Here is a 391,573-nt window from a genome sequence, read left to right on the forward strand (position 1 = left end):
CGTCCACGCCAGGGCGCGAGCGCCCTCGATGCGCCACCTGGCGGGGTCGGAGACCCGGGAGTACTCCTCCTCGAGCGGCTCCCGCTCGGGGTGCGGGGACGCCCATCCCGGCGTGCTCGCCGCCGTCACCGCGAAGCGCGCCTCGACCTCGCGCAGCAGCACCGGCTCGTCCATGCGTCGCAGCGTAGACCGCAGTCGTCACGCGAGTCGGCTGGATTTCTCGGGCCGGGGTCGCCGCGACATTCGGGCCGGGTCGGCGAGGCGGGTTCTAGGTAGTGATGCAACACCTCGATGACTGAGGAGTTGTGCCATGGCTCGACCGATGCGGCCCAGGGAGCTCGACCGTCCGTTCTGGGAGGCGATCCGTTCCGGGCTGGGAGTGAAGTCGGCTGCCCGTGTGACGGGCATGTCGGCGACCACGTCTAAGCGGGTCTTCCGCAAGGCTGGCGGGGTGAACCCTGTTCCTGTGAACCCGCCGGTGGGCCGGTATCTGTCCTGGGTCGAGCGCGAGGACATCGCAGCGTTGACCCATGCCGGCCACGGGGTCCGTGAGGTCGCGCGTCGTACTGGCAGGAGCCCAGCCACGATCAGCCGCGAGCTGGCCCGTGGTGCGACCGGTCGTGGGTACCGGGCCTCGGTGGCCCAGTCCAAGGTCGATCGTGGCCGCACGAGGTCGCGGGGGGCGAAGCTGGCCACCAACCTGCAGTTGCGCAGAGCGGTCCAAGACCACCTGGTCCAGCGTCGCAGCCCCGAACAGATCGCTGGCAGACTTCGACGCGACTTCCCCGACGATCCGGAGATGCGGGTGTCACCCGAGACGATCTACCAGTCGCTGTACATCCAGGCCCGCGGCGGGCTGAAGCGCGAGTTGAGCGCGCACCTGCGCACCGGACGTTCGATGCGCAAACCCCACCGCCGTGAGGCCGAGCGACGCGGCCGGATCCCCGGCATGGTCATGATCAGCGAACGACCCGCCGAGGTCGAGGACCGCGCCGTGCCCGGGCACTGGGAAGGCGACCTGATCCTCGGCTCGACCGCCTCGAAGTCCGCGGTGGGCACCCTGGTCGAGCGCAGCACCGGGTTCGTGATGCTGCTGCACCTGCCCGGCGACCACGGCGCCTTGGCGGTCCAAGAAGCGCTCGTGGCGAAGATGGCCACCCTGCCCGAGCAGCTGCGCCGCTCGCTGACCTGGGACCAGGGCGGCGAGATGGCCAACCACGTCGCGATCGCCGAGGCCACCGGCCTGGAGATCTACTTCTGTGACCCGCACTCGCCCTGGCAACGCGGCTCGAACGAGAACACCAACGGCCTGCTGCGCCAGTACCTGCCCAAGGGCACCGACCTGTCCTTCTACGGCCCCGGCCTGCTCGACAACATCGCCTCCGAGCTCAACGCCCGACCCCGCAAACGCCACGACTTCCAAACCCCAGCCGAGGTCCTCGACCAACTACTCTCAGACCCCATCACCAACCACGGTGTTGCGTGACTACCTAGATTCCGCCCGAGACATCTGGGCCGGGTCGGCGAGATATCTGGGCCGGGTCAGGTGGTGGCGGTGCCGTGAAGGGCGCCCTTGGCGTCCCCCCGATGCACCGGTACGCCGCTGCCGGCGAGGTCGCGCACGGCGTCGAGGTCGCGCGGCGTCACCGCGTCGGCCTCGGTGAGCACGACGGCGGCCTCGAGCCCGGTGGACCCGGAGGCGACGGCCATCGCCACGCAGACGCCGAGCGCCGAGACCTGCAGCGAGGGCAGGTCGACGGTCGCGGCGGCGTAGGTGCGGCCGTCGGCGTCACGCACCGCAGCCCCCTCGGCGGCCTGGGTGCGCGCCCGGGTCGAGCGCGCCAGCGTCACCAGCTTCTTGTCCTCCGCGGCCAGCTCGTCCGGGGCGGGGCTCTCGGGGCTCTCGGGCTTCTCGGTGCTGCTCACTGGTCCTCGTCGTCCTCTCGATGGTCACGGGCGTCGTCGCGGCGGTTGTCGGGGCGGGAGTCGTCCTCGTCCTCGTCGTCGTCGGGCTCGACCCGCGAGATCAGGACGGTCACGATCTTGTTGCGCCGCCCGGCGGTGTCCTCGGCGACGAAGCGCAGCCCGTGCGCCTCGACGGCCGAGCCCGGGATCGGCACCAGGCCGAGGTGCTTGGCCATCAGGCCGCCGACGGAGTCGACGTCCTCCTCCTCGACGTCGAAGCCGAAGAGCTCCTCGAGGTCGTCGACGGGGAAGCGCGAGGAGACCCGCATGACGCCCTCCGCGAGGGTCTCGACCTCGATCTCCTCCTCGTCGTACTCGTCGGTGATCTCGCCGACGATCTCCTCGAGGACGTCCTCGATGGTGATCAGCCCGGCGGTGCCGCCGTACTCGTCGACGACGACGGCGATGTGCTGGCGGCGAGCCTGCATCTCCTTGAGCAGCCCGTCGACGGCCTTCGACTCGGGCACCCAGTGCACCGGGCGCATCACCGACTCGATGCGCTCGGTGAACTGCGCGTCCGGGGCCTCGAAGTCGCGCCGCACGATGTCCTTGAGGTAGGCCATCCCGACGACGTCGTCGAGGTTCTCGTCGACGACCGGGAGCCGGGAGAAGCCGCTGCGCAGGAACAGCGAGAGGCTCTGGCGCAGGTTCTTGTGCTTCTCCACGTAGACCACGTCGTTGCGGGGCACCATCACCTCGCGCGCCGTGGTGTCGCCGAGCTCGAAGACCGAGTGGATCATCCGGCGCTCCTCGGACTCGATGAGCGAGGACGCCTCGGCGAGGTCGACGAGCTCGCGCAGCTCGGACTCGGTGGAGAACGGGCCCTCACGGAAGCCCTTGCCGGGCGTGATCGCGTTGCCGAGGGCGATGAGCACCTGCGGGATCGGGCCGAGCACCCGAGTGATGATCGTCAGCGGCGCCGCCGAGAGCAGCGCCACGGTCTCGGAGTGCTGGCGTCCCATCGTGCGCGGGGCGACGCCCACGACCACGAACGAGAGCACCAGCATCACGCCGATCGTGGTGAGCACGCTGGCCCACCAGGCGCCGTCCATCAGCTCGTCGACCTGCAGCGCGACCAGCACGATCGCCGAGACCTCGCAGGCCAGGCGCAGCAGCAGCGCGGTGTTGAGGTAGCGCGGCGGGTCGTCGAGCAGGCCGATGAGCCGCTTGGCGCCGGTGCGGCCCTCGGCCAGCAGCTCCCCGGCGCGGGCGTGCGAGAACGATCCCAGCGCCGCGTCAGCGGCCGAGAAGACCCCTGCGAGCAGGACGAGGGCGGCTGCGGTGATCAGCAGCCCGATGTCGCCCGCACTCATGCGTCGTCAGAGGTGCGCCAGGCGGCGAGCAGCTCGTCCTGCAGCCCGAACATCTCGCGGTGCTCCTCCGGCTCGGCGTGGTCGTAGCCCAGCAGGTGCAGGATCCCGTGCACGGTCAGCAGCTCGATCTCGGCCGTGGTGCCGTGACCGGCGCTCTCGCCCTGGCGGCGCGCGATCTCGGGGCACAGCACCAGGTCGCCGAGCATGCCCTCCTCGGGCTCCTCGTCGACCAGGCCCGGACGCAGCTCGTCCATCGGGAAGGCCAGCACGTCGGTGGGGCCCTCCTTCTCCATCCACTGCTCGTTGAGCTCGGCGATGGTCGCCTCGTCGACGGCCTTGATGCACAGCTCGGCCTGCGGGTGCACGCGCATCCGGTCCATCACGAAGCGGCTGAGCGCGGCGAGGCCGCGCACGTCGACCTCGAGCCCGGACTCGTCGAGGACCTCGATGCTCATGGACGGTTCCCCTGACGGGTGTGGGCGCGCTCGCTGCGCGCGTCGAAGTCGTCGTACGCCGCCACGATGCGGCCCACGAGCTGGTGCCGGACCACGTCGACGCTGGTCAGACGGTTGAAGCCGATGTCCTCGACCCCGGTGAGGATGTCCTCCACGACCCGCAGCCCCGACTTGGTGCCCCCGGGCAGGTCGGTCTGGGTGATGTCGCCGGTGACCACGATCTTGGAGCCGAAGCCCAGTCGGGTCAGGAACATCTTCATCTGCTCCGGCGTGGTGTTCTGCGCCTCGTCGAGGACGATGAAGGAGTCGTTGAGGGAGCGGCCGCGCATGTAGGCCAGCGGGGCGACCTCGATGGTGCCCGCGGCCAGCAGCTGCGGGATCGACTCGGGGTCGATCATGTCGTGCAGCGCGTCGTAGAGCGGGCGCAGGTAGGGGTCGATCTTCTCGCTGAGCGTGCCGGGCAGGAAGCCCAGCTTCTCGCCGGCCTCCACCGCGGGACGGGTCAGGATGATCCGGTTGACCTGCTTGGACTGCAGCGCCTGCACCGCCTTGGCCATCGCCAGGTAGGTCTTGCCGGTGCCGGCGGGACCGATGCCGAAGGTGATGGTGTGCTTGTCGATCGACTCGACGTACTTCTTCTGGTTCACCGTCTTGGGCCGGATCGAGCGGCCACGGTTGGAGAGGATGTTGAGGCTCAGCACGTCGGCCGGGCGCTCGACGGTCTGGCTGCGCAACATCCCGATGACCCGCTCGACGGTCTCCGGGGTGACGCCCTGACCGGTGCGGATGATCGTGACCAGCTCCTCCAGCAGGCGCTGGGCGAGCGCGATCTCGGCCGGGTCGCCCTCCATCGAGATCCGGTTGCCGCGCACGTGCACCACGGCACCGAAGGTGCGCTCGATCGTGGCGAGGTGCTCGTCGCCGGGACCCAGCAGGCTGACCATGTCGACGCTGTTGGGCACCACGACCGTGTGGCGGCTGCGGGCCGGCTGCGAGGAGGTGTCACGAGCCGCGGTGGAGACGGTGGACGAGGACTCGTCGGCGCTGGCGGGGGTGCTGCGGTCATCGGAGTGGGACATGGATGCCCGGAGGGCGCCTCTCGGTCGCGGGGACGGTGGGTCGAGCCCCTCCATGTTACGGCGTGGGCGCGTACCGTGGACCCATGGCCGGGGGCGAGCACGACATGCGCGCGTGGGACGACGAGGACCCCGACGCCCACGACGACGACTCCGCCCCCTGGTGGTTCCCGGGCGAGCACCTGCCGCCGCACGCCCGGGCCATGGGACTGACCCACCACACGCCCGAGGGCGCGCTGCTCGACTTCGGCGGCCGGCTCGACCCCGCCAAGCGGGTGCACTACTGGACGGCGTGGGCGCTGCTCGTGGTCTTCGGGCTGCCGGTCGTCTTCGCCGTCATGCGGCTGGCCTACCTGTTCTGAGAGCCGCTCGCCACGACCCGGGCCCGGGCTACCGCCAGGTCGCCGACGGCGCGACCGTCAGCACGACCGACCCGCCCTCCTCGACGGGGCTGCCGGGCGCGGGCTCGATGCCGAGCAGGGACCCGCGGGGCAGGACCACCCCCGACGCCGTGCTGCTCGGGTCGGGCGGCGGGGCCGGCTCGACCCGCACCTCGAGCCCCGCGCGTCGCAGCACCCCGGCGTACTGGCGGGTGGTCGCGGGCCGGTCGCCCCACACCGGGGTGCGTCCCGAAGGCAGGGCCAGCGGGACCGTGGTCCACCCGTCGGGCTGCAGCCGCAGGGAGTCGTGCACGAGGGTGAGGTCCACGTCGCCCGGGTCGGCGACGTGCACCGCGAAGGCGACCCCGCGCGACGGCACGGCCAGCACGGTGCGGCACACGCCCTCCCCGAGCCAGCCGCAGTGCTCGCCGGCCAGCAGGGGCTCCCCGTCGACCTCACCGTCCGGTGACAGCCCGTCGAGGAGCAGCGCCCCGTGTGCCGAGCCGGAGTCGACCACGGCCAGTGACGACACCTCCGCGGGAGTCGTCGGCGCGACGCTGGCGGCGCAGTCGGTCACGGCCCCGGTCTCGACGTACACGGTGTCCTCGATGGGGAGCAGGCACTCGGTGTCGCCGGTGGTCCACCAGTCCGGCACGGCGACGACCACGCCTCGGTCGCCGACCCACCGGTACCCCTCCGGTGCCGCACCCCCGGCCTCCCCCGAGGCGGGGTCGAGGCCACTGGAGGCCTCGTCGCCGGAGCACGAGACGACGAGGAGGGTCGCGACCAGCCCGACCACGAGCCGGGCACCCCTGTTCCAGGACATGGCGGTACGACGCGCGCGCAGGGCAGGCGGTTCCCACCCGCCCGCTCAGAGCCTCCCGGTCGGCTCCTCGTCGTAGGCCACCTGCAGCATCCCCAGGCACATCTCGTCGGTGGAGCCCTCGCCCCACAGCACGTACTTCTCGTCCTGGCCCTCGAAGGCCGGCAGCTTGTCGCGCAGCCACTGCTGGTGCCGGCAGGTGACGGTCAGCGTCTCCCCGGGCTCGAGGCGCAGCGGCTCGACCGGCTTGCTCCCCTGGTCGTCGAAGTCCCACTGCCGGATGTCGAGGAGCCGGCGTTCCTGGTCGGTGCCCGCGTTGGCGACCACCGAGATCTGTCGGCCGAGCAGGTGCATGTGCCCGGCGACGCCGAGGACCGTCATCGACTGCTGGACCCGACGGGTGCACGTCGTGGTCTCGGAGGGCCCCTCCCCCTCGCCGCACAGCAGGTGCAGCACGTCGGCGGTCGCCGCGGCACCGCCGAAGCGCTGGCGCAGGTCGACCATCGCCGCGTCCCGGTCGCACAGGGGCCCGTCGGACAGGGCCTCGCGGCAGGGCAGCTCGACAGGAGCAGGCATCAGGTAGGTGTGCAGCGGGGTCAGGTCGCGGTCGCCCGGCATCCAGCGCAGCTGGGTGGCCGACCGGTCGGCGGACTGACCGCGCAGCAGGTTGTAGTGCACCTGCATCACGACGCGGGCCCCGGCCTCGAGCCGGACGCCGTGCCCGTCGCGGATCCGGGTCTCGTCGCCGCCCGGCGCCCACGCCGCCAGCCAGCTGGCGTCGGAGATGTTGGCGGCGGTGCCCTCGACGCCGCTGCCGCCGAAGCAGGTCCAGCCGGGGTCGACCGTCTTGTCGTCCAGTGCCTCCGCCTGCGCGACCTGCGCCTCGTCGACGCGGAAGAGGATGACGTGGTGCACGACCTCGGGGTTGCCGGGCAGCACGTTGCTCCCGGTCAGCCACACGTCCTCGTCCAGCTCGGGGTCGAGCAGGAAGCAGCGGTAGTCGTCGGTGCCGGTGCTGCCCGGCGCGGAGGGCGTGTACGAGGTCGGCATCTCCAGCGTCATCCGCCGCTCGCCCCGGCGCAGCGGCAGCTGCTTGCCCTGGGGCAGCGACGAGAGCTGGTCGGCGACGACCTCGGGCGGCTCGACCGGGGCCAGCACGCTGGCGGGGTCACCGGTGCGCCGGTCCTGCGACGTCAGGACGCTGACGCCCGCGACCACGACCGCCACGGCGACCAGGGCGGTCAGCGCGAGGACGACGACCCTGCGCCGCCCCGGCGCCGGGCCCGTCTGCTGGGGTCCGCTCATCCCGGCGGCCAGGCCAGTGGCCGGCCGGCCAGCACGTGCAGGTGGGTGTGGAACACCGACTGCCCGGCCTCGGCCCCGGTGTTGAGGACGAGCCGGTAGTCGTCGGGGTAGCCCTCGGCCGCCGCGACCGCGGCGGCGCTGGTGACGAGCTCGGCCAGCACAGCGGGATCGCCCGCGGCCAGCTCCGCGGCGTTCGCGTAGTGGGCGCGCGGGACCACCAGCACGTGCGTGGGCGCCTGCGCGTTGAGGTCGCGGAACGCGACGGTCCCCTCGGTCACGTGCACGACGTCACCGGGGACGTCCCCCGCCACGATCTTGCAGAACAAGCAGTCCTTCACGTCTTCCTCCCAGGTCGATGGTCCCACGATGCCCCCCATGGTGTCGGCTGTGACGCGGATCCGAATCTTCCACCCCCGGGTGTCAACCCCGGGGAGGGGTCGCGCGTCGCACTAGCGTGACCACCCATGCGCATGTTCTGCACCACCGGGCCGGCGTCGTGACGCCCCCCGGCGGTCGGTGGGACGCCGACGAGGCGCTCGAGCAGCTGTACGCCGCGCACTGGCGCGAGCTGGTGCGGCTCTCCGTGCTGCTGCTGCGCGACGTCGGCGCCGCCGAGGAGGTCGTGCAGGACGCCTTCGTCGCCGTGCACGGCAGGTGGGACCGCATCCGCGACCCCGCCAAGGCGCTGGCCTACCTGCGCCAGAGCGTCGTGAACGGCTCCCGCTCCGCGCTGCGCCACCGCGCGGTGGTGCACCGACACCTCGCCGCCCAGCCGCCGCCGGCCACCGCGCCCGGTGCCGACGAGCGCAGCCTGGTCGCCGCCCGTCGCGAGGCCGTGCTCGACGCGATGCGCGCCCTGCCCGAGCGGCAGCGCGAGGTGCTCGCGCTGCGCCACTACCTCGACCTCTCCGAGGCCGAGATCGCCGACGCGCTGGGCATCAGCCGCGGCTCGGTGAAGAGCCACGCCTCCCGCGGCTCCGCCCGCCTGCGCGAGCTGCTCGCGTCGTACCTGGAGGACCGCTCATGAACGCCCACGACCCCCGCTCCGATGCTGACCTGACCCGGCTGCTGTCCGAGGCCGTCGACGGCGTCGAGCCCACCGACAGCCTCGGCGAGATCCGCGCCCGCACCCGCGGTGCCGGCAGCAGCGCCTCGCCGCGCCGGTGGTGGTACGCCGGCGGCGGGCTGCTGGCCGCCGCCGCGGTCGTGACGGCCGTGGCCGTGCTCGGCGGCGGTCCCGCCGACGACCGGGCGGTCGACCCGGCCGCACCGTCCGTGGCGCGACCGGCCGTGACCGCCGACGTGGAGCTCTACTGGCTGGGCACCACCCCCCAGGGGCCGCGGCTCTACCGGGAGCTGACCGAGGTGGTCGTCGCCCCCGGCGAGAACAAGCTCGCGGCCGCGGTGCGCGCCGTCGTCGAGGGCAGCCCCGACGACCCGGACTACCGCTCCGCCTGGGACGGCCACCTCGTGGAGTCGGTCGAGCAGGACGCCGACGGCTCCGTCGACGTCCTGCTGACCCGGGGCGGGTCGACTCCGCGCAGCGGCGCCCTCGGGGCCCGGCAGATCGCCCACACCGCCTGGGACGTCCTCGGGGAGCGGGTGGAGGTCAGCATCGAGACCAGCGACCCGTCCGGTCCGTCCGAGGGCGTAGGGGTGGGACCGGACGGCAACGACCTCGGCGTGCTCGCCCTGGTGAGCATCGACTCACCCGCCGAGGGCCAGCAGGTGAGCGGCACGTTCACCGCGACCGGGCGCGCGTCGTCGTTCGAGGCGACGGTGCCGTGGGAGGTCCGCGACGCCGCGGACGAGGTGGTCCTGGACGGCTTCGCCACCGCCGAGGGCTGGATGGACCGGCTCTACCCCTGGGCGGCCGAGGTCGACGTCTCGGGCCTCGCACCAGGCACCTACACGTTCGTCGCCATGACCAGCGACCCCTCCGGCGGCGAGTCGGGCGGGCCGTTCACCGACACACGGGCCATCGTGGTCCCGTGAGCACGAGGGAGAGCACCATGACCACACCGACCACCCCCACCCGCAGCCGCCGTACCGGCCGCGCGCGGCTGCACCGATCGCTGGCAGGCGCTGCGACGGCTGCCCTGGCGCTCGGCGTCCTGGCCGGCTGCGGCGACAACGACGGCGACCGCGCCGACGACCCCGCCCCGGCGGGCAGCACCAGCAGCCCGACGGCCGGCGAGACGGAGCCCTCCGTCAGCACGGAGCCGTCGCCCACGGCGAGCGAGCCCGCGACGCAGGAGCCTGAGGAGACCAGCACCGTGCCGGTCTACTACGTGGGTGACAGCCCGATGGGCCCGCGGCTGTACCGCGAGTTCCGCAAGGTCAGCGGCGACCCCGCGCTCGGGGCCGCCGACATGGTGGCCGCCGGCGTGCCCGCCGACCCCGACTACCGCGCGGCGTTCCCCGTCGACGGCAGCTTCTCGTCGGTCCGCCTCGACGAGGCCGCCGACCTGATCATCGCGCAGGTGCCCGACGACCGCTGGGCCGACCGGCCCGCGGGGACGTCGAAGAAGCAGGCCCGCCTGGCCATGCAGGCGCTCGTCTACACCGTCCAGGGTGCGCTCCAGAGCCGCGCGCCCGTGCAGGTCGTCGGCGAGCCCGACGGACCCGCCGTGCCGATGTTCGGCATCGCCACCGGCGGCGGCGTCAAGAACAAGTCCCAGCTCGATGTGCTGGCTCTGGTCAGCGTCACCAGCCCGGAGTCCGACGCCGAGGTGTCCGGCACCTTCACCGCCAGCGGTGTCGCGTCGTCGTTCGAGGCCACCGTGCCGTGGCAGGTGCGCGACGCCTCGGGTGCCGTGGTCGTCGACGGCTTCGCCACCGCGGAGGGCTGGATGGACCGGCTCTACCCGTGGTCCAGCGAGGTCGACGTCTCCGGCCTCGAGCCGGGTGAGTACACGTTCGCGGCGATGACCGACGACCCCACGGGCGGCGCCGAGGGGCCCGGCCCGTTCGAGGACACCAAGGTGATCAGCGTCGGCTGAGCCCGACGACGTACGAGGCGGCGGGCCCGCCGCGGCTACAGGTCGCGGTGGACCTCGCTGGCCGGCGGGGTGGCCGGCGACCTGTTGAGGTTGATGATCGCCAGGGCCAGGCCGCCCCAGATCACCAGCATCGCCACCACCATCATCACGATCGCTGACGTGCTCATCGCTGCACTCCTTCCTGGGTGCTCGTGGGACCTGTCCGTTCCTCGACCGGGCCGTCGACCGTGGCCTCGTCGCGCCAGCGCAGCCGCGCCAGCACGAAGCCGACCACGATCACCGCGAGCGCCGAGCCCCAGCCGAACACGGCCAGCATCCAGGTCGGGAACGGCGCCGTCGGGTCGCCGTACGGCGTCTGCACGTCGGTGATGAACGAGTCGACGAGCACGTATGTCAGCGCCAGCGGGGTGACCACCCCGACCAGGGCACGCCACCACAGCCCGATGTGCACCGAGGTGTGGTCGTTGAGGTGGGCGGCCAGCATCGGCAGCGCCTTGAGGCCCCACACGACGACGACCATCGAGACCACCGCGACCAGCAGGATGCCGAACTGGTTGATGAAGTGGTCGACGATGTCGAGCACGTGCAGGCCGCTCGTGGTGCCGAGGAACAGCACGCTCACCAGGGCCATGGGCAGCGCCACCACCAGCGTGGCGGCGACCCGCTCGAGCTCGAACTTGTCGCGCACCGCGGAGATGACGACCTCGGTGATCGAGATCAGCGACGTCAGGCCGGCGATGACCAGCGAGGCGAAGAACAGGACACCGATCAAGGCCCCCGCCGGTGCCTCGTTGATGATCGCCGGGAAGGCGATGAAGGCCAGGCCCACGCCGCTCGAGGCGACCTCACCGACCTCCTGGCCCTGGTCCTGGGCCATGAAGCCGAGGGCGGAGAAGACGCCGATGCCGGCGAGCAGCTCGAAGCCGGAGTTGGAGAACCCGACGACGAGACCCGCACCGGGCATGTCGGTGTGGCGGCGCACGTACGACGAGTAGGTGATCATGATGCCGAAGCCGATCGACAGCGAGAAGAAGATCTGGCCGAAGGCCGCGGCCCACACGCTCGGTTCAGCCAGGGCGCTCCAGCTGGGCTCGAAGAGCGCCTCGAGGCCCTGTCCGGCACCGGGAAGGAACAGCGCGACCACGACGAGCGCGCCGAAGCTGAGCACCAAGATCGGGATGAAGACCGCCGCCGTGGCGCCGATGCCCTTCTGCACACCGAGCGCCAGCAGGCCGATGACCAGGGCCCACACCACGACCAGCGGGATCAGCACGCCGGCGACCGGGGTCGCGCTGACCCCCGGCTCGCTGGTCTGCAGGAACTCCCCGATGAAGAAGTCGCCGGGCTTGGCACCCCAGGACTTGTTGAAGGAGAAGAACGTGTAGCGCACCGCCCAGGCCAGCACGGCGGCGTAGTAGATCGCGATGACGGCGCAGATGCCGACCTGCCACCACCCGATGCCCTCCGCGCCGCGACGCATCCGGGCGAAGGAGAGCGGCGGCGAGCCGCGGAACTTGTGGCCGATGCCGTAGTCGAGCAGCAGGAACGGGATGCCGGCCGTGAGCAGCGCGACCAGGTAGGGGATGACGAACGCTCCCCCGCCGTTCTCGTAGGCGACGTAGGGGAAGCGCCAGATGTTGCCCAGCCCCACGGCCGAGCCGATCGCCGCCAGGATGAACACCCGGCGGGACGAGAAGGCGCCGCGGCGCTTCTCCTCCGCGACGGCAGCGGACGCGCTCACAGGACCTCCCGAAGACGATGGTGACGACCACCACACCCTAGGCCTCCTGGTCGGCACCGGTCACGCCGGCAAACCCGCTGCCCGTCGTTCACCGCCCAGATGGGGTGATGATCGAGCTGGCCGGTCTCGGGGCGCCGAAGGTCAGTGAGTTCGCGATCATCGAGTACGGCACCGCGCTCGGGATGTCGAGCGACGCCGCGGTGCGCTACGTCGCCCACGTCGTCGAGATCCGCTACCGCCTCCCGCGCCTGCACGCCAGGTCGTGGCCGGCCGGGTGCCGGTGTGGCGATCCAGCCGTGTCGCCGAAGCCACCCTCGGACTCCCGCTGGACGGTGCCGCGTTCGTCGACCAGCACCTCGCCCCCGTCGCCGCCACCCTCTCCTACGCCGGGATCGACCGACTCGTCGAAGAAGCCCGAGCCCGCTTCGACCCCGAGGAAGCCGAGGAACGGCTACTCATCGCGGCCGAGACCCGCAACCTCGCCATCCACCTCGCCTCCGCCACCGCCGGTGGCCAACAGGTCGACGGCACCGTCGACATCACCGGCTGCCTCGACCTCGCCGACGCCCTCGACCTCACTGGCGACGACTCCGCAGCCCGGGTGCCCGCACGCCAGGTCGTGCTCAACGTCCACCTCACCGACCAAGCCCTGCGCGGAGTCGACCCCACCACCACCGGCGCCGGCATCCACCTCGCCCGCATCGAGGAGACCCGCAGCCTCATCACCCTCGACCAGGTCACCGAGTGGCTCCGCGTCCCCGGCACCCAGGTCGCCTGGCGCACCGTCACCGACCTGCCCAGCAGCGTCCGTGGCGGCATCGACGCCGAGGCGTTCGAGCACCCCTTCCGCACCCAGCCGACCGCGCCGGACCACGCACGCAGGCATCACCGATCACCAGCCAAGACATCCACTGGTTCGCCGACCACCCCGGACTCCAGGCCTTCCAACGCCGGTCCGTCGACCTCACGTCGACCGAGGCGGTCGACACCTACGAGATCCCCGAACGCCTCGCCGAGCAGACCCGCCAACGCCACCCGCGCTGCAGCTTCCCGCACTGCACCCGACGGGCGCGACGCCGCAAGCCGGACGAGACCCACACCGCCTGGCACTACCGGCCCACCCCCACCGGGTTCCTCTGGACCAGCCCGCACGGCTACCAGTACCTCGTCGAACCCCTCACCACCACCGACCTCGGCCAAGCACCCCGCCCCGGCGCCCCACCACCGACCTGACCACCCAGGACCCCCCTCGGGTCGGCCAGCGTCACGCCCTGCCCGGCAGCGCTGAGGCTCAGGACCAGCGCGGGGTGCGGGAGAGCAGGGCGGCGGTGGCGGCCAGGCCGGCGGTGGAGGTCCGCAGCACCTCGGCACCCAGCCGGACGGAGCGGGCGCCGGCGGCGACGAAGGCGGTGAGCTCGTCGGGGGCGATGCCGCCCTCGGGCCCGACGACGACCACGAGGTGGCCCTCGGCGGGGACGAGGAGATCGGCGAGGGAGTCCGTGGCGTCCTCGTGCAGGACGACAGCGAGGTCGGCGCCGGCCAGCAGGGCCACGACCTCGGCAGTACTGGCCATCGGGTCGACCTCGGGGTGCCAGGCCCGACGGGCCTGCTTGGCGGCCTCGCGGGCGGTGGAGCGCCAGCGGGCCACCGACTTGGCGGCGCGCTCGCCCTTCCAGACCGCGACCGAGCGCGACGCGGCCCACGGCACGATCCGGGCCACCCCGACCTCGGTGAGCACCTCGACCGCGAGCTCGCCCCGGTCCCCCTTGGGCAGCGCCTGCACGACCGTCACCGAGGGAGCGGGCTCGGGCGCCGTCTCGACGTCGAGCGCCTCGACGACGAAGACCCTCTTGCCGGTGCTGGTGACCTCGCCACGCACCGAGACGCCGCGACCGTCGGTGAGCACGACCTGCTCACCCACGCGCAGGCGCCGCACGGCGACCGCGTGGTGGGCCTCGTCGCCCTCGACCGTGACCTCGGACCCGACCCGCGCCTCGGCGAGCGTCGGCACCAGGTGCACCGGCAGGGACACCCCAGCCCCTCAGTGCGCGTTGAAGGCGTCGCGGAGCCGACCGAAGACCGACTTCGGGCCCCCCGGGTGGACCTGCCCGTCGGGAGCCTCCTCGCCGCGCAGCGCGGCCAGCTCGCGCAGCAGCTCCTCCTGGCGGGCGTCGAGGCGACCGGGGGTCTCGACGGCGACGGTGACGACCAGGTCGCCCCGCCCGCCGCGCAACCCGGGTACGCCGCGCCCGCGCAGCACCTGCTCCATGCCCGACTGGGTGCCCGGTCGGACCTCGAGCTCGAAGGACGTCTCGAGCGCGGGGTCGCTGTCCTCGGAGGCGACGTCGGCCTCGAGCGTCGGGATCGTCAGCGTGGTGCCCAGCGCGGCCGCGGTCATCGGCACCGTGACCGTGCAGTGCAGGTCGTTGCCCTGACGCGTGAAGACGTCGTGCGGCGCCACGTGGATCTCGACGTAGAGGTCGCCGGCGGGACCACCACCGGGCCCGACCTCGCCCTCCTCGGAGAGCTGGACCCGGGTGCCGGTGTCGACGCCCGCGGGGATCTTCACACTCAGGGCGCGACGCGAGCGGACCCGGCCGTCACCGGAGCACTCGCGGCACGGGTCGGGGATGACCGAGCCGAAGCCGCGGCAGGCCGCGCACGGGCGCAGGGTGCGGACCTCGCCGAGGAACGAGCGCTGGACGTGCGCGACCTCGCCGTGCCCGCCACAGGTCTCGCACGGGATCGGGTGGCTGCCCGCGGCCGCACCGTCGCCGCCGCAGGTGGTGCAGGTGACCGCGGTGTCGACCTTGAGCTCGTGGGTCACCCCGAAGGCGGCCTCCGCGAGCTCGATCTCGATCCGGATCAGCGCATCCTGGCCGCGGCGTACGCGCGGACGCGGACCACGGCCCTGGCCACCGCCCTGACCGCCTCCTCCGAAGAAGGCATCCATGATGTCGGTGAACGAAAACCCGGCGCCCTGGCCGAAACCACCCGCCCCGGCACCGCCGAACGGGTCGCCCCCACGGTCGTACGCCGCCCGCTTCTGCGGGTCGGAGAGGACCTCGTAGGCGCGCGAGACCTCGCCGAACTTCTCCTTGCTCGCAGGATCGGGGTTGACGTCCGGGTGGTGCTGGCGCGCGGCTTTGCGGTACGCCTTCTTGATCGCGTCGGCGTCGGCGTCGCGAGAGACGCCGAGGAGGTCGTAGAGGTCCTGGCTCACCATGTTCCTAACGGGGTCGTACTGACTGACTGGAGGCGGGCGGGTGCTGCGAGGACGGGGCTCAGCCCTCGTCGAGGATGCGGGAGACGTAACGGGCCACGGCACGCACCGCAGCCATGGTGCCGGGGTAGTCCATCCGGGTCGGCCCGACGATGCCGAGGGTGGCCAACGACTCGTCGGCCGGCCCGTAGCCGGTGGAGACGACGCTGGTCGAGGCGAGCTCCTCGTAGGGGCCCTCGGCACCGATGCGCACCGTGACCAGGCCACCGGTGCCGGCCTCGCCGAGCAGCTTGAGCAGCACCACGTGCTCCTCGAGCGCCTCGAGCAGGGGGCGGACCGCGGAGTCGAACGAGTCGCCGTAGCGCGCGAGGTTCGCGGTGCCGCCGACGGCGATCTTGTGGTCGGAGCGCTCGTCGCCGAGCGCGTCGTTGAGCACCTCGACGACCGCGGCCGTGGTGCCGTCGCCGACCGGCGGGACGGCCGCCCGCAGCTCGGTCATGGCATCGGCGATGGTCTGGCCGACCGCCGCGCTCAGCACGAGGCGGCGCAGGTCGGCGAGGGTGTCGTCGGAGAGGTCGGCCGGCAGCTCCACCACACGCTGCTCCACTCGGCCGGTGCTGAGGATCAGCACCACCAGCAAGCGACGCGGAGCGAGCGCGACGAGCTCCACGTGGCGCACCGTGGAGCGCGAGAACGTGGGGTACTGCACCACGGCGACCTGGCGGGTCAGCTGGGAGAGCAGCCGGACCGAGCGCTGGACGACGTCGTCGAGGTCCACCGCGCCGTCGAGGAAGCTGGAGATCGCCCGCTTCTCGGCCGAGCTGAGCGGCTTGACCGTGGTGAGACGGTCCACGAACATCCGGTAGCCCTTGTCGGTGGGCACCCGCCCCGCGCTGGTGTGCGGCTGCCTGATGTAGCCCTCGTCCTCGAGCACGGCCATGTCGTTGCGGACCGTGGCCGGCGAGACCCCCAGGCCGTGGCGCTCGACGAGCGCCTTGGAACCGACCGGCTCCTCGGTGTGCACGTAGTCCTCCACGATGGCTCGGAGCACAGCGAGCCTGCGGTCCTCCTGCATCGTCGCCTCCTTGCCGTGGACTGAGCTTGCCGTGGACTGAGCTTGCCGTGGACTGAACCGGTCCGACCCTCGAGGTTGGCACTCGTCGCGTCGGAGTGCCAATCCTACAAGCAGTCGTGCCACCCCCTCACCTCGTGCGGCAGGCACCGCGGGATCGTGGCGCCCGGCCGCGCGGGTCCTAGGGTGCGGCCATGACGTTCACAGAGGTCGGGGACCGGGTCTGGGTGGCCCGCTACGAGTGGTTCGACGCGAACGTGAGCGTCGTGGCCGGCGAGCGCGGCCTCGTGGTGGTCGACACGCACGCCTCGACCGCCGCAGGGCGCCGGGTCCTCGACGACGTGCGCCACCTCGGAGCCGGCGACGTCGTGGCCGTGGTCAACACCCACGCGCACCTCGACCACTGCTTCGGCAACGCCGCGTTCCGCGAGGCCGATCCCGCGGTCCCCGTCCACGCCCACGAGCAGGCGCTGGCGGAGCTGCGCGACTTCGCGGACTCCGGGCGCCAGGCGACGTACGCCGGCGAGCCCGCCGACCCCCGCGACGAGGAGGTGCGCAGCACCGAGATCGTCCTGCCCGACCACACCTTCTCCTCCGCCGCCGTCCTCGACCTCGGTGACCGGGTGCTCGAGCTGGTCCACCCCGGGCCCGCCCACACCTCCGGCGACCTGGTCGTCCTGGTGCCGGACGCCCGGGTCCTGATCGCCGGCGACCTGGTCGAGGAGTCGGCACCGCCGGCCTTCGGACCTGACTCCTTCCCGATGCAGTGGCCGCTGTCCCTCGACATCGTGCTCGGGCTCACCACCGGCGCCAGCACCGTCGTGCCCGGCCACGGGGCCGTCGTCGACCGTGAGTTCGTGGAGGTGCAGCGCAACGAGCTCGGCATCGTCGCCGAGACGATCCGCGACCTCGCCGGACGCGGAGTGCCCGTCGACGAGGCGCTGGCGGCCGGCACCTGGCCGTGGGAGGAGCGCTACCTGGCCACGGCCGTGCGCCTGGGCTACGAGCACCTGCCGCGCAGCCAGAAGCGGCTCCCCCTGATCTGAGCGCCCGACAGGGTGGGTGACCAACGCCACACCGCGGGCTAGCGTCACGCCATGAGCGAGAACGACACCGAGACCGCCGGCATCTCCGACGACCAGCTGCCCCCCGACCTGGTGCCCTCCGAGGACAACCCGCTGGCCGAGGGCCGCCCGTCCGGCGAGGACTCCGACGTCCTCGACGAGGGCAAGCGCGCCGACGAGATGCCCGACCCCGACGACGCCGAGGACTCCTGACCGGCGCGCCCGCCGCACGACGCCCGCGTGCTCTCCTAGCCTCGTGCCGGTGAGCGACCGATACGGCAGTGACGTCCTGTCCGGCGACTGGCGCGCCCCCAAGCGGGGCCGTGCCACCGAGGCGCCGGCGACCCTCGGCGAGGTGGTCGAGGAGGTCACCACCGACTTCTGCGGGGAGGTGGTGCAGGTCGACCGCGACCTGCACACCGTGACCCTGGAGGACCGGCGTCGGCGTCGGCGCACGTTCCCGCTCGGCGCCGGCTTCCTGCTCGAGGGGCGTCCGGTCATCCTCACCGCCCCTGTCACCCGCGCCGCGCCGGCCCGCGCGACCCGCACCGCCTCGGGGTCCGTCGCCGTGCACGACGCGAAGGCACGGGTGGCCCGCGCCAGCCGGATCTTCGTCGAGGGCCGCCACGACGCCGAGCTGGTCGAGAAGGTGTGGGGCGACGACCTGCGCATCGAGGGCGTGGCCGTGGAGTACCTCGGCGGCGTCGACGACCTGGCCGACCACCTCCGCGACTTCCGTCCCGGGCCCGGTCGCCGGGTGGGTGTGCTCGTCGACCACCTGGTCAAGGGATCGAAGGAGAGCCGCATCGCCGACGCGATCGTGCGCTCCCCCGTCGGCAAGCACGTCCTGATCGTGGGGCACCCGTTCGTCGACGTGTGGCAGGCCGTCAAGCCCGACCGGCTCGGTCTGGCGCAGTGGCCGACCATCCCGCGCAGCATCGAGTGGAAGAAGGGCGTGTGCCAGCACCTGGGCTGGCCGCACCGCGACCAGGCCGACATCGCGCGCGCCTGGAAGCAGATCCTGGGCCGGGTGCAGTCCTACGACGACTGCGAGCCCGCGCTCCTCGGTAGGGTCGAGGAGCTCATCGACTTCGTGACCGTCGACTGAGTCCCGCACCCGACCAGGAGGACCAGATGAGCGACGCACCCCCGCCGTACCAGCCCCAACCCCCGCACCAGCCCCCTCACCAGCCGCCGTACCAGCAGGGCGGTCTCACCCCCGAGGAGCGGACCTGGGGCGGCGCGGCCCACTGGTCGGCACTCGTGGGCGCCTTCGTGGCCCTGGCCTTCCTCGGTCCGCTGCTGGTGCTGCTGCTCAAGGGGTCCACCTCCCCCTACGTGCGCCGCCAGGCCGTGGAGTCGCTGAACTTCCAGCTCTCGATGTTCATCTACGGCGCGATCTCGTTCGTGCTGATCTTCGTGCTCGTCGGCATCCTGCTGCTGCCGGTCGTGGGCCTGCTGTGGCTGATCTTCACGATCATGGGGTCGGTCAAGACCGCCAACGGCGAGGAGTACCGCTACCCGCTGACCATCCGGATGGTCAGCTGAGGCTTCAGGCCAGCAGCTCGCGCACCACGCCGTCGGCCAGCAGGCGCGCCTGCTCGGTGAGCACCACCCGCCCGCCGCGCTCGAGCAGCAGCCCGCGCCGGACCAGGTCGGGCACGGCGGCGCGACCGGGCCCGTCGAGCACCGCCACGTCGAGGCCGTCGCGCAGCCGCAGCTCGAGCAGCACCCGCTCGACGCGACGGTCCTCGGCGCCCAGCACCTCTCGGGCCTGGGCGGGGCTCAGCCCCGCGCCGATCCGGTCGGCGTACGCCGCGGGGTGCTTGACGTTCCACCAGCGGACCCCGCCGACGTGCGAGTGCGCGCCGGGGCCCACGCCCCACCAGTCGCCGCCGGTCCAGTAGAGCAGGTTGTGCCGGCAGCGGGTGTCGGGGCCGGTCGACCAGTTGGAGACCTCGTACCAGCCCAGCCCCGCGGCCACGAACCGCTCGTCGGCCAGCGCGTACTTGTCGGCGAGGTCGTCCTCGTCGGGCATCGGGAGCTCGCCGCGGCGTACCCGTCGGGCCAGGGCGGTGCCGTCCTCCACGATGAGGGAGTAGGCCGACACGTGGTCGGGGGCGCACGCGACCGCGGCGTCGACCGAGGTGATCCAGTCCTCCTGTGACTCCCCCGGGGTGCCGTAGATCAGGTCGAGGCTGACCTGCTCGAAGCCGGCGGCCCGCGCCCAGTCGACCACCGCGGGCACCCGTCGCGGGTCGTGGGTGCGGTCGAGGACCGCCAGCACGTGCGGGACCTGCGACTGCATGCCGAAGGAGACCCGGTTGATGCCGACCTCGCGCAGCCGCTCGAGGGACGCGGCGTCCACGGAGTCGGGGTTGGACTCGGTGGTCACCTCGACGTCGGGCGCCAGCCCGAACTCCTCGGCCACGGCCGCGACGACCGAGCCGAGGTCGTCGGGGCTCAGCAGGGTGGGGGTGCCACCACCGAAGAAGATGGTGGAGACGGGCAGGTCCTGCTCACCCAGCACCCGGCGCGCCCGGCGCACCTCGGCCACGGCCGCCTGGGCGTACGTCGCCCGTGAGGCACCGGGCGCGCCCCCGGTCGGGCCGAGCTCCTCGGCGGTGTAGGTGTTGAAGTCGCAGTAGCCGCAGCGCACCGTGCAGAACGGCACGTGGACGTAGAGGCCGAACGGGCGCTGGCCCAGCTCGGCCAGCGCGGCATCGGGCAGCGAGCCGTCGGACGGGGCGGGTTCGCCGCCGAGCGGGGTGGAGGGCATCTCGCCATCCTCCCCCACCCGCACCCGGGCCCGCGCACCCGTGGGGACGGGGGCGCGGGCCCGGGGAGGTGCTGCAGGGGTCTCAGCTGTAGAAAGCCTCGATCTTCGCCTTGTTGTTGTCCTCCACGACGTTGCGCTTGACCTTCATCGAGGGGGTCAGCTCACCCGACTCGATGGTCAGGTCGTGGTCGAGGATGTCCCACTTCTTGATGGTCTCCCACCGGTTGAGCCGGGCGTTGAGCTGCTCGACGTAGCCGCCGACCATCTCGCGGACCTGCTCGGAGCGGACGACCTCGGTGTAGTCCTTGCCCGCCATCTGGTTCTCCTCGGCCCAGCCGGCGATGGCGTCGGGGTCGAGGGTGACCAGGGCGACGACGTAGTTGCGCTCGTTGCCGAAGACCATGAACTGGCTGACGTAGGGGCAGATGGCCTTGAACTTCGCCTCGATGGCCGGGGGCGCGATGTACTTGCCGCCGGAGGTCTTGAAGAGGTCCTTGATGCGTCCGGTGATGGTCAGGAAGCCATCGGCGTCCAGGCTGCCCTTGTCCCCGGTGCGCAACCACCCGTCCTCGGTGAACGCCTGGGCGGTCTCCTCGGGCAGGTTGTGGTAGCCCTCCATGACGTGCGGGCCGCGCAGCTGCACCTCGTCGTTCTCGCCGATGCGCACCTCCGCACCCGGGAGGGCCTGGCCGACGGTGCCCATTTTGTACTCCTCGGGGTGGCCGACCGTGGCGCCGGCGGCGTTCTCGGTCATGCCGTAGCCCTCGAGGATGAGGATGCCCGCGCTGTGGAACCACTGCCCGATCTCGGCGTTGAGTGCCGCGGAGCCGGAGATGAAGAACCGGACCCGTCCGCCGAAGCGGGCGCGCACCTTGCTGAAGACCAGCTTGTCGAACAGGCCGTGCTGCAGCTTCAGCCCCAGCGGGACCGACTTGCCCTCACGCTCGAGCTCGTCGAACCGGGCGCCCACGGCGAAGGCCTTGTTGAAGAGCTTCTCCTTGGCGCCGCCCTCGGCGGCCTGCATCATGTGGATGCGCGAGTAGGCCTTCTCGAAGATGCGCGGGGCCGCGCCCATGAAGGTCGGCTTCACGACCGCCAGGTTGTCGATGATCCTCTCGACGCGGCCGTCGATCGCCGTGGCGAATCCGCAGGCCAGCTGCGCGGAGAGCAGCACCTTGCCGAAGGAGTGCGCCATCGGCAGCCACAGGAAGTGCAGGTCGGTGTCGTCAAGGATCTCCTGCACCCGGATCGCCTCGCCCTCGAAGACCCAGGACCGGTGCCGCAGCCGCACACCCTTGGGGCGGCCCGTGGTGCCCGAGGTGTAGATCAGGGTGGCGAGCTGGTCGGGACGGATCGCTGCCGCGGTCGTCTCGATGATGCTGGGGTGCTCGGCCAGGTAGGCCCGGCCCATCTCGGCCAGGGTGTCCATGTCGATGACCCAGTCACCGTCGGTGGTGCCGTCGAAGGTCACCACCTTGATCACGTCGGGGATCTCGTCCCGGTGCGAGCGCAGCTTCTCCAGCTGCTCGTCGTCCTCGGCGAAGACCACCCGCGAACCCGAGTCGCTGAGGATGTAGGCGGTGTCCTCGCTGTTGGTGCTGGGGTAGACGGTCGTGGTCGCCGCCCCGGCGCACATCACGGCGAGGTCGGCGAGGATCCACTCGTAGCGGGTGCCGGCGGCGATGCCGACCCGCTGCTCGCTCTCGATGCCGAGCGCGAGCAGGCCCGCGGCCAGGGCCGTGACCCGGTCGCCGGCCTCGCGCCAGGTCACCGACTCCCAGCTCTCACCGACCGGGAAGCGGAAGGCCTCGGCGGAGGAGGACTTCTCGACGCGGTCGAAGAACTGGACGGCGACGTTCGCAGGCATGGTGTCGACGAAGCTGGCGTCGTGATTGGCGGGCATGGCGCTCCTGGCTGTGCGGCGGGCGGGATGATCGCGGTACGGCAGTAACCTAGATCACTTTCCCTACTCACGCGTAGCAAGCGCCGCAGGTTGCTGGAGTCTTCGCCCAAGGACCCGGTCACACCGGCCCCCATCCCCTGTATTGATGAGGTGTGAAAACGGCTGGACCGGGCAGACTCCCTCTGGTGCCGCCTTCCGTGGGGGGCGGTGGCACCTGCCTTGGGGGGTATGAGTCTTTGCAGCAGTCGATACACGCGCGTTCCGGTCTGTCCGGCATCGGTCCGATCCTGGTCGTCTCCGACCTGGCGGCCGTGCTGGCCACCGGGTTCTGGATCGATCGAGGCCTCTGGCCGGTCGCACTCGGCAGCGCCGCCCTGGCGCTGGCGCTGGTGGCGCGGAGCCTGGGTCTCTACCAGTCCCGGCTGGTGCTGTCGGTCCTGGAGGACCTGCCCGCGCTGCTCGTCGCCATCACGACGGGCGGCCTGCTGGTCCTGGGCCTGGGACTGGAGCCCTCGGCCCCGCGCGGGGACGCCCTGGTGCGCGCCGGGACGTTCACGGCCGCGCTCGCCGTGGTGCTCGTGGGCGCCCGCGCCGTCGGCTACGCCCTGCTGCGCGCCGGCCGCCGCCGGGGCGCCCTCATGCACCGGGTGCTCATCGTCGGGACCGACGGCATGGGGATCCGCCTCGCCCGGGCCCTCCAGTCCGACCCCGCGACCGGGTTGTCACCCGTCGGCTTCGTCGACGACGACGCCGATCCCCGCACCCTGCCCGCACCGCTGCTCGGCGACCTGCGCTCGCTGCCGCGGGTGATGCGCGACCTCAACATCCATGACGTCGTCTTCGCCTGGGGCGCACGCACCGACGACCAGACGATCGCGCTCGTCCGGCACTGCCAGGAGCAGCAGTACCAGGTCTTCGTGATCCCGCGCTTCTTCGAGGTGATGGGGCTGGACCGGGCCCGCCGGGTCGAGGTCGTCAGCGACGTCAGCCTCGTGCGCCTGCGCCGCTGGGCGGTGCGCCCGGGCTCGATGTTCGTCAAGCGCGCCATCGACATCGCGGCCTCGGCCGCGGCGCTGCTGGTCCTGGCCCCGCTGCTGGCCGGCACCGCGCTCGCCGTACGCCGCGAGGTCGGCTCGCCCATCATCTTCCGCCAGACCAGGGTCGGGCGCGGCGGTCGGACCTTCGAGCTGCTCAAGTTCCGCTCGATGGCCGCCAGCCGCGAGCAGGGGGACACCACCTGGAACATCGACACCAGCGACCGGCTCGGCTCGGTCGGGCGGTTCATCCGGCGCACCGGCATCGACGAGCTGCCCCAGCTGTGGAACATCCTGCGCGGCGACATGAGCCTGGTGGGCCCGCGTCCCGAGCGCCCGCACTTCGTGGAGCAGTTCTCGGAGGACACCCCGGGCTACCGCCACCGGCACCGGATGCGCACCGGGCTGACCGGATGGGCACAGGTCAACGACCTGCGCGGGGACACCGCGATCGACGACCGCGCCCGGGCCGACAACTACTACATCACCAACTGGTCGCTGTGGGGTGACGTGAAGATCGTGATGCGCACGGTGCGCACCGTGGCCCGACGCGAGCCCCGCAAGCAGGGGGAGCTCATGGACCTCGTCGTCGAGGCCGGGACTCCACCAGACTCAGCGAGAGCTGGCTGACCCGCCGCGCCGACTCGGCGGCGTCGCGGGTGCTCAGCACGTGGCGCCAGCCCCGCATCCCCTCGGCGTCGGCAGCCTCGGGGTTCCCCAGTCGCGTGAGGATGGCCTCCGCGAACTCGTCGGGCCGGTCGGGACGCACCATGGCGCCGCACTCGTAGGGCAGGCTCTCCTCGATCCCCTCGATCCACGAGGCGATCACGCTGCGCCCGGCGGCCATGGCCTCCATCGGGGCGAGCGCCGCGCCCTCGTACTGCGAGGGGAAGACCACGACGTCGGCGGCGCTGAGCCAGGTCGGCACGTCGCTGCGTGGCCCGACCATCTGCACGCCCTCCAGCGAGGCGGCCCGCTCGCGCAGCTCGGCCTCGTCGGGGCCGCTGCCCACGAGCACCAGGCGTGCGTCCGGCAGCTCGCGCAGCACGGCGGGCCAGGCGTCGAGCAGCACGTGCTGCCCCTTCTGCGCGCTCAGCCGCCCGATGCACACAGCGGTCGGCGCACGCTCGTGCAGGCCCAGGGCGCGCCGCGCCTCGCGGCGCTCGTCGGTGTCGGTGAGCGTGAACCGTTCGAGGTCCACGCCGTTGGGCACCACCGAGACCGGTGCGAGCACCCCGTGCTCGCGGCCCATGGCAGCCTCGCCGTCGCTGACGCAGATCAGCTGGTCGGTCCAGCGGCGGGCCGCCCACCGCTCCCAGCGGGTGGCCAGGCGGCTCTTGAGCCCGTTGCCCGCCAGAAAGGACCAGCCGTGCGGCTGGAAGATCGTCGGCACCTCGCTGCGCACCGCCAGCCGGCCGACCAGCCCGGCCTTCGAGCTGTGCAGGTGCACCAGGTCGGGCTCGACCTCGGCGACGATGCGCGCGTAGCGCCCGACCTCCTCCGCGACGCTCGGCCCGGGTTCGCGGGTGGCGTCGAACCACAGCACCTCGGCACCCACCTCGCGTGCCGAGTAGCCCAGCCAGCCCTCCGACGGACAGGCGACGGTGACGCTCCAGCCACGCTCGACCTGGTCCTTGACGTAGGTCAGCAGCACGCCGGCAGTGCCCTCGCTGGTGGGGATCGAGGTGTGCAGGACCCGGGGCCGCCCGGCATGCAGAGCGGCGTGCCGGCGACGGCTCAGGCCGCCCACTTGTCCTTGCTCCGCCCGACGAGGACAGCACCCAGCAGCCGGGAGCCGGAGGCCACGAGGCGGTAGTGCACCTTGGTGAGCTCGTGGGGCCGCAGCTCGCCCTCGGTGACACCGAGCAGGACAGCACCCTGGCTGCCCATGATCGCGGCGTCGTCGCTGTCGGTGATCGAGTTGGCGATCACCACCACGACGTCGAACCCGTCCCGCATGTCCTGGGCGGCCTCGGCGAAGCCGGTCTCGAGCAGCTCGCCGTGCGACTCCGCACCCCAGCGTCCGGACGAGATGACCTCGAGGCCGTCGACCGGTCCGGGGTTGAGCGCGGACGCGAGCGGCGCCCCCCGCAGCACCTCGTAGAGACCGGCCGAGGCGGGTTCGAGGTCGGTGGGACGCGAGGCACCGGCACCCATGCGGGCATCGACGAGGAGCGTGTGCCGGCCGACACCGGCCAACGAGATCGCCAGGTTGGCGGCCAGCCAGGCGTTGAGGTCGCCGTCGGTGACGCCGGTCACCACGACCAGTCCCGCCGGGTCACCGCTGGCCTCGACCTCGATCGAGACCCGCAGTCGCCGGAAGATGTCGGCGTCCGGGGTGCCGGCGTACATCGCCAGCAGCCCCGGCTCCCGGGGCGGCTGGATGTGAGCGAGCACAGGGATGTCGAGCACCTGCTCGACGGTGGCGGCGCTGGAGACGGTGTAGGTGCGTCGGTCGCGCACCAGTGCGGCGGAGAGGCCCAGGACCAGGGCGAGCAGGGCGCCGACGCCGATGGCCAGGAGCAGGTTGGGGCTCGAGAAGGTCAGTGGCACCCGCGCGGGGTCGCTCGGGGAGAACCGGAAGGCGCCCTCGCTGGGGTCCTTGAGCGGCAGCGCCGCCGTGACGAGGTTGGCGATGTCGGCTGCGACCCGGGGATCGGAGTCACGGGCCTCGACCCGGATCAGGACGGTGCCCTCGACCCAGCTCGCCTCGACGTTGCGGGTCAGCTCGTCGACGCTGCGCTCGACGTCGAGCTGGGTGCGGACCTGCTCCATCACGTCGGTGGAGTTGGCGTTCTCGGCCAGCGTGCCGCGCAGGGAGTCGAGGTCCTCGCCGGTGCTGCCTCCCGCTGCCGCGGCCGCGACCTCAGCGCGCGCGCTGTAGGTCTTCGGCGCCAGGACGACACCCAGGGCGACGGCTCCGCCGACGAGCGTCACCACGAGGATGACCAGCCACCGCTGGCGCCACAGGGCGCCGCCGAGGTCTCGCATGTCCATTCGTCTTCCCCCCAGAAGAATCAGGTGGATGCCGGGCCGACCCGGAGATCCGGTCGTCGCATCCGCCTGAGAACCTACCCGTTGGTTGGGTGTCCAAACGTCCACCGACGTCGAACCTGAACACCGCTCATGTCCCAGGACCGGCCCCGAGCTCGCCGTACAGGCGCAGGTAGTCGGCCCGCATCGACTCGACCGAGAAGCGTCGCCGGACGAGCTCGTGGCCACATCCCACCAGCCGCGCCGCGTACGCCGGGTCGTCGAGGACGGCGTCCAGTCCAGCCTGCAGCGCGTCGACCTCGCCGGGTTCCACGAGCCGTGCGGCGTCGGCGAGGTCCCGCAGGCCGCCGACGTCGCTCGCCACGAGCGGCACCCCCGCGGCGAGAGCCTCGAGGGCCGCCATCGACAACCCCTCGCGGTCGCTGGGCACCACGGCGACGTCGCACGCTGCCAGGAGGTCGGTGACGTCGCTGCGGGTGCCCAGCAGCCGCACCCTGCTGCGGAGCCCGAGACGACCGACCAGCCGGTCCAGGCGCTCGCGCTCGCGGCCGTCCCCGGCCAGCAGCAGCGTGCCGGTGCCGCGGCGGGCCCAGGCCGCGACCAGGAGGTCCTGGCGCTTGGGCGACACCAGCCGGGCGACGCACAGCGCGACCTGCTCCCCCTCGCCCAGCCCGAGCGCGCGCCGGGCGTCGGCCCGGGACGGCAGGACCGGCACGGGGACCGCGTTGGGCACCACCCGGATGCGCTCCGGGGGCAGACCCCAGCGGGCGAGGTCGTCGGCCACCGAGGTCGAGACCGCGACGACGAGGTCGGACCACCGGCCGAGCACCCGCACGGCGGGCAAGTAGTCCTCGGGCGCCAGGCCGTGGACGGTCGTCAGGACCGGAGGGTGTCCGGTCGCCCAGGTGCCCAGCCGACCCGCCAGGGTGGCCCGCACGTTGTGCGCGTGCACCAGGTCCGGACGCCCCCTCAGGCTCCAGCGCGCCACCCGGGCCCCGGCCAGCGCGAGCCGGCGACGACCGGCCACCCGCATCGGGACCGGCAGGTGGGTGATCCCCGCAGTCTCCAGCTGCTGGGCACGCCAGCCGTCGTCACTGGCCACGCAGACGTCGTGCCCGCCGGCCACGAGCGAGGCGGCGAGGTCGGTCACGAGCGTCTCCGCTCCCCCCGAACCCATCTCGGCGATCGACATCAGCAGCCGCACGGTCGACCTCCGGCATAGACCCGCTCCAGGTCGTCCAGGCAGCCCTCCAGGGTGTGGTGCGCGAGCACCCGCTGGCGGGCCGCGGCACCCAGGGCCCGACGCAGCGCGGGGTCGTCGCGCAGCCTGCTGAGGGCGGTCGCCACCGCGTCGGGGTCGCCCGCTGGGACCAGCAGCGCCTCACGCTCGTGCCGCAGCAGCTCCGGGACACCCCCGACCGAGGTCGCCACCACCGGCAACCCGCTCGCCATCGCCTGCAGCAGGACCATCGGACAGCTCTCGGCCAGCGAGGTCAGCAGGAGCGCGTCCGCACGGGCGAGGACCCGCTCGGGATCGCCCACGTGTCCGAGCAGCTCGACCCGGTCCCGCAGCCCGGCCGCGGCCACCCGTCGGGCCAGGTGCTCGCGCGACGGGCCGTCACCGGCCAGCAGCACCCGCACGCCCTCGGCCCGGCCCAGGGCGTCGACCAGCAGGTCGAGCCCCTTGACCGGCTCCAGCGACCCGATCCACGCCACCACCAGCTCGCGCGGCTCCACTCCCTGCCCCGGCCCGGACGTGGAGGGACGGAAGCGCTCGGCATCCACCCCGTTGGGCACCACGTGCACCCGGGCCGGGGCCAGGCCCACGTGCTCGACGGCGTACGCCGCCACCGCAGCGCTGGGCGAGACGACGCAGGCCCGGCTCCACCGGGTCATCCAGCGCTCCCCGTGCAGGTAGAGCCACGGGTCCCGACGGCGGCGCGGGGCCGCGGACAGGTTGCCGCGGACGCGCTCGCTGAGCGCGTCCGGGACGCCGTGCAGGGTGTAGACGACCCGGGTGGAGCGCAGCACGGGCGCGAGCGCGCGGCCCAGCCAGCCCGCGCGTCGGTCCTGGAGGTGCAGCACGTCCGGGCGCAGCCGGAGCAGCGTCCGGGCCAGCCGCAGCAGGCCCGGGAGGTCGCGCTTGGAGGTGGCCACCACCGGGTGCCACACGACCCCTGCCTGCTGCGCCCGGGTCGCTCCGGCACCCGCCGGACCCACGACGTGCGAGTCCAGACCGCGCGCCGCCAGACCCACGGCCACGTCGACGGCGTGGTCGACCGGCCCGCCGCGCTCCTGGGTGAGCACCTGCACCACCCGGGCGGGCGTGCCCGTCACCGGCCCCGGCACCTGCATCGTCTCAGTCCTCCGGTGCGGGCGGCGACGGCTCGTCGACCAGCAGCACCGCCCCGAGTGCGACCAGGAGCCACAACGGCAGGAAGAACTGCTCGCTGAGGAACACCGCCGCCACGATCGTGCCGACCAGGGCCGAGAACACCGCCGACGCCAACCCGTCCTCGTCGCGCCGCCAGGCCCGCCAGGCCCCGCGCAGACCCGCGACCAGGAGCGCCAGGAAGGCGGTCAGCCCGATGAACCCGACCTCCGCGGCCACCTCGAGATAGGTCTGGTGCGCCACGTCGAGGTCGCTGGTGGCGCTGACGGGCAGCTGCTCGAGCCAGCGGGCGTGCTCGGCGCCGAAGGAGCCCGGGCCCTGCCCGAGCAGCGGCGCGTCGAGCGCCATCTCCCCCGCGGCCTGCCACAGCTGGAGGCGCTCGGTGATGTTCTCGTCGGCGACGGCGTCCTTCTGGCGCAGGCTCTCGGCGACCAGGTCCGGGAACATCGCCGCCACCAGCGCGGCCAGGACCAAGAGCACCCCGGCGAGGCCGGTCAGCTGCTGGAGGGTGATCTGGCGGGCCAGGACGGCCACCAGCAGCACCACCGCCAGGCCGATCAGGGCTCCACGGGAGAACGTCCCCAGCAGGGCGACGGTGATCAGCACCGTGGCCAGGTCCCAGCCGCTCGGGCGCCAGCCGCGGCGACGCACCGCCAACGAGAGGGGCAGCGCGGCCAGCAGGAAGAACGCGAAGTCGTTGGGGTCGCCGATCGGGCCGCCGACGCGTCGGTCCAGGCCGATCGTGTACGACACGATGCCCGCCGCTGCCGCCACGGCGGAGGCGGCCACGTAGACCCGGGCCAGGGTGCGCGGCGCGAGCCGCCCGGCGCGCATCGTGTCCACCAGCACCAGCAGGAGCACCAGGAAGCCGACCCAGCGCAGCAGCACCTCACCGCCGTCGGGGGTGCCGTTGAGCGCGGCGGAGGCCAGCAACGCCACCCCCAGCAGCCCCGCGGCCGCCAGCGCCTTGGTCCGAGGCCCGCCGTGCAGCCGGCCGGTGGCGCGGCGCACGAGCCAGGAGGCGAACGCCAGCAGGGCCAGCAGCTTCATGATGCGCGGGTCCACGAGGGCGAGGTAGTCCTCGAAGAGCGAGGCGGCCACGACGAGGCTCAGGGCGACCTCGAGCCGGGTCAGCATCACCGCCAGCGCCAGCACCCCGACCAGGACCGGGCCGGCCACTGCCGGCGCCAGGCCGACGCCCAGGCCGCCCGCGAGGGCCAGCAGCGCGGGCACCAGCACGAAGGGCCAGCGTCGCTCGCGCCGCCCACCCGCGCCGCGAGCCACGACGGACGGTCGCTCGGCCACGTCGGTGCCGCTCATGCCAGGGCCTCCTGGCGCCGCAGCAGCGCCAGGGCGCCGCTCCAGGCGGGGCCACCGGTCCGGCGCAGCACCAGCAGGAAGGTGGTCGCGGCGACCAGGGACACGACCAGCACCCCCAGCGGGCCGGCATCGACGTCGACGGCCCTCAGCCCCACCACGACCAGCGCCATCGCGGCGGTGGCCAGCACGGCCGGGCGCACGTCGGCGAGCAGGCGGGCGCCCGAGGTGCCGGGCACGGCCCGACGGGCCAGGAGCCCGGCCAGCACCGCCACTCCTGCGACCACGACGAGCTGGGTCAGCGCGACGGCTCGGATGCCGCGCTCGACCACGACCAGGAGCGTGAGCCCGAGGAGCGTGAGGTGCACGAGCCGCACCGCCATCGCCACCCCCGGGCGCCCCGCCGCGTTCAGCACGGTCAGGCTCACCTGGGTCAGGGCGAGCAGGAACGCGTAGCCGACGAGCAGGACCAGCACCGGGGACGCAGGCGCCCACTCGGGGCCCAGCAGCACGAGGTCGTCGGCGAGCAGCGCCAGCAGCACGCAGGCCGGCAGCATCAACGAGAAGGTGACCGCCATCGCCACCTCCCCGGCGCGGGCCCGCTCGTTGCCGCGGGTGCGGCACAGGAACGGGAAGGCGGCCCCGGTGACCACCACCGCCACCATCAGGTAGGGCATGTTGGCGATCCGGTAGGACAACGAGTAGTGGCCCAGGGACAGGGCCCCGAGGACCCGGGCCACGAGCAGGTAGTCGAGGTTGAGCTGGACGACCTCCAGCAGGTGGGCGCCCGAGAAGGGTGCCCCGAAGCCCACGAGCGCCCGCGCGTCGCTGCGCTCCCAACCGGGCAGCACGGGCGGGTGGACGGCCCACGCGAGCAGCATCATCAGGACGGCCTGGACGACCTGGCCGGCGACCAGGGCCATCACACCGACCCCCTGGCTGACCAGGGCGATGGCGACCACGGCGCCGACCGCGGCGGAGACGGTGTCGGGCACGATGCGCCGGGCGAAGGCCAGCCGGCGGCGCAGCAGCTCCGCGGTCACCCCGGCGACCGCCAGGCACGGCAGCACCACGGTCAGCCCGCGGATCACCGCCGCTCCCCCGTCGCCGGCGCGCAGGCCGGAGGCGAGGGCGGGCGCGGCTACCCAGAGCAGTGCGGCCAGGGCCGTGCTGAGGACCAGGCCCAGGGTCAGGGCCGTCCGGGCGGCGCGATCGGCGTCCCCGCGCAGGTGCACGAGCGCGTTGGCGGTCCCGAGGGTGCCGAGGATGGCTGCGACGTGGGCGACCAGGGTGCCCAGGGCCACCAGGCCCAGGGCCTCCGGCGTGAGCACCGCGGCCAGGGTCAGGAGCACCACGGTGTGGGCACCCTTGACCACGATGCCGTTCGTCGCCAGCCACAGGGCGCCCCGAGCGGTACGCCGTGCCGAGTCGTGAGGGGCGGGTGCGTCAGCACTCGTGCGCGCACGGGTCGATGCTGGCATCCGACTCCCCCCGGTAGTCATCGTGCACACGAGAACCGTCTCCCGCGCTCCACTCACGTTACCCAGAAGGTTTCGGCCTACACCTGTACGGTCATACTCAGAGCCTGTGCCGAGACCGCTCCGGCACGCGTCACGCCGAGGGGGCCGTGTGCAGAAGCTCGTCAGCGGGGTGCTCCCCATCGTCGTCATCGCCATGCTCGCCTCCGGCTGCAGCACGATCCGGGCGCAGGTCGACGGGTCAACCCGTGACGACGGTGCCAGCATCACGCTGCCGCCCGTGCTCGAGACGGCGGAGTGGGCGGTCAACGACGGGCTGCTCTCCGTGCTCGTCCGCAACGACGACAGCCGGCAGCTGCGCAACGCGACCGTCACCTTGCAGGGCCTCGACGCCGACGGCGTCCTCGTCGGGACCTGGAACGCCGACACCATGGCCGGTGAGAGCTCCTGCTGCACGGTGCTCGACCTCGAGCCCGACGGCCAGTTCGGCCTCTACTTCGCCATCGGCGCCGACGCCGAGCAGATCGACGACATCCGACTGTCGTTCACCGAGATCTCCTGGGCCGAGCGGGGCGGTGCTCCCGTGGAGCCCGCCGCCGTCGCGGTCCCGCAGGACACGTTCCTCGACACCGATCGCACCGTCGTCACCGCTCGGGTGGTGACCGGCCCGCAGGAGGTGCCCCGCGCGCTGGTCCAGGCCGTGCTGCGCGGCCGCTCGGGCAAGCTGATCGCGGTCGTGAGCGGTCGCTGGAGCTGCTTCGCGGCTGACGAGACCCGGCGCATCCGCATGGAGCTGTTCCAGCAGGTGCCGGCCGGCACCACGGTTGACACCGTCACGGTGACCCGCCTCAACAGCGGGCCCCAACCCACCTGCTGACCCGGGCCGCCTGCCGACCCGGGCCCGCGGTCGGCTCAGTGTCCGCGGAACAGCCAGCCCAGCGGTCGCGGGTCGTTGCCGGCGTCCTCGAGGTCGTCGCTCCGGTCGGGCTCGGTCTCCGTCTCGATGACGCGGTCGAACTCGCGCACGGGCTCGGTCGCGGTCGCGGTTGCGGTCACCGGGTCGCTGTCGACCTCGACGTCCGTCCTGTCGTCCGGCCCGGCGTCCTCACGGAGGCTCTCGGGCGTCGTCTGGTCGCGGGTCGGCAGCGAGGCCACGGCGTACAGCGACGACTCGCGGATCCGCGGCGGAGGCCCCGGCTGGGCGTCGGCCTCGGCGTCCGCGTCGGCCTGCGCCTCGAGGTCGTCCCACGACCGGGGCGCCACGACGGCCTCGGAGCGGGTCGCGGTGGACAGCAGCGCACCCAGGTCGCCGAGCCCGCCGCCGATCTGTGCCAACAGAGCCTCGACCCTGGTGCGCAGCTCGGCCATCTCGGCCCGCTCAGCGGCGGCCCCGTCGCCCAGGCTCTCGGCCTCGGCCCGGGCCCGGGCCACGATCGCGTCGGCACGCTGGCGCGCCTCGTCGACGAGCTCGGCCGCGAGGCTCTCGGCCTCCGCGACCATCGACTCGGCCTCCGCAGCAGCCTGGTCGCTCAGCCGGTTGGCCTCGGCGACGATCTCCGACGCCGCGCGCCGCGCCGCCAGCTCGGCGCGCAGCCGCGACGTCTGCTCGCCGGCCGCGCCCCGGTCGGTGCTCGACCCGGTCGTGCTCGTGCTCTCGTGGTCCGTCACTGGCCCCCCTCGCTGCTGAGCCGCCCGACGGGCGACTCGACGGTCAGGACGAGCCTACCCGTCCCGCTCCGGTCCACACCTGTGCACCGAAGGGGTGAGAGGGGCTCCGGAGCCCGATGCCTCACTCCTGGACGGCCTTGGCCACGCTGAGCATCCGGGTGACCATCGTGCGTTGCTCGACGTCGAGGGAGCGGCCGGCGGCGACGGCGTCCTGGACGAGCCACAGCACGTTCAGCACCTGGCGCACCACCGTCCAGGCCACGGCCCGGTCCTCGTCGAGCCCGGCAGTGTCGAGCACCGCGTGGAACCGGCGTCGTACGCCGCCACGGACGTCGCCGTGCAGCTCCTCCCAGCGGTTCCACAGCAGGGGCGCGGGCTCCCAGTGCGGGTCCCCGCTCATCGCGTGCGGGTCGATGGCGAGCCACTCCCCCTCATGGCGCGGGTCGGCGAGCACGTTCTCGTAGTGCAGGTCGCCGTGCACCAGCACGCCCGTGCTCCGCTCGTCGGTTCCCAGGTCGCGCAGCAGCGAGAGGCACTGCTCGACCATCCGTCGCGGCAGCGGCGCCTGCGGCGGCAGCGCGCGCAGCGGGTCGGCGTAGCGGCCGACGTGGTCGGTGAGCCGCAGCAGCTGTGGCGGAGCAGGCACGTGCAGCCGTGCGTACAGGCCGGCGGCCGCCTCGCAGGCGTGCACGTCCCACAGGTCCGTGAGGTCCGTGCGCGCGAGCCGCTCGAGCAGGACGGCCCGACGGCGGGGGTCGGCGCGCAGCAGGCGGACGGCGCCGCGACCACCCCAGTGCTGCAGCGCGAGGGCCTCGTGCTGGGTCTCGAGGTCGGGGAAGGCCACCTTGAGCACCACCTCGACGCCGGCGTCGTCCAGCACCGGCAGCACCACGGAGGCGTGCCCCCACCACATCTCGCCGGTGGCCGTCAGCGCCCACTCGGCCAGCAGGTCCGCGAGCGTGCCGGGCAGCGCGGCGACGTACGCCGCCCAGGCGGGGCCGCGGTCGGCGAAGGCGAGCACCTCCGCCGGCAGCCGCAGCCGCACGGTGCCCCTACTTCTTGGTCTTGTCGGGAGCCGGGGTGGTGGAGAGCGCGGCCACGAAGGCCTCCTGGGGGACCTCGACGCGGCCGACCATCTTCATCCGCTTCTTGCCCTCCTTCTGCTTCTCCAGCAGCTTGCGCTTGCGGCTGATGTCGCCGCCGTAGCACTTGGCGAGCACGTCCTTGCGGATCGCGCGGATGTTCTCTCGGGCGATCACCCGGGCGCCGATGGCGGCCTGGATCGGCACCTCGAACTGCTGGCGCGGGATCAGGTCCTTGAGCTTGCCGGCCATCATCACGCCGTAGGAGTAGGCGGTGTCGCGGTGCACGATCGCCGAGAAGGCGTCCACCGGCTCGCCCTGCAGCAGGATGTCGACCTTGACCAGGTCGGCGGCCTGCTCGCCCGAGCGCTGGTAGTCCAGCGAGGCGTAGCCCTTGGTCCTCGACTTCAGCTGGTCGAAGAAGTCGAAGACGATCTCGCCCATCGGCAGCGTGTAGCGCATCTCGACACGGTCCTCGGAGAGGTAGTCCATGCCCTCCAACGTGCCGCGCTTGGTCTGGCACAGCTCCATGATGACGCCGATGTGGTCGCTGGGGCTCAGGATCGTCGCCTTGACCACCGGCTCCCGGACCTCGTCGATCTTGCCCTCGGGGAACTCGCTCGGGTTGGTGACGACGACCTCGGAGCCGTCCTCCATGAGCACGTCGTAGACCACGTTCGGCGCGGTGGAGATCAGCTCGAGGTCGAACTCGCGCTCGAGCCGGTCGCGGGTGATCTCCATGTGCAGCAGACCCAGGAAGCCGATCCGGAAGCCGAAGCCGAGCGCACCGGAGGTCTCCGGCTCGTAGGTCAGCGCGGCGTCGTTGAGCTGCAGCTTCTCGAGCGCCTCGCGCAGGTCGCCGAACCGGTCCCCGTCGATCGGGTAGAGCCCGGCGTAGACCATCGGGTTCGGGTGCTTGTAGCCGCCGAGCATCTCCGTGGCGCCGTGGTGCTGGGTGGTGACGGTGTCACCCACGCGCGACTGTCGCACGTCCTTCACCCCGGTGATGAGGTAGCCGACCTCGCCGACCCCGAGCTCGCCGGCCTTGACCTGCTCGGGGCTGATCACGCCGACCTCGAGCATCTCGTGGGTGGCGCCGGTCGACATCATCTTGATGCGGTCGCGGTGGTTGAGCGAGCCGTCGATGACACGCACGTAGGTGATGACGCCGCGGTAGGTGTCGTAGACGGAGTCGAAGATGAGGGCGCGGGCGGGGGCGTCGGCGTCGCCCACCGGCGCGGGGGTCTGCTTGACGATCTCGTTGAGCAGCGCCTCGACACCGAAGCCGGTCTTGGCGCTGACGCGCAGCACGTCCTCCGGCTCGCAGCCGACGAGGCCGGCCAGCTCGGCGGCGTACTTGTCGGGGTTGGCGCTGGGCAGGTCGATCTTGTTGAGCACCGGGATGATGTGCAGGTCGGCACCCATCGCCAGGTAGAGGTTGGCCAGGGTCTGCGCCTCGATGCCCTGCGCCGCGTCCACGAGCAGGACCGCGGTCTCGCAGGCCTCGAGGGAGCGCGAGACCTCGTAGGTGAAGTCGACGTGCCCGGGGGTGTCGATCATGTTGAGCACGTAGGTGCCGGGCTCGGCCGTCTCGTCGTTGCCCGCCTCGACGCCCCAGGGCATCCGCACCGCCTGGCTCTTGATCGTGATGCCGCGCTCGCGCTCGATGTCCATCCGGTCGAGGTACTGCGCACGTGCCGCACGCGCGTCGACCACACCGGTGAGCTGCAGCATCCGGTCGGCAAGCGTGGACTTGCCGTGGTCGATGTGCGCGATGATGCAGAAGTTGCGGAGCATCGCCGGGTCGGTCTGACCGGGAAGGGGCCAGGACTTCGGGGGAACAGCAGGCACGGGGCTCGGAGATCTCTCGGACGACGGGACGCGGGCGTGCCCATCCTCCCACGGGTGCGGTCGATGGGCCGCCTCCTGGTGTCGGTGCCCACGCCTAGCGTGGCGGCATGGACACCCCGGGCTCCACCACCACCGGCTCCCCCGCACCCGACCCGACCGAGGCGCTGGTGCTGGCCTACTGGGCAGCTGCCGAGGCGCGCGAGTGGACGACGTTCAGCGCCCTGCTGGCCGCCGACCTGGTCTGCACCTACCCCCAGACCCGTGAGCGGGTGCGCGGGCGCGAGGCCTGGGCCCGCTACAACCGGGAGTACCCGGGCGACTGGCACCTGAGCGTGACCAGGGTGGTCGCACGCGGGCGCCAGGCGGTCTCCGAGATCAGCGTCGCGGTGGACGGCGAGTCGTGGACCGGCATCACCTTCTTCGACCTCGACGACCAGGGGCTGGTCGCGGCCGTCGAGGAGTGGTGGCCCGATCCCTACGAGCCGCCGTCGGGCCGGGCCCACCTGGTGGAGCGCTACTGAGCGCCGCTCACTCGGGGCTGATCACCATCTCCTTGGCCTTGGCGATCGCGAAGCCCCAGCCCTGCTCGAGGGTGGGCTTCGAGGGCACGGCGATCTCGTCGGGGTTGGTGACCACGTCGAGCAGCACCGGCCCGTCGTGCGCGAGCGCGCGGCGTACGGCGTCGTCGAGGTCGTGCGGGTCCTCGACCCGGATGCCCCGCATGCCGATCGCCTCGGCGACCCGGGCCAGGTCGGGGTTGTCCAGGACGGTGCCGTACTCGGCCATCCCGACCTGCTCCATCTCGAGCTTGACCATGCCGAGCCGGCCGTTGTCGAAGACCACGAGCTTGACCGGGAGGTCGTGGGTCACGGCCGTGATGAGGTCGCCCATCAGCATGGTCAGGCCGCCGTCGCCGCAGAAGGCGACGACCTGCCGGTGGCGGTCGAGGGCCTGCGCCCCGAGCGCCTGCGGCAGCGCGTTGGCCATCGAGCCGAGGTTGAAGGAGCCCAGCAGCCGCCGGTCGCGGTCGATGCGCACGAACCGGGAGAGCCACGTCGTGGCCATCCCCGTGTCGGTGGTGAACACGGCGTCCGGCGCGGCGTGCCGGTCCACGAGCCCGGCGAGCAGCTCGGGGCGGATGCGGCGCTCGGGGTTGTCGACCTTGCGGCGCAGGAAGCCGGCGGGCTTCTTCTCGTAGTCGGGGTCGACGAAGTGCTGCTGCAGCTCCTGCCACTTCTCGTACGCCGCGCGGGCGTGCTCGAGGTGTCCGCGGCTCTCGCGCCGCTCGAGGTGCGGCAGCATCGCACCGACGGCGAGACGGGCATCCCCGACCACCGCGTGGTCGACCGGGTGCCGGCGGCCGATGTGGGTGCCGTCGCGGTCGATCTGCACGACCGTCTTCCCCGAGGGGTAGAAGTCCTTGTAGGGGAAGTCGGTGCCGACCATCAGCAGCAGGTCGCAGGTCTCGAGGGCGAGCGTCGTCGCGGGGTTGCCGAGCAGCCCCGACTGACCGACCTCGTAGGGGTTCTCGTGGTCGAAGCCCTCCTTGCCCTTGAGCGCGACGACCATCGGGGCCCCGAGCCGCTCGGCGAGCTCCAGGACCTCCGCCCGGGCCTGCCGGGCCCCCTGCCCGACGAGGAGCGTCACCTTGTCCGCCGACGAGATGGCGTCGACCGCGGCCCGCAGCGCGTCGGCCACCGGCGCGGCCGGCGGGTCGTCGGTGACGAATCGCGGGACGCGCGTGCCGGAGGGCAGGTCCAGCCCGCCGACGTCGCCGGGCAGGGTCAGCACTGCCACCCCGCGCTGCTGGAGCGCCGCGTTGCCGGCCTGCTCGACCAGGGTGGGCAGCTGGGCGGGATCGGTGACGGTGGCCGAGAAGACCGACACGTCGGCGAAGAGGACGTCGTTGTCGACCTCCTGGAAGAAGTCGCTGCCGATCTCGGCCCGCGGCACCTGGCCGACGATGGCCAGCACCGGCGCGTGGGACTTCTTGGCGTCGTACAGGCCGTTGAGCAGGTGGACGGCGCCCGGCCCGACCGTGCCCATGCAGACCCCGAGGCGGCCGGTCAGCTGAGCCTGCGCGCCGGCGGCGAAGGCGGCGACCTCCTCGTGCCGCACCCCCATCCAGGTCAACCGGTCCTCGCGACGGATGGCGTCGGTGACGGGGTTCAGGGCGTCCCCGACGACGCCCCACACCTCGGTCGTGCCGTGGTCGGCGATGGCCTCGATCAGGAGCTCCGCAACGGTGGTCATGGGCCCACCCTGCCCGGGCGTCCCGGTGCCGGACAGGCCCTAGGGGGTGAACCGGTCGGGGTCGGCGCGGCACCAGTCCGTGACCCATGAGGCGGGCGGCTCGCGCAGCAGCTGACCCGGCTCGAGCTGCTCGTAGAGCTCGTCGTACCCGAGCGTCGTGGTGTGGTCGACCCGTCGCCTCAGCATCCGTGGGCGCAGGTCCTCGAAGGAGGAGAGCCCCATCGAGGCCAGCACCTGCATCGCCTGCTGGACGGTGCCGTGCTGGAACGCCGCGACCCGCTGCGTCTTGTCGGGCACCGCGAGGGCCCGGGCCCGCTTGGGATCCTGGGTGGCCACCCCGACCGGGCAGGTGTTGGTGTGGCAGGTCTGCGCCTGGATGCAGCCGAGCGCCAGCATCATCGCCCGCGCCGCGTTGGTGAAGTCGGCGCCCTGGATCAGGCGGGTGACGACGTCCTTGCCGGTGGCGACCTTGCCGCTGGCACCGATCCGGACACGGTCGCGCAGCCCGACCCCGACGAGGGACTGGTGCACCACGGCGAGGGCGTCGGTCAGCGGCATGCCGACGTGGTCCTGGTAGACCAGCGGCGCTGCGCCCGTGCCGCCCTCGGAGCCGTCGACGGTGATGAAGTCGGGGGCGATCCCCTCCTCGACCATCGCCTTGCAGATGGCCAGCACGTCGGCACGCGAGCCCACGCACAGCTTGATCCCGGTCGGCTTGCCACCGGCCAGCTCGCGCATCCGGCCGATGAAGCGCACCAGCTCGCGCGGGGTCTCGTAGACGCGGTGGTACGGCGGGCTGATCACGGTCCTGCCCACCGGGACCCCGCGGGTGCTGGCGATCGCCTCGCTGACCTTGGCTCCCGGGAGCACCCCGCCGAGGCCGGGCTTGGCCCCCTGGCTGATCTTGAGCAGCACCATCTTCACCTGCGGGTCGGCGGCCTTCTCGGCGAACTGCTCCTCGTCGAAGCCGCCGTCCGCGGTGCGGCACCCGAAGTAGCCCGAGCCGATCTCCCAGATCAGGTCGCCCCCGTGGCGGTGGTGCGGGCTGATGGCGCCCTCGCCGGTGTCGTGGGCGAAGCCGCCCTGCGCCGCGCCCCGGTTGAGCGCCTCGATGGCGTTGGCGCTGAGCGATCCGAAGCTCATCGCGCTCACGTTGAGCAGGGCCAGGTCGTAGGGCTGGGTGCAGTCGGGGCCGCCGACGCGCACCCGTGGCGGCTCGGCGAGCACCGGCACCGGTGCGGCGGAGTGGACCAGGTGCTCGTAGCCGACCCGGTAGACGTCGCGCTCGGTCCCGAACGGGTGCTCGTCCTTGAGCCCCTTGGCGTGCAGGTAGACCAGCGACCTGGTGTTGCGGTCGAAGGGGCGCCCGTCGTAGTTGCGCTCGATGAAGTACTGCTGCAGCTCGGGGCGGATCTCCTCCATCATGAACCGCATGTGCCCGATCACCGGGTAGTTGCGCAGGATCGCGTGCTTGGTCTGCACGAGGTCGTGGACGCCCACGCCCAGCAGGACCAGGGCGAACGCGAGCAGCAGCAGCCACCCGGGTTCACCGATGGTGGCCGCGAGCGTGGCCACCGCTCCGAGGATGGCCAGGAACCCGAGGATGTAGAAGCGCAGCACGAGACCGGTTGTACCACCGATCATCCGGTGGCCGAGGATGGTCGGATGACCTCGGTGTCCACGGTCGACCTCCCGCACGGTCGCACCGCCCAGCGGCTGGCGTGGGTGCACCTGCCCCCGCACGTCCGCCGCCTGGTCGAGCAGCGCTGCGGCACCGAGGTCGTCGGGGCGCAGTCGTGCACCGGCGGGTTCACCCCCGGCTTCGCCTCGGTCCTCGTCGGCGCGGACGGGTCGCGGCACTACGTCAAGGCGGCCTCGGTGGGCGCGCAGCGCGCCTCCGCCCTCACCTACCGCGGCGAGGCGGCCGCCCTCTCTGCACTGGGCGCGACGGGCGCGCCGCTGCCCTCGCCACGGTTGCTGTGGAGCCACGGCACCGGTCCGGCCACGGGGGCCACCGGTCGGCCCGACGACTGGGTGGTCCTGGGCATCGAGCACGTGGCGGCCCGCGCCCCCCGGCGTCCGTGGCCAGAGGACGACCTCGACGCCGTGCTGGCGGTCCTGGCCGAGCTCGCCGTCTCCCCGGCGGCTGTCGGTGTCGACCTGACCACCGTGGCCGAGGACCTGGCCGACTGGCCCGCACAGTGGGACCGGGTCGCCGCGCTGCGCCCGGACCTCGACCCGGCCCGCGTCGCCGAAGCGAGCGCCCTGGCCGCAGGTCTCGCAGAGGCGGTCGTCGGCGACGCCCTGGTGCACGGCGACGTCACCGACGACAACGTCCTGATCGCCGACGACGGTCGGGTGCTGCTGTGCGGCTGGGCCTGGCCGGCCCTCGGCGCTGAGTGGCTCGACAGCCTGTGGGCCCTGGTCGGACCCGGCAGCGACGGGGTGGACGTCGAGGCGGTCCTGCGCCGCACCCCCCTGCTCGCCGCCGCCCCGCCCGACCGCGTGGACACGGTCCTGGCGGCGACGGCGGGGTACTTCCTGGCCTCCTCGTGTGCCAAGGTGCCCACCTGGTCGCCGTACCTGCGGGCCGCACAGCGTCGCCACGGGGAGGCCTGCTGGGCCTGGTTGGCCCGGCGCCGGGGCTGGGATTTGGGTGGGCTCGTGCGGCGCTGATAATCTCCGATGTCGCGTGGGAAGCGCTTGTGCGTCGACCCCGCGCCCCGAACTCAGCACCAGACCATTCGTTCTCAACACCAGCAAAGGCACTGCCCGTGGCGAACATTAAGTCCCAGATCAAGCGCAACAAGCAGAACGAGAAGGCGCACGAGCGCAACAAGGCGGTCAAGACCAGCCTCCGCTCCGCCGTGCGCAAGTTCCGCGAGGCCGCCGAGGCGGGCGACAAGGACATCGCTGTCGCCGCCAACCGCGAGGCTGCCCGCAAGCTCGACAAGGCCGTCTCCAAGGGCGTCATCCACAAGAACCAGGCCGCGAACCGCAAGTCCGCGATGGCCAAGAAGGCCGCTGCTCTCTGATTCGGTGGTCCGCCCTGCGCGGACCTCGTCTGGTACTGAGCCGACCCGTCCGACCTCGTCGGACGGGTCTTCGGCTATTTCGAAGCCGGCCGCCCCCGCAGCTGGTCGAACAGCGAGGACCGAAGGCTCGAGCGTCGTCGAGGCTCCGTGGGACACGCATCCAAAGCTCGCGACCGGGCCGAGGTCGACCTGTACGAGGCCACCGTGGCGTGGGCGGTCATGCACTCCACCTACGACGACCGCCAGGCGGCGGTGCTGCCGGGCACCGACATGATGATCGAGCTGGCCGGTCTCGGGGCGCCGAAGGTCAGTGAGTTCGCGATCATCGAGTACGGCACCGCGCTCGGGATGTCGAGCGACGCCGCGGTGCGCTACATCGCCCACGTCGTCGAGATCCGCTACCGCCTCCCCCGCCTGCACGCCCAGGTCGTCTCGGGTCGGGTGCCGGTGTGGCGGGCCAGCCGTGTCGCCGAAGCCACCCTCGGACTTCCGCCGGAGGGTGCTGCGTTTGTCGACCAGCACCTCGCCCCCGTCGCCGCCACCCTCTCCTACGCCGGGATCGACCGGCTCGTCGAAGAAGCCCGCGCCCGGTTCGACCCCGAGGAAGCCGAGGAACGGCGACTCATCGCCGCCGAGACCCGCAACCTCGCCATCCACCTCGCCTCCGCCACCGCCGGTGGCCAGCAGGTCGATGGCACCGTCGACATCACCGGCAACCTCGCCCTCGCCGGCTCCGACCAACCCCTCGACGTACGCCGCTCCCAAGCCGTCGGCGTCCTCGCCCGAGCACAGACCACCCTCGACCTCACCAGTGACGAGAGCGACCGGGTGCCCGCACGCCAGGTCGTGCTCAACGTCCACCTCACCGACCAAGCCCTGCGCGGCGTCGACCCCACCACCACCGGCGCCGGCATCCACCTCGCCCGCATCGAGAAGACCCGCAGCCTCACCACCATCGACCAGGTCGCTGAGTGGCTGCGCACCACCGGCACCCAGGTCGCATGGCGCACCATCACCGACCAGCCCAGCAGCCAGCGGGGCGGCATCGACGCCGAGGCGTTCGAACACCCCTTCCGCACCCAGCCGCCCCCGACCGGACCACGCAGACAGCCGGCGCCGATCACCAGCAAAGACATCCGCTGGTTCGCCGACCACCCCGGACTCCAGGCCTTCCAACGCCGCCCCGTCGACCTCACCACCACCGAGACCGTCGACGGCTACGAGATCCCCGAGCGCCTCGCCGAGCAGACCCGCCAACGCCACCCCAGGTGCACCTTCCCGCACTGCACCCGGCGCGCGCGACGCCGCAAGCCAGGCGAGACCCACCTCGACGTCGACCACATCAACGCCTACGACCCCACTGGGCCACCCGGCCAGACGAACACCCACAACCTGGCGACCCTGTGCCGGCGCCACCACCGGGCGAAGACCCACACCGCCTGGACCTACCGGCCCACGCCGACCGGGTTCCTGTGGACCAGCCCGCAGGGCTACCAGTACCTCGTCGAACCCCTCACCACCACCGACCTCGGCCGGGCACCCCGCCCCGGCGCCCCACCACCGACCTGACCACCACGCCCCACACCCCCGGCGCAGCAGCACCGCGACGGGGGCACCGGCACGCCCGGCAGCCAGGTCAGGCGACAAGAGTGTGGCGCTCCCGATCAACAGGGCTCACCCAGGACTCCACACTCCTGGCTCCGGTCCGTGGCCAGGTAGACGGTCCGGCCTCCACCAGCCGGAGCAGACGAATCCGGAGACCTCAGCCGCGCTCGCGCAGCTCGGTGACGGTGAGGACCAGGCGCTCCAGGGTGTACGCCGCGTCGCTGGCCGCGCCCTTGATGTCGGCGTCGGCGCGGGCGACGGCGCGCACGGCCTCCCCGAGGGCGGGGCTCGACCAGCCGCGGGCCTGGTCGCGCACCGAGCGGACCTTCCACGGGGGGACGCCGATCTCCTTGGCGAGGTCCTGCTCGCCCCGGGACCGGGCGCCCTTGAACCGGGCGAGGCCGCGCACCCCGCCGGCGAAGGCCGAGGTGATGAGCACCGCGGGCGTCCCGCCGTCGAGGGCCCAGCGCAGCTCCTCGAGGGCCTCGAGGCGGCGTCCGGCGAACGCGGCGTCGGCGACCGCGAAGGACTTGGCCTCCACCCGGCCGCCGAAGTATCGCTTCACCCGCTCCTCGGTCAGCGTCTCGCCAGGGAAGTCGTTGGTGAGCTGGTGCGCCGCCGCGGAGAGCGAGCGGAGGTCCTGCCCCACGGCCTGCACCAGGGTGGTGGCGGCGTCCGGCTCCATCCGCGCGCCCATCTGGCGGGCCTCGTTGATCACGAAGGAGGGGTACTCGGACGCCTTGAGCTCACCGGACTTCACCTCGGTGACCGCTGGCAGCTTGCGCAGCTTGGTGAGCACGCCGCTGCCCTTCTGACCGCCGCCGTGCACCAGCACCAGGGCGACGTCCTCGGACGGTGAGCCGGCGTACGCGAGCAGCCCGGCCACCGACTCCTCGGGCAGGTTCTCCAGGGAGCGGACGACCACGCAGCGGATGCTGGAGAACAGCGACGGCGCCGAGAGCTCCCCCAGCGTGGCCAGCGACAGCTCGGCCGCCGCGGCCTCGGAGAGCTCCGACTCGGGGTCGTGGGCGCGCACCGCGCCCCGCACCGCCGCGACCGTGCGCTCACCGAAGAACTCCTCCTTGCCGGTCACGAGCGTCACGCGCCCGAGGACGTCGGTGGCGGAGGGTGCACGCGGGGCGGCGGAGCGGGGAGCTGGCATGGTCCGGCAAGCCTGCCACAGCACACCGACAGGCCCTGCGTCCCGTCAGCGTCGGCTCACCCCCACCGCGACCCCGTCGCGCACCACGACGGCCAGTGCGCCGTCGGTGTCGGTGCGCAGCACGTCGGCTCCCGAGCCCTCCAGTGCAGCGAGCAGGCCGGGGTCGGGGTGCCCGTAGGTGTTGTCGGCTCCGACCGGCACCACGGCGACCTCGGCGTCGAGCCCGGTGAGCAGGTCGAGGTCCTGGGCACGGCTGCCGTGGTGCGGCACCTTGAGCACGTCGACCCGCAGGTCCGGCAGGGCGCGGACGAGGGCCGCCTGGCCGGGCGGCTCCAGGTCGCCGGGCAGCAGCACCCGCACGCCACCGACCTCGGCGAGCAGCACCACGCTCTGGTCGTTGGCGGTGCTGCCGTCCCCGGGCCCCGCCGCCGGCAGGCTCGAGGTCGGCCACACCGGCTGCAGCACGACGTCGCCGATGCGCAGGGCGACGGCGTACGGCGCCACCCCCACCGCGGCACCCGCCTCCCGGGCCGTACGCCCGACGGTCGCGACCGCCTCGGGCGGGTCGAGCAGCGGGCTGGTGAGCACCCGGTCGACCGACCGACCGTCGAACACCCTCGCCACGCCGTCGACGTGGTCGGCGTGGAAGTGCGTCAGCACGAGGAGCGCGACGTGCTGGACCCCGAGGTCGTCGAGGCAGCGGTCGACGGCCTCCGGGTCGGGACCGGCGTCGACGACGACCGCACTGCCCTCCCCCGCCCGCAGCACCAGCGCGTCCCCCTGGCCCACGTCACACACCACGAGCACCCAGCCCTCGGGGGCCCACGTGGCCGACGGTGGGCGGACCACGACGACCACGCCCAGCGCGAGGCAGGCCAGGACGGTGGGGAACGGGCGGACCAGGAGCCGCGGGGCGAGGGCGGCCAGGCCCAGGCTCAGCACCGTGAGCAATGTCAGGGACAGCGGGCCGGTGTCCCAGTCGACGGCCGCGGCGGGCAGCGCCGCTCCGCGCTCCGCGACCGCGACGATCCAGCTGAGGCACCAGGTGGCGACCGTGCCCAGGAGCCGACCCACGGGCGGCGCCACCAGCCCGACGATCCCGCCCGCGAGCCCGATCACGGTGGCGGGACCGACCACCGGCGCCGCCAGCAGGTTGGCACCGACGGCGACGAGGCTGACCTGCCCCGAGATCCCGGCGACGAGCGGGGTGCAGGCCAGCTGCGCGGCCGCAGGCACCGCGATCGCCTCCGCCAGCCAGCGCGGCATCCAGCGCGTCATCGCGTCGCGCCACCCAGGCGCCAGCAGCATGATCCCGGCGGTCGCCAGCACCGACAGCGCGAAGCCGATCGAGACCGCGAGCGCCGGCTGGACCAGCAGCAGCGCGGTCACCGCGACACCCAGGGTCCGGGGGCCCCGCCGTGCCCCGTCGGTGCCCAGCGCCACCAGCGCGACCGCTCCCATCACCGCCGCCCGCAGCACGCTGGGCTCGGTGCGGGCCAGCAGCACGAACCCGACGATGCCGGCCGCCCCGACGAGCAGGAGCCAGCGCCCGCGCACCCGGCAGCCGCGTGCGAGCCACAGCAGGCTGCCCACGACCAGGGTCAGGTTGGTGCCCGACACGGCCAGCAGGTGCGTCAGCCCGGTGGTCCGGAAGTCGTCGGCCACCTCCTCCGCGAGCCCGACGTCGTCGCCGTCCACGAGCGCAGGCACCAGCACCCGCTCGGGAGCCGGGCGGTGGGCCACGGAGTCCCGCAACGATGCCCGGACGGCCCCGGCGCCACGCCACCACAGGTCGGGCGGGGCCCGCACCCGGGGCGCGCCGCTGGCGTGCAGCACCGCCGCCACGTCGTCGCCCTCGGCGACCCCCAGGCGCCCGCTCGCGACCACGGAGGCTCCGAGCGGGACCTCGCGCCACGTGTCCGGCGCGAGCACCAGCACCGGAGCGCGCAGCGCGTGCACGCGGCCCCGGCCCCCGATCTCCCGCACGCTGACCCGCAGCACCACCCCGTCGGCGTACGGGCCGTCGAGCGGCCGGGGGTCGCCGGTCACGGTCGCCACCACCCTCACCACGGCCCGCTCGGCCGCCAGCTCGGCCACCGGGCCCCGGGCGACCTGGTCGTGGCGCAGCAGGCTGCTCACCCCGACCGCCTGCAGCACCACGAGGAGGACCGCCCCGGTCAGCGCGGCCGCCCGCCGCCCCCACGCGGCCAGCACCGCGCAGGCCGCGAGCGTGGCTCCGGCGACCCCGCCCAGGACCGGCGCCGGCGCCAGTGCGCCCAGCAGCCCGCCGACCCAGGCCGCGGCGCCGACCAGCGTCATCCGGAGGTCGGCCCCGGCGACGGGCCTCACACCGTGACGAGGGGCGCCAGCTGCGCCAGGGTCGCCTCCCCGATGCCGTCGACCTCGAGCAGCTCCTCGACTGCGGTGAAGGCGCCGTGCTCGGTGCGCCAGGCGAGGATCGCGGCGGCGGTGACCGGGCCCACCTGCGGCAGCGTCTCGAGGAGCGTCTGGTCGGCGGTGTTGAGGTCGACCAGCGCCGCCCCCGGGGTGCCGGGTGCGGGAGCAGCGACGCCGGGCGCGACCGGCGCGGAGCCGCCGGGCAGCCCGACCAGCACCTGCTCGCCGTCGACGAGGACCCGCGCCAGGTTGAGTCCCGCCAGGTCGACGCCCGGCCGGGCGCCGCCGGCCGCCTCGAGGGCGTCGTGGACCCGGGAGCCCGCGGGCAGGACCGCGATGCCGGGGCGCCGGACCTTCCCGGCCACGTCGATCGTGACCTGACCCTCGGGCGCCGCGCTCGCGGTCGCGGGGCCGGGCGGGGCCGCGGTCGCCGGCGGGACCAGGTCGACCAGCGGGGTGTCGAGCTCGGCGACCGTCTCCAGGCGCGGACCCGGCACCGGTTCGGGGTCCGAGCGCACCACCCACCACGACGTCACCGCGAGACCGGCGGCGACCAGCAGCGCGATCACGCCCAGGTGCGCCGACCCGAGCAGCGCCCGACCGCGCAGGGTCGCCGGCACCAGGTCGTCGACGACACCGAACGGCGCCGGCCGGTCGCGGCGACGCCGGGCGGCATGCCGCCCCGGCACCGGCATCCGGTCCGGTGGCGGTGCAGGTGGCTTCTCGAGCGGGGCAGGCGGGCCGGGCCGGACCGCGTCCAGCTCGGCGCTGAGCTGGGCCAGGCGTCGGGTCACGGCCTCCTGGTGCTCGGGGCTGGGTCGTCGGCTGCGCATGCGGGCAACCTAGGCAGCGCCGGGCGCGGGCAGCGGCGCCGGCGCCGGCCCTGGGGACGGTGCCACCGTCGGCGGCGCCTGTGGACGACCCGAGGTCAGTCGGGGTCCGTCGGGAGCGGGTCGAGAGGGGCCAGGCAGACCGCGATCATCCCGGGTCCGACGTGGGCGCCCAGGACCGCCCCGAGCTCGCCGGACCACAGCTCGCGGCCACCGAGGTTGTCCGCCAGCCGCTCGCGCAGCCGGTCCGACAGGGCCTCGGCCCGCTCGGGGTTGGCCAGGTGGGCGACGTAGACGTCGACCTCCTGCTCCCCCGCCGCCTCGACGGCCAGCTCCTCGAGCCGCGCCAACGCGCGGGCTGAGGTGCGCACCCGCTCCAACGACCCGACGCGCCCGTCCTCGATGCGCAGCAGCGGCTTGACCGCCAGCGCCCCGCCGAGCAGCGCCGCCGCCGCACCGATCCGGCCGCCGCGGCGCAGGTACTCGAGGGTGTCGACGTAGAAGAACGAGGAGGTGGCCGCCGCGCGGGCCCGCGCGACGTCCGCGACGTCCTGCGCGGAGCCGCCACCGGCGGCCACGTGGGCCGCGGCCAGGGCGGCGTACCCGGTGCCGATGCCGACCTGCCGGCTGTCGACGACCAGCACCGGCAGGGGTGCGTCCCGGGCGGCCAGCAGCGCGGACTCGTAGGTGCCGCTCATCTCGCTGGAGATGTGCACCGACACGACGGCCGAGGCGCCCTCGGCGTGGGCCCGTTCGTACGCCGCCAGCATCGCCGCGGGCGCGGGCCTCGAGGTGGACACGGGCGTGTAGGCCCGCAGGGCCTCGGCGACCCGGTCGGGGGTCGCCTCCGCGGAGCCCTCGTCGATCACCTGCGCGCCGATGACGACCTGCAGGGGCACCACGACGATCCCGTGCTCCGCCGCCACCTGCGCCGGCAGGCTGGCGGTGGAGTCGGTGACGACGACGACGTGCCCGTTGCCGCCCTGACCTGTGCTGCTCACGTGCTCAGCGTGTCAGACCACGATGTTGACGAGCTTGGGCGCGCGCACGATCACCTTGCGCACCACCGCGTCCCCGATCGCGCGCACCACGTCGCCGTCGGCCAGGGCGAGCTGCTCCAGGTCGGCCTCGGAGATCTCCGGGGAGACCTCCAGGCGCGCCTTGACCTTGCCCTTGACCTGCACGACCGCGGTCACCGTGTCCTGCACCAGCAGGCTCGGGTCGACCGTCGGCCAGCCGGCGCGGGCGACGGTCGGCTCGTGGCCCAGGCGCTCCCACATCTCCTCGGCGACGTACGGCGCGACCAGCGAGAGCAGGATCGCGACCGTCTCGACGGCCTCGCGCACCGCCGGGTCCTCGGGACCGGGGCCGGCGTCGATGGCCTTGCGCGTGGTGTTGACCAGCTCCATGGTGCGCGCCACGAGCACGTTGAAGCGCTGGCCCTCGACCAGCTCGGTGACCTCGGCCACGGTGCGGTGGGTGGCCTGGCGCAGCGCGGTGTCCCCGCCCTCCGGCGACGTGCCGACCGGGCAGGCGACGTCGCCCGCGAGCCGCCAGGCGCGCTGCAGGAACTTCAGCGACCCGCCGGGCGACATGTCGGCCCAGTCGATGTCCGCCTCGGGCGGGCCCGCGAAGACCAGGGTCAGCCGGATCGCGTCGACGCCGTACTCGTCGATCATCTCGCCGAGGTTGACGCCGTTGCCCAGCGACTTCGACATGCCGCGGCCCTCGTTGATGACCTCGCCCTGGTTCAGGAGCGCGGTGAAGGGCTCCTCGAAGTCGATCATCCCCATGTCGTGCAGGACCTTGGTGAAGAACCGGCTGTACAGCAGGTGCAGGATCGCGTGCTCGACGCCGCCGACGTACTGCGCCACCGGCATCCAGTCCCGCACCGCCTGCGGGTCGAAGGGGCCCTCGGTGTAGTCCGGGGAGCAGTAGCGGAAGTAGTACCAGGACGAGTCGACGAAGGTGTCCATCGTGTCGCTGTCGCGCTTCGCGGCGCCGCCGCACGAGGGGCAGGCCACGTTGACCCACTCCTCGGCCGCCGCCAGCGGCGAGACGCCCTGGGGCTTGAGGTCGGCACCGCTCAGGTCGGGCAGCACGACGGGCAGCTGGTCCTCGGGGACGGCCACCTCGCCGCAGGTCTCGCAGTGGATGATCGGGATGGGCGCACCCCAGTAGCGCTGGCGGCTCAGCAGCCAGTCGCGCAGGCGGAAGTTCACGGTGCCGGTGCCGGTGCCGCGCTCCTCCAGCACCTCGATGATCGAGGCGATGCCCTCGGTCGTGTCGCTCTTCCCGTCGAGCGGGCCGGACTGCACGTAGGTACCGGCACCGGTGGTGGCGATCCCGCTCTCCTCCGGGTTCTCCTCGCCGGTGTCGACCACCCGGCGCACCGGCAGGTCGAAGGCGCGGGCGAAGTCGAGGTCGCGCTGGTCGTGGGCGGGCACCGCCATGATCGCGCCGGTGCCGTAGTCGGCCAGCACGTAGTCGGAGGCCCACACCGGCATCGACTCGCCGGTGACCGGGTTCGTCGCGGTGACGCCCAGGTCCACGCCGCTCTTGGGCCGGTCGGTGGCCAGGCGGTCGATGTCGGTGGCCTTGCGGATCTCCGCGACGTACGCCGCCAGCTCCTCGGCGCGCTCCGGCGCGACGATCTCGGCGGCCATCTTGGCGTCGGCCGCGACCACCATGAAGGTGGCGCCGTACAGCGTGTCGGGGCGCGTCGTGAAGACCTTCACGGTGCGGGACTCCCCCGAGGTCAGCTCGAGGTCGAAGTCGACGTGCGCGCCCTCGGAGCGACCGATCCAGTTGCGCTGCATGGCCAGCACCTTGGAGGGCCAGCTGTCCTCCAGCGGCACCATGTCGTCGAGCAGGCGCTGGGCGTAGTCGGTGACCTTGAAGTACCACTGCGACAGCTCGCGCTTGGTCACCTCGGCGCCGCAGCGCTCGCACATGCCCTGCACGACCTGCTCGTTGGCCAGCACGGTCTGGTCCTGGGGGCACCAGTTGACCGGCGAGAACTTGCGGTAGGCCAGCCCGCGCTCGCGGAACTTCAGGAACAGCCACTGGGTCCAGCGGTAGTACTCCACGTCGGAGGTGTTCAGCCGGCGCGACCAGTCGAAGCTGATCGCGTACCGCTTGAACGACTCGGCCTGGGTCTCGATGTTGGCGTAGGTGAACACAGCCGGGTTCTCGTCGCGCTTGATCGCGGCGTTCTCGGCCGGCAGGCCGAAGGAGTCCCACCCGATCGGGTTGAGCACGTCGTAGCCACGCTGCCACCAGTAGCGCGCGACGACGTCGTGCAGCGCCATCACCTCGGCGTGGCCCATGTGCAGGTCGCCGGAGGGGTAGGGGAACATCGTCAGGGCGTACTTCTTCTCCGCACCCGGCGCCGCGGAGCCGGCGCGGAACGGGTCGAGGTCCTCCCAGACCTTGCGCCACTTGTCCTGCACCGAGTCGACGTCGTAGGTGCTGGCCTCGGGCGCGCCGTCGCCGGTCCGGTCGGTGGTCCGCTCGCTCATCTGGGTCTCTCTCACGTCTGGTGGCCGGCGTCTCCGCCGCTGCTGCTCCGGGCACAAAAAAACCCCTCGTGGCGAGGGGCAGCCGCGTCGAGGTCGTGCGCGTCGACGCGGCTAGGGAAGGAGCAGGGCGTGCTGCATGGGACCACTCTAGCGGGACGCTCAGGCGGTGGCGACCTCGGCGTGCGTGGGGTCGAAGGCGACGTGACCGGCGATGGCGGCCACCGCGGGGTGGGGCTCGGGGTAGCCCCAGACCGCGTCGGTGCGCTCGCCCGCGGCCAGGTCCAGCGACCAGTAGGACGCGTCGCCCTTGAAGGGGCAGTAGGTCGAGGTCCCGGTGGCCCGCAGCATGTCCTCGTCGACGTCGGCCAGCGGCACGTAGTGCATGGCCGGGTACGACGCCTCGCGCAGCGTCAGCGCGCCCTCGGAGTCGGCGACGACGGTGCCGCCGACCCGCACGACGACACGGTGGCCGGTCGGCTCGACGCTGATCGGGTGGTCGGGGCCGGGCTCGAGGTGGGGACGGTTCGCGAGATCGCTCATGTGGGCACAACAGCACGCGGCGCCGGGGTCTTCCCTGGCGCCGCGCTGGACCGCTGAGATCGACCTGGGGGGTCAGCGGTCCCGGAAGGCGACGACCACCGAGGGCCTCGGGAAGTCGTCGCTGTGCGGCCACGTCGACGCCGGGACCTCGAAGGTGGCTCCGTCGACCTCCCCGGGGTGCTGGACCGCGACGAACAGCGACCTGTTGTCGTCGGCGATCAGCGGCCCGCAGGCCTCCGCGCCTCGGGGCACGGTCAGGAACTGGGTCACCCTGCCGCGCTCGGGCCCGCTGACCGGCACCCGGAAGACGCCGTCGTTGGAGCCCAGCGCGTTGCCGTCGGTGGAGATCCACAGGTTGCCGTGGTCGTCGAAGGCCACGTTGTCGGGGCACGAGATCGGGCTCACCTGCGTCTTGTCGTAGCCGCCGAAGTACGTCTCCGCCGCCTCCGGGTCGCCGCAGACCAGCATCAGGTCCCAGGTGAAGGTGGTCGCCGCGTGGTCACCGCGGGCCGGGCTGAGCTCGAGCACGTAGCCGTTGCGGTTGCCGGAGGCCTGCGTCAGCGGGGCACCGATCGCCGCGCGCACCATCGAGGACGTCAGCGGGTTGGCCTCGTCGGCCTCGAAGCGGCTGCCGCGCTGGGAGTTGTTGGTCAGCGCCGCGTAGACCTTGCCGTTCACGGGGTTGGGCTGGACGTCCTCGGGGCGGTCCATCCGGGTGGGAGCGACCCGGTCGGCGGCCAGGCGGGTCCAGATCAGCACGTCGGCGACGCTCATCCCGGGCACGAACGACTCGGTGTCGTCGCACAACGCGATCCACTCCCCGGTGCCGTCGTGGACGCCGTCCTCGGTGCCGTCACCGACCAGCCTCGCGACGTACAGCGTGCCGGCGCTGAGCAGCGTCTTGTTGTGCCGGCGTGCCCGGGCCGAGGAGCCCCGGCGCACCCGGTCGCGCGAGACGAACCTGTAGAGGTAGTCGCCCCGCTCGTCGTCGCCCATGTACGCCACGGCGCGGCCGTCGCGGGCCACGGCGATGTTGGCGCCCTCGTGCTTGAAGCGGCCCAGCATCGTGCGCTTGACGGGCGCCTCGTCGGGCTCGTGGGGGTCGAGCTCGACGACCCAGCCGAAGCGGTGCGGCTCGTGGGGCTCGGCAGCGAGGTCGAAGCGCGGGTCGACGGCGCTCCAGCCGCGACCCGAACCGGTGATGCCGTAGCGGGCGTACGCCTCGGTGTAGCGCTCGTCGAGCTGCTCGCTCTCGGGGAGGTCGAAGTACTGGTTGAAGTTCTCCTCCCCCGACAGGACCGTGCCCCACGGGGTGGTGCCGCCGGCACAGTTGTTGAGGGTGCCCAGGACGGTGGCGCCCGACGGGTCGGCGGTCGTGCGCAGCCGCTCGTCGCCGGCGGCCGGTCCGTCGAGGGTGAAGGGGGTGTCGATGTGGACGCGGCGGTTGTGGCGCGCCTTGCCCAGGCTCGTCACCCGGCGCCACGACCCCGGTCGCAGACCGCGGCGGATCTCGACGACCGACATGCCGTGGTTGGCCATCGCGATCGCGGCGACCTCGGTGTCGCTGTAGACGCCGGCGGGGAACATCAGCGCCTCGTCGGTGTACTCGTGGTTCACCACCAGCAGGGAGCGGTCCTCGCGGCCGCGCCTGGCGGCCCGCAGCGGCAGCACCCCGACGTAGTCGCAGTTGTAGCCGAACTGCTGCTTGGCGGCCTCGGGGCTCTGGCGGTGCGGGTCGAAGGCGGGCGCCCCGGCGACGACGGCGTCGCCCCAGCGGATGACGACGTCGTGGTCGAACCCGGGCGCGGTCACGACCGCGTCGCGACGGTTGGGGCGCACGGCGGTGAAATCGGCCGCGCCCAGGTCCCCCGACACCGGCCGGCCCGGGGCGGCCCCTGCCCCTGCGGCCGCCGGGGTCACCGCGGCGGCGGCCAGGGGGGCGCCGAGCACCATCACCCCGGAGCCGGCGGCGGCCCCCTTGAGCAGCGAGCGACGCGCGACGGCCCGGGTGATCTCGTCCTGCACGTGCCCGTGCCCGGTCCGGTTGGGCTCGGGGTGGTCGCAGGCGTTGCCGCAGCGGTAGCGGCAGGTCATGAAGCTCCGACCGCCGTGCCGGGTGCCGGTGGGCGTCAGCGGGAGCAGCGCGCGGCCACCGGGAGCCGTGGCGCCGGGGGTCGCGGTCGGGCGGGCGGGGGTGCAGGTCATGACAGTGCGCTCCTGGGTCGTGGGGGGCCGGTGGTGCTGCCGGGCGCCCAGAACCTAGGGACGCAGCCGGTGCGCCTCGCGACCCTGCGGTGTCGTCTCGTCGTCGGGCACGTGAACGGTCGGCACCGCCCCTCGGGACGCGCCCGGGGTGCGCCCGGTCCAGCGCCGGTGGGCGTGGACCAGCGCCGCGGACTCGGCGTAGCCCAGCCGGACGGCCACGTCCGCGACCGGCAGCCCGGCGCGGAGCAGCGAGGCCGCCAGGGAGCGGCGCACCTCGTCGAGGAGGGCGCGGTACGACGTGCCGGCGGCGGTGAGCTGGCGGCGCAGGGTGCGCTCGGTGCGGCCCAGCGCTGCGGCGACCACCGGCATCGGCGCCCCCTCGCCCAGCCGCTGGGTGATCAGCACCCGGACCTCCTGCGGCAGCCCGGTGGCGCTGCGCCGGTCGGCGGCCAGGTCGCGGCAGACGGCCTCGGCCAGCGCACGTCGTCGCTGGTCGCCGCCGGCCAGCGGGCGGGACAGCTCGGCGACGGCGAAGCGCAGCACCGCCCGCTCGGGGTCGAGGCTCAGGGTGGCGCCCACACCCCCGGGCACCAGGGCGTCCAGGACGGTGCGCACGGCGGTGGCGTCGCGGGCCACCAGGAAGCCGCGCACGTCGGCGGGCAGCGCGGCGCCGTCGAGGAGCGCCACCACGTGGTCGTCCTCGACCTCGGCGCGCGGGATGACGAACGCGAAGCTGAGGTCGATGAAGCGCAGCGCCACCGCGACCGCGTCGCCGACGGTGCGGCTGGTCAGCAGCGCGTAGCCGAGCGCCCCGAACGACCCGGCGTCGTACGTCGCCCCCACGGCGGCGCCGGCGTCCGGCAGCCGGTGCCGCAGCGCGCGGACCACGCGCAGCTCCTGCGCCGCGGTCACCTCCCGCACCCCGCCCGTCGTGAGGTCATCGAGCCCCAGGCCGGTGCCCACCAGCAGCGCGGCCGGGTCGAGGCCGCGGGTGCGGGCGTAGCCCAGCAGGTGCCGCACCCCGTGGGCCGAGCGCGGGAAGTCCCAGTCGCGCGCGAGTGGCACCGGGAGCTCGGTCATGTCCGGAATCATCAACCACGTTCGGTCGGACGTCTGCACCGGAGGGCGCGGGCGCCCTAGCGTCTCCCCCATGAGCGACAACGGTCTCCCCGCGGGCCCCCCTGGCGGCCCCCGCATCCTCGTCGTCGGTGCCGGCTTCGGCGGCCTCGGCGTCGTGCGCGCCCTGCACGAGCAGGGCCTCACCGACATCACGGTGCTCGAGCGTGCCGGCGAGGCCGGCGGGGTGTGGCGCGACAACACCTACCCCGGCGCCGCCTGCGACGTGCCCTCGCCGCTGTACTCCTGGTCGTGGGCGCCGAACCCGGAGTGGGGCCGCCGCTACTCCCCCCAGCCCGAGATCCTCGCCTACCTGCAGCGCACCGCCGCCGAGCACGGCCTGCTCGACGGGCTGGTCACCGGCACGACGGTGACCGGTGCGCGCCACGAGGACGGCGCCTGGCGGGTCTCGACCGAGGTGGGCGGCGCGCCGGGGCCGACGTACGACGCCGACGTGCTGGTGCTGGCCACCGGGCAGCTCTCGGAGCCGGTCGTGCCGGACCTGCCGGGTCGCGACGACTTCGCGGGTCCGGCCTTCCACTCCGCGCAGTGGCGCCACGACGTCGACCTGCGCGGCCGGCGGGTGGCCGTCCTGGGCACCGGGGCGAGCGCGATCCAGTTCGTGCCCGGCATCGCCGACGACGCCGCGGAGATCACGATCTTCCAGCGCTCCGCTCCCTACGTGGTGCCCAAGCCCGACCAGGGCTACGCCCCCCGCCACCACGCCCTCTTCCGCCGGGTGCCGGGCCTCCTCGCCGCGGAGCGCCGGTCCTGGTTCTGGGTGACCGAGCAGCTCAACGCCGCCCTCGCCGGGGAGAGCCGGGTGTCCGGTCCCCTCATCAGGGCGCTCGAGGGCGCGTGGCGGGCGCACCTGCGCCTGCGGGTGCGCGACCCGCAGCTGCGCGCCCGGCTGGTGCCCGACTACCCGCTGGGCTGCAAGCGGCTGCTGTTCTCCAACGACTGGTACCCCACGCTCGACCGCCCGCACGTGGACGTGGTCGCCGAGGCCGTCACCGGCGTCGAGGCCGCCGGGGTGCGGACCGCGGACGGACACCTGCACGAGGTGGACGTGCTCGTCTGGGGCACCGGCTTCGCGGCCACCGACTTCCTGCGCGGCCTCGACGTGGTCGCACCCGACGGGCAGCACCTGGCCGACGTGTGGACCGGTGGCGCCCGCGCGCACCTGGGGATGGGCGTGCCCGGCTTCCCCAACCTGTTCAGCATCTACGGGCCCAACACCAACCTCGGCGGCAGCTCCATCATCGCGATGATGGAGGCCCAGGCGGGGTACGTCGCGCAGGTCGCCCGGCGTCTGGCCGACGGCGGTGCGCGGGCCGTGGCGCCACGGGCCGAGGTGTGGGAGGCCTACGACCGCGAGATGCAGTCACGGCTCTCCACGAGCGTGTGGGCGGGCTGCACCAGCTGGTACACCGACGGCGCCCGGATCACCACCAACTGGCCCGGCCTGGTCGCCGAGTACCAGCGCCGCACCGCCGAGGTCGACTGGTCGGAGCTCGAGGAGGTCTGCTGAGCCGTCGCCCGCGCCCCTTGGTACGGTCCCCCTGCCAGTCACGTCCTCCTCCGGGAGGACCAGGGAACCCGGTGCGACTCCGGGACTGACGCGCAGCGGTGTGGGTGACGGGCGGGACACGTCGTGCGCGTGCGCACGGCAACCACTGGGCCCCGGCCCGGGAAGGCGTCCTGGCCCGGTCGACCCCGAGTCCGAAGACCTGCTGGCCCTCACGGCACCCGCCGCGAGGTCATCCACGGGCTTCGCGCACGAGCCCCGGCCTCGAAGGAGCTCTGCCTCGGTGTCCGCCGCATCCGTTCGCACCCGTCCCGACCGCTGTCCCGGCGTGACGCGTCCCTGGCCCGCCGACGACGGCGCCCTGGTGCGCCTGCGCCTCATCGGCGGCCGGATCTCGCCCACCCGGCTGCGCGCCCTGAGCCGCGTCGCCGTGACCCACGGGGACGGCGACCTGCACCTCACCGGGCGCGCGAACCTGCAGCTGCGCGCGCTGCCGTCGTACGACGACGACGGGTCGGGCCTCGTCGCGCTGGCACCCGAGGTGGTCGCGGCGATCGTGGCGACCGGGCTGCTGCCGGCGCCCTCGCACGACCTGGTGCGCAACGTGGTGGTCTCCCCGCAGACCGGCCTGGCCGGCGGTCGCGCCGACCTCCGCCCGGTGGCCGACGGGCTGGACGCGCTGCTGTGCGCCGACCCGGCGCTGGCCGCGCTGCCGGGTCGGTTCCTGTTCGTCCTCGACGACGGTCGCGGCGACGTCGCCGGCCGCGGCTGCGACCTCGGGCTGGTGGCGCTGGACGCGCGGACCGCGCAGCTGCGGGTGGGCTCCGGCTGGGGTGACGTCGTGCCGCTCGAGGAGGCGCCGTCGCGCCTGGTCGCCCTGGCCCGCGACTTCCTCGCCGCGCGCGGCACCGAGGCCGACGCCGCCTGGCACGTCACCGAGCTGCCCGACCCGCTGGTCGCACCCGCCCCGCCGGACGAGCGGGCGCTGGTGCGGAGCCCCCCGCCGGCGTACGGAGCGGTGGCCGGCGGGTGGCACCACGAGGCGGTCAACGGTGTGCTGACGGCAGGCGACGTCGAGGCCCTTGCCGAGCGCGCGGGCGACGTCCTCGTGGTCACGCCGTGGCGCGGCGTCCTGGTGCCGGAGGTGGCCCGATGAGCGCCCGCACGGAGGCGCTGCGCCCGCCGGCGCGGCGCTACGACTACGTCGCCGACGGCCCGGCGATCTACGTCGACTCCTTCGCCACGATCCGTCGCGAGGCCGACCTGTCGCTGGTGCCCGCCGACGCCGAGAAGCTGGCGGTGCGGATGGTGCACGGCAGCGGCCAGGTCGACCTGGTGCCGGACCTGGTGATCCACCCGCGCCTGGTCGTCGCGGCCCGGACCGCGCTGGCCTCCGGGGCGCCGGTGCTGTGCGACGCGCGGATGGTGGCCATGGGCGTCACCGCGAGCCGGCTGCCGGCCGGCAACGAGGTGCTGTGCCACCTCACCGACCCCGAGGTGCCCGAGCTGGCCCGCCGCTGGCGCACCACCCGCACCGCGGCCGCGGTGTCGCTGTGGGAGCCGCGGCTCGAGGGTGCGGTCGTGGCGATCGGCAACGCGCCGACCGCGCTGTTCCACCTGCTCGAGACGATCCTCGCCGGCGGGCCGCGCCCGGCGGCGGTGATCGGGTGCCCGGTCGGCTTCATCGGGGCCCGGGAGTCGAAGGAGGCGCTGGCCTCGTTCGGCACCGACCACGGCATCGACCTGCCGTTCGTGACCGTCCGCGGTCGCCGCGGCGGCTCGGCGATGGCCTCCTCGGCCGTCAACGCGCTGGCCCAGGAGCAGGAGTGAGCACGCGGGGCACCGGCCGGTTGTACGGCGTCGGCCTGGGGCCCGGCGACCCCGAGCTGGTGACGCTCAAGGCGGCCCGGCTGATCGGCGCCGCCGACGTCGTGGCCTACCACGCGGGGGTCGGCAAGCAGTCGAACGCGAGGCGCATCGCCGCCGATCTGATCCCGGCGGGCGTCGTCGAGGAGGAGCTGCGCTACCCCGTCACGACCGGCACCACGGCGCACCCGCGCGGGTATGCCGGCGCGATGGCCGACTTCTACGCCGAGTGCGGCGAGCGGCTGGCCGCACACCTGGAGGCCGGACGCGACGTGGTGGTGCTCGCCGAGGGCGACCCGTTGTTCTACGGGTCCTTCATGTACCTCCACGACCAGCTCGCGGAGCGCTTCGAGACCGAGATCGTGCCGGGGGTGCCGGCATTCGCCGCGGCCACCGCCGCCACGGCCACGCCGTTGGTGCGCCAGACCGACGTGCTCACGGTCCTGCCCGGCACGCTGCCGCGGCCCGAGCTGGCGCGCCGGCTGGCCGACACCGACGCCGCGGTGATCATGAAGCTCGGCCGCACGTTCCCCGCCGTGCGCGAGGCCCTCGCCGAGGCCGGGCGCCTCGACCACGCGCTGTACGTCGAGCGCGCGGCCATGCCCGAGCAGCGCTGGCTGCCCGTCGCCGACGTCGACCCTGCGACCGTGCCGTACTTCTCGCTGATCGTGGTGCCGGGTGACTCCCTCGCAGGCTCCGGGCGGCGGGCTCCGCGGGCTGACCGGGGTGCCGTTGGTGACCAAACGGCACCGATCCAGGCCTCAGACATGTCGTTGGTGACCAAACGGCACCCAGCCGCCGAGCTCCTGGTGGTCGGGCTGGGGCCCGGGCCGGAGCGCTGGCTGACGCCCGAGGTCAGCGAGGCCCTGGCCGGCGTCGACCACGTGGTCGGCTACGCGCCGTACGTCGCCCGGGTGCCGCAGCGGGCCGGCCTGACACGGCACGCCTCGGGGAACACCGTCGAGGTCGACCGGGCGCGGTTGGCGCTGCAGCTCGCCCAGCGCGGGGAGCGGGTCGCCATCGTGTCCGGCGGCGACGCGGGGGTCTTCGGGATGGCCTCGGCGGTCTTCGAGGCGGTCGACGCCGACCCGGCGTTTGGCGACGTGCCGGTCAGGGTGCTGCCCGGCGTCTCGGCGGTGCAGGCGGTGGCCGCCCGCGCCGGGGCGCCGGTGGGCGCCGACTTCGCGGTGATGAGTCTCTCCGACCGGCTCAAGCCCTGGCCGGTCGTCGAGAAGCGGCTGCGCGCGATCGCGGAGGCCGACCTGGTGCTCGCCGTCTACAACCCGGCCAGCCGCTCGCGCACCGAGCAGGTGGTGACGATGCAGAAGGTGCTCCTCGAGCACCGCTCCCCCGACACCGTCGTGGTCGTCGGGCGCGACGTGGGACGCGCCGAGGAGTCGCTGCTCGTGACCACCCTCGGCGCGCTCGACCCGGACACCATCGACATGAAGTGCCTGCTCATCATCGGCGCGAGCTCCACCCGCGTCGGTGCGGGCGGCGCCGTGTGGACGCCCCGGTACGTCCCGGTCCTGGAGCAGGCCACGCCTCGCCGCTAGTGCGTGTCCATCGACTCGGAGGCTCAGCCGAACAGAGGGAGTCGCTCAGCCGCTGGCCCGAAGGCGTGCGCCTCCGCGTCCGTGAGTTGCTCGCGTCCAGTGCCGACCAGTGCGTAACGAGTGCTGTCGGCCATGGGAGCGACCTGGCCGAGCAACCCATCGAGGACCCGCCGCGTCTCCTCGAGCCCGGGCTCGGACGGCTCGCCGAGGCGCAGGTCGAGCTGGTGCACGGTGGCTTCGACGGCGAGCGTGCGACAGAGACCGTCCACGGTGATGACGTGGCCCTGGGTGATGACGAGGGCGTCCGCGTCCTTCTCCCGAGCCGCAGCCAGCACGGCGCCGGCCGTCTCCAGGTAGGCGGTGGCGATCGGCGCCACGCTGGTCCAGGCGCTGGCCATGATCCTGGTGCCGCGGAGCCCGGCCTCGGCGTCCGATGTGCCCGGCTGCCACGCCTTCCAGTACGAGACAGCATCGACGTCGACCGGCCCGCTCGCTGGCGTGTGCAGCGCGACGACGGCTCGCTGGGCGTCGCTCAGCAGATGGTGGACGAGGTCGCGGACCGTCCAACCCGCGCACCTCGTGCTCTGCCAACCGAGGTCGTCGTTCAGCGTTGCGACGACGCCGAGCAGAGCCTCGTACGACGCGTCGAGCACCGACAACCCACTCATCGCAGTCATGCTGCCACGGTCCGGCACGGGCGGGAGTCGATCAGGCCGCGGGCGTGTAGTCGTCGAGCACGACCTGCAGGCGTGGGCGGAGGATGTCGACCTGCGGTCGTGTTCGAACCGGGGTTGGTGTGACTGGTGGGTCGCCGGGCGGAAGAGCGGGCGCACGGGAGCGGACCTGGTGGCCGGTGGCGGTCGTCGTGGTGACGACGCCGTTCAGGGCGGTGGCGGTGAAGCCGGGGGCCTCCTTGGCCTGGTTGCAGGCCTCGCAGAGCCCCTGGCCGTTGCCGGCGCTGGTGGGTCCGTTGGCGTGGTCGGGTCGCACGTGGTCGTGGTGCCGGATCGGTGCGTCGCACCACGGGGTGCGGCAGCTCTGGTCGCGCAGGTCGATGAACAGCCCCAGCGCGGCGGGGAAGGTGCGGGAGCGGGAGTCCATCGCCACCAGGGCCCCGGTGCTGGTGGTGTACAGCCGCCGCAGCGTCGCGTGGGCCTGCTCGACCGCGGTGGCGACCAGCTCGCGCGCCAACCCGGCGGGCACCGGGCCGTGGTCGGCGATCCACCCCGGCTCGTGGCCGGCACCGAGCAGCGTCGCGTCGGAGACGGTCAGGTTCACCGCCACCGGGACCGCGGGCGGGCCGGTGACCGGCGACGGCTCGGCGTTTGTCGTGGTGATGAGGGAGGTGACCAGGGTGTCGGCCATGACTTGGCCGCGGCTGCGCCCATCTCCTTCGGCGCGGGCCTGGTCGGCGGCCCTCGTGAGCGCGGCGTAGGCCGAGACCCCTTGGGCGACCGGCAGCAACGCGGTCAACCAGGTCATCGTGTCCGGTGCCGGACGCAGCGACACGTACCGCTCACCCTCCGCCTTGCTAGAGCGCTTCAGGGCGGCGTGCGGGTCGAGCTCGTAGGCGCGGGCCCTCGCGGCAGCGACCAGCCTCTTGTCGCCCCACCCCTCGGTGGTGGCGACATCGGCCATCAGCTCGGCATCGACCTGACGACGGTGCTCCAGCGACAGGCAGGCGGTCTCCCGGGCGAGGAGGGTGGCGCGCCACTCGCTGCACCACCCCGCGCACATCGCAGCCAGGGTGTGCGGCATCTCGTTGACGAGGATCTTGGCCAGGCCGAGGTGTCGGGCGCCGCGGTTCGGTGACTCGCGCCGCGCCAGTCCGACCTGGGAGGCGACCCCGGCGCCCTGCCTGTCGGCCGGCAGTCCGGCCGCGGCGTGGCGGCGGCGTACGACCTCGTCGAGCCGGGCCGTCGCCTCGGCCTGCAACGCCGACAGTCGGGACTTCTCCTCCTCGGCCGCCCGCAGCACCTCGACCAGCTCGACCTCAGTGAGGTCGGCCAGGTCGAGACCGGGGAACGGAGCGATTGCCATGACGAAACTTTACTCGAACGCTTGTTCGAACGCAAGGGTCCAGGTGTCGGAGAAGGAGCACTCAGCAGGGCTCCCCGCCTGTTCACCCGATCAGCCACTGCACGCCGTACCCATCCACCACCCCGCCGTCCCAGGCGCCTCAGGGCTGCGCCTGACGGTCGTCCATCAACTGCACGCTCGAGCTCTTGCAGGGACCGCGAGCCGAGGTCGGCGCAGCGGAGGCCGACGAGCGGGAGGATGTCCACCGTCAGGCTCGGCCGCGATGCACAAACACGCTCATGCCGAGAGTCGTGCGCGCGAGTCAGCGGTGACCCAGCAACCATGTGCCGACCGCATCCGGTTACCGATGCACCGCCGACCTGGCCGGACGAGGGCCAGCGGTGAATCGGCAACCGAACGGGCAGTCAGAACGGTTGCTGAAGCACCGCCCGGAACTGCCGCAATCCGAGCGCGACTGCCGAGTTGCGCGAGCGGGTCAGCGGTAACCCAGCAACCGTGTGCAGCCCGCATCCGGTTGCTGATGCACCGCTGACCTGGCCGGACGGAGGCCAGCGGTGCAACGGCAACCGAAATGGCAGTCGGAACAGTTGCTGACGCACCGTCCGACTCTGCCGCCCTCCGCTCGATCTGCGCCTGATGTGCGGACGATGCTGAAGCGCAGGTGCTCTCAAGACCCGTCCCACCGAAAGTCGCACCAGGTCGGCGACGTCATCGGCGACCGCGAGCGCGGCGACCCTTCACGCTCGTACCTGATGACAGTCAGTCCGGTGTGACAGCCGGGAGGTTGCTGACGCACCGCCGACCCCGCCTCCGACTCAAGAAGAAGAAGGTGTGGAGTCGCGGGTGAACCTGGTTCATCCGGAGCTCCACACTTCCCCCACGCCCCCATGCGGGATGCTCAACGGCCTACGACGTCGTCCGCTGCCGCGCCGCGTCGTAGAGGTAGGACTCCCCACCGTCGCGCGCCAGCGCCCGCCCGACCAGGATCACCGCGGCCTGCCGCAGCCCGGCCTCCTCGACCCGGTCGGCGATGTCACCGACGGTGCCGCGCAGGAGCAGCTCGTCGGGCTGGCTGGCCCGGTGCACCACCACGACCGGGCAGTCGGTCCCGTAGTGCTCCTCGACCTCGGCCATCAGCTCGCGGGTGCGGGTGATCGCCAGGTGCAGCACCAGCGTGGCGCCGGTGGCCGCGAAGGCCGCCAGCGACTCCCCCTCGGGCATCGCCGTCGAGCGGGCCTGGGTGCGGGTCAGCACCACCGACTGAGCCACCAGCGGCACCGTCAGCTCGCGCCCGGCCAGCGCCGCGGCGGCGGCGTACGCCGGCACGCCGGGGGTGACGTCCCACGCCACGCCGGCGGCGTCGAGACGGCGCGACTGCTCGGCCACGGCGGAGTAGAGCGACGGGTCGCCCGAGGTCAGGCGCACCACGTCGAGGCCCGCGCGGGTGGCGGCCACCATCTCGGCCACCATCGTGTCGAGGTCGAGGTGCTGGGTGTCGACCAGGCGCGCACCGTCGCGGGCGTGGGACAGCACGGCGGCGTCGAGGTAGGTGCCGGGGTAGAGCACCAGGTCGGCCGCGCCGATCAGCGCCGCGGCGCGCAGGGTGATCAGGTCGGCGGCGCCGGGGCCGGCCCCCACGAAGTGCACGGTCACGATGTCTCCTGGCTGGTCGTGAGGGGCTTGGTCCACGCCCACTGGGTCACGGCGCGCGCCGGCGTCCACCCGGTGAACGAGCCCAGCGGAGCCGCGTGCTCGACCGAGGTGCGCGTCAGCTCGCCGCCGTGCACGGCGTACGCCGCCGCCAGCAGCTGCTCGCTCTCGACCGTCACCCCGTGCGCCACCAGCCGACCGCCCGGCCGCAGCCGCTCGCGACACAGGTCCAGCAGCCCCGGGGCGGTGGCGCCGCCGCCGACGAAGACGGCGTCGGGAGCGGCCAGGTCGTCGAGGACCTCGGGCGCCCGGCCGGTCGTCACCGACAGTGCGGGGACGCCGAGCCGCGCCGCGTTGCGCGCGACCCGCTCGGCCCGCTCGGCATCGGCCTCGATGGCGATCGTGCGGCAGCCCGGGTGGGCCCGCATCCACTCGATCCCCACCGACCCGGCGCCGGCGCCGACGTCCCACAGCAGCTGGCCGGGCTGGGGCGCCAACCGCGCCAGCGCCGCGGCCCGCAGGTCGCGCTTGGTCAGCTGACCGTCGTGCTCGTAGGCGTCGTCGGGCAGCCCGGCCACCCACGAGCCGACGACGGGTCCGCGCAGGTCAAGGGCGACCACGTTGAGGTCGGGCACCTGGACCGACAGCGCGTCGTCCCAGGCCCCGGCGGCGGCGTCGAGTCGACGCTCACGCTCGCCGCCCAGGTGGCTCAGCACGCTCATCGCGGACCCGCCGTAGCCGTGCTCGACCAGCAGCCGCGCCAGCACCGCGGGGGTGCCGGCGTCGGAGGAGAGCACGACGAGCCGACGGCCGGGGGCGAGCTCGCGCACTACGGTCTCGGGACGGCGTCCCACGACCGTGACGACCTGGACGGTCGCTGCGTCCCAGCGCATCCGGGCGCAGGCCAGGGCCACCGACGAGACCGCCGGGTGCACCTCGACCGCGTCGGCGCCCAACAGCTCGACGAGGGTGCTGGCGATCCCGGAGACGAACGGGTCGCCGGAGGCCAGCGCCACCACCCGGCGCGTGTCGTGCTGCCACAGCAACGCCGGCAGGCCCTCCCGCAGGGGCGAGGGCCACGCCAGGCGCTCCTGGTCGACGTCGGCGGGCAGCATCGCCAGGTGCCGCTCCCCACCGAGCACCACCTCGGCCTCGAGGATGCGGCGCTGGTGCGCGCGGGAGAGGCCCGACCAGCCGTCGTCGCCGACGCCGATCACGACCACGGTGGACGGGCTGGTGGGGGGCACGGGTGGTGACGCTATCGTGACGCCACAGCCACGAGGTGCCCCGAGGCCCGGTCGAGACAAGCCGGTGCTGAGGGGAGAATCTGGGAAGCCGGTGAGAGTCCGGCACAGGCCCGCTGCGGTGACCTGGAGGGTGCGAGAGCGCTGGTCCAGGAAGTCCGAAGACCGGCCTCGAGGCGCCTATCCGATGGCGGACGAGCGGGAGCCTCCCATGCCACTGCACTACCCTTTCAGCGCTGTCGTCGGCGCCGACGAGCCCGACGGCCCCTTCGGCGAGATGGCCCTCGCCCTCCTCCTCACCACGATCTCCCCCGAGGTCGGCGGCGTGCTGGTGCGCGGCGAGAAGGGCACGGCGAAGTCCACGATCGTGCGGGCCCTGGCCGACGTGCTGCCACCGATCGACGTGGTGGCCGGCGACCGGTTCTCCAGCGACCCGCGCGACGACACCCACCTCTCCCCCGACGGCCCGTTCGCGGCCGACGTCGAGGTGGAGACCCGTCCGGTGCGCCTGGTGGAGCTGCCGGTCGGGGCCTCGGAGGACCGGGTGCTGGGCTCGCTGCACCTCGAGCGCGCCCTGTCCGAGGGCCGCACCGAGTACGAGCCCGGGCTGCTGGCCCGCGCCCACCGCGGCCTGCTCTACGTCGACGAGGTCAACCTGCTGCACGACCACCTCGTCGACCTGCTGCTGGACGCCGCGGCGATGGGCCGGGCCACGGTCGAGCGCGACGGCGTCTCGGTCTCGCACGCGGCCCGCTTCGTGCTGGTCGGCACGATGAACCCCGAGGAGGGCGAGCTGCGGCCCCAGCTGCTGGACCGCTTCGGGCTGACCGTCGAGGTCGCCGCGCCCCGCGAGCCGGCCCTGCGCGCCGAGGTGGTGCGCCGCCGGATGGCCTTCGACACCGACCCTGGCGCGTTCAGCGCGTCGTACGCCGCTGCGCAGCGCGCGCTCACCGACCGCATCCAGGCCGCCCAGGCCCTGGTCGGGCGCGTCGAGCTGGGCGAGGGCGCGCTGATGAAGATCGCCGAGGTCTGCGCGGCCTTCGACGTCGACGGCCTGCGCGCCGACATCGTCACCGCCCGCACCGCGGTCGCGCACGCCGCCTGGCACGGCCGGGACCGGGTGCGCCTCGACGACATCCGGGCCGCCGCCCGCCTGGCCCTGCCGCACCGGCGCCGCCGCAACCCCTTCGACGCTCCCGGCATGGACGAGGACCTGCTCGACCAGGTGCTCGGCGACGACCTGCCCGAGCCGCCCGACCCGCCCGAGCCCCCGGAGCCCGACCCCGACGGCCCCAGCGAGCCCGGCGACCCCGACGGGACGTCATCCGCTGAGGACGAGGGGACGTCCCGCCCGCATGACGTCCCGGGCGACCCCGAGCCCGACCCCGAGCCCGAGCCCGGCCCGTCCGCACCCGCACCCTCCGCGCCCACGAGCACCCCCGTCGGCGCCGGCCAGCCCTACCGCACCCGCCTGCTCACCGCGTCCGGCACCGGGGCCGGCGAGTCCGGGCGCCGCAGCCGGGCGATCACCGAGCGCGGTCGTCGCGTCGGGGCCTCGAGCACCGGCCGCGGCCCGGTGCACCTGCTGGAGACCGTGCGCGCCGCCGCACCCCACCAGGCCGCCCGGGGACGCAGCGGCGGCCGGCTGCTGCTGCGCTCCCCCGACCTGCGCTACGCGACCCGCGAGGGCAAGGAGTCCAACCTCGTCCTGTTCTGCGTCGACGCGTCCGGCTCGATGGCCGCCCGGCGCCGGATGGAGCAGGTCAAGACCGCGATCCTCTCGCTGCTGCTCGACGCCTACCGCCGCCGCGACAAGGTCGGTCTGGTCACCTTCCGGGCCGGGAGCGCCGAGCTCGCGCTTCCGCCCACGCACTCCGTCGACATCGCCGCCACCCGCCTCGAGGAGCTGCCTGCCGGGGGGCGCACCCCGCTGGCCGAGGGGCTGCTCGAGGCCGCCCGGGTGCTCGCCGTCGAGCGGCTGCGCGACCCGCGCCGTCGCCCGCTGCTGGTGGTGGTCACCGACGGCCGCGCCACCCACGGTCGCGACGCCGTGGACCGCTCCCGCCTGGCCGCCGACCTCCTCGTCGCGCAGGGCGTCGCCAGCGTGGTCGTCGACTGCGAGAGCGGGGCGATGCGGCTGGGCCTGGCCGGTGTCCTGGCGACCCGACTGGGTGCCGAGCACCTGCCGGTCGGTGAGGTGAGCGCCGAGGCGCTGGCCGACGTCGTCCGCGCCGCCTGATGCCGGCTCCCGAGACGGCCCCCGGGACGGCACCGATGTCGGTCTACGAGGCGATCGCGCGGCGCCGCGACGTGCGCGCGGAGTTCACCGGCGAGGCACCCGACGACGCGACCCTGACCCGGGTGCTGGCCGCGGCCCACCGCGCCCCCAGCGTCGGCATGAGCCAGCCCTGGGACTTCGTGGTCGTGCGCGACCCCGCGACCCGCGCCCGGTTCGCCGAGCACGTCGCCACCGAGCGGGCGGCGTACGCCGCCGGGCTGGAGGGCGAGCGGGCCGAGACGTTCCGAGGCATCAGGATCGAGGGCATCCGCGAGTCCGGGCTCGGCGTCGTGGTCACCCACGACCCCGACCGCGGCGGCCCCCACGTGCTGGGCCGCGCCACCATCGACGACACCGGCCTCTACTCGACCTGCCTGGCCGTCCAGAACCTCTGGCTCGCCGCCACCGCCGAGGGCCTGGGCGTCGGTTGGGTCTCCTTCTACCGCGAGGAGCACCTGCGCGAGCTGCTGCACATCCCGCCCCGGGTGCGCCCGGTCGCCTGGCTGTGCGTGGGCCGCGTCAGCGCCCTCCACGACGTCCCCGACCTCGAACGGCACGGGTGGCGCGCCCGCCGGCCGCTGGACGAGGCGATCCACCACGAGAGATACCGGAGCCAGACATGCCGCAGGGCCGCCCCACCACCGTCCCCGACGACGGACTCACGACCGCCCAGCGCCGCTCGCTGCCGCTGCTGATGGTGCACACCGGCGACGGCAAGGGGAAGTCGACGGCCGCCTTCGGCGTCGCGCTGCGCGCCTGGAACCAGGGCTGGGACGTCGGGGTGTTCCAGTTCGTCAAGTCCGCCAAGTGGCGCATCGGTGAGCAGACCGTGCTCGAGCGCCTCGGCGAGCTGCACGAGGAGACCGGCGAGGGCGGGCCGGTCTCGTGGCACAAGATGGGCGCCGGCTGGTCGTGGAGCCGCAAGGAGGGCTCCACCGACGACCACGCCGCCGACGCGGCCGAGGGCTGGGCCGAGGTCAAGCGCGCGATCGCCGAGGAGCGCCACGACCTCTACGTCCTCGACGAGTTCACCTACCCCATGGAGTGGGGCTGGGTCGACGTCGACGACGTGGTGACCACGCTGCGCGAGCGCCCGGGGCGTCAGTACGTCGTCGTCACCGGTCGACGCGCCCACCCGGCGCTGGTCGAGGCCGCCGACCTGGTCACCGAGATGACCAAGGTCAAGCACCAGATGGACCGCGGCCAGAAGGGCCAGCGGGGCATCGAGTGGTGACCGGCCCCGCACCTGCGCGGCTGCCCCGCGTCGTGGTGGCCGCGCCGGGCACCGGGGCGGGCAAGACGACGGTCGCGACCGGGCTGATGGCCGCACTGACCCGGGCCGGGCACGAGGTCTCGGGGCACAAGGTCGGCCCCGACTACATCGACCCCGGCTACCACGCCCTGGCCTGCGGACGCCCCGGCCGCAACCTCGACCCGCACCTGGTCGGCGAGGACCTCCTCGCCCCCCTGCTGCTGCACGGCGCCCGGGGTGCCGACGTGGCCGTCATCGAGGGCGTGATGGGCCTGTACGACGGCCGCGTGGGGACCGCCGGCTTCGCCTCGACCGCCCACGTCGCAGGGCTGACCCGCAGCCCGATCGTGCTGGTCGTCGACATCTCCCGATCCTCACGCTCGATCGGGGCCGTCGTGCACGGGATGGCGACCTACGACCCGGCCGTGCGGGTCGCGGGCGTCATCCTCAACAAGGCCGGCTCGCCGCGGCACGCGCGCGAGGTCGTCGACTCGATCGTGCCGACCGGCGTCCCGGTGCTCGGCACGATCGGGCGCGACCAGGCCGTCGAGGCGCCCTCGCGGCACCTCGGTCTGGTGCCGGCCGCGGAGCGGGGCCTGGCCGCGGAGTCCCTGGACCGGCTGGCCGCGCAGGTGGCCGAGCACGTCGACCTCGACGCGGTGCTGGCCCTGGCGCGCTCCGCCCCCGACCTCGACGCGACAGCGTGGGAGCCCACCGACCACGTCCACCCGCCCGTGGGCGCGACCGGTCGGCCGGTCGTGGCGATGGCCGGCGGGCGCTCGTTCACCTTCCGCTACGCCGAGACCGAGGAGCTGCTGCGCGCGGGCGGCTGCGAGGTGGTCACCTTCGACCCCGCCGGCGACGCCGCACTGCCGCCCGGCACCCGCGGCCTCTACCTGGGCGGCGGGTTCCCCGAGGTGCACGCCGCAGCGCTGGGCGCGAATGCTGCCCTGCGCACCGAGATCGCGACCGCCGTGGCGGCCGGGGTGCCGACGGTCGCCGAGTGCGCCGGGCTGCTCTACCTGTGCCAGAGCCTCGACGGGGCGCCGATGGTCGGCGCGCTGCCGGCCGTCGCCTCGATGACCGAGCGGCTGACGTTGGCCTACCCCGAGGTGACCGCGGTCTCGGACTCGCTGCTGACCCGGGCCGGCGAGCGGGTCACCGGGCACGAGTTCCACCGCACCCAGGTGGAGCCGGTCGCCGGCCCGGCCCCGGCCTGGAGCGGCGAGGGGCACACCGTCGGCTTCACCAGCGCCAGCCTGCACGCGGCGTACCTGCACGTGCACTGGGCCGGGCACCCGCAGCTGGCGCAGCGCTTCGTGGACGCGGTGCACCGTGGCTGAGCACGACCGGGCTCCGAGCGACCCGCTGCGCCACCACGGCGACGCCGAGGTCCGCGGCACCGGCCTGCTCGACCTGGCCGTCAACGTCCACCCCGGGCCCCGGCCGGCCTGGCTCGAGACCGCGCTGCGCGCCAGCCTCGACGACGTTGGCGCCTACCCCGACCCGGGCGCCGCCGAGCACGCGATCGCCCTGCGCCACGACCGGCCGGCCGAGGAGGTGCTCGCCACCGCGGGGGCAGCCGAGGCCTTCTCGCTGGTGGCGCGGCTGCGACCCTGGCGCCGCCCGGTGGTGGTGCACCCGCAGTTCACCGAGCCGCACGCGGCGCTCGAGCGGGCAGGGCACCGGGTCACCACCGTGCTCACCCGCGCCGAGAACGGCTTCGCGCTCGACCCGGGAGCCGTGCCGCCGGACGCCGACCTGGTCGTGGTCGGCAACCCCACCAACCCGACCGGACGGCTGCACCCCGTCGACGACCTGCTCGCCCTGCGCCGCCCGGGCCGGCTGGTCGTCGTCGACGAGGCCTTCATCGACACCGTGCCCGGCGAGCGCGGCACCCTGGCCGGCGCGCCGCCCGAGGGCCTCGTGGTGCTGCGCAGCCTGACCAAGCACTGGTCCATCCCGGGGGTGCGGGCCGGCTACCTGCTCGGCGCCGCGGGTGACGTCGCCGCCCTGCGCCGCGGCCAGGTGCCGTGGTCGGTCTCCACCACGGCCGCCGCAGCGATCCAGGCGTGCTGCACCGACGAGGCGCTCGCCGAGGCCGAGCGGCGCGCACACCTGATCACGCAGTGGCGCACCCACCTGGTCGCCGCCCTCGCCGGGCTGGGGATCCGCACGCTGCCCTCGCAGACGTCGTTCCTGCTGGCCCGGCTGGGCCCCGACGGGCGGGCGCACCTGCGCGAGCACGGCATCGCCGTACGCCGCTGCGACACCTTCCCCGGCCTCGACCCCGGGTGGGCGCGGATCGCGGTCCGCCCGCCCGGCACCACCGACCACCTCGTCCACGCCCTGCTGGCGCGGCCGATCGCCAGCCCCACTCCAGGAGGACCCATGTCGTCACCCCGCCCGCTCACCGCGCCGGACAGCGCCAGCGCCGGCGCCGCCGCCGAGCGGCTCGCCGGCCTGGCCGTCCCGGCCGGTGCGCTCGGGCGGCTGGGCGAGCTGGGCGTGTGGCTCAGCGGCGTCCAGGGCCAGTGCCCGCCCCGCCCGCTCGACGACGTGCGCCTGGTGATCTTCGCGGGCGACCACGGGGTCGCCGGGCACGGCGTCTCGGCCTACCCGCCGGCGATCACTGCGGCGATGGTGCGCACATTCGTGGCCGGGCGCGCCGGCGTCAACGCGCTCGCCGCCGCGCACGACGTGCGGGTGCGGGTGCTCGACGTCGGCGTCGACGACGACCTCGAGGGCCTGCCTGCCGAGGTCAGCGCCGACAAGGTCCGCCGCGGCAGCGGGGCCATCCACCTGGAGGACGCGCTGAGCGCCGAGGAGACCCAGCAGGCGCTGGCCGTGGGCCGTCGGGTGGCCGAGCGCGAGATCGCCGAGGGCGCCCAGCTGCTGCTCAGCGGCGACATGGGCATCGGCAACACCACCCCCGCGGCGGCGCTCGTGGCCGCCGGGCTCGGGCTCGGGGCCGCCGACGCCGCGCTCGTGGCCGGGCGCGGCACCGGCGTCGACGACGCCGGCCTCGACCGCAAGACCGCCGTGCTGGCCGAGGCCCTGGCCCGGGTGGGCGAGCGCGCCACCGACCCCGTCGAGACGCTCACCGCCCTGGGCAGCGCCGACCTGGCGGCCACCGTGGGCTACCTGCTGGCCGCGACGCAGGCCGGCGTGCCCGTGCTGCTGGACGGGCTGATGTCGGTGGCCTGCGCGCTCACCGCCGAGCGGATCGCCCCCGGCACCGCCGCGTGGTGCACCGCCGGGCACCGCTCCCCCGAACCGGCCCAGTCGCTGGCGCTGGCCCACCTCGGCCTCGAGCCGCTGCTCGACCTCGGGATGCGCCTGGGCGAGGGCAGCGGCGCGGTCACCGCGGTGCCGGTGCTGCGCAGCGCGGTGTCGCTGCTGCGCGACGTCGCCCTGCTCAGCGAGCTGATGCCCGAGGCGCCGACGGGTCCGGCCGGTGCCTGACGCCTGGCGCCTCGCCGTCGGCACCCTGACCGCGCTGCGGGTGCCGGCACCGCGCACGGTCACCCCGGTCGTAGCCGGCCGCGCGATGCTGCTGGCCCCGGTGGCGGTGCTGCCGCTGGGCCTGCTCGTGGCCGGGCTCGGCCTGCTCGGTGCCTGGCTGTCCCTGCCCCCGCTCGTGGTGTCGGTCCTCGCGGTCGGGGCGCTGGCCGCCGGCAGCCGGGCCCTGCACTGGGACGGGCTCTCCGACGTCGCCGACGGGCTGAGCGCCTCCTACGACCGCGCGCGGTCGCTGCAGGTGATGAAGTCCGGCACCTCCGGGCCCGCCGGCGTCGTGGCCACGGTCGTGGTGCTGGGCACCCAGGCCGCTGCCCTGGCCTCGCTGCTCACCACCACCCGGGGCGCGGTCGTCGCCGGGCTGCTGGTCTGCGTCTCCCGCGCCGCGCTCGCGCTGTGCTGCCTGCGCGGCGTCCCGGGCGCGCGCCCCGACGGCCTGGGCGCGGCGTACGTCGGCACCGTGCGGCCGACGGCCGCGCTCGCGCTGTGGCTGGTCGCAGCCGGTCTGCTGGTCCTGGCTGCCGGCTGGTCGGGCCTCGTCGCCGCCGCGCTGGCGCTGCTCGTGGTGGCCGTCCTGCTGCACCGCGTCGTGCGTCGCTTCGGCGGCGTGACCGGTGACGTGCTCGGCGCCGCGGTCGAGCTGGCGCTCGCGGCGCTGCTGGTCGGCGTGCTGGCCGGGCCGCCGCTCGGTGCGCCGTGGTGACCTGCCGGTCAGAGGCGCAGGACCCGGCCCGCGACCACGAGGTGCACCTCGTCGCAGGCGGCCGCGACCCGCTGGTTGGCCGTGCCCAGCAGGTCGCGGAAGAGCCGGCCGGAGCGGTGCTCCGGCACCACGCCGAGCCCGACCTCGTTGGTCACCACGACCACGTCGTGCGGGCAGGCGCGCACCGCGGCCGCCACGGCGTCCAGGCGGGTCTCGACGAGGTCCGTGACCGCCTCGGTCGGCTGCTCCCAGGCCTGCTCCTCGTCGAGCAGCCCGGTGAGCCAGGTGCCCAGGCAGTCGACGAGCACCGGCCGGTCGGCCGAGGTCAGGGCCCCCGCCACGTCGCGGGTCTCGCGCGTCGTCCACGCCGCGGGACGCCGCTGCCGGTGGGCCTCGATGCGCGCGGTCCAGTCGGGGTCGTCCTGCTCCTGCGGCGTGGGGCCCGGGGCGACGTAGGTCGCTGCCCGCTCCCCCACCAGCGCCTCGGCGTGGCGCGACTTGCCGGAGCGGACGCCACCGGTGACGAGAACCTTCACGAGGACCTCCAGTGCTGAACGGATCGAGGGGCCGGGCGGTCGGGCTGGCGCTGGGCTACGGCCTCGACCGCGCCCTCGCCGACCCCGCACGATGGCATCCCGTGGCCGGGTTCGGCACCCTGGCCGCCCGCCTGGAGCAGACGACGTACGCCGATCGCCGCAGCGCCGGCGTGGTCCACGTGGCGCTGCTGGTGGGCGCGGGCGTGGCCGTCGGCGCGGCGGCGGAGCACGGCGCCCGGCACCGTCCGGTGGCGCAGGCGCTGCTCACCGCCGCGGCGACCTGGACCGTGCTCGGCGGCACCACGCTCGACCGGGAGGCGGCCGCGGTCGGGCGGCTGCTCGAGGAGGGGCGGCTGCCCGAGGCCCGCACCCAGGTGGCGCGGCTGGTGGGGCGCGACACCCGCACCCTGGAGGTCGCGGAGGTGGCCCGCGCCGCACTGGAGTCGGTCGCCGAGAACACCTCCGACGCCGTGGTCGCACCCTTGGTGCTGGGCGCGCTGGTCGGGGTCCCCGGGCTGCTGGGCTACCGGGCGGCGAACACCCTGGATGCGATGGTCGGGCACCGCAGCGCCCGCTACGCCCGCTTCGGCTGGGCCGCGGCGCGTCTCGACGACCTGCTCAACCTGCCCGGCGCGCGGCTCACCGCGGCCCTGGCCACGGTGCTCGGCGCGGACCCCGCGGCGAGCGTGCGGGCCTGGCGGCGCGACGCCGGGGCCCATCCCAGCCCGAACGCCGGCCCGGTCGAGGCCGCGTTCGCCGGCGCCCTGGGCGTGCGGCTGGGTGGTCGCACCGTCTACGGCACCGGCCCCGAGGCCCGGGTCGAGCTGCGGCCCCCACTCGGCGAGGGGCCCGCTCCGGCCCCTCACGACGTCGCCCGGGGCCGGCGGCTCGCGGCCCGGGTCGGCCTGGGGTCGCTCATCGTGCTGGCACCGATCGCAGCCAGGCCAGTGCGCCCTCGACGTCGCTGACCGTCGCCACTCCTGCGGGCGGCTCGGGGCGGCGGACCACGACGGCGGGCACCCCGAGCGCGGCGGCGGCCTGCATCTTGGGCCAGGTGTGCGCGCCGCCTGAGTCCTTGGTGACCAGCACGTCGACCCGGTGCTCGCGCAGCAGCGCGCACTCGCCGTCGAGCTCGTAGGGTCCGCGGCTGCGCAGCAGCCGCCACCGTGGCGGCAGCACGACGTCGGGCTCGTCGACGACCCGGGCCAGCACGTCGTGGGCGGCCATCGGGCCGGTGAAGGCGCCGAGCTGCTGGCGACCGATGGTGAGGAAGGGCCGGTCCCCGAGCCCCGCGGCGAGGGCGGCGGCCTCGTCGTGGTCCCCGACCCAGTGCCAGCCAGCAGTGGGGTCGACCCACCCGGGTCGTTGCAGCCGCAGCAGCGGCACGTCGACGCCGGCGGCGTGCGCCGAGATCGTGGCTGCGAAGGGATGCGTGGCGTCGACCACGGCGTCGAACGCCGCGGCATGGGCACGCAGCCCCTCGGCGCCGCCGAACCCGCCGATGCGCACCGGTCCCACCGGCAGCCGGGGTCGGGCGACCCGGCCCGCGAGCGAGGACTCGACCTCGACGCCGGCCCCGACCAGGGCGGCGGCCAGCGCCCGCGCCTCCCCGGTGCCGCCGAGCAGCAGCACCCTCATCACGGTGCCCCCGGCGGCAGGAAGGGCAGCCGGTCCGGGGCGCCGCGGCGGGCCAGGTCGAGCAGGGCGTCGACGTCGAGGTGGGTCTCGACCAGGTCACCGAGCAGGTCCAGCCGCCGCTCCCGGGCGGCCGGGAAGGAGACCGTCGAGGTGACGCCCAGCGTCCTGGCCAGGTACGCCGCGCGGTGCGCGTCGTCCTCGAGCGCGCCGTGCACCATGGTCGCCTCCACGGCCCCGTCGCTCCGCTGGCCGGTGAGGCGGCCGTGGTGGATCTCGTAGCCGGCCGGCTCGTGGGCGCGCAGCACCTTCTCCGTGGTGAACTCGGTCTCGGCGTCGAGCAGGCCGAGGCCCTCGACGTCGGCGCCGGGGTCGCCCTCGACCCCGTGCGGGTCGCGGATCCGCCGACCCAGCATCTGGGCGCCGCCGCAGATGCCGAGCACCGGACGACCCGCGTGCGCGTGGGCCAGCACGGCGGTGTCGAGGCCGCGCTCGCGCAGCCAGGCCAGGTCGGCCAGCGTGGCCCGGGTGCCGGGCAGCACCACCAGGTCGGCGTCGGAGAGCGCGCGGGGCGTGGCGGCGAAGACCACGTCGAGCCCCGGCTCGAGGCCGAGCGCATCGACGTCGGTGAGGTTCGAGATCCGCGGCAGGCGCACCACGACCACCCGGGCCGCACCCGTCGCGGTCCGGGCCCGCCGACCCTCGAGGTCGAGGGCGTCCTCGGAGTCCAGCCACACGTCCGGGCTCCAGGGCAGCACGCCGAAGAACCGGCGCCCGGTCGCGTCCTCGAGCTGGGCCAGGCCGGGGCGCAGCAGGTCGAGGTCGCCGCGGAACTTGTTGACCACGAACCCGACCACCAGCGCCTGGTCCTCGGGCGCCAGCAGCGCGACGGTGCCCAGGAACGCGGCGAACACCCCACCCCGGTCGATGTCGCCGACGACCACGGTGGGCAGGACGGCGTGCCGCGCCAGCCCCATGTTCACGTAGTCCCCGGAGCGCAGGTTGATCTCGGCCGGGCTGCCGGCCCCCTCGGCGACCACCACCTCGTGGCGCGCCGCGAGGTCGTCGTACGCCGCGTGCGCGGCGTGCGCCAGGTGGGCGCGCCCGGTGGTCCACTCGCCCGAGGAGACCTCGCCGGCGGGGCGTCCGAGCACCACGACGTGGCTGCGCCGGTCGCTGCCGGGCTTGAGCAGCACCGGGTTCATCGCCGGCTCGGGCAGCACCCGCGCGGCCAGCGCCTGCACCCACTGGGCGCGCCCGATCTCGGCGGCGCCGCCGTCGGGGTGTGCGACCACCATCGAGTTGTTCGACATGTTCTGCGCCTTGTACGGCGCCACCGCGACCCCGCGTCGGGCCAGCGCGCGGCACAGTCCGGTGGTGACCACGCTCTTGCCGGCGTCCGAGGTGGTGCCGGCGACGAGCAGCCCGGCCATCAGGCACCAGCCGCGGGAGCGAGCGGGAACGAGTGCAGCAGCCGGCACCCGTCGCCCTGCCACCACTGCAGGTCGACCCGGTCGACCCGGGTGCGCACCGGCAGGCGGTCGGCCAGGTCGGCGCCCACCGAGCCCCGGGTGACCGGCGGGCCGCCCGGCGCCGGGCCGGGCCCGACCTGGTCGAGGCTGAGGTGCGGCTCGACGGCGCCGTACCTGCCTTCGTACGGCGGGTGGCCGGGGTAGGCGTCGACCACGAGAGCGGTCAGCGCCGCGAACGCCGCGAGCGGCCCCGGGCGCAGGTGCACCAGCCCGTTCGGGAAGACGTCGACCTCGCCCAGCCGGGCCTCGAAGGCCGGCACCGGCGCCAGCAGCGCGGCCACCCGCTCGAGGTCGGCGTCGGAGGGTGCCGGCACCCAGGGCGCGAGCACCGTCACGTGGGCGTGCACGAACCCCGGGTCGGCGGAGACCCAGGCGGCGTCGTAGGCACGGGTGCGGGCCCGCACCCAGTCGTCCAGCTCCGGCACCGGCACGGCCAGGACGGTGTGCCCGGTGGTGGGGTGCCCGCTCACGCGGCGTCCGGGGCCGGGGCGCGCAGCAGGTGGAGGTCGAGCACCCAGCCGTCCACCGTCCGGGCCGCCTCCCGGGCCACCTCGAGATCGGCCAGCACGTCGCCCACCCGCCCGGCGACCAGCTGCTCGCCGGGCGCTCCGAGGTTGGCGCCCCACCAGATCGACCAGTCGGCGAGGGCGGGGTCCGCCAGCGCGTCGAGGCGGCGGTTGAGCACGACCACGACGTTGCGCTGCCCCTCGGCGAGAGCCTCGGGCAGCCGGCGGGCGGTGGTGACGTGCAGGGGTGCGCCGACGTCGTGCAGCACCAGGCGGTGCCGGGCGGCCAGCAGTGAGAGGCTGCTGATGCCGGGCACCACCTCGACCGCCAGCGGCCGCCGCTCCTGCAGGCGGTCGAGCAGCCGCAGCGTGGAGTCGTAGAGGCCCGGGTCGCCCCAGACCAGCAGCCCCAGATCGCCGGGGTGACCGGCCAGGGCCGCCTCCCACGCCTCGGCCCGGGCGGCGTGCCAGGCGTCGACGGCCGCGTCGTAGTCGACGTCGTCGTGCCGCGCACGAGGCGGGTCCTCGAGGACCACCAGCGGCACGCCGTACGTCGTGCAGACCGCACGGCGCACCTCCAGCAGCGGGTCGTCGGGGCCCTTGGCGAAGGCCAGCACCACGTCGACCGAGCCGATCGCGACGGCGGCCTCGACGGTGACGTGCTGGGGGCCCATCCCGATGCCCACGACGACCACGCGACGGGCCCCGCCCATCGCCTCGGCGACCGCCTCAGCCACCGGCCCGGTCCTCGAGGTCGCCCTCCAGGTCGAGGTAGACCGCCTGCATCCGGGCCAGCGTGTCGGCGGCCGGGGACTCCCACAGCCCGCGGTCGGCGGCCTCGTGCAGCTTCTCCACGATGCCGCGCAGCGCCCACGGGTTGGAGCGGCGCATGAACTCCTGGTTCGTCTCGTCGAGCACGTACTCGCGGGCCAGCGACTCGTACATCCAGTCGTGCACGACCCCGGCGGTGGCGTCGAAGCCGTAGAGGTAGTCGACCGTGGCGGCGAGCTCGAAGGCGCCCTTGTAGCCGTGGCGCTGCATGGCGGTGATCCAGCGCGGGTTGACCACGCGGGCCCGGAAGACCCGGTTCGTCTCCTCCTGCAGGGTGCGGGTGCGCACCGCGTCGGGGCTGGTCGAGTCGCCGACGTAGGCCTTCGGCTCGGCCCCGGTGAGCGCGCGCACGGTGGCGATCATCCCGCCGTGGTACTGGAAGTAGTCGTCGGAGTCGGCGATGTCGTGCTCGCGGGTGTCGATGTTCTTGGCGGCCACCTGGATCCGGCGGTACGCCGTGCGCATGTCGTCGGCGGCCGGCGCCCCGTCGAGGTCGCGGCCGTAGGCGAAGCCGCCCCAGGCGGTGTAGACCTCGGCCAGGTCGGCGTCGTCGCGCCAGGAGCCGGACTCCACGACCTGCAGGATGCCGGCGCCGTACGAGCCGGGCTTGGAGCCGAAGACCCGGGTGGTGGCCCGGCGGCGGTCGCCGTGCTCGGCGAGGTCGGCCTCGACGTGGGCGCGCACGAAGTTCTGCTCGGCGGGCTCGTCGAGGTCGGCGACCAGCTGCACGGCGTCGTCGAGCATCGCCACGACGTGCGGGAAGGCGTCGCGGAAGAAGCCGGAGATCCGCACCGTGACGTCGATCCGCGGGCGGCCCAGCTCCTCGAGCGGCACCACCTGCAGGTCCGAGACGCGTCGCGAGGCCTCGTCCCAGACCGGGCGCACCCCGAGCAGGGCGAGCACCTCGGCCACGTCGTCGCCGGAGGTGCGCATCGCGCTGGTGCCCCACACCGAGAGCCCCACGGAGGTCGGGTAGGCGCCGGTGTCGTCGAGGTGGCGCTGGAGCAGCGAGTGGGCCATCGCGACGCCGGTCTGCCAGGCAAGGCGGCTCGGCACGGCGCGCGGGTCGACGGTGTAGAAGTTGCGCCCGGTCGGCAGCACGTTGACCAGCCCGCGCAGCGGGGAGCCCGACGGGCCGGCGGGGACGAACCCGCCGTCGAGGGCGTGCAGCACCGCGTCGAGCTCGTCGGTGGTGCGGTCCAGGCGGGGCACCACCTGCTCGGCGGCGAAGGCGAGCACGCGCCGGACCTCGGGGTCGTGGTGCAGGTCCGCGACCGCTGCGGGGTCCCAGCCGGCCTTCTCCATCGCGAGCACCAGGTCGCGGGCCTGGGCCTCGAGCTGGTCGAGCTCGGCCAGCCCCTGCTGCGGTTCCGGGGTCTCGACGATGCCCGAGCCTCCGGCCCTCGCTGCTCGACCACCGGAGAGCGCGACGCGCAGGCCGGGCACCGCCGCGGACTCACCACCCCACACCTGCGAGGCGCGCAGGATCGCCAGCACCAGGTTGACCCGGGCCTCCCCCTCGGGGGCCTGGCCCAGCACGTGCAGCCCGTCGCGGATCTGGGCGTCCTTGATCTCGCAGAGCCAGCCGTCGACGTGCAGCAGGAAGTCGTCGAACTCCTCGTCACCAGGGCGCTCGTCGAGGCCGAGGTCGCGATGCATCTCGGCGGCGTGCATCAGCTGCCAGATCTCGCCGCGCACCGCCGGCAGCTTGGCGGGGTCCATCGCGGCGATGTTGGCGTGCTCGTCGAGCAGCTGCTCCAGGCGCGCGATGTCGCCGTAGGTCTCCGCACGCGCCATCGGCGGGATGAGGTGGTCCACGATCGTGGCGTGCGCGCGGCGCTTGGCCTGGGCCCCCTCCCCCGGGTCGTTGACCAGGAACGGGTAGACCAGCGGCAGGCTGCCGATCGCGGCGTCGGTGGCGCAGGAGGCCGACAGCGCCGCGTTCTTGCCCGGGAGCCACTCCATCGACCCGTGCTTGCCCAGGTGCACCACCGCGTGCGCGCCGAACCCGCCGGACTCCTGCGACGCCTCGAGCCAGCGGTAGGCCGCGAGGTAGTGGTGGCTGGGGGCCAGGTCGGGGTCGTGGTAGATCGCGACCGGGTTCTCCCCGAAGCCCCGGGGCGGCTGGATCAGCAGCACCACGTTGCCCGCCGTGATGGTGGCGAGCACGATCTCACCGGCCGCGTTGGTGAACAGGGTGCCGGGCGCGCCGCCCCACGCGTCGGTGATCTGCGCGCGCAGGTCGGCGGGCAGGTCGGCGGTCCACGCGGCGTACTGCTCGGGGGTGATCCGCACGTGGGCGTCGCTGAGCTGGGCGTGGGTCAGCCACTCCTCGTCCTGCCCGCCGGCGGCGATCAGCGCATGGATCAGCGCGTCGCCGGCCTCGGTGTCGTCGCCCAGCTCGAGGCCCGGGATCTCCCCGGGGGCACCGAGGTCGTAGCCGGCGTCGCGCAGCCGGCGCAGCAGGCGGATGGTCGAGACCGGCGTGTCCAGGCCGACCGCGTTGCCGACCCGCGAGTGCTTGGTCGGGTAGGCCGAGAGCATCAGCGCGACCCTGCGCTGCGCGGGCGGCGTACGCCGCAGCCGGGCGTGGTTGACCGCGATCCGGGCGACCCGGTCGCACCGCTCGGCGTCGGCGACGTAGCGCGGCAGCCCCTCGGCGTCGATCTCCTTGAACGAGAACGGCGCGGTGATGATCCGTCCGTCGAACTCGGGGATCGCGATCTGGGTGGCGGAGTCGAGCGGGGTGACCCCGTCGTCGCTGGCCTCCCACTCGGCGCGGCTGCTGGTCAGGCACAGGCCCTGGAGGACGGGGATGTCGAGGGCGGCCATCCGCTCCACGTCCCAGGCCTCGTCGTGACCGCCGGCGCCGGCCGTCGCCGGGGTGCTGCCGCCGGCGGCGAGGACGGTGACCACGAGCGCGTCGAGGGTGCCCAGCGCGTCGTACAGGTCGTCGGAGGCCGCGCGCAGGGAGCCCGCGAAGATCGGGACGCCGACGGCCAGGCCGGTCGCGTCGACCGCGTCGGCCAGGGCGTGGGCGAAGGCGGTGTTCCCGCTGGCCTCGTGGGCGCGGTAGTAGAGGATGCCGACCCGCGGCAGGTCGCTGTCCACGTGCGGGCGGGCCCAGCCCCACTGGGGCAGGGCGGCCGGCGGCTCGAACCCCTCGCCGGTCAGCAGCACCGTGTCGGAGAGGAACGCGTGCAGCTGGGCGAGGTTGGCCGGGCCGCCCTCGGCGAGGTAGCGGTGGGCCTCCGCGGCGATGCCCATCGGCACCGAGGAGAGCTCCATCAGCTCGGCGCTGGGCTGCTGCTCGCCGCCCAGCACGACGGTCGGGACGCCCGTGGCAGCGACCCGGGTGAAGCCGGAGCACAGGTCCTGCGGCGAGCCCAGGACCCGTCCGACCACCAGGTCGCAGCCCTCGATGGTCTCGGCCATCGACTGGTGACCCGGCCGGGCCGGGTTGGCCACGACGTAGTCGGCCCCGCTGGCGCGGGCCGAGAGGAGGTCGGTGTCGGAGGTGGACAGCAGCGCGATGCGCACGCGTCGGGTCATCGTGTTTCTCCTCGGGGTTCTCGCCCCTGGTCGGCGGAGGTCCCGTGGCCAGTGTCTGGCTACACCCGCTGCTCTCGCAGCGGGCTCACAGTGGCGGAACCGCCCCGGACTTCGACATCGCTGCCGGCACCGGGTTCCTGGTCACCACGAGACGTGTGGGCGCAGCCTAACCTCATCGCGCCTCCCCGAGCGCCGGGTGCCCGCGCAGCACGCTGTTCCACCGCACGTGCGACGCGGGGCGGCGCGGGTGCGCCTCGACGTCGATGTCCACGCCGTAGACCTCGGCGACCAGGTCGGGGGTGAGCACCTCGGCCACCGGACCGGCGGCCCGCACCCGGCCGCCGTCGAGCACCACCACGTCGTCGCAGAAGCCCGCCGCCAGCTCGAGGTCGTGCAGCGCCGCCAGCGTGGTCAGCCCCCGTCCGCGCACCCGCTCGAGGAAGTCGAGCTGGTGGCCCAGGTCGAGGTGGTTGGTCGGCTCGTCGAGCAGCAGCAGCGCCGGCTGCTGCGCCAGCGCCCGGGCCAGCTGGGTGCGCTGCCGCTCGCCGCCCGAGAGCCGCGCCCAGTCGCAGTCGGCCAGGTGCTCGACCCGGGCCAGCGCCATCGCCTCGGCCACCGCGGCGGCGTCCTCGCCGCGCACCGGCCCGGAGCCCAGCCGCGAGCGGTACGGCGTCCGCCCGAGCTCGACGACCTGGCGCACGGTGAGCGCCAGGCCGGTCGCCGCGTGCTGCTCGACCAACGCCAGCCGGCGGGCCCGCTGCCGCGCGCGCATCCGGTGCACGTCGACACCGTCGAGGCGCACCGACCCGGCGTCGGGCCGGCGCAGTCCCGCCGCCACGTGCAGCAGCGTCGTCTTGCCCGACCCGTTGGGACCCAGCAGCCCGGTGACCCGTCCGGGCCGGCACTGCAGGGTGACCGTGTCCAGGACCGGCTGCTCGCGCTGTGGCGCCGACCAGCTGACGCCGAGGACCTCCAGCACCGGCGCGCTCATGCCGCCGCCGGGGTGCGTCGCAGCAGGTAGGCGAAGAACGGGGCACCGACGATCGCGGTGACGACCCCGATCGGGATCTCCTGGCCCGACACCCATGAACGGGCCAGGGTGTCGGCCCAGACCAGCAGGACGGCGCCGAGCAGGGCCGCGAGCGGCAGCAGCAGCCGGTGCTGGGGACCGGTCACGAACCGCACCACGTGCGGCACGACCAGACCCACGAAGCCGATGGCCCCCGAGAACGCCACCAGGCACGCGGTGACCAGCGCGGTGACGACCATCAGCAGCCAGCGCAGCCGGTCGACCTCGATGCCCAACGAGCGCGCCGAGGACTCCCCGAAGGCCAGTGCGTCGAGCTGGCCGGCCATGGTCATGAACAGCAGGGTCGAGACCACGGCTACCACGCTCACGCTCAGCGCCGTCCCCCAGCGCAGCCCGGCCACCGACCCCAGCGTCCAGCCCAGCACCCGACGCGCGGCGTCCGCGTCCCCGGCCATGATCACCACCATCGAGGTGTAGGCGGCACACACCTGCGCGGTGGCCACCCCGGCCAGGACGGTGCGTCCCGGGGACAGCGACCCGCCCGGCCCGGCGGCCAGGACCAGCACCAGCACGAGCGCCGCCAAGGCCCCCACGAACCCGGCCGCGGCCACGGCTGCGGAGCCGACCAGCCCGACGACCGAGACCCCGAGCACGATGACCGTGACGGCCCCGACGGCCGCGCCGCTGGAGATGCCCAGCAGGTAGGGGTCGGCCAGGTCGTTGCGGGTCAGTGCCTGCAGCACCGCACCGCAGCACGCGAGCGAGGCGCCGATCGCCGCGGCCCCCAGCACCCTCGGCATCCGCAGCTGCCAGACGATCTGGTCGTCGAGCAGGCTCACGTCCAACCCCTCGACGCCCAGGCCCTCGACACCGAGGCGGCGCACGACGACCTGGACGACCGTCGACAGCGGGACCGGCACCGCGCCGATGCCCAGGGCCACGGCCATGCTGAGCAGCAGCACGGCGCCCGCGCTCAGCAGGACGAGGGACGAGAGGGCCGGTCGGCCCCGGATCACGAGCCGGACAGCCTGGTCAGCCGGGCGGCCACCGAGCTCGCCCCGTCGACCAGGCGCACCCCCGGCGTCGACTCCGAGAACGGCACCCGGACGTAGCGCTGCTCGCGCACCGCACCGAGGGTGCTCAGCACCGGGTCCGACTCGAGGTAGGCGATCTTGTCCGCGGCGCTGGACCACGCGGCGTCGGCCAGCACGATCACGTCGGGGTCGGCCACGACGACCTTCTCCCAGCTGGCCTCGACCCAGCCGCCCGGCTGGTCGGCGAAGACGTTGGTCGCCCCGACCGCGTCCAGCACCAGCTGCGGGCCGCCGGCGCCGGCGCCGACGTACGGCGTCCTGTCACCGGAGTCGTACCAGAGCACGTCGAGGTCCGCACCGGCCTCGGCCGCCGCCAGGTCGGCCAGCTGCTGCTGCTGCTCGGCGCGCAGCCGCTCGGCTCGCTCGGGCACACCGAACGCGGCGGCGACGGCGTCCACCTCGTCCCAGACCGCCTCGAAGGAGGGGGCCGGACGCAGGTCGTCGTCCTCGCAGGCGAACGGCGACAGGTAGGCGGCGGTGCCGCTGCCCTCCAGCTCCTCGCGGCTGCCGGCGGCCCCGGCGTCGAACGCACTGACGTAGGCGCCGTAGACCAGGTCGGGCCCGGTGGCGAGCAGCTCCTCCCGGGTCGGGTACTGCGTCGAGAGCACCGGGACCGCGGCGTAGGCGTCGGCCCAGCGGCCGGCCACCGCGTCGTCGAGGTAGGCGGTGCCGACCAGCTGGTCCTCGACACCGAGCGCGAGGGCGACCTCGGTGGCGCCCTGGTTCATCGTGACGCCTCGTCGCACGGGGCTCTCGAGCGTGCTGGTGTGCCCGCAGCTGGTGATCTCGACCGGGAACCCGGGCGCGCCGGCCGGCGCGGCACCTGCGGGCGGCTCCGGCGCTCCGGCGCAGGCCGAGGCGCCCAGCAGCAGCACCAGGGCGACCGTGGCCGCGGACAGGGTGGACGGGGACGGGCGTGGCCTCATCGCGTTTCTCCTCGGGGTTCTCGCCCCTTGCTCGACGGAGGTCCCGTGGCCAGTGTCTGGCTACGCCCGCGGTGCTGCTGCGGGCTCACAGTGGCGGAACCGCCCCGGACTTGCACCGGGTTCCTGGTCACCACGAGACGTGTGTGGCGCAGCGTAGCCCCGTCGCGCCTAGGCTCGTCGCGGCAGGTCCACGCTCCGGTCGTCGGGACCGCCCGTCCGCACAGAGGAGAGAGTCTTGATCTTCATCACCGCCCGTTTCCGCATCCAGCCCGAGCACGCCGACAGCTGGCCCGAGATCTCGCGCGAGTTCACCGAGTCGACCCGTGCCGAGCCGGGCTGCCTGTGGTTCGACTGGGCCCGCGCGCTCGACGACAGCAACGAGTACTTCCTGACCGAGGCCTTCGCCGACGGTGAGGCCGGTGGGGCGCACGTGCAGTCCGAGCACTTCCAGAAGGCGACCCGCGAGCTGCCGGCGTACCTGGTCGAGACCCCCCGCATCGTCAGCACCGAGGTCGAGGGCACCGACTGGTCGGAGCTCGGCGAGATGCGCGTCGGCTGAGCGGCCGCCGACACCGGTGAGCACTCCCTTCGACCGGCTCGGTCCCGACCTGGTCACCACGGACCCCGACCTCGTCGCGTCCTACGCGCGCGACGAGTCGGCCCTGGGGGTGGGCAGCGGTCTGGTCGGCGGGGCCGGGCCGGTCGCCGTCGTGAGCCCCCGCAGCACCGCCGACGTGGCCGCGACGCTGGCCATCGCCCACGAGCACCGGGTGCCGGTGGTGGTGCGCGGCGCCGGCAGCGGGCTGTCCGGCGCCGCGACCGCCCCCGACGGCTCGGTCGTGCTGTCCACCCGGCGTCTCGCGCGCGTCCTCGAGATCGACCGCGGTGAACGGCTGGCCGTGGTCCAGCCCGGGGTCGTCACCGGCGACCTGCGCACCGCCGTGGCCGAGGTCGGCCTCTTCTACCCGCCCGATCCCGGCAGCGTGGCCTTCTCCACGATCGGCGGCAACGTCGCCACGAACGCCGGGGGCATGTGCTGCGTCAAGTACGGCGTCACCGGCGACTTCGTGCTCGGGCTGGAGGTGGTGCTCGCCGACGGCACGATCACGAGGACCGGCCGGCGCACCGCGAAGGGCGTGGCCGGCTACGACCTGACGGCGCTCCTGGTCGGCTCCGAGGGCACGCTCGGCGTGATCACCGAGATCACCCTGCGGCTGCTGCCCGCCCCCGGCCCGGCCCGCACGCTGGTCGCGACGTTCCCCGGCCTCGCCGCCGCCGGGGCCGCGGTCGCTGCGGTCGCGACCGCGGGACTGCCCCTGTCGATGCTCGAGGTGATGGACCGCACCACGCTCGACGCCGTGGACCGCCTGACCCGGATGGGCCTCGGCGAGGGCGGCACCCCCGCCGCGATGCTCCTCGCGCAGTGCGACGACCCGGCCGCGGCCCTCGTCCTCGAACGGATGGCGGTGCTGTGCGAGGCCGCCGGTGCCGTCGACGTCGTCAGCGCCGACGACGCCGCCGAGGGCGAGGCGCTGCTCGAGGCGCGGCGCCAGGCCCTCCCGGCGCTGGAGCAGCTCGGTGACTGGATCCTCGACGACGTCTGCGTGCCCCGGGGCCGCGTCGTCGAGCTCCTCGAGGGCGTCGAGCGCATCGCCGCCGCCGAGTCGCTGACCATCGGCGTCTTCGGCCATGCCGGGGACGGCAACATGCACCCGACGATCGTCCACGACGCGGCCGACCCCGCCTCGGTGGCCGCCGCTGCACGCGCCTTCGACGCGATCACGGCACTGGCCCTCGACCTCGGCGGGACCATCACCGGCGAGCACGGGGTGGGCCGGCTCAAGCGGGACTGGCTGGCCCGCGAGCTCGACCCGGGCGCGATGGCGCTGTCGCGCGCGCTCAAGGACGCGGTGGACCCGCGCGGCATCCTCAACCCCGGCTGCGTCCTGCCCGCCTGAGCGGTGCCCTCCGGGCCGGGATCCCGGAAATGGCGAGGACCCCCGGCCCGGCACTCTCGTGCCCGACCGGGGGTCCTCGCGATGGTGGAGCTGAGGGGACTCGAACCCCTGACCCTCTGCATGCCATGCAGATGCGCTACCAGCTGCGCCACAGCCCCATCCGTCTGCCTCATCCGTCTCCGGTGAGCGACCTGCGGAACATTAGCCGACGTCCCGCGACGATGCGAATTCGGGGTCAGCCGATGGTGCGGTGGTAGGCCTCGAGCCGCAGCTCGCCGTCCTCCGGGTGCTCCCGGAAGACCGCCCAGCCGCAGTTTCCGAGGCCGTGCAGGGTCCGGAACTGCTCCTCGGGCCAGCCCAGCAGCGCCCCCGTGGCCACCCGGATCGCTGCCCCGTGCGAGACCGCCAGCGCGGTTCCGCCCGCGGGGGTCGCGGCCAGCAGCTCACCGAGCGCCTCGGCCATCCGCATCCGCACCTCGGCGGCCTTCTCGGCCCCCGGCACCACGTCGTAGTGCCCGGCCCGGAAGGCCGTGAACTCCTCGGCGTCGAGGGCGCGGTACTCCTCGTGGGAGATCCCCTGCCGCTCGCCGAGGTGGAACTCGCGCAACCGCGCGTCGTACGTCGCCGAGGCCGGCGCGCGGCCCAGGGCGCGCAGCACCGGCGCCACGGTGGATCGGGCGCGGACCAGGTCGGAGCACCAGACGAGGTCGGGTGCGAGTGCCGCCACCACGGGGGCGGTGCGCTCGGCCTGGTCGCGACCGGTGTCGTCGAGGTCGACGTCGAGCTGGCCCTGGATGCGCCCGGTGCGGTTGGAGGCCGTCTGGCCGTGCCGCAGCAGGACCAGGGTGCGGCTCACCGCTGGTCGGTGACGTCGGCCGGGAGCTCGATCGCGGGGCAGTCGCGCCACAGCCGCTCGAGGGCGTAGAACTCGCGCTCCTCCTCGTGCTGGACGTGCACGACGATGTCGCCGTAATCGAGGAGCACCCAGCGTCCGTCGCGACCGCCCTCGCGGCGGATCGGCTTCGCGCCGATCTCGCGCAGCCCGTCCTCGACCGCCTCGACGACCGCCTTGACCTGGCGGTCGTTGGCGGCCGAGACCAGCAGGAAGGCGTCGGTGATGGCCAGCTGCTCGCTGACGTCGAAGGCGACGAGGTTCGTGCCGAGCTTGTCGCCGGCGGCGCGGGCGGCGGCGAGCACCAGCTCGGTCGCGTGGTCGGTGGCAGTCATGAGTCTCCGGGAAGTCGCTGGGTCAAGGGTTGGGACGGCGGTCGCGCCGGGTACAGGTCGTACTTGGCGATGTACTGCACGACACCGTCCGGGACGAGGTACCACACGGGCTCGCCGCGCTCCTTGCGCGCCCGACAGTCCGAGGACGAGATGGCCAGCGCAGGGATCTCCACCATCGTGACACGATCGGCGGGGATCGCCCGCAACGTCTCCTCGTCCATCTCGTAGCCGGGACGGGTGCAGCCGACGAACTGGGCGAGCTCGAAGAGCTCCTCGGCGTCGCGCCAGGTGAAGATGTCGGCCAGCGCGTCGGCGCCGGTGATGAAGTAGAGGTCGGCGTCGGGCAGCCGCTCCCGCAGGTCGCGCAGGGTGTCGATCGTGTACGTCCGGCCCGCGCGGTCGATGTCGACGCGGCTGACGTTGAACCGCGGGTTGGCCGCGGTGGCGATCACCGTCATCAGGTAGCGGTGCTCGGCCTCGGTGACCTTGCGGTCCGACTTCTGCCACGGGTCGCCGGTGGGGACGAAGACGACCTCGTCGAGGTCGAACCACGCCTGGACCTCGGATGCCGCCACGAGGTGGCCGTGGTGGATCGGGTCGAAGGTGCCACCCATGACGCCGACCCGGCGTCGACGCGTCATGAGACGGGACTCAGCTGTGCTCGCGCCCGTTGCCGAAGGCGGTGAGAGCGAGGAAGAGGGCCAGCATGATGCCGAGGACCAGGAGCCCGATGCCCCACGAGAGCACCTGGTTGATCTCGTGCTCCTCCTCGGAGGCCAGGACTACGAGGTTCTGCACGGTCTGCGCCACGATCATGGGCACAGACTAGCGGCACCGGGGCGCAGCGGCCGCACCGGTCACCGCACGTGGCCGTCACCGGTGACGACGTACTTGGTCGAGGTCATCTCGGGCAGGCCCATCGGCCCCCGTGCGTGCAGCTTCTGGGTGCTGATCCCGATCTCGGCGCCGAAGCCGAGCTCGCCGCCGTCGGTGAAGCGGGTGCTGGCGTTGACCAGCACGGCGGCGGCGTCCACCTCGGCCACGAACCGGCGGGCAGCGCCCTGGTCCTCGGTGAGGATCGCCTCGGTGTGCCCGCTGGAGTGGCGCCGGACGTGGTCGAGCGCGCCGTCGATCGAGCCCACGACCGCGACGGCCATGTCCAGCGAGAGGTACTCGGTGTCCCAGTCCTCCTCCGTGGCCGGCACGACGCCCGGGAGCGCGGCGGTGGCCGCGTCGCCGTGCACGCTGACCCCGGCCTCCTGCAGTGCCGAGACCACCCGGGGCAGGAAGGTCGCGGCCAGGTCGGCGTGCACCAGCAGCGTCTCGGCGGCGTTGCACACGCTGGGCCGGTGGGTCTTGGCGTTGAGGACGACGGCCAGGGCCTTGTCGAGGTCGGCCGCCCGGTCGACGTACACGTGGCAGTTGCCGACGCCGGTCTCGATCACCGGCACCGTCGACTCCTCCACGACGCTGCGGATCAGCCCGGCTCCCCCGCGCGGGATCAGCACGTCGATGTGGCCGCGGGCGCGCATCATCGCCCGCACGGTCTCGCGGGAGTCGGCCGGCACCATCTGCACCACGTCGGGGTCGAGACCGGCCGCCGCGACCGCGTCGCGCAGCACCTCGACGATCGCGGCGTTGCTGGCCGCGGCGCTGGAGGAGCCGCGCAGCAGCACCGCATTGCCGGACTTGAGGCAGATCCCGGCGGCGTCGGCGGTCACGTTGGGCCGGGCCTCGTAGATCATCCCGACCACACCGAACGGCACCCGCAGCTGGCGCATCTCCAGCCCGTTGGCCAGGGTGCTGCCGCGCACGACCTCCCCCACCGGGTCGGGCAGCCCGGCCACGTCGCGCAGGCCCTGGGCCATCGCCGCGAGCCGGTCGTGGGTCAGGCGCAGCCGGTCTACGATGCCCGCGGGGGTGCCACCCTCCTCGGCCCGCCGCACGTCCTCGGCGTTGGCGGCCAGCAGCGTCTCGGCGTGGGTGAGCAGCGCCTGGGCCATCGCCTCGAGGGCGGCGTCCTTGGTGGCGCGGTTGGCCAGCGCGAGGCCGCGGCCGGCGGCGCGGGCCCGGGTGGCCAGCTCGAGCACACCCTCGCTGCTGGTCTGGCTGCTGGTCAGCGACGTCATGGCGCGATCGTAGACGGCGGCGACAGTGCCACCGGACGCCTCCTAGGCTGCGGACATGCGGATCGTGCTGCTCGGTGACAGCCACCTCGACCGGGTCCGTCGCGACCTGCACCGACTGGCCCCCCGGCCCGGCGCCGAGGTGGTCAACGCCGCCGTCGGCGGCTCGTTCGCCTTCGAGCTCCTGGGCCAGGCCCACGGCGTGCACCTGCGCCCCGAGGACAGCGTGGTCGTCTCCGTCGGCACCAACGACGCGGCCCCGTGGAAGGCGGTGCCGCCCTACGAGTTCGAGGACAACCTGCGGGCCCTGCTCGACCACCTCGTCGGGCTCGACGGGACCGGTGTCGCCCGGCTGGTCTACCTCACCCCGCCGGGCGTCGACGAGGCCCGGCTCGGCGGTCCCGACGACCGCACCGCCGCCACCGTGGCGTCGTACGCCGCCGCCGGCGCCGCGCTGAGCCTCGCGGCCGGGGGGCGCGTCGTCGACGCCCACGCCCTCCTCGCCCCGCTCGGCCCCCGCGCCTTCCTCGACGACGGCGTGCACCTCACCGGCGCCGCCTACGACCTCCTGCTGCCCGCCCTCGCCGCCGCCCTGTCCTGACCCCACCCCGCCCGGCCCTCCACAGCCGGACGTCGGCGGGGGTTGGCGACCGTACGTCGCGGTCAGGCTCTGACCATGAGCCAGACGTGGGAGCCTGCCGTGCGCGCGACCCAGGCCCGGCAGCACGGCGTCGTCTCCCGCAGGCAGGTCCTGGCCGCTGGTGCTCGTGATGTCGACGTCGAGCGGCTCCTGCGCCGCCGCACCTGGGCTCGAGCGCTGCCGGGCGTGTACGTCGACCACACCGGACCTCTGAGCTGGGAGCAGCGGGCGTGGGCCGCCACCCTGCTGCACGACCCGGCGGCGCTGGCCGGCGCTTCCAGCCTGCGCGCCTTCGGGATTCGTACCGGCGCCGCAGAGGAGCGGGCCCCGATCGACCTCGTGGTCGCGCACGCACGTCGTGTGGACGACCCGCCCGGCGTACGCACCCGCCGGCTGCGCGACTTCGACGCGCAGGTCCAGTCGCACCTCTCACCTCCGCGGCAGCGGCTCGAGCCCGCCGTCCTGACCGTCGCCTCCTCAGCCCGGGACGACGATCGCGCCGTGGCCGTGCTCGCCGACGCCTGCCAACTGGGGCGCACCACCCCCGACCGGCTGTCGGCGGCGCTCGCGTCGATGACCCGGCTCCCGCGTCGGCGCCTGCTCGTCGACGTGGTCGCGGACGTCGCCGCCGGGACGATGTCGCCGCTTGAGCGCCGGTACCTGCGCGATGTCGAGCGCGCCCACGCCCTGCCTCCGGCGCAGCGACAGGTCCGAGCCGTCGCCGGCGGAGCCATCGTCTACCGCGACGTCGTGGTCGGTGACCACGGCGTTCTCATCGAGCTGGACGGTCGACTGGGCCACGAGCTCGCGGCGGACCGGTGGCGCGACCTCGAGCGCGACCTGGAGTCGCTGGCCTCGGGCGCGGTGACCTTGCGAGCCGGGTGGCGCCAGGTGCTGGAGCCGTGCCGCCTGGCTCGAGTGGTCGCGTCGGTGCTCGCCGCCCGCGGCTGGACCGGCAGCCTGCGAGCGTGCCCACGCTGCCGCAATGACGACAGGGGAGGATCTTCGGCACCTGGTGCCGAGGATCCTCCCCTGTCGGTGAGGTGAGCCGGACGCTCAGCCCTTGCGCTGGTTGATCTGCTCCGTGGCAGCCGGGAGCACGGCGTGGAGGTCGCCGACGACGCCGAAGTCCACGAGCTCGAAGATCGGGGCCTCCTCGTCCTTGTTGACCGCCACGATCGTCTTCGAGGTCTGCATGCCGGCGCGGTGCTGGATCGCACCGGAGATGCCGTTGGCCACGTAGAGCTGCGGCGAGACGGTCTTGCCGGTCTGGCCCACCTGGAAGGTGTGCGGCATCCAGCCGGAGTCGACGGCGGCGCGCGAGGCACCGACGGCGGCGCCGAGCGCGTCGGCCAGGCCCTCGATCGGGGTGAAGTCGCCACCGGTGCCACGACCGCCGGAGACCACGATCGCGGCCTCGGTCAGCTCGGGGCGACCCGAGGCCTGACGCGGCTGGGAGGCCACGATCTGGGCCTTCTTCGCCGAGTCGGAGATCGTCACGGCGAACTCCTCGACGGCGCCGGCACCGGCCTCCTCCACCGGGGAGGTGGAGTTCGGCTTGACGGTGATCAGCGGGGTGCCGTGGGTGACCTTGGCCTTGACGGTGAAGTTGCCGGCGAAGACCGACTGGGTGGTCACGCCACCGTCCTCGACGTCGACGGCGTCGGTGATCAGGCCGGAGCCGATCTTGATGGCCAGACGGGCGGCCACCTCCTTGCCCTCGTAGCCGGAGACGAAGAGCACCGCGGCGGGGCTGGTCTTCTCGACCAGCTGCTGCAGGGCCTCGGCCTTGGGGGCCACCAGGTAGCCCTTGATCTCGGCGTCGTCGATCACGTAGATCTTCTCGGCACCGAAGGCCTTCAGCTTCTCGGTCGCGGCGGAGGCCACGTCCGAGCCGCCGAAGAGGACGGCCGAGGGCTCCCCCAGGCGCTTGGCCAGGGCGAGGAGCTCGAGGGTGGGCTTGCGGATCGCGCCGTCGACGTGGTCGACGACAACCAGGACTTCAGACATCTCAGTCGCTCCTCAGATGAACTTCTTGGAGGCGAGGAACCCGGTGAGCGCCTCGGCGCCCGACCCGTCCTCGTCGGTGACGACCTCGCCGGCGGTACGCGGCGGGCGGGCGGTTGCCTCGTCGACCTGCGACCACGCGACCGAGAGGCCCACCTGGTCGGCGTCGACACCGATGTCGGCCAGCGACCAGGTCTCCATCGGCTTCTTCTTCGCCGCCATGATCCCCTTGAAGGAGGGGTAGCGGGCCTCGCCGGTCTGGTCGGTGACGGAGAGCACCAGCGGCATGGTCGCGCCGATGACCTCGGTGGCGGTGTCGCCGTCGCGCTTGACGCGGACCTGGTCACCCTGCGACTCGACGACCGAGGCGAAGGTCACCTGGGGCAGGTCGAGGCGCTCGGCGAGCATCGCCGGGACGACCGAGCCGGAGGCGTCGGTCGAGGCCATGCCGCACATGACCAGGTCGACCGGCTTCTCGGCGCCGGCCTTCTCGATCGCCTTGGCCAGGACCAGGGACGTCGCGAGGTAGTCGGAACCGGCGATGGCCTCGTCAGAGACGTGGATGCCCTTGTCGGCACCCATCTGCAGCGCCTTGCGCACCGCGTCGACGGCCTTCTCCGGGCCCACGCAGAGCGCGGTCACCTCGGTGTCGTCGCCGGACTTCTCCTTGAGCTGCAGGGCTTGTTCGATGGCGTACTCGTCGAGCTCGGACAGCAGACCGTCGACGCCGACGCGGTCGACGGTGAGGTCCTGTTCGAACTGACGGTCGGCGGTCGCGTCGGGCACGTACTTCACACAGACAACAATGTTCATGGGATCTGGCCCGGTGAGGGCCCCTCCTGTGGACTCGGTGGTGTCGGGGAGATTACCCGTGCGTAAGCGCTCGGCGGTACACCGTGCACGGTTGGGTATCTCACATGCGTGACAGCGGTGCTGTCACGGCCCTGCGGTGTCGCGTGCTCTGCTCAGGCGCAGGTCACGGCTTGATGACGCGTTCGAGCAGGCGGCCGATGACGAGGTAGGCCACCGCCCCGAGGCCCCAGTTGAACAGGGCGTTCTTCGTCTCGGCGTTCGAGCCGTCGAACTCGCGGATGCCGTTCTCGCGGGAGAACACCCCGAGGTCGACCCCGTCGGCGAGGTCGAGGACGAACTGCACGAGCCCGTTGTCCCGGTTGGCACCGATGGCGATCAGCAGCGCGCCGACCGCCAGCACCAGCGCCAGCAGCACGAAGACCGCCCAGACCACGGTCGCGATCCGCGTGCGCACGCCGGCGACGCTCGGCCCGGAGCGGGTGCTGGCCGGCTTCGCGGGCTTCGACGTGGTCGTCGTCCCCGTCTCCGACTCGTCAGCGACGGCCTTGCCGTCACGCTTGCCCAACCTGCCCAGTGCCACGTGCGTCTCCTTCGAGAGGGGGTACTCGCCTGCCGGCTCAGCTGCCCGAGAACTGAGCCTTGCCCGGTCCGTTCTCGACGAAGGATGACATACCGATGGTCCGGTCCTGCGTGGCGAACAGCGCGGCGAACTGCATCCGCTCGATCTCGAGCCCCGTGTCGAGGTCGACCTCGAGGCCCCGGTCGATGCACTCCTTGGCCGCGCGCACGGCGTACGTCGCCGCCCCGGCGAACTGTCGCGCCCAGGTGAGCGCCTCCTCGTAGACCGACTCGTCGGGCACGACCCGGTCGACCAGACCGATCGCCAGGGCCTCGTCGGCCTTCACGAAGCGACCGGTGAGGATGATGTCCTTGGCCTTGCTCGGACCGACCAGCCGCGCGAGCCGCTGGGTGCCGCCGGCGCCGGGGATGATGCCCAGCAGCACCTCGGGCTGGCCCATGACGGTGCGCTCCCCCGCCACCCGGACGTCCGCGGCGAGCGCGAGCTCGCAGCCGCCGCCCAGGGCGTAGCCGTTGACGGCCGCGACGACCGGCTTGGGGATGCGGGCCACGGCGGTGACGGCGGCCTGGAGCGGCCCGGAGCGCTTGACCATGTCGGTGTGCGACATGTCGGCCATCTCCTTGACGTCGTTGCCGGCGGCGAAGACGCGCTCACCACCGGTCAGCACGACCGCCTTGACGTCGTCGCGCTCCACGACCTCGGCGACCACGCGGACCAGCTCCTCCTGGACCTGGACGGAGATCGCGTTCATCTTCGGACGGTCCAGGCGGATGGTGGCCACACCGTCGGCCACCTCGAGACGCACGAACTCGGCTTGCTCAGCCACGGGGCACTACCTCTCTGGTCGGTAAAGACTGCTCGGCACGCGCAGCGTGCACCCGGCATCGTGCCACCGGCCGCCCCGGGCCTGGGAGACTGGTGCGTGTGACTCCTTCGACGTGGACCCACCTGGGCCAGACGGCTCGCGTGTGGCCCGGACGCAACTGGCCCCTCGGGGCCACCTGGTCCCCGGCCTCGACCAACTTCGCGGTCTACGCCCCCGCGGCGACCGGGGTCTGGGTGTGCCTGTTCGTCGAGGCCCCCGACGGTGAGGAGGTCGAGGAGCGCCACCAGCTCACCGAGCAGTCGCTGGGCATCTGGCACGGTGCGCTGCCCGACGTGCGCCCCGGGACGCCGTACGGCTTCCGCGTCGACGGGGCCTGGGCGCCCGACGAGGGGCTGCGCTTCAACCCCGCGAAGCTGCTGCTGGACCCCTACGCCCTGGCGGTCACCGGCGACCTGGTGCCCGAGCAGCCCGCCTTCGCCCACGTGCTCGGCTCCCCCGCGGTCCGCGACGACCACGACTCCGCGGCGCACGTGCCGCGCAGCGTCGTGGTGGACCCCGGCTTCGACTGGGAGGGAGACGCCCCGATGCGGCGCCGCTGGCGCGACACGGTCATCTACGAGGCGCACGTCAAGGGGCTCACCGCCCTGCACGACCGGGTGCCCGAGCACCTGCGCGGCACCTACGCCGGGCTCGCCGACCCGGCGGTGACCGACTACCTGCGCGACCTCGGGGTGACCGCGGTCGAGCTGTTGCCGGTGCACCAGTTCGTCTCCGAGCCGTCGCTGACCGAGCGCGGCGCCACCAACTACTGGGGCTACAACTCCATCGGCTACTTCGCCCCGCACGCCGCGTACTCGTCCTCGGGCGAGCACGGCCAGCAGGTGCGCGAGTTCAAGGAGATGGTCAAGGCACTGCACCGCGCCGGCCTCGAGGTCATCCTCGACGTCGTCTACAACCACACCGCCGAGGCGGGCCCCACCGGGCCGACGCTGAGCTTCCGCGGCCTCGACGACCGCGGCTTCTACAAGCGCGTGGAGCCGGCGGCCGACCCCGAGACCGGCGAGATGCGCTTCGACGACACCTACTGGGACGTCACCGGGTGCGGCAACACGGTCAACTCCAACAACCCCCTGGCGCTGCGGCTGATCCTCGACTCGCTGCGCTACTGGGTCACCGAGATGCACGTCGACGGATTCCGCTTCGACCTGATGTCGGCGCTGACCCGCACCGGCTACGACATCGACATGAACTCCGACCTGCTGGTGGCCATCGGCCAGGACCCGGTGCTGCGCCACGTCAAGCTGATCGCCGAGCCGTGGGACGCCTCCATGGACGGGTACCTCGTGGGGCGGATGCCGCCGCCGTGGGTGGAGTGGAACGACCAGTTCCGTGACGAGATCCGGGACTTCTGGCGCAACCACAACCGCGGCACGCACACCGTCGCGACCCGGCTGGCCGGCTCCTCGGACCTGTACGCCGACGACGGCCGCTCGGCGTACGCCTCGATCAACTTCGTCACCGCCCACGACGGCTTCACCCTGCGTGACCTGGTCAGCCACGAGCACAAGCACAACGAGGCCAACGGCGAGGGCAACCGCGACGGCACCGACAACAACCGCTCGTGGAACCACGGCGTCGAGGGCGAGAGCGACGACCCCGCGATCGTGGCGGTGCGGCGCCGCCAGGCCGCGAACATCATGGCGACCCTGTGCCTGTCCAACGGGGTGCCGATGATCACCGCGGGCGACGAGCGCGGGCGCACCCAGCGCGGCAACAACAACGCCTACTGCCAGGACAACGAGATCTCGTACGTCGACTGGCGCACCGACGACGCGTGGCTCGACGTCTACGAGGTGACGCGGACGGCGCTGGCGCTACGGCGCGCGCACCCGGCGCTGCGCCAGCGGCACTGGTTCGAGGGCCGCCCGACGATCCGCGGCGGACCCAAGGACCTCGCCTGGCTGCACCCGACCGGACGCGAGATGAGCCCCGAGGACTGGCACGACCCGGACCTGCGCACGATCGGCATGTTCGTCTCCGGGGCCCCGCTGCGCGCTCCCGGCCCGCACGGCGAGCAGCAGGTCGACGCCTCGTTCATGGTGTGGTTCAGCTCCGGCTGGCTGCCCCAGCGCGTCGAGCTCCCCGAGAACGACTGGGTGCAGCGCGGCGAGGTGGTGCTCTCCACCGACGCGCGGCTGCCGGTGGGGACGGTGGTCGGCGCCGGCGACGACCTCAGCGTGGGTCGACGCAGCGTCGTGGTCCTGCGCAGCACCGCTCCCTGAGCGACCCGACCTCAGAGGGGCAGCGCGACCACGCCGAGCTCGGCGTCGGAGGCCAGCAGGGCGTGCTTGGGCAGCACCCGCACGGTGTAGCCGAAGGCGCCGGAGTGGGTCAGCGAGACGTCGCCGTCGAAGCGGTGCCGCCCACCCTCGTAGGTCTCGGCCAGCGTCAGCTCGTCGTGGTCGTGGTCCAGGATGCGGTCCTCGGCGTCGGCGCGGCCGTGCACCAGCTGCACGGAGACGTCCTGCGGGTCCAGCCCGCCCAGGGCCACGAACGCCCGGGTCGTCAGGACCGCGCCCACCTCGGGGGCGTCGTTGACCCCGCTGCTCTCGACGTGCTCGACGCGCACGTCGGGCCAGGCCGCGAGGACGCGCCGCTTCCAGGCTGCGAGGTCGACGGCTCCGGCGTAGTCGCTGTTCAGCGCGCGGGCGTGGCCGGTGGCGGGGGCGTAGAGCTCGAGCACGTAGTCGCGGACCATGCGGGTGGCCAGCACCTTGGGCCCCAGCGACCTCAGGGTGTGGCGCAGCATCTCCACCCAGCCGGTGGGCACCCCGTCAGCGTCCACGTCGTAGAAGCGCGGCGCGACCTGGTTCTCCAGCAGGTCGTAGAGGGCGGAGGCCTCGAGGTCGTCGCGGCGGTCGGCGTCGTCGAGCCCGTCGGCCGAGGGGATCGCCCAGCCGTTGCGGCCGTCGTACCACTCGTCCCACCAGCCGTCGAGGATGGAGAGGTTCAGGCCGCCGTTGAGGGCCGCCTTCATGCCGGAGGTGCCGCACGCCTCGTAGGGGCGCAGCGGGTTGTTGAGCCAGACGTCGCAGCCGGGGTAGAGCGGCTGGGCCATCGCGATGTCGTAGTTGGGCAGGAAGACGATGCGGTGGCGCACCTCGGGGTCGTCGGCGAAGCGCACCATCTCCTGGATCAGGCGCTTGCCGCCGTCGTCGGCGGGGTGCGACTTGCCGGCGATCACCAGCTGCACGGGCCGCTCGGGGTGGAGCAGGAGGCGCTTGAGCCGATCGGGGTCGCGCAGCATCAGCGTGAGCCGCTTGTACGACGGCACCCGGCGCGCGAAGCCGATCGTGAGCACGTCGGGGTCCAGCGCCGAGTCGATCCAGCCCAGCTCGGCCGGGGCCGCGCCGCGCTCGGCCCAGGACCGGGCCAGGCGGGCCCGGGCGTCCTCGACCAGGCGCAGGCGCAGCGCGCGCTTGACCTCCCAGACCCGGGCGCCGGGCACGTCGTCGGCGGCGGCGAAGAACGCGCCGGTGTCGTCGGAGTCGGGGTCGGCACCCTCGGCGAGCCCGAAGACCTCGCGGGCCACCCACGTCGGGGCGTGCACGCCGTTGGTGATGGAGGTGATCGGCACCTCGGCCTCGTCGAAGGCGGGCCACAGGCCGCGGAACATGCCGCGCGAGACCTCACCGTGCAGCTGCGAGACGCCGTTGGCGCGCTGGGCGAGCCGGAAGCCCATCACCGCCATGTTGAAGACGGCGCCGTCGCCGCCCTCGTAGTCCTCCGCGCCGAGCGCGAGGATGCGCTCCACCGGGACGCCCGGGGTCGCGCCGCCCTCGCTGAAGTACTGCTCGACGAGGGTCCGCTCGAAGCGGTCGATGCCGGCCGGCACCGGGGTGTGGGTGGTGAAGACGGTGGAGGCGCGCCCGACCTCGAGCGCGGTGTCGAAGTCGAGGCCCGGGCCGCCGGCGGCGGCGGTCAGCTCGCGGATGCGCTCCAGGCCGAGGAAGCCGGCGTGGCCCTCGTTGGTGTGGAAGACCTCGGGCTCGGGGTGGCCGGTCAACCGCGAGAAGACCCGCAGCGCGCGGACCCCGCCGACGCCGAGCAGCAGCTCCTGGCGCAGGCGGTGCTCCGAGGTGCCGCCGTACAGGCGGTCGGTGACGTCGACGTAGTGCTCGGGGTTGCCCTCGACGTCGGTGTCGAGCATCAGCAGCGGCACGCGGCCCACCGAGGCGACCCAGATGCGGGCGAGCAGGTCGGGACCGCCGGGCATTGCGATGCTGATCGTCGCGGGCGCACCGCTCTCCTCGCGCAGCAGCGAGATCGGCAGCTCGTCTGGGTCGAGGACGGGGTAGGTCTCCTGCTGCCACCCGTCGCGGGACAGCGACTGGCGGAAGTAGCCGTGCCGGTAGAGCAGCCCGACGCCGATGATCGGGACGCCGAGGTCGCTGGCCGCCTTGAGGTGGTCGCCGGCGAGGATGCCGAGCCCACCGGAGTACTGCGGCAGCACCGCGGTGATGCCGAACTCCGGTGAGAAGTAGCCGATCGCGCGCGGGGCCGCTCCCCCGGCGGGGCCGGTCAGGGTGCCCTGGGCGGTGCGCTTCTGGTACCACCGGTCCCCGTCGACGTACGCCGCGAGGTCGGCGCGCGCCGCCTCGAGACGGGCCACGAAGCCCTCGTCGGCCGCCAGGGCCGCGAGGCGCTCACCGGCCACCGAGGCGAGCAGCCGCACCGGGTCGTGGCCGGTGGACTCCCACAGCTCGGCGTCGACCGCGGCGAAGACGTCCTGCGTCGGGGGGTGCCAGGACCAGCGCAGGTTGCCTGCGAGCTCGTTCAGGGCGCCCAGGGAGGCGGGGAGGACAGGACGGACGGTGAATCGTCGGATCGCTCGCACCCCCTGACGCTACCCCTCGTCTGGAACGATCCAAAACCATTGCCGCAGGGTCCGCCAGGTCACGAACCTGTCACGCACTCAGGTTTCTCGGTCCCGGCACATAACGGCGACCGGTCCCTGACGTTGAGCAGCCATGACCTCGAACCCCGAGCGCAGACGCCGCCGCAAGACGGCGGCCCTGGCCCTGGCGACCGCCACCCTGGTCTCCGGCCTCGCGCAGTTCCCCGCCCTCGCCCAGAACGCGACCGCTGCGGCCCCCGGCCGTGCCGCCGACGCCGTGACCACGCTCGGCGACTCCGTGCCCGGCCTGTCCGAGCTCGACGCCCGCGGCACCGCGGCGCCGAGCGCGGTGCAGGAGCGCCTCGCCGGCGCCCTGGGCACCGCGAGCCTGCGCTGGAACGACTTCGGCACCCCTGCCTCGATCCTGCCCACCTCGGGCGTGCTGGCGAAGGCCGCCTTCCCGGGCGGTGGCGCCGCCAACGCCGAGAAGTCGGCACGTGCGTGGCTCGAGGCGAACGCCGGGGTCTTCGGCCTGAGCGCCACCCAGATGCGCGGGCTCGAGCTCGTCAACGCCCAGGAGCTCGCGGCGTTCGACGGCGCCCCGCACCCCGGGTACGCCGTCCTCCTGCGTCAGCGCTTCGGCGACCTGACCCCTGCGCTGGGCAGCATGGTCACCGTCGGGATCGCCCGCGGGGAGGTCACCTACGTCTCCTCGTCGCTGGTGCCCACCAGCGCGTCCCTCGACGCCGGCGCCGCGAAGCTGAGCCCGCTGCAGGGCTGGGTCGCTGCCGCCCGCAACGTCGGCCGCAACCTCGACACCTCCACCGTCGCCAAGATCGTCGCGACCGCCACCGACGGCTGGACGACGCTGAGCGTGCCTGGCTTCGCCCAGCAGCAGCAGGTGCGCCTGCGGGCCCTGGCCCTGGCCGACGGCACGGTCCGACCGGTCCTGGAGGCCAACGTCGTCGACAACGACGCGGGCGTCGCCTTCGCCTACACCGTCATGGTCGACGCCGTGACCGGCAAGGTCCTGCACCGCGAGAACAAGGTCGAGCACGACCAGGTCAACGACGTCTTCACCGGCAGCTTCACCGGCGACTCGTGCGGCCCCAAGCACGACTTCGAGCTCACCGACGACAAGACGCGCACCATCAACGCGCTGGGGCTGAGCACGCCCGCCGACGACATCACCGTCAAGATCTTCGGCGCCTCGGGCCAGCTGCTGTTCACCCAGGACCTGCTGACCAGCCCCGAGCTGGCGACGTACTCCTCGGACGACCTGAAGGCCGGCGTCTACGCCGTGCAGGTGTGTCCCTTCGACAGCGCCGGTGCCGTCTCGGGCACCTACTCGCTGCTGCTGTCCACCAGCGACTCGGGAACCCCCTCCGCGGGTGGCGAGCTCTTCTCGCCGCAGTGGCGCTACTTCCCGGCGAACCCGTCGATGACCTCGGTGAACGACGAGTCCGTCCCGAAGAACTCCGTCATCGGGTGCTGGGTCGCGGGCCCCGACTGCACCCTGCCCACGGGGCCGCTGAAGAACATCGCCGCCACCTACCCGTGGGACGCGCTGGACGCGACCGGCACCACCACGGCGACCACCGTCGGCAACAACGCCAACACCCACGAGGCGTGGGCCAGCCCGCTGACCCCTGGCGGCCTCTTCCAGGCACCGGTGTCCCCGACGCGTGAGTACACCGCCGAGTTCACCGACGCGTGGAACAACTCCAAGTGCGACCCGACGCAGCTGCGCCCGGGCGGCAACGACATCGAGTTCTCGACGCAGAACCTCTTCGTCTCGCACAACCGGATGCACGACTACAGCTACTACCTCGGCTTCACCGAGTCGAACTACAACATGCAGCTCGACAACTTCGGTCGCGGCGGCGTCCCCGGCGACCAGGAGGTCGGCAACGTCCAGGCCGGCGCCCTCAGCGGCGGCCAGCCGTCGTTCCTTGGCCGCGACAACGCCAACCAGATCACCCTGCAGGACGGCGTGCCGGGCATCACCAACCAGTACCTCTTCCAGCCGATCGCCGGCGCCTTCTACGCCCCGTGCACCGATGGCGGGCTCGACATGGGCATCGTGGGTCACGAGTACACCCACGCCATCTCCAACCGCATGGTCGCCGGGCCCGACGAGGGCCTGACCTCCGAGCAGGGTGGTGCCATGGGCGAGTCGTGGGGCGACCTGGTGGCCGCGGAGTACCAGTTCAGCCACGGCTACGACAACGGTGGCAACGTCTGGGCCGTGGGCGTCTACGCCACCGGCAACAAGCGCGTGGCCATCCGTGACTACGCGATCAACAAGAACCCGCTGAACTACGGCAACTACGGCTTCGACACCACCGGTGCCGAGGTGCACGCCGACGGCGAGATCTGGAACGGCACCATGTGGTCGGTGCGCCAGGCGCTGGTCGCCAAGCACAACCGCGCCTACCCCTACCAGGACAAGCGCCTCCAGCTGCGCTGCGCCCAGGCCGCCGACGACGCGAGCCCGATCGCCCCGCAGTACTGCCCCGGCAACCGTCGCTGGGTCCAGCTGATGTTCGACAGCTTCCTGCTCCAGCAGGGCGCCACCTCGATGCTCGACGCCCGCGACGCCATGCTGGCCGCGGACCGGATGCGCTTCGGCGGCGAGGACACCCAGGTCATGTGGAAGGCCTTCGCCCAGCGCGGCATGGGCAAGAACGCGTCCACCCCGGACGCCGACTCCGACAAGGTCAAGGGCGGCTTCGCCTCCCCGCAGCAGCGCAACGGCACCGTCACCTTCAAGGCCTCGCGCGGCGCCGGCAAGATCTTCGTCGGTGAGTACCAGGCCCGGGTCACCCCCGTCGCCGACACCTCGCCGAAGTCGAGGCTCTCCGCCACGGCCACCTTCGTGCCCGGCACCTACAAGATGCTGTACACCTCCGGCAAGGGCGGCTTCAAGCGGTTCACGATGCGGGTCCGCGCCGGTGAGAAGAAGACGGTGCGCCTGACCAAGCAGAAGAACCTGGCCGCTGCGGCCAACGGCGCCAAGGTCATCGACGCGACCGCCGGTTCCCTCAACACCGCTCACCTCATCGACGGCAAGGAGGCCACCAACTGGGGCGCGGTGACCGAGACCAACGTCGACCAGTCCCGCCCCTACGTCTCCGTCGACCTGGCCAAGGGCACGCACACCATCCGACGGGTCCAGGTCAGCGCGCTGCTGACCCCGGCCCCGGCCTCGGACGACCCGGTGCCGCTCGCGGTCGACGAGGACCCGGCCTCGGGCTCGCGCTTCACCGCCCTGCGCCAGTTCGCGATCGAGGTCTGCACCTCCGGCTGCGACTCGGCCAAGGCGACCTGGAAGCGGGTCTACACCTCGCAGAAGGACGCCTTCCCGGCCGTGCGCCCCCGCCCGGTCGCACCGGACCAGATCCTGCGCTCCTTCAGGATCCAGCCGACCCGGGCCGCCGCGGTGCGTCTGGTCACCCTGCAGAACCAGTGCACCGGCACCCCCGGCTACGCCGGTGAGCAGGACAACGACCCGGCCAACGACACCGACTGCGCCACGGCGTCCGACCGCGGGACGATCGTGCACGCCTCGGAGCTGCAGGTCTTCGCCCGCTGATCCACCCCGTACGACCGCCGAGGGGCGGGTGGGCCGACCGGCCCACCCGCCCCTCGCCGTCGGCTCGGATCCCTCTCACCCCGGTGGCGGCTTGCAGCGCGGGAGGTGGGACGGAAGGGTGGAGCCATGGTCGGTCGCATCCCTGTCTTGGACGTCATGCCCTTGGTCGACCTCGGTCGACGGCCGGCGAAGGCCACCGTGGGTGAGCCCTTCCCGGTGACGGCCACCGTGTTCCGCGAGGGCCACGACAAGCTGTCGGCGGAGGTGGTGCTCACCGGGCCGGACGGTCGACGCGGCGATCCGGTCCGGATGCGCCCCCAGGACGGGCCTCCCGACCGGTACGTCGCCTGGGTGACGCCCGACCGCGAGGGCGCCTGGACGTTCGAGGTCCAGGCCTGGTCGGACCCGTTGGCCACCTGGCAGCACGACGCGGGGCTGAAGATCCCCGCCGGCGTCGACGTGGAGCTGATGTTCACCGAGGGCAGGCTGCTGCTCGAGCGGGTGCTCGCCGACCTGCCCGCGGGGGCCGCCGACGAGGCCGCGACGCTCCGTGCCGCCATCAAGGCGGCGCAGGACACCGCCCGTCCCGCCGAGGCCCGGCTGGCCGCGCTGCAGGACAGCGCCCTGACCACCGTCCTGGCCGACCACCCGATCCGCGAGCTGGTCACCGTCGAGGGCCCGTTCCCGGCGTACGCCGACCGCGAGCGCGCGCTCTTCGGCAGCTGGTACGAGTTCTTCCCGCGCTCCGAGGGCGCCACGCGCGACGAGAAGACCGGCGCGATCACCAGCGGCACCCTCCGCACCGCCGCGCAACGCCTCGACGCCGTGGCCGCGATGGGCTTCGACGTGATCTACCTGCCGCCGATCCACCCGATCGGCGAGGTCAACCGCAAGGGGCCCAACAACACCCTGACCCCGGGACCCGACGACACGGGCTCCCCCTGGGCCATCGGGTCGAAGGACGGCGGTCACGACGCGATCCACCCCGAGCTCGGCACCTTCGAGGACTTCGACGCGTTCGTGGCCCGTGCCGGCGAGCTCGGGCTCGAGGTGGCCCTCGACCTCGCGCTCCAGGCCGCCCCCGACCACCCGTGGGTCACCGAGCACCCGGACTTCTTCACCACCCGCGCCGACGGCTCGATCGCCTACGCCGAGAACCCGCCGAAGAAGTACCAGGACATCTACCCGGTCAACTTCGACAACGACCCCGAGGGCATCCGGCGCGAGGTGCTGCGCGTCGTGCGGCTGTGGATGTCGCACGGAGTGCGGATCTTCCGCGTCGACAACCCGCACACCAAGCCGGTCGAGTTCTGGGAGTGGCTGCTCGGCGAGGTCCGGCGCACCGATCCCGACGTGATCTTCCTGGCCGAGGCCTTCACCCGCCCGGCGATGATGCGTGGGCTCGGGGCCGTCGGCTTCCAGCAGAGCTACACCTACTTCACCTGGCGCACCGCGAAGTGGGAGATCGAGGAGTACCTCACCGAGCTCGCCACGGAGACCGCGCACCTGATGCGGCCCAACTTCTTCGTCAACACCCCCGACATCCTGCACGCCTACCTGCAGTACGGCGGCCCGGCGGCGTTCAAGGTCCGCGCCGCGCTGGCCGCCACCGGCTCCCCCACCTGGGGCGTCTACGCCGGCTACGAGCTCTACGAGCACGTGGCGGTCAAGCCCGGCAGCGAGGAGTACCTGGACTCGGAGAAGTTCCAGATCCGGATCCGCGACTGGGACGCCGCCGAGTCCGAGGGCCGCACCCTCGCGCCGTACCTCACCCGGCTCAACCAGATCCGCCGCCAGCACCGCGCGCTGCAGCTGCTGCGCACCGTGGTGGTGCACTCCAGCGACGACGAGAACGTGCTCGTCTTCAGCAAGCAGGCCGTGGCCGGCGACCCGACCAGCGACACCGTCGTCGTGGTCATCAACCTCGACCCGCACGCGACCCGCGAGACGACCGTGCACATCGACCTGCCCGCCCTGGGCATGGACTGGGGCGACACCTACGTCGTCCACGACGAGATCACCGGTGAGGACTGGAGCTGGGGCCAGCACAACTACGTGCGCCTCGACCCCCACCACGAACCCGCTCACGTGCTGAGCATCAGGAGGACTGCGTGACCGACGCCGACCCGACCACCGCCCAGGTGGCCCACGCCGATGGTCCACCCCTCGGCGACGACCCGGTCGTCGACGGTCACACCGACTCCGGCGTCGACGCCGACCACGCGGCCCACGCGACCCCGGACTGGTTCAAGTCCGCGGTCTTCTACGAGGTGCTGGTCCGGTCCTTCCGCGACTCCAACGGCGACGGCACCGGTGACTTCGCCGGCCTGGTCGAGAAGCTCGACTACCTCGAGTGGCTCGGCGTGGACTGCCTGTGGGTGCCGCCGTTCTTCCCGAGCCCGTTGCGCGACGGCGGGTACGACGTGGCCGACTACACCGGGGTGCTCCCGGCGATCGGCACCATGGAGGACTTCGAGCGCTTCCTGGGCGCGGCCCACGAGCGCGGCATCCGCGTGATCATCGACTTCGTCATGAACCACACCAGCGACCAGCACCCGTGGTTCCAGGCCAGCCGTTCCGACCCGGACGGTCCCTACGGCGACTTCTACGTCTGGTCCGACACCGACGACCTCTACCAGGACGCCCGGATCATCTTCGTCGACACCGAACCGTCGAACTGGACCTGGGACCCGGTGCGCCAGCAGTACTTCTGGCACCGGTTCTTCCACCACCAGCCCGACCTGAACTTCGACAACCCCGCGGTCCACGACGCGATGATCGAGGCGATGAAGGTCTGGCTCGACATGGGCCTGGACGGCTTCCGCCTCGATGCCGTGCCCTACCTCTACGAGCGACCGGGCACCGACGGGGAGAACCTCCCCGAGACCCACGAGTTCCTCCGCAAGGTGCGCCGGATCGTGGACGAGGAGTACCCCGGCCGGGTGCTCCTGTGCGAGGCCAACCAGTGGCCGCAGGACGTCGTGGAGTACTTCGGCGACTTCGAGTCCGGTGGCGACGAGTGCCACATGGCCTTCCACTTCCCGGTCATGCCGCGCATCTTCATGGCCGTGCGCCGCGAGTCGCGCTACCCGATCTCGGAGATCCTCGAGCAGACCCCGGAGATCCCGCGCAACTGTCAGTGGGGCATCTTCCTGCGCAACCACGACGAGCTGACCCTCGAGATGGTCACCGACGAGGACCGCGACTACATGTGGTCGGAGTACGCCAAGGACCCGCGGATGAAGGCCAACATCGGCATCCGTCGGCGCCTGGCGCCGCTGCTCGACAACGACACCAACCAGATCGAGCTGTTCAACGCGCTGCTGCTGAGCCTGCCCGGCTCCCCCGTCCTCTACTACGGCGACGAGATCGGGATGGGCGACAACATCTGGCTCGGCGACCGCGACGGGGTGCGCACCCCGATGCAGTGGACCTCCGACCGCAACGCCGGCTTCTCCTCAGCCAACCCCGGTCGGCTCGACCTGCCGGTGGTCCAGGACGCGATCTACGGCTACGAGTCGGTCAACGTCGAGGCGCAGATGGAGAACCCCTCCTCGCTGCTGCACTGGACGCGCCGCATGCTCCTGGCCCGCCGGCACCACCCCGCGTTCGGCCTCGGCGAGTTCCACGACCTGGGCGGCTCGAACTCCACGGTGCTGTCCTACGTGCGCGAGCACGTCGACGAGGACGGCCACGAGGACGTCATCCTCTGCGTCAACAACCTCTCGCGCTTCCCCCAGCCGGTCGAGCTCGACCTGCGCCGCTTCGAGGGCCGCCGCCCCATCGAGATCATCGGTGGGGTGCCGTTCCCCGAGATCGGCGAGCTGCCCTACCTGCTCACCCTGGCCGGCTACGGCTTCTACTGGTTCCGGCTCACCACGCCGGAGCACCACGAGGAGGGTCAGCTGCTGTGACCGACCCGACGAGCACGCCCGACCTGCCTGTCGCCCCCGACCGCGAGGTCTTCGTCGACTACCTGGGCCGCACCCGGTGGTTCGGCGGCAAGGGCCGCCCCTTCACCGTCAGCGACGTACGCCGCGTGGGCACGGTCCCGGGCGCGGTCGCGGACGGACCGGTGGTGCTGCTCTGCCTGGTGGAGGTGACCTACGACGACGTCGTGGCCGGCGCCGACGACCGCGTGGAGCACTACCAGGTGCCGCTGGCGCTCTACCCCGAGCCGCAGCAACGCATCGAGCACGCGCTGGTCGCCACCTGGCAGGACCCCGACCGCGGCCTGCTGCACGGCTACGACGCGCTGCACGACCGGGAGGCGATGGCCTGCTGGCTGCGCTCCTTCGACCGGGCCGCCGGCGAGGTCGGCGGCAACCTCGTCGACGGCGCCAGCTCGCTGGCCTTCCACCGGTTGGCGGGCCACGACCTGGACCTCGACACGCACTCGACGTTGTTCTCGGGCGAGCAGTCGAACTCCTCGGTCGCCTTCGGCGAGGACGCCCTGATGAAGGTGTTCCGCAAGGTCACGCCCGGGGTCAACCCGGACGTGCAGGTGCACGAGGTGCTGAGCCGGGTCGGCTCGACCGACGTGGCCGCGCTCTACGGCTGGGTGGACTGGGTCGACCCCGAGCAGCGCGAGGAGGGCACCGACCGGCCCGGGCCGGGCGGGGTGATGCAGCTGGCGATGCTGCAGCAGTTCCTGCGCACCGCCTCCGACGGCTGGGACCTCGCGCTCGCCAGCGTCCGCGACCTCTACCGCGAGCCCGACCTGCACGCCTCCGAGGCCGGCGGCGACTTCGCCGGCGAGGCCACCCGGCTGGGTCACACCCTGCGTGCGGTGCACGACCTGCTCGCGGAGCACTTCCCGACCGGCTCCGCGTCCGGAGCCGACCTGGCCGCCACGATGAGCGGCCGGCTCCCGGCGGCCCTCGCTGCCGCCCCCGGGCTGGAGGCGCACCGCGGCGCGCTCGAGGCGCTGTTCGAGCAGGTGCGGGCACTCGGCGAGGTGCCGGTCCAGCGGGTGCACGGCGACCTGCACCTGGGCCAGACCCTGCGCACCGCCCTGGGCTGGAAGATCGTCGACTTCGAGGGCGAGCCGGCCAAGCCGCTCCACGAGCGGCTCCTGCCCGACTCGCCCTGGCGCGACGTCGCCGGGATGCTGCGCTCCTTCGACTACGCCCCGCGCGTGGTCGAGCGGACCTGGGCCGAGGACGACCCCGACGGGGTCGAGCTGCGCACCCGCAAGGCCGCCGAGTGGGCCAACCGCAGCAAGAACCACTTCCTCGTCGCCTACGCCGGCGAACACATCAGCCCCGAGCACCGGACGCTGCTGCACGCCTACATCGCCGACAAGGCCGTCTACGAGACCGTCTACGAGACCCGCAACCGGCCGACCTGGGTGGACATCCCGCTCCGGGCCGTGGCCGAGATCGGAGCGTCATGACCCAGACTCCCCGCCCCGCCGTCCTCCCGGTCCCCCGCAACGAGCTCGACCAGCTCGTCCGCGGTGAGCACGGGCACCCGCACTCGCTGCTGGGCCCGCACCCCCACGACGGCGCCGTGACGGTGCGCGTCCTGCGTCCCCTGGCCTCCAGCGTCACCGTGACCGGCGAGTGGGGCGAGACCCCGCTCGACCACGAGCACGAGGGCGTGTGGGTCGGCGTGCTGCCGGTCGCCGAGGTGCCCGCCTACCAGCTCGCGGTCAGCTACGAGGGCGAGCCCTGGGACTCCGACGACCCCTACCGGTTCCTGCCCACGCTGGGCGAGATGGACCTGCACCTGATCAACGAGGGCCGCCACGAGCAGCTGTGGACGGTGCTGGGCGCGCACGTGCACCACTACGACGCGCCCGGCACGCCCGGCGGCGCTGTGAGCGGCACCTCCTTCGCGGTCTGGGCCCCCTCGGCCCGTGGGGTCCGGCTGAAGGCCGACTTCAACTCCTGGGACGGCCGTGCGCACCCGATGCGCCAGCTGGGCACCTCCGGGGTCTGGGAGCTCTTCGTGCCCGACGTGGGCGCGGGCACGTCGTACAAGTTCGCGGTGCTGGCCGCCGACGGGCATTGGCGTGACAAGGCCGACCCGATGGCCGCCTGGGCCGAGAAGCCGTCGAGCACCGCCTCGCGCGTCTTCGAGTCCTCCTACACCTGGGGCGACGAGGCGTGGATGACCGCGCGCGCCGCCCAGCAGCCGGTCACCTCCGCGATGAGCGTCTACGAGGTGCACCTGGCGTCGTGGAAGAAGAACCACGACGGGTCGATGTGGTCCTGGGAGCAGATGGCCGACGATCTCGTCGACTACGTGGTCGACCTCGGGTTCACCCACGTCGAGCTGATGCCGGTGATGCAGCACCCCTTCGGCGGCTCGTGGGGCTACCACGTGACGTCGTACTTCGCCCCCGACGCGCGCTTCGGGGACCCCGACGGGTTCCGGCTGCTCGTCGACCGGCTGCACCGGGCCGGTGTCGGCGTCATCCTCGACTGGGTGCCGGGGCACTTCGCCACCGACGAGTGGGCCCTGGCCCGCTTCGACGGCACCCCGCTCTACGAGGACCCGAACCCCCAGCGCGGCTGGCACAAGGAGTGGGGCAGCCACATCTTCAACTTCGGTCGGCGCGAGGTGCGCAACTTCCTCTACGCCAACGCCATCTACTGGTGCGAGGAGTTCCACGTCGACGGCCTGCGCGTCGACGGCGTCGCCTCGATGCTCTACCTCGACTACTCCCGCGAGGAGGGCGAGTGGACGCCCAACATCCACGGCGGTCGGGAGAACCTCGAGGCCGTGCAGTTCCTGCAGGAGATGAACGCCACCGTCTACCGCCGGGTCCCCGGCGTGGTCACCATCGCCGAGGAGTCGACCTCCTGGCCCGGCGTGACCCGCCCGACCTCCGAGGACGGTCTCGGGTTCGGCCTGAAGTGGAACATGGGCTGGATGCACGACTCGCTGGCCTACATGGCCAACGACCCGGTGCACCGCGCCCACCACCACGGGGAGATGACGTTCTCGCTGGTCTACGCGTGGTCGGAGAACTACTGCCTGCCGATCAGCCACGACGAGGTCGTGCACGGCAAGGGCTCCCTGCTGCGCAAGATGCCCGGGGACCGCTGGCAGCAGCTGGCCAACCTGCGCGCCTACCTGGCCTACATGTGGGCCCACCCGGGCAAGCAGCTGGTGTTCATGGGCGTCGAGCTCGGCCAGGAGTCGGAGTGGGCCGAGGCCCGCGAGCTCGACTGGTGGCTGCTGGACCACCCCGAGCACCGGGGCGTGCACAGCCTCGTGCGCGATCTCAACCGGACCTACGCCGACACCGCCGCGCTCTGGGCCCAGGACCACTCCCCGAGGGCTTCGTCTGGCTCGACGGCAACGACGCCGGGCGCAACACGTTCTCGTTCGTACGTCGGGCCGAGGGCGCACCCGACCTGGTCTGCGTCTCGAACTTCTCCGCGGTGCCGCACCACGGCTACCGGCTGGCGCTGCCGGCGACCGGGCAGTGGAACGAGGTGCTCAACACCGATGCCGAGGCCTACACCGGCTCCGGGGTGGGCAACTACGGGGCGGTCACCGCGGTCGAGGGCGAGCACGCCGGGCAGCCGGCCCACGCCGACATCTCGGTGCCGCCGCTGGCCACCGTGTGGTTCCGCAGGACCTGAGGCCCGCGCTCAGCGCTCCTCGACCAGGCGCAGCAGGTCGGCGACCACCCGGTCGCCGGCCCGCCCGGCGTCGAGCACCCGGACGTCGAGGCCGGTGACGAGCCGGTCGTAGTGCTCGCCCATGGTGAGCAGGACGTCGTCGCGCTGGTCGCCGGGCTTGCGGGCCGCTGCCGTCGCCGGGTCCACCCGCAGCAGCACGGCGAGGTCGGCCCGGGGGAAGCCACGGCGCAGCACCCACTCGGCGGCCGGGTGGTGGCCGTAGCGGATCCGCAGGTCCACCAGGGCGTCGAGCAACCAGCGGTCGCACACCACGTGCACACCGCTGCGCTGGAGCCCCCGCGCGCGGCGGGCGTTGCGGACGCCGGAGAGCGCCACCGCGACGACCCAGGCACCTTCGACGAGGCGCCGGCCGCCCGACGTCGTGGGCGCCGCGCCGGTGCGCGCAGGAGCGTGGTCGGGCCCGGCGTCGGCGGCGTCCTCGGCGTCCTCGGGCCGGTAGGGCTGGGAGACCGGACGCGAGCGGCCGGTCAGCCGACGGGCCAGCCGACCGACGGGCGCCAGCACGCCCAGGTCGCGTGCCAGCCGGGTCCAGTGCACCACCGCAGGCTCACCCCGGTCCTCCGCACGGTCGAGCAGGGCCAGGGCGGCGGTGGACTTCCCCGCTCCGTCCATGCCGCTGAGGGCCACCAGCAGGGCGCCCCCCGTCGGGGCGGCCCCCGGTGGGCGGGAGACCGGCTCACCGCGCAGCCGCCACCGCAGCGCCCGGCGTGCGTACGGCGACCCGGTGGCGGCCCGCGCCGCGTCGCGCAGCGGCAGCCGCTCCTGCTCGCGGTGCGGGCTGCCGGAGCTCGTGGCCCGCCGCGCCAGCCGGGCCAGCGCCGGGTCCTGCTCGTCGACGCGGGCCAGCACCTGCTCCGAGGTGTCCTCCACCAGCGCCGCGATGCGAGCAGCGCCTCGCGGCCAGGGCCAGCCCGCCACGGCCTCGGCCGCGTGCACCCGGAGGCGGTCGTCGGGAGCCGCGACGAGCAGCCCGAGCCGCCCGCGCTCCGCCCGCGCCAGCACCCCGGGCAGCGGGGGGTACATGGCCGGCCACGCATGCTCGAGCAGCACGTCGACCACCACGTCCTGGGCCGGCAGGCGTCGCCACAGGAACCGCCCCGGCCCCTGGGGCGCCGGTGCGAGACCGCGACCGCGCAGGACCCGGGACACCCGCGCCCCGCCCTCGGCGAGCACGACCACGTCGACGTCCGAGCCGCCGAGGCCCTCCCCCCTCCAGAGCAGGACGGCGTCCGGCGCGGCCGCTGCGAGGGCGCTCAGCACCTCGGCCGCGGCAGCCTCATCCATGGCGTCGCCGCATCGCCTGCTGCAGCCCGGCCGCCGCCAGGCGCGAAGCGGTGCCGCCCAGGGGCACGAGGACCCGTTCCATGGACCGGCGGTCGGGGTAGAGCCGCGCCGAGGGCGTGGTGGCGCGCCCACCGGCGCAGGAGTCGATCCACTGCAGCCGGGGATCGTCGTGGAAGGCCTCCAGCGCGGCGACCTCGAGCTGCACACCCGGAGAGCTGGACGCGAACCGCTCGTCGTAGGCCGTCTTGAGGTGGAAGACGCCCTCGCCCTCCACGACCGCGCACAGCGCGGCCGCCACGGTGGTCCGGCTGCCCAGCTCCCACATCTGGACGCGACCCCGACGGCCGGCGTCGAGCACGGTCTCCCGGAAGTGCGCGGCCCGCCGCGGGTCCGAGAGCAGGGCGGTGCCGGCCTCGCCCTTCCATCCCCCGGCCTCGAGGGCGAGGAACCGGTCGAGCGCGCCCATGAGGTCGTCCGCGGCCCGGTCGACGACCTCCACCGGTGCTTCCAGCTCGCGCTCCAGCCGACGACGGAACCGGCCGAGGCGACGACGCTGCGACGAGCTCATCCGGTCGTCGAGGTAGGTCGGCTCGGCTCGGCGCCGCACCACCGGGCGCGGGACCGAGCCCAGCACCAGGGGGCGCCGGCCCCGGCGACGGGCGGCGGCCTCGAGCGAGGCCCGCACCGGCCCGTCGGCGCCCAGCTGCTCGAAGGTCCACCACCACGCGCCCCGGTCGTGGAGCAGGTCCAGGGCCGCCGACCACGACCCCTCCGGGTCGTGGTCGCGCAGCAGCGGGGTGTCCAGGAACCCGTCGTCGTGACCCCAGGCCCGCACGGTCGGCACCGGGACACGGCGGTAGCGGCGGGCGCGGCGCACCGGCAGCGCGAGGTCGAGGGCCTCGCCGCGGCGGACGACGAGGAGGTGGTCCTGCTCCCCGCCGGCCAGGTGCCGGGCGGAGGCCAGCACCGCCCCGGGGGTGAAGAAGGGGTTGGGCTCCAGGGCTTCCTCGGCCAGCCGCTCCCAGGCGTGGAGGGTCTCCGGGTCGAGCGAGCACACCGCCAGCAGCTCGGCGCTCGGCTCACCCACGGCGCACCACCTTGTCGCGCAACAGCCGCAGCCCGGGGCCCGGGTCGCGCAGGTCGGCGTGCGGGTGCGCCGCGCCGGGGAGGTGGGCCACCGTGGACGCGACGTCGCGGACCAGCCCGCCCCGTCGCTCCAGCCGGGCGCGGGACAGGTCCTCGAAGAACGACTGGAAGCGCACCCCCACCCGCGCGGCGGGCACCGGTTCGACGACCTCACCCAGGGCCGTGCGACCCCACAGGTCCGGCAGCGGGACGCCGCTGGCCACCGCGAGCGCGAGGCTGCCGTAGAACCGCCCGTTGAGGTCGATCAGCCGCGGCCGGTCCCCGGGCACCGTGAGGAACTGCAGGTTCGCCAACCCCCACCACCCGAGCTCGTCCAGCAGCCGCTCGACCCCCGCCAGCAGGTCCACGTCGACCGGCACCGTCACCGCCCGGCAGCTGGTGCGCCGCCGCGAGAGCCGGGGGCTGCGCTGCTGGACCACGCCGAGCACGCGTCCGCCCCGGTCACGCACCAGCGAGAGGGCGCTCAGTCCCCCGTCCAGGGCCTCCTGGAGCAGCGGCACCCCGCCGCCGTCGGTCATGGCTCCGGCCGCCCGGGTGGCGTCCGCCGCGCTCGAGCAGACCTCCGCCAGCAGGTGTCGGGCCTCGCCGGCGCCGGCCGGGTCCCAGTGCAGTCGTGCCTTGACCACCACGGGGCCGTCGACCGCGGCGAGCGTCGACGCCGTGGCCTCCTCGGTGCGGGGCACCCCGAGTCCGACGCTCTCGGCGACCCGCACCAGCTCCAGCTTGTCGATGGCGCGCAGGACGTCGTCGTGCGCGCAGTGGGGCACCACGCAGCCGATGTCGGCGCGTCGGGCCGAGAGCAGCAGCACCTCGATGTCGTCGGCGCCGAACACCACGTCGTACCCGTGCTGCGCCACGAGCCCGGCCACCGCGTCGACCCAGGCGTCGGGAGCGACCTCGGCGGGGGGCACCTGGTGGCAGCGCCGGACCGCGCGCGAGGTGCGCGGACGCCCGCCCGCCGTGGCGACCCCGACCTCCCACCCCGCGCGGGCAAGGCACCGGGCGGCGGCCAGCACGTGGGTGGCGCCGCCCTCCACGACCAGCGCCCGCCGGGGTGCACCGGCGGCGGGCGGGCTCGGGTCGGCAGCGGACACCCGATGATCGTGCCAGGGCGCAGACGTTCCGAGAACCCCCCGCTGGCTAGGGTGAGCGGGTGACCCGAGAGCAGCCCACCCTGACCGATGGCACGGTCACGCTGCGTCCCGGCGCGGCCGACCAGGACGCCTCGCTCCCCTTCGTCATCACCGTCGAGGACCACGAGGTCGGCACCCTCACCGTGGTGCGCAAGGACGACGCGACCGTCCGCTTGGAGGGCGGCCTCGAGGACTCCCAGCGGGGCCGCGGCTACGCCACCCGGGCGCTGCGGGTGCTGGTCGACTGGTCGCTCAGCGCCGAGCACGAGGGCGGCCTGGGCGTCAGCCGGGTCGAGGCACGGATCCCGGTCGACGCCGAGAGTGCCCTGCGGGTGGCCACCCGCGCCGGGCTGCGCCGCGAGGGTCTGGAGCGGATGGTGCCCGACGAGCGCACTACCGAGGGGTACGTCGTCCTCGCGCGGCTCGCGACCGACCCGCCGCTCAGCGAGCCCGGGGCCTTCCGGGCCCTGCTGAACTCCTTCCTGCCGCGCAAGCGGGCGATCAGCCAGATGCTCGTGCGCGACCACGACGGCCGGGTCCTGCTGTGCCAGCTGACCTACAAGGAGGACTGGGACCTGCCCGGTGGGGTCGTCGAGGTCGGCGAGTCACCGCAGGTCGCGGTGGCCCGCGAGGTCACCGAGGAGCTGGCTCTCGAGATCCCCGCCGGCCCCCTGGTCCTCACCGACTGGCTGCCCACCTGGGGCGGCTGGGACGACGCCCTGTGCCTGGTCTTCGACGGCGGCGTGCACGACGCCTCGATCACCGACGCGATCGTCAAGCAGGCCCGCGAGATCCGCTCCGCGGAGTTCTGCACGGTCGAGCAGGTCCGTGAACGGGCGGCCGACTTCACCGCCCGGCGCGTCGAGTCGGCGCTGGCCAATCTCGGCACCGGTGGTCCGGCGTACACCGAGAGCGGTCGCGGGTAGCCGGGGCAGGATCGGACAGTGTGGAGTCTGCGATGAACCTGGTTCACCCGGAGCTCCACACTCTCCGCCCAGGCGTTCGTGCTCGACGAGACGACCCGCACGGCTGCGCTGCTCGCGCCAGATCCGAGTGGAGGGGCGGTGCGTCAGCAACCGGATCGTGGCGCAGTTCGGTTGCCAGCCCACCGCTGGGCTCGGTCCCCGCGTGGGACCGTGCTCCCGCCGCCGGGCAGTGGCGGTGGTGCCCGTCCGGTCACGCGCCTCGCAGGGCGTCCCGGGGCACCGGCTCGCCCAGCACCTCGCGGGCGAGCAGCGTGGCGCCGACGACGGCGGCCGGCATCACCGCCACGGCACCGAACGGCACCAGGAAGCACAGCTGGGTGCTCATGCCGAAGCCGAGCACCGTCGAGCGGTGGGCCCGCAGCGCGTCGCGGCGGGCGTGCCGGTCCATGCCGCGCGCCTCCAGCGGACGGGCCAGCAGCTCACCGGCCAGCAGCCAGCCCGAGACGGCGAGACCGACCAGGGCGCCGACGACCGCGCCCACCAGGGGCAGCAGGCCGACCACGAAGACACCCACCGCGGTGAGCAGCCCGACGAGCACCAGGACCAGGGAGTCGGCGGCCGAGCGCCAGAACGACAGCCCCGACTCGGGCACCTCACCGCCCAGCATCGTCTCGGTCGCGCGCCAGATCCGCTCGTAGAACGGTTCCCCGACGGTGAGCGTCACCGCGGTGAAGCTCACCGAGGTCAGCACCAGGAACGCCACGACCAGCAGCACCCCGAGCCCCACGCGCAGCAGGGACCGCAGCGCGTCGGCCCAGTCGTCGGCGAACGGCGTGGCCCAGGTGACCAGCTCCGGGAGGTGGAGCAGCAGCGCGACCAGGGCGCCGAGCACGACCAGCAGCACCACCAGGGCCGGCACCATGCCGAGCAGCATCAGCCCCGGCCTCCGGCGCCACATCGCGAACCCGGCACCGACGTACGACGCCCCGCGGGCCGCTCCGCCCACGTCCGGCCCGCTCAGAACAGGGCCGAGGCGAGGTTCTGGCGACCGCGCAGCACCCGCTCGTCGTCGTTGCCGACGGCGGCGAAGAGCCCGAGCAGGTGCTCGCGTGCCGCGGTGCGGTCGTCGCCGCTGGTGCGCCGCACGAGGTCGACCAGCCGGTTGAAGGCGTCGTCGACGTGCCCTCCGGCGAGGTCGAGGTCCGCGCAGAGCGTCTGGGCAGCGACGTCGTCGGGGTTCGCGGCGGCCGCGGCCCGCGCGGCGTGCAGGTCGACGCCCTGGGTGCGCTGCATGACCTTGGCGATCGCGAGGCCGGCGGTGGCCTCGACGTCGGCCGGGTTGGCGTCCACGAGCTTCTGGTACTCCGCGACCGCGCGGTCGATGTCGCCCTCACCGAGCGCGTCCTGGGCGGCGGCGTAGCGCGGGTCGACCTGCTCCTCCGCGGCGCCCTCGCCGCCGGCCTCGCCCTGGCGGGGCTGGTGCCGGCCGGTCATGCCCTGGGTGGTGAGCTGCTGGACCACCTGGGTGAGCGCACCCCGCAGCTCCTCGAGCGGCACGACGTCCTGCAGCAGCGGCGCCGGGCGGCCCTCGAGCACCGCGACCACGTAGGGCAGCGTCTGGACCTGTACGGCCTGCGCGATCTGCGGGGCCGCGTCGACGTCGACGAGACCGACGAGGAACCGGCCCTCGAACTCGTCGGCGAGCGCGGCGAGGTCGTCGGCCATCTGCCCGCTCTCGGGCATCTGGGTGCGCGAGTAGAACGCCAGCAGCACGGGGGCGGTCATCGACGCCTCGATGGTGCTCTGGAAGTTCTGCTCGTCGACCTGCAGGACGTAGGCGCCGGTACCGGCCCCGGGGGCCCCAGCAGTGGGCCCAGCGGCGGGCCCTGAAGCGGGGCCGGCGCCCGGTGCGGGCTGGGCGGGGCGCTTGAGCGCGGAGAGGTCGATGGCGCCTGGACGGGAGAACGGCTGCTGCGTCATGTCACCAATGCTAGGGATCCTGGTCCACCCCTCGGGGACCGGTCCGCCACGGGGTCGACGTCACCGCCTCCGAGGCGCACAGTCGAGGACATGCTGCACGTGAAGGTGCTGGGTGAACGCAGCGCCCTCGACGACGTCACCGGAGAGGTGCGCACCCGCTCGACGCGCACCATCGCGCTCATCGCCTACCTCGCCCTGCACCCGGGCACCCCCCAGCCACGCACCCGGATCGCCGAGACGTTCTGGCCCGACTCCGAGCAGCAGCAGGCCCTGACGAACCTGCGGCGCGAGCTGCTGGAGCTGCGTCGGCTGCTCGACGGGGACGGTTCCCTCGTCGTGACCGGCACCGACCTGACCTGGACCGGCACCGGCGCGTGCCGCGTCGACCTCAGCGAGCACCTGGCCGCTCGTGAGCGCGCGGGCGGCTCGACCTCGAGCAACGCCGACGCCCTGCTCGTCCACGGCGAGCAGGCGCTGGCCGACTACGGCGGGGACCTGCTGCCCGGCCTCTACGACGACTGGGTCCTGGAGCAGCGTGCGGCCCTCGTCGACGGGGCGCGCGAGCTGTGCGCCCAGGTGGCCGCTGCCGCTGCGGCGGCCCAGCGCTGGGACCTCGCGGTCCGGGTCGCGCGACGGCGCATCGCCCTGGACCCGCTGGACGAGACCGCCTACCGCGAGCTGATGCGCCTGCAGGCCGCCCACGGGGACCGGGCCGGCGCCCTGAGCACCTACCACCGGTGCGCGGCCGTGCTCGAGGAGCAGCTGGGCGTGCCCCCGGACCCGGAGAGCCAGCGGCTGCGCGACGACCTGGTCGCGCCGGCCGACGACGACGACGCCCCCCGACCCGACCGTCCCCTCCGGCCGCCGCGGGTCACCGCCGGGCCGCCGCGCAGCGGCCTGGTGGCGCGCGGGCGCGAGCTGGAGTGGCTCGAGCGGGTCTACGCCGACGTCGAGCGGGGCGCGCTGCGCACGGTGCTGGTCACCGGCGAGCCCGGCGTCGGGAAGTCCCGTCTGGTCCGCGAGCTGCTGCACCGCGTGACGGCTCGCGGTGCGCGGGTCGCCACGGCGCACTGCTACGGCACCGCCGACCGGCTGCCGCTGGGGCCCGTCGCGGAGTGGCTGGGCGAGCCGGCGCTGAGCAGCTGGTCGGAGACCCTCCCACCGCGCTGGCGCACCGAGGTCGAGCGGCTGCTTCCCCGCGACGACGCCCAGCTGCGCTCCGCCGACACCCGGGGCGTCGTCGACGTCTGGCAGCGCCACCACTTCTTCCACGGCCTGTGCGAGGCCCTGCGCCCGCCCGGCCGGCCCGTGGTGCTGGTCCTGGAGAACCTGCAGTGGTGCGACCAGGAGACCCTCGAGCTGCTGACCTTCCTGCGCAGCCTCCAGCCCCGGCGCCCGGTGCTGGTGCTGCTGACCGCCCGCTCCCACGAGCTGACCGCCAGCCCCGCCCACACCGCGTGGGTACGCCGCGCCCGGGCGGTGGCCCCGGTGCGCGAGCTGGCCGTGCGTCCCCTCGGGCCGGACGGCAGCGCCGAGCTGCTGCACCGGCTCTCGCCGCGGATCGGGGCCGAGCAGGCCGCGCTGCTGCACGCCGCCTCCGGCGGATTCCCGCTGCACCTGGTCGAGGCGGTGCGCCGCGACCCCGACGGGGAGCGGCTCACCGCCGGGTCCCCGGACCTGATGGCGGTGCTGCGGGGCCGCTTCGAGGCGCTCGGTCCCGAGTGCCGCGCTGTCGTGGAGCTCGCCTCGGCCGTCGGGCGCGAGTTCCGCCTGGACCTGCTGTGCGCCGCCTCCGACCTGCCGCCGCAGGCCGTCGTCGGGGCCGTCGACGAGCTGTGGCGCCTGCGCATCCTGGCGGTCCAGCGCGACCGCTACGACTTCTCCCACGACCTGCTGCGCCGAGCGGCGTACGAGCAGCTCACGCCGCCGGCGCGGTGGCTGCTGCACCAGCGGCTGGCCACCGCCCTGGAGCAGCTGCACGCCCACGACCTGGACCCGGTGGCGGGACGCCTGGCCGACCAGTACGCCCGCGCCGGGTCGCCGGACCGGGCCTGCGACCTCTTCCACCGTGCGGCAGTGCTGGCCGACGACGTCTTCGCCTACTCCGACGCGGTCGAGCTGTTCGGCCGGTCGTTGGGCCTCCTGGCCGACCTGCCGCCGGGCGCGGGCCGCGACGCGCGCGAGATCCGCTCGCTCACCGGCCTGGCCCGCGCGCTCAACGCCTCGCGCGGCTACTCGGACCCCGACCTCGCCGACGCCCTGAGCCGCGTCGTCGCGCTCGCGGAGCAGGCCGCGATGGTCCCGACCACGGTCGATGCGCTCGTGGGCCTGTGGGCCGCCCGGTTCGTGCAGGGCGACATCCTCCGCGCCCACGAGATCGCCGTGAAGGCGCTGGCCCTGAGCGAGTCCGTGACCGACCCGGGAGCCGCACCCGACCTGTTGCGGGCGCAGGCGCACTTCGCCGGTGGGGGCTCCACGCTGTCGCTCGGCCGGCCCGCGGACTCGTTGGCCCACTTCGCCCGGGCCACGGCCCTGGGCGCCGACGACGCGTCCCTGAGCATCGGCAGCCACCCGGCCGTGCACGCCCTGGCCTGGTCGGCGCACGCGCACTGGTTGCTGGGCAGCCCGGACACCGCCCGCGAGTGCGCGGCGGAGGCCATCGCCCGGGCCCGCGCCCTGGCCCACCCGTACACGCTGACCATCACCCTCGGGTACGCCGCGCTGACCCACCAGCTGCTGGACCACCGGGCGGACCTGCAGGCCTGCGCCGACGAGCTCGAGGTGGTGAGCAGACGCCACGGGTTCGCCTACTACGCCGACTGGGGCGAGGTCCTGGCCGGGTGGAGCGCCGACGACGCCTCGAGCGCCCGACGCATGCAGGACGCGATCAGCCGGCTGCGCCACGTGGGGGCGTTCGCGCGGATGCCGTACTGGCTCTCCCTGCTGGCCGACCGCACGCCCGACCCCGACCGGGCCCTCGCGCTCCTCGACGCCGCCACGGTCAGCGCCCGCAGCCGCCACGACGTGTGGTGGCTGCCCGACGTGCTGCGTCGTCGGGCGGCGCTGCTGACGACCGCGTCCGCCGTTCCCCTGCTCGAGCAGGCCCGGGACCTGGCGCTCCAGCACGGCAGCGTCGCACTGCAGCGCCGCTGCGAACGGGACCTGGCCTCCCGGCGAACGCTCGCCGAACGGCACCGCTCCTAGCGTCGCTCGGGACGGGGTCCCCACCCCGCACCCACCCGGACCAGGAGCACACCATGACCATGACCGCACCCGCCACGGCCGCCCCGTGGGACGACCTGACCCCGCAGCTGCACGGGCCCCTCGTGCTGCCCACCGACACCGACTACGACGAGGTCCGGGCGGTGTACAACGGCATGATCGACCGCCACCCGGCGGCGATCGTGCGGTGCCGCGACGCCGTCGACGTCGTCGCCGCGCTCGGCTTCGCTCGCGAGCACGGCCTCGACGTCGCCATCCGCGGCGGCGGCCACAACGCGGGCGGGCTCGGGATGTGGGACGACGCGCTCGTGGTCGACCTGTCCCTGATGCGCGCGGTGCGGGTGGACCCCACCTCGTCCACCGTGCGCGTGGACGGCGGCTGCACCTGGCAGGACGTCGACCACGCCACCGTCGGGTTCGGGCTCGCCACCCCGGCCGGCTTCCTCAGCTCCACGGGCGTCGGCGGGCTGACGCTCGGCGGCGGGGTCGGCTACCTCAGCCGCCGCTACGGGCTCACCGTCGACAACCTGCTCTCCGCCGACGTGGTCCTGGCCGACGGCACCCTGGTCACCGCCGACGCCACCCACCACCCCGACCTGTTCTGGGCGCTGCGCGGCGGCGGTGGCAACTTCGGGGTCGTGACCTCCTTCGAGTTCCGGTGCCATCCCATCGGCGAGGGCGGTCAGGTCATCGGTGGCCCGGTGCTCTACGACATCGGGGACACCGCGGACGTGCTGCGGTGGTACCGCGAACTGCTGCCCTCGCTGCCCGAGGAGCTCAGCGGCTGGTTCGGCGTGATGACCATCCCGCCGGCACCCCCGTTCCCCGAGGAGCTGTGGGGGCGCAAGGCCTGCGGCATCGTCTGGTGCTACACCGGACCCCACGACCGCGCCGACGAGGTGCTCGACCCGGTGCGCAGCTTCGGGTCACCGCTCGTCGTCGGGATGCACGAGATGCCCTTCAACGTGCTGCAGTCGGCCTTCAACGCGCTCTACCCCGCAGGTCTGCAGTGGTACTGGCGCGCCGACATGTACGAGACGATCAGCGATGAGGCGATCGACGTGCACAGCCGCTTCGGGGAGTCGCTGCCCACCGGGCACTCGACGATGCACCTCTACCCGATCGACGGGGCCGCCGCCCGGGTCTCCCAGGACGCCACGGCCTTCTCCTACCGCGGCGGCGGCTGGGCCGGGGTGATGGTGGGGGTCAGTCCCGACCCCGTCGACAACGCTGCGATGACCGAGTGGGCCAAGAGCTACTGGTCCGAGCTGCACCCGACCTCGGCCGGCGGCGCCTACGTCAACTTCATGATGGACGAGGGCGAGGACCGGGTGCGGGCGGCCTACCGGGGCAACTACGCCCGGCTGACGCAGGTGAAGGCGGCCTACGACCCGACCAACTTCTTCCACGTCAACCAGAACATCAGGCCCGCCTGAGCAGGTGGGCGCGCCCCGAGCGCCCCGAGCGCCGGTTCAGTCCTGGCGCAGCAGCGTGTCGGCGGCGGCGTAGGGGTCGAGACGACCCAGCGCCACGTCGACCGCCAGGTCGTCGAGCTCGTGCCGCCCGCCCACGTCGTCCCAGCGGCGACGCAGGGCGGTGACGGCGATCGCCTCGACCTCCACCCGGGCCCGTCGTGTACGCCGACGCCCCAGCTCGCCGGTGCGCTGCGACCACTCGCGGTGCCGACCCAGCTCGGCGACGACCTCGTCGATGCCCTGGCCGGCCGAGGCCACGGTCTTGACGATCCCCGGGCGCCAGGCGTCCTCGGGCCGGTCGCCGAGGGCCAGCATCGAGCGCAGGTCCCGGCGGACCCGGTCGGCGCCCTCGCGGTCGGCCTTGTTGACGACGAACACGTCGCCGATCTCGAGGATCCCCGCCTTGGCGGCCTGGATGCCGTCGCCCATCCCGGGGGCGAGCAGCACCACGGTCGTGTCGGCGGCCGCCGCGACCTCGATCTCGCTCTGCCCGACGCCGACGGTCTCGACCAGCACGACGTCGTACCCGGCCGCGTCGAGCACCCGCACGGCCTGCGGGGTGCTCCACGCGAGGCCGCCGAGGTGGCCGCGCGAGGCCATGGAGCGGATGTAGACCCCCGGGTCGGAGGCGTGGTCCTGCATCCGGATGCGGTCGCCGAGCAGGGCGCCCCCGGAGAACGGGGAGGACGGGTCGACCGCGAGCACCCCGACGCTCTTGCCGGCCGCACGCAACGCACCCACCAGGGCGTTGGTCGAGGTCGACTTGCCCACGCCCGGCGAGCCGGTGATGCCCACCACCTGGGCGTGTCCGGTGTGGGGCGCCAGGGCGGCCATCACCTCACGCAGCAGCGGCGACTCGTCCTCGACCAGCGAGATCAGCCGGGCGACCGCCCGGACCTCGCCGGCGCGGGCGCGCTCGACGAGGTCCGGGACAGCGTGGTCAGCTCTTCGGGACACGGACGATCAGGGCGTCGCCCTGGCCGCCGCCACCGCAGAGCGCAGCGGCACCGACGCCGCCACCGCGGCGCTGGAGCTCCAGTGCCAGGTGCAGCACGACGCGCGCGCCCGACATGCCGACCGGGTGGCCCAGCGCGATCGCGCCGCCGTTGACGTTGACCTTGTCCTCGTCGAGGCCGAGGCTGCGGGCGGACTCGATGCCCACGGCCGCGAAGGCCTCGTTGAACTCGACCAGGTCGAGGTCGGCGGGCTCGATGCCCTCCTTGGCACACGCCTTGGCGGTGGCGTTGGCCGGCTGCATCTGCAGCGTCGAGTCGGGGCCGGCGACCATGCCGTGCGCGCCGATCTCGGCGAGCCAGGTCAGACCCAGCTCCTCGGCCTTGGCCTTGCTCATCACGACCACGGCGCAGGCGCCGTCGGAGATCTGCGAGGAGGACCCGGCGGTGATGGTGCCGTCCTTCGAGAAGGCAGGACGCAGCCTGCCCAGCGACTCGGTGGTCGTGTCGCCACGCACGCCCTCGTCCTGGGCGACGACGACGGGGTCGCCCTTGCGCTGCGGGATCTCGACCGGCACGACCTCGTCGTCGAAGACGCCGTTCTTCCACGCCTCGGCGGCGAGCTGGTGCGAGCGGGCGGAGAACGCGTCCTGCTCCTCGCGCGTCAGGCTGGTGCCCTTCGCGTTGCACTGCTCGGTCAGCACACCCATGGCCTCCTGGGTGGCCTGGTCGAAGAGTGCGTCGTAGGCCATCGAGTCGACCAGCGTGGTGTCCCCGTACTTGAAGCCCTCACGGGACTTCGGCAGCACGTGCGGGGCGTTGGTCATCGACTCCATGCCGCCAGCCACGATGACGTCGGCCTCGCCGGCGCGGATCATCTGGTCGGCGGTCGCGATGGCGTTGAGCCCGGACAGGCAGACCTTGTTGATCGTGATGGAGGGGACGCTCGCGGGCAGGCCGCCGAGCAGACCGGCGGTGCGGGCGGGGTTCTGGCCGGCACCGGCCAGGATCACCTGACCCATGATCAGGTAGTCGACCTGGTCGCCGGTGACGCCGGCCTTGGCCAGCGCGCCCTTGATGGCCACCCCGCCGAGGTCGGCCGCGGTCTGGGACTTCAGCCCGCCGAGAAGGCGGCCGATCGGGGTGCGGGCACCCGCGACGATGACGGTTCCGGACATGATTCCTCCAAGGACGACGACGGCTGGCGGGTCGGCGGGACGCGGACCACGGCCTCCAGCCGACGATACCGAGGAGTCACTTCGGTGGGTACCGGCCAGTGGGACACAGTGGTGAGGGACACGTCACAACCGGGCCGGGACCGTTGTCGCGGGACCACCCGACGTACGACCATGCTCGCCATGACCTCTTCTGCTGCCCCCGGACCCCTGGGTGTGCCCGGCCATCTGTTCACCGCCATCGACCACGTCGGCATGGCCGTGCCCGACCTCGACGTCGCGATCGCGTTCTACCGCGACACCTTCGGGATGACGCTGGCCCACGAGGAGGTCAACGAGGAGCAGGGCGTCCGCGAGGCGATGATGGCCGTGGGCGACTCGACCTCCTGCGTGCAGCTGCTGGCTCCGCTGTCCCCCGAGTCGACGATCGCGAAGTTCATCGACCGCAACGGCCCCGGCTGCCAGCAGATCGCCTACCGGGTCACCGACGTGGACGCCGTCAGCGCCACCCTGCGCGAGCGCGGCCTGCGGATGCTCTACGACGAGCCGCGCCGCGGCACCTCCGACAGCCGCATCAACTTCGTGCACCCCAAGGACGCCGGTGGGGTGCTCGTCGAGATCGTGGAGCCGGCTGCCCACCACTGAGCCGTGGGTCACACCGGGTCGACCCCGTGGTTACCCAACAGTAATGTTCGCGACCAGCACCACCCCCGAGCCAACCCCGACCCACCAGGAGCCGCAGTGCAGCACATCCTCGACGCGATCATGGCCGCCTCAGAAGATCCGCGGAGCACCGCCGCTGAGGACTTCGCGAACCTCGCCCTGCCCGAGTCCTACCGCGCCGTCACGGTGCACGAGGACGAGGTCGACATGTTCGAGGGCGTCGCCACCCGCGACAAGGACCCCCGCAAGTCGCTGCACGTCGAGGACGTGGCCCTGCCCGAGCTCGGTCCGGGCGAGGCCTACGTCGCGGTGATGGCCTCGGCGATCAACTACAACACCGTGTGGACCTCGATCTTCGAGCCCGTCTCGACCTTCGGCTTCCTCAAGCGCTACGGCCGGCTCTCCGAGCTGACCAAGCGCCACGACCTGCCCTACCACGTCGTCGGCTCCGACCTGGCCGGCGTCGTGCTCAAGACCGGCCCCGGCGTGACCAAGTGGCAGCCCGGCACCGAGGTCGTGGCGCACTGCCTCAGCGTCGAGCTCGAGGACGCCGAGGGCCACGACGACTCGATGATGGACCCGCAGCAGCGGATCTGGGGCTTCGAGACCAACTTCGGCGGCCTGGCACACATCGCGCTGGTGAAGTCCAACCAGCTGATGCCCAAGCCCGCCCACCTCACGTGGGAGGAGGCCGCCTCCCCCGGCCTGGTGAACTCCACCGCCTACCGCCAGCTGGTCTCCAAGAACGGCGGCAACATGAAGCAGGGCGACAACGTCCTGGTCTGGGGCGCCTCCGGTGGCCTCGGCGGCTTCGCCACGCAGTACGCCCTGAACGGCGGCGCGGTCCCGATCTGCGTCGTGTCGAACAACGAGAAGGCCGACATCGCCCGCTCGATGGGCGCCGAGCTGATCATCAACCGCTCGGAGGAGGGCTACAAGTTCTGGAAGGACGAGCACACCCAGGACCCCCAGGAGTGGAAGCGCCTCGGCGCCAAGATCCGCGAGCTCACCGGCGGTGAGGACATCGACATCGTCTTCGAGCACCCCGGCCGCGAGACCTTCGGTGCCTCGGTCTACGTCACCCGCAAGGGCGGCACCATCACCACCTGTGCCTCGACCACGGGCTACATGCACGAGTACGACAACCGCTACCTGTGGATGAACCTCAAGCGCATCGTCTCCAGCCACTTCGCCAACTACCGCGAGTCGTGGGAGGCCAACCGGCTGGTGGCGAAGGGCATGATCCACCCGACCCTGTCGCGCACCTACTCGATGGACGAGGTCGGCCAGGCCTCGCTCGACGTGCACCACAACCTGCACCAGGGCAAGGTCGGCGTGCTCTGCCTGGCCCCCGAGGAGGGTCTCGGAGTCCGGGACCACGAGCTGCGGGCGCAGCACCTCGACGCGATCAACCGCTTCCGCGGCGTCTGAGCGAGCCGCTCAGCGACGCACCAACGCCCCACCTGACGACCCGCCCGCGACCCCGCGGGCGGGTCGTCCGCGTCCAGGGCGGTGGTGGGGACATCTCACAGCGGGTTCTCAGGCCTTTCCGGGGGTGGCGGGGTGGGTTCTGGGGGCGTCATCCGCCAAGATGAGCACCGGGAGCACGCCGACTCGGGCGCGCCGTCATCTCGTTACTCCCACCAGTGCTGGAAGAAGGGTTTTCTCGATGAGCGACCAGGGCCTGTCCATCTTCGACGACGAGCCGGAGCGTCCCACGGGCGACGCCGACAAGACCCAGGTGATCCCGACGGTCGACACCACCCGGAGCAGCACCCCACCCACCGCTCCCCCGGCCGGGGCCGCGGCCGCGGCCAGCACCCCTCGGGGCGCTGCCGGCAGCGCTCCTGCTGCCGGCGGAGCCCCCCAGCGCCCCGCTCCGACCGGCGCCGCCACGAGCGCGGCCGGGGCCCCGCGCGTGGAGACCCCCACCTTCCCGACCGTGCGTCGGGGCGGCTACGACGCCGCCGCGGTCGACACCAAGGTCCGCCAGCTCGCCGGCGAGAAGGCCGGCCTGTCCGGCGCCCTGGCCGAGTCCGAGCGCCGGGTGCGCGACCTCGAGCGCGAGATGGCCGCCATCCGCACCGAGCTCGCCGAGGTCGAGCGGCCGTCGTACGCCGGTCTGGGCGGTCGGGCGAGCGCGATGCTGCGCCTGGCCGAGGAGGAGGCCGCCGAGATCCGCAGCACCGCCGAGCGCGACGCCGACGAGATCCAGGGCCAGGCCGCCCGCGACGCCCAGGCCATCCGCGCCGACGCCTCCCGCGAGGCCGAGGACATGCGGATGGTGCAGCTCAAGGAGCTCGAGGAGCACCGCACCCGCATCCTCGCCGACGCCGAGCAGGAGCTGGCGCTGGCCCGCAGCGAGGCCGCCGACCTGCTCGCCCGGGCCCGTCGCGAGTCCGACCAGCTGCGTCTCGCGGCGGACCAGGAGTCCACCGAGGTGCGCACCTCGGCGCAGCGCGCCGTCGAGCAGGCCCGGGCCGCCGCGGACCGCGAGGTCCAGGAGGCCCGCCGCACCCTCGCGGTGGAGAAGGAGCGGCTGGCCCGCGAGGCCACCGACCACCACCACTCCGCGATGGCCGAGACCCAGCGCCTGGTCGCCGAGGCCGAGCAGCGCGCCAGCGCCGCCGAGGAGCGCGCCGCCCAGGCGACCGCGCAGGCCACCCAGCACCGGGAGCAGGCCCAGAAGGAGGCCGAGGCACTCCTCGGCCGCGCTCGCCGGGAGGCCGAGCAGGTCGTGACCTCGGCGCGCACCCAGTCGGAGTCGATCAGCTCCACCGGCACCGCCGAGGCCGAGCGCGAGCTGGCCAAGGTGCGGGCCGAGGTGGAGCGGCTGCGCAAGCGCCGCGACGGCATCACCGCCCAGCTGGCCTCCCTGGCCGACCTGGTCAACGCCTTCGGCGACGACGACGAGCCCACCCCCGCCTCCCCGGCGGCCCCGGGCACGGCGACGCCGGACGAGACCGCACGTTGAGCGAGGCCACCGGGTCGGAGCAGGACGCGCCGCGGGCCCAGGAGACGACCGCACCCCCGTCCGACCACGACGGCCCGGACGGCGGGGACGACCACTACGGGCTCGGCACCACGGAGGACCTGGGCACCCCCGGTCCGCCACTGGACCACAAGGCGCCGTTCTACCTCGGGTTCTTCGGCGGCCTCGGCGCCCTGATCGCCTGGTGGCTGGGCACCACGCTGCTGTCGATCAGCAGCACCCTGATGCTCATCGTGGTCTCGATGTTCCTTGCTGCGGGACTGGCCCCCTCGGTGGACTTCCTGGTGCGCCGCGGGCTCAAGCGCTCGATGGCCGTGCTCGCGGTGATCGTCACCTTCCTCGCCGCGGTCGCGCTGTTCGCGGTGGCGATCGTCCCGGTCATCTCCGACCAGGTCGCCGCGATCACCGACAACGCGCCCGGGTGGCTGGACCAGCTGCAGCAGAACGAGCGCGTCCAGAAGCTCAACGACGACTACCAGGTGGTCGACAAGGTCCGGGACTACGTCCAGGGCGGCGACTTCGTGAGCAGCCTGTTCGGCGGCGCGGTCGGCATCGGGCTGGCGGTGCTCGGCGCCTTCTTCAACGCCTTCATCATCCTGGTCCTGACGCTGTACTTCCTCGCCTCCATGCAGTCGACCAAGACCGCGCTGTACCAGCTCGCGCCGGCCTCGCGCCGGGACCGCGTGACCAAGCTCGGCAACCGCATCCTGTCCGGCGTGGGCGGCTACGTGTCCGGGGCGTTCCTGGTCGCGCTCAGCGCCGGCATCACCTCGCTGATCTTCCTCTTCGTCGTGGGCCTGGGCGAGTACGCCGTGGCCCTCGCGTTCGTGGTGGCGCTGCTCGACGTGATCCCGATGATCGGGGCCACGATCGGCGCCGTCATCGTGACGGCGATCGGCTTCGCCACCGACGTCCACGTCGGGATCGCGTGCATCATCTTCTACGTGGTCTACCAGCAGCTCGAGAACTACGTGATCTACCCGAAGGTGATGTCCCGGTCGGTCGACCTGCCTGGCGCCGTCATCGTGATCGCGGCCCTCGTCGGTGCCGCGCTCCTCGGTGTCGTCGGCGCCCTGCTGGCCATCCCCACCGCGGCCGCGATCCTGACCCTGATCCGCGAGGTCTTCGTGCGCCGCCAGGACACCGCCTGACGCTGGTGGCCAGGCGGCTCAGGCGCCCGGGTAGATCCGGAACCCGTGCATGCGGGTGTGGCTGAACGACTCGTACAGCCCGTCCGCGCCGTCGGTGACCAGGTCCATCCGCACCGTCCCCGTGGCCTGGAACACCGCGACCACCAGCAGGCGCGCGATCCCGCGGCCGCGGTGTTCGTGGTCCACCGCCACGAAGCTGAGGTGCGACTGCAGCACCCCGTCGCCGAGCGCCTGGGCCCACCCGACGAGCCGGCCCGCACTCTGCGCGACGTACGCCGCGGAGCCGGGCGCCGTGCAGACCCGGTGCACCACCTCGGCGTCGGCCAGCGACGGCCACTGCACGCTCGTCGACAACCGCGCGATCGCCTCGGCGTCGGAGCGGTCGACGTCGTCGTAGGGACGGATCTCGACGGTCGCCATGGCAGCAGCGTAGGCAGCTATGCTCGAGGTCTACTCGCTGCCTGACCCGAGGAGACGCCTTGATCTTCGCCCTCCTTGCCGCGGGCACAGCGCCGGGCGCCCTCCTGCTGAAGCGTTGGTACTCCCGAGGGGACTCGCTGTCGACCTACAGCGACGCGCAGTGGACCGACATCCGAAGCAAGCGGTTGAACGCGCCACGCAACGGCCCGGGGTAGGCGCCACCGCAGGTCGCTCACCAGCGCAGGTGGTCGGGGAACCCGGTCCACCGGAGGTCGGCCGGCAGGTGGGCCATGTCGTTGGAGGCCATGACCGTCGGGGGACCCTCGAGCTCGTACCTGATGACCGTCAGGCCGGCGTGGCACTGGATCGGGGGCCACCATCGCCAGCTCGGAGCGTCGAGGGCGTGTCGGACCAGCCACCCGATGGCGAAGGCATGGGTGATGACGACCTCGACAGGCTCGCGACCGTCCACGGCAGGACCAGCCAGGAGGTCGATGGCCCCTGACCCGAGAGCCGCCCCCTGGGACATCTCCTCCTCGGTGACGTCGGCAAGAGACGCGTAGACGACGTCAGCCCAGGCGTCGGGCACCTCGTCGCGGCCGGGAACGTGCGGCACGTAGTCGCCCGCCTCGTCGAGCTCGAACAGGGAGGGAGGATGCTCGAACTGGTCAGCCACGACCAGTGCCGTCCCTTCCGCTCGCGGGAGCGGCCCGTGCGTGATGCGGCCTAGCGGCAGGTGCGCGAGTCGTCGGCCCAGGTGCTCGGCTTGTCGTGTACCTGACGAGGTCAGGCCCGCCCCGTCCTCATCGGGCTCGGCATGACGCGCCAGGTAGAGCAGTCGTGTGCACTCGCCAGGCATGCCCTGCATCCAAGCACGAGCCTGTCGCGGAGCCCGGCTGCTGCGGAAGGCTGCCAGGACGAGGGGCGGTTCGCTGGGCGCGCTCGGCCCACACGGGAGTGGGCGCGGTGACGTCTGGAGGGCCGTGTGCATTCCCAGACCGCGCGCACATCGTTCCGCAGCCCGGGGCGCGTCTCGTGTCGGTGGATGGGTGCGAGCTGCGTCATGAGGCGATGCTGCCAACGGCCTCCGACATGTCCGGACCTTCTCCACAAGACTCGAACTGGTGTTCGACAACTGGTCCCGGCGGTGGGAGAATAGGGCCATGACGCTGCTGCAGCACCCCACCGCCGACCGGGCCGACGCCCCGGCGACCGGGGTGCGTGCGAGCAGCAGTGCGGGCCCTGACACAGCCGGCGTGCTGGCCGGGGTGCTGGCCGCCCGGAAGGCCATGGCCACCGCCCGGACCACGCGCCTGGAGGCCACCCCCGAGGGCGACCTCGCACCCCTGCTGCAACAGCTCTCCGCCCTCGAGGCCGAAGCCGCCGCCCTGACCGGGCAGGTCCTCGCCGAGGCCGAACGACGCCACGTCGCCGACCACGCCGCCGCCACCGGCACCGACGCCTGGGCCGCCGCCCTGACCGGGGAGACCCGCGAGGTGCACGCCGGCGGGGTCCGCATCGCCGCCCTGCTCGGCGAGAAGTACCACCACGCCCGCACCGCCTACGCCACCGGCGCCATCACCACCCGCCAGGTCCGCATCATCGTCAACGCCGCCGAACAAGCACCCCCCGAGACCACTCCCGAGCAGCTCGCCATCGCCGAGGAGATCCTGGTCAACAAGGCCACCGGTGTCGGCACCCGTTCGGGGCGCCCCATGAACGCCAAACGACTGCGCCAAGCAGCCCGACGGATGCTCGAGGTCGTCGACCGCGACCTCGCCGACCGCCACGAAGCCATCATGCTCGGGCGTGAATCCCGCCGCGCCAAGCACGAGACCTACCTCGCCCTGCACGACAACGGCGACGGCACCTACTCCGGCAAGTTCACGATCCCCGAGCTCCACGGCTCCCTGCTGCGCACCGCCCTCGAGACCCTCTCCGCACCACGACGACTCAACAAGGCCCGCACCGGCCCCGACGGGGAACACCTCTCCGGCCACGACCCCTCCGCCCCCACCGGAGAAGGCCACGGCCTCTCCGGCTGGGAGCTCGCAGGCCACGCCCTGTGCGAGCTCATCGAGCACCTGCCCACCGACGGCTGGACCGGCGCCAACGCCATCACCCTGCTGGTCACCATGACCGCCGACGACCTCACCCGCGACCTCGCCGCCACCGGCGACCTCGACCCCAACACCTGGCCCGACTGGAAAGGCCCAGCCGAGACCGGCACCGCCCGACTCGACACCGGCACCCGCACCGCCGCCGGCGACCTGCGCCGCCTCGCCTGCGAAGCAGGACTCGTCCCCGCCATCCTCAACTCGGAGTCAGTGCCACTCGACCTCGGCCGCACCAAGAGGCTCCACACCCACCACCAACGCAAAGCACTCGCCCTGACCCACGACACCTGCGCCATCGACACCTGCCAGAGACCCTTCGCCTGGACCGAGATCCACCACCTCATCCCCTGGTCCCACCACGGCGACACCGACCTCGACCTCGCCATCCCCCTCTGCTCCTGGCACCACCACCGCACCCACGACCCCACCTGGCAGCTACGACACCACCCCGACCGCGGCTGGGAGCTCACCCGCCGGCGCCGTTGAGCGGCGCCCGCTCAGGTGACGACGCGCTCGGGACGAGAGGCGCGCGGCTCGCCGAGCTTGACCACGACCACTCCGATCAGCACGAGCACGCCGCCCAGCAGCTGGATGGCGCGGGGCAGCTCGTCGAGGAGGATCCAGGCGAAGACGACGGCGGCGAGCACCTCCGTCAGCGCGACGAAGGAGGCCAACCGCGAGCCGAGGCGACGGCCGGCGGCGATCCCGCTGGTGTAGGACAGGCCGGCGGTCACCAGACCGAGCAGCAGCACCGGGACCCACCAGGCGACGCTGCCCACGGCGTACGTCGCCGGTGCGCTCGCCGCGGTCATCGGCATCAGCCCGACGAGACCCAGCAGGCCGAGCACCACGGCGCCGACCACCAGGCCACCGGCGGCCAGCGCGAAGGGCGGCAGACCGTTGTCCTCGTCGGCCGAGATCACGAAGTACGTCGCCGCACCGATCATGGCGCCGAGGCCCCAGGCCACCCCGGGCAGGCTGATGTCGGCACCGGAGACCACGTCGAGCACCAGCACCAGACCGGCAGCGGCGATCGCCGCGCCCATCAGCGTCACCGCGCCCGGGCGCTGGCCGTGGCGCAGCCACAGCCAGACCACGACGGCGGCAGGCGCGGTGTACTCGATCAGCAGGGCCGGACCGACCTGCATGTACTGCACGGCCGAGAAGTAGCAGAACTGGGCGCCGGCGACGGCCAGCACCCCGTAGGTGACGACCAGCGCCGCGTTGCGACGCAGCAGGCCCCAGCGCCCGCGCAACGACACCAGGCCCAGCGGGAGGACGACGACGGCCGCGATGGCCACCCGGATCAGCACCGTCGCGCCCGGGCTCCACCCGGTGTCGAGCAGGCCACGCGCCAGCGCCCCGGAGAGCCCGAAGGACAGCGCCGAGACCAGCGCGAAGGCCAGCCCGGGCACGAGCCGGGACACGGCCGCCTCCGGCGTCGGGGCGTCATGGGTCAACGTCGTCATGAGTGATGACACTAGAGATCGTTTGGTAACCTGTCAACGTGGTTTTCGCTCATGACACCGAGATGTCCCTGCAGTCGGCCGTGGTCCTGGTCAACTCCGCCGTCGAGCCGGACACGCTGACGCGGGTCAGCGACCTCGACGAGTTCTTCGCCAGCTACGAGTACAGCGGTCGCCACGAGCGCACCCGAGCCGAGCTCGACGAGGTGCGCGCGCTGCGCCCGGTGCTGCGTGAGCTGATGCTCGCCGAGCGCGACACGGCCGTCGAGATGGTCAACGCCATGCTCGCCGAGGCCCAGGCCGTCCCCCGCCTCGTGCGCCACGAGCCCTACGACTGGCACATCCACGCCTGTGACCCCGACGCCGACCTCGTGACGCGGCTGCGGGTCGAGACCGCGATGGCGATGATCGACGTCATCCGCACCGACGAGATGTCGCGCCTGGGCGTGTGCGCCGACGACGACTGCGACGGCCTCGTGCTGGACCTCTCCCGCAACCGGTCCCGTCGGTTCTGCTCGACCACGTGCGGCAACCGCAACGCGGTCGCCGCCTACCGGGCCCGGCAGAGCGACACCGCGTAACTCCAGTGGCTGCAGGGACGTTGAGGAGGCAGTCCCCACGAAAGGCTCCTCCATGACGCCCCCGCGCCACCGCCTGCTCGCGCTCACCAGCGCCGCAGTCCTCACGCTCTCCGTCCTCGGCCCCACCGGCGCCGCAGCCGAGAGCTCCACCCCCGACACCACGAGCACGACGCCGAGCACGGCGACCGGCGCCGTGGAGCGCCTCGCCGCCACCCGCCCCGGCCTGGGTCGACTCGCTGCCACGCCCGTCGTGGCCCGGCGCGAGCGGGCGATCGTCACCTTCGGCGCCGTCCCCTCCCCCGCCCAGGTCGCGCAGCTGCGTGCGCTGGGCCTGGTCGTGCAGCCGATGAGCCGGCTCCCGCTGGCCCTGGTCGAAGGCCCGCGCAGCGCGCTCCTGGCCAGCGTCGTGGACGGCATCGGCCTCGACGTCTACCCCGACGAGCAGCTGAGCTACCACGACACCGCCTCGAGCGACGTCGTCTCCTCCAGCCCGAAGGCCGCGGCCGCCCTGCGCCGCAAGGGCCTCACGGGCAAGGGCGTCACGGTCGGGATCGTCGACTCCGGCTGCGACGGCACCCACCCCGACCTGACCCAGCGGATGGCCTACAACACGATCCTGGTCAGCCCCGAGTACGCCAACGCCGGCACCGACCCGATGCTGGTCGTGCCGACCACCGGCTCGCCGTACGACAACACCGACCTCGGCAGCGGCCACGGCACCCACGTCGCAGGCATCGTCGCCGCCGACGGCAGCACCGGCGCCGAGCACATCGGTGTCGCCCCCGACGCGAAGCTCGCCTGCTTCGCCATCGGCGCGGTCATCACCACCACCGCAGTCGTCACCGCCTACGACCACATGCTGGCCGACGACGACCTGTTCGACATCGACGTCATCAACAACTCCTGGGGCAACAGCTTCCGCCAGTACGACCCTGCGGACCCGGTCAACGTCGCGACGAAGGCCGTCACGAAGCGTGGCGCGGTCGTCGTCTTCTCCGCCGGCAACTCCGGCAGCGACGACGCCGAGGCCAGCGTCTCCCCCTTCAACCAGGCCCCCTGGGTGATCTCGGTGGCCGCGAGCGACCTCGACCGCAAGCGCGGCGACTTCTCGTCCAACGGGCTCGAGCACGACAACCTCCGCGCCGTGCCGATCGGCCCGGACGGGCACACGGTCGTCCGGGGTGACCGGTTCGGCTCCACCTCGCCCGACCTGACCGCCCCGGGCGTGCAGATCTCCTCGTCGTGCGACAGCACCGGCAGCGTGATCGGCCCCTGCCCGCAGGGCGGCAACGCCTCCGCCTCGGGCACCTCGATGTCCTCGCCCCACATCGCCGGCGTCGCGGCCGTGCTGGTGCAGGCCAACCCGCGCCTGACCCCGCGCCAGGTGCAGGACGCGCTCAAGGCCACCGCCACCCGCGTGACCGGCGACGCCGGGACCGTCTTGTCCTACCAGGTCGGCTACGGCCACGTGAACCTCGACCAGGCCGTGCGCCTGGTCCAGGGCAGGTCGGGCAAGCGCCTCTCGCGCGCCATCTCCAAGCGGATGCGTGCCGCGGATCGTCGCCTGGCCCGTGAGGACGCCTGGAGCGTGCGCCGCAGCGACGTGTGGCAGGACGACGCACCCGTGCTGACGCTCGGCGGGTCGTACTCCGAGACCCACGACGTGCGGGTCGGACGGCGCACCGACGCGCTCAAGGTCGCGCTGGTCTACCCGACCCCGGGCACGGCGGCGAACCTCGCGCTCTACACCGCCACCGTGCGCGACGCCGACGGCGAGCAGGTCGCCCGGACCACGACCGAGATCGGTTACAGCACCGGCAGCGCGTCCGCGCTCGTCGAGGGACTGGCCCCGGGGCGCTACACCGTCGAGGTCAGCGGTGACTACTCCGTCTCCGACCCCGACACGATCGACAGCGACTCCGTCAACGGCCGGGTCGTGTTCCTCCAGGTCGCCCAGCTGCGCAAGCGCCGCTGACCCTCCTCCTGCCCCGAAGAGGGTTCCATTCGGGGCAGGAGGTGCCACACTGGCGATCAACCCAGGGGGTCTGACCATGCGCGTACTCGTCGTGGACGACGATCCGGACCTGTCGATGCTGATGGCACTCGTGCTCTCCCACCAGGGCGGGCACGCCGTCGACACCGCCGGGGACGGCGTGGAGGCTCTCGAGCGCCTCGACGACGCGGAGTACGACCTCGTGGTGCTCGACTGGAACATGCCCCGCCTCGACGGTCTCGGCCTGTGCGCCGCCATCCGCAGCGACCAGGACCGGAGCGACCTGCCCCTGCTGATGGTGACCGCCCTCCCGGACCACGCCCGGGCGCGGGCATCAGGCATCGACCAGGTGCTCGGCAAGCCGTTCAGCAACTCGGCCCTGGTCGACGCCGTCGACGGCCTGCTGGGCCGGCGGGCCTGCGGGCGCTGAGCGCGACCTAGAAGTCGAAGAGGTCGCCGAACCCGTCGCCGCCCTCGCCCGCACCGTCACCCGCACCGTCGCCCGGCCCGCCGCCGAAGCCGTCGAAGCCCATGCCGCCGAACAGCAGACCGGCGAACATCCAGTCCATCGGCGTGAAGCGGCCGTAGTAGCCCTGGGCGTAGGGCTGGTAGGCGCGACCGCCCTGCCAGTAGGGCACCCGACGCGTGCCGACGAGGACCTGGCGCACGTCGGGCTCGGCGCCGGACGAGACGCGCTCGGCGTCCAGCGCGCACGCCGGGACGTCGCGCTGCGTGCCCCCGGGCGGCGTGTAGGGGACCTCGCTCGTGGACGGCCCGTGCCGCGGGTCGAAGAAGCAGGGCGGGCGACGGGTCGGCAGCGCCTCGCCGTGCACCCGGGCCTGGACGCACGCCACCGCGTACCGGCCGTCCTCGAGGATCTCGGTCACGTTCCTGACCTCCTCGGGGCTGCGCAGCGCCGCAGCTGCCTGCTTGGCCGCCTCGTAGGCGTCCAGAGCACGCTGGTAGTCGGCGCGAGCACCGGCGTCGAGGGGACGCCCGGCCATCTCGTGGTCGAGGTCCTGCAGCTCGGTCCCGAGCGCGGTCACGTCCTCGAAGACCAACCGGTGCACCGGCTCCAGCTCGAGCTCCCGTGCCTGCGACGAGCGCCGCTGGCCACGCTGGACGACGACCACCAGCAGTGCCGCGCCGGCGGCGAGGGCCAGCAGGACGAGCACCACGTCGATCATGACGTCATCCTACGGATCTCGCCGCCCCGCGCGGCGGGCTCAGCGGGCGCTGTAGTCGCGGAACCCGCGCTTGGTCTTGCGGCCCAGGTAACCGGCCGTGACCAGGTGCTCCAGCAGCGGGGCCGGGGCGAAGCCGGGCTCGCGGAACTCCAGGTACAGCTCGCGCTGGATCGCCAGCGACACGTCGTTGCCGACCACGTCGAGGAGCTCGAAGGGACCCATCGGCAGTGCGCAGCCCTGCTTCATGGCGGTGTCGATGTCGTCGGCCGTTGCGTAGTGCGCCTCGAGCATCTTGACCGCGTCGTTGAGGTAGGGGAACAGCAGCGCGTTGACGATGAAGCCGGCCCGGTCGGCGCACGAGACGGCCACCTTGCCGACCTTGGCGCACAGGGCGAGAGTGGTCTCCGCGACCGCGTCGTCGGTGGCCACGGTCGAGACGACCTCGACCAGCTTCATGATCGTGGCCGGGTTGAAGAAGTGCATGCCGATGACGTCCTGGGGACGGTTGGTCACCCGGGCCATCTCGATGATCGGCAGCGAGGACGTGGTGGTGGCCAGGATGGCCCCCGGCTTGCAGATCTCGTCGAGGTTCTCGAAGAGGGTGGTCTTGATCGCCAGGTCCTCGGCGATGGCCTCGACGACGAGGTCCACCACGGCGAGGTCGTCCATGCTGGTGGTGCCGGTGACGCGGCCCAGCACCTCGGTCTTCTGCTCCTCGGTGGCGCGGCCGCGCTGGATCTGCTTGTCGAAGTTCTTGGTGATGGCGGCGCGCACGCCCTGCACCTTGGCCTCCGCCCGGCCCACGCAGACCACGTCGTATCCGGCCTTGGCGAAGACCTCGACGATGCCGGCTGCCATGGTGCCGGTGCCGACGACGCCGACGCTGCGGATGTCGTGGCGCAGCTGAGCGGCCTCGTCGGCCGACGGGGTCGCGGCGTCGGGCACCACGGTCGAGCTGTCCGGGGCCTCGTAGGTGTAGAAGCCGCGGCCGGTCTTGCGGCCCAGCAGGCCCGCGGTGACCATCTGCTTGAGGATCGGCGTCGGCGCGTGCAGCCGGTCGCGCCCCTGGCGGTACATCGTCTCGAGGATCTCGTACGCCGTGTCGAGACCGATCAGGTCGAGCAGCGCCAGCGGGCCCATCGGGTAGCCGCACCCGAAGCGCATCGCGGCGTCGATGTCCTCGCGCGAGGCGTACTTGCCCTCGAACATCGAGGCGGCGTGGTTGAGGTAGCCGAAGAGCAGGGTGTTGGCGATGAAGCCGGCCTTGTCGCCGCAGACCACCGGGCTCTTGCCCAGGCGGGCGAGCAGCGCCTGCACGTCGGCCAGGACCGTGGGGTCGGTGACGACGGTGCGCACGACCTCGACCAGGCGCTGCACGGGGGCGGGGTTGAAGAAGTGGATGCCGACGACGCGGCCGGGGTGCGAGGTCGCGGTGGACAGCTCGGTCACCGACAGCGACGAGGTGTTGGTGGCCAGGATCGTGCGGGGGTCGACGATCGCGTCGAGCCGGCGGAAGATCTGCTGCTTGGTGGCCACGGACTCGACGACTGCCTCGATCACCAGGTCGGCCGCCGCCAGGTCCTCGAGCGACGTGGTGGTGCTGATGCGGCCGAGCAGCTCGGCGGCCTCGTCCTCGCTGACCTTGCCCCGGGTCACGGCACGGCCGGTGGAGGCCTCGAGGTGGCGGCGACCGCGAGCGACACCGTCGTCGTCGAGCTCGACACCGACCACCGAGAACCCGTGGCGGGCGAAGACCTCCGCGATGCCGGCACCCATCGTGCCGAGGCCGACGACCCCGATCGTGGTGAAGTCGCGCGAGGTCTCGGAGGTGTCGGCGGTCTCAGGGGAGGTCGTCATGAGCGGCATCATGGCACGCAGAGGCCGGTCGCACCGTGGCGTAGTTCACTCGCGAGTAACGTGATGCCGGACACACCCGCTCAACGGTGGCCGAGGGGCAGCGCCATCACCACCCGCTCCCCCGCCTCGTCCAGGCCCCGTGAGCGCTCCCGGTCCCGCAGCTCGCCCAGCACCCCGCGCGGCTCGACGACCTCGAACCCGATGCGGGCGTAGAACGGAGCGTTCCAGGGCACGTCGCGGTAGGTGCACAACGTCAGCCGGTCGAAGCCGTCCCACCTCGCCTCCTCGGCTGCGGCGCGCACCAGGCGCGCCCCGAGGCCTCGCCGACCGTGCTCGGGCAGCACCGACACCTGCTCGAGGTGGGCGATCCGGTCGTGGCCGTCCTCGAGCACCAGCACGTGCGCGAAGCCCACGACCTCCCGGTCCGACGTCGCCACCAGGAGGTGCCCGGGCTCGGCCGCACGCTCGGCCCCCGACGGGGCCGGCGCCGACAGGGCGGCCGAGAGCTCCCCGAGGTGCTCGCGGAAGAGCACTCCGCCGGCCTCCTCGACCGCCGCCAGGTGGCGCAGGTCCGAGGGCCGGACCGGGCGTACGACGTCGGCCGCGCGCCCGCGGCTCAGGTCGTGGCCCGCTCGTCGACGGGCACCTCGGTGATCGAGCCGTCGCGACGACCCTCGCGCCACTTCACGACCTCCTCCTTCACCTTGGGCAGCAGCAGGTAGCAGCCCAGCAGGTTGAAGATCGCGCACACGAACAGCATCCCGTCGGCGAAGCTGAGCACCGACCCGAGGTTGACGACCGCACCCAGGGCAGTGAAGACGCAGAAGATGATCTTGAACGCGTTCTCCTTGCCGCGGCTGCGGCCCACGAGCGTGGTCCAGGCCTTGAGCGTGTAGTAGCTCCAGGTGATGAGCGTGGAGAAGGCGAACAGCGCCACGGCGAGCGCCAGCACGTTGTCGAAGCCGGGCAGGAAGGAGTCGAAGGAGCGCGACGTGAGCACGACACCGGTGTCGCTGGTCACCGACTCGCCGTCTGCGGCCCTGGCGAGCAGGTCGTTGTAGAGCGGGACGTCGGCGATGACGATGGTCAGCGCGGTCGCCGTGCAGACGACGACGGTGTCGATGAAGGGCTCGAGCATCGCCACGAAGCCCTCGGAGACGGGGTGCCTGGTCTTCACCGCGGAGTGCACGATCGGCGCCGAGCCGACGCCGGCCTCGTTGGAGAACGCCGCACGCTGGAAGCCGACGATCAGCACGCCGAGCGCGCCACCGGTCACGCCCTCCGGGTTGAACGCGCTGGAGATGATCGTCCCGATCGCGTCGGGGATCTGCGTGACGTTGCCGAAGATCACCAGCAGGCAGGCGCCGATGTAGAGGACGCCCATGATCGGCACCAGCTTGGAGGTCACCCGGGCGATCGAGCGGACGCCGCCGAGGATGACCAGACCCACCAGGGAGGCGAGCACGATGCCGAAGATCAGCGCCGCCCCGTCGGAGGCCAGCCAGCCGTCCTCACCGCCGGTGATCTCGACCGCCTGGGCGTAGGTCTGGTTGGACTGGAAGGCGTTCCCGCCCAGGGCGCCGAACAGGATGAGCGCCACCGCGAAGATGCTCACGCCGATCTTGCTGGCCACGGCACCGAAGCGCTCGAAGGCCACCGGCAGGTACTTGAACGGCCCGCCGGTGACGGTGCCGTCCTCGTGCACCTCGCGGTAGCGCACCCCGAGCGTGCACTCCACGAACTTGGTGCACATGCCGAGCAGGCCCGCGAGGATCATCCAGAGCGTCGCGCCCGGGCCGCCGACCGTCACGGCGACGGCCACACCGGCGATGTTGCCGAGCCCGACGGTCCCGGACACCGCCGACGACAGGGCTTGGAAGTGGGTGACCTCGCCCGGGTCGCTGGCCCGGGAGAACTTGCCGCGCACCAGGTCCCAGGCGGTGCCCATGGAGGTGAACTGGATGCCTCGGAAGTAGATCGTGAAGACGGTGGCCGCGGCCACCAGCCAGAACACGATCAGCGGGAAGGAGTAGTCCCCGAGGGGGACGTTCCAGAAGATCACGTCCGTCACGGCGGTCGCGATGGGCTCGAAGGCGTTGTTGATCGCCTCCTCCACCCCACCCAGGAAACCGTCGGACTCCGCCGCGAGCGGGATCAGCAAGTTCGTCATAAAACTCCACCCAACCTGACCAGACGTGTGAGCGCAATCACCTTCGCTGCCCGGATCCGGCCCGATCCCGGTCGAGAGGTAGATTCCCCACCCGTGAGACTCGTCGTTGCCCGCTGCCAGGTCGACTACGCCGGTCGGCTCACCGCGCACCTGCCGATGGCGACCCGGGTGCTGATGATCAAGGCCGACGGCTCCGTGCTGGTGCACTCCGACGGCGGCTCCTACAAGCCGCTGAACTGGATGTCGCCGCCGTGCACCCTGGCCGAGGGCACCGACGCCGACGGCACCGCCGAGTGGGTGGTGACCTCGACCAAGACCGGCGACAGCCTGCGCATCCTCATCGAGGAGGTGCTCAGCGACTCCGCCCACGACCTCGGGATCGACCCGGGCCTGGTCAAGGACGGCGTCGAGAAGCACCTGCAGGAGCTGCTGGCCGAGCACCCGGCCACGCTCGACGAGGGCCTGACGCTGGTCCGTCGGGAGTTCCCCACCGCGATCGGGCCGGTGGACCTGATGTGCCGCGACTCCGAGGGACGCAGCGTCGCGGTGGAGATCAAGCGCCGTGGCGAGATCGACGGCGTCGAGCAGCTGACCCGTTACCTCGAGCTGCTCAACCGCGACCCCCTGCTGGCACCGGTCCGCGGGATCTTCGCCGCGCAGGCGATCAAGCCGCAGGCGCGCGTGCTGGCCACCGACCGCGGCATCGCGTGCGCCGTGGTCGACTACGACGCCCTGCGCGGCATGGACGACGTCGAGGCACGACTGTTCTGACCGGCGCGCCCGATCGGGACCGTTCGTTGTGCGTAGGGTCACGCGCGTGCTGATCTTCCACATCGCGACCGCCGCCGACTGGGCCGCTGCCCGCAGCAGCGGCTCGTACACGACCTCGACGCGGGGACGGACCCTCGACGAGGAGGGCTTCATCCACGCGGCGCGCGCCGAGCAGTGGCGCGGTGTGCACGCGCGCTACTACGCCCAGGCGAGCGAGCCGCTGCTCCTGCTGGAGATCGACACCGACCGTCTGACCAGCCGGGTCGTGCAGGAGCCGGCCACCGCTGGCGGTGACGAGCTCTTCCCGCACATCTACGGCCCGGTCGAGCCGAGCGCGGTCCTGCGCGCGGTGCCTCTCGAGGAGGCGCTGGGCGCCACGTCGTTCAGCGCCCTCTTCCTGCGCGAGGTGATGCGCAACGCGATGCTCGGGATGATGGTGCTGCTGCTCGCCGCCCTAGGCGCCGTGCTGCTGGACGACGCCCTGGGCGGGTGGGGCGTGCTGGTCGGCGCCCTGGCCGGCGCCGGCGCCGGCGTGCTGGTCATCCTGGCCCTGAGCCGGCGCGTCGCCCGTACCTGACCGCCGGCCTCCCGGCGCCGCTCAGTGCGTGGCCAGCCGGCCGAAGGTCGGCGGCAGGCAGACCCGGCACGGCTGCAGGGGGCTGCCCGCGACGTCGGTCAGCGGCACCAGGTGCGCCTCGGCCCGTGCCTCCGGGAGCGAGCACTCGACGCGGTGGTAGGACTCGCTGCCCGCCACGACGTAGGAGTCGATGCCGGCGCCGACGGCCCCGGCATCGGCGCCCTGGCGCTCGATGGCCAGCGCGACCCGCTCCACGGCCGCCTCGAGGCGTGCCATGTCGGTGCGGAAGTTCTGCACGAGGATCATGGCCGCGCCGATGATGACGACCGCGGTGCCGACGATGCCGCCGGAGATGAGGAACGGGAACTGCGCGGGCACGTAATCGGTGCTGGCGGCACCGTTCCACCCGAAGAAGATGACGAGGAAGCCGAGCAGGCACAGGAGCACTCCGAGCTGCCCGCCGAGACGACCGAGGTTGTTCTGCATGGTGACTCCTAAGCTCCGAGGTAGGCCTCACGGAGGTTGACGTTGCGGATCTGCTCCCCCACGGCGGTGTGGAGCACGGTGCCCTTCTCCATGATCAGGGCGCGGTCGGCGAAGGGCAGGGCCCCCGCGTTCTGCTCGACCATGAGGACGGTGGTGCCCCCGTCGCGGATGCGCGAGGTGACCTCCCAGACGGTCCGGGCCAGGGCCGGGCTGAGTCCCAGCGACGCCTCGTCGATGAGCAGCAGCCGCGGACGCGACATCAGGGCCCGCCCCACGGCCAGCATCTGCTGCTCGCCGCCCGAGAGGGTGCCGGCCAGCTGGTCCTGGCGCTCGACGAGCCGGGGGAAGTAGTCGAAGACCAGGTCGTGCTGCTCGCGCACGGCGCGGGGGCTGCGCCGCCGGCTCCAGGCGCCCAGCCGCAGGTTCTGGCGCACGGTGAGCCGCGGGAAGACCCTCCGCCCCTCTGGGCACAGCGAGATCCCCTGCTTGACCCGGGCGGAGGGCGAGCGCCGGCCCAGCGACCTGCCGTCCAGGCGCACCTCCCCCGACTGCGGGCGAAGCAGGCCGGCGATCGTGTTGACGGTGGTCGACTTGCCTGCCCCGTTGAGGCCGAGCAGCACGCACACCTCGCCCTCCTCGACGTCGAAGTCGATCGCGTGGAGCACCGGGTGCGGGCCGTAGCCCACCACCAGCCCACGCACCTCCAGCAGGCTCATCGCTCCCCTCCCACGCGCGGCAGGACCAGCGTCGACTCCGCGAGCGGCTCGGGCTCGGACTCGGGCTCGGGATCGATGCCCAGGTAGGCCCGGGCGACCTCGGGGTGACGTCGTACGTCGTCGGGCTTGCCCTCGGCCAGCACCTCGCCGAAGTTCAGGCAGTAGACGTAGTCGGAGACCCGGGTCACCAGCGGGACGTGGTGGTCGATCATCACGATGCTCAGCCCGAACTCCTTGCGCAGCTCCAGCAGCGTGTCGCCCAGGGCCAGCGCCTCCTCGGGACCCATGCCGGAACCCGGCTCGTCGAGCAGCAGCAGGTCGGGGTCGGTGGCCAGGACAGCGGCGATCTCCACCTTCTTGAGCACGCCGTAGGGCAGGTCCGCGACCCGTTCGCGGCTCACGTGGCGCAGGTCGAGCAGGTCGAGGATCAGCTGGCTGCGCTCGGAGAGGCGCCGCTCCTCGGTGAACGTGCTCGGTCCGCCGGCGATGCCCGCCCACGGGTCGTACGAGACCTGCAGGTGCTGGGCCGTGGCCAGGTTCTCCGCGACGCTGGCGTTCTTGACCAGGCCGACGTTCTGGAAGGTGCGACCGATCCCCAGCGCGGTGCGTCGGTGCACCGCCATCTCGGTGATGTCGGTGCCGCGGTAGCGCACCCGGCCGGCGGTCGGGGAGTAGAAGCCGGTGATGCAGTTGAACAGGGTGGTCTTGCCGGCCCCGTTCGGTCCGATGATGCCGACGATCTCCCACTCCCCCGCCCGCAGGCTCACGTCGTTGAGGGCGGTGATGCCGCCGAAGCGGATCGTCAGGTGGTCGATCTCAAGCACGGACATCGGTGACCTCCACGTCGTTGACCCCGCCGGCGTGCCGGTCGAAGCGGTGGCCGGTGAGCCAGAGGCGGATCGGGGCGATCTGCTGCCCGATCCCGCCGGGGTAGAGGGTGAGGGTCAGGACCAGCAGGATCGGTCCCACGACCAGCGAGACGAACTCCGTGGGCAGGCCCAGCAGCCCCTCGAAGAACCCCTCGAGACCGAACATGCTGACCAGCGCGCCCTCCTCGAGGAGCGCGAAGAACACCGCGCCGAGCACCACCCCGACCCGGTTGCGCAGTCCGCCGACCACGGTCATCAGCACGAAGAGCAGCGCCAGGCGGAAGTCGAAGGAGCTGGGCACGATCACCTCGTCGTGGTGGGCGACCAGGGCACCCGCCACCCCGGCGAAGAGGCCGGAGACGGCGAAGGCGACCAGGATGTAGGCCCGCACGTTGATGCCGTACGACGCCGCCACCCGCGGGTTCTCGCGCAGCGCCGCCATCGCCCGGCCGGCCTTCGACGACGTCAGCCGCCAGTCCAGCCACAGCACCACGGCCAGGAAGCCCAGGCACAGGTAGTAGTAGCGGTAGCCGCTGGTGAAGAAGTCCGGTCGCGGGGCCGGCTTGCCGCCCTCGCCACCGGTCAGCGACGAGAGACCGAAGAGGGTCTCCTGGGCGAAGGAGCCGTAGGCCAGCGTCACCAGGGCGAAGTACAGCCCCGTCAGGCGCAGCGACACCGCACCCAGGAGCACCGCCTGGACGGCCCCGAAAGCGGCGGCGACCCCGACCGCGAGGAAGAAGCTCAGCTGGAGATCGGTGACGATGTAGGCGGAGGCGAAGGCGCCCACCCCGACGAAGGCCTGGTGGCCCAGCGAGATCTGCCCGCAGTAGCCGAGCAGCACGTTGAGCGACAGCGCCCCGATCGCGTAGATGGCCGCGAGCGAGGCCACGTCGACGTCGGTGACGCCGACCTCGAAGGGCGAGAGCACGTTCGTCGGGATCCCGAGCACGACCCAGGCCAGGACCGCCCACACCAGTCCGCGGGCGATCCAGCCCCCGCGGCCGGGACGGAAGTGCGCAGGCTGCCCCTCGGGCTGCTCCCCGGGCACCGCCGGCAGCACGGTCGTCGCGTCGCTCATGCCGCAGCCGCCGTCCGGGGCACGAAGATGCCCTGGGGACGCACCATCAGCACCACGAGGAGGAAGCCGAACAGCAGCATCGCCCGGGCCCCGGGGATCTCGATCATCATCGACAGGGTCCCCATCTGCTCGACCACGCCGACCGTCAGGCCGCCGGCGACGGCGCCGGGCATGCTGCGCATGCCGGCGAGCACCGCGGCCATGAATCCCGGCAGCAGCGCACGGCCGGCCCCGAAGCTCAGGAAGCCGGCGGTGAAGGTCAGGTTCGGGCCGGACAGGATGCCGGCGAGCCCACCGAGCAGGGCGGCCATCGCCCAGGTGAGCATCGAGACGCGGCGCACGCTGATCCCGACGAGCTCGGCCGCGGTCGGTTCCTGCTGGGCCGCCTGGATGGTCAGCCCGGCGGGCGAGCGGAAGAACAGCGCCAGCGTGACCGAGGCGACGACCAGCACCCCGAGGGTGATCAGCTGCTGCACGGTCACCGGCGCCCCGATCACCGGCACCAGGAAGAACGAGTCCACGATCCGCGGCATCGTCATGATCAGGGTGTCGTTGAACTGCCAGAACTGGATCCCGATCGCCGCCAGCGCCACTCCCGCGGTGCCCACCAGCACGGTGACCCGTGAGGCGTTGCGCAGCGGGTGCACGACCAGGCGCTCGGTGAGCAGTCCCATCGCGACAGCGACGCCGAGGCCGAACGCGATCGCCCAGGTGTAGCTCCAGCCCCACAGCGTCAGGGCGGCGTACGCCGCGAACAGCCCGGTGGTGCCGAACTCCGCCTGGGCGAAGTTGAAGACCCCGGAGGCGCGGAAGACCAGCACGATCCCCAGCGCCACCAGCGCGTAGACGCAGCCCTGCAGCAGACCGGTGACGATCGCGACGGCGATCTCCTGCCCGAGCCCGCTCACGGCCGCTCGTTGCGCCGGACGGTGACGAACTCGTTCTTGTTGCAGTCGGCCCTGAGCAGGTGCATCGCGGTGCCGCCGTAACGGCTGGAGAAGCTGGTCGGCGGGAAGACGCCCGGATTGAAGTTCTTGACCCGGGCGATGGTGGCCATGAACGACTCGCGGGTCAGGTCCTTGCCGGTCGCCTTGAGCATCGCGCCGACCATCTGCTCGAGACCGTAGATCGCCGCCCCGATGTCGTCCGGGCTGGCGTTGTTCTTCTGCTGGTAGGCCGAGACGAACGCCTTGTCCTGGCGCATCACGTCCATGCCCGGCATGGGCGAGTAGAACATCGCGCCGGACACGTTCGGGCAGCCGACCTGCGCGACGATGTTGAGGCCGTTGCTGAGGCCGGGACCGATGAAGGTCACCGAGCACGCCATCGACTTCAGCACGTTCAGGAACGAGCTCGGGCTGGCGTTCCAGAGCACCACCTTGGCGCCGCTCTGGCAGATCGACGTGCCGACCGCAGGAGCGTCACTGGTGGTGTTCTTCGGGATCCGCCGGGAGAGCACGAGGTTGCTGCCCGCGACGGCCTTGATCTGGCTGTCGGAAGCGTTGTAGAAGCTGTCGAGGCTGTCGTTGTCCGCGACGATCACGGCAGCCTTCTGGCCGCCGAACTGCGTCTTGACCAGGCGGGCCAGCAGCGGGACCTGCTGCTCGTAGGCCAGCGACAGCGCGAAGTAGGTGCCCAGGTTGCTCAACGGGCCGAGCCCGGGTCGGGTCTGGTGCACACCGCCCGAGAGGTAGGGCACCTTCGCGGCGGCCGCGTACCGGGCGCACGCGTCGATCTGGTCGGCGCCTGCGCCACCGATCAGGAGGAAGACCTCCTCCTGCTCGACCATGGTCTTGCAGACCGAGCGGGCGCGGTTCGGGTCGAAGCCGTCGTCCTCGAAGAGCACCTCGACCTTGCGACCGTTGATGCCGCCGGCGCGGTTGACGGAGTCGAAGTAGACGCCGACCGCCCGCTCGAACGACGCTTGCGGGATGGCCGCGGCGCCGGTGACCGGCGCGTGCACGCCGATCTTGATGGTCGAGGACGTCACCCCGGTGGCGTCGCCGCCGGAGCTGCTGCCCCCATCGGTGCCGCCCGAGCCCTCCGAGCCGCCGCTGCCGTCCTCACCGCCACCGGAGCCCGAGCCGGGGCCGGAGCCGGAGCCGGAGCCCGAGCCGGAGCCGGAGCCGGAGCCGCCGAGGCCGCCACCGCCCGAGCCGGAGCCACCGAACGCGTCGCCACCACCGGCTCCTCCGCCGCCACCGAAGTCGTCACCGCCGGTGCCGGGCGCGCCGAAGGCGCCGCCGGCACCCTGCTGGACCTGACCCCCGGCGTAGACGGCGCTGACGCCCGCCTTCTGCCCGCACCCGGTCGCGGCGAGCGCCAGCACGAGACCGAGGGCGGCCACGTGCCGTCCGGCCATCCGGCCGGTGTTGCGTCGCGTCCTCATCGGACCACCTTCAGGGCGCCGAGACCGCGGGAGTCGCGCAACCGGTCGAGTGCCCGGCTCACCCCTCGTCGGTTGGCCGCCGGGTCGGGTCGCCCGGCGGGGCCGAGCGCCAGCATCATCAGGTAGGCCAGGGCGAGCACGAAGGGCAGCAGCACGACCACGCCGCGCGGCAGCCCGGAGTACCAGGCGATGTTCGCGGCGACCGGGACCGCGCCGGCCTCGATCGAGCCGTCCGCGCCGTCACCACCGCCGCCCGCGCCGGCGTCGGGAGAGGAGCCGGCCGGGGCGCCCAGGGCGGAGCCGTCGGTGGAGGTGTCGTCGAAGCCGCCGAGGCCGTCGAGGCCGTCGCCGCCGCCGCCGGAGCCGCCACCGAGCGCACCACCGGACGTGCCGCCGCTGGTGGACCCGCCCTCGGTCCCGTCGGTCCCGTCCGTCCCGTCCGTGCCGGCGCCGTCGGTGCCGTCGGTGCCCTCGGGGGCCGTCGTCCGCACGACGAGGCCGACCCCGTCGTCCTGGAAGCCGGTGAAGGCCACGTCGAAGGACTCCGGCGCCTCGGCCTTCTCCACCAGGACGATGCCGCGCGAGCCGACGAAGTCGGTGTCCGTCCATCCGGAGGCCACGGCGGTGAGGTCGAAGCTCCAGCGCCCCTGGTCGTCACGCACGCCCGCAGCCTCGGCGCGGTCGCAGTCGTAGGTGGGGCGGTTCTTCCACGCAGCCCCCTGGCCGTCGGCCCAGAAGAGCTCGGTCACCGGGCAGGCGACCACGCTGGCCACCTCGCCCCCGAGCGCTGCCGCGGGTGCACCGGACTCCTGCAGCACCATCTCGAAGCGGTCGATGCTCGAGCCGGGCTCCGCCTCGAGGGCGAACTCCACGGCCGAGACCTTCAGGGCCTCGCCCAGCACGGCTGCGACCGGCATCGAGCCGGCCGGGGTGGTGGGTGCGGGCGGCTGCGGTGCCGCGACCACGCCGGTGTCCGGCGGCGGCTCGTTGGCGACGTACCACCACCCGGACTTCACGACCGAGGCTCCCTGCATCCGGCCCGGCTCCAGGTCGGACCGGGCCGTCCTCTCGTCGCCGGCTCCGGCCCGGCTCGGGTCGGTGGGCCCGTCCGCCAGGGCGGCGCCGGGCAGGACGGTGATCATCAGGGCGGGCAGGACCGGCAGCACGAGCCGCGACAGGGACACGGTCTTCTCCAGGGGTGGGGACGGTCGGGGGACCTAGGTGGAAGCAGAACGACCCTTCACCGTGGAAGGTCACGTACGTCACACCGGAACGGCCGACTACGGGCGCCGTGGTCTAGACGACGACGCCCTCCGGGGCAGCCCGTGGGCGGGCGCGGGTCCGGACGACCCCTCGGACGTAACCTGCGTCACGGCCCGATCGTTCGCGTGGAGTCACCACCCCCCGAAAGGACCCCCATGCCTCGGACCTCCCCGCGAGCCCGCACCCGATCTCCACTCCCGCTCGCCCTGGCGGTCGCCCTCGGCCTGGGGGTGGCCGGCGTGGGCCTCGGCCTCGGCGCATCCCCGGCCGCCGCCCACGAGGAGCGTCCGGCGGTCTTCCCCGACGGCACCTCCGAGGTCCCGCGCTTCCTCGGCTACGACAACCCGCGGCGTCGGGTGGTATGTGCCGACGAGAGTCCGCGCGAGGTGCGCCGGATGCGCCCCGGGACGCTCAAGCGCGCGAACAAGCGCCTGCTCCAGGAGTGTCGCTACTCCTCCATCCAGGCAGCGATCAACAGCATCTCGCGCCGTGGCACCTCGATCTACGTGCTGCCCGGCTCCTACGACGAGACCCGGTGGGGCAAGGACGACCGCAGCCGCTACTGCTCGCACCTGGCCACCGACTCCGACGACCCGCTGCTGGCCGCTGAGTACATCGGCAGCCTCTCCTCCCCCGACTCGGGCGCCTCGGCCCCCGCGGACGACGGCACCTCCGACCCGATCGCCCTGTCGTACGCCGACCAGCGGCGCTGCTCGGGCAACCTCAACCTGATCTCGGTCTTCGGTGACCGCACCCCCGGCGACGACTCGATCGCCTGCGACAGCAAGTTCTGCGGGACCCAGCTGGTCGGGACCGGGGCCGACGCGCACGACGTCCTCGTGGACAACCGCTTCCGCAAGCTCAACGCGCTGCGCGTCGACCGGGCCGGCGGCTTCTACCTGCGCCGGATGACCTTCGAGCAGGCCGAGTTCAACGCGATCTACGTCCTGGAGACCGACGGCTTCGTCATCGACGACATCGTGGCGCGCGCCAACGACGAGTACGGCATCCTCGCCTTCGCCAGCGACCACGGCCTGATCAAGAACTCCGAGGCCTACTTCAACGGCGACTCGGGCATCTACCCCGGCTCCGGCGCGGACATCAACGCCGACAACGAGAACTTCGAGCCGACCCGCTACGCCATAGAGATCAAGCGCAACTCCAGCCACGACAACACGCTGGGCTACTCGGGCACGGCCGGCAACTCGATCTACGCCCACCACAACGACTTCTTCAACAACGCGACCGGCATCGCCACCGACTCGCTGTTCCCCGGCCACCCGGGCCTGCCCCAGGACCACGCGCGGTGGAGCCGCAACCGGATCTTCTCGAACAACTCCAACTACTACACCGAGTTCGTCGACACCGGCGTGTGCGCCAAGCCGATGCCCGAGCGCGGGTACGCCGAGGGCACCGTGTGCCCCGTCGTGCCGACCCCCGTCGGCACCGGCGTGCTGATCGCCGGCGGCAACTTCAACTCCACCGACCACAACTGGATCTACGACAACTGGCGGCACGGCACGATGCAGTTCTGGGTGCCCGCGGTGCTGCGCGACGAGTTCGACCCCACCAAGCAGCTCGACACGAGCAACCACAACCGCACCTTCGCCAACCACATGGGCACCACCCCCGCCGGTCGGGTGCTGGAGAACGGCTCGGACCACTGGTGGGACGACCAGGGGCTCGGCAACTGCTGGGAGGACAACGAGTACGCCGACGGCCGGCAGGACGACAACTTCGTCGTGCCCCCGCTGCCGTGCGACCAGGGCGGGTCCGTGCTGGTGCCGGGACTGACCGTCAAGGACGCCGGCTTCCTCAGCTGCAGCCAGTACGACCGCAACGACCCGACCTGGCGCCACCCCCCGCAGTGCAACTGGTTCGACAGCCCGACGCGGCCCGGGTCCGCTCGAGCGGCGGCCGTCACCTCCGGCACCGCCGCGGGCGACAGCGGTGCTCCCTCGCTGCTGCTCGCGCCGCTCACCGGGCTCGGCCTGCTGCTCCTGGCGCGACGCCGGCCGCGACCGGCCCGCCGCGCGTCGTGAGCGTCGTACGCCGTCCGCGACGGTGGGGGCGGGTGGGTGCGGCCGCGCTGGTGGTCGCACTGCTGCTCGGCGCCCTCACCGCCGCCGCGGTGGCGCGGGGCGGACCCCGGCTGAGCACCTCGGGCCCGGTCGACGTCGCCGGGACCGAGGCCACCGGCACCTTCACGGTGGCTGAGCGCACGGTGCGCCAGGTCCGCTACGCCGACCAGGGAACGCTGCGCTACACCTTCGTCCTGCACAACGACGGCCGACTGCCCGTCGAGGTCGCCGGCCTCGCCGACGAGCAGCCGTCCTCGCGCCTCTTCACGCCGGTCGACCTCGTCGCCGCGGACGACGGCGTGACCGTGGTGCCGGGAGGCGGACAGCTTGAGGTGACGCTCTCGCTGCTGATGAGCGGCTGCGAGACCCTCTCGGCGCGGGCCGGCGCGTTCGTCACCGAGGTGGTCCTGCGCACCCGGACCGCCGGCGCCTTCGCCGACGACGTGTCGGTGCTGCTGCCCGAGGAGCTGCACACCGGATCGCCGCGCGAGGCCTTCTGCCCGGAGTCGACGGCGTCCTCACGCCCGCCGGGGTGATCACGGGCCCGTGTCGGGACCCGGCCGCGACACGGGCGACCGCTCGACGTCGCCCATCTCACATACCGATGGTTTGTGGCTGGCCTCTTTATTGACATACGTTCAACGACATGACGTCGACCCTGCGCACCCTGCTCGCCGGACTGGTCGTCGGAGCGCTCACCGGCGCGCTGGTCGGAGCCGTGGCCGGACAGGCCGTGGCCGGGCCGGCCGGCGAGCAGCGCGTGATCTCCCGCCAGGTCGCCTTCGACCTGGTCAACACCAACGACACCGACCTCCTGTGCGTGCCCGACGGCCAGGACTACACCGTCACCGCGCGGCTGGTCGGCCCCCGGGGCGACGTGCTGGGCCTCGACGGCGCCAACCGCATCAACGTCCTGGTCCACGATGCCGGCACCGGCGGCTGGTTCTGGGGCCTCGACTCCCCCCGTCGCTTCGACTACGCCCGCAAGCTGGCCCAGCGCGGCGAGACCTCGCTGGTGCTCACGCGGCTGGGCTACGACCAGAACGCCCTCGACTCGGGCCGCGACACCTGCCTCGGCGCGCAGGCCACGATGCTGCACCAGGTCGTCCAGCACCTGAAGTCCGGCAACTTCCGCTTCACCGGCCCGGTGGGCACCACGACGCCGGCTGCCGGTCACGTGGTCGTCCACGGCCACGGGCTCGGCGCCGCCGTCGCCCAGCTCGAGGCCTCGACCTTCGACGACGTCGAGGGTCTGGTCCTCATGTCGTGGACCGACAACCGGTTCTCGCAGCGTGCGGTCCAGGAGTCCCTCCGCCAGGGCGTGACCTGCCTCGGCGCCGACTACGTGGGCTTCGGCGAGACCCGCCGGGACTTCCGCGAGCTCCTGTTCGCCTCCGCGCCGGCGCGGGTCCAGCGCACCGCCGTCCGCCAGCGCAACGACGTCCCCTGCGGCGACGTCCTCAGCCTCGCGGGCATGGTCACCAGCCTCGCGCTCGACACCGGCTCCATCGAGGCTCCCGCGCTGCTCCTCTTCGGCGCGGACGACGCACGGATCCGCGACGGTGCCGCCGAGGAGCAGGCCGGCCGCTTCCGGTCCAGCTCCGCTGTGCGCACCCGCACCTTCCCCGGCACCGGCAGCGCGCTGCCCCTCGAGCAGCGGGCCCCTCAGGTCCGCCGCGAGGTGCTCTCCTTCCTCAGCACCCTGCGCCTGAGCTGACCCACCGCCGTTCGAGCGTCGTCCCCGTCGGTCGAGCGGCGTACGGCGACCGGTCAGCTCACCGGGCCTCGACGACGCTCCTCGCTGGCGCTCGTCACTGCTCGACCACCAGCGCAGATCAGTCCAGGTCGTGGGCGGCGCGGATGACGTCGACGATGCCGCCCATGATCTCGGTGAGCCCGAAGTCCTTGGGCGTGTAGACCGCCGCGACCCCCTGCTCCTTGAGCCGTCGGGCGTCGGAGTCGGGGATGATCCCGCCGACGATGACGGGGACGTCCGCGGCGCCGGCGTCGCGCAGACCCTGGAGCACGGCCGGCACCAGCTCCATGTGCGACCCGGACAGGATCGAGAGCCCGACGCAGTGCACGTCCTCGGCCACGGCCGCGGAGACGATCTGCTCGGGGGTGAGGCGGATGCCCTGGTAGACGACCTCGAACCCTGCGTCGCGGGCCCGCACCGCGACCTGCTCGGCCCCGTTGGAGTGACCGTCGAGGCCGGGCTTGCCGACCAGCAGGCGGAGCCGGCCGCCGAGCTCCTCCCCTGTGGCCCGCACCCGCTCGCGCACGGCGGTGATCTCGGCGCCTGCGCCGGCGACGCCCACGGCTCCGGAGACACCGGTGGGCGCCCGGAACTCTCCGAAGACCTCGCGCAGGGTGCCGGCCCACTCACCGGTCGTCGCACCGGCACGGGCCGCGACCAGGGTCGCTGCCATCAGGTTCTCGCTGCCCTTGGCGGCCTCGGCCAGCGCCGCCAGGGCGTCGACGACCTGCTGCTCGTCGCGCTGGGCCTTCCACTCGGTGACCGAGTCGCGTGCCGACTGCTCGGCCCGGGGGTCGGCCATCATGATCGCCCCGTCGACGTCCGCGGTCAGCGGGGACGGCTCGGTGGTCTCGTACTTGTTGACCCCGACGATGATCTCCTGGCCGGACTCGATGCGGGCCCGGCGGGCGGCATGGGCCGAGACGAGCTCCTCCTTCATGTAGCCGGACTCCACCGCCGCGATCGCCCCGCCCATGGCCTGCACCCGGTCGATCTCGGCCCTGGCGCCCTCGACCAGCTCGGCGACCTTCGCCGCGATCACGGTCGAGCCGTCGAAGATGTCCTCGTACTCCAGCAGGTCGGACTCGAAGGCCAGCACCTGCTGCAGCCGCAGCGACCACTGCTGGTCCCAGGGACGCGGCAGACCGAGGGCCTCGTTCCAGGCGGGCAGCTGCACGGCGCGCGCCCGGGCGTTCTTCGACAGCGTCACGCCCAGCATCTCGAGCACGATGCGCTGGACGTTGTTCTCGGGCTGGGCCTCGGTGAGCCCGAGCGAGTTGACCTGGACGCCGTAGCGGAAGCGCCGCATCTTGGGGTCCTGGACGCCGTAGCGCTCCCGGGTGATCTCGTCCCAGAGCTCGACGAAGGCCCGCATCTTGCAGGTCTCCTCGACGAAGCGCACGCCGGCGTTGACGAAGAACGAGATGCGTCCGACGACCTTCTCGAAGTCATCCTCGGCGACCTGCCCGGAGGCCTTGACCTGGTCGAGGACCGCGATCGCGGTGCACAGTGCGTAGGCGAGCTCCTGGGTGGGCGTCGCGCCCGCCTCCTGCAGGTGGTAGCTGCAGATGTTGATGGGGTTCCACTTCGGGATCTGGTGGACCGTGTAGGCGATCATGTCGCTGATCAGGCGAAGCGAGTGCTCGGGCGGGAACACGTAGGTGCCCCGCGAGAGGTACTCCTTGATGATGTCGTTCTGGGTGGTGCCGGCCAGCTGCGCGGCGACCTCCTCAGCGGTGAGGTCGGGGTTCTGCTCCTCGGCCACCACCTGGTACATCGCCAGCATCCACATGGCGGTGGCGTTGATCGTCATCGAGGTGTTCATCGAGGTCAGCGGGATGTCGTCGAAGAGGTGGCGCATCTCCCCCAGGTGCGGCACCGGGACGCCCACCTTGCCGACCTCGCCGGTCGACATCACCGAGTCGGGGTCGTAGCCGGTCTGCGTCGGCAGGTCGAAGGCCACCGACAGCCCGGTCTGGCCCTTCGACAGGTTGTTGCGGTACAGCTCGTTCGACGCCTGGGCGGTCGAGTGGCCGGCGTAGGTGCGCATCACCCACGGGCGGTCCTTCTCGGGACGATCGACCAGGGGGCGCTCCATCTCCGTCATGCACAGAGGGTAGAACGGTTCCTACGCGCTGGTAACCGGTGGACGTGTGGTCTATCCGACACCGGGGCGTCGGACCTGGGTCAGGCCGGCACCGCGGCGCGGTCCAGGTCGACCACCCGGATCAGGTGCGAGAGGTGCAGCAGCCGTCGTACGGCGGGGCCGCAGCCGCGCAGCGTCAGGTGCCGTCCCTCGAGGTCGGCGCTGCGGCTGGCCACGGCCAGCACCTTCAGCGCGGTGAGGTCGACGACCTCGACCGCGGTCAGGTCGACCACGACGTGGTCGTGGGCGCCCAGGTGGTCGTAGACGGCCGCCCGGACCTCGGTGGTGCTGCGCACGTCGAAGTCGCCGTGCAGCCGCACGACGGCTCCCTCGGTGGTGATCTGCATGTGGTCCTCCCGTGCGTCCCGCTGCCCGATCTCCCGATAGACCGGGGCGCTCCGACGTCGTCCTCACCCACCATGACGCGTCAGCGGCCCGGAAGGTTGCACCGATCGGACACTTTTCGTCACGTGTCGTCGTGCTGGCTACCCTTCGTCCATGGTCAACCTGACGCGCATCTACACCCGGACCGGCGACGCCGGTGAGACCCGACTCGGCGACATGAGCGTCACCACGAAGACCGACACCCGGCTCCAGGCCTACGCCGACGTCGACGAGGCCAACGCCCAGCTCGGGCTCGCTGTGGCCCAGGGCGACTTCGAGGACGACGTCGTGAAGGTGCTCGTCCACGTGCAGAACGACCTCTTCGACGTGGGTGCGGACTTCTGCACCCCGATCGTCGCGGACCCCGAGTACCCGCCACTGCGGATCACCCAGGACTACGTCGACCGCCTCGAGGGCTGGTGCGACCACTACAACGAGCACCTGGAGAAGCTGCGCTCCTTCATCCTGTCCGGCGGCACCGTGGGCGGGGCCCAGCTGCACGTCGCGCGCACCGTCGTACGTCGTGCGGAGCGGTCGGCCTGGTCGGCGCACGCCGAGCACGGCGAGACGATGAACCCGCTGGCCATCACCTACCTCAACCGGCTCTCGGACCTGGTCTTCATCCTGGCCCGCTACACGAACCGTGAGCAGGGCGACGTGCTGTGGGTGCCCGGCGGGTCGCGCTGACGCCGGCGGCTGCCGGCACCATCAGCACGGCCACCACGAGCAGCACCTCGAGGGTGCCGACCCGGTCGGCGAGCCGACCGAGCAGGGGTGGTCCCGCGAGGAACGCCCCGTAGCCGATGGTGGCGACCACCGAGACCCGCAGCGCAGCACCCTCCGGGTCGTCGGCGGCGGCGCTCATGCCCACCGGGAAGCCCAACGACGCCCCGAGGCCCCACACCAGGATCCCGACGGCCACCAGCGGCAGCGACGCCCCCAGCACCGTGAGCAGCACCCCGGCCCCTGCGAGCGCCGTGCTGGCCCACAGGACCGGCGCGCGTCCCCACCGGTCCAGGAGCACCGGGCCCACCAGCCGTCCGGTGGTCATGGCCACGACGAAGAGCCCGAAGCCGGCCACGCCGACCCAGTGCTGGACCCCGTAGCCGTCGATCAGCGCGAGCGAGAGCCAGTCGTTGGCGGTGCCCTCGACCATCGCGAAGGCCATCACCATCACCCCGATCGCGAGCGTGCGCGGCTCGGTCCACGGCGAGGCGCGGCGGACGGGCCCGTCCTCCCCCGACCCGGCCCCGTCCACGGGTCGGCGGGTGGGCAGGTAGCGGGCGCCGCTGCGCCAGGCGAGGACCAGGGCCAGGCCACTCACGACGAGCAGGTGGGCCAGCAGCGGCACCCCCGCGGCCAGGACCGCCACCCCGACGCCGGCGCCGATGATCGAACCCAGGCTCCACCCGGCGTGGAACCGCGGCATGATCGTGCGGGCCAGGCGCCGCTCCACCTCGGCCGCCTCCACGTTCATGGCCACGTCCCACACGCCCGTCCCGGCACCGTGCACGAACAGCCCGAGGGTGGTCAGGGGCAGCGATCCGAGAGTCGCGCCGGCGGCGGCGACGCCGAGACCGCAGGTGTCGAGCCCGGCCCCCAGCCGCACCGTGCGCGCCGCGCCGGCGCGGGCGATCACGTGACCGGTGGTGGGCAGGGCCAGCATCGAACCGACGGCCACCGCCAGCAGCAGCAGGCCCAGGGCGGTGTTGCTCAGCGCGAGCCGCTCGCGCAGGTCCGGCAGGCGCGCGACCAGGGAGGCGAAGACCAGCCCGTTCAGCACGAAGGTCCATGCCACGGCGTGGCGGGCGTCCTGCAGGGCGTCCCGCGACCGACCGGTCACCGAGCCGCTCCCGACCTCAGCGCGAGCCGGGCATCTCAGCGCCCGGCGGACGCGCCTCGAGCCAGGACTGGAACCCCGTGAGGGAGCTGGTGCCCATCGCCAGCTCGACGATGCCGTCGTCGCTGCGACACACGATCACCACGTGGTCGGGGAAGAGCGCGGACTGCTCCGGGCCCTCGGGCGCCCGACGCTCCTCGTAGGTCAGCTCGGTGCGCTGCCAGCAGCGCTTGGCGCGCGGGGACAGGGAGAAGATGCGGAACCACTCCAGCTGCTCGCCGGAGTAGCGGCCGATGCCGAGAAGCCAACCGCGTCCGGCCCTGTCGGACCGGACGCGGTGGCTGAGCTCGAAGGTGCCGCCGTCACGGGCGATCACCCGGCGACGCACGACGAGGGCGAGGCCGTAGAGGAGCACGAGGACCAGGAGCACACCGGCTGCATCGAGCAGCCACTGCCACACCGGCATCCACGTCCCCCTGCCCAAGTCCCGACCGTGCTGAGGGCATCACCCTAGCGGCACGGTCGGGACCTCGGACGGTCGGGTCAGCCGGCCTTCTCGACCGCACGGATACGGGCGGAGGCACGACGGATCTCGACCTCACGCTCGTCCCCGGTGGGCAGGCCCTCGGCTGCCGCGAGGGCAGCCTTGGCCTCGTCGATGTGGATCTCCTCGGCCAGCAGGGCGTGCTGGCTGAGGATCGAGACCCGGTCATCAGCGACCGAGATGAACCCACCGTCGACCACGGCGTGCACGATCCCGTCCTCGGCTGCGATCTCCACCTCGGCGTCGATCAGCAGCGACAGCAGCGGGGCGTGACCCGCCAGCACGCCGATGTCGCCCTCGGTCGTACGGGCGATGACCATCGACGCCGCGCCGGACCACACGGTCCGGTGCGCCGCGACGAGCTCGACGTGCAGCCCGGTGCCGACGTCGCGTGCCATCAGAGGGACTTCTGGATCTCGGCCCACTTCTGCTCGACGTCGTCCAGACCGCCGCACATGAAGAAGGCCTGCTCGGCCACGTGGTCGTACTCGCCGGCCGCGATCTTGTTGAACGCCTCGATGGTGTCGGCCACCGGCACGGTCGAACCCTCGATGCCGGTGAACTGCTTGGCCACGTAGGTGTTCTGCGACAGGAACCGCTGGATGCGGCGGGCGCGGGACACGATGACCTTGTCCTCCTCCGACAGCTCGTCGACACCGAGGATCGCGATGATGTCCTGGAGCTCCTTGTTGCGCTGCAGGATCTGCTTGACGCGGATCGCGCAGTCGTAGTGCTCCTTGCCGATGTACTGCGGGTCGAGGATCCGCGACGTCGAGGTCAGCGGGTCCACGGCCGGGTAGATGCCCAGCGACGCGATCTCGCGGGACAGCTCGGTGGTCGCGTCCAGGTGGGCGAACGTGGTCGCCGGAGCCGGGTCGGTGTAGTCGTCGGCCGGCACGTAGATCGCCTGCATCGAGGTGATGGAGTGACCACGCGTCGAGGTGATGCGCTCCTGGAGCACACCCATCTCGTCAGCCAGGTTGGGCTGGTAGCCCACCGCGGAGGGCATGCGGCCCAGCAGGGTGGAGACCTCGGAACCGGCCTGGGTGAACCGGAAGATGTTGTCGATGAAGAGCAGCACGTCCTGGTTCTGCACGTCGCGGAAGTACTCCGCCATCGTCAGCGCGGACAGCGCGACGCGCAGGCGGGTGCCCGGCGGCTCGTCCATCTGGCCGAACACCAGGGCGGTCTGCCCCAGCACGCCGGCCTCTTCCATCTCGACGATGAGGTCGTTGCCCTCACGGGTGCGCTCACCGACACCGGCGAACACCGACACACCGCCGTGGTTCTTGGCGACGCGGGCGATCATCTCCTGGATCAGCACGGTCTTGCCGACCCCGGCACCACCGAACAGACCGATCTTGCCGCCGGTCACGTAGGGGGTCAGCAGGTCGATGACCTTGATGCCGGTCTCGAACATCTCGGTCTTCGACTCGAGCTGGTCGAAGGCGGGCGCCTTGCGGTGGATGCCCCAGCGCTCGTGCTCGCCGAGGGTCTCGCCCTCGTTGAGGTTCAGCACGTCGCCCGTGGCGTTGAACACCCGGCCGAGCGTGACGTCACCGACGGGGACCATGATCGGCTCCCCGGTGTCGGTGACCTGGCCACCGCGCACCAGCCCGTCGGTCGGCTTGAGCGAGATGGCGCGAACCATCCCGTCGCCGATGTGCTGGGCCACCTCGAGGGGCAGCACCGTGGTCTGGCCGTCGAGAACGATCTCGGCGGTCAGCTTGTTGTAGATCTCCGGCATGTTGTCGACGGGGAACTCCACGTCGACGACCGGGCCGATGACGCGGGCGATGCGGCCCACGCTGGCGCCGCCGGCCTGGGTGGTCTCTTCAAGAGTTGCAGTCATGTTTGTGTCTCACTCCACTTATTCGGCACCGGCGTTGGCGTCGGCGAGCGCGTTGACGCCACCCACGATCTCGCTGATTTCCTGAGTAATGCCGGCTTGGCGGGCCTGGTTGGCGATGCGGGTGTACTTCTTGATCAGCTCTTCGGCGTTGTCCGTCGCGGACTTCATCGCCTTCTGGCGTGCGGCGAGCTCGGAAGCCGCCGACTGCAGGAGGCAGAAGAAGATGCGGGACTGGACGTACTGCGGCAGCAGTCCGTCGAGCACCGCCTCCGGTGAGGGCTCGAACTCGTAGAGGGGCAACAGCTCGGACTCCTCGGGAGCCTCCGTGCCCTCCACGACCTCCAGCGGCAGCAGTCGCACCGCCGTCGGCTCCTGGGTGAGCATCGAGACGAAGCGCGTGTAGACGACGTGGACCTCGTCCGCGTCACCCTCCTCGCCCTGCTCGCGCAGGAACCGCTCGATGAGGGTCTCCCCCACCTCGACCGCGACGTCGTACGACGGCTGGTCGGAGAATCCCGTCCAGGCCTGCTCGACCGGGCGCTCGCGGAACTTGTAGTAGGCCACGCCCTTGCGACCGCAGATGAAGGTGTCGATCTCCTTGCCCTCGTCGCGCAGTCGCTCGGCGAGGCGCTCGGCCTCCTTGAGCACGCTCGAGGAGTAGGCCCCGGCCAGACCACGGTCGCTGGTGACGATGAGGACGGCGGCCCGCTTGGGGTTCTCCTCCTCCTTCGTCAACGGGTGGTCGACGTTCGCGAACGTCGCCACCGCCGACACGGCCCGGGTCAGCTCGCGGGCGTAGGGCGCTGCCGCCTGGGCCCGCTGCTGCGCCTTGATGATCCGGGACGCAGCAATGAGCTCCATGGCGCGGGTGATCTTCTTCATCGACTGCGTCGACTTGATCCTCGCGCGGTACTCACGCAGCGATACGGCCATGGTCAGCCCCGCTTCTGCTTGACGATCTGCTCCTGGCCGAGCTCGTCGTCCTCGAGCGCACCGGCGTCGGCCTCGTGGCCGACCTTGACGGAACCGCCGTCAGAGGTCTCGAACTGGTCCAGGAAGGAGTCGTACGCGCTGGCCACGCCGTCCTCGTCCTCGAACTTCTTCGACTCGCGGATGCCGGCCAGGAGACCGTCGTGCGAGCGGTGGAGGTAGTCGAGGAACTCCTGCTCGAAGCGCAGGACGTCGCCGACGGGGACGCGGTCGAGACGACCACTGGTGCCCAGCCACAGCGAGACCGTCATGTCCTCGAGGGGGTAGGGCGAGTAGGCCGACTGCTTGAGCAGCGCCATCAGGCGCTGGCCGCGGTCGAGCTGCTGGCGCGAGGCCGCGTCGAGGTCGGAGGCGAACATCGCGAACGCCTCCATCGCGCGGAACTGGGCCAGGTCGACCTTGAGCGAACCGGTGACGGCCTTCATCGCCTTGGTCATGGCCGCGCCACCCACACGCGAGACCGACACACCGACGTCGATGGCCGGGCGCTGGTTGGCGGCGAACAGGTCCGACTGCAGGAAGATCTGGCCGTCGGTGATCGAGATGACGTTGGTCGGGATGAACGCCGAGACGTCGTTGGCCTTGGTCTCGATGATCGGCAGGCCGGTCATCGAGCCCGCGCCCAGCTCGTCGGAGAGCTTCGCGCACCGCTCGAGCAGCCTGCTGTGCAGGTAGAAGACGTCACCGGGGTAGGCCTCGCGGCCCGGCGGGCGACGCAGCAGCAGCGACACGGCACGGTAGGCCTCGGCCTGCTTGGTCAGGTCGTCGAACACGATGAGGACGTGCTTGCCGTCGTACATCCACTGCTGGCCGATGGCCGAGCCGGTGTACGGGGCGAGGTACTTGAAGCCCGCGCTGTCCGAGGCGGGCGAGGCGACGATGGTGGTGTACTCCAGCGCGCCGGCCTCCTCGAGGGCGCCACGCACCGAGGCGATGGTCGAGCCCTTCTGACCGATCGCGACGTAGATGCAGCGGACCTGCTTCGACGGGTCGCCCGACTCCCAGTTCTGCTTCTGGTTGATGATCGTGTCGATGGCGATCGTGGTCTTGCCGGTCGCGCGGTCACCGATGATCAGCTGGCGCTGGCCGCGCCCGATCGGGGTCAGGGCGTCGATCGCCTTGATGCCGGTCGCCATCGGCTCGTGCACCGACTTGCGGTCCATGACCGTCGGCGCCTGCAGCTCCAGGGCACGACGCCCGGAGGCCTCGATGTCGCCCAGGCCGTCGATCGGCGTACCGAGCGGGTCGATGACGCGACCGAGGAAGTTGTCCCCGACCGGCACCGAGAGGATCTCGCCGGTGCGGCGCACGGGCTGACCCTCCTCGATCCCGTCGAAGTCACCGAGGATGACGACGCCGATCTCACGGGTGTCGAGGTTCAGGGCCAGGCCACGGGTGCCGTCCTCGAACTCCAGCAGCTCGTTGGCCATGGCCGAGGGCAGCCCGCTGACGCGGGCGATGCCGTCACCGGCGGAGGCGACGTGGCCGACCTCTTCGCGGCTCGCCGCGTCGGGCTGGTAGTCGGCGACGTACTTGGCGAGCGCGTCACGGATCTCGTCCGGACGGATGGAGAGCTCCGTCATCTTGGTGCCTTCTCTCTTGGGTCTCTACGAAGTCGGGTGGATGCGGTCGGTCAGCCGGCGAGGCGGCGGCGGGCGTCGTCGAGGCGGCTCGAGACCGTCCCGTCGATGACGTCGTCGCCGATCTCGACCCGGATGCCGCCGATCACGGCGGGGTCGACGACCAGATTGAGGTGGACCGGGCGGCCGTACTGGCGCGACAGCGCGTCGGCCAGGCGGGCGCGCTCGTCCGCGGACAGCTCGCGGGCGGCCCGGACCGTCGCGACGCCCTCGTTCTGCACGGCGGCGACGACCTTCTGGTACTCGGCGAGCGCCACGCTGACCGTGCGGTAGGTGCCGGCCAGCGACTGCTTGACCAGCCGGACGGTGGACGGCAGCGCCTTGGCGGCGAGCAGGTCGTCGACCAGACGCGCCTTGTCGGCGTGCGACCGGGCCGGGTCGGAGAGCGCGTCGCGCAGCGACGGCTGCTCCTTGACGACCTGGCTGAACGCGAACAGCTCGTCGGCCAGGCGCTCGGCCTCCCCGACAGCGGCACGCACCAGCGCCACGACGCTGAGGTGCTCGAGAGCATCAGCGAGGTCGCGCGGGGCCCGCCAGCGGCGACCCACGGCCGCACGCAGGAGTCCGAGAGCCTGCTCCGACACCTTGCCGCCGAAGACCTCGCCGACGACGCCGGTCTTGGCCTCGGCAGCGACCGAGCCGTCGGTGGCGAAACGGCGCAGCGCGCCCTCACCGCGCAGGCTGGTGGCGACCGAGAAGAGGTCCCCACTGACCTGGGTGGCGACGTCCGGCGAGCCGGAGACCAGGGTCTCCAGCTCACCGATCAGCGTGGCGACGGCGTCGGCCGAGGCTCCGCGGAAGTCCGAGGTCATCTCAGTTGACCCCCGGCGTCCCGGTCTCGAGGTCGGCGAGGAAGCGCTCGACGACGCGGCTCTGGCGAGCGTCGTCCTCCAGGCTCTCGCCGACGATCCGACCGGCGAGGCCGGTCGCCAGGGCGCCTACCTCGGCACGCAGCGAGGTGATCGCCTGCTGGCGCTCCGCCTCGATCTGCGTCTTGCCGTGGTCGACGATGCGGGTGGCTTCGGACTGCGCCTGCTCCCGCATCTCGGCGATGATGGTCGCCCCCTGCTCGCGCGCCTCCTCACGGATGCGCGCCGCCTCGTGGCGGGCGTCGGCGAGCTGCTTCTCCAGCTCGGCCATCTTGGCGTCGGCCTCGGCCTGCTTGGTCTCGGCAGCGGCCAGCCCACCCTCGATCGCGTGGGTGCGCTCGGCGAACGTCGCCTCGAAGCCCGGCACGACGAACTTCTTGATGAGCACGACGAGGATGCCGAAGACGACGAGGGCGAGCACCATCTCGACCGGGTGCGGCACGAGGGGGTTGAGCTCACCTCCGGCGGCTCGGACGGTGGCAGTCTCCATGAAGAGTCCTTCTACGAGGTCAGCGTTGCAGGCCGAGAGGGATCAGATGACGAACGCGAGGGCGATGCCGATGATGGCCAGCGCCTCGGCGAGGGCGAAGCCCAGGATGGCGATCGGCTGGAGGCGACCCTGCGCCTCGGGCTGGCGAGCCACACCGTTGATGTAGGCGGCGAAGATGAGACCGATGGCAAGACCCGGACCGACAGTCGCGAGACCGTAACCGAGCATGTTGAGAGAGCCGTCCACGGCTTCTTCCTTTCGTTGGGCCCGCTGTGGGCCGGTGGGGATCTGGGATGTTCGTGGTGGTGCGGGTGGTGCAGGACGACCCCGGAGGGCCGCCGGATCAGTGCTCGTCCGCCAGCGCGCTGGAGATGTACATCGCGGTGAGGAGGACGAAGACGTAGGCCTGGAGGAACATCACCAGCACCTCGAGGAAGGTGATGAGGATGAACATCACCCAGGCGACGGGGCCGACGAGCTGCGTGAGGCCGGAGGTCTCGAACAGCAGGTACTCGCCGCCCAGGGCGAAGAGGATCAGCAGCATGTGGCCCGCGAACATGTTCGCGAACAGACGCAGGGCCAGCGTGACCGGCCGCACCAGGATGTTGGAGAAGAACTCCAGCGGGATCAGCAGGATCAGGATCGGGCCCCGGACACCGGCGGGCACGGTCTGCAGCTTGAAGTAGCCGCCGACACCGTGGCGGCGCATGCCGGCGACGTTGTAGACGACCCAGCTCAGCAGCGCCAGGGCGTAGGCCATGCCGACGCGGGAGAACGTCGGGAACTGGATGCCCGGGATGATCCCCATCAGGTTGTTGGCCAGGAGGAAGAAGAAGAGCGCGACCAGGTAGGGCACGAACGGCAGGAAGTCCTTGCTGCCGATGGTGTCGCGGGCCAGCGAGTTGCGCACGAAGCCGTAGCTGACCTCGCCGGCGTACTGGGCGCGGCCGGGGACCATCGCGCGCTTGCGGATCGAGTAGGCCAGCAGGCCGAAGACCAGCGCAGCGGCCAGCACCAGCTGAAGCATCGGCTTGGTGACGCCGAGGTACATGGTCTCGCCGAGGAACTGGAAGGTCTTGTCCGCACCGATCGGCGGCAGGTTGAAGTCGCCAGGCCCCGGGGGGATGAACCCTTCGGTCCGGATGGCGCTCATCGCGGTGGCACTCACGCTGTCTCCTGTGTCTGCCGCATTCTCAACTGGGCCGGCTGAGTCAACTGGTCGGGGTTCAACTGGTCTGGGAGGGGGGTACGGGTGGTGCCTCGTCCGGGGGGCGGAAGGCCTTCCAGGTGAGGAAGATACCCATGGCCGCGCCCGCGACGATCCCGATGGCCACCAGGAACGTGGTGCCCAACCAGTGGTCGAGCCCCCAGCCGATCAACCCGTACAGCGCGACACCGGTGGTGACGTAGCTGAATGCGCGCCACGGGTCCCCACCAGGGGCAGGGACGTCGCCCGCAGGGGGTCTCGGCTGAGCCATCGCGTCCCGGACAATAGCAGTGTCCACGGCTCATCACGCACCCGCCTCGTGACGCCGGGCGTCAGGCAGGTCGTAGGCGAGCGTGCGCAGCCGGGCGGTGAACCGGACCTGGGCGGCCAACCAGACCAGCGTGCAGGCGATGACGCCGCCCGCCAGCCAGGTGCGGTCCACGGAGCGGTCGATCGCGGCGCTGTCGTTGAGCACCGTGAGGGCCAGCGCCAGCGCCAGCACCTGGAGGAAGTAGGTCATCAGGGCCACCATCAGCGCTGCCGAGGGCATCGCCCCCGCGACCGCGTTGACCGCGAAGGCCCCGAAGGCGAAGACCGCGAGGGCCAGGCCCGAGCCCACGGCCACGCCGGCGGCGGCGTCGGAGCCGCCCGTCAGCGCGGCCACGACCACCAGGACCAGGCCGACCGCCGACACCACGACCACTGCACCGAGCAGCGGCGCCACCGGGGTGCGGCGGTTCGCGTGCGTCGTGTCGGTCGTCATGACGGCGGCCGTTTCTGTGGAGGGCAGATGGTGCTGCGGGCCGCTCAGCGGCGTTCGCAACGCTCGTGAAAACTATCACAAGGTCCCGGGGCGGCATCAAGTTGATCGATCCAACCCCCCGCACGAGCGGTCACTTCTGCACCCTCGACCGGTCACTTCCGCACCCAGCCGTCGTACTGCGGGGGTCCAGGTGACCGGTCGGTGGTGCAGAAGTGACTGGTCGGTGGGTCACAACTGACTGGTCGTCGGGTGGGGTTCGACGTGGCCGGGGCGGTGCAGCTTCGGCAGGACGAACGTGGCCGTCACCGTGGTGACCAGGCCCGCGCCGAGCAGCACCACCACCCAGGGTCCGGAGTAGAGGCTCGCCAGGACGGTGCCGAAGGCCACCAGCGCCGCCCAGAGCCACATGATCATCACCGCACGGCGCTGCGAGTGCCCGATCTCGAGCAGGCGGTGGTGCAGGTGCTGCTTGTCCGGGGCGAAGGGCGAGCGGCCGGCCCGGGTGCGGCGCACGACCGCCAGCACGAGGTCGAGCAGTGGCACCACCAGGATGGTGATCGGGAGCAGCAGCGGCAGCAGCGTCGGCGCCAGGCTGGCCTGGGCCCCCGCCCCGCCCTGGGCGATCTCGCTGCCCGCGAACTGGCCGGTCAGCGTCACCGCGCTGGCCGAGAGCACCAGCCCGATGAGCATCGACCCGGAGTCCCCCATGAACAGCCGCGCTGGATTGATGTTGTGCGGCAGGAACCCCACACAGGCTCCGGCGAGGGCGACCGCCAGCAGCGCTGCCGTGGTGGCGCGCGAGGTGTTGTTGAGGCTGGTGAGCTGGTAGCAGAAGACGAAGAAGGCCAGGGCGCCCACCCCGACGACCCCGGCCGCCAGCCCGTCGAGCCCGTCGACGAAGTTGACGGCGTTGATGGTCGCCACGACCAGGAACCCGGTCAGCAGCGCCCGTTGGGCGGGGTCCAGCGAGAAGACGGTCCCGTCGGGGCCGGTGAAGAAGTAGAACTGCACGCCGAAGGCCACCAGGAAGCCCGCGGCGAGCAGCTGCCCGCCGAGCTTGGTGAGCGCGTCGAGCTCGAAGAGGTCGTCGAGGACCCCCACCGCGCAGATCATCGCGCCCGCGATGATCACCACGCCGGCGTCGCGGAACACGAAGGGACCGCTCAGCGACAGGAACGGCAGCTCGCGGGCCACCAGGTAGGCGGCCACCAGTCCCCCGAGCATCGCCAGGCCGCCGAGGTAGGGGATCGGCTCGGCGTGCACGTCGCGGTCGCGCACCCGGGCCACCGCACCGGTGCGCAGCGCGACCTCGCGGGCGATGACCGTCAGCAGGTAGGTGACCGCCGCAGCCACCAGGAAGACCAGGATGTACTCGCGCACCGTCCCTGTCCGCTCAGTCCTCGAGCGTGAGCGTCGCGCCGAGCGGCTCCAGGACGGCGTTGAGCTGCTCGAGGGACAGCGGCCCGACCCGCAGCACCCGGCCCTGCGAACCGGTCACGTCCACGATCGTCGAGGCCAGCGCTCCCCCGTCGTCCTGCGGGCTCGGACCGGCGTCGATGATGACGTCGACGGCCTCGCCGAGCATCTCCTCGGCCGCGTCGGCGTCGGTGGCGGCCGGCATGCCGGTGCGGTTCGCCGAGCTCACCGCGAGCGGCCCGGTGCGCTCGAGGAGCGCGCGGGTGACCTCGTGGTCGGGCATCCGCACCGCCACGGTCCCGCGGGTGTCCCCGAGGTCCCACTGCAGCGACGTCTGCTGGTGGCACACGATCGTGAGCGGGCCCGGCCAGAACGCCTCGACCAGGGCCCGGGCGTAGCCGGGCACCCGCACCGCGAGCGCGTCGAGCGTCGTCGCCGCGCTCACCAGGACAGGGGGCGGCATGTCACGACCGCGACCCTTGGCGGCGAGCAGCGCCCGCACGGCCTCCGGGTCGAAGGCGTCCGCGCCGATGCCGTAGACCGTGTCGGTGGGCAGCACCACCAGGCCACCGCGCTGGACCGCCAGGCTCGCCGCCTCCAGTGCCTTCTCGCGCTCGTCCGGCGTGGTCGTCCTGTGCCGCTCCATGGCGCTCATCGTGCCAGTCGCGCCGTCACGAAGCGTGCACGCCCTGCCAGGTCGCGGTGGTCGCGCACCTCGCGCCAGCGCCCGGTCGCGCTCAGCACGCCCGGAGCCGAGGCGCCCTGGACATCGGCGTGCTCGGCGCCGAGCACCCCCTCGGGTCGCAGCAGCAGGGCGGCACGGCGCTCCAGGACCCGCCAGGCGTCGAGCCCGTCCTGCCCGGAGAAGAGGGCCAGGTGCGGGTCGTGGTCGCGCGCCTCGGCCGACACCGACTCCCACGCCTCGAGCGGCACGTACGGCGGGTTGCACACCACGACGTCGACGCTGCCCAGCAGCTCGTCGAGCTCGGTGGCCATGTCGCCCAGGCGCAGGTCGACGCCGGTGCCCGCGAGGTTGCGCTCGGCCCAGGCGTGCGCGGCGGGGTCGACCTCCACGGCGTGCACGCGCGCGTGCGGCACCTCGTGGGCCACCGCCTTGGCCACCGCTCCGGATCCGGTGCACAGGTCGACGACGACCGGCTCCTCGAGGCCGCCGGCCTGCTCGACCGCCCACCCGGCCAGCAGCTCGGTCTCGGGACGCGGCACGAACACGCCCGGCCCCACGGCCAGCTCGACGTGGCGGAACCACGCGACGCCGGTCAGGTGCTGCAGCGGCTCCCGGGCGGCGCGGCGCCGCACCAGTGCGTCGTACGCCGCCAGCGCGGTCGGGTCCACGTCGTCGACGAGCACCAGTCGGCCGCGCTCGGTGCCGAGGACGTGGGCCAGCAGCTCGGCCGCGTCGTGCTCCGGGCTGGCCACCCCGGCCGCGGACAGCTGGTCCACGGCTGCGGTCAGGACGGCACGTCGCGCGGTCACTCAGTCCTCCAGGGCGGCCAGGCGCGCCGCCATGTCGGCGTCGACGCACGACTGCAGCACCGGCTCCAGGTCACCGTCGAGCACCTGGTCGAGGTTGTAGGACTTGTAGCCCGTCCGGTGGTCGGAGATCCGGTTCTCCGGGTAGTTGTAGGTGCGGATCCGCTCGGAGCGGTCCACGGTGCGGATCTGGCTGCGCCGCGCGTCGCTGGCCTCGGCGGCAGCCGCCTCCTCGGCGACGGCCAGCAGCCGCGAGCGCAGGATGCGCATGGCCTGCTCCTTGTTCTGCAGCTGGCTCTTCTCGTTCTGGCAGCTGGCCACGATGCCCGAGGGGACGTGGGTGATCCGGACCGCGGAGTCGGTGGTGTTCACGCTCTGACCGCCGGGACCGCTGGAGCGGAAGACGTCGATGCGCAGGTCGTTGTCGTCGACGCTGACGTCGACCTGCTCGGCCTCGGGCAGCACCAGGACGCCCGCCGCACTCGTGTGGACCCGTCCCTGGGACTCGGTGACCGGCACGCGTTGCACCCGGTGCACCCCGCCCTCGAACTTCAGCAGGGCGTAGGGAGCCTCCCCCGGCTGCGGGGTGCCCTTCGCCTTGACCGCGACGGTCACGGACTTGTAGCCGCCGAGGTCGGACTCGGTGGCGTCGAGCACCTCGACGCTCCACCCGTGCCGCTCGGCGTACCGGGTGTACATCCGCAGGAGGTCGCCGGCGAAGAGCGCCGACTCCTCGCCACCCTCGCCGGACTTCACCTCGAGCAGCGCGTCCTTCTCGTCGGCCTCCTCGCGCGGCACCAGCAGCCGGCGCAGGCGCTCGGCGGCCGCCTCGCGGCGTACGTCGAGCTCGGCCGCCTCCACCGCGAACTCGGGGTCCTCCCCCGCCAGCTCGCGCGCCGCCCCGGCGTCGTCGCCGAGGCGCTGCCACTCCCGCCAGACCCCGATCAGCGAGGACAGCTCGGCGTAGCGACGGTTCAGCCGCTTGGCCAGGCGCGCGTCCGCGTGGGTCTCCGGCTCCCCGAGGCGCTGCTCGAGCTCGGCGTGCTCACCGAGCATGCCTTCGACGGCCTCGAACATCGGGGGCTCCTGGGTGGGGTGCGGCGGAGGGGACAAATGACGAGCGCCGGTCCACCGCGGCAAGGCGGTGGACCGGCGCTCGTGAGGTCGCTACTTCTTCTTGGCGTAGCGGGCCTCGAACCGGGCGACGCGGCCGCCGGTGTCGAGGATCTTCTGCTTGCCGGTGTAGAACGGGTGGCACTGCGAGCAGACGTCGGCACGGATCGAGCCGGAGGTCGCGGTGCTGCGGGTGGTGAACGTGCTGCCGCAGGTGCAGACGACCTCGGTGTCCACGTACTGCGGGTGGATGTCCTTCTTCATGCTGTCCTCTTTCGTCAGTGTCGCCGGGTCGCTGCCGTCTTGCCCACGGGTGCGGTGCGGGAGCGTGAACCGGAACCGGTCGTATTGTGCCAACCACATCGGGCCGCCGCCAATTCCGTGCCTGCGGAGCTACGCGGTGTCGGACTGGGCGGGCAGACGCACCCGCACCCGGGTGCCCCGTCCCTCCTCCGACTCGATGCGCACGTCGCCCGAGTGCTTCTCGACGATCGTCTGCACGATCCGCAGCCCGAGACCGGTCCCCGCGATCTCGTTCGTCACGGCGTTCGAGGCGCGGAAGAAACGGGTCCCCAGCCGCTCGAGCTCCTTGGCGGGGATCCCGATCCCGTGGTCCTGGACGGTCACGAGCGCGACCCGGCCGGACGGGGCGTCCTCCACCGTGACCGAGACCGTCACGTGGCCCTCGTCGAGGCTGAACTTCACAGCGTTGGTCAGCAGGTTGAGGATCGCGCGCCCCAGCATCGGCCGGTCCGCGAGGACCACCACCGGCCGGTCGCCGACCACGAGCTGCACGTCGACCCCACGCCCGGCCGCCGGGATCGACACGTCGGTGACCGCGTCACGCACCAGCGGCACCAGGTCGACCACCTCGAGCGTGGTCGCGCGGTTCTCGGCCTTCGACAGGATCAGCAGGTCGTCGATCAGGTTCTTCAGCCGCGCCACGTTGCGCCGGCTGGCCTGGAGGATGCGCTCGTGACGCGGCGACATCGTGTCCTCGAACTCCTCGGCCACCATCTCGAGATAGCCGTGGATCGTGGTCAGCGGGGTCCGCAGCTCGTGGGACACGTTCGAGACGAAGTCGTCACGGGCGGTGTCGAGCACCCGCAGCTCCTCCTGCACCTTGTCCTCCACGGCACGCGCTCGCGACTGGGCGTCGGCGAGGTCGTTGAGGGCGCTGGCCACCGAGCGCACCTCGCGCGGACCGACCGGTCGGGCCCGCACCGACGGGTCCTTGCTCATCTGATGGACCACGCCCTCCAACGCCACCAGCGGCTCGGAGACGTCGGCCAGCAGGCGAGAGCGCGCCCGGGCCACCATCAACCAGGCCAGCAGCGCCAGCAGCGCCACCGACCCGATGGTGACGCGCAGCCGCCACGTGGCGGCCCTGCTCGCCTCCCGCATCCTGGTGCCGAACACCTCCGAGGTGTCGCGGTGGGCGGCGCGGACCTGCTCGAAGAGCCGCTTGCCCCGGTTGTACCGCTGCTGCTGGAACGTGTCGGGACCACCGGCCGCCTCGACCCGTGGCTGGGCGTAGTCGAGCAGCCACTTGTCCGCGGCCTCGCCCTGGCGCTCGACGAGCGCCTGGAGCCGTACGTCGTCCGCGGCGTACTCCGCCACGGCCTGCTCGTGACCCGGCAGCCGGGCGAGCGCCTGCTGGTACTGGTCGAGGGCCGTCGGGTCGCCGCTGCGCGCCCAGGCCCCGCTGGCGCTGTCGAGGTCGGTCAGGTCCTGGAGGACGGACTGGTTGGCCACGGAGGCCGGCTGGAGCCCCTCGGTCAGGTCGTCGACGGCCCGGGTGGACAGCACGACGCCGACGATCGCGATCATGGCGATGACGCCGATCAGGACCGCGAGGCGGTGCAGCGCCGGGGTGACCGTCCGGGCAACGGTGCGCGGGGTCGCGCCGAGGGTCTCGACCACCTGGTCCGGCGCCGCTCAGACCGACCGGGACAGCAGCGCCTCGACCCGCGAGGCGAGCTCGCGGGGGCTGAACGGCTTGGTGATGTAGTCGTCGGCCCCGGAGTCGAACCCCGACTCGACGTCGGACTCCTGGGCGCGCGCCGTGAGCAGGATGACGGGCAGGTCGGCGAGACCCGGGTCGGCCCGGATCACCCGGATCGCGTCGAGCCCGGAGACCCCGGGCATCATCACGTCGAGGACGGCCAGGTCGGGGCGCGAGGCGCGACATGCCTCGACCGCTGCTGCCCCGTCGGCCACCGCGGTGATCTCGTGACCGAGCGTGGAGAGCTTGAACTCCACGAGCTCACGGATGTCGACGTCGTCGTCGGCGACCAGGATGCGTGCCACGATGCGGTGCTCCCTCTCATAGGTGGCTGACCCTCCGGCCTCCCGAGGAGAGCCGCCAGCGCAGGCCACAGCGTATCGGTATCACCGTGTCCCCGACCGGCACACCGTGAAGTTGCTGGTCCCTTCCTCAGCCGCGTGCTGCGCGACCGGGCGAGCGCTGGAACGTGCTCAGCATCTCGTAGTTGGTCTGCGACCCCGTGAGCCGCTCCCGCAGCTCGCGCATGGCCGTTGCGGTCTCCTTGTCGGCGACCGAGTCGCGCAGCTTCTCCACGACCGGCAGCTCACCCTCGCCGAGGAGGAGCTCCTCGTGCCGGGTGCCCGACTGGGCCACGTCGACGGCCGGGAAGACCCGCTTGCGGGCGAGGTCGCGGCTCAGCCGCAGCTCCATGTTCGCGGTCCCGCTCAGCTCCTCGAAGATCACCTCGTCGACCTTCGAGCCGCTCTCGACGGTGGCGGTGGCCAGGACCGTCAGCGAGCCGCCGTTCTCGATGTTGCGCGCGGCGCCGAAGAACTGCTTGGGCGGGTGCAGCGCGGTGGAGTCGACCCCGCCGGAGAGGACCCGGCCGTTGCCGGTGCCCGCCAGGTGGTAGGCCCGACCGAGCCGGGTGATGCCGTCGAGCAGCACCACGACGTCGTGGCCGAGCTCCACGAGCCGCTTGGCCCGCTCGATGGCGAGCTCGGCGACCACCGTGTGGTCGGCCGGCTGTCGGTCGAAGGTGGAGGAGATGACCTCCCCCTTGACCGAGCGCTCGTAGTCGGTGACCTCCTCCGGGCGCTCGTCGACCAGGACCACCATCAGGTGGCACTCCGGGTTGTTGGCGCTCAGCGAGGCCGCGACGGCCTGCAGCACCGCGGTCTTGCCGGCGTGCGCGGGCGAGGCGATCAGGCCGCGTTGGCCCTTGCCGATCGGCGCCACCAGGTCGATGACCCGACCGATCAGGTCGTCGGGTCCCCGCTCCAGGCGCAGGCGCTCCTGCGGGTGCAGGGGCGTCATCTTCTCGAACTCGACCCGGGTGCGGGCGGCATCCGGGTCGGACCCGTTGACGCTCTCGATGCGCACCATCGGGTTGAACTTCTCCTTGCGCTCGCCCTCGCGGGGCTGGCGCACCTCGCCGACGACCGCGTCACCGCGGCGCAGGCCGAACTTGCGGACCATCGACAGGGAGACGTACACGTCGTCCGGGCCGGGCAGGTAGCCGCTGGTGCGCACGAACGCGTAGTTGTCGAGCACGTCGAGGATGCCGGCGGCCGGCACCAGGACGTCGTCCTCGAGGACGGTCGTGTCCGGCTCGCTGCGGTTGTTGCTCGCCGGCCGGGCGCGGTCGCGGTCCCGGCCGCGCCGACGCCGGCTGCGTCCGCGACCGTCGCCGTCGTCGTCGCCCTGGTCCTGCTGCTGGTCCTGCCGGTTCTGGTCCTGCCGGTTCTGGTCCTGCTTGTTCTGGTCCTGCTTGTTCTGGTCCTGCTTGTTCTGCTCTTGCCGGTTCTGGTTCTGGTTCTGGTTCTGGTTCTGCTGCTTGTTCTGCCGGTTCTGCTGGTCCTGCTTGTTCTGGTCCTGCTTGTTCTGGTCCTGCTTGTTCTGGTCCTGCTTGTTCTGCTGCTGGTCCTGCTTGTTCTGGTCCGGGTGGGCGCGTCCCTGCTGCTCGCGGCCACGCTGCTGGTCCTTGCCCGACTGGTCCTGCTTGCCCTGCTGGGCGGCACTCACCTCGGGCGTCGCGGACGACCTGTCGGTGCGCTCGGGCCGCCCGGACCGGTCGCTTGCAGCGTCCTGGTCGGTGGGGGCCTCGCGGCGGGACTTCTCCTGAGGAGGTGATGTGGTCTCGTCGGCGACCGGCGGCTCGACGCGGACCCGGGTGCGCTGGCGCGTGGTGGTCGTCGTCCGCGTCGCACCCTTCTCGACGGCCGCGGCCGCGCCGGCGTCGGCGCTCGCGCCGGCGCCCGCACTGCTACCGGGCGAGCCGGCGGCCTTGATGGCATCGACGAGCTGGGCCTTCTTCATCGCCCCGGCACCCTGGATGCCCAGGGCACCCGCCATGGACTTGAGGTCGGCGATGAGCATCCCGTTCAGACCCCCGGCCCGCTTCTTCGGCGCAGCGGCCGCCTCAGCGGTGGGGACGGAGTCTTGCGTCACGTGGGTCCTATCGACGTCTCAGGGCCGCTCGGCCGGGCCGAGGGCTGCTGGTCACTGTTCCCGAGCACCGCACGGCGGTGCGGGAGGCACCGCACAGATCGCGGGTGCCCGCCGGAGGATGGGGATCATCGGCGTGGCGCCACCCTAGCAGCCCCTGTCGGCGGTTCAGAGGACGCGCACGCCGTCGGTGTCGACCGCGAGGTACGACGCCCACCACCCCGCGGGGCACCGCGCCAGCAGCGATGCGGTCACCTCGGTGTCGGGGCCGTCGGTGAAGGCCAGCACGGTGGGTCCGGCGCCGGAGACGACCGCCGCGACACCGTCGGCACGCAACGCGTCGACCAGGGCGAGCGACTCGGGCATCGCAGGTCGCCGGTAGTCCTGGTGCAGGTGGTCACGCGTGGCCCGCAGCAGGTGCTCGGGCTGTCCGGCCAGGGCTGCGACCAGCAGCGCGGCGCGTCCGGCCCCCGCGGCGGCGTCGGCGTGCGGCACCGTCTCGGGCAGCAGCCCCCGGGCGAGCTCGGTGGAGACCGGGGTCGGGGGCACCAGCACCACGACGCCCACCCGCGGGTCGACCGGGCACGGCACCGCGTAGAAGCCGCCGTCGTCGTCCTGGCCGGCCACCACGAACCCGCCGTACTGGGCCGGGGCGACGTTGTCGGGGTGGCCCTCCATGGCAGCGCACAGACCGAGGACGGCGTCGTCGTCGAGCAGCAGCTCCCCCCCGGCCACGAGGGCCCGACCCAGGGTCACGCCGGCGACGATCGCCGCGGACGAGGAGCCGAGGCCGCGCGCGTGCGGGATCACGTTGCGACACCGCAGCCTCAGCCCGGCAGGCTCGGCGCCCATGGCGTCGAGCGCGGCCAGCATCGCGCGCACGACCAGGTGCGAGGCGTCGCGCGGGACGTGCTCTGCGCCGACCCCCTCGACCTGCACCTCGATCCCGGAGGCGACGACCTCCGCCTCGAGCTCGTCACGCAGGTCCAGGGCGAGACCGAGGGAGTCGAAGCCGGGCCCGAGGTTGGCCGACGTGGCCGGGACGCTGACGCGGACCGGCCCGGTGACGAAGGTGGGCATCCGGCTCAGGCGAGACCGGCGGCGCGGGCGGCGGCGACGACGTCGTTGTCGATGACGGTGTCGACGATGCTCGGGCGGCCCTGCTCGGCCTGGTCGGCGGAGTAGGCCTCCAGCGCGGTCGCGGTGTCCTTGAGCCCGTGGCCGGTGACCGTGATGACGACGGTCGAGCCGGCGTAGGACTCCCCTGCCTCGAGCTCGGCCAGCAGGCCCGCCACCCCGGCCGCGGAGGCCGGCTCGACGAACACGCCGTCGTGGGTGGCCAGCAGCCGCTGGGCCGCCAGGATCTGGTCGTCACTGACCGCGGCGAACCGGCCGCCGGACTCCTCGGTGGCCTCCACGGCCAGCGACCAGGACGCCGGGTTGCCGATGCGGATGGCGGTGGCCTTGGTCTCCGGCTCGGGGAACGGCGTGCCGGTCACCAGCGGGCTGGCACCCTCGGCCTGGAACCCGCGCATCACCGGGCGCTTCGTGGCGTGGCCGAGCTCGGCGTACTGCCGGTAGCCCATCCAGTACGCCGAGATGTTGCCGGCGTTGCCCACGGGCAGCAGGTGGAAGTCGGGGGCGTCGCCGAGGAAGTCGACGATCTCGAAGGCGGCGCTCTTCTGGCCCTGCAGCCGCACCGGGTTGACCGAGTTCACCAGCGCGACGGGGTACTGCTCCGCGAGGCCCTTGGCGATGCCCAGGCAGTCGTCGAAGTTGCCACGCACCATGATCACCTGGGCGCCGTGCACGATGGCCTGCGCCATCTTGCCGGCGGCGATCTTGCCCTCGGGCACCAGCACCAGCGGGGTCATCTGGGCCTTGGCGGCGTAGGCGGCCATCGAGGCGGAGGTGTTGCCGGTCGAGGCGCAGACGACCGCGCGGGCACCCTCGTGCTTGGCCACCGAGATGGCGGCGGTCATGCCGCGGTCCTTGAACGATCCGGTCGGGTTGTCGCCCTCGACCTTGAGGTGCACGTCGGCGCCGGTGAGCCCGGAGAGCCATCCCGAGTGCACCAGCGGGGTGCCGCCCTCGCGCAGGGTCACCGCCGGGGTGTCCTGGGGGATCTCGAGCAGGTGGCGGTACTCCTCGATGACGCCGCGCCACTGCCGGGTCGCGGTGCGAGCCCCCGGCTCACGGTCGAGCTGATCGGTGTTCACTCTGCTCCTCCTTCGACGCGCATGACCGAGCTGACCTCGCGCACGCTGTCCATGCCCTGCAGGTGCGCGACGGTCGCGCTGAGCTGGGCGTCGGTGGCCTCGTGCGACACCACGACCAGCTGGGCGTCGTCGTCACGGCCCTCCTGGCGCACCGTGCGGATCGAGACCCCGTGCTCGGCGAACGCGGTGGCCACCGTCGCCAGCACGCCGGCGCGGTCGTCGACGTCGATGGCGACGTGGTAGCGGGTGCGCGCCTCGCCCATGGGCAGCACGGCCCGGTCGGCGTACGACGACTCCCCGGGGCCGCGGACGTCGTTGCGACGGTTGCGGGCCACGGTGACGAGGTCGCCGAGCACCGCGGAGGCGGTCGGCGAGCCACCGGCACCGGGGCCGTAGAACATCAGCTGGCCGGCGGCCTCGGACTCCACGAAGACCGCGTTGTAGGCCTCGCGCACCGACGCGAGCGGGTGCGAGCGCGGGATCATCGCCGGGTGCACCCGCACCGAGACGGCCTCCTCGCCGTCGGGCTGCTCGCGCAGCTCGCAGATGGCCAGCAGCTTGACCACGCAGTTCATCTCCCGGGCGGAGGCGACGTCCGTGGCGCTGACCTCGGCGATGCCCTCGCGGTAGACGTCAGCGTCGGTCACCCGGGTGTGGAAGGCCAGGGACGCCAGGATCGCGGCCTTCGCCGCGGCGTCGAAGCCCTCGACGTCGGCGGTGGGGTCCGCCTCGGCGTAGCCCAGCGCCTGGGCCTCCTCGAGAGCGTCGGCGAAGCCGGCGCCCGAGGTGTCCATCTTGTCGAGGATGAAGTTCGTGGTGCCGTTGACGATGCCCAGCACCCGCGTCACCTTGTCGCCGGCTAGCGACTCGCGCAGCGGGCGCAGGATCGGGATCGCTCCGGCGACCGCAGCCTCGTAGTAGAGGTCACGGCCCGCCTTCTCGGCGGCCTCGAAGAGCGTCGGGCCGTCCTCGGCCAGCAGCGCCTTGTTGGCGCTGACCACCGAGGCGCCGTGCTCGAGCGCCGAGAGGATCAGCGAGCGGGCCGGCTCGATGCCGCCGATCACCTCGACGACGACGTCGATGTCGCCCCGCGACACCAGTCCCTCGGCGTCGGTGGTCAGCAGCCCCTCGGGCACCTCCACCTCGCGAGCGGCGTCGAGGCGGCGCACAGCCACCCCGACCAGCTCGACGGGCGAGCCCACGCGGGCCGCCAGGTCGGTGGCCTGCTCCTGGAGCAGGCGCACCACCTGCGAGCCCACCGAGCCACAGCCCAGCACGGCCACCTTGAGCGGCTTGCCACTCTCCGTCACGACTCGATCACCTCAGGGTCATCCACATCAGTTGCCAACAGGTCCTGCTCAGTCTCGCGCCGCACCACGACCCGCGCGACCCCGTCCCGGACCGCGATCACGGGCGGGCGCAGCGTGTGGTTGTAGTTCGAGGCCATCGACCGGCAGTAGGCGCCGGTCCCGGGGACCGCGAGCAGGTCCCCCGGGGCGACGTCCGCAGGCAGGAATTCGTCCTTGACCACGACGTCGCCGGCCTCGCAGTGCTTGCCGACCACCCGCGCCAGCACCGGGGCGGCGTCGGAGGCCCGCCCGGCCAGCGTGCAGGAGTAGTCGGCGTCGTACAGGGCGGTGCGGATGTTGTCGCTCATCCCGCCGTCGACCGACACGTAGGTGCGCACCGCGCCGCCGTCGAGCTGGACGGGCTTGACGGTGCCGACCTCGTAGACGGTGCACACCGACGGCCCGGCGATCGCGCGGCCGGGCTCGATGGACAGCGCCGGGGCCTCGATGCCCAGCGCGCGGCACTCGTGCTCGACGATCGCCGTCATCTCCGCCGCGAGGCGCGAGGGCTCGGCTGGGTCGTCCTGGGTCGTGTAGGCGATGCCGAAGCCGCCGCCGAGGTCCATCTCGGGCATCCGGACGTCGAGGTCCGCGGCGACCCGGGCGTGCAGCGCGAGCACGCGGCGGGCGGCCACCTCGAAGCCGGAGGAGTCGAAGATCTGGCTGCCGATGTGCGAGTGCAGGCCGAGCAGGTCGAGCCCGGGCGCGTCGTGGACGCGGCGCACCGCCTCGAAGGCGTCGCCGGAGGTGATCGAGAAGCCGAACTTCTGGTCCTCGTGCGCCGTGGCGATGTACTCGTGGGTGTGCGCCTCGACCCCGGCGGTCACCCGCACCATGACGCGGACGGTGACGCCCAGCCGGGCGCTGATCTCGGCGAGCCGCTCGACCTCGGCGAAGGAGTCGGCGATGACCCGACCCACGCCGAGCCGCACCGCGCGCTCGATCTCGGCCGGGGACTTGTTGTTGCCGTGGAAGCCGACCCGCTCCATCGGGAAGCCCGCCCGCTCGGCGACGGCCAGCTCACCGCCGGTGCAGACGTCGAGGCACAGCCCCTCGTCGGCGACCCAGCGGGCGACCGCGGTGCACAGGAACGCCTTGCCGGCGTAGTAGACGTCGTACGCCGCGAACGCGTCGCGGAAGGCGCCGGCCCGGGCCCGGAAGTCGGCCTCGTCGAGGACGTACGCCGGCGAGCCGTGCTCGGCGACCAGGTCCGGCAGCCGGACGCCGCCGACGCTCAGCACGCCGTCGTCCTTGCGCGCGGTGCGCGACCACAGGTGCCGGACCAGCTCGTTGGGGTCGGCGGGCTGGCGCAGCCAGGAGGGGCCCTTGAGCGCCCCGTCGGCGTGCGCCCAGCCGGCCTCGTGGGAGACGGCCACTCAGCTCACATCCGTTCCGGGGCGGAGACGCCCAGCAGGCGCAGGCCGTTGGCCAGCACGGTGCGGGTCGCGGCCACGAGCAGCAGCCGCGCGCGGTGCAGGTCGTTCGGCTCCTCGTCGCCCATGGGCAGCACCCGGCAGTTGTCGTAGAAGCGGTGGTAGACGCCCGCGGTGTCCTCGAGGTAGCGCGCCACCCGGTGCGGCTCGCGCAGCTCGGCCGCGCTGGCCACCACGCGCGGGAACTCGGCGAGCGCGCGCAGCAGCTCGCCCTCCTTCTCGTGGGCCAGCAGGGCGGGGTCGGCCTCGGCGTCCGGGGTGCCGGGTTCGGCGAACCCGAGGTCCGTGGCGTTGCGGAGGATGGAGGAGACGCGGGCGTGCGCGTACTGCACGTAGAACACCGGGTTGTCGCTGGACTGCCGGGTCATCTCGGCGGCGTCGAGGGTCAGAGGCGAGTCGGCGGGGTAGCGCGACAGGGTGTAGCGCAGGGCGTCCACCCCGATCAGGTCGACCAGCTCCTCGAGCGTGACCAGGGTGCCGGCGCGCTTGGAGAGCTTGAGCTCGACACCGTCCTTCAAGATCTTGACCAGCTGGCCGATGAGGATCTCGATGTGGCTGTCGGGATCGTCGCCGGCACACGCCGCCATGGCCCGCAGCCGGTTGACGTAGCCATGGTGGTCGGCGCCGAGCAGGTAGATGCAGCGGTCGAAGCCGCGCTCCCGCTTGTGCACGTAGTAGGCGGTGTCGCTGGCGAAGTAGGTGAGGGCGCCGTCCGACTTGACCAGGACCCGGTCCTTGTCGTCGTCGAAGTCGGTGGTCCGCATCCACAGTGCACCGTCGGCATCGTAGAGGTGACCCTGGGCACGCAGCTTCTCCAGCCCGGCGACGACGTCGTCACCCTCGTGCAGCGAGCGCTCGGAGAACCAGACGTCGAAGCGGGTCTGGAACCGCTCGAGCTGCTCCTGCTGCTGCCGCAGCTGCACGGCGTACGCCGCCTCGCGGAACGCGGTGACCCGCTCCCCCGCGGGCAGCTCCACGATGCCGGGCTGGGCGGCCACGACCTCGCGCGCCAGATCGGCGATGTAGCCGCCGTGGTAGCCGTTCTCCGGGGTGGGGAGCCCCAGCGCGGCGGCCTCCACCGAGGCGCCGAACAGGTCCATCTGGTTGCCGCGGTCGTTGATGTAGAACTCGCGGGTCACCTCGGCCCCGGCAGCGTCCAGCACCCGGGCAACGGCGTCCCCGACCACGGCCCAGCGGGTGTGGCCCAGGTGCAGCGGCCCGGTGGGGTTGGCCGAGATGAACTCGATGTTGACCCGCTCGCCAGCCAGCGTCGCCGTGCGGCCGTACTCGTCGCCCTGGGCCACGACCCGGGCCGCCACCGCGCCCTGGGCGCCGGCGGCCACGGAGATGTTGAGGAAGCCCGGGCCCGCGATCTCGACGCCGGCGATGCCGTCGACCGCCGCGAGGCGCTCCTGGACCAGCCCGGCGAAGGCGCGCGGGTTCATCCCGGCCTTCTTGGCCAGCTGCAGCGCGACGTTCGTGGCGTAGTCGCCGTGCCCCTTCTGCCGGGGTCGCTCCACCGTCACGCTCGCGGGCACGCCGTCGGGGAAGGTCACCGCACCCTCGTCGGAGAGCGCCGTCAGCACGTCGACGATCGCGGTGGAGAGCTGTTCGGGAGTCACCCGTCCAGCCTATCGGCGGCCGGGGCCGTGACCTGCATCGATATCGGCGCCTGGGACCGGGCCCCGGCCCGGCAGACCCGATTCGGTGGCCCGGTCCCGGAGTTGTAAGGTGACGCCGTCCCGCAGCCTCGTGCTGCGAGGCTTGCCTCCGTAGCTCAGGGGATAGAGCACTGGTTTCCGGTACCAGTGGCCGCAGGTTCGAATCCTGCCGGGGGCACTCACTTCCAGAAGAGCCCGGATCCACGTCACGTGGACCCGGGCTCTCCTGCTTCCGGGCGGCCCCACCGGGCCTCCCACACTCCCGATCCGGACGCCATCACCCGGAGGGACTGGTCTGTACCAGCCCGAAATGACTACCTAACCCTCTGCACCTCCCGACGTTTGACATGGCGAGGGTCACGTCAGGTCCTCACCGGGAGGGGAGGGTGCTCCACGCTCGTTCCGGTCCCACGTCCCGCAGCGATGCGTTGATGAAAGTAGGAGAGTGTGAAGAAGTCACTGAAGAGGGCCGCGGCCGCAAGCGCTGTGTGCGCCGTCGGTCTCGCCGGCACCCTCGCCGCGAACCCCGCCGCCCTCGCGGACGAGGCCCACAAGGCCCCCGCGAACCAGAAGGTCCTCACCGACTTCGGCATGAAGGCGCTGGCCTTCGGCACCAAGATCGCCGTCGGTGGCATCGACATCAAGAGCCTCAAGGACGCCCAGGACATCCTGGCCTGCACCCGCACCGCCGGCGTCGAGCGCGTCAAGCCGTCCAAGCTCAGCACGAGCGAGCTCACCAAGCTCATCAGCGAGAACGCGCCGGTCGACATCGCGAAGCTGATCAGCATCTCCCCCAGCACCAGCCGCACCTCCACCTACCGCGACGGCTCGATCACCGGCACCCGGGCGGTCAACACCATCGCCGACATCAAGCTCGGCGGTGAGCTGGTCGACGACCTCAAGATCCCGACGCTCAAGATCGCGGGCCTGACCTCGGTCGCCGACTCCTTCCACGACCCGGCCGACGCCGACGGCGACGGCAAGCGCTTCGGCACCGACGAGAGCTTCGGCTTCGAGGGCATCTCGCTGGACTACGAGGGCACCGTCGTCGAGGGCACCCCCCTGGCCGACCTGCTCGACATCGTCAACCAGGTCGCCGCGCCGGTCAACGAGGTCGTCGACCAGCTCGTCAAGCTCCTCACCGACACCATCGGCGGCATCATCGAGATCCCGGGCCTCGGCTCGATCGGTCTCGGCAAGTCCTTCAGCCACATCAGCGACCACGCGGCCTCCTCGGGCGCCAGCGCCCTGGCCATCGAGGTCGACCCCAGCGAGAAGAAGAACGACTCGGCGGTGCTGCTCAAGCTCGGCTACGCCCAGTCGCGCATCGCCGACTCCGCGCCCTCGGGCGTCTTCCGCTCCACCATCATGGGCCTCGACCTCGAGGCGCTGCCGCTGAGCGACGACATCTCGCTGCTGCACCTGGGCGGCATCGGCACCGAGTCGATCCCCTGCGAGGGCACCGGCAACACGAAGGTCGTCAAGACCATCGAGGGCGAGCGCTCCATCCCGCTCAACATCCCCGGCATCGGTGGTGTCGCGGTCCTGGACGGCCTCGAGTACTCCTACAAGGCCAAGCAGATGTCGCGTGGTCGGGCCAAGTCGATGGCCAAGAGCTCGCTGGGCTCCTTCACGATCCCCGCGCTCGACCTGGAGATCACCGGCATCAGCTCCAAGCTGAACCTGCTCAGCCGCGAAGGTGAGCGGGTGCGCGGCTCCAAGAAGCCCAAGTTCCAGGTCGCCGACATCCTCTACAAGGGCGAGAGCCTGGTCCCCGCGGGCGGTCTCAAGATCCGCCAGACCGTCGAGTTCGCGATCGACGAGCTGCAGCAGAAGGGCTTCATCACCTTCGGCCCCCGCTTCACGCGCAACTACTACGGCGCGAAGCTCTCCGCCCTCAACGTCGTGATCCCCGGCATCGTGGACCTCGACCTGGGCTGGCTCGAGTCGCAGATCTACCCCCGCTGACCCACGGCTGAGGTAGCACCAGCACCACCCCGACGGGGGCGGCCCACCAGGGCCGCCCCCGTCGTGGCATGTCAGGAGCCGACGGGCCTCAGCAGCCCGCGGGCAGGGTGGCGTCGTCGCGCGCAGCCGCCCCGAGGCGACGCGCCTGCGTGAGGTTCGGGCGTACGACGCTCATGCCGCGGATGGTGGCCACGGAGCCACCCACGACGCACATGGTGATCCGGCTCGGCTCGACCTGCGCCATCGCCTGGGCGACCCGGAACAGCTCGGCCGGGCCCAGATCGGTGGCCATGTGCTGCACCACGCTGAGCACGCCCCGCTCCATGAAGCCCGGTCGGTCGGCCCGGGCCCGGATCTCGGCGCCGATGGCGCGCAGCACGCGCTGCTGGTTGGCCGAGCGGGCGAAGTCGCCTCCGGCGAGGCTCTTGCGGATCCGCGAGAAGGCCATCGCGCCGTAGCCGTCGAGCCGGATCCGGCCGCGCTTGAACCCCTCGGGCTTCAGGTTGACGTCGGAGAAGGCGCGGGGGTTCGTGACGGTGATGCCGCCGATGTCGTCGACGAGGTCCTCGAAGAAGGGGAACCGGGTGACCATGACGTAGTCGGGCTCCACCCCGACCATCCCGGCGACGGTGCGGCCGAGCAGCTGCGGGCCGCCGAGCACCATGGCGGCGTTGACCCGGTTCGCGCTGTACCCGGGGATGGGGACGAAGGAGTCACGCGGGATCCCGATGGCCGCGGCCGCCCCGGTGCGGGTGTCGAGCCCGACCATCTGCAGGGCGTCGCCGCGGGAGCGGGTCATCGACTGGCCCGGTCGCGCGTCGGAGCCGACCGCGAGGATCCAGATGACGTGCTGGTGGGCATCCACCGCGGAGGAGCGCTGCATCCGCACCAGCGCCACGTCGTCGGGGGCGACCTGGGCGGTCGGCACGACCAGCGCCGTGGCGCCCAGGATCGCGCCGAGCACGCCGGCACGGCGCACCGGGGACGAGCGGCGGCGAGGGATCTGGCTGCTCACGGGCGGGTCCTCCGCTTCTTGCCAGGCTGCGTGCCGGGCTTCTTCCCGGACTGGTCGTCGGGCTGCTTGTCGGACTGCTTCTCGGGGGCGGTGACCGGCTTGGGACCCTGGGTGACGTCGTACCCGAAGATCCGCCAGCCGTCGCGGTAGACCAGGAACAACCTGCCGTGGACCCGCAGCAACCGCCGCGCCTCGCCGCGCGTGCGGTAGTCGAGGGTGGTCCGGGCCGTGACCGCGCGGGCGGTCTGCCGGGTGGCGAGGATGTCGACGACCACTCGACGGCGCACAGCGGTGACCCGCTCGACGCGCTCACCGATGCGGTGGCTGGTCATCTGGTCGAGGTCGCGGCGCGCCCGGGCCCCTGCTCCCGCGGTGAAGCCCGGGAAGGCCCGGCCGTAGCGGCGCCGCGGGTAGGACCCGTCGATGAACGCGGCGTCCCACCACCGGTCGACCGCACGCGCGACCCCGGTGGCCACGCGCCGCCGCTTGACGGGCCCCAGGCCGCCCACGACCTCGCCCACCTGGACACGGGTGCGCACCGGCGCAGCGCCTGACCCGGAGCCGTCCCGGGCCTGCCCGCCCCGGCCGTCGCGAGGGCCCCCGGGGTCGTCGTCGGCACTGCAGGCGACGAGGGCCGGGGTGGCGGTCACCGCGAGCACGAGCGCGGTCGCCAGGGCCCGTCTGGCCGGTCCTGGGCGTGGCGACGTCATCCTCTGGTCCTCCTCCGGTGTTACTCCGGCAACACCTGGTCCCAAAGCGTGCCCCAACCTCGGCATTTGATGGTGGGTGGGTCTAGCCTTGGACACCGACTCCACCCATCCACGCGCGCTCATCGGAAGAGGCGAAGCAAGCCGTGCCGCAGTCCCCCAGCAGTTCCCCCTCCACCTCCCCCGAGGTCTCTGACGACTTCGGGGCCAACGAGTGGCTCGTGGAGGAGATGTACGAGCGTTACCGCAAGGATCCAGCGAGCGTGGAACCGAGCTGGGCCGCGTACTTCAAGGCCAACGATAACGGCGGGTCGGACCGCTCGAGCACATCGGGGAACAACGGCTCCCAGACGAAGCAGCCGGCGAAGCAGGAGTCCGAGCCGGCCGCTAGGCCCGAGTCGACGCCTGCGCCCGCGAAGAAGCCCGCGGCCTCCGACACCCCGAAGCCCGTCGCCAAGCCGCGCCCGGAGACGAAGGCCGCAGAGCCCGCCAAGGACACCACGGCCCCCATGGCCAAGGAGTCCAAGCCGAGCAAGGAGACGACGCCGGCGACGTCGTCCGGCGCCAGCGACGACCCGACGTACAAGGTCCTGCGCGGCGCCCCTGCGCGGACCGTCCAGAACATGGACATCTCGCTGACCGTGCCCACCGCCACCTCGGTGCGTGCGGTGCCGGTGAAGCTCCTGTGGGACAACCGCACGGTCATCAACAACCACCTGGCCCGCGCCCGAGGCGGCAAGGTCTCCTTCACGCACCTGATCGGCTACGCGCTCGTCAAGGCCCTGACGGCGATGCCGGAGATGAACAACTCCTACGCCGAGGTCGACGGCAAGCCGAACCTCGTCACCCCGGCCCACGTGAACCTCGGGCTGGCGATCGACCAGAAGAAGTCCGACGGCACCCGCCAGCTGCTCGTGCCGAGCATCAAGCGCTGCGAGACGATGGACTTCGCCGGCTTCTGGACCGCCTACGAGGACATGGTCACCAAGGCCCGCGACAACAAGCTCGCCGTCTCGGACTTCCAGGGCACCACGATCAGCCTGACCAACGTCGGCGGCCTGGGCACCAACCACTCGGTGCCGCGCCTGATGACCGGCCAGAGCGCCATCATCGGCGTCGGCGCGATGGAGTACCCGCCCGAGTGGCAGGGCGCCTCGGACGAGGCGATCGCGCGCAACGCCATCTCGAAGGTCATGACCATGACCTCGACCTACGACCACCGCGTGATCCAGGGCGCGCAGTCGGGCGAGTTCCTCAAGCGCGTCCACCAGCTGCTGCTGGGCCAGGACGGCTTCTACGACGAGATCTTCCGCTCGCTGCGCATCCCCTACGAGCCGATCCGTTGGGGCCATGACATCGCCACGACGCACGACGACGAGATCAGCAAGCAGGCCCGGATCCTCGAGCTGATCCACGCCTACCGCGTGCGTGGGCACATGATGGCCGACACCGACCCGCTGGAGTACCGCCAGCGCACCCACCCCGACCTCGAGATCGAGTCGCACGGGCTGACCATGTGGGACCTGGACCGCGAGTTCGCCACCGGCTCGTTCGGTGGCACCGGTCGTCGCTTCATGCGGCTGCGCGACATCCTGGGCATCCTGCGGGACTCCTACTGCCGCACCACCGGCATCGAGTACATGCACATCATGGATCCCGAGCAGCGCCGCTGGATCCAGGAGCGCGTCGAGCAGCCGCACACCAAGCCGCCCCGCGAGGAGCAGCTGCGGATCCTGCTCAAGCTCAACCAGGCCGAGGCGTTCGAGACCTTCCTGCAGACCAAGTTCGTCGGTCAGAAGCGCTTCTCCCTCGAGGGCGGCGAGACCACCATCCCGGTGATCGACGAGATCTGCGAGGCCGCCGCCGAGTCGGGCCTCGACGAGGTCACGATGGGCATGGCCCACCGCGGCCGCCTCAACGTGCTGGCCAACATCGTGGGCAAGAACTACTCGCAGATCTTCCGCGAGTTCGAGGGCAACATCGACCCGCGCACCGTCCAGGGCTCCGGCGACGTGAAGTACCACCTGGGTGCCGAGGGTGAGTTCGAGGCCGAGAGCGGCGAGACCGTCAAGGTGTCCGTGGCCGCGAACCCCTCGCACCTCGAGGCCGTCGACCCGGTCGTGGAGGGCATCGCCCGCGCCAAGCAGGACGTGCTCGACCAGGGCGCCGCCTTCCCTGTGCTGCCGCTGCTCGTGCACGGCGACGCGGCCTTCGCGGGCCAGGGCGTCGTCGCCGAGACCCTCAACCTCTCGCAGCTGCGCGGCTACCGCACCGGCGGCACCGTGCACCTGGTGGTCAACAACCAGGTCGGGTTCACCACCTCCCCGGGCTCCTCGCGCTCGTCGCTGTACTGCACCGACGTCGCGCGGATGGTGCAGGCGCCGATCTTCCACGTCAACGGTGACGACCCCGAGGCCTGCATCCGGGTGGCGCGACTGGCGTTCGAGTACCGCCAGGCCTTCAACAAGGACGTCGTCATCGACCTCGTGTGCTACCGCCGCCGAGGTCACAACGAGGGCGACGACCCGTCGTACACGCAGCCGCTGATGTACGACCTGATCGAGCAGAAGCGCTCGGTGCGCAAGCTCTACACCGAGTCGCTCATCGGTCGTGGCGACATCACGATCGAGGAGGCCGAGCAGGTCCTGCGGGACTACCAGCAGCAGCTGGAGCGGGTCTTCACCGAGGTGCGCGAGGCCACCGGCCAGCCCTCGGAGTGGACCACCGTCCCGGACTACCCCGAGAAGACCGTCGGCGACACCGACACGACCGTCCCGCTCGAGTTCCTCAAGCGGATCTCGGACGCCTACGTCACCCCGCCCGAGGGCTTCACCGTGCACCCCAAGGTGATGCCGCAGCTGCAGCGCCGCGCCAAGGCGATCACCGAGGGGCCCATCGACTGGGGCACCGGCGAGATCCTGGCGTTCGGCGCGTTGCTGATGGAGGGTCGCCCGGTGCGGCTCGCCGGCCAGGACTCGCGACGCGGCACGTTCGTCTCGCGGTTCGGCACGATCATCGACCGGGTCACCGCGGACGAGTGGACCCCGCTGTCCGGGCTGACCGAGGACCAGGCCAAGTTCTACCTCTACGACTCGTTGCTCTCCGAGTACGCCGCCCTCGGTTTCGAGTACGGCTACTCCGTGGCGCGTCCCGACGCCCTCGTGCTGTGGGAGGCGCAGTTCGGCGACTTCGTCAACGGCGCCCAGACCGTCATCGACGAGTTCATCTCCTCGGGCGAGACCAAGTGGCGCCAGCAGTCGGGGGTCGTGCTGCTGCTGCCGCACGGCTACGAGGGCCAGGGCCCCGACCACTCCTCGGCGCGCATCGAACGGTTCCTGACGATGGCGGCCGACGAGGCGTTCGTGGTGGCCCAGCCCTCCACGCCCGCGTCGTACTTCCACCTGCTGCGCCAGCACTCGCTCGGCGAGGCGCACCGACCGCTCATCGTCTTCACGCCGAAGTCGATGCTCAAGCGCAAGGAGGCGGCCTCGCAGCCGGAGGACTTCACCTCCGGCTCCTTCCGCCCCTTCATCGGGGACGCCGAGGCGGACCCCTCGAAGGTCGACACGCTGCTGCTGTGCTCGGGTCGCGTGACCTGGGACCTCATGGTCGAGCGGGCCAAGCGCGAGGGCGCCGAGCGGTTCGCGATCGCGCGGGTGGAGCAGCTCTACCCGCGCCCGGTCGACGACATCACGGCGGAGATCGCCCGCTACCCCCACCTCAAGACCGTGCGGTGGGTGCAGGACGAGCCCCGCAACATGGGGCCGTGGCCGCACTACCAGCTCAACGTGTGGCCCGACGTCGACGCCCAGGTCGAGCCCGTCACCCGCGAGGAGTCCTCCTCCCCCTCGGTCGGCACCGCGAAGCGGCACCAGGCCGAGCAGAAGGACCTGCTCGACCGCGCGTTCGCCTGACGCGGGGCGCGCTGTGTACTACACCGATCGCGGGATCGAGGAGCTCGAGCGACGCCGGGGTGACGAAGAGGTCACCCTGGCCTGGCTGGCCGACCAGCTGCAGGTCTTCACCGACACCCACCCCGAGTTCGAGACAGCGGTGGAGCGGCTGGCCACCTGGCTGGCCCGCCTGGACGATCCGGAAGACTGACCTGTCAGAATCCGCCCCCGGGCGCACCTGCCTGGCTAGACTCCGGCCATGAACGCTGAGAAGCCTGCCTCCCCGGTCCCCACGACCGGCTCGGTCGCCTACCCGCCGGCACCGTGGACGATGCTGGGCCAGATGTGGGTCTCGGTCTTCCGGGTGCCGCACGACGTCGACGAGCAGCGCCCCCGAGGGGTCTACGGAGCGGCGTTCGTGTCGTACGAGGAGGGCAGCCCGCTGACCTACTCCGAGCTGCTGGTGGCGCGGGTGCTGCGTACGCCCAGCGGCCAGCGCCGCGTCACCATCACCGACATCTGGGTCGACTCCCCCGCCTCCGTGGCCGGTGGTCGGGGCCTGTGGGCGATCCCCAAGGGCCTCGCGGACTTCGACCTCTCGACCGGGCGCCGTGGACCTCTGGAGACCGCGGCGTGGTCGGCGAGCACCTCCGGCGGTCCTGTCGCCTCGGCGCGCTTCTCGGACCTGGCCCGGCTCGCGCCGCGGCTGCCGTCGCGGGGCGGGACCTGGCAGCCGCCGATCGACGAGCACACGGTGCCGGTCGAGGCCGACCTGCGCGGCTCCGCACGGGTCGCGCCCTGCCGGGCCTCCTGGGACTTCGCCCCGACCGGCCCCCTGGGCTGGCTGGCGGGGCGCCGCAGCCTCGCCTCGTTCCGCCAGCACGGCTTCACGCTCAGCTTCGGCGTCTGACCCCGCTCAGACGTCGTCGTCGCCCCGGGCAGCGCGCTGGGCGGCCTGACGGATCTCGAAGACGTCGGTGGCCAGGCCTCCGAGCGCGCTGGCGACGTCCTTGATCGCCGAGGTGACGATGGTCGCCACCTCGCCGACGGTGGTGGCCGTGGCCTCGATCGCGCTCTGGGCGGCGTCCTTGCCGATCTCGGCCCGGCTGAGGTGGTCGTGGCCGTCCCGGCTCGGCGGCGGGCTCGGGGAAGGTGTCATGGGCCCAGTCTGGCGCTGGGGTGGGGCGCCTGACCAGGCGGGCCCGGGTGCCGGTCGGCCCGGCGATAGCATCGGGACGTGACCCAGACCCGAGTCGAGCGCAAGGAGCGCACCCGCCGGGCGATCCTCGACGCCGCCCTGGGGCTGTGCGAGGACAGCAGCCTCGTCGCGCTCTCCCTGCGACAGGTCGCCAAGGAGGTCGGCATCGTGCCGACCGGCTTCTACCGGCACTTCGACTCGATCGAGTCCCTGGGGCTGACCCTGGTCGACGAGTCGTTCGCCTCGCTGCGCGCGCTGCTGCGCGACGTACGCCGCAACCAGGGCGACTTCCACGCCATCGTCGACGGGTCGGTCTCCATCCTGGTCGAGCACGTGCACCGGCAGCGCTCCCACTTCGCGTTCATCGCCCGCGAGCGCGCCGCCGGTCAGCCGGCCGTGCGCGACGCGATCCGCCACGAGATCGACCTGTGCGAGCGCGAGCTGGCCACCGACCTGGCCCACCTGCCCGGGACCGACGCCTGGTCGACCGACGACCTGCGGGTCCTCTCGTCGCTCATCGTGTCGGCGATGGTCGCCGTCACCGAGGACATCGTCGCTGCGGGGGGACGGCCTGAGGCCGAGGCCCAGATCGTCGAGACCGCCCGGACCCAGCTGCGGATGGTCCTGGTCGGGGCGATGAACTGGCGCTCGACGCCGCCTCCGGCCTGACCGGGCCTCAGCCCCGCGGGCGCAGCGTCAGGTCGCTGAGCACGGCGTCCCCGGGCAGGTCCAGCACGTGCAGGACCGCGTCGGCGACGGTGCCGGGGTCGATCCACGCCGCGGGGTCGTAGTCCTTGCCCTCCTGGGCGTGCACCTTCTCCTGCATCGCGGTGGCCGTGCGACCGGGGTAGATCGTGGTGACCCGCACCCCGTGGCCCGCCTCCTCGGCGCGCAGGGAGTCGGCGAGCGCTTTCAGACCGTGCTTGCTGGCGGCGTACGCCGACCACTGGGGGTGGGCGTGCAGGCCGGCGCCCGAGTTGACGAGCACCACCGTGCCGCGTGCGGCGCGCAGCGCCGGCAGCGCGAGGCGGGTCAGGACCGCAGGCGCCACCAGGTTCACGCTCACCTGCTCGACCCAGGCCGCGGCGGACAGCTCGGCGACCGTGCCCAGCTCGACGACCCCTCCGGCGTGCACCAGGGAGTCCAGCCGGGCGGGAAGCCGGTCGCCCAGCGCCTCGACCGCCGACGGGTCCGCCAGGTCGGCCACGACCGTGTGTGCCCCGGGGAAGGCCGCGGCCAGCTCCGTGGCCCGCTCGGCCGAGCGCGCGAGCAGCCACAGCTGCTCACCACGGGCGTGCAGCCGCTCGGCGAGGACGGCACCGATGCCGGAGCCGGCGCCCGTGATCAGGTGGGTGCCCGGGGCGCTCGTGGCACCCGGGGTGGTCGGAGTCATCAGCGGGTCAGGACGATCTTGCCGAACACGTCGCCCGCGACCATGGCGGCGAAGCCGTCAGCGGCCTGATCCATGGGCAGGGTCCGGTCGACGAGGGGCCGGGCGCCGGTGGCGTCGAGCATCGAGACCAGCGAGGCCAGCTCGTCGCGGGTGCCCATCGTGGAGCCGACCACGGAGAGCTGGAGGAAGAAGATGCGGGTCAGCTCGGCGTCGTCGAGCTGCGGTCCGGAGGTCGTGCCCGAGATGACCAGGCGGCCGCCTGGCTTGAGCGAGCGCACCGAGTGCGACCAGGTGGCCCGCCCGACGGTCTCCATCACCGCGTCCACCTTGACCGGCAGACGGGCACCGGACTCGAAGACCTCGTGGGCGCCGATCTCGAGCGCCCGGGCGCGCTTGTGCTCGTCGCGGCTGGTGGCCAGCACCCGCAGCCCGGCAGCACGGCCCAGGATGATGGCGGCGGTGGCGACGCCGCCGCCGGCGCCCTGCACCAGGACGGTGTCACCGGCGGTGAGGCCGCCGCGGGTGAAGAGCATCCGGTAGGCGGTCAGCCACGCGGTCGGCAGGCACGCCGCCTCCGCGAAGGACAGCGAGGCGGGCTTGGGCACGACGTTGCGGCGGGGCACGACCACCTTGTCTGCGAAGGTGCCCTGGTGGCGCTCGGACAGCAGCGAGCGCCGCGGGTCGAAGGTCTCGTCGCCGCTCCAGGAGGGGTCGCTGACCACGGCGTGCACGACCACCTCGTTGCCGTCCTCGTCGAGCCCGGCGGCGTCGCAACCGAGGATCATCGGCAGCGCCTCGTCCTTGAGCCCGACCCCGCGCAGCGACCACACGTCGTGGTGGTTCAGCGAGGCCGCCTTGACGGTGACCGTGGTCCAGCCGTCGGGGGCGACCGGGTCGGGCCGCTCCCCCACCACCAGGCCGGACAGCGGGTTGTCGGAGGAGAAGGAATCGGCGTAGACGGCGAACATGTCACCGAGGCTAGCGCCCCGCTCCTCCTCCCCCGGGGCGAGGTCAGCGCCGGGCGACCCCGTCGCGACGCGCCGCCTCCGCCACGGCGCTGGAGACCGCACCGGGCACCCGCGGGTCGAACGGCGAGGGGATGACCTGAGTCTCGCTGAGGTCGTCGCCCACCAGGTCGGCCAGCGCGTTGGCGGCGGCGAGCTTCATGCCCTCGGTGATCGACGTGGCGTGCACGTCGAGCGCGCCGCGGAAGATGCCGGGGAAGGCGAGCACGTTGTTGATCTGGTTCGGGAAGTCCGAGCGACCGGTGGCCACGATCCGTGCGTAGCGTCGAGCGACGTCCGGGTGCACCTCGGGCATGGGGTTGGCCAGCCCGAAGATGATCGAGTCGGGCGCCATCCGGGCGACGTCCTCCTCGGGGACGGTGCCGCCGGAGACTCCGATGTAGACGTCGGCACCGTCCAGCACCTCGCCGAGCGTGCCGGTGCGGCCGGTCTTGTCGGCGGTCATCTCGGCGAGCGCCTTCTTGACCGGCGTCAGGTCGGTGCGCGAGGAGTGCAGGACGCCCTTGCGGTCGGTGACGGCCAGGTCCGTGATGCCGGCCTCGAGCAGGATCTTGGCGACCGCGACGCCGGCGGCGCCGGCACCCGAGATGACCACGCGGGTGGTGCCGGGCTCGCGTCCGGTGAGCCGCAGCGAGTTCTTCAGCGCGGCCAGGGCCACGACGGCGGTGCCGTGCTGGTCGTCGTGGAAGACCGGGATGTCGAGCATCTCCTTGAGCCGGTCCTCGATCTCGAAGCAGCGCGGCGCCGAGATGTCCTCGAGGTTGATCCCGCCGAAGCTCGGCGCGAGCCGGGCCACGGTCGCGATGATCTCCTCGGTGTCCGTGGTGTCCAGGCAGATCGGGATGGCGTCGACGCCGCCGAACTGCTTGAACAGCACCGCCTTGCCCTCCATGACGGGCATCGCGGCAGCGGGCCCGATGTCGCCGAGCCCGAGGACCGCGGTGCCGTCGCTGACGACCGCGACCGTGTTGGGGACCCACGTGTAGTGCTGGGTCATGCTCGGGTCGGCGGCGATCGCCTGGCACACCAGCGCGACGCCCGGCGTGTAGGCCAGGGCCAGGTCGGCGTCGTCGACGAGCGGCGCCGTCGGGGCGATCTGCATCTTGCCGCCGAGGTGGAGGTCGAAGACGGGGTCACCCTGGTGGGGGTGCGTCGACGCGGTGGCCGGTCGGGGAGGCACGGGAACTGAGGACATCTCGTTGAGGTCTTTCCAGGCTGAAGGGCCGACATGTGCGGATCCGGCTCGACGGGCGGGGTGGTGCCACGGAGCGCCGGGACCCGGGCGGGTTGCCGTCCTCGAAGTCTCGCACAGCGCACGCACCCCGAGGTGGGACGTCCCACAGTGCGGTGACTCACAGCCGGCGCAGGCGCGGCCGGGGCCACAGCCGGGCGATCACGACGCCCCGCACGTCGCGCTCCGGCACCGGACCGCGGTGCCGGGAGTCGACGCCGACCGCAGGGTCGTCGCTCAGCAACCACCAGGCCGCCGCGCCGGTCGACGTACGACGTGGCTCGACGGCGCGCTTGACGGCCAGGGTCCGGTCGGGCAGCACCGCCACCACGACCCGGCCCGCCCGCACGGGGCGCCGGTAGGACACGAGGAGCCGGTCGCCGGGCCGCAGCCCCGGCCGCATCGAGTCGCCCCGGACCACCGCGAGACCCCACCTGGCCACGCTGTCGACCCGAGCGGGTGGAGTGCGGTCCGTCACGCCGAGTAGTGTCCCAGGCACCAAGTCACACCACGAACGAGAGGATCTGCATTGTTCGCCAAGCTCTTCGCACCCACCGTCGAGGTGTCCGCCCACTGCGACCTCCCGTGCGGTGTCTACGACCCCGCCCAGGCCCGCATCGAGGCCGAGTCGATCAAGGGCATCATCGCCAAGGTCGCCGACAACGACGACGCTGACTTCCGCACCCGCGCCATCCTCATCAAGGAGCAGCGCGCCGAGATGGTCAAGCACCACCTGTGGGTGCTGTGGACCGACTACTTCAAGCCCCCGCACTTCGAGAAGTACCCGCAGCTGCACCAGCTGGTCAACGAGGCCACCAAGCTGGCCGGCGCCTCCGGCGCCAAGGGCCTGCTCGACGCCGACGTGGCCGACCAGCTGCTGGCCAAGATCGACGAGATCGCCGAGATCTTCTGGGAGACCAAGAAGGCCTGAGGTCGTCTGGCCGCGGCACGCCGCGGCGTTTGCGAGGGCCGGTCCCGGGGTAGCACCCCGGGACCGGCCCTCGTGCCGTTCCGTGCGACCACCGCCCTTCCCCGCACGCTCGACCGGACAGCCCACTAGGGTGCGACCACCCTCATCCCGTGAAGGACGACCCCATGACTGTCTCCGCAGCGACCGCCGACGCGGCCGCGGACCGCCCCGACGTCGAGATCCGGCTGCCCGCGGACGGCGCCTTCGTCTCGGTCCTGCGGATCACCACCGCCGGCCTGGCCGCCCGCCTCGACTTCACCATCGAGGACATCGAGGACCTGCGGATCGCGGTCGGCGAGGCCTGCGCCATGGTGCTGCCCGAGGCCGACGAGGGTGCCGACCTGGTGGGGCGCTTCTTCCTGCGCCCCGGCGAGCTCACCGTCTCGGTGGCGGTCGCCTCGGCCCAGCCCGCCGCCCCCGACTACGACAGCTTCGCCTGGCAGGTCCTCACGACGCTGGCGACCTCCGCGGACGTCGGCACCAGCCAGGGCCAGTTCCTGGTCACGATGGTCATGCACTCCACCGCGCTCGGTGACGGCCGGTAGCACCCGTGCCCCCCTCCACCCCCGCGGAGCGACCGGTCCCGGTCCCCGCCCTCCTGCCCGGCGAGGCACCCCCCGACCCGCCCGAGCCCCGCGACGACGCCACCCGGCGCCGCCTGGGCATCGAGGCCACCCGTCGACGCAGTGCCGAGCTGTTCCTGGTCCTGCGTGACGAGGAGTCCACCGAGCCTGCCCGCGCCGGCGCCCGGGACTCCCTGGTGCACCTGCACCTGCCGCTCGTCGAGCACTGCGCGCGCCGCTTCCGCAACCGCGGGGAACCCTTCGAGGACCTCGTCCAGGTCGGCACGATCGGGCTCATCAAGTCCGTGGACCGCTTCGACTGCGATCGCGGCGTGGAGTTCTCCACCTACGCGACGCCCACGATCATCGGCGAGATCAAGCGCTACTTCCGGGACAAGGGCTGGGCCATCCGGGTGCCCCGGCGGCTGCAGGAGCTGCGGATGCAGATCGGCACCGCCACCGCCGAGCTGACCCAGTCGCTGGGCCGCTCCCCCACGATGGCCGAGCTGGCCGGGGTGATCGGCTGCAGCGTCGAGGAGATCATCGAGGGCATCGAGTCCTCCAACGCCTACTCGACGCTCTCCCTCGACGCCAGCGACGACGGGGACGACGGCTCCGCGACGATGCTGGACGCGATCGGCGTGGACGACGCAGGGCTCGAGCACGTGGAGATCCGCGAGTCGCTCAAGCCGCTGCTCGACCGGCTGGAGCCACGGGAGAAGAAGATCCTGCTGCTGCGGTTCTTCAAGAACCAGACCCAGTCGCAGATCGCCGAGGAGATCGGGGTCTCCCAGATGCACGTGTCCCGGCTGCTCAGCCGCACCCTCGACCAGCTGCGCAGCTCGCTCGAGACCGCCGACTGACACAGACGACCAGTCACTTCTGCACCACCGAGCAGTCACCTGTGCACACCGTCGGGTGCGAAAGTGACTGGTGGGTGGTGCGAAAGTGACTGCTCGGCCGTCAGCCGCGAGGAGCCGGTTCGTCGCCGAGGGCCGCCATCGTCTCGCGGTGCAGGAGACCGGCGAGGGTGATGGCGCTGACCACGACGAGGGCGATCACGACCGCCCAGGTGCCCCGGAAGCTCCAGGCCAGGCCGAGGGCGATGAGCTGGGCAAGCAGCAGCGGGCCCCGCGCCCAGGCCGCACGCCGGGTCAGTCCCCAGGAGCAGGCGATCAGCAGCAGGCCGAAGAGCGCGAAGAACGCCGCGGTGGTGGTGCCCATGGCCAGCCGCTCGGACGAGATGCTGGACAGCTCGGCGGCGGCGAGCAGCAGCAGCACCATCCCCTCGACGGCACCCAGCGAGGCCGCGACCAGCAGGGGGGCCGGGGGACGGGGCGGGGCCGGAGCCGGTTCGGGATGCACGGAAGTGAGCCTAGGGGCCACCACGGTGGCCCCACGACCCGCCCGGTTGGCAAATTGTGGCGGCTGTGACGTAGGAGACCACCCCCGATCAGCCCGAAGGGGTTGTTTAACGGTCCAAACGTTGGGACGCTGGTCGCTGCGCTCGTCCACGCATGCACGTTGCTGTGCCCACCGCACGAGCGCCCCGCAGGCCCTGCCTCCCCTGGCCTGCACGTCGTAGAGAAAGAGGGATAACCCAGCCATGGATTGGCGCCATCGTTCTGCCTGCCTCGACGAGGACCCTGAGCTGTTCTTCCCCATCGGCAACACCGGCCCGGCCATCCTCCAGATCGAGGAGGCCAAGCAGGTCTGCCGTCGCTGCGACGTGCGCGAGCTGTGCCTGCAGTGGGCGCTGGAGGCCGGTCAGGACCACGGCGTGTGGGGCGGTCTGAGCGAGGACGAGCGCCGTGCGCTCAAGCGCCGCAACGCGCGGGCCCGGGTGCGCACCGCCTGAGCTAGTCGAACGGGACGTCGATCTCGACCCGGGTGCCGGCTCCCGCGGGGACCGGCCCGAGGGCCAGCCGCCCACCGAGCTCGGACTCCACGAGCGTGCGCACGATCGACAGGCCCAGGCTGGTCGAGGCGTCGAGGTCGAAGGCCTCCGGCAGCCCCCGTCCGTCGTCGTCGACGACGAGGTGCAACCAGCCGTCGTCGCGTCGCACCGTCACGGTGACCCGGCCCGTGGTCGCGAGATCGATCTCGGGATCGGGGTCGTACCCGTGCTCGACGGCGTTCTGCAGCACCTCGGTCAGCACCATCGACAGCGCGGTCGCCGACTCCGAGGGCAGTCGGCCGAAGGCCCCCTCGCGGTGCACCCGGACCAGCCCCGGGGCGGCGCTGACCTCGGTGACCATCGACCCGAGCCGGTCGGCGATCTCGTCGAAGTCGACATCCTCCTCGACGGCCTGGCTCAACGTCTCGTGCACGATGGCGATCGAGCCGACTCGCCGCACCGCCTCGTCCAGCGCGGCCCGGGCCTCCTCCGAGTCGATGCGACGCGCCTGGAGCCGCAGGAGGGCGGCCACGGTCTGCAGGTTGTTCTTCACCCGGTGGTGGATCTCCCGGATGGTCGCGTCCTTCGTGATCAGCTCACGGTCGCGCCGGCGCAGGTCGGTGACGTCGCGCACCAGCACCAGCGCCCCGAGGTGCTCGCTCTCGGAGCGCAGCGGGATCGAGCGGGCGATCAGGGCCACGCCGTCGCTGGCCAGCTCGGTGTCGCGGTGCACCCGCCCACCCATCACCGCGCTCAACGTCTCCTCGTCGACCCGGCGGCGCGGCGGCACCAGCGAGCGGGTCAGGTCGGGGAGCACGTGCCCGGCGAGGTCGCCGGAGAGACCCAGGCGACGGAAGACCGACTGGGCGTTCGGGCTGGCGTAGACCACCCGTCCAGCGGCGTCGACCCGCACGAAGCCGTCACCCACGCGGGGGGAGTCGGCGTGGTCGCTGCGTTGTCCGGGCGGCGGGAAGTGGCCCTGCGCGATCATCCGGGTCAGGTCGGCGGCCGACTGGAGGTAGGCCAGCTCCAGGCGGCTCGGGGTCCGCACGCCCAGCAGGTTGGTGTTGCGCGCCACGACCGCGATCACCCGGCCCCGTCGGCGCACCGGGATGGTCTCGACCCGCACGGGCACGTCGTCGCGCCACTCGGGGTCGCCCTCCCGGATGAGCCGCCCCTCGGCATGGGCCCGGTCGAGCAGCGGCCGCTCCCCCGCGGCCAGGAACGTGCCCAGCACGTCGTCGACGTACGCCGTCGGTGCGGTGGTGGGCCGCATTTGCCCGGCCGCCCAGAAGCCCGCGCCGGTGCGGTCCGGCAGCCACAGCACGAGGTCGGCGAAGGAGAGGTCGGCGATGATCTGCCAGTCGGCCTGCAGCAGCTGGAGCCAGGCGACGTCGTCCTCGTCGAGGTCGGTGTGGCTGCGGACGAGCTCGTTCATCGACGACACGCCGCCCACCCTAGGCCCGGGCCGGGCCAGGAGCCGCCGGGGCCGGTCCGCGGGTGCGCTCCTGCGAGGCGTTTGGCAGGATGGGCACCATGTCGGCGTCGTACTGGAACCAGGTGGTCGCCGACGGTCTGACGGTCCCCACGGACCGTCCTCTCGGGGACCTCACGGCAGAGCTCACGCGCATGCTCGGCGATCCGGACCCAGACCGTCGGGACGAGATCGCCCTGCCCACCCTCTGCACCTGGATCGAGCGTGGTGTCTACGACGACCTGCTGCTCGGTCTCGGTGACGGCATGAGCGCCGGGTTGCGGGTGGGCATCGAGACCCCCGGCACCGACGACGTCTTCCGGCGCAGCTTCTCGGCCCTGGTGCTGGGCGTGTGCCTGGACCGCGCCAACACCCACGACCTCGTGCCGCTGTCCACCGTGCTCGACTGGGGCGACCGGCTGGCGACGTGGCTGCTGCGCGAGCAGGACCTGCGCGGCTTCGTCGAGGGCAAGGGCTGGGCGCACGCGGTCGCGCACGGCGCCGACGCCCTGGGCTCCCTGGGCGAGTCGCCGCACCTGGGCGCCTCCGAGCTGACGGTGCTCCTCGACGTGGTCGCCGACCGCGTCCTCGCCGAGCCGCTGCCCCACCAGAGCCCCCTCGACCACGGCGAGCTCGACCGGCTGGCGATCGCCACCCTGCGGCTGCTGCGCCGGGACCTGCTGTCGCTGGGCGTCCTGGAGCCCTGGGTGAACCGGGTCGCGGGTGCCGCCAGCGACGCGATGGCCGGGCCCGGCGACCAGGACCCCTATCCGCGCTGGAACCACGCCGAGGGCTTCCTGCGGGCCCTCTACGTCCAGCTCGCCCTCACCACGAGGCCGCCGGCCGTGCGCGCCGACCTCGTGCTCGTGGTGGTCGACGCGCTGCGCCGCACCAACCACGCGTTCCTGGCCTGAGCCGCAGCGAGTGTTGCGGCCCCGGCCGGGGGGCTGCTGGGTAGCCTGCGTCACATGAGCGAGCAGACCGACGACCAGCGCACCGACCAGCGCACCGAGCGGCCCGGCGCCGCGCCAGCGGAGGCCGGTGCTGAGCTCACCGGCCACTCCGGGGTGCTCGCGGTCGCCGCGGCGCGGGCCCACGGGGTCGAGACGATGTTCACGCTCTCGGGCGCCCACGTCTTCCCCATGTACGACGGGGCCGTCACCGCCGACCCGCCGATGCGGCTGCTCGACGTGCGCCACGAGCAGACCGCGGCGTTCGCGGCCGAGGCGACCGGCAAGCTGACCCGGGTCCCAGGGCTGGCGGTGCTGACCGCGGGGCCGGGCGTGACGAACGGTGTCAGTGCGATCGCGCAGGCCCAGTTCGCGGGCTCCCCGATGGTGGTCGTGGGCGGGCGCGCCCCGCAGAACCGGTGGGGCTCCGGCAGCCTCCAGGAGCTCGACCACCCCCCGATCCTGTCCACGATCTCCAAGCTGGCCCGGACCCTGCCCACCGCCGGGGACGTGCTCCCCGGGATGGACGAGGCGTTCACCGTCGCCGGCTCCTCCCACCGGGGACCGGTGTTCGTCGACGTGCCGATGGACGAGTTCTTCAACACCGCCTCCGGCGTCGTGCCGGCCGGCGACCGCCAGTGCGGCGCCGCCCCGGACACCGACGCCATCGACACCGTGGCCGGCCTCCTCGCCGCGGCGCAGCGACCGGTGGTCGTGCTCGGCACCGACGTCTGGGCCGACCGCGCCGAGGAGGCCGCCCTGCGCTTCGTGGAGGCCACCGGCGTGCCCGCGATCACCAACGGCATGGGCCGAGGCGTGATCCCCGGTGGCCACCCGCTGCTGGTCACCAAGGCCCGCGGACAGGCCTTCGGCGGCGCCGACCTCGTGATCGTCGTCGGCACCCCCCTCGACTTCCGGCTCGGCTACGGCGTCTTCGGCGGCAAGGACGAGGCGCCGGCTGCCCGGGTCGTGCACGTGGCCGACTCCGCGGGCCAGCTCTCGACGCACGCCGACCTCGCCGCCTCGGTCAGCGGCGACCTGACGACCTGCCTCGACACACTCCTGGGCGCGCTCGAGCGCCGGGGCCAGACGTCGTACGCCGCCTGGGCGGGCTCGCTGCAGGACACGGTGCGCACCGCCACCGAGCGCGACAACCTGCTGCTGCGCGCCGAGGCCGACCCGGTGCACCCGGCCCGGATCTACGGCGAGCTGGTGCCGCGCCTGGCCGACGACGCGGTCGTCATCGGCGACGGCGGCGACTTCGTCTCCTTCGCCGGCAAGTACGTCGAGCCGCAGCGTCCCGGCGGCTGGCTCGACCCGGGCCCCTACGGGTGCCTGGGCGCCGGGCTGGGGGCGGCCATCGCCGCCCGGATCGCGCGCCCCTCGGCCCAGGTCGTGCTGCTGCTCGGCGACGGCGCGGCCGGGTTCTCGCTGATGGACGTCGACACGCTGGTGCGCCACGACCTGCCGGTCGTGATGGTGATGGGCAACAACTCCGCGTGGGGCCTGGAGAAGGGCCCGATGCAGATGCTCTACGGCTACGACGTGGTCGCCGACCTCGCGCCCCGCACCGCCTACGACGAGGTGGTCAAGGCGCTCGGCGGGGCCGGCGAGACGGTCACCGACCCCCGCCGGATCGGGCCGGCGCTGGACCGGGCCTTCGCCTCGGGCGTGCCCTACCTGGTCAACATCATCACCGATGTCGAGGCCGCCTACCCGCGCGCCACGTTCGGCATCTGAGCGTGCGGATCCGCCTGGCCGGGCCCGCCGACCACGTGGCCGTCGGCGACGTCACGGCAGCGGCGTACGCGCCGTTCCTGCTCGGCCCCGACGACCCGTACGTCGCGCGGCTGCGCGACGCGGCGACCCGCGCCCGCGAGGCCGAGCTGTGGGTCGCCTCCCCCGACGACTCCGACGAGGTCCTCGGCAGCGTCACCGACTGCCCCCCGGGCTCGCCGTGGCGCGAGGTCGCCGAGGATGACGAGGGTGAGTTCCGGATGCTCTCGGTCGCACCGGGGACCCAGGGCCAGGGCGTCGGGAGGGCCCTGGTCGACCACGTCCTGCAGCGCTGGCGGGTGCGTGGCGCGTCGGTGGTCGTGCTCTCGTCGCTGCGCGAGATGAGCACCGCGCACCGGCTCTACGGCCGGCTCGGCTTCGAGCGGCTCCCCGAGCGGGACTGGCAGCCGGTCCCCGACGTCCACCTGATCTGCTTCCGGAGGAACCTGTGACCCCACCCCCCGACGACACCGCCCCCGACCACTCCGCCCCGGCCCACGCCGTGACCCAGCACGAGGTCACCGAGGCCGACACCGCCCTGGCGGTCGGCTCGGGCAGCCTGCCGGTGCTGGGCACCCCTCGCCTCCTGGCGTGGTGCGAGGCTGCCACCTGTGCCGCGATCGAGCACACGGTGCCCGCGGGCTCGACCAGCGTCGGCACCCGCGTCGAGCTCGAGCACCGCGTGGCGAGCCCGGTCGGCGCCACGCTCGAGGTCACCGCCACCCTGGCCCACGTCGACGGCCGCCTGCACCGCTTCTCGGTGGCGGCCCGGCACACCGGCGCCTCGGGCGGGAAGGTGGTGGCCACCGGGGAGGTCACCCGGGTCGTCGTCGACGCCGAACGCTTCCTGGGCCGCGTGTGAGCCGGCCCGCTCGCGGGGCCAATTAGTGACGGGCCCCGTCGTTTGAGAGACTGACCCCTGGCCCAGCCACGGGTCGACCGCGATTCGGAGGAGAACACCATGGGCAAGACTGGCCGCAAGCGCCGCAGTCGCCGCAAGAAGGGCGCCAACCACGGGAAGCGTCCCAACGCCTGAGACAGCGTGTGATGCTCGACGAAAGAGCCCTCGGACCACTGGTCCGAGGGCTCTTCGCATGCCGGGGGCGGGGCCTCAGCGCTCGGTGATCTCCACCTGCACCTGGCGCACCCGCATCATCACGCGGTTGCGCAGCTCCTCGGGCGCGGTCTCCGAGCAGGAGCGGGCGACGATCTGCTTGACCGTGCGCTGCAGGTCGTACTTCTCCAGGCACGGGTTGCACGAGTCGAGGTGCAGCTGCACCGCGGCGCAGTCGGAGCGGTCGAGCTCGTTGTCGAGGAAGTAGACGATGCGCTCGAGGAAGTCCACGCACTCCTCGTCGGACACGTTCTCGTGGCTGTGGCCGTCGGGGTCGTGGCGGCGGTCGTCGGCGCTCATGACGGGGCTCCCGGGACGGTCGAGGCGGGCAGCAGGTGGTGGGTGCGCACGTAGTCGGAGAGCATGTCGCGCAGCTGGCGGCGGCCGCGGTGCAACCGCGACATCACCGTGCCGATGGGGGTGTCCATGATCTCGGCGATCTCCTTGTAGGCGAAGCCCTCGACGTCGGCGAGGTACACCGCGAGACGGAACTCCTCGGGCAGCCGCTGCAGCGCGTCCTTGACCTCGGAGTCGGGAAGGTGTTCGAGAGCCTCGGTCTCCGCGGACTTCAGCCCCGACGACGTGTGCGACTCTGCGCGGGCCAGCTGCCAGTCCTCGACGTCCTCGGACATCGACTGCTGCGGCTGGCGCTGCTTCTTGCGGTAGGTGTTGATGAACGTGTTGGTCAGGATCCGGTACAGCCAGGCCTTCAGGTTGGTCCCGGGCTTGAACTGGTGGAAGGACTGGTAGGCCTTCGCGAAGGTCTCCTGGACCAGGTCCTCGGCGTCCGAGGGGTTGCGCGTCATCCGCATGGCGGCGGAGTAGAGCGGGTCCAGGAACGGCAGGGCGTCCCGCTCGAAGCGGGCCGTGCGCTCGGCATCGGTCTCCGTCTCGCGGTCCGCGACCTCGACAGGCTGGTCGTCAGTGGGCAGGGCCGCAGGCGCGGAGGCCGGGGACTCGGTGGTGTCACTCATCGAGTCCCAGCCTAGCCGCGTCGCGGTCGGTTCGAGCAGGGCCATCACGAAGGAGGAACCGGCGAGGGCCTCCGGTTGTTCCCGCCGACCGGCCCGGGACGGGTCAGGGGACGTCGCTGCCGACCACGTCGCGCACCAGCCACTCGAGCGTGGACTCGACCAGCACGGCCAGCGCCACCTCCTGCGAGACCTCGGCACGCCGCAGGGTCGCGAACCCGTGGTCGCCACCGGGGACGACGGCGAGGACGATGCCGTCGGGCAGCCGGTCGGGGAACTCCTCGGGGCGACCCATCGTGTCGCGCTCGCCCTGCAGCACCAGGGTGGGTACGCCGCACCCGAGGAGCTCGTGGAGCCGCGACCTCTCCGGCTTGCCGGGCGGGTGCAGCGGGAAGGCCAGTGCGAGGCAGCCGACCGCGCCGACCTCCGAGGCGCACCGGGCGGCCGAGCGGGCCCCGGCGGAGCGGCCACCGACCACGAGCGGCGCACCCGGGCCCAGGGCGGCGACGGCGGCGCGCAGTCCGTCGTCGAGGGTCGGTGGGGGCGAGGCGACCTTGCGACCCGCCCGGCGCCACGGCTGCTCGAACCGGGCCACGGTGACGCCCTGGCGCGGCAGCGCGTCGGCGAGCGCCTCGAGGTCACGGGTGTCGATGCCGGCGCCGGCGCCGTGGCTGAGCAGCAGCCGGACGCCCTCGGCCTCGGCCCGGCTGATCACGAGCCGGCCCGGGCCGTGCGGGGTGTCGACGACGGTGCCCTCGTCGGCGCTCACGCCCGGTCCCCGGACGCCTGCTGGGCCAGCTCGGCAGCCAGCTCGTCGGCGACGCCCGCGGGCAGGTCGTCGATCGGCAGCGGCGCCACGAGCTCGGGGCCGTTGTTGCGGACGTTGCTGACCGGCGCGGCGACCGGGTGGGCCTCCAGGCGCCCCGGCGCCGCGGGGCTGAGCAGGTCGGCGAGGTCGCCGGCGCTCGGGGACCGGGTCGGGTCGAGCCAGTCGTCCCAGCGCTCCCGCTCGACCATCATCGGCATCCGGTCGTGGATGCGCCCGAGGGCGTCCTCGGCCTCGGTGGTGATGACCGTGCAGGTCCACAGGAACCGGGCCGCGTCGTCCTCGGCCCGCGTCGGGTCGCGCCAGATCTCGTACAACCCGGCCATCGCCAGCACCCCGCCGTCGGCGGGGCGGATGAAGAAGGGCTGCTTGCGCGGCTTGCCGGCCGCGGTGAGCTGCGAGGTCGGGTACCACTCGTAGTAGCCGTCGGCGGGCAGCAGGCAGCGCCGCTTCGCGAAGGCCTTGCGGTAGGCCGGCTTCTCGGCCACGGTCTCGCTGCGCGCGTTGATCATCCGGTTGCCGATCGAGGGATCCTTCGCCCACGAGGGCACCAGCCCCCACCTCAGGACCCGCAGCTGGCGCTCGGCGGCCGGCTGCTCCTCCCCCCGCGGGGGGCGCTCGACGACCGCGTAGACCTCCTTGGTCGGCGCGACGTTGTAGTCGGGGGCCAAGGGCGCCTCGATCCGCGGCTGGTCGATCTCGAACTCCTCGACCAGGTCCTCGGGCCGTCGGCTCGACGCGTACCTGCCGCACATGCGGACCACCCTAGTCGTGGTCCTCACCCGGTGAGGCGACCTCAGCGCCGGTGGGGTCGTGTAGACAAGGGCCCATGTCCTTGAGCCGCATGATCGCCCGTCCCCTGATCGCCGCCGGAATCATCTACGGCGCCCAGACCGCCCTGCGCAACACCGAGGCGCTGGCCCCCAAGGCCGCGAAGGTCACCGACAAGGTGGTGCCGGCCGCCAAGCGGGTCGTGCCGCAGGCCGGCTTCATCCCCGACGACCCGGCCACGCTGGTGCGCATCAACGCCGGCGTCCAGATCGTCGCGGCCCTGGCCCTGGCCACCGGCCGGGCGCCGCGCCTGTCCTCGACCGTGCTGACCGCCTCGCTGGTGCCCACCACGATCGCCGGGCACGCGTTCTGGGCCGAGTCCGACCCGGCCGCCAAGCAGGCCCAGACGATGCTGTTCTTCAAGAACCTGTCGATGATCGGCGGGCTGCTCGTGGCCAGCGGTGACACCGAGGGCCGCCCTGGCGTCGCCTGGCGCACCAAGCACGCCGGCAAGGACGCGCGGCGCGAGGCCAAGCACCTGGCCGCGTCGGCGAAGCAGGAGGCCCGTCTCGTCCGGGCCAAGTCCCCGATCGGCTGACCCGACGGGGTCGGTAGTCTGCGGGACGTGCCCGACCCTGCTGCCGACCCCCGCGCCGACCACTGGCCCGCTCCACGTGCGACGTCGCCGGTCTCGGCGGTCGTCTCGCTGCCGGGCAGCAAGTCGCTGACCAACCGCGCCCTGGTGCTCGCGGCGATCGCCGACGGCCCGAGCGTCGTGCGCCGGGCCCTGCGCTCGCGGGACACCACCCTGATGGCGCAGTCGCTGAGCGCCATGGGCGCCGAGGTGGACACCAGCGGCGACGACTGGAGGGTCGTGCCCGGCGACCTGCGCGGCCCGGCGCACGTCGACTGCGGCCTGGCCGGCACCGTGATGCGGTTCGTCCCGCCGATGGCCGCCCTGGCGCACGGCGACATCGCCTTTGACGGCGACGCGCACATGCGCAACCGCCCGGTCGGCGAGGTCCTGAGGGCCCTGCGCGGCCTCGGGGTCGACGTCGACGACGCCGGGCGGGGGGCGCTGCCCTTCACCGTGCGCGGCACCGGCTCCGTGCCGGGCGGGACCGTGGTCCTCGACGCCTCGGCCTCCTCGCAGTTCGTCTCCGCCCTCCTGCTGGCCGGCGCCCGCTACGAGCGCGGGGTCGACGTGCGCCACGACGGCAAGCCGGTGCCCTCCCAGCCCCACATCGACATGACCATCGCCATGCTGCGCACCCACGGCGTCGAGGTCGACGACTCGTCGCCGAACCGCTGGGCGGTCGCGCCCGGACCGGTGCGGGCGGTCGACCACCTGATCGAGCCGGACCTGTCCAACGCCGCCCCGTTCCTGGCGCTGGCCGCCCTCAGCGGCGGCACGGTGACCGTGCGCGACTGGCCGCGGGAGACCACCCAGGCCGGCGACGCGCTGCGCGAGATCCTCACGCTGATGGGCTGCGAGGTCGCCCACGTCGACGTCCTCGACGCCGGGTCCGGGTCAGGCCTGCGGGTCACCGGCCCCGAGCGCCTCCAGGGCATCGACTACGACCTGCACGACGTCGGCGAGCTGGCCCCCGCCGTGACGGCGCTGTGCGCCCTGGCCGAGGGGCCCAGCCACCTGCGCGGGATCGCCCACATCCGTCACCACGAGACCGACCGGCTCGCCGCCCTGGCGACCGAGCTCGGCGGCCTCGGCGCCCACGTCGTCGAGCACCCCGACGGACTGAGCCTGACCCCCGCTCCCCTGCACGGCGGGGTGTTCCACACCTACGCCGACCACCGGATGGCCCACGCCGGCGTCATCGTCGGCGCCGGGGTCGACGGCGTCCTGGTCGAGGACGTCGCCACCACCGCGAAGACCTTCCCCGACTTCGCCGGCTTCTGGGCCGGACTCCTGGGCCGGACTCCGGGGCCGCCCCTGGACGAGCAGGGCTGAGGTGGCGCGGTGAGCCCGGTGCGCGGTCGCTACACGACCCACGACCACGAGCACTACGAACGACCCCGTCGGCGCACCCGCCCCCGCACCAAGGAGCGGCCCAGCCACGACGACGCGCTCGACGGGCTCGTCGTCACCGTCGACCGGGGCCGCTTCACGCTCATCGTCGGTGACCACATCGTCACCGCGATGAAGTCCCGTCCCCTGGGTCGCAAGGCCGTCGTGGTCGGCGACCGGGTGCGCGTCGTGGGCGACACCTCCGGCGACGACGGCTCCCTGGCCCGCATCGTGGAGGTGCACGAGCGCGCCACGGTGCTGCGCCGCACCGCCGACGACGACGACCCCGTCGAGCGGATCATCGTCGCCAACGTCACCCAGCTCGTCCTCGTCACCGCGCTGGCCGACCCCGAGCCCCGCCCGCGCCTGCTCGACCGCGCCCTGGTGGCGGCGTACGACGCCCGGATGGCGCCGCTGCTGTGCATGACGAAGTCGGACCTCGCCGACCCCGAGGTGCTGCTGTCGACCTACCGCTCGCTCGGGGTGCCCTGGGTGGTGACGCAGCGCGGCGGTGACCTCGACGCGCTGCGCGAGCGCCTCGCCGGGCACGTCAGCGTCCTGGTGGGGCACAGCGGCGTGGGCAAGTCGACCCTGGTCAACGCCCTGGTGCCCGACGCCCACCGCGAGGTGGGCCACGTCAACGCGGTCACCGGCCGCGGGCGGCACACCTCCACGTCGGCGTACATGCTCCGGCTTCCGGCCCTCGAGGGCCACGAGGGCGATGCCGGGTGGATCGTCGACACGCCGGGCATCCGCTCCTTCGGGCTGGCCCACGTCGAGCCCCAGCACCTGATCGCGGCCTTCCCCGACCTCGACGAGATGACCGAGGGCTGCCCGCGCGGGTGCACGCACGGCGAGGACGAGCCCGAGTGCGGTCTCGACGAGGCGGTCGCCGCCGGCGAGGCCGACCCCGACCGCGTGACGTCCTTCCGGCGGTTGCTGGCCGCCCGCACCGCCTCCGACCACTAGCCTGTGCTCGTGTCCCCCGACCCGAAGCCCGCGCACGACTACACCGACGACCTGCGCCTGGCCCACCTGCTGGCCGACGACGCCGACTCGCTGAGCACCGCGCGCTTCAAGGCGCTGGACCTGCACGTGATGAGCAAGCCCGACCTCACCCCGGTCACCGACGCCGACCAGGCCGTCGAGGAGGCGATCCGCCGCACCCTGTCGCGGGTCCGCTCGCGCGACGCGATCACGGGCGAGGAGCAGGGCACCACCGGCAACAGCCAGCGTCGCTGGATCATCGACCCGATCGACGGCACCAAGAACTTCGTGCGCGGCGTGCCGGTGTGGGCGACGCTGATCTCCCTGGTCGTCGAGGACGAGGTCGTGCTCGGGGTCGTCTCCGCACCCCAGCTGCAGCGCCGTTGGTGGGCCTCGGCCGGACACGGCGCCTGGACCGGCCGGTCGCTGCTCAAGGCCACCCAGATGCACGTGTCCGACGTACGCCGCCTCGAGGACGCCTCGCTGTCCTACTCCTCGCTCTCGGGCTGGGACGAGCGCGGCCGCCTCGACGACATGCTGACCCTGATGCGCCGGTGCTGGCGCACCCGGGCCTACGGCGACTTCTGGTCCTACATGCTCGTCGCCGAGGGTGCGGTCGACCTGGCCGCGGAGCCGGAGCTCGAGGTCTACGACATGGCCGCCCTCGACGTGATCGTGCGCGAGGCCGGCGGGCGCTTCACCAGCCTCGACGGCAGCGACGGACCCTTCGGCGGCAACGCGCTGGCCAGCAACGGGCACCTGCACGAGGCGGCCCTGACCTTCCTCGGCTCGCTGCCCGACGACCACGACGACCAGCACGACCCCGACTGGCCGCGCACCGGTCCCGGCTCGGTCTCGCAGCTGCGCGGGCGACGCGGCCCCGACTGAGCTTTTACCGTCCGCCACCTGGGCAGATGGCGTGCATGTGAGTCACGACACTTGTACGGTCGAGGTAGTGGGACGTCGATGTCGTCGACCCCCAGGCCACGGAGGTGCACGTGAAGATCGCGGACATGATGAGCGCCAAGTCCGGCAGCGCAGGTGGCCCCGTCGCCGTCGTGACGATCAGCCCGGAGGCGGGCGTGCGTGAGCTCGTCGCCCTGCTGGCCGAGCACAACATCGGGGCCGTCGTCGTCAGCACCGACGGCACCACGATCGACGGCATCGTCAGCGAGCGCGACGTCGTGCGTCGCCTGGCCTCGGACGGCACGGTCGTGAACAACACCGTCGGCGCGATCATGACCTCGACGGTCGAGTCGACCACGCCGGACGCCCTGCTGGACGACTTGATGCAGCTGATGACCGAGCGCCGGATCCGCCACATCCCCGTGCTCGACGACGGCGTCCTGGTCGGCATCGTCAGCATCGGCGACGTGGTCAAGCACAAGATCAGCCAGTTGACGTTCGAGCGCGACCAGCTCGACTCCTACGTGCGCCAGGCCTGAGCCCCGACCGCCCGCGGGACGGGCACCGGCTGCTGGCAGCACGGCCGCATGCCGAACCCAGGAGTCGGGTCCCCACGCTGATGTGGGTCGGCTCCTTCGTGTGCTGCACGGCCCTGGGCACGAGCCACGAGCGGACCACCAGCGTCGCCGTCACCGCGGCGGGCAACAGCTTCGGCTCGCGGTCGCGATCAGCGTCTTTGACATCCACAGTTTCCTCAACAGCCTGTTGAGGTTATGCTGCGACCATGACCGTGCCGACCAGCTCCGACCCCGACGCCCGCCTCTCCATCGGCGACCTCGCCGACCAGACCGGTGTCTCCCCGGCCACGCTGCGCATGTGGGAGCAGCGCCACGGCTTCCCGGTGCCGCAGCGTCTCGAGAGCGGGCACCGTCGCTACCTGGACCGCGACGTCGACGCCGTACGACGCGTTCTCGAGAGCCGCGACGCCGGCACCCGGCTCGACGCGGCCATCGAGCGCGCGGTCAAGGCCCAGCAGGCCGAGGCCGAGCCGCGGACGCCGTCGGTGTGGGCCGAGCTCCGGCGACGCCACCCGCACCTGGCCGCGCACCGGCTCACCAAGTCGACGCTGCTGGCGCTCTCCTGGGCGATCGAGGACGAGTTCGCCGCCCGGGCCGACCACGCGCACCTCTTCGGGCTCTTCCAGCGGGAGGTGAACTTCGAGCGGGCTGAGAAGCGCTGGAACGAGCTGGCCCGCGTGGCCGCCGCGACCTTCGTCTTCGCCGACTTCGAGGAGACCGACGTGGCACCGCCCACCGACGGCAGCATCCGCCGCCCCGTGCGGGTGCCGCTGGCGCCGGACGCCCCGATGCGCCGCGAGTGGGCCGTGGTCGTCGACAGCGTCGACCTGCCGATCGCGCTCACCGCCTGGGAGCTGCCGGGCCAGGAGGACGTGCCCAACCGCGACCGCGTCTTCGAGTCGGCCTGGACGGTCGAGCCGCGCGCCGTGCGCGACGCGGCCCGGGTCTGCGCCCAGGTCGCCGCCGACGCGGGGATCGCCGAGGCGCCCTCCGCGCTCTACCGGCTCGCTGACGAGCCCGGTCCGGGGATGGCCGACCTGCGCTCGGTCACGACCCTCTTCAACCGGGTCGTGGCCTACGTCGACCGCGCCCCCCGCGCCCACTCGTGAGCCCGGACCCGGGCGCGGGGTCGACCGAGGTCGACGTCGTCGTCGTCGGCGCCGGGCTCGCTGGTCTGCAGTGTGCGCGTGAGCTCGTCGGCGCCGGTCTCGACGTCCTGGTCCTCGAGGGCGCCGACGGCGTGGGCGGCCGGGTCCGCTCCGCGCACGTGGACGGCTACACCGTCGACCGCGGCTTCCAGCTGCTCAACCCCGCCTACCCCGCCGTGCGCCGCTGGGTCGACACCGCGGCCCTGGGCCTGCAGCCGCTGCCGGCGGGGGTGGCGGCCCGGCTCGACCGCGGCCCGGTCCGGCTGGCCGACCCGCGCCGCGAGCCCGCCCTGCTCGGCGCCACGCTGCGTGGCGCCGTGCCGCTGCTGGGCCGGGCGCCGGCCGCGGCGCGCTGGGGTCGGCCGCTGCTCACCCGGGACCACCGCGGACTGGTCGCCCGGGCCGGACGGCTCCGCGCCGACCGGGAGCTGCGCGACGCCCTGGACCAGCACCGGGTGCGGGGCGACCTGCGCCGCGTCCTCGACGCGTTCCTCTCCGGGGTGGTCCTCGACGACACCGGCGAGACCTCCGACCACTTCGCGCTGCTGCTGACCCGCGCCTTCCTCGACGGCACCCCCGCCCTGCCCCGCGGCGGGATGCAGGCCCTGCCCGACCAGCTCGCCCGGGGCCTGGGTGCCCGGCTGCACCTGCGCCGCGAGGCGTCGTCGCTCACGCTGGGCGCCGACGGCGCCACCGTGGGCACCGACGCCGGACCGGTGCACGCCCGGGTCGTGGTCGTGGCCACCTCGGGGCCCGCCGCGGCGGCGCTGGTCGACTCACCCGCCCTGCCCGCACCGCCGACCCGCGGGGTGGTGACGCACTGGTGGGCGCTCGGCACCGGGGGTCTCGACCCCCGGGGCGGGGTGCTGCACGTCGACGCCCGCACCCGCCCGACCGGGCCGCTGGTCAACACCGCCGTCGTCTCGGCCGCCGCGCCGTCGTACGCACCCGAGGGCCGGCACCTCGTGCAGGCCTCCGCCCTGCTGTCCCCCGGGCGCCGCGTCCCCGACGAGGCAGCGATGCGTCGGCATGCGGCCGAGCTGCTGGGCACCTCGTCGACCGGCTGGGACACCGTGGCCCGGCACGAGGTCCCCGACGCCCTGCCCGCGCAGCCCGCTCCGCTGCGGCACCGGCAGGAGCAGGTGCTCGGCCCCGCGCTGGTCGTCTGCGGCGACCACCGCGACACTGCGTCGCTGCAGGGCGCGCTGGTCAGCGGGCACCGGGCGGCTGGCTCCGTGCTCCGCCTGGTGCGGGAGCGGGTGGGCTGAGCGGTGGTGGAGGTGCCGACCGCGCTGGCGGTGCACGCGCTCGTGGCGCTGGCCCACCTGGGCTTCCAGGCGACGGTCACCGTGCTGGTCTACCCGGCCCTGGCCCGGCTCGCCGCCCCTGGGGCGCAGTCGTGCGCAGCGCAGTGGTCCGAGGCCCACCGCCGGCACAGCCGCGCGATCGCGCCGCTGGTCGCGGTGCTCTACCCCGCGCTGGTGGCCAGCGGCGCCTGGCTCGCGCTCACCGGGCCGGGCGGGGCCGGCTGGGTCGCGCTGCTGGGTGCAGCGGTGGCGGTCGGTGCGACCGCGGTGGCCGCCGCCCCGACGCACGGCCGGATCGGCCGCGAGGGCCCCACCCCCGCGCTCGTACGCCGATTGCTGCGCGCCGACCGGGCCCGCCTCGCCGGCGCCGCACTCGGGGCGGCCGGCGCCGTCCTGGCCGTGCTCGGCTGACGCGACCCCCGGTCGGTCCCCCCGGCCAGTCCCCCCGGTCAGTCCCCCCGGTCAGTCCAGGGTGTCGAAGGCGCCGGGGGTGTCGAGCAGCGAGAACCGGCTGGCCGGCCAGACCCGGGCGAAGACCTTGCCGACCACCAGGTCGGTGCCGACCCAGGCCTCGGTGCCGTCGCAGGTCTCCTCGGCGGCGTCGGGCGCGTTCTTGCCCCGTCCCGTGGTGTCGCAGCGCAGGTGGAAGCTCGAGTCGGCGGAGTCGTCGCGGTGGTCGCCCATCACGAAGACCGAGCCCTCCGGGACGGGACCGGCCGACCAGTCGCAGGAGGCGATCATCGGGCCGTCGCAGTCGCGGTCGTTGCGGATGAAGCTGCTGGAGTCCAGCGGCTCGCCGTTGACCAGCAGGCGTCCCTGCTCGTCGCAGCAGGTGATGGTGTCGCCCGCGACGCCGATGACGCGCTTCACCAGGTGACCGCCGGTCGGGTAGAGCCCGATCTTGCTCAGCGTGGACGCGACCGGGCCGGTCGGCCCGGCGGACTCGCGGGGGCTCAGCCAGCTGCCCGGGTCCTCGAACACGACGACGTCGCCCCGCTCGGGGCCGCCGTCGCCCCAGTAGGAGACCTTCTGCACCAGGATCCGGTCGTTGATCTCCAGGCCGGGCTCCATGGAGCCCGACGGGATGTAGAACGCCTGCACCAGGAACGTCTTGACCACCAGCGCGAGCACCACGGCCAGGCCCATCAGCAGCAGCGACTCCTGCCACAGGGGCATCGAGCGCTTGGCCTTCTTCGGCGTGCGCCGGGGACGACCGGCACCGGGCTGGCCGTCGGCGGATGACGCTTCGTGCGGCACGTGCCCTCCCTCGCTGGACCGGTACCCCACCGGCCGCGGCAGACCCTACCGGCAGGGCATTAAGGTCGTGGCCATGGACAAGCCTGAGATCGACTTCCCCGACTTCGACCCGCCCGCCGACCTGGTCGTCACCGACGTGACGGTGGGTGACGGCGCCGAGGCCGCCTCCGGCCAGACGGTGTCGGTGCACTACGTGGGCGTGGCCCTCTCCTCCGGCGAGGAGTTCGACGCGTCGTACAACCGCGGCACCCCGCTCCAGTTCCGCCTCGGCATCGGCCAGGTCATCTCCGGATGGGACCAGGGCGTGCAGGGCATGAAGGTCGGCGGCCGCCGCCAGCTCGTCATCCCGCCGCACCTGGGCTACGGCGACCGGGGTGCCGGCGGCGTCATCAAGCCCGGCGAGACCCTGATCTTCGTGGTCGACCTGCTCGGCGTCTCCTGAGCCGCAGGAGGTGACCATGGGCCACTTCGGCGACCACCAGATCTCGATCTACGTCGACGGGATGATCGGCGGCACCACGCCGTCGATCACCACCGACCTGGCGTCGCTGGAGGCCGCCGCGGCCCAGGTGCTGGACCCCGCCCCGCTCGGCTACATCGTGCCGAGCGCGGGCGGGGGTTCGACGGCGCGCGCCAACGTGGCGGCCTTCGAGCGCTGGCGGATCGTGCCGCGGATGCTGCGCGACCACGCCACCCGGGAGCTGGCCACCGAGGTGCTCGGCACCCCGATGGCGGCACCGGTGATCCTCGGCCCGGTGGGGGTGCAGACCCTGGCCCACCCCGACGGGGAGCTGGCCAGCGCCCGTGCGGCGACCGCGATGGGGCTGCCCTTCGTGCAGTCCACGCAGGCCGACCACTCGATCGAGCAGGTCGCTGAGGCCTCCGGCGACGGCGCCCGCTGGTACCAGCTCTACTGGCCCTCCGACCCCGAGCTCTGCGAGAGCTTCCTGGCCCGCGCCCGGGCAGCGGGCTACACGCACCTGGTCGTCACCCTCGACACCACGCTGCTCGGCTGGCGACCGAAGGACCTGGACCGCGGCTACCTGCCGTTCCTGGCCAACCAGGGCATCGCGACGTACACCAGCGACCCCGTCTTCAACGCCCGGCTGGAGAAGCCGGCCGCGGAGGACCCGGTCGCCGCCGGCATCGCCTTCGCCGGGGTCTTCCCCAACCCGGGACTGACCTGGGACCAGCTGCCGTGGCTGCGCGAGCGGTGGCCCGGCCCGATCGTCCTCAAGGGCATCCAGCACGTCGACGACGCGCGCCTCGCCCGTGACCACGGCGTCGAGGGCATCGTGGTGTCCAACCACGGGGGGCGCCAGGTCGACGGTGCGGTCGCATCGCTGGACGTGCTGCCCGCCATCGCCGAGGCCGTCGGTGACGACCTGTGCGTGCTCTTCGACTCCGGGGTGCGCTCCGGGCCCGACGTCCTCAAGGCGCTGGCGCTCGGCGCCGAGGCGGTCCTGCTGGGCCGCCCCTACCTCTACGGCCTCGCGCTCGGCGGCCAGCCGGGCGTCGAGCACGTGCTGCGCTGCCTGCTCGCCGAGCTCGACCTCACCCTGGCCAACGCCGGGTACGCCGACCACCGCGACCTGAGCCCCGACGCACTGGTCCGCACCTGAGCCAGCGGCGCCGGGTGCCTACCAGGGCAGCCCGTCGTCGTGGGTCGCCTCGTCGGCGACCCGGGCCGCGAGCGGGCCCAGACGGACGACGTCGCCCAGCACCAGCTGACGCCCCCGCCGCGTCTCGACCTCGTCGTTGACGTGCACCTCGCCGGAGGCCACGACCTCCTTGGCCTGCGAGCCGGACTCGATCAGGTTGGCCAGCTTCAGGAACTGGCCGAGGCGGATCGAGGCGTCGCGGATCGGGACGTCCATGGGCTCTGCAGCAGGGTCGGGCACTCCCCCAGTCAACCACCCGCCGACGCTCCCCGACCCACCGCGCTCACCGCTGGTCGAGCAGCGAGGGCGAGGCTCGAGCGTCGTCGAGACCCCGCAACCCAAGCGGCGTACGGCGGGCGCGGCGCTCACCGACGACGGGTCAGGGCAGGAGGACGTCGAGGGTGTGGATGAGCACGCCGACGAGGCCGCCGACGATGGTGCCGTTGATCCGGATGAACTGCAGGTCGCGGCCGACGTGCAGCTCGATGCGGTCCGCGGCCTCCGCGCCGTCCCAGCGCTCGATCGTGTGGGTGATGACGGTGGTGACCTCGTCGCCGTAGCGCTCGACGACGAAGACGGCCGCCTCGGCCGCGGCCCCGTCGAGCCGGGCGCGGAGCTCCGGCTCGTCGACCAGCCGCTGGGCGAAGCGGTCCACCTCGAGCAGCAGCCGGGTGCGTACGGCGCCCTCGGGGTCGGCGAGCGATCCGGTCAGGGCGCGCCGCAGCGCGTCCCAGAGCGCGACCGCGGTCTCGAGCACCTGCGGTCGGTCCAGGAGCCGGTCCTTGAGCCGCTCGGCCCGCTCGCGGGTGCCCGGGTCCTCGATGAGGTCCCGGGCCAGCTGGGCCAGCACCGAGTCGAGCGCCGCCCGGGCCCGGTGCCGCGGGTCGTCGCGGATGTCGCCCACCCACCGCACCAGCTCGAGGTGGATGCGCGACACGATCCGTTCGTTGACGCTCTGGGGCGCCCACCACGGCGCCCGCTCGCCCAGCACGTCCGTGACGGTGTCCGGGTTGTCCACCAGCCACCCGTGCAGCTCGTCGAGCACCAGGTCGACGAGCCCGTGGTGCAGGTCGTCGCGCATCGCCTCGGTGAGCAGGTTGCCCAGCAGCGGCGAGATCGGCTCCTCACGGAACCGCGGGAACAGCGCGTCCTCGACGAGGCTGCGCACGTGCTCGTCGCGCACCTTGTCCAGCCCGGCGGCCACGACCTCGGCGGCCTCGTCGACCACGCGGCGCGCGTGCTCCGGGACCGCCAGCCAGGCGGCCACGCGGGCGGCCACCTGCGCGGCCCCGACCCGCTCGCGCACCACGGCCTCCTGGAGGAAGTTCTCGCCGACGAACTCCTGCAGGCCCCGGCCCAGGTCGTCCTTGCGGCGCGGGATCAGCGCGGTGTGCGGGATCGGCAGCCCCAGCGGGTGCCGGAACAGCGCCGTCACCGCGAACCAGTCGGCGATCGCGCCCACCATCGAGGCCTCGGCGCCGGCGTTGACGAATCCCCAGAACCCGTCGGCCTCGCGGGTCAGCGCGTAGACCACGGCGGCGAGGAGCAGGAGGCCCAGCGCGACGCTGCGCATCCTGCGCAGCCCGCGGCGGCGCTCGGCGTCCTGCGAGGTGTCGGTGCGGGGGGAGGCGGCGGTGGCCGTGTCGGTGCTCATCAGGGGGTGATTCTCACCTACGGCCGGCTGGTGCGAGACTTCCCCGCATGTCGGCACCCACCTCCGAGGCCCGCACGGTCATCACCTTCGGGACCTTCGACGTCTTCCACGTCGGGCACCTGCGCGTCATCGAACGCGCGGCGGCCCTCGGCGACCGGCTCGTGGTGGGGGTCTCCGCCGACGAGCTGAACATCCGCAAGAAGGGCCGCGAGCCCGTCTTCAGCGAGGGCGAGCGGATGGCGATCGTCGCCGCGCTCAAGCCCGTGCACGCGGTCTTCCTCGAGGAGAGCCTCGAGCTCAAGCGTGAGTACATCCTCGAGCACGGCGCCCACGTGCTGGTGATGGGCGACGACTGGGAAGGCCGCTTCGACGAGTTCCGCGACATCTGCGACGTCGTCTACCTGCCGCGTACGCCCGCGATCTCGACCACCGCGCTCATCGAGAAGATCTCCGCCACCGGCTGAGGCGTTTGTGCCTCTGCCCCGGGGGCAGGCTGCTCCCGACACCCTCCTGCCTGCAAGGAACCTCATGCGCCGTCGCACCACCTCGCTCACCATGCTCGCCACGACGCTGGTCACGGTGGTGGCCACCGCGATGAGCACGGGACTGGCGCCGGGCGCCACCGGGTCCGGATCGGCCGCGGCCGCGGCCTCGGCCCGCCCGCTGAGCGGCGCTGCCGCCAGCACCGGCCCGGACCGGGTGCTGACGCGGGCGCGCTCCGCGCTCGGCCTGGAGGGCCAGGACCCGAAGTCCCGCGCCCCCGGGTCGCCCGTGGGTGAGCGCCGGGACGCGACCCTGGCGCTGCGGGACCTGGCCGTGGCCCTGCCCCAGCTCGACGCCGAGCAGCGCCGCGAGGGCGAGTCCCTCCTGGCCCGGCCCACCGACGGCAGCAGCGACCCCATCGGCCAGGGCTACAGCAGCAGGTCCAAGAAGCTGTGCGGCGGCAACGTCTGCGTCCACTACGTCACCCAGGGCGCCGACGCCCCGCGGAACAAGAAGTGGGTCCGCACGACCCTGTCGGTGATGAACAAGGTCTGGAAGTTCGAGACCGGCAAGCTCGGCTACCGCACGCCGGTCAGCGACCGCAGCCTGCCGAAGAAGAAGAACGGCGGCAACGGCAAGTTCGACGTCTACCTCAAGGAGCTCAGCTCGCAGCGGCTGTACGGCTACTGCGCCCCCGAGTACGTCGTGAAGGGCAACAAGCGCCTGGCCAACGGCTACTGCGTGCTCGACGACGACTTCGCCAAGGCGGAGTACGGGCGCAAGCCGCTGGACACCCTGCGCGTCACGGCGGCCCACGAGTTCTTCCACGCGATCCAGTTCAACTACGACTACCGCGAGGACCGGTGGCTCATGGAGTCCACGGCCACGTGGATCGAGGAGCGCTTCGCCGACGACGTCGACGACAACCGGCAGTACCTGAAGGTCGGCCAGGTCCGCGGCCCGCACAAGCCGCTGGACATCTTCGACACCACCTACGGCTACCACTACGGCAACTGGGCCTGGTGGGAGTTCCTGAGCCAGAAGTACGGGAGCTCGATCGTGTCGAAGGTGTGGAAGCAGGCCGGGCAGTACCGCGGCGCCGGGCGCACCTACTCCACCAAGGCCCTGACCCGGGTGCTCAAGAGCAAGCGGGGCTTCACGCGCGACTACGCCCAGTTCGCCGCGGTCAACAACAACCCGAAGCAGTTCTACTCCGAGGGCAAGCACTGGCCCGAGGCCGTCAACATCGGCACCCTCGCGCTGTCCAAGTCCAGCCCCTCGGCCTCGAAGTCCGCGTCGGTGGACCACATGTCGGCCCAGAACATCGACATCACCCCGGCCAGCGAGATCAAGGGCAACGCCTGGCGGGTGCGGCTCTCGCTCGCGGGGCCGGGCGCCTCATCGAAGCCGATGGCGGCCGTGCTCGTGCAGAACAAGCAGGGCCGGTGGGGCCAGAAGCTGATCCGCTTCAACCGCAAGGGCAAGGCGAAGGTCTCGGTGCCGTTCTCGGCCCGCAAGATCGACGCGGTCACGGTCTCGTTCGTCAACGCCTCGACCAGCTTCGACTGCAACGAGGGCCGGCCCTACTCCTGCTCCGGCATCGCCAAGCACGACGACAAGCCGTTCCGGGTCGTGGCGAAGGCCTACCGGCGCTGAGTGGTCAGGGGCCCGTCGACCAGGTCCCCGACGGCTCCCACGAGCCCCAGCGCCGCCTGGCCCACGGGCTGGGTGGCGCCGCCGCTCGCTGCGTCGAGCGTGCCGACGACCGTCGTCGCGACCGGCGTCAGCACCGACGACACGGGCCCGTCCGGCTCCGGCTCGCTGGGCTTGCCGGGGCCGGGAGCAGCGGGCGGCTGGACCGGGCCGGCGCCGGGCTCCGCACCGGGTGCGGCGCCGGGCGCTGAGGGGCCCGGGCCCGGGGCGTCCGGGACCGCGGGCGCGCTCGGTGCCGCAGCGCCGGATCCGACGCTGCGCCCCTGCGCGGGCGGGACGGCAGGAGCGAGCGTCGTACGAGGCTGGGGGCGCACTCGGACCCCGGGCAGCACGCGCTGCTCCGCGGACGACACGACGTCGCCGGTGCCGAGGTCGGGCAGCACGTCGACGACGGTGGTGGTCACGACCAGGGCGGCGACGAAGGCGGCCGCTCCGACGGCGACCCCGGTGTAGCCGAGACGGAGGTCCCGGTCGCGTCGGGTCCGCACCCGCGCTCGCCGCACCGTCACGTCTGCCCCGTCCCTCGTCCTGGCCCCCAGCGCGCACACGTTAGCGCCCGTTCAGGGGGGCCGCAGGCGAACGACACCCGGTGTAGACAATTCGTGACCAGCAGCGGGCCGAGCAGTCACTTTCGCACCATCGACGAGTCACTTCTGCACCATCCACCGGTCACGACCCTCCAGGGGCTGTTCCCGCGTGACTGCTCGGTGGTGCAGAAATGACCGCTCGGTGGTGCAGAAGTGACCGCTCGCGCGTCAGCGCACCTGGATGTGGGGGGCGCGGGGGTCGGGGTGGGCGACGATCTCGCCGACGACGGGGTGTCCGGGCAGCTCCCCCGCGACCAGCAGGCCGCCGGAGGTCTGGGCGTCGGCCAGCAGCACCAGCTCGTCCTCGCCGACGCCGGCGTCGAGGTGCGGACGGACCCAGTCGAGGTTGCGCCGGCTGCCGCCGGGCACGAAGCCGGCGGCGTACGACGCCCGCGTCGGCTCCAGGTAGGGCACGGCCGCCGCGTCGATCACGGCGCCGACGCCGCTGGCCCGGCACATCTTGTGCAGGTGGCCCAGCAGCCCGAAGCCGGTCACGTCGGTGGCGCAGACGGCGCCGGCGGCCAGTGCGGCGCGAGAGGCGTCGCGGTTGAGGGTGGTCATCACCTCGACCGCCTCGGCGAAGACCTCCCCGGTGGTCTTGTGCCGGTTGTTCAGCACCCCGAGGCCCAGCGGCTTGGTCAGGGTCAGCGGGGTGCCCGGGACGGCCGCGTCGTTGCGCAGCAGCCGGGCCGGGTCGGCGATCCCGGTGACCGCCAGGCCGTACTTGGGCTCGGGGTCGTCGATGCTGTGGCCCCCGGCCAGGAGGCACCCGGCCTCCGCACACACCGCCGCTCCCCCGCGCAGCACCTCGGCCGCGACCTCGAAGGGGATCCGGTCGCGCGGCCAGGCGAGCAGGTTGACCGCGACCAGCGGCTCCCCGCCCATCGCGTAGACGTCGGAGAGCGCGTTGGCCGCCGCGATCCGTCCCCAGTCGAAGGCGTCGTCGACCACCGGGGTGAAGAAGTCCGTGGTCAGCACGATCGCGCGCTCGCCGTCGAGGCGCACCACGGCCCCGTCGTCGCCGTGCTCGAGACCGACCAGCAGGTCGTCGCCGGCGGCCAGCGGCAGGCCGGACAGGACCCGTTCGAGCTCGCCGGGCGGCACCTTGCAGGCGCAGCCCCCACCGGAGGCGTACTGGGTCAGGCGCAGCGTCCCCGGGTCGCCGGGTGCAGGGTGTGTCGTCACCCTGACAGGGTGCCGGATCCCGTCTCCGATGCGGCGGACCGGGCCGCCTCCTCGCGCGCCCGGATCCGCTCGCGCTGCGGCACGACGACGTACTTCGGGTCGCGGGCCGACTCCCGCCCGGCCTCGAAGACCGCGAAGCGCAGCGCCAGCGAGCCGGCCGAGTACGACGCGCCGGCCAAGCGACGCGCCCACGGACGGCCGCGACCGCTAGCACCGGCGGAGACCGCACTGAGCCCGAGACCGGCCACGGTGAGCGCCCGCGACAGCCTCATGAGCCGACCCGCCAGCCCCTTCCCGTAGGGCTCGGCGAGCATGCCGAGCCGCTGCTCCATCCGGTGGCTGACACCCAGCTCGGCGACCGCGCCCACCGCGGCCATCCGGACCGCGGGCCCGGTCTCCGCGACGGGCGCGAGCAGCATCGCGGTGCCACCGGCCGCGGCAGCGGCGGAGCCGCCGAACACGAACGGCAGCTCGCGGTGCGCCTCGTGCCACACCGGGATCGCGGTGTTGGCGAACAGGGCGGCGGTGTAGGTGGCCAGCGGCGGCCCGAAGACGGCCGCGCCCAGGCCGGCCAGCCGCCCGAGCCGGGGCGCCACCCCTGTGACGTGGGAGGCCGCGGCGGCGCCGGCGAAGCTGCTGAAGGGAGCCAGGATGTAGGAGCCGACCGAGAGCGGCGAGGTCGGCTTGAAGACGCGCAGCATGTTGAGGAACCGCTCGGGACGCCCCAGGTCGTGGACCAGCGCGACCGTGCCGACCACCGCTCCCCCGGCAGCGGTGAGCCGGGTGACGCGCTCGAGACCGGGCAGACCGCTCAGCGCGGCACCCTCGGCGAGCAGCGCCGAGCCACCCGCGACCCCGCCGATCCACAGGTAGATCGGGACGTCAGGGGTCTTCCAGGTCGGTTCCTTGAGGATCGGGCGGCCGTAGTAGGACTCGAAGGTCGGCTCCGGGACCATCGACTGCTCGCCACGGCTCACCGGCCCCACCGCCCGGCGAACGGCCTCCCCAGGAAGGAGGCGGCGCCGACGCCGGCGAGCGCGACGGCCGCGGCCCCCACGTGGCGCCACATCGCGCCCAGGTCACGGGTCGTCACGATCGGGTCCGGCGGCAGTCCGTAGACCTCCGGCTCGTCCAGGAGCAGGAAGAACGCCCCGTCCCCGCCGACCCCGTCGTCAGGGTCGGCACCGTAGAGGCGGGCCACGTCGACGCCCTTGGCGTGCAGCTCCTCGACCCGGGCAGCGGCCCGCACCCGCAGCTCGTCGACCTCGCCGTACTGGATCGACTCGGTCGGGCAGGCCTGCGCGCACGCGGGGGTCTGGCCCTCCTTGAGCCGGTCGTAGCAGAGCGTGCACTTGAAGGCGCGGCCATCGGGCTTGCGCTGGTCGATGACGCCGTAGGGGCAGGCCGGGACGCAGTAGCCGCAGCCGTTGCAGATGTCCTCCTGGACCACCACGGTGCCGAACTCGGTGCGGAACAGGGAGCCGGTCGGGCACACGTCGAGGCAGGCAGCGTGGGTGCAGTGCTTGCACACGTCGGAGGACATCAGCCAGCGCAGCCCGCTGTCCCCGGACTCCGTCGCCTGGTCCTCACCGTGCGGCAGCGTGACCTCGCGACCCGGCGGGCCGCTGCCGGGCATGCCGAGGTCGGTCACCTCCGGCGCCGGCTTCGCCCTCGAGGGCAGGGTCTTCTCCACGAACGCCACGTGGCGCCAGGTGCTGGCCCCGAGCTGCTGGGTGTTGTCGTAGGACATCCCGGTCAGCTGGTAGCCGTCGTCGGGGACCTCGTTCCACTCCTTGCACGCCACCTCGCAGGCCTTGCAGCCGATGCACACCGAGGTGTCGGTGAAGAAGCCCATCCGCGGGGGGTGGTCCTCGTGGCCGGCGTCCCCGCTGACGTCGTCGAGGCGGCCCCAGAGGGACTCCGGGGAGAGGAACTCGCTCAACCTGCTCACGCCTGGGTGCCTCCGTCGTCGGGATGTGCGGTGGGGTGCCCGTCGAGGTGCTCGGGGCCGACGCCGGCGCGGCGCCGGTAGTCCTCGACGTACGCCGTGAGGGCCGCGCCGCGCGGGCGGCGGCCGGGCCGGATGTCGCAGGTGCCGACCTTGTCCTGGATGGAGACGTTGGGGTCCATCGTGACGTTGACCAGGTCGTTGGGCGAGTCGCCGGTGGTGATGCCGTTGCGGCCCCAGTGGTAGGGCAGGCCCACCTGCTCGACCCACTGCTGGCCCAGCCGCAGCGAGCGCAGCCGTTCGGTGACCAGCACCCGCGCCTCGATCGCGCTGCGGGCGGTCACGATGGTCACCCACTCGCCGTGCTCGAGGCCGCGCTCGGCGGCCAGGCGCGGCGAGACCTCGCAGAACGGCTCGGGCTGGAGCTCGGTGAGGTAGGGCAGCGTCCGGCTCATCGCCCCGGCCGTGTGGTGCTCGGTGAGCCGGTAGGTGGTGAAGACGTAGGGGAACACCTCGGAGAAGCTGGGGTTCATCGGGTTCGACGGGGTCGAGAGGTGCTTGCGCCCGGGGTTGTTCTGCTGGGCGTAGACCGGGTTGCGCACCGGCGACTCCGGTGGCTCGTAGTGGGCAGGCAGCGGACCGTCGGCCACCCCGACCGGCGAGAAGAGCCAGCCCTTGCCGTCGGTCTGCATCACGAACGGGTCCTGGCCACCGATCGCGTCCGGGCCCTTCGCGCCCGGCTCCGGCACGTGGTCGGGGGCGCGGTCGATGATGAAGTCGGGCACGTCCGAGCCGGTCCAGCGGCCCTCGTCGGGGTCCCACCACACGAGGCGCTTGCGCTCGCTCCACGGCGTGCCGTCCGGGGCGGCCGAGGCCCGGTTGTAGAGGATGCGTCGGTTGGCGGGCCAGGCCCAGCCCCACTCGGCGGCCACCTGGTCCTGCTCCCAGTGCGGGGTGCGGCGGCGCGACTGGTTGACCCCGTCGGCGTACACGCCGCAGTAGATCCAACACCCGCACGAGGTCGAGCCGTCTGCCTTGAGCTCGGTGTACGACGACAGCGGGGCGCCGTCGGGTCCGGTGCCGTTGATCTCCCTCAGCACCGCCTCGGGGTCGGGCTCGCCGTGCTCGTCGACCGGGTAGTCCCAGGCGAGGTCGAGCAGCGGGCGGTCCATCTCGTCGGTCGAGCCGGCCAGCTTGGCGCGGATCCGGTTGCCGAGGTCGACGTAGAACTCCAGCTCGCTCTGGCAGTCGTCCGGCGGCGGCACCGCCTGGTCGCGCCACTGCAGCAGCCGCTGGGTCTGGGTGAAGGACCCGGACTTCTCGACGTGGTTGGCGGCGGGCAGGAAGAAGATCTCGGTGCCGATCTCCTCGGTGACCAGCTCGCCGGTCTCGATCTCGGGGCCGTCCTTCCAGAACGTGGCCGACTCGATCATCTGCAGGTCGCGCACCACCAGCCAGTCGAGGTTGGCCATGCCCAGGCGCTGCATCTTGCCGTTGGCCGAGCCCACCGCCGGGTTCTCCCCCACCAGGAAGTAGCCCTTGCACCGGCCCTCGATCTGCGCCTTGACGGTCGTGTACGTCGAGTGGTCGCCGGTGAGCCGCGGCAGGTAGTCGAAGCAGAAGTCGTTCTCGGCGGTGGCGGCGTCGCCCCAGTAGGACTTCAGCAGGCTGACGGCGTAGGAGCGGATCTCGCCCCAGAAACCGGCCTTGCCCTCGTCAGCCCGGACCCACTCGTCGACGCTCTGGTGGTGGTCGGCCAGCGGCATCGGCAGGTAGCCGGGCAGGATGTTGAACAGGGTCGGGATGTCGGTGGACCCCTGGATGCTGGCGTGCCCGCGCAGCGCCAGGATGCCGCCGCCGGGGCGGCCGATGTTGCCCAGCAGCAGCTGCAGGATCGAGGCGGTGCGGATGGTCTGCGCGCCGGTGGTGTGGTGGGTCCAGCCGACCGCGTAGGCCAGCGCGGTGGTGCGCTCGCGGCCGCTGTTGGCGGTGAGCGCGTCCGCGACCTGGCGCAGCTGCTCGGGGCTGATGCCGCAGGCCTGCTGCACCATCTCGGGGGTGTAGCGGGCGAAGTGCCGCTTGAGGATCTGGAAGACGCAGCGTGGGTGCTGCAGCGTCTCGTCGCGCGCGCCCTTCCAGCTCACCGGCGCCCCGCCGGAGCCGTGGCTCTCGGAGCGCGCCGCCTGGTGGGATCGCTTGGCGTCCTCGCCGGTCGCGGCCGAGTCCTTGTCCTCCCGCTGCTCGCGGTCCCGCTCGCGCTCCTCCGCGTTCATGTCCTCGGGAGGGTCGTAGCGCCAGCTGATCGGGTCGTAGAGGCCGGTCTCGGGGTCGAAGCCGGAGAACAGCCCGTCGAGGTCGTCGGGGCCCCGGTAGTCCTCGTCGATGAGGTTCGCGGCGTTGGTGTAGGCCACGACGTACTCGCGGAAGTCGAGGTCGTTGCTCAGCACGTGGTTGACCAGGCCGCCCAGGAACGCGATGTCGCTGCCGGCGCGGATCGGCACGTGCAGGTCGGAGACCGCCGAGGTGCGTGTGAACCGGGGGTCGACGTGGATGATCGTCGCCCCGCGGCGCTTGGCCTCCATGACCCACTGGAAGCCCACCGGGTGGGCCTCGGCCATGTTCGAGCCCTCGATGAGGATGCAGTCAGCGTTCTGGAGGTCCTGCAGGCTGGTGGTAGCCCCACCACGGCCGAACGAGGTACCCAGACCGGGCACCGTGGAGGAGTGTCAAATACGGGCCTGGTTCTCGATCTGGATCGCCCCCATGGCCGTGTAGAGCTTCTTCATGAGGTAGTTCTCCTCGTTGTCGAGGGTCGCTCCGCCGAGGCTCGCGATGCCGAGGGTGCGGCGGGTACGACGGCCGTGCTCGTCCTCCCACTCCCAGAACTGCTTGCGCGTGGCGATGACGCGGTCGGCGATCATGTCGATCGCGGTGTCGCGGTCGAGGTCCTCCCACTCGGTGCCGTGGGGGCGCCGGTAGCGGACCTTGGTGACCCGGCTCGAGGACGTGACGAGCTGCTTGCTGGCGCTGCCCTTGGGGCACAGGCGGCCCCGCGAGATCGGGCTGGCGGCGCTGCCCTCGATCTGGATGACCCGGTCGTCCTTGACGTAGACCTTCTGCCCGCAGCCGACCGCGCAGAAGGGGCACACCGAGTCGACGACCCGGTCGGCCTGCGCGGTGCGCGGCTCCAGGTCGCGACTGCGCCCGGACATCGCCGCCGCGCCGCGTCCCAGCTTGTCGCGGCCCAGCACCTGACGCACCAGCGGCCACCCGAGGAACTGCTCCATGGGCCCAGCCTGCCCCATCTCGTCCTCGCTTGACCAGCACCCTGGGGGTGGGGGGCCAGCTGGTCGCCGCCCGGCTATGTTGAGCCCGGAGGCGTACCTCGTCTGGTGACGGGCACGGCCCTCAAAGCCGTTGTGACCGGGCATCCCGGTCAGGCGGGTTCGATTCCCGTCCGCCTCCGCCAGCGTTGCTGCACGCCCCCGGGGACCCCGAGGGCGCCGTCGGGAGGAGAGCCGTGCCAGACGCCCGGCGCCGCGTGCCCCGCGTCGACCACGTGCTCGCGGACCCCGACGTCGTCGCCGCGGTCGGGCGGCTGGGCCGGACCCGGGTGAAGGCCGCGGTCGACGAGGCCCTCGCCGCGTGCCGCGCCGGCCGGGTCGACCCCGAGGACGTCGTCGCCGCGGCCGTGGCGGCGCTGCCCGACGAGCCGGTCTCGATGCGCCCGGTGCTCAACGCCACCGGCGTGGTCGTGCACACCAACCTCGGTCGCGCCCCGCTCTCCGCGGCCGCGGTGCACGCCGTGGCGCTCGCCGCCGGAGCCACCGACGTCGAGCTCGACCTGGACAGCGGGCTGCGCGGTCCCCGCGGTGCGGGGGCACTGGCGGCCCTGGCCGCCGCGGTGCCCGACGCGGGCGGCGTGCACGTGGTGAACAACGGGGCCGCCGCCCTTGCCCTGGTCACCTGCGCCCTGGCGGTGGGTCGCGAGGTGGTCGTCTCGCGCGGTGAGCTCGTCGAGATCGGCGACGGGTTCCGCATCCCCGAGCTGATGGAGTCGCTGGGCGCGCGGTTGCGGGAGGTCGGCACCACCAACCGGGTGCACCTGGCGGACTACGAGCGCGCCGTGAGCGAGCGCACCGCCTTCGTACTCAAGGTGCACCCCTCCAACTTCCGCGTCGAGGGCTTCACATCCGCGGTCCCCGTGGCCCCTCTGACGGGTCTCGGGGTCCCGGTGGTGGCCGACATCGGCTCCGGGCTGCTGGCCCCGCACCCGCGGCTGCCCGACGAGCCCGACGCCGCGACCACGCTGCGCGACGGCGCCGACCTGGTCACCGCCTCCGGCGACAAGCTGCTCGGCGGCCCGCAGGCCGGGCTGCTGCTGGGTCGCGCCGACCTCGTCCAGCGCCTGCGCCGGCACCCCTTCGCCCGCGCCCTGCGCGTCGACAAGCTGACCCTGGCGGCCCTCGAGGCCACCCTGACCGGGCCGGTGCCGCCGGTCGCAGCGTCGCTGGCCAGCCGGCCGGGCGACCTGCTCGACCGCGCCCGCCTGCTCGCCCGGGCGATCGGGGCCCCCGCCGAGGCCGTGGCCTCCGAGGGCCGTGTCGGAGGGGGCGGCGCCCCCGGGGTGCCGCTGCCCAGCGCCGCCGTCGCGCTGCCGCACCACCTCGCGCTGCCGCTGCGGCAGGGCTCTCCCGCCGTGGTCGGGCACGTGCACGACGGGCGTCTGCTCCTCGACCTGCTGGCCCTGCCACCCGAGCAGGACGCCGCCCTGGCCGACGCCGTGCGCCGCGTGCTCGCGCCGGCACCCGCAGGCAGCGCCGGGAGAGGTGCCTGAGTGCACGTCGTGGCCAGCGCCGGGCACGTCGACCACGGCAAGTCGACCCTCGTGCGCGCCCTGACCGGCAGCGACCCCGACCGGCTCGCCGAGGAGAAGCGGCGCGGGTTGAGCATCGAGCTGGGGTACGCCTGGACCGCGCTGCCCGGGATCGGCGACGTCGCCTTCGTCGACGTGCCGGGCCACGAGCGCTTCGTCGCCACGATGCTCGCCGGGGTCGGCCCGGTGCCGGTCGCGATGCTGGTCGTGGCCGCCGACGACCCCTGGATGCCGCAGGCCGCCGAGCACCTCGCGGCCCTCGACGCCCTGGGGGTCACCCACGGCGTCCTGGTCGTCACCCGCGCCGACCTGGCCGACCCCGCGCCCGCGCTGGCCCGGGCCCGCGACGAGCTCGCGCGCACCGGCCTGGCCGGGGTGCCGCACGTCGTGACCAGCGCCGCCGACGCCGCCGGGACCAGCGCGCTGCGCGCCGAGCTCGGCCGCGTGCTGGCCGAGGTGCTGGCCGGGGTGCCGGCACCGGACCCGACCGCCGACGTCCGGCTGTGGGTGGACCGACGCTTCCACGTCAGGGGCACCGGGACCGTCGTCACCGGCACCCTGCCCGCCGGGACCATCCACCAGGGCCAGGTGCTGCACGGCCCGGGCGGTGAGGTGCGGGTGCGCGCCCTCGAGTCGCTGGGCCGGGCCCGGACGTCGGTGACCGGGGTCGCCCGGGTGGCGCTCGCGCTGGGGGGCCGCGTGCCCGACGCGGTGGGCCGCGGCAGCGCGCTGGTCACCCCGGGGGCCTGGCTGGAGGTCGACGTCGTCGACGTCGCCCTCACCGGTCCCGACCTCGATCGGCTGCCCGAACGTCCGCTCCTCCACGTCGGCGCGGCCCAGGTCGCCGTGCACGCCCGGGTGCTGGCTCCGGGGCTGGCCCGGCTGCGGCTGGACCACCCGCTGCCGCTGCGGGTCGGGGACCGCGCGGTGCTGCGCTCCCCCGGCGACCGGGTCGTCCGCGGCGTGCGGGTCCTGGACCCGCGCCCGCCCGAGCTGCGTCGACGCGGCGCGGCCCGTACCCGCGCGAGCGACCTCATGACCCTCGACGGCTCGAGCGGGGCCGACCTGGCGCTGCGCGGCCTCGCCGAGGAGACCCTGCTGCGGCGCGCCGGGCTCGACCCGGACGTCGTACCGGAGGGGTGCGTGCGGGCGGCCGGGTGGCTGGTCGACCCCGAGCACGCCGCATCGGTACGCCGCCGCGCGGCCGAGGTCGTGGCCGGCAGCGGGACCGCGGGCCTTGCCCCCGCAGCGCTGGCGCAACGGCTCGACCTGCCTGACCCGGCCATCGTCGAGGCGGTGGGCGTGCCCGGCGCCCGGCTGGTGGGCGGGCGGTGGAGCGCCGCCGCCGACCCCGTGCTGCCCCCGCACCTGCAGGCACCGCTCGAGGCGCTGCTCCCGGAGCTGTCCGGCTTCGCGGCCCCGACCGCCGACCGGTTGCGCGAGCTCGGCCTCGACACCCGGGCGCTGGCCACCCTCGACCGGGCCGGGGCGCTCGTGCACCTCGGCGGCGGCGTGGTGCTCGCGGCGGGGGCCGACGACGAGGCGCTCGCCCGGCTCGCCGAGCTGCCCGCGCCGTTCTCGGTCAGCAGCGCCCGCACCGCGCTGGGCACCAGCCGCCGGGTCGCGCTCGCGCTGCTCGGCCACCTCGATCGCACCGCACGCACCGTGCGCCTGGCCGACGACACCCGGCGGCTGCGCCCGCCGCGGTGAACGGGTGTGGCCCGAGCCGCACGCCGCGGCCTACGCTGCGCTGCGTCCCTGTCGTCCTGCCCGTCCCTGGAGCTCCCGTGTCCCGTCGCCCCGCCCTGCTCGCTGCTGCCACCACCGCTCTGGGGCTGGTCGCCGCGCTCGCGCCGGTCACCGCCCCGGCCGTCGCGGCCCCGGCCGACACAGCCCAGGAGCGCGGCGGCGTGCGGTACGTGGCGATGGGCGACTCCTACAGCGCGGCGTCCGGGGTGCTCCCGCTCGACCCCACCGCTCCCGTGCAGTGCCTGCGCTCGTCGCTGAACTACCCGCACGTGATCGCCGACGAGCTCGGCGCCCGCCTCACCGACGTCACCTGCGGCGCCGCCGACACCACCGACTACCGCGGCTCGCAGTACGACGACGTCCCGCCGCAGCTCGACGCCTTGAGCAGGCGCACCCGCCTGGTCACGATGACCATCGGCGGCAACGACAGCAGCGTCTTCCTCAACGCGATCCTGCAGTGCGGCGCCGCCGGGCTCAGCACCGTCGGCCAGGGCAGCCCCTGCAAGGACCAGTACGGCGACTCCTTCACCGACACGATCCGCACCACCACCTTCCCCGCGATCCGCCAGGCGCTGCGCGACGTGCGCCGCCGGGCCCCGAAGGCGGAGGTCGCGATCCTCGGCTACCCGTGGATCATGCCGAAGCGGGACGGCTGCTTCCCCCAGATGCCGGTCGCGACCGGTGACGTTCCCTACCTGCGGACCATCCAGCGCGTCCTGAACAGCGCCGTGAAGCGGGCCGCCCGCGCCACGGGGTCGACGTACGTGAACCTGAACCGGGCCTCCGAGGGCCACGACGCCTGCCAGCTCCCCCTGACCCGGTGGGTCGAGCCCGTGCTCGCCGGCACCAACCCGGTGATCGTGCACCCCAACGCCTTCGGCGAGGAGCAGATGGCCCGCCGCACCCTCAAGGTGCTCTCCCGCTGACCCGGCCCAGATATCCCGCTCAGTCGGCCCGGATATCCCGCTCAGTCGGGCTCTTGTGACTGATGTGTGGGTCATCTGCCGGGTAGTCGGGGTCGGTGGCCGCCGAGAGTGAGCATGAGGATGGCAATCAGAGCGTGGGGGTCGCGGAAGCCGTAGGCCATGCGGGTTCGTAGTCGGATGCGCAGGTTGACGGCTTCGGTGCGGCCGTTGGACAGGCCGTGCTCGATGGCCAGCAGGATGGGGCCGCGTTGGGCCTGCACGGTCTTGGCTAGTGCTGCGAACTGGGGGATGCGGCAGCGTTGCGCTGAGGTGATCCAGGCATTGAGCGCCTCGGGGGCCTCGTGGTGGGGCAGTTTGAAGATCGCGCGTAGCCCTTCTTTGAGCTGGTAGCCGCGCCACAGTCGGGGGTCGGTCTGTGCGATCCACTTCAGTTGGGCACTCTGGCTGCTGGTGAGGTTCTCGGGGTTCTTCCACAGCGCGTAGCGGGAGCGGGTGAGCAGTCGCAGGCGCTGTGACTCCAGGTGCGGTGGTGCGTCCTTAACTGGTCGTCCGCGTCGTGGCGGGTTCGCGCGCACCGCTGCTCGTGCCTCGCGCCAGGCAGTCAACCGGACCTCCCCGAGGGCGTCGTTGGCCCACTTCACGACGTGGAAGGGATCAGCGGCCTGGATCACGGCAGGGCAGTTGGTGCCTACGACGTCGGCGATGTAGCCGGCGCTGTCAGCGGTGACGTGGGTGATCTGGGCGGACCGTTCGGGCCCGAGGGCATCGAAGAAGGACTGCAAGGTGGCCTTGGTCTGGCCCTTGCCGGCCCACACCAGTCGGCCGGTGTCGTGGTCGATGACGACCATCAGGTACAGGTGCCCGCGCCGGTAGGAGACTTCGTCGATCCCGATCCTGGTGAGCCCACTCAGCAGGTCGACGCGTCCTTCTACCTCGGCCCAGACACGGGTGATGACCGCGCCTACGGTGCGCCACGCAATGCGCATCAGCTCGGTGACCGCGATCTTCGAGGTCTGGGTGGCCAACCAGGCGACCTGGTCCTCGAATGCCCTGCTTGCCCTAGCACCATGGCGGGCCCAGGGCAGGTGAGCTACCACCACGCCGTGCTCACGACACCGCACCCGCGGCGCATCGCCCTGCAGCTGACACCGGATCGTGCCCAGGTCCAAAGCGCGCCAGTGCCGGCGTCCTCGACCTGCGTCGTAGCCCGGCGAGGGGCGCTGGCAACGGCCACAGCGGCCACGCTGACGAGCTACCGGGCGGACCCGGATGGTGACCTGCTGCAATTCCTGCTCGAAGTCAACGCCCTCGATCACGGTGTTCTCACACCCGACAAGAGCACGCCATAAGGTGGCATCGCGCACGCCGCTCTCCTGTGCACCTGGTTTCAGTTCCTCGACAGTTCAGAAACCTAGACAGAGAGCGGCGTGCGCTCATTCACGGCACGCTCAGCCACCCACACATGCATCACAAGAGCCTCAGTCGGCGCGGATATCACGCCCAGTCGGCGCAGATGGCCCTGCCTGGAACCACCCAGATCTCACGCGACATCTGGGCCGGCTCGGCGCGACATCTGGGCCGGGTCGGCGCGACATCTGGGCCGGGTCGGCGAGAGATCTGGGCCGGGTCAGGGGGCGAGGGCGCGGCGGATCCGCCGGCCGAACAGCTCGGCGGCCACCGAGACCGCGAAGGACGCGATCAGCAGCGTGGTGACCGCGGGGAACCGGAAGGCGTTGAGGTTCTCCTGCAGCAGCCGCCCCAGCCCGGCCGCACCCACGACACCGACGATCGCGGTGTCGCGGACGCAGATCTCGAAGCGGTAGAGCGTGTAGGTGACCAGCGGCTGCGCGCCGGCCGGCACCGTCGCGGCCAGGCCCGCCAGGGACCGCGGGACGCCGATGTCCTGCAGCGCAGCTCGGGGGCGGATCGGCACCGACTCCCACGCCTCGGCGACCAGGCGCCCGAGGATGCCGCCGGTGTAGAGCCCGAGGGCCACGGCGCCGGGCAGGATGCCGGGGAACAGCGCGAGCAGCGCCACCACGGCCCACACCGTCGGCGGCACCGAGCGCAGCACCAGCAGGAGCACCCGGGCCACCGCCCAGCCGCCCCAGCGCAGGACACCCGCCCCGCTGCCGTCCTGGTCGCGGCGGGGCCGCGAGGCCAGCGGTCCGATCGCCAGGGTGAGCGCGACGGCGAAGCCCATCGCGAGCACCGCCATCGCCAGGGTGTCGAGGACCCCCGCGCTCAGCGTCGCCCACCCGCCGGGCGGCAGCGCGGGCGGCACGAGGTCGGCGCCGAGGCGGACACTGAGGTCGCGGGTGCGCTCGGAGAACAGCCCGCTCAACGAGAGGTCGGAGTACCACCAGGCGACCGCGAGCATCGGCAGCAGCGCCCAGCCCGACCACCGCACCCACCCCGATCCCTTGCCGGGAGTGGCCCCGGTGAGACCGCTGGACCAGTCCGAGCAGCTGGCGACGGCCAGGCCGCTGCGCACCCGGGTGCTCCACAGGTCCACGACCGCCGAGAGCAGCAGCACCGCGCCGATGAGGGTCCAGACCTCGTCCCAGTTGCGGGACTGGAGGCTGACCACGAGCTCCTGGCCCAGCCCTCCGACACCGACCACCCCGAGGATGACCGCCGAGCGGATCGCGCACTCGAGGCGGTAGAAGGAGTAGGACAGCAGCAGCGGCAGCGCGCCGGGCAGCAGCCCGTAGGCGAGCGCGGGCAGCGGGGCCGCGCCCGCGCAGCGCAGCGCCTCGAGGGGGCCTCGGGTCGTGGAGTCGAGGGTGTCGGCGAAGACCTTGGCGGTCTGGGCCCCGAACGGCACCGCGATCGCGATCACCGCGACCAGCGGGTCCAGGCCCAGGACGCTGACCAGGAGCAACGCCCAGACCAGCTCGTGGATCGACCGGGCCGCGACCAGCACCCCCCGCAACGGCACTCGTACGACGCCCACCCACCGGCCGGGGTGGGCCCCCCAGGCGACGTCGCTGAGGACCAGCCCGCCCACGGCCCCGAGCACCAGCGCCCCGGCGGTGCCGAGCAGGGCGAAGGCGACGGTGACGCCGACGGCGCGCCCGACGACCCCCAGGAACTCGGGGTCGAGCGCGGGGTGCAGCGCCTTGCCGAGCAGGTCGTCGACGAGCCCGAGGCCCCCGGTGTTGACCAGCTCCGTGCCGCCGCCGGTGGTGCGCAGCCACGCCCAGGCCAGCGGCAGCACGATGACGAGCAGCGCGACCAGACGGCGCAGCCACACGGTCCGGGCGTCGGTGCCCCGTCGTGGTGTGGTGCGCGGCGGCGCCTGCTCGAGCGTGGTCATGACAGGACGTAGAGCTCCTGGAGGTGGTGCTCGCCGAGGTCTGCGGCGGCCACGTCGAAGGCGATCCGCCCCTCGCGCAGGCCGATGGCGCGGGTGCAGTGGTCGCGCGCCAGGCTCGGCTGGTGCAGGCTCACGACGAGCGTCGGTGCGGTGCCGGCATCCTGCTCGCCCACCTCGGTGAGCAGCCGCAGGATCTCCGCGGCCCGGGCCGGGTCGAGGCTGGCGACCGGTTCGTCGGCGAGGACCAGCTCGGGGCGCTGCAGCAGCAACCGGGCGATCGCCACCCGTTGCCGCTCGCCACCGCTGAGCCGCTCGGTGCGCTCGTGCACCGCCCAGCCCATCCCGACCTGCTCGAGCACGTGGCGCACCTCGGCCATTCCGACCGGCCACACCAGCGAGCGCAGCACCGTCAGGGTGCTCATCCGCCCGAGCCGCCCGGCGTTGACGTTGTGGAAGACCCGCACCTGCTCGACGAGGTCGAGGCGCTGGTGCACGGTCCCGATGCGGGTCTGCAGGCGGCGCCGGGCGCCCGCGGAGAGCTGGTCGGGGCGCTCCCCGAGGAGCTCGACGGCCCCGGTGCTGGGCGGCAGCGAGCCGTTCAGCAGCGCCAGCAGCGTGCTCTTGCCGGCCCCGCTGGAGCCCAGCAACGCCACACGCTCACCCCGGTGGACGTCGAGGTCGAGGTCGACCAGCGCGTCGCGGTCGCCGAAGCGGCGCCCGACCCCACGCAGGCTGACGACCGGACCCTCTGGGCCCACCGGGGCGGTGGTCACGCCAGCAGCCCGAGGTCCCGCGCCACCGTCTCGATCTGGTCGTAGTCCTCGTTCTGGGTGGGCACGAAGGAGGTGGCGCCGAACAGGTCGAGGATGGCCGCGTCGTCGGGGTCGGCCGGGTCGAGGTCGAAGAGCATCTGGGCGATGGCGTCGGTGCTGCCCTCGCCGAAGGTCTCGTCGAGGTCGGGGCGGGCGAGCCAGTGGTAGTCGGCGTACCCGGGGCTGCGCCACAGGACGACGACGTCGGAGAGGTCGACCTCGCCCGCGTCGACGGTGGCCTGCCAGACCTGCTCGTTGACGGCGCCCACCTCGTAGGAGCCGCTGGCGACCGCTTCGATGGTGGCGTCGTGGGAGCCGCTGTAGCCGGGCTCGCCCTTCAGGTCCGAGACGTCGAGCCCGGCCTCCTGCATGAAGTACTGCGGCATCAGGCGCCCCGACGTGGAGGTGTCGGAGCCGAAGGTCAGGCTGTGCCCGGCCAGGACACTGAGGCCGGAGGTGTCGTCGAACGGCGCGATCCCCGACTTCTCGGTGGCGATGAAGAGGCTGTGGAAGTCGGCGTCGATGTCGCGCTGGGCGATCGCGACCGACCCGGGCACCCGCTCGCGGGCCTGGACGCCGGTCAGGCCGCCCATCCAGGCGAGGTGGATGTCACCCACCTCGAAGGCCCGCACCACGGCGGTGTAGTCGGTGACGGCCTCGTAGGAGACCTCCAGGCCGGTGGCCTCGGCGACCGCGTCGGCCACGAGACCGTAGAGCCGGTTCAGCTGCTCGGGGTCCTGGTCGGGGATCGCCGAGATGCCCAGGACGGCCGTCGCAGACCCGGACCCCGAAGCCCCTGCACCCTCGGAGTCGTTGCCGCAGGCGGTGAGCAGCAGGAGTACAGCGGAGCCGGCCAGCAGGCCTCGGCGGGTGGTCTTCACGAATGACGTCCTTCAGGGCGGGAGGAGGTGGAGGGAGCAGGGGTGGTCGATCCGGCCGGCAGCCGGTCCGCGAGCGCGACGACCGCGAGGATCAGCAGGAAGGCGACGCTCGTGGCGTTGCCGCCCAGCAGCGGGTCGGTGAAGCCGATCTGGATGCGCAGCAGCAGGGCGCCGACGACGGCCAGTCCCCCGGCGGCCAGCGCGGCCACCGCGAGACCGCGGGCGGCCAGCAGCAGACCCGCGCCGACGAGCACCACGAGCAGCCCGCCCAGCAGGTTGAAGGTGCCCAGGCTGATCGAGAGGTCGGTGGAGCGGAGCCCCGGCCCGCGGGCGGCCAGCGGGTCGTCGAAGGAGCTCACGACGCTGTAGAGACCCACGACCAGCGCCAGCACGCCCCAGGCGCGCTGCAGCCCGGCGAGCGCGGCGACCCTGCTGCGGACGGCGTCGACGCTGAACACACGCCCCGACGACCCGACCAGCAGCGCCACGTGGGCGGCGATCATCAGCCAGTACGACCACGGCCACTCCTCGGGCGCGTAGGCGACCGAGAGCGCGATCGCGACGGACTGCGCGATGCCCAGCAGCGCCGCCGCGCGCACGTACGTGCCGGAGATCAGCAGCACCGCCAGCGCGGTCTCCGCGACCAGCACCAGCCAGCCGAAGGCCGAGATGTTGGGCAGGATCAGGTGCTCGACCACCCAGCTGTACGGCGGCAGCACGGGGTGCTCGACGGCGAAGCCGGTGAACTTGTACAGGCCGTTGCCGGAGTCGCGGCCGAAGTCGGCGGGGACCTTCCACGCGACGTTGTAGAGCCACATCAGCCCCACGGTGATCCGCAGGAAGGCCAGGCCGACGGCCTGGTGGCGCGGGACCGCGTCGGTGTCGGGGGCCAGGGTCCACCCGGTCAGGGCTCGTAGCTTCTCACGCACAGCGGAACACCTCTCGTCCGGTCGCGGCCGCGGCGTCCTGCACCGCGACGGTGTCGCGCATGACCCCGATGACCTCGCTCACCGGGAGCGGGGTGTCGGCGATGCGCATGTGGGGGTTGGTGACCGCGACCGGGTGCCACCAGGCACCGTCGGCGGTCAGGGTCGGCTCGGGCTCGAGGTTGTCGATCGAGACGTGGATGCCCTGGTCGGCGAAGCCCTCCGCGGCCACCGGCCGGATCACCCGGTCCTCGGGCGCGATGTCGAGCTGGTCCAGGCGCGTGTGCAGCGCTTGCACGCCGGCGGGGTCCTCGTCGTACAGGGTCGCGGCGATGCGGACCCGGAAGCCCAGCGACGCCGCCAACTCGATGCCGTCGAGGGCCTTGCCCCACGAGCCGGCGCCCCGCTGGCGGTCGTGCAGGTCGGGGGTGGCGCTGTCCAGGCTGACCTGCAGGGCCACCGAGCGGTCGAGCCCCTCCAGCACCTCGCGACGCCGACCGCGACCCAGGATCATCGCGTTGGTCAGGATGGTGCGCTCCAGGCCCTCGGCGGCGTCCACGAGGCCGGCCAGGTCGGGGTGCATGAACGGCTCGCCGCCGGTGAGGAAGACCTCACGCCCGCCGAGTGCGGCGAACTCCGCGAACGCCTTCTGCGCGGTCTCGACGGGGAAGCGGCGCGCCTCGGCCTTCGGGGACGACTCCGCGCAGCAGTAGTCGCAGGCCAGGTTGCAGTCGAAGTTCGTGTAGACCCACAGCCGCTCGCCGACGGGGGTGCGCGAGCCGGTGCTGAAGACGGTCGCGGGCGCGCCGGCCTTCTCGACCACGAACCACCACGGACCCTGCTCGGACTCCGCGTGCTGCATCGCGATCGTGTGCCCGACCAGGTCGGCCCAGGCCGGCAGGTCGATCGTCACGCTGGGCTCGGCGCTGCGGATGCCCAGGTGCCCGCCGTCCTCGAGGCGGCGCATGTTGCGGGTGATGAGCAGCAGCAGGCCGCTGCCGCAGTCGAGGTCGCCACCGTCGATCAGGCGCGAGACCGCGCCGGCCGGGGTGGGGACGTGGTCCTGGCCCGGCTCCGGGAGCACAGTGGTCAGGACGGCGTCGGAATGACTCATGCTGGGACTTTACGGACGTGCACGAATCTCGGACACGCCCGCACGTCGCTCTCAGGTAAAGGTTCGGGCCGCGGTGGGTCGCGCACCGTGGGCACGGGCGTAGGTTCGCCGCATGAGCGACCAGAGCAGCGCCGAGGACCTGTGGCGACCCGAGGACGCGCAGGCCCGGCGCGACTACTGGGAGAACGTGCACGACGGCAAGGACGTCGACGGGGTGTCGTGGTGGCAGTCGGTGCCGGGGCTCTCCCTCGGGCTGGTCGACGAGAGCGGGGTCGACCCGAGCGACCCGGTCATCGACGTCGGGGCGGGGTGGTCGACGCTGGCCGACCACCTCCTCGAGCGCGGCTACACCGACGTGACCGCGATCGACCTGTCCCGCACCGCCCTGGACACGGTCCGTGAACGGGTCGGCGATCTGGGCCGGCACCTCACCCTGGACGTGGCCGACGTGCTGGACCTCGACACCGGTCGCCGGTACGCGCTGTGGCACGACCGCGCCGTCTACCACTTCCTCACCGAGCAGGACGAGCGCGACGACTACCGGGCCTCGCTGCAGCGCGGGCTGCGCCCGGGCGGCTGGTTCGTCGTCGCGACGTTCGGCCCCGACGGGCCGACCACCTGCAGCGGCCTGCCGATCGTGCGCTACACCCACGACGAGCTGGTCGCGGAGTTCCCCGGCTACACGCTGCACGGCACGGCGGGTGAGGACCACCTCACCCCCTGGGGGACCAACCAGCAGTTCACCGCGGTGCTGCTGCGGGCTCCCGACGCCTGAGCGGTGGAATGTCTGGACCACCGGGGCCGTTGGAGCCGGTGTCCTAGGAACGATCCCCGCACGTCCAGGAGAACCTCATGCCCCGCATCCCCGTCCACACCGTCGACTCCGCACCGGCGGCCAGCACCGACGCCCTCAAGCACCTCGAGGCGAAGTTCGGCAAGGTCCTCAACATCCACGGCGGGATGGCGCACTCGCCGGCCGTGCTGCTCTCGTACGCCGCGATCGGCGACGTGATCGCCGAGCACGCCACGCTCGATGCGAAGACCCGTGAGGCGATCGCTCTGGCGGTGGGCAACGAGGACGAGTGCATCTACTGCCAGTCCGCCCACACCGGCGGCGGCAAGGCGGCGGGCTTCAGCGCCGACGAGATGATCGCGATCCGCCGTGGCAAGGCCGACGACGCCAAGCTGGACGCGCTGCTGCGCCTGGCCCGTGACTACACCGCCCAGGTGGGCAACACCAGCGACGAGGCCTGGCAGGCCGCGATCGACGCGGGCTGGAGCACCGAGCAGCTGACCGAGCTCTCGGTGCACGTGACGCTGAACCTGTTCACGAACTACTTCAACCACCACGTGCACACAGAGCTCGACGTGCCGGAGGCCCCGGCCGTCTGACCGGTCGCTCTCCCGTGGACGGACCGGGCGTCCGGATGGATCGGTGTGCTCTGTGTGAGCACGCTCACCGAACCATCCGGGCGCCCGGTCCTACGCTCGGAGCATGACGACCCCACGGCTGCGCCCCGGCCCCGCGGTGGCGAGCCTCCTGGCCGCCGCGGCCCTCGTGCTCAGCGCGTGCGGCACCACGAGCACCGGCTCCTCCGCGTCGACCGACGCCTCCGGCGACAACGCGCTGTACGACGTCTCGGCGCGCACCGTGTCCGGTGCGGACTGGGACGGCGCCACGCTGTCCGGTCGACCCGCCGTGCTGTGGTTCTGGGCCCCCTGGTGTCCGACCTGTCGCGCGCAGATCTCCGGCGTCGGTGCCCTCGCCCAGACCCACGGCGACGATGTCGCGGTCGTCGGCGTCGGCGCCGAGGACGACGCCTCCGCGATCGCCGAGTTCGCCTCCGAGGTCGACCCGGCGGTCACCAACCTCTCCGACGTCGACGGCGCCGTGTGGCGCCACTTCGGCGTGACCGCGCAGAGCACCTACCTCGTCCTCGACGCCGAGGGCGACGTCCGGGGCGAGGGTTACCTGGACGACGCCGAGCTGGCCGACCTCGTCGAGGAGCTCGTCGACGAGCAGGCCGGCTGAGGATCGCCGTGTCCGAGGGCCTGGTCGCCGTGGCGCTCGGCGCCGGCATGCTGGCCGCGGTCAACCCCTGCGGCTTCGCACTGCTGCCGGCCTACGTCTCCCTGCTCGTCGCCGGCGACGACTCCCCCGACCGCCGACGCGCCGTCCTGCGGGCCCTGGCCCTCACCGGGGCGATGACGCTCGGCTTCTCGGGGGTCTTCCTCGCGTTCGGGCTGGCGGTGGCGCCCGTCGTCTCACAGGTCCAGCGGCACCTGCCGTGGGTCACGGTGGGCCTGGGGCTGCTGCTGGTCCTCCTGGGCGGGTGGCTGCTGGCCGGGCGGCGCCTCGCGGTGCCGCGCCTGCCCCGCCGCGGCGCGCCCCGGCAGGCTCGGCCGTTGCAGCGCTCCTTCTGGTCGATGACCGGCTTCGGGGCCGGGTACGCCGTCGCCTCGCTGTCCTGCACCATCGCGCCGTTCCTGGCCGTCGTGGTCGTGGGCTTCCGCAGCGACTCCGTGCTGGAGGGCGCCGTGCTGTTCCTCGCCTACGCCGCCGGGATGGGCTCGGTCGTGGGCGCGCTGGCCGTGGCGACCGCCCTGGCCTCCCCCACCACCGTGCAGCGGCTGCGGCGTACCGGCGCCTGGGCGTCGCGCGTCGCCGGGCTGGTGCTCGTCGCTGCCGGCTCGTACGTCGCCTACTACGGCTGGTGGGAGCTGCGGATCCTCGCGGGCGCCGACGCCGCGGACGACCCCGTGATCCTCGCGGCGGCGTCGGTCCAGCGCGCCCTCGTCGACGTCGCGACCGCGGTCGGCCCCGGCGGCTGGGCGCTCCTCGTCGCCGCCCTGGTCGCCCTCACCCTGGTCGCCGGTCGGCTGCGGGCGCGGACGCGTTCCTCGTCCGATGCCGACGTCGACCGCCCCGGACCCGCGGTGGACACCTCCGACAGAGAGGCCACCCGATGATCACGGCTCCCACGCGCACGCGCACCCGGCTCGCCGCCGCCGTCCTCGGCGTCGCGCTGGTCGGCACCGCCTGCTCCGCCACGGAGGAGACCGCCGACGACGGGGCCGCCGGTACGTCGTCCGCGTCGGGCTCCGAGACCGGCACGGGCGGCTCGGCCCTCGACGACCTGCGGGACCCCGCCTTCCCCGAGCCGCTGGTCCCCCTCGACGACCTGCTCTCGGGAGGACCGCCCCCGGACGGGATCCCGGCCATCGACGACCCGCAGCACGAGGAGGTCACGGACGTCGACTGGCTGGAGGCCGACGAACCGGTGCTGAGCCTCACCGTCGGCGAGGAGACCCGCGCCTACCCGCTGCGGGTCCTGACCTGGCACGAGATCGCCAACGACGTCGTCGGCGGGGTCCCCGTCGCGGTGACCTACTGCCCGCTGTGCAACTCCGGCGTCGCCTTCGAGCGCACCGTCGACGGCGAGGAGACGACCTTCGGCGTCTCCGGGCTGCTCTACGCCGACAACCTCGTCATGTTCGACCGGGCCACCGAGTCCCTGTGGCCACAGCTCAGCGGCCAGGCGTCGGTCGGCGTCCGCACCGGCACCCGGCTGCGCAGCATCCCGATGGGGACCGTCGGCTGGTCACAGTTCCGCGCGGAGCACCCCGACGCCCTGGTGCTGAGCCGCACCACCGGCCACGACCGCGACTACGGTCGCAATCCCTACGTCGGCTACGACGACCCCGACTCCGACCCGATCTTCCCGTTGCCCGGCGAGCCCGACGACCGGCTCGCCGCCAAGGTGCGGGTGGTCGGCGTCGGCACCGGCGCCGACGCGGTCGCGGTGGAGCGCGACCGGCTCGCCGACGTCGGTACGGCGGCGGTGCGGGTCGGGTCCCGCCCGGTGACCCTGTGGCACCTGCCTGGCCAGCGCTCCGCGCTCGGCGCGGACCGGATCGCCGAGGGTGAGGAGATCGGCACGGTCGCGGCGTTCGTGTCGCGTCTGGACGGCGACGAGCTGACCTTCGAACGTGGCCCCGACGACACGGTGCGCGACGTCGGCACCGGCTCGACCTGGAACGCCTTCGGTCGCGCCACCGACGGCGAGCTCGCCGGGGAGCAGCTGCGCCCGGTGGTCCACCTCGACACGTTCTGGTTCTCCTGGGTGGCCTTCCAGCCCGACACCACCCTCGTCGCGCCGTGACCGTATCGCCGCTGCATGAGTCCCCGGTCGGCCGGGGACTCATGCACTTGTCAGGCGTTGCAACACCCGATGAGTGCATGACTTCCCCGACAAGCTCAGCGCGCTTGTCGCCTGATGGCACGCCTGGGACGATGACAACCCGCCACACCGCGTGCGCGGTCGGCACCGACCCCGCGGCGCTGGTGGCCTCGGCTCCACGACCGTGGTCACCGCTGGTCCGGGAGACCGAGAGGAGCCTGCCCCCGATGAGCTCCTCCGACCCGACGTCCGGCCCGGTGCCCGACCCGGACCGCCTGTGGTGCATGAGCGAGGTCGACATCTTCGCCGACCTCGCCGAGAGCGAGATGGCGCCGATCGCCGCGGCGGCACCGATGCGCTCCTTCGCCCCGGGCGAGCTGCTGCACAGCCCGCAGCAGCACAGCGAGGCGCTCTACATCCTCAAGCAGGGCCGGGTCCGGATCTTCCGGCTCTCCGCGGACGGCCGCGCGCTGACGACCGCGATCCTCGCGCCCGGCACGATCTTCGGCGAGATGGTGGTCGTGGGCCAGTCGATGCACGACAACTACGCCGAGGCGCTGGACGAGGTCACCGTGTGCGTGATGAACCGCGCCGACGTGCACCGGCTCCTGCTCGCCGACCCCCGCATCGCCAGCCGGATCTCAGAGACCCTGGGTCGCCGGCTCGCCGCGCTCGAGCAGCGGCTCTCCGACGCGGTGTTCAAGAGCGTCCCGCAGCGCGTCGCGGAGACGCTGCTGACCCTGGCCACCCAGCGCACCCTGGGCCGGAGCCTCGTCGTCCAGGTGACGCACGAGCAGCTCGCGGCGCTGGTGGGCACCTCCCGCGAGACCACGACCAAGGTGCTCGGCGACCTCGCCGCCCGGGGCCTCGTCGGGCTGGGCCGGGGCCGCATCACCGTGCTCGACACGGTGGGCCTGCGCGCGCTCACGACCGGCTGATCCCACCCTCACCGCGCCGTCCGCGTTCCTGCACGGCGACCGTACGCCGCGGCGCCCCCGCGCAACGTCCGCGACGGGTCAGCGCGACCTGGGCACCGGGTCGAGCACGCCCCCCTCGAGACGGTCCAGGCCGGGGTGCGCGAGCACGACGCACCCCTCCCCCTTGCTGCCGGCGCCCCCTGATCCTCCTGCGCCGCTGGTGTCGAGGCAGGCCGACAGGGTCAGCGCCCGCGGACCCGGGCCCCGCGAGAGCCGGAGCGCCCCGGACCGGCCCAGGGTGTAGCGACCCCGCTGCACCACGCTCCCGGCGTCCCGGGAACGGCGCACCACGAACCGGGCGTCGCGGTGCAGCACCAGGGTGAGCGCCTGCAGTGACCCGGAGAGCTCGTCGCCGTCGTGCCAGCGCCAGCGGCCCTCCACCCGCCGTCCGGCCCGCCACCAGCCCAGCGGCTGGTCGTAGGTGGCCATGCCGTCCTCCCAGTCGTCGCCCCGAGGCAGGTGACCGTCGAGGTAGGGCCCCTCGGGGCGCAGCACGCCGATGGCCTCGTCGCCGACCTGCACCAGCCCGGTCCCCGGGTCGTACCAGTACCGCAGGCACCCGGCCGTCGCCGCGGTGCAGCCGCCCACCCCTGGCCGCGGGAACCCCAGGCGCGCCCAGCGGTCGTCGAGGAACCACACGGCGTCCTGCGAGCGGTCCCGCCGACCGTCGGAGTGCGACGCCGCGTCAGGTGCAGCCCACCGTCGTCCCGTCAGGTCGCCGTGCCCGTCGAGCGGCGCGCCGCCCGGGACCCACACGGTGTAGGTGAGGGTGGTGCTGGGCCCGGTGTCGCGCTGCACCGTGAGGACCACGGTGTGCAGGCCGGGGTCGGCGGTGAGCTCCACCGTGGCCGAGGCGGTGTCCGACGTGTCCAGCGTCTGGGTCGGCGGCGAGGCCCGCACCTGGTCGCCAGTGGCGCTCACGGTCGTGCGGCTCGGTCCCCCGGTCCCTGACAGGGTCAGGCGGAAGGGGCGCGGCTGGGACGTCCCCAGCTCCCACGGCACCGCAGTGTCAGGCGCCCCCGTCAGGACGGGGGCCGCACGGGCGTCCGGGACGGCCGTCGCGGGGGGCAGGGCGCCGCCGATCAGCAGCACCGCCACGGCGACCAGGACCCGACGACCGCCACGCATGTGCTCTCCGCTCCCGAGATGTCTGTCGAGGATAGAGGCGGGCACCCGCTTGCGCGAGCACTCAGCAGCGGTGCCGTGACCGCCGAGCTCAGGGGTGCAGCCGGCGCCGGGTCGGCATCTCCGGCGCGTGCCCGCGCTCGGGCAGGGCGTGCGCGGGGTGCGTCGACAACCGCGCGGCCAGCCGTCCGGCCCACGTCGAGGCGCTCAGCCCGTGCAGCACGACGCTGAGCAGCACGGTCAGGCAGGCGACCTCGAAGATCTCCTGCCCCGCCGGCCCGGTGGTCTCCTCGACGACCAGCAGGGCGAAGAGGATCGAGGCCAGCCCGCGCGGACCGAACCAGCCGAGGAACAGCCGGGTCTCGAGCAGCGTCCCCGACCGTGCGAGCGCCACCAGCACGGGCAGCAGCCGGACGACCGTCAGCGAGCACACGGCGTACGCCGCGGTGCGCCAGGTGACCTCGTCCAGCACCGGGCCGACCAGCACGGCACCGAACACCAGGAAGGTGGTGACGGTGAGCAGCTCGCCCTCGTCCTCGGAGAAGTCCTGCACGTCGCTGCAGTGGGCGCGCGCGACGTGCCCGAAGGCCATCCCCGCGGTGAACGCCGCGATAAAGCCGTTGCCGCCCACCAGCGTCGCCCCGGCGTACGCCGCAGCCACCACGGCGAGCGCGGCCAGCTGGCGGTAGACGCCCTGCACCGCACCGGTGCCGGCTCGTCGGTCCAGCAGCCACCCGCCGAGCAGACCGGCGGCGAGCCCGGCGGCGACCCCGAACCCGACCTGGCTCAGCGCCAGGCTCCACCAGCCGGACGCCGCCTCCCCCGCGGCGCCCTCGGCGACGACCACGGCCAGGAGCACGGTGACCACGGGCAGGGCGATGCCGTCGTTGAGGCCGCTCTCGACGTTGAGGGCCTGACGGATGCGCACCGGCAGCCGGGGGTCGCTGACCACCGCCTGCCCCAGCGCGGCGTCCGTCGGGGCCAGCACGGCGGCGAGCAGAGCTGCCTCGACCAGCCCCAGCCCGGGCAGCAGCAGCGCGCCGACCGCCGTGCCGGCGAGGATCGTCAGCGGCAGCCCGACCCCGAGCAGGCGCGCGGGCAGGGCGACGTAGCGGCGCAGCGCGCGCAGATCGATCCGGATGGCGTCGGTGAAGAGCACCAGGGTCAGGGTGACCTCCACCAGCACGGTGACGACCTCGCCCTCGAGGTCGAGGTGCACGAGCCCGGCGGCGCCGGCGAGCAGGCCGACGCCGGTGAAGACCATCGGGGCGGTGAGCGGCGAGAGGGCGAGACGCTGCGAGACGAGGGCGTAGCCCAGGACGGTGACCGCGAGCAGGAGCAGCGCGCTCATCCCCCGCCTCCCCCGCGATCGGGGTCCGGACCCTGCCCCGTTCGACCACGCAGCATCCGCCGCCCGACCCAGGCGGCCAGGAGCGTCACCGCCAGGAAGCCCGCGAGCCCGATCGACAACCGGGTCGGGCTGGTCCCGAAGGCGCCGAGGGCGGCGTAGGCGAGGCTGCCCGGGACCATCCCGACGGCAGTGCCCGCGAGGTAGGCGCCAACCCCCACCGAGACCAGCCCCGAGGCGTAGTTGATCGCCGTGTAGGGCAGCACCGGCACCAGCCGGACCGCCACCACCGCCGCGAAGCCGTGGCGGGTGAACAGCTCGTCGACCCGGTCCAACCGGCCCCCGGTCAGGCGGTCGACGGCGTCGCGGCCGAGGAGGCGGCTGATCCAGAAGGCCACGAGCGCGGCCAGCATCGCCGCCGCCCACGCCAGCGCCGCCCCGGCGACGAACCCGAAGAGCACCGCACCCAGCGCGGTCATCAACCCCTTGGGCGTGGGCAGCAGCGCGAGCGCGGCGTACCCGCCGACGAAGACGGCCGGCCCCCACACCCCGGCGTCCTCCACGCGGGCCCGCAGCGAGGAGACGTCCGGCACGTGGTCGGTGCGCCAGAGCACGACCAGCGCCACGAGCAGCGCCGCGAGGAGCAGCAGCCGGACCACGGCTCCCCGACCCAGGCCCGTCGGGCGCTCCACATCGTGCAGCGCTGGGTCCATGGCCCCACCGTAGTCGCGGCCTGCGAGCATGCCGGCATGGCTGACTCCGGTGCCCGCAAGACCCGACCCACCCCTGCGGACGTCGACGCCTACCTCGCCGGCGTGGAGCACGAGCGTCGGCGTGCGGACGCCCTCGCCGCGCTGGCCATGATGCGCGACGTGACCGGGGTCGAGCCCGTCATGTGGGGCACGTCGATGGTGGGCTTCGGGCGGCAGCGGTACACGACCGCCGACGGCAAGGAGCACGAGTGGTTCGCCCTCGGGCTGGCCCCGCGCAAGGCCGCGCTCACGCTCTACGGGCTCACCTACTACGACAGCAACCGCGACCTGCTGGACCGGCTCGGGCCACACACCACCGGCAAGGGCTGCCTGTACGTGAAGCGGTGGAAAGACCTCGACCAGGACGTGCTCCGCGAGCTCGTCGAGCGGTCCTGGCTGGCCAACCACACGGGCTGACCCGGACGACTCAGTCGACGTCGAGGTCGAGGTCGAGGTCGACCATCAGCTCGTCGGCGAGCCGCTCGAGGTCGGCGCGCACGCCGACGTCCTGGCCGGCAGGCATCGTGAGCCGCGCGTAGGCGTGGAAGAGCATCCCGCCGCCCATCGGCGCCTCGACGACGTCGGTGAGCAGCTCCTCGATCCCGATCCCCCGGGCGGCCAACGCCGAGGAGATCTCGGCGACGATGCCGTGCCGGTCCTGGCCGACGAGCTGCAGGCGCCACGACGCCGGAGCACGGCCTGCGGGAGCGGTGTCGCCGCCGGCGTCCTCGACGTGGACCACGAGGCCCTCGGCGGCGAGGCCGGCCAACGCCTCCTCGAGCCCGTCGCGCTGGGCGTCGGGGACCTCGACGAGGGCGATGCCGGCGAACTTGCCGCTCAGTCGCGACATCTGGCTGCGCTGCCAGCTGCCGCCGCGGGCCTCGACGATCGCGGACACCGCCGAGACCAGCCCGGGCCGGTCGTCGCCGATGACGGTCAGCACCAAGGAGGTCATCCCCGCAGGCTACCGGCGTCGGGCGGAGCCGGGCAGGTCGTCCGGCGTCAGGCCAGGGCCAGGAAGAGCTTCTCCATCTTCTTGACGTCGACCCCGTCGAGGTCCTCGTCGCTGGCGGTGAGGCACTGCTGCAGGCCGGTGGCCACGATGGCGTAGCCGGCCCGGGAGAGCGCCTTGTTCACGGCGGCGAGCTGGGTGAGCACGGACTCGCAGTCCGAGCCCTCCTCCATCATCCGGATCACGCTGGCCAGGTGGCCGTTGGCGCGCTTCATCCGGGTGATGATCGCCTTGATCTCAGTGGGCTCCAGGTCCATCAGGCTGTTCCTTCCAGTGCGGCGAGGGCGGCCGAGAGCCGCTCGCGAGCGTCGGCGGCGACGGCGCGGATGGCGTCGCCGCCAGGGCCGTCGGCGTCACCGAGCCCGACGGTCATCATGACGTCGGGGTCGAAGGCCTCGACGACGGTGGTGGTGTCGTCGAGCGCACGCACCACGACGTTGCAGGGCAGCAGCGCGGCGATCGAGGGCTCGACCTGCAGCGCCTGGTGGGCGAGCTGCGGACGGCAGGCACCGAGGATCACCTGCGGCACGACGTCGACGTCGAGCTTCTTCTTCAGGGTTTCCTTCAGGTCGATCTCGGTAAGAATCCCGAAGCCGGCTTCGGCCAGCTGCTCGCGCACTGCGGCCACGGTCTCGTCGTACGGCCGGTCCAGGGTCGTGGTGATCGTGTAGCTGCTCATCGGCGTCCTCTCGCGGTTCGCCACCCGAGTGGGGGTGGCACGGTGCGTACGACGTCGACTATACATCCCCCCAGGGGGTTGTGCTACGTTTCCTACATATCCCCCCAGGGGTTCGAAGCGAGCCCCTGGCGACCACGTCAGCGAGGAGATGGACATGCGAGAGATCGACATCGACCAGGCCGCCACGGCACTCGACCAAGGTGCCACCTTCGTGGACGTCCGGGAGCCCTCGGAGTACGCCGACGGCCACCTGCCCGGCGCCGTGAACATCCCGATGGGCCAGCTGCCGAACCGCACCGACGAGCTCGACCGCGACGCCACGGTCCACGTGGTCTGCGCTTCGGGCAACCGCAGCGGCGCCATGACCGACTTCCTCAGCGGCGCCGGGTTCGACGCCGTGAACGTCGCCGGCGGCACCTCGGCCTGGATCCGTGCCGGCCGCCCCACCGAGAAGTGAGGACCCCCATGAGCGAGCACAAGAACGACCTGACCGTCCGCGTCATCGAGACCCCGACCCTGGGCGACCGCAGCTACGTCGTGCACGACGGCGAGGTGGCGATCGTCATCGACCCGCAGCGCGACATCGACCGCGTGCTCGAGGTCCTGGAGTCCGAGGGCGTGCGCCTGACGCACATCTTCGAGACGCACATCCACAACGACTACCTCACCGGCGGCCTGGCCCTGGCGCAGGAGACCGGCGCCGCCTACCTGGTCAACGGCGAGGACGACGTCTCCTACGACCGCACCCCGATCGCCGACAAGGAGACGGTCGAGGTGAGCGAGCGGATGAGCGTGCGCGCCATCGCCACCCCCGGCCACACCTTCACCCACCTCTCGTACGCCGTCACCGACGGCGGCGAGCCGTTCGCGGTCTTCACGGGCGGCTCGCTGCTCTTCGGTGCCACCGGTCGCCCCGACCTGATGGGCGAGGAGCACACCGACACCCTGGTGCGCCACCAGCACGCCTCGGCGCACCGGCTGGCCGAGGAGCTGCCCGACGAGGCCGAGGTCTTCCCGACCCACGGCTTCGGCTCGTTCTGCTCGGCCACCCAGACCGACGCCACCTCCTCGACCATCGGCCAGGAGAAGACGCAGAACCCGGTGCTGACCCAGGACGAGGAGACCTACGTCCGCGAGCTCCTCGACGGGCTGGGGGCCTACCCGGCCTACTACGCCCAGATGAGCCCTCGCAACGCCGCAGGCCCCGACGCGCCCGACCTCAGCACGCCCGAGCGCGCCGACGCCGCCGAGCTGCGCCGTCGCATCGAGGCCGGCGAGTGGGTCGTCGACCTGCGCAACCGCACCGCCTTCGCGGCCGGGCACGCCCCGGGCACCGTGAACTTCGGGCTGGACGGCGGCTTCGCGACCTACCTGGGCTGGCTCATCGAGGAGGGCACCCCGGTGACCCTGCTCGGCGAGAGCGCCGACGACGTCGCCGAGGCGCAGCGCGAGCTCGTCCGCATCGGGATCGACCGTCCGGCCGCGCACGCGACCGGTGGTCCGAAGGACTGGACCGACGGCGACCTCGGCAGCTTCGAGACCGCCACCTTCGCCGACCTGGCGCAGGTGCGCCACCACCGCCAGGTGGTCGTGCTCGACGTCCGTCGCACCGACGAGCACGAGAAGGCCGCGATCGACGGCGCCGTCAACATCCCGATCCACGAGATCCCGCGCCGCGTCGCCGAGGTCCCCGAGGGTGAGGTCTGGGTGCACTGCGCCGGTGGCTACCGCGCGTCGGTGGCCGCCTCCTTCCTCGCAGCCGCAGGTCGCACGCTGGTCTCGATCGACGACTCGTTCGACAACGCCGAGGCGGTCGGGCTGCACCTGGTCGGCCCCGAGGCCTGAGCGTGATCTTCGTCCTCGCCGTCGTCGCCGGCGCGCTCATCGGCCTGTCCCTGGGCGCGCTCGGCGGCGGTGGATCGATCCTGGCCGTGCCGGTGCTGGTCTACCTGTTGGACCAGTCACCGGCGCAGGCCACGACCGGTTCCCTGGTCGTCGTCGGCGTCACCTCGGTGGCCGGCGCCGTCGCCGCCCACCGGGCCGGGAACGTGCTGCTGGGCCGTGGCGTCGCCTTCGGCGTCGTGGCGATCGGTGGCGCCGCGGCCGGCGCGAAGGCCTCGGCCGCGGTGAGCGAGGACGTGCTGCTGGCCTCCTTCGCCCTGCTCATGCTGCTCGTCGGGGCCCTGATGGCCTGGCGTCGGCTGGGGCACGGCGACCCCACCCGTCCCGACCCCGACAAGAAGCGCCCGGGGCTGGACGACCCGATCATCTCCTTCAGCCCCACCTTCCGGTGCGCGTGCCCACGAGCGCTCAAGGTGCTCGTGACCGCCACCGCGGTGGGACTGCTGACCGGCTTCCTCGGCGTCGGCGGCGGCTTCCTCGTCGTACCGGCGCTGCTGCTGGCCCTCGCCCTGCCGATGACGTACGCCGTCGGCACCTCCCTGGTGGTCATCTCGATCACCTCGGCCTCGGCGCTGGCCGTGCGGGCCGGGTCCGGCACCAGCCCCGACTGGGTGCTGGTCCTGGTCCTGACGATCGCCTCGTCGATCGCGGCCGTGCTCGGCGCCCGGCTGGCCGACCGGATCGACACCGACAAGCTCCAGGGAGCCTTCACGCTCCTGGTCCTGGGCGTCGCGGTCTACACCGCGGCCCGCGCGTTCCCTGCGCTGGTCTGACGCCCACCCGGCACGCGGGTGCCACCCCTCCCCTGCTCTGACTCACAGAACGGAATCCCATGAGCACCACCACCACTCCCCATCACAAGGCAGGGTCGCCCCCCGACGACGCCGCGCGGCGCACGGCCGGCCCCCTGGGCCGCCTCGGCCTGTGGGTCAGCGAGCACGGCAAGCTCGTGGCGATCGTGTGGGTCCTGCTGATCATCGGCCTGGGCATCTTCGCCCCGCAGGTCGAGAAGAACCTCTCGGGTGCCGGCTGGCAGGCCAACGGCTCCGAGTCCGTGGCCGCGCGCGAGCTCGCCCAGGACAGCTTCGGCGGCAACGCCTCGTCGGCCATCCAGGTCGTCGTGCACTCCGACGACGGGCCGGTCACCGAGGGCGAGGGCAAGAACATCCTCGCCGAGGTCACCGCCATCCTGGAGGACGAGCCGCGCATCGCCGAGGTGATCGCGCCGCAGCCCGGCGCCACCTTGTCGCAGGACGGGTCGACCGCCATCGTCCTGGCCGGCGCAGGCGCCGACACCAACGAGATGGTCCGGGTGGCCACCGACATCAAGGAGGAGCTGCAGGACCTCTCCACCGAGACCGTCCAGGTCAACCCGACCGGCTCCTCCCTGCTGTGGTCGGACTTCAACGAGGCCAACCTCGAGGCGATGCTGACCTCGGAGCTGATGTCGTGGCCCGTCACGATGGCGATCCTCGTGCTCGCCTTCGGTGCCCTGGTCGCAGCCGGTCTGCCGCTGCTGCTGACCCTCGCGGGGCTGGTGGCCTCCGCCGGCTCGCTGGTGCTCATCAACGAGCTGATCCCGGTGTCCATCTGGGCGATGAACTTCGCGATGATGTTCGCCCTGGCGCTCGGCATCGACTACGCCCTGTTCCTGGTGGTGCGCTACCGCGCAGCGCGGGCCGCGCGTCCCGACGACAAGCGGTGGGCGATCGCGCAGACGATGGACACCGCCGGCAAGGCCGTGCTCCTCTCGGGGCTGACCGTGCTCGTCTCGCTGTCCGCGGTCATGATCGTGCCGTCCCCCTCGTTCCGCTCGATGGCCGGCGGCATCATGCTCTCGGTCGTGTTCGTCCTCGGCGCGACGCTCACCCTGCTGCCGCTGGTGCTGTACAGCCTCGACGACCGCATCAACAAGTTCGCCCTGCCGTGGGCGAAGTCCGGTGAGCACCGCTCGCCGCGCTTCGAGGCCTGGGGCGAGCGCCTGTGGAAGCGTCCCGTCGTGTGGGGCCTGGCCTCGCTGGTCATCCTCCTGGCCCTCGCCGCTCCGATCATGGGCCTGAAGACCGCGATGCCCTCGATCAAGGTGCTGCCCGAGGACTCCTCGGCGCGCATCGGCTACGACCTCGTGCAGGACTCCTTCGGCGAGGGTGCCCCCGGGACCCTCCAGGTGGTCACCGACAAGGCCGACGCCGAGGCGACCACCGCGACCCTGACGGCCGACAGCGGCATCGCCGGGGCCATGCCCCCGATGCCCGCGATGGACGACAGCGGCCTGGTGCTCATCCAGGCGGTCCCGACCGTCGACCCCTCGGACCCCGAGCTCGGTGACACCGTGGACCGGCTGCGCGCCGATCTCCCCGAGTCCGCACTCGTCGGCGGCGCCGCGGTCGAGAACCTCGACCTGAAGGCCCAGCTCGACGAGTCCACGCCGCTGGTCATCGGCGTCGTGATGGTGCTCGGCTTCCTGCTGCTGCTCTTCGCGCTGCAGGCGCCGCTCATCTCGCTGCTGGGCACCCTGGCCAGCCTGCTCTCGACCGCCGCCGCCTTCGGTGTGGCCCGCCTGATCTTCCAGGAGGGCTACGGCTCCGACCTGCTCGGCTTCGAGCCGCAGGGCTTCCTGGACGCCTGGGCCCCGGTGTTCTTCTTCGCGATGATCTTCGCGATCGCGATGGACTACACGGTGTTCCTGCTGGCCTCGGCCAAGGAGCACTACGAGCGCAGCGGCGACCCGAAGGACGCGATGGTCGGTTCGCTGGCCCACTCCGGGCGGGTGATCTTCGCCGCCGGCGCGGTGATGGTCGCGGTGTTCTTCACCTTCGCCCTGTCGGGTCCGATCCCGCCCAAGGAGATGGGCGTGGTGCTGGGCATCGCGGTGCTGCTGGACGCCTTCCTGGTCCGGCTGGTGCTGCTCCCGGTGATGCTGCGCCTGACCGGCAAGGCCGCCTGGTACACCCCGGCCTGGCTGAGCAAGGTGCTGCCGAACATCACGTTCGCTCACGACTGATCCCGTCTCGACCCCACCACACGACCACGCGGCGTACGCCGCGGAGAGGAGGCAGCCATGTGCCGCCCCACCACCTGCAAGATCTGCAAGAAGACCACCTGGGCCGGGTGCGGCAACCACGTCGCCCAGGTCAAGGCGTCGGTGCCCGCCGGCCAGTGGTGCTCGGGCCACTCCCAGGCCGAGCAGGCCGCAGCCAAGGCCAAGGGCCAGGACAAGGCCCGGACCGACGGCGCGCAGGGCAGCTGGTTCAGCCGCCTGTTGAAGCGCTGAGGAGGAGACCGTCATGAACCTCGACCGCGCCGTGATGATATTCGCCGGCGGGATGACGCTGCTCAGCGCCGTCCTGGTGGCACTGGTCTCGCCCTGGTGGTTGCTGCTGACCGCCTTCGTCGGGCTGAACCAGATCCAGTCCAGCCTCACCGGGTTCTGCCCGGCCGCGATGGTGCTGCGCAAGGCCGGCCTGCAGTCCGGTTGCGCCTTCGAGCCACGCGAGGCCGCGCCCGTCGGTCGCTGACCGGCGCCCGAGGAGCGCAGCAGACACACCGGCCGTGGGCCGGCGGGAGGAAGTCCTCCCGCCGGCCCACGGCCGTTTTCGCCACCGGGTACGGTCTTCCACAGTTCTATGGAAGATGACGATGGAGGAGCGATGGACGACCGGCGCAGCACCCTGTTCGACCAGCTCGGCGTGGTGGGCAAGGCCTTCGCCAGCCCCCGACGGCTCGAGCTCGTCGACCTGCTGGCGCAGGGCGAGCGGACCGTCGACGCCCTGGCTCGCACCGCCGGCATGGGCGTCACGACCGTGTCTGCCCACCTGCAGGTCCTCAAGCTGGCCAACCTGGTCAGCACCCGCCGCGAGGGCACCCGGGTGCACTACCGGCTCGCCGGCGACGACGTCGCGGCCCTGTACGACGCCCTGCGCACCGTGGGGCGGGAGCGATCGGCCGACGTCGGTCGCGCCCTGGAGGCCTATCTCGACGTGCCCGGCTCCCAGGAGGTCGGCCTCGTGACCCGCTCCGAGCTGACCGCCGCTCTCGACGAGGGCTCGGCCGACGTCATCGACGTGCGCCCGGTCGAGGAGTACCTGGCCGGGCACGTCCCCGGCGCCCGCAGCGTGCCGCTGGAGGACCTGGCCGCGCAGGTGAGCGACCTGCACACGCGGGGCCCGGTCATCGCCTACTGCCGCGGCGCGTTCTGCGTGCTGGCGCACGACGCGGTGCGCATCCTGGCCGCGTCCGGGGTCGAGGCCCGCCGGCTCGAGGACGGGATGCTCGAGTGGCGCACCCACGGCCATCCCGTGGCGGTGGGTGCATGACCAGCTGGACCGCGCTGCGCGGCTTCTCGCCGCGGCGCTGGGCCGTGGCCGCCCTATCCGGGACCGCCTTCGCCCTGGCGGTGGCCATCCCCACCGACCTCGTCGACACCCCACTCTTCGGCCGCGAGATCCCGCCGACCTGGTGGGCCTGGCCCGCCCTGCTGGTCTCGTCGGCGCTGGCCGGTCTGCTCGTGGCGACGTACGTCGCGGCCCCGCCGCGCGAGACCGACGTGGCCGGTCGCGGCGGCTGGATCGGCGGCGCGCTGACCTTCTTCGCCGTCGGCTGCCCGGTGTGCAACAAGCTGGTGCTGGTCGCCCTCGGCAGCGCCGGCGCGCTGACGTGGTTCGAGCCCGTGCAACCCGTGCTGCAGCTGCTCGCCGTCGCCCTGCTGGCGTGGGCGCTGCGCCGCCGCCTGCTCGACCAGGTCAGCTGCGCGGTGCCCACCACCAACCCGATCCCCCAGACGGTCGGCCAGACCGTCAGCCAGACCGTCCCCCACCCCAGCCCTGGAGACCCTCGTGACTGAGAAGCGCAAGAGCCCCCTGCTCCCCCTGGCCGTCGCCGCGGTCGCGGCCGCCGCCCTCGTGGCCGTGCTCGTCGGCACCACAGGCGCCGACGCCCCCGACAAGACCGACGGGCCGAGCTCCCCCGCGGCGAGCGCCGCCGACCCCAGCTCGGCCCCGCCCGCCGACGACCCGCTCGCCCAGCTGGCGCGGCGTGAGGCCGACGACCCGATGGCGGTGGGCGACAAGGACGCCCCGGTGGTGATGGTCAACTACTCGGAGTTCCAGTGCCCGTTCTGCGGCAAGTTCGCCCGGGACACCGAGCCGGTGCTGCACGAGAAGTACGTCGAGGACGGCACGCTGCGCATCGAGTGGCGCGACTTCCCCTACCTGGGCCAGGAGTCGACCACCGCGGCGCTGGCCGGTCGCGCGGCCGCGGCGCAGGACAAGTTCTGGGAGTTCCACGAGGCGCTCTACGCCGACCAGCCCTCCCCCAACAGCGGCGCCATCGACCAGGACTTCCTCGACGACATCGCGCGCGACATCGGCCTCGACGTCGCGGACTTCCGCCGCGACATGTCAAGCCCCGACGCCCAGCAGGCCGTGGAGGCCGACTTCGCCGAGGGCCAGCAGATCGGGGTGACCGGCACCCCCGCGTTCATCATCAACGGCCAGCCGGTGATCGGCGCCCAGCCGACGGCCACCTTCGAGCAGGTCATCGAGGACGCCGCGGACGCGGCCCGATGACCGAGATCGGCCTCGTCGCGGCCTTCGCGGCCGGGGTCTTGGCACTGCTGTCCCCGTGCAGCGCCCTGCTGCTGCCCTCGTTCTTCGCCTACGCGTTCGCCGACGCCCGAGCACTGGTGGCCCGGACCACGGTCTTCTACGTGGGGCTCCTGCTGACGCTGGTGCCGCTGGGCACCGGCGCCGGCTTCGCCTCCGAGCTGTTCTACGGCCACCGCACGACGCTGATCGCGGTGGCGGGCTGGACGATCATCGCGATGGGTGTGCTGCAGCTCGTGGGGCGCGGCTTCGCGATGCCCTTCTCGGCGCGGCTGCAGTCCTGGGCGGGCACCCGCACCGGCAGCGGCTGGGCCTCCACGCTCGTGCTCGGGGCGGTCTACGGCCTCGCCGGCTTCTGCTCCGGGCCGGTGCTGGGCGCCATCCTCACCGTGGCCGCCACGTCCGGCTCCCCGTGGCAGGGCGGACTGCTGCTCGCGGTCTACGCCCTCGGCATGGCCGCGCCGCTGCTCGTGCTCGCCGTCCTGTGGGACCGGTACGACCTGGGCAGCCGCCGCTGGCTGCGCGGTCGGACCCTTCACGTCGGACCGGTCACCGTGCACACCACGTCGCTGGTCGCCGGGGTGCTCTTCATCGCGATCGGCGTGCTGTTCCTGCGCTTCGACGGCACGGCCGGCATCACCGGCTTCCTCGGGTTCGACACCGTCGACCTCGAGTTCGCCGCCCAGCAGGCCGTCACCGAGTGGGCCGCCGCGATCCCCGTCTGGGTGCTGCCCGCCGGGGTCGTGGTCGTCGCACTGGGCGTGGCGCTGCGCCGCGCGACCCGCCCCACGGACGACGAGCACCCGACGTCGTCGTACGTAGGGAACAACGAGGACGTCCGACCGGTTGGGAAGGTATCCCCCCACGGGGATCAGACTTCCGACTGACAAGGAGACCACCCGATGGCCACCACCGACCTGACCGCCGAGACGTTCGAGACCACCATCTCCAGCAACGAGATCGTCCTCGTCGACTTCTGGGCCTCCTGGTGCGGCCCGTGCCGCCAGTTCGCCCCCGTCTACGAGACGGCGTCGGCGGAGAACACCGACATCGTCTTCGCCAAGATCGACACCGAGGCCGAGCAGAGCCTGGCCGCCGCGGCGAACATCACCTCGATCCCGACCCTGATGGCGTTCAAGGACGGCAACCTCGTCTTCGCCCAGCCCGGCGCCCTGCCGGCTCCGGCGCTCGCCGAGCTGATCGAGGCCGTGCGCGCGCTCGACGTGGAGAAGGCCAAGGCCGAGGCGGCCGCCCAGGCCGACGCCTGAGGCTCGGGCCTCACCCCACCCGGACGACGCCCATCATGCCGTCGTCCTCGTGGTCGAGGATGTGACAGTGGTAGACGGTGCGGCCGGGCTGGTCGAAGGCCACCCGGACCGTCACCGCTCCACGCGCCGGGACGTTGACCACGTCGCGCCACACCGGGGCGTCCACCAGCCCCTCGCCGGCGTCGAGCACCTGCATCGGCCACACGTGGAGGTGGAAGGGGTGGTCCATCGAGCTGTCGTTGCGGATGGTCCAGTCCTCCACGGCCCCGACCTCGACCTCCTGGTCGGTCCGGTCGGGGTCGAACTCCTGGCCTCCGAAGGTGAAGCTCATCCCGCCCATCCCCATCCCGGTCTGGAACACGAGCTCACGACGCCGCGCGGGCTCTCGTCCGCGCAGGTCCCGGGCGGCACGCCGCGCAGGCAGCGGAGCCCCCGCGGGGACCTCCGTCCCGGCCACCTCGAGCCTGAGCAGGTCCACCGCACCTGACGACGAGGACGCGCCCCCGCCCATCATGCCGCCCATCCCACCCATCTCGCTCTCGCCGCGGTCGACGGGGTCCGCGCGCACGGTGGTGGTGCCCGAGACCGTCGTCAGCACGATGTCGGCACGGTTGCCCGGAGCGAGCACCAGCGCTCCTCCGGCCGCGGGCGGCTCGAGCGGACCGAGGTCGCGCGCGACCAGGTCGACCTGCTGGGCGCCGAGATCCAGCGCGAGGTAGCGCGAGACGCAGGCGTTGACGACCCGCCACCGCTCCCGCTCACCCGGGCGCGCCTCGAGGACGGGGGCCACCTGGCCGTTGACCAGCACCAGCTCGCCCTCGCGACCCATCATCTTGTCGGGCATCGAGGGGTCCTTCAGTGCGCCGGACTCGTCGAGGCTGATGTCGGAGACGACCAGCACCCGCTCCCGCGCCACCTCGACCGTGGCCGCACCGGGGGTCTCGGGGTCCTCGACCACGATGGCGCCGTACAGGCCGCCGAAGACCTGGTCGGCGACGTTGCCGTGGTGGTGGGGGTGGTACCAGAACACCCCGGGCGGGTGGTCGTCCGGGAGCCGGTGCTCGTAGTCGAACGACTCCCCCGGCTGCACGGCGACGAAGACGTTGTCGCCGTTGCCCTCGGGCGAGACGTGGAGGCCGTGCACGTGGAGGTTGGTGGGCTCGTCGAGCCCGTTGACCAGCTCGATGCGCAGGGTGTCCCCCGGCCGCACGCGCAACGTCGGCCCCGGCAGCCCGTCGTTGTAGCCGAGGGCGGTGACCGAGCGCCCGGCCACCTGGCGGTCGCCGCGAGCGGCCTCCAACCGGACCGCCAGGACGCCGGACTCGCTGCGCAGCACCGGTGGCTCCACCGCAGCGGCGCCCGACCGGGCGTCGAGGACCGACTCGGGCCCGAACCGCCACCAGCCGGCAGCGCCGGCACCCGCGGCCACCAGGCCGACGCCCCCGATGCGCAGCGCACGTCGGCGAGTCACGCGGGGCTGCTGGGTCATGAGCCCTCCTCGGAGTGGGCGCCCATCTCTCCCAGGCGCAGCAGGCAGTGCTGGCGCAGCGGCTCCGGGAAGCCCTCCGCCAACCGGTAGAAGACCATCCGTCCCTGGCGTCGACGCCGCACCAGACCGGCCGTGCGCAGCATCCGCAGGCCGTAGCTGGCTGCGTCCTCACTGACCTCGAGCGCCAGCGCGAGGTCGCCCACGCACAGCTCCTCGGCGGCATCGAGGGCGAAGAGCAGCCGCATCCGGGTCGGGTCCGCGATCAGCGTCAGCACGCTGGTCACGTCGGCGGTGCGTGCCGGGTCGGGCAGCCGCGCCTGGGCCCGGCGCACCGCCTCCTGGTCGACCGGATGGGTGTGGACGCTCATGCTGCTCCTTCGATAACGTCGTCCGCACCATCGTACGGACGAGCGGATGGAGGAGCGAGGGTGCTGCAGCTGCTGACGCTCGTCGCGCTCGTCTGCCTCGCGCTGCTCACCCTGACCGCGCTGCACCGCGCCCTCGTCGTGGACCCCGCGCCGCTGCTCGTGCTGCCGCAGGCCTCGGGCCGGGTGCCGCAGCAGCACGCGCTCTCCCGCTTCCACGCGCGCTGGTACGCCGCCAGCGTCGTCTTCCTCGCCTTCGACGTCGAGATGCTCTTCATGTACCCCTGGGCCGTCGTGGTCGAGGACCTGGGCCCCGGCGCGGTCGTCGAGATGTTCGGCTTCCTCGCGGTCCTGCTGGCCGCCGTCGCCTGGGCCCGCCGGGAGGGGGCCTTCCGATGGGCCTGAGGAGTCTCGTGGCGCGCGCCGCGACCAGCCGACCGCGGGTCCTGGTCGTGGAGATGCCCGGGGGCGCCCGGGTGCGGATGGCCGTGGAGGCCGAGCTCGACGCCCGCGGCTGGCAGATGGGCGGCTCGGTGGCGAGCGCCGACGTGCTGCTCCTCGCCGGCGCCGTGCCGGACCCGCTGACCGACGCCGTCGAGCTGCTCTGGTCGCAGCTGCCGGGCCCGCGGGCCCGCGCCTGCGTGCGCAGGCCCCCGGACGTCGCCTCGACGGTGGACGCGGTGCTGGCCGACCTCCGGGACGACCCGCGGCAACGTGCCGAGGCTCAGCAGCGCGGCCACGACGCCGCGAGCGGCTGGATCGAGCCGGACACCGACCACGGCGACATGGACCACGGGGACATGGACCACGGGGACATGGACCACGGGGACATGGACCACGGGGACATGGACCACGGCGACATGGACCACGGCGACATGGACCACGGCGACATGGACCACGGCGACATGGACCACGGCGACATGGACCACGGCGACATGGACCACGGCGACATGGAGATGGCCCCGGGCGGGATCGCGCTCGCCGAGGGCGACGAGGACCGCGACGGCCTCGAGATGGACGTGCTCGCCCACCCGCTCGGCCCACTGCTCGACCGGTGGCCGGGCGGGCTCGCGCTGAGCACCCGCTTGCACGGCGACGTCGTGGCGCAGGTCGAGGTGCTCCGCCGGCCCGACCTCGTCGACGGGGTCGGGTCCGATGCAGCGGTCTGGGACGCGGTGGCGACCGTGCTCGCCCTGGTCGGCGACGAGACGTGGGCCAGGCGCTCCCGGGCCGTGCGGGACGCTCTCCTCGACGGCGCGAGCAGCGTCGACCAGCGACGCGTGCGGGCTCACCTGGGCCGGCTCTCCCGGGCGCACGTGCTCCCGTCCTCCGCCTCGGACGTCCTCGGGCGCCTCCTGGACGGGCGGATCGACACGACGGCGCACCGGCTCGACGACCGCGCCCTGGCCTCCCTGCTGGAGGGTCACGACCTCGGCGACGTCCGTCTCCTGGTCGCCGCCCACGCCCCGCTGATCCACCTTGCTCCCCTGTCCGAGGAGGCCGGTCGTGACTGAGACCGTGCCCGCCCTGGCCGGCTCGGCCGGTGTGCTGCTGGCCACGTTCGTGCTGGCCTGGACGGCCAGCGCGTCGTACGCCGTCGCCGGCGGCCGCGGGGCCGCCGACGCGCTGCTGCACGCCCCCCGCGAGTCGGCGCGGCTGCTGCGGCAGCGACGCCGCACCACCCTGGCCGCGGACACGTTGCTGTGGCGCTCGAGCGGCTGGTCGCTGCTGCTCGTGGCGGTCCTGCTCGTCGCGCTCGTGCCCTGGGGCGGCTCGACGCTGCTGCCCGGCTCGCTCGGCGTGGTCTGGGCCAACACCCTCGACATCGTGGTCTGGGCGCTGGTCTGGCTGCTGGGCTGGGGCGCCAACTCGGTCGTCGGTCTGGTGGGCGGCTACCGCTTCCTCGCCCTGGCGCTGGCCTACGAGCTGCCGCTGATGTTCGCCCTGGTCGCGCCCGCGCTGGCGGCCGGCAGCCTCGACCTCGCCGTGGTCGCCCAGGCCCAGAGCCCCCTCTGGTACGCCGTCTGGATGCCGGTGGCCTTCGCGGCCTACCTGCTGGGGGTCCTCGGCTTCGCCGTCCTCGGACCGCTCTCGGCACCGGCCGGCCCCGAGGTCGGGGGCGGGGTGCTCGCCGAGCTGTCGGGCCCCGACCTGCTGGTCGTGAACGCGGGGCGCTACGCACTGCTGGGCGCGGGGGCCGCGGTCGCGGTCCCGCTCTTCCTCGGCGGTGGCGCAGGACCGTGGCTGCCCGGCGCGGTGTGGGTGCTGGTCAAGGCGCTGGCGCTGACCGTCGCGCTGGCCTTCGTGGCCGGTCGGTTGCCGGTGCTGCGCGTGCACCGGCTGATGGAGCCGCTGTGGACCGTCTGGCTGCCGCTGGTGGTCGTGCAGGACCTGGTCGTGGCCGTCGTCGTGGTGGGGAGGTGATCGGTGATGGGTGATGCCGGATGGCTGGTCGACGTCGCGTTCTGGGCGTGCTCCCTGATCGCCGTCGCGACCGGAGTGCTGGTCTTCGTGGTCGACTCCATGGCGCGGGCGACGTACGCGCTGGCGACGTCGTTCATCGCCACGGGGGGCGCACTGCTGCTGATGCAGCAGTCCTACCTCGGGGTCGTCGTGGTGCTGATGATGGTGATGGAGATGGCCGTGATGGCGGTCTACATGGTGATGTTCATGGGCATGAACCCGGCGCTGATGCCGATGAGCATGGTGCACTCCCACCGCGCGGCCATCGGCGTCGCGGTCGCGACGTTCGTGGTGCTGGGAAGCGGCGCGGTGCTGGTGCCGTGGCCCGAGCGCCGCGGTGCGCCTGCGCCGGACGTCACCGAGGCGCTGGGCACCGCGATCATGGAGAGCCACATGCTCGTGATGATGGTCGTGGGGCCGGTGATGGTGGCCACGATCGTCGTGGGGGTGCTGCTCTCGAGCGCCCGCACCCGCTACGACCGGATGGGCGACGACCTCGACCAGCCGCCCACCGACCCACCGACCGGTCGGACGGGGGTGCGCGGGTGAGCCTCGAGACGGTCCTCCTCGTCGCCTCGGCCCTACTGGCGGTGGGCGTCTACGGCGCCCTGTCCCAGCAGGTCGTCGTGATGGTGATGATGGGCCTGGAGCTGATGATCGCCGGCGTGCTGCTGGCGCTCGGCGGGTTCTGGTGGTTCCTCTCCCCCGACCCGTCGGGCCAGGTGCTGCTGCTCGTCGTGCTGGCGGCCATGACCGTCGAGATGGCGACCGGGTTCGCCATCGCCACGCTGCTGCACCGGCGCGCCGGGCACGACATGACCGACATGGCCACGGAGCTGCGCGAGTGAGCGCCCCGGATCTGCTCCTCGTCCTCGTCGTCGTGGCGCCGGCGCTCGTCGGCGCCCTGCTCGTCCTCGCCGAGCGCGGCAGCCTCCCGCACCGGTCGACGGCGTGGACGGGCGTGGCCACCCTGGGCCTCGCAGCCCTCGCGTCGGTGCCGGCGGTCCTGGCCGGCGCCGAGGTCGGCGTCGGGTTCGTCGCCGGGTCGCGCTGGGGCCTCGAGGCGGCCGGGCCGGCGGTCCTGCTGCTGCCCACCGTGCTGGTGGTGGTCACCCTGGTGCTGGTCGTGGCCGGCGCCGCCGCCGAGACCCGCCAGCCGCGCTTCACCGGGTTGATGCTGCTCTTCACCGCCGCGGCCGTGCTGACGGTGCTGAGCACCAGCCTGCCGGGCCTCCTGGTGGGCTGGGAGCTGATGGGCGCGGCGTCGTACGCCCTGATCGGCTACCGCTACACCGACCCGCACCGGGTCGCCTCGGGGGCCACCGCCTTCCTCACCACCCGCGCCGCCGACCTGGGGCTCTACCTCGCGACCGCGGCCGCGCTGGCCGGCGGCACCGACCTGTCGCTGGACGCCCTGGCCGGCATCGACGGCGGCTGGCGCGACGTCGCCGCGGCAGGCGTCCTGGTCGCCGCGCTCGGCAAGGCGGCGCAGCTGCCCTTCTCGTTCTGGCTGGCCCGGGCGATGGACGGGCCCAGCCCGGTCTCCGCACTGCTGCACTCGGCGGCGATGGTCGCCCTGGGTGGCTACCTGCTGCTGCGCCTCTCCCCGTTGCTGTCCGCCACCGGCTGGGCCGGGCCGACCACGGCGTGGATCGGGGTGAGCACCGCGGTCGTGCTCGGCGGCGTCGCCGTCACCCAGACCGACCTCAAGCTGCTGCTGGCCGCCTCCACGAGTGCTCAGCTGGGCTTCGTGGTGCTCGCCGCCGGCGTCGGGGCCACCGCCGCCGGCACCGCCCACCTGGTCGCGCACGCCGCGGTCAAGGCGCTGCTCTTCCTCGCGGCCGGTGCCTGGCTCGAGGCGCTGGGCAGCAAGCGGCTCGACGTGCTCTCCGGCGCGGCGCGTCGGTGGCCGGCCCTGGGCGCCCTGGCCGTCGCCGCGCTGCTCGCGCTCTCCGGGCTGCCGCCGTTGTCGCTGTGGGGCACCAAGGACGCCGTGCTGGCCGGCGCGCTCGAGCAGTCGCCCGCGCTGTACGCCGCCGGCCTGGCGGCGACCGTCCTCGCGGTGGCCTACGCCGTGGTCGCGCTCGTGCACCTGGTCGGCCCGCCGGCTCCCCCGGAGAGGCTGCCGGCGCCCGAGGACCGCGAGGAGGTGGCGAGCGGTTCGGTCGCGACACTCGTGCCGGTGGCCCTCGCCCCGCTCGGCGTCGGGGCGGTGGCGCTGGGGGTGCTGGCGCTGCCGCCGGTCCTCGAGCGGCTGCCCGGACGGGTCCCCGCCGAGCCGTCCCTCGTCGAGCTCATCGGCTCGTCGGTGCTGGTCGTGCTCGTCGCGGTCCTCACCGTCGTGCTCGTCCGGGCCGGAGGCGGCACCCGGCGCCGGCCCGGGGGGCTGGTCGCTCTCCTGCGCGCCTGGTTGCACCTGGAGCCCGCGGTGCACCTGCTGGTGGTGCGACCGACCCTGCGCTTGGCCGAGGGCGCAGCGCGCCTCGACGACCGGGTGCTGGCCCCCGCCGTGCACGGAGCCGCCGTGGCCGCGCTGCGTCTGGCCCGCGGCGCCGCCCGCGCCGACGACCGCTTCCTGGCCCGGGCCGTGGACGGCGTCGGGACGGCGGGGCTGGACGCCGCCCACGCCAGCGACCGAGCCGACGTCGGGGTCGACCGTGCGGTCCACAGCATGGCCGGCGCCCTGGCTCGGGTCGGGCGCGCCGTGCGGCGTACGTCGGGCACCGGCCAGCTGCACCACTACTACCTCCAGCAGGTGGGCCTCCTGCTGCTGGTGCTCGTCGTCGTGTCCCTGATCGTCCTACTCGGAAGCTCGAGGTGAGCCGTGCTCTCCGTCCTGGTGCTCCTCCCCCTGCTGGCCGCGGCCCTGCTGCTGGTGCCGGCCGTGCCCGACCGGTGGGCGCGGTGGTCCTTCGTGGCCGTCACGCTGGTCGAGGTCGTCCTGGCCGCCGTGCTCTGGGCGCGCTTCGAGGACCCGGGGCCGGGCGCGCTCGCCTTCGAGCAGCAGCGGGAGTGGATCCCCGGCCTCGGCGCCAGCTACCACGTCGGGCTCGACGGGCTGTCCCTGGCGCTGGTGGTGATGACCACCGTCGTCTTCGCCGCGTGCGCGGTCTACGCCCTCGGTGACGAGCAGCGCCCGCGGCTGCAGGCCGCGCTGTTCCTGGCCCTGGAGACCAGCTGCCTGGGGGTCTTCGCCGCCGCCGACCTGATCGTGTTCTTCCTCTTCTTCGACCTGTCGATCGTCGGCATGTACTTCGCCATCCACGGCTGGGGCCACGGCGACCGCGCCCGGTCGGCGCTGCAGTTCTTCCTCTACACCTTCCTGGGCTCCCTGGCGCTCCTGCTCGGCTTCATCGGGCTCTACGTCGCCTCCGCGCCGCACACGTTCGACATGGTCGAGCTGGCGGCCGCCCCGCCGCTGCAGGGCACGGGGGCGACCGGGGTGCTGGTGCTCGGGGCGATCCTGCTCGGGCTGGCGATCAAGACGCCCACCGTGCCCTTCCACACCTGGCTCCCGCCGGCGCACACCGACGCACCGGCCATCGGCTCGGCGGTGCTGGCCGGGGTGATGCTCAAGCTCGGCACCTACGGGTTCGTGCGGATCGCGATGCCGATGCTCCCCGACGCCTGGCGCGCTTGGGCGCCGGTGCTGGTGGTCGTCGGCGTGGTCTCGGTGCTGTGGGGTGCACTGGTGGCCCTGGCCCAGAGCGACCTGAAGCGGATGATCGCCTACACCTCGGTCAACCACATGGGCTACGTCGTGCTGGCGGTCGGCGCGGCCGGGATGCTGGTGGACGGCTCCGCCGACGCCGAGGCCGCGCGCACCACCGCGATCACCGGGGCGGCGACCCAGATGGTCAGCCACGGCCTGCTCACCAGCGCGCTCTTCCTGCTCGCCGGGGTCGTGTGGGAGCGGCGGCGCAGCTACGCCCTCGACGAGTACGGCGGGCTGGCCGCCCCGGCCCCGCGCTTCGCCGCCCTGCTGGTGCTCGCCGCCCTGGGCTCGCTCGGGCTGCCGGGGCTGTCCGGCTTCATCGCCGAGCTGCAGGTCTTCGCCGGCGCCATCGCGCTGGTGCCGTGGACCGCGGTGGCCCTGCTCGGCATCCTGCTGATGACCGCGGTGCTGCTGCGGGTGCTGCAGCAGCTGCTCACCGGTCCGGTGCACGGGCTCGCGGAGGGCTTCACCGACGTACGGACCCGGGAGTGGCTGCCGATCACGGTGCTGCTCGCGCTCGCCGTGGTGATCGGGCTGGCGCCACGTCCGCTGCTGGACCTCCTCGAGCCGGCGGCGGCCGCGGCCGCCGCGCTGGTGGCGCGATGATCGCGGCCGCGAGGCGACCATGAGCATGACGTCCAGCGTCACCGCGCTGCTGCCCGAGCTGGTGCTGCTGCTCGGGGCGGTGCTCTGCCTGCTCCTGGGGTCGTGGACCCCCCGGCTGCGGCAGCACCGGGTCCGGGTGGTGGCCGGCCTGGTCGTCCTGGCCTTCCTCGGCACCGCGGTCCTGGGCCTGGTCCGTCCCAGCACGACGGCGTTCTCGGCCACCTTCACCGTCGACGAGGCCACCGGCCTGCTGCGGGTGGTGGTGGGGGCCGCGCTGCTCGTCCTCCTGCTGCTGGCCGGGGACGAGATCGCCGGCCACCCCCGCGAGAGCGAGGTCTACGTCCTGCTGCTGCTCGGGGCGGACGGGGTCCTCCTCGTCGGCGGCACCACCGACCTGGCGGTCCTCGTGGTCGGCTTCCTGCTGGCCAGCATCCCGCTGTACGGACTGATCGGCCTCTCCACGACGGCCGCCGCGCCGGAGGCGGCGCTGAAGACCTACCTCATCGGCGCCCTGTCGGGGATCGTGCTGATGCTCGGCGCCAGCGTGCTCTTCGGGTTGGCCGGCAGCACGGCGTACGCCGACCTCGACGCCGGTATCGGCGACGCTCCCGTGGCCGCCGGCGCCGCCGGGGTGGTGCTGCTGCTGGTCGGGCTGCTCTTCAAGGCCGGCGCGGTGCCCGCACACTTCTGGGTGCCCGACGCGGTGCAAGGTTCCTGGGTCACCACGGCCGCGTTCCTGACCACGGTGCCCAAGCTGGGCGCGGTCCTCGCCATCGCGCGCCTCCTCGAGGCGCTGCCCCGCGAGAGCGTGTGGCCCACCCTGGTGGCGGTGCTCGCCGCCGTGAGCATGACGGTGGGCAACCTCGCCGCGCTCACGCAGGACGACGTACGCCGCCTGCTCGGGTGGTCGACCATCAGCCAGGTGGGCTACCTGCTCGCCGTCGTGGCCGCGTTCCCGGGCTCCGAGCTCGCCCGGCCCACGCTGCTGCTGTTCCTGGCGGCGTACGCCGTGACCAACCTCGGCTGCTTCGCGGTGCTGGCCGCCGCGCCCGACCGGACCCGCATCGACCACTGGCGCGGGACCGCCCGGCGTCGCCCCGGCCTGGTGGCTGCTCTCGGTGTGGCACTGCTCGGCCTGGTGGGCACACCGCCGACCGCGGTGTTCGTCGCCAAGGTGCTCACGATCGCGGTGACCTGGGACGCCGGGCTGGCGTGGTTGGCGGTGCTGGTCGCCGCCAACACGGTGCTGAGCCTGGCCTACTACCTGCGCTGGCTGGCGGCCTGCATCAGCGCACCGCGTGAGCAGGCAGAGGCCGACGTCGCCGACCCGCCGGGACGGCTGACCTCAGCGCGGTTGGCCTACGGCTGCGCCGTGGGCGCCGTGGCGCTCGGGCTCGCCGCCGGGCCGGTGCTGGCCCTGGCCGGGTAGCGGGTGGCCAGGTCAGCCCAGCAGGTCCTGCATGGTCTCGATCTCGGCGTTCTGGGACTCGATGACCGACTCGGCGAGGTCGATCGCCTCGGGGTAGAGGCCGTCCTCAATCTCCTGCTCGGCCATCTCGACCGCGCCCTCGTGGTGCTCGGTCATCATCTCCAGCCACATCTGCTCGAAGTCGCCGTCGCCGGCCGTGCGCAGCTCCTGCATCTGCTCCTCCGACATCATCGACCCGCCCATGTCCCCCATGTCGCTGTCCCCCATGTCGTCCGAGCCCTGGGAGTCGTCGTCACCGGGGTGCCCGGCGTTGGCGTGGTCCAGCCCGGTCTCGGGCACCGGCTCGTCCCACGCCGCCAGCCAGCCGGTCATGGTCTGGATCTCCGGGACCTGGGCGTCGCGGATGTCGGCCATCAGGGTCTCGACCTCGGGGCTGAGGTCACGCCCCTGCGCCATCACGACCATCTCCACCGCCTGGGCGTGGTGCGGGATCATCTCGGTCGCGAAGTCGACGTCGGCGTCGTTGAACTCGCTGCCGTCCGGGGCGGTGCGCACCGAGGAGCCCGCGTCCGGTTCGGCGTCGTCGCTCCCGCACCCGGCGAGCGTGGCGGTGACCACGAGCCCGGCCGCGATCGCGAGGAGGAGACGGAACGGACGTCGGGGCTCATCGGCACTGTGCACCCGGCAAGAGTACGAGCCGGGCCCACACCCATCCGTCAGGGGCGTTCGTCGACCTGCACCCGCAGCTCGACCTGGTTCGGGTTGCACGCGCGGTCCCCGGGATAGGTGATCACGACCCGTCGGTTGCCCGCCTTGATGGGCTTGCGGCCACCGACCGAGACCCGGAGCCGGCCGTCGCGCAGCTTGACCTGCTTGGAGCGCCCGCTGACCTTCACTGTCACGGTCCCGGTGGGCGTGACGTCGCGCCCGCGGGGCGGCACCAGCCGCGCGTCGACGCGCACCTTGCCGCGTCGCGACCGCGCTTCGGCCACGATCTTGACAGGGGTGGTGACCCGGCCCGCACCCACGACTTCCTGGACGGCGTCGGCGCCCGGGCTGGTCGCGCGCACCAGCACGCTGATCTGGCTGCCGAGGTCGGCGTCGGAACACCGGTAGCGGCGCCCGGTGGCCCCCGGGACGGCCTTGCCGTCGCGGCGCCACTGGATCGTGGTCTTGGCGCCGGCCGGTTCGTAGGCTCCCGGATCCACCTCGAGGAGCCGCCCGGGCCTCGTGCGTCCCTTGACCTTCGGGCTGCGGGTCGTGCGCACCTGCTTCTGGACGTTGCGGTGCTGCTCGACGATCTTGTGCGCCCGCGAGCGTACGTCGGGCAGGCGGGCGTAGAGCAGCTTGCCGGGGCAGGCGGTGTCGTTGGTGTCGCGGTGCCCGTCGATGACCCGCAGCGCGACGACGGTGCCGGTGCGGTACTTGTCGCTGCCCTCGGAGCGGACCTTGATCTTGCCCCGGGGCCTGCGGCCGTACTGGTCCAGCTTCCAGGCCGCCATCTTGGCCAGCGCGCCGATCATCGCGTTCGAGGGGGCACTCACCTCGTAGTTGCCGATCGCCGCGACCCCGGTGGAGGCCGTGTTGAAGCCCAGGGTGTGCGCACCACGCACGGGACGCGTGACGCCCCCGGCCCGGCCCTCCCAGATCCGACCGAACTTGTCGACCAAGAAGTTGTAGCCGATGTCGGACCAGCCCAGGTTCTGGGTGTGGTAGCGGTAGAAACCGCGCAGCAGCGCCGGCACCTGGGTGCGCGAGTAGTCGTTGCCGCTGGCGGTGTGGTGCACGTGCATCTGGGCGATGGTCGAGTTGTAGGTGGGCGACCCGTCGCGCCAGGACTCCGTCGCGCCCCAGTCCTTGCGGGTGCGGATCGTGGGCCGGGGCACCGGCTCACCGGCGCGGGCGAGCGTGGCGCGGCCGGCGACCTGCTCGGCGAGCTCGTCCTGGTCGCTCGCCCGGGCGGCGGGGTGCAGGAGCACCAGGGTCAGGGCCTCCGGGCGGCTGCCGGCGACCCGCACCTGCACGCCGTCGGCGGCGCCCACGAAGCGCAGGTGCGTGCCGCGCACCGCGGTGGCCTCGTCGCTGATGGCGTCGGGGTGGTCGTCGAGGGTGGGCAGCACGACCCACTCACCCCAGCGCCCCCCGACCTTGGACCGGATCGAGAGGTCGGCCGTGCTCTCGCCGAGCCAGGTCAGCGCGACCATCGAGTGCACCGAGGTCGGCAGGTCGCGCGTGGTCCACCGCGCCTGCGACGAGCGGCGCAGCATCGTGTCGTCGAGCGGCACCTCGAGGGACTTCACGTCCGAGCCACTGTCCGCGGACAGCTCCAACGAGGCACCCGGGGTCGGGTCGTCGGGCTGCGAGCTCGGGTCGATCCGGACGGCGACGCCGATCGCACCTACGGCGACACCGCCGGCGAGGGCGGCCTTCACGAGGGAACGACGGTGGGTGGGCTCCGGAGACATGACCTCGATTGTGCCGACGACGAGGCCGGGATCCTGGGAGGCGCGGCCCTCGTCATCGTGAGAGTCGGCACGTCCGGGCCGCGTGGCCCGCTGCTAGCGTCGCGCCATGGCAGCCTCCTCGCCCCCGGGCTCGGTGTCGACCGAGGACCTCGTCCACCTGCGCCGCGCGGTCGCGCTGGCCCGCGACGCCCTCGCGGCCGGTGACAAGCCGTTCGGGACCGTGCTCGTCGACGACCGGGGCAGGGTCCGCTTCGAGGACCGCAACCGCACCAGCGGCGGCGACAGCACCCGGCACCCCGAGCTGGCGGCCGCGCAGTGGGCCGCCGAGCACCTCACGCCCGCCGAGCGGGCGGCCAGCGTCGTCTACACCTCGGGTGAGCACTGCGCCATGTGCAGCGCCGCGCACGCCTGGGTTGGCCTGGACCGCATCGTGTACGCCGCGAGCAGCGAGCAGCTGGCCTCGTGGCACCGCGAGTGGGGCGTCGCACCCGGACCCGTGGCCACCCTGCCGATCGGGGCGGTGGCACCGCACGTGCGCGTCGACGGCCCCGTCCCCGCCCTCACCGAGGAGGTGCGGGCGCTGCACGCCGCCCTGCACGGCGTCGAGGGGTAGCAGACCCGCTGCGCACCGTCAGTCGCGCACCGGCACCGGCACGAGCTCGGGCGCCACGTGCAGCAGCGGGGGGCCGAAGAGGCCCTCCTGGCGGGCGACGTATGCAGCCAGGGCCACGGTCGCGACGGCGGCCAGGACGTTGACGCTGAGCATCAGGATGCTCTTGACCAGCACGAACGTCTCGAGCGACTGCGACTGGAGCAGCCACAGCGTCACCGACCCCTTCGCGAGGCCGAGCACCGCCCACAGGGCGGTCAGGTGCCAGAAGAGGCGGCGCACCCGCGGGCGCATCGCGAGCTCGTGGTCCATCGGGTAGAAGTCGCCGGCCAGCCGCGCCACCATCGGGCGGGCGCTGGCCAGCGACAGCAGGAAGAGGAGGGCGACCACGCCGTCGCTGATGACCGGCTGCAGGAAGTACAGCCACGTGCTGTCCGCCACGACCGAGAGCAGGGTCCGCCCGGTCAGCATGATCGCGGTCAGGTAGAGCAGCCCCGAGGCACGGCGCCGCGTCACGAACCGCCACGCGATGGCGCCGTACGACCAGGCGAGCGCGAAGCCGATCGCGGTCCAGATCCCGGCGAGCGCGAAGACGCCGTAGAAGAGCACGGCGGGGATCACGACGGCGATGAGCAGGCTCATCGAGACGCGCCGCACCACCGAGAGGAGCGTGGGTCGGTGCGGGAGCAGGTCGGCGAGGGCCGTGGTGGGCGCGGGCGTGGTGCGCTGAGATGCCAAGGGGGCCGGTCCTGCCGGCCTCTGCACAACCGGGCTTTGCTCGTGGTGCCACCGCCGGATGACGGCCTCGGAGGCCCGTCAGGAGGTCCCGCGGTGCGCCCCAGTGTAGGGCCTGCGGGCGCAGAACGGTGTGGTCGGAGGCGCCGGATCCCAGGAGGCACACTGGTGGGATGCATCGGTGGCTGAGGGCGGGTCTCCTCGCTCTTCCTGCACTAGCGATCGTCGCGTGCACGGGCGGTGGCCCGGAGCAGCGGCCCGCTTCCAGCGCTCCCGGGACCAGCACCAGGGCCAGCACCGGGGCCGGTGCTCCCAGCACTTCCGCACACACGGGCACCCCCAGGAGCAGCAGCGTGACGCCCTCCCCCCTCAGCAGGGCCCTCAGCACGACGCAGCAGAGCGAGCTCGACGAGCAGCTGCGCGAGGCGGCCTGGGCCGACGACGTCGATCGAGCGCGCCGGCTGGTGCGCCGCGGCGCGGACGTCAATGCGAAGGACGACACCCAGCAGTCGGCGTACCTCGTCGCCACCAGCGAGGGCTACCTCGACCTGCTCCGGTTGACGCTCTCCGCCGGTGCGCGCGTCGACGACAAGGACAGCTGGAACGGCACCGGGCTGATCCGCGCCGCCGAGCGTGGCCACGCCCTGGTGGTGGGCCGGCTGCTGCAGGCCGGGATCGACCGGGACCACGTCAACCGGATCGGCTACCAGGCGGTCCACGAGGCGGTCTGGCTGGGCGAGGACACCACGACGTACGTCGACACCATCCGGGTGCTGGTCGCGGGCGGGGTCGAGCTCGACCGGTCGTCGGTGCAGGAGGGCCTCACTCCCCTGCAGATGGCCGAGCAGCGCGGGCACCCGCGCCAGGAGTCGGCGCTGCGCGCGGCGCTGACCGCCGAACGCGTCGCGGCTCCCGACGCCGCCCTGCTACGGGCCGCCGAGAGCGGGGACGCCGACCTGGCCGCGCGAGCACTCCGCTCGGGCGCGGGCCTCGAGACCCAGGACCGCCTCCAGCGCACCCCCCTGCTGCTCGCCGCGACCCACGACCGGGTCGACGTGGCCCGGCTGCTGGTGGCGATGGGGGCCGACCCCGATGCGCTGGACCACCAGCACGACACACCCTGGCTGGTCACCGGCGTCACGGGCAGTGTCGCGATGCTGGAGGCGCTGCTGCCTGCGCGTCCCGACCTGGGCATCGTGAACCGCTACGGCGGGACCTCGTTGATCCCTGCGAGCGAACGCGGTCACGTCGACTACGTACGACGCGTCCTGCGGACCGGCATCGACGTCGACCACGTCAACCGGCTCGGCTGGACGGCGCTGCTCGAGGCGGTCGTCCTCGGCGACGGGGGCCCCGCGCACCAGGAGATCGTCCGCCTGCTGCTCGACGCCGGGGCGGACGCATCCATCCCGGACGGGGACGGCGTCACGGCACTGGAGCACGCCCGCACCCGCGAGTTCGTCGCCCTGGCCCGTCTCCTGCGCTGACCCGGCCCATATGTCGCGCTGACCCGGCGCAGATGTGCCCCTCAATCGTCGGCAGGCTCCGCGTCGGCGAGCTCACGCAGCGCCTGGACGCGGTCCCCGGGTGCGCCGAACTGCTCGTGCAGCACCTCGAGGGCGATCCCGAGGACCCGGTCGAGCCCCCGGGCGGCCGCGGCGACCTCGTCGTCCGTCGAGCCGGACTCCTCCTGCACGACCTGGTCGAGCCGGACCAGCAGCGGCACCAGGGCGATGCGGGGGTCGTGCTCGCGGAAGTAGTAGGTCTCGGAGTTCTGCACCAGGTCGACCACGACCGCGCTCATCGAGCTGGTCCAGGCGCGCAGCTGGGCGGCCCGGCCAGGGCCGGGGAGGACGGTGTCGCCGGCAGCACCGCAGCCGACCTCGAGGGCCAGCGAGCGCCGGCGGGCCAGCGCCGGGTAGATCTGGCTGATCCAGCCGATCGCACCGGTGAGCACCGCGAAGCCGAGCAGCGCCTCGACCGGCGTCACCAGCCGCATCCACGGCTCGGCGAGCACCACGTCGCCCAGCCCGAGGGTCGCGAGCGCCACCACCGAGAGGTAGACCGCGTCCTCGACGCCCCCGCCCTTCGGGATCCCGGGACCGTACGACGCGTCCTGCGGCAGCTGGGGCAGGTAGACGAGGGCGAAGCCCACCACCAGCAGCGCGAACCAGACGAGCATTGTCGTCGTCACCGCGAGCGGACCGGCCAGCACCTGCGGGCGTCGTCCGAGCCGACGGGCGACGGCCCAGACCGCGGTGCACACGTGGGCGCTCAGGGCCCCGTCACCGCCGGGGTGGAAGAGCGTGTGGAAGACGTCGCGCAGCACCACCAGCACGATCACCGCGCCGACAACGGTCATCGCGATGTCCATGTCACCACCCTAGGGCCGTGGCCAGGGGTTCGGCCGGCAGCCGTCCAGACCCAGTGTCTGCTGCAGCATCACCGGCGCCGGTCGCCCCGGCCCCGGGCAGGTGGCGTGGCCGTTGCCCAGGGCATGGCCCACCTCGTGATTGACCAGGTACCGCCGGTAGCCGGGCAGCCGACCCGCGTACGCCGGCGCGCCGCGGGTCCAGCGACGGGCGTTGAGCACCACCATCTGACCGTTGCGGCACGACAGCTCGCCGCGGGTGTTCAGCGGCGCACAGAGGCGGTCGGTCGTCGCCGGGGTGGCCAGCAGGATCCTCAGGTCAGGGTCGGTGTCGGTGGGTTCGAGGAGGCCGGCCTGCCCACCGACCCAGCCCCGACGGTGCGAGAGCACAGCGCTCACCTCCGCCGCGACCGAGCCAGCGAGGAGGCCCGAGGCCTCCAGGTTGTCCTCGACCTCGACGGAGTAGCGGGTCCGGGTCCCTGCCGGCGGAGGCCGGGTGACCTCTGCGACGCGGAAGGTCCCGGGACCGCTCTCCGGGAGCGGGGCGGAGACCCGGTCTCTTCCTCGTAGCGGGTCCCCGACCCCGCTGCCCGGGGAGCCCGCGGACGCAGCAGCGGTCGCCGCTGGAACCTCCAGCATCGCTGTGGCCTCGCCGGCCGACGCCGCATCTCGGCCGGATCTGTCACGCAGAGCCGCTTCCACCGCGAAGGCACCGACCCCGACCGCGGCCAGCGCCAGCAGCCCCATCGGGAGCCGCACACGCCTCGACCACCGTCGAGAGCCCCGTCGGGACGGAGCAGGCGACCGGTGGCGTCCGGCGGTCATGCGACGTAGCTGACGACCGTCATCATCCCCAGCTCGCCGTGGTAGAGGTTGTGGCAGTGGGTCAGCCACTGGCCCGGGTTGTCGGCGTCGAAGTCGAGGCTCAGGCGTTGGCCGGGGACCACGTTGACCGTGTCCTTGCGAGGCCCGCCCTCGCCGATCACGGGCGTGTGACCGTGCAGGTGCATGGGGTGGAACATCATCGTGTTGTTCACCATCTCCAGGCGCACCCGCTCACCCTGGCGCAGCTCCAGCGGCTCCCGGTCCTCGTAGGTGCGTCCGTTGATGAGCCACTCGCGCCCACCGTCCCCCATCTCGAGCGACATGCTCAGCTCCCGGTCCGGCGTACGACGCTCGAGGGCGACGGCCTCGGTCGCGGCGAGGTCGTCCAGACGCAGGAGCCGACCGCCGAGCTCGGTGACCCTGGCGAGCTCTCGCGACGAGAGCGGCATGCGCCTCGATCCCGGCGCCGTGGTGAGCAGGGCGGCCGCGCTCGGGCCTTCCTTGCTCTCGGGACGCGCCACGATCGGGAAGGAGCCGTCCTGGACCTCGATCTCGACGTCGTAGCGCTCCCCCATGCCGATCACGAGGGTGTCCACCTCGACCGGGCGCACCGGGAAGCCGTCGGTGTGGGTGACGCGGAGCACGTGTCCGGCGACGGCGAAGCGGAAGGCGGTGTCGCCGCTGGCGTTGATGAGGCGCAGCCGCAACCGGTCGCCACGCTTCGCGGGCACGACGAAGGGGTCGCTCGGCAGTCGGCCGTTCACGAGGTTGGCCGGGTAGACCACGTCGCCGCCGTCGCGCCCCAGCGGCGTGTCCGGGCTGACGCCGGCCATGTCGGCCATGTGGGACCCCATCCCGTCCATGCCACCCATGCCTCCCATGTCGCCCATCCCTCCCATCCCGCTCATCCCCTCGGCGGCGAGGCGGGCCAGCAGGTCCGCGGGGCTGTCGCCCCAGCCGTCGGTCCAGTCGTCCAGCACGAGGACGACCTCGTCGGTGTAGCGACCCTGCTCGTCCGGGTCCTCGACGATCAACGGGGCGTAGAGCCCGGTGTCGAGCTGCGTGCCGACGTGGGGGTGGAACCAGTAGGTGCCCGGGTGGGGCACCACGAAGTCGTAGTCGAAGCTCGCGCCGGCAGCGACAGCCTGCTGGGTGAGACCGGGCACGCCGTCCATGTCGTTGCGCAGCGCCAGACCGTGCCAGTGCACGGTGGTCTCGTCCGGGAGGCCGTTGGTCAACGCCACCTGCAGCCGGTCTCCCGCAGTGAGCCGGATCTCCGGTCCGGGGAGCTCGCCGCCATAGGTCCAGGTCGGCACGACCCGACCGCCGAGGTCGACCTCGGTGGCGCGCGCACTGAGCGTGCGTCGCACCACCTGGCCGCTCGCCGCGCGCTCGCGCGCCGTCTCGGTCGCCTGCACCGAGCCGGCGCCCGGGAGCACGGGGCTGCCCGAGAGCCCGTCATCCAGGAGGCGGGGCAGCCCGAAGACTCCCGCGGCACCGAGGGCGCCGGCTGTGCCGGCCCCGAGGAGCCATCGACGCGACACGGGAGGCAGCTGCGGAGACACGGACGACGTCCTTCCTGACGACGGTGTCGGCGGCAGCGCCGACATCTACTAGGTTACGTAGTAGACAAAGAGGATCAGCCCCCGGGGCAAGGCGAGCCACTCTGCCGCTGCGAGCCTCACAGTCCTCCGCACCAGTGCAGGAGCACGCCAGCGAGGGCCGGGCCCAGGGCGAGCGCCAGCGGCAGGGACAGCTGTGCCGTCAGGACGGTCGTCACCCACCGGCGCTGCGCAGGCGTCACCGGGTCGACAGGCTCCACCAGGCGCCGTACGCGCTCGACGACCCCGCCACCGCTGGCCGCGAGCGCCACGGACCCGGCAGAGCCCCCGCGGGCGCCGGCCAGGGTCAGCACCGCCTCGACGAGCTGGCTTCGCCGCGCCCCGGAGCCAGCGTCGTCGGCGTCCATCTCGACGAGGTCGCAGATCCGGGCCAGCGCCACGGAGCTGCCGAACCGGCCCCGCCAGGCGGTCGAGAACGCGCGGGCGACCAGCACGGCACGGTGGTGGCGTGCCCTCAGGTGAGCTCGTTCGTGCACCAGCACCTGCTCGAGCTGCTCCGCACTGAGAGCATCCATCGCCCCCTGGCTCACCACCACGCGAGGTGAACGGCCGGCGATGCAGTAGACGGTGGGGCGTGCCTCGTCGATCACCACGACGTCCTTGGCCAGGTGCGCGACGGCAAGGGCATCCACCAGGTCACGATGACGACGTCGCTCTGCGCCCGCACGCCACCAGTGCCGAGCCAGGGTCGCGCCGAAACGGGTGAGGACCAGGCCCACCCAGCCCGCGCCCAGCAGTGCCGCAGCGACGCCGCCGGACGTGGCGTAGTGGTCGCGCAGCATCATCGTGCAGGCATGCAGGAGCCCGCTCATGTCAGTGCTCGTCAGGCCGGCGGAGCCCATCGGGATGATCGGGACCGCCAGCACCAGACCTGCGAGGACCAGCGCGAGCAGGACCGCCGCGCCCTGGACCTGCCAGGCCAAGATGCCCAGCCGTGGCGACCGGGTCACCCAGGTCGCTCGACCCAACCAGCGGGGACCGAGGACGCCGACCCCTCCCGCCAGCATCAGCAGCAGCGCGGGGACGATCACGTCGCCCCCTCCGCCCTGCCGGCGTCGGATTCGGGGTCGATGTCAGCGACCACGGCGCGCAGCGAGGCCAGGTCAGCCTCCGAGAGCTGCTCGACGAACCTCAGCAGCACGCCGCCACGGTCGCCGATCCCCTCCATCGCCCGCTCCATCAGCTCCGCGGTGTGACGCTCGCGTGAGCTCGCAGCGCGGTAGACGAACGCCCGGCCGCGCTTCTCGCGCAGCAGCAGACCTTTGCGGTGCAGGTTGTCCATCACCGTCATCACCGTCGTGTAGGCCAGCGGACGTTCCTTCGTCAGGTCCTCCAGCACGTCACGCACAGAGGCGGATCGATCCCACGACCACAGGCGATCCATGACAGCAGCCTCGAGCTGTCCCAGCACCATGAGCCCTGCACCGCCTCGTCTCGTCCGGCCCCGATCGTAGCCAGTGCGCCCGGACCACCCCGGTGTGGCACACACGTCTACGATGTTCCTTCGTAGATCCCTGCTCCGAGAGGTCCACCGTGCTCCTTCGCCCCAGCCGCAGGCTCGCCCCCCTGGCCCTGGTCCTGAGCACGGCTCTCGTGCTGACGGCGTGCTCCGACAGTCGCGACGGCGACGGGGCCCAGGACCGCACGTTCGCTCCCGACCACATCCACGGTCTCGCCGAGGAGCCGGGCACCGGGCGGCTCCTCATCGCCACCCATGACGGACTCTTCGCCCTCGCGGACGGGGACGACGAGCCGACGCCGGTCGGCGACACCACCGCGGACCTGATGGGCTTCACCGTCTCTCCCGACGGTGACTTCCACGCCAGCGGACACCCGGGCCCCGGCGAGCCGGGCCCGTCCGCGCTCGGGCTGGTGACCTCCGACGACGCCGGCCTGACCTGGAAGAACGTCTCCCTGGGCGGCGAGGCGGACTTCCACGCCCTGGACGCCACCCCGACCGCGGTCTACGGCGTCGACGCGGGGGTGCGCCTGATGCGCAGCACCGATTCAGGAGAGAGCTGGGACGAGCTCGCCCTGCCCCAGCCGGTCGTCGACATCGCCGCCGACCCGGGCTCGGACGCCCTGGTCGTGACCAGCGAGGCAGGCCCACTGCTGAGCACCGACGCGGGCGCGACCTTCGCCCCCATCGCAGAAGCCCCGGTCATGGTGCTCGTCGACTGGGCCGAGGGCGGCAGCCTCGTCGGGGTGGACCCGTCCGGCCAGGTCTTCACCGCCGACGACCCGGGCTCCTGGACCTCCCGGGGCACGGTGGACGGCGCCGTCCAGGCACTGACGACCGGCAGCCAGGGCGCGATCTACGTGACGACCCAGGACGCCCTGCTGCGCAGCGACGACGGCGGCGAGTCGTTCAGCACCGTCATGAGCTACTGACGCACCACCCCTGCCGACTGTCGAGACCGACAGCGGGGATGGCGGGCGTCGCTCCGCCGACCGCTGCCCCCCTCCCCCCGCCCGCGAGACGGCGACCCGGCGCGAATATCGCACCGACCCGGCGCAGATCGACCACCCGAGCAGTCGATGCGTCGGCCGGTTCGGGCCGACTCGGCGCGACATCCGCGCCGGGTCGCGGGGATATTTGCGCCGGGTCGGGCTCTTGTGATGCATGTGTGGGTGGCTGAGCGTGCCGTGAATGAGCGCACGCCGCTCTCTGTCTAGGTTTCTGAACTGTCGAGGAACTGAAACCAGGTGCACAGGAGAGCGGCGTGCGCGATGCCACCTTATGGCGTGCTCTTGTCGGGTGTGAGAACACCGTGATCGAGGGCGTTGACTTCGAGCAGGAATTGCAGCAGGTCACCATCCGGGTCCGCCCGGTAGCTCGTCAGCGTGGCCGCTGTGGCCGTTGCCAGCGCCCCTCGCCGGGCTACGACGCAGGTCGAGGACGCCGGCACTGGCGCGCTTTGGACCTGGGCACGATCCGGTGTCAGCTGCAGGGCGATGCGCCGCGGGTGCGGTGTCGTGAGCACGGCGTGGTGGTAGCTCACCTGCCCTGGGCCCGCCATGGTGCTAGGGCAAGCAGGGCATTCGAGGACCAGGTCGCCTGGTTGGCCACCCAGACCTCGAAGATCGCGGTCACCGAGCTGATGCGCATTGCGTGGCGCACCGTAGGCGCGGTCATCACCCGTGTCTGGGCCGAGGTAGAAGGACGCGTCGACCTGCTGAGTGGGCTCACCAGGATCGGGATCGACGAAGTCTCCTACCGGCGCGGGCACCTGTACCTGATGGTCGTCATCGACCACGACACCGGCCGACTGGTGTGGGCCGGCAAGGGCCAGACCAAGGCCACCTTGCAGTCCTTCTTCGATGCCCTCGGGCCCGAACGGTCCGCCCAGATCACCCACGTCACCGCTGACAGCGCCGGCTACATCGCCGACGTCGTAGGCACCAACTGCCCTGCCGTGATCCAGGCCGCTGATCCCTTCCACGTCGTGAAGTGGGCCAACGACGCCCTCGGGGAGGTCCGGTTGACTGCCTGGCGCGAGGCACGAGCAGCGGTGCGCGCGAACCCGCCACGACGCGGACGACCAGTTAAGGACGCACCACCGCACCTGGAGTCACAGCGCCTGCGACTGCTCACCCGCTCCCGCTACGCGCTGTGGAAGAACCCCGAGAACCTCACCAGCAGCCAGAGTGCCCAACTGAAGTGGATCGCACAGACCGACCCCCGACTGTGGCGCGGCTACCAGCTCAAAGAAGGGCTACGCGCGATCTTCAAACTGCCCCACCACGAGGCCCCCGAGGCGCTCAATGCCTGGATCACCTCAGCGCAACGCTGCCGCATCCCCCAGTTCGCAGCACTAGCCAAGACCGTGCAGGCCCAACGCGGCCCCATCCTGCTGGCCATCGAGCACGGCCTGTCCAACGGCCGCACCGAAGCCGTCAACCTGCGCATCCGACTACGAACCCGCATGGCCTACGGCTTCCGCGACCCCCACGCTCTGATTGCCATCCTCATGCTCACTCTCGGCGGCCACCGACCCCGACTACCCGGCAGATGACCCACACATCAGTCACAAGAGCCCGGGTCGCGGGGATATCTGCGCCGGGTCGCGGGGATATTTGCGCCGGGTCGGCGGGCGGTCAGGGCTTCTCGGCGACGATGCGCCAGTTGAGGTCGGCGATCTTGGCGCGCTCGGCCCGGGTCCAGGCCTCGCCGCCGGTCTGCAGCAGCTCGAGGGACTCCTCGATCCAGGCCGGGGCGATGCGCGCCTTCTCCAGCAGCCGGACCAGCCGACGCCCGTGCAGGATCAGGTCGCGCTTCTGCTCGCACAGCGGCCACGCCTCGCTCCGCGAGGGTGCCGAGAGCACGATCCGGAACCCCGCGCGTTCCAGCGCGGCGCAGACGTCGGCGGGGTACATCGACTGGGTCGCTGCCAGGGTCGGCAGGTAGAGCCGGTGCAGGGCGACGTGCTCCTCGTCGTCCCAGTCGAAGAACGGGGTGAGCAGGTACTCCGAGCACGCGTAGCGAGCCCCCGGCCTGAGGACCCGGTACATCTCGGCGGCGTGGGCGTCGAGCTCCTCCTTCTTGAAGAAGGGCCACACCGCCTGGAACGAGAAGCACCCGTCGAACGACTCCGAGGGGTAGTCCAGCGGGTCGTGGTGGTTGCCGACCTTGAAGTGCAACCGGTCGCTCATCCGGCTCCGGGCGGCCCAGTCGATCGCGTTCTGCACCTGGTCGGGGTCGATGTTGTAGCCCGAGACCTGACCCCCGGTCAGCGTGGCGAGGTGGTGGGCGATCCGGCCACGGCCGCAGCCCATGTCGAGCAGGTGCGAGCCGCCCGGGTCAGCCAGCGCCAGGTCCGTGAGCAGCGCCTCCTCGGTGAGGATCTGGTTGTCGTAGAGACCCTTGTCGGCGTCCAGCATCGGGGGGATGTAGAGCTTCTCCAGGTCGAAGACCGAGAGCATGTTGTTGAGCACCTTGTAGTAGTCCGCGACCGCCCGGGTCTCGTCCTCGGTCTCGGTGGCCTCGCCGGCCTGCATCCGCTGGAAGAACCGGTAGGCGTCGATGCAGGCCTGCTTGTCCTCCGCCGGGAGGGTCGCCAGCCGCTTGAGTCCGGTGAGGGCGGTCTTGAATCGGTAGGTGTCCACAGTTACATTCATACAACAGGTGGATGAATGTATGGAAGGGGTGCGACGACATGGGTCACCACGGCTGGCGGGGCGACCCGCCGCCCACCGAGGCACTGGCCCGGGAGCGCATCCTGGCCGCGGCCGGCCGCTGCCTGGACCGCGCCGGCGTCCGCAAGACCACGCTCTCGGACGTCGCGGCCGAGGTCGGCGTCACCCGGCAGACCGTCTACCGCTACTACCCCAGCCTCGCCGACCTGCTCAGCGCGCTCGCCGAGGCCGGCGCCGCCGACTTCATCGAGCGGATGCGCGCCCACCTGACTCCGCTCGACGCACCGGTCGACGTCGTCACCGGCGCCATCGTCTTCTGCCTCGAGGAGCTGCCCCGCGACACCCGCATCGCCCTGCTCCTCGATGCCGACGACGAGGGTCTCTTCGGTCGCGGGATCACCTCGACGACCGGGTTCGGGCTCGGCGGGCAGTTCCTGCGCGACCTACCCGTGGGCTGGGGCGCCTGCGGTGTGCCGGACGACGACCTCGACGATCTCGCCGAGCTGATGCTGCGCCTCATCGGCTCCTGGATGCAGCACCCGCCGACCACGCCCCGCAGCCCCGACGACGTACGCCGATTCGTGCGGCGCTGGTTCGGGCCGGCCCTGAGCACCGACCCTCCCCCTCACGACGTCAGGTCGTAGAGCTCCACGCCGTCGACGGTGGTCGACGCGAAGGTGCTGCTCACCCAGGCGCTGATCTGCGTCGACGAGCCCGACTCCTGGCCCCCGACCGCTCCGCCGGGTCCGCCACCGGTCCCGCCACCGCGCCCGGCGTCCGAGCCCGCGATGAACCAGTGCACCTCGCCGTCGGCGACCCACTGCTGGAACTCCTCCAGCGTGGGCGAGGGGTCGGTGCCGTTGAAGCCACCGATGGCCAGCACCGGCTCCCCCGACCCCAGCTGGTAGCCGGCCGCGGACTGCGCCCCGACCGCGGCGCCGACCCACGTGAAGGAGTCGGCGTCCTCGGTGAGCAGCTCGAGCAGCGCGTCGGATGGCGTGCTGGCGTCGAGCAGCCCACCGGCCCCGCCCCCGCCGGGTGCACCGCCGGGTGCACCGCCGGGTGCACCGCCGGGCGCACCGCCGGGTCGAGCGCCACCTCGTGCCCCGGTGTCGTCGCCGGTGGTGACGGCGGGTCCGGCGCTGGGCAGCGAGCCGGTGTGCGCGGTGCCCGCAGTCTGCACGGCGTACGCCGTCGGGCCGGCGAGGCCGGCGAGCAGCGCGGCCGCGGCGACCGCGACGACCAGGCGGCGGCCCAGCAGCGGCAGCGCGAGCAGGCCCGCGGTGGCGGCCAGGCCGACCACCAGGACCCCGACGCGCAGGGGTGGGAACCACTCGGGGCTGCGCGAGAGCAGGACCCAGGCCAACGCGGTGGTGACGGCCATCGTGGCGGCGAGCACCGCGCGGGCCGGCCACTGCGCACGCAGCCGCCAGACCCCGGTCGCCCCGATGCCCACCAGGGCCGCGAGCGGCGCGGCCAGCGCGACGACGTAGTAGCCGTGGATGATGCCCTGCATCAGGCTGAAGGTCAGGGCGGTGACGAGCAGCGGGCCGAGCCACAGCAGGACCTGGGCGCGCCGCGGGTCGGTGCGTGGCGCGCGCCACGACCACCACAGGAGGGTGCCGGCCAGCAGCAGCGCGGCCGGCAGCAGCCAGGCGACCTGCCCGCCGAAGTCGGCGTCGAACATGCGCAGCAGGCCCGGCGTCCCCCACTGGTCGCCCCCGCCGCCGCGCGTGACGGAGCCGGCCTCGTCCCCGGTGATCCGGCCCAGGCCGTTGTAGCCCAGGGCCAGCTCCAGGGCGCTGTTGGTCTGCGACCCACCGATGTAGGGACGGGCCGAGGCCGGCCACAGCTCGGCGATCGCGATCCACCAGCCCGAGGCCACGACCAGCGCGGCGCCCGCGGCGACCAGCTGCCGCAGGCGGCGGCGTACCGGTGTGTCGGCGGTGAGCAGGTAGACGCCCACGAACGCGGGCAGCACCAGGTAGGCCTGCAGGGTCTTGGTGAGGAACCCGGTGCCGACGAGGGCCGCGGCGAGCACGAGCCACCGGGTGCGGGTCGACTCCTGGGCGCGCACCATCGCGTACGTCGCGCCGGTGAGCAGCAGCACCAGCAGGGCGTCGGGGTTGTCGAAGCGGAACATCAGCGCGGCCACCGGCGTCAGCGCGAGCACCGCTCCGGCCAGCAGTGCGGCCGGCGCCGAGAAGTGGCGCCGGACGGTGGCGTGGACCAGGCCCACGGTGGCCACCCCCATCAGGGCCTGCGGCACCAGCAGGCTCCAGGTGCTCATCCCGAAGATCCGCGCCGAGAGCGCCATCACCCACAGCGAGGCGGGCGGCTTGTCGACGGTGATGGCGTTGCCGGCGTCGAGGGAGCCGAAGAAGAACGCCGTCCACGACTCGCTGCCGGCCTGCACCGCGCTGGCGTAGAACGCGTTGGCCCAGCCGGAGGCGGCCAGGTCCCAGGTGTAGAGCAGCGCGGTCAGGGCGAGCAGGCCCAGGAGGGCCGGGCGCTCCCACGCCGGGGCGGCGGCGCGGGCCGTGCTCGGCGCCTCGCGCGGGGTCGTCAGGGTGGTGCTCATCGGGTGCTCCAGTGGTGGTCGGGACTGTCGGCGGGGGTCGCGCTCGCGAAGACCCAGGAGCGCAGCAGCACGAAACGCAGGACGGTGGCGACCAGGTTCGCGACGGTCAGCACGACCAGCTCCAGGGCGTGCCCCGGGTCGCTGCCGGCGTGCAGCACGAGCAGCGAACCCGAGGTCAGCGCCAGCGCGAGGCCGAGGACCACCAGCCCCTGGGCGTGGTGGCGCAGCAGCCCCGAGCGGCCGCGCACGGAGAAGGTGAGGCGACGGTTGGCAGCGGTGTTGCCCAGCGTCGTCACCAGCAGGGCCAGCAGGTTGGCGACCTGGGCGCCGGTGCCCTGCCGCAGCAGCCAGAACACCAGGGCGTAGGCGAGGGTGCTGAGCACCCCGATGGCGGCGAAGCGCAGCGCCTGCACGACGCCGGGCAGCGGTCGCTGGGCCCGGGCTCCGGGGCCGCGCACCTCGTCGAGGGGGATCCGCCCGGCGGCCAGGCCGCGGGCCAGGCGGGCCGTGCCGCGCAGGTCGTCGATCGCGGTGCGCACGACGTCGACCCGGCTGTCGGGGTCGTCGACCCAGTCGACCGGCACCTCGTGGATGCGCAGCCCGGCTCGCTCGGCGATGACGAGGAGCTCGGTGTCGAAGAACCAGGTCTCGTCGCGCACCAGCGGCAGCAGCCGCTGCGCCACGTCGCGGCGTACGGCCTTGAAACCGCACTGCGCGTCGCTGAAGCGGGCGCCCAGCACGCCGCGGAGCAACAGGTTGTAGGAGCGCGAGACGAGCTCGCGCTGCGGGCCCCGGGTGACCCGCGAGGAGCTGCTGAGCCGCGACCCGATCGCCAGGTCGCTGTGCCCGGAGAGCAGGGGTGCGACCAGCGGCAGCAGCGCGTCGAGATCGGTGGAGAGGTCGACGTCCATGTAGGCGACGACGGAGGCGCTGCTGCGCGACCACACGTGGCGCAGCGCCCGGCCCCGGCCCTTCTCGGCCAGGTGCACCGCCCGCACGCCCGGCAGCTCGGCGACGAGCTCGAGCGCGATCGCCCAGGTCCGGTCGGTGCTGGCGTTGTCGGCGATGGTCACGGTCGCCTCGAAGGGGAAGCGCTCGCCCAGGTAGCCGTGCAGGCGGCGCACCGACGCGGCGAGGTCGTCCTGCTCGTTGTGGACCGGCACCACGATCTCGAGCGTGGTGGCGACCGGGCTCTCGATCGGGTCCACGACCGGGCCGGGCAGCATCGTGGCAGTCACGTCGTGGTCCCGGCCTCGGTGCCGCCCGCCATGATCCGCAGCGCGACGAGGTCGCCCCCGTCACTGCTCCGGCCGGCCACCAGGAGGATCGTGTCGCCCTCGACGAGGTCGGTCGTGGCCACCTCGTCACCGCCGCGCACGACGAGTGTCTCGCTGGTCGTCAGGTAGGTCTGGCTGCCGGAGGAGGTCTCGACCTGGATGCTGGAAGCAGACAACGAGGCGATGGTGCCCTCGACCGGTGCGCTCATCGGTGCCCCACCGCCACCGGGGCCGCCCTGGCCGGCAGCACCGCCGGGCTGCGCGGCACCGGCCGCCGTCTGGTCGGCGGCGGAGGGGGCGGTTTCGCCGGAGCTCTGGACGAGCGCGACGACCGACCCGCCGGCGATCACACCGGCCGCGACGAGGCCGGCCATCCGCCAGCGCGGCCCCGGGCGCGAGCCGGTGCCGGGCGCTGCGTCACGGCCTGTCCCGGAGACGGAGGGGGCAGCAACGGGGTGCAGCCAGTCCTCCTGAGCAGCCTGCTGAGCGGGGGGCTGGACGGGCTGGTCAGGGTGCTGGGCGTCAGTCATGAGCGTCCTTCCGGGACACGATGGGGTGGGATGCGACGAGACTGACGAGCGAGCCTGGGACCGACCCGAGCCCTGCCTGCGAGGTTGCTGGGAACCTGCCCACCCGGCCTGGATCCGGGCCGGGTCACGGTGAGATCCGGGCCGGGTCACGGTGAGATCCGGGCCGGGTCGGCGAGGTGGGGGCCGGCGTTCACAGGAAGTTCCCAGGCCGCGCACAGGCGCGGCCCGGGCCGGCGGGCGAGGATGGTCGCGTGAACCAGACTCCCGCCGCCCACCCCGAGGCCCGACTCCTGGTCGTCGACGACGAGCCGAACATCGTGGAGCTGCTGGCCGCGAGCCTGCGCTTCTCGGGCTTCGAGGTGCGCACCGCCCCCGACGGGCGGGCCGCGCTGGAGCTGGCCCGCGAGTGGCGCCCCGACCTGGTGGTCCTCGACGTGATGATGCCCGACATGGACGGTTTCGAGGTGGTGCGCCGGCTGCGCTCGGAGGGCCGGTCGTGCCCGGTGCTGTTCCTCACCGCGCGCGACGGCGCCGAGGCGAAGGTGCAGGGGCTGACCCTGGGCGGCGACGACTACGTCACCAAGCCGTTCAGCCTCGAGGAGGTCGTGGCGCGCATCCGCGCGGTGCTGCGGCGTACGACGCAGGGCGCGTCGACGGTGTCGTCGACGCGGTTCCGCTTCGAGGACGTCGAGCTCGACGAGGATTCCCACCAGACGTGGAAGGACGGGCGCGAGGTCACCCTCTCCCCCACCGAGTTCAAGCTGCTGCGCTACTTCCTGCAGAACCCCGGGCGAGTGCTGAGCAAGGCCCAGATCCTCGACCGGGTCTGGCAGTACGACTTCGGCGGCGACGCCAACGTGGTGGAGACGTATGTGTCCTACCTGCGGCGCAAGGTCGACACGACCGAACCGCGGCTGCTGCACACCGTGCGCGGCGTCGGCTACGTGCTGCGCGTGCCGAGCGGGTCCTGAGGTGCGCGCCCTGGCTCGCCGGGTGCCACTGCGCCGGGCGCTGGTGGCGACCCTCCTGCTGGTGGTGACGCTGGCGCTGGTGGGGTCGGGCGTCGCCACCCATGCGGCGCTGCGCGGCTACCTGCTCGACCGGGTCGACGACCAGCTCCGAGGTGCCGCCCCCCTCGTCGCCGACGGCACCGGCGCTCTCGTACGACCCGGGCGGCGCGGCGGGGCGGAGGCTCCCGAGAGCCGAGGCCCGCTGCCCAGCGCCTTCGTCGTGCAGGTCGTCGACGCCGACGGCGGGCTCGTGCTCGGCCCGACCAGCAACCTGGTCGACGACGAGCCGCTGCCCGACCTGCCCGACCTGCCCGATGACGGTGGGGCGTCGCGCTCGTTCACGGTCGCGGCGGTGGGCGGCGACGGGCAGTGGCGCGTCCGGGCGGTGCCGGTCACCCTCGACGACGGCACCGTCGGCACGCTGATGGTCGCGCAGAGCCTCGGCGACGTGCAGAGCATCCTGGACCGCCTGGTGCTGCTGCTGCTGGTCATCGGCGGCGTGACGGTCGCGGTGCTCGGCGCCGTCGGCTACCTGCTGGTGCGCGGCAGCCTCCGGCCGCTGCAGGACGTGGAGCGCACCGCCGCCGCGATCGCCGCGGGTGACCTGAGCGAACGGGTGCCGCACGCCGACTCCCGTTCCGAGGTCGGCCAGCTGGCGGCCGCCCTGAACGTGATGCTGGCCCAGATCGAGTCGGCGTTCGCCGAGCGGGAGGCCGGCGAGCTGGCCGCGCGCAGCTCCGAGGAGCGGATGCGCCGCTTCGTCGCCGACGCCAGCCACGAGCTGCGCACCCCGCTGACGACGATCCGCGGCTTCGCCGAGCTCTACCGCCAAGGTGCGGTCAGCGACGACGACGGCGTACGCCGCCTGGTCGCGCGCATCGAGGGCGAGGCGGCCAGGATGGGCCTGCTCGTCGAGGACCTCCTGCTCCTCGCACGGCTGGACCAGCAGCGACCCCTGGCCCGCGAGCCGGTGGACCTGCTGGCGCTGACCACCGAGGCGGTGGAGAGCGCCCGCGCCGTGGCCCCCGACCGGCCGGTGGTCCTCGAGGTCGGCGCGCTCGACGCTCTGCCCGTGGTCGTCGGCGACGCTCCCCGGCTGCGCCAGGTGCTCGACAACCTGCTCGGCAACGCTCTGCGGCACACACCCGCAGGCACCCGGGTCACGGTCTCGGTCGGCACCCGCCGCGGCGCCGGCGACGCACCACCGTGGGTCGAGGTGGGGGTGGCCGACGAGGGCCCGGGCATGGGCGCCGCCGAGGCGGAGCGGGTCTTCGAGCGCTTCTACCGCGCCGACGAGTCCCGCAACCGCAGCGACGGCGGCACCGGCCTGGGCCTGGCGATCGCGAGCTCGCTGGTGCAGGCGCACGGCGGCTCCCTCGGCGTCGACACCGCGCCCGGGCGGGGGGCCCGGTTCAGGTTCGACCTGCCCACCGAGGAGTGAGCCGCGGCGCGGTCAGGCCCAGGGCTTCACCGGGTTGGGGAAGTGCCGGCCGGGGCTCTCGTCGGCCTCGGTGACGTCCCGCGGTGAGCCCACGAGCAGCGGGTCGGGCTCGCCCACGAGGTCGTGGTCCTTCGACGGGTAGTCGAACTGCGCCAGCAGCACCCGCATCGCCTCGAGCCGGGCCCGCTTCTTGTCGTTGGACTTGACCACCGTCCACGGTGCGTCGCCGGTGTGGGTGTGGAAGAACATCGCCTGCTTCGCGCTCGTGTAGGCCTCCCACTTGTCGAGGCTCGCGAGGTCGGTCGGCGAGAGCTTCCACTGCTTGACCGGGTCCTGGCCGCGGGCCTCGAAGCGCGCGAGCTGCTCGTCCTTGGAGACCGAGAACCACAGCTTGACCAGGTGCAGGCCCGAGCGCACGAGCATCCGCTCCAGCTCGGGGGTCTCCCGCATGAAGTTGAGGTACTCGGTCGGCGTGCAGTAGCCCATCACGCGCTCCACGCCGGCCCGGTTGTACCAGGACCGGTCGAACATCACGATCTCACCGCCGCTCGGCAGGTGCGGCACGTAGCGCTGGAAGTACCACTCGCTGCGCTCGCGCTCCGAGGGGACCCCCAGCGCCACCACGCGCGCGCCGCGGGGGTTGAGGTGCTCGCTGAACCGCTTGATGGCTCCCCCCTTGCCGGCCGCGTCCCGGCCCTCGAACAGCACGGCGACCTTGAGACCCGAGTCCTTCACGTGCGCCTGCAGCTTCAGCAGCTCGATCTGGAGCTTGCGCTTGGTCCGCTCGTACTCGCGGCGCCCCATCTTCTCCTCGTAGGGGTAGCCCTGCCGCCAGGCCGGCTCTCCCGCCGCGCGGGGCAGGTCGTCGAGCTCGGCGCCCTCGTCCCGCAGCGACTCGCTGAGGTCCATGATCTCGTCGAGCTCCTCGGCGTGCCCGGGGGCACCGGGCGGCGCGGGGGTGTCGGCGACGGCGCCGGCTGCAGGTGATCGCGTCGTGGTCATGCGCTCCACACTGGTCACCTCAGCGACCCGACGTCAGGGACCTAGGTCCCGACCCGCCCGTGTCGAAGGCCTCGACGGCCGGTGCAGACCCTGGTGCGAGGATGAGGCATGACCCCGACGTCGATGAGCTCCGGCACCGCCGACCCCACCCAGCGCACCGGCAAGACCCCGCCGGCCCCGGTCTCGCTGCGCCTCGACGGCCGCGCGCTCCCCGTGGTCGGCACCGCCCGGGTCTACACCTGCGGGATCACGCCCTACGACGTCACCCACCTCGGCCACGCCGCGACCTTCGTGTGGGCCGACGTGCTCACCTCGGTGCTGCAGTCGACCGGGGTCGACGTGCACGCCTGCCGCAACATCACCGACGTCGACGACGTGCTGACCACGGCGGCACGCGAGCGCGGGCGCTACTACGACGAGTTCGCGCTGGCGCAGGAGGCCGTCTTCGACCAGAGCATGCGCGCCCTGCGGGTCGCGACCCCGGCCGCGTGCCCGCGCGCCCGCCACCACGTCGACGCGGTGCAGCAGCTCGCGCAGGGCCTGCTCGACGCGGGCGCGGCCTACGAGCGCGACCGGACCGTGTGGTTCCGCGGTGCACACGTGGTCGGGCAGGCCGGACTCGACCCCGAGCGGGCCCGCGCGCTCTCGACAGCGTTCGGCGACGAGCCGGACAGCGCCGACAAGGACCACCCGTTCGACGTGGCGGTGTGGCGCCCCTCCACCGAGGAGCACCCGGCCTGGCCGAGCCCGTGGGGCTGGGGACGCCCGGGCTGGCACGCGGAGTGCGCCGCGATGGCGCTGAACGTGCAGGGGTCCTCCGTCGACGTGCTCGTCGGTGGCGACGACCTGGTCTTCCCCCACCACGCCTACCAGGCCGCGATGGTCGAGGCCCTGACCGGCGTGACCCCCTTCGCGCGCTCCCTGCTGCACGTCGGCGAGGTCCGCCTCGACGGCGAGAAGATGGCGAAGTCCACCGGCAACCTCGTCCTGGTCGACGACGTGCTGCACACCTGCACCCCGGCCGCGCTGCGCACCCTCATCGTCGACCGCGACCACCGCGAGCCGTGGAGCTTCGAGACCGCCGACCTGCACGGCGCCGAGGCCCGCCTCGAACGCCTGTACGCCGCCGCGGGACGCGGCGGGGCCACCCCGGCCGCGGTCGCGGCGGCCACCGCTCCCCTGCTCGACGGCCTCGACGTGCGCACCGCCCTCGACGTCGCCGAGAGCGAGGGCGGCGAGGCCGCCCGTCGCGTGGTCCAGCTGCTGCGGCTGGGCTGAGGCCGGCCCGAGCCCGGCCCGAGCCCGGCCCGGGCCGCCTCAGGCCACGGCGTACGGCGGGTCGCTGCGGCGGCCCTGGAAGGCCAGGATCGCCGGGTTGACGACCCGCCCGTCGCGGATCTCGATCGCCTTGCTCAGGGTCTCGTTGGCGTCCCATGCCGCCGACCCCTCGAGGACCGGTCGCAGGAAGGGCATCAGCGCGTTGCTGTTCTCCCAGGTCGCCGAGCTCCACAGGTACGACGGGCTGTGGTCGACCGCGTAGTAGACCACGTCGGGACCGACCCGGAAGGACGGCTCGTCGAAGGTCGTGGGCCGGGCCCAGCTGAAGCCCATGCCGAGGTCGCACGAGACGTCCACGATGACGCTGCCGGGCCGGAAGGCCGTCAGGTCCTCGGTCTGGAGGTAGGTCAGCGGGTCGGCGGTGTCCTGCAGGGTGCAGTTGACGACGATGTCGTTCTCGGCCAGGTAGGCCGCCAACGGCTCGCGCCCGCGTTCGGTGATCACGTGCGTCAGCCGCTTGCCGTCGGGATCGTGGTGCATCTGCCGGATCCGCACCGAGTGGATCGGTGAACCGACGGCCGCGACCTCCCGGTTGGTGAGCACGGCGACCTCGTGCACGCCGAGCGCGTTGAGGGCCGTGACGGCTCCGCGTGCCGTCGCGCCGAACCCGATCACCACCGCACTGAGCCGGCGCCCGTAGTGACCGGTCAGCCCGGCGATCTCGAGGGCGTGCAGCACCGAGGCGTAGCCGGCGATCTCGTTGTTCTTGTGGAAGACGTGCAGCCCGAACCGGCCCTCACGGGTCCAGTGGTTCATCGCCTCGAAGGCCATCAGGGTCAGCCCGCGATCGATCGCCAGCTGGGTCATCTCGGTGTCCTGGACGCAGTGCGGCCAGCCCCACAGGACCTGGCCGGCGCTGAGCGCGGCCACGTCCTCGAGCTGCGGCTTGGGCAGCAGCACGACGTCCGAGGTCGCCAGGATCTCCTCGCGGCTCGCGAACCCGGCCACCCACGGAGCCAGGGACGCGGCGGTGGCGCCGAATCGCCGGCCGTACCCGTGCTCGAGGGTGATCCGGGCACCGAGGTCCGCGTCGAGGAGCGCGAGGTGGTCCGGGTGCAGCGGCAACCGGTGCTCGTTCTCCTTCGCCGACGAGGCGATGACACCCAGCGTCAGGGGTGCCGAGGTGGACCGACCGCCCGTCACTTGCCCTTCGAGGGGTTGATCTTGTCGGCCACGGCGCCCACTGCGGCGTCGCCGCGCTTGGCGGCCCGCTTCTCCTTGATGGACTTGCCGGCCTTCTTCGTCATCTTCTGACGGGGGGACTTGTCGCTCATGGCGCATCCTTTGGGAGGGAGCCTGAACAGCTCCGTCATACGACAGTACGCCTCCCCGGGAAGTACCGCCCGGCGCCCCGAGTACACGGGTCTGCGATGTCCTAGTCTCGGGTGCGTGGACCCCGACGTGCTCTTGATCGGCTGCGGTGACCTCGGGTCCCGCATCGGACTCCGACTGGCCGAGCGGGGACACTGCGTCCTCGGCCTGCGGCGACATGCGGATCGCGTGCCGCCGCCCCTGCGGGGTCTCTCCGTCGACCTGACCCAGGACGTCCCGCGGCTGCCCGACCTCGCTCTGCGCTACCTCGTCGTCGCCCTGACCGCGCGACCCCGCAGCGAGGACGCCTACCGGGCGACGTACGTCGACGGCATGCGGCGCGCCCTCGACGCCGTCGAGGCTGCCGGCCAGCAGCCGGTCCGAGCGGTGCTGGTCTCCTCGACCGGCGTGCACGGCGAGGAGCCCGACGACGCCCTGGTCGACGAGAGCCACCCGCCGTCACCGAAGGACGGCCCCGCGCGGGTGCTGGTGGAGGCCGAGCGGCTCTTCGCCTCCCGGCTGCCCGGTGGCACCGTGCTGCGCTGCTCGGGCCTGTACGGCGGCGACCGGGCACGGCTGGTCGACCGCGTCCGGGCCGGCGACGTGGGCGATCCCGACCGCTGGACCAACCGGATCCACCGCGACGACGCCGCGGCCGCGGTCGTGCACCTGCTCACCCGGGCGGCGGACCCTGAGCCGGTCTACCTCGGCAACGACGACGAGCCGGCGCTGATGGGCGACGTTGCGGCCGAGATCGCCGAGCAGCTGGGCGTGGACCCTCCGCCCGTGGGCGAGCGCGCGCGGGCGCACGGCAAGCGCATCTCCAACCTCCGGCTCCGGGCGACCGGCTGGGTGCCGGAGTACCCCACCTACCGCGAGGGGTACGCCGACCTGTGAGCCGGCGGGCTCAGTCGGCGTCCAGGTCCTGCGCCACCAGGGCGGCGATCACGGCGACGTCGGCCTCGACGTCGCCGCTCACCTCGACCGCATCTCCGTGCCCGGCTCCCAGCGTCATGATGAGGAGCGACGACCCTGCGTCCACGCCCTCGCTGCCGGGCAGTCCGATGAGGACCTCGGAGTCGAGGTCTCCTGCGGCCTCGGCGATGATCGCGGCCGGGCGGGCGTGCAGGCCGACGGTCGAGCCGACCGTGACGGTGGTGGTGGGCATGTGCTGCTCCTTCGGGTCGGGCGGTGTGTTCAGGACCTACGCGGGGTGCACCAGGTGCGGGAGCCGGCGTACGACGACGCGGTCCGGGTGCACGTGGCTACGTCGGGGGATGGTGGTGCCGGGCAGACCGGCGGCAGCGCTGCCGTAGGCGACGGCGAGCGCGAGCCGGGCCGCCGGTTCCAGGTCGTGCAGGGCCCCGAGCAGGTAGCCGAACAGGCTGGAGTCGCCCGCACCGACGGTGCTGACGACCTCGATCTCGGGCGCAGCGGCGTGCCAGGCACCCCCCTCGGTGACCAGGACGGCGCCCTGGCCGCCCAGCGTGGCCAGCACGGTCTCGACGCCCCGGTCGAGGAGCCGCTGCGCTGCCTGGGCAGCGGCCGCGGGGTCGGACTCGAGGTCCTCCGGGTCCGCGCCGGTCAACGACGCGAGCTCCTCGCCGTTGGGCTTCATCACGTGTGGCGCAGCTGTCTCGAGCTGGTCGACCAGGGCCTGCAGCGGTGCGTCGCTGGTGTCGACGGCGATCTTGGTGCGCTCCCGCAGCATGGCGACGAGGTCGGCGTACCACCCGAGCGGCGCCCCCGGGGGCAGCGATCCGGCGAGGACCATCCAGTCCGCCCGCTCGGCCAGGTCGCCCAGCGTGTCGGCCAGCGCGTCCAGGCAGGTGCCCGTGACCGGGGGGCCGGGGCTGTTGAGCTTGGTGGTCGTCCCGTCCGGCTCGGTGAGGGCGAGGTTGACCCGCACGGCCCCGGGGCCAGGCACCAGGCTGTAGGGGATCCCGGCCGAGGACAGCAGGTGCACGAAGGGGTCGTCGGGTCCGGCCGGCAGGACCGCGACGGTGTCGACGTCCGCCGCGAGACAGGCACGGGAGATGTTGACGCCCTTCCCGCCGGCCTGCGAGGTGACCGACTCGAGCCGGTGCACCGCACCCCGCTCGAGCGGACCGGCGAGCGTCCCGGTGCGGTCGATGCTGGGGTTGGGGGTGAGCGTGACGATGCAGGACCGAGCACCTGGCGTGCTCATGCGACGATCACCTCGATGCCGAGCGACTCCAGCTCGTCGCGGTAGTCAGCGGTGATGCCGGCGTCGGTGACCAGGCAGTCGACGTCGTCCAGGGTGGCGAAGCGGATCGCCGACTCCTTGTCGAACTTGCTCGAGTCCGCCAGCACGACCACCCGTCGGGCCGAGGCGACCAGGGCGCTCTTCGTCGCCGCCTCGTCGCTGTCGGGCGTGGACAGACCGTGGTCCCGGCTGAGTGCGTTGGTGCCGAGGAACACGGTGTCGGCCCGCACCCGGTCGAGGGCCGCGACGCACTCGGCACCCACCGCGGCCTGGGTGGTGGCCCGCACCCGGCCCGGCAGGAGGTGGAGCTCGACCTGGGGGTGGTTCACGAGCCGGCCCGCCACGGGCACGGCATGGGTGAAGACCGTCAGCCGGCTCACGTGCGGGATCATCGAGGCCAGGCGGGCCGTCGTGCTGCCGGCGTCGATGAGCAGCGTCGAGCCGTCCGGCGGCAGCTGGCTCAGGGCCGCCCGGGCGATGGCGTCCTTGAGGTCGGTGTTGATCGCGGCCCGTTCGCTGAGCTCGGACTCGATGGTGCTCAAGGACCCTGCCGGCACCGCCCCGCCGTGCACCCGGCGGACCAACCCGAGCCGCTCGAGCTGGGACAGGTCGCGGCGCACCGTCTCGGTCGTCACGGCATACGCTTCGGCCAGCGCGACCACGGAGAGCCGACGCTCCTGCTCCACCAGTCGCACCATGGCCTGCTGTCGCTCTTCTGCATACATGGAGACGCTCTCTTTCAGTCTTTGTGCATGTTGTTCTATGCCCGATTGTGTTGCTTGTCAAGGTCGAAGCGGGCTACCGTGTGAGGGTGGCCACGTCGACGAGTGCACCCCAGCCCCAGCAGACCCCCTCCCTGACGGGCACCCCCGTGGTGCCCGGGGTCGGGTACGGCCCCGTGGTGGTGGCCCGGGGCGAAGTCTCGAGCACCGCGGTCGCCGCCTTCGGGACCGGGGGCTTCGCGGACCCCGACGCGGCGCTCGCCGCCTACGACGACGCCGCGGCCGCCGTGGCGGCCGGGTACGCCGCGAAGGCCGAGCGCGCGACCGGGCACGTCGCCGAGGTGATGACGGCCAGCGCCGGCCTCGCCAGCGACCGCGGGCTGCGCGGCGCCGTCCGCAAGAACCTGCGGGACGGGGACGACCTGCTGGCGTCGGTGCACGGCGCGGTGGAGCAGTTCGTCGCCGTGTTCACCCAGCTCGGGGGCCTGATGGCCGAGCGGGTCACCGACCTGCTCGACATCGAACGTCGTCTGGTGGCGCGACTCGTGGGCGAGCCGGAGCCCGGCCTGCCCACGCTCCCCGCACCCTCGATCCTCGTGGCCGAGGACCTGGCCCCGGCCGACACCGCCGGCCTCGACCCCGCGCTCGTCCTGGCCCTGGTGACCGAGCGCGGCGGCCCGACCAGCCACACGGCGATCATCGCCCGTCAGCTCGCCATCCCGTGCGTGGTCGGCGTCGAGGACGTCCTCGAGATCGCGCCCGGGACAGTGGTGCTGGTCGACGGGGCGAGAGGCTCCGTCCAGGTCGAGCCGGACCCCGGGTGGGCCCGGCAGCAGGTCACTGCCGCAGCCAGGGACCGCGCCGCGCACGACGCCTGGACCGGCCCGGGCAGGACCGCCGACGGACTCGCGGTCAAGATCCTCGCGAACGTGGCCGACGCCCCGTCCGCCGCGCTGGCGGCGCAGGGGCCGGTCGAGGGCGTCGGCCTCTTCCGCACCGAGCTGTGCTTCCTCAACCAGACCGCCGAGCCGAGCGTCGAGGAGCAGGCGGGCATCTACGAGCGCGTCCTCGGGGCCTTCGGCGCCGGGCAGCACGTCGTGGTGCGCACCCTCGATGCCGGCTCGGACAAGCCGGTCGCGTTCGCGACCCTGCCGGGCGAGGAGAATCCCGCCCTGGGTGTGCGCGGGCTGCGCCTGTCCTTCGGCAACCCCGGACTGATGGACCGTCAGCTCGACGCGGTCGCGATGGCTGCCACCGCGACCGGCACGGAGACCTGGGTGATGGCTCCGATGGTGGCCACCGTCGCCGAGGCAGCCGACTTCGGCGCCAAGGTCCGCGCGCGCGGCATGAAGGCGGGCGTCATGGTCGAGGTGCCCAGCGCGGCCCTCCTCGCCCACCGGATGCTCGAGGAGGTCGACTTCCTCTCCATCGGCACCAACGACCTGACGCAGTACACGATGGCCGCCGACCGCATGGCCTCCCAGCTCGCCCACCTCACCGATGCCTGGCAGCCCGCCGTGCTGCAGCTGATCGCCATCACGGCCGAGGCCGGACGGCGGGCCGGGAAGCCGGTCGGCGTCTGCGGGGAGGCGGCCGCGGACCCGCTGCTGGCGTGCGTCCTGGTCGGCATGGGCATCACGTCGCTCTCCATGGCCGCAGCCGCCGCACCCCCGGTCGGCGCCCGACTGGCAGCGGTGACGTCCGAGCAGTGCGAGGACGCAGCAGAGGCGGCGCTGGCGGCGACCGACCCGGCGAGCGGACGCGCCGCCGTGCTCGAGCTGCTGGGCTGAGACGACGAACGCCCGGGCCTCCGACAGGGGGCCCGGGCGTCGACGTACGAGGATCAGGGCTCGACGGTCACCTTGATCGCCTTGCCCTCCTTGACGATCGAGAACGCCTCGAGGACCCGCTCCAGCGGGATGTGCTCGGTGATCAGGTCCTTGACCGGCACCTGCCCGGTGGAGATGTACTCCAGGGCCCGCTTGTTGTGCTCGGGCGCCGAGCCGTTGGCGCCGTGGATGTGCAGCTGGCGGTAGTGCACGACGTTGGAGTCGACGGTGATCGTCGGGTCGGTCTTGGGCAGCCCCCCGAAGAACGAGATCCGACCGTTGCGCGCGGCCATCGCGATGGCCTGCTCCTGGGTGACGTTGGCGGCGGTGGCGGTGATGACCACGTCGGCGCCTCGACCGCCCGTCAGCTCCATGACGCGCTCGACGACGTCGACCTCGGCGGCGTTGATCGTCTCGTCGGGGCCGACGGCGTCCGCCGACATCTGCAGGCGCTCGGCGTTGACGTCGACGAGGTAGACCGGACCGACCTTGTGCACGCCGCGGGCGATGCGGATGTGCATGCAGCCGATGGGGCCCGCGCCGAAGACGACGACGGTGTCACCCTCCTCGATGCCGAGCAGCTCCTGGGCGTTGATCGCACAGGCGAAGGGCTCGGCGGCGGAGGCCTCGTCGAAGCCGACGTTGTCGGGGATGCGGTTGAGACCGTCGACCTTCAGCACCTGCTGGGGCACGATCATGTACTCCGCGAAGCCGCCGTCGTACTGGTAGCCGACCGAGGTCTGGTTCTGGCAGACCGCCATCCAGCCCTTGTGGCACTCGTGGCAGTCCCCGCACGGCACCGCCGCGATCACCTGCGCACGGTCACCGACCGCCCAGGTGCTGGCGTACGTCGAGTTCACGTCGGCACCGACCTCGACCACCTCACCGGCGATCTCGTGCCCGATCGTGCGCGGCGGCGTCAGGTTCTGGTGGCCGTTGTGGAAGATCTTCACGTCCGTCCCGCACGTCGAGCAGTTGCGCACCCGCAGCTTGACCTCGCCGGGCCCGCACTCGGGCTCGGGCACGTCTTCGAGGCGCACGTCCTCAGGGGCATAGAACCGGAGAGCCTTCATCGTCACGTCCTTCACGTCGTCACAGTGACTCGACCGAGCGGGCCGAGCGGTGGTGCTGCCGGCTGCCGATCTCTGGCGCTGCCTCGACGGCTGACGCACCGGACATTACCACGTATCTGTGGTTTTAGGCTTGATTATGTTGGAAAGACCCTTGACTTTGTCCATTTCGGCGCGATACAAAGATATTCACAGATCCGTGATCCCGGTCACAGATCGTCGAGCTTCACCACCCCCGGTGCTCACCGGGCAGGACAGCAAGGAAGGTGCCATGGCAACCACACAGGCGACTCCCGGAGGAGCCCGGGTCCAGGTCCAGAAGGTCGGGACGTTCCTCTCGAACATGGTGATGCCCAACATCGGCGCATTCATCGCCTGGGGACTCATCACCGCCCTCTTCATCGAGAAGGGGTGGCTCAACCGGGGCGGCTCCGGCGGACTGGCCCCCGACAGCTGGGTGGCGGAGATCGGCGGCTGGGGCGACTTCGCCGACGGCGGCATCGTCGGCCCGATGATCACCTACCTCCTGCCCCTGCTCATCGGCTACACCGGCGGCAAGATGATGTACGCCGCCAGCCCGATGCGAGGCGGGGTGGTGGGCGCCATCGCCACCATGGGCGTCATCGCCGGCACGGACATCCCCATGTTCATGGGGGCCATGATCATGGGCCCGCTGGGTGGTTGGTCCATGCGCCACATCGACGCCCTGTGGGACACCAAGATCAAGCCCGGCTTCGAGATGCTGGTCAACAACTTCGCGGCCGGCATCTGGGGCGCTGTCCTGGCGACCTTCGGCTTCTTCGTGATGAGCCCGATCGTCACGTGGATCGCCAACCGCCTCGAGGACGGCATCGACGTCCTGGTCACGAACAACCTGCTGCCGTTCACCTCGATCATCATCGAGCCGGCCAAGGTGCTCTTCCTCAACAACGCCCTCAACCACGGCGTCCTGACCCCGCTGGGCTCCACCGAGGCGCTGGAGAACGGCAAGTCCGTGCTGTTCCTGCTCGAGGCCAACCCGGGCGCGGGCCTGGGCCTGCTGCTGGCCTACTCGATGTTCGGCAAGGGCCTGGCCAAGGCGTCCGCGCCCGGCGCCGCGATCATCCACTTCTTCGGCGGCATCCACGAGATCTACTTCCCGTTCGTGCTGATGAAGCCCAAGCTGATCCTGGCGATGATCGCGGGTGGCATGACGCAGATCTTCATCAACGTCATCTTCAACTCGGGTCTGCGCGCACCGGCGGCCCCGGGATCGATCATCGCGGTCTACGCCCAGACACCCAGCAACAGCTTCATCGGCGTCACCCTCTCCGTCATCGGCGGAGCGGCGGCCACGTTCGTGGTGGCGGCCCTGCTCCTCAAGACCGACCGCAGCGACGACCCCGAGGACCAGCTGGTCGCGGCCACCGCGAGCATGGAGGCGATGAAGGGCAAGTCGTCGTCGGTCTCGGGTGCGCTGCTCGACGGCGGACGCGGGACGGCCGACCACCAGGGCGCCATCCGGTCGATCGTCTTCGCCTGCGACGCCGGCATGGGGTCCTCGGCGATGGGCGCCTCGGTGCTGCGCAAGAAGGTGCACTCCGCAGGCTTCACCGACGTCACCGTGGTCAACCAGGCGATCTCCAACCTCACCGACACCTACGACCTCGTCGTCACCCACCAGGACCTCACCGACCGCGCCCGCCAGCAGACCGGCTCGGCACTGCACGTGTCGGTGGACGACTTCATGTCCAGTCCGCGCTACGACGAGATCGTCGAGCTGCTCGCCCGCACCAACGCGGATCCGGCGGCGGCCCCCAGCGCGGCAGCGGCCGAGCCGGGCCCCCCGACGGGGCTGCTGGCCCGCGAGTCGATCGTCCTCGACGCCCTCGCCGAGTCGCGCGACGACGCCATCACGCGCGCCGGCGACCTCCTGGTCTCGGCGGGTGCGGTGGACGCGAGCTACGTCGCGGCGATGCTCGACCGCGAGACCTCGGTGTCGACGTACATGGGCAACGGTCTGGCCATCCCGCACGGCACGAACGAGGCCAAGCCGTCCATCCGGCGCTCGGCGATCAGCTTCGTGCGCTACACCGACCCGCTCGACTGGAACGGCAAGCCGGCCCGGTTCGTGATCGGGATCGCCGGGGCCGGCGACGACCACCTGACGCTGCTGCGCCGCATCGCCGAGGTCTTCGTGGATGCCGACCAGGTGGCCCGACTCGAGGCCGCCCAGAGCGCCGCCCAGGTGCTCGAGGTCCTCGACGTGGTCCAGCCGGCCTGATGCGGCACGGCTAGCAGACCTCGATCCGTGCTCCCGCGCACGGCTGCTGCACCCAGGCCCGGCCGTCGGCGCCCACCACGAGGGCGCCGAGGTCGGGCCTTCGTGCGAGCCAGGTCCGGCACCGCTCCCCCATCGCGAACACCGCGGTCGCCATCGCATCGACGTGGGTGAGATCGGCGCCGACGAGGGTCACCGAGGCGAGCTCGGTGGCGGGCCGACGACGGACGGGGTCGACGATGTGCGGCCCCCGCTCGGCGGTGCCGGAGGTGGCGACGGCGAGGTCGTGCCCGACCACCACGGCCGCCACGCGGGTGCGGTCGAACGGGTCGACCACGCCCAGGCGCCACGGCCTCCCCGGCGCCGGGGAGCCGCTGCTGCGCAGGTCGCCGCCGGCGGCGATGCAGTGGACCCGCGAGCCCGCGCCGTGGAGCATCCGGCTGGCGACCTCGACGCTCCAGCCCTTCACCAGCCCGGTGGGGTCCAGGCGTCCGCCGGGCTCCGCGGTGAAGTAGCCGTCGCTGGCCTCGGTGGCGTCGCGGCACAGGGCCAGGACGTCGCGGACCTCCACCGCACAGTCCTCCAGGCCACGCCGACCGTCGCCCAGCTCGACGACCTGGCTGTCGGACCGGTAGGTGCTGAAGGTCGCGTCCACCCACCGCCACCAGCCGACCACCCGGTCCACGGCCTCGGAGTCCAGGGCCAGGTCGCGCACGTCGACGCTGAAGACCGTGCCCATCACCGAGACGATCCGCCGGCTCCCCCGGATCTCGTCGTCGAGCACGGCACTCATGCCGAGGAGCTCGGGTCGCCGGCCGCGATCTGGTCGAGGGCACCTTGGAGGGAGTCGGCGTACCCCTGGCTCGTGTACGTCGCACCCGACACCGCGTCGACGCCGGTGCCCTGGGCCGCCAGGGCCTCGCGGCGCAGCACCGGGGCCGAGTAGTCGGCGATCTGGCCGGACCGGCCGCCGGTCGGCAGCCGCAGCGACACCACGTCGGTCAGCACCCCGCCCTGGACCGTCACGCGCACCTGCACCGGGCCGTACCGGGTGCTCACGAGCGGGCCGTCGACGGTCCCGTGGTCGCTGGCCACGAGGTCCACCGCCGGTCCGAGGGCGGTCTGGTCGGAGGTGAGGGTCTTGAGGCCGATCAGCAGCAGCACGCCCAGGACGGAGGCGGCGATCCTGACGGGGGGGCTGGTCACCGGGTGGGACATCGGGTCCTCCTCAGAGCTCGAAGTGTTCGGCGTGGACGTGTCGTGCCGGTACGCCGCAGCGCCGGAGGCTGGCGGTGGCCGCCTCCATGAACGGGCCGGGGCCGCACAGGTAGACGTCGCGGTCCCCGAGGTCCGGGACGACCTCGCGCAGCCGCTCCCCGACGAGGACGTCGTCGCTGCCGCCGGAGGGGCCCACCCCGTAGTGGACGTCGATGTGGGCTGCCTGGGCGAGGCGGTCGATCTCCTGACGGTGCACCAGGTCCTCGATGCTCCGGGCCCGGTAGACGAGCGTGGCGGGTCCCGCCTCCGCGCCCTGGTCGTGGTGCTGCTCGAGCAGCGCCCGCAGGGGCGTGATGCCGATCCCACCGGCGAGCAGCAGGACGCCGGGGTTGCGGCGCCGCGCGACCGTGAGGGCGCCGTAGGGCCCCTCCATCAGGGCCCGGGTCCCCGGGACGAGACCGCGCAGCCCGGCGCTGTGCGTGCCCAGCGCCTTCACGGTGATCCGCAGCTCGGAGTCGGTCGGGGCGGCGGACAGCGAGAACGGGTGCGACTGCCACCACCCGGTCGGGGTCAGGAACCGCCACCGGAGGAACTGGCCGGCCTCGGCCCCGAGCCGGTCCAGGTCCCGTCCGGCGACCACGACCGACACCACCCCGGGGGCCTCGGACGTGACGGCCGCGACCCGGGGGCGGTGCCGCAGCGCGTTGCGGACCGGGTTCAGCCAGCGGTACCAGACCAGCAGGGCCGCGACGACGGCGTACAGCGTGATCCAGGCAGCCTCGGCCCAGCCCGTCCGGAAGTCCGCGCCGGCGCTCAGGACGTGCAGGAAGCTCAGCCCGATGGCGACGTAGGTGAGCAGGTGGACGAGGTACCAGGTCTCGTAGCCGACCCTCCTCCGGACCTGCCTCGCCGAGAGCACCCCGACGAGCACCAGGAGGCCGTAGCCGATCACGGCCAGGAGCACGTCCGGGACGGCGACCAGCAGCAGCCGGACCTGGGCCACGAGTCCCGAGCCCGAGGCCAGCGAGTAGCCCCAGGTGATCAGGACGGCGTGGGCGCTCAGGAGGCCGAGGAGGTAGCGGCCCGTCATCGCGTGCCACCGGGCCAGGCGGTCGGTGCCGAGGCCGTGGTCGAGCCACGGCGCCCGGCACATCAGCAGCAGGGCCACCGCGACGGCGTACCCGCCGAGCAGCCCGGTGATCCGGCCGGCGGCGCTCACCCACTCCCCCGGACCGGCGAGGATCGTCGTGTCGTGCCACCACAGGGCGAGGACGGCGACCGCTCCGACGGCGACCGCGGCGACGAGCTGCCGCTCGCCGACGGTGCGCCTCCGGCGCCGGAGCGCGGGTGGGGTGCTCGGGGTCTTCGTGACGGTGGTCATGTGGAACCACTCCTCGTGGTGCCTCGGGATCTGTGCCTCCACCGTGGCCCGCTCGACCTGCCGAGAACCTGACTGGGCATGGTGGTGGCACGCTGGACCCAGCGAAGGGACTGACCCGAGACCATGCTGATCGGACTGTGTGAGGACGACCCGGCGATCCGGCGCCTGGTCGCGCGCGCGCTCGAGTCCGCCGGGCACGAGGTCCGGCGGGCGCACGACGGCGGCGAGGCCACCCGGCTGCTCGGCCCGGACAGCGGCGTCGACGTGATCGTGATGGACGTCGGGCTCCCCGACTCCGACGGTCGCGACGTGGTGCAGGCGCTCCGCTCCGCCGGGCAGGCGGCGCCGGTGCTCTTCCTGACGGCCTTCGGCGCGGTCCACGAGCGGATCGCCGGTTTCCACGCCGGCGGGGACGACTACGTCACCAAGCCGTTCGACGTCCAGGAGCTGCTGCTGCGCGTCGACGCCCTCGGTCGGCGCGGCCGGCCGGCCGCTGCGCCGCCCGGCGGGATCGAGCTCGACCCGGCCCGTCACGAGGTGCGCTGCGCGGGAGGCGGCGCGCAGCTGACCCCCACGGAGTACCGGATGCTCGCCGCGATCACCTCGCGCCCCGGGGAGGTGGTCCGGCGCCGGGCGGTGGTGGCGGCGGCCTGGCCGGACGGCTCGTTCGTCAGCGAGAACACCATCGACTCCTTCATCCGGCGGATCCGGGTCAAGCTCGCCTCCATCGACGCCCCCGTGACCATCGAGACCGTCCGCGGCGTCGGGTTCCGGCTCTCGTGAACCCACCGGTCCCCACCGGCTCCTTCCGGCGCCAGATCGTCGTCCTCACCGTCTGCGTGACGGCCTTCGCCATGGTGGTCCTGACCGTCCTGGTCCAGCTCCTCCTCGCTGCCCAGACCAGCCGGGACGTCGACCGCGTGCTCGAGGACCGCGCCGACGCCGTGGCCGGCTCGACGACCTCCGGCTCCCCCGAGGACCCGCTCACCGTGCCCGACGCCGAGCTGGACCGGGGCGTCGTGGTCTACGACGCCGACGGCGCCCTCGTGGCTGGGCAGGCCCCCGCCGGGCAGGCCGAGGCGTACGCCGAGCTGAGCCGCACCGGCGAGACCAGGTTGCGCGACCTCGGTGACGACCGTCGGGTCCTCGCGCGCCCCTTCACCACGACCGCCGGCACGACGGGCGTCGTGGTCGTCGACGAGGTCCTCACCCCCTACGAGGAGGCCGAGTTCTACGCCCTGCTGGTCAGCCTGGTCACGGGGGGACTCGCCACGGCCGCCGCCGGCGCTCTCGCTGCCTGGGTCGCGACCCGGGCGCTGCGACCGGTGGCGGTGCTGGCCGGCACCGCCACCGAGTGGAGCGAGCACGACCTCCTGCGTCGCTTCGACCTCGGACCGCCCACCAACGAGCTGACCGCCCTGGCCGGGACGCTGGACAACCTGCTGGACCGGGTCACTGCCGCCATCCGGTCCGAGCAGCGCCTCACCTCCGAGCTCGCCCACGAGCTGCGCACCCCCCTCACGACCATCCAGGGCACCGCCGACCTCGCGCTCCTGGGCGAGGACCTCACCGAGCCGGCACGGGAGCACCTGGAGGAGATCTCCGCGGCTGCGCACCGGATGACGCACACCATCGCGACCCTGCTGGAGCTCGCACGCACGGAGCGCACGGTGGCCGACTCCGCGGTCGCCTCGCTCGTCGACGTCGTGGACGAGGTGGTGCGGAGCACCCCCGCCGACGTCGCGGTCGAGGTCGAGGTGCCGGACCTGCGCGTGGGGGCGCCACACGCCCTCGCGGTGCGAGCCCTGGCGCCCGTCCTGGCCAACGCGGTCCGCTTCGCGACCACAGCGGTGCGGGTGCGGGTCGACGGCGCCACCGCGCCGGACATCGCGCTGGTCGTCGAGGACGACGGACCCGGCATCCTCGGCGATCCCGAGAGGATCTTCGAGCCGGGGACCACCACGGGCGGCGGGTCCGGGGGCGGCCTCGGGCTGGCGCTGGCCCGTCGCGTGGCCCGGTCGTGCGGAGGCGACGTCGAGGTCACCCGGGCCGCCGGTCCGACCCGGGTCACGGTCCGGCTCCCCCGCGTGTGATCGCAGTCAGGTGGATGGCAGGAACGGCGCACCACGCTCTGCCCATGACCACACCAGACCCGATGCCCGCGACCCGCCCGGCATCCACGCCCGTCGTCCTGCTCAACAAGGTCCCCGAGGTCTTCCTGCTCTTCTGGGTGGTGAAGATCCTGTCCACGACGGTCGGTGAGACCGCTGCGGACTTCCTTGCCTCCAACGTCGGCCTGGGACTCACCGGGACGTCGCTGCTGATGGCCGGCCTCACGGTCGCGGCCCTGGCCCTCCAGCTCCGGGCGCGTCGCTACGTCCCCGCGACCTACTGGACGGTGGTGGTGCTGATCAGCGTCATGGGCACCCTCATCACCGACAACCTGGTCGACAACCTGGGGGTCAGCCTCTGGACCACCACGTCCGTCTTCAGCGTCGCACTGGCCATGGTCTTCGCCGCGTGGTTCCGGGTCGAGCGCACCCTGTCCATCCACACCATCCTGACCAGCCGCCGCGAGGCGTTCTACTGGTCGGCGATCCTGCTGACCTTCGCCCTGGGCACCTCCGCGGGCGACCTGGTCGGCGAGCGGCTGGCACTGGGCTACCTGCCCTCCGCCGGACTGTTCGGCCTCCTGATCGCGCTGGTCACCCTGGCCCACGTCAAGGGCGGTCTGGACGCCGTGCTGGCCTTCTGGGCGGCCTACATCCTGACCCGGCCCTTCGGCGCCTCCATCGGTGACTACCTCACCCAGGCGCCCGCCGACGGCGGCCTCGGGCTCGGGGCGAACGTCACCAGCGGGGTGTTCCTGGTCGTCATCGTCGCCGCCGTCAGCTGGTTCACCGTCCAGCAGCGACGCGCCGACCTGGCGGCGGCCCCGGCGTACGAGACCGCTGTCGCCTGACCACCCGGCAGGATGGACCCGGGACCGCCCGCCCGTCCAGCACCGACCTCCAGGAGCCCCCGTGACACCGAGACGCCCCCAGTCCTGGGCACCGCGAGCCAGGGCGAGCGCCGTGCTCCTCTCGCTGGGCGTCGCCGTGGCGGTGTCCGGGTGCGGTGCACCGGCCGAGGTGTCCGAGAGCGACGTGCGCGGCCCCGCCGCGTCCGAGCTCTCGGACACCTCAGGGCCGGGCACCACGGTGCGCGTCGTCGCCGTCGGCGACATCGTCTGCCCGCCGGACCTGCAGGTCACCGACGACGAGTGCCAGCAGCAGGCCACTGCCGACCTGGCCGCCTCGCTGGAGCCCGACGCCGTCATCGCCCTCGGCGACCTGCAGTACGAGTCGGGGCGGCTCGAGGAGTTCCAGCGCGGCTGGGCTCCCTCGTGGGGGCGGTTCGACGACATCATCGCGCCGGTCCCGGGCAACCACGAGTACCAGAGCGACGGCGCCGAGGGGTACGTCGGCTACTTCGACACCGGTCCGTACTACGTCCGGGAGGTCGGGGCCTGGCGGGTCTACCTGCTCGACTCGAACTGCGAGGACGTCGACTGCGTGCAGGAGGCGGCCTGGCTGAGCGACGACCTGGCCACCCACCCCACCGACTGCGCCGTGGTGGCGATGCACCACCCGCGGTGGTCCTCCTCGACCGGTCACGGCTCGCAGGAGCAGGTGGACGGCCTGTGGTCGGCCGCGGTCGACGGGGGCGTGGACCTCTCCCTGGCCGGTCACGACCACGACTACGAACGCTTCGCCCCGATCGATGCCGACGGCCGGGTCGTCGACTCCGGCCCCCGGGCCACGCACTTCGTCGTCGGGACCGGCGGCCGATCGCTCTACGACATCGGGGACCTGGCGACGGGGTCGCGGTTCAGCACCGACGAGGCGTTCGGCGTGCTGGAGCTGGGCCTGTCGCCGACGTCGTTCGACTGGCGCTTCGTCGACGTCGAGGGACGCACGCTCGACGCGGGGACCCAGGAGTGCTCGTGAGCCGCCGGCTCGCCCTCAGCTGAGGGCGAGCGGGACACCCCGGGCGAGGAAGTCGGTCAGGGCACGCCGGCACATGGCTTCGGCCGTGTGCAGCAGGCGCTCCGGGGGTGAGGCCTCCCGGCGCAGCTGTCGGACGACTCGACGCACCAGGCGCTCCACGTCCGTCGCCTGCACGGCGCCGGCGTACTCCGTCGCCAGTCGGGCGCCGAGCGCCTGCTCGGCCTGCCTGTCGACCACCGGCACGCGCACCGGCTCCGGTGCGGCGGTGACCAGCGGCGCCGGGGCCGGGGTGGCCACGGCGGTCGCAGGCGCGACCGGACCAGCGACGAGCGCGGACCCGACCAGTGCCAGGGCGACGGCGGCCTGCTTGCCGCGCTCCCGCCAGCCACGTCTGTGCGACAGGAGCCGCGACGGTGTGGTGGGTGCCGGGCGTCGACCGGGGAAGAGCCTCATGTCGCGATCATCGCCACATCCACCTGCACAGAACCTGACCAGCGCCTGTCACGCGCCCCGGAGCGCCGGCGGCCCGCCCTAGGATCGCGGCATGTCCGACACCCTGAGCCCGTGCCCTGAGTGCCACAGCGAGTACACCTACGAGCTGGGCGCCCTGCTGGCCTGCCCCGAGTGCGCCCACGAGTGGTCCCCCGCGGACACCGCGGCGGAGGGCGACGCCGTACCCGTGGTCAAGGACGCCGTCGGCAACGTGCTGACCGAGGGTGACACGGTGACGATCGTCAAGGACCTCAAGGTCAAGGGCGCCGCCGGCTCCATCAAGGTCGGCACCCGGGTGAAGGGCATCCGGATCGCCCAGGGCGTCGGTGACCACGACATCGAGGGCAAGGTCGACGGCTTCGGCCCCATGCAGCTCAAGTCGAGCGTGGTGAAGAAGGTCTGAGCCCGCCGCCCGTCCTTCGCGACGGACGGCTCAGGCGATGGTCTCGGTGACGTGGTCGGCCGAGGTCACCGGGTCCACCTCACCCACCAGCCGGTCGCGCAGGCCCACCAGGTCGCTGACCGAGTCGAGGAAGCGTCGGGTGCTCTCCCCGACCTGCAGGTCGTCGAAGTAGTGGTGGCGCATCGCCAGCCGGGCCAGGTGGTGCTCGTCCCGCCGGAGCCGCCTGGTGAGCAGGGTGCCCAGTGCGTCCACCGACGTGCGGTCGACGACGTCGGCGCACCGGCTGACGGGCACGTCCCGGCGCAGCCGCTCACGGTCGTCGTGCGGGTCGGTGAGGAAGATCGGCTTCTCGGTGCGCAGGTAGAGCCAGTCCAGACCCACCGAGGAGACGTCGGTGATCATCGCGTCGCAGTCAGGGATGACAGCCAGGATGTCGCCGCGCAGGACCTCGGCGTGGCCCGCCCCGGGGTCGCGCCGGCCGGCCTCCGCGACCAGGCGCAGGACCTCGAGGTGGGCCTCGAGCACCCCCGGGCTGGTGCTGGTGAGGATCTTGGGGTGCGGCTTGTAGACCAGCCGCACGTCGGGCACACCCAGGACCTGCTCCACGATCCGGGTGCCGAGCACGTCGAGCGAGGTGTAGTCGTTGTAGTCGGCGTCGCCCTCCCAGGTCGGCGCGTAGAGCACCGTGCACCGGGTGCTGGGCGCCAGCAGCGGTGCGGGCCGCAGGTCGAGCTGCGGGCGCCCGGTGCGCACCAGACGGCGCGTGTCCAGCTCGAGCAGGCCGGTGACGTGGCGCTGCACGGCGGCCTCACCGGCCACGAACACCCGGTCGTAGGCCTTGGCGTTGTTGCTCGCCATCGACTGCTTGTCGGACTCACCGTGGTTGACGTGCACGTGCAGGCGGCGCCCGTCGAGCAGCGACTGGAAGTTGAGCATCGAGTTGTTGCAGTAGAGCACCACCTTCGCGTCGAGCTCCTCGTAGAGCGCGGCGAGCTCGGGGAACTCCACGGCGCACAGCACCGGCAGGTCGGTGCGCTCGCGCAGCACCTCGGCGGAGCCGGGGTCGCGCACCACGATCGCCACCGGGTGCTGCTCGTGCAGCAGCGCCAGCACGTCGAGCCACTGCACGAGCTGGTAGGTCCGGGTCGGGTCATCGGCGAAGTAGGCGATGACGTGCACGTCGTTCACGAAGAAAGATTACGGCCCGGGTGCGCACCATCCGATTTCCGGACCCCGCTGCTACCCCGTTCGGTGTAGACGCGTCGCTGTACGCCCCTCGCTCACGCCGAGCCGGACGTTCACGCGATGAGGACCCAGTGTCCGGGCCAGGTCTCGACCCAGGTGGGTTCGGGTGGGACGAGCCCGGGTGGGTCGGGTGCTCTGGTGCGGGTGGTCTGGCCGGCCGGTGAGGTGATCTCGACCTCGTGGGGGTCGAGGTCGTCGGTGTGGATGGACTGGTGGGTCCAGCCGGGTTCTTCCTTGAGCTGGTTGCAGGCCGTGCAGAGCCCTTGGCCGTTGGTGGCGCTGGTGGGGCCGCCTGCGTGGTCGGGGGTGATGTGGTCGATCTGGCGGATGGGCGCGTTGCACCACGGGGTCCGGCAGGTCCGGTCGCGCAGGGTCACGAACTGGCGCAGCAGTCCGTCGAAGGTGCGGGAGGTGGACTCCATGGCGACGAGGTGCTCGGTGTCGGCGAACAGCCGCCGGATGCGGGTCGAGGTGTCCGGGGAGCAGGTGAGGAGTCTGCGGGCCACGGAGGCGGGGATGGGTCCGCCGGCGCCGCCGTGCATGGGGACGATCTCGGCCGGCTCATCGGCGCCCGGGCCGTCGCCGAGGAGGGCTTCGGCGGAGACGACGAGGTTGAGCGCGATGGGGGTGGCGACGGCGGTGACCTGGCCGGTGAGCCGGGCGACGAACAGGTCGGCGACGACCTGGCCGAAGGAGCGTTCCTCGCCCTCGTCGCACGTGTCCTGGGCGGCCTGCTCCTGAGCGGCGCGGGCGTGCAGGGACTGCATGATCGCGGCGGCGTGGACGTCGGAGACGGTGGCGGTGATCTGGGCGGTGCCGTCGTCGCGGCGTTGGGCGGTGACGTGGCGGTTGCGGTGGGCGCGTTCGCGGCGTTTGGCGGCGGCCTGGTCGTCGAGGCGCATCGCGATCCGTTGGGCAGCCAGGCGGAGCGCCCGGTCGCCGAGCGGTGCGCCGGTGGCGAGCAGCTCACCGAGCTGGGTGTCGTAGGCGGGCCGGTCCAGCGCGTGCAGGTGGTCGGCCTCGCCTGCCAGGATCTCGGCGCGGTGCTCGTTGATCAGGCCCTGCTCGAGGGCGGCCAGGACGTGGGGCAGGTCGTCGACGAGGGTGCAGGCCATCGCGCGCAGCCGGGTGCCGCGGTGGGGTGACTCGTGGCGGGCGAGGGCGACCTGGGCGCCGACCGAGCGGTCGGAGGCGCCTGCTTGGAGGTCGTCGAGGTGGGCGGTGATCCGCGCCTGCCGAGCGGCGAGGTGGGCCTTGAGCGCCTCCAGCTCCTCGAGCGCGGCGACGCACTCACCCGGCGTACCGGGGAGAGCGTCACCACGAGAATCGAACATGTGTTCTATTCTAGAGGCTCCCCCGACGCGTGTCCAGGGTCCGCACGCTTCTGTGGACGACCCGCACGCACGCACGCACGGACTGACGAGGGGCTCGTCAACGGGGGGTACGCGTCCAGACAGCCGTGACGGTCTCGTCGCGGAACATGGTGAGCTCGAGGGTGCTGCCGTCGGGTTCCGTGCGGGACTCGGTGGCTCTCTTGGGCGTCTTGCGGTGGATGTCCCCGCTGTCGCGGTGCAGCCTGCCGTACAGGCTGGCCAGCTGGTCGACGGTGATCGCGGCGCCGGTCTCCTCACTCATCGCCTCGGCGATGCGTGCGCGGTGCTCACGGTCGGACCGGAACACCCCGAGAGCGGCGCGGGACGACTCACAGCCGACGGCGACGCCCACGAGTGCGACAGCGATCCGTGCCGGGTCGGACGGCACGAGGGCCACGGTGAGCGCACCGACCACCAAGACCGTCAACAACGTGCCCGCCCAGAAGTCCCAGCGCCCGTAGAAGGGGTAGCCGTGGTCGGTCGCCGACCAGGGGTAGCGCTTGCTTCGGCGGACGTGGTCGCGACCGTCGGTCACGAGCGGACCCCTCGGGCCCCGGCCGGCTCGTTCCACAGCGCGCGGGCGTCGCCACCACGTCCTTCGTCCATGACCACCATCGTGCCGGAACGCACGAAGTCCCGCCGGTATCTGCACCGGCGGGACTTCTGTGGTTGTGCCCGGCGACGTCTGCGGTCACCTATTTGTAGCGGGGGCAGGATTTGAACCTGCGACCTCTGGGTTATGAGCCCAGCGAGCTACCGAGCTGCTCCACCCCGCGTCGGTGGCTCAACCGTCACACATGGCGCCTCCAGCGCACAAATCGCGTTGCCTGCGCGCCGGACGCAACCTCTTGCGCCGCACTCGCGTCAGGTGGAGTAGGAGAAGGAGGCGGCGGTGTTCACCACGACCAGACCGGCGCAGGACGCCGCGGGCTTCGAGGAGTACGCCGCGTCCGCGTGGGCGTGGCTCTACCGGTGCTCCTACCTCCTGGCCGGCAACCACGCGGACGCGGAGGACCTCGCCCAGCAGACGCTGGAGCAGACCTACCGCTCCTGGAGCAGGGTCAGCCGGGCCGACAACCCGACGGCGTACGTGCGTCGGATGCTCACCAACCTGCATCTCTCCCAGCACCGCCCGCGGGCGCGCAGGCTGGAGGTGCTGTCCGAGGCGCCCCCGGAACCGCGGACCACCGCCGCGGCGGGCCCCGAGGAGCGGATGGCGCTCTGGCCGCACGTCGCCTCGCTGCCACCGCGGCAACGGGCCGTGATCGTGCTGCGGTACTACGAGCAGCTCAGCGAGCGCGAGATCGCCGAGACGCTCGGCTGCTCCCCCGGCAACGTCAAGTCCACCGCCCACCACGCGCTGAGGTCGCTGCGAGCCGCCATCGGCCCCGGCACCGACCCCGGAGAGGAGGCCCGCGATGAGTGAGCGCAGCCCCGAGCAGAGCACGCCGATGGAGGACCGGCTGACCCGTGAGCTGGACCAGGTGGCCGACGGCCTGGTCGTGCCCCCGATGCCGGTCAGACGCCCGCAGTCGGCCCCGCCGTCGCTGCGCACGCGGTGGCGCACCCCCCTCCTGGTGGCGGCCCCGGCCGTCCTGGCCGTCGCCGGACTGGCCCTGGTGATCGGCCGCCCGGGGGACGCGCCCGCTCCGGTCGCACCCGAGGACCCGACCATCTCCGTCACCGCGCCGACGGTGCCCTACGTCGTGGACCAGCGGCTCTACGTCGACGGGACCCAGGTGCCCGGCGCCTGGTGGAGCGTGGAGTCCCGCAACGGCCAGTGGCTGGCCCTGCAGCAGGACGGCTCGTGGTGGAGCGGCGGACCGGGCCGCGACTTCGGGCCGATCGCCGCCGAGATCGACCAGCCCCCCGTCCTCTCCCCGGGCGGCGGCTTCGTCGCCTTCGTCGACCTCAGCACCGGGCGTCCCCGCCTCACCGGCTTCGACACCCGACCGGCCGGCGAGGGGCTGGGCAGCCCACCGATCGAGCTGGCCCGCACCGACGGCGGGGTCGTGCCCCGGGTGCGGGCGGTGACCGACGACGGCTACGTGGTCGTGCAGGGGCGCCGCACCAGCCTGATGTGGCGTGCGTGGGAGCCGGACCGGGCCTCGGACCCGCCGGCCGTCGTGGACCTGGCGACGACCGCCCCTGAGCAGCAGGTCCTCCAGGACACCGCCGCCGGCCTCGTCGTCGTCGACGGGATGGACTCCGACCCGCAGAGCGTCCCGTCCTACCTGGCCGAGCTCTCCGAGAACGGCGTGCTCACCCGGGGCGGCACCCTGCCGACGTACGACGACCTCGAGGTCAGCCCGGGCGGCACCCGGGCGGTGTTCTCCCCCGACGGCACCCTCGGCGGCGAGGTCTCCTCGGTGGGCGGCCTGAGCACGCTGGACCTCGCCGGCGGCGACGAGGCGGTGCTGGAGGCCCCGCAGGGCTGGCGGTTCGCCGTCGGCACCTGGGTCTGGGAGGACGACCGGATGCTGGTGGCGGTGCTGCAGGACGAGAGCGACCCGCAGGCAGGCTCCCGACTGGCACGGTGCGACGTCGACCTCGGCGAGTGCCGCGACTTCCCCGCTCCGGGTGCCGGCACGGGCACCGGCACCGCGAGCGCCGAGGACGCCCTGGCGACCGCACTCGACGCCGCCGGCGCCGACGACCGCGATCTCCTCGGCGACGCCGCGGTCCTCGGGGACGCCGAGTGGGAGCAGCTCGTCGACTGGACGCACGGCGAGGCCGGTTCGGTCGCCGGGTGCCGGGACAACGGCGGCGGGACCCGGGACTGCGAGATCGTCCTCACCGCCGACCCGGGGGTCACCTACTACGCGATCCTCGAGCCCACCACGAGCCCCACCGGGTGGCGGATCTCGTACGTCGGCATCGCCGACGGGTAGACCGGCGTCACCCCTGCGGTCGCACGTCCGACAGTGCGCTGCGGTCGCCTGCCTGCTCCGCGGGGATCACGCTGAGGCTGCCGTCGCTCTCCAGGACCACGGCCGCGATGGTGCTGAGGTCGCCCGATCCGCTGCCCCGGACCGCTTGCCTGACCTCCGCCTCGGTGAGCCGCGCCGAGCGCAGCGCCTCCGTCAGGAAGCGACCGTCCCGCAGCAGCAGCGCCGGCCGGGAGGTGACGACCGAGCGGGCGACCGGGACCCGCGAGCTGAGCGTGGCGACCAGGAGCTGGAGCAGGGCCAGCACCGCGAGCGCCGCCGCTCCCTCGGCCCAGGAGACGTCCTTGCTCAGGAAGATCGTCGCGAGCGTCGACCCGAGCGCCACGGTGACGACGAGGTCGAAGGCGTTGAGCTTGGACAGGGTGCGCTTGCCTGACGCGCGCAGCACCAGCACGACCGTGAGGTAGGAGGCGGGCCCCACCAGGAGCACCCGCACGACGTCGGACCAGGAGTCGAACCACATGACCTCTGTCTACCTGCCGCAGCCCCGTGTGTCCTCAGCCCTCCAGCAACCGGGCTGCGGCAGACCGCGCCGCGGCGATCGCGTCGACCCCCGGAGCGGTACCGCGCAGGCTGAGCACCCCTTCGTGCAGGCACATCAGCTGCAGCGCGAGCGCGCCATCCTCCGCGAACCCGCCCTCCCGCAGGGAGTCGGCGAAGAGCTGGATCAGCCACTGCTTCTCGGCCAGCACCACCTGGCGACCGGGGTGGCCGGCCTCCGGCAGCTCGGCCAGGGCGTTGACGAAGGCACACCCGCGGGTCGCGCCGTCCAGCCAGGTCTCGAGCGCGTCGAAGGGTGCCAGCACCCGCGCCACCGGGTCCGGGGCGTCCCGGTACGGCTGTTCGACGAGCGCGCGCCAGCGTCGGTCGCGCTCGAGCAGGTAGGCCGCGACCAGCTGCTGCTTGGAGCCGAACCGGTCGTAGAGGGTCCGCTTGGTCACGCCCGAGCGCTCGGCGACGAGGTCGACCCCGACCGCGGTGATGCCCTGCTCGTAGAAGAGCACCGCGGCGGCGTCGAGGATCCGCCGGGCGGCAGGGGTCAGCTGCTCGGGATCCAACACGTCCACGTTGACCTCACAGATCGGTATACCTAGGCTGACTTCACAGATCAGTGAAGTCTAGGTGAGGAGCAGGACATGGACCAGCCCGACGTCCCCCGCACGATGCGAGCGATGGTGCTGACCGGCCACGGCGGGCCGGAGGTCCTCGAGCTGCGGGAGGTGGGGACACCGGCCCCCGGTCCCGGCGAGGTGTTGGTGCGGGTGGCCGCGGCGTCGCTCAACAACACCGACCTGTGGACCCGCGAGGGCGCCTACGGCAGCCGCCCCGACGACCCCGACGCCCGCTCGGGGTGGCGCGGCCCGATCGACTTCCCCCGCATCCAGGGCGGCGACGTGGCGGGCCAGGTGGTCGCCCTGGGCCCCGGGGCCCCCGGTGACCTGCTCGGGCAGCGGGTGCTCGTCGACCCGGCCCACTACGACCACCCGGGACCCGACGCCCACCCCGTCGACATCCTCGGCAGCGAGCGCGACGGCGGCTTCGCCGAGCTCGTCGTCGTCGACGCCGCGCGGGCCCACCCGGTCGACGACTCCCCACTGAGCGACGTCGAGCTCGCCGCGCTGCCGATCGCCTACGGCACGGCGCTGGGCATGCTCGAGCGCGGGCGCGCCGCGGCCGGTGAGACGGTCGTGGTCACCGGCGCATCCGGCGGCGTCGGCCTCGCGGCCGTCCAGCTGGCCGCCGCGCGCGGCGCCCGGGTCGTGGCCGTCACCAGCGGCGTGCACGCCGACGCGGTGCGTCGCGCGGGTGCGCACGCGACCGTCGACCGCACCGAGGGAGACCTGCACGAGACCCTGGCCGCGGCCTGCCCGGAGGGCATCGACGTCGTCGTCGACGTGGTCGCGGGACCCCTCGTCGCCCAGGGCCTGGACCTGCTGGGCGACGGTGCGCGCTGGGTCGTCGCCGGGGCGCTCGGGGGCCACCGGCTCGAGCTGGACGTACGCCGCCTCTACCTGCACAACATCGCCCTGGTCGGCTCGACCATGCACACGCCGGCCCACTTCGAGACCCTCGTCGAGCTGGTCCGCCGCGGCGACGTGCGTCCGGTGGTGGCCCGCACCTACGACCTCGCCGACCTCGCCACCGCCCAGGCCGACCTCGAGGGACGCGGTCTCGTCGGCAAGCTGGTCGTCACGCCCTGATCGGCCGGTCCCGGGACGTCCGGGACCCCTGGAACATGCAGAAGGCCCGGACCAGTGGTCCGGGCCTTCAGCCTGTGTAGCGGGGGTAGGATTTGAACCTACGACCTCTGGACCTTCGGCGTGTGCGCTGCTGCGCTCTGCGTTCTTTGCCCGCTCTTGGCGATGTGCGCTCTGACCTGCGCAGACGGGGCCAACTCCTGGCTCCGGCCGGCCGATGTCTTGACGCCGTCTGCTCCGATTGGACGGCTTATGCTGCCGTTTTCGGGGCATTAACGCGGCCCGACTCAAATTACATCCTGTTGGCGCCACCGGTAGACGCCGGGTTCGTGGCCGCCGGCGACGACCGCTGCCAATCCGCTCATCAGGCGATCATCCAAAGCGTCCCGATCTGATGTTCCTTGAGACGATCCAAACGACTCAGGCCATCGGGAACCGAGACGCTCAGGAGGTCGAGTTCCCGGCGAAGAAGGACGCCCGGCTCTGACACAGTCACCCGGCGGCGACGCCCGCGCGGCAGCGCTGGCATCAAGGAAGGCGCTGGGGCGACCGGCGCAGATGATCGCCGTCGGCACGCTGTGGGAGAGATCGGCCCGTGCCAGATGAGGGCGGGAACCTCGGCGGGGTCAGTGGGCCATTATCGATTCTGGAGCCAGATCGAGGTCAGCACGTGCTCCCGCGAGGCCGCTCGGTCGTGAATGCTCCGCTCGTGTTGTAGCCCGAGCTCGACGAGCTCCGCTTCGTCGCCCGCCTGAAGAGTGACGTCGCACTCCGGGCAGGTCAGTTCCAAGACTCGCACCGCGACCTCCTACTAGGGATCATAGTAGGAGCGGCAGTACGCGGTCTGCGCCAAGCTTGATGGACCCCATAGGAGATTCCGTGCCTCCGGCTAAGGAGCCGGCGCCGGCTTCTCTAGGAAGCGCCAGGTCAGCCCACTTCGCCCATCTACTATGAGAGTTAGTAGACTCTTGCCCATGGCGCGTGGACGACCAGGCTTTCGCCGGCAAGGGGCCGGAACTACGGGCGCCTGATGCCGGCGCAAGGGGGCGACCATGTCCGCGAAAGCTACGGACTCCCGGCAGACCTGCGAGATCGGACGGCACCATCGGTGAACCGCGACCGGATGCGTTCCTGTGCTGGCTCGACTGAGGAGAACCCATGACCCTTGAGGCACTGCAGGTCCTGTTGTCTGACACGCCGTCCGGTCTACTGCCCGCGCGTAACCAGATGGCGCTGTCGCTGGGCTGGCACATCATCTTGGCCTGCTTCGGCGTGGCTTTCCCGTCGATGACCTTCATCGTCCACTGGCGCGGTGTCTTCCGCGGTGACGCGGTGGCACTCGAGCTTGCCAAGCGGTGGTCGAAGGTCTCCGCCGTGTTGTTCGCGATCGGCGCGGTGTCCGGGACCGTGCTCAGCTTCGAGATGGGTCTGCTGTGGCCGGGTCTGATGGGCAGGTACGGCGACGTGCTCGGTCTGCCGTTCGCATTCGAGGGGCTGGCGTTCTTCGTCGAGGCGATCTTCCTCGGCATCTACCTCTACGGCTGGGGCCGGATGCCCCCGCGGATCCACCTGCTGATGCTGGTCCCGATGGCCTGCGCGGGCGTGATCGGCACGTTCTGCGTAATCGCGGTCAACGCCTGGATGAACAACCCAACCGGCTTCCGGCTCAACGCGGCCGGCGAGGTGGTCGACGTTGACCCTTGGGCCGCGATGTTCAACGACGGCGTGTGGCTGATGTTCGCCCACATGTGGGTCGGCGCCTTCGTGGTCGTCGGCTTCACCGTCGCCGGGGTGTACGCCGCGGGCATGCTGCGCGGCCACCGCGACCCCCACCACCGGCTCGGGTTCATCGTTCCGTTCGTCTTCGCCACCGTCGCCGCGCTTGCCCAGCCGCTGGTCGGCCACGTGCTCGGCCTACGGGTCGCGGAGAGCCAGCCGGCCAAGCTCGCCGCGTTCGAACTGGCCGAGACCACCGAGCAACCGGCGCCGCTGCGCCTGGGCGGGATCATGATCGACGGCGAGGTCCGCTACAGCATCGACATCCCCAAGATCGGCTCGCTGATCGCACGCAACAGCTTCGACAAGCCGGTGCCCGGCCTGGACGAGGTACCGGAGGACGAGCGGCCGCCGGTCAACATCACCCACTGGGCGTTCCAGTCCATGGTCGGCATCGGCACGCTGCTTGCCCTGTCCGTGCTGTTGTTCTGGTTCGTGCGATGGCGCGGCCGCGACCTCCTGGAAAGTCGCTGGTTCCTGCGATACGCCGTGGCCGCTGGCCCGCTAGCGATGATCGCCCTCGAGGCGGGCTGGATCGCCACCGAGGTCGGCCGCCAGCCGTGGGTGGTCTGGCAGGTGCTGCGCACCGAGGACGCGGTGACCGATAACCCGTGGATCTGGTGGAGCTTGGCCGGGACCGCGGTGGTGTACCTCGGGATGACGCTCGGCGCCTACGTCGTACTCCGGTCCATGGCGCGACGCTGGCGCGCCGGCGAGCTCGACCTACCCAGTCCCTACGGCCCGGAGTCCGCCGAGGGCGTGAAGGAGGCGTCGCGGTGATGTTGGAGATTGTGGTGGCCGCCGCGCTGTTCGCCGGCGTCGTCGTCTATTCGGTCTTCGGTGGCGCGGACTTCGGCTCCGGCTTCTTCGACGCCACCGCCGGCGGCGCCCGCCGCGGCGCGCAGGTGCGCACGCTGATTGACCACAGCATCGGACCGGTGTGGGAGGCCAACCACGTCTGGCTGATCTACGTGCTGGTCACCTGGTGGACGGCGTTCCCCGGCACGTTCGCCGCGGCCATGTCGACGCTCTGGTTGCCGTTGATGCTCGCTCTTCTGGGCATCGTGCTGCGCGGGGCGTCCTTCGCGTTCCGAAAGTACTCCGCCACCATCGGCCAAGCCCGGCTCTTCGGCATCGTGTTCGCCGGGTCCTCACTGATCACGCCCTTCTTCCTGGGCTGCGTAGCCGGTGCAATCGCCTCCGGCCGAGTCCCTGCCGACGGCGGCGGCGACCTGGTCTCGTCGTGGGTGAACCCGACCTCGCTGTTCGGCGGCCTGATCGCGGGCGGCAGCTGTGCGTACCTGGCTGGTTCGTTCCTCGTCGCCGACGCCGCCCGATCCGGGCACCCCGGGCTAGCCGAGATGCTGCGCGTGCGCACACTGGGTGTGGGCGCGGTCACCGGCGCCTGCGTGTTCGCCGCGTTGGTGCCGATCAGGCAGGACGCGGCCACGCTCTTCGACGGCCTCACGGGTCGGGCCTTGCCGCTCATGGTGCTATCGGCGTTCGCCGGCGCCGGCGCACTCGTGCTGATCTGGACGCGGCGGTACGCCGTCGCGCGGTTCGCCGCGGCCGCCGCGGTCGGCACGGTGACCCTGGGCTGGGGGGTCGGGCAGTACCCGTGGCTACTGGTCGACCAAGTCACCATCGAGCAGGCCGCCGGCGCCGACGCAACGCTGCAGGCGCTGCTGGTCGCCGTCGGGCTGGCGGTGGTGATCGTGGTGCCCGCGCTGTCCTACCTGCTCTATCTCACCCAGTCCGAGCGGTGGTTACGACACTGAAGAGAACCTCTGCAGGGTCAGGACGGGCGGCCAAGTGGTGCCGTCACCCGTCCATCTTGTCGACGGCGGCCCGGACGAGAGGAGGTCGTTCAGGGTCTCGATCTCGGTCCGTGTTGGGCGGTCTCGCGCTTCTTCTCGATGCCAATCGCACGATCTTCGTCGATGGCATCGGGGTGGCCGCCGCCCGGCATCTTCATCATGTTCCATCTCCGTGGTCCTTTCGTGAGCACTCCGGATGAGTTCTCCATGTGTATCGGCACTTCGGGGGTCGCAAACCCCGATCGCGCCTATGAGGAACGCGACCGTCCGGCACCCGTGGTGCCTACGCGCGTGGAGGTCCGCGTTCGGCCCACGCTGCTCACGGAGCACAACTGGTCGCGCAGAGGCTAAACGGAGCCGCCGACAACCTCAGTCCGATCGAGCTGCGTGCCCGCACCGCGGCCATCGTGCGCCAGCGCGGAGCAGCTCCGCCGCCGATCCCGATTCACATGTCCGAACAGGTGTCCTATCCCGGATAGTAGTGAGGATTTCAGAATCCGCTGGCCGGCGTGCTTGCATCACTCGTCATGCCCGGCCTCCTCACCGGGGGAACCAGCGCATCGACCTTGACAGCGACAGTAAGGAATCAGCGCGTGGCGACTCATAGCCACAAGCGGGAAACCGCCCGACGCAAGCCTTCGGCAGCACTCATCGCGGCACCACTCGCGGTTCTCGCAACCGGCGCAGCGGTGACGATCGGAGTTGTTGGATCCGATCCCCCATCCGACATCCGCGCCGTCGACCAGTCGGCAGCGGGCAGCGTCCTTGACCGCCGCCCGGTCGTTTCGCGTGGCGGTATCAGGCGCGGCGACGCCGGCCGGCCAGCGGGGTCTCCCGCGCGTGAGCTGAAGGCCGCTGCTGCGCGTAAGTTGAGCCCGGTCGATGAGGTCCTGCTGCCAAATGCGGTCGCAGCGGCCATCCGGAATGCCGAAACCCAACGGTGGACCACCACCGAGCTCAACATCTGGACCCGCCCGGACAAGCAGGCCGAGCAGCTCGGTGTCCTCGATGCAGGCAAGAAGGTGCCCGTCACCGGCCGCGAGATGCTCGGCCGACAGGAGATCGTGCTGGACGGTGCGGCCCGGTGGGTCACTTCGGGCTATCTCAGCGAGGAGAAGCCTGAACCTGGGCCTAGCCTCGGCGGTCAGTGCACGAACGGGACCTCTGTCCCCTCCGGCGTCAGCTCGAACATCCGGGCGATCCACCAGGCCGTCTGCGCGAACTTTCCCGAGATCGTGACCTACGGCACGCTGCGCGCCGACGGTGAGCATGCGCAGGGGATCGCTATGGACATCATGGTTGCCGGCGACCGCGCCTGGCAGGTCGCGGAGTTTCTCCGGGAGTATTACTCCGAGTTCGGGGTCAGCTACGTGATTCACGCCCGGCGGATCTGGTCGGTGGAGCGCTCTTCAGAGGGTTGGCGCGCGATGGGGGATCGCGGATCGGTGACCGCGAATCACTATGACCACGTCCATGTGACGACCTACTGATTCCCCGGAGCAACCGCGCTCACCGGGTCGTGATGACGACGGGGTTCGAGGAGAACCGGAGGTCACTCCAAGGGTTCTCCAGCCCGTCCGTCTATGGGTAAGAAAGAGGGCAGGCCGCTGCGGCAGCAAGCGCAACGTGTGTCTACTATTGCGTCTAGTAGATGGTGTTCCGACGAGACGCGGTAGGGGTGGTGGTGACGACGGACGTGGCGGACCGGGGCGCCCGGCCATTGCCCTCGTGGGGATGGGGTCGGTGGGCTTGGCGTGAGCTGACCTCGATGCGTACCGCCGTGGTTCTGCTCGCGCTCCTCGCATTCGCGGCGATTCCGGGATCGGTGCTGCCGCAACGCAACGTGGCCACCGATCCGGCGGCGGTGCCGCAGTTCATGGCCGAGCACCCGAGGATCTCGCCATGGCTGGACCGGCTGGGGCTGTTCGAGGTCTACGCCTCACCCTGGTTCGCCGCCACGTACGGACTGCTGCTGGTCTCGATGACCGGCTGCGTCCTCCCGCGCTGCGTGCGGCTGTGGCGGGAGGCGCGGGCCGAGCCACCGAAGGCGCCACCGCGGCTGGACCGGTTCGAACACCACCGCGAAACCTCGCTCGACGCGCCGACCGACGTCGTGGTCGCACAGGCCGCGGCTACCCTGCGCGGCCGCGGCTATCGCGTCGTCGTCGACAGCGAGCCCGACACTCCTGAGGGCACAGGGTCAACTGAGACAGCGCCTGGCCAGTCCGAGGTACGAGTGGAGGTTCGCGCTGAGAAGGGCTATGTGCGGGAGATCGGGAACCTGGCCTTCCACCTCTCGCTGCTGGTCCTGCTGGTCGGCGTGGCCGGCGGGAAGCTGTTCGGCTTCGAAGGCCGAGTCGCGCTCGCTGAGGGCGACACCTTCACGAACGTGGCCTCCTCCTACGACGCGTTCACACCGGCATCGCTAGCCGACGTCGACGGGCTGACCCCCTTCTCGATGACCTTGGAGGAACTCGAAACGGCCTTCGCGCCGACTGGGCCACGAACAGGCGAACCCCGGAAGTTCGACGCACAGGTCACCTACCGCACCGAGGGCGGCTCGGAAGCCTCCGCCAACATCGCGCCGAACCAGCCGCTGGACGTCAACGGCACTAAGCTGTTCCTCAGCGGTCACGGGTACGCCCCCAGGGTGACAGTCCGCGACGGCAAGGACGAGACCGTGTTCTCCGGGCCGGTCATCTTCCTTCCCTCCGACGGCGCACTGACCAGCGACGGCGTCATCAAGGTGCCGAACGCGGAACCGACCCAGCTGGGTTTCGAAGGTCTGTTCCTGCCCACCGGCACGCCGATGGGCGGCGATGTCTCGCAGTTCCCCGGACTGCTCGCACCCCGTCTGGACCTGGTGGCCTACTCCGGCGACCTCAGCATGGACACCGGAGTTCCGCAGTCGGTGTACAGCCTCGACAAGACCAGCCTGACCGAAATCGAGAGTCAGAGCCTGCGGATCGGCGAGACCATGCAGTTGCCCGACGGCGCCGGGTCGGTCACCTTCGACGGCGTCGCCCGGTTCGGCAACTTCCAGGTCGCCTACGACCCCGGCAAGGAGATCGCCCCGGCCGCAGCTGTCCTCCTGCTGATCGGTCTCACCGTCTCCCTCACCGTCCGCCGCCGACGGGTCTGGGTCCGCGTCACCCAAAGCCCCGACAAGGAGGGCATCCAGGTCGAGACCGCCACGCGGTCCCTCACCCGCAGATCCGCACCGAGCGAGGACACAGACAACCTCATGCGGACCCTGAACCGCCTCGCCCCCAACCTCACCCCCGACCTTGACCCCGACCTCGATCCCGACCTCGATCCCGAGGCCGTGAGGAGTCCCTCGTGAACATCGCCGCACTCTCCGACAACCTAGTGGCCCTCGCCATCGGCATCTAAGCGGTGGCCTTCACGGTGTACGCCGCCGATCTGGCCAAGGCCCGCACTGGCGCCCGGTTCGGCGCCCGAACTCGCTCCACCACACCCGCCGCGGTGACCGGGTCGGCGAATCCCGTCGACTCCCCCGTCGCCGTAGACCCAGATGGGCCGCCCGAGGACGTGGCGGCCCCCGACGTGAACTCGTTGCTCGACCGCAGCGACCGCAGCGACCTCAGCCGGACCGCGCTGATAGCGGGGCGACTTCTCACCATCGCCTGCGGCGTGAACATCGCGGCCGTGGTAGCACGAGGGGCGGGCGCCGTGGGGAAACATGTACGAATTCGCCATGGTCGGCGCCGCTGCCATCGCCACCGCCTTCGTCGTCGGATCGCGGCGCCACCGGATTGAGGGTCTCGGGATCGGAGTTGCCGGACTGGTCCTAGTGTGCCTCGGGCTCGCCGTCACCGTTCTCTACACGCCGGTTGATGCGCTGATCCCCGTGCTCAACTCCTACTGGATGGTCATCCATGTGGCTGCGGCCATCGTCGCCGGCGGCGTGTTCACCATCGCCGCCCTCGCCTCGGGAGCGTTCCTGATCCAGCGGCGCCGCGAACGCGCCAACGACTCCACATCGGGCATTGACGCAACCAGCCGCGGGACTGGTACTGGGTTGAGGTCGGAGACGCTGGAGCGAGTCTCCTACGGGCTGATCGTGTTCGCCTTCCCGATCTGGACCTTCGCCGTCATCGCGGGCGCGGTATGGGCCGAGGCCGCCTGGGGCCGCTACTGGGGCTGGGACCCCAAAGAGACGTGGGCGTTCATCACCTGGGTGTTCTACGCCGCCTACCTCCACGCCCAGTCCACGGCCGGATGGCGCGGAACCCGCGCAGCATGGTTCAGCCTCCTCGGCTACGCGGCGTTCCTGTTCAACTTCGTCGGGGTCAACATGTGGATCTCCGGCCTGCACTCCTACGCCGGAGTGTGACCCGGTCGTGACCGGACCGCCGCTGTCAGCGGCACCTCGTGATCAGATGCGCCATGGTGACAGAGGGCAGCCATGAGCTGGTGGGGGATCATCGCCATATTCGTCGGCATCCCCGTCGCCGTCTGCGTGGGTGTCGGGACACTGGTGTTCTGGTTGACCGAGAACCGGGTGCCCGACGGACTCGCCGCTGCCCGCGAGCAGGACTCATCCTCCGCGACAGCGGCAGCCCAGAACGAACCCGGGGATCAGCCTGAAGCCACGCCCCAAGATCGGTCTGCAGATCCGCCCGCCGAGCATGGCCCCATCGTCGATCCCGAGGGCGATGGAGAGTGCGGCGGGATGTACGGCGACACGCACTGAGACACCAGTCGACCCGCGGCCCTCGCCCGCAGCCATCAACTGATGCGCGCAGCTACCAGGTCACTTCGTCGCAGTTGGCGGTGCGCTTCTCCTCGACCTGCAAGGTGGCGTGCTCGATGAGGTAGTCATTCCGCAGGATCGTCTGTGCGGCCACCAATGCGGGTTGCCCTTGAGTGTTGTCGTGGAGGACCAGATGGGCGGTGGCCACATTCATCCCCGAGGTGAGGGTCCAGGCGTGCAGGTCGTGCACGTCCTTCACTCCGGGCACCGAGGCCAAGGAGTCCGCGACCGCGTCGATGTCCAGGCCAGCGGGCGCGTGCTGCCCGAGCACCGCGAGGACCTGGCGGCCGAGCATGACCGCGCGCACCGCCACGAAGGCGCCGATCGCGAACGCGACAGCGGTGTCCCAGTACCCCTCGCCGGTGGCGGCGACGAGACCGGCTGCGGCAAGAACCCCGATGCTACCGGCGGTGTCGGCGACGACCTCCAGGTAGGCGCCCTTGACGTTGAGCGAGTCCTTCGCTCCGGCGCGCAGCAGGACCAGTGCGGCCAGGTTCACCAGGAGGCCGAGAAGGCCGACGATTAGCATGGCGCCGGTGTCAACCTCGGGGTTGGTGCCCATACGACCAATCGCCTCGATGACGACGTAGGCGGCGACGCCGAGCATCAGCAGAACGGCGAGCCCGGAGGCGAAAACCTCGGCTCGGTAGGAGCCGTAGGTGCGGCGGCCGGTGTCGTCGGTGCGGGTGGCGATCTTGGTCGCCACGAGCGCGGCCCCCAGGGCGACGACGTCGGCGGCCATATGGCCAGCGTCGGAGATCAACGCGAGGGAGCCGCTGATGATGCCCGCGACAAGCTCGACGACGAAGAACATTGAAATGAGTCCGAAGGAGACCGCTAGCCGCCACCGGTACCGCGCGCCCGCGTGTCCCGTGAGCTGGCCCCCATCCTGAGGTCCATGCCCATGCCCGTGACCGACACCCATCCCGATGTCCCCTCCTAGTCGACCGCTGTCTACGATGGAGCATAGTAGTTGTCCGTGAACGGCTGGAGAATCCCCTTGACCGTCAAGCCCGTGCACCCGAGCCTTGCCCTGCTACGTGCCTTGCTGGTTTCGATGGTCGCATCGGTCCTCGTCTTCACCATGCCCGCCCCACCCGCAGCGGCCCACACCGACCTGGTCGGCTCGGACCCCGCCGCCGACTCGACGCTGCGCGAGCCCCCGGACCGGGTGACGCTGCGGTTCAACGAGCCGATGGAGCCACGGCTCTCGAAAGTCGCCCTCACCATGCCAGGCCAGGACGCGGCGGAGCTGCCCGTGACGGCGGGCTCGGAACTGACCAACCTGGTGGCCGACATCCCCGGCGAAGGCATGGCTGGCGCATGGGAGGTCGCCTACCGGGTCACGTCCACCGACGGACACCCCGTCCAAGGGACGCTGTCGTTCACCGTGCGCCCTCCTGCGAACGCTGCCACCGAGGACCCCGAAGACACAGAGGGCAACGCATCAAGTGACGACCCCGCCGATGCCCGAGGGTCGGAAGAGAACGCGTCCTCTGAGCCGGCCGATGGTGCGGCTTCAGGGGGTGGCAAGCAGACCAGCGACGCGCGAGAGGACGATGGCGCGGGATCGTGGCGACTTGTGGCGCCCGTGCTCCTTGGCGGCTTTCTGCTCCTGCTCGCCGCACTGCTCTTGGTGATCCGGTTCACCCGGGTGGCACCGGTCGAGTCGATCGACGGCACGGCTGCCGAGACCACCAACGGAGGGGCTGACGCAGATGCCGGCCACGGGGTGGCCGGCACGGGGACGGACGCCGACACATCCGATGCCAACTCCGAGGCAGACGTATCAGAACCCGATCAGCCAGAACCTCGGCGATGACCAGCCCAATCGCGCCAAGTGACCGCGCGGTCACCGGCTCCCCGGTGACCGGCAGCGGGACTAGGCGCGCCGCCGGCCTGCTGGTGCTCACGGCTCTCGCGCCGGGTGTCGCGCTGGGGCTGCTGTTCCTCTCCGACGGCCTGGCGGCCACCAGCCTGCCGGGTCTGCCGGACTCGGGTGCCGTCACACGGTGGGGCCTGCCGGTAGTGCAGGCGGTGCGGGATGCCAGCGCGACGGTCGCGGTCGGGGTCGTGGTGCTCGCGGCCACCTGCCTGCCCACCGCCCCTGGATCCAGCGACGGGTCCGGTGGTGGGTTGCGCCGCGTGTCGTCGACGCAGCGGCTGCTGCTCAAGGTCGGTGCCGTGACCGCGATGGCATGGGCATGGAGCACCCTGGCGATGCTCATCTTCGTCTACGCCGACGCCTCCGGTGAGCCCGTCGGCGGCGAGGGGTTCTGGTCCCAGACGTGGTTCTTCGCCACCAGCTACGACCCTGGCCGCTATCTGCTCACCGGCGCCGCTCTGGCGGCCCTGCTCGCCACCGCCTGCCTGATGATTCGACGTCCCGAGGGGATGGGGTTCGCGGCGCTGGTGGCGTTGGCCGGAGTGTGGCCCATGGCACTCGGCGGACATGCGACCGGGTCACTGGATCACAACCGCCTGGTGGAGTTGCAGCTGTTCCACCTAGTCGGCGTGACCGTGTGGACCGTTGGCCTGGTCGGCCTACTGGTGGTGCGCCGACACCTGGGCGACAACCTCGGACCCGTCGTGCGCCGCTACTCCCGGCTCGCGGGCTGGTGCCTGCTGCTGGTCGCGCTCTCCGGAGTCTCCGGTGCCGCCCTGCGCCTACCCGGCGCATCGGCACTGACCACCAGCTACGGAGCCATGCTCGCCGTCAAGGTCACGGTGCTGAGCGCGGTCGCCGCTCTCGGCTGGTGGCAGCGGACCCGCATCGTGCGGCGCATCGAGTGCGGCGCCTCGAGTGCGTTCGCCCGGCTTGCGTTCTACGAGGTCGTCCTGCTGCTGACCGGCGCCGGTGCCGGGGTCGCGCTGAGCCGCACCAACACACCGGCCCCCGAGACCGACCCGTCCCTCAGCAACGCACAGGCCCTCCTCGGCACCGACCTGCCCCCCGAGCTCGGCATCGGTGAGTGGTTCACCCAATGGAAGCCCGACCTGATCTGGCTCACGGTCGCCTTGGCCATGACCGCCTGGTACCTGAGTGCGGTGCTCCGGCTCCGGGCGCGGGGTGACGGATGGCCACTGCTGCGCACCATCGCTTGGCTGCTCGGCTGGCTGCTCGTCGTGTGGGCCACCAGCGGCTCCCCGGGGGTCTACGGACGGGTGCTGTTCAGCATGCACATGGTCCAGCACATGACCATCGCGACCGCCGCACCCACGTTCCTGGTCCTCGGCGCACCGATCACACTCGCGCTACGGGCACTGCCCCGCCGTACCGACGGCTCCCTAGGTCCCAGAGAGTGGCTCCAAGAGGCACTTCGATCGTTCCTGGCCCACCTCCTGACCCTCCCGGTAGTAACGGCCGGGATGTTTGTAGTGAGCCTGGCCGTCTTCTACTACAGCGGCCTGTTCGAACTGTCGCTGGAGTCTCACACCATGCACGTGGCCATGGTGGCCCACTTCCTCCTTACCGGCTTCCTACTGGCGAACTGCCTGGTCGGCATCGACCCGGGAATCCACCGACCTATGTTCCCGCTCCGTGTGGTGCTGTTAATGGTGACGTTCGGCTTTCATGCACTCTTCTCGGTCTCGCTCATGTCCTCGGACCAAGTGCTCGCGCTGGACTGGTTCTCAGCTCTCCAGCGGCCCTGGGGAGCCTCCCTACTCGACGATCAGCAATTCGGCGCATCACTGGGATGGGCGTTGGGTGACTACCCGCTCGCGATCCTCGCCGGAGCCCTCATCGTCCGATGGGTCGCCTCCGACCGGCGCGAGCGACGTCGGTTCGACCGCTCCGAGGCCCGCACCGGAGGGCAGGTAATGGCCGACTACAACGCCTACCTCAGCCGCCTTGGGAAGCTCGACGGATCGCTCGAACCGAGTCGGGACCCTGCCCCTCCCCCGGCGCCGGAGTCCACGGGCGAACGCCAGGAGTAGCCCCACCACCGCGACCGCGGGAATGGTCGCCGACCGCATCGACTGGGAACGCACCGCTGGCGTCACCCGGTCGGCGAGCTCAACCTCGGCAACGAGCGTCGCGGTCTCCTCCCCTGTTGCACGTTGGGTCACTTCGCCGTCGCCGGCGATGACCCCGGAGACACCGTTGGTCGAGGCCACCACGACCGTCCGCCCCAGCTCAACTGCCCGAGCCCGAGTGATCTCGAACTGCTGCTCGGGCTGGCTGGTTCCGGTGAAGGTGGCGTTGCTGGTCTGCACCACCACGATCTGTCCACCGCGAGCGACCTGGCCGGGAAGGACGTCGTCGTAGGCGACGTCGAAGCAGATCGCGTCCACCACCAGTAACCCGTCCACCGACAGTGGTCCCTCGCCTTGGCCGGGGAGCATGTCACGTGGGATGCGGTCGAACCGCGAGGACCAGCCGCCGATCACCGACCGCCACGGAATGTGCTCCCCGAAGGGCACCGGATGCGTCTTCGTGTACACCCCGCCCTCGCCGACCTTGGGTCCGCTGTCGGGTCTCCAGAGCAGTCCGCGGTTGTAGGCCGTCTCAGCGGTCGGGCCATCGAAGATCCCCCCGACCAGCACGGGAACGCCGACGGCGGCCACGGCCTCCTCGATGCCCTCGCGCGCAACCGGGTCACGGACCGGATCGACGGCAGTCGCGTTCTCCGGCCACACCACCAACGCGAGCGACTCCCGCTGCTCGGAGGTGAGGCTGTCGGCGAGCGCCGTGGTCGCCTCCACATGGTTGCGGGTGACCGCCCGGTGATGGCCAGCCAGATCCCGGCCATCACCGGGCACGCCGCCTTGGACCGCGGCCACCATGGTCGTCGCGGCCGCCGGCACCCGGTAGGGCCAAGTCGCCCCTGCGAGAACGGCCGCGCAAACCCCCGCCAACATCCCGGCGGCCGCTGCGCGACGCCGCGAGGTGCGGCGCAGGAAGACGCTGCAGGCGTGGGCAAATGCGAAGCCTCCGGTCGCGATGAGGAGCCCGGTCCCGGTGACCCCGGCGTAGGGAAGAAGCGGCTGCCACGGGGTGTCGATGGCGGTGAACCCGAGCCGCCCCCACGGCATACCTCCCAGCGGCCAGCCGCTGCGCAACGACTCGACACCGATCCACACCGCCCCGGCCCACACCGGCCCGGCCGGGAGCGACGCCACCGCGCGCACCCCGACGCTGGCCACGGCGACACTCACCGCCAGGGCACCGGAAAGGCCCAGCCAGGCCGCCCAACCGATCGAGTCCTCCAACCACCACAACAGCACGAGCATGAAGGCCAGACCGAAGCACAGCCCGGACAGGGCCGCGAACCTCAGCGGTGCGCGGGCCACGCCGGCCCACAGCAGCGCCATCGCGACCGGTGCGAGCCAGCCCGCGCCCACCGGTTCGAAGCACAGCGCGGCCACCAGTCCACCTCCGGCGGCACCGACCGCGTTGACAAGGCTGCTGTGCCGGCCGATCGTGCTGCCCCCGCCGAGCACGCCGCTGAGGCTGTGTCGGTCTCCTGGAGGCCCGGTGCGGGTCGCGGCGCGGGGAACCACGGCCCGGCCGCGAGGTGCGGGAGAGTTGGAGGACATGGGACCCTGAGGACGGAACTGGAGCCAACAAGAGCAGCAACGAGACGCGACGAACCCATCGGACTACGATGCAGCATAGTAGACAGTCGGGTTGGGTGCGGGGGTGTGGAGGTCGGATGAGGCAGATGGGACAACTCGAGGCAGCAGTCATGCACCGGCTGTGGGACTGGGATCGTCCAGCCTCGGTGCGCGAGGTCGTCGACGATCTCCAGCGGGAGCGCAAGATCGCCTACACCACGGTGATGACCGTGCTCGACAACCTGCACCGCAAGGGACTGGTGCACCGGCACAAGCAGGGCCGTGCCTATGTGTACACCGCGGTCATGTCCCAGGAGGACCACACCGCGAGCATGCTCGAAGACGTCCTCGCTCAGACCCCCGACCGTGGCGCCGCCCTGCTCAACTTCGTCGAGCAGCTCTCCTCAGAAGAACAGGTCCAAGTTCGCACCGCCCTGGCCAAGTTCGGCAAGCACGGCAGGCAGCCCCGCGATCCAGGCGACAAGGAGTGAGCGTGTGCTTGCCCCCGCCGTCCTCCTCGTCTTCGTCGCATTAGCCGCCGCCCTCGGCCCGCGGCTTCTTCTCGGCGCCGCCTGGGTGCAGCGAGCTCCCGGCTGGGGCATCCTGGCCTGGCAGGCGCTGACGGTCTCGGTCGTCGCCGCGATCGCGCTCGTCGGCCTCACCCTCGCCGCACCGCTCACACCCCTCGCTGAGTTCATCGCCCGGCTGTGCCGCACCACCCCGGCCGAGGTCATCGAGCACTACCAGACCCCAGCAGGCATCTGGGTCGCCTACCTCGCCGCTCTGGCCGCAGCGGGGCTCGCCATCCGGATGCTGTGGCTGACCACCTCGACCGTGGTCAACGCCGCCCGCGGCCGCAGCACCCAGCTGAACCTGCTGCGCGTACTCGGCACCGAGCACCCCGACGGGTTCGTGATCGTCAAGCACCCCAAGCCACTGGTCTACTGCCTCCCAGGACTGCGCAAACGGGTCGTGGTCACCAGCGCCGCCCTCGAGATGCTGGACACACACGAGCTGGAACTCGTGCTGGCCCACGAGCGGTCACACCTGCGGTCCCGCCACGACCTAGCCCTCGCGCTTGCCGACGTGCTGCGCCGCGCGCTAGGCCCTCTGGCGGTCTTCCGAGTAGCACACGAGCAGGTGTCCACCCTGATCGAGATGCAGGCCGACGACGCCGCACACGACCGCCACGGGCTCGCGCGCGCCCTGGTGACACTCGGCTCCGGCCTCGCCGCCGACGGCGTGCCCGAGCCCGGACTCGGCGCCGGCAACGTGGCCGCAGTGGCCCGGGTGGAGCGGCTCGCGGCCGCCTCGGGACCGTGGAAGCCATGGAAGCGACGCCAGAGCCTCGCGGTCTTCCTGGGCACCGCCACCCTGCTGGCGACGCCAGTCGCGCTGGCGATGTCCCCGCTAGTCGAGATGGTCATCACTGGCTGCACCACGATCCTCGGCTGAGCCACCAGCCGACTGGTCGCTCCGTCCTGGCCGGGCGTGCGTCGTGGCACTCAGCCGGCGCTCGGCCAAGGGTTACGACGACAGCCGTCCAGCCCGTAGGTCTGTTGCTGCATCACCGGCGCCCGCTCCCCCGGTCCGGGACACTCGGCATGGGCGTACCCGATGGCGTGCCCGACCTCGTGATTGACCAGGTAGGTGCGGTACATCGGCACCGCATCCTGGTAGTCGTCGGTGCCGAAGGCCCACCGCCGGGCGTTGAGCACGACCAGGTCCCCGTTGCGGCAGGAGACCTCCCCATTCGTCTTCAGCGGCGCACAGAGCTCATCGGTGGTTGCCGGTGTGGCGAGCAGAATCCGCAGCTCACCAGCATCGGCGGTCTGGTGGAACGAGCGGCCGGCCACGGTCGGCCAGCCACGGTCATCGTCCAGGATGCCGTCGATCGTCCGCGCAGTCACCGTCGGGGCGAACGGGAGACCTTCCTCGATCTCCACCGTGTAGGTCAGGTCCCCGGCTCCGGCAGCGTGGTCGGCGGTGCTGCTTGGGGGCGCGGTCACGACGAACTCACCGGACCCGGCGGCCGGGATCCTCACCTCTGCCCTGCCTCATCGCGTCGCGTGTGGACCTCGATCCGGCCGGCGCGCGGCCGGTGCGGTCCCGCCCTGGCCCGTCCCTCGCCCGCATCTCCGGTCGGGACGCGGGCGGCGGCCCTGGCGACGGAGCCGGTTCCGCGGCTGACTCCTCGAGCGTGGGCGACGCATCTGGTGGAGGTGTTCTTGCCGCCGTGGGCTGCGGCCGCCCGAGCCCGCTACTGACCGCCGCAGTTGTACCACCCAGCACCATTGCCACCAGCGCCGAGACGACGATGACACGTCGAGCCGACCCGGTACGGCGGTGCCTGCCCGACCTATGCCTCCCGGACCGGCTGCTGTCGAAACGGTTCCCCTTGGATCGGGCACCGCTGGGCCGGCGCCCCGCGGCGGCTCTAGTCCTGCGCATCCGTCTCGGCCAGCACGGGCTCGATCAAGGCACGTAGCGTGCTCGCAGTCACCGGCCCCACCACACGGGCCGCGACCCGGCCTTCGGGGTCGACGACCAGCGTGGTCGGCACCGCCGCGGCGGCCAGGGCTCCCTGGAAGGCGAGCATCGGCTGGCTCGAATCGGCGGAGACGATGCTGTCGTAGGGCACGTCGTGATCGCGCTCGAAGGCACGCGCGGCCGCGTCGTTGTCGCGCACGTTGATGCCAACGAACTGCACTTGGCCGGTGAACTCCTCCGCGACCTCGACCAGCTCGGGTGCCTCGGCCACGCAGGGCACGCACCACGACCCCCACACGTTGTAGACCGCGACCTGGCCGGCCAGATCGCCGGAATCGAACCGATCCCCGCTGAGTGTCCGTGCCTGGAACGGCTCGCCCTCGATCCGGTCGTCAGGCTCGAACTCCTCGACCACCGACCCGTCGGCGGACCGTGCCCGCGGGTCACCACCGTCTGAACGGCTGGCGATCAGCCACGCAACCAGGCCAACCACGGCGAGGACGACCAGCAGGGACAGGATCCGCGTCCCCGGGGTCCGAGACGGGGACGGCGCCCCAGATGAACCGGGTGAACTCGGCGGACCAGGTGTGCTGGGTCTGCTGACCATTGCCTCGCCTTCCATCCCTTCCTGTCCCTTCTGCCAACCGGGGCCGGTCCCGCGGTATTCGATCCGTTCTGCCCGTATCGCAGTCGTGGGTGTAACTAGATGGGGGGTTGCCAGCCGGCAATCAGGGCCTGCATCGCGGCCATCCACTCCGACCACACCCCGGTCAACTGGAGGACCCCCAAAACGATCAGAAACCCGCCGCCGGCACGCGCGATCGCCCTAGCGTGGAGCCGGGCCCACGCCAACCGCCGCATCGCGCCACTGACCGAGAACGCCGCCAGCAGGAACGGCAGACCCAACCCGACGCTGTAGGCGAACGCCAGGACCGCGCCACGACCCGCCGTCGCAGAGCTCGTCGCCAACGTGAGCACCGCAGCCAACGCGGGGCCGATACAGGGAGTCCACCCCACCCCGAACACCACACCCAGCAGCGGCGCGCCGGCCAGCCCGACCCGCGGACGGTACCGCAGCCGCACCGTTCGTCCCAGGAGCGGAACCCGGGCGCCTGCGAGCGCGAACACCAGCCCGAACAGCACCGTCAGCGCCCCCGAGAACCGGATGATGTCCTCCTGGTGGCGCACCAGCTGGGAACCCAACGCACCGAACAACGCGCCGTAACTGGTGAACACCGCCGCGAACCCGAGCACGAACAACCCCGCACCCGCGATCGTGCGACCGCGTGCCGTCGGCGCATGACCTTGGAGCTCGCGCACGACCGTCGACTCCTGGCCCGACACCCCGGCCACATAGGACAGGTAGCCCGGCAACAGCGGCAGCGAGCAAGGGGAGAAGAAGGACACCACCCCAGCGGCGACGGCGACCACGGCCGCCAACAGGAGGGAGCCGGAGAGAACGGTGTCCTGCAGCCCGTTCACGCGACAACCCCCACCCCGACGACGTTCATGCTAGTCATGTCGCGCTCAGACCAGGGTCGACCAGTAGTACCAGAACCGGTCTGCGATCAGGCCCAGCGCGACCACGACCGCCGTCGTCAGCACCACCAGGTGCCACTGCGCAGCCACCCGCACCACCCGGCTCCCGCCGACCTTCGCGCCGAACATCCCGGTGGTGGCGTTGCGAAGCGTGACGTAGCCGAACAGCGGCAGCATCACCGTCCACACGACCATGCAGTAAGGGCACAAGGCGCCGATCCGGTACAGGCTCTGGAAGATCAGCCATCCCACGAACACCAACCCGAAGGTGACACCGGCCTGCAGCCCCAGCCAGTACCAGCGGGCCAGCCGGGCGCCCGCCAGCAGCGCGGCGCCCGTGGCGGCAACCACCGGGAACGCCGCCACCCCGAGCAACGGATTCGGGAACCCGAAAGCCTCGGCCTGCGCTGTCTGCATCACCGACCCGCAGCTGAGCACCGGGTTCAGGCTGCACGAGGGCGTGTAGCTCGGGTCGGTCAGTAGCGCGATCTTTTCCACCGCCAGCACGAACGCCGCCGTGAAACCGACGACGCCCCCCACGAGCATCAGCCACGCCAGAGCACGATCCGACACGGGACGAGCCCCGAGCGACCGCCCCCTCGCCGTGTCATCCGTCGGCTGGCCGGTCGTCTGGTTCGTGTCCCGGCCAATCTGTGTCTCGGCGACAACTGCGCTGCAGTTGGTGACTGCCGGGTCGGTGACCGCTGCGTCCGGCATGGTCTTCCCCGATGCTGGTCTCACGCGCCCCTCACTCCCCACTCACTGGTTGAGGGCGTCGTCGATCGCGGTGTTGAAGTCCTCGGCCGAGGTCGGCTCGAACAGCTCGCCGTTGAGGTAGAACGTCGGGGTCCCCTGGACTCCGAGGTCGGTGCCGTCGGCGACGTCGCGCTGAACCCGGTCCGCCACCTCGTCAGAGGCGTAGTCGGCGTCGTACTGGTCCATGTCCAGGCCGATCTCGACGGCGTACTCGCGAAAGAGGTCGTCCAAGGGCTCCTGCTGCTCACCCCAGGAGGATTGGGTCCCGAACATCCGCTGGTACATCTCCTCGAACTTGCCCTGCCTCGCCGCCGACTCCACCGCGCGGGCGGCGCGCTCGGAGTTGAAGTGCCCGGGCAGTGGGAAGTAGCGAGCCACGAACGTCACCTCGCCGGCGTACTCCTCGCGGAGGTCCTCGATGATCGGATAGGCGGCCCCGCAGGCTTCGCACTCGAAGTCCAGGAACTCCACGAGCACCACATCACTGGAGCCCTCCTCACCCATGATGCGGCTGTCCTCGCGCACCAGCCGCGGATCAGCAGCACCACCGGGGGCGTCCGAGCCGGGCTCGGCCGCATCGTCACGACCGGCCCAGAACAGCAGGCCACCGATCGCGATCACGAACGCCCCGGCAATCAGCAGGGCCACTCTCACCTGGGTACTCACGCGCACGTCCTCGACTCGACACCAACTACTATGCTGCATCGTAGTGGATGGGTAGGTGGCCGCGCCGCCTCGGCCTGGTGCACGACAAGAGACAACAGTGATGGAACCGGCGATGGAGCGGGCAATGGAGCCAGACAACTCACCCATGATCAGGGCCTGGGAGGGCGAAGTCGGGCAACTCTGGGTCACCGAGCAAGCCCGTTACGAGCGCATGCATGCACCCTTCGGCAGCACCCTCCTCGCCGCCGCTCAACTGCGTCCCGGTATGCGCGTCCTCGACGCCGGCTGTGGCATGGGTGATCGCACCATCGACGCCGCCACCACGGTCGGACCACATGGCAAGGTCGTCGGTGTCGACGTCGCCAGCCCTATGCTGCAGGTCGCTCAACACAGGGCCGTCGAGCTCGGCCTCGACAACGCACGCTTCATCCGCGCCGACGTCCAGACCACCGAGGACCTCGGCTTCGAGGAGTTCGACCTCGCACTCAGCCAGTTCGGTGTGATGTTCTTCGCCGACCCCTACGCTGCTTTCGCCAACCTGTGCACCGCGCTCCACCCGGGCGGTCGGCTGGTGTTCACCTGCTGGCAGGACCTAACCCATCAGCAGCACCTGATGGTTCCGTTGACTGCGGCACTCGAGCACGTGCCGACACCCGAGTTCACCGCCGACAACTGGTCCTATGCCGCCTTCTCGCTGGCCGACCCCACCCGCACCCAGGCGCTGCTGGCCAAGGCCGGATTCGCCGACGTCGAGGTCCAGCCGACCGTGGCGCCGATGTACCAGGGCGCGGACCTGAGCGACGCCCTGCGGTTCCTGCGACAAAGTGAGTTCGGCGACGCTGTGTTCGGAGGTGCCGGCCCGGCCGCCACCGTCCAGGGTTGGGAGGCGGTCGCCACCGCCCTTGCCCCGTACGTGCGCGAGGACGGCGTGTTCCTCGACGGCGCCGCTTGGCTGGTCACCGCGACCCGAACTTGACCGAACCCCCGCCCTCCCCAAGCACGCGTACCGTCGAACGCGTCCGGTGCGGCGCCCCGTCCAAGCGGCATTGTCCTATGCGGCATAGTAGATCTGCGTCGCCGTCTCCCACGCTGACGCCGTGGGGCTTGGAGGCGACGTCACGACCGGTCCCCCGGCCACCCAGAAGGAGACTTCATGCGTAACGCGCGCCTGATCGCGGCCGTCCTGACCACCGTGCTGGCTCTCAGCGCCTGCTCCGGCGGTGACGATGAATCAACCGCCGATGCGCCGGAGGTCACCGCGAAGGCCTCCGACGACTCAGGCAGCGGGTCCCCCGAGGAGTCGCCCTCAACCTCGCCCCCCCAGTCGGCGTTACCCACAGAGGAGGCGCCGGCCGGACCGACCATCGAGGTGCGCATCGAGGGCGACAAGGTCGCCCCCAACGCGGAAGAGCTCTCACTCGCCGTCAACGAGACGCTGGTGTGGAACATCACCTCCGACCGCGCCGGCGAGTTGCACGTGCACTCCAAGCCCGAGCAGTTCGTCGAGTTCGGCGAGGGTGAGACGCGCGCCGAGATGACCGTCGAGACCCCCGGAAGCGTCGAGGTCGAGGACCACGAGACCAGCGCGGTCGTCGCGATCCTGGAAGTGCGTTGACCAACATCTCCGCCCACGGGCTCGGCGGCGCAGACGACCTGCCGATCCCGGCCAATCTCGCGATCGTCGGCGGCACCGCGGCCCTGACGATCTCGTTCGCCGTCTTGCTCCTGGCCTGGCGCAAAGCACGGTTCGACACAGCCAGCCACGAGCTGCTGGTCCCGCCACCGATCGCCCGAGTCCTCGACGGTCCCGCGTTGAAGATCGCGCTGCGAACCCTCGGTCTGCTCTTCCTCGTGTTCATGCTCTGGCCCGCCGTCCTCGGCCCCAACGACCTGACCAACCCCGTCTTCGGCGTCGCCTACGCTTGGCTCTGGGTCGGCCTCGTCCCCGTGTCGCTGCTGTTCGGTTCCGCCTACCGTGCGGTCAACCCCGTCCGCACGCTCCTGGAGCTCCTCGACAAGGCCGTCGGCCGCGCCCACAGCGACAGACACAGTGACGGAGAGGGTGAAGCGCTCCGGCCCTACCCGCCGTGGCTCGGATACTGGCCCGCCAGCCTCGGGCTCTTCGCGTTCGTCTGGCTTGAACTCGTCTCACCCGACGGAACCGACCTCGACTTCGTCCGCCTCTGGTTCGCCCTCTACGCCGCAGCCATGCTCGTCGGATGGGCCGTCTTCGGCACCACCTGGATCTCCCGTGCCGACCCCTTCGAGGTCTACTCCACCCTCGTCGGACACCTCTCCCCATGGAGCCGGAACCCTGCTGGGAGGCTCGTCCTCGTCAGCCCGTTGCGCAACCTCGCCCGCATCACCCCCGAAGCCGGGCTGGTCGCCGTCGTCGCCGTACTACTCGGCAGCACCGCCTACGACAGCTGGAGCAACTCGGGCACCTGGATCCGGTTCGTCCAGTCCAACACCATCGACGGCACCCGCCTCGGCACCGGCCTGATGCTGCTGATCATCCTGGTCGTCGGCATCACCTTCACCGCCGCCTGCATGGCCACCGGCGTCGACCCACAGGGAACCCCGCGCCGTGAGCTGCCCCGACGGCTGGCCCACGCGATCGTGCCGATCATCGTCGGGTACATGATCGCCCACTACCTCTCCTTCCTCGTCGAGTACGGCCAACAGACGCTGATCCTGATCAGCGATCCCGGCGGCACCGGCGCGAACCTGTTCGGCACCGCAGACCTGGAGATCAACTACTGGCTCTCCCAGAACCCCTCGGCCCTGGCCAGCATCAAGGTCCTCGCCATCGTCACTGGCCACGTCCTCGGCGTCATCGCGGCACACGACCGGTCCCTCACCCTGCTCGCACGCCGCCACCTCATCACCGGCCAGCTCGCGCTGCTGTTCGCCATGGTCGGCTACACCTTCATGGGCCTCTACCTCCTCTTCGGCGCATAACAGAGCCATGACAGACCCACAGATCAGGCCAGCACGAACCCGGGCCGAGCCGCCTGGCCAAGTGAACGGGGTGCCCACGGTCCGCAGCGGCCGAAGATGGTGGGCGGTGGTCCTGCTCCTACCGCTGGCCACCGCATGGGCGATCGCGCTCACCTCGTCGGCCGCGGCCGACAACGCCTCGGACCCAAGCGCCGCCGTCGATCGACACCAACCTGTCGCCCAGAGCCCTGACACCCAAACCCCTAGGAAAGGCGGCACATCCCCCAACGACACGTCCCCCAACGAAGACGATGACCCTCCACCACCGTCACCGGAAGAGCCGCGCGAGAGTGGAGACTCTGGAGGATCAACGACTTCGACGATCGTGATAGGGCTCCTCACCGCACTCTTGACGCTCGGATTCGTCGGGTGGCTGTCGCGAGCCCGTCGCAGCAGCTCCGACACAGGGTGACCCCGGCGCCGACGACACGTCGATCGGTGGCCGCAGCCGCGGGTCTCGGCGTCGTCCTCGTCGCCGGCCTTGCCGTCGCCGTCTCACTCAAACCGGCGGGGCCGGCGTGGTTCTCCGCGGCCGGGTTGCCCCCGACTCCGGGTCCCTGACGTGCTGGTGTCTGCCAGCCGGGCGCCGTGCGCGCGACCTCACGGCCACTACGACGATCGGCCTCCTGATGGTCGCGTTGTCGTCTCGGGCAGAGAAGAGCGAACGACTCGCCGGCTACTCCGGCTCCGCGTCCGGGCCGCTCGGGGTGCCGCGGGCTGGCCGCCGCCTGGCTCGTCGCGGGCCTGCGTCCTGGTGCTCTGGTGGCCCGGTGGCTATCGGGGCGGCCCTGGCCGGGCAGAGGAGGATGCCCAGTCGCCGTCGAGGTGGCCGCGCCTGGCCACATACTGCTCGAAGGGCCACGTGAAGGCCGGGGGAATGCTCACCAGCAGGCCAGCCAGGAGCAGCCGCCAGGACCATCCGAACCTGCGGGCAGCCACGATGGTCACCAGGACATAGGCGATGAACGCGACTCCGTGCAGCGGGCCGAACACCCGTACGCCCAGATCGTCGTCGGCGACCACGTACTTGAACGCCATGCCGAGCAGCAGCCCGATCCAGGTCGCCGCCTCGACCCGGGCCGCGACCTGGAACGCCGGCCCGACCCACGCGCCCCGGGTGCCGGTTCTTACGGTTGGACCGGGGTCGGCTGGACTCAGGGTGACCTCCGGTCCGGAAGATCTAGGCATTTGGTCCTCACTCCTCACCACTTCTACTATTTCGTATAGTAGAAGTCCGGTCGCGACACGACGCGACCAGGGTCCTGAGTGAGGAGTCATGCCACGTGCCAGCTGATCCACAGCACAGGGCAACGGCGCGCGCACCCAGGTCCCCCACACCCCGCGGACGACGGCGAGCGGACACACCAACCCGATCACGCATTACCAACACCGACACCAACACCGTCGGTCGACACCGTGCCGCCCCCGGCACCAGCCACCATTCGGGCCGACGCCTCACACTCTCCGCCGCGCTGGCCCTGGCCGCCGTGGCCGGCCCCATCGCGTGGGCCATCGACCTGATCGGCCCCAGCACTCCGGGACCAACATCTGCCGCCAGCGGCGCGACGCCACCGGCTGAGCCTGAGCCCCGAGCCGACGACGCCACCCGCCCCGGCGTCGTCACGAGCAGCAGTAGCCAGAAGAAGGACCGACGTACCAACCGGCGACCACCCGTGAGCCGCGGCTCCATCAGCAGAGCCGCAGCCCAGCCACCGCTCCCGGACTGGCTCGCCACCTGCGACACCACCCCCGCTGAGACCAGCGAACCCAACGGCCTCATCGCCGACAGCAACCTCTGCGAACTCCCCACCGACGGACTCCACCTCCGCGGCGACGCAGCCCAGGCCTGGTGGCGCCTCTCCGAGAGCTACCACCGTGAGTTCGACGAGCCGCTCTGCATGACAGACGCCTACCGGAGCCTCGACGCCCAACAACGCCTCAGCGCGGCCAAGCCCGGGCTGGCCGCTCGCCCCGGCACCAGCAACCACGGCTGGGGAGTGGCCATCGACCTGTGCGGCGGCGCCGAGAGCTTCGGCACCGACGAGTACACCTGGCTCCTGGCCAACGCCATCGACACCGGCTGGACCAATCCAACCTGGGCCCAGCAGGGCGGCTCCAAACCCGAACCCTGGCACTGGGAATACAGCGCGGGCGCCGAGGACCCCAACCCGCCGTGACACACCGGCATGGCGACATCAGAACCCAACAAGAGGCATCGCAATGGACCAACCCCGCTACGCCAAGACACCGCGGCGACGCATCCTGGCGCTCGGCATCCCGCCCGCCGTGGCCATGATGACCCTGGGCGGCTACTGGACCCTGCTCGCATGGGGCGTGGTCGGCAACCAACCCGAGTCCCGGACGCTCGGCGCCGTCGGCCCGATCATCGCCGGCTTCGGCGTCGCCCTCGCCTACGTCTGCATCCGCCCGAGGCGCTAACCACCCACCTTCACCGTGCGCCTTCACAGGTGCCCGGACAGAGCGCAACGAGAGGCAGGCTGCTGTGCACCGCCAGACGAGCGGCTACCACGAGCGGCTGCGGGTACCCCCGCGCTGGTGGATTCAGTGGACGCTCATGGTCGCCAGCTTCTGGGTCGCCATGATCGTCGCCGTCCCGGAAGCCCTCGCCTGGGGGATCACGACGATCCTGATGGTCCTCCTGACAGCCCTGCTCCACGCCTACGGGTCGGCCAGGATCGTCGTAACCGACGAATGGCTGCACGCGGGGCGAGCCCGAATCCAGCTCCACTACCTCGGCCCGACTCAGGTGCTCGACGCACCCGACATGCGGTCGATCGCCGGCCCCGAAGCCAACGCCCGCGCCTACCTCCTCCTGCGCCCCTACATCCGAACGGGGGTACGGATCGCGATCGAGGACCCAAACGATCCCACCCCGTACTGGCTGGTCAGCTCCCGCCGACCCACACTGCTCGCAGCAGCGTTGAACGCCGCCGCCAGCGACACGAAGGCCATGACCGACCCTGAGCACGGGGCAAAGCCCCACTGACCGGCTGGGGGTCTGCCCCCGGCTTGGTTCACACTCGGGGGTGTGTGTCGATCAGAGCGCGTCTGCGGCCGCGTAGACAAGCTCAACCTCGACCGGGGTGTGACCTTGGCCAGGGCGGCCCCCGCTGGCGGCGGCCAGCAGTTGTCTCCGGTTCGATCCAGGTGACGATCGCGAGGCGAAGCCCCCCGCGCGTGTCCCACGGTTGGGTGTCGAGCACGGGTGTCTCACGGCATGCGCAACACGATCACCTGATCGGGCTCCAGGCGGAGGTCCTTGGGGTCGCCGGCGACGGGTGCTCCGTTGCTGGTGACATGCAGCTGCTGGCCGTCCTGTGCCCTCACCCCGCCGATCTGCGTCGAGGTCAACGTGACTCCCCACTGGGTGAACAGCTGACCCAGCGTGAAGGTCTCACCGGCGGTGTCGGCCTCGATGTGGATCGTCCCGTCGGTCTCGTGGGTGTGAACCGCTGACATCGCTCCGGTGGTGGGGTCGACGCCGATGTTGGCCGGTATTGGCACGTCCTTGCCGTCGATGATGATCCGCAACCGGGGGTGGTAGTGCTCGGCCGTTCCCATGGGTCCCAGGTCCAGGCCCGCACTGGCGACCCGAGCGGGTACGTCGGCCGGTGCTGGCCACGGGGGCATCGAGGTTCCGTCCGGTTCAACCGATCCGCCTGATTCTTCGGCCTGACCAGATGCGTCGTCGTTCGCGGGGTCGCTGCCGCAGCCCAGAAGCAAGCCGAGCAGCAGAACACCGACCCCCGTGCCGGCGGACAACCGGCGAAGTACTGATCTGTGGGGCGCTTTAGCCGGTGACATGTGGGTTCCTTCCAATGGAGAGGCGCGGCGACGTGGGGCGGCCATCGAGTACTCGTTCGTTCCGACCCGGCGTGACCCGCACGAGGTGCGCGCGGGCCACGCCAGAGTGGATACCTCGGCGGCATTCAGGACCCGAGGAGGTCCTCCATCTGGGCGATCTCGGTGGTCTGATCGGCCTCGATCTTCTCGGCAAGCGCGATGGCATCGGGGTTCTCGCCGTTCTGCTGCTCGGTCTGCGCCATCTCGATGGCACCAGTGTGGTGCTCGATCATCATGGTGAGGAACATCTGGTCGAACTCGGCGCCGGAAGCGGTACCGAGACTCTCCATGTCGGCATCAGTCATCATTCCGGACATGTCGCTGCCGGAGTGATCCATCCCGCCCTCGGAGTCGGGCGAGGCCTCTTGACCCCAGTCCTCGAGCCATCCGGTCATGGTGTCGATCTCGGGGCCCTGAGCGGCCTCGATCTTGTCGGCGAGCTGCTTCACCTCGGTGCTGGCGGCGCGCTCCTGAGCCATTTCGGCCATCTCCATGGCCTGTTCGTGATGGGCGATCATCGACTGGGCGAATTTCACGTCGGCGTTGTTGAACTGCGCGCCGGTGCTATCGGTCGAATCCTTGGAATCGGTGTCGCTGCCGCAGCCGGCGACGGTCAATGCTGCCACGACGGCAAACGCGGCGGACATGAGTGTTCTCTTCATAGGTGTATCTCCTGAGTGGTCTGTCGAATGAGGGCATGCGGAGCCAGCGGAGCCACCACAGGGGTGCTCCGCAGCTGCTCAGCAGCGCTGAATCGACAGCTCGATCAGGGATCGCGTGTCGGGATCCCGCCCACGAGGGACGATCGCTCGCGTAGGTCGAGGCAGCGCCCACACCACTGGTGCTAACCGCACCCGACGGAGGAGCCGCAGCAGGGCGAGCAGCGCGGCGCCGAGGATGGCCAGGCACATGGCGCCCATCGCCATGCCACCGTGACCTGACCCGGTGACAACCTCGAGCAGGTCCTCTGCCTGGTTGCCGGCCGTCAGCCCAGCGTCCGACACGATGCCCGTGGGGATCGCGGCAAGGTCGGAGGCGTCCATGCCCATCGAGGACGCCGGCATGAGCCCTGGCGAAGCTGTCTGCATGCTCATGCCCTCGGCGTCGTGACCACCGGTCTGACCGCTGAGTCCGTGCATGCCGAACAGACCTGCGAGCACCAGGAGCAGTCCGGCCAACCGCAGCGCAGGATCCACTGACGCCGCGACTGGCACGGGAAGGCTCACGCTCCGAGGGTATCGACCACGTGCTTCACGCCATGCGCGGCGGCTCTCGAGGCTACGCGACATGACCGGGTTCGGGCTGAAGTCCGTCGGCGACATTGAACGCGCGATCAGTCACGTGGAGGACCACGTCGACGATCTCGCGGTCGCTGAAACCGTGCAAGCCGCAGCGCCTCGATTTGCCCGGCGGTGATCGTGGAGAGCTCGCGATAGACCCGTGCCCCGTCGGTGAGCATCGCGGCATAGCCGGGGATCCAACGACTTCCCGCAAAGCGTCAACTCGGCAGCCGATCTCCAGCGCCCGGGCCCCGGAGTGCGCTCCCCGAGCCGCCGCGTGGTCGGGATCTCGACGCCACGCTGGAGGACACGGTTTGGCGGGGCTGGTGACCATGAAGGTCCCCACGTTGTTCATCAGCATCGGTTAGCCCTCCCTGGCCTCGGGGACGGTGGTCGCGCGTGGCGAGCGACGGTCATGATCGCCACCGGCGGTGGGTCTGCCGGGTAGGAGCAGCGCGGTGAGTAAAGCGCTGAGCCCGGCGGTGATCGCTGCGGCTATCAGGACCAGGGACATGCCGTGCAGGTAGGCGGCATGTGCGCTGGAGGCGAGGGCCGGGTCACCGAGGCGGGTGGCGGCGGCGAGGGCGCCGGCGATGGATTCGCGGGCGGTTTCCGCTGCCTCGGGCGGCAGGCCGGCGGTGTTCAGTCGTCCGGAGTAGCCCTCAGACAGCAGGCTGCCGAGCAGGGCGACGCCGAGGGCACCACCTGTCTGGCGCAGGGTCATGGTGATCGCGGTACCGGACCCGGCTTGCTCGGTAGGAAGAGCGTCGAGGACGGCGTCCATGGCGGGCGCGAGCGCCACCCCGATCCCGAGTCCCGCTGTGGCGAGCCAGGCTGCGACGAACCCGTAGCTGGACTGCAGATCGGTGAACGCGCCGATTGCCACACCTGCTGCGAGCACCGCCAGGCCGGCTGAGACCGGCACTCGGTAGCCGGCGCGCGCGGCGAGCCGCTCCCCGGCCGGGGCGCCGACGACCAGTCCGCCGATCAGCGGGAGCAGCCGGATACCGGTGCCGAGGGCGTCGTGGCCGGCGACGAACTGGAGGTACTGCGGGACGACGAACAGCAGGCCGAGCATGCCGAACGTGACCAGGACGCCGGCGATGCTGGCCCACAGGAACTGGGGCTGGGCGAACAGGTGCAGGTCGATCATCGGGTCGCGTACCCGCAGCTCCCAGGCCACGAAGCCCGTCAGCACCACCACTCCGGCACCGATTGGGCCGATGGTGACCGGATCCGACCAGCCCCGACCTGGGGCCTCGATCACCCCGTAGACGAGCGAGGTGAGCCCGGCCGTGGAGAGCACCGCTCCCAGGACGTCGGGGCGGCGTGGCGCCGGGTCGCGCGACTCCGGAAGCAGGACCGCGATGGCGATCGCGCCGATGATCGCGATCGGTACGTTGATCAGGAAGATGGAGCCCCACCAGAAGTGCTCGAGCAGGTAGCCGCCGATGATCGGCCCGAGCGGGATGCCGATTCCGAGCCCCATGACCAGGAATGAGACCGCCTTGCCGCGTTCGGCTGGGCCGAAGAGGGCGGCGAGGACGGCGAAGGCGACCGGCAGCATGATGGCCGCGCCCAGCCCCATGACGCCGCGTGCGGCGATCACCAAGGCGGCGGCGCCGGCCCAGGCTGCAGCGGCCGAGGAGATCCCGAACAGGCCGAGTCCGATCAGGAGCAGCCTTTTTCGGCCGTGCCGGTCACCGAGCGCTCCGCAGGTGAGCATCAGGCCGGCGATCACCAGGACGTAGGCGTTGACCATCCATTGCAAGGCGTCGGTGCCGACCTCCAGCTCGGTGGCGATGGTCGGCAGGGCGACGTTCATGATGGTGATGTCGAAGCCGAGGGTCAGGACGGCCAGGCCGAGGGCGGCCAGCGCCCACCAGCGCCGCGGATCGTCGTAGGTAGTCGTCATGATGTTTCTCCTGTCCGGGTGGCGGAGTGGGTCAGTCGGTGAGGCCGAGGCGGTTGTGAAGGCGCCGTAGCGGCGCGGGGGCCCACCAGTTGGCCTCGCCGGCCAGCCGCATGATGGCGGGGACGAGCAGGCCGCGGACGATGGTGGCGTCGAGGACGACGGCGAGGGTGAGGCCGACGCCGATCACCTTCAGGGCCGTGAGGTTCGAGGCGGCCAGCGCCAGGAAGACGGTGACCAGAATGGCGGCCGCGGCGGTGATCAGCCCCCCGGTGCGTTGCAGCCCTTGGGCCACGGCTTCGGTGGTGGTGGCGCCGTTGCGGTGGGCCTCGGTGATCCTGGACAGCAGGAAGACCTCGTAGTCCATCGACAGGCCGAAGGCGATGCAGAAGACCAGGACCGGCAACGTGGTTTCCAGGGTGCCGGTCGGGGTGAAGTCGCCGACCAGCCAGCGCAGATGACCCTCCTGGAACACATAGACCAGGGCTCCGAAGGTGGCGCTGAGGCTGAGCAGGTTGGTCACGATCGCCTTCACCGGGATCAGCAGCGACCCGGTGAACAGGAACAGCAGGACGAAGGTGGACAACGCGATCACGCCCAGCGCCCACGGCAGCCGGTCGGCGATGGTGTCGGTGGCATCGACCAGGGTGGCCGCGGAGCCGCCAACCAGCACCGCCCCCGGTGCCGGCTGGTCGCGGATGTCGCGCACGACGCCGCGGGCGTCGGCGGGGTCGGTGGCCGACGGGGTGACGGCCACCCAGGTCCCGGCCGCGGATGTGTAGCGGGCGTTCAGAACCTCTGCTTGTTGGCCGGTCGTAGCAGTCGTTTGCCCCTCGACGTACTGGCCGGTGGCCGTCTCCACGGTCGCCACCCCGGGCAGGGTTGAGAGCCGGGCGGCGTACTCGTCCAGCTCGTCCTCACCAACCGGCGTGGCGTCGCCTCCGGGCATCACCACGGTGATCGGGTCCTCGGCCGCGCTGGGGAAGTCCCGTGCCAGCCGTTCGGCTGTCTCGGCCACGGGGTGGTCGGCGGGAAGGGTCCGGTGGTCCAGCAGCCCGAACCGCACGCCGGCGAACGGCAGCACCAGCAGGATGAGCACGGCGCTGACCGAACCCAGGACCAGCACGGGGCGGCGCATCACCAGGGCAGCGATCCGGTGCCAGGTCAGCCGGTCCTCCCCCACCCGGGCGCGGCGCCGGGTCATCCGCCGGCGGACCGGGGCGAACAGGTCGGCCCGGTCGAGCCGGTGCCCGACAAGGGCAAGCATCGCCGGGATCAGGACCACCGCGGTGAGGGCGGCCAGCGCGGTGACCGCGATCCCGGCGTAGCCCAGCGAACGCAGGAACGGCATCGGAAACAACAGCAGCGCCGACAGCGACAGCGCCACCGTGATCGCCGAGAACACCACCGTGCGGCCCGCGGTGCGCACGGCGACAACCACAGCGGAGTCGACGGTGCGGCCGGCGCGGCGCTCCTCACGGAACCGGGTGACCAGGAACAGGCTGTAGTCCACCGCCAGCCCGAACCCCAGAGCGGTGGTCAGGTTCAACGCGTAGGACGACATCGTGGTGGCCTCGGCCAGCAGCCCCAACACGGCCAGGGTGCCGACCACCGCACCGGCACCCACCAGCAGCGGCAGACCGGCCGCCACCGCGGAGCCGAAGACCAGCAGCAGCACCAGCAGGGTGATCGGCAAGGTCACCATCTCCGCGGAGACCAGGTCACTCTCGGCCTGCTCGTCGACCGCCAGACCCACCGCGGCGGACCCGGTGGCACTCACCCGCAACGATCCTGAGTCCTCCCCGAGGTCGCCGAGGATCCTCGCCGCGGTCTCCTGCGCGGCATGCTCGCCGCCGGTCAGCTGCAGCCCGATCAGCGCGGACCGCCCGTCGTCCGCGCGCAACGACGGGTCCGGCCTCGCCCAGTAGGAGTGCACCCCGCCCACACCGGGCGACTCGGCCAGCTGCCCGGTGAGCTCACGCCCCGACTCCACACCTGCCGCAGAGTCGACGGTGCCGGTGCCCACCTCGGCGACCAGGATCAGGTTCGGCGGCCCGCCGGGGAACTGCTTGGTCAGCAGCTCGGCCGCGCGTTGCGACTCTGCCGAGGGGTCCAGGTAGGCACCGGAGGTCAGCTTGTCTCCGGCATCCCGCCCGGCCACGCCGGCCAGAATCATGAGCAGCAGCGCCGCCAACAGCACCAGTCCGCGGCGACGGAGCAACAACCGCAGGAGTGGACCCGCCTCCGCCTCCGGCTCGCGCTTCCCGCTCCGCTCGTGGTGCACCGCCGTCGTCGCCATAATAGGACCCTTCAAGATTTGGCCGCTGTCAGCGGAACTGGCCGATCAATAGATCGCACGCTATCATCGGCCTATGGCAATGACAACGGCTAACGCCGACCCGGCGCTGCGGCGCGGAGCGGCCCTGTTCCACGGACTCGCGGACCGCAACCGGCTGGCGATCGTCCGACAGCTCGCCCACGGCGAGCGGCGGGTAGTGGACCTCACCGAGGCCCTCGGGGTGGCACAAGGCACGGTTTCAGGCCACCTCGCCTGCCTGCGCGACTGCGGCCTGATCGTCGGCCGACCCGAGGGCCGGCAGATGTTCTACTCCATCGCTCACCCCGAGCTGATGGACCTGCTCGGTGCGGCCGAGAAGCTGCTCGCCCTGACCGGCGAGGCCGTCGACCTGTGCCCGAACTACGGCCTAGACGACATCCCCACCGACACAGACACGGGGACCACCCCCACCACGACTGAGGAAGTGGCACCGTGACGGACGCCTGCGGCTGCGGCCACGACGAAGCGCGAAACGACGACGGCGAGCTGGAGGAGCACGAGCCGGAACGGCTCTGGGAGGTCAACGAGCTGCGCTTCGCCGCTGCCGCCGGGGTCTTCCTGATCGCCGGGTTCCTCGCGGGTCTCAACGACAGCCCCGATTGGGCGGTCACGAGCCTCAACGGGATCGCCTTGGCGCTAGGGGCCTGGACCTTCGTGCCCAGCACCTTGAAGCGGCTGGCCAAGGGCAAGATCGGCGTCGGCACGCTGATGACGATTGCGGCCGTCGGCGCGGTCATCCTCGGCGAGGTAGCCGAGGCCGCCGCACTCGCATTCCTCTACTCCATTAGCGAGGGCCTCGAGGAGTACGCCGTGGCCCGCACCCGCCGCGGCCTGCGCGCCCTGCTCTCCCTGGTCCCGGCCGAGGCCACCATCCTCCGCGACGGCACCCAGGTCACCGTTGCCCCCGCAGACCTCGCGATCGGCGACCTGTTCCTAGTCCGGCCCGGCGAACGCGTGGCCACCGACGGCGTCATCCGCGCCGGGCGCACCGCCCTGGACGTCTCCGCCCTCACCGGGGAGTCCGTACCGGTCGAGGCCGGCCCAGGCGACGCCGTCTACGCCGGCTCCATCAACGGAACCGGCGTCCTCGAGGTCGAGGTCACCACCACAGCCGAGGACAACTCCCTGGCCCGGATCGTCAACATCGTCGAGGCCGAGCAGTCCCGCAAGGGCAACGCCCAGAGGCTCGCCGACCGGATCGCCAAACCCCTGGTGCCCGGGATCATGGTCCTCGCCGCCGTCATCGCGATCACCGGCAGCCTGCTCGGCGACCCGGCGACCTGGATCGAACGCGCCCTGGTCGTCCTGGTCGCCGCGTCCCCGTGCGCGCTGGCGATCTCCGTGCCGGTCACCGTGGTCGCCGCGATCGGCGCCGCCAGCCGCATCGGTGCCCTGGTCAAGGGCGGAGCCGCCCTTGAGTCCCTCGGCCGGATCCGTGCGGTCGCCCTGGACAAGACCGGCACCCTGACCCGCAACCAACCCTCCGTCGTCGAGGTCGCCACCGCCCCCGGCCACACTCGCGAGCAGGTCCTCGACATCGCCGCCGCCCTGGAGTCCCGCAGCGAGCACCCCCTGGCCCGCGCGATCCTGGCCGCCGTCACCGACCATCGCGACGCCCAAGACGTCGAGGCCGTCACCGGCGCCGGCCTCACCGGAACCATCGACGGCCGCCCGGCTCGCCTGGGACGGCCCGGCTGGATCCCCGCCGGCGAGCTCTCCGAGCCCGTCACCGCCATGCAGGAAGCGGGCGCTACAGCGGTCCTCATCGAGTACGACGGGGCCGTGATCGGCGCCGTCGCCGTCCGCGACGACCTGCGCCCCGAGGCAGCCGAGGTGGTCGCCCGCCTCCGCGCCAGCGGCTACCAGGTCGCCATGCTCACCGGCGACAACGAACGCACCGCCGCCGCCCTAGCCGACCAGGCCGGCATCACTGACGTTCACGCCGAGCTCCGACCCGAGGACAAGTCGGCCATCATCCACCGGCTACGCGAGGACCGGCCGACCGCGATGGTCGGCGACGGCGTCAACGACGCCCCCGCTCTGGCCACCGCCGACGTCGGCATCGCGATGGGGGCGATGGGCAGCGACGTGGCGATCGAGACCGCCGACGTCGCCCTCATGGGCGAAGACCTGCGCCACCTGCCGCACACCCTGACCCACGCCCGCCGGGCACGGTCGATCATGCTGCAGAACGTCGGCCTCTCCCTCGTGCTGATCGCCATCCTGATCCCGCTGGCCGCCCTCGGCGTACTCGGGCTCGCCGCGGTGGTCCTGGTCCACGAGGTCGCTGAGATCTTCGTGATCGGCAACGGCGTCCGCGCCGGCCGCGTCCGCCCACTTCCCCCAGCACCAACGGCCACTCCCACAGCGGCTACGGTGCCGGCGAAAGCCGGGGCCAGGTGACCGGCCGTCCCAGCAAGACCGCGACACCTGCCAGAAGGAGTCGCGCCACGGTCCTGCTAACAGCTGCAACTATTGCCGCGATCGACCTGGCCGCGAAGGCCGCATCCGAGGCCCGGCTGGCCGACTCCTCGGTCGACCTCGGACTGATCCAACTGCAGCTGGCCTACAACTCCGGCGTGGCGTTCAGCATGGGCGACAGGCTTCCCGTCGGCGTGATTGTGGCCATCACCGCCGCCATCGCCGTCGCCATCATGGTGTACGCATGGCGTAGGGCCCCGCACGCCGGATGGGTCGAGCGGATCGCCGGAGGCGCCGTGATCGGCGGCGCCCTCGCGAACGTCGTAGACCGCGCCCGCGACGGCCGGGTCACCGACTACCTGCACACCGGCTGGTGGCCCACCTTCAACCTCGCCGACACCTTCCTGGTCACCGGCTTCATCGTGATCGCCTTGCTGCACGCTCGCGCCGAACGCACGACGGATGCCCCGCAGCCGGTGGAGGACCGCCCAGCCACCCCGGCGCCCACCAACGAGCCATGACAGACATTCAATGACGACCGAACTGCCTCGCTGAGCAGCCGCAGACTGCGACTGGCCAGCCTTGTCTTCGTGCGAACACCCCTCCCCGAGTTCGTCTCGCTCAGCCTGGGCCACAGGAGCGCGGCCGGCGAAAGCAGAGGGGTCTCGGGTTTAAGGCGGGCCAGTTCATCGCGCTCAGTGGCCGGGCACCTGCCGTGCGCCGGCTAACTGGACTCTGCGGTCGCAGCCAGCGAACACCCGCAGTCCTCTCGAGACGAGCGACCAAGAGCGTCGACACCGAAGAAGTGAAGGAGACACGGACTTGATCACCTCCGCATTGCAGGCGATTGGCCTGTTCCTGGTCACCAACATCGACGACATCATCGTTCTCTCCCTGTTTTTTGCGCGCGGAGCCGGCCAACGCGGCACCACCACCAGGATCGTTGTCGGGCAGTACCTGGGGTTCGGTGGGATCCTCCTGGCCTCTGTCGCGGTGACCTTCGGTGCCGGGCTGTTCCTTCCCGACGACGCCATCCCGTACTTCGGTCTCATTCCGCTGCTCTTGGGTATCTATGCCGCCTGGCAGGTCTGGCGCAACGGGGACGATGACGACGACAAGTTCGCTGACAAGCCCATCAGCGCGCTGGCGGTGGCCGCAGTCACCTTCGCCAACGGCGGAGACAACATCGGGGTCTACGTGCCAGTGTTTCTTGCGGTCGGCACCGGTGCTCTCGTGGCCTACTGCGTCGTTTTCCTGGCCCTGGTCGCCGTCCTTGTCCTGGCCGCCAAGTTCGTGGCCACCCGTAAGCCCATCGCAGAGGTCCTGGAGCGTTGGGAGCACATCTTGTTCCCACTCGTCCTCATCGTGCTGGGCATCGTCATCCTGATCGAGGGCGGCGCCTTCGGCCTGTGAACACCCGGCGAGCCAAGCCTGCCGCCGAGGACTGGATCATGCGGCCGCCCTCCCCGTGCTAGGTGAACAGTTGCGGGTCAGGCCCAGCCGACTCATCTCGTCGCGACGCCCCGCCCGGGACCGATCGGCATGTCGCCCCTGGCCCAGTGCAAGGAACCTAGCTTTCGCCCGCTACAGGGGCGCACGCCATCCGCCACGTCGACGCAGCCTGAGTCTGCATCCGGCGGCCGCCGCGATCGCCGTGATCGCCGTGATGACAGCGATGACACCTGCCAGGGACAGGACCTGTCGGACCAGCGAGCCGTAGCGCACGGCGGGCGTCTGCGCGTCGATGAGGGGGACCTGCGCGACCGCGATATCGGTTGTCCGGGGTGCTAGCTGGTCGCGGACGGTGCCGTCCGGACCGATGACGCCGCTGATGCCGTTGGTGGAGGCGACCACCACGGTGCGGCCGGTCTCCATGGCACGAGCCCGGCTGATGGTGAACTGCTGCTGCAGCTGTGCGGTTCCGGTGAAGGTGGCATTGCTGGTCTGCACGGTTACCATCTGGCCGCCGTTCTCGATCTGGGCGGTGACGGAGTCGTCGAAGGCCACGTCGAAGCAGATCAGGTCCGCGACGCGGGTGCCGGCGATGTCGAGCGGCCGGGTGCGGGTGCCGGCGATCATGTCGCGCGGGATCATGTCCAGGCGCCCGATCTTGAGTTCGGAGAGCTGGCTGCGAAACGGCACGTACTCGCCGAAGGGCACCGGGTGGCGTTTGGTGTAGCGCTCCTCGGTCGAGCCGTCTGGCAGCCAGACAAGCCCCTGGTTGAGCACGGCGTCCGGGCGAGGACCGTCGACGATGGCGCCTACCAGCACCGGCACTCCGATCGCCGTCACGGCCCGGGTGATCCCTGCGTTGGTCTGGGCGTCGCGGAACGGGTCGACGGCGGTGGAGTTCTCCGGCCACAGCACGAAGTCGGGCCGCGGGACGGCACCGGATCGCACCCGCTGGGCGAGGTCGACGGTGGCCCGGACGTGGTTCTCGGTCACCTGCTCATGGACGGCGACCAGATCGTTCCCGGCGCCGGGCACATCGCCTTGAACCGTCGCGACCGTCACGGTCGGTCGGTCGGCTTCCCAGGAGGATGTCAACGACTCGGGCCTGAACAGGACCGGCAAGGAACCGACCAGGAGTGCGGCAACGATGGCCACGACCGCTCGCGCGGGGCGCGCCTTGCCCTCACGGAGGATCCAGGCGAGCGTGGCGCCGGTCAGGGCGACCAGGAAGCTGACGCCGGCGGCGCCGACCCAGGGCAGCCACAGGGCGAACGGGGTGTCCACAGTGGCCCAGGCCAGCCGGGTCCACGGGAAGCCGCCGAGCGGCCAGGCCGACATCGCGGCCTCGACCGTCACCCACACGCATGCGGTCCACCACGGCCATCCGCGCAGCCGAGACACGAGCACGATGCCGACCGCCGCGAGGGCGTAGTAGGCGGCGACGACAGGGCTGAGTAGCAGCCAGGCGTCGGTGCCTACGGCCCGCATCCATGCCGTCAATGCAAGCGTGAAGCCGAGCCCGAACAATAACCCGAGGAAGGACGCCTGACGCAGGGACACCCGCTGGAGCAAGAGCACCAGCGCGGCGACCGCCAATGGTAGTAGCCAGCGCTGCTCCCACGGAGCGCTGGCTCCCGCGGCGGCAACACCGGCGAGCGATGCCGCCATGAGCCGCGCGAGCAGGTTGCGGCGCCGAGGCCGGCGGACGGTCGAGGGAGCCGTCTCGCCAGTTGCGGTCGCGCGGGTCGGAAGAGGAGTCCGGGGCGCGTGGGTCACGCGGTCACTCCTGCTCTGCCAGCGAGTCCAGCAGCGTGGCCAGCTCCGCGCCGGAGATCTCGCCGATAACCCGGTCCACCACCTTGCCGTCCGCGTCCAACGCGAGGGTCACCGGTAGTCCCGGGACCCGGGTGTAGCCGAGCACCACCGCGTCGACGTCGACCAACTGTGGGTACGTCACCCCCGTCCGGGCAAGGAGATCGGCCGCCGCCTCGGAGCGGTCCTGGGTGTTGATGCCGACAAACCGGACATCGGGGTTATCCCTGGCCGCTTCCGCGAGCATCGGCATCTCCTTGCGGCATGGTCCACACCATGACGCCCATAGGTTGACTACAGCTGGTCCGGCCAGCCGGGAGGCGTCCACCGCCCTCCGCTCGTTGAGACACGGCAGGTCCACCGCTGGCAGCCGGTCAGAACTCTCATCACCGGGGGCCTTGCGTTCCATCCCGGCGCAGCGATCCAGCCCGTCCACCGCGATCGGCTCGACCGGCGGAGCCGCGAAGTCCTCTACGGGGGCGTCGCTGGATGGCGCGCCGCATGCGGACAGCAGGGCCGTCGCGAGCCCCCCGACGACCGTCCATCTGAAGGCGCGTCCTCGTCGTGCGGTCGGTTGTCCCAATTGCCTGCCTGCTCTCTCGTCGCCAGTGGAGTCCCGGCGGGGGAAACGCGGTAACTGCTATGTAGGGTAGTAGTTGCCCTATGGCGCGATGGCGCGCCCCGGTGGAAGCCCGTGGAAGGAGCACTGCCTTGAAGAGCCGCCGAAGGGGCCGCGCCCGCGCCGCGGCCGTCCTTGTCGTGGCGACCCTTGGACTCTCGGCGTGCACGACGGGCCCAGGCACGCCGACGGCCACCGACGGCGTTGTCGAGGTCATCTCCGCTGAGAACCGGCGACAGGTCGAGCCGTTTACGGGCCAGCTGCTGGACGGCGGCCGCTTCGACAGCACCGCCCTGGCCGGCAAGGTGGTCGTCTACAACGTCTGGGGCTCCTGGTGCGCGCCGTGTCGGACCGAGGCCCCCGTCCTCAAGCGAGTGTCGGAGGAATCCGAGGAGTTGGGGGTGCGGTTCGTCGGGATCAACGTGCGCGACAACGATGCCGCCGCTCGGGCGTTCGAGGACAGTTACGCTATTGAGTACCCCAGCATCACCACCGACACCTCGAGCGATGCGGTGCTCGCCTTCGGCCCGGCGCTGCCGCCCAGTGCGGTCCCCAGCACCCTGGTCGTCGACGCCGACGGTCGCCTCGCAGCTAGGATAGTCGGCCCCACGGACTACTCGACGTTGTCGACAATCGTCACCGAAACCGCCGCGGAATCGGACGCGAGCCAGTGACTGACGTCAAGACGAAGGCCACGGCGACGGAAGCCACCCAGGCGGGGATGGCGCAGGCGCAGCCGTCCTGGGGGTGGCTGCGCTGGGCCTGGCGAAACCTGACCTCGATGCGCACAGCGGTGATCCTGCTCGCGCTACTCGCGCTCGCCGCGATCCCAGGATCCCTGTTTCCGCAGCGCAACGTCGCCAGCGACCCGGCCGCGGTGATCCAGTACACCCAGGAGCATCCCCGGCTCGCGCCCTGGCTGGACCGGCTCGGGATGTTCGATGTCTACGCCTCCCCCTGGTTCGCAGCCATCTACGTCTTGCTGCTGGTCTCCATGACCGGATGCGTGCTGCCCCGATCCCGTCGACTGTGGCAGTCGGTGCGCAGCGCACCCCCGCCGGCCCCGCGCAACTTGGCCCGTCTGGAGGGCCACCGCACCTGGGAAACCACACGTGAGCCGGCCGAGATCATCGCCACCGCCGCGGCGCATCTGCGCCGCAAGGGTTTCCGCGTCGTCGCCGCCACTGACGAGGTCCGGGCCGAGCGCGGCTATCTTCGCGAGGTCGGCAACCTCGCCTTCCACCTGTCGCTGCTGGTGCTCCTGGTCGGCATCGCCGCCGGCAAGCTGATCGGGTTCGAAGGACGGGTGGCGGTCACCGAGGGCGCGACGTTCGCCAACGACCTCTCCCAGTACGACGCCTTCTCCCCCTCGGCGTGGACCGACGTAAACGACCTAGAGCCGTTGTCCTTCCGCCTGGAGGAGTTCGACGTCTCCTACCAGACCAGCGGACCCAACCTCGGTCAACCGACAGAGTTCGCCGCCCGGCTCGCCTACCGCGCCGGCAGCGGTGAGGAGCAGACCGTCACCGTCGAGCCCAACCACCCGCTCGACGTCAACGAGACCAAGTTCTTCCTCACCGGCAACGGGTACGCCCCGATTGTCACCGTGCGCGACGGGCGTGGCAAAGCTGTGTTCACCGGACCGGTGCAGTTCTTGCCGCTAGACACCAGCTACGCCTCCGACGGCGTGATCAAGGCGCCGGACGCCCAGCCGACGCAGCTGGCCTTCGAGGGCTTCTTCCTACCCACCGCCGATGTCGGGCCCCAAGGCCCCTACTCGATGTTCCCCGACGCGCTGAACCCCCAGTTGTTCCTCACTGCCTACACCGGCGACCTCGGGTTCGGCGACGGCGTCCCGCAGTCGGTGTACACCCTCGACAAGGACGAACTCACCCAGGTGCGCCGCAACGGGCAACCCTTCAGCCAAGCACTCTCGGTCGGCGAGACCATGAGGCTTCCCGGCAATCAAGGCACCCTCACCTTCGACGGCGTCTCCCGATTCGCCAACTTCCAGATCGCCTACGACCCCGGCAAGGAGATCACCCTGGTTGCGGCCATCGTCCTTCTCCTAGGGCTCACCGCCTCACTGGCCATCCGACGACGCCGGCTATGGCTGCGACTGCGACCTACCGACGAGGAGCGCGGGTCCCTGGTCGAGGTCGCCGGCTACTCCCTCACCCGCCGCGAGCCGCCCCCCAACGAGATCGAGAGCCTCGTCGCCGCGCTGCACGGCCCGCACCACTCCACCCCCGCTGCTAAGGATGCCTCCGGATGATCTTCGACGAGCAGACATTCGCCCAACTCTCCAACGGGCTGGTGTATTCGGCCATCGCCGTCTATGCGCTGGCCTTGCTCGCCTACGCCGCCGAGACTGCCGGCCAGGTCGCGGGCGCGCGGGTGGCAGGCGCCGGCACGGTGGTCGACGACGCACCCTCTCGCAGCCGCCTGCTGGGCGCGTTCGGCACGTCGCTGACCGTGCTGGCGTTCCTGCTCAACCTCGGCGGCGTGGTCACCCGGGGCCTCGCAGCCGGCCGGGCGCCGTGGGGCAACATGTACGAGTTCGTCCTCGTGTGCGCACTCGCGGCCGGAGCCGCATACCTGGCATTCCTGTCCAGGCGCCCGGTCCGCACTTTCGGCGTCTGGATCGTGGCCATCGTCCTGCTCGCCCTCGGCCTAGCCGTCACCGTCCTCTACACCCCCGCCGGCGCGCTGGTGCCGGTGCTGGACTCGTACTGGCTGGTGATCCACGTCGCCGCCGCGATCACCGCCGGCGGAGTCTTCACTCTCGGCGCTGTCGCGACCGGCCTGTTCCTGGTGCGCCACCGTCAAGAGCGACGCGGCACGGCGCAGGCGCCCAAGGGGCGCTACGCCGCCAGCCTCCCCACCACGCGCACCTTGGAGCAGGTCGCCCACACCGCCCACATCTTCGCCTTCCCAATCTGGACCTTCGCCGTGATCGCCGGCGCCATCTGGGCGGAGAACTCCTGGGGCCGCTACTGGGGCTGGGACCCCAAGGAAACCTGGGCCTTCATCACCTGGGTCTTCTACGCGGCCCATCTGCACGCCCAGGCAACCGCCGGGTGGCGCGGCGTCCGCGCCTCCTGGTTCGCCCTCGCCGGCTACGCCGCGTTCTTGTTCAACTTCTTCGGCGTCAACCTGTGGATCACCGGACTCCACTCCTACGCCGGTGTCTGACCCACGCCCACCGATCCAAGGCTCGTAGCCTAGATTCGTACTAGATCCGCCGTGGACACCGCGGCCCTCACCAGGACAGGACCGAGACCATCGTTGCCATGAGCGCCAGCGACCTGGTGATGTCCGGACCGCTCGTGGTCGCGGCACTGTTGGCGATCGCGGCCGGACTGGTGTCCTTCCTCTCGCCATGCTGCCTTCCTCTGGTGCCCGGTTACCTGTCCTACGTCGCCGGAATGTCCGGAGCGGAGAACCACCACTCCACCGACGCGTGCGCCGCCGAAACTCCCCCCGAGGGTTCCAACGCAATGAAGACCGAGGCCCGCACGACCACCCACGCGCCCGGCACTCGCCGGGTGGTCCTGGGCGCCGTCCTGTTCGTCGCCGGGTTCGCCGCAGTGTTCACCAGCTACGGCGTCCTGTTCGGCACCTTCGGTGCACTGCTGATCGCCCACCAGGAGACGCTGGTCCGCGTCCTGGGCGCTCTCACCATCGTGTTCGGACTGATGTTCACCGGCCTGTTCTGGAAGCTCCCGATCGCCAGCCGCAGCCTCCGGCTCGGCTACCGCCCGCGCGCCGGGCTGGCCGGCGCACCGCTCCTCGGGGTCATGTTCGGACTCGGCTGGACCCCGTGCATCGGCCCCACACTCGCCGCCGTTCTCACCCTGGCCACCAGCAGCGCCGGCGCCGGTCGTGGCGCTTTCCTGTCCTTCGCCTACAGCATCGGCCTGGGGATCCCGTTCATCGTGGCGGCGTTCTCGGTCTCGCGGGCGATGGACCGCCTCCAGTGGGCGCGACGCCACGCATCCACGGTGATGCTGGTGGGAGGGCTGGTGATGGTCGCGCTCGGCCTGCTCCAGGTCAGCGGTCTGTGGCTTGACCTGATGACGCGGCTCCAAGGCGTGGTCGCCAACTGGCAGACGCCGATCTGAGGTGCAGTCCCGGGAGGGCAGCCACCCGAGGACGTTGAGGAGCTGCTCGTGCCGGGCGTCGCGCACCTCGCCGAACTGGCGCGCGTGGATTACCAGGCGGGGTACCGCGCGGCGTTGAAGCGTCTGCCCGACCTCGACTGGAGCGCGCTGGCCGGCTTCGCACGTGACGGCTTCGACCTACACAAGTGAATGGCGGGGTGGGGGTCCTCCATGAGCTTCGGCGCCGCGCTAGGGAAGTCGGACGAGCACGCCCCTGCGTGGATGCCGAAGCTGGCCGACGACGTGGGGGACTTGGCGAACCCGATCGGCTTTGATCGGTGGAGTTTCCGCAGGTCGCCGCCGTGGGAACGCGGATACGGAGACGGCCTACGGGCCGGCTACGAGGCGGCGTTGCGTGCCGGGGTGCTGTCCGCCGGGCCGCCGATCCGCGGCAGCGGATCTGCCGCAGAGAGGGAGGACGCCGACCCGACGCCCACCGAATAGACGGCGAGGGGCTCCGTTGGCCCGGAACCCCTTGCGCCAGGACGCCCGTGAGGACGAACCCGCAGCTCTGATTCTACGGACCTGTCCTGGCTCATGACACCGCCCCGCCGCCGTACGGGCACCCATCGAGCAAGGAGGTTCCAATGCGTGTTGCCCTTCCGAGCCCGTTGCCGGCTGGATCGTCTCTGCACATGCCCGTCGCCGGGCGGCCGAGCGGGGGATCTGCGACCGTGACCTGCGCCTGGCCGTGTCAAGGGCCAGTAGGAACTGCCCAGTGGCGGTCATGAGACCTGCCCGCTGACGGTCACGAGAACTGCCCGGTGGTGGCCATGGGATCTGCCCACGGGGCTGCGGCCACTACCGGCCGCTCGGTTAGCTCAACGGGCTCACCCCCTGGCCGGCCAGTGCCTGGGTGAGTCGTACTGACTCACCTGAGGTTTGGCAGATGTGGGCGTGGTGCAGCAGCCGGTCGACGGTGGCGGTGGCCAGCGTCTTGGGCATCAATTCGTCGAAGCCGGCCGGGTGCAGGTTCGATGAGATCGCGACCGAGCGCTTCTCATAGGCGGCGTCGACGAGCCGGTAGAGCCCCTCGGCGGCGTCGGCTGCGACGGGCAACAGGCCGATGTCATCGACGATGACCAGGTCGGCGCGCAGGACGCGGGCGATGGCCTTGGTGACGGTGTCGTCCGCGCGGTGGCGGCGCAGCAGCACGCCGAGGTGCTCCAGGGTGAACCAGCGACCTTCAATCCGGCCTCGACGGCCTGCTGGCCGAGCGCCTCAAGCAGGAACGTCTTGCCGGTCCCCGATGGCCCGCACACGACGAGGTTCTCGCGCCGGTGCACCCATTCCAGGGTCCGCAGCGCCTGCTGGGTCGGTGCCGGGATCGAGGAGATCTCGGGCTGCCATGCATCGAAGGTCTTCCCAGTCGGGAACCCCGCCGCGGCTCGTCTGGTGGCCAGTGCGGACCGCTCCCGGCCGGCGACCTCCTCGGCAAACAGCGCCTTGAGCACCTCGGCGGGCTCCCAGCGCTGGGCCTTCGCGGTCGCCACGACCTCGGGGGCGTGGCGACGGATGTGCGGCAACCGCAGCTTCCGCAGCAGGTCCTCCAGGTCGGCGGGCAGCGGCGGCGCAGTGCTCATGGTCGTCACGCGATCACCTGCTCGTCGGTGCCCGATGCCTTCACCGGCGCTCCGAGTCGTGCCCACGCGCTCGTGCCCTGGGTCAGCGAGGAGTCCTCACTGGCACGGTGCTCGCCCGAAGCTGGGCGACGGGCGTGGTGGTCCAGGATCGAGGACAGGTCGGCCTCGGCGAACCGGCCGTGCACCGCGGCGTGGCCCAGTGCCCAGTCGACCTCGACGGGGTCGAACAGCTTTGCCAAGGCGAGCGCTTCGGTGATCTTCACCCGCATGCGCGGGGTGCCCGCAGCGGCGGCCTCGACCAGCCACAGCCTCGCGCCTTCGCCCAGGTCGAGGAACTCGGCTTCCGCGGCGTTCTTCGCCCGGGGACGGCGATCCAGCGGCCCTTCGGGCTGGGACGGGAAGTGCTCGTCCTCGATCTTCGGCGTGCCAGGCGTGGCCCGCCGGTGGCGGGCGACCTCGACCGGACCGTCCTCGCCGACGTGGACGATGACGACCTGCTCGTCGGCACCGCGGCCGTGAACCCGGACCCATACGGTTGCGCCGAGCAGGGAGTGCGGCACCGAGTACTGGCCGGACTCGAAGGTCACCATCGGCGTGTTCGGCGGCACCTGCCGTGTGGTGCCGAACGCGACCGTGTGCGGCGTCGCCGGGACCGGGTGCAGCCGGGCACGCTCTTCGGCGAGCATCTCGGCCGGTGGCCGCTTCGTCACCCGGTGGGGTCGGGTGTTGACCTTGTCGCAGAAGTCCACGCAGGCCGCCTCGAGCTCAGCGAAGCTGGCGTACTGGCCACGCAGGTTGGTGTCCTTCGGGACGAGGTCGGCCTTGCTGATCTTCACCGACGACTCGGTGCCGCCCTTCGACGCCGGGTCTGCGGGCACGCAGGTGTGCACGGTCACCGAGTAATGACGTGCGAACGCCACCAGCTGGGGGTTGCGGACCGCGATCCCGGCGATGTGCTCGACCGTGACGGTCTTTTCGTTGTCGGTCAGCACATAGGTCGGCACCCCGCCCAGCAGCCGGAACGCCTGGTCAAGGGCGGCGAAGACGCTCGGCATCGTCTTGTCGCGCAGCGGGATCACCACCCGGAACCGCGACCACGCCAACCACGCGACGAACAGCACCGACTTGACCCCGTCGACCACGGGGCCGTCGCCGTAGTCGTACTGCAGCCACATCCCCGGCTCGGTCACCCACGGGCGGTGCACCCGGATCCGGCCCGCCCGGTAGGCCGCCTTGACCTGTGCGACCGCCCGGCGGGTGGTGCGCTCCGAGCCGGTGTAGCCGAGCGCGACGAGCTTCTCGTGCGCGATGTCGGCGCGGACCTTCCCGTGGCTGCGCTCGACCCACTCCTCGACCTTCGGCAGGTACTCATCGATCAGCTGCGGCCGCGCCACTGGCCGATCCAGCGCGCCGCCGGCAGCACGGCGCTCGACGTAGTGCTTGACCGTGTGATGGGAGCAGCCAGCCAGCTCACCGGCATCGCGCAACGACCCGGTCAGGTCGTAGGCATCCAAGATTTCCATGATCTCCTCGGCAGACTTCAACTCATCCCTTCCTCGGGAGCGACAGGGCGCATCAGCACCGCTCATCGCACCCGAGGAAGGGGCCTCAACCGCGCAGCGCGGCGAGGCAGACGACGTCGTGTCGGGCAGATCCCATGACCGTCAGCGGGCAGTTCTCATGTCCGCCAGCGGGCAGCTTCGTGGCCGTCTCCGGGCAGTTTCTCGTGGCCGCCGACATGGCCGTCGAGGAGCCGACAGTGCTCTACTCGCAGGACGCCACGTACGGCGCGGATCGGCAAGTCCGCGCCGGCGGCGAGTGGGCGGTCGTAGTCAACCCAACGACGCGCGTGCTCATCACCGTGCTGTTCCGCGATCGTGATCGTTGGCTGGCAGCCGACGGCGACACTGAGGGGCCGGTGTTGCGCGATGTCTGCTGATGTGTGGTTGAACGGCCTCGTCGATGACATCCGCCGACGCTCGGTGATGACCCCGGGCACGCTGACCTCGTTGATGGGCCGGGCCGATCACCCGGTGGGGATGTTCCTGCGCGGGCTGACCTCTGACGGCGTGCGGGCACTCCCCCGCTTTCCGGCCCGATCAGGTCCCGCTGCTAGTCGACGCGACCGGCATCACAGGTGGTGAGCACTCCACGATCGGCACGGTGTTCGGCTGGTGGCTTCGCCTTCGGCTCGATCTCCGACCGAGCCTGCTCGAGGACTTCGATGGTCCGAGCGTCTATCCATCGGCCGCGCTCTCCGTCAGCGGCCTCGAAGTCACGGGCGCTACTCATTCGAGCCCCACAGAAGGTCGAGGTCGGGTTCGCGGATGACGTCAAGGCGCTTGTCGGCGGCGTAGGCCGCGGGCTCGGGCACAACGAGGCGGCGCAGCTGTCGCTCGGTGGCGCTGGGCTGCACCGGGGTGTCGTGGTGGTGGTTCATCGCGGTCCTCCTCAGCGGCCCGGGGCCGGGCGGTCGGTGACGGGCTGCGTGCCCGGGATGTCGCGCTGCTGGCCGGGTGGCTTAGGGACGAAGGACTCGTCCAGGTCGGCGGCGATGTCGCGCATCTGGGTCTGGTATCGCTCCCACTCGCGGGGGTGGATGCCGTTCTGCAGGGCCGAGGCGACGATGGCGGCCATGGAGTAGGGCCGGTCGGCGGGCACCTGGTCGAGCGCGCACCATGCCTTGGCGCCGTCGCCGTGCAGCCAGCTGGCGAAGCCAGACATGGAGGCCGGCGCCGCGCGGACCTCGCCCGGGCCGCGGCGGGTGAGGTCGGTCCAGATGGCCATGTGGGAGGTGGAGTTCTCCCGACTCATGTCCTCCCAGAGCGCGTCCCGGGTGCTGATCGTCTCCAGGGCCACGAGCATCCGCGCACCGTCGACATCGGAGAGCCGGTTGCCGTCGGCGTGGAACTGCTCGAGCCGGTCCAGTGCCCACTCCCGCTCCGCAGCGGGTGTGCTGGCCGCGGCCGCCGCTCGAGCCGCGGGGAGCAGCTGGGCGATGGGCTCGCGGTCGCCGACCAACGAGGCGGCCAGGGACTCGCGGCTGGCGGCCGGCTGGGCGGCGCCGGTGAGCACGGTCGCGGCCGCGATCCGCTCAGCGGTCGACGGGGTCTGCAGCCCGGTCTGGCCGGTGTTCAACTCGCGCCAGCGCTCGCCGTCGGACCACAGCCTGATGTGGGTGGTGATGCCGACGTCCTGGAGACGGTTGGACAGGTGCTGGCTGGCCAGCTCGGCGCTGCGGCGGTCCTCGGTCATGCAGATGATGGCCAGGCGGGCACCGGGCCGGGCGTGGCGGCCGTACGGGCCGCTGAGTGCGTCCCAGACCTCCTCGCGATCGGCGGCGGTCCGGGGCAGGTCAACGCGGGTGATCGGCAGTCCGGGCCGGAAGGGCACCAGGACGATCGACTCCTCGGGCTTGAAGCCGAGGACGTGCGGCACCGCGGCGAGCAGCTCGTCCGGGGACTGAACGACGAGATCCATCGGAGCGAACCTCCTCAGCTGGCCTGGGCCGCGTGCGGGGCGCGGTCGATGCGCGCGGACACGTACTTCAGCGAGATGCCGACCTCGCCGAAGCGGTTGTCGACGACCACGACGTCCTTGGTGCGCTTCTCGCCGGTCTCCTTGTCCGGCCAGCTCTCGGTGCGCTCGAGGCCGTGGACGAAGATCGGGTCACCGGATCCGCAGCTGTCGTGTACGTGCGTGGCGGCCGAGCCGAAGATCTTGACGTTGTGGGCGGTGGGCTCGTCGCTGACCCACTCCCCCTGGTCGTTCTGGACCCGGCGGTTGACCAGGACGCGGCAGGTGACGAACGGCTTGTTGTTCTCCCGGGTGTGGTGCAGCTCCGGTGCCTCGGCCAGGTTGCCGGCGAAGGTGACGGTGGTGGACATGACTTCCTCCTAGGTGACTGCGAGACGTTGATGGGTCCCGCAGTCACCTACGTGTCATCCAGGCCCGGCAGCGATCACATCGGCCGAAGTCGTTTCCACCGCTCGAGCCCGGCTGGCGACGCAGCGGGCCCAGGGCACGCAGAAGCGCCCCGACCGGCTCTCGGGTACCGGATCGGGGCGCTGGGAAGCACGCTAGGACCAGGTGCCGACCCAAACTGCCGGCGTCGTCCTCGCCGGCTACCGGGCAGGCCGGCGCCGCGGCGGTCGGTTGCTGAGCTTCTGCGGTGGCGGCGGCAGCTCGCGGCCCAGGCGCCGGCGGGCCTCCTCGGCCGCGACGATCACTGCCTCCTGGGCGAACACCGAACGGGCGAGCATCCGGCCGAGCTCCTGACGGTCGGCCACGAGCGCGTCTTCGACCGCCTCGATGGTCGCGGCGGGCAGGTCGTGCTTCTTGTTGAAGCTCTTGCGGGTCACGCTGACCAGGGCGGGATGCTTCTCGCCCGCGGCCGCGAGCTCGGCCCGCTGCTGCGGCGAGCGCCGGGCGTAGAGCTCGAGCGCCTGGGCGAGCCAGCCAACGAACGAGCCGGGTGAGTCGGCGTCGGTATCCAGGTCTGCGAGGTAGGCCGATCGTGCGAGGTCCCACACGCCGGGTTTCCAGTAGATCCCGACCGGGCTCGTGGTCTGACTCGTCACCTGATCACTCCCCTGGTCTCCTCCGCCGGCGTCGAGCTGCAGCGGCTAACACCAACGCCGCTGCATTCCCGGTCGGGGCCCTGCGCAGCCGTTCCCACCCTCGCTCGACTCCTTCCGTTCCAGCCAGCTACGAGGTGCAGCTGCGCCGCGCCGCCGCAGCGGAGTCCGCGCCCGGTGAGGCCGGGTTTTCCCCACCCTCGCCGGGTGCCCACCTTTCCACAGGTCCGCCCTGTGGCCCGGTAGGCGTCGGCCCCCTCTGGGAGACTTAGTCCTGTCAGTTCTTTCTATTCTACTCATGGAGGACAGCCGCATGACCGACACCATCCAGACCCCCGCCGCGACCGCCACCGACGAGCCCTCCGAGGCCGTCCAGGCTGAGGAGTTCCTGTACCTCGACCCCGCCGAGATCATCATCGGCACGAACGTCCGAACCGACCTGCGCGCCGACCACAAGGAGTTCCGCAAGTCGATCAAGGAGCGCGGCGTGCTGGAGGCCGTCACGGTCTACCGCAACGAGGACGGCCAGTACGTCCTGCTGCGTGGCCAGCGCCGGACCGTCACCGCCGCCGAGGTCGGCACCCCCACCGGCCTGATCCCTGCCCACGTCGTGCCCCAGCCCGCCGACGCCGACCGGATCGGTGACCAGATGGTCGAGAACATCCACCGCGCCGGGATGCGCGAGGCCGAGATCGTCGCAGGCGTCGAGCAGCTGGCCCTGCTCGGCGTGAGCGCCGCGCAGATCGCCAAGCGCACCAGCATCGACCGCCCGACCGTGAACGCCGCCCTGGTGGTCACCAAGGCCGACCAGAGCCGCAACCGGCTCGACTCCGGTGACCTGACGTTGGAGGAGGCCGCGATCTTCGCCGAGTTCGAGCACGACCCCGAGGCCGTCGAGCGCCTGGAGAACGCCAAGCGGTGGCGTCGCTCGCTCGCGCACGAAGCCCAGCGGCTGCGCGACGAGGCCGCCGAGCGCGAGGCCGACGCCGCCGAGGTCGAGCGGCTGCGCGCCGAGGGCCTGCCGGTGCTGAGCGCCGAGGAGGTCGCGGAGGCCGACGAGGTGCTGCGCATCGAGCGGCTGGTCACCGAGGACGGCGAGTCGCTGCCCGAGGAGGAGTGGCCCAACGTTCCCGGCGCTCGCGTCCAGGTCGTCAAGGAGTGGGTCTACCCCGAGGACGAGTACGACGAGGAGCACGAGGACGACAGCGACGAGGAGCACGAGGACGACGAGCCCGCCGAGCCCTACCAGCAGTACGTGCCGGTGTGGGTCGTCACCGACCTCGCCGCCTCCGGCCTGCGTCGTCGCGGCGGCGGGTCCAGCAGCACCGCCAGCGCGGACGAGGGCGGCGAGAGCGAGGAGGAGGCCGAGGCCCGCCGCGAGGAGCGCCGCCGCGTGATCGCCAACAACAAGGCCTGGGCGAGCGCGGAGACGGTGCGCCGCGAGTGGCTGGCCACGTTCGTGGCCCGCAAGACCGCCCCGAATGGTGCCGAGGCCCTGATCTGCGAGACCGTCGTCACCGGCCACCACTCGCTGAGCAAGGCCATGGACCACCGGCACCCGATGCTCTTCACGCTGCTCGGGATCGACGTCCCGACCGGCTACTACGGCGCGGGGCACGAGGAGTGCCACAAGATCGCGACCAAGGCGAGCACGCCGAAGGCCGCGACCATGACCACCCTCGCCGCGATCATCGCCGCGTGGGAGGCCACAACCGGCAAGCACTCGTGGCGCAACCCGACCGCGTGGGACGCCCGCGTGCTCGGCGCGCTCGTGGAGTGGGGCTACCAGCCCAGCGAGGTCGAGCGGATCCTGCTCGGCGAGGAGCCGCAGCCGAGCACCGAGGACGACAGCGACGACGACGCCGACGAGGCCAGCGACAGCGCCGCCTGATCGGCTCCCCTCCCCCACCTGAGGGCGGTTCTTCCTGTGGAGAACCGCACTCAGTGGAATAGAAACCATAGAATGAACTCAGTGAGGACCCCGACATGTCACACGAGATCGAGACCCACGGCACGCAGGCCGCAGCCGTCTTCGCCCGCAAGGACGCCTGGCACCGCCTGGGCACCACCGTCCGTGACCGCGCGTTCACCGCCGAGGAAGCCATGAGGCTCGGCCACCTGGGCGGCTGGGACGTCCGCAAGTTGCCGCTCACCACCGCCGAGGTCAGCGAGGGCGGCGTCACCGCGATCGAGGTCCCCGGCTTCGCCACGGTGCGCACCAACCCGTTCACCGGAGCGCCCGAGGCGCTCGGCGTCGTCGGCGGCGGCTACACCCCGCTGCAGAACGAGGACCACGCCGAGTTCCTGAACCTGCTGGCCGACGAGTCGGGCGCGATCTTCGACACCGCCGGGTCGCTGCGCGGCGGACGGCAGGTGTTCATCACCATGCAGCTGCCGGACTCGTTCACGGTCGGCGGCACCGACCGCGTCGACCTCAACATCGCCGCGCTCAACAGCCACGACGGCTCAAGCGCGTTCCGCATCCTCGTCACCCCGGTCCGCGTCGTGTGTGCGAACACCCAGAGCGCGGCCCTGCGCAACCACGAGTCGTCGTTCTCGATCCGGCACACCCGCAACGCCAAGGCCGCTGTGCAAGCCGCCCGCGACGCGCTCGGGCTGACGTTCACCTACGTCGACGCGTTCCAGGTCGAGGCCGAGCGGCTGATCCAGCAGACCATGACCGACGCCGCGTTCGATGCCCTGATCGACGCCACGTTCGGCAAGGCCGAGGCCAACGCCACCAAGCGAGTCCGCGAGACCGAGCGCCGCCGCCGCTCCCGGCTGCACTGGCTGTTCGCCGACGCCGACACCCAGGCCGGCATCCGCGACACCGCGTGGGCCGGCTACCAGGCCGTGGCCGAGTACGTCGACCACTACGCCCCGGTCCGCACCAAGGGCGACGAGCACACCGCCCGCGCCACGCGGGTGCTCACCAGCGACGACCCCGACCGGATCAAGCGCCGCGCCTGGACCGCGCTCGCCCCGGCCTGACCATCTCGCCACTTCCTCCGGTGGCGGGCTGAGACCCCGAGTCCGGCCCGCCACCGGCCCAACCGAAGGAGGAGCCATGACCGACACGACCACCCACGCCAGCGCCGCCCCGACGACGCCCGACAGCACGCCGGTGGAGTGGCACACCGCAGACGCCGACGACCGCTGGCCGGGTCGCTGGACCGCGCACAACGCCAGCGTCCACGCGCACGGGCGCATCTACCTGATCCGGATCACGCCCGGTGACCACGCGACCTACCTCGCCCCGGGGTTCTACGCCGACGTCGACGGCGGCTACGGGCAGCACTGGGCGATCAGCACCCGCACGCTCGACGAGGCCAAGCGCCGCGCAGTCGAGGACGTCCTGCGATGAGTCAGCCGACCGCCACGCCCGCCGACGTCGACGCCAGCGCCGCCAAGGACCGGCACACCCTCAGCGAGACGGCCTGCGACCTGATCGTCATCGAGCACCGGCTGCGCGACGTACGCCGCTGGACCCCCGAGGCCGCCCGCGCCCACCTGGACGCCGCCCTGTCCAGTGTCGCCACGGCACTGGACGCCCTCCACGCCGAGCACACCCACCGCACCACCGAACAGGAGCAGTCATGACCGAGCAGACCCAGCCGGACCCGACCGGCACCGTGATCAGCGCGGACGACCAGCGCGCCATCCGCGTCACCATGAACGCAGTTCCCTACGCGGCTGACCTTCGCGTGCCGATCCCGCCACGCGGAGACGTCAGCGCACGCGACGTTGTCGCCTTCCTCGACGGACTGCGGGAGGTGTTGACCGAGGTCGCCGCACGAGCCGACGATCAGCACCGGCGTCTGCTCACCCTGGAGGCCGACGTGGAGGCGTTCCGCCGCCTCATCGGCACCGCGCCCGCCGAGGTGACCCCATGAGCGCGCACATCGAGTGGCTGGCCGCTCGCGACGTCCAGGTGTTCACCCCCGGCGAGGACTGGGTGGGTGCCGGTGAGCATCGTCAGCCGGTCCTCACCCTCGCCGGTGACGACGTGGTGGCGATCCAGGGCACGCCCGCCGAGTTGCGGGCGCTGGCTGCCCGGATCACCGCCGTGGCGACCGCCGCATCCGGGCGGCTCGACCTCGCCGCCCGGGAGGACCAGCCCGCATGAGCGACGACGCCACCCTGCGCGCTCTGGAGGCACGCGCCACGCCCGGCCCCTGGACTCCGGACGGCGACAAGATCCGCGCCACCGCGCCGACGCCCTGCTGCCCGACAACGTCCTCGTGGCCTACTGCACCGGGCACGACCACCGGCTTGGCCTCAAGACCACCGGCCCTGCCGCCGACGTCGAGTTCATCGCCGCCGCCCGTGACGCGCTCCCCGACCGTCTCGACCGACTCGACCGCATCCGCGATCTTCACGCCAAGTGGGGCGAGCAGTCGCCCGAGGATGCTGACGGCTACCTCGACCTGTGGGAGACGCTCGGTCGCCTCCTCGACGGCGAGCCCGCCTGACCCTCACCCACAAGGCCGTCCGTAGCGCTGTCCGCTGCGGGCGGCCTTCTGCGTCGGCCCAACCTCACCAGAGCGTCAGTTGCTCGCCCAGCAGCTCCTGGAGCCGCGCGAGGTCGTCGGCCACCAGCTGCGGGTCCTCGCGCGCCAGGTCGCGCAGTTCCCGCGCCCGCCGTCGCGGCCCGCGCGGATCTGCCAGCGGGCTGTACGGCAGCCGCCGCTGCACCGACCACTCCCGGCGGTTCTGCGCCGCGCTCGACACCACGACGTGATCCGGTGCGATCCGCTGGCACAGCGGGTTGTGACACCGATGCCCGAGCAGCCGCGCCTCCCCGAGCGCGTCCACCCCGTTCATCACCGCGAACGCGAACCGGTGCGCGATGATCACCCGCCCTGGCGCGTACCAGAACCGGCCATGTCCGCCTCCGTCCGTGCGCTCACGATCGGACCGACCGGCAACCGCGCCGGTCCACCACAGGCACTCGCTCCCCGGCACCGTGGCGACCTTCGCCCGGTACCGCGCGAGCACGGCCGGATCGGTGATCGATGCCGCGACCGCCGCGAGGCCGGCGTCATCCAGCCGACGAACCGGCACCCGCTCCCCCACTCCCAGCGGTCGCCAGCGCCGCATCGTCGCCGCCCTGCGCGCCGTCACGGTCGCTGTCCTGCTCGCCGTCGTCGCCTGCCTGCGGCTCACTGGCGAGCCGCCGCAGTCGCGTCGCCTCGCGCACGGTGATCGTCTCGCCGCACCACTCGACGGCCTCGCCCAGGGACAGGCCCTCGCGCTCGGTCAACTCCCGCAGCGCCTCACCCGCGCGCTTCTCGGTCTCGGCCACCGCCGCGTCGCGCTCACCGATCGCGACCATGACCCGCTCGGCCAGGTCGATCACCCGGCGCTCCCGCTCCTCGCGCTCGCGCCGCCGCTTCTCGGCCATCTCCCGCGCCGTACGCCGCGCCTGCTGCTTGATCGTCTGCTGACTCATCCGGTCCTCACTCGTGTCGACATGGACTCTGACAGTCACCTACGACATTTCCCGGACCCCGAGCGATCACAGAACCGCAGAAACCTTCAAACCCGCTCCCTCGACCCGTTCAGCCCACCCGATCCGAACCCGACGCCCCAGCCGTCACCCACGCCCCTCAGCGTCCCCCCAGATTTCAGCGACCGACCAAGTGCCACACACCTCTTGCATTCTCGGTCCGCAGAATAGAAAGAACTGAGTAGAAATCTGGCCGAAAGTGATCGCCCGCCGCGCCCGCGCGCACGTAGGTGACCGTGACGATGAGCCTCCACAAGCTGACGGCGGGGTCGGGGTACGACTACCTGACCCGCCAGGTCGCAGCAATGGACGCCACCGACAAGGGCCACACCGGGCTGGCGAGCTACTACACCGAGAAGGGCGAGACCCCCGGCGTGTGGGTCGGCTCCGGCATGGAAGGCATCGAGGGACTCGATGCCGGCGACATCGTCACCGCCGACCACATGCAGAGCCTGTTCGGCTCCGGGCACCACCCGCTGGCCACCCAGCGGACCAAAGAGCTGGACCTGCGGATCGGCCGCGATGAGGCCGAGCGGCCGACCGAGGCGGACTACAAGACCGCCGCCCGGCTCGGCACTCCCTACAAGGTCTACGACAACGACATCAGCCCATTCCGGATCGAGGTCGCCAAGCGCATCGCGGCGTTGAACGAGGCCGCCGGCCTCCCCGGCGACTACCCCGTCCCCGCCGCAGAGCGCGCCAGAATCCGTACCGAGGTGGCGGCTGAGTTCTTCCGCGCCGAACACGGCCGCGAACCCGCCGACGCCCGCGAGCTCGCCGCCACGATCGCCAAGCACTCCCGCCCCAAGACCAACGCAGTCGCCGGCTACGACCTGACCTTCTCCCCCGTCAAGAGCGTCTCGACCCTGTGGGCAATCTCCGACCCGAAGACCGCCGCGGTGATCGAGCGCGCCCACCAGGCCGCGGTCAAGGACGCACTGAACTTCATCGAGACCAAGGCACTGTTCACCCGCCAGGGCACCAACGGCGTACGCCAGGTCGACGTCCGCGGCCTGGTCGCCACGGCGTTCACCCACCGCGACTCCCGCGCCGGAGACCCCGATCTGCACACGCACGTCGCCGTCGCCAACAAAGTCCAGACCCTCGACGGCAAATGGCTGGCCATCGACGGCCGGCCGCTGCACAAGGCGGTCGTCTCGGCCTCGGAGACCTACAACACCGCGCTCGAGCGGCACCTGGTCGACGCCCTCGGCGTGCGGTTCGAGGAGCGCCCGAACCAGGACGCCCGCAAGCGGCCGGTGCGTGAGATCGTCGGCGTCGACCCCGACCTGAACCGCCGGTTCTCCAAGCGCCGCGCCAGCGTCGAGGACCGCCGCAAGATCCTCGCCGCGGCGTTCCAGGCCACCCACGGCCGGCCCCCGACCCCGGTAGAGACCATCCAGCTGTCCCAACAGGCGACGCTGGAGACCCGCGAGGCCAAACACGAGCCCCGCTCGCTGGCCGAGCAGCGCGAGACCTGGAACCGCGAGGCCGTCGAGGTGCTCGGCACACCGCAGCGGGTCAAGCAGATGGTCCACGGGGCACTCAACCCAAAGGGCGCGGCCCGCTCCCTGGCCGACTCAGCCTGGTTCGCCAAGACCACCGACCGCATCGTGGCCACGATGGAAGGTGGCCGGAGCACCTGGCAGTACTGGCACGTCTACGCCGAAGCCCAGCGGCAGGTCCGGGCCGCCAACGTGCCCACCAACCAGGTCTCCCAGGTGGTCGACCTGCTGGTCAGCGAGGTCCTCGACGGCCACTCGGTGAGCATGGCCCGCCCCTGGGACACCATCAGCGAGCCGGTCCAGCTGCGCCGCGCAGACGGGTCCTCGGTCTACACCCAGGCAGGCGCCGACCTGTTCACCTCGAGCAAGGTACTGGCCGCCGAACAGCGCCTGGTCGACGCCGCCGGCCGCCCCGACGGATACGCCGTCGAGGCGTCCTCGGTCGACCTGGCACTGCTGGAGTCGACCGCCAACGGCATCACCCTCAACGCCGGACAGGCCACGCTGGTACGGGAGATGGCCACCTCCGGCGCCCGGCTCCAGCTGGCGATCGCCCCCGCCGGATCGGGCAAGACCACCGCGATGCGAGCCCTGGCCAGCGCCTGGACCGACGGCGGCGGCACCATCATCGGCCTCGCTCCCTCAGCGGCGGCCGCGGACGCCCTGCGCTCCCAGATCGACACCCAGACCGACACCCTGGCCAAGCTCACCCACTCCCTCGAGCAGGCCCGGCAGACCGGTGCCGCGATGCCGGACTGGGTCGCCGGCATCGACTCCCCCACCCTCGTCGTGATCGACGAGGCCGGCATGGCCGACACCCTCTCCCTGGACGCCGCCGTCTCCTACATCCTCGAGCGCGGCGGCAGCGTCCGCCTGATCGGCGACGACCAGCAGCTCTCCGCGATCGGCGCCGGCGGCGTACTCCGCGACATCCAAGCGACCCACGGCGCGCTCCAGCTGACCGAACTGGTCCGGTTCACCGACCCCGCCGAGGGCGCAGCGTCGCTAGCCCTGCGCGATGGCAAGAGCGAGGCGCTCGGCTTCTACCTCGACCGCGACCGGGTCCACGTCGGCGACCTGGCCACCATGACCGAGGAGGTCTTCGCCGCCTGGCAGGCCGACCGCGCCGCCGGGCTGGACTCGATCATGCTCGCCCCCACCCGCGACCTGGTCAGCGAGCTGAACCAGCAGGCCCGCGCCCACCGCCTCGACGGGATCGACCCGGCCGACGTCGCCAGCAGTGGCCCGGTGCGGCGGCTCGCCGACGGCAACGAGGCGTCGATCGGCGAGCTGATCATCACCCGCGAGAACGACCGCCGGCTGCGCACCTCGGCCACCGACTGGGTGAAGAACGGCGACCGCTGGACCGTCCTGGAGATCCACGACGGCGGCGACCTGACCGTCCAGCACACCCAGCACGGCCGCACCGTGCGACTGCCCAGCGAATACGTCGCCAAGGCCACCGAGCTCGGCTACGCGTGCACCGTGCACACCGCCCAGGGCGTCACCGCCGACACCATGCACGGCCTGACCACCGGCACCGAGTCGCGCCAGCAGCTCTACACGATGATGACCCGCGGCGCGCACGCCAACCACGTCTACCTCGAGGTCGTCGGCGACGGCGACCCGCACTCGGTCACCCACCCGACCCTGGTCCGGCCGCTCACCCCCACCGACATCCTCGAGTCGATGCTGGCCCGCGACGACGCCCAGCGGTCCGCGACCAGCCTGCTCCGCGAGCAGGCCGACCCGGCCACCCGGCTCGGCGAAGCCGCCCAGCGCTACCTCGACAGCCTCTACGTCGCCGCCGAGGACCTGCTGCGCCACGACACCACCACCGGCGTCGACGGCACCACGGTCAACATGGTCGACGCGCTGGACACCGCCGTCGAGACACTGACTCCCGGGCTGTCCGATGAGGCCGCCTGGCCCACCCTGCGCGCCCACCTGCTGCTGCTCGGCGCGGCCGGCGAGAACCCCGTCGAAGCGCTCCGGGCCGCCGCCGGCGACCGGGAGCTGGAGAGCGCACGCGACCGTGCCGCGGTCCTGGACTGGCGCCTGGACGCCTCCGGCCTGCGCAACGCGGGCGCCGGCCCGCTCCCGTGGATGCCCGGGATCCCGGCACGTCTGGCCGAGGACCCGCACTGGGGTGCCTACCTCGCCCAGCGCGCGCACCTGGTCGAGCAGCTCGCCGACCAGGTCCACACCCGCGCCTCCGAACAGGCCTCGCTGCCGGTGTGGGCCCAGAACGGCATCCGCCCCGAGGCCACCACGGTGGCCGACGTCGAGGTCTGGCGCGCAGCCATGCAGGTCCCCGCCGACGACCGGCGACCGACCGGCGCCCCGCAGCTGCAGAAGGCACCGGCGACCTGGCAGCGGCGACTCAACCGGGCCGTCAGCGGTGACCACACGCCGGCCCTCAAGGAATGGCGCCAGCTGCTCTACTCGCTCGCCCCGCAGGTCCGCGACGACGAGTTCACCCCGCTCCTGGCCGAGCGGCTGGCCGCGATGTCTCGCGCCGGCGTCACGGCTCACGAGCTGCTGCGCACCGCCGCCGCACCCGATCACCCGGCGGGCGCGCTGCCCGACGAGCTCGCCGCGGCCGCGCTCTGGTGGCGCATGGCCCGCCACCTCACACCCGCGGTCGCCGCCCAGATCGGCGACGGCTCCCACGGCGAGAGCGTCACCACCGACTGGGCGCCGCGGCTCGCGGACCTGTTCGGTCCCGAGCGCGCCGCGAGCATCCAGGCCAGCACCTGGTGGCCCGCGCTGGTCTCCAACGTCGACCAGGGCCTGCAGCGCGGATGGCAGGTCGAGGCCCTTCTGGGCGCCGGCCGGGCGCTGCCGAGCGACGGCTGGGAGGGCGTCGACGAGTGCCAGGCACTGGTCTGGCGGACCTCGATCGCGCTGGAGACCGCTCCCGACGAGCACGCGCACGAGTACCACTTCGAGGAGCCGCCCGCGGACCTGTGGGAGGGCATCGAACCCGACCAGGCGATGTTCGTCGACCAGTCCGACGACATCCCGTGGCCGCTTGCTGAGGACCCCGACACGGACCTCGAGCCCCCCGTCGACCTGGTCGACGAGCACCAGGTCGACGCGCTCGAGGAGGACCTAGTCGACGTCGACGAGGACCAGAACATCGAGAGCGACCTGACGCTGGCCGCCTACATCCGCGACCTCGGCGGCACCCGGCTGGAGCCCACCGACGCCGATATCCGGCTCATGTACCAGCGGGCCGAGGAGTGGCACTCCTCCCCCGTCACGCGTGAGCGCATGGTCGAGATCAACGAGCTCACACAGACCTTCTTCGAGTCCCGGTTCACCGACTCGTGGGGCCGCGACTACCTCACCGGCCGGTTCGGCGTCGACCTCGCCGGCGACGAGCGGTTCCGCCCCGGTCAGGCTCCGGCCGGCTGGACCAACCTGGTCGACCACCTCCGCGGCCGCGGCGTCAGCGACGCCGAGATGCTCGCCACCGGCGTCGCTGTGGAGGCACGGACTGGTCGCCTCATCGACCGGTTCCGTGACCGCGTGATGTTCCCGGTGATCCACCAGGGCGAGGTGCTCGGCTTCGTCGGCCGCCGCCGCCCCGATCTCACCGATGACGACAAGGCCGGACCGAAGTACCTCAACACCGCCGACACTCCGCTGTTCCACAAGGGCGCGCAGCTGTTCGGTGTCGTCGACGAAGTGCTCGCCGAGGGCGCCGTCCCGGTGATCGTCGAGGGCCCGATGGACGCGGTCGCCGTTACGATCGCCAGCGCCGGCCTCTACCTCGGCGTGGCCCCGCTCGGCACGTCCCTGACCGATGAGCAGGCCGCCCAGTTGGCCGCCGTCGGCCGCGACCCGATCGTGGCCAGAGACGCCGACCTGGCGGGCCAGGTCGCGGCCGAGCGCGACTTCTGGATGCTGACCCCGCACGGCATGGACCCCGGCTACGCCCGGTTCCCCGACGGACTCGACCCTGCCGACCTGCTCGCTCAGCGCGGCCCGGCCGCGCTCACCGCTGCGGTGGCCAGCGGCCAGCCCGCCTTCCGGTCCCTGGGCGACCAGCTCCTCACCGAGCGGCTCGACAACCCCCTCGGCGCCGAGCAGGGGCCGGTGGCCGCCATGCGGGTCATCTCGGCCCGTCCCAGCCGGGCCTGGGAGCCGGGCGTCAACCAGGTGCGCGCACGGCTGCAGCTCTCCCAACTGCAGGCCGGCCGGGACCTGCGGGACGCGGTCAAGACGTGGGACGCCGACCCGCGGAAGGCTGCGCTGGCCGAGCTGCACAAGAGCAGCGAGGTCCGTGCCCGACTCTCGGCCGCGGACGAGAAGACGCCGGCCGAGCGGTGGGCGCCGCTGGCCCGCGAGCTCGACCCGCGCCTGCTCGAGCAGGGCGACTGGCCGGCCACCGCAGCGATGCTGCAGCAGGCCCACGAGCACGGTCACGACGTCGGCGCCGCCACCCGTGCCATCGTCGCCGAGAAGCCCCTGGGCGACAGCCCCGCACGCGACCTGCGCTACCGGATCGTCTCCCGTCTGGAGATCCCGATCGACACCGACGAGAGCATCCCGGCGCCGACCACGTCGCAGGGAGCCGCGCGCGACCGGCAGGACGTCAACCGCCCGCGGCCGCCGCGGCGCGGCACTCCGCGACGCTGACTGGACGGACTGTCCGGCTTCCGTCAGTAGTCTTGGGCGCCCACTCCCCCGGCCGATCAAGGTGTCATGTCTGCCACGAAGCGACCCCGGCGTGCGACGCGCGCTCAGGTGCGGCAGTTCCTTGCCGTCGCCGGCTACGCAGGTACCCCGCCGGACGAGCTGGTCGACGCGTAGGTAGATCTGGTGGGCGCCGCAGGGCGCCCCGGGCTGCCGCGGCACCGGCTGGCGGTGCATCTGACCGCGCAGTCTCCGGGCTGGGTCGCCCCCGCAATAGACGTCTTCGAGACAGGGTGGCGAGAGCAGCAGCAGGCGCGCGAAGAGGCCGCCGCCACCGCGCGGACCGCAGTCGATCGTGACGCCGAGCGGGCCAAGGCGTACGTCGCCGGCGTGTGGGAACGCACCGGCGCCGGCCCGACGTGGACCGAGCTCGGTGACGCGCTCGGCTGGGCGCCGGCCTTGCGGGAGCGGATCATCCGGACTCTCGCGCGTGAGGGAGTGCTGTCCTACAGCCCCGAGCCGCGGTCGCTGGCCGTGGCCGGTGGTGCCGGCGGCGTCGAGGGCTAGTCGGCCGCCTGGTCGACCAGGTGGCGGCGCATGGCGGCGAGCCGTGCCTGCGGCTCAGGGTGGGTGGCGAACCAGCGTCGCTCGAGCCGCGCCCACGCTCGGCCGAGACCACCATCAGGCAGCAGCCGGGCGACGTTGTCCTCGTAGAACCGCATCAGCTCGGCGGCCGCGTCCAGGTCACGCGTCAGGTCGACGGCGAACAGATCGGCGGCGATCTCCTCCCGCCGGTCGAAGGCGACGCGCAAGCCCAGGAACGCGACGGCGGCAGTCATCGTGGCCAGCATCGCCGGGCCGGCCAGCTGCGGCGCAGCCGCGAGCGCCGTGATCGTGAGGCCGCCGCCGGCGAGCACGAGCACCAGGTAGCCGAGCAGCCACGCGTAGTGCGCCGCGGCCGAGGTCCGATCACGTCGGATGACGTGGGCGAGCTCGTGGGCAGCCAGGCTCTGCACCGCGGCACAGCTGAGCCCGGTGAGTGCGGCCCGTGCGAACACCACGGTGGCCGGGTGTCCCGCTCGGAAACGGGTCACCGCCAGTCCGCCGTCGCCCACGACGCGGTCCGCGTCGCCGGTAGGCGCACCGAGGATCGCGACGACGTCGGTGCCAGGCGCTGCGATGTCCGCGAGCTCCGCGACGGCCGCCATCGCCGCGGCGGCCCGCTGCTGCAGCGCCTGGTCGACCGGCTCGGCGCCGCGGCGGGTGCGCCAGCCCTCCGACCAGGCGACCAGGACCTTGGCCAGCGTCGCGACCACCAGGACGGCGCCACCCAGGTAGGCGATCGCCGCGACGATGAGGAGGGCGTAGGCCACGGGGTCGGGCATGGCTCTAGGCCTTGACGGCCGCAGTGGCGGGATCGCTCAGAATCGCTCGGAGACAACGCGCTGGCGCCACCGTGCCCGGTAGGCCGGGTTCCCGGTCTCTCAGCGGCGTTCTGAGGCCGATTCGCGCACCGGGTGCAGGCGTCGGCATCATCTCGACGCGGTGGGAGCGAGTCCCACATCGTGCGCCGGCGTCGTCGACACAGGCGCACGGTCCTCGGCCGCGCGGCCGCGGGCGGCTGTCGCGGGCTCCTCGAGGTCCTCGCTCGGCTCCACCAGCTGGCGGTGCTCCTCGGCGCTGGGGACGCCGTAGCGACGCTCGGCCATCGCCTCGACCTGCGCCACGGCGTTCCACACGTGTTCGCCGGAGCTGTGGGAGTAGCAGGCGTTGAGGTGCTCGCGCGCGTGGCCGAGCTCCTTCTTGCTCGAACGCGGGTGCTCGCCGAGGGCCTTGAGAGCGCGCTGCGCGCGACCGATGGCCTCGGAACGCTCCTTCGTCTGCATCGTTGCCTCTGTCATTCCCTCGGTCCCTTCTCAGTTCGGGTGCGCGGCTGCGCACCGAGCGGGTCGTCCTTGATCTCGCCGGTGTCCAGGTCGACCTCGACGAGACGCGGTCGACCGACCGGCTCGGGCTGCTCATACGCCCGTCGGCTGGCGGGCAGCGCGTCGACGTCGTGGGCGAAGGCGTTCTCGCGCCGCTGGGTGCTGGCCTCGCCCAGGTGCTCGTTGTGTCGCGGCTTGGCCGGCCAGTTCTTGTGCTCGTCGTCGCAGTGGGCCCGCAGCCTGTTCCGCATGCGGTCGGTGAAGCCGGGCAGGCAGTAGCGGTGCCACTCCTCGAGCGCGTCGCTGGTCATCGCCAGTCCGGCGCGGCGGCGCTGGTCGGCCAGCACCGCGATCTCGTGGACCAGGTGCGGGTGCAGTGGCCAGCAGCTGGGGATGAGCCCGGAGACGTCCCAGGTGTACTCGCGGTTGAGCCAAGCCACGACATCCTCGAGCCACTCCCACAGCTGGTGCCGCAGCTCGGGGTCCAGGCACATGGCCGGCTCCCAGGGCCGCGGCAGCAGGGCGTGGTTGCCCAGGACCTTCTTCTGCTCCTCGGTGCCGTTGATGGCGATGTGGAGCTCGCGGTAGGCCAGCCGGACCCGCTCGCCGGGCACGGGGAACGGGAACACCATCGGGCTGGGTGCGGCCCGTCGGGCCTGTTCGGTCGTCACAGCTCACTCCTTGTTGGTTCGGTCTCGTCGTCGACGAAGCCGAGGCGGCGCGCCTCGACGAGGGCGGCGGTGGCCCGGGCCTCGGGGGTGATGACCATGCGGCGGTCGTTGGTGAGCCGCGCGCGCAGCGTCCGCTGGTCGGCCAGGAGCCGCTCGCCGGCCTTGCCCTCCACGCAGCGGTGCAGCTTGGCGATGATCGGCTTGCCGTTCTCGGCGATCACCAGTGCCCGTCGCTCGGGGAGCTGGCGGACCTCCTCGGGACGCATGATGGGGATGTCGTCGCCGGAGAAGTTGCGGCTACCGCCGTTGAACCCCCCGGTGGAGTGGGTGACGCGACCGATGCGGACTGTTCCGAGCAGGTCGGAGATCTCCTGGTTGAACGCGACGTCCTTCGACCCGCCGAACATCACCAGGGTGTTGGTGAGCCCGAGCAGTGCCCGGGCCTCGTGCTCGCCGAAGATGCTGGTCAGCTGGGGACGAGTCTGGGCGGCCCAGATGAACGACAGGCCCAGGGCGCGCTCGTTGGCCATCCGGGTGCGCAGGGTCGGCAGCGGTGCGGTCGATGGCAGCTCGTCGAGCACCGAGACCAGCGGCGGGCACAGCCGGCCGCCCCACGGTGAGCTGTTGGCCAGCAGCAGCCCGGTGTCCAAGACGTGCTCGGCCACCGCGGTCATCAGCGGGCTGGCCGAGGCGTAGGGGTCTTCGCGGCCCAGGAGGTAGATGGTGCCGCGTCGACGGATCACGTCGGCCAGGTCGGTAGCCGGGTGCCCGTGGCTGGGGACGCAGCGGCGGCGGATGTCGGCCTGAAAGAACAACGACACCGCCTGCTGCACCGTGGTGATCGTGTTGCCGGCGGTGCGGTCGTCGCCGTTGAGCGCCCCGTGCAGCAGGCCGTGCCAGAACGGCTCGGCGTGCGGGTGCCGGCGCAGGATCTCCATCGGCTGGCTGGCCGCGGTCGGGTTCGCGACCCACTGCAGGACGTCCTCGAGGGTCTTCCCGGTCAGGGCCGCGGCGTGGAAGTAGCCCTGCAGCACCTTCGCCGACTCCGCGGCGTAGAACCGGGCGGCATCGTCCCCGGTGCCGCCGGTGATCGCACCCTTGACGGTGCCGGCGGTGAAGGCCTTGGCTCGCCGCTCGGCGACCTTGGGGTCCACACAGCCGGCGATCGGGTCCCAGATCAGCTCGTCGACGACGCCCTCGGCCAGCCCGAACGGGTCGAGGACCACGCACGGCCGGTCGTCGCGGGAGCGTTCGGTGAGGCTCAGCACCAGGTCCTCGACCTTCGTCAGGGTGACCAGGGCAGCGCCCGGGGCACTGAGCAGCGCCGGGGTGAGCAGGTCGAGGGTCTTGCCGGAGCCCTGCGGGCCAATGACGCCGGCGGTGCGGTCCCACGGCACCCACAGCTCGCCGCCACGCGGCTCGTGCGCGTCCCCGATGCGCCAGCCCACGTCCCACGGGTTAAACCTCAGCTTCATCGCTCCTCCTCCTTCGTCCGGCGGCCGTTCAGGAGCCACGGGCTGAGCCCGTGGCCGAGCTGCGGCCCGGTCTGTTCGGTGAGGTCGCCGGCGGTGCGCTGAACGGGTGCCCCCGTGGCGGTGGCGTGCTTGCCGTAGAGGTCGGGGCGGACGATGCCGGCGACCTTGCGCAGCCGAGTGACGCCCAGGATCTTCTCGGCCTCTGCGGCGGTGGCCATGCCGCGCATGCGTCCCGGGCCCCACCGCTGGTAGGCCCAGACGCCGACCCAGATGCTGGCGCTCAGCAGCGCGACCTCGGTCATCGCGAGGCTGACCCACACCAGGCCGCGGCCAGCCAGGCCGTCCGGTGTCGGTGTGGGCAGGCCGGCGTCGGCGTGCCCGCCGACCACGCCGGGGAGGCTGGTCCAGAAGGCGGTGCCGATCGGTGAGGGGAACGCGCCGGCGTTGGCGTCGGGCCAGGTCCAGCCGGCGCCGGTAAGTAGGTTCGCGACGGAGCGGCCCAGCTGGATGCCGATCACGACGACGAACAGGGCCGCCAGGGCCACGGCTACAGGGATCTCCCAGGTCCAGGGGTAGGGGTCGCGTCGTCGCTCTCGCTGCATTGGATTCCACCTCCAGGAATCGTGGGTGGTCGAAGTTCTGGCTGGTCACCTATGTGTCGGGAGGGCCCGGCAGCGATCACACAGACCGGCTCGACTTCGAGGCGTTTTCAGCCAGCCAGGTCGAGGGGTCGACGTTGTCGGGTCCGTAGATGGAGCCGTTCTCGAGGTGGACCTCGAAGTGAAGGTGGCACCCGGAGCCGTTTCCCTCCTTGCCGACCTCACCGATCGGCTCGCCGGCAGCGACGGTCTGGCCGCGGCTGACGGTGACGCTCTGCATGTGCGCGTACCAGGTGGTCAGAGAGCCGGCGCCGGTGGTGACCTTGACCAGCTGCTTGCCGGCCCAGCTCTGGCTGGTGTCGATCTCGATGGTGCCGGCGTGGGCGGCGTAGACGGTCGTGTCGCACGGGGCGGAGAAGTCGGTTCCGGTGTGCCAGTTGGTCCAGTAGGGGCCGGTGTCGTGCCAGTTCTTCCGGTCCGTTCCGATGTACTGCGCGGGAACCGGGTAGACCACCTCGTCGCAGGACGCGCCCTCGAGGCCGACCGGGGAGACCTGGGCGTTGGGGAGCACGTTGATGTGCGGGTGGTCCAGGTGGTTCGCGGTAGCCGAGCCTCGGTCCTCCATCGGCCGCCAGCCCTCGTCGGCTCGCGCGACCGACCAGATGCGCTGGTACCAGATGATGTAGTCGATCCCGAGCTCGCGGGCGTGGGCCTGGGCGTACGCCACGAGCGCGTCCCCCTGGGCCTTGCCGGCGGGAGTCAGCGGGACCATGAAGTCGGCCGCCAGGCCGGCCGGGTGGCCGTGGGGGTCGGTGGCGCTCTCGCGGTAGCCGCCGACGGTCTTGATGTCGAACATCGGGCCGAGGATGTTGACCAGCTGCGTCAGCTGCGGCTTGACCGGGCCGAGGTTGTAGTTGGTCTCGGTCGCCACCGCGCAGCCCGCGCTGCTGCCGGCGGTGGTGGCGGTCACCAGCGGGTGGTCAGCGATCTTGTTGGCCTGGGTGCTGTTGTCGACCTCGGCGCTGGCCCAGGTGAGGTTGGCGCCGTAGATGTGGTCGATCGGCGCGTCCTGCTTGGGCTTCTTGCAGGGCTCCGCTGATCCGCCGAAGGCGTTGCTCAGTTCAGGGGTCAGCGCGCAGTGTGAGGAGTTCTGGCCGTCCTTGCCGTCGTTGAAGTCGCCCAGGATCACCGCCGGGGTGCCGGTGCCGGCGAGCTCGGTCATGGTGGCCAGCTGGCGGCGCAGCGCCTCCTGGCGGTGCCCGGAGGCGTTCCCTTGCGTGTTGGCGGGGTTGTGGATGCTCCAGACCCAGATGACCTGCCCGGCGTTGACGCTGTCGGCCGCACCCGTCAGCTGGACGACCGGCATCCCGACGTCCTTGCCGTTGAAGTACGGGATCTGGACGAGGCGTGAGTCGGTCATCTGCCAGCTGCCGCGATCCCAGATCACCTTGTTCTGGGTGTTGCCGGTGGCCGGGTACATGCCCCACTTGGCCGAGTAGCGCTCAGCCAGGGCCTTGGCCTGGGGGCCATGGACCTCCTGGAGGCCGGCGATGGAGACGCCGGCGTTCTCGATCGCGCTGAGTGCCCCGGGCAGACGCTTGTCCCAGGTGGCGTACCCGGCCTTCTCGTTGCCGCCGCCCGCCTGGTTGTCGGTGTGGCCGGCGCCCAAGATGTTCAAGGTCCCGACGGTGATCGGGTTGACGGTGTCCTCGCAGTTGCTCGCGTTCGAGACCTCGCCGTCGACGCCTGGCAGGTCGGGTAGGTCGCCGCCGAGCAGCTCGGTGATGTCGCCGGCGACGCCCTCCCACTGGGCGTAGGCGTCGGGGAAGCCGGAGCGCTGCACAGCCTGGGCCGCCTGCGTGAGCGGCATGTCCTGCCAGCCGGGGATGTCGAGCAGGCCGGGGTTGCCGGTGTGCTGGGCCTTGCCGAAGAAGGCACGCGCGGCGAGGACGGGGTTGGTGACCTCAGCACGGCTCCCCCAGCCGGTCGAGGGACGCTGCTGGAACAGGCCGCCGGAGTCGCGGTCGCCGCCGGTGAGGTTGACCAGCTTGGACTCCTGGATCGCGGTGGCGATCGCGATCTGCAGCCCGTAGCGGGGAACCTGGAGGTCGCGGGCAACCTGGGCGATGGTGATCGCATTGCGGGCCTGCTCGGTGGTCAGGGTCGGGTAGCTGGAGGCGAACCGCAGCTGCATCAGCTGGGCGAGCACGTCGCCGGACGGGGGCTCGGCCGACGTCCTTGTGGTGTGGGCGGCGTTCACCACACCTTCGCTGGTGGCCGCGGTCGTGGGGGCGCTCTCGGGGCCGGCGCCGTTCATGGCGATGCGGGCGGCGATCCAGTGGTGGTCGGAGACCATGGTCCCGTCCCAGCCGCCCTCGAGCCGCACGCCCTGGTACTGGGGGAAGAAGATGAAGTCGACCGAGTGGTTGTGCCAGCCGTAGCCGGCGGCCTTCATCTTGGCGGCCGCCGTCCACGGGAGGTCGGTGTAGGAGGCGTGGGTGTTCATGTCGCCGCCGATGAGCACCGGGCCGTGGGTGGCCAGGGAGTTCCGCAGCTGCAGCAGGATGTCCATGCCGGCGCCGTACTGCTGGGGCCGGGTCAGCGGCGGGTTGCTGTGCTGGCGGGGGTACTTGTGCGGGTTGGTCATGTGGTGGGTCGAGATCACCGACACCACGGCGCCGTCGGCGCGCTCGAGGATCACCCAGGTGGCGAACCGATCCCAGGTGACCGGGCGGCCCTTGTAGTAGGTGTTGTCGTCGACGGCGAGGGTGACCCGGCCACCGTTGGCCTTGGACCAGGTGTCGCGCTTCCACAGCACGACGTTGCCCATCGAGTTGTTGTCGCCGGTGTGGTCGGCGACCCGGAACGCGTCGTAGCCGGGGGCGGCCGCCTCGATCTGCGCCAGGCTCCAGCCGCTGGCCTCGTTGAGGCTCACGAAGTCGGGGTTCGTCGACAGCACCCGGGGCATGGAGGCCCGGAAGCCGTCGAGACCGGAGCGGCGCGGGATGTTGGCCTGCGCCATGGTGACCTTGCCCTTGACCGGACCGCCCACGGGACCGTCGATGACACCGAGGTCGCCGAGCTCAGTGGGTGCGGTCTCGCTGGTCTGGGTGCGGCACTCGGCTGCCGCGGTCGTGGTCATGACCACCATCAGGGTGACGACGAACGGCAGGGCCATGAAGACGATCAGGACCGGCAGTCCGGCGAGGAGTAGCTTCTTCACGACAGGTCAGTCCCGAGCGCCTCAGCCGGCGGCCTCGATGGCCTCGTTGGTGTAGTAGAGCTTCTTCTCCAGCGGGTGGAGCACCGTCTGGACCTTGTAGGTGGCGTCTCCGACGCACCACAGCGCGCGGCCCTTGTCCTGCATCGCCCACCCGGAGACGAGGTCCTGGGCGATCGGGCCGAAGCCGAGCATCGAGTCGAGCTCGCGCGCGACGCGCGGCTTCTGCCCGCCGAGGATCTTGATGTCGGCCAGTTCGAGGAGGTCCTTGGCGATCATCGCGGCCTGGGAGTCGGCATCGCCGACCGAGAGCAGGTCGGAGGGCTTGTGGAGGTTGGCGAACTGGATGTCGCCGCCCTTGCCGGCCATGCCGCGCGAGAGCCGCAGGTCGGCGTCGAAGCTCATTACCGCGGAGACGCCGAGGCGCATCTGCTTCCAGACCTCGTCGCGCACGACGATGCGCAGGTCGCCGGGCTCGGCGATCTCGCGCAGCCCGCGGCCCCAGGAGTTCATGCACAGCAGCGCGATGCCCACGGCCTCGTCCCGAGGCCGTCGAGCCGGGAGAGGCTGAACGACTGGATCGGGGCGCGCCAGTCGACCTCGATGTTGGTGAAGTCGTCGAAGAGGCCGGCCAGGGTGCCGGTGACCAGCTCACCGAGCGCGTTGCGCAGCAGCCGGGTCTGGTCGAGGAACTGGCGGGTGTTCCCGTACTCGCACGCCCGGACGAGTTCCTCGGTGGGGTTGCGCAGCAGGTCCCACAGCCGCGGGATGGTGGTCTCGGTGAGGATCGAGTTGCCGGCGGCGTAGCCGGTGAGGATCGCCAAGGCGTTGCGGACGACGTCGCTCTCGTCGGGCCCGAACGGCACTCGGCGCTGGTCGTCGAGCTTCATGCTGCCGACCAGGCCGCGGATCAGGACCAGCCAGCGCTTGAAGATGATCGTCGTGCGCCGTTGGGCTTCCTCGGCCGAGAGCTTCTCCCAGTCGTGGCCGAGCGGGCCCATGGCCAGGGGGTTGATTCGTGCCCAGAAGCCGGGGGCGATGACGAACGGCTCGACACCGAGCGCGCGGCACAGCGACTCGTACTCGTCCTTGGGGTCACCCAAGACCAGGGTGCGGTAGCCGAAGGGCATCATCCGGGTGCAGAACGCCTTGGTGGTGCCGGACTTGCCGGTGCCGGGCTTGGCGAACTGGAAGATGTTCGGGTTGGTCGCCGACACGTCGTCGCGCAGCACCCAGCCGAACGGGTCGCAGTAGAACGAGCCGCCGGAGAGCTGGTCGACGCCCATCTGCGCCCCGGTCGGCGGCAGGGCCGGCGCGGACACGAACGGCCAGAACACCGGTGCTTGGTCACTGGTCATCCGCCAGGCCTGCGCCGGGGCCGTGACGGGCGCCCAGCCGCGGCCGCGACGAGCTGCACCGCGGCGCGGGGCGTACTTGAAGATCCGGGGCTCCTTGGCCTCCGGGGCGAGCGGGGGGATCGTGGGCAGGTCGTGGCCGAAGTCGGACAACAAGGCCGCCATGTCCCTGCCTCGATCGGCGCCGCCGCGGTTCCGGCGGGTCGTGGTGGGCATCAGGCGTCTCCGCTCCGGGTCAGGCTCATCCCGACGGGGATGGTCGAGGCGGCGAAACCGACGTCCTGGGCCAGGTCGAGCCGCAGGGGCGCAAACCCGGCGCGTCGGATCGAGGCGTCCAGGCGACGGCCGAACTCGGTGATCCGCAGCGTCTTGGGAACCGTGACCGTGCACACCGCGTAAGGCCGGACCAGCGCGTTGCCGTGGGCCAGCTTGGCGTCCAGGCCGCGGCCTTGTGGGCCTCGTCGCGCTGCTTGGCACGGGTCTTGCGGCCGAGCTTCTCGTTCATCCCCTCAGCCAGGTCTGCGGCCCACTCGGCGTTGCCGGACTGCCGGTCGGCCTTGGACTGGGACACGATCGGGAAGGAGACGACGAACGAGCGCCGCTCACCGGACTCGCTCGGGGTGAGGATCGGCGCCAGGGCGCCCATCGCCACGCCGCGGGTCGGGAGCTTGATGGTGGAACTGATCGAGTTCCACGCGTCGTGGCTGTAGTGCCGCACCGTCGCATCCGCGCCCGAGGGCCCGGCCAGCGCCCACGGGACGTCGGCGTTCACGCTCGGGTCCTTCTCCCGCATGGCGAGGGCCTCGACGATGCCGGCGCGATCGCCTGGGGCGAACCCGGTCCGGGACGCCAGGGCGAGCTCCGGCGAGGTGAGCCAGCGGACCGACGTCATCCCCATCGGGCCCCGCAGCTGGGCCTCGATCTCGGCCATGAGCAGGTAGAGCTCGCGGCAGCGGCCCTCGAAGCCGCCCCCGGACTCCTTGGCCGACCGGGCGATCCGGGTCTCCGGGACGACGATTGTCACGAACTGCTCGTGCGCACCGACGCCTGCGTGAGGCCCACCGCGAGGTCGCTGTTGACGACCTCGGACAGCTGGGGGGCGTTGTCGCGGCGGTGCTTGTTGACCCACAGATCGCGCTCGGCGCCGTCCTCGGGGACGGTGCGGACCATGAACAGGATCTCGTCGACCTTCTCGGTGCGGCCGGCGACGTCGAGCAGCCCGGCCAGCGCCTCGCCGTAACGGCTGCGCTCCTCGGTGTCCTTCATGCCGATGCCGGGGTGGACGATCGAGGCGGTGACTGCCCAGGTCTTCGTCGCGTCATCGTGGATCACTCCGACCCGCTGCAGCTGGGAGCCGTGCGGCGGGCCGTCGTGGATCTTGATGCCCTGCAGCACCCGGGGAGATCGGGGGTGTCGAGGTCCTCGGCGCGGCCCTCGGTGGCCTGGCACGGAACGAGGTCCAGCCGAGCAGCCCGCCGACGGCGTACATCGTCGAGGCGAACACCCAGCCCGTGGCCGAGCGGCCCCGGACCGGGACGACGGTGATGGCCAGCAGGAACAGCCAGACCAGGGCGAACAGGAACGCAGAGAACCACGCTCCGCGGCTGATCGCCCAGAACGCCGGCAGGCTGGCCAGCGCCAGGAACATCAGCTGGCCTCCGGAGAGGCCGAAGAACCAGCCGATGCGGTCGCGCTGGTAGTCGGCGTAGATGGTCATCGTCGGTTTCCTTCCGGGTCACTGCATGTCGATTGGGGCTGGGGGCAGGTCGTGCGGCGCATCGGCTACACCGCCACCGGGGGGATCGCGCCGCCTGCTGCACCGGCTCCGCCGGCACCTCCGGCCGCTCCCCGCCGCCACCGCGGCCGGGGGTCTTGGGCGCTGCTCCGGCACCACCGCCGCCCTGTCCGCCAGAGCCGCCGCCCTGCCCGCCCGAGCCGCCACCCGAGCCACCGCCGGGTCCGCCGCCGGTGGGCAGCGTCGGCGGGGTGGGCGGGGCAGGCGGGGCAGGCGGGGTCGGCAACGGCGAGTCGTCGTCCCCGCTGTTCTGCGAGCCCGGTGCGTGCCGCTGCTCTGGTCGCCCGACTGGCCGCCGGACTGGCCGGACTGGCGGCCACCCATGTTGGCTGAAGTCGGGTCCGTAGGTGCTCTGCCCGACGCCGGCCTGGTTGGTTTCGTCCGACATCAGGGACGTGGCCTTCGCTCCGGCGCTGCTGACCATCCCGAGCCCGGCAGCGAACGCCTGTCCGACCGGGCCGAAGCTGCCGAGGACGCCCTGGGTGGACTTGCTGAACCGGTCGCCCCGTCGAGGCCTCGGCGCTCTGCTCACCCGACGAGCGACCGTTGCCGTCGGTGGTCGAGGCGGCCGACGAGCCGCCGCCGGCACCGCCGCCGCTCAGCAGCCCCTGGAGGCCGCCCTGGATGGCCATGCCCTGCCGGAACGACGCGCCGCTGGGGGTGCCGGGGGTCGACGAAGGCCAGAAGCTTGAACAGCGCCAGCGGCGCGACGACGCTGATCAGGATCGTCATGACCGCCGCAGGGCCGTGCCGAACGCCTTGGCGGTGCCGTCTGCGAGGTGGGCAGCGACGCGTTGGCGAACTGCACGCCGATGCCCAGCACCATCACCATCAGCACCGGGGTGAACGCCGCGGCGTGGAACCAGCGCAGCGACTTCCAGAACCAGGAGCGGGTGAAGTCGGAGACCAACCCGGCCGCGGCGAGCGGGCCGGTGGCGACCAGGACCAGCAGCGAGGCCGCCCTCGCGAGGTAGACCAGGACGTGTCCGATCGCGGCCAGCCACAGGAAGATGCCGAGGAAAGCCAGCGCGGTGGCCACGCCGGCCTCGGTGATGTCGTCGACGCCGAGGCCGCCCAGGGGATCCCAGTCGGGCCAGGTCTGCACCTTGAGCAGCGGACTTCATCAGCGCTTTCGTGATGGCGCCGCAGGCCGCGACGATCATGACGCAGTAGCCGAACCAGCAGGCGCAGACCAGGACGAACTGGCCGGCGCCGATGAACGCCCGCGCGAGGCCCCCTCGCGTTTGAAGGCCGCCGCGCCGAGCTGGATCATCGCCAAGATGACCACCAGGGCGAGCGCGAGCCAGAGGGTGAAGGCGTAGACGTCCTTACCGGGTCCGTCGTCGCTGAGGTCGGGGGTCAAGAACAGCTCGCTGAACGTGAGCACGATGCGCAGCACGAACAGGCCGGAGCTCCACACCGCGAGCATGGCTGCGGTCCAGGCATCGGCCGCCGCCTTGGCGATGACGTCCCGATGTTCTCGAACGGGTTGGGGATGTCACCGAGGCCGGGGATGCCGGCGCCGAAGAGGTCCCCCACGTTCGGGAGTCCGGGGATGCCGGGCACCCCCGGGACGCCAGGGAGTCCGATCCCCGGGAGCCCGGCGCGCAGATCGCGTCGAGCAGCCCACACCCGCTGACTCCCGGCACACTCCCCCGACTCCCTTGGCGCAGTCGGTGAGGCTGGGGTTTCCAGGCACTCCTGGACGCCCTCGACCTGGTTCTCGATCTCGTCCTTGACGCCACCGGCCGCGTCCTTGCCGCAGTCGACCGGGTCCTCCGCGCACTCGAGGGCGTCTCCGCCGATGTCGCACAGTTCGTCGGACCAAGGCAGCCCATCTTGAGGGTGCGGGCCGGCAGCTGGCTGGTGGTCTCGACCGTGGCGACCTGCGCTGTGCTGGCCGCCGTGCTGGTCGCCGGCTCGGCCGCGGCGGCGGTTGGCGGCTGGATGGTCGTGGCGGCTCCGAGAAGCGTGGTGAGGACCAGGACCGCCAGGGCGTCGATGCCCAGCCTGGTGACCCGGTGGAAGAGGTCGGCGGTGCTCACTGGGGTGCCGTTGATCGGGATCCAGCCGGCCTGCTTGTACTCCGGAGTGCCCGGCGCGACCGCCTTGGGCTGTGGAGACCAGGTGCTCGATGTCTGCGGTGCTGCCTGGACCAGGCACCAGTCGCCCACGCCGTCGACCTCGAGCCACCGCATCAGCTGGGTGCCGGCGTAGAGGCCGTCGCTGACCTTGCCGTTGGCGGTGGTGAGGGTGACGTAGCTGAGCAGGTTCACCGCGTAGTAGCCGGTGTCGAGCTCCTCGAGGGTGTACGCGATCGGCGTCACCGCGTACGACGCGGGCGGGGGGACGTCCCCCTCCTTCGGGACGCCGGCTTGCTGGCGGCGCAGCGCGACAGCGTCGCGGGCGCGCTGCTCGAAGACGGCCGTGTCCTCGGGGTTGGCGTACAGGCCGGCGACGGCGGCGGCCTGGTCGTAGTCGAACCCGACCTGCGCCTTGGCGACCTCGACTTGCAGCGCGACCGCGCCCAGGTCGGTCTGGGGGAACCGGGTCGGGTAGCCGTCGACCTGGTCGGCGCCGGTCGGGATCACGACGCCGTCTGCGGGTGCGCTCTCCGGGGACCTGGTCGACCGAGACGTTCTGCCCCTGCTGCCCGGCTGGCTCGAGGAGTCCCCGGATGTCTTGTCGGTTCCGCTGCTGTCATCGGTCCGGCCGCGCGCTCCGAGCCAGACGGCGGTCGCCACGAGGACGGCGATCGCCACCAGGACCCCCACGCGCAGCAGGGTCGTGCGGGACTCCCCCATCGAGTCGTTGATCCGGTTGCTCATCTCAGTGCTCCCCTTCCGTGTCGCCGGGGTGGGCGGGTTCGGTGGTGTGGTCGGTGGACCAGGTGCGCCAGCCGGCCTCGTGTGCCAGCTGGGTGCCGGGCCAGGTCGCGGGTGCGGGTGCCGGCGGGGCGCCGGGGGCGACCATCCAGCCCCCATGCTCGCAGTGCGAAGGCGATCGGCTTGTAGGGGCGCTGACCTTCATCAGCACGCAGACCGTCGCCCAGTCGGGGCCGTCGGTGCCCTTGACCAGCGCGGCGGCCGGCTCCAGGGTCACCGAGGCGCTGGGGTCCTTGACTTCGCCCATCCCGGTGCTGGAGAGGAACGCGCGGACGCTGGCGGTGATCCACCAGTCCTCCGCACGGACCCCACCGGGCAGGGCCCAGGCGTTGTAGACCTCCTCGGCGGTGCTCAGGCTCATCGACTGCAGCACCGCGAGGTCGATCTGGGCGAGCTGTCCGATCGCGCCCTCCGGCTGTGCCCTCCGGTCACGGTCCGGTCGGGATTTGATCTCCGGTGGCGCTGGTGGCTCCCCGGGAAGGCGGCCCGGCGGCGCACGGTCAGCATCGGCTCGGCCGCGATCTCATCGCGATGCGCGGCACCGCGGGCCACCGTCGAGCGCTCGGTCTCGCCGGTGGCCACGCCGGTGTTCGCGCTGGCCTCGTCACCGATGCCGGCGATCGCCAGGTAGACCGCGTAGGCGAGGCCGCCGAGCAGGAGCACAGCCACGGCGACGGCGGCGGCCAGGATGCCGAGCAGCCGGCGCCGGCTCCACTCGCTGGTGCCTTCTGCCTTCTTCGTGGCTGCGCGCGCAGCCCAGCCGAGGATCCCGTTGAGCATCCCGAGGCGATCGCCACACGACAACCGAGATCGCGCGACCTTGGAGGCGTGCGGCAGGGAGAACACTCGGCGATGATGGCGATGATGAGACCGAACAGGACGATGACGCCCCACAGCACGTAGCTGGTGATCTCGTTGGTGGGGCCGACAGCACCCGGGGGCGCCTTCGGGCAGCACGGTGGTTGCGGTTGCGGTCATGACGTCCATGGTCTTCCTTCTGGGTTGCTGACCCCGGGCGGGGGCTTTCGCTGGTGTCGGTGGGCAGTGCGGGCTCGAGCAGCTGACGTGCTGCCGAGATCAGGGGGGCCGGGACGGGTCGGGAGTCCAGGCCGTTGACCGCGAGCTCGCGGTCCTCCACGCTCCGCCCGGCCGGCACGGCGGGTTTGCTCGAGGCCGCGCGGCCACTTCTTGCGGCGGGGCCCGCGGACGGCGAGGACGATCTGCTCTGGCTGCCAGTAGCCGGCCAGCAGGTCCATGGCGACGCGCGGGGGACGGTGGCGGTGGTGACCAGGACGATCTGATCGGCGGCGCGGACGGCTTCGGCCAGCCAGCAGTCGGTGGCCAGCAGCTGGCCGGCCTCCCAGCCGACGTCGAGAATGGTCAGCTGGGTCTCGTTCTGTGCCTCGGTGGGCAGCGGGACCTCGTCGACGCCAGCGAGGACCTCGCTGGCGCGCTCGAGCAGGACGTGGTCGCGCTTGCCCTGACGCCAGTCGGTCGGGTGCAGGCCGAGCTCGGCGGTGCTCGCCGCGGCGAGTCCGGAGGCGGTGACCGAGCAGCACTCGATGACTCGGACCGGGGCGGCTGCCGCCAGGCCGGTGGCCAGGGCGACGGTGCTCGCGCCGACCGAGCCTGCGGACCCGATCACGGCGATGGTGTGCTCGCCGTCGGCCGGTGACCAGTTGTCCTCCGCGGCGGTGCCGCGGCCGCGGGGGCCCTTGCCGGCGCCGGGACCGGTGCGGAACTCGCCGGCGTTCAGTGCGTGCCAGGCGCTTGAGCTCGTCGATACCGACCGGGCGGCTCGGGGTCTGGGTGCTCACTGGGCCTCCCCGAGGGTGCCGCGGCGGAACTCGAGCGCGGCGCGGACCTCGGCCGGGGTCAGGGTCGCAGCTGCGCCTTCGCGGCCTGGACTTCGTGCAGCTGGGCGACGCAGCCGGTCAGCTGCTCGATCGCCTCGATCTCGCGGCCGGCGATCGCGAACAGCTCGGCGATCTGCTCCGGCTTACGGGTCTCGCCGTCGTGGGTGTTTGTCATGGGCTTCACCACCTCCAGTCGCCTATGTGTCGCGGGGTGGCGCGAGCGATCACTTCCGGGCTTATTCGTCATGGCCGAACTTCCTCGGGGCGGCCGCGGCGAGGGCGCGCATGGAGCGAGAGCCGTGGCGACGGACGGTCGCCTCAGAGACCCCGATGCGGGGCGCGACCGGCTGGACACCTCGTTGCTGAGCAGGCCGCCATACCCGCGCGCCAGCCTGCGGGTCTCGACTCGGTCGGCCTCCTCGACCAGGCACAGCAGCAGGTACCGGTCCGCGGGGCTCACCTTGTGGTCGCAGGCCCACGCGAGCAGCTCCAGGAGCTCCTCAGTGGCCGACGGCTCCTCCTGCTCGGGTCCGGCGTCGGCGAGGATCTCGGGGCGGTGGAACAGCGCGCCGGCGACCCGCTCGGTCGGCATCTCGGCCGAGTAGCCGGCACCGCCGTCGACGCTCGTCAGGTCGCCAGCCGAGAAGGACTCGACGAGGGTGGTGTTGGCCCAGGTGCGGTCGGCGCGGGAGACGTAGAAGAAGTCGCCGACCTCGCGGAGGACACCGACGCGGGTGTTGATCAAGATGTTGGCCGCGACCTTGCGGGTCCGGCGCCACTTGAAGCTGCGGACCTCGATCCACAGCTGGGAGGCCACGAGCTCGTCGACCCGCTCGACTGCTGACCAGGTGCCGGCCATCACCGGCTGGCTGTCGCGGAAGACCTCGCGTGGCGGGAGGGTGCTCAGCCAGCCCGCGAGCGGCAGGCGCCGGGCAGCAGGCACTTGGCCAGAGCGGCCGCAGCGGCGATGTCGCCGCCGCCGTCGGGGGCCGCCAGCATGGCCAGCGCGAGGAGGACCGGGTCGGAGGTTTCGTGGTCCACCGTCGGAAGCCAGGAGCGGAGATCGTCGAAGTTGTCGACCACACCGAGGCGCGGATCGGCGGCCACCCAGGCCGGCCACTTCTGGCGGGCCTGGTCGAGCAGTTCGCTGTTGTCGTCGAGGCCGAGCTGGTCGCCCACACTCATCGCGCTCGCTCCTTTCGTCCGTGGCTGAGCACGGCAGAAAGATCGCGAGCAGGCGTCCCCGCATCCGTCCCCCCAAACCCCTGATTTCGAGGGGGGACGCCTGCTCGACGGGGATACGGTCGTTGCGTTTGCGCAGGTCAGAGAGGGGGGACGCCCCCGCCCCCGAAAAACAAAAAAGTTCCCGGCCGACCCTTGCGCGGCCTTCCTTCTCATGCGCGGTCGAGCGGCCCCGGACGGCAGTCGACGCGACGCCGGTCCGGCGCCGGCGCAGCCTCTCCCCGGCCTGGACGCCGTGAGTTTCTGGATCTCCTGCGCGCTCGATCGGCCGTGCTCTACTAGGCGCCGAAGCCCCAGGTGACCCGAGACGCCTGGGGCTTTCCCCTTCGCAAAGGTGGCCCGCGCAGGCCGGATACTCGCCGCCGGCCAGGCTCGATCCGAGGCCCTTAGAACGAGAACAGGTCCCCGTCCTGCTCCGAGGACGGGGACCTGTCTCCTGTGGTCGCTGAGTGACTACCGACCACTCACTACGTCAGCACCTGGGCCTCACCGATGCGGATCGGCAGCGCGTCGGTGGTCAGGTCGAACTCGATGGTTCCGGACTGACCTCCGCCGGCCCACTCGACGACCCAGTGGCTCGTGGCGGTGACCTGGTAGGCCCCATCGGGCTGGTCCGTTGACATCTTCTCGTAGCGGTGCCCACACGTCGGCGAGTCCTGCTTGCCGTAGTGGTCGGCGTACGGGGTGCCCTTGCCTGTGCAGGTCACCGTGGTCCCGTCACCCATGTCCCAGACGATGCTGGAGACGCTGGCGGTGGCACTGACCGACACCGACCCTCGCTGGCCGATGCAGTGATCGGGCCGAACGTGTCGTCCGTCGGGCTGTCGACCCACATCCACACCGGGAGCCCGACAAGGCCAACCCGGTTCGGACCCGATTCGGGGACGATGCCGATCTGGATGGGATCCAGGTCCATCGAGGCGATCGCGCGCTGAGCGAGCACCACAGGGTCGATGGTGACTACTTCGCCGGTCTGCACCCACGTGTACTCCCAGGACGATCCGGGCGGCGGGAAGTAGCAGACGTGCCAGGCGCCATCTTCCTTCGTCTGGCCGCGGGCGGCTGAAGATCTTCGCCCAGCTCACCAGCCGAAGGTCCGATCCAGCACTCGTGAAGGCTGCTCCACACCGACCCTCCGGGGCCGGTGCACGGAATCTCTCTCCCGTTGTAGTTGCAGGTGGAGGAGCCGCCGGTGTCGCCGTCACCGCCGTTGCCGCCGTTGCCGCCACCATCCTCCTCGTCCTCACAGACGACCTCGCCCGTCTCCTCGTCGACGTCGCAGCCATCAGCGTTGGCCGCGGGTGCCATTGCGACCACGACCACGAACGACGCGCCGAGCATCGCCAGCAGAGCGATGATGCGCCTTAGCATGACTCCTCCCACAGGAGGTCAGATTCGGTCACCTTCCACGTGCCCTTGTCCTTGACGAGGGTGTACTTGACGGGCGCTGGGTTGCGGAGAGGGTTGCCTTCAGGAGTGGTGTAGTCGGGCGTCCGCACCTTGCCCTTCACCTTCACGGTTACTCCTGAACGGTCCTCGCAGTCCGTGATCTCGATCGAGCTGCCGCGGTTTCGCGGCTCCCCGAGCGTGTGGACGTAGCTGCCGGTCTTCGTGACGTCGGCAATCTTCATGTCGACGACCGCTTCCTGCAGCTCAAGAAACTCCTCACCCGTCGCGACCGGGTTGAGGGCCTTGAAGTCGATCGTCCGCTTCCGGTGGGCCAGGTCCCTCACCTCGAGGTACTTCGTCAGCTGGGCCGCCGCCTTCTCCTCCGGTGTCTTCGGAGTCGGCGTGCTGGTGGGTGTCGGCGAGGGGGACTGGCTCGGGGTCTCCTGGACCGTGGGCTCGGTGTCGTCGCCGCCGCAGCCCGTCAGGGTCAGTGCGAGGGCGAGGGCCCCTCCCCGAGTGCGGAGTGGTGCTTCCTCATGTGGTGTCTCCTCCTGTGTGGGGCGACGCCATGACTGACCGCTGGCTGACGTCGTTGGCAATGTGCTCGAGGTGTTCTTCGGCTGCGTCGACGAGCTCGGCCAGCGAGCCGTTGTCGGCGGGGTCGATCCCGAACTTCTTGTCGGCGTTGTAGAGCGTGCGGATGGTGTCGCGCACGAACACGGGCCGCGCGACGCGGGGCGTCGAGATCGGGGCGGTCGCCGCCCGGCCGCGACGTATCGGCCGGTGAGTTCCTGGTCGAACGTTGTCATGTGCTGGTGCTCCCTTCCCGAGTCAGCGCGAGCCAGCCGTGTGTTGGATGATGGTCTCGTGCGCTCCGACAATTCCATGG

370 protein-coding genes, 4 tRNA genes, 7 pseudogenes and 3 riboswitches (1 of these 384 cut by a window edge) are annotated in these 391,573 nt (G+C 72.4%); of the genes and pseudogenes, 167 read left to right on the forward strand and 214 right to left on the reverse strand.

The window, feature by feature from the left end; translation table 11 throughout:
• Positions 1-174, reverse strand: partial view of a DUF6226 family protein gene (locus tag I601_RS18740; protein WP_068113151.1) — the start only. The gene continues 501 nt to the left of window position 1, outside the view; 174 of the gene's 675 nt are visible here — the first part of the coding sequence; it begins with the start codon at positions 172-174; the stop codon falls past the left edge of the window.
• Positions 175-310: 136 nt separating this feature from the next.
• Here I601_RS18740 and I601_RS18745 point away from each other — a divergent pair, with 136 nt between their 5' ends.
• Positions 311-1,486, forward strand: a complete 1,176-nt coding sequence (locus I601_RS18745) for an IS30 family transposase (RefSeq protein WP_084527390.1) — start codon at positions 311-313, stop codon at positions 1,484-1,486.
• Positions 1,487-1,542: 56 nt separating this feature from the next.
• Here the strand turns inward: I601_RS18745 and I601_RS18750 are convergent, their stop codons facing one another.
• From I601_RS18750 to I601_RS18765, 4 genes are read right to left on the reverse strand one after another with little or no spacing between them, the layout of a single operon-like run.
• Positions 1,543-1,926: a cytidine deaminase gene (locus tag I601_RS18750; RefSeq protein WP_068113154.1), complete on the reverse strand. Its 384-nt coding sequence runs from the start codon at positions 1,924-1,926 to the stop codon at positions 1,543-1,545.
• On the reverse strand, positions 1,923-3,278 hold the full coding sequence (locus I601_RS18755) for a hemolysin family protein (RefSeq protein ID WP_068113157.1): 1,356 nt from the start codon (positions 3,276-3,278) through the stop codon (positions 1,923-1,925). The genes I601_RS18750 and I601_RS18755 overlap by 4 nt, the downstream gene beginning before the upstream one ends.
• On the reverse strand, positions 3,275-3,733 hold the full coding sequence (ybeY, locus tag I601_RS18760) for an rRNA maturation RNase YbeY (protein ID WP_068113160.1): 459 nt from the start codon (positions 3,731-3,733) through the stop codon (positions 3,275-3,277). Before ybeY ends, I601_RS18755 begins: the two co-directional genes overlap by 4 nt.
• Positions 3,730-4,677, reverse strand: a complete 948-nt coding sequence (locus tag I601_RS18765; protein ID WP_237089646.1) for a PhoH family protein — start codon at positions 4,675-4,677, stop codon at positions 3,730-3,732. Before I601_RS18765 ends, ybeY begins: the two co-directional genes overlap by 4 nt.
• Positions 4,678-4,895: 218 nt before the next feature.
• Here I601_RS18765 and I601_RS18770 point away from each other — a divergent pair, with 218 nt between their 5' ends.
• Positions 4,896-5,171, forward strand: a complete 276-nt coding sequence (locus tag I601_RS18770; protein ID WP_068113164.1) for a hypothetical protein — start codon at positions 4,896-4,898, stop codon at positions 5,169-5,171.
• A gap of 28 nt (positions 5,172-5,199) precedes the next feature.
• Here the strand turns inward: I601_RS18770 and I601_RS18775 are convergent, their stop codons facing one another.
• Genes I601_RS18775 through I601_RS18785 form a run of 3 tightly spaced genes read right to left on the reverse strand, consistent with a single transcriptional unit; the run spans position 5,200 to position 7,682 of the window.
• Positions 5,200-6,015 (reverse strand): hypothetical protein, encoded by an 816-nt coding sequence (locus I601_RS18775; RefSeq protein ID WP_157520313.1) that lies wholly within the window; start codon positions 6,013-6,015, stop codon positions 5,200-5,202.
• A gap of 45 nt (positions 6,016-6,060) precedes the next feature.
• A complete protein-coding gene (locus I601_RS18780; protein WP_068113168.1) occupies positions 6,061-7,317 on the reverse strand; it encodes a monooxygenase in 1,257 nt (418 codons plus the stop codon).
• Positions 7,314-7,682 (reverse strand): HIT domain-containing protein, encoded by a 369-nt coding sequence (locus I601_RS18785; protein WP_237089474.1) that lies wholly within the window; start codon positions 7,680-7,682, stop codon positions 7,314-7,316. The genes I601_RS18780 and I601_RS18785 overlap by 4 nt, the downstream gene beginning before the upstream one ends.
• Positions 7,683-7,813: 131 nt before the next feature.
• On the opposite strand from I601_RS18785, the gene I601_RS18790 reads away from it, so the two are divergent.
• Genes I601_RS18790 through I601_RS18800 form a run of 3 tightly spaced genes read left to right on the forward strand, consistent with a single transcriptional unit; the run spans position 7,814 to position 10,319 of the window.
• The gene (locus I601_RS18790) at positions 7,814-8,344 is read left to right on the forward strand and encodes a SigE family RNA polymerase sigma factor (RefSeq protein ID WP_084527828.1); all 531 of its coding nucleotides are present in this window, start codon (positions 7,814-7,816) and stop codon (positions 8,342-8,344) included.
• Positions 8,341-9,312 carry a Gmad2 immunoglobulin-like domain-containing protein gene (locus tag I601_RS18795; protein WP_068113174.1) on the forward strand — a complete coding sequence of 324 codons (972 nt, stop codon included), beginning with the start codon at positions 8,341-8,343 and terminating at the stop codon, positions 9,310-9,312. Before I601_RS18790 ends, I601_RS18795 begins: the two co-directional genes overlap by 4 nt.
• A 17-nt stretch (positions 9,313-9,329) precedes the next feature.
• Positions 9,330-10,319, forward strand: a complete 990-nt coding sequence (locus I601_RS18800) for a Gmad2 immunoglobulin-like domain-containing protein (protein ID WP_068113177.1) — start codon at positions 9,330-9,332, stop codon at positions 10,317-10,319.
• A 35-nt stretch (positions 10,320-10,354) separates the two neighbouring features.
• On the opposite strand, the gene I601_RS20925 is transcribed toward I601_RS18800, so the two are convergent.
• From I601_RS20925 to hrcA, 6 genes are all read right to left on the reverse strand, one after another.
• Positions 10,355-10,486, reverse strand: coding sequence for a methionine/alanine import family NSS transporter small subunit (locus I601_RS20925; RefSeq protein ID WP_084527830.1), 132 nt, complete (start codon positions 10,484-10,486; stop codon positions 10,355-10,357).
• Positions 10,483-12,060, reverse strand: a complete 1,578-nt coding sequence (locus I601_RS18805; RefSeq protein WP_068113180.1) for a sodium-dependent transporter — start codon at positions 12,058-12,060, stop codon at positions 10,483-10,485. The genes I601_RS20925 and I601_RS18805 overlap by 4 nt, the downstream gene beginning before the upstream one ends.
• A 451-nt stretch (positions 12,061-12,511) precedes the next feature.
• Complete coding sequence (locus I601_RS18810) at positions 12,512-12,901, reverse strand: hypothetical protein (protein WP_157520316.1); 390 nt, start codon at positions 12,899-12,901, stop codon at positions 12,512-12,514.
• A gap of 450 nt (positions 12,902-13,351) precedes the next feature.
• The gene (locus I601_RS18815; RefSeq protein ID WP_068113188.1) at positions 13,352-14,092 is read right to left on the reverse strand and encodes a 16S rRNA (uracil(1498)-N(3))-methyltransferase; all 741 of its coding nucleotides are present in this window, start codon (positions 14,090-14,092) and stop codon (positions 13,352-13,354) included.
• 9 nt (positions 14,093-14,101) lie between these two features.
• The gene (dnaJ, locus tag I601_RS18820; RefSeq protein WP_068115307.1) at positions 14,102-15,283 is read right to left on the reverse strand and encodes a molecular chaperone DnaJ; all 1,182 of its coding nucleotides are present in this window, start codon (positions 15,281-15,283) and stop codon (positions 14,102-14,104) included.
• A gap of 61 nt (positions 15,284-15,344) precedes the next feature.
• Positions 15,345-16,358 carry a heat-inducible transcriptional repressor HrcA gene (hrcA, locus tag I601_RS18825; protein ID WP_068113190.1) on the reverse strand — a complete coding sequence of 338 codons (1,014 nt, stop codon included), beginning with the start codon at positions 16,356-16,358 and terminating at the stop codon, positions 15,345-15,347.
• Between the two features lie 191 nt (positions 16,359-16,549).
• Between hrcA and I601_RS18830 the strand changes: the two genes are divergently transcribed.
• Genes I601_RS18830 through I601_RS18845 form a run of 4 tightly spaced genes read left to right on the forward strand, consistent with a single transcriptional unit; the run spans position 16,550 to position 18,967 of the window.
• Complete coding sequence (locus tag I601_RS18830; RefSeq protein WP_068113195.1) at positions 16,550-17,401, forward strand: MBL fold metallo-hydrolase; 852 nt, start codon at positions 16,550-16,552, stop codon at positions 17,399-17,401.
• A 51-nt stretch (positions 17,402-17,452) separates the two neighbouring features.
• A complete protein-coding gene (locus I601_RS18835; RefSeq protein WP_068113199.1) occupies positions 17,453-17,632 on the forward strand; it encodes a hypothetical protein in 180 nt (59 codons plus the stop codon).
• 49 nt (positions 17,633-17,681) lie between these two features.
• Positions 17,682-18,527: a DUF3097 domain-containing protein gene (locus tag I601_RS18840; RefSeq protein ID WP_068115309.1), complete on the forward strand. Its 846-nt coding sequence runs from the start codon at positions 17,682-17,684 to the stop codon at positions 18,525-18,527.
• A 26-nt stretch (positions 18,528-18,553) separates the two neighbouring features.
• Positions 18,554-18,967, forward strand: coding sequence for a DUF4870 domain-containing protein (locus I601_RS18845; protein WP_084527832.1), 414 nt, complete (start codon positions 18,554-18,556; stop codon positions 18,965-18,967).
• 4 nt (positions 18,968-18,971) lie between these two features.
• Here the strand turns inward: I601_RS18845 and hemW are convergent, their stop codons facing one another.
• Together hemW and I601_RS18855 are read right to left on the reverse strand one after the other, a co-directional pair.
• Positions 18,972-20,198 (reverse strand): radical SAM family heme chaperone HemW, encoded by a 1,227-nt coding sequence (gene hemW / locus I601_RS18850; RefSeq protein WP_068113204.1) that lies wholly within the window; start codon positions 20,196-20,198, stop codon positions 18,972-18,974.
• 82 nt (positions 20,199-20,280) lie between these two features.
• Positions 20,281-22,101, reverse strand: a complete 1,821-nt coding sequence (locus I601_RS18855; protein WP_068113209.1) for an AMP-dependent synthetase/ligase — start codon at positions 22,099-22,101, stop codon at positions 20,281-20,283.
• A 236-nt stretch (positions 22,102-22,337) separates the two neighbouring features.
• Between I601_RS18855 and I601_RS18860 the strand changes: the two genes are divergently transcribed.
• Entirely contained in the window at positions 22,338-23,765 is a 1,428-nt protein-coding gene (locus I601_RS18860; protein WP_068113214.1) for a sugar transferase, read from the forward strand.
• Here I601_RS18860 and I601_RS18865 read toward each other — a convergent pair.
• From I601_RS18865 to I601_RS18890, 6 genes are all read right to left on the reverse strand, one after another.
• A complete protein-coding gene (locus I601_RS18865) occupies positions 23,710-24,885 on the reverse strand; it encodes a glycosyltransferase (protein WP_084527835.1) in 1,176 nt (391 codons plus the stop codon). The two genes, I601_RS18860 and I601_RS18865, sit on opposite strands and share 56 nt — an antisense overlap.
• Positions 24,873-26,126, reverse strand: a complete 1,254-nt coding sequence (locus I601_RS18870) for a Wzz/FepE/Etk N-terminal domain-containing protein (RefSeq protein ID WP_169834723.1) — start codon at positions 26,124-26,126, stop codon at positions 24,873-24,875. Before I601_RS18870 ends, I601_RS18865 begins: the two co-directional genes overlap by 13 nt.
• Before the next feature lie 133 nt (positions 26,127-26,259).
• Entirely contained in the window at positions 26,260-27,333 is a 1,074-nt protein-coding gene (locus I601_RS18875; protein ID WP_084527837.1) for a glycosyltransferase, read from the reverse strand.
• Positions 27,321-28,484 (reverse strand): glycosyltransferase family 4 protein, encoded by a 1,164-nt coding sequence (locus I601_RS18880; protein WP_068113219.1) that lies wholly within the window; start codon positions 28,482-28,484, stop codon positions 27,321-27,323. Before I601_RS18880 ends, I601_RS18875 begins: the two co-directional genes overlap by 13 nt.
• Positions 28,485-28,488: 4 nt before the next feature.
• On the reverse strand, positions 28,489-29,841 hold the full coding sequence (locus tag I601_RS18885; RefSeq protein WP_068113222.1) for an O-antigen ligase family protein: 1,353 nt from the start codon (positions 29,839-29,841) through the stop codon (positions 28,489-28,491).
• A complete protein-coding gene (locus I601_RS18890; RefSeq protein WP_169834724.1) occupies positions 29,838-31,319 on the reverse strand; it encodes an oligosaccharide flippase family protein in 1,482 nt (493 codons plus the stop codon). The genes I601_RS18885 and I601_RS18890 overlap by 4 nt, the downstream gene beginning before the upstream one ends.
• 148 nt (positions 31,320-31,467) lie before the next feature.
• Here I601_RS18890 and I601_RS21420 point away from each other — a divergent pair, with 148 nt between their 5' ends.
• Positions 31,468-32,193, forward strand: coding sequence for a hypothetical protein (locus I601_RS21420; RefSeq protein ID WP_068113227.1), 726 nt, complete (start codon positions 31,468-31,470; stop codon positions 32,191-32,193).
• A gap of 35 nt (positions 32,194-32,228) precedes the next feature.
• Here the strand turns inward: I601_RS21420 and I601_RS18900 are convergent, their stop codons facing one another.
• The 3 genes from I601_RS18900 to lepA all read right to left on the reverse strand — a co-directional run bounded on the left by I601_RS18900 (position 32,229) and on the right by lepA (position 35,863).
• Positions 32,229-32,984, reverse strand: coding sequence for an ATP synthase subunit B family protein (locus I601_RS18900; protein WP_068113230.1), 756 nt, complete (start codon positions 32,982-32,984; stop codon positions 32,229-32,231).
• A gap of 121 nt (positions 32,985-33,105) precedes the next feature.
• Positions 33,106-34,029, reverse strand: a complete 924-nt coding sequence (locus I601_RS18905; protein WP_068113233.1) for an aminoglycoside phosphotransferase family protein — start codon at positions 34,027-34,029, stop codon at positions 33,106-33,108.
• Between the two features lie 7 nt (positions 34,030-34,036).
• Complete coding sequence (lepA, locus tag I601_RS18910) at positions 34,037-35,863, reverse strand: translation elongation factor 4 (protein ID WP_068113236.1); 1,827 nt, start codon at positions 35,861-35,863, stop codon at positions 34,037-34,039.
• Between the two features lie 161 nt (positions 35,864-36,024).
• Between lepA and I601_RS18915 the strand changes: the two genes are divergently transcribed.
• A complete protein-coding gene (locus I601_RS18915; RefSeq protein WP_084527841.1) occupies positions 36,025-36,438 on the forward strand; it encodes a nuclear transport factor 2 family protein in 414 nt (137 codons plus the stop codon).
• Between the two features lie 7 nt (positions 36,439-36,445).
• Here I601_RS18915 and I601_RS18920 read toward each other — a convergent pair whose 3' ends face one another.
• Positions 36,446-38,170: a thiamine pyrophosphate-dependent enzyme gene (locus I601_RS18920; protein ID WP_068113240.1), complete on the reverse strand. Its 1,725-nt coding sequence runs from the start codon at positions 38,168-38,170 to the stop codon at positions 36,446-36,448.
• Between the two features lie 39 nt (positions 38,171-38,209).
• Entirely contained in the window at positions 38,210-39,814 is a 1,605-nt protein-coding gene (locus I601_RS18925) for an FMN-binding glutamate synthase family protein (RefSeq protein ID WP_068113244.1), read from the reverse strand.
• Positions 39,815-39,835: 21 nt separating this feature from the next.
• On the opposite strand from I601_RS18925, the gene I601_RS18930 reads away from it, so the two are divergent.
• The 3 genes from I601_RS18930 to I601_RS18940 all read left to right on the forward strand — a co-directional run bounded on the left by I601_RS18930 (position 39,836) and on the right by I601_RS18940 (position 42,774).
• Positions 39,836-40,846 (forward strand): phosphotransferase, encoded by a 1,011-nt coding sequence (locus I601_RS18930; RefSeq protein ID WP_068113247.1) that lies wholly within the window; start codon positions 39,836-39,838, stop codon positions 40,844-40,846.
• A gap of 98 nt (positions 40,847-40,944) precedes the next feature.
• Positions 40,945-41,205, forward strand: a complete 261-nt coding sequence (rpsT, locus tag I601_RS18935; RefSeq protein WP_068113251.1) for a 30S ribosomal protein S20 — start codon at positions 40,945-40,947, stop codon at positions 41,203-41,205.
• Between the two features lie 147 nt (positions 41,206-41,352).
• The gene (locus I601_RS18940) at positions 41,353-42,774 is read left to right on the forward strand and encodes an HNH endonuclease signature motif containing protein (RefSeq protein ID WP_068113255.1); all 1,422 of its coding nucleotides are present in this window, start codon (positions 41,353-41,355) and stop codon (positions 42,772-42,774) included.
• Between the two features lie 193 nt (positions 42,775-42,967).
• Here I601_RS18940 and holA read toward each other — a convergent pair whose 3' ends face one another.
• From holA to I601_RS18980, 8 genes are all read right to left on the reverse strand, one after another.
• Complete coding sequence (holA, locus tag I601_RS18945; RefSeq protein ID WP_068113258.1) at positions 42,968-43,972, reverse strand: DNA polymerase III subunit delta; 1,005 nt, start codon at positions 43,970-43,972, stop codon at positions 42,968-42,970.
• A 45-nt stretch (positions 43,973-44,017) separates the two neighbouring features.
• Complete coding sequence (locus I601_RS18950) at positions 44,018-46,321, reverse strand: ComEC/Rec2 family competence protein (RefSeq protein WP_237089475.1); 2,304 nt, start codon at positions 46,319-46,321, stop codon at positions 44,018-44,020.
• Positions 46,318-47,202 carry a ComEA family DNA-binding protein gene (locus tag I601_RS18955; RefSeq protein ID WP_157520326.1) on the reverse strand — a complete coding sequence of 295 codons (885 nt, stop codon included), beginning with the start codon at positions 47,200-47,202 and terminating at the stop codon, positions 46,318-46,320. Before I601_RS18955 ends, I601_RS18950 begins: the two co-directional genes overlap by 4 nt.
• A gap of 95 nt (positions 47,203-47,297) precedes the next feature.
• Complete coding sequence (locus tag I601_RS18960) at positions 47,298-48,200, reverse strand: DegV family protein (RefSeq protein WP_068113261.1); 903 nt, start codon at positions 48,198-48,200, stop codon at positions 47,298-47,300.
• Positions 48,201-48,212: 12 nt separating this feature from the next.
• A complete protein-coding gene (gene leuS, locus I601_RS18965; RefSeq protein ID WP_068113265.1) occupies positions 48,213-50,720 on the reverse strand; it encodes a leucine--tRNA ligase in 2,508 nt (835 codons plus the stop codon).
• 159 nt (positions 50,721-50,879) lie between these two features.
• Entirely contained in the window at positions 50,880-51,260 is a 381-nt protein-coding gene (locus I601_RS18970; RefSeq protein ID WP_068113266.1) for a DUF427 domain-containing protein, read from the reverse strand.
• 72 nt (positions 51,261-51,332) lie between these two features.
• A complete protein-coding gene (locus tag I601_RS18975; RefSeq protein ID WP_084527843.1) occupies positions 51,333-53,465 on the reverse strand; it encodes a PhoX family protein in 2,133 nt (710 codons plus the stop codon).
• A 54-nt stretch (positions 53,466-53,519) separates the two neighbouring features.
• Positions 53,520-54,545, reverse strand: a complete 1,026-nt coding sequence (locus tag I601_RS18980) for an AraC family transcriptional regulator (RefSeq protein WP_068113272.1) — start codon at positions 54,543-54,545, stop codon at positions 53,520-53,522.
• 70 nt (positions 54,546-54,615) lie between these two features.
• Between I601_RS18980 and I601_RS18985 the strand changes: the two genes are divergently transcribed.
• From I601_RS18985 to I601_RS19000, 4 genes are all read left to right on the forward strand, one after another.
• Positions 54,616-56,112: a flavin-containing monooxygenase gene (locus I601_RS18985; RefSeq protein ID WP_068113276.1), complete on the forward strand. Its 1,497-nt coding sequence runs from the start codon at positions 54,616-54,618 to the stop codon at positions 56,110-56,112.
• 18 nt (positions 56,113-56,130) lie between these two features.
• A riboswitch (cobalamin riboswitch) is annotated at positions 56,131-56,333 on the forward strand.
• Positions 56,334-56,437: 104 nt separating this feature from the next.
• Positions 56,438-57,265 (forward strand): nitrite reductase, encoded by an 828-nt coding sequence (locus tag I601_RS18990; protein ID WP_218917699.1) that lies wholly within the window; start codon positions 56,438-56,440, stop codon positions 57,263-57,265.
• Entirely contained in the window at positions 57,262-57,939 is a 678-nt protein-coding gene (locus tag I601_RS18995) for a precorrin-8X methylmutase (RefSeq protein ID WP_068113282.1), read from the forward strand. The genes I601_RS18990 and I601_RS18995 overlap by 4 nt, the downstream gene beginning before the upstream one ends.
• Positions 57,936-59,531 (forward strand): precorrin-2 C(20)-methyltransferase, encoded by a 1,596-nt coding sequence (locus I601_RS19000; protein WP_068113285.1) that lies wholly within the window; start codon positions 57,936-57,938, stop codon positions 59,529-59,531. The genes I601_RS18995 and I601_RS19000 overlap by 4 nt, the downstream gene beginning before the upstream one ends.
• A gap of 23 nt (positions 59,532-59,554) precedes the next feature.
• On the opposite strand, the gene I601_RS19005 is transcribed toward I601_RS19000, so the two are convergent.
• The 4 genes from I601_RS19005 to I601_RS19020 all read right to left on the reverse strand — a co-directional run bounded on the left by I601_RS19005 (position 59,555) and on the right by I601_RS19020 (position 64,468).
• The gene (locus I601_RS19005) at positions 59,555-60,226 is read right to left on the reverse strand and encodes a maleylpyruvate isomerase N-terminal domain-containing protein (RefSeq protein ID WP_218917700.1); all 672 of its coding nucleotides are present in this window, start codon (positions 60,224-60,226) and stop codon (positions 59,555-59,557) included.
• A 13-nt stretch (positions 60,227-60,239) separates the two neighbouring features.
• Positions 60,240-61,571: an HNH endonuclease gene (locus I601_RS19010; RefSeq protein WP_068113288.1), complete on the reverse strand. Its 1,332-nt coding sequence runs from the start codon at positions 61,569-61,571 to the stop codon at positions 60,240-60,242.
• Between the two features lie 906 nt (positions 61,572-62,477).
• The gene (locus tag I601_RS19015; protein WP_084527845.1) at positions 62,478-63,224 is read right to left on the reverse strand and encodes a cobalt-precorrin-4/precorrin-4 C(11)-methyltransferase; all 747 of its coding nucleotides are present in this window, start codon (positions 63,222-63,224) and stop codon (positions 62,478-62,480) included.
• On the reverse strand, positions 63,221-64,468 hold the full coding sequence (locus tag I601_RS19020; protein WP_068113290.1) for a bifunctional cobalt-precorrin-7 (C(5))-methyltransferase/cobalt-precorrin-6B (C(15))-methyltransferase: 1,248 nt from the start codon (positions 64,466-64,468) through the stop codon (positions 63,221-63,223). Before I601_RS19020 ends, I601_RS19015 begins: the two co-directional genes overlap by 4 nt.
• Positions 64,469-64,494: 26 nt before the next feature.
• Positions 64,495-64,653: riboswitch (cobalamin riboswitch) on the forward strand.
• Positions 64,654-64,676: 23 nt separating this feature from the next.
• Here I601_RS19020 and I601_RS19025 point away from each other — a divergent pair.
• From I601_RS19025 to I601_RS19050, 6 genes and pseudogenes are all read left to right on the forward strand, one after another.
• Positions 64,677-66,704, forward strand: coding sequence for a VWA domain-containing protein (locus I601_RS19025; RefSeq protein WP_068113293.1), 2,028 nt, complete (start codon positions 64,677-64,679; stop codon positions 66,702-66,704).
• A gap of 35 nt (positions 66,705-66,739) precedes the next feature.
• Positions 66,740-67,438 (forward strand): 5,6-dimethylbenzimidazole synthase, encoded by a 699-nt coding sequence (gene bluB, locus I601_RS19030; RefSeq protein ID WP_084527847.1) that lies wholly within the window; start codon positions 66,740-66,742, stop codon positions 67,436-67,438.
• On the forward strand, positions 67,363-67,977 hold the full coding sequence (cobO, locus tag I601_RS21425; RefSeq protein WP_068113297.1) for a cob(I)yrinic acid a,c-diamide adenosyltransferase: 615 nt from the start codon (positions 67,363-67,365) through the stop codon (positions 67,975-67,977). Before bluB ends, cobO begins: the two co-directional genes overlap by 76 nt.
• Positions 67,971-70,374: pseudogene (locus tag I601_RS22005) on the forward strand (cobyrinate a,c-diamide synthase); the annotation flags it as partial. The gene cobO and the pseudogene I601_RS22005, both read left to right, overlap by 7 nt.
• A 36-nt stretch (positions 70,375-70,410) precedes the next feature.
• Positions 70,411-71,460 (forward strand): annotated as a pseudogene (cobT, locus tag I601_RS22010) (nicotinate-nucleotide--dimethylbenzimidazole phosphoribosyltransferase); the annotation flags it as partial.
• On the forward strand, positions 71,453-72,217 hold the full coding sequence (locus I601_RS19050) for an adenosylcobinamide-GDP ribazoletransferase (protein ID WP_068113301.1): 765 nt from the start codon (positions 71,453-71,455) through the stop codon (positions 72,215-72,217). The pseudogene cobT and the gene I601_RS19050, both read left to right, overlap by 8 nt.
• Positions 72,218-72,225: 8 nt before the next feature.
• Here I601_RS19050 and cobU read toward each other — a convergent pair whose 3' ends face one another.
• Positions 72,226-72,753, reverse strand: a complete 528-nt coding sequence (gene cobU / locus I601_RS19055) for a bifunctional adenosylcobinamide kinase/adenosylcobinamide-phosphate guanylyltransferase (protein WP_068113304.1) — start codon at positions 72,751-72,753, stop codon at positions 72,226-72,228.
• Between the two features lie 11 nt (positions 72,754-72,764).
• On the opposite strand from cobU, the gene I601_RS19060 reads away from it, so the two are divergent.
• Positions 72,765-73,721, forward strand: a complete 957-nt coding sequence (locus I601_RS19060) for a cobalamin biosynthesis protein (RefSeq protein ID WP_179948547.1) — start codon at positions 72,765-72,767, stop codon at positions 73,719-73,721.
• Here the strand turns inward: I601_RS19060 and I601_RS19065 are convergent.
• The 8 genes from I601_RS19065 to I601_RS19100 all read right to left on the reverse strand — a co-directional run bounded on the left by I601_RS19065 (position 73,669) and on the right by I601_RS19100 (position 83,859).
• Positions 73,669-74,391: a cobalt-precorrin-6A reductase gene (locus tag I601_RS19065; RefSeq protein ID WP_068113309.1), complete on the reverse strand. Its 723-nt coding sequence runs from the start codon at positions 74,389-74,391 to the stop codon at positions 73,669-73,671. The two genes, I601_RS19060 and I601_RS19065, sit on opposite strands and share 53 nt — an antisense overlap.
• A complete protein-coding gene (locus tag I601_RS19070; protein WP_068113312.1) occupies positions 74,391-75,821 on the reverse strand; it encodes a cobyric acid synthase in 1,431 nt (476 codons plus the stop codon). The genes I601_RS19065 and I601_RS19070 overlap by 1 nt, the downstream gene beginning before the upstream one ends.
• Positions 75,821-76,390 (reverse strand): 2'-5' RNA ligase family protein, encoded by a 570-nt coding sequence (locus I601_RS19075; protein ID WP_068113315.1) that lies wholly within the window; start codon positions 76,388-76,390, stop codon positions 75,821-75,823. The genes I601_RS19070 and I601_RS19075 overlap by 1 nt, the downstream gene beginning before the upstream one ends.
• On the reverse strand, positions 76,387-77,163 hold the full coding sequence (cobF, locus tag I601_RS19080; protein ID WP_237089478.1) for a precorrin-6A synthase (deacetylating): 777 nt from the start codon (positions 77,161-77,163) through the stop codon (positions 76,387-76,389). The genes I601_RS19075 and cobF overlap by 4 nt, the downstream gene beginning before the upstream one ends.
• Complete coding sequence (gene cobN, locus I601_RS19085) at positions 77,156-80,809, reverse strand: cobaltochelatase subunit CobN (RefSeq protein ID WP_068113316.1); 3,654 nt, start codon at positions 80,807-80,809, stop codon at positions 77,156-77,158. Before cobN ends, cobF begins: the two co-directional genes overlap by 8 nt.
• Positions 80,810-80,981: 172 nt before the next feature.
• Positions 80,982-81,800, reverse strand: coding sequence for an ABC transporter ATP-binding protein (locus I601_RS19090; RefSeq protein WP_068113319.1), 819 nt, complete (start codon positions 81,798-81,800; stop codon positions 80,982-80,984).
• Entirely contained in the window at positions 81,797-82,786 is a 990-nt protein-coding gene (locus I601_RS19095) for a FecCD family ABC transporter permease (RefSeq protein ID WP_068115335.1), read from the reverse strand. The genes I601_RS19090 and I601_RS19095 overlap by 4 nt, the downstream gene beginning before the upstream one ends.
• Before the next feature lie 65 nt (positions 82,787-82,851).
• Positions 82,852-83,859: an ABC transporter substrate-binding protein gene (locus I601_RS19100; RefSeq protein ID WP_068113322.1), complete on the reverse strand. Its 1,008-nt coding sequence runs from the start codon at positions 83,857-83,859 to the stop codon at positions 82,852-82,854.
• Positions 83,860-83,889: 30 nt separating this feature from the next.
• Positions 83,890-84,009: riboswitch (cobalamin riboswitch) on the reverse strand.
• A gap of 85 nt (positions 84,010-84,094) precedes the next feature.
• On the opposite strand from I601_RS19100, the gene I601_RS19105 reads away from it, so the two are divergent.
• Together I601_RS19105 and I601_RS19110 are read left to right on the forward strand one after the other, a co-directional pair.
• Positions 84,095-84,418: a putative quinol monooxygenase gene (locus I601_RS19105; RefSeq protein WP_068113324.1), complete on the forward strand. Its 324-nt coding sequence runs from the start codon at positions 84,095-84,097 to the stop codon at positions 84,416-84,418.
• Positions 84,419-84,434: 16 nt separating this feature from the next.
• On the forward strand, positions 84,435-85,817 hold the full coding sequence (locus I601_RS19110; RefSeq protein WP_068113327.1) for an FAD-binding oxidoreductase: 1,383 nt from the start codon (positions 84,435-84,437) through the stop codon (positions 85,815-85,817).
• An 82-nt stretch (positions 85,818-85,899) separates the two neighbouring features.
• Here I601_RS19110 and I601_RS19115 read toward each other — a convergent pair.
• From I601_RS19115 to I601_RS19135, 6 genes are all read right to left on the reverse strand, one after another.
• A tRNA-Ala gene (locus tag I601_RS19115) sits at positions 85,900-85,975 on the reverse strand.
• 77 nt (positions 85,976-86,052) lie between these two features.
• Complete coding sequence (locus I601_RS19120; protein ID WP_068113330.1) at positions 86,053-86,673, reverse strand: histidine phosphatase family protein; 621 nt, start codon at positions 86,671-86,673, stop codon at positions 86,053-86,055.
• A complete protein-coding gene (gene rsfS, locus I601_RS19125; protein ID WP_068113333.1) occupies positions 86,670-87,044 on the reverse strand; it encodes a ribosome silencing factor in 375 nt (124 codons plus the stop codon). Before rsfS ends, I601_RS19120 begins: the two co-directional genes overlap by 4 nt.
• Positions 87,041-87,685 (reverse strand): nicotinate-nucleotide adenylyltransferase, encoded by a 645-nt coding sequence (gene nadD, locus I601_RS19130; protein WP_084527851.1) that lies wholly within the window; start codon positions 87,683-87,685, stop codon positions 87,041-87,043. Before nadD ends, rsfS begins: the two co-directional genes overlap by 4 nt.
• Positions 87,686-87,695: 10 nt before the next feature.
• Positions 87,696-87,860: a hypothetical protein gene (locus I601_RS21270; protein WP_157520335.1), complete on the reverse strand. Its 165-nt coding sequence runs from the start codon at positions 87,858-87,860 to the stop codon at positions 87,696-87,698.
• A 41-nt stretch (positions 87,861-87,901) separates the two neighbouring features.
• Entirely contained in the window at positions 87,902-89,173 is a 1,272-nt protein-coding gene (locus I601_RS19135; RefSeq protein WP_068113339.1) for a glutamate-5-semialdehyde dehydrogenase, read from the reverse strand.
• A 55-nt stretch (positions 89,174-89,228) separates the two neighbouring features.
• Between I601_RS19135 and I601_RS19140 the strand changes: the two genes are divergently transcribed.
• Both I601_RS19140 and I601_RS19145 read left to right on the forward strand, forming a co-directional pair.
• Complete coding sequence (locus tag I601_RS19140) at positions 89,229-89,771, forward strand: SGNH/GDSL hydrolase family protein (RefSeq protein ID WP_068113343.1); 543 nt, start codon at positions 89,229-89,231, stop codon at positions 89,769-89,771.
• Between the two features lie 75 nt (positions 89,772-89,846).
• Positions 89,847-90,857, forward strand: coding sequence for a hypothetical protein (locus tag I601_RS19145; RefSeq protein WP_068113346.1), 1,011 nt, complete (start codon positions 89,847-89,849; stop codon positions 90,855-90,857).
• A 9-nt stretch (positions 90,858-90,866) separates the two neighbouring features.
• Here I601_RS19145 and I601_RS19150 read toward each other — a convergent pair whose 3' ends face one another.
• The 4 genes from I601_RS19150 to I601_RS19165 all read right to left on the reverse strand — a co-directional run bounded on the left by I601_RS19150 (position 90,867) and on the right by I601_RS19165 (position 94,036).
• Positions 90,867-91,820, reverse strand: a complete 954-nt coding sequence (locus I601_RS19150; RefSeq protein WP_068113349.1) for an electron transfer flavoprotein subunit alpha/FixB family protein — start codon at positions 91,818-91,820, stop codon at positions 90,867-90,869.
• A gap of 12 nt (positions 91,821-91,832) precedes the next feature.
• The gene (locus I601_RS19155; protein ID WP_237089480.1) at positions 91,833-92,612 is read right to left on the reverse strand and encodes an electron transfer flavoprotein subunit beta/FixA family protein; all 780 of its coding nucleotides are present in this window, start codon (positions 92,610-92,612) and stop codon (positions 91,833-91,835) included.
• Positions 92,613-92,793: 181 nt separating this feature from the next.
• Complete coding sequence (locus tag I601_RS19160) at positions 92,794-93,210, reverse strand: hypothetical protein (protein ID WP_237089481.1); 417 nt, start codon at positions 93,208-93,210, stop codon at positions 92,794-92,796.
• Positions 93,211-93,247: 37 nt separating this feature from the next.
• On the reverse strand, positions 93,248-94,036 hold the full coding sequence (locus I601_RS19165) for an enoyl-CoA hydratase/isomerase family protein (RefSeq protein ID WP_084527856.1): 789 nt from the start codon (positions 94,034-94,036) through the stop codon (positions 93,248-93,250).
• Positions 94,037-94,134: 98 nt separating this feature from the next.
• Here I601_RS19165 and glgX point away from each other — a divergent pair, with 98 nt between their 5' ends.
• On the forward strand, positions 94,135-96,318 hold the full coding sequence (glgX, locus tag I601_RS19170) for a glycogen debranching protein GlgX (protein WP_068113354.1): 2,184 nt from the start codon (positions 94,135-94,137) through the stop codon (positions 96,316-96,318).
• An 11-nt stretch (positions 96,319-96,329) separates the two neighbouring features.
• Here the strand turns inward: glgX and glgP are convergent, their stop codons facing one another.
• Positions 96,330-98,933 carry an alpha-glucan family phosphorylase gene (gene glgP, locus I601_RS19175; RefSeq protein WP_068113358.1) on the reverse strand — a complete coding sequence of 868 codons (2,604 nt, stop codon included), beginning with the start codon at positions 98,931-98,933 and terminating at the stop codon, positions 96,330-96,332.
• Positions 98,934-99,066: 133 nt separating this feature from the next.
• Between glgP and I601_RS19180 the strand changes: the two genes are divergently transcribed.
• The 5 genes and pseudogenes from I601_RS19180 to glgB all read left to right on the forward strand — a co-directional run bounded on the left by I601_RS19180 (position 99,067) and on the right by glgB (position 110,126).
• Positions 99,067-102,528, forward strand: coding sequence for a M36 family metallopeptidase (locus I601_RS19180; protein WP_068113361.1), 3,462 nt, complete (start codon positions 99,067-99,069; stop codon positions 102,526-102,528).
• Positions 102,529-102,684: 156 nt separating this feature from the next.
• Entirely contained in the window at positions 102,685-104,643 is a 1,959-nt protein-coding gene (locus I601_RS19185) for an alpha-1,4-glucan--maltose-1-phosphate maltosyltransferase (RefSeq protein ID WP_472459174.1), read from the forward strand.
• The gene (gene treS, locus I601_RS19190) at positions 104,640-106,442 is read left to right on the forward strand and encodes a maltose alpha-D-glucosyltransferase (protein WP_169834726.1); all 1,803 of its coding nucleotides are present in this window, start codon (positions 104,640-104,642) and stop codon (positions 106,440-106,442) included. The genes I601_RS19185 and treS overlap by 4 nt, the downstream gene beginning before the upstream one ends.
• Positions 106,439-107,923, forward strand: coding sequence for a maltokinase N-terminal cap-like domain-containing protein (locus tag I601_RS19195; RefSeq protein ID WP_068113367.1), 1,485 nt, complete (start codon positions 106,439-106,441; stop codon positions 107,921-107,923). Before treS ends, I601_RS19195 begins: the two co-directional genes overlap by 4 nt.
• Positions 107,920-110,126 (forward strand): annotated as a pseudogene (gene glgB / locus I601_RS19200) (1,4-alpha-glucan branching protein GlgB). The gene I601_RS19195 and the pseudogene glgB overlap by 4 nt, the downstream one beginning before the upstream one ends.
• 9 nt (positions 110,127-110,135) lie before the next feature.
• On the opposite strand, the gene I601_RS19205 reads toward glgB, so the two are convergent.
• From I601_RS19205 to I601_RS19215, 3 genes are read right to left on the reverse strand one after another with little or no spacing between them, the layout of a single operon-like run.
• Complete coding sequence (locus tag I601_RS19205; RefSeq protein WP_068113370.1) at positions 110,136-111,470, reverse strand: nucleoside/nucleotide kinase family protein; 1,335 nt, start codon at positions 111,468-111,470, stop codon at positions 110,136-110,138.
• A complete protein-coding gene (locus I601_RS19210; protein ID WP_068113373.1) occupies positions 111,463-112,557 on the reverse strand; it encodes a GNAT family N-acetyltransferase in 1,095 nt (364 codons plus the stop codon). Before I601_RS19210 ends, I601_RS19205 begins: the two co-directional genes overlap by 8 nt.
• Positions 112,550-113,710, reverse strand: a complete 1,161-nt coding sequence (locus tag I601_RS19215) for an ATP-grasp domain-containing protein (protein ID WP_068113377.1) — start codon at positions 113,708-113,710, stop codon at positions 112,550-112,552. The genes I601_RS19210 and I601_RS19215 overlap by 8 nt, the downstream gene beginning before the upstream one ends.
• A gap of 59 nt (positions 113,711-113,769) precedes the next feature.
• Between I601_RS19215 and I601_RS21275 the strand changes: the two genes are divergently transcribed.
• Positions 113,770-114,675, forward strand: a complete 906-nt coding sequence (locus I601_RS21275; protein WP_157520338.1) for an NUDIX hydrolase — start codon at positions 113,770-113,772, stop codon at positions 114,673-114,675.
• 250 nt (positions 114,676-114,925) lie between these two features.
• Here the strand turns inward: I601_RS21275 and I601_RS19225 are convergent, their stop codons facing one another.
• Both I601_RS19225 and I601_RS19230 read right to left on the reverse strand, forming a co-directional pair.
• On the reverse strand, positions 114,926-115,681 hold the full coding sequence (locus I601_RS19225) for an EI24 domain-containing protein (RefSeq protein ID WP_218917701.1): 756 nt from the start codon (positions 115,679-115,681) through the stop codon (positions 114,926-114,928).
• 11 nt (positions 115,682-115,692) lie between these two features.
• Entirely contained in the window at positions 115,693-116,655 is a 963-nt protein-coding gene (locus I601_RS19230; protein ID WP_068113381.1) for a co-chaperone YbbN, read from the reverse strand.
• Positions 116,656-116,745: 90 nt separating this feature from the next.
• Here I601_RS19230 and I601_RS19235 point away from each other — a divergent pair, with 90 nt between their 5' ends.
• Together I601_RS19235 and I601_RS19240 are read left to right on the forward strand one after the other, a co-directional pair.
• Complete coding sequence (locus I601_RS19235; RefSeq protein ID WP_068113384.1) at positions 116,746-119,859, forward strand: ATP-binding protein; 3,114 nt, start codon at positions 116,746-116,748, stop codon at positions 119,857-119,859.
• A gap of 53 nt (positions 119,860-119,912) precedes the next feature.
• Positions 119,913-121,313, forward strand: coding sequence for an FAD-binding oxidoreductase (locus I601_RS19240; RefSeq protein WP_218917702.1), 1,401 nt, complete (start codon positions 119,913-119,915; stop codon positions 121,311-121,313).
• Positions 121,314-121,349: 36 nt separating this feature from the next.
• Here I601_RS19240 and meaB read toward each other — a convergent pair whose 3' ends face one another.
• Together meaB and I601_RS19250 are read right to left on the reverse strand one after the other, a co-directional pair.
• Positions 121,350-122,309, reverse strand: a complete 960-nt coding sequence (gene meaB, locus I601_RS19245; RefSeq protein ID WP_068113386.1) for a methylmalonyl Co-A mutase-associated GTPase MeaB — start codon at positions 122,307-122,309, stop codon at positions 121,350-121,352.
• Positions 122,293-123,483, reverse strand: coding sequence for an acetyl-CoA C-acetyltransferase (locus I601_RS19250; RefSeq protein ID WP_068113389.1), 1,191 nt, complete (start codon positions 123,481-123,483; stop codon positions 122,293-122,295). Before I601_RS19250 ends, meaB begins: the two co-directional genes overlap by 17 nt.
• Before the next feature lie 180 nt (positions 123,484-123,663).
• On the opposite strand from I601_RS19250, the gene mce reads away from it, so the two are divergent.
• From mce to I601_RS19270, 4 genes are all read left to right on the forward strand, one after another.
• Positions 123,664-124,125 (forward strand): methylmalonyl-CoA epimerase, encoded by a 462-nt coding sequence (mce, locus tag I601_RS19255; RefSeq protein ID WP_068115344.1) that lies wholly within the window; start codon positions 123,664-123,666, stop codon positions 124,123-124,125.
• A 96-nt stretch (positions 124,126-124,221) separates the two neighbouring features.
• Complete coding sequence (gene ccrA / locus I601_RS19260) at positions 124,222-125,574, forward strand: crotonyl-CoA carboxylase/reductase (RefSeq protein ID WP_218917703.1); 1,353 nt, start codon at positions 124,222-124,224, stop codon at positions 125,572-125,574.
• A gap of 238 nt (positions 125,575-125,812) precedes the next feature.
• Positions 125,813-127,117, forward strand: a complete 1,305-nt coding sequence (locus I601_RS19265; RefSeq protein ID WP_068113391.1) for a coiled-coil domain-containing protein — start codon at positions 125,813-125,815, stop codon at positions 127,115-127,117.
• Positions 127,114-128,286, forward strand: coding sequence for an AI-2E family transporter (locus tag I601_RS19270; protein ID WP_084527858.1), 1,173 nt, complete (start codon positions 127,114-127,116; stop codon positions 128,284-128,286). Before I601_RS19265 ends, I601_RS19270 begins: the two co-directional genes overlap by 4 nt.
• An 18-nt stretch (positions 128,287-128,304) precedes the next feature.
• Here the strand turns inward: I601_RS19270 and I601_RS19275 are convergent, their stop codons facing one another.
• Together I601_RS19275 and I601_RS19280 are read right to left on the reverse strand one after the other, a co-directional pair.
• Positions 128,305-128,706, reverse strand: coding sequence for a GNAT family N-acetyltransferase (locus I601_RS19275; protein WP_068113393.1), 402 nt, complete (start codon positions 128,704-128,706; stop codon positions 128,305-128,307).
• 232 nt (positions 128,707-128,938) lie between these two features.
• Positions 128,939-129,871 carry a histidine phosphatase family protein gene (locus tag I601_RS19280; protein ID WP_335582176.1) on the reverse strand — a complete coding sequence of 311 codons (933 nt, stop codon included), beginning with the start codon at positions 129,869-129,871 and terminating at the stop codon, positions 128,939-128,941.
• Here I601_RS19280 and I601_RS19285 point away from each other — a divergent pair.
• Positions 129,870-131,309: an HNH endonuclease signature motif containing protein gene (locus I601_RS19285; protein WP_068113395.1), complete on the forward strand. Its 1,440-nt coding sequence runs from the start codon at positions 129,870-129,872 to the stop codon at positions 131,307-131,309. The genes I601_RS19280 and I601_RS19285 overlap by 2 nt on opposite strands.
• Positions 131,310-131,320: 11 nt before the next feature.
• Here I601_RS19285 and I601_RS19290 read toward each other — a convergent pair whose 3' ends face one another.
• Positions 131,321-132,292 (reverse strand): EamA family transporter, encoded by a 972-nt coding sequence (locus I601_RS19290; protein WP_068113397.1) that lies wholly within the window; start codon positions 132,290-132,292, stop codon positions 131,321-131,323.
• 38 nt (positions 132,293-132,330) lie between these two features.
• Between I601_RS19290 and I601_RS19295 the strand changes: the two genes are divergently transcribed.
• The 3 genes from I601_RS19295 to I601_RS19305 all read left to right on the forward strand — a co-directional run bounded on the left by I601_RS19295 (position 132,331) and on the right by I601_RS19305 (position 135,293).
• On the forward strand, positions 132,331-132,870 hold the full coding sequence (locus tag I601_RS19295; protein ID WP_068113399.1) for a CGNR zinc finger domain-containing protein: 540 nt from the start codon (positions 132,331-132,333) through the stop codon (positions 132,868-132,870).
• A gap of 52 nt (positions 132,871-132,922) precedes the next feature.
• A complete protein-coding gene (locus I601_RS19300) occupies positions 132,923-134,845 on the forward strand; it encodes a S8 family peptidase (RefSeq protein ID WP_068113402.1) in 1,923 nt (640 codons plus the stop codon).
• 76 nt (positions 134,846-134,921) lie between these two features.
• Positions 134,922-135,293, forward strand: a complete 372-nt coding sequence (locus I601_RS19305; protein WP_068113404.1) for a response regulator — start codon at positions 134,922-134,924, stop codon at positions 135,291-135,293.
• A 7-nt stretch (positions 135,294-135,300) separates the two neighbouring features.
• On the opposite strand, the gene I601_RS19310 is transcribed toward I601_RS19305, so the two are convergent.
• The 4 genes from I601_RS19310 to I601_RS19325 form a co-directional block, all read right to left on the reverse strand.
• On the reverse strand, positions 135,301-136,050 hold the full coding sequence (locus I601_RS19310) for a hypothetical protein (RefSeq protein WP_068113407.1): 750 nt from the start codon (positions 136,048-136,050) through the stop codon (positions 135,301-135,303).
• Positions 136,051-136,089: 39 nt separating this feature from the next.
• Positions 136,090-137,907 carry a 3-hydroxyacyl-CoA dehydrogenase family protein gene (locus I601_RS19315; protein ID WP_068113410.1) on the reverse strand — a complete coding sequence of 606 codons (1,818 nt, stop codon included), beginning with the start codon at positions 137,905-137,907 and terminating at the stop codon, positions 136,090-136,092.
• Positions 137,908-137,987: 80 nt separating this feature from the next.
• Positions 137,988-138,590 (reverse strand): GNAT family N-acetyltransferase, encoded by a 603-nt coding sequence (locus I601_RS19320; protein ID WP_218917704.1) that lies wholly within the window; start codon positions 138,588-138,590, stop codon positions 137,988-137,990.
• Complete coding sequence (locus I601_RS19325; RefSeq protein ID WP_068113414.1) at positions 138,524-140,077, reverse strand: alanine/glycine:cation symporter family protein; 1,554 nt, start codon at positions 140,075-140,077, stop codon at positions 138,524-138,526. Before I601_RS19325 ends, I601_RS19320 begins: the two co-directional genes overlap by 67 nt.
• 93 nt (positions 140,078-140,170) lie before the next feature.
• Between I601_RS19325 and nucS the strand changes: the two genes are divergently transcribed.
• Together nucS and I601_RS21510 are read left to right on the forward strand one after the other, a co-directional pair.
• Positions 140,171-140,848, forward strand: a complete 678-nt coding sequence (gene nucS / locus I601_RS19330) for an endonuclease NucS (RefSeq protein WP_068113417.1) — start codon at positions 140,171-140,173, stop codon at positions 140,846-140,848.
• Positions 140,849-140,894: 46 nt separating this feature from the next.
• Positions 140,895-141,425 (forward strand): DUF952 domain-containing protein, encoded by a 531-nt coding sequence (locus I601_RS21510; RefSeq protein WP_068113420.1) that lies wholly within the window; start codon positions 140,895-140,897, stop codon positions 141,423-141,425.
• A gap of 21 nt (positions 141,426-141,446) precedes the next feature.
• Here the strand turns inward: I601_RS21510 and I601_RS19340 are convergent, their stop codons facing one another.
• Genes I601_RS19340 through I601_RS19370 form a run of 7 tightly spaced genes read right to left on the reverse strand, consistent with a single transcriptional unit; the run spans position 141,447 to position 148,147 of the window.
• Positions 141,447-141,911, reverse strand: a complete 465-nt coding sequence (locus tag I601_RS19340; protein WP_068113425.1) for a hypothetical protein — start codon at positions 141,909-141,911, stop codon at positions 141,447-141,449.
• An 8-nt stretch (positions 141,912-141,919) separates the two neighbouring features.
• On the reverse strand, positions 141,920-142,627 hold the full coding sequence (locus I601_RS19345) for an ABC transporter ATP-binding protein (protein WP_068113428.1): 708 nt from the start codon (positions 142,625-142,627) through the stop codon (positions 141,920-141,922).
• Positions 142,624-143,457: an ABC transporter ATP-binding protein gene (locus tag I601_RS19350; RefSeq protein WP_068113431.1), complete on the reverse strand. Its 834-nt coding sequence runs from the start codon at positions 143,455-143,457 to the stop codon at positions 142,624-142,626. The genes I601_RS19345 and I601_RS19350 overlap by 4 nt, the downstream gene beginning before the upstream one ends.
• A complete protein-coding gene (locus I601_RS19355; protein WP_068113434.1) occupies positions 143,444-144,574 on the reverse strand; it encodes a branched-chain amino acid ABC transporter permease in 1,131 nt (376 codons plus the stop codon). Before I601_RS19355 ends, I601_RS19350 begins: the two co-directional genes overlap by 14 nt.
• The gene (locus tag I601_RS19360) at positions 144,571-145,482 is read right to left on the reverse strand and encodes a branched-chain amino acid ABC transporter permease (RefSeq protein WP_068113436.1); all 912 of its coding nucleotides are present in this window, start codon (positions 145,480-145,482) and stop codon (positions 144,571-144,573) included. Before I601_RS19360 ends, I601_RS19355 begins: the two co-directional genes overlap by 4 nt.
• Positions 145,479-146,963 (reverse strand): ABC transporter substrate-binding protein, encoded by a 1,485-nt coding sequence (locus I601_RS19365; RefSeq protein ID WP_068113439.1) that lies wholly within the window; start codon positions 146,961-146,963, stop codon positions 145,479-145,481. The genes I601_RS19360 and I601_RS19365 overlap by 4 nt, the downstream gene beginning before the upstream one ends.
• Entirely contained in the window at positions 146,960-148,147 is a 1,188-nt protein-coding gene (locus tag I601_RS19370; protein ID WP_068113441.1) for a hypothetical protein, read from the reverse strand. The genes I601_RS19365 and I601_RS19370 overlap by 4 nt, the downstream gene beginning before the upstream one ends.
• Positions 148,148-148,381: 234 nt before the next feature.
• Here I601_RS19370 and I601_RS19375 point away from each other — a divergent pair, with 234 nt between their 5' ends.
• From I601_RS19375 to I601_RS19385, 3 genes are all read left to right on the forward strand, one after another.
• Positions 148,382-150,268, forward strand: a complete 1,887-nt coding sequence (locus tag I601_RS19375) for a right-handed parallel beta-helix repeat-containing protein (RefSeq protein WP_068113445.1) — start codon at positions 148,382-148,384, stop codon at positions 150,266-150,268.
• Positions 150,265-150,843, forward strand: coding sequence for a hypothetical protein (locus I601_RS19380; protein ID WP_157520341.1), 579 nt, complete (start codon positions 150,265-150,267; stop codon positions 150,841-150,843). The genes I601_RS19375 and I601_RS19380 overlap by 4 nt, the downstream gene beginning before the upstream one ends.
• Positions 150,844-150,953: 110 nt before the next feature.
• Positions 150,954-152,024: an alpha/beta fold hydrolase gene (locus I601_RS19385; protein WP_068113450.1), complete on the forward strand. Its 1,071-nt coding sequence runs from the start codon at positions 150,954-150,956 to the stop codon at positions 152,022-152,024.
• 118 nt (positions 152,025-152,142) lie between these two features.
• Here I601_RS19385 and I601_RS19390 read toward each other — a convergent pair whose 3' ends face one another.
• Together I601_RS19390 and I601_RS19395 are read right to left on the reverse strand one after the other, a co-directional pair.
• On the reverse strand, positions 152,143-154,170 hold the full coding sequence (locus tag I601_RS19390) for a protein meaA (protein ID WP_068113452.1): 2,028 nt from the start codon (positions 154,168-154,170) through the stop codon (positions 152,143-152,145).
• 80 nt (positions 154,171-154,250) lie between these two features.
• Positions 154,251-154,556, reverse strand: coding sequence for an STAS domain-containing protein (locus I601_RS19395; RefSeq protein WP_068113455.1), 306 nt, complete (start codon positions 154,554-154,556; stop codon positions 154,251-154,253).
• 151 nt (positions 154,557-154,707) lie between these two features.
• Here I601_RS19395 and I601_RS19400 point away from each other — a divergent pair, with 151 nt between their 5' ends.
• The gene (locus tag I601_RS19400; RefSeq protein ID WP_068113458.1) at positions 154,708-155,280 is read left to right on the forward strand and encodes a cob(I)yrinic acid a,c-diamide adenosyltransferase; all 573 of its coding nucleotides are present in this window, start codon (positions 154,708-154,710) and stop codon (positions 155,278-155,280) included.
• On the opposite strand, the gene I601_RS19405 is transcribed toward I601_RS19400, so the two are convergent.
• The 25 genes from I601_RS19405 to argS form a co-directional block, all read right to left on the reverse strand.
• A complete protein-coding gene (locus I601_RS19405) occupies positions 155,213-156,436 on the reverse strand; it encodes an MFS transporter (RefSeq protein ID WP_068113460.1) in 1,224 nt (407 codons plus the stop codon). The two genes, I601_RS19400 and I601_RS19405, sit on opposite strands and share 68 nt — an antisense overlap.
• A gap of 16 nt (positions 156,437-156,452) precedes the next feature.
• Entirely contained in the window at positions 156,453-156,899 is a 447-nt protein-coding gene (locus I601_RS19410; RefSeq protein ID WP_068113461.1) for a DUF2550 domain-containing protein, read from the reverse strand.
• A 77-nt stretch (positions 156,900-156,976) separates the two neighbouring features.
• Positions 156,977-157,375, reverse strand: a complete 399-nt coding sequence (locus I601_RS19415) for a F0F1 ATP synthase subunit epsilon (protein ID WP_068113462.1) — start codon at positions 157,373-157,375, stop codon at positions 156,977-156,979.
• Positions 157,375-158,829, reverse strand: a complete 1,455-nt coding sequence (atpD, locus tag I601_RS19420; RefSeq protein WP_068113463.1) for a F0F1 ATP synthase subunit beta — start codon at positions 158,827-158,829, stop codon at positions 157,375-157,377. Before atpD ends, I601_RS19415 begins: the two co-directional genes overlap by 1 nt.
• 18 nt (positions 158,830-158,847) lie before the next feature.
• Entirely contained in the window at positions 158,848-159,762 is a 915-nt protein-coding gene (locus tag I601_RS19425) for a F0F1 ATP synthase subunit gamma (RefSeq protein ID WP_068113467.1), read from the reverse strand.
• A gap of 2 nt (positions 159,763-159,764) precedes the next feature.
• Complete coding sequence (gene atpA / locus I601_RS19430) at positions 159,765-161,402, reverse strand: F0F1 ATP synthase subunit alpha (RefSeq protein ID WP_068113469.1); 1,638 nt, start codon at positions 161,400-161,402, stop codon at positions 159,765-159,767.
• Positions 161,403-161,452: 50 nt separating this feature from the next.
• Positions 161,453-162,271, reverse strand: a complete 819-nt coding sequence (locus I601_RS19435) for a F0F1 ATP synthase subunit delta (protein WP_068113471.1) — start codon at positions 162,269-162,271, stop codon at positions 161,453-161,455.
• A gap of 1 nt (position 162,272) precedes the next feature.
• A complete protein-coding gene (locus I601_RS19440; protein WP_068113473.1) occupies positions 162,273-162,818 on the reverse strand; it encodes a F0F1 ATP synthase subunit B in 546 nt (181 codons plus the stop codon).
• Positions 162,819-162,860: 42 nt separating this feature from the next.
• A complete protein-coding gene (locus I601_RS19445) occupies positions 162,861-163,064 on the reverse strand; it encodes an ATP synthase F0 subunit C (protein WP_269465740.1) in 204 nt (67 codons plus the stop codon).
• A 97-nt stretch (positions 163,065-163,161) separates the two neighbouring features.
• Positions 163,162-163,986 carry a F0F1 ATP synthase subunit A gene (gene atpB, locus I601_RS19450; protein ID WP_335582177.1) on the reverse strand — a complete coding sequence of 275 codons (825 nt, stop codon included), beginning with the start codon at positions 163,984-163,986 and terminating at the stop codon, positions 163,162-163,164.
• 58 nt (positions 163,987-164,044) lie between these two features.
• Positions 164,045-164,296 carry a hypothetical protein gene (locus I601_RS19455; protein WP_179948548.1) on the reverse strand — a complete coding sequence of 84 codons (252 nt, stop codon included), beginning with the start codon at positions 164,294-164,296 and terminating at the stop codon, positions 164,045-164,047.
• Between the two features lie 33 nt (positions 164,297-164,329).
• Positions 164,330-164,788, reverse strand: a complete 459-nt coding sequence (locus I601_RS19460; RefSeq protein WP_068113475.1) for a hypothetical protein — start codon at positions 164,786-164,788, stop codon at positions 164,330-164,332.
• A 228-nt stretch (positions 164,789-165,016) separates the two neighbouring features.
• Entirely contained in the window at positions 165,017-166,168 is a 1,152-nt protein-coding gene (locus I601_RS19465) for a glycosyltransferase family 4 protein (RefSeq protein ID WP_068113477.1), read from the reverse strand.
• A gap of 13 nt (positions 166,169-166,181) precedes the next feature.
• Positions 166,182-166,850, reverse strand: coding sequence for an L-threonylcarbamoyladenylate synthase (locus I601_RS19470; protein WP_218917705.1), 669 nt, complete (start codon positions 166,848-166,850; stop codon positions 166,182-166,184).
• 5 nt (positions 166,851-166,855) lie between these two features.
• Positions 166,856-167,698, reverse strand: coding sequence for a peptide chain release factor N(5)-glutamine methyltransferase (gene prmC, locus I601_RS19475; RefSeq protein ID WP_068113481.1), 843 nt, complete (start codon positions 167,696-167,698; stop codon positions 166,856-166,858).
• Positions 167,699-168,772 carry a peptide chain release factor 1 gene (gene prfA, locus I601_RS19480; protein ID WP_068113483.1) on the reverse strand — a complete coding sequence of 358 codons (1,074 nt, stop codon included), beginning with the start codon at positions 168,770-168,772 and terminating at the stop codon, positions 167,699-167,701.
• Positions 168,773-168,862: 90 nt separating this feature from the next.
• The gene (gene rpmE, locus I601_RS19485; RefSeq protein ID WP_068113484.1) at positions 168,863-169,072 is read right to left on the reverse strand and encodes a 50S ribosomal protein L31; all 210 of its coding nucleotides are present in this window, start codon (positions 169,070-169,072) and stop codon (positions 168,863-168,865) included.
• A 129-nt stretch (positions 169,073-169,201) separates the two neighbouring features.
• Positions 169,202-170,731: an ATP-binding protein gene (locus tag I601_RS19490; RefSeq protein ID WP_068113487.1), complete on the reverse strand. Its 1,530-nt coding sequence runs from the start codon at positions 170,729-170,731 to the stop codon at positions 169,202-169,204.
• A 15-nt stretch (positions 170,732-170,746) separates the two neighbouring features.
• A complete protein-coding gene (locus tag I601_RS19495) occupies positions 170,747-171,118 on the reverse strand; it encodes a response regulator transcription factor (protein WP_068113489.1) in 372 nt (123 codons plus the stop codon).
• A gap of 127 nt (positions 171,119-171,245) precedes the next feature.
• Positions 171,246-173,246 (reverse strand): transcription termination factor Rho, encoded by a 2,001-nt coding sequence (gene rho / locus I601_RS19500; RefSeq protein WP_068113491.1) that lies wholly within the window; start codon positions 173,244-173,246, stop codon positions 171,246-171,248.
• 165 nt (positions 173,247-173,411) lie between these two features.
• On the reverse strand, positions 173,412-174,323 hold the full coding sequence (thrB, locus tag I601_RS19505; RefSeq protein ID WP_068113494.1) for a homoserine kinase: 912 nt from the start codon (positions 174,321-174,323) through the stop codon (positions 173,412-173,414).
• Between the two features lie 5 nt (positions 174,324-174,328).
• Positions 174,329-175,462 (reverse strand): threonine synthase, encoded by a 1,134-nt coding sequence (gene thrC, locus I601_RS19510; RefSeq protein ID WP_068113496.1) that lies wholly within the window; start codon positions 175,460-175,462, stop codon positions 174,329-174,331.
• Positions 175,459-176,772 carry a homoserine dehydrogenase gene (locus tag I601_RS19515; protein WP_068113499.1) on the reverse strand — a complete coding sequence of 438 codons (1,314 nt, stop codon included), beginning with the start codon at positions 176,770-176,772 and terminating at the stop codon, positions 175,459-175,461. The genes thrC and I601_RS19515 overlap by 4 nt, the downstream gene beginning before the upstream one ends.
• Positions 176,769-178,187, reverse strand: a complete 1,419-nt coding sequence (lysA, locus tag I601_RS19520) for a diaminopimelate decarboxylase (protein WP_068113502.1) — start codon at positions 178,185-178,187, stop codon at positions 176,769-176,771. Before lysA ends, I601_RS19515 begins: the two co-directional genes overlap by 4 nt.
• Before the next feature lie 5 nt (positions 178,188-178,192).
• Positions 178,193-179,866, reverse strand: coding sequence for an arginine--tRNA ligase (gene argS / locus I601_RS19525; RefSeq protein WP_068113505.1), 1,674 nt, complete (start codon positions 179,864-179,866; stop codon positions 178,193-178,195).
• A 144-nt stretch (positions 179,867-180,010) separates the two neighbouring features.
• Here argS and I601_RS19530 point away from each other — a divergent pair.
• Positions 180,011-180,083: transfer RNA gene (locus I601_RS19530), tRNA-Arg, on the forward strand.
• A gap of 269 nt (positions 180,084-180,352) precedes the next feature.
• Positions 180,353-181,873, forward strand: a complete 1,521-nt coding sequence (locus tag I601_RS19535; RefSeq protein WP_157520344.1) for a hypothetical protein — start codon at positions 180,353-180,355, stop codon at positions 181,871-181,873.
• 88 nt (positions 181,874-181,961) lie between these two features.
• Here I601_RS19535 and I601_RS19540 read toward each other — a convergent pair whose 3' ends face one another.
• Complete coding sequence (locus I601_RS19540; RefSeq protein ID WP_237089482.1) at positions 181,962-182,888, reverse strand: LCP family protein; 927 nt, start codon at positions 182,886-182,888, stop codon at positions 181,962-181,964.
• Complete coding sequence (locus I601_RS19545; protein ID WP_157520347.1) at positions 182,885-183,598, reverse strand: hypothetical protein; 714 nt, start codon at positions 183,596-183,598, stop codon at positions 182,885-182,887. Before I601_RS19545 ends, I601_RS19540 begins: the two co-directional genes overlap by 4 nt.
• A 143-nt stretch (positions 183,599-183,741) precedes the next feature.
• On the opposite strand from I601_RS19545, the gene I601_RS19550 reads away from it, so the two are divergent.
• The 3 genes from I601_RS19550 to I601_RS19555 are packed head-to-tail and all read left to right on the forward strand — an operon-like array spanning position 183,742 to position 188,398.
• Positions 183,742-187,509, forward strand: a complete 3,768-nt coding sequence (locus I601_RS19550) for a multifunctional oxoglutarate decarboxylase/oxoglutarate dehydrogenase thiamine pyrophosphate-binding subunit/dihydrolipoyllysine-residue succinyltransferase subunit (RefSeq protein ID WP_068113514.1) — start codon at positions 183,742-183,744, stop codon at positions 187,507-187,509.
• A gap of 13 nt (positions 187,510-187,522) precedes the next feature.
• Positions 187,523-187,699 carry a DUF6104 family protein gene (locus I601_RS21430; protein ID WP_169834727.1) on the forward strand — a complete coding sequence of 59 codons (177 nt, stop codon included), beginning with the start codon at positions 187,523-187,525 and terminating at the stop codon, positions 187,697-187,699.
• Positions 187,700-187,747: 48 nt separating this feature from the next.
• The gene (locus I601_RS19555) at positions 187,748-188,398 is read left to right on the forward strand and encodes an acetoacetate decarboxylase family protein (protein ID WP_068113517.1); all 651 of its coding nucleotides are present in this window, start codon (positions 187,748-187,750) and stop codon (positions 188,396-188,398) included.
• Between the two features lie 6 nt (positions 188,399-188,404).
• On the opposite strand, the gene I601_RS19560 is transcribed toward I601_RS19555, so the two are convergent.
• Entirely contained in the window at positions 188,405-188,647 is a 243-nt protein-coding gene (locus tag I601_RS19560; RefSeq protein ID WP_068113520.1) for a hypothetical protein, read from the reverse strand.
• Positions 188,648-188,725: 78 nt separating this feature from the next.
• Here I601_RS19560 and I601_RS19565 point away from each other — a divergent pair, with 78 nt between their 5' ends.
• A complete protein-coding gene (locus I601_RS19565; RefSeq protein ID WP_068113523.1) occupies positions 188,726-189,355 on the forward strand; it encodes a TetR family transcriptional regulator in 630 nt (209 codons plus the stop codon).
• 7 nt (positions 189,356-189,362) lie between these two features.
• Here I601_RS19565 and I601_RS19570 read toward each other — a convergent pair whose 3' ends face one another.
• The 4 genes from I601_RS19570 to I601_RS19585 all read right to left on the reverse strand — a co-directional run bounded on the left by I601_RS19570 (position 189,363) and on the right by I601_RS19585 (position 192,813).
• Positions 189,363-190,079 (reverse strand): SDR family oxidoreductase, encoded by a 717-nt coding sequence (locus I601_RS19570; RefSeq protein WP_068113526.1) that lies wholly within the window; start codon positions 190,077-190,079, stop codon positions 189,363-189,365.
• On the reverse strand, positions 190,079-191,047 hold the full coding sequence (locus I601_RS19575) for a zinc-binding dehydrogenase (RefSeq protein WP_068113530.1): 969 nt from the start codon (positions 191,045-191,047) through the stop codon (positions 190,079-190,081). Before I601_RS19575 ends, I601_RS19570 begins: the two co-directional genes overlap by 1 nt.
• A 43-nt stretch (positions 191,048-191,090) precedes the next feature.
• On the reverse strand, positions 191,091-192,299 hold the full coding sequence (locus I601_RS19580) for an NAD(P)-dependent malic enzyme (protein ID WP_068113533.1): 1,209 nt from the start codon (positions 192,297-192,299) through the stop codon (positions 191,091-191,093).
• Between the two features lie 157 nt (positions 192,300-192,456).
• Positions 192,457-192,813: a S24 family peptidase gene (locus tag I601_RS19585; RefSeq protein WP_237089483.1), complete on the reverse strand. Its 357-nt coding sequence runs from the start codon at positions 192,811-192,813 to the stop codon at positions 192,457-192,459.
• Between the two features lie 51 nt (positions 192,814-192,864).
• Here I601_RS19585 and sodN point away from each other — a divergent pair, with 51 nt between their 5' ends.
• The 3 genes from sodN to I601_RS19600 all read left to right on the forward strand — a co-directional run bounded on the left by sodN (position 192,865) and on the right by I601_RS19600 (position 194,731).
• Complete coding sequence (gene sodN, locus I601_RS19590) at positions 192,865-193,266, forward strand: superoxide dismutase, Ni (RefSeq protein ID WP_068113536.1); 402 nt, start codon at positions 192,865-192,867, stop codon at positions 193,264-193,266.
• Between the two features lie 164 nt (positions 193,267-193,430).
• Positions 193,431-193,850 carry an ATP-binding protein gene (locus tag I601_RS19595; RefSeq protein WP_068113539.1) on the forward strand — a complete coding sequence of 140 codons (420 nt, stop codon included), beginning with the start codon at positions 193,431-193,433 and terminating at the stop codon, positions 193,848-193,850.
• A 5-nt stretch (positions 193,851-193,855) separates the two neighbouring features.
• On the forward strand, positions 193,856-194,731 hold the full coding sequence (locus tag I601_RS19600; RefSeq protein WP_084527865.1) for an RNA polymerase sigma factor SigF: 876 nt from the start codon (positions 193,856-193,858) through the stop codon (positions 194,729-194,731).
• 100 nt (positions 194,732-194,831) lie between these two features.
• Here the strand turns inward: I601_RS19600 and I601_RS19605 are convergent, their stop codons facing one another.
• Complete coding sequence (locus I601_RS19605; protein ID WP_068113541.1) at positions 194,832-195,233, reverse strand: hypothetical protein; 402 nt, start codon at positions 195,231-195,233, stop codon at positions 194,832-194,834.
• A 241-nt stretch (positions 195,234-195,474) separates the two neighbouring features.
• Between I601_RS19605 and I601_RS19610 the strand changes: the two genes are divergently transcribed.
• Entirely contained in the window at positions 195,475-195,726 is a 252-nt protein-coding gene (locus I601_RS19610; RefSeq protein ID WP_068113543.1) for a WhiB family transcriptional regulator, read from the forward strand.
• Position 195,727: 1 nt separating this feature from the next.
• Here I601_RS19610 and I601_RS19615 read toward each other — a convergent pair whose 3' ends face one another.
• Entirely contained in the window at positions 195,728-197,203 is a 1,476-nt protein-coding gene (locus tag I601_RS19615; protein WP_084528237.1) for a sensor histidine kinase, read from the reverse strand.
• Between the two features lie 98 nt (positions 197,204-197,301).
• On the opposite strand from I601_RS19615, the gene I601_RS19620 reads away from it, so the two are divergent.
• The 5 genes from I601_RS19620 (at position 197,302) to I601_RS22015 (ending at position 201,001) form a co-directional block, all read left to right on the forward strand.
• On the forward strand, positions 197,302-198,153 hold the full coding sequence (locus tag I601_RS19620) for a DUF2785 domain-containing protein (RefSeq protein WP_068113549.1): 852 nt from the start codon (positions 197,302-197,304) through the stop codon (positions 198,151-198,153).
• Between the two features lie 54 nt (positions 198,154-198,207).
• Positions 198,208-199,929 carry an acetolactate synthase gene (locus tag I601_RS19625; RefSeq protein ID WP_068113552.1) on the forward strand — a complete coding sequence of 574 codons (1,722 nt, stop codon included), beginning with the start codon at positions 198,208-198,210 and terminating at the stop codon, positions 199,927-199,929.
• Between the two features lie 2 nt (positions 199,930-199,931).
• Positions 199,932-200,417 (forward strand): GNAT family N-acetyltransferase, encoded by a 486-nt coding sequence (locus tag I601_RS19630; protein ID WP_237089484.1) that lies wholly within the window; start codon positions 199,932-199,934, stop codon positions 200,415-200,417.
• Positions 200,414-200,827 (forward strand): thioesterase family protein, encoded by a 414-nt coding sequence (locus tag I601_RS19635; protein ID WP_237089485.1) that lies wholly within the window; start codon positions 200,414-200,416, stop codon positions 200,825-200,827. The genes I601_RS19630 and I601_RS19635 overlap by 4 nt, the downstream gene beginning before the upstream one ends.
• Before the next feature lie 99 nt (positions 200,828-200,926).
• On the forward strand, positions 200,927-201,001 hold the full coding sequence (locus tag I601_RS22015) for a 50S ribosomal protein bL37 (RefSeq protein ID WP_417033842.1): 75 nt from the start codon (positions 200,927-200,929) through the stop codon (positions 200,999-201,001).
• A gap of 75 nt (positions 201,002-201,076) precedes the next feature.
• On the opposite strand, the gene rsrA is transcribed toward I601_RS22015, so the two are convergent.
• The 4 genes from rsrA to I601_RS19655 form a co-directional block, all read right to left on the reverse strand.
• Positions 201,077-201,379, reverse strand: coding sequence for a mycothiol system anti-sigma-R factor (gene rsrA / locus I601_RS19640; RefSeq protein ID WP_068113555.1), 303 nt, complete (start codon positions 201,377-201,379; stop codon positions 201,077-201,079).
• Positions 201,376-202,053 carry a sigma-70 family RNA polymerase sigma factor gene (locus I601_RS19645; RefSeq protein WP_157520350.1) on the reverse strand — a complete coding sequence of 226 codons (678 nt, stop codon included), beginning with the start codon at positions 202,051-202,053 and terminating at the stop codon, positions 201,376-201,378. The genes rsrA and I601_RS19645 overlap by 4 nt, the downstream gene beginning before the upstream one ends.
• Positions 202,054-202,156: 103 nt before the next feature.
• Positions 202,157-202,819, reverse strand: coding sequence for an alpha/beta hydrolase family protein (locus tag I601_RS19650; protein ID WP_068113558.1), 663 nt, complete (start codon positions 202,817-202,819; stop codon positions 202,157-202,159).
• Positions 202,816-203,631: an SOS response-associated peptidase gene (locus I601_RS19655; protein WP_068115368.1), complete on the reverse strand. Its 816-nt coding sequence runs from the start codon at positions 203,629-203,631 to the stop codon at positions 202,816-202,818. Before I601_RS19655 ends, I601_RS19650 begins: the two co-directional genes overlap by 4 nt.
• A gap of 74 nt (positions 203,632-203,705) precedes the next feature.
• Between I601_RS19655 and I601_RS19660 the strand changes: the two genes are divergently transcribed.
• The 8 genes from I601_RS19660 to I601_RS19695 all read left to right on the forward strand — a co-directional run bounded on the left by I601_RS19660 (position 203,706) and on the right by I601_RS19695 (position 211,010).
• Complete coding sequence (locus tag I601_RS19660) at positions 203,706-204,245, forward strand: DoxX family protein (protein WP_068113562.1); 540 nt, start codon at positions 203,706-203,708, stop codon at positions 204,243-204,245.
• A 27-nt stretch (positions 204,246-204,272) separates the two neighbouring features.
• Positions 204,273-205,616, forward strand: a complete 1,344-nt coding sequence (aroA, locus tag I601_RS19665; RefSeq protein ID WP_068113565.1) for a 3-phosphoshikimate 1-carboxyvinyltransferase — start codon at positions 204,273-204,275, stop codon at positions 205,614-205,616.
• A 9-nt stretch (positions 205,617-205,625) separates the two neighbouring features.
• Positions 205,626-206,642, forward strand: a complete 1,017-nt coding sequence (gene rsgA, locus I601_RS19670) for a ribosome small subunit-dependent GTPase A (RefSeq protein WP_068113568.1) — start codon at positions 205,626-205,628, stop codon at positions 206,640-206,642.
• Positions 206,643-206,651: 9 nt separating this feature from the next.
• On the forward strand, positions 206,652-207,548 hold the full coding sequence (locus tag I601_RS19675) for an inositol monophosphatase family protein (protein ID WP_068115370.1): 897 nt from the start codon (positions 206,652-206,654) through the stop codon (positions 207,546-207,548).
• A 110-nt stretch (positions 207,549-207,658) separates the two neighbouring features.
• Positions 207,659-208,105 carry a CBS domain-containing protein gene (locus tag I601_RS19680; RefSeq protein WP_237089486.1) on the forward strand — a complete coding sequence of 149 codons (447 nt, stop codon included), beginning with the start codon at positions 207,659-207,661 and terminating at the stop codon, positions 208,103-208,105.
• A 245-nt stretch (positions 208,106-208,350) separates the two neighbouring features.
• Positions 208,351-209,253, forward strand: coding sequence for a DICT sensory domain-containing protein (locus I601_RS19685; RefSeq protein WP_068113572.1), 903 nt, complete (start codon positions 208,351-208,353; stop codon positions 209,251-209,253).
• Positions 209,250-210,560, forward strand: a complete 1,311-nt coding sequence (locus I601_RS19690; protein ID WP_068113574.1) for an NAD(P)/FAD-dependent oxidoreductase — start codon at positions 209,250-209,252, stop codon at positions 210,558-210,560. Before I601_RS19685 ends, I601_RS19690 begins: the two co-directional genes overlap by 4 nt.
• Before the next feature lie 6 nt (positions 210,561-210,566).
• Positions 210,567-211,010 carry a hypothetical protein gene (locus I601_RS19695; protein ID WP_218917706.1) on the forward strand — a complete coding sequence of 148 codons (444 nt, stop codon included), beginning with the start codon at positions 210,567-210,569 and terminating at the stop codon, positions 211,008-211,010.
• 51 nt (positions 211,011-211,061) lie between these two features.
• On the opposite strand, the gene lepB is transcribed toward I601_RS19695, so the two are convergent.
• Positions 211,062-211,856, reverse strand: a complete 795-nt coding sequence (lepB, locus tag I601_RS19700) for a signal peptidase I (protein ID WP_237089487.1) — start codon at positions 211,854-211,856, stop codon at positions 211,062-211,064.
• A gap of 73 nt (positions 211,857-211,929) precedes the next feature.
• On the opposite strand from lepB, the gene I601_RS19705 reads away from it, so the two are divergent.
• Together I601_RS19705 and I601_RS19710 are read left to right on the forward strand one after the other, a co-directional pair.
• Positions 211,930-212,298, forward strand: a complete 369-nt coding sequence (locus tag I601_RS19705; protein WP_179948549.1) for an FKBP-type peptidyl-prolyl cis-trans isomerase — start codon at positions 211,930-211,932, stop codon at positions 212,296-212,298.
• Between the two features lie 16 nt (positions 212,299-212,314).
• Entirely contained in the window at positions 212,315-213,478 is a 1,164-nt protein-coding gene (locus I601_RS19710) for a lactate 2-monooxygenase (protein WP_068113580.1), read from the forward strand.
• A gap of 18 nt (positions 213,479-213,496) precedes the next feature.
• On the opposite strand, the gene I601_RS19715 is transcribed toward I601_RS19710, so the two are convergent.
• A complete protein-coding gene (locus I601_RS19715; protein WP_068113582.1) occupies positions 213,497-213,733 on the reverse strand; it encodes an RNA-binding S4 domain-containing protein in 237 nt (78 codons plus the stop codon).
• Between the two features lie 163 nt (positions 213,734-213,896).
• Complete coding sequence (locus tag I601_RS19720) at positions 213,897-215,171, reverse strand: DUF445 domain-containing protein (RefSeq protein WP_068113586.1); 1,275 nt, start codon at positions 215,169-215,171, stop codon at positions 213,897-213,899.
• A 47-nt stretch (positions 215,172-215,218) separates the two neighbouring features.
• Between I601_RS19720 and I601_RS19725 the strand changes: the two genes are divergently transcribed.
• Positions 215,219-215,635, forward strand: a complete 417-nt coding sequence (locus I601_RS19725; RefSeq protein ID WP_068113589.1) for an FAD synthase family protein — start codon at positions 215,219-215,221, stop codon at positions 215,633-215,635.
• A 64-nt stretch (positions 215,636-215,699) separates the two neighbouring features.
• Positions 215,700-217,310 carry an MXAN_6640 family putative metalloprotease gene (locus I601_RS19730; protein WP_068113592.1) on the forward strand — a complete coding sequence of 537 codons (1,611 nt, stop codon included), beginning with the start codon at positions 215,700-215,702 and terminating at the stop codon, positions 217,308-217,310.
• Here the strand turns inward: I601_RS19730 and I601_RS19735 are convergent.
• The 6 genes from I601_RS19735 to I601_RS22025 form a co-directional block, all read right to left on the reverse strand.
• Entirely contained in the window at positions 217,298-217,876 is a 579-nt protein-coding gene (locus I601_RS19735; protein WP_068113595.1) for a hypothetical protein, read from the reverse strand. The two genes, I601_RS19730 and I601_RS19735, sit on opposite strands and share 13 nt — an antisense overlap.
• Before the next feature lie 246 nt (positions 217,877-218,122).
• A complete protein-coding gene (selD, locus tag I601_RS19740; protein ID WP_068113598.1) occupies positions 218,123-219,139 on the reverse strand; it encodes a selenide, water dikinase SelD in 1,017 nt (338 codons plus the stop codon).
• The gene (gene nrfD, locus I601_RS19745; protein WP_218917707.1) at positions 219,136-220,116 is read right to left on the reverse strand and encodes an NrfD/PsrC family molybdoenzyme membrane anchor subunit; all 981 of its coding nucleotides are present in this window, start codon (positions 220,114-220,116) and stop codon (positions 219,136-219,138) included. Before nrfD ends, selD begins: the two co-directional genes overlap by 4 nt.
• Positions 220,113-221,090 carry a 4Fe-4S dicluster domain-containing protein gene (locus I601_RS19750; RefSeq protein WP_237089488.1) on the reverse strand — a complete coding sequence of 326 codons (978 nt, stop codon included), beginning with the start codon at positions 221,088-221,090 and terminating at the stop codon, positions 220,113-220,115. Before I601_RS19750 ends, nrfD begins: the two co-directional genes overlap by 4 nt.
• Positions 221,087-223,801 (reverse strand): formate dehydrogenase, encoded by a 2,715-nt coding sequence (gene fdh, locus I601_RS19755; protein WP_068113604.1) that lies wholly within the window; start codon positions 223,799-223,801, stop codon positions 221,087-221,089. The genes I601_RS19750 and fdh overlap by 4 nt, the downstream gene beginning before the upstream one ends.
• A 12-nt stretch (positions 223,802-223,813) precedes the next feature.
• Positions 223,814-224,374, reverse strand: a complete 561-nt coding sequence (locus I601_RS22025; protein ID WP_157520353.1) for a dehydrogenase — start codon at positions 224,372-224,374, stop codon at positions 223,814-223,816.
• Positions 224,375-224,461: 87 nt separating this feature from the next.
• On the opposite strand from I601_RS22025, the gene I601_RS19765 reads away from it, so the two are divergent.
• From I601_RS19765 to I601_RS19780, 4 genes are all read left to right on the forward strand, one after another.
• A tRNA-Sec gene (locus I601_RS19765) sits at positions 224,462-224,556 on the forward strand.
• A gap of 51 nt (positions 224,557-224,607) precedes the next feature.
• The gene (gene selA, locus I601_RS19770; protein WP_068113609.1) at positions 224,608-225,924 is read left to right on the forward strand and encodes an L-seryl-tRNA(Sec) selenium transferase; all 1,317 of its coding nucleotides are present in this window, start codon (positions 224,608-224,610) and stop codon (positions 225,922-225,924) included.
• A complete protein-coding gene (locus I601_RS19775; RefSeq protein WP_068113615.1) occupies positions 225,925-227,673 on the forward strand; it encodes a SelB domain-containing protein in 1,749 nt (582 codons plus the stop codon).
• A 77-nt stretch (positions 227,674-227,750) separates the two neighbouring features.
• A complete protein-coding gene (locus I601_RS19780; RefSeq protein WP_084527869.1) occupies positions 227,751-228,638 on the forward strand; it encodes an SGNH/GDSL hydrolase family protein in 888 nt (295 codons plus the stop codon).
• 71 nt (positions 228,639-228,709) lie between these two features.
• Here the strand turns inward: I601_RS19780 and I601_RS19785 are convergent, their stop codons facing one another.
• The 6 genes from I601_RS19785 to I601_RS19810 all read right to left on the reverse strand — a co-directional run bounded on the left by I601_RS19785 (position 228,710) and on the right by I601_RS19810 (position 235,690).
• Complete coding sequence (locus tag I601_RS19785; RefSeq protein ID WP_068113619.1) at positions 228,710-230,002, reverse strand: ISL3 family transposase; 1,293 nt, start codon at positions 230,000-230,002, stop codon at positions 228,710-228,712.
• 263 nt (positions 230,003-230,265) lie between these two features.
• Positions 230,266-231,957 carry a PhnE/PtxC family ABC transporter permease gene (locus tag I601_RS19790; RefSeq protein WP_084527871.1) on the reverse strand — a complete coding sequence of 564 codons (1,692 nt, stop codon included), beginning with the start codon at positions 231,955-231,957 and terminating at the stop codon, positions 230,266-230,268.
• Positions 231,954-232,730 (reverse strand): phosphonate ABC transporter ATP-binding protein, encoded by a 777-nt coding sequence (locus tag I601_RS19795; RefSeq protein ID WP_218917709.1) that lies wholly within the window; start codon positions 232,728-232,730, stop codon positions 231,954-231,956. The genes I601_RS19790 and I601_RS19795 overlap by 4 nt, the downstream gene beginning before the upstream one ends.
• Complete coding sequence (locus tag I601_RS19800) at positions 232,727-233,650, reverse strand: putative selenate ABC transporter substrate-binding protein (protein ID WP_068113622.1); 924 nt, start codon at positions 233,648-233,650, stop codon at positions 232,727-232,729. The genes I601_RS19795 and I601_RS19800 overlap by 4 nt, the downstream gene beginning before the upstream one ends.
• Complete coding sequence (locus I601_RS21515; RefSeq protein WP_068113624.1) at positions 233,647-234,579, reverse strand: Rv1678 family membrane protein; 933 nt, start codon at positions 234,577-234,579, stop codon at positions 233,647-233,649. The genes I601_RS19800 and I601_RS21515 overlap by 4 nt, the downstream gene beginning before the upstream one ends.
• The gene (locus I601_RS19810; protein WP_084527873.1) at positions 234,572-235,690 is read right to left on the reverse strand and encodes a radical SAM protein; all 1,119 of its coding nucleotides are present in this window, start codon (positions 235,688-235,690) and stop codon (positions 234,572-234,574) included. The genes I601_RS21515 and I601_RS19810 overlap by 8 nt, the downstream gene beginning before the upstream one ends.
• A 112-nt stretch (positions 235,691-235,802) precedes the next feature.
• Here I601_RS19810 and I601_RS19815 point away from each other — a divergent pair, with 112 nt between their 5' ends.
• The 6 genes from I601_RS19815 (at position 235,803) to I601_RS19840 (ending at position 240,809) form a co-directional block, all read left to right on the forward strand.
• Positions 235,803-236,465 (forward strand): class I SAM-dependent methyltransferase, encoded by a 663-nt coding sequence (locus I601_RS19815; RefSeq protein ID WP_068113628.1) that lies wholly within the window; start codon positions 235,803-235,805, stop codon positions 236,463-236,465.
• Positions 236,466-236,542: 77 nt separating this feature from the next.
• On the forward strand, positions 236,543-237,082 hold the full coding sequence (locus I601_RS19820; protein ID WP_068113636.1) for a carboxymuconolactone decarboxylase family protein: 540 nt from the start codon (positions 236,543-236,545) through the stop codon (positions 237,080-237,082).
• Positions 237,083-237,185: 103 nt separating this feature from the next.
• Positions 237,186-237,722 (forward strand): TlpA family protein disulfide reductase, encoded by a 537-nt coding sequence (locus tag I601_RS19825; protein ID WP_068113638.1) that lies wholly within the window; start codon positions 237,186-237,188, stop codon positions 237,720-237,722.
• A gap of 8 nt (positions 237,723-237,730) precedes the next feature.
• The gene (locus tag I601_RS19830) at positions 237,731-238,660 is read left to right on the forward strand and encodes a cytochrome c biogenesis CcdA family protein (protein ID WP_218917710.1); all 930 of its coding nucleotides are present in this window, start codon (positions 237,731-237,733) and stop codon (positions 238,658-238,660) included.
• Complete coding sequence (locus I601_RS19835; RefSeq protein ID WP_068113640.1) at positions 238,657-239,853, forward strand: DUF3179 domain-containing protein; 1,197 nt, start codon at positions 238,657-238,659, stop codon at positions 239,851-239,853. Before I601_RS19830 ends, I601_RS19835 begins: the two co-directional genes overlap by 4 nt.
• A gap of 131 nt (positions 239,854-239,984) precedes the next feature.
• Positions 239,985-240,809, forward strand: a complete 825-nt coding sequence (locus tag I601_RS19840; protein WP_084527875.1) for a Crp/Fnr family transcriptional regulator — start codon at positions 239,985-239,987, stop codon at positions 240,807-240,809.
• Positions 240,810-240,887: 78 nt separating this feature from the next.
• Here I601_RS19840 and I601_RS19845 read toward each other — a convergent pair whose 3' ends face one another.
• From I601_RS19845 to I601_RS19855, 3 genes are all read right to left on the reverse strand, one after another.
• Positions 240,888-241,976, reverse strand: a complete 1,089-nt coding sequence (locus I601_RS19845) for a hypothetical protein (RefSeq protein ID WP_068113644.1) — start codon at positions 241,974-241,976, stop codon at positions 240,888-240,890.
• Between the two features lie 88 nt (positions 241,977-242,064).
• Positions 242,065-243,324, reverse strand: a complete 1,260-nt coding sequence (locus I601_RS19850) for a cation:proton antiporter domain-containing protein (RefSeq protein ID WP_068113652.1) — start codon at positions 243,322-243,324, stop codon at positions 242,065-242,067.
• On the reverse strand, positions 243,321-244,034 hold the full coding sequence (locus I601_RS19855; RefSeq protein ID WP_169834728.1) for a TVP38/TMEM64 family protein: 714 nt from the start codon (positions 244,032-244,034) through the stop codon (positions 243,321-243,323). Before I601_RS19855 ends, I601_RS19850 begins: the two co-directional genes overlap by 4 nt.
• Before the next feature lie 36 nt (positions 244,035-244,070).
• Between I601_RS19855 and I601_RS19860 the strand changes: the two genes are divergently transcribed.
• Positions 244,071-244,490, forward strand: a complete 420-nt coding sequence (locus I601_RS19860; RefSeq protein WP_068113658.1) for a DUF1801 domain-containing protein — start codon at positions 244,071-244,073, stop codon at positions 244,488-244,490.
• A gap of 10 nt (positions 244,491-244,500) precedes the next feature.
• Here I601_RS19860 and I601_RS19865 read toward each other — a convergent pair whose 3' ends face one another.
• From I601_RS19865 to I601_RS19875, 3 genes are read right to left on the reverse strand one after another with little or no spacing between them, the layout of a single operon-like run.
• On the reverse strand, positions 244,501-245,028 hold the full coding sequence (locus tag I601_RS19865) for a glycine cleavage system transcriptional repressor (protein WP_068113661.1): 528 nt from the start codon (positions 245,026-245,028) through the stop codon (positions 244,501-244,503).
• Between the two features lie 47 nt (positions 245,029-245,075).
• Positions 245,076-245,342: a metal-sensitive transcriptional regulator gene (locus I601_RS19870; RefSeq protein ID WP_068113664.1), complete on the reverse strand. Its 267-nt coding sequence runs from the start codon at positions 245,340-245,342 to the stop codon at positions 245,076-245,078.
• The gene (locus I601_RS19875; RefSeq protein ID WP_068113667.1) at positions 245,342-245,764 is read right to left on the reverse strand and encodes a DUF302 domain-containing protein; all 423 of its coding nucleotides are present in this window, start codon (positions 245,762-245,764) and stop codon (positions 245,342-245,344) included. Before I601_RS19875 ends, I601_RS19870 begins: the two co-directional genes overlap by 1 nt.
• Before the next feature lie 154 nt (positions 245,765-245,918).
• Here I601_RS19875 and I601_RS19880 point away from each other — a divergent pair, with 154 nt between their 5' ends.
• The 11 genes from I601_RS19880 to trxA all read left to right on the forward strand — a co-directional run bounded on the left by I601_RS19880 (position 245,919) and on the right by trxA (position 254,537).
• Complete coding sequence (locus I601_RS19880) at positions 245,919-246,221, forward strand: rhodanese-like domain-containing protein (RefSeq protein ID WP_068113670.1); 303 nt, start codon at positions 245,919-245,921, stop codon at positions 246,219-246,221.
• 8 nt (positions 246,222-246,229) lie between these two features.
• Positions 246,230-247,609 (forward strand): MBL fold metallo-hydrolase, encoded by a 1,380-nt coding sequence (locus I601_RS19885; RefSeq protein ID WP_068113673.1) that lies wholly within the window; start codon positions 246,230-246,232, stop codon positions 247,607-247,609.
• Positions 247,610-247,611: 2 nt separating this feature from the next.
• Positions 247,612-248,439, forward strand: coding sequence for a sulfite exporter TauE/SafE family protein (locus I601_RS19890; protein ID WP_068113676.1), 828 nt, complete (start codon positions 247,612-247,614; stop codon positions 248,437-248,439).
• Positions 248,440-248,498: 59 nt separating this feature from the next.
• On the forward strand, positions 248,499-250,670 hold the full coding sequence (locus I601_RS19895) for an MMPL family transporter (RefSeq protein ID WP_068113679.1): 2,172 nt from the start codon (positions 248,499-248,501) through the stop codon (positions 250,668-250,670).
• Positions 250,671-250,727: 57 nt separating this feature from the next.
• The gene (locus I601_RS19900) at positions 250,728-250,940 is read left to right on the forward strand and encodes a hypothetical protein (RefSeq protein WP_068113685.1); all 213 of its coding nucleotides are present in this window, start codon (positions 250,728-250,730) and stop codon (positions 250,938-250,940) included.
• A 13-nt stretch (positions 250,941-250,953) separates the two neighbouring features.
• Entirely contained in the window at positions 250,954-251,184 is a 231-nt protein-coding gene (locus I601_RS19905) for a YgaP family membrane protein (RefSeq protein WP_068113688.1), read from the forward strand.
• Between the two features lie 132 nt (positions 251,185-251,316).
• Positions 251,317-251,982 (forward strand): ArsR/SmtB family transcription factor, encoded by a 666-nt coding sequence (locus I601_RS19910; protein ID WP_068113691.1) that lies wholly within the window; start codon positions 251,317-251,319, stop codon positions 251,980-251,982.
• The gene (locus tag I601_RS19915) at positions 251,979-252,509 is read left to right on the forward strand and encodes a hypothetical protein (RefSeq protein ID WP_218917711.1); all 531 of its coding nucleotides are present in this window, start codon (positions 251,979-251,981) and stop codon (positions 252,507-252,509) included. The genes I601_RS19910 and I601_RS19915 overlap by 4 nt, the downstream gene beginning before the upstream one ends.
• Positions 252,502-253,233 (forward strand): DsbA family protein, encoded by a 732-nt coding sequence (locus I601_RS19920; RefSeq protein WP_068113692.1) that lies wholly within the window; start codon positions 252,502-252,504, stop codon positions 253,231-253,233. Before I601_RS19915 ends, I601_RS19920 begins: the two co-directional genes overlap by 8 nt.
• Positions 253,230-254,156: a cytochrome c biogenesis CcdA family protein gene (locus I601_RS19925; RefSeq protein ID WP_068113693.1), complete on the forward strand. Its 927-nt coding sequence runs from the start codon at positions 253,230-253,232 to the stop codon at positions 254,154-254,156. Before I601_RS19920 ends, I601_RS19925 begins: the two co-directional genes overlap by 4 nt.
• A 15-nt stretch (positions 254,157-254,171) precedes the next feature.
• Positions 254,172-254,537, forward strand: a complete 366-nt coding sequence (gene trxA / locus I601_RS19930) for a thioredoxin (RefSeq protein WP_068113694.1) — start codon at positions 254,172-254,174, stop codon at positions 254,535-254,537.
• A 10-nt stretch (positions 254,538-254,547) separates the two neighbouring features.
• Here trxA and I601_RS19935 read toward each other — a convergent pair whose 3' ends face one another.
• Positions 254,548-256,026 carry a multicopper oxidase family protein gene (locus I601_RS19935; protein ID WP_068113695.1) on the reverse strand — a complete coding sequence of 493 codons (1,479 nt, stop codon included), beginning with the start codon at positions 256,024-256,026 and terminating at the stop codon, positions 254,548-254,550.
• The gene (locus tag I601_RS19940; protein WP_068113701.1) at positions 256,023-256,394 is read right to left on the reverse strand and encodes an ArsR/SmtB family transcription factor; all 372 of its coding nucleotides are present in this window, start codon (positions 256,392-256,394) and stop codon (positions 256,023-256,025) included. The genes I601_RS19935 and I601_RS19940 overlap by 4 nt, the downstream gene beginning before the upstream one ends.
• Before the next feature lie 60 nt (positions 256,395-256,454).
• Between I601_RS19940 and I601_RS19945 the strand changes: the two genes are divergently transcribed.
• From I601_RS19945 to I601_RS19980, 8 genes are read left to right on the forward strand one after another with little or no spacing between them, the layout of a single operon-like run.
• Complete coding sequence (locus tag I601_RS19945; protein ID WP_068113704.1) at positions 256,455-256,796, forward strand: NADH-quinone oxidoreductase subunit A; 342 nt, start codon at positions 256,455-256,457, stop codon at positions 256,794-256,796.
• Positions 256,787-257,905 (forward strand): hypothetical protein, encoded by a 1,119-nt coding sequence (locus I601_RS19950; protein WP_157520356.1) that lies wholly within the window; start codon positions 256,787-256,789, stop codon positions 257,903-257,905. The genes I601_RS19945 and I601_RS19950 overlap by 10 nt, the downstream gene beginning before the upstream one ends.
• On the forward strand, positions 257,898-258,815 hold the full coding sequence (locus tag I601_RS19955) for an NADH-quinone oxidoreductase subunit H (protein WP_068113714.1): 918 nt from the start codon (positions 257,898-257,900) through the stop codon (positions 258,813-258,815). The genes I601_RS19950 and I601_RS19955 overlap by 8 nt, the downstream gene beginning before the upstream one ends.
• Before the next feature lie 6 nt (positions 258,816-258,821).
• Positions 258,822-259,403: an NADH-quinone oxidoreductase subunit J gene (locus I601_RS19960; RefSeq protein WP_068113717.1), complete on the forward strand. Its 582-nt coding sequence runs from the start codon at positions 258,822-258,824 to the stop codon at positions 259,401-259,403.
• Positions 259,400-259,702: an NADH-quinone oxidoreductase subunit NuoK gene (locus I601_RS19965; RefSeq protein ID WP_068113720.1), complete on the forward strand. Its 303-nt coding sequence runs from the start codon at positions 259,400-259,402 to the stop codon at positions 259,700-259,702. Before I601_RS19960 ends, I601_RS19965 begins: the two co-directional genes overlap by 4 nt.
• Complete coding sequence (locus I601_RS19970; RefSeq protein ID WP_068113724.1) at positions 259,699-261,675, forward strand: proton-conducting transporter transmembrane domain-containing protein; 1,977 nt, start codon at positions 259,699-259,701, stop codon at positions 261,673-261,675. The genes I601_RS19965 and I601_RS19970 overlap by 4 nt, the downstream gene beginning before the upstream one ends.
• Before the next feature lie 3 nt (positions 261,676-261,678).
• Complete coding sequence (locus tag I601_RS19975) at positions 261,679-263,175, forward strand: complex I subunit 4 family protein (protein WP_068113727.1); 1,497 nt, start codon at positions 261,679-261,681, stop codon at positions 263,173-263,175.
• Positions 263,176-263,194: 19 nt separating this feature from the next.
• Positions 263,195-264,604: an NADH-quinone oxidoreductase subunit N gene (locus I601_RS19980; RefSeq protein WP_157520359.1), complete on the forward strand. Its 1,410-nt coding sequence runs from the start codon at positions 263,195-263,197 to the stop codon at positions 264,602-264,604.
• A gap of 12 nt (positions 264,605-264,616) precedes the next feature.
• Here the strand turns inward: I601_RS19980 and I601_RS19985 are convergent, their stop codons facing one another.
• Both I601_RS19985 and I601_RS19990 read right to left on the reverse strand, forming a co-directional pair.
• Entirely contained in the window at positions 264,617-265,285 is a 669-nt protein-coding gene (locus tag I601_RS19985) for a DUF305 domain-containing protein (RefSeq protein ID WP_068113729.1), read from the reverse strand.
• Positions 265,286-265,320: 35 nt separating this feature from the next.
• The gene (locus I601_RS19990) at positions 265,321-267,069 is read right to left on the reverse strand and encodes an N-acetylmuramoyl-L-alanine amidase (protein WP_157520362.1); all 1,749 of its coding nucleotides are present in this window, start codon (positions 267,067-267,069) and stop codon (positions 265,321-265,323) included.
• Between the two features lie 106 nt (positions 267,070-267,175).
• On the opposite strand from I601_RS19990, the gene I601_RS19995 reads away from it, so the two are divergent.
• The gene (locus I601_RS19995; RefSeq protein WP_068113733.1) at positions 267,176-267,682 is read left to right on the forward strand and encodes a nucleoside deaminase; all 507 of its coding nucleotides are present in this window, start codon (positions 267,176-267,178) and stop codon (positions 267,680-267,682) included.
• Between the two features lie 18 nt (positions 267,683-267,700).
• On the opposite strand, the gene I601_RS20000 is transcribed toward I601_RS19995, so the two are convergent.
• A complete protein-coding gene (locus tag I601_RS20000) occupies positions 267,701-268,417 on the reverse strand; it encodes a VC0807 family protein (RefSeq protein ID WP_084527881.1) in 717 nt (238 codons plus the stop codon).
• Between the two features lie 350 nt (positions 268,418-268,767).
• On the opposite strand from I601_RS20000, the gene I601_RS20945 reads away from it, so the two are divergent.
• Complete coding sequence (locus tag I601_RS20945; RefSeq protein ID WP_237089489.1) at positions 268,768-269,901, forward strand: ankyrin repeat domain-containing protein; 1,134 nt, start codon at positions 268,768-268,770, stop codon at positions 269,899-269,901.
• Positions 269,902-269,942: 41 nt separating this feature from the next.
• Here I601_RS20945 and I601_RS20010 read toward each other — a convergent pair whose 3' ends face one another.
• From I601_RS20010 to I601_RS20030, 5 genes are all read right to left on the reverse strand, one after another.
• A complete protein-coding gene (locus I601_RS20010) occupies positions 269,943-270,788 on the reverse strand; it encodes a potassium channel family protein (RefSeq protein ID WP_068113735.1) in 846 nt (281 codons plus the stop codon).
• Positions 270,789-270,797: 9 nt separating this feature from the next.
• Positions 270,798-271,424 carry a DUF3152 domain-containing protein gene (locus tag I601_RS20015; protein WP_237089490.1) on the reverse strand — a complete coding sequence of 209 codons (627 nt, stop codon included), beginning with the start codon at positions 271,422-271,424 and terminating at the stop codon, positions 270,798-270,800.
• A gap of 182 nt (positions 271,425-271,606) precedes the next feature.
• Entirely contained in the window at positions 271,607-273,154 is a 1,548-nt protein-coding gene (locus I601_RS20020; protein ID WP_218917712.1) for a multicopper oxidase family protein, read from the reverse strand.
• A gap of 137 nt (positions 273,155-273,291) precedes the next feature.
• The gene (locus I601_RS20025; protein ID WP_068113737.1) at positions 273,292-274,263 is read right to left on the reverse strand and encodes a M56 family metallopeptidase; all 972 of its coding nucleotides are present in this window, start codon (positions 274,261-274,263) and stop codon (positions 273,292-273,294) included.
• The gene (locus tag I601_RS20030) at positions 274,260-274,646 is read right to left on the reverse strand and encodes a BlaI/MecI/CopY family transcriptional regulator (RefSeq protein WP_068113739.1); all 387 of its coding nucleotides are present in this window, start codon (positions 274,644-274,646) and stop codon (positions 274,260-274,262) included. The genes I601_RS20025 and I601_RS20030 overlap by 4 nt, the downstream gene beginning before the upstream one ends.
• Positions 274,647-274,765: 119 nt before the next feature.
• Here I601_RS20030 and I601_RS20035 point away from each other — a divergent pair, with 119 nt between their 5' ends.
• Together I601_RS20035 and I601_RS20040 are read left to right on the forward strand one after the other, a co-directional pair.
• Complete coding sequence (locus I601_RS20035; protein ID WP_068113744.1) at positions 274,766-275,623, forward strand: F510_1955 family glycosylhydrolase; 858 nt, start codon at positions 274,766-274,768, stop codon at positions 275,621-275,623.
• Between the two features lie 332 nt (positions 275,624-275,955).
• Positions 275,956-277,248, forward strand: a complete 1,293-nt coding sequence (locus tag I601_RS20040) for an ISL3 family transposase (protein WP_068113619.1) — start codon at positions 275,956-275,958, stop codon at positions 277,246-277,248.
• 82 nt (positions 277,249-277,330) lie between these two features.
• Here the strand turns inward: I601_RS20040 and I601_RS20045 are convergent, their stop codons facing one another.
• Positions 277,331-278,338 (reverse strand): class I SAM-dependent methyltransferase, encoded by a 1,008-nt coding sequence (locus I601_RS20045; RefSeq protein ID WP_068113746.1) that lies wholly within the window; start codon positions 278,336-278,338, stop codon positions 277,331-277,333.
• A gap of 23 nt (positions 278,339-278,361) precedes the next feature.
• Between I601_RS20045 and I601_RS20050 the strand changes: the two genes are divergently transcribed.
• Positions 278,362-279,012, forward strand: a complete 651-nt coding sequence (locus I601_RS20050; RefSeq protein ID WP_218917713.1) for a TetR/AcrR family transcriptional regulator — start codon at positions 278,362-278,364, stop codon at positions 279,010-279,012.
• Here the strand turns inward: I601_RS20050 and I601_RS20055 are convergent.
• From I601_RS20055 to I601_RS20065, 3 genes are read right to left on the reverse strand one after another with little or no spacing between them, the layout of a single operon-like run.
• Complete coding sequence (locus I601_RS20055; protein WP_068113752.1) at positions 278,994-280,949, reverse strand: glycosyltransferase family 39 protein; 1,956 nt, start codon at positions 280,947-280,949, stop codon at positions 278,994-278,996. The genes I601_RS20050 and I601_RS20055 overlap by 19 nt on opposite strands.
• Entirely contained in the window at positions 280,946-282,187 is a 1,242-nt protein-coding gene (locus I601_RS20060) for a bifunctional glycosyltransferase family 2/GtrA family protein (protein ID WP_237089492.1), read from the reverse strand. Before I601_RS20060 ends, I601_RS20055 begins: the two co-directional genes overlap by 4 nt.
• Complete coding sequence (locus tag I601_RS20065; protein ID WP_068113758.1) at positions 282,184-282,756, reverse strand: DUF5666 domain-containing protein; 573 nt, start codon at positions 282,754-282,756, stop codon at positions 282,184-282,186. The genes I601_RS20060 and I601_RS20065 overlap by 4 nt, the downstream gene beginning before the upstream one ends.
• Before the next feature lie 251 nt (positions 282,757-283,007).
• Between I601_RS20065 and I601_RS20070 the strand changes: the two genes are divergently transcribed.
• Entirely contained in the window at positions 283,008-283,727 is a 720-nt protein-coding gene (locus I601_RS20070; protein ID WP_068113761.1) for a response regulator transcription factor, read from the forward strand.
• A 1-nt stretch (position 283,728) separates the two neighbouring features.
• Positions 283,729-285,207, forward strand: coding sequence for a sensor histidine kinase (locus I601_RS20075; RefSeq protein WP_068113764.1), 1,479 nt, complete (start codon positions 283,729-283,731; stop codon positions 285,205-285,207).
• A 12-nt stretch (positions 285,208-285,219) separates the two neighbouring features.
• On the opposite strand, the gene ppk2 is transcribed toward I601_RS20075, so the two are convergent.
• Positions 285,220-286,209: a polyphosphate kinase 2 gene (gene ppk2, locus I601_RS20080; protein WP_068115397.1), complete on the reverse strand. Its 990-nt coding sequence runs from the start codon at positions 286,207-286,209 to the stop codon at positions 285,220-285,222.
• A 108-nt stretch (positions 286,210-286,317) separates the two neighbouring features.
• Here ppk2 and I601_RS20085 point away from each other — a divergent pair, with 108 nt between their 5' ends.
• Positions 286,318-287,487: a cysteine--tRNA ligase gene (locus I601_RS20085; RefSeq protein WP_084527892.1), complete on the forward strand. Its 1,170-nt coding sequence runs from the start codon at positions 286,318-286,320 to the stop codon at positions 287,485-287,487.
• Between the two features lie 39 nt (positions 287,488-287,526).
• On the opposite strand, the gene I601_RS20090 is transcribed toward I601_RS20085, so the two are convergent.
• Both I601_RS20090 and I601_RS21870 read right to left on the reverse strand, forming a co-directional pair.
• Positions 287,527-288,690: a N(5)-(carboxyethyl)ornithine synthase gene (locus tag I601_RS20090; protein ID WP_068113767.1), complete on the reverse strand. Its 1,164-nt coding sequence runs from the start codon at positions 288,688-288,690 to the stop codon at positions 287,527-287,529.
• Positions 288,687-288,821 (reverse strand): hypothetical protein, encoded by a 135-nt coding sequence (locus tag I601_RS21870; protein ID WP_257734179.1) that lies wholly within the window; start codon positions 288,819-288,821, stop codon positions 288,687-288,689. The genes I601_RS20090 and I601_RS21870 overlap by 4 nt, the downstream gene beginning before the upstream one ends.
• Before the next feature lie 226 nt (positions 288,822-289,047).
• Between I601_RS21870 and I601_RS20095 the strand changes: the two genes are divergently transcribed.
• Positions 289,048-289,755 carry a Rossmann-fold NAD(P)-binding domain-containing protein gene (locus I601_RS20095; RefSeq protein WP_237089493.1) on the forward strand — a complete coding sequence of 236 codons (708 nt, stop codon included), beginning with the start codon at positions 289,048-289,050 and terminating at the stop codon, positions 289,753-289,755.
• 10 nt (positions 289,756-289,765) lie between these two features.
• On the opposite strand, the gene I601_RS20100 is transcribed toward I601_RS20095, so the two are convergent.
• From I601_RS20100 to I601_RS20110, 3 genes are read right to left on the reverse strand one after another with little or no spacing between them, the layout of a single operon-like run.
• Positions 289,766-290,026 (reverse strand): HPr family phosphocarrier protein, encoded by a 261-nt coding sequence (locus tag I601_RS20100; RefSeq protein WP_068113771.1) that lies wholly within the window; start codon positions 290,024-290,026, stop codon positions 289,766-289,768.
• Positions 290,027-290,062: 36 nt separating this feature from the next.
• Positions 290,063-291,046 (reverse strand): 1-phosphofructokinase family hexose kinase, encoded by a 984-nt coding sequence (locus I601_RS20105; RefSeq protein ID WP_068113773.1) that lies wholly within the window; start codon positions 291,044-291,046, stop codon positions 290,063-290,065.
• Entirely contained in the window at positions 291,043-291,810 is a 768-nt protein-coding gene (locus I601_RS20110; RefSeq protein ID WP_068113776.1) for a DeoR/GlpR family DNA-binding transcription regulator, read from the reverse strand. Before I601_RS20110 ends, I601_RS20105 begins: the two co-directional genes overlap by 4 nt.
• Before the next feature lie 86 nt (positions 291,811-291,896).
• Between I601_RS20110 and ptsP the strand changes: the two genes are divergently transcribed.
• Positions 291,897-293,597 (forward strand): phosphoenolpyruvate--protein phosphotransferase, encoded by a 1,701-nt coding sequence (gene ptsP, locus I601_RS20115; RefSeq protein WP_084527894.1) that lies wholly within the window; start codon positions 291,897-291,899, stop codon positions 293,595-293,597.
• A gap of 53 nt (positions 293,598-293,650) precedes the next feature.
• Here ptsP and I601_RS20120 read toward each other — a convergent pair whose 3' ends face one another.
• Complete coding sequence (locus tag I601_RS20120; RefSeq protein ID WP_068113778.1) at positions 293,651-294,709, reverse strand: zinc-dependent dehydrogenase; 1,059 nt, start codon at positions 294,707-294,709, stop codon at positions 293,651-293,653.
• 268 nt (positions 294,710-294,977) lie between these two features.
• Here I601_RS20120 and I601_RS20125 point away from each other — a divergent pair, with 268 nt between their 5' ends.
• Positions 294,978-296,969, forward strand: coding sequence for a PTS mannitol transporter subunit IICBA (locus tag I601_RS20125; protein WP_068115411.1), 1,992 nt, complete (start codon positions 294,978-294,980; stop codon positions 296,967-296,969).
• Between the two features lie 10 nt (positions 296,970-296,979).
• On the opposite strand, the gene I601_RS20130 is transcribed toward I601_RS20125, so the two are convergent.
• The 3 genes from I601_RS20130 to I601_RS20140 are packed head-to-tail and all read right to left on the reverse strand — an operon-like array spanning position 296,980 to position 299,565.
• A complete protein-coding gene (locus I601_RS20130; RefSeq protein ID WP_218917716.1) occupies positions 296,980-297,759 on the reverse strand; it encodes an FAD:protein FMN transferase in 780 nt (259 codons plus the stop codon).
• The gene (locus I601_RS20135) at positions 297,756-298,184 is read right to left on the reverse strand and encodes an FMN-binding protein (RefSeq protein ID WP_068113781.1); all 429 of its coding nucleotides are present in this window, start codon (positions 298,182-298,184) and stop codon (positions 297,756-297,758) included. Before I601_RS20135 ends, I601_RS20130 begins: the two co-directional genes overlap by 4 nt.
• 10 nt (positions 298,185-298,194) lie before the next feature.
• Positions 298,195-299,565, reverse strand: a complete 1,371-nt coding sequence (locus tag I601_RS20140; protein WP_068115413.1) for a ferredoxin reductase family protein — start codon at positions 299,563-299,565, stop codon at positions 298,195-298,197.
• Between the two features lie 123 nt (positions 299,566-299,688).
• Between I601_RS20140 and I601_RS20145 the strand changes: the two genes are divergently transcribed.
• The 4 genes from I601_RS20145 to I601_RS20160 all read left to right on the forward strand — a co-directional run bounded on the left by I601_RS20145 (position 299,689) and on the right by I601_RS20160 (position 303,554).
• Positions 299,689-300,348 carry a response regulator transcription factor gene (locus I601_RS20145; RefSeq protein ID WP_068113784.1) on the forward strand — a complete coding sequence of 220 codons (660 nt, stop codon included), beginning with the start codon at positions 299,689-299,691 and terminating at the stop codon, positions 300,346-300,348.
• Complete coding sequence (locus I601_RS20150) at positions 300,345-301,658, forward strand: sensor histidine kinase (protein ID WP_068113787.1); 1,314 nt, start codon at positions 300,345-300,347, stop codon at positions 301,656-301,658. The genes I601_RS20145 and I601_RS20150 overlap by 4 nt, the downstream gene beginning before the upstream one ends.
• Positions 301,659-301,702: 44 nt before the next feature.
• Complete coding sequence (locus tag I601_RS20155) at positions 301,703-302,527, forward strand: COG4705 family protein (RefSeq protein ID WP_068113790.1); 825 nt, start codon at positions 301,703-301,705, stop codon at positions 302,525-302,527.
• Positions 302,528-302,639: 112 nt separating this feature from the next.
• Entirely contained in the window at positions 302,640-303,554 is a 915-nt protein-coding gene (locus tag I601_RS20160; RefSeq protein ID WP_068113794.1) for a metallophosphoesterase family protein, read from the forward strand.
• A 15-nt stretch (positions 303,555-303,569) separates the two neighbouring features.
• On the opposite strand, the gene I601_RS20165 is transcribed toward I601_RS20160, so the two are convergent.
• Positions 303,570-304,007 (reverse strand): hypothetical protein, encoded by a 438-nt coding sequence (locus tag I601_RS20165; RefSeq protein WP_068113800.1) that lies wholly within the window; start codon positions 304,005-304,007, stop codon positions 303,570-303,572.
• A 91-nt stretch (positions 304,008-304,098) separates the two neighbouring features.
• On the opposite strand from I601_RS20165, the gene I601_RS20170 reads away from it, so the two are divergent.
• Complete coding sequence (locus tag I601_RS20170; protein WP_068113802.1) at positions 304,099-304,449, forward strand: zinc ribbon domain-containing protein YjdM; 351 nt, start codon at positions 304,099-304,101, stop codon at positions 304,447-304,449.
• A gap of 30 nt (positions 304,450-304,479) precedes the next feature.
• Here the strand turns inward: I601_RS20170 and I601_RS20175 are convergent, their stop codons facing one another.
• The 4 genes from I601_RS20175 to I601_RS20190 form a co-directional block, all read right to left on the reverse strand.
• Positions 304,480-305,637: a CDP-glycerol glycerophosphotransferase family protein gene (locus tag I601_RS20175; protein WP_068113804.1), complete on the reverse strand. Its 1,158-nt coding sequence runs from the start codon at positions 305,635-305,637 to the stop codon at positions 304,480-304,482.
• A 110-nt stretch (positions 305,638-305,747) separates the two neighbouring features.
• On the reverse strand, positions 305,748-307,028 hold the full coding sequence (locus I601_RS20180) for an HNH endonuclease (RefSeq protein WP_068113807.1): 1,281 nt from the start codon (positions 307,026-307,028) through the stop codon (positions 305,748-305,750).
• A gap of 97 nt (positions 307,029-307,125) precedes the next feature.
• Positions 307,126-307,602, reverse strand: a complete 477-nt coding sequence (locus I601_RS20185; RefSeq protein WP_068113810.1) for a hypothetical protein — start codon at positions 307,600-307,602, stop codon at positions 307,126-307,128.
• Positions 307,603-307,769: 167 nt separating this feature from the next.
• Positions 307,770-307,843 (reverse strand) — tRNA-Met (locus I601_RS20190).
• A gap of 116 nt (positions 307,844-307,959) precedes the next feature.
• On the opposite strand from I601_RS20190, the gene I601_RS20195 reads away from it, so the two are divergent.
• On the forward strand, positions 307,960-308,493 hold the full coding sequence (locus I601_RS20195) for a SigE family RNA polymerase sigma factor (RefSeq protein WP_068113813.1): 534 nt from the start codon (positions 307,960-307,962) through the stop codon (positions 308,491-308,493).
• Entirely contained in the window at positions 308,486-309,958 is a 1,473-nt protein-coding gene (locus tag I601_RS20200; protein ID WP_068113816.1) for a hypothetical protein, read from the forward strand. Before I601_RS20195 ends, I601_RS20200 begins: the two co-directional genes overlap by 8 nt.
• Before the next feature lie 7 nt (positions 309,959-309,965).
• Here the strand turns inward: I601_RS20200 and I601_RS20205 are convergent, their stop codons facing one another.
• Together I601_RS20205 and I601_RS20210 are read right to left on the reverse strand one after the other, a co-directional pair.
• Positions 309,966-310,478, reverse strand: a complete 513-nt coding sequence (locus I601_RS20205; RefSeq protein WP_068113821.1) for a DUF421 domain-containing protein — start codon at positions 310,476-310,478, stop codon at positions 309,966-309,968.
• A 34-nt stretch (positions 310,479-310,512) separates the two neighbouring features.
• A complete protein-coding gene (locus I601_RS20210) occupies positions 310,513-311,082 on the reverse strand; it encodes a TetR/AcrR family transcriptional regulator (protein WP_218917717.1) in 570 nt (189 codons plus the stop codon).
• Positions 311,083-311,151: 69 nt separating this feature from the next.
• Between I601_RS20210 and I601_RS20215 the strand changes: the two genes are divergently transcribed.
• The 7 genes and pseudogenes from I601_RS20215 (at position 311,152) to I601_RS20245 (ending at position 320,523) form a co-directional block, all read left to right on the forward strand.
• On the forward strand, positions 311,152-312,216 hold the full coding sequence (locus I601_RS20215; protein ID WP_068113823.1) for a zinc-binding dehydrogenase: 1,065 nt from the start codon (positions 311,152-311,154) through the stop codon (positions 312,214-312,216).
• 1,155 nt (positions 312,217-313,371) lie between these two features.
• Positions 313,372-314,769 (forward strand): cytochrome ubiquinol oxidase subunit I, encoded by a 1,398-nt coding sequence (locus I601_RS20220; RefSeq protein WP_068113825.1) that lies wholly within the window; start codon positions 313,372-313,374, stop codon positions 314,767-314,769.
• Positions 314,770-314,783: 14 nt separating this feature from the next.
• Positions 314,784-315,767 (forward strand): cytochrome d ubiquinol oxidase subunit II, encoded by a 984-nt coding sequence (locus I601_RS20225; protein WP_237089494.1) that lies wholly within the window; start codon positions 314,784-314,786, stop codon positions 315,765-315,767.
• A 632-nt stretch (positions 315,768-316,399) separates the two neighbouring features.
• The gene (locus tag I601_RS20230) at positions 316,400-317,296 is read left to right on the forward strand and encodes an SH3 domain-containing protein (RefSeq protein WP_157520368.1); all 897 of its coding nucleotides are present in this window, start codon (positions 316,400-316,402) and stop codon (positions 317,294-317,296) included.
• A 278-nt stretch (positions 317,297-317,574) separates the two neighbouring features.
• Positions 317,575-319,149, forward strand: coding sequence for a cytochrome c biogenesis protein ResB (gene resB / locus I601_RS20235; RefSeq protein WP_237089495.1), 1,575 nt, complete (start codon positions 317,575-317,577; stop codon positions 319,147-319,149).
• A gap of 348 nt (positions 319,150-319,497) precedes the next feature.
• Positions 319,498-320,163, forward strand: a pseudogene (ccsB, locus tag I601_RS20240) (c-type cytochrome biogenesis protein CcsB); the annotation flags it as partial.
• Positions 320,164-320,235: 72 nt separating this feature from the next.
• Positions 320,236-320,523 carry a hypothetical protein gene (locus I601_RS20245; RefSeq protein WP_068113854.1) on the forward strand — a complete coding sequence of 96 codons (288 nt, stop codon included), beginning with the start codon at positions 320,236-320,238 and terminating at the stop codon, positions 320,521-320,523.
• A gap of 52 nt (positions 320,524-320,575) precedes the next feature.
• Here I601_RS20245 and I601_RS20250 read toward each other — a convergent pair whose 3' ends face one another.
• On the reverse strand, positions 320,576-321,508 hold the full coding sequence (locus I601_RS20250) for a cation diffusion facilitator family transporter (RefSeq protein ID WP_068113856.1): 933 nt from the start codon (positions 321,506-321,508) through the stop codon (positions 320,576-320,578).
• A gap of 75 nt (positions 321,509-321,583) precedes the next feature.
• On the opposite strand from I601_RS20250, the gene I601_RS20255 reads away from it, so the two are divergent.
• Both I601_RS20255 and I601_RS20260 read left to right on the forward strand, forming a co-directional pair.
• Positions 321,584-322,405: a copper resistance CopC family protein gene (locus I601_RS20255; RefSeq protein WP_068113858.1), complete on the forward strand. Its 822-nt coding sequence runs from the start codon at positions 321,584-321,586 to the stop codon at positions 322,403-322,405.
• Positions 322,402-324,522 carry a bifunctional copper resistance protein CopD/cytochrome c oxidase assembly protein gene (locus I601_RS20260; RefSeq protein ID WP_084527900.1) on the forward strand — a complete coding sequence of 707 codons (2,121 nt, stop codon included), beginning with the start codon at positions 322,402-322,404 and terminating at the stop codon, positions 324,520-324,522. The genes I601_RS20255 and I601_RS20260 overlap by 4 nt, the downstream gene beginning before the upstream one ends.
• Before the next feature lie 81 nt (positions 324,523-324,603).
• Here the strand turns inward: I601_RS20260 and lnt (I601_RS21810) are convergent.
• Positions 324,604-326,124, reverse strand: a pseudogene (gene lnt, locus I601_RS21810) (apolipoprotein N-acyltransferase); the annotation flags it as partial.
• A 125-nt stretch (positions 326,125-326,249) separates the two neighbouring features.
• Between lnt (I601_RS21810) and I601_RS20265 the strand changes: the two are divergent.
• Together I601_RS20265 and I601_RS20270 are read left to right on the forward strand one after the other, a co-directional pair.
• Positions 326,250-326,633, forward strand: coding sequence for a BlaI/MecI/CopY family transcriptional regulator (locus tag I601_RS20265; protein ID WP_237089497.1), 384 nt, complete (start codon positions 326,250-326,252; stop codon positions 326,631-326,633).
• 4 nt (positions 326,634-326,637) lie between these two features.
• Positions 326,638-327,597 carry a M56 family metallopeptidase gene (locus I601_RS20270; protein WP_068113868.1) on the forward strand — a complete coding sequence of 320 codons (960 nt, stop codon included), beginning with the start codon at positions 326,638-326,640 and terminating at the stop codon, positions 327,595-327,597.
• 50 nt (positions 327,598-327,647) lie between these two features.
• Here the strand turns inward: I601_RS20270 and I601_RS20275 are convergent, their stop codons facing one another.
• The 5 genes from I601_RS20275 to I601_RS20295 all read right to left on the reverse strand — a co-directional run bounded on the left by I601_RS20275 (position 327,648) and on the right by I601_RS20295 (position 331,593).
• The gene (locus I601_RS20275; RefSeq protein WP_068113871.1) at positions 327,648-328,187 is read right to left on the reverse strand and encodes a DUF3152 domain-containing protein; all 540 of its coding nucleotides are present in this window, start codon (positions 328,185-328,187) and stop codon (positions 327,648-327,650) included.
• 392 nt (positions 328,188-328,579) lie between these two features.
• Positions 328,580-329,047: a TlpA family protein disulfide reductase gene (locus I601_RS20280; RefSeq protein WP_169834729.1), complete on the reverse strand. Its 468-nt coding sequence runs from the start codon at positions 329,045-329,047 to the stop codon at positions 328,580-328,582.
• Positions 329,048-329,334: 287 nt separating this feature from the next.
• Positions 329,335-330,114, reverse strand: a complete 780-nt coding sequence (locus I601_RS20285) for a cytochrome c biogenesis CcdA family protein (RefSeq protein WP_068113874.1) — start codon at positions 330,112-330,114, stop codon at positions 329,335-329,337.
• Positions 330,115-330,159: 45 nt separating this feature from the next.
• Entirely contained in the window at positions 330,160-330,888 is a 729-nt protein-coding gene (locus I601_RS20290) for a vitamin K epoxide reductase family protein (protein ID WP_084527906.1), read from the reverse strand.
• Positions 330,889-330,930: 42 nt separating this feature from the next.
• On the reverse strand, positions 330,931-331,593 hold the full coding sequence (locus tag I601_RS20295) for a DsbA family protein (RefSeq protein WP_068113876.1): 663 nt from the start codon (positions 331,591-331,593) through the stop codon (positions 330,931-330,933).
• Between the two features lie 100 nt (positions 331,594-331,693).
• On the opposite strand from I601_RS20295, the gene I601_RS20300 reads away from it, so the two are divergent.
• The 3 genes from I601_RS20300 to I601_RS20310 all read left to right on the forward strand — a co-directional run bounded on the left by I601_RS20300 (position 331,694) and on the right by I601_RS20310 (position 334,554).
• Positions 331,694-332,569, forward strand: coding sequence for a class I SAM-dependent methyltransferase (locus I601_RS20300; protein ID WP_084527910.1), 876 nt, complete (start codon positions 331,694-331,696; stop codon positions 332,567-332,569).
• Between the two features lie 177 nt (positions 332,570-332,746).
• The gene (locus tag I601_RS20305; protein ID WP_068113884.1) at positions 332,747-333,208 is read left to right on the forward strand and encodes a hypothetical protein; all 462 of its coding nucleotides are present in this window, start codon (positions 332,747-332,749) and stop codon (positions 333,206-333,208) included.
• Positions 333,205-334,554: a hypothetical protein gene (locus I601_RS20310; protein ID WP_068113887.1), complete on the forward strand. Its 1,350-nt coding sequence runs from the start codon at positions 333,205-333,207 to the stop codon at positions 334,552-334,554. The genes I601_RS20305 and I601_RS20310 overlap by 4 nt, the downstream gene beginning before the upstream one ends.
• 813 nt (positions 334,555-335,367) lie before the next feature.
• Here the strand turns inward: I601_RS20310 and I601_RS20315 are convergent.
• Positions 335,368-335,781 carry a DUF3817 domain-containing protein gene (locus tag I601_RS20315; RefSeq protein WP_084527912.1) on the reverse strand — a complete coding sequence of 138 codons (414 nt, stop codon included), beginning with the start codon at positions 335,779-335,781 and terminating at the stop codon, positions 335,368-335,370.
• A gap of 299 nt (positions 335,782-336,080) precedes the next feature.
• On the opposite strand from I601_RS20315, the gene I601_RS20955 reads away from it, so the two are divergent.
• The 3 genes from I601_RS20955 (at position 336,081) to I601_RS20330 (ending at position 337,600) form a co-directional block, all read left to right on the forward strand.
• Positions 336,081-336,770, forward strand: a complete 690-nt coding sequence (locus I601_RS20955; protein WP_218917719.1) for a M15 family metallopeptidase — start codon at positions 336,081-336,083, stop codon at positions 336,768-336,770.
• A gap of 43 nt (positions 336,771-336,813) precedes the next feature.
• Complete coding sequence (locus I601_RS20325) at positions 336,814-337,032, forward strand: hypothetical protein (protein WP_068113892.1); 219 nt, start codon at positions 336,814-336,816, stop codon at positions 337,030-337,032.
• Positions 337,033-337,096: 64 nt separating this feature from the next.
• On the forward strand, positions 337,097-337,600 hold the full coding sequence (locus I601_RS20330) for a DUF3093 domain-containing protein (RefSeq protein ID WP_068113897.1): 504 nt from the start codon (positions 337,097-337,099) through the stop codon (positions 337,598-337,600).
• Positions 337,601-337,824: 224 nt separating this feature from the next.
• Here I601_RS20330 and I601_RS20335 read toward each other — a convergent pair whose 3' ends face one another.
• The 3 genes from I601_RS20335 to I601_RS20345 all read right to left on the reverse strand — a co-directional run bounded on the left by I601_RS20335 (position 337,825) and on the right by I601_RS20345 (position 339,683).
• Positions 337,825-338,376, reverse strand: a complete 552-nt coding sequence (locus tag I601_RS20335) for a hypothetical protein (protein WP_237089498.1) — start codon at positions 338,374-338,376, stop codon at positions 337,825-337,827.
• A 167-nt stretch (positions 338,377-338,543) separates the two neighbouring features.
• Positions 338,544-339,119: a DUF305 domain-containing protein gene (locus I601_RS20340; RefSeq protein ID WP_068113904.1), complete on the reverse strand. Its 576-nt coding sequence runs from the start codon at positions 339,117-339,119 to the stop codon at positions 338,544-338,546.
• Positions 339,120-339,197: 78 nt separating this feature from the next.
• On the reverse strand, positions 339,198-339,683 hold the full coding sequence (locus tag I601_RS20345) for a DUF6153 family protein (protein WP_157520373.1): 486 nt from the start codon (positions 339,681-339,683) through the stop codon (positions 339,198-339,200).
• Positions 339,684-339,744: 61 nt separating this feature from the next.
• On the opposite strand from I601_RS20345, the gene I601_RS21875 reads away from it, so the two are divergent.
• Positions 339,745-339,873 (forward strand): hypothetical protein, encoded by a 129-nt coding sequence (locus I601_RS21875; RefSeq protein WP_257734204.1) that lies wholly within the window; start codon positions 339,745-339,747, stop codon positions 339,871-339,873.
• Between the two features lie 228 nt (positions 339,874-340,101).
• On the opposite strand, the gene I601_RS20350 is transcribed toward I601_RS21875, so the two are convergent.
• Together I601_RS20350 and I601_RS20355 are read right to left on the reverse strand one after the other, a co-directional pair.
• Positions 340,102-341,652 carry a DHA2 family efflux MFS transporter permease subunit gene (locus tag I601_RS20350; protein ID WP_068113908.1) on the reverse strand — a complete coding sequence of 517 codons (1,551 nt, stop codon included), beginning with the start codon at positions 341,650-341,652 and terminating at the stop codon, positions 340,102-340,104.
• A 31-nt stretch (positions 341,653-341,683) separates the two neighbouring features.
• Positions 341,684-343,948, reverse strand: a complete 2,265-nt coding sequence (locus I601_RS20355; protein ID WP_084527916.1) for an MMPL family transporter — start codon at positions 343,946-343,948, stop codon at positions 341,684-341,686.
• A 73-nt stretch (positions 343,949-344,021) separates the two neighbouring features.
• On the opposite strand from I601_RS20355, the gene I601_RS20360 reads away from it, so the two are divergent.
• The 4 genes from I601_RS20360 (at position 344,022) to I601_RS20375 (ending at position 347,821) form a co-directional block, all read left to right on the forward strand.
• Positions 344,022-344,423, forward strand: a complete 402-nt coding sequence (locus tag I601_RS20360; RefSeq protein ID WP_084527919.1) for an ArsR/SmtB family transcription factor — start codon at positions 344,022-344,024, stop codon at positions 344,421-344,423.
• Entirely contained in the window at positions 344,420-346,390 is a 1,971-nt protein-coding gene (locus tag I601_RS20365; protein ID WP_068113917.1) for a heavy metal translocating P-type ATPase, read from the forward strand. Before I601_RS20360 ends, I601_RS20365 begins: the two co-directional genes overlap by 4 nt.
• A complete protein-coding gene (gene lspA, locus I601_RS20370; RefSeq protein WP_068113923.1) occupies positions 346,387-346,929 on the forward strand; it encodes a signal peptidase II in 543 nt (180 codons plus the stop codon). Before I601_RS20365 ends, lspA begins: the two co-directional genes overlap by 4 nt.
• A gap of 301 nt (positions 346,930-347,230) precedes the next feature.
• Positions 347,231-347,821, forward strand: coding sequence for a cadmium resistance transporter (locus tag I601_RS20375; protein ID WP_068113926.1), 591 nt, complete (start codon positions 347,231-347,233; stop codon positions 347,819-347,821).
• Positions 347,822-347,992: 171 nt separating this feature from the next.
• Here the strand turns inward: I601_RS20375 and lnt (I601_RS20380) are convergent, their stop codons facing one another.
• A complete protein-coding gene (gene lnt, locus I601_RS20380; RefSeq protein WP_237089499.1) occupies positions 347,993-349,636 on the reverse strand; it encodes an apolipoprotein N-acyltransferase in 1,644 nt (547 codons plus the stop codon).
• A gap of 4 nt (positions 349,637-349,640) precedes the next feature.
• Positions 349,641-350,081 (reverse strand): TlpA family protein disulfide reductase, encoded by a 441-nt coding sequence (locus tag I601_RS20385; RefSeq protein ID WP_237089650.1) that lies wholly within the window; start codon positions 350,079-350,081, stop codon positions 349,641-349,643.
• Positions 350,082-350,383: 302 nt separating this feature from the next.
• On the opposite strand from I601_RS20385, the gene I601_RS20390 reads away from it, so the two are divergent.
• The 6 genes from I601_RS20390 (at position 350,384) to I601_RS20410 (ending at position 354,898) form a co-directional block, all read left to right on the forward strand.
• Positions 350,384-350,965: a TlpA family protein disulfide reductase gene (locus I601_RS20390; RefSeq protein ID WP_169834731.1), complete on the forward strand. Its 582-nt coding sequence runs from the start codon at positions 350,384-350,386 to the stop codon at positions 350,963-350,965.
• Positions 350,962-352,566, forward strand: a complete 1,605-nt coding sequence (gene resB, locus I601_RS20395) for a cytochrome c biogenesis protein ResB (RefSeq protein ID WP_068113940.1) — start codon at positions 350,962-350,964, stop codon at positions 352,564-352,566. Before I601_RS20390 ends, resB (I601_RS20395) begins: the two co-directional genes overlap by 4 nt.
• Positions 352,563-353,486 (forward strand): c-type cytochrome biogenesis protein CcsB, encoded by a 924-nt coding sequence (gene ccsB / locus I601_RS20400; RefSeq protein WP_068113942.1) that lies wholly within the window; start codon positions 352,563-352,565, stop codon positions 353,484-353,486. The genes resB (I601_RS20395) and ccsB (I601_RS20400) overlap by 4 nt, the downstream gene beginning before the upstream one ends.
• 98 nt (positions 353,487-353,584) lie before the next feature.
• Positions 353,585-354,415, forward strand: a complete 831-nt coding sequence (locus tag I601_RS20405; RefSeq protein ID WP_068113948.1) for a cytochrome c biogenesis CcdA family protein — start codon at positions 353,585-353,587, stop codon at positions 354,413-354,415.
• A gap of 48 nt (positions 354,416-354,463) precedes the next feature.
• Positions 354,464-354,604: a hypothetical protein gene (locus tag I601_RS21280; protein ID WP_157520376.1), complete on the forward strand. Its 141-nt coding sequence runs from the start codon at positions 354,464-354,466 to the stop codon at positions 354,602-354,604.
• A gap of 21 nt (positions 354,605-354,625) precedes the next feature.
• Positions 354,626-354,898, forward strand: coding sequence for a hypothetical protein (locus I601_RS20410; RefSeq protein ID WP_157520379.1), 273 nt, complete (start codon positions 354,626-354,628; stop codon positions 354,896-354,898).
• A 372-nt stretch (positions 354,899-355,270) separates the two neighbouring features.
• On the opposite strand, the pseudogene istB reads toward I601_RS20410, so the two are convergent.
• Positions 355,271-356,037 (reverse strand): annotated as a pseudogene (gene istB / locus I601_RS22020) (IS21-like element helper ATPase IstB).
• Between the two features lie 5 nt (positions 356,038-356,042).
• On the reverse strand, positions 356,043-357,581 hold the full coding sequence (gene istA / locus I601_RS20420) for an IS21 family transposase (RefSeq protein ID WP_179948550.1): 1,539 nt from the start codon (positions 357,579-357,581) through the stop codon (positions 356,043-356,045).
• 113 nt (positions 357,582-357,694) lie between these two features.
• Between istA and I601_RS20425 the strand changes: the two genes are divergently transcribed.
• Complete coding sequence (locus I601_RS20425) at positions 357,695-357,976, forward strand: hypothetical protein (RefSeq protein ID WP_068113955.1); 282 nt, start codon at positions 357,695-357,697, stop codon at positions 357,974-357,976.
• Positions 357,977-358,321: 345 nt separating this feature from the next.
• Here the strand turns inward: I601_RS20425 and I601_RS21435 are convergent, their stop codons facing one another.
• The 4 genes from I601_RS21435 to I601_RS20440 all read right to left on the reverse strand — a co-directional run bounded on the left by I601_RS21435 (position 358,322) and on the right by I601_RS20440 (position 360,617).
• Positions 358,322-358,477: a hypothetical protein gene (locus I601_RS21435; RefSeq protein ID WP_169834732.1), complete on the reverse strand. Its 156-nt coding sequence runs from the start codon at positions 358,475-358,477 to the stop codon at positions 358,322-358,324.
• A gap of 11 nt (positions 358,478-358,488) precedes the next feature.
• Positions 358,489-359,517: a DUF4192 domain-containing protein gene (locus I601_RS20430; RefSeq protein ID WP_068113958.1), complete on the reverse strand. Its 1,029-nt coding sequence runs from the start codon at positions 359,515-359,517 to the stop codon at positions 358,489-358,491.
• Positions 359,518-359,531: 14 nt separating this feature from the next.
• A complete protein-coding gene (locus I601_RS20435) occupies positions 359,532-359,924 on the reverse strand; it encodes a single-stranded DNA-binding protein (RefSeq protein ID WP_068113961.1) in 393 nt (130 codons plus the stop codon).
• A 237-nt stretch (positions 359,925-360,161) separates the two neighbouring features.
• Positions 360,162-360,617, reverse strand: coding sequence for a hypothetical protein (locus tag I601_RS20440; protein ID WP_084527922.1), 456 nt, complete (start codon positions 360,615-360,617; stop codon positions 360,162-360,164).
• A gap of 310 nt (positions 360,618-360,927) precedes the next feature.
• Between I601_RS20440 and I601_RS20445 the strand changes: the two genes are divergently transcribed.
• The 7 genes from I601_RS20445 (at position 360,928) to I601_RS20475 (ending at position 365,086) form a co-directional block, all read left to right on the forward strand.
• A complete protein-coding gene (locus I601_RS20445) occupies positions 360,928-362,505 on the forward strand; it encodes a ParB/RepB/Spo0J family partition protein (protein WP_068113968.1) in 1,578 nt (525 codons plus the stop codon).
• A gap of 95 nt (positions 362,506-362,600) precedes the next feature.
• Positions 362,601-363,605 (forward strand): DUF932 domain-containing protein, encoded by a 1,005-nt coding sequence (locus I601_RS20450; protein WP_068113969.1) that lies wholly within the window; start codon positions 362,601-362,603, stop codon positions 363,603-363,605.
• Positions 363,606-363,681: 76 nt separating this feature from the next.
• Positions 363,682-363,978, forward strand: a complete 297-nt coding sequence (locus I601_RS20455) for a hypothetical protein (RefSeq protein WP_068113972.1) — start codon at positions 363,682-363,684, stop codon at positions 363,976-363,978.
• A complete protein-coding gene (locus tag I601_RS20460; protein WP_068113975.1) occupies positions 363,975-364,214 on the forward strand; it encodes a hypothetical protein in 240 nt (79 codons plus the stop codon). The genes I601_RS20455 and I601_RS20460 overlap by 4 nt, the downstream gene beginning before the upstream one ends.
• A complete protein-coding gene (locus I601_RS20465) occupies positions 364,211-364,507 on the forward strand; it encodes a hypothetical protein (RefSeq protein WP_068113978.1) in 297 nt (98 codons plus the stop codon). Before I601_RS20460 ends, I601_RS20465 begins: the two co-directional genes overlap by 4 nt.
• Positions 364,504-364,740: a hypothetical protein gene (locus I601_RS20470; RefSeq protein ID WP_068113980.1), complete on the forward strand. Its 237-nt coding sequence runs from the start codon at positions 364,504-364,506 to the stop codon at positions 364,738-364,740. Before I601_RS20465 ends, I601_RS20470 begins: the two co-directional genes overlap by 4 nt.
• Positions 364,741-364,855: 115 nt before the next feature.
• Entirely contained in the window at positions 364,856-365,086 is a 231-nt protein-coding gene (locus I601_RS20475) for a hypothetical protein (protein ID WP_068113983.1), read from the forward strand.
• Positions 365,087-365,150: 64 nt separating this feature from the next.
• On the opposite strand, the gene I601_RS20480 is transcribed toward I601_RS20475, so the two are convergent.
• Together I601_RS20480 and I601_RS20485 are read right to left on the reverse strand one after the other, a co-directional pair.
• A complete protein-coding gene (locus tag I601_RS20480; protein ID WP_084528249.1) occupies positions 365,151-365,678 on the reverse strand; it encodes a hypothetical protein in 528 nt (175 codons plus the stop codon).
• Positions 365,656-366,066: a hypothetical protein gene (locus I601_RS20485; RefSeq protein ID WP_068113989.1), complete on the reverse strand. Its 411-nt coding sequence runs from the start codon at positions 366,064-366,066 to the stop codon at positions 365,656-365,658. Before I601_RS20485 ends, I601_RS20480 begins: the two co-directional genes overlap by 23 nt.
• Positions 366,067-366,365: 299 nt before the next feature.
• Here I601_RS20485 and mobF point away from each other — a divergent pair, with 299 nt between their 5' ends.
• Positions 366,366-372,275, forward strand: a complete 5,910-nt coding sequence (gene mobF, locus I601_RS20490; RefSeq protein WP_068113992.1) for a MobF family relaxase — start codon at positions 366,366-366,368, stop codon at positions 372,273-372,275.
• A gap of 183 nt (positions 372,276-372,458) precedes the next feature.
• Positions 372,459-372,839 carry a hypothetical protein gene (locus I601_RS20495; RefSeq protein WP_068113995.1) on the forward strand — a complete coding sequence of 127 codons (381 nt, stop codon included), beginning with the start codon at positions 372,459-372,461 and terminating at the stop codon, positions 372,837-372,839.
• Here I601_RS20495 and I601_RS20500 read toward each other — a convergent pair.
• From I601_RS20500 to I601_RS20960, 11 genes and pseudogenes are all read right to left on the reverse strand, one after another.
• Positions 372,836-373,657, reverse strand: a complete 822-nt coding sequence (locus I601_RS20500; protein WP_068113998.1) for a M48 family metalloprotease — start codon at positions 373,655-373,657, stop codon at positions 372,836-372,838. The two genes, I601_RS20495 and I601_RS20500, sit on opposite strands and share 4 nt — an antisense overlap.
• A gap of 147 nt (positions 373,658-373,804) precedes the next feature.
• Positions 373,805-374,158 carry a hypothetical protein gene (locus I601_RS20505; RefSeq protein WP_068104871.1) on the reverse strand — a complete coding sequence of 118 codons (354 nt, stop codon included), beginning with the start codon at positions 374,156-374,158 and terminating at the stop codon, positions 373,805-373,807.
• A gap of 11 nt (positions 374,159-374,169) precedes the next feature.
• Positions 374,170-374,868: a hypothetical protein gene (locus I601_RS20510; protein ID WP_237089500.1), complete on the reverse strand. Its 699-nt coding sequence runs from the start codon at positions 374,866-374,868 to the stop codon at positions 374,170-374,172.
• On the reverse strand, positions 374,865-376,343 hold the full coding sequence (locus tag I601_RS20515; protein WP_068104873.1) for a type IV secretory system conjugative DNA transfer family protein: 1,479 nt from the start codon (positions 376,341-376,343) through the stop codon (positions 374,865-374,867). The genes I601_RS20510 and I601_RS20515 overlap by 4 nt, the downstream gene beginning before the upstream one ends.
• Positions 376,340-376,945: a hypothetical protein gene (locus I601_RS20520; RefSeq protein WP_157519771.1), complete on the reverse strand. Its 606-nt coding sequence runs from the start codon at positions 376,943-376,945 to the stop codon at positions 376,340-376,342. The genes I601_RS20515 and I601_RS20520 overlap by 4 nt, the downstream gene beginning before the upstream one ends.
• Positions 376,946-377,021: 76 nt before the next feature.
• The gene (locus tag I601_RS20525; RefSeq protein ID WP_068104876.1) at positions 377,022-380,165 is read right to left on the reverse strand and encodes a VldE C-terminal domain-containing protein; all 3,144 of its coding nucleotides are present in this window, start codon (positions 380,163-380,165) and stop codon (positions 377,022-377,024) included.
• Between the two features lie 21 nt (positions 380,166-380,186).
• Positions 380,187-380,696 (reverse strand): hypothetical protein, encoded by a 510-nt coding sequence (locus tag I601_RS21815; RefSeq protein ID WP_237089501.1) that lies wholly within the window; start codon positions 380,694-380,696, stop codon positions 380,187-380,189.
• Entirely contained in the window at positions 380,672-381,733 is a 1,062-nt protein-coding gene (locus I601_RS20530) for a hypothetical protein (protein WP_237089502.1), read from the reverse strand. Before I601_RS20530 ends, I601_RS21815 begins: the two co-directional genes overlap by 25 nt.
• 25 nt (positions 381,734-381,758) lie before the next feature.
• Positions 381,759-382,912 (reverse strand): annotated as a pseudogene (locus I601_RS21620) (SCO6880 family protein).
• Positions 382,836-383,234 (reverse strand): SCO6880 family protein, encoded by a 399-nt coding sequence (locus tag I601_RS21630; protein ID WP_218917722.1) that lies wholly within the window; start codon positions 383,232-383,234, stop codon positions 382,836-382,838. The pseudogene I601_RS21620 and the gene I601_RS21630 overlap by 77 nt, the downstream one beginning before the upstream one ends.
• 676 nt (positions 383,235-383,910) lie before the next feature.
• On the reverse strand, positions 383,911-384,417 hold the full coding sequence (locus tag I601_RS20960) for a type IV secretion system protein (RefSeq protein ID WP_169834733.1): 507 nt from the start codon (positions 384,415-384,417) through the stop codon (positions 383,911-383,913).
• A 1-nt stretch (position 384,418) separates the two neighbouring features.
• Here I601_RS20960 and I601_RS21440 point away from each other — a divergent pair, with 1 nt between their 5' ends.
• Complete coding sequence (locus I601_RS21440) at positions 384,419-384,634, forward strand: hypothetical protein (RefSeq protein WP_169834734.1); 216 nt, start codon at positions 384,419-384,421, stop codon at positions 384,632-384,634.
• Positions 384,635-384,640: 6 nt separating this feature from the next.
• Here the strand turns inward: I601_RS21440 and I601_RS20540 are convergent, their stop codons facing one another.
• The 8 genes from I601_RS20540 to I601_RS20580 all read right to left on the reverse strand — a co-directional run bounded on the left by I601_RS20540 (position 384,641) and on the right by I601_RS20580 (position 391,404).
• Positions 384,641-386,140 (reverse strand): hypothetical protein, encoded by a 1,500-nt coding sequence (locus I601_RS20540; RefSeq protein WP_068114001.1) that lies wholly within the window; start codon positions 386,138-386,140, stop codon positions 384,641-384,643.
• 1 nt (position 386,141) lies between these two features.
• On the reverse strand, positions 386,142-386,558 hold the full coding sequence (locus I601_RS20545; protein ID WP_157520385.1) for a hypothetical protein: 417 nt from the start codon (positions 386,556-386,558) through the stop codon (positions 386,142-386,144).
• The gene (locus I601_RS20550; RefSeq protein WP_157520388.1) at positions 386,555-387,043 is read right to left on the reverse strand and encodes a hypothetical protein; all 489 of its coding nucleotides are present in this window, start codon (positions 387,041-387,043) and stop codon (positions 386,555-386,557) included. Before I601_RS20550 ends, I601_RS20545 begins: the two co-directional genes overlap by 4 nt.
• Before the next feature lie 1,029 nt (positions 387,044-388,072).
• A complete protein-coding gene (locus I601_RS20560; RefSeq protein WP_068114014.1) occupies positions 388,073-388,996 on the reverse strand; it encodes a hypothetical protein in 924 nt (307 codons plus the stop codon).
• Positions 388,957-389,238 carry a hypothetical protein gene (locus I601_RS20565; protein ID WP_157520391.1) on the reverse strand — a complete coding sequence of 94 codons (282 nt, stop codon included), beginning with the start codon at positions 389,236-389,238 and terminating at the stop codon, positions 388,957-388,959. The genes I601_RS20560 and I601_RS20565 overlap by 40 nt, the downstream gene beginning before the upstream one ends.
• A gap of 524 nt (positions 389,239-389,762) precedes the next feature.
• A complete protein-coding gene (locus I601_RS21635; RefSeq protein ID WP_218917723.1) occupies positions 389,763-390,020 on the reverse strand; it encodes a hypothetical protein in 258 nt (85 codons plus the stop codon).
• Between the two features lie 639 nt (positions 390,021-390,659).
• Positions 390,660-391,028 carry a hypothetical protein gene (locus I601_RS20575; protein ID WP_068114021.1) on the reverse strand — a complete coding sequence of 123 codons (369 nt, stop codon included), beginning with the start codon at positions 391,026-391,028 and terminating at the stop codon, positions 390,660-390,662.
• Between the two features lie 190 nt (positions 391,029-391,218).
• Complete coding sequence (locus I601_RS20580; protein WP_068114022.1) at positions 391,219-391,404, reverse strand: hypothetical protein; 186 nt, start codon at positions 391,402-391,404, stop codon at positions 391,219-391,221.
• Between the last annotated feature and the right edge of the window lie 169 nt (positions 391,405-391,573).

The organism is Nocardioides dokdonensis FR1436 (genome assembly GCF_001653335.1).
Taxonomy (GTDB): domain Bacteria; phylum Actinomycetota; class Actinomycetes; order Propionibacteriales; family Nocardioidaceae; genus Nocardioides; species Nocardioides dokdonensis.

Bases quoted from the DNA above. Each gene is read 5' to 3' on its own strand.
- I601_RS18745 (WP_084527390.1), top strand. From the start codon at position 311: ATGGCTCGACCGATGCGGCCCAGGGAGCTCGACCGTCCGTTCTGGGAG.
- I601_RS18755 (WP_068113157.1), bottom strand. From the start codon at position 3,278: ATGAGTGCGGGCGACATCGGGCTGCTGATCACCGCAGCCGCCCTCGTC.
- ybeY (WP_068113160.1), bottom strand. From the start codon at position 3,733: ATGAGCATCGAGGTCCTCGACGAGTCCGGGCTCGAGGTCGACGTGCGC.
- I601_RS18765 (WP_237089646.1), bottom strand. From the start codon at position 4,677: ATGGTCAGCCTGCTGGGTCCCGGCGACGAGCACCTCGCCACGATCGAG.
- I601_RS18770 (WP_068113164.1), top strand. From the start codon at position 4,896: ATGGCCGGGGGCGAGCACGACATGCGCGCGTGGGACGACGAGGACCCC.
- I601_RS18775 (WP_157520313.1), bottom strand. From the start codon at position 6,015: ATGTCCTGGAACAGGGGTGCCCGGCTCGTGGTCGGGCTGGTCGCGACC.
- I601_RS18780 (WP_068113168.1), bottom strand. From the start codon at position 7,317: ATGAGCGGACCCCAGCAGACGGGCCCGGCGCCGGGGCGGCGCAGGGTC.
- I601_RS18795 (WP_068113174.1), top strand. From the start codon at position 8,341: ATGAACGCCCACGACCCCCGCTCCGATGCTGACCTGACCCGGCTGCTG.
- I601_RS18800 (WP_068113177.1), top strand. From the start codon at position 9,330: ATGACCACACCGACCACCCCCACCCGCAGCCGCCGTACCGGCCGCGCG.
- I601_RS20925 (WP_084527830.1), bottom strand. From the start codon at position 10,486: ATGAGCACGTCAGCGATCGTGATGATGGTGGTGGCGATGCTGGTGATC.
- hrcA (WP_068113190.1), bottom strand. From the start codon at position 16,358: ATGCAGGAGGACCGCAGGCTCGCTGTGCTCCGAGCCATCGTGGAGGAC.
- I601_RS18830 (WP_068113195.1), top strand. From the start codon at position 16,550: ATGACGTTCACAGAGGTCGGGGACCGGGTCTGGGTGGCCCGCTACGAG.
- I601_RS18835 (WP_068113199.1), top strand. From the start codon at position 17,453: ATGAGCGAGAACGACACCGAGACCGCCGGCATCTCCGACGACCAGCTG.
- I601_RS18845 (WP_084527832.1), top strand. From the start codon at position 18,554: ATGAGCGACGCACCCCCGCCGTACCAGCCCCAACCCCCGCACCAGCCC.
- hemW (WP_068113204.1), bottom strand. From the start codon at position 20,198: ATGCCCTCCACCCCGCTCGGCGGCGAACCCGCCCCGTCCGACGGCTCG.
- I601_RS18855 (WP_068113209.1), bottom strand. From the start codon at position 22,101: ATGCCCGCCAATCACGACGCCAGCTTCGTCGACACCATGCCTGCGAAC.
- I601_RS18870 (WP_169834723.1), bottom strand. From the start codon at position 26,126: ATGCGAGACCTCGGCGGCGCCCTGTGGCGCCAGCGGTGGCTGGTCATC.
- I601_RS18880 (WP_068113219.1), bottom strand. From the start codon at position 28,484: ATGCAGGTGCCGGGGCCGGTGACGGGCACGCCCGCCCGGGTGGTGCAG.
- I601_RS18885 (WP_068113222.1), bottom strand. From the start codon at position 29,841: ATGAGCGGCACCGACGTGGCCGAGCGACCGTCCGTCGTGGCTCGCGGC.
- I601_RS18890 (WP_169834724.1), bottom strand. From the start codon at position 31,319: ATGCCAGCATCGACCCGTGCGCGCACGAGTGCTGACGCACCCGCCCCT.
- lepA (WP_068113236.1), bottom strand. From the start codon at position 35,863: ATGCTCCGCAACTTCTGCATCATCGCGCACATCGACCACGGCAAGTCC.
- I601_RS18915 (WP_084527841.1), top strand. From the start codon at position 36,025: ATGGACACCCCGGGCTCCACCACCACCGGCTCCCCCGCACCCGACCCG.
- I601_RS18920 (WP_068113240.1), bottom strand. From the start codon at position 38,170: ATGACCACCGTTGCGGAGCTCCTGATCGAGGCCATCGCCGACCACGGC.
- I601_RS18925 (WP_068113244.1), bottom strand. From the start codon at position 39,814: ATGATCGGTGGTACAACCGGTCTCGTGCTGCGCTTCTACATCCTCGGG.
- I601_RS18930 (WP_068113247.1), top strand. From the start codon at position 39,836: ATGACCTCGGTGTCCACGGTCGACCTCCCGCACGGTCGCACCGCCCAG.
- holA (WP_068113258.1), bottom strand. From the start codon at position 43,972: ATGCCAGCTCCCCGCTCCGCCGCCCCGCGTGCACCCTCCGCCACCGAC.
- I601_RS18955 (WP_157520326.1), bottom strand. From the start codon at position 47,202: ATGCGCAGCCGACGACCCAGCCCCGAGCACCAGGAGGCCGTGACCCGA.
- leuS (WP_068113265.1), bottom strand. From the start codon at position 50,720: ATGAGCGAGCGGACCACCGACCGGACCGGCGACGGCGCGCCCGAGGCC.
- I601_RS18970 (WP_068113266.1), bottom strand. From the start codon at position 51,260: ATGAGCGATCTCGCGAACCGTCCCCACCTCGAGCCCGGCCCCGACCAC.
- I601_RS18975 (WP_084527843.1), bottom strand. From the start codon at position 53,465: ATGACCTGCACCCCCGCCCGCCCGACCGCGACCCCCGGCGCCACGGCT.
- I601_RS18980 (WP_068113272.1), bottom strand. From the start codon at position 54,545: ATGACCGAGCTCCCGGTGCCACTCGCGCGCGACTGGGACTTCCCGCGC.
- I601_RS18985 (WP_068113276.1), top strand. From the start codon at position 54,616: ATGAGCGACAACGGTCTCCCCGCGGGCCCCCCTGGCGGCCCCCGCATC.
- I601_RS18995 (WP_068113282.1), top strand. From the start codon at position 57,262: ATGAGCGCCCGCACGGAGGCGCTGCGCCCGCCGGCGCGGCGCTACGAC.
- I601_RS19010 (WP_068113288.1), bottom strand. From the start codon at position 61,571: ATGGCAATCGCTCCGTTCCCCGGTCTCGACCTGGCCGACCTCACTGAG.
- I601_RS19025 (WP_068113293.1), top strand. From the start codon at position 64,677: ATGCCACTGCACTACCCTTTCAGCGCTGTCGTCGGCGCCGACGAGCCC.
- bluB (WP_084527847.1), top strand. From the start codon at position 66,740: ATGTCGGTCTACGAGGCGATCGCGCGGCGCCGCGACGTGCGCGCGGAG.
- cobO (WP_068113297.1), top strand. From the start codon at position 67,363: ATGCCGCAGGGCCGCCCCACCACCGTCCCCGACGACGGACTCACGACC.
- I601_RS19065 (WP_068113309.1), bottom strand. From the start codon at position 74,391: ATGAGGGTGCTGCTGCTCGGCGGCACCGGGGAGGCGCGGGCGCTGGCC.
- I601_RS19070 (WP_068113312.1), bottom strand. From the start codon at position 75,821: ATGGCCGGGCTGCTCGTCGCCGGCACCACCTCGGACGCCGGCAAGAGC.
- cobN (WP_068113316.1), bottom strand. From the start codon at position 80,809: ATGACCCGACGCGTGCGCATCGCGCTGCTGTCCACCTCCGACACCGAC.
- I601_RS19090 (WP_068113319.1), bottom strand. From the start codon at position 81,800: ATGAGCGCGCCGGTGCTGGAGGTCCTCGGCGTCAGCTGGTCGGCGCCA.
- I601_RS19095 (WP_068115335.1), bottom strand. From the start codon at position 82,786: ATGGCCGTGGCCCTGGGCATCGGCGCGGTGCCGGTCCCGCTGTCGACG.
- I601_RS19100 (WP_068113322.1), bottom strand. From the start codon at position 83,859: ATGAGGCCACGCCCGTCCCCGTCCACCCTGTCCGCGGCCACGGTCGCC.
- rsfS (WP_068113333.1), bottom strand. From the start codon at position 87,044: ATGACTGCCACCGACCACGCGACCGAGCTGGTGCTCGCCGCCGCCCGC.
- nadD (WP_084527851.1), bottom strand. From the start codon at position 87,685: ATGACGCGTCGACGCCGGGTCGGCGTCATGGGTGGCACCTTCGACCCG.
- I601_RS21270 (WP_157520335.1), bottom strand. From the start codon at position 87,860: ATGATCGTGGCGCAGACCGTGCAGAACCTCGTAGTCCTGGCCTCCGAG.
- I601_RS19135 (WP_068113339.1), bottom strand. From the start codon at position 89,173: ATGACGTCGCTGACCAGCAGCCAGACCAGCAGCGAGGGTGTGCTCGAG.
- I601_RS19140 (WP_068113343.1), top strand. From the start codon at position 89,229: ATGCGGATCGTGCTGCTCGGTGACAGCCACCTCGACCGGGTCCGTCGC.
- I601_RS19145 (WP_068113346.1), top strand. From the start codon at position 89,847: ATGAGCCAGACGTGGGAGCCTGCCGTGCGCGCGACCCAGGCCCGGCAG.
- I601_RS19150 (WP_068113349.1), bottom strand. From the start codon at position 91,820: ATGTCTGAAGTCCTGGTTGTCGTCGACCACGTCGACGGCGCGATCCGC.
- I601_RS19180 (WP_068113361.1), top strand. From the start codon at position 99,067: ATGACCTCGAACCCCGAGCGCAGACGCCGCCGCAAGACGGCGGCCCTG.
- I601_RS19185 (WP_472459174.1), top strand. From the start codon at position 102,685: ATGCCCTTGGTCGACCTCGGTCGACGGCCGGCGAAGGCCACCGTGGGT.
- I601_RS19205 (WP_068113370.1), bottom strand. From the start codon at position 111,470: ATGGATGAGGCTGCCGCGGCCGAGGTGCTGAGCGCCCTCGCAGCGGCC.
- I601_RS19230 (WP_068113381.1), bottom strand. From the start codon at position 116,655: ATGACGCAGCAGCCGTTCTCCCGTCCAGGCGCCATCGACCTCTCCGCG.
- I601_RS19235 (WP_068113384.1), top strand. From the start codon at position 116,746: ATGCTGCACGTGAAGGTGCTGGGTGAACGCAGCGCCCTCGACGACGTC.
- I601_RS19240 (WP_218917702.1), top strand. From the start codon at position 119,913: ATGACCATGACCGCACCCGCCACGGCCGCCCCGTGGGACGACCTGACC.
- I601_RS19250 (WP_068113389.1), bottom strand. From the start codon at position 123,483: ATGTCCGGAACCGTCATCGTCGCGGGTGCCCGCACCCCGATCGGCCGC.
- mce (WP_068115344.1), top strand. From the start codon at position 123,664: ATGACCTCTTCTGCTGCCCCCGGACCCCTGGGTGTGCCCGGCCATCTG.
- I601_RS19265 (WP_068113391.1), top strand. From the start codon at position 125,813: ATGAGCGACCAGGGCCTGTCCATCTTCGACGACGAGCCGGAGCGTCCC.
- I601_RS19275 (WP_068113393.1), bottom strand. From the start codon at position 128,706: ATGGCGACCGTCGAGATCCGTCCCTACGACGACGTCGACCGCTCCGAC.
- I601_RS19285 (WP_068113395.1), top strand. From the start codon at position 129,870: ATGACGCTGCTGCAGCACCCCACCGCCGACCGGGCCGACGCCCCGGCG.
- I601_RS19280 (WP_335582176.1), bottom strand. From the start codon at position 129,871: ATGGCCCTATTCTCCCACCGCCGGGACCAGTTGTCGAACACCAGTTCG.
- I601_RS19290 (WP_068113397.1), bottom strand. From the start codon at position 132,292: ATGACGACGTTGACCCATGACGCCCCGACGCCGGAGGCGGCCGTGTCC.
- I601_RS19300 (WP_068113402.1), top strand. From the start codon at position 132,923: ATGACGCCCCCGCGCCACCGCCTGCTCGCGCTCACCAGCGCCGCAGTC.
- I601_RS19305 (WP_068113404.1), top strand. From the start codon at position 134,922: ATGCGCGTACTCGTCGTGGACGACGATCCGGACCTGTCGATGCTGATG.
- I601_RS19310 (WP_068113407.1), bottom strand. From the start codon at position 136,050: ATGATCGACGTGGTGCTCGTCCTGCTGGCCCTCGCCGCCGGCGCGGCA.
- I601_RS19315 (WP_068113410.1), bottom strand. From the start codon at position 137,907: ATGACGACCTCCCCTGAGACCGCCGACACCTCCGAGACCTCGCGCGAC.
- I601_RS19325 (WP_068113414.1), bottom strand. From the start codon at position 140,077: ATGACGAACTTGCTGATCCCGCTCGCGGCGGAGTCCGACGGTTTCCTG.
- I601_RS19340 (WP_068113425.1), bottom strand. From the start codon at position 141,911: ATGCAGAACAACCTCGGTCGTCTCGGCGGGCAGCTCGGAGTGCTCCTG.
- I601_RS19345 (WP_068113428.1), bottom strand. From the start codon at position 142,627: ATGAGCCTGCTGGAGGTGCGTGGGCTGGTGGTGGGCTACGGCCCGCAC.
- I601_RS19350 (WP_068113431.1), bottom strand. From the start codon at position 143,457: ATGTCCGTGCTTGAGATCGACCACCTGACGATCCGCTTCGGCGGCATC.
- I601_RS19355 (WP_068113434.1), bottom strand. From the start codon at position 144,574: ATGAGCGACGCGACGACCGTGCTGCCGGCGGTGCCCGGGGAGCAGCCC.
- I601_RS19365 (WP_068113439.1), bottom strand. From the start codon at position 146,963: ATGAGGACGCGACGCAACACCGGCCGGATGGCCGGACGGCACGTGGCC.
- I601_RS19375 (WP_068113445.1), top strand. From the start codon at position 148,382: ATGCCTCGGACCTCCCCGCGAGCCCGCACCCGATCTCCACTCCCGCTC.
- I601_RS19385 (WP_068113450.1), top strand. From the start codon at position 150,954: ATGACGTCGACCCTGCGCACCCTGCTCGCCGGACTGGTCGTCGGAGCG.
- I601_RS19390 (WP_068113452.1), bottom strand. From the start codon at position 154,170: ATGACGGAGATGGAGCGCCCCCTGGTCGATCGTCCCGAGAAGGACCGC.
- I601_RS19395 (WP_068113455.1), bottom strand. From the start codon at position 154,556: ATGCAGATCACCACCGAGGGAGCCGTCGTGCGGCTGCACGGCGACTTC.
- I601_RS19400 (WP_068113458.1), top strand. From the start codon at position 154,708: ATGGTCAACCTGACGCGCATCTACACCCGGACCGGCGACGCCGGTGAG.
- I601_RS19410 (WP_068113461.1), bottom strand. From the start codon at position 156,899: ATGCCGGTGTGGCAGTGGCTGCTCGATGCAGCCGGTGTGCTCCTGGTC.
- I601_RS19415 (WP_068113462.1), bottom strand. From the start codon at position 157,375: ATGGCACGCGACGTCGGCACCGGGCTGCACGTCGAGCTCGTCGCGGCG.
- atpD (WP_068113463.1), bottom strand. From the start codon at position 158,829: ATGACTGCAACTCTTGAAGAGACCACCCAGGCCGGCGGCGCCAGCGTG.
- I601_RS19425 (WP_068113467.1), bottom strand. From the start codon at position 159,762: ATGGCCGTATCGCTGCGTGAGTACCGCGCGAGGATCAAGTCGACGCAG.
- atpA (WP_068113469.1), bottom strand. From the start codon at position 161,402: ATGACGGAGCTCTCCATCCGTCCGGACGAGATCCGTGACGCGCTCGCC.
- I601_RS19435 (WP_068113471.1), bottom strand. From the start codon at position 162,271: ATGACCTCGGACTTCCGCGGAGCCTCGGCCGACGCCGTCGCCACGCTG.
- I601_RS19440 (WP_068113473.1), bottom strand. From the start codon at position 162,818: ATGGAGACTGCCACCGTCCGAGCCGCCGGAGGTGAGCTCAACCCCCTC.
- I601_RS19455 (WP_179948548.1), bottom strand. From the start codon at position 164,296: ATGGCTCAGCCGAGACCCCCTGCGGGCGACGTCCCTGCCCCTGGTGGG.
- I601_RS19460 (WP_068113475.1), bottom strand. From the start codon at position 164,788: ATGACGACCGACACGACGCACGCGAACCGCCGCACCCCGGTGGCGCCG.
- I601_RS19470 (WP_218917705.1), bottom strand. From the start codon at position 166,850: ATGGAGCGGCACAGGACGACCACGCCGGACGAGCGCGAGAAGGCACTG.
- prfA (WP_068113483.1), bottom strand. From the start codon at position 168,772: ATGTTCGAGGCCGTCGAAGGCATGCTCGGTGAGCACGCCGAGCTCGAG.
- rpmE (WP_068113484.1), bottom strand. From the start codon at position 169,072: ATGAAGAAGGACATCCACCCGCAGTACGTGGACACCGAGGTCGTCTGC.
- thrB (WP_068113494.1), bottom strand. From the start codon at position 174,323: ATGCCCACCTTCGTCACCGGGCCGGTCCGCGTCAGCGTCCCGGCCACG.
- I601_RS19545 (WP_157520347.1), bottom strand. From the start codon at position 183,598: ATGACGTCGCCACGCCCAGGACCGGCCAGACGGGCCCTGGCGACCGCG.
- I601_RS19555 (WP_068113517.1), top strand. From the start codon at position 187,748: ATGAACGCTGAGAAGCCTGCCTCCCCGGTCCCCACGACCGGCTCGGTC.
- I601_RS19560 (WP_068113520.1), bottom strand. From the start codon at position 188,647: ATGACACCTTCCCCGAGCCCGCCGCCGAGCCGGGACGGCCACGACCAC.
- I601_RS19570 (WP_068113526.1), bottom strand. From the start codon at position 190,079: ATGACTCCGACCACCCCGGGTGCCACGAGCGCCCCGGGCACCCACCTG.
- I601_RS19575 (WP_068113530.1), bottom strand. From the start codon at position 191,047: ATGTTCGCCGTCTACGCCGATTCCTTCTCCTCCGACAACCCGCTGTCC.
- I601_RS19580 (WP_068113533.1), bottom strand. From the start codon at position 192,299: ATGTCCTCAGTTCCCGTGCCTCCCCGACCGGCCACCGCGTCGACGCAC.
- I601_RS19595 (WP_068113539.1), top strand. From the start codon at position 193,431: ATGACTGTCTCCGCAGCGACCGCCGACGCGGCCGCGGACCGCCCCGAC.
- I601_RS19610 (WP_068113543.1), top strand. From the start codon at position 195,475: ATGGATTGGCGCCATCGTTCTGCCTGCCTCGACGAGGACCCTGAGCTG.
- I601_RS19615 (WP_084528237.1), bottom strand. From the start codon at position 197,203: ATGAACGAGCTCGTCCGCAGCCACACCGACCTCGACGAGGACGACGTC.
- I601_RS19620 (WP_068113549.1), top strand. From the start codon at position 197,302: ATGTCGGCGTCGTACTGGAACCAGGTGGTCGCCGACGGTCTGACGGTC.
- I601_RS19625 (WP_068113552.1), top strand. From the start codon at position 198,208: ATGAGCGAGCAGACCGACGACCAGCGCACCGACCAGCGCACCGAGCGG.
- rsrA (WP_068113555.1), bottom strand. From the start codon at position 201,379: ATGAGCGCCGACGACCGCCGCCACGACCCCGACGGCCACAGCCACGAG.
- I601_RS19645 (WP_157520350.1), bottom strand. From the start codon at position 202,053: ATGAGTGACACCACCGAGTCCCCGGCCTCCGCGCCTGCGGCCCTGCCC.
- I601_RS19655 (WP_068115368.1), bottom strand. From the start codon at position 203,631: ATGTGCGGCAGGTACGCGTCGAGCCGACGGCCCGAGGACCTGGTCGAG.
- I601_RS19660 (WP_068113562.1), top strand. From the start codon at position 203,706: ATGTCCTTGAGCCGCATGATCGCCCGTCCCCTGATCGCCGCCGGAATC.
- I601_RS19685 (WP_068113572.1), top strand. From the start codon at position 208,351: ATGACCGTGCCGACCAGCTCCGACCCCGACGCCCGCCTCTCCATCGGC.
- I601_RS19705 (WP_179948549.1), top strand. From the start codon at position 211,930: ATGGACAAGCCTGAGATCGACTTCCCCGACTTCGACCCGCCCGCCGAC.
- I601_RS19710 (WP_068113580.1), top strand. From the start codon at position 212,315: ATGGGCCACTTCGGCGACCACCAGATCTCGATCTACGTCGACGGGATG.
- I601_RS19715 (WP_068113582.1), bottom strand. From the start codon at position 213,733: ATGGACGTCCCGATCCGCGACGCCTCGATCCGCCTCGGCCAGTTCCTG.
- I601_RS19720 (WP_068113586.1), bottom strand. From the start codon at position 215,171: ATGAGCACCGACACGGCCACCGCCGCCTCCCCCCGCACCGACACCTCG.
- I601_RS19725 (WP_068113589.1), top strand. From the start codon at position 215,219: ATGTCGGCACCCACCTCCGAGGCCCGCACGGTCATCACCTTCGGGACC.
- I601_RS19730 (WP_068113592.1), top strand. From the start codon at position 215,700: ATGCGCCGTCGCACCACCTCGCTCACCATGCTCGCCACGACGCTGGTC.
- I601_RS22025 (WP_157520353.1), bottom strand. From the start codon at position 224,374: ATGGAGCAGTTCCTCGGGTGGCCGCTGGTGCGTCAGGTGCTGGGCCGC.
- I601_RS19790 (WP_084527871.1), bottom strand. From the start codon at position 231,957: ATGACCACGCTCGAGCAGGCGCCGCCGCGCACCACACCACGACGGGGC.
- I601_RS19810 (WP_084527873.1), bottom strand. From the start codon at position 235,690: ATGAGTCATTCCGACGCCGTCCTGACCACTGTGCTCCCGGAGCCGGGC.
- I601_RS19815 (WP_068113628.1), top strand. From the start codon at position 235,803: ATGAGCGACCAGAGCAGCGCCGAGGACCTGTGGCGACCCGAGGACGCG.
- I601_RS19820 (WP_068113636.1), top strand. From the start codon at position 236,543: ATGCCCCGCATCCCCGTCCACACCGTCGACTCCGCACCGGCGGCCAGC.
- I601_RS19825 (WP_068113638.1), top strand. From the start codon at position 237,186: ATGACGACCCCACGGCTGCGCCCCGGCCCCGCGGTGGCGAGCCTCCTG.
- I601_RS19835 (WP_068113640.1), top strand. From the start codon at position 238,657: ATGATCACGGCTCCCACGCGCACGCGCACCCGGCTCGCCGCCGCCGTC.
- I601_RS19840 (WP_084527875.1), top strand. From the start codon at position 239,985: ATGACAACCCGCCACACCGCGTGCGCGGTCGGCACCGACCCCGCGGCG.
- I601_RS19845 (WP_068113644.1), bottom strand. From the start codon at position 241,976: ATGCGTGGCGGTCGTCGGGTCCTGGTCGCCGTGGCGGTGCTGCTGATC.
- I601_RS19850 (WP_068113652.1), bottom strand. From the start codon at position 243,324: ATGAGCGCGCTGCTCCTGCTCGCGGTCACCGTCCTGGGCTACGCCCTC.
- I601_RS19855 (WP_169834728.1), bottom strand. From the start codon at position 244,034: ATGGACCCAGCGCTGCACGATGTGGAGCGCCCGACGGGCCTGGGTCGG.
- I601_RS19860 (WP_068113658.1), top strand. From the start codon at position 244,071: ATGGCTGACTCCGGTGCCCGCAAGACCCGACCCACCCCTGCGGACGTC.
- I601_RS19865 (WP_068113661.1), bottom strand. From the start codon at position 245,028: ATGACCTCCTTGGTGCTGACCGTCATCGGCGACGACCGGCCCGGGCTG.
- I601_RS19870 (WP_068113664.1), bottom strand. From the start codon at position 245,342: ATGGACCTGGAGCCCACTGAGATCAAGGCGATCATCACCCGGATGAAG.
- I601_RS19875 (WP_068113667.1), bottom strand. From the start codon at position 245,764: ATGAGCAGCTACACGATCACCACGACCCTGGACCGGCCGTACGACGAG.
- I601_RS19880 (WP_068113670.1), top strand. From the start codon at position 245,919: ATGCGAGAGATCGACATCGACCAGGCCGCCACGGCACTCGACCAAGGT.
- I601_RS19885 (WP_068113673.1), top strand. From the start codon at position 246,230: ATGAGCGAGCACAAGAACGACCTGACCGTCCGCGTCATCGAGACCCCG.
- I601_RS19895 (WP_068113679.1), top strand. From the start codon at position 248,499: ATGAGCACCACCACCACTCCCCATCACAAGGCAGGGTCGCCCCCCGAC.
- I601_RS19900 (WP_068113685.1), top strand. From the start codon at position 250,728: ATGTGCCGCCCCACCACCTGCAAGATCTGCAAGAAGACCACCTGGGCC.
- I601_RS19905 (WP_068113688.1), top strand. From the start codon at position 250,954: ATGAACCTCGACCGCGCCGTGATGATATTCGCCGGCGGGATGACGCTG.
- I601_RS19910 (WP_068113691.1), top strand. From the start codon at position 251,317: ATGGACGACCGGCGCAGCACCCTGTTCGACCAGCTCGGCGTGGTGGGC.
- I601_RS19915 (WP_218917711.1), top strand. From the start codon at position 251,979: ATGACCAGCTGGACCGCGCTGCGCGGCTTCTCGCCGCGGCGCTGGGCC.
- I601_RS19925 (WP_068113693.1), top strand. From the start codon at position 253,230: ATGACCGAGATCGGCCTCGTCGCGGCCTTCGCGGCCGGGGTCTTGGCA.
- trxA (WP_068113694.1), top strand. From the start codon at position 254,172: ATGGCCACCACCGACCTGACCGCCGAGACGTTCGAGACCACCATCTCC.
- I601_RS19935 (WP_068113695.1), bottom strand. From the start codon at position 256,026: ATGACCCAGCAGCCCCGCGTGACTCGCCGACGTGCGCTGCGCATCGGG.
- I601_RS19940 (WP_068113701.1), bottom strand. From the start codon at position 256,394: ATGAGCGTCCACACCCATCCGGTCGACCAGGAGGCGGTGCGCCGGGCC.
- I601_RS19950 (WP_157520356.1), top strand. From the start codon at position 256,787: ATGGGCCTGAGGAGTCTCGTGGCGCGCGCCGCGACCAGCCGACCGCGG.
- I601_RS19960 (WP_068113717.1), top strand. From the start codon at position 258,822: ATGGGTGATGCCGGATGGCTGGTCGACGTCGCGTTCTGGGCGTGCTCC.
- I601_RS19980 (WP_157520359.1), top strand. From the start codon at position 263,195: ATGAGCATGACGTCCAGCGTCACCGCGCTGCTGCCCGAGCTGGTGCTG.
- I601_RS19990 (WP_157520362.1), bottom strand. From the start codon at position 267,069: ATGTCTCCGGAGCCCACCCACCGTCGTTCCCTCGTGAAGGCCGCCCTC.
- I601_RS19995 (WP_068113733.1), top strand. From the start codon at position 267,176: ATGGCAGCCTCCTCGCCCCCGGGCTCGGTGTCGACCGAGGACCTCGTC.
- I601_RS20010 (WP_068113735.1), bottom strand. From the start codon at position 270,788: ATGGACATCGCGATGACCGTTGTCGGCGCGGTGATCGTGCTGGTGGTG.
- I601_RS20015 (WP_237089490.1), bottom strand. From the start codon at position 271,424: ATGCTGGAGGTTCCAGCGGCGACCGCTGCTGCGTCCGCGGGCTCCCCG.
- I601_RS20030 (WP_068113739.1), bottom strand. From the start codon at position 274,646: ATGGTGCTGGGACAGCTCGAGGCTGCTGTCATGGATCGCCTGTGGTCG.
- I601_RS20050 (WP_218917713.1), top strand. From the start codon at position 278,362: ATGAATGTATGGAAGGGGTGCGACGACATGGGTCACCACGGCTGGCGG.
- I601_RS20055 (WP_068113752.1), bottom strand. From the start codon at position 280,949: ATGAGCACCACCCTGACGACCCCGCGCGAGGCGCCGAGCACGGCCCGC.
- I601_RS20065 (WP_068113758.1), bottom strand. From the start codon at position 282,756: ATGACTGACGCCCAGCACCCTGACCAGCCCGTCCAGCCCCCCGCTCAG.
- ppk2 (WP_068115397.1), bottom strand. From the start codon at position 286,209: ATGACCACGACGCGATCACCTGCAGCCGGCGCCGTCGCCGACACCCCC.
- I601_RS20085 (WP_084527892.1), top strand. From the start codon at position 286,318: ATGACCCCGACGTCGATGAGCTCCGGCACCGCCGACCCCACCCAGCGC.
- I601_RS21870 (WP_257734179.1), bottom strand. From the start codon at position 288,821: ATGAGCGACAAGTCCCCCCGTCAGAAGATGACGAAGAAGGCCGGCAAG.
- I601_RS20100 (WP_068113771.1), bottom strand. From the start codon at position 290,026: ATGCCCACCACCACCGTCACGGTCGGCTCGACCGTCGGCCTGCACGCC.
- I601_RS20105 (WP_068113773.1), bottom strand. From the start codon at position 291,046: ATGAGCACGCCAGGTGCTCGGTCCTGCATCGTCACGCTCACCCCCAAC.
- I601_RS20110 (WP_068113776.1), bottom strand. From the start codon at position 291,810: ATGTATGCAGAAGAGCGACAGCAGGCCATGGTGCGACTGGTGGAGCAG.
- I601_RS20120 (WP_068113778.1), bottom strand. From the start codon at position 294,709: ATGAAGGCTCTCCGGTTCTATGCCCCTGAGGACGTGCGCCTCGAAGAC.
- I601_RS20125 (WP_068115411.1), top strand. From the start codon at position 294,978: ATGGCAACCACACAGGCGACTCCCGGAGGAGCCCGGGTCCAGGTCCAG.
- I601_RS20130 (WP_218917716.1), bottom strand. From the start codon at position 297,759: ATGAGTGCCGTGCTCGACGACGAGATCCGGGGGAGCCGGCGGATCGTC.
- I601_RS20135 (WP_068113781.1), bottom strand. From the start codon at position 298,184: ATGTCCCACCCGGTGACCAGCCCCCCCGTCAGGATCGCCGCCTCCGTC.
- I601_RS20140 (WP_068115413.1), bottom strand. From the start codon at position 299,565: ATGACCACCGTCACGAAGACCCCGAGCACCCCACCCGCGCTCCGGCGC.
- I601_RS20145 (WP_068113784.1), top strand. From the start codon at position 299,689: ATGCTGATCGGACTGTGTGAGGACGACCCGGCGATCCGGCGCCTGGTC.
- I601_RS20155 (WP_068113790.1), top strand. From the start codon at position 301,703: ATGACCACACCAGACCCGATGCCCGCGACCCGCCCGGCATCCACGCCC.
- I601_RS20165 (WP_068113800.1), bottom strand. From the start codon at position 304,007: ATGAGGCTCTTCCCCGGTCGACGCCCGGCACCCACCACACCGTCGCGG.
- I601_RS20170 (WP_068113802.1), top strand. From the start codon at position 304,099: ATGTCCGACACCCTGAGCCCGTGCCCTGAGTGCCACAGCGAGTACACC.
- I601_RS20180 (WP_068113807.1), bottom strand. From the start codon at position 307,028: ATGTTCGATTCTCGTGGTGACGCTCTCCCCGGTACGCCGGGTGAGTGC.
- I601_RS20200 (WP_068113816.1), top strand. From the start codon at position 308,486: ATGAGTGAGCGCAGCCCCGAGCAGAGCACGCCGATGGAGGACCGGCTG.
- I601_RS20205 (WP_068113821.1), bottom strand. From the start codon at position 310,478: ATGTGGTTCGACTCCTGGTCCGACGTCGTGCGGGTGCTCCTGGTGGGG.
- I601_RS20215 (WP_068113823.1), top strand. From the start codon at position 311,152: ATGGACCAGCCCGACGTCCCCCGCACGATGCGAGCGATGGTGCTGACC.
- I601_RS20220 (WP_068113825.1), top strand. From the start codon at position 313,372: ATGACCCTTGAGGCACTGCAGGTCCTGTTGTCTGACACGCCGTCCGGT.
- resB (WP_237089495.1), top strand. From the start codon at position 317,575: ATGCGTACCGCCGTGGTTCTGCTCGCGCTCCTCGCATTCGCGGCGATT.
- I601_RS20245 (WP_068113854.1), top strand. From the start codon at position 320,236: ATGAGCTGGTGGGGGATCATCGCCATATTCGTCGGCATCCCCGTCGCC.
- I601_RS20250 (WP_068113856.1), bottom strand. From the start codon at position 321,508: ATGGGTGTCGGTCACGGGCATGGGCATGGACCTCAGGATGGGGGCCAG.
- I601_RS20260 (WP_084527900.1), top strand. From the start codon at position 322,402: ATGACCAGCCCAATCGCGCCAAGTGACCGCGCGGTCACCGGCTCCCCG.
- I601_RS20265 (WP_237089497.1), top strand. From the start codon at position 326,250: ATGGGACAACTCGAGGCAGCAGTCATGCACCGGCTGTGGGACTGGGAT.
- I601_RS20290 (WP_084527906.1), bottom strand. From the start codon at position 330,888: ATGCCGGACGCAGCGGTCACCGACCCGGCAGTCACCAACTGCAGCGCA.
- I601_RS20300 (WP_084527910.1), top strand. From the start codon at position 331,694: ATGGAACCGGCGATGGAGCGGGCAATGGAGCCAGACAACTCACCCATG.
- I601_RS20305 (WP_068113884.1), top strand. From the start codon at position 332,747: ATGCGTAACGCGCGCCTGATCGCGGCCGTCCTGACCACCGTGCTGGCT.
- I601_RS20315 (WP_084527912.1), bottom strand. From the start codon at position 335,781: ATGCCTAGATCTTCCGGACCGGAGGTCACCCTGAGTCCAGCCGACCCC.
- I601_RS20325 (WP_068113892.1), top strand. From the start codon at position 336,814: ATGGACCAACCCCGCTACGCCAAGACACCGCGGCGACGCATCCTGGCG.
- I601_RS20340 (WP_068113904.1), bottom strand. From the start codon at position 339,119: ATGAAGAGAACACTCATGTCCGCCGCGTTTGCCGTCGTGGCAGCATTG.
- I601_RS21875 (WP_257734204.1), top strand. From the start codon at position 339,745: ATGACCGGGTTCGGGCTGAAGTCCGTCGGCGACATTGAACGCGCGATC.
- I601_RS20350 (WP_068113908.1), bottom strand. From the start codon at position 341,652: ATGACGACTACCTACGACGATCCGCGGCGCTGGTGGGCGCTGGCCGCC.
- I601_RS20355 (WP_084527916.1), bottom strand. From the start codon at position 343,948: ATGGCGACGACGGCGGTGCACCACGAGCGGAGCGGGAAGCGCGAGCCG.
- I601_RS20360 (WP_084527919.1), top strand. From the start codon at position 344,022: ATGGCAATGACAACGGCTAACGCCGACCCGGCGCTGCGGCGCGGAGCG.
- I601_RS20385 (WP_237089650.1), bottom strand. From the start codon at position 350,081: ATGGAACGCAAGGCCCCCGGTGATGAGAGTTCTGACCGGCTGCCAGCG.
- ccsB (WP_068113942.1), top strand. From the start codon at position 352,563: ATGATCTTCGACGAGCAGACATTCGCCCAACTCTCCAACGGGCTGGTG.
- I601_RS20405 (WP_068113948.1), top strand. From the start codon at position 353,585: ATGAGCGCCAGCGACCTGGTGATGTCCGGACCGCTCGTGGTCGCGGCA.
- I601_RS20410 (WP_157520379.1), top strand. From the start codon at position 354,626: ATGAGCTTCGGCGCCGCGCTAGGGAAGTCGGACGAGCACGCCCCTGCG.
- I601_RS20425 (WP_068113955.1), top strand. From the start codon at position 357,695: ATGACCGTCAGCGGGCAGTTCTCATGTCCGCCAGCGGGCAGCTTCGTG.
- I601_RS21435 (WP_169834732.1), bottom strand. From the start codon at position 358,477: ATGAACCACCACCACGACACCCCGGTGCAGCCCAGCGCCACCGAGCGA.
- I601_RS20430 (WP_068113958.1), bottom strand. From the start codon at position 359,517: ATGGATCTCGTCGTTCAGTCCCCGGACGAGCTGCTCGCCGCGGTGCCG.
- I601_RS20435 (WP_068113961.1), bottom strand. From the start codon at position 359,924: ATGTCCACCACCGTCACCTTCGCCGGCAACCTGGCCGAGGCACCGGAG.
- I601_RS20445 (WP_068113968.1), top strand. From the start codon at position 360,928: ATGACCGACACCATCCAGACCCCCGCCGCGACCGCCACCGACGAGCCC.
- I601_RS20450 (WP_068113969.1), top strand. From the start codon at position 362,601: ATGTCACACGAGATCGAGACCCACGGCACGCAGGCCGCAGCCGTCTTC.
- I601_RS20455 (WP_068113972.1), top strand. From the start codon at position 363,682: ATGACCGACACGACCACCCACGCCAGCGCCGCCCCGACGACGCCCGAC.
- I601_RS20460 (WP_068113975.1), top strand. From the start codon at position 363,975: ATGAGTCAGCCGACCGCCACGCCCGCCGACGTCGACGCCAGCGCCGCC.
- I601_RS20465 (WP_068113978.1), top strand. From the start codon at position 364,211: ATGACCGAGCAGACCCAGCCGGACCCGACCGGCACCGTGATCAGCGCG.
- I601_RS20470 (WP_068113980.1), top strand. From the start codon at position 364,504: ATGAGCGCGCACATCGAGTGGCTGGCCGCTCGCGACGTCCAGGTGTTC.
- I601_RS20485 (WP_068113989.1), bottom strand. From the start codon at position 366,066: ATGAGTCAGCAGACGATCAAGCAGCAGGCGCGGCGTACGGCGCGGGAG.
- mobF (WP_068113992.1), top strand. From the start codon at position 366,366: ATGAGCCTCCACAAGCTGACGGCGGGGTCGGGGTACGACTACCTGACC.
- I601_RS20500 (WP_068113998.1), bottom strand. From the start codon at position 373,657: ATGCCCGACCCCGTGGCCTACGCCCTCCTCATCGTCGCGGCGATCGCC.
- I601_RS20505 (WP_068104871.1), bottom strand. From the start codon at position 374,158: ATGCAGACGAAGGAGCGTTCCGAGGCCATCGGTCGCGCGCAGCGCGCT.
- I601_RS20515 (WP_068104873.1), bottom strand. From the start codon at position 376,343: ATGAAGCTGAGGTTTAACCCGTGGGACGTGGGCTGGCGCATCGGGGAC.
- I601_RS20520 (WP_157519771.1), bottom strand. From the start codon at position 376,945: ATGCAGCGAGAGCGACGACGCGACCCCTACCCCTGGACCTGGGAGATC.
- I601_RS20530 (WP_237089502.1), bottom strand. From the start codon at position 381,733: ATGCCCACCACGACCCGCCGGAACCGCGGCGGCGCCGATCGAGGCAGG.
- I601_RS21630 (WP_218917722.1), bottom strand. From the start codon at position 383,234: ATGACCATCTACGCCGACTACCAGCGCGACCGCATCGGCTGGTTCTTC.
- I601_RS20540 (WP_068114001.1), bottom strand. From the start codon at position 386,140: ATGAGCAACCGGATCAACGACTCGATGGGGGAGTCCCGCACGACCCTG.
- I601_RS20545 (WP_157520385.1), bottom strand. From the start codon at position 386,558: ATGAGCCTGAGCACCGCCGAGGAGGTCTACAACGCCTGGGCCCTGCCC.
- I601_RS20565 (WP_157520391.1), bottom strand. From the start codon at position 389,238: ATGAGTGTGGGCGACCAGCTCGGCCTCGACGACAACAGCGAACTGCTC.
- I601_RS21635 (WP_218917723.1), bottom strand. From the start codon at position 390,020: ATGGGTGACGGGACCACGGTGACCTGCACAGGCAAGGGCACCCCGTAC.